The following is a 332217-nucleotide window of genomic DNA, read 5'->3' on the forward strand; positions in this document are numbered from 1 at the left end:
CGAGAAGGTGGGCAGCAACGAGACCATCACCATCGGTGCCGACCGCACGGAAAAAGTCGGCGCCAACGAAAAAATCAGCATTGCCAGCAACCGGACCGAGGACGTGGGTGGCAACGAGACCATCGGCATCAGCGGCAACCGTAACGAAACGGTCCAGGGCAACGAAGGCATCGAGATCAACGGCAACCAGAGTACCCAGATCGGCCAGAACGAGTCCCGCGACGTTGCCCAGAACCGCAACACCAGCATCAATCAGAACGACAGCCTGGACGTCGGCAAGCACTTTGCCCTCACCGCTGGCGATTCCATCAGCCTGACGACGGGCGACGCCAGCATCACCATGAAGAAGGACGGCACCATCATGATCAGCGGCAAGAACATCACCATCGACGGCTCCGGCGCGATCAAGATCAAGGCCAACAAGAACGTGGTCGTCAAAGGCCAGAAGATTCTGCAGAACTAGCCATGGAGCGTGCGTGATGACTGTCGAATACTACCTGCCCTCTTCCACTGCCACGCCGGCGCGCGTGGATGGCGTCGTGATTGGCCTGCTGCTGGATGTGCCCAAGGCGGACGCCCCGGTCGTGGCATTTCCCGGCTGCCCTGCTGACGGCGGCCTTCCCGCGCGTACCACCACCCCCCTCAGTCGCGAGGATATCGGGGCCCAGGTCGCGCTGATGTTCGAGGCCGGCGACCTGACCCGGCCCCTGGTGATCGGCCGCATCCAGCGCCTGCCGCAAACCTCGACGCCGGCCGTCGCCCACCTGGACGGCGAACGCTTGGAGTTCACCGCGGAGCGGGAAATCGTCCTGCGCTGCGGCAAGGCCAGCATTACCCTCACCCGCGAAGGCAAGGTGCTGATCCGTGGGACCTACCTCTCAAGCCGATCATCCGGCGTGAACCGCATCAAGGGCGGTTCGGTGCAGATCAACTAGACAGGTAGTCGACTCATGGAGCTGCTCAACGCCAGCAAACTGCTTGCTGCCTACACCCAGGGCATGGAGCCCGATGGCCGCGAATCCCTGATGATCGTGGCCAAAGGCACGTTCAATTTGCCCCTGGACGGTCGGGCGGCAACCCTCGCCGACACCCAGCAACCGTTGTTGATGGCCGATGCATTCGTCGGCGAACCTGGCCTCAGTGCCCCACTGCAGGAAATGGACTTCGCCCCGATCAAGCCATTCTGCGATGTGCTGGTACGCGGCAAGGCCTATGCCCCAGGCGGGCGACCCGTGACGCAATTGGCCGCAGGCATTCGCGTCGGTCAGATGAGCAAGGCCTTTTCCGTCCTCGGGCCCCGCCGATGGCAACCGGGGCTATTGGGTGTTTCTCCCGGTTTGCCGCAGCCCTTTACCGAGCAGGACATCTCTTATGCCCAGGCCTACGGAGGCTCCCATCCCATGGCCAACAAGCCGGACATGCTGCATGGGTATCCGGACAATCCGAGTGGTTGCGGTTGGTTTCCAGGCAGCATCGACAGTGCGCAAATCGCGGGCAAGCCAATGCCCAATACCGAGGAGCTGGGCAAGCCGATCGACAGCCCCTCCGGCGACTTTCGCCCCATGGCGCTCGGTCCCATTGGCCGTAGTTGGCCGCAACGCGTCCGGTTTGCCGGTACTTACGACGAAGCCTGGTTGGCCGACTGCTTTCCGTTTCTGCCGCAGGATTTCGACCGTCGCTACTTCCAGGCGGCCCCCGACGACCAGCAGATTCCTTACCCGCGTGGCGGCGAGGACGTGCTGCTGCTCAACCTCACCCCCCGGGAGCACGCGAGCTTTCGCATCCCCGAAATGGACGTGCCGGTGACTTTCTTCCTGAAAAAAGGCGGCCATGAGACTGTGCAGGCGGTGATCGATACCCTGCTGATCGACACGGACGCACGCCAGGTGCAACTGACCTGGCGAGTGTCCCGTCCCCTGCAGCGCAACCTGTTCGAGATCGCCCAGGTGCTGGTCGGCACGATGTCCACGGGCTGGTGGCGCGCCCGTGAACTGGGCAAGGATTACTACCCGTCGCTGTCCTCCCTGGTAAAAGCCAAGCAGGCGCCCGAGGAGACGGACTGGTGACCGCGCTCTGTATCATCGGCTCCGGCATGGTCAGCGCTGTCGGCCTCACTGCACCCGCAAGCTGCGCGGCGATTCGCTGCGCCATCGACAATTTCCAGGAAACCCGCTTCATCGACCAAGGTGGCGAGTGGTTGATTGCCGCCAGCGTACCTCTGGAGCAGCCCTGGCGCGGCCGCATCAAGTTGCTCAAGATGGCCGCCCGCGCCATCGCCGAGGCGTTACAGAGCACCCCCGGGGTTGACCCGGAAAAGACCCCGCTGCTGCTGGGCGTGGCCGAAGCCGAGCGCCCCGGCCGTCTGGATGGCCTCGATAGAAGACTGTTGCAGGACATCGAAGCGGAACTGGGCCTGCGCTTTCACCCGGACTCCACCATCATCGCCCGCGGCCGGGTCAGCGCCGCCGTGGCCCTGCTGAATGCACGCACGCTGATCTATCAAGGCGGCCATCGCCACGTGTTGGTCGCCGGCGTCGACTCCTTCCTTTGCGGACCGACCCTGGCCGCCTTCGAAGAGCGCGAGCGCCTGCTTACCAGCGAGAACTCCAACGGTTTTATTCCTGGCGAAGGGGCTGCGGCTGTGGTACTGGCTGCTCCGGTGGCCAGCGCAACGCCGCAACTGGCTTGCATCGGCCTGGGGTTCGGTATGGAGAAAGCCACCGTGGAGGCCGAAGACATTCCCTTGCGCGCCGAAGGCCTGACACAAGCTGTACGGGCAGCCCTTGGCGAAGCCGGCTGTGGGTTGGAGCAAATGGATTATCGGCTCACCGACATCTCCGGCGAGCAGTACTACTTCAAGGAAGCCTCCCTGGCCCTCAGCCGGACCCTGCGCGTGCGCAAGGAGTTCTTCCATCTCTGGCATCCGGCCGACTGCATCGGCGAAGTCGGCGCCGCCATCGGCCCGGCCATGCTCGCGGTGGCGTTGGCCGCCAGTCGCAAGGGCTACGGCGAAGGTCCGAATATCTTCTGCCATCTTGGCAACGACGCCGGCGAGCGTGCCGTCGCGCTGCTCAGTTATCAGACTGTGAGGGCTGCCTGATGGCGAATGAAGTCTACGCCAACAATATGGAAGTCTCCTGCAAGTCGGCAGCGGGCAAGTCGATCGCCTGCTTCCCGGATGTCTGCTTCACCCCGCCCCAGGCTCCGCCCACCCCACTGGGGGTGCCGATCCCCTACCCCAATACCGGCATGGCGAAGGATACGACCAGGGGGACGCGAACGGTCAAAATCACCGGCAAAGAGGTGATGCTCAAAGACAAGAGTTGTTTCAAGACCAGTACGGGAGATGAAGCCGGGAATACGCCGAAGAAAGGCGTGGTGACCAGCAAGATCAAGGGAAAGGTGTACTTCATTGCCTGGTCGATGGACGTGAAGTTCGAAGGGGAAAATGTCGTCAGGCATTTGGACTTGATGACTCATAACCATGCGTCCAAACCCGGAAATACGCCTCCATGGGCTTATACCGACGCCTCCGCGACGGCGCCCGTGGAGCGTTGCAAGAAAGAAGTCGCCAGAAAAAACAAGGCATGTGGGGAGTTGAAGACCAAAGCCGAACGGTGTGGCGACAAGGCCTGTACGGCCGCAAAAAAGTGTTTGCTGGTCTCCAAGAAACAGGCGGACTCCAAGGCGCAGAACAGTGAAGTAGCCTGTTGTCCTGGCGAAACCGGCCACCACCTCGTTGAAGCTCACAGTTTTACAGTGCCAGGCACGAATCGCCAGACGCCGCTTCCTCAATTCCCCAACTACGACGAAAAAGACGCACCGTGCATTTGCGTGCAATGCCCTCAGGACGGAAGCGGACGTTATGAAGGGGATCATGGCTTCATGCATGCAGCTCAAGGCAAGCTGGAACAGGCCGCGATAGAGCGCGCGCCGCCCGCTCAAAAGGATTACGCCTGGAACTATGGCCAATCCCGTGGAGCGGGCGTGCGGGCTCTCCAGCAAACCTTTCCGAAATCGAAATGCTCAAAGAAATGCCTGGAAGCGCAGCTAGACGCTTACCACAAGAATACGGTGGGAGTCAGGGACAAAACCCCAGTGAGGACTCACCCCCCCAACCTTCAAGACAATCAGAAAGAGCTGGCCCACGAAATGATCCCAGAGGTCACTATCAGTGCTTGGTAGCTCAATTGGAGCAGGGACGACATGACTCAAACATTGGATTGGACGCTGAGCCGAGTAGCGGTCTTTGATAAAAACCGCGTTTATGTACTCGCCTACTCCAAACGCGAGCCCGGCACTCGCGTTTTTCGATGGACCGGAGGATGGGACAACTATTATGTTCAAGGGATCTGCGCCGGTATCTGCGCCGTTCGCGGCGCCCCTCCCGAAATCCTGACGCTGTGTGCCGATGGTCGCGTTCATCGCGCTGCGCCTGACGGGCAAGCCTACGAGGATATCGTCGCGGAAAAACCCAGCAAGCACGGTTTGCTGCGCGACATCCGCCCTATCGGTGCAAATGTCTACGCCACCGGCTTCGGCCGCCAAGTCTATGTTCGAAAGGACAGAGTCTGGCAGCGCTGCGACAAAGGGGTGGTTGAAGACCCGACCGCCGACAGCCTCAGTGGCTTCGAGTCCATCGACGGTTTTAATGAAGATGAAATCTATGCCACCGGTAACCAGGGCGAAATCTGGTACCGCTGGCAGGGTACCTGGCAGCGCAGCGAAAGCCCGACCAACATCATTCTGGAAAACGTTCTCTGCGCGCCCGATGGCGTGGTTTACATCTCCGGCCAGTTGGGCATCGTCATGCGAGGTCGTCTCGACCGCTGGGAGCTCGTTGAGCACGAGCTCACTGAAGATACCTTCTGGGACATGGCCTGGTTCAATGATCAACTCTGGCTGTCAACCACCAAAGCCCTCTATACGCTACAAGGCGACAAGCTGGAGAAGGTCGAGACAGGACTTCCCGGCGATCAGACCTTCAGATACCTCGACGCGAATGAGCAGTGCCTATGGTCATCCGGTGAACGACACCTTGCCGCTTTTGACGGAGCGAATTGGACACGCATACCCAGTCCTTGAGACGAATGCAGAGAAATACATGGAAAGTTTGTCACCGATTCTCGACCAACATACCGAAGAGGCCAGTTTCCTCGCGGTCCTAAGGGACTATGCCGTACGTGCGCCACACTACGATCTGGACCACCTCGGCACGCTCGACAACCGCATCGACGCTCATCTCGATGGCCTGCGTATCGCCGGCCCAGCGGGGCTGGAAACCCTGCTGGGCCAACTCGGCCCACACGCCATCGGCGAGATGTTCGCCAGCGTGGTGCTGGCTTTCGAGGCGGCCAACGCTAAAGCGCTGTCGCGGCTCAGCGAGCAGTTGCGCAGTGCCTTGGAAACGGAGCGCGGTTACCTGATGGCCCTGGGCTGGCTCGACTGGGAACGGGTGGCTCCGTGGATAGAACGTATGCTCGCCTCCCCCGAGCCGCTGTTTCGCCGTCTCGGCCTGGCGGCCTGCGGCATGCATCGCCGCGACCCCGGCCCCGCCCTGCTGGCCGGACTTTCCGATGCCGACCCAAGCGTGCTGGCACGTGCCGCCCGCACGGTTGGCGAACTGCGCCGGCGTGACCTGTTCCCGACGATGCGTGCCCACCGCCAGCATGAAGACGCCGCCACGCGCTTCTGGGCCAATTGGGCCACTGTCCAAATGGGCGACCAGCAGGCGTTGGAGCCTCTGCGCTCATTCGCCGAGCAACCGGGCGAGTTCCAGTACCGCGCGCTCTGCGTACTGCTGGCTTGGCAAGAACGCGAACCCAGCATCGCCTGGATACGGCAATTGGTACAGGATCCCCGGGATCGGCGCATCGGCCTCCAGGCCCTTGGATTGCTGGGCGATCCGGTCAGCGTGCCCTGGTTGATCCAGCAGATGAGCGACCCGCCCTATGCCCGCGTCGCCGGTGAAGCCTTCAGCCTGATCAGCGGCGCTGACCTGGCGTTGCTTGATCTGGAATTGCAGGACCTGCCGGATTTCGATGCAGGCCCGAACGACAACCCTGAAGATCCCAATGTCGCCATGGACCCCGATGAAAACCTGCCCTGGCCCGACCCGCAGGCAATCGAACGATGGTGGCAAGCCAACGGCGGACACTTTCAGGTGGGGACTCGTTACATGCTGGGATTGGCCCATAGCGAACACAGCTTTCAGCAAGCCCTTGCCCGCGGCCAGCAACGCCAGCGCATCGCCGCGGCCTGCGGTCTCGCCCGCTTCCGGCCAGACGAGGTGCTTTTCCCTACCAGCGCACCGGCTTGGCGGCAAAAGCGCTTGTTGGGAATGACGGCGCTGTTCGGGCGTTGACCAGGATGTTTATATAGCGCTCCGACACCTGGCAATCACTTATCCCCTCTGGAGGCACCATGCCTAACGCAACTGGACAGAACCCTGTGGCACTCATCAGTGGGGTTGGCAGTGAGATCGGCATCGGCATGGCGATCGCGCGCAGGCTGGGCGCCGCCGGCGCCCGATTGATCATCACCGCGAGCAGTGCACGCATCCTTGAGCGCGTCGCGGAATTGCGTGCCGAAGGGTTCGAAGTCGAAGGGCGGGCCCTCGATCTTACCGATGAAAGCCAGGTTCGTGAGTTTATGGCGTGGGCGGAGTCCCTCTGGGGCCAGATCGATATCCTGGTCAACAACGCGGGCATGGCCATGCAAGGCAGCCCGGAGTTTTTTTCCGACTTGGCAAGCATGGATCTGCACACCTGGAACCTGACGCTGGGGCGAAACCTGACCACGGCCTTTCTGCTGACACGGGCTGTTCTGCCCGGCATGCGGGCGCGCCGATACGGGCGCATCGTCAACATCAGCTCCACGACCGGCACCCGCTGCAGTAACCCCGGTGAAGCGGCTTACAGCGCCGCGAAGGCCGCGATGGTCGGAATGAGCATGAGCCTGGCGCTGGAAGTCGCCAAGCAAGGAGTGACTGTAAACAGCGTCGCTCCCGGCTGGATCAGCACAGGGTCGACCACTGCCGAGGAAGCCACCGCGGCAGGCTACACGCCGATGGGCCGGGCGGGACGGCCCGAAGAGGTGGCGGCACTGGTGGCTTTTCTGGCGTCTTCAGAGGCGAGCTACATCACGGGCGAAGTCATCGTGGTGGATGGCGGAAACTGCCTGGTGGAGAACAAGGCCCCTTGATCTGAACGTGGGCCCCAGCGGCCGCTCGTGCTTATAGCCTGGCAAAACAATGGTGACAGAAACTGACCCTGTCGATGGTTAGAGTGAAATGGTTGGCCGCAGGAAACGATGCGCTGGAAACAACGCCCCCTGCCCCATCCCTGTTTCTACCTCACCAATCATCCAGAGTAAGCGTCGGCTATGAAGCGTATCCAGTATCACAATTACGGCGGGCCGCAGGTGATGAAGCTCGAAGCCTTTACGTTGGCTTCACCGGGTCAAGGCGAAGTCGCTGTGAAAGTCAGATTCGCCGCCATCAACCCTATCGACTGGAAGTTGCGCAGCGGGCAGATGAAGATCGTTACGGGCAGGTCCTTCCCCCGGGCCATGGGCATGGATTTCTCCGGCGTCGTCATGGCGGTGGGCAGCAACGTGACGCGGTTTAAAGTGGGTGATGCTGTTTTTGGTCTCGCTCGCTTCAAGGAAAGTGGTGCGCTGGCAGAAGCCGTGGTCACCAGGGAGTCGCTGCTGGCCAGCAAACCCGAGAATGTCTCCTTTGAACAAGCCGCCTGCCTCGGGACACCGGGAACGACGGCCTGGAACGGATTGCGGGACAAGGCCGGACTGACCGCGGGCCAGCGCGTCTTCATCAATGGTTGCAGTGGCGCGGTCGGTGAAGCCTGCGTGCAAATAGCGCGCATGGTGGGGGCCACTATCACCGGTTCGTGCAGTGAAGAGACGCTAGGGCGGGCGCGGCAACTGGGGGTCGATACGGTTCACGACTATCGCAAAACCGATCTGTCCAGGCTGCCTGAACGTTTTGATGTGGTGTACGACACGGCAGCCACCATGGCTCTGCCGGTCGGCCTCAACCTGCTGCGTAAAGGTGGCGTGCTGCTGGATCTGAATCCAAGCCCCGGCAAGTTCATTCGCTCCTTTTTTGATAAGCGCCTGAAACCTATCATCTGCACACCGCGCCCCGAGGTCCTCGACACGCTCGCCCAAGCCGCCCAGAATGGCAGCTTCCGGCTTCCTGTGGCGCAAGTGGTGCCTCTTGACGATGCGATCCAGCTTGTCGCGGCCATCGAGGGAGGCAGGAAACTCCGTGGCAAGGCCCTCGTGGCCATGGACTGAAACGTGTCAAGAAGCCATAGATTATTCGACCTCATGCAAGTGCTTCGGCGTCATCGCGGGACGGTTTCCGGTGTCACGCTGTCCCGTGAACTGAATGTCTCATTGCGTACCATCCGACGGGACGTCATCACGCTGCAGTCGATGGGGGCGGACATCGTTGGCGAACCCGGCGTTGGCTACATCTTGCGCCCGGGTTTTCTGTTGCCGCCATTGAGTTTCACCGAGGAAGAAATCCAGGCACTGATGGCCGGCGCGCAATGGGTCAGCCGCCAAACCGATGAAGGCCTGGCCCACGCCGTTCAAAACGCATTGGCCAAGATCGACAGCGTCCTGCCGCCACACATGCGGCGGACCTTGGACAACGACACGATTTACGTCAGTCGCAATCAAGGCGCCCCGGCGGCGCTGGATCTGGCGCAGGTCCGGCTGGCGCTTCGCGAACAACGCAAAATGCAGATCGTCTACAAGGACGAAAATGGGGAGCAGACGCAACGAACCCTCTGGCCGATCATGCTGGGGTTCGTCGAGGCGCAGCGGTATATCGCAGGCTGGTGCGAACTGCGCGGCGACTATCGTTTGTTCCGAACGGACCGGATCGTCGAGGTGGGTTTCCTGGAGGAGCGCTACGCCCGTCCCCGGCAACAGCTGGTCAAGGAATGGCGCTCCCGGGACGCGCACCCGTGCAAACAGAAAGACTGCAGTTAGCAGCCCACTTGCTCTATGGCCAGCACATTTCCCCTGTGGGGCTGGAGGTGGACATGAGTGTTGTGCCTGCTGAAGATTGAGGGTGGGCGCGAGCCTGCTCGCGATGGCGATGGTTCAGTCACTTGAATAACTCACTGCTCATGAAGTCAATGAACACCCGCAGTTTCGGCGCCAGGTGTTTGCTTGAGGGCCAGAGCATGCGGAAGGTGTTCTGATGCTTGTTGAAGTCGTCCAGGACGGTGACCAGCTCACCGGCCGCGATGGCCTCACGCACAGTGAAGTCCGGCACGCAGGCAATCCCCAGCGCATCATGCACCACGTGCAGCAACGCCTCGGTGGTGTTGCAGACCAGGTTCGCCGGCAGGTTGAGTTCCGGCTCCCCGTCCCCGTTTACCGGCCAGACTTGCATCCTGCCAGTACTGGGAAACTTGTATAACAGGCAGGCATGACGCAGAAGATCCGTCGGTACGTGCGGTGTGCCGTGTTCGGCGAAGTACCGGGGCGAACCGACCACAACGAGCTTGAACGGGCCCAACGGACGGGACATCAGCCGGGAGTCGTTCGGCTCTCCGGTCCGAATGACCGCATCGAAACCCTCCTCGATGATGTCCACCAGCCTGTCGGAAAAATCCAGGTCCAGTTCAATACTGGGGTAGCGCCGCATGAAGGCGATCAGCGTCGGCATGACCAGGTCCGCAACGAGGGGCAGGCTCACGCGCAGTTTGCCCCGTGGCGCTTTGCGGGTTTGCGACAGTTCCTGTTCGGCCGCTTCGACTTCGCAGAGAATGCGCCGGCAGCGTTCGAGAAACAGCGTCCCTTCCGCCGTCAGCGTGATACTTCGTGTGCTGCGGTGAAACAGCCGCACACCCAGCCGTTCCTCGAGCCGGGCGACGCTTTTGCCCACCGCCGAAGACGAAATGCCCAGCGCCCTGCCCGCCTCTGAAAAACTGCGGGTTTCGGCCGCGCGCACAAAAAAATCAATCCCGCTCAGTGATTCCACGCCAGCCTCCCATTGCGGACATTTTTTCCGATGTGTTGTGCACTCTAGCATTCTTGTCTCGACAAAGAGGGGCACCTACCGTAGTCGACACTTATCAATCTGCGATTGACCGCGTCGTCCCGGCGGGTCAGGAGCGCTCCAGCAGGTGACACATGACGATTGCCAACCCCCCTATCGATGCCGATGCCGAGGTCATTCAAGACACTGCGCCGCTCCCCATCGGATCACTGTTTGCCCTCGCACTGGCGGCGTTCGTGACCATCCTCACCGAAGCCTTGCCCGCCGGTCTTCTTTCACAGATCAGCGAAGGGCTGGCGATCTCCGAAGCCCTCGCCGGCCAACTGGTAACGGTCTACGCGATAGGCTCCTTGCTGGCGGCCATTCCATTGACCGCCGCGACCCAAGGCATGCGACGCAGATCGCTCTTGCTGACGGCAATCGCCGGTTTCGCCGTTGCCAATACCGTCACGACGTTTTCTACCCATTATGGTTTGACGATTGTCGCGCGCTTGCTGGGTGGCGTATCGGCCGGGCTGCTGTGGGCCTTGTTGGCCGGTTATGCCGCCCGCATGGTGCCCGAAAGCCAGAAAGGTCGAGCGATTGCAATCGCCATGGTGGGCGCGCCCTTGGCGTTGTCCCTGGGCGTACCGGCTGGCACGCTGCTCGGCAACCTGGTCGGCTGGCGAATGAGCTTCGCCATCATGAGCCTGTTCGCCGTGGCCTTGATGGTCTGGGTACGACTCAAGGTGCCTGACTTTCCCGGACAGGCCTCCAACAAACGTCTTGCCTTGGGCCAGGTCTTCACCCTGCCGGGCGTTCGCTCGGTGTTGTTCGTGGTACTGGCTTTTGTCCTGGCGCACAACATTCTCTTTACCTACATCGCTCCTTTTTTGACGGCGGCAGGCCTGGGCGAGCGGACGGATCTGGTCCTGTTGGTCTTTGGCGTCGCGTCGTTACTGGGGATCTGGGTCGTCGGCGTGCTGATCGATCGCCATCTGCGGGCGCTGACGCTCGCAGGTACGGTGCTGTTCGCCCTCTCGGCAATGATGCTAGGGGCAATGAGCGACAGGCCTGCGGCGGTGTATATCGCCGTGGCCGCTTGGGGAATCGCTTTCGGAGGGGCTGGGACGCTGTTCCAGACGGCCATCGCCAAGACAGCCGGAGATGCGGCGGATCTGGCCCAGTCAATGCTGGTCACGGCCTGGAACCTGGCCATTGCCGGCGGCGGGATCGTCGGCGGCATCCTGCTCGACCACCTGGGGGTCGTGGCGTTTGCGCCGGTCCTGGTCGTTCTCCTGCTGCTGACGTTGGCAGTGGTGTGGTCTGCCAGGCAGTACGGGTTTACAGCAGGCATGGGCTGAACATGCAATCCGCTCAATGAATAGCCATCCACGATAGCCCCCCGTCACTGACATCAACAGCGTGCACCTCCACGGGGCACGCTGATTCGCATGATCAGGCAATAATCAGCCCGAATCGTGCAACCCACCCCGACTATTCCTTCCTATAGTTAACCAGAGCCAAACCATCTGGAGCTGGTCCCCCTATGAGCGCCCTGAACATCAACGGCCGTGAATACACGGTCGACGTCGACCCTGGCACCCCTATCCTCTGGACCCTGCGCGACACGCTGGGCATGACCGGCACCAAGTTCGGCTGCGGCGCGGCGCTGTGTGGCGCCTGCACCGTGCACCTGGATGGCCAGGCCATTCGTTCCTGCGTGACGCCCATCGCCGCCGCCGTCGGCAAGAAGATCACCACCATCGAAGCGGCAACCAACGGCAGTGATCCGGTGGGCAGCGCCGTGCACGAGGCGTGGGTCAAACACGACGTGGCGCAATGCGGCTACTGCCAGAGTGGCCAGATCATGAGCGCAACGGCTTTTCTCAAGGCCCAGCCCAAGGGCAAGCAGCCCACGGCGGCCGAGATCGACTCGGCCATGGCCGGCAATATCTGCCGCTGTGGCACTTACGCCCGAATCCGCGCCGCGGTGGCTGATGCCGCCAAAGCCATTGCCTGATCGGAGCTGACCATGCTGAACGAGATCTTCCCGAACGAGCTCCCCCGCGCCTTGCAACATATGCTTGAACGTGACGAGGCTGACGGCCCCGCTGCCCTGCCCCGGCGCAGCTTCCTCAAGATCGTCGGCATCGGCGGACTGGCCTTGGGTGCGTTTCCACACCTGGCCCTGGCGCAGGAAGCCAATGGCGCTGTCGCGGCGCCGCTCAAACCGACCCAGCAACCCTCCGCATTCGTGCAGATCGCGCCCAATGGCGAGGTCACGGTCACCATCAATCGGTTGGAATTCGGCCAGGGCGTGCAGACCGGCCTGCCCATGATTCTCGCCGAAGAACTGGATGCCGACTGGAGCCTGGTGCGCAGTCGCAACGGCAGCAATGACGTGGCCTACATGGACCCGGCGTTCGGCATCCACCTCACGGGTGGTTCCAACACGATCAAGAACAGCTACACCCAGTACCGCGAACTTGGCGCCCGTGCTCGCGCCATGCTGCTGAGTGCGGCCGCCGCACGCTGGAACGTGGACGTGGCGAGCCTGAGTACCCAGGCCGGCATGGTGCTCGGCCCGGCGGGCCGTAAAGCGAGCTACGGCGAACTGGCGCAAGCGGCGATGGCGATGCCTGTACCTGAGCAGATCACCCTCAAGGACCCCAAGGATTTCCGCATCATCGGCCAGGCCACCACACGCATCGATGCCAAGGCCAAGAGCAGCGGCCAGCAGGATTTCGGCATCGACATGCACCTGCCGGGGCAACTGACGGCGGTCGTCGCCCGGCCACCGGTGTTCGGCGCCAGAATCGCTGCTCTGGACGACAGCGCGGCGCGGGCCACCAAAGGCGTGAAGGCCGTGTTGCGCATACCGCTGGATGGCGGCGCCGAAGGTGTCGCGGTGGTTGCCGACAGTTACTGGCAGGCGAAGCTGGCACGCGATGCGCTGAAGGTGGAATGGAATGCGTCCGCCGTGGAAAAGGTGGACAGCGAAAAACAATTGGCTCAATACCGCGAGCTGGCCAGCCAGCCCGGCCCGTTGCACTTCGATGCCGACATGACGCCGCTCGCCACGGCGCCGCATCGACTGGAGGCCGAGTTCCTGTTCCCCTACCTCGCCCATGCCCCCATGGAACCGCTCAATTGCACCGTGCAGCTTGCCGGCGATGGCGCTCAGTTGTGGGTCGGCACACAATTCCCTGGCGGCGATGCGGCGGCCGCCGCCAAGGTGCTGAACCTCAAGCCCGAGCAGATCCAGGTGAACGTGCAAACCGCTGGCGGAGGTTTTGGCCGGCGCGGCGTACCCACCAACGATTTCGTGGTACTGGCTTGCGAAGTGGCCAAGGCCGCCCGCACCGCCGGGGTCGATGCGCCTATCCGCACACTCTGGAGCCGGGAAGACGACATCAAGGGCGGCTACTACCGCCCCATGCACCTGCACCGTGCGCGCATCGGTTTTGATGACAGTGGCAAGGTTCTCGCCTGGGACCACGCCTTGGTTGGCCAATCGATCATCACCGGTACCGTGTTTGGCGGGCGGGTGAAAAATGGCATCGACCCGACCGCCACCGAGGGCCTGCGCGACCCGTATCCGCTGCCTATGCGGCTGACGGTGCATCACCCGAAACTCAACGTCCCCGTACTGTGGTGGCGCAGCGTCGGTTCCACCCATACGGCTTTTGTGATGGAAACACTGATCGACGAGATCGCCCGCACCACCAAACAGGATCCGGTGGCCTACCGGATGAAGCTGTTTGGCGACCAGAGCCCACGCCATCGCGCGGCGCTGCAATTGGCCGTGGACAAGAGCGAGTACGGCAAGCGCCAGCTACCGGCGGGCCGTGCCTGGGGCGTGGCGGTCCACGAGTCGTTCAGTTCGGTGGTGGCTTATGTGGTCGAGGCCTCGGTGCAGGATGGCCGTCCGGTGCTGCACAACGTGACCGCTGGCGTGCACTGCAACCTGGCCGTCAACCCACGCAGTGTCGAGGCCCAGGTCCAAGGCGCGGCGCTGATGGGCTTGTCGATGTGCCTGCCCGGTGGCGCCATCACCCTGAAAGACGGCGTCGTGCAGCAGAGCAATTTTGCTGACTTCAGCGTGCCGCGCATTACCGACATGCCGGAATTCGCCGTCCACATCGTGCCCAGCGCCGAGCCGCCCACGGGAATGGGCGAACCCGGCCTGCCAGCGTTGGCCCCGGCGTTTGCCAATGCCGTGGCGAGCCTGACGGGCAAACCGTTGCGTGAGTTGCCGTTCAAGTTGGCGTGAGCGGCGCTTGAGGCTGCCTGGCCGCAATGCCAGGCAAGCCTCACGATCACAAGCGAATCCGCTTGATATCCCGCTGCGGGGGCTCTCCAAACAGGCGACTGTATTCGCGACTGAACTGCGAGGCACTTTCGTAGCCCACCAGCCCCCCTGCACTGCTCGCGTCGACCTTCTGGCTCAACATCAATTGCCGAGCAGCCTGCAGCCGCAGTTGCTTCTGGTATTGCAACGGGCTCATTCCGGTCACGGTCCGAAAATGCTGGCGGAAAGTGGAAGGACTCATGTGCGCTTGCGCCGCCAGGTCGTCCATGCGCAACGCCTGGCGAAAATTCAGTTTCAGCCAGGCGACCGTCTTGGCAATGTGTTGGCTGGGTGAACCGGCGGCGATGACATGCAGCAGCTGCGGCGCATGGGCACCGTTCAACAGGCGAGCGACAACCTCTTCCTTGATCAGCGGGGCCACGGTCTCGAGCAACTGCGGCTCGTCCAGCAGGTCTATCAAACGCCTCAGGGCATCCAGCACCCCGGCATCCAGCGCCTGTACGGTAATCGGTCGAAACGCGTCGTCTTTCATGCGTTGTGACAGCTGCATGCGCTCGGCCACTTGCATCACCATCGTGCTGTCGAATCTCAGCATCATGCCCAGGAACGGCTTGGCGACGCTGGCCTCGGAGATGTGGGAAATGACCGGCAGATCCACGCAAGTCACCATGGACTGGCCGGGGGCATAAGTCAGTATCTCGTCCCCGATCATGGCTTGCTTGCGGCCTTGCAAGGTCACGCCAATGCCCAGGCCGTAGATGCAGTGCATGGGCGCGGTGATTGCTTTGCGCCGATGCAGGCTCAAACCGGCGATGGCGGTCATCTGGTCACCATCGCTGGGCACAAGCTGGCTGACCGAGCCGGCCAGGCGACTGAGGTCGCAGGCGCCCGTGTCGCTTTTGAAATCGGTGTGCACACTTCACTCCTTGAAACATCGGGCCCACGACTTGCGGTGACGCCGAACACTGCTCGGCATCACCGCAAATCGTTGATGAACATGGACGCAGTATGCTGGGTCGGCGGTTCGGACCGCTTGCCTGATTGTCGCAATTTCTTGCACGATTCAACGAGCCGTCACCGACGCAAGCCACCCAAACCTATGTATTACAAGATGTTTCGAGAACTGAAAATGCACAAAGCGATGGCCTGGTTCGAAAACTAAAGCCCCTGGAAGATATAGCCGGTTGAGCGTTGGTCATCCAACGCGACACCTGCTTGCAGCAGTCGTTGGGCCAGGGCCGGCGTTTCGACCCGCACTTTCCAGTTCAGGCCTGTCGGTGCCTCGGGGGCGCGGTCGTAGCGAATGATCGCTTCAACCAACTGCGCCCGATCAGGCAAGTACACCGCCAACGCGTTGCCCTTCCAGGCGGCGACGTGCATGCCCAGCGCTTCACACAGCGCAATCTTGGCCTGGGCATCGTCCCGGTCCGCCTGGCGGGAACGTTCGATCTGATCGGCCAGGATCGGATCGACGACGCGGTCGGTAAACAAGACCTCCCCCGTCTCCCAGACTTCGGGAGGACAGATCTTGTCGGCTGGACGCAAGGCAATGTGCGGATTGATTTCCATCGGGTAGATTCGACAGACCAACGGCCGCTCTTCATAGATGCCGCAACGACCGTCGTCGCCGAGATTGCCGCACTGGGTCAGGGCATTGCCGGCCAACACCGCAACGACTCGGATCCGGGCATCGCCACTGGTGACTTCCACGGCTCTTTGGGCGCTATGGGCGAATTGTCGGGGCTCCGAAGGCCAGGTCGACTCATCGAACGCCTCCAGCACGACCGCCACCTCATGTCCGCGTTGCAACCATTGCCTCGCCTCGTCCAACGTCAGTGGAATCAGCCGACCTTTGCAGCAAATCCCGCAGCCGTTGCAGGCAAAACGGACAGTATTGTTTTCCATATCAAGCACTCGCACACATGTTTTCGACCGCCTTCAGCAGGCCCCGCCACTGCGATACAGCTGTGGCAGGGCCTCCGGGCCGCGAGAGTATGTGGAGCGAAACGCCAATCCGCTTGCCGGATCCGCCGACATAGTTGCCTGATCCAAGGTGTTTTCAGAGGTCAGCCCTTGGCAGGAAAAACCGTTGCTTCAGGCAACCCTTCACTGCAGATGCCGGGAACGCGGCATCATTGAAGATGATCGGCGTCGATCACTGCCTGGGCGAACGCCTGCGGCGCTTCTTGCGGCAGGTTGTGACCTATGCCGCCGTCGATCAGGCGATGCTCATATTTGCCGGTGAAGCGCTTGGCATAGGCTTCAGCGGGCGGATGGGGAGCGCCGTTGGCGTCGCCTTCCAGGGTGATGGTCGGTACGCCGATCGACGGGAACTTGGCCAGCTTCTTTTCCAGCCCGTCGTACCTGGCCTCACCCTTGACCAGACCCAGACGCCAGCGATAGTTGAAGATTGAAACCGCGACATGATCGGGGTTCTGCAGGGCGGTGGCGCTTCGGTCGTACGTCGCGTCATCGAAGTTCCACTGCGGCGACGCCAGCTTCCAGATCAGCTTGGCGAAGTCGTGGGTGTTTTTCTCGTAGCCGAGGCGGCCACGCTCTGTCGTAAAGTAGAACTGATACCACCACTGCAACTCCGCGGCCGGCGGCAACGGCGCCTTGCCGGCCTCCTGGCTGCCGATCAGGTAGCCACTCACCGCCACCAGCGCCTTCACCCGCTCCGGCCAAAGGGCCGCGACAATATCAGCGGTGCGTGCGCCCCAGTCATAACCGCCCAGCACGGCCTGCTTGATGTTCAGCGCGTCCATGAAATCGATGAGATCGCTTGCCAGCGCGGAAGGCTGGCCGTTGCGCAGGGTCTTGGCAGACAGGAAGCGCGTATCGCCATAACCGCGGGCATAGGGAATCAACACGCGATAGCCCTTATCCGCCAGCGCCGGCGCCACATCTGCATAGCTATGGATGTCGTAGGGCCAACCGTGCAACAGGATCACCACTGGCCCATCGGCGGGGCCGACCTCGGCATAGGCAACGTCCAGCAACCCAGCCTTGACATGCTTGAGCGGGCCGAACGACGTGTGGCTGCCGGGGGTAATCGCGCCGACAGTGCTCGCCGGCACATCGGCCGCGCTTGCCTGGGACGAGGTCAATCCCAAGGCGCCAAGTTGCATCATTGCCAACGCCAGAAGGGTTGGCGCGAGCAAGCGGCGATGCCGGGGAGCGGAGGTCGAGTTTATGTCCATGTGAAGCTCCTTGCGAACGACGTGGGGTGAGCCGGTGAGACGGCTTGGGCTGTCTCGATGGGTCCCATTTGACGTTGGCCAGGTATCGCGGATGTGTCAGCGACGGGCTTGAATGCAACGGTTCGTATCGGCCATGTCCGTGGATACACAGAGATACATTCGTATGACGCGCTTGCTGTCGGGGGTCAATCGAGGGGCAGCCAGTCGCTTAAAGCGGCTTCCCATGAAACGCCTGCCCCAACACCGCCAACCGCTCCGCCAACGGTGGCAAGCATTGGCTGCTGCGGGTCAGTATGCCGATGTTGTCGGCGTTGCGCTCAGCCACGGCCTGCACGCTTTGCAGGCGCTGGTTGATGCCCATCGACGCCTTGGATTGTTCCTGGGTGGTGCTGGCGATCAGGTCGTTGAAATGATTGATCACGGCGATGTCTTCGACGACGGCGTGCAACAGTTGCGAAGCCAGTTGGCTGGCGGACACGCAGCGCTCCACCCCATCGCGGCTGTCTTGCATCGCGACGGCGGCCTGGCGGCTGCCTTGCTGCAGCTTGGCGATGATCTGCTGGATCTCGGTGGTGGACGTCGAGGTCTTTTGTGACAGGGTGCGGACCTCGTCGGCCACCACCGCGAACCCGCGGCCCTGCTCGCCAGCCCGGGCCGCCTCGATGGCGGCGTTGAGGGCCAGCAGGTTGGTCTGCTCGGCAATGCCGTTGATCACATCCAGCACCTGGCCGATCTGCTGTGCCTGGTCGGCCAGGACCTGCACGGTTTCGTTGGTCAGGTTGATGCGCCCTGCCAGCTCGACAATCTCTTCCCGGGTCTGGTCAACCGTGCTGCGCCCGCGGTTGACCTGCTCGTTGGCCTGGCCGGCGCGCTGCAGGGTCTGGTCGACATGGCCGGCGATGTTCTCCATGGCCTCGACCAGATGGCTGATCGCACCACTCATCTGTGCCACTTCGTCGAGTTGGTGACGGGCACCGGTTTCCAGGGTCTGGCCAACCTGGGACAGGTCCTGGCCCAGGTCCGAGAGGTTGCGGGTGTCGCGCACCACGCCGTCCACCAGTTGGGTGACCTGCTGGAGGAAATGATCGAAACGCTCGCTCGAAGAGACCTTGACGCCGTCGCTGCGCTGCCTGTCGGCGCCGTGGCTCAACTGCGCGGCCGCCGCCAGCACCTTGTCGAGCACCTCCTGGTTTTCCGTGGCATCGGCCAGGCTCTGGTTCGCCAGGTAAATCAGGATCACGCTTTCCACCACCACATAGAACGCGTGGAGGAAGATCATCGACCAGCCACCGTGGGTGTCCATGACGAATACCGGATAACCCTGGTGTTGAAGCCAGTGAAAACCAAGGTGATGAACCGCGATGGTGGCGGCGGCAACGACAATCGGCAGCCAGTCACGGTAGAACGTCAACACGGCCAGCAGCACGAAGATCCCGAAGTGGAATTCGATCACGCCTTGGGTCTGGTTGATGTGCAAGGCCGCCATGACCATCAGCGCCACCGCGATGATGCAGCGCATGGCCCGGGTGCCGGCCAGGACGCGATAAAGCGCGGTGCTCGCCACGCAGGTGGTCGCCCCCACCAGCAGCGCCTGGGTGAACGTCGAGTGCAGGAATGCCAGGCTCAGGGAATACAGCAACGTGAGCCAGAGTAGCCCCAGCATGATGCGGTCGGCTTTACGGTGGTGATCGTTAAAGCGCACGGGCGATGTCATGGGGGTCGTCCTTTTCAAAGACTTGGAGGTCCGTTACCGAATACCGCTAACGGCTTAGCGGCGTTTCGAGAGGGAACTTTAACTGATTATCATCAATTGGTGGCACTGAGCCATCAAGCTTTTCTCGGCGGTCTTTGCTTTATGATGTGCGCCATCTCATGACTGACTGATGGAACCCCCATGACTTTCGATTTCGACACCGTATTGGAGCGCCACGGCACCGGCAGTACCAAATGGAGCCGCTACCCGGCCGATGTGCTGCCAATGTGGGTGGCCGACATGGACTTCCCCGCCCCACCGGTGGTCATCGACGCGCTGCACAAGCGCCTCGAACATCCGATGCTGGGCTACAGCGTCGCCCAGGACAATCTGCGCGCGGCCATCGTCGCTGACCTGTGGAGCAAGTACGCCTGGCGCGTCGAGCCTCAGCAAATCGTGTTCCTGCCTGGCGTCGAACCGGGTTTCAACATGGCGCTGCATGCCCTGGTGGCCCCCCGACAGAATGTCGTGGTGCAGGTGCCCAACTACCCTCCGCTGCGTCACGCCCCCGGTCACTGGCAGCTGAACAAAGTGGAATTGCCGTTCACCCCGGTCAAGGGTGAATTCCATACGCCCTTGACCGCGTTGCGCGAAGCATTGCAGGGCGGCGGCGCCCTGTTGCTGAGCAACCCTCACAACCCGCTGGGCAAGGTGTTTGGCCGCGAAGAACTCAAGGCCGTGGCGGACATTTGCCTGGCGCAGGACGCCTGGATCATCTCCGACGAAATCCATGCCGAATTGTGCTTCGACGGCCGCGTGCACATTCCGACCGCCTCCCTCAGCCCGGAGATTGCCGAGCGCACCATCACCTTGATGTCCGCCAGTAAGGCCTACAACATCGCCGGGCTGAAAACATCGTTCGCCATTATCCAGAACGCCAAGCTGCGCGAGCGGGTCAACAACGCGCGGGCCGGCATGGTCGACAGCGTCAATGCCCTGGGCCTGGAAGCGACCCGTGCGGCCTACAGCGAAGCCGGCCCATGGCTGGAGGCCTTGAAAGCCTATCTGCAAGCCAACCGCGATTACCTGGTCGAAGCGGTGAGCACCCGTCTGCCGGGCATCACCATGACCGTGCCCCAGGGTACTTACCTGGCCTGGCTGGATTGCTCCGGGCTGGGGCTGGATAACCCACAAGGGTTCTTCTTGAAAGAAGCCAAGGTCGGGCTGAGTGCCGGGCTGGATTTTGCTGACGATGCCGGACAGTTCGTGCGCCTGAACTTCGGCTGCCCGCGGGCGTTGCTGGAGGAAGGCATCGCGCGGATGGAGCGCAGCCTGAAAGCCAGGGGCTGAACACTCCCCTGCCTGGGCTGCGCCATGTAGGAGCTGTCGAGTGCAACGAGGCTGCGATCTTGATCTTTCGCTTGGTACTCAAGTGTCAGGGGAAAGATCGCAGCCTCGCTTCGCTCGACAGCTCCTACACGGCGCGAGCGCTCTAGTCGTGCATATCCGGCGCATGGACAAAGCACAGCTTGTTCCCCTCCGGGTCGCGGCAATACGCGCCGAAATAGCCTTCGCAATACTGTGGCCTAGGGCCGGGTGGACCTTCGTCGGTACCGCCCATGGCTATCGCCTGCTCCCAGGCGGCGCGGACGGTTTGCGGGGAATCGGCGGCGAAGCTCACTTGCATGCCATTACCCCAGGTCGCGGGCAGGCCATTGAAAGGCAACTGGACAAAAACCTGCGGCCAATACTTGCCGGGCTGACGCCAGCCTTCTCCCGGCGGGCCCGAATCGTTTTCGCCCTCGATGCGTTCCAGCCCCAGGCAACCGAGGACGGCATCATAAAAAGCGACCATTGTCGGCAGGTCGCGCGCGCCGATCTGTATATGGCTGAACATTGCCCTGCTCCTTCTCGACACCGGTACTGACATTGGAGAATACAGGCTCGTCCAATGTTTGCCACAGCCCACCCTTCACCGACGAAACGACCACTGTCACGCTCATCGACTGGCCGGACAATCCGACCGAACTCTGCCCGAAAACCCAAAGTCCACCCTCCATCGCAACCCACCTGGAGAACGACGATGGTCGACTACCCTTTCCCGCCTTTCCCGAAACAAAGCCAGCCGGTGCCCGGCACCCAGCGCAAAATGGACCCTTACCCGGACTGCGGCGAACAGAGCTACACCGGCTCCGGACGACTGGCGAACAAGATCGCCCTGATCACCGGCGCCGACAGCGGCATCGGTCGCGCCGTCGCCATTGCCTTCGCCCGTGAAGGTGCGGATGTGGCGATTGCCTACTTGGACGAGCATGAAGACGCCCGGGAAACCGCACGCTGGGTCGAGCAGGCCGGGCGTCAATGCCTGTTGTTGCCCGGTGACCTGGCGGACAAAGGCCTGTGCCGCAAGATCGTCGATGAAACCGTTGCCCGCTTCGGCCATATCGACGTCCTGGTCAACAACGCCGCGTTTCAGATGACCCACGAAAACCTCGAGGACATCCCCGACGAAGAATGGGTGCGTACCTTCGATATCAACATCACGGCGATGTTCAGGATCTGCCAGGCCGCCGTGCCGCACATGAAGCCTGGTGGTTCGATCATCAATACCAGCTCGGTCAATTCCGACATGCCCAAGCCGACACTGCTGGCCTATGCCACCACCAAAGGCGCCATCGCCAACTTCACCGGTGGCCTGGCGCAGATGCTCGGGCCCAAGGGCATCCGCGTGAACAGCGTGGCGCCGGGACCGATCTGGACGCCGCTGATCGTGGCGACCATGCCCGAGGAAGAAGTGCAGAATTTCGGTTCCCAGACGCCCCTTGGCCGCCCCGGCCAGCCGGTTGAAGTGGCGCCGATCTATGTGCTGTTGGCCTCGGACGAAGGCAGCTACATCTCCGGGGCCCGTTATGGGATTACCGGGGGCAAGCCGATGCTTTGAGCATGGCGCAGTGTTTTACCTGTGGCGAGGGAGCACTCAGCCAATGGGCCTTGCCCCTAATACCTGTGGGAGCGAGCTTGCTCGCGATAGAGGCAGATCAGGCAACATCAATGACGGCTGGTTTACCGCTATTGCGAGCAAGCTCGCTCCCACAGTGGGCTGTGCCGGCCAGTCGCCCATGACGCATCCGAGCGACTCGCTCGAAACGCCAGACCTTGTGCGGGAAGCGCATGTCTTCGCGTACCGGAAACGGGCGGTTACCAGGAACAGGAAATAAATGAAACCCCGGTCTTTTTCTGTGCCTCAAACCCAGTAAGGGCCTCATGCAGAGGCCATCCTGATCAGGAGGTCGTCATGTCCGCACCTTTCGTCAAACTGTTCACACAGCCCGAATTCGCCTGGGCCGACATACGCGAGCAGGAACAGGCACATCCACGCCATTACCTGGCTCATTTGCTGCTGCTCGCGCTGATTCCCGCGGTGTGCCTGTTCATCGGCACCACCTGGACCGGATGGAGCCTGGCCGAAAACGAAACGGTACGGCTCAGCAGCACCAGCGCGCTTCAATTGTGCGTGCTGCTGTACCTGACCATCGTCGTCGGCGTCACGTTGATGGGGCTGTTCATCCGCTGGATGTCCCGCACTTTCGAAGCGCGCCCGACGGTCAACCAATGCATCGGTTTCGCCGCCTATACCGCAACGCCGTATTTCCTGGCCGGAGTTTTCGGGCTTTATCCGAGCCGCTGGCTGGCCGTGGCGGTGCTGTTGCTGGCATCGGCCTACTCGACATTCCTGCTGTTCGTCGGGCTGCCCAAATTCATGGGCCTCAAGAAGGAACAGGGCCTGCTGTATTCGGCAAGTGTCTGGGGCGTGGGCCTGTTGGTATTGGTGACGATCCTGGTGGAAATGATCCTGCTCTGGTTCAACTACCTGCAGCCGGAATATTTGCGTATCCCGGTGGGCTGAATGCGTTTTCGGGGCGCACATCACCGATGACAGCGGCTTGAGATGATCTGTGGGAGCGAGCTTGCTCGCGATGGCGGTGGTTCAGTTATATGGATATTGGGCTTGCTGGCCTCTTCGCGAGCAAGCTCGCTCCCACAAAGGAACTGCGGCGTATAGCCGCGACACCTTAAACTTTCTTCATACCGATACGCCTGCGCATCTCAGCCGTAATACTCTGCCGCGTTTTCTTAAGCCCAGCCCAGGGCTCATGACCCACCTGCGCCAGACGCTCATGAACATTGTGCACATTCCACAGGTTCGCCCCCTTGAGCTCAGCAACCTCCTCACGAAATATCGGCACGGACACCGGCAACCCCTCCCGGGTCCTGGCGGCGTAGGCGCAGATGGTCGTGGAGCCCAGCCCATTGCGCAGGTAATCGATGAAGATCCGCCCTACCCGGTTCTTTGGCCCGGACACCGCCGAAAAGCGGTCCGGCAGCAGCTTGGCCATGTGACTGACAATCGCATGACTGAAGCCCTTGACCTCGTCCCAGCCCAGTTTGCGCGTCAACGGCACCACCACATGAATACCCTTGCCGCCGCTGGTCTTGAGAAACGCCTTGAGCCCTAGTTCATCGAGTACCGACAAGGTGAGCTGCGTCGCCTCGACCATGCTTTTCCAGGGCAGCGCCGGGTCCGGGTCCAGGTCGAGGACGAAGCGGTCGGGTTTGTCCAGGTCGACAGACGTGGCATTCCAGGTGTGCAGTTCCACCGTGCTCATCTGCACCGCACCGATCAGCGCCTCGGCGTTGTTGATGATCATCACTGGTTGCCCGGTCAGTTCCTTGTCCAGGCTGGTGATACCGGGAATCGCCAGGCGCTCGGGGTTCTTCTGGAAAAACAGTTCACCGGCGATGCCGTCCGGCGCCCGGACCAAGGCGACCGGGCGATCTTCCAGTTCCGGCAGGATGAATTCGGCAACGCTGGCGTAGTACTCGGCCAACTGCAGCTTGGTGGTGCCACTGCTGGCGTCAATGACCCGCTCCGGGTGAGTGATGCGGACCTTGCCGTCCATGGCTGGAGCCTTGGCTTTTGTCCTGGTCTTTGCCTTGTGCGGTTTCGCGTCGGGTTCATCCTGGGTGCTGGTTTTTTTCGCCGCAGTGGTTTTTTTCACGGGTTTGGCAAGCTCCTGGGTAATGTCCTTGGCCGGCTTGTCGTTGCGCAAGCCATGGAAGACCGCATGGCGCACCGAGCCTTCCTTGGTCATTTCGGCAAAGGCCACTTCGGCCAGCAGCTTCGGTTCCAGCCAATGCACGCCCTTGGCTTCGTAGCCGGTGGGCGGATTCGCCACGGCGGCCTTTTTCGTCTCCAGGGGCAGCAATTGCTGGTAGATACTCTTAAGGGTGGTTTCGTTGAAACCGGTGCCGACCCTACCGGCGTAGCGCAATTGGCCGCTGTCGGCATCATGCAGCCCCAGCAGCAAGGCGCCGAAGGCACTGCGGGCGCCTTTGGGATCGCTGAAGCCCACCACCACGAACTCCTGGCGATTCTTGCATTTGAGCTTGATCCAGTCGTTGCTGCGCCTGGACACATAGGTGCTGCCGACGCGCTTGCCGATCAGCCCTTCCATCTGCATCTGGCAGGCGCTGTTTAGCAGCGCTTCAGGGGTTTCTTCGAAGGCATCGGAAAAGCGCAGCAAGGGGCTTTCGTTGGGCTCCAGCACGGCGGCCAATGCGGCCCGGCGCTCTTGCACCGGCACGTTGCGTAAATCCATGCCATTGAGATAAGGCACATCGAACAGGTAATAGGCAATCTGGCCGCTGCTGCCGGCCTCGAAGGCGTTTTGCAAGGCCTGGAAGTCCGGCACCCCCTGCTCGTTGGCGACGACCATCTCGCCGTCGAGCCAGGCCGATTCCAACCCCAGCGCGGCCAAGGCCTCGGCCTGTCTTGGCAATTTGTGGGTCCAGTCATGGCCGTTGCGGGTGAGCAGCCTGACATCGCCGTTTTCGATCCGCGCCATGACCCGGTAACCGTCGAACTTGATCTCATAGAGCCATTCGCCGTCGGGCGCGCTTTCCACCAGGGTCGCCAGTTCCGGCTTGAGGGTTTCTGGCAGCGGCCCGGCGACCGCACCGCTGAGGGAAGTTTTCGAGGCGCGTTTCGGCGATTTCGGCTGCGCGGCTTTCTCCGGTTGTTTCACCGCTTTGGCGACAGCCTTGCCTCGACGCTTGGGCACGAGGGTGCGATCGCTGAGCACGCTGTCCGGCTCGGCCTGGACCACGTCGTATTCGCTTTCGGGACGGGCGGCCTGGTCCTGATGCTTGATCAGGAACCACTGCTCCTGCTTGCCGGGCATATGGGTGCGTACCAGGTTCCACAGGCCGCTGAGCTTTTCGCCTTGCAACTCGAACTTGAGCCGACCTTTTTCGTAGGCTTCGTGGGCGTCTCCCTGGGGAATCCAGACGCCCCGGTCCCAGACGATCACGTCACCGGCGCCGTAGTGGCCTTCAGGGATGTTGCCCTCGAACGTGGCGTAATCCAGTGGATGATCTTCGACATGCACGGCCAGGCGTTTGGCCTTGGGGTCCAGGGAGGGCCCCTTGGGCACCGCCCAGCTCTTGAGCGCGCCGTCGAGCTCCAGCCGAAAGTCGTAGTGCAGCCGCGAGGCATCGTGCTTTTGAATGCAGAACTGCAAGGCGTGGGCGGTTTTTGCCGACTTGCGCGAACGTTTCGCCGCCGGTTCCGGGGTGGCGGCGAAATCTCGCATGCGGTTGTAGTCAGCCAGGGTCTTGCTGCTCATGGACCACCTGACACCTGTTGCAAGGCTGGGTCGGCAACCGGCCTCCCGGCGGTTTCCGCGAGCAACTGATCAACCACCCGGCTCAAGGCCTGTTCGACCGAATCGCCCAGTAGCAGGCCTTGTTCGTAGAGCACGATTTGCCGATCGGCGCTGGTGCCTTCCTGGACAATCGCGCGGGCCTGCTTGAACACGTCCTGGACGCCCAGCTCGGCTGCGGTTTCACCAAAAGTCTGCTCTGCCAGGGTCAGCCATTCCCCGATCAGCATCGGCTGTTCCTGCCCCTCGACGATAAACTCCGCGAGAATCCCGTGGCGCTTGGCCCGCCAGCGGTTTTCCTTGAGGATCCACTGGGACATCTGGCTGTAGTGGGCACCGGGCCGGCGCTGCGTCACGGCATGGGCCACCATCAGGCGAAACAGCGAGACCAGACAAAGGACGTCGTCCGCCCGCGGGCAGGCATCGCAAATGCGCAGCTCCAGCGTGGGATAACGTGAGGAAGGTCGTATCACCCACCAGCAATCGCTGGCCTGGCGAATGGACCCGGTGCGCATGAGCATGTCGACGTAGCCGCCGAACGCCGACTCATCTTCGAAATACTCCGGCACCCCCATGCGCGGCCATTCATCGCAGGCCACTTGTCGATAGCTGCTGAAGCCACTGTAGCCACCGTTCCAGAATGGCGATGACGCGCTCAGGGCCAGGAACATCGGCAACCACGGCAGGACCTCATTCATGATCCGCACCCGATCCTGCGTGGCCGGGACCTCCACGTGGACATGCAGGCCCGACAGCACGCTGCGTCGCGCCACCCGCTGATAATCATCGAACAGTTGCTGGAAATGCAGCTCGTCGGTGGGTTGCAGCACCTGGGTGGCCATCGGGTGTGAACCGGCACTGAGCAGGCCCAGGCCATAGGGCGCCAGGCGCTGGTTCAGGCCCGTACGCACTTGGTTCAGGTAGTCGGCAGCCTCGGGCAGGCTGCGAAAGATGGGCGAGGCCATTTCCACCTGGCATTGGAACATTTCATGGGCGAAATGCTTGCCCAGCTCGGCCTGGCACGCGGCGACAGCCTCCGCAGGGGGGGCACCCGGCATGCAACGGGTGTTCAGGTCAGTGATGAAATACTCCTCTTCAACGCCGAATTTCATGCGTCTGTTCATCGATAGTCCCTCCGATAGCCCCGCCCAGACCTGCGCCAATGCGGGTTACAACCAACGCCACCACGGCGATCCTTTCCACGTCCTGATAACCCGGCGTGAGCAGTTCCTCACCGAACACGTCCGGGTCCAATTCCTTGTAGGTCCAGCCGAAATCCGCCGAGTCACGCCATTGCCCCAGCGCTTCGAGGAACGGATCGCGCCCATCCACCATGGCCACGCCGGTGTAGAGCACCAGCGAGCCGCCAGGTGTGAGCCGGGGCAAGGCCTGCTCGACGATGCGCAGCGACAGCCCGGCGCCCAGTGTGCCGCCGCCATGGCGGTAGGCGCGCTCGGAGGGGTCGGCCATGTACGGCGGGTTGGCGACGATCAGGTCGAACTGGCCTGGCACGTCCTGCAACACGTCGCTGCGGACGACCTCGACGTTGGCCACCTCCGCCAGCGCGGCGTTCACGGCGCTCAGGCGCAGGGCTTGGGGGTTGATGTCCACGGCCAGCACTTGCGCTTCACGACGGGCGCGGGCAATCACGATGGCCCCGACACCCGCGCCGCAACCAATGTCCACGGCGCGCTGCACGGCCGTGAAGTTCTGTTGCAGATGAGTATGGATCAGTTGGGCGAAACGATAGCTGTCAGGGCCGAAGAACACCGCATCGCTGGCTTGCGTGGGAAACTGCGAATGGGCAAACAGCAAGCCATCCAGGCTCGACCAGCGCACCCGGCTACGCAATAAGCCGTCGTGTGCTTCCAGCACCTGGGCGTCTTGCAGTTGCCGCTGTTCGTCGGTGCTGATCAGCCCGGGCGCAAACGGCCGCGACCAGCCGAACACGTCCCGCAAGGTCTTGGCGCGTTCATTACCGGGACGCCGGTTGACCCGTTCATGGGTCAACGGGGTCGGGGTGATGAAACGGTAGCCGTCGGCTTGCAGGCGTCGGCCCAGTTGCAGCAGTGCAAGGTCCGGCTCGGACAGGCGTTCTTCTTCATTCATGCAGGGCTCCCTAGCGAAGTGCGGATTTGAGTTCGATGAACCGGCGAGTCGCCAGCAACCCGGCCGGATGGCTGTGGCAGCGGGCACAGAGCCAGGGCATCAGGACTTGCATCTGCTCGTCCGGCGTGCGGCCTTGCAGCGCCTGTTGCAGGTTTTGCACATCGGGATCGTCCATCGGCGTCGCGGGGGCGCCGGCCGCAACCGGAGCACGCCGGGCGCCGGACTTCACGCCCTCGTCCAGCCAGTCACCGGCGATCCAGTCATGCAGCAGCTGTTTTTCGTAGGGGCTGAAGACCCCGAACATGGCCGCGCCTGCGCCGTCGATCAGCGTCCAGAAGCGACTGTGTTGCGGGTCTTCATGGCGCTTGATCCAGCCTTTGTTCTGCATGGCCGTCAGGAACCCCTCCAACTGGCCCGGCGCCGAGAGCCACTGGTTGACGGTCTTGCCTTCGAATTTGCAGTAATCGGAATGCATGTGCTGACCGAATGGGCGTTTGCGTTCGAGCATGTCCAGCACTTCGCGCTCCAGGTCGAACGAGCCGATGATGGCCCGGCTACCCTGCCCCAGGTCGTTGAGGCGATAGCCAAGCGTGACTCGCTGCCAGAAGGCCTCGCGGTCCGCTTCCATCGGCATCAGTTGCAGCAGCGCTTGCACGGCCTTGTGGGCATGGCCGGTGCTGGCGTTGTCGATGGTGACGTGGAGGGTGAAATAGTACGGATCGATGTCCAGTTCGCTCAGCTCATAGGCGCTGATCAACAGATGCAGGGGCAATTGCTCGTAGCCCAGGTTGTAGCCGATGACCTCCGGCAGGTACTCGTCGCCGGCATAGCCTAGGGCCAGTTGCACGGCGCCTTGCAGATACAGATCGTCGTCGATGTCCGGGGCGTCCGACAGGTCGTGTTCGGCGAGCAACTTGCGATAGAGCACCACATGATTTTGTCCGGGATGACCGTCCCCCAGTTCTTCCAGGTAGGTGCACAGCAACCCTTCGAAACGGTGGTCGTGCCAGTGCTTGACCACGCCATACAGCCAGGCACCGTCCACCCGTTTGGTCGGGGCCACGGCCTGGATGAAGTACAGGGCATGGGCCTTGCCGCTGAAAAACTCCCGCGGGCCGCCGTTCTTGCGCCGCTCCAGGTAGTCAGCGTATTGCCGGGCCACGCCGGCGCTGTGTTGTTCGACCCAGGCCTGCAGCGCCGTGGGATCAGAGGGCATCTCCTGGGGGAGCGCCTCGGCTTTGGCGATGCATTGCTGGAGGAACGCTTGGGCGACGGCTTGCTTGTCGGCATCGTCGGGGCCCTGGAACAGCCGTTCATAGCATTGGCGCACCTGTCCGTTATGGATGACGGGGTGCACGGTGGCCGGCTGGGATTGGAGGGGTGTCAGCGCAGTCATAAGGGCCTCTCGGGTTCTTGGCGGACGCTGAATCAGAACGTCTCTTCTGTTGCAGAGCGCGGGGAACGGCGAAAAATTCCGTTGGATTAAATGGCAGGCGGATAAACGGAGGCCTGCTGCTTTGGTGGGAACCCTCGCTTCGCTCCGGGCCTCGAATACTGAGAGCCACCAGTCGCTATCCAAGGAGCAACGATGACGTTCACAGTATGGGTAGCGGTGCTCGGCGCGGTGTTGCTGACCCTGGCCCTGACCTCCTCTTATCTGCGCTGGATGCCGGTCACCACCTCGGCGATGTGCCTGGTGCTGGGTGTCGCCATCGGGCCGCTGGGGCTGGACGTGCTGAAGCTGGACGTCGGCGACTCGTCGGTCTGGATGGAACACCTCACGGAAATCGCGGTGGTGTTTTCGCTGTTCGTCAGCGGCCTCAAGTTGCGCCTGCCCCTCAAGGACCGTACCTGGCGCGTGGCCTATGGGCTGGCCGGGCCGGTGATGATCCTGTGCATCGCCGGCCTGTGCCTGGCGTTGCACTATCTGTTGGGCCTGGGTTGGGGCGTGTCGATGCTGATCGGCGCGATGCTGGCGCCCACCGACCCGGTACTGGCGGCACTGGTGCAGGTCAACGATGCCCGGGATGACGACCGGGTGCGATTCGGCCTGTCGGGCGAAGCGGGACTGAACGACGGCACGGCGTTTCCCTTTGTGATCCTCGGCTTGTTGATGCTGCGGGAGGACGGCAGCGGTTTTCTCGGTGAATGGCTGCTGCACAACGTCCTGTGGGCGGTGCCGGCCGGGTTGCTGGTCGGCTACTGGATGGGCCGCGGCATCGGCAAGCTGACCCTGTCGATGCGCATCAGGAATGCCGACAGCACCTTGTCGCCCAATGATTACCTGGCCCTGGCACTGATCGCCCTGGCCTACGTCGTGGCTGAGTGGATCCAGGGCTATGGCTTTCTCTCGGTGTTCGCCGCCGGCTTGGGGCTGCGTCAGGCCGAGGTCCAATCCACCGATGAAGGGGCGCCACCGGCAGAACACCTGGTGCAACCGGTGGTGGGCCACGAAGCCGTCGATCCCCGACAGGCCGTCGTGGGCGATACCGAGACGCTGGACGATGGTCAATTGGCCGCTGGGGTGATGATGAGCGACATGCTGGCGTTCGGCAGCTTGGTGGAGCGCTCGATGGAAGTGTTCCTGGTGACCCTGCTGGGGGTCGTGCTGGCCAGCCATTGGGACTGGCGAGCTGTGGCGATCGGTGCCCTGCTGTTTTTCGTGATTCGCCCGCTGAGTGTGCTGGTGGTGCCCTGGCGGCGATTGCTCGACGGACCGCAACGGCTGCTGATCGGCTGGTTTGGCATTCGCGGGATCGGCAGCCTGTTTTATCTGTTCTTCGCCCTGAACCATGACCTGCCGCCAGCGGTGGCGCAACTGTGCATCGACCTCACCCTGTCGGTGGTGGCCTTGAGCATTCTGGTGCATGGCATCACGACCCAGCCGACGTTGGCATGGTATGAGCGCCGTAAGCAGTCGAGTTGAGGCGAGTGTGCCTCAACCGCCTGGGTTGCTCAGCTGGATATAGACCGAGTACGCCCCCAGCAATACCCAGAAGGTGGCGAAGATCCAAGGGGTCCGCAACGAAAACAGCAACGACTTGCGGTAGCCCTTGTGGGTCGATTCCCGCTCGCTGAACAGCGGCGATTCGTCGTAGGCCAGGCCCATCAAGGGTTCGGCGCGCAATAGCTCGCTCTGCTTGAAATGCCAGTGATCGATGATCTCGTAGGCCGCCTTGATCCCCGGCCAGGCATTGAGCGAACTGAGGAATCCCAACAAGGCCAGGAATGGCGGCACGATCAGCGTGAACAACTTGCCCCACTCCGGGTTCAGATTGGCCATGCATGAGGCAAAGGCGATCACCAGGAAGGATTGGGCCGCCAGGTAAGCATCGGTTCGATTGGCCAGGATGCTGGTTTCGTATTGGATCTCCCGGCGATAGAAGTCCAGTCGCTCCTTGGGCGAGCCGAACAGTTTGGCGTTGTGTTCCGTCAGTTCTTCTTCCGGGGTAGGCCCGGTGAGTATTCTGGGCATTGCGCAGGCGGTGCCTCGATGATGATTCGGACTCGTTAGAAGAACCCGGCGCGTGGCAAGTTCAAGCCAATGGACTACCGGTGCAGCAACGTCCGAGGAAACGCTGCCCGAGCGCCAAGGTCTTTAACGTGTAAAGGACAAAGAGGACCGCTGCGTGGATTATCTGGGATGGGTGCAATGGCCGGCGATGCTCGTCACGGTGCTGGCCGCCTGGTTGATCGGCTCACGCCAACCCCGCCGCAGGGTGGCGGGATTCAGTTGTTTTATCGCGAGCAATATTCTGTGGGTGGTCTGGGGGCTGCATACCCATGCGTATGCCTTGATCGTGTTGCAGTTTTGCTTGTGTGCGATGAATTTGCGTGGGTTCAAGAAGAACACTGAATAAACGCCATAAGCGCCTGCTCTTGTGGCGAGGGAGCTTGCTCCCGCTCGAGTGCGAAGCGCTCGCGACATAGGGGCCGCTGCGCGACCCAGCGGGAGCAAGTTCCCTCGCCACAGGAGGCTGACTATTTCATCGTCTGCCCAATGACCTGCATCAGGTCAATCTGCTTGAACGGCTTGATCAACCGAGGCAGTTGCGTGGCGAAACCTTCCAGGCGTTCGGCATAGCCGGTGGCCAGGATGATGGGCAAGGTCGGTTGGCGGTCGCGCAACAATTTCGCCAACTGCGCGCCGTCCATCTGCGGCATGGCCATGTCGGTGATCACCAGATCGATGTCCGGGTTGCGCTCGTACAGCTCCAGCGCCTGAGCCCCCGATGGGGCGCAAAGAACCCGATGCCCCAGGTCTTCGATCAACAAGCGAGTGCTGGTCAACACCAGGCTGTCATCGTCCACCACCAGCACTTTCAACTCGTGGACCGGCGGCGGCACCTCTTCGATCGCCGCTTTGCCAGGGGCCGCATCGCCGGCCACCGGCAACCACAATTCGGCGGTGGTCCCCAGGCCCTTCTGGCTTTTGAGTATCAGGCGGCCACCGAGCTGTTCCGCCAGGCCATGCACCATGGACAGCCCCAGGCCCGTGCCCTTGCCGACGCCCTTGGTGGTGAAGAATGGGTCCACGGCCGAGGCCAGCGTGGCGTCGTCCATGCCCTCGCCTTCATCGGTCATCGCCAGGCAGATGTAGCGTCCGGGGGCCATCGGCTGGTCCGGCCCGGCATCAGCCCCCTGCCGCTCCTCGGCGGCAATGACGATCTGGCCGCCATGGGGCATGGCGTCCCGGGCGTTGGTCGCCAGGTTTAGAATCGCCAGTTCCAGTTGATTGACATCGGCCAGCACCGGCGACAGCGCCTCGGCGAAACGGGTCTGGATGTGTATCGACGGGCCCAGGGAGCTTTGCAGCAGGCCGCTGATGCCCTGTACCAGGGCCGACAGCTCGACCGATTCGTAGGTCAGTTTCTGCCGCCGGGCAAACGCCAGCATGCGTTGGGTCAGCGAAACCCCGCGCAGCGCGCCTTGGGTCGCGTTGTCCAGCAACTGAGTGAGTTTCGGCTCGCTGGGCATGCGCTTGCGCACGATTTCCAGGTTGCCAAGGATGACCGTCAACAGGTTATTGAAATCATGGGCAATACCGCCGGTAAGCTGACCGATGGCTTGCAGTTTCTGGGATTGAAACAACGCCTCGCGGGCCTGTTCAAGGGCCAGCTGGGCCTGGGTGGCATCGGTGATGTCGCGGGTGATCTTGGCAAACCCCAGCAGCGTGCCGGTATCGCTGCGAATCGCATCGATGACCACGTGGGCCATGAACCGCGTGCCATCCTTGCGCATGCGCCAGCCCTTTTTCTCGAAACGCCCTTCGCTGGCGGCGATGCTCAACGCGCGCTGCGGCTCGCCGGCATCGCGATCTTCGGGGGTGTAGAACATCGAGAAATGCCGGCCGATGGCTTCCACCGGAAGATACCCCTTGATCCGCTGCGCCCCCAGGTTCCAGTTGGTGACCTGACCTTGCGGGTCGAGCATGTAGATGGCGTAGTCGGTGACGCTTTGCACCAGCAGGCGAAACTGCTGCTCGCTTTGCTTGAGGGTTTCCTCGGCCATCTTGCGGTCGGTCAGGTCGCGGGTGATTTTGGCGAAGCCGAGCAAGGTACCACTCTGGCTGTCGATGATCGGGTCGATCACCACATGGGACCAGAACAGCGTGCCGTCCTTGCGCACCCGCCAGCCCTCGCCTTCGAAACGCCCCTCATGCAGGGCCGTATCCAGCGCCCGTTGCGGCAGGCCGGCGGCGCGGTCCTGGTCGGTATAGAAACGGGAGAAATGCTGGCCGAGGATCTCGGACTCCTCGTAACCCTTGAAACGCCTGGCGCCAGAGTTCCAACTGGTGATGATGCCCGAAGGGTCGGTCATGTAGATGGCGTAGTCGACCACCGCGTCGATGAGCAGGCGAAAGCGCTGTTCTTCGTTCATGAGCGGGGTCTTGGGGGCGTTCTCGAGCATCTGGCCGGGGCATCCGTGTGGATTTTTTACGGATTATGGAACAAGTCGGGTGCCAGGAAAAATCTTCAAGCCTTCCACCCTGTGGGAGCGAGCTTGCTCGCGATAGCGGTGGGTCAGTTTGCATCAAGGCTGGCTGACAGTCTGCCATCGCGAGCAAGCTCGCTCCCCCAAGGGGATTTGTGGGCCTCTTGGGTAACTGACCACCAGCGCGGCAATAGCTGCTGCACCCTGGCCTCGCCGAACCGATCATCGATCAGCATCACCACCCCGCTATCCTGTTGGGTACGGATCACGCGGCCTGCCGCCTGTACGACCTTCTGCAAGCCGGGATACAGGTAAGTGTAGTCATAGCCATCGCCGAAGATCGCCGCCATGCGTTGCTTCATCTGCTCATTGACCGGGTTGAACTGCGCCAGCCCCAAGGTAGCGATGAACGCACCGATCAGGCGTGAACCCGGCAAGTCGATGCCCTCGCCGAACGCGCCGCCCAGCACCGCAAAGCCAATGCCTTGGCTGTGGTCCATGAATCGTTCGAGAAACGCCTGCCGGGGGGCTTCGCCCATGCCCCGCGATTGCGTCCAGAGGGCGATCTGCGGGTGCCGCTCGGCAAACAGCCCGGCCACTTGCTGCAAGTAATCGAAACTGCTGAAAAAGGCCAGGTAGTTGCCCGGGCGCTCGCTGAACTGGCGGGCCATCAACGTGACAATCGGTTCCAGGGACGCCTGGCGATGGGCAAAGCGCGTGGAGATACGGCTGACCACCTGTACGTCCAGTTGCTCGGCCTTGAACGGCGATTCGACATCGATCCACACCGTATCGCCCGGCGTTCCCAGCAAGTCTGCGTAGTAATGTCGAGGGCTCAGGGTCGCCGAAAACAGCACGGTGCTGCGGGCCGCCGTCAGCCTGGGCCGCAGGAACGCGGCCGGCACCACGTTGCGCAGGCACAGCGTCGACAGGCTGCGCTGGCGGCCGAGTTCGCGCTTGTGGATGTCGAACAGAAAGTGCTCGTCGAAGGCTTCCGCCACCCGGCCGAACTGCAAGGCGTCGAAGTAGAACGCCTGTAAGCCACTGTCCAGGCCCTGGGGGTGATCGTTGAGGTAATCGCCGATGGCGGTGGTACAGGTGGCCAAGGCCTGGAGCAACTTTTCCGGCAGTTTTTCATAGGCCTGATAGGCCGCCATCTGGGACGTATGCAAGGCGTTCCACTGGCGATTGACCCGCTCCAGGGATTTCTTCAGCGGTTCGGGGGCGGTTTTGCGCACGCTGCTCAACGTGGCCTGGTCAAGGGTCGCGCTGTACATCTGCCGCCCGCGTTCCACCAGGTTATGGGCCTCGTCCACCAGGGTCGCGACTGTCCAGCCATTGGCCTGGGCCAGGCCAAAGAGCAAGGCGCTGAAGTCGAAGTAATAGTTGTAGTCGGCCACCACCACGTCGGCCCAACGGGCCATTTCCTGGCTGAGGTAATACGGGCACACCTCATGGGCCAATGCAATGTCGCGCAATGCCGCCTGATCCAGCCAGCAGACTTGGCTTGCCGCCGCCCGGGCGCCCGGCAGGCGGTCATAGAAACCTCGGGCCAGCGGACAGGACTCGCCATGGCAGGCGTTGTCCGGGTGTTCGCAGGCCTTGTCCCGGGCGATCATTTCCAGCACCCGCAGCGGCATCGACGGCGCGCTGTGGGTAATCACGCGTGCCGCATCCAGGGCCAGCTTGCGCCCCGGGGTTTTCGCCGTGAGAAAGTACACCTTGTCCAGTTGTTGCGGCGCCAACGCCTTGAGCATCGGGAACAAGGTGCCGACGGTCTTGCCGATGCCGGTGGGCGCCTGGGCCATCAGGCAGCGGCCGGTACTGATTGCCTTGAACACCGATTCGGCCAAGTGCCGTTGCCCGGGCCTGAAGCCCGCATGGGGAAAGACCAGGGCCTGCGCGCCGAGGTTACGCGCCTGCCGATGGGTCATTTCCTGCTCGGCCCAGGCCAGGAACAGCGCGCATTGTGCTTCGAAGAAGGTTTGCAACTGGGCCGCCTCGAAGCGTTGGGTGAGGCAGGTTTCCTTTTCGCTGACGATGTCGAAGTACACCAACGCCACGTCGATGTGCGGCAACTGCAGCTTTTGGCACATCAGCCAGCCATAGATTTTCGCCTGGGCCCAATGCAACTGGCGATGGTTGGCCGGCTGCTTGCTCAGGTCGCCCCGATAGGTCTTCACCTCTTCAAGGCACTGGCGGACCGGGTCGTAGCCGTCGGCCCGGCCTTTGACCGTCAATGTTTGCCAGTGACCTTCGAGGGCCACTTCAGCCTGATAACCCTCGGTGCGCCGCGAGGCGACGGTGCGATGGCCGGCGATGCCTTCCAGGGCTGTCGGCGAGGGGGTGAAGCGCAGGTCAAGGTCGCCCACCTTGGCGGTGAATTCACACAGCGCCCGCACGGCGATGCTGTAGCCGGGTGTCGGGCTCATGTGCGCCCATCGCGAGCAAGCTCGCTCCCATAGATGATCTGGGGTGGCTCGTCTTCTGCGGGAGCGAGCTCGCTCGCGATGGCAGACTCTGCCCATTGCACATAGCAAACGGCGACGGGCATCTGGTGCTCGTGACAGAACTCCAGCCAACGCAATTGGTTGTCTTGCAGGCGGTCACCGGGGCCTTTGACTTCGATCATGCGGTAAGTCTTGTGCTGCGGCCAGAACTGGATCAGGTCCGGCATGCCGGCGCGGTTGGCCTTGATGTCCAGCAGCAGGCGCTGGAACCAGTGCTTGAGGTGCTCGGCCGGCAAGCAATCGAGGGCCTGTTCCAGCAAGGGCTCGGACAACGCGCCCCAGAACACGAAAGGCGATTGCACGCCCCACTTTTCAACGTAACGACGACCGATGGTCTGCCGATAGCGGCCATCGTCCAACTCTGCCAGACAGGCCGCGAACAACTCGGCGCGACGGGCATGGAAATCTTCATTGAGCAGGTCGACCGGCCCGCGCTGGAACGGGTGGAAAAACGCGCCCGGCAACGGCGCGAAGATCGCTGGCCAGCACAGCAGGCCGAACAGTGAATTGATCAGGCTGTTCTCGACGTAATGCACCGGCGCGGTTTCATCGTGCAGGTGGGCCTGGACGTGGTATTCCACCGACAGGCCCGGATCGACGCGCGGCAGATGCAGTTCCAGGCGCTCCACTTCCCGGGCCATGACCCGTGGCACTGGCGGGCCGCCCAGCTTGCGCCGCAGGCGAGGCACGATCCGAAGCAAGGCCTGGGTTTCGGCAGCGCTCTGTGGTGTCTGCGCCGCCGCCTCGCCCAGTTCAAGGGCCAGGGCATACTCGCCGATTCGCTCCAATACCCGGACCATCCGCAGCCGCGCGCCCAGGTAGGTGCAATCGCGATAGATGCACAAAGCCAAGGCAAAATCGCCGATACGCTCGCCATACTGGCCGATCTGGAACAACAACTTGCCCCGGCGTCGCTCCAGCCACGGATTCTCCAAGGACAGTTCGTTGACCTGGGCGACGATATCTTCCAGAGGCTCGCCGGCTTCGAAGCGCTGCTGGCAGTCGTGCAGGAACAGACAGGCATCGACGTCGTCGCGACTGCGCAAGCCCCGTGACTCGGCGCTGAACTCAACGGTTTCGTAGGTAAAGATGCCCAGGTCCGCCAAGACGAATTCCGACCAATCCTGGTAGAGGTTGCCAAAGAACATCAAGCGCAGCCTGTCGCACAGAGGCATGATCGTCAGGCTGTACAGGCGCTCGTCAAGCTGCGGACACCAGGTACGAAAAGGCTGGAGCGGGCTGGGGTGATTATCCAGGGCCTGGAGCCATTCGGTCTTTTTCGCCTTGGGGTGTTCGATCAGGTGACCCAGGCACAGAAGGATTTCCGCCTTGAGCAGCACGTCGAACAGTTCAACGAGCCCGATGGGGGCCTGTTCCTCGACCCATCCCAGGGCCAATAGCGGCGCGACGGCGGCGCCAATGTCGCCGATTTCCGGGTAACTCAGCTTGCTATGACGAAACCGCAGCCCCTTGCGCATCACCATCCGCACCAACAAGCCTTGGGAAGCACGGGGCAGCGCGGCGAAATCGTCGATGAAGCGCTGCTCTTCGTGGCTGAGCACGTCCGCATAACGCTGGCTCAACCACGCGAGCACTTGCTGGAAGTTGTTCAGGTAGTAATACGGATCGTCGAGAGAACGGGTTGCCACGGGAAGAAACGCCAAGGGTGTCGGAGATACTGGTTATGCATACAGATAACAGCTGTAAACCGCTCAGGCAACCGCAAAAGATGAACGGTCTCCTATATTTAACGTGAAATCCTTCACCTAGCGATGAACTTTCCTACGGCAAGCGAGACCAATGGCGGTTAGCTAATGTGATGGCGCGGTCGAATCAGTTGCTCCGTGTCCTTTTGATTGAGAGGTTATGGTTATGAACATCAGGTTTCTGGGCGTACCCCTGGTCGCCGTGGCATTTATGGCTCTGGCTGGCTGCGCGTCGCCCACGGTAGTGACCTTGCAAAACGGTACCCAGTATTTGACCAAGGACACCCCTAACACCCGTACCGCCGACGGTTTCTACGAATTCGAGGATATTTCCGGCAGGAAAGTCCGGGTCCGCGCCGATGATGTGGCGACCATTCGCAAGGAAGACTGATTTCCAGTGACTCGCCTGGTAGGCGGCCATCGCGAGCAAGCTCGCTCCCACAAAGTCCGGTGGTGAACACAAATCCTGCGTACACCTGTGAACCACTGTGGGAGCGAGCTTGCTCGCGATAGCGACCTCAGGCGAACACGATCCCTTCGCCGCCAACCTGACCGATAGCAACCCCCACCAGGGTCACGGAACTGTCACCGACCTTGAGCAGCGTGTCATTGCCCACTTGTGACAGGTGCTCCCTGTAGTCATGACCTGCCCCGGCGCCGGGTACGCCGAGGAACACCAGCTTGTCCCCCGCCTCATAACCGCTGATCCGGTCCTGGCCGAACGCACCATTGAACAGAAAGGTGTCGTTGCCACCACCCGATTGCATCAGGTCGTTGCCCGCACCGCCGACGAAGGTGTCGTTACCCGCGCCGCCCACCAGCACATCGTTGCCGTCCTGGCCGAACAGCCAGTCACCCTTCGAGCTTGCCACCAGGGTGTCGTTGGCCGCACTGCCCTTGACCGAAGACGCATACGCCGTCAGGTTGCCGCCCGCCACCAGGCCATTGACGGTGACGCCGTGGCTCACCTCATCCTTGAGCAGCCCCCAGAACAACCCGGACTCCTTGCTGACCAGCGTGCCGATGTCGCGGGTGATGCTGATCCCGCCATGGGCATCGCGCAGGTACAGCGTCCCAGCCCCGTCATGGGCGAAACTGAAATCCTTCACCGACTGCTGCAGTTGCAGGCTGTTGCTGCCCTGCCCGCCCAGTATCACGTTGTAACCACCGCCATCGCGAAAGGTGTCGTTGCCGGCGCGGCCTTCCAGGTAGTCGTTGCCCTGGCCGCCCTGGATCAGATCGTTGCTGTCGCTGCCGATGATGAACGTGCTGCCGGTATGGGTTTGAGCGTTGCGGTTGAGGTCCTGCACCCAGGTATTGGCCCGCGCGGGGTCTGACAGGTTGGCGACGATAATGGTGGAGTCTTTTTCGGTGAGGTCGTAGAACGCCGAGCCCATGATCCGGCCCATGCCATCGCTGTAGCCGCTGGGCAGGTGGGAAATCCAGGTGGGGATGTTGAGGATGGAAAACGGCAAGACATTCCATGCCGCCGAAGCGTAGTGGTCGTTGAAGCTGACGATGTTGTTGGTGGCCGACTCCTGCTGCCCATCGTGCACGCCCACCGACGCGAGGTTGAACGTCGAGCCGTCCAGGGCGCGGAACACCGGATCGTTCTCGTAACCGATGTTCAAGACCTTGTCGGTACCGCTCTGGGTCGGCGAAGCGTAGGCGATGTAGTTGGCATCGGCGTAGAACCCCGACCAGCGGCTGGCGCTCAAGTCCGCCAGGCTGTTGACCGCCAGACCGCCCAGGCTGTGGCCGCTGACCAGCACGTCCGCGCCCGTCAGGCCATGGGCCTGGGCAAACTTGGCGACGTCCCCCAGCAGGTTGCCAAAGGCTTCGCCGGCGTAGTTTTTCGCATAGTCCTTTGGGCCTAGGGCGGCCATCAGGTCGTTGATCACATCGCCAATGGAATCGCCAATCAGGTTTTCCCGAGGGCCGCTGGTGCCGCGAAACGACACACCGATTTCCTGCAGGTGGCCCGCAGTGTCGTACTTGCCGAGGATCTCGACCTGGGCGGTGGTGTAGCCGGTTTTCTCACCAAAAAACGTCCCGCGGCCATCCACCTTGCCGGCGTAGCCCAGTTGCGTGGCGCTGATGGGCGTCCAACCTGCCTTCTGCACCGCCTCCAGGGCCAGTTTTTCCGAATCCGGGTTCCACGGCACGCCGGGAATCACCCCTTGGGAATCGGTGCCCCCCAGCAGCGCGGTGACCAGGGTCGCCGGCAGGCCGGCACCGAAACCGTTGTGCTGGTACCCGGCGGCAAAGCCGTGGTCGAGGTTGTGGTAGGCGTACAGCATGATCGCCATTGCGTCGCTGACCAGTGCCTTGGATTCGGTGGTGCCGAGGTTCTTGTAGTCGTAGATACCCATGCTTGTTGCTCTCTTTTTGTTGTTGGAATGCTAGAACCGGGAGGTACAGTTTGTGGCGAGGGCGCTTGCTCCCGCTCGGGTGCGTAGCAGCCGTCCTGGGGAGCGCTTCGCACTCCAGCGCGAGCAAGCTCCCTCGCCACAGGGGTATGTCCAGCCCTTCTTCCTGGTCAGAACTGCCAATCCAGGGTCAGGCCCACGCCGTGGGTTTTATCCCGGGAGCCGATCAGGCCGTTGTAGTCGAGGTTGACCCGCACATCCTTGGCGACCGCGAGCCCGGCACGGGCGCCGACCACGGCGGCGTTACGGTCCATGGACACGCTCTGCACCGCGAAGGTGTTGCTGCTGCCGGCGAAGGCCAGATCCTGTTCGGACGTGGTATGGCTCAGGTTGTGCTGCCAGCCGAGGGAGCCGGACAGCTGCAGTTGCTGTTGATCCGACAGCGCCAGGGTGTGGCTGGCACGCACGCCCAGGGTCGAGAGCACGGCATCGCGACGGTCGTCGCCACCGTGCAGGGCCGCGTTGTCGCCTTTCTCATGGAAGCTGTCGCTGTCCAGGTGCACATAGGCCAGGTTGGCGAACGGTTCCAGGGCCACCGCTTGCCCGTCCAGGCGATACGCCGCTTCGGTGAAGAGCTGGGTGGTCCGGGCATCGCGCTTGGTTTTCTCCCGGCCACTGACGTCGCCCCATTGCAGGTCACGCTTGACGTCGATGCGATGCCAGCTGTGGGCGCCGCCGGCGGTCAGGCGCAGCGCGTCGATCTCATGCCCCACATAGACACCCAGGTGATAGCTGTCGGCCTTGGCCGAGGAATGGGTGCCATCGCCCATGCTCAACGAACTGTCGCTGTAGCCGGTGACGACGCCCAGGCGTGTCTGGTCGCCGATCAGGCCATCGACACCGGCCAGCAACCCACCGATGGAGCTGGTGGTACTGGCTTGATCGTGTCCACCCTCGTTCTTGCCCCAAGCGCCCAGCACTTTGAACCAGGCATTGCTGCTGGCGTCGGTCGGCGTACCGGCGTCGTAAAGCGCGCCTTGGCGCAGGCGATCACCCACGGCGTCGCGCAATTGACGGCTGTCATTGATCAGCAGCGTGCCGATGGCCGGATGGATTTCACCAGACAACTGCTGGAACGCCTGCTGTGCCACGGCGGCGCTGGGTGCCAGCAGCAAGGCCTCGTACAACCCGTTGCCAGCGCCCAATTGCTCGGCGGCAGTGGCCACGGAGCGCTGGTTGGGCGTCAAGCCGAGGCTGGCAAATGACGCGTCGTTACGCTCGACCGCCAGTTGAATGCCGCTGGCGCTGTACGCCAGGTCGCCCCCCAGAAACGCGTAGTTGGGCAAGACTTCAGCGAAGCGCCCATCAATGCCACCGGCGGCCTGCAAGATATTGAACTGCCTGCCCAGCAGGCTTTTCACTTCGCCAGCCGTCAGCAGTGTCGGGCTGTTTTCCAAGGACAGCGACACCGTCGCCCCGTCAATGGACGCCTTGCCGCCCGCCACGATCAGGTCGCTTGAGGTGGGTGAGACTTCCACTGCGTAGTTCGAACCGGGTTGAAAGGTCACGTCGCCGGCCACCTGCAAGGTGCCGATGGAGTTGCCCGGCGCCACGCTGCCGCCGCGGCTGGCGGTCAGGCTGGCGATGCGCCCGTTGCCGCCGAGGATACCGCCGTCGTTGACGGTAACCGCCGACGCCAGCGAGCCATTGATCGCCAGTCGCCCTTGATTGACCAGGGTCGGCCCGCTGTAGGTGTTTTCGCCGGTGAGCACCAGGGTGCCGATGCCTTCCTTGGTCAGCCCGCCGTGACCGGCAATGTCGTTGCGCCAAACGTCCAGGCCACATTGGATGCCGCTGCACACCCGTTCCGTGGGTTTGCCGGCATCGATGATCGCGCCGATGCCCGGCAAGTCCGCCACGAACTGACCGGAACCATAGGCGCCATCGATGCGAAACTCCGCGGGAATGTCCTGTTCGGTCACCAGCATCGACGGACCGCCGATGGCCTTGCCGAGGTTGATCATGCCCCAGCCGTACAACGAATCGACGCCCGGCGCGCCCATGTCGGTGGCGGTGGTACGCAGCACGCTCGCGACCTGGGCGCCGGTCATGTAAGGGAAACGCTCCATCAACACTGCCACGCTGCCGGCGACATGGGGCGCGGCCATGGACGTGCCGCTCTTGTTGGCGTAGCCCACGGTCAGGTCGTCGGCACGGGTACCGCCGATCACCGCGCTGTAGACCCGGGTGCCCGGTGCCGACACGCAGAAACTGGCGGTGTAGCCGCAGCGCGACGAGAAGGTACTGATGGTGTACGGATCGGCGCTGGCGGTGTCCGGGTTGACCTGCAGCGCCGCCACGGTGAGCCAGTTCGGCGCGATGTCCGGGACGAAATACGCCAGGCCCGCGATGGCATCGGGATTATTGAGGTTGTAGTCGTTGCCCGCGGCGAAGATCGTCACGATCCCGCTGCGGGCCGCGGCGATGGCCCCCTCGTAGGCGCCGCCGGGCTTGGTGCCCAACAGGGGTTTGATCTGATCGAATTGCAGTTGCGCATCCTGCACAGTGAAGTGCGGGAACGCCGGATCGCGGCCACCCTGGTCGAAACGGTCGGTGATACCAATGCCCCAGCTGTTGTTGATGATCCTTGCGCCGCTGGCGATCAGCGCGTCCCAACCGGCCTTGTACACCGCGCCATCGTTGCCCCGGATGATGCCGTCTTCGGGCCCCGGGTCGCCGTTGTCAGCGCTGATGATTTGCGCATCGAACGCCACGCCGTGCATCGGGCTGCCGTCGCGACTGCCGGCGGCGATCCCGCCGACATGGGTGCCATGGGACCCCAGCTTACCGTCCGAGCCGACGGTGGGTGAACCGTCATAGCGGAACGGATCACCGGCCCTCACCGGGATGTAGGGGTCGGTGTATTCACGAATGCCGCTGGTGACCAAGGTCACGACTTTGCCGGTGCCGGAGAACTCCGGGTGGGCCGCGTAGACCGGCTGGTCGAAGATCCCCAGCTTGACGCCCTTGCCGGTGTATCCGGCGGCGTAGGCCTGCTGCGCGTTGATCGCCCCCAACCCCCATTCGGCGTTGAATTCGCTGCTGCGCCAGCTGTCCGGGTCACCCGCCCTGCCACTCTCGACATAAGGCGCCGCCTGGGCCGTGCCCAAGGTCGCCAGTGCGCAGAGCATGGCGCGGTTGAGGGCCTTGGGCAGAAACAGGCGACCTGCCGACCTGGGGTGTTTTTTGTTATCGATTTTCATCACGAACCATCCTTAGTTGTTGCAAAAATCCTGTGTTTGCTTGGCTTCTGTGGCGAGGGAGCTTGCTCCCGCTGGGCTGCGCAGCGGCCCCAAAAAAGCCTGCGAGCGCTCCGCACTCGAGCGGGAGCAAGCTCCCTCGCCACAGCTCATTGAGTGGGCGCCCGGGACACAAACGCCTCATCCACCTTCGCCAGGTCCTGCGGGCCGAGGGTGCCGGCGTAGTAATGCAACTTGGTCCAGGCCATGAGGTAGTCGTAGCGGGCCTGGGCCAGGTCGCGGCGAGTGGTGTAGAGCTGTTGCTCGGCATTGAGCGCGTCGAGATTGACCCGCTCGCCGCCGAGAATGCTTTGCCGGGTCGATACCACCAGCGCTTCGGCGGAGCTGAGGGCTTTCTGGTAGGCGCGCAGTTTGTTCATCCCCGACACGCAGGCGCTGAACTGACGACGCAGTTCGATCAGCGTCTCGCGGGTCTTGGCCTCCAGCTCGTATTCGGCCTGTTCCATGTTGCGGCTGGCCTGGCGGGTCGACGCCGAGACACCGCCGCCGGCATACAGCGGCACGCTGACTTCCAGGCCGATGGTGTTGGTGTCGTAGCGCTGGTTGTAGGTGTTGCCACTTTCCGATTCATTCTGGCGCATTGTTGCGTAGGCGCTGACCTTGGGCAGGTGTCCGGCGCGGTTGCGTTCGACCTCGAAGCGCGCCACATCCACCGCCTGGCGCTGGGACGCCAGGCTGGGGTTATTGCTCACCGCCAGTTCGTGCCAGGTGTCGAAACTGGCCGGCTGTAAGGCAAAGGTCTGGAAGGTGTCGTGCAACGGCGCCAGGTCGCCGATATCCAAGGCCGGGACGCCTATCAGCGAGCCGAGCTCACGCAAGGCGGCGTCCTGCTCGTCCCGCGCCTCGATTTCTTCGGCGATTGCCAGCTCATAGCGCGCCTGCGCCTCGAGGATGTCGGTGCGCGTGCCTTCGCCCTGGCGAAACAGTTGCTCGTTCTGCTGGAATTGCTGCTCGAACGCCTTTTTCTTGGCCTGGGCAATGTCGATCTGGTCCTGGGCGAACAACGCCTGGGTGTACTGACTCAGCACCCGCACCAACAGCGCCTGGCTCTTGTCCCGAAAACTTTCGTCGGCGAACAATGCCTGGGCCACGCCCTTTCGGTAGGCCGCGTACGCTTCGTAGTCCAGCAAGGGTTGCTGCAGCGTCAGGCTGGAGCCGTAGCTGCTGTAGTTGCGATCGTCATGCTGGCTGGCGCCACGGTCATTGAGGTACGTGACCTTGGATTGGTTGCGGCCCTTGTTGTAGCTGTAGCCCAAGTGCGGCAACAGCCCGGCACGGCCAATGGCGCGGTTTTCCTGGCCCGCATCGCGCTCCTTGATCGCACCCAGGTAGACCGGGTCATTGCGCAGGGCCTGCTCGTAGAACTCGAAGGGCCCCATGGCCCAGGCGTTGCCGCACACGGAAACGGCCAGCACGGCCATCCAATAGAAACGCTTCATACCGCCAGACATCCTTATTCTTCGGTCAACGCAGAGCCGGCTCGGTCGAGCAGCGGTTTGAACAGGTAGTTGAGCAACGAGCGCTCGCCGGTACGTACGAACATTTCGGCCGGCATGCCGGGCTTGATCACCAGACCGTTGAGCTTGTCCATCGCCACGTCGCTGACGCTGCTGCGCAGTACGTAATACGGCGCGCCGGTCTTCTCATCGAGCATCTGGTCGGCGGAAATCAGGCTGACTTCCCCCGGCACCCGCGGCGTGCGGTTCTGATTGAAAGCGGTAAACAGGATGTCCACCGGCAAATGCGGGCCGACCTTGTCGATCAGGTGCACCGGCAGGTGCCCTTCCACCTCCAGTCGCGTGCCCTGGGGGACGATTTCCAGCAAGGTGTCGCCCTGGCGCACCACTGCGCCTTCGGTGTGCACGCCCAGGTTCACGGCGATGCCGTCGGCGGTGGCGAGGATTTCGCTGTGTTGCAACTCGAACCCTGCGGATTTCAGTTGCTGTTGCAGGGTTTCGCTCTTGAGCTGGGCGTCGGCCAACTGACTGCGCACTTCTTTCTGGTATTCCTCGTTGTGCTGCTGCAACTTCAGGCGCGACTCGACGATCCCCTGCTCCACCCGCCCGCTTTCGCCGCTGTTCTGCGCCAGTTCCTGCTGCACCTGCGACAACTGGCGCTGATAGTCCAGCAGGCGGTTGCGCGGGATGTAGCCGTTGTCCGCCAAGGGCTGCAGGTTGCCCAGTTGCAGACGCAGGGATTCGGCCTGGGCGGTCAAGTCGCCGCGGGCCCGACGCATGCCGGCCAATTGCGCCGTGGCGCCCTCGATGCTGGCGCGCAACGCCGCCTGCTCCCGGGCGAAGGCTTCGCGGCGACTGCTGAACAGTTGCCGCTGGCCTTCGAGCACCAGGGCCAGGCGTGGATCGGGATCGCGACTCAGCTCCGCCGGGAAACTCACCTGCAACAGGTTGTCCCGCTCGCTTTGCCAGCGTGCCAGGCTGGCCCAGGTCATCCGGTACTGGGCCTGCAGCGATTGCACATCGGCGGCCGCCTGGGTCTGGTCCAGGCGGAACAGCGGCTGGCCCTGCTTCACCGCCTCGCCTTCGCGCACCAGGATCCGGCTGACCACACCGCTGCTCATCGATTGCACCGCCTTGCGCTTGCCTGAAACCACCACGGTGCCTTGCACGGGGATACCTTGGTCCAACGGCGCCAGGCTGGCCCAGGTGAAAAAACTGCCGGCACCCACCAACGCCAGCACCCAGCCCATACGGGTGAAGAAACGGGCGTCGCGCTCCGGACGTTCAACGTCTTGAGCCTGTTCGAGGTTCATCTGGCATTCCTTGCTCATGCGCCACCCGGTTTGCTGGCAGCTTGGTATTGGCGACTCATGCTCAGCCCGTTGGGGGTTGCCTGGGGACGGTCCCGTTGTGGTGTCTCCGATTGGCCGGACAGCGCCCGTAGTACTTCCTGACTAGGCCCGAAAGCCTGGAGCCGGCCTTCGTTGAGCACCAGCAGTTTGTCGGCCTGGGCCAGCGCCGAGGAGCGATGGGTGACCAGCACGACGCTGGTGCCCTGGGCCTTCATCTGCGCAATGGCACCGGCGAGCGCGGCCTCGCCAACCGTGTCGAGATTGGAGTTGGGCTCGTCGAGCACCACCAGGCTCGGTCGGTCGTACATCGCCCGGGCCAGCGCAACCCGTTGCTTTTGCCCGCCGGACAAACCAACGCCGTCCTCCCCCAGCACCGTGTCATAGCCCTGGGGCAGGCGCAGAATCAGCTCATGAACCCCGGCCTGTTGCGCGGCGGCGACGACTTTCTGCGGATCGGCATCGCGAAACCGGGCGATGTTCTCGGCGATGCTGCCGCTGAACAGTTCGATGTCTTGGGGCAGATAGCCGATGTGAGGGCCGAGCTGGTCGCGATTCCAGCGATGAATGTCAGCCCCGTCGAGGCGCACCGTCCCGGCGAGGGTCGGCCACACGCCCACCAAGACCCGGGCCAGGGTGGACTTGCCGGAACCGGACGCCCCCAGCACGCCCAGTACATCCCCGGCGGCCAGGCTGAAGCTGACCTGCTGCAATGTAGCGTTGCGTTGCCCCGGTGGGCCGGCGCTCACGTGTTCAAAGCTCACTTGGCCCTTGGGCGCTGGCAGTGTCATGCCGTCGTCCTGGGGCGCAAACGCTTGCAACAGCGCATCAAGACGGCGGTAAGCCAGCTTGGCGCCGCTCCACTGCTTCCACACGGCAATCAACTGATCGATGGGGCTCAACACCCGTCCCATCAGGATCGACCCGGCAATCATCATCCCGGCGGTCATGTCGCCCTTGATTACCAGCAACGCGCCCAGGCCCAGCACCAGCGATTGCAGGCACAGGCGCAGGGTCTTGCTCAGGGAACTGATCACCGCGCCGGTATCGCTGGCCTGGTTTTGCAGGCCGAGAAAGCGTGAGTGCACGGCAAACCAGCGGCTGCGCAGTGCTGCGAGCATGCCCATGGCCTGGATCGTTTCGGCGTTGTGCAAATGGCTGGTGGCCAATTGGCTGGACTGTTGCGAGTAGACGCTGGCCTGCCCCAAGGCTTTTTTGGTCATGGCCTCGTTCAGGCATGCCAAGCCAATCAACAACAGCGTGCCGACGGACGCGAACACGCCGAGCCACACGTTGAACAGGTAGATCACCAGCAGATAGACGGGAAACCATGGCGCGTCGAAGAACGCGAACAGCGCCGGGCCGGTGAGGAATTGGCGAATATGCGTGAGGTCGCCCAGGGATTGCCCGGCGTTGCCTTCACCCTGGCGCAGATTGCGCTCGAACGCGGCCCGGTACACCTGAAGGTTGAAGCGTCTTTCCAACTGGCTGCCAATGCGGATGACCACGAAGCTACGCACCATTTCCAGCAGCCCGATGAACACAAAGAAACCCACCACCATCAGCGACAACATCACCAGGGTGGTTTCGTTCTGTGATGACAGCCCGCGGTCATACACTTGCAGCATATAAATCGAAGGCGCGAGCATCAGGACGTTAATCAGCGCGGTAAAACAACCGACACTGATCAGAATACTTTTATAATCGCCCAGCGCTTTAAACAGCGGCGCCGAGGCAGCGCTCCTTGCCTTGTTCATGAACCTTCCTTGTTGTTGGCTTCGCCAGCGAACTGGCCGTTAGTTCAACTGACCAATCTTTGATTGTTTATTCGGTCCACACCGACACGCACGCCCGTTTGAACAAGCGTGTTTCAATCATTGCGCAACTGTACCAACTCGTTAATGAGCGCTCTGGGACTTATTCCGTTCAAGCCTAAGTATCAAACCGGACTTCAAGGTGATTTGGTAATGATGTTCCTGACGCAACCCCAGGTGCGTCCTGGAGTCTTGCTTGCCGATCAGGGAAAGACCGTCGGGCTCGGTAAACCAACGAACCGGCTCATCCCCCAACCAGTGCCCCAGGCACTCGGTTTGCCCACCGAGGGTCTGGTCCGCCTTGAGCTCGACAAGGCAAGTGTTGGACGGTTTGTCCTGCATCGCCTGGCTTTGCGCGGTGTCCTGCGGGCTCGACAAAACGGCCAGCCATTGACCGGCCAACTGCGAGGGTTCTGCTAACAACAGGCTGCGCGCCATGGCGACTTCTCCACAAAACATCATCAGCGTAGCGAGCAACCCGACGGTTGCCTGAACGCTACAGGGCATCGATTTTCTACGCATTCGCTTGATCCTGGCCGGGGTCCTGCAGGCGCGTCGCGCGACGCGAGGCTGCGATCTTTCCCCTACCACTTGAAAGATCGCAGCCTGCGGCAGCGCCTACAGGGGTTTAGCCTTACGCCACGATATCCGAGGCCGCCGCCTGGCCAACGGTGCTGACCAGGAAGTCAGCCACGCCATGCCCGGAGAAGTCCACCGACAGCAGGCTGTTGCCACCCGATGTCGACAGCACCGCATCGCCCGCCGCACCGGTGAAGGCGCTGACGAAATGCAGGCCCGCGCCCTTGGTGATGCCGGTCAGGTCGATCTTGTCCAGGCCGCTGACGAAATCGAGGATCTGGTCGGTTGCCCCCGGCCGCGAATCGGAACTGGCGGCGAACACGAAGGTGTCCGAACCCGAACCGCCCCAGAGCTTGTCCGCCCCACCGGCGCCCCACAGGATATCGTTGCCGGCACCGCCCTTGAGCTCGTTGGCCACCGAGTTGCCGATCAACAGGTCGCTGCCCGAGCCGCCGATAGCGTTTTCGATGACGGCGCCCTTGGCGATGGACACGTTACCCACCATGCCACCCACGTCAGAGAACGAGGCGTCATTGAGGTTGATCTTCTGGTTCTGGGTGAACCCGGAGAAATCCAGGGTATCGCGGCCGCCCGCGTCCCATACCGAAAACACCACTTTGTCCGACGACGAAGAGGCACTGAGAAAATCGCGACCGGTGTTGGAGTTGAAACCGTAGGTCGAGTCGCCGGTACGGGTCGTGGTGTTGGCGCCGTAGAGCTTCTGGATCGCCGCGATGTCATCCATCAGCGGACCCGAGGCGTAGGCTTCGACGCCGCCCTTGCTGAAGTTCTGGTTGGTATTGCTTTCGCTCCAGTAGCTCATGACGCTGTAGCCACGGGTGTCCTGGCCATAGGTGGCGTCATCGTAGGTCGGGCTGCCTTCGCCGGCGTTGTAGTCACCCGGGTGGGCCAGGCCGAGGGTGTGACCGATTTCGTGGGTCAGGGTCTGGCGGCCGTAGTTGTTCAGGTCCGGGTTCTTGTTCTGGGTGTAGCTGCTGTTGATCAAATACCAGGACGTCCCGTCATAGCCAGCGCCGGTCCCCGGCAGATAAGCGAACGCCGCCGCGCCGTCCTGGCCGCCGCTGTAGTTGCCGAAGGTCATGTGACCGTCGCCACCGCTGGCTTTCTCGGTGAAGGTGACATTGGCCACGTCCGCCCAGGATTGCATGGCCAGGGCGGCCTGGCCTTTCTGCTGGGCGCTGAACTGGCTGAAGCCGCTGATCCCATGTTTGTTCATGGTGCTGGAAGAGGCAGACGTCAGGAAGGTATAGGTCAGCTCGATCTTGCCGCTGCCGTCCCGGTCCTGGTAAGCCGCGCCGTCGCGCAGCAACTGCGTGGCCGCCTCGTCGACGGAGTACGACGGTTTGCCGTTGACGGTCAGGTTACCGCCGCGGTCGTATTGGTGGCTGAAACTATTGATCTGGTTGAACGCATTACTGGGAGCCGCCAGTTGCGGAGCCCAGAGCAGTTGTTCGGCAGAATCGATAGCGCTGTTTTTGACTTTCGACATAAACACACTTCCTTGTTTGCAAATGGAACAATTTAGTCAGACAGACGATCTCTGGCGAGATCGTCCTATCACTCGCCCAATGAGGACGTAAGAAACCTGACACAATTGGAAATCAAACGTCTAGCAATTTTTTTCGTTCAATTTCACGCCCTGCCCCTTAACGCCCATAAACAATAGGTTTCTGCCTCGCTAGTGCGCGCACTCAACTGCCCGAGTTACAGATTGTCGGACAAAACCCTATTTAAATATTAAATAGCGATAACTAGTCATTAGCCGGCGGCGTCGCACTTTCGTCAACTAAGTGCCAGCGAAGTGCTATTAATGAATATCTACTAAACCTCTACGGCTTACTTGCGCACACTTCTCGCAAACAGCCTCGAAGCCAGCGATGTACGGGGTCGGCGTCCATTCGCGGATGCCAGAGCATGGCGATCGTGAACCCAGGCACCGAGACCGGCAGCGCGAAACTGTGCAGACCGATCCGCAGGCTGGTGGTGTAGCGCTCGGGCACGCTGGCGATCAGGTCGCTGGAGCGGGCCAGCCCCAGCGCCGAGGAAAAACCTGGCACGGTGGTCACGATGTCCCGGGACAGGTTCAGCGCCGCCAGGGCCTGGTCGATAAGGCCATGGTCCAACCCACGCATCGAGACCCCGACATGCCCACCCGCCGCATAGCCGGCGGCGCTCACCGCCGCGTGGCTCAGCGGGTGACCCGTGCGCACCACGCCAATCAAGCGGTCGCTGAACAACGCCTGGGTTCGCAACTCCGGGCTGGTGTCCTTGTCCACGACGGCGGTCTCCAGATCCACCGTGCCTTCGCGAAGCGCGGTGCTGTCCCGGTCGGTCTTTTCCACGAAACGCAACCGCACGCCCGGCGCTTGCTCGTGAATCCGGGCGATCAGGTCGATGGCAAAGTTTTCCACGAACCCCTCGCGGGTGCGCAACGTGAAGGTACGGCTCAAGCGCCCAAGATCCGGCGTCGTCACCGGGCGCAGTACCGCCTGAGCCTGCTGCACCAACTGACTGACCTGTTCACGCAACTCCAGCGCGCGGGGTGTCGGCACCAGCCCGCGCCCGGCCCGAACCAACAGCGGGTCACCGGTGGTTTCCCGCAATCGCGCCAGTGCCCGGCTCATGGCCGATGGACTGAGCCGCAGCCGCCGGGCGGCGCGGGCCACGCTGCCTTCCGAGAGCAGCACATCGAGGGTGACGAGTAGATTGAGATCAGGCGAAGACATGGCGAAGGCTCGATTGAATAGATGGCGTCTGGCGCAGCTATAACCTGCAAACGCTGCGTCTTCCGCCATGTTATGCCTGGTTGTAACGTTCCGACAGCGCCATTTCGAGCGCCACGGATACAGGTGAAACGATGAAACCCATCCACACGCAACCAAGCCGGCCGGCAACCGCGAGCCGGTTCTCTTCACCTCGTTGGGCCCTGGCCAGCCTTGCACTCTCGACGCTGTTGGCCTCCCTGGGCGCCAGTGTGGCCGCCGTGGCGCTGCCGACGCTGGCCCAGGCCCTCGATACCTCCTTCCAGCAGGTCCAATGGGTGGTGTTGGCTTATCTGCTCGCCATGACCACGCTGATTGTCAGCGTCGGCCGCTTGGGTGACCTGATGGGCCGTCGCAAGCTCCTGTTGGCCGGCATCGCCTTGTTCACCTTGGCCTCGCTGCTTTGCGGCCTGGCGCCTTCGCTTTGGCCGCTGATTGCAGGTCGGGCGCTGCAAGGCCTGGGGGCCGCCATCATGATGACGTTGACCCTGGCCCTGGTCGGCGAAACGGTCGCCCAGGAAAAAACCGCCAGCGCCATGGGGCTGCTGGCAACGCTGTCGGCGGTGGGCACGGCCCTTGGGCCGTCCTTTGGCGGCCTGCTCATCAGTGGGTTCGGCTGGCAGGCCTTGTTCCTGGTCAACATCCCCCTCGGCCTGCTGACGTTATGGCTGGCGTGGTACTCGCTACCGGTGCGGCAAGTGCCGTCGAAAGCGGAAACGATTCGTTTCGATATCACCGGCACGGTGCTGTTGGCGTTGACGCTCGCCGCTTATGCCTTGGCCATGACCGCCGGGCGCGGGAGCTTTGGCGGGTTGAACATTGCGCTGCTACTGGCCGCGCTGGTGGGCGGCGCGCTGTTCGTTCGGGTCCAGTCCCGGGCCGTGTCGCCGCTGATTCCCTTGGCCGTGTTTCGCGACAAGCCATTGGTCTCGGGCCTGGCGACGAGCGCCCTGGTCGCAACGATCATGATGGCGACGCTGCTGGTCGGGCCTTTTTACTTGTCCATCACCCTCGGACTGCCAGCGACCTTCGTCGGGTTGACGCTGGCGGCAGGGCCGACCGTCGCGGCGCTGGCCGGGGTGCCTGCCGGACGCCTGGCGGGTCGGTTCGGCGCGCAACCCATGCGGTTCGCCGGCCTGGCGACGATGGCCCTCGGCTGCCTGATGCTGTCACTGGTTCCCCCTGCTCTTGGCATCGCCGGCTACATCAGCGCCATCGTGGTAACAACCCTGGGCTACGCGTTTTTCCAGACCGCCAACAACACGGCCGTCATGGCCGATGTGGCCGCCCAAAGGCGAGGTGTCATCGCCGGGCTGCTCAACCTGTCACGCAACCTGGGTTTCTTCACTGGAGCCTGCGTGCTCGGCGCGGTGTTTGCGAGCGCAGCGGCGACGAATGAGATCACCCGCGCCAGCCCCGAGGCCGTGACGAACGGCCTGCACACCACCTTCGCCGCCGCCCTGGCGATGGCGGTCCTGGCCGTGGTCATCGCCTTGAGATGCCGCGTGCCAGAGCGGTTGAACGAAGTCGAGGACACGCCCGACCAAGTGTGATGGCATTCTGGGCATCGCCGCTTAAGTCGTGATCCAAATCAAAAAAAGTGAACCAATCGCAAAACGGACTGAAAAAATCCACATGAGGTTCATTTTCAGGTGCTATTTTTAGTTCTCACTGGTAGAGCCATGATGGCTCTTCCTTCCTGACATGAGCAAAAGGAAGCGCTCGATTGAAGAAGGTGGGCAACACATGAATAAAGGATCTTTCAGCAAGGTTACGTTCCCCAACGCTTGCCAGTTGATGCGCTGGCACTTCCATCCCATGGGATTCGAAGCGAGCATGGATGCGCCTGGCAGTATGGTTGCCCGGCTATTTGACCGTGCCAGCGGCGAGACGATGATTGCCATTGCGGGGATCCCCTGCGCGACAGTGATGAATGCGCCGGATGTGGAACGAATAATCGAGGCCGTGGAGGCCGAGCTGGAAGCGTTTGTGCCACCGGTAGGGTTGCGGCGGTTCGCTTCCTGACAGGGAACAGTGCTTATCATTTGAAAGCGGCGCCTTCCTCTCCAGGGAAGGCGCCGCTTTTCTATGGCCTCTTAATACGCTTTTGCCACAGCTTCATCCTTTGCGGGCACGACGGTGGTCAGCGAAAAAGGGCTTGTCCGCTGCAATACGATCTGAAGCCTTAGGCGCATTGGCCGCCTGACCATCCTGGCCATCGACATACCAATAACAATGCTGCACGGCGCGGGTGATGCCCACATACGCCAAGCGCAGGATTTCGTCTTTTTGCGCCGTGTCGTAGGGTTCGGCGTCTCCATCCTGACCTAACCCGGCCATGCGATAGACCTGATTCTTGTAGGGCGAACTGCTCAGGTGCTGGCAGTCGCCCAATAAGAACACCGCATCCGCCTGGAGCCCCTTGGCGCTGTGGTAGGTCATTTGCCTGAGCCGCCGGGCGTCATACGGCAAGCTAGAATCGACATTAACTGTTGGTTGAATATGTTTTTCTATCAGTAGCTTATCGCTACTTTTTCGATACAGCATCAAGATGGAGTCACCCTTGCGATAGTGCTCCTCCAGTCGCAGGGCCAACCCTTCGTCGTCTCGATCCAGCACATTGACCGGGCTCAGTGATCGGGGCACGCCACTGGCCTTGGCTTTTTTGCCTGGGATAGCCGCAGCGGCACGCACGATGTGCTCGGCCGCGTCGATGATGTGTTGGTGGCTGCGGTAGTTGTCGGTAAGCATCACCCGAGTTGTCGCCGGTGACGGGAATTGCTTGTTGAATGCCATGAAGTAGCTCGGCGAACTGCCGCGCCAGCCATAGATCGATTGCCAATCGTCCCCGACACACAACAAGGACGAACGCTGGGCACCGCGCCCCACGTGCAGCGCAGGACCACGGCTGCGGACCTCCCGAAGACTGGCGCGAAGCCAGGAGACGATCTGCGGCGATACGTCCTGGAACTCGTCGATCATCAGGTGCGATAGCGGCCTGAGCAAGGCATCACCCAGCAACTTGAAATTTTCCGGCGAGTGTTCGCTGAACAGCGCGAACATACGGTTATAGGTCATGATCGGCGGCGATTGATCGAGCAAATGGTCTTCGAATGCCCGCCAGTAACGGCTCAGCGCCTCGAAGAAATACCGATCGGGGTCATCCTGGGCAAAGGCCATCCGGCCCACGGCGTCCGGGACGTCCAGGCCAAGGTTCTCGATAAAGCCCGCCGCCGCGACAAAACAGTCCAACAATGGCGCCGAACCCAGTTCACCCTTGACCTTGTAGTCGAACCCGGGGCCGGCACTGGCATCGCCGGCCATGGATGCCACCACACGTTTTGATGCTTCGTAACTTTCAAGCCATATCAGTGGCTTACGGCAGAAAGCTTGAAACAAGGTGCGCTTTACCGCCCACTCCGCGCGGATACTCAACTTGGCACCCGGACGACTGAGCCGGGCGTCTTCCCGCGGATCGAAACCCAGCATCACCCAGGCATCCAGTGAGGGCGCGTAGCCATGGCAGTGGAATGTCGAACCATTGATTTCGAACGTTTGTCGTTTTGGCTCGATCCCCTTGATTGGCCAGGCACCGGCGTGAAACCACAGGTCTTCGACGGCATCGCACAATTCTTCGTCGCGCTGGGCCGCCAGTTCGGTCACGGCCACGCGTTTTTGCACATCCGGGTGATCGCGCTCCAGCTCCTTGAGTTGCAGGGCATGGCGGGACAACGGTTGGATCAGCTCACGGAAACGCGCATCTCGCTGGTAAAGGTTGTAATAACAGGCGTTGAGTTGCTGACGCTGGACATCGTTGATGCGTAACTCAAAGGGATTGCCTTGGGCGTCGTCGTCCGCTTCGGCGCGATGACTCAGGGTCTCGAAGGCCTGGAGCCGCTCGAACCCGGGCAGGCTGCGGACCATGGGCAAGATACGCGAATGGAAGGTGCGCACCAGATCACGTGCTTCCTTGAGGCTGACGGTTCGCCCCCACAGGGCAAACACCTCGATCAATTTCTGGATGAAGTCCTTGCGCGATTCCCGGGTAAACGTCACCACGGTCATTGAGTCCAGTTCGAAGCCCAGGTAGTGGGACAGCAACACAATCCTTAGCACCAGGGTCGTCGACTTACCCGCACCCGCCCCGGCGACCACCGAGGTAGACGGCGTATCGCTGAAAATCATCTTCCATTGCGTGGCACTCGGTTGCGCATGCGCCGGCAGCAATCGGGCCACGTCGGCCTTGATACGTTTCTTCAACTCGGTGGTCAGCGGCAGGCGCCAGTCATCGAACAGCAAATCATCCACCTGCGGTGCCGGATGCTCTGTGCTGCGCGAATCACGGATCAACAAGACCTGGCGGCCTTCCTCGAGCCCTTCGGCCCTGCCTTCCTTATAGCCATAGTCGAAACCGGCGGTATGGCCACTGCGGAAGCCGTCGGCCTGGCCGTGCAACCAAGACGCTCGGTGCTGGGCGCGCAGACGCGTCAGGCCATGGCCGAAGAGCCGGGCGGCCAGGCGCTTGAGCAACGGCATCTGGGCCAGGGGCAGGAGCTCGGGGGGAAGATCGGGAGTGTGTTGCGACACGCTGGGGACTCCGGTGTTCATGAACCATGACGGCTATGGTGTCTGGATTTGCCGCCAGGTTCCACCCAAAAGCTTTTAAGTCATGGGTTTAGGCGATGAAGTGAAAGTTGGCTCACGAATTCATATCTAGTTAGGCGATAGGTTTGACGCGTTTTTTACGCTTTTTATCGATTAGTTCCTTCGCGAGAATAGCGCCATCAACCATCGCTTCGCTCAGCGAAAAGGACACGAACATGCTCGAACTCAGACCCTTCGCCACGTTGGGCGCCGCCAACCACGGCTGGCTGGATGCCCACCACCATTTTTCGTTCGCCGAGTATTACGACCCGCAACGCATGCACTGGGGCAACCTGCGCGTCTGGAACGACGATGTCATCGCCCCCGGCAGCGGTTTTCCCCAGCACCCGCACCGGGATATGGAAATCATCACCTATGTGCGCGAAGGCGCGATCAGCCACCAGGACAACCTGGGCAACAAGGGCCGTACGGAGGCTGGCGACGTACAAGTCATGAGCGCGGGCACCGGGATCGCCCACAGCGAGTACAACCTGGAGTCGACGGCCACGCGCATTTTCCAGATATGGATCATTCCCAACGAAGAAGGTCTGGCACCGTCGTGGGGCGCCAAACCGTTTCCCAAGGACTCGCGCGAAGGCTTCGTGACCTTGGCCAGTGGCAAGGCCGGCGACGACCAGAGCCTGCGGATTCGCGCCGACGCGCGACTGGTAGCGGCCAATCTCAAGGCAGGTGAAAGTGCGGAATACCGGCTGGACGTCGGACGACGAGCGTATCTTGTGCCGGCCACAGGGTTGATAGAAATCAATGGGTTGCGCGCACAAGCTCGAGACGGTGTTGCGATTGAAGATGAACGGATATTGCGGGTCACCGCGATTGAAGACAGCGAAATCGTGCTCGTGGACCTCGCCTAAACCCTGCACTGCTGCTCTTGTGGCGAGGGAGCTTGCTCCCGCTCGGTTGCGCAGCGACCGCCAAAAAAGCGGGACTGCTGCGCAGCTCAGCGGGAGCAAGCTCCCTCGTCACAAGCTCACATCACATGTATCACTTGCTGCTGATCGCCCCATCCACCAACGTTTGCGCCTCGGCCACCAGTTGCTTGAGGTGCGCATCGCCAATGAAACTTTCGGCGTAGATCTTGTAGATATCCTCGGTACCCGACGGACGCGCCGCGAACCAGCCGTTTTCGGTCATGACCTTCAGGCCGCCGATGGCCTGGTCATTGCCCGGTGCATGGCTGAGGATGCTCTGGATCTTCTCCCCCGCCAGTTCGGTAGACGTCACCTGATCCGGCGACAGCTTGCTCAACAGGGCCTTCTGTTGCGGGTTGGCCTTGGCATCGACGCGTACCGAGAACGGTTCGCCCAACTCGTCGGTCAAGGCGCGGTAGGCCTGGCTCGGGTCGCGACCGGTGCGCGCCGTCATTTCAGCCGCCAACAACGCCGGAATCAGGCCGTCCTTGTCGGTGCTCCAGACGCCGCCGTCCTTGCGCAAGAACGAAGCGCCGGCGCTTTCCTCACCGCCAAAACCCAGGGAGCCATCGAACAGGCCGTCGGCAAACCACTTGAAGCCCACCGGCACTTCATAGAGCCGGCGCCCCAGGCGCTTGGCGACGCGATCGATCAGGCCACTGCTGACCACCGTCTTGCCTACGCCGGCATCGGCGCGCCATTGCGGGCGATTCTGGAACAGGTAGTCGATGGACACCGCCAGGTAATTGTTCGGCGCCAACAGGCCGCCGGACGGCGTCACGATGCCATGGCGGTCATGGTCCGGATCGCAGGCGAAGGCCACGTCGAAGCGCTCCTTCAGGCCAATCAACCCTTGCATGGCATGGCTGGAAGATGGGTCCATGCGGATCTGTCCATCCCAGTCGACGGTCATGAAACGGAAGGTGGAATCCACGTGGGTGTTCACCACGTCCAGGTCCAGGCGGTAATGCTCGGCAATGGCCGGCCAGTAGCGCACGCCCGCGCCGCCCAACGGATCGACGCCCAGGTGTAACCCGGCGCTGCGGATGGCATCGAAATCGATGACATTGACCAGGTCCGCCACGTAAGTGTTGACATAGTCGTGACGGTGGGTGGTATCGGCTTTCAGGGCCTGCTCGTAGCTGACTCGCTTGACGCCGGCGAGCTGGTTGGCCAGCAGTTCGTTGGCCTTGGCTTCGATCCACTTGGTGATATGGGTATCGGCCGGACCGCCGTTGGTGGGGTTGTACTTGTAGCCGCCACTTTGCGGTGGGTTGTGGGACGGCGTGATGACGATACCGTCCGCCAGGCCCGAGGTGCGGCCACGGTTGTAGCAGAGAATGGCGTGGGAAACCGCCGGCGTCGGGGTGTATTCATCCCCCTCGGCGATCATGACGGTCACACCGTTGGCCGCGAAGACTTCCAGTGCGCTGGCACCCGCCGGGGTCGACAGCGCGTGGGTATCGATACCGACGAACAACGGCCCGTTGATGCCCTGGGCTTCACGGTACAGGCAGATCGCCTGGCTGATTGCCAACACGTGCCACTCGTTAAAGCCCAGGTCGAAGGAGCTGCCACGGTGGCCGGAGGTGCCAAAAGCCACGCGCTGGGTCGCAACCAAGGCATCGGGTCGGCCGGTGTAGTAGGCCGTCACCAGTCGCGGGATATCGATCAACAACTCTGCCGGTGCCGGCTTGCCCGCAAATGGACTGACTGTCATGCAAAACCTCTGAGTGGAGTGGCTCGGGAAATGGGGTGCAGTTTACTGACAGTTCGACCATGGCGCGACGGGTTCGATCCATCGCCGCCGATTACGATTGTTCGAGCCTCAGGGCGTCAGCCAGCGCGCAGAGTGCGGCATCCAGGTCCTGGGGCCCATTGAGCGCATGGGTAAGGCGCATATGTTGCCCGTACAGGCCATGAAGGCTGAACAACTCCCCCGGTGCGATGACGATTCGCTGGGCCAGCAGCCGATGGAAAACCCGCCGCAAATCAACCCGTCGCGTCGAGCGCATCCAGATCGTCGCGCCACCTTGGGGTTCCGCCCATTGCAGGCTATCGCCCAGCCGCTCGCGCAGCAATTGTGCGGTCGAAACCGCGCTTTCGCGCAGCAGGCGCCGCAACACCAGCAAATGCTGGTCAATCCGCCCGTTGCTGTACAGCCGGGCGATGGCTTTCTGGCGAATCGGCGACAGACGAAACGCGCGCAACAGGAAATGTCGTTGCAGGTGCAGGGTCATCTGGCGCGACAACACGTAGCCATATGGCGCCTCTGGGCCGATGGTCTTCTCGAACGTGGAGTAGACGATCAACCGGTCCGGGTCGAGCAAATCCCGGAAAGGCGTCGCCCCGGCCTCGAACGCCAGGTCTGTATGGCTGTCGTTCTCCAGCACCCAGGTGCCATGCCGTTCCAGCAATTGGGCGATGGCACGACGGTTCTCTTCAGGAACCAGCGAACCCGTTGGCATGTTCAGGACTGACGACAGCACCACCAGGCGTACCGTTTCGCTCTCCAGCAGTTGCTCCAACTGCTCGGTGTCGATCCCCTCGTCGACCAGCAGTGGCAGCTCGATGATGTTGATGTCGGCTGCCTGCAGCAGGCGCAACACCGCCCAGTCGCAGGGCGACTCGATCAGTACTGTGGCGCCCCTGAGTGCAAGCACGGCGATCAGGATCTCCAGCACACCCCGCAGATCGGCGCCGATGTAGACGTCATCGGCATTCCAGCAACGGGCCGGCGAAGAGGTGTAGCGGGCCGCCAGCGCGGTGCGCAGTTCCAGCTCGCCCCAGGGTTGCGAGGGCGTCTGCGAGGAACGTGGATACTGGCGCAGCAGCTCGCGCTCGAGCAACAGCATCGGGCTGTCCAACGGCTGCATCGACGCCGGCTCGTCCGCGCTGAGTACCAGCATGCCGGGGCGCCGGGCATTGACGTACAAAGTCTCGAGCAAATCGTCCCCGCCATCCAGGGTCGTCATGCTGGGCGCCGGCAGCGCGTAATAACCGGACTTGGCGATCGAGTAGACCCGCCCTTCCTTCTCCAGCAGCGAATAAGCGTACTGGATGGTCGATATCGACACGTTCAGACGCTCGGCCAATTGCCGCAACGAAGGCAGGCGCACCCGCGCATCAACCTCCAGTTCGTTGATCAGTGTGGTCAGGTAGCGATAAACCGCCTGGTAGGCGAAGTCTGTCTCCCGGCAACCTTTCATGGGATCACGCCAGGAGAACGGATTGCAGTCGGCCAGGTCGCAACGCCGGGCCTCACGACCAGGGACGAGGTAGACGAGCCCATCAAACCTCGTTCCTCAGTGCCTTGCCGAGCGTTCGTGCGGCTCATCGACGGCCTGCCCGGCTTCTGCGGTATCAACGTCGTCAAGGGCCTGCTGCAGATCAGCTCCCGGCATCGCTTCCGGTTGTTCCGGCACGGTAACGCTCGCCCGGTACAGCTTGCCAAGGATATCGATGGGCAGGCCACTGACGTCGACCATCCATTGCGCGATCTGATCGGCGACCGCCGCGCCCTGCATGGCCTTGTGCAGGTCCGGCATCGCCACCAGCATGCCGGGGTGGCAACAGCGCAGGAATTGTTCCAGGCCCTCGCCCTGCCCCACGAATGGCGCGAACAGCATGCACACCAGTTGCGTTTCGCTGAGCCCCAGGACCTTTTGCGCTTCGAGGGCGGCGTAGGCGCGGCGCTCGGGAACCGACGAAGGTGAGCCGAACATCGCCCGAGCCTGCTCGCAGGCGTGTTCCGGCAGTTGCTTGCGATGCATGATCATGATCGCCCGCTGCACGTAGTCGCTGTATCCCGTTTCGTAGCTGCGCCCTTGTACGTAGCAGGCCTGCAGGCCGTGCAAATGGGCCGACAGCAGCGGGCTGAGGTATTCGTTTTCAATCGCCGAGGGCATGAGGCCATCGGTCTGCACCCGCAGGAATTCGTTGAAAAGCGGCCAGTTGGTGCCCTCCAGGCGGTCGACGATCAGGTCGTCGATGCCGATGTGGCTCATCCGCCGGCAGGCCTCGAAATGCCCCTCGGGCTTCCAGGCGCCAAGGCGCTCGGGACCGTAGAAATGCTCGTAGAGGTCACTGCTCAAGGTATCGAGGTGCGCGAAGAGGCTGTCGAAGCAACCGATATTGTCGGTCGGCAGACCGATTTTGCGGGCCGCGCGACGCAGGCCTGAAATGAACTGTTTTTGCTGGCGCGGGGTATCGCTGCTGACCATCGAATCCACGCCAGACTCCCAGCGGGCCATGTGTCGATAGAATTCGGCCATCGCCAGGTAACCGTCGCTCCCGATTTCCAGGGGGCTGTCGACCGAACGAAGGTGCCCCAAGGCCAGCAGGTCCATGCGATTGGCCTCGTGCCCCGCCACCGACAAGGGCTGGCGGTGATTGAACGGCAACACCTCGCGGTTATCCGCCATCAGCAATTCGACCCGGGGATCGTCATAGACAAACAGTGCGCTGTAGCAGCGGTGGATGTTCTCCAACGTCGCCTGGGTGGTCTCGCTCAGGCGCGGCGTGGCGACGCGCAAGGCGAAGGTCACCGGATGCCGGCCGGCGATGCTCAACTGGGCGGCCCGCAAAGCGGTCAGTACATAAAAGCTCTCCCGGCTCCCGTTCTGGACCGTCAACACACGATAATCGCCAATCCGATCGATGCCTCCGGCGGCGACAATCAAGCGCTGGATCAAAAGCTGCAACGCGGTCCGTTCGGCCCGGGAATAAAAACCCAACAATCGTTGCAGTATCTGTTGATATACGTGAGTCATTGCCTGCTCATGAATTGCACTCATAGCCATTTACCTGAAATTCAACTATCGGCGCCGCACCCGCACCAACGTGACCGCGCGACGTGTTGGTCTGAATGAATCGTTCTAGTACTCAAAGAGTATTAGCAATACGCCCAAGCATTGCTTGTCGTAATTATTTGATACATACGCAGAAAGTCACCCCATGCTCCTGGGCACCGCTGCTGTAGGCCCTGAAAACACGGGGCCTTACCGGGCTATCGGTACGTCCTAGGAGAATTCCGACAACGTCCCACAGACAATGAGTACGAGAAATAAGGAACTTGCCGAACTTTAATTGACCTTCTACCCCACCCTGTTTTCTCCAGGATCGATAGATAGCCCCGTACCAATTAACGTTCGCTGTACCTTGAATGCGCCTTGAAGGATGAAAGCCTTCGAAAAAGTTACACCGCACCACGACTTCTTCCTTGATATGGAAATCAGCGTTCAATTATCAGGACTTAAATAATGATTAGAAGATACAGATTGAGGGCAAAAACCAGTTCAGATGTTCACCGGCAAACCATTTCTGCTTCGAGCGAACCGGGACAGGTTGCTTGAGAGGGGCCTTGCGAGGCACGAACGCACCGCCGTCAAGCGCCAGTGCGTGGAAGGATGGATGGAGATCGAATCGGAGGCAGCGCAAGAGCCCGGCGATGACTCTTGCGCAAGACAGGTATCAGGCGGGGTCGACGACCTGAAGGGCAACGCGCTCACGGCAAGGGCATTCACCCATGTACCGGTGCGCTTCGACAAACTCGGAGAACGGGAAGACCCGAGTCTTGAGTGGCAACAGCACGCGATCGGCGGTCAGTTGATTGATATCGCGCAACGCTCGTTGCAACGCCACCTGGTCCTGGACGATGCCCAGTTCCGGCTTGCCGGTAAAATTGCCGATGCAGTGCACGAAGAACTGAATGTTCTTCTGGAACGCCGCGCAGGCCGGGAACGGCGTCTGGTTGCCGCCCTGCAAGCCATACAACACCAGGCTGCCACGGGGCGCCAGCACATCGCCCAATAGCGACATCTGCGGCCCGCCAAGGCCGTCGAATACCACGTCGACGCCACGGTTATCGGTGAGCTTGTTGATTTGCATCAGCAAATCCTGCTCTTCTGTCACGATGACTTTTTCGGCGCCCAACGACAGCAGGTATTCACGCTCGTCGGCCGTCTTGGTGGCCGCAATCACCCGCACTCCCAAGGCCTTGCCCAACTGGACAAAGGACGGGCCGGCGCAATGACTGGCATCGGTGACCAGGGCGAATTGCCCCGGTTTGACCCGCGCCAGGTCCATGTAGGCGAAATAGGCGATCAGCAGCGGCGTGTAATGCACGGCGGCTTCGATCGGGCTGAGCACGTCGGGATAACGGGTCAGCGCGGTGCGGGGCAGCACGATGACTTCACCGTACACCGGATAGTCGTTCGGGCTTTCGGCCGGAAAGCTGGCAACCTTGTCGCCCACGGCCAAGTCATCGATGCCGTCGCCGACGGCCGTGACCACGCCCGCCATTTCATGGCCCAGGCCCGAAGGCAGGCGTGCCTGGGAGGACGCCAGGTTCTGGCGCCACAAGGTGTCGTACCAACTGATGCCGATCGCTTCGACGCGGACCTGCACTTCTCCTGGCGCAGGAAGAGCCGCCGCATGCTCTTCGCATTTGAGCACCTCGGCACCACCAAACTTGTGAAAACGGATCGTGCGGGACATCGCAAACCTCGTCAAAGTAACCTCTAATGCCACGAACTCTATCCGGGCTTTGTGGCCAAGACCATCAGTGGCTATTAATAGTCGACATGCCTGTCATTGATTCCGCAGCAAGAAAAACCAACCACTCCTGTAGGACTCAACCTAAGAAAACTCAATTAGCCGGTGCAGAGTACCAGCCTTTCCCCGTAAGATTCATGCCGGCCATTGTTCCCATATGGCCGTTCACGTCAAGCTTACCGAATCTGCCAGGACCCCAGATGAATCGTAATGACCTGCGGCGTGTCGATCTGAACCTGTTGATCGTGTTCGAAACATTGATGCATGAACGCAGCGTGACTCGCGCGGCCGAGAAGCTGTTTCTTGGCCAGCCGGCCATCAGCGCCGCACTGTCGCGCCTGCGCAGCCTGTTCGATGACCCACTGTTCGTGCGCACCGGCCGCAGCATGGAACCATCGGCCCGGGCGGTCGAGATATTCGCCCTGCTCTCTCCGGCCCTGGATTCGATTTCCACGGCAGTCAGCCGCGCCGCGGAATTCGACCCGGCCACCAGCACCTCGGTGTTTCGCATCGGCCTGTCGGACGACGCCGAATTCGCCCTGCTGCCCATGCTCCTCAAACGCCTGCGGGCCGAAGCGCCGGGCATTGTGCTGGTGGTGCGCCGGGTCAACTACATCCTGATGCCGGGCCTGCTGGCGTCCGGTGAAATCTCCATCGGCGTCAGCTACACCGACGACCTCCCGGCCAACGCCAAGCGCAAGGTCCTGCGGCGCAGCATGCCCAAAGTGTTGCGCGCCGACACCGCGCCGGGACGACTGACCCTGGACGAATTCTGCGCCCGCCCCCACGCCCTGGTCTCCTTTGCGGGGGACTTGAGCGGTTTCATCGATGAAGAGCTGGCAAAACTCGACCGTAAACGTCATGTGGTGCTGGCCGTGCCGCAGTTCAACGGCTTGAGCACCCTGTTGTCGGGCACCGACATCATCGCCACCGTGCCCGACTACACCGCCGACGCGCTGACCGCCGCCGGTGGCGTACGCGCCGAAGACCCACCCATACCGGTGCGCAGCTTCGAACTGCATATGGCCTGGCGGGGTTCTCAGGACAATGATCCTGGGGAGCGCTGGTTGCGTTCGCGGATTCAGATGTTTTTCGGCGACCCTGAGAGTCTCTAGGTGTCGTTGGGCAGGCGGTTTAGCTGCACTCGACGGCATGATTGAGATGATGCTTGGTAAGCACCGCTACTTCACCGAAACTGCTTTTGTACAGGCAACAAAACGCAGAAACCACGGCAGTATCCCGGGCAGCGCGCTGAGGCGAAGCGCCAGCGGGCCCTTCTGATCCAGCAGCCAGCCCGGGATCTTTTTAAGAATACCTGGCGGTTCCGGAAGGATGACTACTCCTGTACCAGCGGAGATTGGAGGCGACACTGGGGGGGCAAGACCAAATATTTTTTGCCTGAACCGCCTAGATGTGAATCAGCATTGCAGCGGGGGCTTTCCTTTTAGAGTCGTAAAAGGTGCGTAAGCGGACAACATGGTCATCAAAGCTACAAGACCTTGACATCCTGAATCGATCGTTCCAGCATGTGTCTTAATGAAAGCGCCGGTACAGCAAAAGGCATATTGCACATGAAAAAAACAGTATTTGTTAAACCGTTGGTATTAATTTTCACCCTTCTGCTCGGAGTGGGAACAGCTTCCGCCAACCAATCAGCCAAAGTCCTCAATCTAAATTTTCATGTATTCACCTCGGAGGACGATGGATTTTTTGATAACTCGGTGGTTGTTGAGGGCGATAACGAACTCCTACTAATTGACGCACAGCTTACCCGAGCGAACGCGCTTGAGGTCCTCAATTTGATACGGTCACTCAAAAAGGATCTCAAGCAAATTTATATTACTCACGAGCATGCTGACCACTTCCTCGGTTTGGAGGTTTTTAAGGACGCTTTCCCACGCGTGGAGATCTTAGCCAACTCTAAGGTCGCGAGCCGTATAGATGAGGTATACAAGGCCAAGCTTGAAAAATGGCATGGGCTACTGTCGTCAAAGGCAGCCACTCGTGAAGTCCCCATCACTAGGTTTGATGGGGATCAACTCAGTATTGAAGGTACAAAAATCGAGATCCGTAAGCATCTCCAGGGGGACACTGATGAGAACTCCTACCTTTGGTTTCCAAAAGAGCGTGTCGCGGTTGTGGGTGACATGGCCTATGACCAAATGCACGTCTATACCGTAGAAACGACTCCTGAGAGTCGAAAGCGCTGGGTTCAAAATCTCGATGCGCTTGCGCAGCTAACGCCTAACATCGTCATCCCAGGGCATAATTTTCCGAATAAAAAACTTGATGCCTACAGCGCAATTAATTTCACAAAACAGTATCTTTTAGCATTTGAAGAAGAACTTTCAAAATCAAAAAACCGCGCAGAGCTTCAAAACCGCATGAAAACAAAATACCCGGATGCAGAGCTTTTTTTTAGCGTTGAAAGAGCATCCGTCAAATTTTTTGATCAATAATATTTATTGTGCGATGCACTCCCTTGGCTGACGGATGAATCGCACGCCTCTTCATCAAGCGTCAGCAAGCGATAAAGGTTAAGTCACGCTGCTTATACGCGGCTATTTTTATATATGATTTTTAGGCCACGCCAACATTGCCAGGTCAATGAGGCGGGCCAGTGTCTGGCTAGTAGCACCGACTGAAGGCAGATTTACAATGGACTGTAATACTCCAAAGTAATACCACGCCAGCAGATCCAAATCGACCTGCTGCTCGATCTCACCCTCCAACTGCCCATGAGTCAAAATCTCCAAAAAAATCTGCCGCTGCTGGCAAGCCGCAGCGTTCGCGGTTTTCTTTCCAGCAGCAGTGAGGTCTTCCTGCTCAGCGTTACTGCGAGATATCAGGCAACCAGAAGGGCGCTTTATATCAGACTCCCTCGGAAGAAACTCACGTAGCAGCGCTTCTACGCTCGCTTTGGAGGTCTGTACTCGGGTCGATCTCATTCGCGTCAATACACGGTCGGTATATAGCTGAAGAGACTCGTTGAAGAGCCCATCCTTATCATGGAACCGCTGGTAAAGGCTTGATCGAGACAAACCAGTTGCCGCGGTCAGATCGCTAACAGATGCATTTGCATAACCATGACGCCAGAAAACACCCGTCGCCGCTTTTAGGACTGCACTTTCGTCATATTGCGGTTTACCGCTCATGATTCCTCCGTTGACAACCTGGAACGATCAGACCAATATAGATGGACTGATCGTTCCATCATATAGGAAGATTTTACTATGCTCAATCAATCGACTAATCGAGCGCAACCACTCAGCATCGCCGTTGCTGGCGCGACTGGCCGCGTAGGAAGGCGATTGATCAGTCAGTTAGCACAAGACCCCGTCACCCTACTTGCACTCACACGCCAGAAATCCCCCAGCGCCTTCCCAGAAGGGGTAGCCTCTGCAGAGTTGGATTTTGATCAGCCGTTAACCCTCAGAAGAGCGCTTGTAGGTGTTGAGAAGCTGTTCATTGCACACGGCACTTCCCCGCAACAAGTCGCTAACGAGATTACCCTCATTGACGCTGCCGTAGAGGCGGGCGTGCAGCACATCGTAAAGCTTTCGGTTATGGGACCATCGACTCCGATAATCCCCTTTGCTTGGCATTCATTGATAGAAGCACATTTGGGTCAACAATCCATAGCATCTACTGTATTGAGACCCACCACGTTCATGGACGTATTAAAGCGTGCTGGCCACACTATTGCTATGGGCACCTGGGCCGGCGCCGCTAACGATGGACGCGTAAATCTGATAGACACACGGGATGTTGCAGACTCTGCGCGCGCAGCATTACTTGAGGAGGTGGCGGAGAAATCCCAGCGTGCGTATCACCTCACAGGACCTCGAAATTGGACAATGACACAAATTGCCGAGGAACTATCCAGTCTATTAGGCCACACAGTCACCTATACTCATCGCTCCCCCGCCGAACATCGCTCTGCACTGCTAGCAGAGGGACTATCCCCATTTGTAGTTGAGCTTCTTGTGGGCCTTGATCGCGTTTTCCATGACTCCGTCCTGACAGAACGAACCTTTACTGTTGAAGACCTCACCGGTGCCCCGCCGCGTTCGCTGTCCGCCTGGCTTCGCGAGAACCTTGGTGTATTCAAAAAATAGCGGCAGCCAATAATTAGCAGCCTAATTTCTCTCATTCTCTGAAGCTACACATTACTTAATAGAGTCGTCATAGCCAAAGTATTGACATAGCCAGCTAAATACATAAGCGCGTGACCGGGCGCCTGAACTTAGACATCCCGATCATGTTAACTCTATTCGTAAAGATGAGTTTGAATACGCTTTCCTGAGCGGCTTAACTCCCTACTCAGCCATTTCGCGTCGCCACGCAGTAAGCTTTGGTTAAGCCGCCCTGACGGAACAACTCCTCGATCGTGCGGCACCCAAAAAGAAAAAACCCGGCCGAAGCGGCCGCGATCTGTTCCAAATGCACCGATCACAGTAATCAAGCCCCTCGCCCTGCTCTCTGCGGTCTTTTCCTCCCTCCCTGCCATCGCCACCCGCGATGGCAGGCTCGCGAATGACTGATATACGAACGGCTTTTGCCTCTCCTAACATCGGTCGCACATGACCACCGGTATGCCGATGACCTTTCGGCACACGGGCTCCAAGAATAAAAACGCAAATCCGCGAGGTTGAACCATGAAAACCCTAGTCGCCAGCTCCACGGCGCAAGCTCCTGTCGTCAACGGAGTCGGCCAACTGACCGCCCCCCAGCGTTACGTCACACTGGGGGGCTCCTGGGCCGCCTGGCTGTTTGATGCGCTGGATGCCACTGTCTTTGGTTTTGTACTTTTGGCGGTCGCCAAGACCTTCGCCGTCGGCCTGGGCGACGTGGTCTCTACGGTTGCCTGGTTTTTGCTCGCCACCGGGATTGGTGGTTTCTTCCTCGGCAACATTTCCGACAAGATCGGCCGCAAGAAAACCATGATGCTGTCAGTGTTCGTCTATGGTACCGGCACCTTGCTCTGCGCGTTTGCCGACAGCCTGTGGCAGCTCAATGTGTTCCGCTTTTTTGTGGGCATCGCCGTGGGGGGATTGTGGTCCGCCGCAGCGGCGCTGGTTTCGGAGATCTGGCCTGTGGCTGGTCGCGCCAAGGCCTTTGCGTTGATGCAGACCGGCTGGTCGGGTGGAGGTCTGCTGGCGGCGATTTTCGCTTGGACGTTCCTCGATGGCGGCAATCCTGAATCCTGGAGAAACCTGTTCATCTATGCCTCGATCCCGGCCTATTTCACCCTGGTGTTCATCTGGCTGTTCGTCAAGGAATCGCCGGTCTGGCTGGCCAACCGTGAATTCATGCGTAATAACCGGGACAAAGGCCGGCTGATGGAAATCTTCCGTCCGCAATACCTTAAAGTGACCCTGCTGGGCCTGAGCATTTCGGTACTGGGCATGTACGGCTACTGGATCATCACCACCTTTATGCCGGTTTATCTGCAAAGCATTCTGAATGTGCGTATCGATCAGGCCCCAGTGTTTGTCATCTGGATCGGCATCGGCGCCACTATTGGTTACCTGGCCTACGGCAATCTGGCTGAAAGCATCGGCCGTCGCCTGTCGTTCGCGGTGTTTTTTGGCGGCATGGCGATCATGGTGCCCGTGTTTGCCTATTCGGCGACCTTGATGCCATTGACGGACGGCAAGTTGCTGTTCACCACCCAGAACGTCATCACCCTCGGGTTGCTGGCGGCACTGCTGGGCTTTTTTACCGGCTATTTCAGCGGGTTCGGTGCCTGGTACTCGGAGTTGTTCCCGACCAGCATTCGTTCGACTGCGTCGGGATTCTGCTTCAACTTCGGCCGAGTCGGCGCCATCGCCGGCATCAAGCTGGTCCCGGTGCTGATCCCACTCATCGGCTTCACCGCCACTATTTCCCTTGCCTCCGTTTCCTACGTCATCGCCGCTGTCATGGTGTTCACGTTGCAGGAAACCAAAGGCGTTCAACTCACCAGCGGCAACTGAGCCGACCGCTCAAAGGAAAACCCATGAAAAACTTTCGCATCGGTCAAATCGTCCCCAGCTCCAACACGACGATGGAAACCGAAATCCCGGCCATGCTGACTTCGCGCTACGAACTGTTTCCCGAAGAGCATTTTACCTTTCACTCTTCACGCATGCGCATGATGCACGTCAGCCCTGAAGAGCTGAAGAAGATGGACATCGACAGCGACCGTTGCGCACTGGAATTGAGCGATGCGCGAGTGGATGTCATGGCCTATGCCTGCTTGGTGGCGATCATGTGCCAAGGCGCGGGCTATCACAAAGTCTCGCAGGAGCGCCTGAGTAAAACCGTGGCATCCAATCAATCGACCGCTCCGGTACTGAGTTCCGCGGGAGCACTGATCGATAGCTTGAACATGCTCGACTACAAGAAAGTCTCGATCATCACACCGTACATGAAGCCGTTGACCCGGCAGGTCATCGACTACATTGAAGCGGCCGGAATCGAAGTAGTCGATTCCATCAGCCTAGAGGTTTCCGACAACCTCGAAGTCGGGCGCCTGGACCCGATGAATCTGCTGGCTCACGCCGACAGACTGAACATCGGCCAGGCTGATGGCGTGGTGCTGTCCTGCTGCGTGCAAATGCCGTCGCTACCCGCGATCCAGCTTGTCCAGGATCGCCTCGACAAGCCGGTGCTGTCGGCATCGATCGCGACCGTTTACCAAATGTTGAAGACCCTGGGCCTCAAGGCACAAGTGCCCAACGCCGGCCATCTGTTGTCCGGGGCGTTCTGAGCCAATGCCTAAGGAGGTACTATGCTGGCCATTCAGACCAAATCGGTACCTCTCATGAAACTCGATCCGGTCTCGTTGCGACTCTTTGTCAGCGTCATTGAAGAAGGCACCATTGCTGCCGCCGCCAAACGCGAGCACATCGCAGCGGCGGCGGTCAGCAAGCGCCTCAGCGAGCTGGAAGAACTGCTCGACTCGAAACTGCTAAACCGCACCAACAAAGGCATTACCCCGACCGACGCGGGCCTGTCGCTACTGTTCATGGCTCGCAGTGCATTGAACAACCTCAATGAAATCGTCGTGCAGATGCGTGACTACTCCCACGGCCGCCGTGGATCGGTGCATGTCCTGGCCAATATTTCCGCCATCACCCAATTTCTCCCGAACCTGATCAAGTCGTTCATGGAATTGTATCCACTGATCAACATCAGCCTTGAAGAAAGGCCAAGCCTGGCCATCACCAAGGCGGTATCCGAAAATCGCACCGACATTGGCATCTTCACCCGTCTTCCGCACGGTGCCGATATCGAGGTTTTCCCGTTCCGTACCGATCGCCTGGTGTTACTTGTTCCCCTTGGGCATCCGCTGGCGACACGCAACTCTGTCAAATTCAGCGAAACCCTGGACCACGAATACATTGCATTGCGCAGTGGCACTCATCTCAACTTTCAGTTGATCAAGGCGGCCAACGACCTGGGACGCTCGCTAAGGATCCGAATGGAAGTCTCCAGCTACGACGCGCTATGCCTGACGGTTCAGGCCGGCCTGGGCATTGGCATCATGCCCGAGGGGAGCGCGGCGATTTATAAAATGGACGGAGCGAAGGCGATCAGGCTGGATGAGCCGTGGGCCTCCCGCGAACTCAGCGTGTGCGTGAGGTCGCGAACGGCGTTGTCGGTCGCGGCAGGTTTGTTCCTGGAGCACTTGCTCGAAATGGAGTAAGCGATGTCGGCCTCAAAGGCTCGAAGGTAAAATCACCCGTTGATGAACAGCGTGCGCTCGATGGCGCCCCATCTCGCGCAAGGCTGAAGCCATTCGATAATGGGAAGCCTTGCACCATATGGCGTATGTCATGACGCCGAAGATGGGTACTAAGTAGCGATCACCTGCTGGTCGTCGCCCCGGAGCTGGTCCAATACTGAGCGCTCCGGACGCGGTGCACCGAGATGCAAGTAACGTAGCTCATCCATAAAGGCACTCCAAAGTGAAGGTCCGCCCTTTTCCAGCACCTCCGCGCGCAAAGACGCTTCCTTGCTCGGATGCGTATGCCGAACCCCCCAGGCAGCCACATGCGCGAGCAAAGGGACAAGCTGTATTGCCGCTTCCGTGAGGCTGTAAATCCCTTTCTGCTGATGATTCGGATCCGGGGATCGTGTCAGGAGGCCAGACGCGGTCAAGTGCTTCAGCCGACTTGCGAGGATGTTCGTGGCGATGCCTTCCTGGTTTTTCTCCAGCAGGACGCCATAACTGCGTCTGTTCTCGAACATGACATCGCGGATAACGATCAGGCTCCAGCGGTCGCCGATCTGCTCAAGCGTCAGGTTGATCGGGCAGCCCGATCGTCTTGTTTGTTGCACAGCTACTCTCCTTAAATTTCCACTTGCATTGTGCAAGGTGCTGGAATATTATTCAACCACTTGCACAATGCAAGCGCCCTGGCAGCTCAGGCGGATCGGTAAAAAATCGAACATCCGGGCTTTCATCACGGGTAACACCGGCAATTCGATGCTGCGTATGGCCGGAAAGGCGGTAACAGCGACATGGCACGATGAACTGGCGTTTTGCTAAAGACCATTACAGCTGTACGTACCTACATACCCACCACACACAATGGTTAAGAACACGATGAAATTCTCCACCATCACTTCGCGTACCCTGCTCGCGGTATCGTTAGCATTCGCGGGTGCCTTCGCTGCTGTAGCTCCGGTCAAAGCTGCAGCGCCGATGCAGCACAAGCAGGTTCCGGGCTTCTATCGCGCGATGATTGGCGACTATGAAGTCACTGCGCTCTATGACGGCGGCGGCAGTATCGACTCCAGCCTCCTACACGGTGATCCCGCGCTCATTCAGTCCCTCTTGGCGCGTTCCTTCCAAAACGATCCCAAGCATGTTTCGGCAACCGTCCAAGGCTTCCTCGTCAACACCGGCTCCAAACTCGTTCTCATCGATACCGGTTCAGGCGGTCACTGGGGCCCTCCCACACTGGGCAAGCTCGCGCAGAACTTGAAGGCCTCCGGCTACAAGCCGGAGCAGATTGACCTGGTTCTACTGACTCACCTTCACGCTGACCATGCTGGCGGTATCTACCAAAACGGGAAACGCGTCTTTCCGAACGCGACCGTGATGATGACGAAGGCCGACGCCGACTTCTGGTTGTCGAAGGAAATCATGGCCAAGGCCCCGGAAGAAGCAAAAATCTTCTTCAAGGTCGCACAGGATGGCGCCGCGCCTTACATCGCCGCAGGCAAATGGAAGCCTTACGAAAGCATGGCCGAAATCGTTCCCGGCATCGCACCGTATGTCATTCCCGGCCACACCCCCGGTCACACCGGCTACATGATTTCCTCAAAGGGTCAGTCGCTGCTCATCTGGGGCGACGTAGCTCATGTTGGCGCGGTCCAAATGCCGCACCCGGAAATCAGCATCGTCTTCGACTCAGACAGCGCGTCGGCCGTCAAAACGCGTGAAGACCTTCTGGTAAAACTCGCTGCGGACAAGACGATGATTGCCGCAGCGCACATGCCGTTCCCTGGCCTGGGCCGTCTTCGCAAAGCTGACAACGGCGAAGGCTACGACTGGGTACCGGCGACTTTCCTCAACCTGGAGTGAGCTGACCATGACTTACGATTCATCTTCCGTCCGTGAGCTTCGGGATGCGATGTTCGCCTTCGACTTTGCGCATCCCGTACGCACCATCGAGACGCTCCGCGTCGGCATGGAGGCCATTTCACAAGCGAACCCGCCGGCGGCCGACCTAACAGTCGAGACGACCCAACTCGGTGGCGTAGCCGCAGTGGCGATTACGGCTCCTGGCGCTTCCAAGGACCGAGTCATCTACCATTTCCATGGCGGTGGCTGGGTGGCTGGTTCTCCTTCCTCGCATTTAGGCATGCTCGGGGAACTGTCTCGAGCGGCAAAGTCCCAGGTCATCGTTCTGGACCACTCCAAGGCACCCGAGCACCCATTTCCGGCGTCCTACGACGAGTCCATCCGCGGCTACGAAGCACTGCGTGCGCTTGGCAAGCCGTTCACCGTGACAGGTGACTCCAGTGGCGGTGGCATGGCTCTCAACGTTCTGGCCTATGCAGCCTCGAAAGGCCACAAGGATGCGCGAGCAGCGCTACTCATTAGCCCATGGGCAGACTTAACGCTGACGCTGCCCTCGTTAACGCAACTGGCTCACCGCGACCCAATGGTCAACGCTAGCGCGATGCGGGAGATGGTAGAGGCTTATGCTGGCAACCACGATTTGAAGGATCCGCGCATCTCACCCATGTTCGCCGACATGCACGGTTTTCCTCCGCTGCTCATACATGTCGGAAGCGACGAAGTACTTCTCGACGACGCGCTTGAAATTGACCGAAAGGTGCGCGCGGCCGGCGGCGAGTCGCACCTTGAGGTCTGGCCGGAGATGCTCCACGTCTGGCACATTCAGACAGCCTCTTTGCCCCAGGCCCACGACGCGCTCCAGAGAGCCGGCGAGTTTCTCATCGGGCACCTCGCTGACTAGCACGCACACACACTGCAAAACTGCAGACACTTGATAGGAGATTGTAATGACTACTGACACCAACCCACCGGGAACAGCATGGATGCAAATCGTCAAGAAGAAAGGAACGAGCGACTTCGCGAAGTCGTTCACTGCTGACGCCAGCCTTCAGACCTCAGCCCTAAGCAAGACCGTGGTCGGCCCGACATCCATCGGTGCATTCTTTGCCGCGACGAGCACGATGTACGAAAACTTCGTGTTCACTGCAGAGACGGTTGACGGTGCGAAGACTTACCTTGAGTGGGATGCCATCCACGGTGGTAAGCCGATCGCCGGCACCACTATCATCACTCGGAATGAGTCTGGCCTCGTCCACAATATCAAGCTCTTTCAAAGCCCGTTCCACGTCGTCCGTGAGTTCTCGGCTGGTCTGAAAGAGCGACTCGAAGAAACACTCGGTCAGGACTTCTTTAGCTAAGCCGGGCCAATTCGTCGCCGCGTATTAGCTGAACAACACAACTGAGGAAACGCTCATGCCAATTTTTCACGCCCACATTCCAGCTCAGAAATTCTCTAGCGAAGAGAAACGCGCGCTGGCGGATGCGTTGAATCTCGCTCTTCATGAAGCCATGGATACGCCCAAGGATGACCGCTTCGTCATCATCAGTGAGCACAAGGACGATGAGCTTTTCATCCATCCGACTTTTCCTGACATGAAGAGATCTGACAAGCGCATGGTCGTAACGGTGACGATAGGCATGAGCAGGACAGTGGAGCAGAAACGCAAGCTCGCGGAGTTGGTCACCCGTTACGCGGTAGAAAAGGTGGGCGTCAGCCAGGACGATATCAGCCTGATCATGTATGCCGTTCCCTTGGAGAACATGAGCTTCGGCGGTGGCAAGCTGGTCTCTGACATTGACCTCTCCATGCCTTGGGTAAACAAGTAAGAAATACGAAAGCCGCCCCGTTCTTTAGAAGCGGCGCAGCAGAATTGACTCGAGCAGGTGGCAGTCCTTGCGCGCGCCCCCAAAGAGGTAAGCTATGACCGATTGGCATTTCTACGAACCGGCGCAGGGACATTCCCTGCGGCACGATCCGCTCAACGCCATCGTCGCTCCGCGCCCGATCGGCTGGATCAGTACTGTCTCCAACGACGGCGTACGTAACCTTGCTCCCTACAGCTTTTTTAACCTATTCAGCTACAAGCCGCCGATTATCGGCTTTTGCTCACTTGGTGCGAAGGACTCACTCGCCAATGCGCGTGCGACCGGCGAGTTCGTATGGAATCTGGCGACGCGAGAACTCGCAGAGGCGATGAGCGCCTCAGCGACGATGGCGCCAGCGGACGTCGATGAATTCGAGTTGGCCAAGTTGGAGACGCTGCCCTCCGCAAAAGTACGGCCATCGCGCGTTGCGGCTAGCCCGGTGCAGTTCGAGTGCGTGGTCACCCAGATCGTGCAGCTTGAGGCGCAAGGCGGTGCGGTGCTCCCGGCGTGGCTGGTGTTGGGCGAAGTAGTAGCGATCCACATTGACCAGCAACTGATCAAGGACGGCGTGTATCAGACTGCGCAGGCGCGCCCGATCCTGCGCGGAGGTGGGCTGGCCGACTATTTCGAAATCGGCGCAGAACAACTCTTCACGCTTGGGCGACCAGGCAATTGACCTGGCATCGAGTGACCGAGGCAAACGAGTGGAAGGCATGAACTGCCGCTGCGCATAGGGTTTACGGCGCCGCCCGACCTCTTTATACAAGGAGAACTTCCATGTTTCGACGTACCGATATCGCGTTCGAAGCCGAGGGCGGCGTCACGCTGCGCGGCTGGCTCTATGTTCCCACCGGCGGCACCGCCCCCTATCCCGCCATCACAATGACGCATGGCTATGCCGGCGTGAAGGAGCACGGCCTGGAGCCATTCGCAGAGAAATTTGCCTCCAACGGCTTTGTCGTCCTCCTGCACGATCACCGCAACTTCGGCGCCAGCGAAGGCATGCCGCGCCAGGATATCGACCCATGGCGTCAGATCGCCGATTGGCGGCGCGCGATCAGCTTCCTCGAAGACCAGGACGCCGTCGATGCGAAGCGCATCGGCTTATGGGGCACGAGCTATTCCGGCGGGCACGCACTCGTGCTTGGCGCAACCGAACGTCGCTTGCGTGCGGTCATCGCGCAGGTGCCGACGATCAGCGGCTTCGAGCAAGGACTGCGCCGCATTCCGCCCGATGCTGTCGCCGCCGTCGAGGATGCCTTCGCGGTAGACGAGCGCGCGCAAGCACGCGGCGAGTCGCCGCGTAGACAGGCAATTGTCAGTGCCGATCCGGCCATCCCTGCTGCTTACCGCACCCAGGAAGCCATCGAGTTTTATCTGCAGCCCGTACCCGACGGCGCCTGGGAGAACAGCGTCACGGTACGCTCGACGCGCGCTGCGCGCATGTACGAACCGGGCACGTGGATTACGCGCGTGTCCCCCACGCCGCTGCTGATGATCGTCGCGCTGCAGGACACGATCACGCTGACCGATCTTGAGCTGGCCGCCTACGAACGTGCCGTTGAGCCTAAGCGCCTCGTGACGATTCCCGGCGGCCACTTCGATCCGTACATCACCAGATTCGATCAATCAAGTACCGCCGCGCTGGACTGGTTCAAGGAACACCTCTCCTAACCTCAACTTGCGACCACGCAGGAGCCCGACATGTCTCATCTCACCCATACCATCGAGAACGGCATAGCAACGATCGTTCTTGATCGCTCGCCGCAAAACCGCATCGACGACCAGATGGTTGACGAACTGGCTACGGCAGTCAGCGCGATCGAACGCAGCGACGCACGCGTCGTGCTGGTGCGCGCCGAAGGAGAGAGCTTCAGCTTTGGCGGCGACATCATGCCCTGGCCCGATGACACACCCCGCCAGTTGCGTGCACGCTTCGAGGGTTACATGGACGTCTTCAATCGCTTCGAACGTCTACCCTTGCCTGTCATCGCCGTGGTGCAAGGCTTGTGCGCAGGCGGTGGTTTCGAACTGGCGTTGCGTGCCGATGTAATCTTTGCCGCCGAAAGCGCAACATTCTGCCATCCGGAACAGTCGCTTGCCTTAGTGACCCTGTTGGGCGGCATCTACCGCGTCGCCGAACGTGCAGGACGCGTACGTGCCATGGAATGGGCGCTGACTTCCGAACGTGTCCCCGCCGCGACGATGGAGCGCTTCGGCGTAATCAACCGCGTCGTCGCCGATGCCGAACTGCTTGCAGCGGCGCATGCCTTCGCCGCGAAGTTCGTGCACGGCCCCACACGCGCCCACGCCGCTCACAAAGCCTTGCTGCGCGCCTGGGCCAACGGCGGTATCCAAGCGGCCGACGATGTGATGTTCAACATTGCCATGCCCTTGTTCGAGACAGAAGACGTGAAGAACGGGCTTGCTTCGGCCATCAAGGCCCTGAAGGCCGGTACGCCGCGCCTGGAGCTCGAATTCAAGGGTCATTGATTTCCGCTGTACAGAACCTAGTTCACTATGACGCGTACTCTTGCCAAGTTAGCGACCCGCGCAAAGTCCGTCTTTGCGTCACCCTCACGCTGGGATGTCACACGGAGCACGGGGTAGTAGGTGCCGGGTTTCGAATAGACGAATGTTTTATGTGTGGCGAGCGCTTCTGACGGCTGATGAGGAAGTGGAGCGTCTAGAAAGTCATCGCTCCCCGTCTGGCTCCATTCTGTTTTCACAATTTTGCCGGCAGAGGGCGGGACGGTAATGTCACCAAGCAGCGTGACGGGCTCCCCGACTTTGGCAACGATTCTCTCACCGCTCCTGGACGTGAGTTTCACAACAGGCTGGATACCCTGCCTTGCTGATGCGTCTGGGGGTAATGAGACCTGGCCATTATTGAGCGCATACTGAGTGGAGCGAGGCGGCGCTATACCATTTTCCACCCAGGCACTTACGTCCCTGACGGCTTGTTCGAGGATGCCGTTGTAATCGATGAGTCTTACAAACTGATTGTCAGCCGCGCCCGAGGCAACAACGCTGCCATCCAAATGGTCTGCATTATCGTTTAACCAGGTCCGCACCTTCGCGTCGTACTGATCCCCCTCTCCTGTCTTCAATCGCTGGCCATACCAGTCGGCATCCCAAGGGTAGGCATCGACATCAAGTGCGTTGGCTATAATTATCATCTTGCCGTTTATCTTGCCGGTGAAGCTACCGCCTCCGCTGACACCTGTGCTGATTATTGAGCCTACCTCTTGGGGGCGTTGCGGGTAGCGTGGAGAACCGTCTGCATTGCGAAATTGATCCCACACAGCAAATCCACCAGAAACCGGTACCTGATGCCGATGGTAGGACGTCAACGCAATTGCCCAGCGATTATCGACACGAACCTGGGTTCCATTTCTCAGAGCGTTGAGCATATCGGCGTGATTTTGCGCGAACAGCGTAATGACTCCGTGCTCGGCACCCTTTCCATTGGGCTTTCGGCGGGAAGAAAAAGCTGAACTTTACATCGGTGCCTTCGAAGTGCCCAGAAACGCGATGCGTCAGAACAGGGCTTTTCAAATCTTCTTGGCTATCTATTACCGGGCGGTCGAACTGCGGATCGATGCAATCTCGAGTAATGAACATTATCCCGCCTGGTGGTGTTTCACATGACGGGGATTGAGACGCGGCGGAAGCTATAGTCGACAACCCACCAAGCGACACCGCAAGTACCAAGCATCTGGAAGCAACGAACTTCGTATTAAAGCCATTACCGCGATGGAAATCCGTGTCAGGAGGCGGAGCCACTTGAGTCAGGTATTTAGCGCTGTTCATAATGGCTGTGAAATTCCTTGAGGAGCTTCAATGGCGGCTGCCGGATAAGTTTTTGAGTCGCGCGAAGGATAACATCGCTCCGGTTGGGTCTCTCATTTTCCAGCTTGAGAAGCGTGACTTGCTCTACCAGTATTCAGATAAGCCCTTTTTACCCCAGACGAACGAATAGCTGCTTCTACAGAAACACTGGGCTGAGAGGCATGCCCATCAGAACACAGAAAAAGCGACTAATAGCATCTTCTTTACAATCTGCGGATCCTCGCCACGAGATATCTGTGACGCAGCATTACTTAATTGCGCATCAATATAGATAGATGCAAACTCTGATGACATGTCTGCAGAAAATTCACATTTGGCTTTTGCACGCTCCACCCATTTCCTGTAAGCCGTTAATGCTTGCTCTTGAATGAAATCGATTTGTGCTCGTGTTGCCTCACCCAAGTGCATGCGTGATTCGCGCATCTTTATCAAAAGACATCCCTTTGGTATCCCTTGACTGTCACTCACCGAGGTGGCGAATGACACCAGGCTGTCAAGCATCTCTCGAAACGGCTTTTCTGCCTTCAACATCTCCAGCACAGAATCCAGCTCCTGTTCCTGATATTTAAGAATAACGGCTTTCATCAAGCCATCTTCATTCCAAAATTCACGATAAAGACCTGGCTTCGATATATCACACCTTCTGCAAATTTCATTAAGGGATAAGCTGCGTACGCCCTCTTTCCAATAGGCTTCCATTGCCACATCCAAAACGTGATCACGGTCCAGGGTCTTAGGTCGTCCCCTTGAAGGCTTTGTCGGATTTAAGCTCATTTTGTACCACCTGGTATTTTAACTTGACACACGGCACCCTCCCCCATATTTTGTACCGGATGGTACTTAATTGACAACCCAGCGGGAAAGAAAAATGAGCGAAGCCAAAAAAAACGTCATCATCACCGGTAGCAGCAATGGATTTGGCCTAAAAGCAGTGAAAGACTTTGCAGACAAGGGCTACCAAGTGTTCGCCACCATGCGCGGCACAGAAGGCAAGAACGCCGCAGTCAAGACCGCGCTGGAGGCGTATAGCAACCTCATCCATGTCGTAGATATGGATGTCACCAGCGACGAATCCGTCAAGACAGCCATCGCTGGTGTGCTGGCTAAAGCGGGCAAGATTGATATTTTGATTAACAATGCAGGCGTAATGTACCTGGGTATTACGGAGGCATTTAGCATTGCCCAAGCCAGGGAACAGATGGAAACCAACTACTATGGCGCCATGCGCATTATACAGGCTGTCTTGCCCGCTATGCGGGAAGCCAAATCCGGTCTGATCATTAACACCTCATCAATGGTCGGCCAGATTTCGGCGCCGTATTTCTCTACATACGCCGCCACCAAGCACGCTCTGGAAGGCTACGTCCAAGGCTTGCGTTACGAAGTGGCGCCCTTCGGTATTGATGTTGCCATCGTGCAACCAGGCCCGTTCCCTACAGGTCTGAGTGCTGGAGGGCAAGCGCCTTCCCGTCTTGACGTACTGGAGAGCTATGGTGACTTGGCAAAGATACCTGCTGCCATGTTCGCAGAATTCGCGAAATTCATGCAGTCTGACCAGGCACCAGATCCACAGTTGGTCGTCGATACTTATTTAGCGTTAGCAGATATGCCTGCCGGCAAACGTCCTACACGCACAGCGGTAGGCATGGTTTGGGGTGTTGATGAAATTAACGCTGCCAAGCAACCCATTCAAGACCGTGTTCTAAAAGAAATGCAACTCGAGAATATTTTAGGCGGCGCTGACGCGTAATTCCCTGTAACAGGGCAGGCTATTCCTTGCCCTGTTTCAGCTATATATCACAATCGCATTCCTTCCTTGGGAGACGTCCAATAGCAATTCTTTAGCTCCGATTTCCGACATAGGCCTCCATCCTTGGTTTTGCCGAGGGACACGGCTGGGTAGAACGCAACGTGGCCTTACGCACCACAGTTGTATCGAGTGTGAATCAAGATCTGTGTTGAAGGTGGCGTTGTCGCTGCTCCCTCAACCGCTCCTCGTATCCAGCGTACCGCTGCGGCAGTCTCGCCAACGAAATCATGAGAGATAACATAATCCATGACGCCGGACTCAAGCATCGCCCGCGTATGAACTGTAAGCTCATGGCCGACGAAAATAGGCCGATCCTCAGCCGCAATGGTATCTATCGCTTGAGCAACGCCCCGATTGGCACCGGCCACGTTGTAGATGGCTGCCGGGTAGTCGTGCTTGGAAAAATAACGCGTCAATTGTTCAGTCGTAGTCTGAGGGCGATCGTCGGACATCACTCGTTCGTCGATTTTCAGATACGGAAACTCGGAGCGGAGCACCCTGCGAAACCCCATCTCCCGCTCTTGCTGACAGCGAAACGGCACACTGGTCACTAACAGAATTTTTGCCGGTTCCCTGGGTAACGCATTGCCTATCAGTAACCCGGCGACACTGCCCGCCGCATATTGATCGTTGCCTACATAAGCGCTTCGCCCGGAATTAGGCAGGTCGGTGGTCAGGCAAACGACTGGTATACCTAGGCTGCACAGTTTGCGAATCGCACGATTGATCGCCGGATGCTCGCGCGATACCACGATCACACCATCCGCCGAGGCGCCCTGTGCCTGAACCTGATCAGCAAAAGTGGCGGGATCGACCTGGTTAGTCGGTTCATAGTAGCCATGCACGACGACGCCTGGTGTCGAAGCGTTCACCAATGCCTCGGCGTCGGCCAACGTTGCATTGAAGGTTTCGCCCGAATCGCAAAAGAGCTTGATCTGCAACGTTGCCATGCCGTCAGCCAAGTCTTTCCTTAGCTTATCCAGCGCAGCCAGGACTTTCAGACGGGTGTTTTCCCGAACGCCGGGACGGTTGTTCAGCACACGATCGACGGTCGCAGGCCCGACCCTCGCCACCTTGGCGACCTGTTGAACGGTGGGGCCCTTCCATAAGCGCGCTGATGTTTGCGTGTTCATATGGTACGCCCTCTTTTGATGTTATTTACACCATATAAACATTCCCGATGGTCGGTTTCAAGAGCAATGAAAAATGGTACTGCACTCTTGAATTTGAGGTTTTTCACATCATAAACCGCCTATGGTGCTCCTTGATGCTTGCTTTTTCGGCGCTAATAATCGAGGCATAACAAACACAACAAACCGCCAGGATAGCCCCATGAATAACTCGCCTCATCGGTTGGTTTCGACCGCCACCGCCAAGCCGCTCGTGGCCCACCTTGCACCTCCCTTCTCAATCAACGTGCTCGCGAGTTCGACGCTGCGTAGATGACTTTCGCCCATTGATAGGTAGTTGAATATGAGCATACGAATCGCCGTTATCGGCGCGGGAATTATGGGGGAGGATCACGCCCGCATCATTGCCCAGGACCTTCCGGGAGCCACTTTGCATGTGGTGTGTGATGCGTCGCCAGAGCGAGCGAAGCTGATAGCTGACCGTTATGGAGCCGCTGACGTTTCCACTGACCCACTGTTCACGCTTTCAAGGTCCGATGTCGATGCAATCATCATCGCCAGCCCGGACGAAACCCATGCCGTCCTGACCATGGCAGCCATTGATGCAGGGAAACCCGCACTGTGTGAAAAGCCGTTGTCTCAAAGCCCGGACCAGTGCCTGGCGGTCATCGACAAAGAGGCCTCCCGGGGTCGCCAATTCGTGCAACTGGGCTTCATGCGCCGGTTTGACCCTTCGTACAGGGAAATGAAAAGCGCCTTGAGCGACGGCCTGATAGGTCGGGCTGTGATGATGCACAATTTCCACCGCAATGTAGAAGCCCCCGCCAACTTCAGCGGGCAAATGGCGATCAGTAACTCCGCGCCGCATGAGTTCGATGTGGCACGTCACGTGCTCGATACTGAATACGTTGCCATTTCGGTGTTCCAACCCACCCACACGTCTAAGGACGGCGTCGGCGCCCCGGTATTCATGGTGCTGGAAACCCGGGAAGGCCATCTGGTGAACATCGAAATCAACAACAACGCCCATTACGGGTACGACGTCCGTGGCGAGCTGGTGGGCGAGTTGGGTTCCGTGCAACTGGCCACCCCCGTACATGCTCGCTTCAACACCCGTCTTCAGGGTTTTGAAAGGTACGCTGCCGATTGGCGGCCGCGTTTCGCCGACGCCTACCGCCTGCAGAACAAAGCATTCGTGGAGTTCATCACCACAGGTAGTTTCCCTGTCCATGCCGCGAGTGCCTGGGACGGCTACTGCGCAGCCATTGTCGCTCAAGCCGGCATCGAGGCACTCCATCAGCGTCGCCGGGTAGTTTTGCCAACGCTGGAAGCACCGCCCCTCTACCGACCGCGAGAAGGAGCTACGTCATGAAGCTGGGATTCGTCACTGATAGCCTCGGCAACCTGCCCCTGCGGGAGATGCTCAAGCAGGCTGAACGGCTGGGAGTGTCGGGTCTGGAGATCAACACCGGCGGATGGTCGACCGCGCCGCACTTTGACTTGGCGCAGATGCTCACCAGCGCCGATGACCGCAAGGCCCTCAAACGCAGCTTCCAGGAACACAGTCTGGAAATCATTTCCTTGAACGCCAACGGCAACCCTTTGCATCCCACGCAGCCTGCACAAGGCCAGTGTCTCAAGGACACGATACGCGTAGCCGGTGAGTTGGGAGTCAAGACCGTCTGCACCATGTCTGGCTTACCTGAAGGTCAGGCCGGCGACAAGATGCCGAACTGGGTGGTTGCCTCATGGCCTCCCGAAACCCAGGCAATGCTGCGCTATCAATGGGAAGAACGCCTGCTGCCCTTCTGGAGCGAAATAGCTGATCTGGCCAAGGAGAACGGCGTGGAGCGCATCGCTTTGGAGTTGCACGGTAACCAGTGCGTCTACAACGTCCGCTCGCTGCTGAAGCTACGCAACGCAATCGGACCGGTGATTGGCGCCAACCTTGATCCCTCGCATCTGTTCTGGATGGGCGCTGACCCGCTGGTCGCCGCCGAGGCACTGGGCGACGCCATTTACCATGTGCACGCCAAAGATACTTTGCTTAACGCGCCAGTCCAGGCCGTGGATTCACTCCTGGAAAATGGCTCGTTGATGGATATCTCATCCCGAAGCTGGTCCTACATCACGCTTGGATTCGGCCACGGTGAGCAATGGTGGCGGCAGCTCTGCTACCGCTTGAAGATGGCTGGCTACGATGGCTGGCTATCGATCGAGCATGAGGACGTTTTACTCAACAGCCTCGAGGGTTTGGAAAAGTCCGTAAGACTGCTACAGAGCGTCATGCCGGTAGCCACCAGCGATTTCAAACCCCAAGCCATCTGAATCGCACCACGAGAAAAACCAATGTAATTGCATGTTGAAACGCTCACCGCGACGGCGAGTGAGCATCACCCATGAGTTTCAGTCAGGAATATCACAATGACAATTAATTCCTACGGAAATACGGCAGACACTTCAGCCACTTTTGTAAGTCCTGAAAAACACCAGGCACAGCGCTACCTGCAAAAAATCACTTGGATTGCCACGTTTGGCGGCCTGCTATTCGGCTTCGATACCGGCGTCATCAATGGCGCCTTGCTCTACATGAAAGATGACCTGGGCCTGACACCCTTCACGGAAGGTTTGGTCGCCAGCGCCCTATTGATCGGCGCAATGATGGGGGCGCTGTTCAGCGGTCGCTTATCGGACCTCAAGGGGCGCCGCCGTATCATTCTTTTCCTCGCCGTAGTGTTTTTTCTGGGCGCGTTGGCTTGTGCGCTGGCGCCCACCCTCAACGTCATGGTAGCCGCCCGCTTCACGCTGGGGTTAGCGGTGGGCGGCGCATCGGTCGTCGTGCCGGCGTATCTGGCGGAGATGGCCCCATCCAGCATCCGCGGTCGCATCATCACTCGCAACGAGCTGATGATCGTCACCGGGCAATTCCTGGCCTTCACCACCAACGCCACACTGGGCAATTTGTTTAGCGATCTCGACGGTGTTTGGAGATGGATGCTTGCCTTGGCAACCCTGCCAGCAGTGGCACTCTGGTTGGGAATGCTCTACATGCCGGAAAGCCCGCGCTGGCTAGCCACCAAAGGGCGCTTCAGAGAGGGCCTGGAGGTACTGAAACTGGTACGGGAGGAGTACTACGCCAAGGCTGAGATGGAGGCCATCACCCAGCAGATCAGCAACGAGCGATTCATCAAGAAAGGCGGCTGGCGCGACCTGTCTCAAAAGGGCGCGCGACGAATTTTTTTGATTGGCATCGGTATCGCTGTTACGTCGCAGCTGACCGGAGTCAATTCAATCATGTACTTCGGCACCCAGATCCTCACAGAAGCAGGCCTGGAGCAACGTAGTGCACTGATCGCCAATGTCGTAAATGGCGTTATCTCGATTGGCGCAACGTTCGTGGGCATTGCGCTGCTGGACCGCGTGGGCCGTCGCCCAATGATGCTGCTCGGTTTCACGGGTACCACATTGTCTTTACTGTTGATTGGCCTGGTTTCAGTTTTTGTCGATCCCTCCGTTACCCGCGCCATGCTCATTCTCGGCGCCATGGCGATGTTCCTTGCCTCCATGCAAGGGCTGATCGGGCCTGCTTTTTGGGTACTTTTGGCGGAAATCTTCCCAATGCGCATCCGCGGCGGATGCATGGGTATGGCGATCGCAGCGTTCTGGTTGACCAACGTGATGATCGGCATGTTCTTTCCATCTTTGGTTGCGACGATCGGGATCGGCCAAACCTTCTTTGTGTTCGTGGGAGCAGGACTTCTATCTCTGACCTTCGTCGCGGTATGGGTACCGGAGACACGAGGCAGCACCCTCGAAGAGATTGAACAGCGGTTGTATGGTTAGGCGAGGATGAAGTTTCCCCTTAACTGCCGTTCCTCCGCTTCCCTATTTCGTTCCATGTTTTTTGGGAAGCGGCTCTCCTCTGCTGATGGCTGTGCCCGAGTTCAGGCTGCTTTTAGCGAGAAGTGGTTTTCATTCGGAGTTCACCTACGTTGTCATGGTGACAGATGCGTTATTCGAATTTGCGAGAACGTTATAGGGATTGCTGGCCTGGTTCAGGCCGAGTTCTGCACATACGCCCCCGCTTGTTCGATTGTAAATGTGCAGGGTGCAACCAATTTTACAAGTAATCATCTGTACGATAGCCAATCCCAAGCCCGCGCCATTGGCATTGCCTCGGCTGTAAAATCGCTCGAACAATCTGCCAAGCTCCCCTTCTGCTATTCCCGGCCCGGTGTCTTCCACCCTCAAGCTGGCCATGCCCGCCTCGTCCTTGCGCACCACGACAGTCACCTCGCTGCCTGGGGAAGAAAAGTTGAGGGCATTGGTCACCAGGTTCTGCATGGCAATGGCTAACGCTGTCGGCTCGGTTTCTACCCAACACTCTTCATCACACTCCAGCACCAACTCCACGCCCTTTTCCATGGCCAGTGGCGTGAGTTCGGCCAGTTCTTCGCGGACCAGCTCGGTGAGTTGCACGCGTTGATACAGGGGGTTGTTCAATTGCGGTTCGATGCGGGCCATGGTGAGCAGTTGGCTGCCTATACGGGTGGCGCGGTCGACGCCATTGACCAGGAAATCCAATGCCTCACGCCGCTGTTCTTCGGTGACGGCGCTTTGCGCGTTCTGGGCGTGGATGCGCAGGATTGCCAAGGGTGTACGCAGTTCGTGGGCGGCGTCGGCGATGAAGCGGCGCTCGCGCTCCAATAGATCATCCACCTGATCCAACAGGCGGTTGAGCGCGGTTTGCATGGGTTCCAGGTCGCTCGGCAGCGGCTTGAGGTGCAACGGCTGCAAAGAATCGGTGGTGCGCCCGCGGATAGAACGGGCCATGGCACGCAGGGGGGCGAGGCCCCAGCCGATGACCAGCCAGATCAATAATGCCAGCAGCGGCACACCGATCAGTGTGGGCCACAGCGTGTGGCGAACGATGCGCTGGATAAGGTCCTGGCGAATGTCGTCGCGCTCGCCCACCCATATCAACAGGCCCTGTTGCGGGTCAGCCAGGAGGAAGGCGCACCAGTCGTTACCGTTGTCCACCAGGTCGTGGGAGCCAAGGGTGACGGGCGGCGCCTCGAGGATCGGTGCTTCGGCGGAGCGCACCAGCAGTTGGCCGTCGGTGCGCCAGACTTGAAAGGTCAGGCGGGTTTCGTAGGGATGGGCTACACCGTCTGCGCCGACACGGCTCATGGCCTGGTCGAAAGCTTGGTAGAGACGGTCCCAGTCGGCCTCGCCGGGGGCGCGTTGGTGCAGCACGCCTTGCAGCAGGCGGGCACTTTGAGCGAGTTGCGCGTCGTAGACCTCTTCGATTTCGTGGTGGCTGTCGCGCAGGACCAGCCAGCTGATCAGGGCGTCGCCCAGCAGGATCAGCACCAGCACCGGGACGAGGATGCGCGCGCGGACGGAAATCATGGTTTGAGCGCCAGTACGTAGCCGACACCACGCACGGTACGGATCAGTTCGGTGGAAATTTTTTTGCGCAGGTTATGGATCAGCACTTCGAGGGTATTGCTCTCGACGCGGTCCTGCCAGCCGTACAACGCCCGCGATAGCCGCTCGCGTGTCACCACTTTGCCGGGGCGCACCATCAACTGGTGCAGCAGTTGATATTCCATCAGTGTGACGATGATCTCCTCGTCCTGATAGCGAACCTGCTGGGTGGCTGGGTCGAGGCTGACGCCAGCATGCTCCAACAGCGGTTGTGCGCGGCCCTGGCTGCGGCGCAGTAACGCACGCACGCGGGCCTTGAGCTCCTCCACGTCGAACGGTTTGATCAGGTAATCGTCAGCGCCCGCATCCAATCCGGCGATACGCTCGGCGGTGCCATCGCGTGCGGTGAGGATAAGCACTGGCAGGTCGTGCTGCTCGGCACGCAATTGCTGCAACAGATCAAGGCCATCCAGGCGCGGCAGGCCGAGGTCGAGCAGCAGCAGGTCGAAGCTTTCGCTGCGCAAGACATGCAATGCGCCCAGGCCATCCTGCAGCCAGTCAAGGGTGTAGCCTTCGGCGCCCAATGCCACGCGAATCCCCTGGCCGAGGGCACGATCATCTTCGACGAGGAGTAGGCGCATCGCAAAATCTCTCTAGGAATCGGCGGCATCATGCCGGGTTCTGTCGGGGGCTATTCCGGCAAAGATGTTACAGCTCATTACCAACTAAGGTTTCGCTAAGGTTGATTTTGCACTGTGCAAGCTCCCACAAACGCTGAGAGCTTTTCCATGCGCAAAATTCTCCTGCTGTCCCTGATTATCGCCAGCCCTCTGGCCGTCGCCGGCCCGCAATGCACCACCGCCGAACGCTCGCAATGGCAAGACGAAAAAGCCTTCCAGGACAAGCTCAAGGCCGAAGGCTACCAAATCAGCAAGTTCAAGGTCACCGACGGCAATTGCTATGAGATCTACGGTTTCGACAAGGACAAGCGCAAAGTCGAGATCTACCACGACCCGGTTACCGGTAAGGCCGTGAAGACTGAGATAAAAGGCTGATGCAAGGCGAATCCCTGCGCCTTTGGGACCCGCTGGTGAGGCTGTTTCACCTGTCTATCGCCGGGGTCTTTGTTGCCAATTACTTCTTCAATGAAGCGGGCGACGACTGGCATGTCTGGCTGGGCTACTACGCCATGGTCTGGCTGCTGGTACGAGCGGTGTGGGGGTTCGTCGGGCCGCGCAGTGCGCGCTGGTCAGACTTTTGGCCGACACCGAAGCGGCTTGCGGCCCACCTGCGCTCGCTGCTCAGGGGGCGCCCGCAACATCGCCTGGGTCATTCGCCGCTCGGCGCCCTGGTGATGGTGGCGATGCTGTCGGCGCTGTTGACCCTCGGTATCAGCGGCTTTCTGATGCAGGAAGTCGATGCTTTATGGGGCGCCGATTGGCCGCTGCAAATCCACGAAACCGCGGCCAATGTGTTGCTGGGACTGGTGTGCATCCATGTGCTGGCAGCGGCGTTCGAGAGTTTCCAGCTGCGGGACAACCTGCCGTTATCCATGCTCACCGGTCGCAGGAAGCGCCTGCCGGATGAGCGTGCACCGTAATCTTTTTCCGAATTGGTTTCCCTATGCGCTCCGCCTTCCTGATCTGCAGCCTGCTAGGGGTATTCTGCGCCGCCTGGTTCAGCCATCCCCCCCATGTATTGGCGCCGTTTGCCCCTATCAGCTCGAACACCGCGAAGGCAACTGCGGCGCCGCAGTACACCAGTCGTTTTGTGTCTTCGCAGCTCAATGACTTTGTGCACGCCTCATCGGTCACCGCCCTGCCCGGTGGCGACTTGATGGCCGTGTGGTTTGCCGGCTCGCGCGAAGGTGCTGCCGATGTACAGGTGCGCACCGCACGCTTTGATGCCCGTAGCGGCGAATGGGGCACCGAGCACGTGCTTGCCACGCGGGAAAGCACCCGTGACGGCACCCAGCGTTATATCCGCAAACTGGGCAATCCAGTCATAGCCCTGGCGCCGGACAAACGTTTGTGGATGTTTTATGTCTCGGTATCGGTGGGTGGCTGGGCCACCAGCGCCATCAATGTGATGGTGTCCGATGACCTCGGCGCGAACTGGTCGCCACCTCGGCAACTGGTGACCTCACCATTCTTCAATATCAGCACGCTGGTACGCGCCGCACCGGTGTTCCATGCCGATGGTTCTATCGGCCTGCCGGTCTACCACGAATTCATGGGCAAGTTTGCCGAGTACCTGTACTTGAGCGCCGACGGCGCGGTGATCGATAAATTCCGCATCAGCCGCGGCAAAAACTCCCTGCAACCTACCATTGTGCCCCTGGACGGCAACCGCGCCGTGGCGATGTTGCGCTATGCCGGCGACACCCATCACCGCGTCCTGGCGAGCCGTACCGAAGACGCCGGGCAAACCTGGAGCGAACCGTATCCGCTGGAGCCAGCCAACCCCAATTCGTCGCTGGCGGCAGTGGGCACGGTGGACGACGGTTTGCTGGTGGCCCTCAATGACCTGCAGGACGGCCGCTTCAGGCTCAGTCTCTACGGCACCGACGCCCAGCTCAGCCAATGGCGTACGGTGGTGGAACTGGACCAGTCACCCGATCCGCTCGGCCAACCCTTCTCGCCCGACGTCTACAAGGAAATCATCGGCGAAGGCTTCCGTGCCTCCAGCGGCGCCCGGCGCCTGCCGCTGGAACAACGCTTCCTCAGTAACCTCGACTACCGCGTGTGCAAACCCCAGGGCTGCGATTTCGAATACGAGTACCCGTACTTCAGCCGCGGCTCGGACGGCATGTACCACGTGGTGTACTCATGGAATAACACTTTTATCAAACATGTCAGCTTCAACGAAGCCTGGCTGGCGGAGCGGCTGTGATGGTTTCTTTATGGCAGGCCCACTTGAGTTTTGTGCTGTTGGGGTTTGTGCTGTTGAGCACGTTTCGATTCAGCGCGCCCTGGCGCCCGTGGTGGTTGCCGATATTGGCTGCGGTGAGTTTTATCCCGGTCAATGAGCTGCCACTGGCGGCGTATGTGCGCAGTTTTACCGATGACCTGGCGCTCAGCACCGTGGTGCTGTTGGGGTGGGTCGCACTCAGCAGGTTGGGCGTAGTGCAGCCGCTTGTGCGTCAGCACCAAGTGCAATTGCTGGCGCTGTTCGGCGTATTGAGCCTGTTGCTGTACCCCGCCACCTTGGGCCTGACCTATTACGACCCGTACCGTTGGGGGTTCAACCCGCGGCCCATGATTGTGCTGGTAGGTGCTTTGGCGCTGCTGATGCTGTGGCTGCGCAATTCCCTGGCCGTGTGGATGCTGGCGATCGGCACCCTGGCCTTCGCGCTGCGGCTCAAGGCTTCGGAAAACTATTGGGACTATCTGGTCGACCCGCTGCTGACCGGCTACTGCCTGGTGGCCGGGTTCGGCCTGCTGATCGGCGCCGCCTGGCGTCCCCTTTTGAAATGGCACAGAGGTCAATGATGGGTGTGTTGCAATCGCGCCGCCTGTGTTACGGCGCAGGCTCGATCGCCTTGGTATTTGCGTTGCTGGCGGCGTTGCGGCTGGTATTTGTCCTGGGTTTTTCCGGCCTGGCTTTAAACACCCCGGCGCTCCTGGAAACACTGGGCATCGGCCTGCGTTTCGACCTGCGCCTGACGGTGCTGATTTTGCTGCCGTTGGCCGTGCTGGCGTGGCTGCCGCGCTGGAACCTGACCACCCTGCCTATCTTGCGTTGGCTGGCACGGGGTTATCTGCTCATCGCGCTAGCGGTGGTCGGCCTGGTGTACATCATCGATTTCGGCCACTACGCCTACCTTGGCGTGCGCATCAATGCGACGGTGCTGCGCTACCTGCAAGACGCACAGATTTCACAACAGATGGTGTGGGAAACCTACCCGGTGGTGTGGATCGCCTCGTGCTGGCTGACGGCAGTGGCGCTTTGGGTTTGGGCGCTGATACGCCTTGAACGATTGACCCTGGATCAGGAGCGCAAAATTATCAGCAAGTGGGCACTGGTGCCGGTTTCCGTGATGGGCGTCGTAGCCGTGCTGTTGGCCCTGCTTGGCCGCGTCGCCAACCTCAACCTGGAAAACCCGGTGCCGCTGCGCTGGAGCGATGCGTTCTTCTCCGGCAACAACCAAGTGGCGGCGGTGGGCCTGAACCCGGTGCTGTTTCTGTATGACACGCTCAAGGTCGGTCAAGCGCAATTTGATGAAGCCCAGGTGCGCGAGCACTACCCGCAGATCGCACAGTACCTGGGCGTCGATCAACCCGACGCCCAGCGACTTGATTTCGTCCGCGAACAAGGCGTGCAGCCTTATCGACTGGCCGGTGAGCGCCCGCCGAATGTGATTTTCGTCATGCTCGAATCCCTCGGCACCAGCGCCGTCGGTGCCTATGGCAATCCGCTCGACCCTACGCCGAACCTGGACAGACTGGCCACGCAAAGCTGGTTCTTCAAGCACTTCTATGTGCCCGTTACCGGTACCGCCAAGACCGTATGGGCCAGTATCACCGGCGTGCCGGATGTGACCCGCCAGGAGACCGCCACCCGCAACCCGCTGATCACGCGCCAACGCACGTTGATCAACGCGTTCGAGGGGTACCAGAAGTTCTACATGATCGGCGGCAACGCCGGCTGGGCGAATATCAATGCGCTGATCCGCCAGAGCATCGACGGCGTGCAACTGTTCGAGGAAAGCCACTGGCGCTCGCCCCGCGTGGACGTGTGGGGCATTTCCGATCTGGACCTGTTCAAGGAAAGCGACCGACTGCTGCGTGCCGTGCCCAAGGACCAGCCATTCTTCGCTTACCTGCAAACCTCCGGCAACCATCGGCCGTTCACCATCCCCGAGCAAAACGACGGCTTCCAGGTCAAGGACGTGACACTGGAGCAAGTCCAGGCCGCCGGTTCCCGTAGCGTCGAGCAATATAACGCCGTGCGCCTGCTGGACTACAACATCGGCCGCCTGATGGAAATCGCCAAGGCCGGCGGCTACTACGACAACAGTATTTTTGTGTTCTTCGGCGACCACAACACGCGTATCAGCCAGATCCCGCACATGGCCCCGGCTTTCGAGCAACTGGGCCTGGAAAGCAACAACGTGCCACTGCTGATCCATGCCCCCGGCCTGCAACCCCGGGTGATCGAAGAGGCCGTCGGTCTCGTGGACCTGTTGCCGACGGTGGCGGGCATGGCGGGCATACCGTTCAGAAATGGTGCGCTGGGCCGGGATATCCAGCAGCCGGCTCCCGAGGGCGAGCGCGTGGTGCCGCTGGTGCTGCGCGAGGGTACATTCCCGATCATTGGCGGTGTTACCAAGGACTTCCTGCTGCAGATGCAGCACGACGGCAGTTCGCCGACCCTGCACGACCTGGCATCACCCACGCCGCGTGACGATGTGGCCGCGCAGCATCCCGAGGAGTTTCGGCGCTTGAATGGGCTGACACGAGGGCTGCACGAAACGGCTCGGATGATGCTTTATCGCAATATTCCATGACGCTGCGGTCCTCACGCTCAATGACTGATTTGTATCTGTAGGCGCAGTGGTCGCCGTTCGGGCGGCCACCACTTCAGAACACGAAACTATGCCCTAACTCCCCCTCCATCCACCCCAAAAACCGCCTGACTCTGGGAAAGCTGGAGTGAGCCCTTGGGAACACCAGGTGGTGGGCGGCGACCGGAGAGCTCAACGCTTCGGGGGCGACCTCGACCAGTGAGCCACTGGCGAGGTATTTTTGTGCCAGCAGCGTGCTTTCGAGGGCGAATCCCAAACCGTGGCTCGCCGCTTCCAGGCTCATGTAGGAGCGGTCAAAACTCAAGGCGTAGGGTTTTTCGGGGCGGGCCAGGCCATGTTGGGCGAACCACTCAGGCCATCTGAGCAAGGTCGCTTCGGAAAGGATCAGGTCTTCAGCCAGAAGATCAGCGGCGCTTTTTACCGTGCAACGCGCGATCAGCTTGGGCGAGGCCAGCACAGCGAAGTTCTCGTTACGCACAGTACGCACTTCATAGCTGGGCCAATTGGGCCGGCCGTGGCGAATATCGACATCGATCTTGTCCTGGCTGAAATGCAGCGATTCATAGGAGCAAGACAAATTGATTTGGATGTCCGGGTTGGTCAAGCGAAATGACTCCAACCTGGGCATCAGCCATAGCAAGCCAAAGCTGGGGGAGGAATGCAGCCGCAGGCAATCCAGGCTCACGTCACTCGCGGCCCGCTGGGTGGCGACTTCAAGGCTCTGCAACAAACCGGAAATGTCCTTCAAGTACTGCTCACCTACCGGTGTCAGCGTCACCCCACGCGCAGCCCGCACAAACAGCTGTCGACCAATCATGACCTCCAGCTTGGCCAGTTGATGGCTGATCGCTGACGGCGTGAGGTCGAGCACTTCGGCGGCTCTTGCCAGGTTGCCAAAACGAGCGGTTTGCTCGAAGGCTTGAATGGCTCTCAGCGGTGGCAGATGGGATGAAGGGATATCGTCCTGGCGCATCAGTATTCAGCCTGTTTTTGTGGCACGAGCAGGGAGTGCCATTCAAGCATTTGCGATCTGCATTGACGAGTGCTGAATTTTATTCATGTAGCAGTGACGTTTGCGTTATTGCTCGACCTGTTGACGGGGACCACTCTGGGTCATCGATCGCTGAATCGAACCATAAAAACAATCAGAGGTATCCCTCATGCTTCTTCAAGGCAAAGTCGCGATTATTACTGGCGCTGCATCCGAACGTGGTATCGGCCGGGCAACGGCTGTTACCTTCGCCAGACACGGCGCCCGCGTCGTGATCCTGGATCTCGACGAATCCGCCGCCCGTGACGCCGCGGCCACCCTCGGCGAAGGCCATCTGGGCCTGGCTGCCAATGTCGCCGACGAAACGCAAGTCAAAGCCGCGGTCGCCAAGGTTGTCGAGCGCTACGGCCGTATCGACATACTCATCAACAATGCCGGCATCACGCAGCCGATCAAGACCCTGGACATACGCCCGGGCGATTACGACAAAGTCCTGGATGTGAGCCTGCGCGGCACGCTGTTGATGTCGCAGGCAGTCATCCCGGTCATGCGTACCCAGGCCTCGGGCAGCATCGTTTGCATGTCATCCGTGTCGGCCCAGCGCGGCGGCGGCATCTTCGGCGGCCCCCACTACAGCGCAGCGAAAGCCGGTGTACTCGGGCTTGGCAAAGCCATGGCGCGGGAGTTTGGCGCGGACAACATTCGCGTCAACTCCATCACGCCAGGTTTGATCCATACCGACATCACTGGCGGCCTGATGCAGGACGATCGTCGTCACGCCATCATCGAAAGCATCCCGCTGGGCCGGCTCGGTGCCGCGCAGGATGTCGCCAATGCGGCACTGTTCCTCGCCAGCGACTTGTCCTCCTACCTCACCGGTATCACGCTCGATGTAAACGGCGGCATGTTGATCCACTGACGATCAACTGAAGCCACCCACTGCCCTTTCAGTTCTGGATCGAAGATACGTCGGGCCTGAGCCCGGCGTTCTATAAAAACAAGAGATCAGACCATCATGATGACCACCATGACGCTCGACACTGTGTCCACAGTGCGCTCAAGCGCGTATCGCAAGACTGCCTGGCGATTGATGCCTTTCCTTATGTTGTGCTACCTGTGCGCTTACCTGGACCGGGTGAATGTCGGGTTCGCAAAGCTTCAGATGATGAATGACCTGGCCCTGAGCGAGACCGTATACGGGCTTGGCGCCGGCATGTTCTTTCTTGGTTATTTCCTTTGCGAAGTGCCCAGCAACCTCATCCTCCACAAGGTCGGTGCCCGGCGCTGGATCGCACGCATCATGATCTCGTGGGGCATCATCTCCGCCCTCTTCGCCTTCGTAGAAACGGCCTGGCAGTTCTATACGCTGCGCTTTCTGCTCGGGATCGCCGAAGCGGGTCTCGCGCCGGGCTTGCTGCTCTACCTCACTTACTGGTTCCCCTCCTACCGTCGCGCCAAAATGACAGTGCTGTGGTTCATCGCCATCCCGCTCTCGGGGATGATCGGCGGACCGCTCTCAGGCTGGATCATGACGCAGTTCGCAGGCGTTCATGGCTGGGCGGGCTGGCAGTGGATGTTCGTGATTGAAGCCGCTCCGACCGTCATCGTCGGCCTGATGGTACTGGCTTACCTCAAGGACGGCGTGCACCAGGCGACCTGGCTCACCGATGAAGAAAAAGCGCTGGTCGCCAAAGAACTGGCCGAGGACAACAGCCGCAAAGTCACCCACGCATCGGTCGGGGCATTCCTGCGGGACCGCCGCCTGTGGATTCTCGCCGGTATCTACTTTTGCGTGGTCATGGGCCAGTACGCGATCACCTTTTGGCTGCCAACGCTTATCCGTAATGCAGGTGTTGCCGATCCGATGCACATCGGATTGCTCACCAGTCTCCCCTATCTGTGCGCCATCATTGCGATGGTGCTCATGGGGCGCAGCGGCGACAAATACCAGGAGCGGCGCTGGCATCTGGTCGGGCCAATGCTTGCCGGCGCGCTGGGCCTCACGTTGGCGGCAGTGTTCGGTGCCAACCTGACGTTGTCGGTGTTGTGCCTGTGCCTTGCAGCAGCAGGCGTGCTGTCGGCGTCTTCACTGTTCTGGATGCTGCCTACCACCTTGCTCGGTGGTGTCTCCGCCGCTGCGGGGATCGCCGGAATCAATAGCTTTGCCAATCTGGCGGGTTTCTGCTCGCCGTACCTGATTGGTTGGATCACCACCACGACCGGTTCGAGCGCCATCGGCATGTACCTGATTACCGGTGTGCTGTGCATCGGTGCCTGTTTGGTACTGCGCATTCCTGCCGCTTCGGTCAATCGTTGAGTTAACGGAGAATTTCCATGACTGCCACTTTATCTCGCGCGGCGTCCACCACATTGGTGCAGCGTGCCCATAACATTCGCCGCCATGCCTTGCGCATGGGGCAAGTCCAGGGCCAGGGCTATGTCGGTCAGGCATTGGGCGCGGCAGACTTGCTGGCCGTGTCGTACTTTCATGCCTTGAACTACAAGCCCGAAGACCCCGAGTGGGAACAGCGTGATCGCTTTTACCTTTCCATCGGTCACTACGCGATCGCGCTGTATGCCGCGCTGATCGAGGCTGAAATCATTCCACTGGATGAGCTTGAAACCTACGGTTCGGATGACAGCCGCCTGCCCATGTCCGGTATGGCCACCTACACCCCCGGCATGGAAATCACCGGCGGCTCGCTGGGCCAGGGACTGGGCATCGCGGTAGGCGCCTGCCTGGGTCTGAAGCGCAAACAGTCCGGCTCTTTCGTTTACAACCTGCTATCGGATGGCGAGTTGAATGAGGGCTCTACCTGGGAAGCGGTGATGTCAGCTTCGCACTGGAAACTCGACAACCTGATCGCCATCGTCGACGTCAACAACCAGCAAGCCGACGGACACTCCAGCGAGGTGCTGGCATTTGAACCCATCGTTGACCGATGGCAAGCCTTTGGCTGGTTTACCCAGCGGGTAGACGGTAACGACCTGGACGCCTTGGTCAAAGCGTTCGACGCAGCCCGCAGCCATCCCGCCGCACAGCCGCGCGTCATCATCTGCGATACCAAGATGGGCAAAGGCGTGCCGTTCCTGGAAACCCGCGAAAAGACTCACTTCATCCGCGTAGATGAGCATGAATGGGATGTGGCCCTGAACAACCTGGAAGAAGGCAAAACAGCATGAACAACGCACAAAAGACCAACGTTCAGGTGCCCGCAGCGGCGAAGAAAAAGCTGACGACCTCGGCAATGATTGCTTCGATTGCCGCTGAAGGCCAGGCCACAAAACCAGCGCCATTCGGTCACGCACTGGCCGCACTCGCGGACCAGCGCCAGGACATCGTGGGTTTATCGGCTGACTTGTCCAAGTACACCGACCTGCACATTTTTGCGAAGGCGCACCCAGAGCGCTTCTACCAGATGGGCATGGCTGAACAACTGTTGATGAGCGCGGCGGCCGGCATGGCTCGGGAGGGGTTCGTGCCCTTCGCCACCACTTACGCGGTGTTTGCTTCGCGACGGGCCTATGACTTCATCTGCATGGCGATTGCCGAGGAAAACCTCAACGTTAAAATTGTCTGCGGTCTGCCGGGCCTGACCACCGGGTACGGCCCCAGTCACCAGGCAACGGATGATCTGGCGATCTTCCGCGCCATGCCGAACCTGATGATCGTCGACCCCTGCGACGCCCTGGAAATCGAACAAGCCGTGCCCGCCATTGCCGCGCACCAAGGGCCCGTCTACATGCGGTTACTGCGCGGCAACGTACCGCTGGTGCTCGATGAATATGGCTATGAATTCGAGATCGGCAAAGCCAAGACCCTGCGTACAGGCAATGAGGTTTTAATCATTTCCACCGGTTTGATGACAATGCGCGCCCTGGAAGCAGCCAAGGAACTTCAGGCTGACGGTGTGGATGTCGCGGTGCTTCACGTTCCCACGATCAAGCCTTTGGATGAGCAGACTATCCTGGCTGAGGCCAGAAAGCCGGGACGACTGGTCGTGACGGCCGAAAACCACTCCATCATCGGCGGATTGGGCGAAGCGGTGGCCGCCGTGCTGTTGCGCAATGGGGTCACGCCGACGTTCAGGCAAATAGCGCTGCCGGACGCGTTTCTCGATGCGGGTGCACTTCCGACGTTGCACGATCGCTACGGTATTTCCACCCAGGCTGTGTGCGCACAGATCAAGGGTTGGTTATAGGTTTTAAAACTGCAGGGGGGGAATCCCCCCTGAACGCCGTGGGGAAAGCCCCCCTTTTTACTCTCGTCGCAGGAGCGTATGGGGAGCAACGCCAAAGGCCTTGCGAAAAGCGTGGCTGAAATGAGAGAAGTCGGAGAAACCGAAATCCAGCGCCGCCTGAGAAATACTGCGGACTTGACCGCGCTCAATAGCCTCGCGGCTGGCGAGCAAGCGTGCCTTCCAGATTTCTGCGACCGGCGATTTCTGATGACGGGCGAAAGCGCGCGTCACCGTGCGTGTGGAGACATGGTGGGCTTGCGCGATGCGTTCGAGCGACAGGTCCGCCTCGGTCAAATACTGGTGGATGTACTTCATGATCCGGCCATGCAGATCCAACTCGTCATGAGTCTGCTTTAAATCCTGGAGTTCCAGGCTGACCACCAGAAGGTCGAGCAACGTGCTGGAGTAACGACTGGAGACTGCTGTGTTATGGAAGACTGAAGGCATACTCGCGGCTTGACGTAACATCTCGCGTAACGGAATCACCCCCGGGCGACGATCATCCAGAACCACAGCGGTGCAGTCCGCTATGGAGGGCAAGCGCTGACTGAGCAGTTGTCGCGGAATGCGGACAAGGTGGTTATCAGTACCACCGAAGCTGAATCTGAACGGCTGGGATGCGTCATAAAGAAACAGATCGTCCGCCGCCAGTTTCGTCCGTCGGTCAGCCTGCTCCAGTTCGCCATAACCACTCCTGGTGAAGCCCAACCACAAATCGTCATTAGGATCACTGCGCAGGTGCTGGGCGGAACGCTCCCAATAGTGCAAGGGTGCGGACAACGTGCAAATGTCCAATGAGCCCATGGCATGCACCTCCAGCGCCCCGTCAAAATCGCTCTGCGCCAGTCGTTTGCTGTCTGCGTCCAGGCAGTGGTGACAAACCACCTCTTTCCAGTAATCGAACCGGAGGGGGGCCGTAACGGCAAGCGTTGAATACTGACATGTCTGGTTCATTGCATTCACCTCGCGGCGGCGTTTCAACAAAAGAAGCGGGGTAACGTTTTTGCGAGCCAAGCAATTAGCAGGCCATCTCCATCGCATCATTCCCGCTGCCAGACACCTTGGAAGATAGCCGCCTGCACGTTACAGAGGCCGATCCCTCCAACACTCCCCATGCCACTTCTCGGGGCACATCGCCCCCTTGTTTCACACTCCCCGCACCATTGCCGCGCGCTGACATGCCGGCCTTTTTTACCTGTCCTTTTTAACCAAACGGTTGTCCATTCGAGCCAAGCACGTTGCATCCCCCCTGGATAATTTTCACTCCACGCCGTGTCCCTACAAGCACGAATGAGGAGGTGTCTCATGCATCCACGAGAACAGCAGCGACTGTCCGATTCATCCTGGTTTTTACAGCGATGGGACATGGCACCCGAAGAGTTCGCCACTTACCTGGTGCAGCTCGGGACCTTGGTGCTGCAACGCCGATGGAGTGGTACCCACCGCAAAACAACAACATCCACTGGGATGTAGAACAGCGAACCGTCCGTTTGAGACGGAAATAAAGGAGCCCCCCATGGAATCTGCAATCGATAAACATCTCAAATGTCCCCGGACTTTGTCCCGTCGTGTCCACGACGATTACCAGCCACCCTTCCCGATGTTTGTGGGGCGGGCTGACGAAAACGTGAAGCAAGTTGTAATGGCTTACCTCGGGGTGCAATTTCGCGACGAGCAACGCGCCGCCGCCCTGCAAGCCATGCGCTACATTGACGCAAGCTTTGCCCTCGCCGATGGCCCAGGGAATCACGACCTGACCTACCACCTCGACAATCAGGGTTATGGAAACTTCATCGCCGTGGGCTACTGGCGTGATCCCGCCGCCTATCACCGATGGCTACTTTCAGCGCCTGTGGCCGATTGGTGGGGCGACGATGCGCGCCTGAACGAGGGGTTGGGGTATTTCCGCGAAGTCATCGCACCACGTGCCGAGCAGTTCGAGACGCTGTATGCATTCCAGGACGATTTGCCAGGTGTCGGTGCGATCATGGACGGCATCAGCGGCGAGATCGAGGAGCACGGCTACTGGGGCTCGGCGCGGGACCGCTTTGCTATCTCGCAGACCGACTGGATGCAGCCGACCAGCGAACTGCAAGTCATTTCAGGCGACCCCGCCAAGGGCGGCAGGGTCGTGGTACGCGGCCACGACAACCTGACGCTGATCCGCTCCGGACAAGACTGGGTCGAAGCCGGCGACGAAGAGCGCGCGCTCTATTTCAACGAGATGCTACCGCCACTGCAAGACGGCATGAACTTCCTGCGTGACGAGGGGCAGGCGCTGGGCTGCTACAGCAACCGCTTCGTACGCAATGTCGACCTGGATGGCAATCTCCTCGACATCGCCTATGACATCGGTCACTGGCGATCCCTCGACAAACTGGAGCGCTGGGCAGAATCCCACCCCACTCACTTGCGTATTTTCACCACGTTCTTCCGAGTGATCGGGGGCCTTTCGAAGCTGCGGCTGTATCACGAGGTCTCGGTAGCGGACGGTAGCCAACAACTGTTCGAGTACATCAACTGCCATCCGCAGACCGGGATGATGCGCGACGCGCAAGTGTCGCCCACCTGACTCCATCGCTGACTCCACTTTTAGCCCTGCGCGTCGCCTGATGGGCGCTAGCGGGGCTCTTTTTGCCCGAAAAAAGGATCGTCGATCATGAAACAGTTCCGCTACCTGTCGCTTGCCGCCCTCCTCCCCAGCCTTTCCTCTCACGCGCTCGAGGTGGATCCTGGCGATTACGAGCCGCTCCCCGTGGGTGCGACCATCGGCGTGGTCTACTACCAGCACGCCACCACGGACAGTGCCTATGCCCAGGGGCACAAGACCAGCTCCGATTTCAACCTGACTTCCGATATCGGCATTCTGCGTCTGCTGCACGTCTATCAGTTGAGCGAGCGGCTGACCATCGAGCCTCAATTCCTGTTGCCCTTCGGTCATGTCTCGGGCGGTGGTGACGCTTCTGGTCTAGGCGACGCCAGCGGCATCGGCGACCTCATTCTCACCGCGCCGCTCAAGTACCGTCTCAACGACGCCAACGACACCCTCGGTGCGACCGCCTACTTGTACGTGCCGACTGGCGACTATGACAAAGACGACGCGCTCAACATTGGCGAGAACCGTTGGAAGGTTGATCTCCAGGCCGCTTACGTCAAGCACTTCACGGAGAAGTGGGCCATCGACCTCGTCGGTGACGCTATCTGGTACGGAGACAACAACGACTTCGGCGCCAGCTCCGCCCGCCGGGAACAGGACGTTTCCTACGGCGCTCAGTTAATGGGGCGCTACATGCCCGACGAGACCACTGCGCTGGCTATCGGCTTCGGCCACAGTTGGGGTGGGGAAAACCAGATCGATGGTGTCAACCAGGACGACAGGATGGAAACCACCAACTTCCGCGTCACGGCCAGAAAGTTTTTCACCGCCAAGGACCAACTCCAAGTGCAACTTGGACGCGACCTTGCGGTGGAGAACGGCCCCAAAGAGGACTTTCGCATGAACCTGCGCTACGTCAGGGTCTTTTAGGCCCGCCCGTCTCTACCACCCGTTGTCCTTATCAACCAAGCGTGTGCCCAACAACGCGACAGTTGGCTAATGAGATGCCTCTCACCCGAAACGGAGTAACCAGACAATGACCGACCAGCAACCCACCACGGAACAACAACCCTCCCTCTATACCCGTCTTGGCGGCTATGACGTGATCTATCAGTTCGCGGGCGCAGTGTTGAGAAAGACAATGGGACACCCGGCCATCGGGCACATCTGGGCCCATATGTCGGAATCGACGTTCCAAAAGGAACACATCAATTTTGTCGATTTCCTTTCCGAGCACTGGGGTGGAAGCGCCAAATACAGGGGTCGAGACATGGTCACCGCGCATCGCGGGATGGGGCTGACCGAGGTGCACTGGCAAGCCGTGCTCGATTGTCTCGAGGCGTGCTACGACGACTACGGTCTGGCCCCGGATCTGCGCAAAGAGGTCAATGACTTCCTCATCAAGTTCAAACCGGCGGTGATCGGGAGCCCCTCCTATCGGGACGTCGTACTCGCGCACCCGGAAATGGACCCCGCCAAAGGCATGAGAAGCGTTGGGGTTGTCTGGCCAAAACCAGGGAAGTCATCTCGGAAACAGACCACGCCTGAATCCGAAGACTGATACCCCGGCATAAGCCTGAGCCACAGCAATGGAGGGCGACCGTGGAGGAGCAAGCGAGTCCCGCTCAACCAAGCGACTGTCCTCCTCAGCCAAGCGCTGCTCAATCTGTGGAGATAGCTTGATACCAGCCCCGGCCACGGCTCGCCAATCGTGCGCACCGTGCCCGGGCATTCCCGAGATGACGTTTGAACAGACATTGCCAGCCCCTGCGGGTTGGCACAGGACACAGGACACCCCATGGCCATCATCCGCCCGACTCTCGAACAAGTGCAGGATCTCGCCAGCCGCCTGCACATACAGCTGACACCCGAGCAAGCCAGCGAATACCTGGCGCTCATGCAATCCAGTTTCGATGCCTACGACCTCGTCGATGAGTTGCCTGATTTCATCCCTTCAGTGCGCTACGAGCGCAGTTCCGGTTATCGCCCTTCAAGCACGGAGAACCCGCTGAACGCTTGGTACTACAGAACTGAGGTGATGGGCGCCAGTTCGGGCAAGCTCGCTGGCAAGACGGTCGCGCTCAAAGACAATATCTCCCTGGCCGGTGTCCCGATGATGAACGGCGCCGCACCACTGGAGGGTTTCGTACCGTCGTTTGATGCCACCGTGGTGACGCGTCTGCTCGACGCTGGAGCAACCATCCTCGGCAAAGCCACCTGCGAACACTACTGCCTCTCCGGTGGTAGCCATACCTCGGACCCCGCGCCTGTGCACAACCCTTTTCGCCATGGTTTCACAACAGGCGGTTCGTCTTCTGGCAGCGCGGCGCTTGTGGCGACGGGCGCGGTCGACCTGGCTATCGGTGGCGACCAAGGCGGTTCCATCCGCATTCCTGCCGCATGGTGCGGCATTTATGGAATGAAACCTACCTGGGGTCTAGTGCCTTACACCGGGGTCATGGCGATCGAGTCCACCTTCGACCATGTCGGCCCCATGACGAACAACGTACGCGATAACGCGCTCATGCTCGAAGTGATGGCCGGCGCCGACGGGCTCGACCCTCGCCAGGCCGCCCCCAAGGTCGATGCCTATTGCGATTATCTGGAACGAGGCGTGGCCGGACTCCGGATCGGGATCCTTCAGGAAGGCTTCCAACTCGCCAACCAGGATCCACGTATCGCAGAAAAGGTCCGCAGCGCTATCGCCCGGCTCGAATCCTTGGGCGCGCGGGTCGAGGAGGTATCGGTTCCCGAACACAACCTGGCGGGATCGTTATGGAGCCCTATCGGCTGTGAAGGCCTGACCATGCAAATGATGCACGGCAATGGCGCGGGTTTTAACTGGAAGGGGCTGTACGACGTGGGCCTGTTGGACAAACAGGCCGGTTGGCGCGACCAGGCAAACGCATTGTCACCGTCCCTCAAGCTTTGCATGTTCGTGGGCCAGTTCGGTCTGGAGCGCTACAACGGTCGCTACTACGCCAAGGCCCAGAACATAGCGCGCTTTGCCCGAGACGCCTATGACCGGGCGCTGAACACCTATGACCTGCTCGTCATGCCGACTGTGCCAATCACCGCCCAGCCGCTCCCGGAACCGGGCTCTTCAATCACCGAGACCGTCACGCGTGCGTTGGAGATGCTTGGCAATACGGCCGCTCAGGACATTACAGGGCACCCCGCCATGTCGATCCCTTGCGGCCTGGTGGACGGACTGCCCGTGGGGCTGATGTTAGTCGCAAAACATTATGCCGAAGGCACCCTCTATCAGGCTGCAGCCGCATTCGAGGCCTCTGTCGATTGGCGGACGTTGTAGACCTGCGCATCGCATTGGCGAACGAACACCGGCAAGTAGCACTGAAAGTGAGTATCAACTTCAGAGGAGCCAAGACATGAGCCATACCCACGAACATCATCACGATCACGATCATGACCACACCGAGCCCCCCGAGGCCATCGCCTTGCGTGTCAAGGCACTCGAATCCCTGTTGATCGAAAAGGGCTTGGTCGACCCAGCCGCCATGGATGCTCTGGTGGACACTTACCAGCACAAGGTCGGCCCGCGCAACGGCGCCCAGGTGGTCGCCAAGGCCTGGTTCGATCCCGATTACAAGCATCGGTTGCTGGAAGATGCCACCGCGGCCATTGCCGAACTGGGTTTTTCCGGCGTGCAGGGCGAAGACATGGTCGTGGTGGAGAACACCGCGACCGTGCACAACGTGACGGTCTGCACGCTGTGCTCCTGCTACCCCTGGCCGACCTTGGGCCTGCCACCCGTCTGGTACAAATCCGCGCCCTATCGGTCACGGATCGTCATCGATCCGCGCAGCGTGCTGGCCGAATTCGGCTTGATCATTCCCGATGACAAGGAAGTCCGCGTCTGGGACAGCAGTGCTGAGTTGCGCTACCTGGTACTGCCGGAACGTCCGGCCGGTACTGACGGCTGGAGCGAGGAACGACTGATCGAGCTGGTGACGCGTGACGCCATGATCGGCACTGGCCTGCCGAAGACGCCGGGCGACGAAGCCTGAACCCGAGAAGGAGAAAACCATGAACGGTGTACACGACTTAGGCGGTATGCACGGTTTCGGCCCGGTGCTCACCGAAGAAAATGAACCCATCTTCCATCACGACTGGGAGCGCAGGGTCTTTCCGCTGTTCGCCTCGCTCTTCGTCGGCGGACACTTCAATGTCGACGAATTCCGACATTCCATTGAACGCATGGAACCGGCTGAATACTTGCAGTCCAGTTACTACGAGCATTGGCTGCATGCCTTCGAGAACCTGCTGCTGGAAAAAGGCGTGATCAGCACTGGCGAACTGCAGGGTACGGCCAAACCAACCCCATCGACACAGCCCATCACGGTTTTAACACCGGACATCGTCGAGGCCGTAGTGCTCGGCGGCGCCTCTTCCCGGGCAAAGGAACCCGTCTCTGGCCGCTTCCGGGTCGGTGACCGGGTGCGGACGAAGAACCTCAACCCAACCACCCACACCCGACTGCCCCGCTACGCGCGCGGCAAGGTCGGGACCATCGAGATTGCACACGGCGCGTTTGCCACCCCGGACACGATGGCCCACGGTCTCGGCGAACAACCCCAACAGGTCTATGCCGTTCGTTTCAGTGCGACAGAACTGTGGGGAGTGGCGCGACCGGACAGTGTTTGCATTGATCTGTGGGACAACTATCTGGAGGCCGTATGAGCGCCAGCATGCGTCACATCCCCCCAATAGCCGGCCTGTCTCTCGACGATGAAGGCCCGGTCTTCGACAAACCTTGGCAGGCCGAGGCTTTTTCCCTGCTGGTCCACCTGCACCAGATCGGTCTGTTCCCCTGGGAGGACTGGGTGCAGGTATTCAGCGACGAGATCAAGGCTGCCCCGGCGCAACCCGGAGAAAGCGTCAACGACACTTACTACCGGCAGTGGCTCACAGCGTTGGAAAGAATGGTCACCACACTCGGTTTAACGGGTATGGAAGACATCAGCCGGCGCACCGAGGAATGGCAGCAGGCTTACTTGAATACCCCCCACGGACAGCCGGTGACGCTGCTCAATGCGAGTTGCCCACCGGCCCATGGAAACGGCCACGAACACCTGCCGCGGCACGAGCCGGTGGCGATCAGCCGGGCCATAAGCTGAGGCCGGAGTCGTCCTGTTTTTTTACTTTCGAGGTCGCGTAGCGGCCAAGGGGCAATCGTCATGCATATCGAACCTAACCTGGTGGAAGCTGGAAAACTCTGGCTGAGCTACGTCACTGCCGCAGGTGCCGGCGCCTACACCCTCAAACTCGCAGCCCAAGCCATGGGCGAGCGTGGTGCCTTCTCGCTGCTGGCTCGCACTGTCACTGCCACGGCCCTGGTATTCAGCTTCTTCGAGCTACTACCGCATCATCCCGTCGGCGTCTCCGAGGTCCATCTCATCCTGGGGTCAACCCTGTTTCTGCTGCTCGGTGCCGCACCTGCGGCAGTGGGTCTGGCCCTGGGACTGTTGATCCAGGGTCTGTTCTTCGCGCCATTCGACCTGCCGCAATACGGCATGAACGTCACCACCCTTCTGGTACCGCTGTTCGCAGTTACCGCCCTGGCGAAACGCATCATCGCGCCAAACACACCGTATGTGGAGCTGAGCTACAGACAAGCGCTGGGGCTGTCGACCGCCTTCCAGGGGGGCATTGTCGCCTGGGTTGCCTTCTGGGCCTTCTACGGACGAGGCTTCACAGCAGAAAACGCCCTGTCAATTCTGACCTTCGGCAGTGCCTACATGAGCGTCGTCATCCTCGAACCGCTGTTGGACCTGGCCGTGCTGGCCGGTGCCAAGGCCACACATCGCCTGCGTGGTAGCACGCTGCTCGAGCGCCGTCTGTACCAGGCCGCCTGAGTCGACAGACTCCAGTCCAGGCCAGACTGTCCCCGGGCGTTCGAAAACCGTAATGCTCGGGGGCATCAAGAGCGAGAACCGTCCCGAAACCTCGTGAGCGAACCAGAGGTGTTTGATGTTTTTCAGAAATAGCACCCGCAAGGAATTGAAGCTGCTCGGCGACCGGCTGGAACAGCCCGACGGCGAGGGAGTATCGATAGCGGCGAAGGATTCGTCCCTGCGACGGGTACTGGCGGGCATCGAACGCCTGCTCGCCGATCGCACGGCGCTCCGGGCCAGCGTGGTCGACCTTAATACTGAACTGCAACGCCTCAGGCTTCAGTTGGGTGAATACGAAACGCGGTTGCATGATCAAGAACAACTTTGGCAATTGGCGGCAAGCGGGTCGGAAGATCTGCTCTGGAAATTGCAGCTCGATGGCAGCCTGCAGCCCGCACGTGATGCAGTACTGCAATGGTTCGGCAACCTGCCCACCCAAACGGATCTCCCGGTCTATCTAGGCTCCTGGAACGATTGCCTTCACCCTGACGACCGCCAGGCCAACCTGGATGCCCTGGCTCATCACCTTGCCGATCGCAGCGGACATGCGCCCTACCAGGTGGAGGTGCGCCTCGCGAGCCACTCGGGAGAATACCGCTGGGTCCAGATCTGCGGTGAAACGCTCCGTGACGAACGGGGGCTGCCACAGATCAGCGTCGGTATGCTGCGCGACATCCACAAACAGCGCTTGCGAGACGAAGAATTCGCGATGCTCTCGGCCCGCTTCGATATTTCCCGCGAATGCATCCAGGACGCACTCTGGGATATCAATATCATCGCAGGCGACCCAGCCAATCCCCATAACGTCATCTGGTTCTCGTCACAGATGCGTCGCATGCTCGGCTACGAAACCATCGAAGAGTTTCCCAATGTGTTCGAAAGCTGGTTGTCCCGCCTGCATCCCGAAGACAGCCAGCGTGCCGTGCAAGCGTTTGTCGACCATGTCGCCGACCGCTCCGGCCAAACACCCTTCGATGTGACCTACCGCCTCAAGCACCGCAACGACGAGTACCGTTGGTTCAGAGGCAGAGGTCAGACCCAGCGAAGCAACGACGGCACGCCCTTACGTACAGTGGGGGCGATCACCGACGTGCACTCCCATCGCGAGGAAAGCCAGTTGCGCCAGACTCAGGAACGTCAGCATCAAGCCATGCAGGAAAACCTCGCCAAGCTGACGCAGATAGTCGCCGCCATCCAAAGCATCGCCAAACAGACCAATCTACTGGCCCTGAATGCGGCCATAGAGGCGGCCAGAGCCGGTGAGGCCGGAAGGGGTTTCGCAGTGGTCGCCGACGAGGTCCGCAAGCTGGCTACCCGGACCAGCCAGGCCACCCAACAGGCGGCCGACATGATCGAGAGGTACTGAGTTCAAGCGAGGCATCCATGCTACTCGCCCCGACTTCTCGTGCAAAACCCAGGCAGTGGCGCTCCTGGGTTTTCGCGAGTGAACTCGAACCTACAGTGGGGTGCTGTAGGATTTGCCTGTCACACTTTGTCCAATCTTCACCAGTGCAGATGATTACGATTCTCTTTTAAGTTGAATTGTAAAGGACACCTCATGCACTCCCCTCTCCGTTTTCCAGCATTGTCCCCGTGGACGCGTTTCGCCCTGGCCGCCAGTGCAGCCGGCGCGCTGTGCACGTCCGCCCAGGCTGCTGAACCGCAGGCCTTGACCCTTGATGATGTGGTCGTGACCGCCTCCGGCTACGAGCAACGCATTGAGGATGCGCCGGCCTCTGTCACGGTGATTGATGGGGAGACGCTACGCCGCAAGTCGTATCGCGATCTGGGCGACGCGGTGCGGGATGTTGAGGGGGTGACGGTCAACGGCGGGGCCAATGAGACGGACATCTCCATTCGCGGCATGCCGGCCGATTACACGCTGATTCTGGTCGATGGCAAGCGCCAGAGTGCCCGGGAATCGCGGGTCAACGGTAACAGCGGTTACGAGCAGAGTTTCGTGCCGCCGGCGGCGGCCATCGAGCGTATCGAAGTGGTGCGTGGGCCGATGTCGTCGCTGTACGGCTCGGACGCCATTGGCGGGGTGATCAACGTGATTACCCGCAAGGTTTCGCCGCAGTGGGGCGGCTCGGTGTCCTACGATTATTCCGCGCGCCAGCACAGCGATCAAGGCAACGCCCGTCAGACGCAGTTCTACCTCAATGGTCCGTTGCACGAAGATTTTCTCGGCTTGCAGGTCTGGGGCCGTTACCTGGATCGTCAGGCCGATGACGACATCGAGCAAACCAACGGTTTCAGCCAGGCCGATCACCGCGACCTGACCGCACGCCTGGCCTTCACCCCGACCGTCGACCACGACATTCTGCTGGAGGCTGGCGCCACGCGCTTGAAGAACGGCGACGGCATCAGTGCCAATTGGGCCACCCGCGAGCAGGAGAACAATCGCGATCACTGGTCGCTGTCGCATCAGGGCCGTTGGGGTTGGGCCACGTCGGATATCGCCTTGTCCCAGGAAACCTCCAGCCGCGAAGGCAAGGCCACGCCGGCGCAAACCGATATTTACGGGCGCAAACCGGAGGTCAAGAACACCGTGTTCGACGCCAAACTGGTGGTGCCCACCACGCACAATGTCAGTACCGTGGGCATGCAATGGAATGAAAGCGAATTGACCGACTGGAACCAGGGTCTGGGCGATCGCGTCGATTACGAGTTTTCGGTGCTGCAAAAAGCCGTGTTCGCCGAAAACGAATGGTCGGTGACCGACAGCTTCGCACTGACCACCGGCCTGCGCCTGGACGACCACGAACAATATGGCACCCACGCCAGTCCGCGGATCTACGGGGTGTGGCGCGCCACCGATAACTGGACGCTCAAGGGCGGCATCGCCCGCGGTTTCAAGGCACCCGAATTGCGCGCGGTGGTCAAGGATTACGCCTACCTGCGACGCAACCGTTTCGTGATGCTCGGCAACCCCGACCTGAAACCGGAAACCAGCACCAACTACGAGTTCTCGGCGTTGTGGTCCAACCGCGATGATCTGTCGGCGGGCGCGACGGTGTTCTACAACGACTTCCAGGACAAGTTGTCGACGGTCACCACCGACGAGCGCTGGAACGGTTACATCGTCATGGATCGGGTCAACATCGATAAGGCCGTGATCCAGGGTGTGGAGCTGACCGGGCAATGGGATATCAACGCCAGTGTGTTGCTCAAGGCCAATTACACCTACACCGACTCGGAACAGAAAAGCGGCGCCAATGCCGGCGCACCACTGGCGCTGACGCCCAAGCAAAAAGCCAACCTGCGCGGCGAGTGGGCGATCAATAATCGCGCGCAAGCGTGGGCGTCGGTCAGCTACTACGGAGAAGAAACCGGCAACACCATTACCGATGAAAGTGCACCAGGCTACACCACCGCCGATCTGGGCGGCTCTTATGAGCTCACCGATTCGATCACGTTGAACAGTTCGCTGAACAACATCACCGACAAGCGCCTGGACGATGAAACCTACGGCACGGTGAACTACGGTCGCACGTTGTGGATGGGCGCTACGTTGAACTTCTGAGCAGCGCGGCCGGCAGCCTGACCACGGCGCACAATCCGGCGGACGGGCGGTTTTCCAGCAGCAGTTCGCCACCGTGTGCCTGCACGCAGGCGCGGGCGATGGCCAGGCCCAGGCCGACACCGCCCTTGTGCCCATCGGCCGTTCCACCGGCGAACTGCACGAACGGCTCGAACACCCTGCTCAACCAGGCATCGGGAAGTCCTGCACCGTGGTCGAGGATGTCCAGGCGGACGGTGCCGGCGTCTTCGCGAGACAGGCTCAGCGTGGCGTCCCCGGCATGACGCAGGGCGTTGTCGATCAGGTTGGTCAGGGCCCGTTTCAGCGCCAGGGGCCGGCACGTCAGCATGATCGGCGGCGCTCCGTGCCAGGTTACAGGCTGGTTCAGCAGTTGGTAACGTTTGGCCAGATCATCCAGCAACCCGTTCAACGAAATGGTCAGCGTCGGCTCCTGCACAGCGTCTTCGCGGACGAAGTTGAGGGTTTCGCGCACCATCAGACTCAACTCTTCGAGACTTTCCAGCATGTCCTCGCGAGCATCGCCCTCCTCCAGCAGTTCCACTTGCAGGCGCAGTTCGGTGATTGGCGTATTGAGGTCATGGCTGATCGCGGCGAGCATGCGTGTGCGGCCCTCGACATGGCGGGCGATGCTGGCCTGCATGTGGTTGAACGCCGCCGTCAGGTCCCGTGCCTCCTGCGGCCCCGTCAGCGGCAACGGGGCAATCCACTCGCCGCGACTGACGCGCTCGGACGCCTGCACGAGGGTTTTCACAGGCTGCACCACGCGACTGATACAGAACATGACGATCAACAGTACCGGAATGATCGTCACCGGCAGGCTATACGTCAGGACTTTGCGCCACTCGTAAGCCCCGACCGGGTGCTGCAACGCGTTGAGGTAGCGGCCATCGGGCAGCTCGATGCTGCTGCGCAAACGCAACGGAGCCCAGCCAGCTGGGCTGAAGACCTGGTCCCGGGCATGACCGCCGGTGACCCGCTCCAGTTGCATGACCACGGCAAGGTCTGGCGCCAGTTGCAGGCGCTCGCGCAGCACATTGGCCAGGCGTTGTTCTTCGGCGCGCATGTCGAAGGGCTCGACGTCGGCGCGCCGATCAATCCAGAAATGTGCATCCGGGGTGATCATCGACGCCAGCAGCCGGGCGCCAACCTGGTTGGGTGCCTCGAGAGCCGCATGGTGCGCGGTGACCAGACGTTCCAGGCTCATGGTCCGCGACAGCGGATGGATCAACGCCCCGGTGCGCTGCAGAACCAGCATGGCAATTGCATTGGAAGCGAGCAACGCAAGTAACAGCAGCACACTGAGTTGATGAACCATCTTGCGCGGCCACAAGGCACGCAGGCGATTCATGGCGCCTGCAGCACGACATCGGACGCCAGCAGATAGCCGCCACCCCAGATGGTGCGCAGCAATTCCGGTTCCCCCGGTTTATGGGCCAACTTGCGACGCAGACGACTGACCTGACGGTCGATGGCGCGGTCTGTCACGTCTCTGTCGGTTGCGGTGGTCAAATCAATCAAGCGCTCGCGGGGCAGCAGCGTGTTGGGATGGTTGAGAAACACTTGCAGCAGCTTGCTTTCGACGGTGCTGAGCAGAATCGGCGGCTCTTGATCACGCGCCAGCGTGGCGTGACGGGCATCGTAACGCCAGTCGGCAAACAGGTAGCAGGGACTCATGTTCACGGCGACAGGGTCGGACGCCGGTATTGCCTGTTTCGCGCCGGTCGGGCGGCGTCGACGCAGCACGCTGTTGATCCGCGCCACCAGTTCCCGGGGCTCGAACGGTTTGGTGACGTAGTCGTCCGCGCCCAGATCAAGACCGCGAACCCGATCGGCGCAGGTGTCGCGCGCCGTCAGCAGAATCACCGGCGTATCGCTTCGCCGATAAAGACGACTGCACAACTCGAAACCATCGCCATCGGGCAGCGACACGTCGAGGATGATCACCTCAAAGCTGTGCTGCTTGAGCAACTGCCACATGCCCGCCGCATCCGCCGCCGTGCGCACCTCGAACGTGTGGCGACGCAGAAACGTCGCCAGCGGATCGCGGATCTTGCGGCTGTCATCGACGATGAGCACGCTGGGGGCTTTGCTGGAAGGAACTGGGGGCATCGCGGCGCAGGACTACCAAAGGGAAACAGGTAGCGATGATACTACGAACGCTTCTCAGTTGTATTGTTTGGGCCAGGGGCTGATCCCTTGCCTGCGAAGGCGTCAGTGACATCATTATCCAATCCAATCCAATCCAACCCAACCCAACCCAACCCAACCCAACCCAACCAAACCCAACCAAACCGACGCCGATGGTTGTGGCTCCAGTGACTTTCTTCGCTCAGCCCGCGGAGTTTAAGCTGGCGGAGTGATTCGGTCAGCCGCGCAAACTACAGTTTATAGTTCAATGTCATCAGTGCATTACGCGGCGCTCCATAACTGACAGTATCGAAATCGCCTTTCTGGGTTGCATATTTTTTATCAAACACATTGTTGACATTGATTGATAGGTCCATGTTCCTTGATAACTCATAACGCGCCATCAGTGACGTCAGCGCATAGGGGTCTTGTTCCGCTACCCTCGTGCTCGTACTGCTGCTCAAGAAGCGGCTTTGCCATCTGACGCCTCCACCCAAAGTCAACTTTTCCAACATGCCGGGCAACTTGTACGTAGTAAACATCTGAGCGGTTGTGCGCGGTACCTGTGCGTTCAGCCTGGCGTCATTGCCATCCTTGGCTGTGAAAGCGGCGATGCCAGCGTAGATGTTCCAATTGGGAGCCACTTCACCCTGCAGGTCAAACTCGACCCCGCGGGATTTAGTACCATCAACACCTTTGTAAGCTTGCGCACCGCCTGGCGTAAGAAGACTGCCATCCGGTTGTGCAGCGTTGTCCAGTTCAGTGTCAAACAATGCGACAGACGCATTCAATCGCCCCTCCAGGTATTCAGCCTTGAGGCCAATCTCTTTCGTCTTGCCTTCAGTCGGCGTGAGGACATTGCCACTGCTGTCTCGGAACGATGTTTGCGGATTAAATACACCGGTATAACTGATATAAACGGAGTACGTACTATCAATGTCGTATATCAGACCTGCATAGGGCGTGAACTCATTACTCTTTTTATAATTGAACGGCGTCCCACCTGCAGTCTCGTCGATCTCGTAGCGACTGAACCGCCCTCCGACAATCAATTTCAACGGGTCGGCCAATGAGAATCTCGCTGTACTATAGAAGCCGCGCTGTTTAACCTCGGTATCGGTCGGCATAGACGCCATTGCATCAAAGTCTGGCTTGGGGAAATGATTATTCCAATTGTAGATATTGCCGGGTGTGAACCCTACAAAAAAGGGGCTGATATCGTCTTTATTCGAGGTATACCGAGAACTCATAGCGCCCACTACCAGGTCGTGTTGGCGCCCCATTAAATCGAAGGGACCGCTCGCCATCACATCAAAGGTGTTTTGACGGCTTTTCCCTTTGCCGGCCAACGCAACCGGATAAGCACCATTAGGAAAAACGCCTAAGCCCGTCTCCTGGTCGGGTGTACCAAACCCGCCCAATAACTGGGAGTCATACTTAGTGCGGTACTGGTTCACCACACCGCGGACTTTCCAACCGTTATCGAACCGGTGTTCAAGTTCGGCAAAAGCAGTCTGTCGAGTGCTGTCCCAGCGATTCCAGTCCGCGGCCAGGGATTTGGAGCGCGACCATTCTGCCTCTGAGCCGTTGCTGAACCATAGAGGAACACCGCCCCATGTCGGTCGCTCAGGGGAACTGTTCTGATAGTCATACCCAATATCCAAAGTGGTGTCTTCGGTGAGATCTGCCTCAATGACCCCATAGAACGCTTGCTTTTGTGTTTGGTAACCATCGATGTAGGAGTGACCATCGTTATTGACCCCTACCATACGTGCTCGGATACGACCGTCGGTTGTCAACGGTACGGAAACATCCCCCATCTCTCGAAAACTGTCCCAGGACCCCGCACTGATAGAGGTGGAAGCCGAGAACTCTGGCGTTGGTCTTTTGCGCACCAGGTTGACCGCAGCCGACGGATTGCCCGTACCGGTAAGCAGCCCGTTAGCCCCGCGCACAATTTCGACACGGTCGTAAAATGCCGTTTCCAGGTCGCTGATGCCGCTGCCGTTTATGACATCACCGATGACGGCGGGTATGCCGTCATACTGAATGTTGTCGATCAGAAAGCCTCGGGAATAGAAACTCGTGCGTTGGCTATCTGATTGGTAAGACGAGATGCCAGTCGTGCTCTCCAGTACCCCCTGAACTGAATCCAGCTTTTGATCGTCCATGCGCTGACGCGTTACCACGGAAATTGATTGCGGCGTCTCCCGCAACGTCAGCGGCAAGCGAGTCGCGGCCGTGGTCTGGCCGGTGGTGTAAAGCCCCGTCCCTTCCGTCGTGGTGGTATCGAGTGTCCTCGTCCCGCTTATCGTCACCGATGGGAGAATCATCACGCCTTGAGACTGAGTGCTCTCATCGGCTTCGACAGGGTCCTGCGCCATTACACAACTCGAACTACCTAAAAACACCAACAGCGCTGCAGTCGCCGGGTTTGTCAGCAAACGCTCAGGCACGCAAGGGCGCCGCTCACCGCAGTAAGTCAACGAACTCCACATCAGCCATTCCTTATCAAGAAAAAACAGACAGCGGCCGACCGTCGAGAGACGGGTTTGAGAAAGGGCCGATAACTCAACCGGCACCAGGCCGGAGAACAGAAGTGACAAATCAATCCCAAGTGAAACTGATTTGCATTCGTTGTCGCGCAATCTAGCAACAAGCCGCCGTTGCCAGATATCGAAGGATGGCCAGATTATTTTCCAGTTCAGCCAATGTCAGCGATTGGTCGTTTTCCATCCGCCATGAGGATTGGTCAGTTTCGGATAGATCGCCTACGAGCCATTACACGTCGTCAGGAAACAGGATCGACGGCACGGGCAATGACTCACGTGCGATAAGAGCGCTGGCTGAGCGGGCGGAGAGATATTGCACAGGCGGTTTGCCTACGGTTTTGCGGAACATCGTGATGAAGCCACTGGGGCCCTCATAACCAAGCTCCAATGCAACCGATTGGACGCTTTCGCCCTTGGTCATGCGTTGCAGTGACACAATTACATGCAATTGCCGACGCCAACGTCCAAAACTCATCCCTATTTCCTGCAGCAAAAGCCGACTCATGCTGCGCTCACTCATGCCAATGCGAGTAGCCCACTCGCGCACCGAAACCTTAAGCGCGGGGTCGGCCAAGAGCATTTCAGCGAGCCTGCGCAGACGCGTATCGCGAGGCATCGGCAAATGCAGGTCCTCCACGGGGGCTGCCGACAATTCGTCCAATAACGTTGCGATCAGGCGGTCTTCGCGCGGGACATTGACAGTGTCTCCCGAGAACCCCGCCGCCTTCAGTAGCAACTCACGCAACAGCGGTGATACGCCAATCGTGCAGCAGCTTTGCGGAAGATCCGGGGCGGCATCTGGTTCAACAAACAGGCAATAACATTCTGTTTCTCCTGAACCACGTGTCGCATGTGACAAACCACCGGGTATCCATACGGCACATTGTGGTGGAACGATCCAGACGCCATCTTCTATTTCACAATTGAGGATGCCGCGCACGGAATAAAGCAGTTGCGCCTTACGATGTTGATGGCTGGCTTGCTCCCAATCCTTGCTCACCATCGAAGCGCTGAGGGCAACGACGGGCCGCGAAATGCTATCGACGTCCCATACGGCAACCCTGTCTTTTTTAGCAGTGTTCGCCATAGCAGATGTGCGCCCCACGCTAAGCCCTCAAAAAATAAAAATGGCTGCTTTGAACAATATTGTGGCCAGCCTGTGCAATTAAGCCGGATCGCTTGCAGAGTATCCTGAAACCGCAGGACATCACAGAGGTTTGGCAACGTGTCGAAGGACTATAGAAATGCGTATAGACGCCACACAATTTCCGTTCGTTTGGCTGCAAAAAACCACACCGGGCCATAGCCAGGATGAGTCACTTGCCGAGTTCGAAGCCGTGCTTGCTCGCAATGAGCCCTTCGTATTGATCAGCAATGAAGGTCTGGACAAGGAGCAACCGGAACACTCGCCAGTGGAACTGAAACAAATAACCCTATGGATGAAGCGCCACAAAAGCGAACTCAAGCGTTATGTCAAAGCCTCGATTCATATCGAATCAAGTCTCGCCAAACGGCTGGCAGGCAAAGCGTTCGCAATCATGTATGAAAAGTTTTGGGGTTATCCCATGCTCATCGCAACCACTGAAGATGAAGCCTTGGCGCTGGCGCGGAAGTTATTGCAAGCAAAGGAAAAGTAGCGGCGCCCCTGAACGCCGCTACTCATCAAGGGGGAGAACCCGTGATGTTTTATAGCAGCGAGATGGGGTAATTGATGAAAATCCGGTTTTCATCAAACTCATTAGTGCTGAAGTCCCGACGCATTGACGCATTGCGCCATTTCACGTTGAGGTTTTTCAGCGCGCCGCTCTGCACGGTATAGGCCAGCTCGGTTTCGCGGCCCCACTCCTTGCCGTCGTCGACCGTGGCGGTGTGCACGTTGTCACCGCTGATGTAGCGGTTCATCAGGGTCAGGCCCGGCACGCCGACCGCGGCGAAGTTGAAGTCGTGGCGCAGTTGCCAGGATTTTTCCTTGGCGTTGTCATAGCTGGAGTTGTAGCTGTCGTTGGCCAGGGTGCCGCCACTGGTGCCGTTGACGCGCATCCAGGCATCGTCGCCGCCGACTTTCTGCAGGCCGACGTAGAAGGTGTTGCCGCCGTACTTGGCCGAGAGCATGGCGAACGCGGTTTTGTTGTCCAGGTCGCCGGCCAGGGCGCTGCCGTCTTCCTTGCCGATGAAGTAGCCGAGGTTGGCGCCCAGGGTCCAGTCGCCGATGGGCTGGCTGTGGGTCAGGTTGAAATATTGCTGCTGGTAGATGTCGGACAGTTCCGCGTACCACACGCCGACCTGGGTGCGTTTTTCGTTGAAGGTGTATTCGCCACCGCCGAAGTTGAAACGATCGGAGGTGAACGCACCGCGGCCGTTCATGGACATGTCTTCCATGCTCGCGTCGTTGCGCGGGCTGTTGCCACGGAACTGGCCGCCGTAGAGGCTCAGGCCGTTGATTTCGGTGGAGGTCACCTGGCCGCCACGGAAGGTTTGCGGCAGGGAGCGGCCGTCGTCGGAGCGCAGGATCGGCAGCACCGGCATCCACTCGCCGACCTTCAACTCGGTTTTCGACACCTTGGCCTTCAGGGCTACGCCCAGGCGCCCAAAGTCATCGGCCGGGCGACCGTCGTCATGCACCGGCAGCAATTGCGTACCCGCCGTGCCACGGCCGCCGTCGAGCTTGACCGAGTACAGGCCCAGCACGTCCACGCCGAAACCGACCGTGCCCTGGGTGAAGCCGGACTTCGCGTCGAGGATGAAGTTCTGGGTCCATTCCTCGGCCTTGCCCTGGGCGTTGTTCGGGTTGGTGAAGTTACGATTGATGTAAGCGTTGCGCAAATTGAGGGTGGCCGTAGCGCCATCGACAAAACCGCTATTTTGATCGGCTTGAACAACAGCTGACGAACCTGCGCAAAACGCAAGAGTCAGGCTGATAAGCGATTGATGTGCAGGCACGCTGCGGACAGTAACCGGGTAGCGCATGATGTTTCCTCACAATGAATTATTATTGTTTTTGTTGCGATTTTTAGCTCGTGACAACGCATGCACAGACAGCCCGAAGAGCTAACTTCCGAGCGACCGAAGGAACTCCTTATCCAGCCCGTTATTGAGCAACTTGATAATTGTTTAATATCGCCTTAAGCAAAACCCGAGCGTGCACAGACGCGAGCTAAACTCAATGCCTGTATGGGCACGCTCGTGGGGAATTGCGTGAGAACAACAAGTGAAAGTTAAAGCGTACTCGAACGCTCGGCGATCAACCCGCACTCCCCGGCGTTTTGCAACGTGTGTATTCCAATTGATAGAGCGTGGTTTCCGGTCCCGTCGATTGCCGCTCCAGCAGCCGTTGCAGCTCGGCCACAAAAGACTCGCCGGCGACGCGAACGTAGTCGGGGGCGCAACCTTCGATCATGACGATCCAGGCCGGTATCTGGGTGCCTTCGGCACGGGCCTTTTTCTCTGCGGTTTCAACTTTGCTAACGGCCTCATCCGCCACACACAAATGCACGCCCGTAATACCCTGTTTATCCGCCAGGGGAGGCAGCACGCGTTGACGTAATGCGTCTGACACCGATTTATGCAGCCCTTCGACAACATCGAAACGGACCGTTAACAGATACGCGCCCTGCCCCACACCGCTGGTGTAAGTGACTTCGCAAATGGATCGCGCTACATTGCGATAAGACTTCACAGACTGCTGGGTCCATGCCGTCGGACTGTTGAGGCGCGATAAGTAATCCTGCCCTCCCAACACCTGCACAGAATCAGCCTCATAAAGGTTGAAATAAGTCGGCCCGGCATCCAAGGCGATGTACCGGCGTCCCCGCAAAAAGCCCGGAATTCCAGCCCGCTCAGGCATGTGCTCACGGTTATGCCACTCATAGAACTCGTCCCGCGCTTCGGGCAAAAGATCATGCCAGATCGCGACTACACCTGTTCCTGCAAAGCTCATAGCGTTTTTCCTTTAGCGATAGTCAGTCAACATTGGGATGGCGCCCGGCGACCCATGCAGCCCCCATTTCAGCAACGTAAGGAACCACGGTCTGAAATTGTTCACCCAGCCCTTGGCCACCGACACGCATGGTGTCACCCGCCTTGAGGAATACCGGTGGCTTCTGCCCGAGCCCCACACCTGGTGGCGTACCGGTAATGATGACGTCACCCGGCAGTAGCGGCATGAAGCGACTGAGGTACGCGACAATATGGGCAACGCTGAAGATCATCGTACGGGTATTGCCGGTCTGGAGACGTTTGCCATTCACGTCGAGCCAGAGGTCAAGTGCCTGCGGATCGGCAATTTCGTCACGGGTGACCAGCCAAGGTCCCAGAGGAGCGAAAGAAAAGCCGCTTTTGCCCTTGGTCCACTGGCCTTCGTACTCAAGCTGATAAGCCCGCTCGGAAACATCATTGGCCAGGCAATAACCGGCAACGTGATCCAATGCCCGCGCCTCATCGATCTGCCAGGCAGGCGTACCAATGACGATGGCCAGTTCGACTTCCCAATCCAGCTTCTGAGCGCCCGTCGGCAAGATGACCGGGTCATTGGGGCCGCTGATGGACGCGGTGTGTTTGTTGAAGACCACCGGTTGGCTCGGGATTGGTGTATTCGTTTCAGCCGCGTGATCGGAGTAGTTCAGACCGATGCAAATCAGGTTCGGTACGCTGCCTACGCATGGACCAAGACGTGTGCCTGGCGCCACCACGGGCAGCTTTTCAACGTCAACCGCGCGCAACTTTTCAAGCACCGACGGGCTCAGGGCCGCCGCATCGATGTCATCGACAATGCCCGAGAGGTCCCGAACGATCCCTTGCGAATCCAAGATTCCCGGTTGTTCCTGCCCCGGTAAACCAAAACGAACTAAGCGCATTTGTTACTCCTCCAGCGTTGAGAAATGGACAGACAATGAGCCTGCTTCGCCGAACTGAACATGCAGTGGCTGGTTAACGGGCACATCGAGAACACCTGCATAGGAGCCGGTGATAATCACCTGCCCTGCTTGCAGCCCTATCCCTTGTGTAGACAGAAAATTGGCCAGCCAGACGATCGGCAACAACGGATCCCCGTCCGGATGGCGGCCCTTGATTTTCAGGGGCTCCGACGTTGCATCGCTCAGGGTGATAGCCAGTTCAGAGGGCATGCTGGCAGGGTTCGACAGCTTGATTGGCGCCCCAAGTACCAGACCATGATTGAATAGACCATCCGCGAGCAATTGCTCGAACGGCAGTGTGTGGGGATCGGTATAACGGCAGTCGATCACTTCCAATGCCAAGCGCACGTCGCTGATCGCAGCAGCGATCTGTTCAGCGGTATAAGGCTCGACACGTACCGGCAAATCATGGGCCAGGACGCAGGCCAGTTCGGGCTCGATGCGCGCCTTATCGGCGTCAGCGGCCAGCCGGTAACGTTCGCCTTCTACAATGCTGTCGCTGTAGATCGGGGCTACGATCCACTTGCCAGCCGGCGGTAACGCACACTTCCAGCCCCCGACGGTTTTTCCAGCCAATGGGCCCACGCGTTGCTGAATGGCAAAACCTTCTGCGAGGCTGCCTGGCAGGTTCTGGTCAGGCAAGGATGCCAGCCGGCCCCCCTCCAGCCGTGCACGGACCAGAGCGGCAGCGGCGACTTCCAGCCCCGATCCTGCCTTGGCCCATGCAGGTGCGAGTTGGCTCATACGTTCTCCGAATGAACATTGTTCTGGCGCGGCCAAACCGTACCCAGCTTGTTGGCGGCCTCTTCCAGCAGGGCATGCAATTCGTCATAACGCTCGGGCTGCATACGCAACACCGGACCGGCGATACTCATCGTGCCGACCACAGTGCCGGATGGAACCAGCTTGACCGGTACGGCAATCGCCCAGACACCCGCCTCGGCTTCTTCAATGACCAAGCCATACCCGCGCTTTCGGGTCACTGCCAACTCGCCCAACAAGCCTTCGATGCTGTTGATCGCCTTCGGCCCGTGCCCCATCCCCGCGTCAGCTTTCCCCAGCCCGCTACGCAACGCATGCTCAATGGCCAGCTCATCGGACATTGTTGCCAGCCAGGCTTTGCCATTGGCGGTTGCATAGAGATTGATCGGTTTATCCATGGCCGGCGAATACATAAGCCCTGGCGCGGCGCCTTGGGCCGAAGACAACCAGGACAAGGTGCCCTCGTTGACCACCGTCAGCCGCACCAACTCATGACATTGAACAGCCACTTGCTCGATGATCGGCTGGACCAATTCAGGCAAGCCAATGCCATGTAAATAACGCTGCCCCAACAGTGCCAGCTTCAGTGTCAAGCGGTACTGCGACGTGGCTTCATCCTGCTCCGCCCAACCTTGCTCGACTAATTGAGCAAGCACTCGATGGGCGGGCCCCTTCTCCAAGCCCAGCTCGGCTGCAATATCGGACATCCGCATCCAGCGAGCCTCGCGAGCCAGCAGTTCAATCGCCTCCAGGCAACGGTCAACAGCACCTTTAACGACTCTCATATTTTTCTCGACTTATCTTTGACAATGAGGTGGATTCGAGCAACATTGTTCGTACTGGAACCGTGTTCCAATAATATGCAGGCGTCCCCGGATAAGTCAAACCCGCTTGCACCGGGTTGACCTGATCGAGACAGAGCGGGCCACGCAGCCGGGTCTCCGGGACGTGGGACGCCTGACAGAGATAAAAACCGAACGCTTCGGCGTCCGGCTCTTATCCATAGACAAGCGCCTGTGCATGTTCAATCTTTGCGGAAGAACGCCCAATGCCTCTCACCACCCTGCCTTATCTACAGAAGTCCGCGGGCAGCAAGATTGTGCATCATTGCCCGCAAGCCGAAAGTCCAGGGCGCAGCCTCATGGCTGTAGGTGACGGTGTTGCGCAGTGTGCCCAGCAACGGACTCCCGATGCTGACCTCATCACCCTGCTTATGAGTAAAGCCGCTTCCAGGCTCCTCGCGATCCTGGGTAGGCGCAAACAATGTCCCGAGAAAAAGCATGAAGCCATCCGGGTACTGGTGATCACCGCCGACCGTCTGGGCCACGAGATCCAACGGGTCACGGCTGATCAGGGCCATGGAACTGCTGCCTTCCAGCGTAAAGCCGTCGTCGCCCCGGACTTGCAAATCCACGACACAGTTGCGCACGTCATCGAGCGTAAACGCTTCATCGAACAGACGAATGAACGGGCCGATCGCACAGGACGCATTGTTGTCCTTGGCCTTGCTCAACAGCAGTGCGCTGCGGCCTTCGAAATCACGCAAATTGACGTCATTGCCCAAGGTGACGCCATGCACTTGGCCTCGACTGTTCACCGCCAGCACAATTTCCGGTTCCGGGTTGTTCCATTCAGACTTGCGATGAATGCCGATTTCGCTGCCACTGCCCACCGCGGCCAGAACCGGTGCCTTCGTGAAAATCTCCGCATCCGGGCCGATACCGACCTCCAGGTATTGCGACCACATACCCTGCTTGATCAGCACAGCTTTAAGACGCATCGCTTCTGGCGAACCCGGCTTGATTGCCCGCAGGTTATCGCCGATGGCTTCTTGCACCAGACGGCGGACACTTTCGGCTTTGGCGGCATCGCCTCGGGCCTGCTCCTCGATGACCCGCTCGATCATGCTGGATGCGAACGTCACCCCCGCCGCCTTGATGACTTGCAGATCTGCTGGAGGCAGCAGCGATGCCTTGCCGGGATCGGCATGGCTGCCGGTGTTCCCAAGCAATTGCTCGACGGTCCCGATGTACCTGCCTGGCGCCTGACGAACAAGCAACAACGGCGAGGTGTGTTCCAGCAGTTCGCTGATTGTCGAAAAGGTTTCAGAAAGATCGAACACACCTTCATCGCGCAGCACCACCGGCGAGGGGCCGGCAATCGCCCCCGGGATCCAGGCACGGCCGATCAGCGTTCCGGCCAGGCCATCCACTGGCAGGGTGTTTTCGCGCGTCAGTTTCAAATTCGCCATGGAGCTTCCAGATCAGTTGGCCATCAGAGCCGTAAAACTAATGGACTGCCCCCGTAAATCCCAATGAAAGAATCTCACTCATCAATGCTGTTTCGTTATCGACAGACAAGGCCTTATCCGATGGAAAATGATCAAATTACTTTTGCCAGTGTCTCCCGATGGCTGAAGATCAAACATTTGGTACTGGTCAATAGCTTGGCCAAGACCCGCAACATGCACACAACCGCCGAACACATGAATGTCACGCAGCCGGCCATCAGTAAATTGCTGCGCGATCTGGAAGTTCTCCTCGGTTTTCCGCTGTTTGAGCGTCAAACGCGCAGCCTGGTTCTTACCGAACTAGGGGAATTCGTAGCCCGTTTTGCGCGTATTACCTTGGAAGACACGGAGTCGTTCGTCGACCAAGTCAACAAACTGCGAAAAGGCGGGCATGGTCATTTAAAAGTCGGCACCATTTTCGCCGCGACGTCAGTGGTGCTGCCTGAAGCCATTGCCAGCATAAAACGGGAGCGCCCCCTCCTTTCTATCGAGGTGATCGAACAAACCAGCAACCATCTGCTGGAAATGCTCGAACAAAAGAAACTCGATTTGATCATCGCGCGCTTCACGGATGAAGATTGTCAGCCGTTCGAATTTACGTCGCTGGGCCCCGAACCCTTTTGTCTTGTCGTGAACAGCACACACCCTCTGTGCGATCTTGAGGAGGTCCCCACTGAAGCACTCAGTGAATGGCCATGGGTCATGTATCCCTTCAATACGCCGATCCGACAACGCATGGAGCGCGCTTTCAGGACGTTCCAGATCGCCCCGCCGACTAACACGGTGGAGACCATTTCGATGCAAACCTTCCTGCAGCTGCTTCAGTCCGGGCCAATGCTCGCCATGCTCCCCGAGTCCATGGTCCAGTCACAACTGCAAAATGGGCAACTTCAAATCCTCAACACGCCCTTCAAAGTTGAATCCCAGGATTATGGGGTTATCACTCGCAAGGATGAGCCCCTGTCAGAGCCGACACGGACGTTTATTGCGACCTTGCTGGCGTTCGCCAAACAGCGGCAAACGGCTACAGAGAAGAGAGACCGCAGCCAGTTCAGAAAAAGTCGATGAGGCAAAGTTATCGAGCAATCGAAAGCTCTCATTAGGCAGCCATTTCCATGAATCCTATAGTGCCGGCACAAAAGTGCGGCGCTATTAGCGACCGCCCACCACCCAGCAGCCCGTGAGGATGCGATGGAACTGATCATGAAAACCGGCGCAGCAGCTGTGCTGCGTTTGAATCCGCTGGACGATGTGCTGATCGCACGCCGACCGCTACTCGCTGGCGAAATCCTTGAGCAGGAAGGCGTGACCATCCGGCAAGCGATCGTGCCAGGCCATAAAGTGGCTTCCCGACGTATCGAAGCCGGTCTACCGGTAAGGCGCTATGGGCAAATCATTGGTTTTGCTGTTGTCGACATAGAAGCAGGCGAGCATGTCCATGTGCACAATCTGGCCATGGGGGAATTCGCTCGAGATTATGCTTTCAGCGTCGATGCGAAGCCCAACGTCACGCCCAGTGAAGTCCCGTCGTTCATGGGTATCGTACGCCCGGATGGACGCGTCGCGACGCGCAACTACATCGGCATTCTTACATCAGTGAATTGCTCTGCCACAGTCGCCCGGGCCATCGCCGACCATTTTCGTCGGGACATCAATCCCGCTGCACTGCAAGCGTATCCAAACGTCGACGGTGTTGTCGCCCTGACACATTCCGCCGGCTGCGCCGTTGATCCAGCGGGCGACGGTTTGAGCATGTTGCGCCGGACATTGGCCGGCTATGCGACCCACGCCAACTTTGCGGCCGTGCTGGTGATCGGGTTGGGCTGCGAGACAAACCAAATCGACTCATTACTCACAACCCAAGGACTCACCCGCAGCAATACCCTGCGCACATTCAACATCCAGGACAGTGGCGGTACATCCAAGGCCATCGCCAGTGGCATTGGCCACGTGAAGCAATTGCTTGGCGAGGCCAACCAAATTCAGCGTGAACCGGTCAGCGCTCGCCATCTGGTCGTCGGGCTTCAGTGCGGTGGCTCGGATGGCTACTCCGGCATTACTGCCAACCCAGCGCTGGGCAACGCGGTGGATCGCCTGGTCGCCTGCGGCGGCACCGCGATTCTTTCCGAAACCCCAGAAATATACGGTGCCGAACACTTGCTGACACGGCGGGCTGTCAGCCGTGAAGTCGGCGAAAAACTCATCGCTCGCATTCATTGGTGGGAACAGTACTGCGAGCGTATGGGGGCCGAACTAAACAATAACCCCTCTGCCGGCAACAAGGCCGGTGGCTTGACCACCATCCTGGAAAAATCACTGGGCGCGGTGGCAAAGGCTGGCTCGAGCAACCTGATGGATGTCTACGAATACGCCCAGGCCGTCACGGCCAACGGGCTGGTCTTCATGGACACCCCTGGCTATGACCCGGTCTCGGCAACCGGTCAGGTCGCCGGTGGCGCGAACCTGATTGCGTTTACCACCGGGCGCGGATCGGCCTATGGCTGTGCCCCTGCCCCGTCAATCAAGCTGGCGACCAATAGCGCCTTATGGGCGCGTCAACGTGAAGACATGGACATCAACTGCGGCGAAATAGCCGAAGACACGTTGACCATCGAGGCGTGCGGTGCAGCGATCTTTGAAACCATGCTGCGCATTGCCTCGGGCGAACGCAGCATGAGCGAACAACACGGATACGGACAAAACGAGTTCGTGCCTTGGCAGATCGGCGCCGTCACCTGACTTTCAGTCCTCGGGACGCCTTGCCCCTCTATCACATGCACTTTCAACCTGGAGACAACCATGTCCCTCATCACCGGCCAGAACTTTATCGGCGGTCAGCGCAGCGCCGTCGGCACCATCATCGTCAAGAGCGTGGATGCCAGCACGGGGGAAACCTTACCCTATGCCTTCCACCAGGCGACTGCGCAAGAAGTCGAGGACGCGGCTCATGCAGCCTACAACGCTTTTTCCAGCTACCGCACCCTGAGCGCGAACAAACGGGCTGAATTTCTCGATGCCATTGCGCAAGAGCTAGACGCTTTGGACGATGAGTTCATTGCGCTGGTTTGCCGGGAAACAGCACTGCCTGTCGCTCGCATCCAGGGCGAACGCGCACGTACCAGCGGTCAAATGCGCCTGTTTGCAAACGTGCTGCGGCGTGGTGACTTCTATGGGGCTCGCATCGACCAGGCACTACCCCTTCGCAAGCCGTTACCACGTCCTGACCTGCGCCAGTACCGCACCGCAATCGGTCCGGTCGCTGTGTTTGGTGCCAGTAATTTCCCGTTGGCTTTCTCCACGGCGGGCGGCGACACCGCCTCCGCGCTTGCGGCGGGTTGTCCAGTGGTATTCAAAGCCCACAGCGGCCATATGGCCACCGCAGAACAGGTCGCCAACGCGATCATCCGGGCGGCCGAGCGCAGCGGCATGCCCGCCGGCGTTTTCAACATGATTTATGGCAGTGGCGTAGGCGAAGCCTTGGTAAAACACCCGCTCATCAAGGGCGTGGGTTTTACCGGCTCGCTCAAAGGCGGTCGAGCGTTGTGCGATATGGCCGCCGCTCGCCCCGAGCCCATTCCAGTCTTCGCCGAGATGTCGAGCATCAACCCGGTCGTGATCCTGCCTGAGGCACTCTCGCGTCGAGCCGACAGTATCGCTCACGATCTTGCCGCGTCGGTGGTTCAAGGTTGCGGGCAGTTTTGCACCAATCCCGGACTGGTGGTTGGCATTCGCTCGGATGCTTTCACTGCTTTTCAGGACAGAGTGGCAGCGTTGATGAACGACCAACCGGCACAGACAATGCTCAATGCGGGCACCCTGCGCAGCTACGCGGCTGGCTTGCAGAACCTGCACGCGCACCCTGGCATCGCGCACCTGGCTGGCAGCAACCAACAGGGTCACCAGGCCCAGCCACAGTTATTCAAGGCCGACGTCGCGTTGCTGCTTAACGGCGACAAGGTTCTTCAAGAAGAAATCTTCGGCCCCACGTCCATCTTCATCGAGGTCGCTGACCAGGCCCAACTCAACGCTGCCATCAATGCCCTTCACGGACAATTGACCGCCACCTTGATTGGCGAGCCAGAAGACCTTACGCAATTCGCAGAGCTGACTGCTTTGTTGGAGACGAAGGTTGGTCGCATCCTCATCAATGGCTATCCAACGGGTGTCGAGGTCTGCGATTCAATGGTGCACGGCGGCCCTTATCCCGCCACGTCCGATAGCCGCGGCACCTCGGTCGGCACCTTGGCCATCGACCGCTTCCTGAGGCCAGTCTGCTTCCAGAACTACCCCGACGCATTGCTTCCCGATGCGCTCAAGAACGCGAATCCGTTGAACATTTCGAGGCTCGTCGACGGTTGTCTCTCGAGAGATCGCTTGTAGTTGGCAAATGTGAAAGGCGGCGTACGACGACGGTAAAACCTGTCGTTGGCGTCATCGCTCTCCCTAGGAAGCCATAGTGCCGAGAGCTTGACGCTTCGCAGCCTGTTCATCCTCTTAACAACCATTCGCTCTATTGCATGAGCGGGTTCCAGCGTGCTCGCTCGGCGGGCCGACGCACCCCGCAGATAACCAGCGCCATGCCTTGATCGGCCAAAGGAACTCCCTTGACAAGGTGGCGAATCTGGTAACAGAATTACTGATGGAACGACGTTACAATAACAACAATCGAGAATCCGGAGACATGTCATGAGCCAAAGCATTCAAGGCGATCCACACTCCAAGCGTCAGTCTAAAAAGGCCGCAGCGAGCGGCTGGATAGGCTCGGCGCTGGAGTACTACGACTTTTTTATCTATGCCACCGCGGCAGCGCTACTTTTCCCACAGCTGTTCTTTCCGTCAGACAACCCAACGGTTGGGATTATCATTTCGCTGGCCAGCTTCGGCGTTGGTTATATTGCCCGACCGATAGGCGCTGTGGTCTTAGGGCACATGGGCGACCGACACGGACGCAAGACGGTGCTCGTCTACTGCATGTTCCTGATGGGCGCGTCGACGATGTGCATCGGTCTGCTTCCTACCTATGCACAGATTGGTATCTGGGCTCCCTCCCTATTGATACTGTTGCGCCTGATTCAAGGTTTTGCGGTCGCGGGTGAAGTGTCTTGCGCCAGTTCCATGACCCTGGAACATGCGCCTGATGGGCGTCGCGGTTACTTCGCAAGTTTTACCCTTCAAGGCGTCCAAGCCGGGCAACTGCTGGCCGCTGCGGTTTTCCTGCCTCTTGCCCAGTTCATGCCAGCCGATCAGTTTGCTTCGTGGGGCTGGCGGATTCCATTCCTGCTCAGCGCAGTGGTGCTCGTCATGGGGTGGATCATCCGGCGTCAGGTTCATGAGGCTCCGATCTTCACTGAGGCGCAGACACAGACCGAGCCCCGTAAACTACCTGTGATCGAAGTGCTCACGCAGAGTTGGGGCGATCTGCTACGCGTCATCTGCATGGCGCTCTCTGCGGTACTTGCAATCGTCGCCTCTGTATTCGGTGCGACCTATGCAGTGCAGCCCGCCTACGGCATTGGATTTCCTTCTGGCTTATTCATGTGGATACCGGTGCTAGGCAATATATGCGCAGTTATCCTCATCCCCTTCGTTGGTAAGCTCTCCGATAGAATTGGCCGCAAGCCTCCGGTGATTGTTGGCGTTCTGTGCGGCGGCATATTGTCATTTGGCTACCTCTATGCGATCAGCATTCACAATATGTGGCTTTCGCTGGTTCTATCGCTGCTCATGTGGGGTGTGGCTTACCAGGGCTTCAATGGTGTGTTCCCGAGTTTGTTTCCGGAACTGTTCCGTACACGGGTACGTGTTACCGGCATGGCCATTGGACAGAACATAGGCGTGGCATGCACAGCGTTTCTGCCGGCCCTTTTCGTATCTGTTGCGCCTCCCGGTAGCGATAATATCCCTCTAAAAATTGGGGCACTGACTTTTGGCATCTGTTTAATCTCCGCTATCGCCGCTATTACTACCCGGGAAACCTTCCGGATTCGTCTGAAAGACCTCGGTGACCCCAATGCTGTCCCGATGTCAGAGGAGGAGTACGAACAGGTGCGGGAAAAATCCAATCCCAAGTCAAACGCCAATGCCTCCAATCAAGCATTCAAAAAATCAGCGCCGGTGATGCGCTCCTGACGACCGCCCCCCTTCACCACCGCCGCGCTGCTCAGTTTTTCTGCACAGCGCTTCGAGCAGCACGGCAGTGGATATGCACGCTCTGTCAGGGGGGATTCCGATATCTGCATACCGGCAACTGGCGTGCAATAGCCAATGACAAGTAGGTTGACATGCATCCACGCATCACAGGCACCACGCGTATATATGGATTGATCGGTGATCCACTCAGGAGCGCCAAGTCTCCAATGCTGTTGAATAAGTTGTTTGCCGAAGCACAAGCTGACGCCGTCTGCATTCCATTGGAGATAGGTACGGGGGACCTGGTTGAGTTTGTCAAAGGCGTGCGAGCCGTGCGCAACCTCGCTGGACTTCTGGTCACCATGCCGCACAAGCAGAGCATGCTGGACATCGTGGATGAGCTCCACCCTACTGCGCGCCAGATCGGCGCAATCAACGTCGTTCGTTGTGACAATGACGGGCGCTGGGTGGGCGCCGTGTTCGACGGACTGGGCTGCGTAGCTGGCATGCAGCGCCACGGAGTTTCCCTGGTGGGGAAATCTGTTCTGCTTATAGGCGCTGGCGGCTCGGGACGGGCAATCGCGTTTGCCGTTGCCGCTGCTGGCGCACGATCACTGGTCATTTCAGACCTGGATCCGCACCGCGCCTCGGACCTTGTACACCGAGTTGCCAAAGAGGGTCCGTGTGCTGTGTATACAGGCCCAGCTGACCCAGCAGGTCATGACATCGTGATCAATGCCACCCCACTCGGCATGAATCCTGATGATCCAATGCCTATAGACGCAACGCGGCTGGACCCAGCGACGGTGGTAGTCGATATCATCACCAGGTCCGAGCCGACTGCCTTGCTGCTTGAGGCGCAATCGCGCGGCTGCCAAACCCTTGATGGCCAGCCTATGCACGTAGGCCAAGCCCTGCTGGCATTGAGTTTTCTAGGTTTCGAAGATATCGAGCGTCGCTACTCGACTGAATTGTAAGGGGCCGGTACAACCTACCCTGCCTCCCCTCTTCATAACCCGAACCAAAACGGTTAACGATGTGCACTGCCCCGGCATGTGCACATTTTCGTGCGCCTGTTGAAATTGCACCTCACTCAGACGCCACACGTCGCCATTCAGTAAAACGAAACCAACTTCCGTTCGTAATCACGTCGTGCTAGCCTACTACGCACCCTCGGAAACGTGGCTCGTGCGCTGTTATATTCGGGCTTGATCCGCACCCCGAGGGCACCGGCAAGTTCGTCAAACATATTTGTTTATAAGGAATGAATGTTTGAAAGTCGTTCTTCTGGAAGTAAGCCACTGGCACACCCCGCTCTACCTTGATGCCCTTGAGCGTCTGCCCGATGTGACCGTCACGGCGGTATCCGACGCCACGGGGTCGCGGGGTCCCGCCCTCGCCCAGCGCTTCGGAGCGCGACGCTACGATCACTGGAAAACCCTGCTCGATAACGAAGAGGCTGATTTTGCCTTCGCCTTTGGCCCGCACGACGAGTTGTATGCCATGGGCAAGGCATTGGTCGAGCGTAACATTCCGTTTGCGATGGAGAAGCCCTGTGGGCTTACCCAGCATGAAGTACTGGACCTGCACCAACGCGCCGAAGCCGCTGGCCTGTTCGCGGCGGTGCCGTTGGTTTGGAGGCACAGTGAATTACTGAACCGCGTCAAGCATGCGGCGTTGCAGAGTGGTGCCAAATGGAGAACCCAGTCGTTTCGATTCAACGCCGGCCCGCCCGGACGCTACTTGACGAACAGTTGCGCCTGGATGCTTGACCCGAAACGCTCGGGTGGCGGATGCACGATCAACCTTGCCCCTCATTTCGTCGATCTGGCGCAGCAAATGTCCGGAGAGCGCATATGCAGCGTGTCCGCCGTCATGCACCGCGACCCGCAACTGGCCGCCGTAGAGATCGCCTCAATGATGACCCTGGTGACCGAAAGCGGCTGCATCTGCACCATCGAAACTGGCTACAATTACCCGGCTAACACGCCCGAGCAACGGGAGTACTCGTTTTCATTGTCAACCGATCAGTTCTACGTACGTTCGACCCCGGATGGCTTGCGGCTGATCGACGCGGTTGGAGAGGCAAGTGACCTGACCATGAGCCTGAACTCTGACGTGTATTACGACAATTTCGTAACCGATGTCCTCACCCCTGGCCGTGAGACAGCGTATACCGGTGCCGGACTTGCAACCATGCACCACGTCATGCGCATCATCGAGGCGGCCTATGAGTCAGACCGCCTCGGCGGCATTCCCATCACACTCCAGTACCCCTGACACGACGTTGGCTGGCCATTGCTGGCAAAAAAGAGGATTTAAAAATTGTCACACATTGGCCGCTACTTCAACACCTTGGAACTGCTGCTGTCGCACCCGGACGGTCTCGCCCTGTCTGAAATCGGCGAGCGAACCCAAGTTGCCATGGCCACGGCCCACCGCATATTGAGCGCGCTGCGAGAAAGAGGCTACGTTTACCAGGACGAACAGGATCATTACCGCCTGACGCTGAAAATCCCCAGCATGGGCGTGAACTTCATCTCTGAAACGGGCTTCGCCAGGATCATGCAACCCTTGCTCAACGAGCTGGCCAGCGAAACCGGCGAGCACGTCCGCTTGGCGGCAGTTGCAGAGGATCATCTGACCTGGGTGCTGCAAGCCACGCAAAACACCAGAGGGCTGCAGTACCGCCGAGCCCTGGATGAAAAAATCATTCCCCACACAACCGCGGCGGGCAAAGTATGGCTTTCCACTATGCGCGATGAGCGCGCCATGCGAATTCTCGCCGCCTGGGACATCGAGAACAGCCGAGACTACGCGGGGCCCAATGCGCGCGTTTCGATTCGCGACATCTTTGATGACATCGCTCAGATCCGCAAAGAGGGACACGCAGTCGTCCGAGAAGAAGGTGAAGTGGGTGTATGTGTCGTGGCGGTTGCTGTATTCGATACCTCGCGGCCAGACAACTCGGGCCCGGTGGCCACCCTGAGTGTCGCCGGTCCCATCGCACGCATGCGGGAGGAAACCCTGAGCGCTCATATCGAACACTTGAAGCGCTCGGCAATCAGGGTAGGCGAATGCTGGTCGCTCTGGGCTTCGGTCAGTGGTGATGATTCGCTACCTCTGCGGTAGTACCGCGCACACCGTCGCGATCATGACCGGCTCCAGCAGGCCGAAGCCTGCGTCCCCCCCATGATCGCGCGCGTATTGCTGGTGTAAACGCTGTCACCTGGACCCGTTGCGGGCCTCAAGGGCTACTTGAACTATCCGGTCGCAGGCGGTAGCGACAAGCGACCGGTGGGCGATTACGGAATTTTCCAGCCCTTGGCACGCAGATCCTGCACACCCTTGTTCAGCTCATACAAAGCATTTTCTTCGCGGATGATTTCCAGTACGCAGTTTTCAATACCGCAGGTCGCGTGAACGGCCTCGCCCAACCCGATAAAGTCCACTACACCGGTGCCGACTGGATCATGCCCCCACACGTCCGTACCCGTGTCGGACACATGCACAAAGTCGATGCTGGCGTGATAAGCCAGCAGACTCGCCACCGGATCTTCACCGATGTAAGCCGCATTGGCGATGTCGTAGACGACCCTGACCACATCGTCGTTGAGGGTACCTACAACCTTCGCCAGTTCCGGCATGGTGGGGGTAAAGCAATACGGAGTGTTTTCCAGCAGTAAGCGTACGCCAGCCTGTTTCGCCAGCGGAATCAGGACTGCCAGGCTTTCGTACATCCAATCGTAGGTCTTCTCGAGCGGCGGGGAAATCATTGGGCGCCTGGTGCCGGGGGATATCACCACCTCCTGAGTATCCCAAGCGGCAGCCAAGTCAATGACCGACTTGATGTGCTCGATGCTCTTCTGACGCATATTCGCGGCGGGACTGGCCAGATTGAGGTCATAGCCGCCGGCGTTGAGGGACCTGATCTTCGCACCGTATTCATGAAGACGCGCGCTTGCGGCAGAACGGTCTGCGGTCGAGAGCTCTACCGGCCAGCAATGTGGCGAGCTGACGGGGACTTCGAACACGCGATGCCCGTGCTCGGCCAACTGCGCAATCGCATCAATTGCCGTGGATGACCACAGATAGGAAAACGTGCTGATGATCATATCGAAACATCCTTTCAGTTGAGTATTCGCTGGAGTGAAGCGGGCCATTCGTATTATGGATTTTGTACCTGACCACTATCGCTAGCTGAAAAACGCGACGATGGATGAATCTGGAGAGCGATGGCCACCGTAGTGGCAAGGGTATTTGACTACGAAAAAACGATATCGGAATCAAATTCCATTGTCAATTTGATTGCAAAGCGAAATCTATTTTCGTACTTTACAAGCCTCTTTTACCTCAATGTCTAACTATAAGAAGGAGTGCCCAATGAGAGCTTTGGTCAGTGGCGGTAGTAGCGGTATCGGTGCGTCTGCATGCCTGAGGATCGCAGAGGCGGCCCTTGCCCGAGGCTCGCAGCCGAAAATTGCGGTATGCGGGCACACACCCACTACTGCTCAGGAAGAAGTCATTCGATCCATCGAGGCCATGGGCGGCATCGCCATCGCATTGTTAGGGGATCTCGGCGACCCTGAGGTCCCAAGCCAACTTGTGGCAGCTGCAGTAGCGGAGTTCGGCGGGCTCGACGCGTTGGTTGCGAATGCCGGCATCGCCAGCCCTGGCACAATCTGTGATTTGTCCATTGCGGACTGGGACGACATGTTCTCCGTCAATCTTCGCGGCGCATGGCTGCTTGCCAAAGCCAGCTACCCGCATTTGCGCGAGAGTCGAGGCTCGGCGTGCTTTACCTCATCGATGTCTGGCCAGACTCCCCATGCCGGCTCAGGCGCGTACAGCCCCACCAAGGCAGCCTTGACAATGCTGGCCCAGACGCTCGCGCTGGAGTGGGCTCCTGACGGGATCCGTGTCAACGTGGTGTCCCCAGGAATGACCCGTACGCCGATGTCGGAAAAAATGTATACCGACCCCCAGATCAAGAAAGCACGGGAAGCAATCATTCCGCTGGCCAGAATCGGTGACCCCGTGGATATCGCGAACGTGATCGAATTTCTCATCAGCCCCTTATCGGCATATGTCACGGGCCAGGATATATGTGTGGATGGTGGCTTCTCCAAATCGATACTGAGCCATATCCCTGGGCGACCGAGTTCCAAGTCATAAGCACAATTGCTTTGGAGTGAGTTCAGCGCTCAGGTCGGATGGTGTGTCGACCAAACGACGCGAGCTGAGTGTGAGCGAAGCCGTACGGGCTTAAGGGTTACGTGCGGCTTCGACCGGCAGGCACCTGCGCAGTATCGATGGCGCTTGGCCCATCGTCGATAGTTGCAGAGACGCGTTGATCAATTGTGGTGTGGGGGAAGGGGGCTTACCTTGGATTTAACAAGGTTCAACCAGAGCGTGCCTATAGCTTATGACTCCCCAACCCCAAATACCGCTGCGGTGCCACCTTGCGCAGTCGCGCCGCCAGAAACACACCCGCCAGCAAGGCTGCGGGAATGATCGCGCAGAGGCCATATGACAAGGCCTTGCTCGCGCCGGTCAGCACATCGAAATGCACCACCGCGATGACCAGGACAGCCAGTAACGCCACGCAAGAAAAACCAGGGAAAATCCGCCCACGCCAGATCCCCAGTTTGAGTTCGGGGTGGCGCTGGGCAAAGACCCAGACCGCTGCGGAAGTCAGCGCCATCAGCAAGATCACGCACAGCGTCGCCAGGTTGGACAGCCAGGCGAACAGTTGCAGGATCGGATCGGCATCCATGGCGGCGAAAATCAGTACCACCACGGCGGAGATCAAGCTCTGCAACGCCGAGCCCATGTGCGGACTCTGGTGGACGCGATGGGTGGTGCCCAGCCGGCTGGGCAGCAAACCGTCGCGCCCGATGGCATAGAAGTAACGGGCCGCGGCATTGTGGAACGCCAGCAGCCCGGCATAGATGCTGACCATGAACAGCACGCGGATGACCTGGGTCAGGTGCGGGCCGACAAAGTGGTCGGACATGCCATAGATAAACGTCGTCGGGTCCTGCAAGGCCTGAAGCGTGGAGACGATTTTGTCCGCCCCCACGCCAATCACCATCGACCAGACCGACAGCGCGTAGAACCCGCCGATCAGCAAGACCGAACAGTAGGTGGCAATCGGGATCGTGCGTTGCGGGTTCCTGGCCTCTTCTCCATAGATGGTGGTGGCCTCGAAGCCGATGAACGCCGCGAAGCAGAACAGCAAGCCGATGGATGGCGTGCCGCTGAACACATGGCTGCGATCGAACGAATCGAGATTGATGCCACTGTCACCGCCGGTCTTGAGGATGGCGAAATCCAGCGTCAGGATCGCCAGGTACTCGGCAATGACCACCACCGACAGCACCCGGGCCGACAGGTCGATCTTGCGATAACCGAGAATCGCGATGCTCGCCATTGCCAGAAGCGAATACGTCCACCACGGCAAATCCAGGCCAAAGACACTGGCCATCGTGCCGCTGACCACGCCGCCGAACATGCCGTACAGCCCGACCTGGAGAATGTTGTAGGCAAACATCGCCAGCACCCCCGCCGCACCACCGGCCAGGCCACCCAGGCCGCGAGAAGTGAAGGCATAGAAACCGCCGGCGTTGGTCACCTGCCGGGACATGGTGGTGTAGCCCACCGAAAACGCCAGCAATACCAGCAAGGCCAGGATCAGCAACGCCGGTGTGCCGGCGCCGTTGCCCAGCATGATGCCAATGGGGAAACCGCCGGCGATGACGCTCAAGGGGCTCGCCGCCGAAACCACGAAGAAGATGATGAAGCCGACACCCAGGGCCCCACGCTTGAGCTCCGTGGAGCTATTGACCGGGAGAGGTACACTCATGTTTTCTTGACCTTATTGTATGAGGCAGTCGCTGTAGGATCGGTGCAGTCAATCGCTCGCCGTCACCAGATAGCGTTATTGATCATGTCGCACGCTGGACTCGATCCTATGCCTCTCCCCGAACGCCCCATTAGCCCAAATCGGTAATCGGCACATTCCCCTCGAAAAAGCCAGCCGTCCAGCTGCTCTTGCCTTCCTTATTGCGAGGCAATACGCGTCGTCAGTTCCGACGCCGCGCCGGTGACCAGGTCGCACAAGTAGCCCTGCTGGAACGCATGGAACCGCTCGCTACGCCCCACCAGGGTCATGCTCCCGAGCACTCGGCGCTTTTCGTCGAAGATCGGTGCCGCAACGCCACTGCGCCCCGGGTACAGCTCGCTTTCGCTGATGCAGTAGCCTTGCTTGCGGATGGCGAGCAGCCCCTTGGTGAACGGTTTCCACTCCAGCCCCTGATGCAGCACTTCGGCGGGCTTCGCATGGACGTCATAGATGCGGCGGATCTGGCGCGGCAGCAGATAGGCCAATACGACCCGAGCGGTCGCGCTGTGAAAAAGATCGATCGGCCGCCCCCGGTCGCCACCCACGGGGCCGGCGTCGGAACCCCGCTGGATCAACACATTGACCACTGAGTCGCCATGCCATTCGCTGACCAGTGCATCCAGGCCCGTGTCGGCCACCAGTTTGTCCACCAGGCCCCGGCTGCAGGCCAGCAATGGATCGTAGTGAGCCATCTGATGCTCCAGCGTGACGATCCGTGGGCCGAGTGCGTAGCCGCGTGGCAATCGCTTCAAGAACCCCGCGTCGCCGAGTTCGCGCAAATAACGATAGGCGGTGGCGGGCGTGTAGCCGAGTTCCCGACAAATCACGTCCACATCGATGACCGGCTGTTCAGGGCGAAACAAGTCGAAGACCCTGAGCAGGCGGCGAAGGCTATTCATCTTTTCGACATCCTTGTGCAGGCAAGCCTGTCCGCTGCCGGGTGCAGCGGGCAAAGGCTCAAGCAAGGGCACAACCGCCGATGGCAGCACGCGTGGTTTGGGACGGCAATTCTGCGAACAGCGCCTGGTACTCCGCCGCAAAATGGCTGAGGTGATAGAAGCCCCACTGGGCTGCGGCATCGCCTATCGAAAGATGCGTCGCGGGGGTGGACATCAGGGTTCGGCGCACACCGTTCAGCCTCACGGAGCGCAGGTAATTGACCGGCGTCGTCTCGGTTACCGAGCGGAAGCTGTTCTGCACCGTACGCCGACTGACCTGGAGTCGCTGGCACAACTCGTCCACGCTGGGCACGTTGTTCAATTGCGCGGTCGCCAGGCGGTGGCATTTTTCGACAATGTAGCTGCGCGTGGAACTTGGCGTACGCTGCTGCTTGTCGCAGGCGGGGTCGGTCATCAATTGCAGCAGCTCGCCGAGCATGGTCTGTTCCAGCGCCAGTTCCCGGTCTTGCGCATGGTCGAGTTCTTCACTCAAGAGCGCCTGGGAGAACGCCGCCAGCATTCGACGGCGAGCCTCGGCATAGCGTTGAGTGGAAACCCTGATCACCGGTTGACGCAGCAACTGACTGATTTCCTTGGCCGACGCGGTTTGCGCCAACGCCTGTTCGAACAACTCACGCTCGAAAGTGATCGCCAGCAGTTCCATGCCCAGCGGCATATGGAACATGAATTCCTCGCCACCATGAAGAAAGAACAGGCTGCTGTCGTCCACTTCCCGCCCTTGCATCCGGATCGAACCCGGGACGGTGATCGGCACGGCGAAACACATCTTGCCCCGTGGGGCCACGCCGTGCTGCACGACACGCTGGTTGATCTGCTCGCGAAATACGTGGCAGCGCGCCGTCGTCAACTGGATAAGTGAGCTCTCAGCCGTACCAGCGGTCAACTGGTTGTAATCCTGGCTCCACTCCTGGACGGTGGCGGCGTGGACATGAATGTCATGGAAGTGGCTGATGTTCTGGTTTTTCATGATGACGAAAGCCTCGGCCAATATTCTTGTTTTTTGATCGCCTTCCCGAGCTATATTCTCACATAAAGAGAATTCTGCAAATTTTCTTTGAGCGATGTCTGTGCTCCGATGCTGACGCGCGAGGCAGCCCCTCCAATGTGCCGATTCGGGCTACCGGCCAGGAACAGGGCACGGGGATGATCGGCACACTGAAACCGACATCCTGAGAGACCGTCATGAGCGAAGCCAAACTTGAAGCCCTCCATTTCGCGGATGCCCCGCGGATTAACTCCACCATTCCCGGCCCCCGGACCACCGAGGCGCTGGCGTTGTCGGCGCGCACCGAATCCATGGCTCGCGGCGGCGGACGCATGCCCGTGGCCATGGACCGGGCGTTCGGCGCGACCTTCAAGGACGCCGATGACAACACCTACATCGACTTGTCCGCAGGTGTGGGCGTCAGCAGCGTGGGTCGCTGCCACCCGAAAGTGGTGCAGGCCATTCGCGAACAGTCCGAAGTGCTGATGCACGCCCTGGAGGTCAATAGCACCCGGCGCACCGAACTGGCCGCCAAGCTCTCCGAGATCGCGCCCGACGGCCTGCGCGGCGACTGCATTACATTCTTCACGCAAAGCGGCAGCGATGCGTTGGAAGCGGCCATCAAGTTCGCCAAGCGCGTCACCGGACGGCACCAGATCATCGCCTTCCACGGTGGCTACCACGGCGTGTGGAACGCTTCCGGTGCGCTGACGACAGGCACGGCCTACCGCAAGGGCTATGGTGCCCAGATGGGTGGCGTCATTCACGCCCCCTACCCTTATGCCTACCGTTTCCCCTTCGATACCACGCACAAAAGCGCCGAGCAGATCGCCGGCGAGTACGTGGATTACCTGCTGAACACCCCCTACACCGCCGCCGATGACGTGGCGGCCGTGATCGTGGAGCCGGTGCAGGGCGAAGGCGGTTATGTGCCGCCCTCGCCAGAGTTCTTGCAACTGTTGCGCAAGGCCTGCGATCGCAGCGGTGCGCTGCTGATCGTCGATGAAGTGCAGTCCGGCGCCGGGCGTACCGGCAAGATGTGGGCGGTCGAGCACTCCGGCGTGAAGCCCGACATGCTCACCTTTGGCAAGGGCATCGGCAGCGACCTGCCAATGGCCGGCCTGATCATGCGCTCGGACCTGGCGGCGGCGATTCCTGACGGATCGATGCCCAACACCTTCGCCGCCAACTCGTTGTCCGCCGCCGTAGCGCTGACCAACATCAGTATCCTCCAGGACCCGGAGCTCGATCTGCTCAACCGTGCCCACACACTGGGTCTGGAAGCACAGGAGCGGATTCGCGGCTTCGGCAGCCCGCTGGTCGGTGAGGTCCGTGGTCGCGGCCTGATGATCGGGATCGAGCTGGTCTCGGACCCGACCACCAAGGCGCCACTGGCACCGGAAAAGATTGGCCAACTCATGGGTTACCTGCTGAGCCACGGCGTGCTGATGATTCCCTGTGGCCGCTACAGCAACGTGATGCGTGTCATGCCCTCGCTGACGATCTCACGAGCGCTGTTCTTCAAGGCACTGGACATTTTCGGCGACGCCCTGGACGCCCTCGATGCGTGACCTGTCCCGATTCCTGCACATCACTCATGGACTTCAAAATGACTGAGCACTTGAAACACTTCATCGCAGGCACGTCTTTCGAAGCCTCTGACGGCCGCTGCATTAACCTCGTCAACCCCGTGACGGAACAGGTCTACGGCAGTTGCGCCCGCGGCACCGTCGAGGACGTGGACCGTGCCGTGGGCGCCGCACGCCACCAGCTCGAACGTGGCGCCTGGAGCCAGCTTGACGGCGCCCAGCGCGCTCGACTGCTGTCGAAACTGGCCGACCTGGTGGAACGCGACACCGACGTGCTGGCCGATATGGACGCCGACGCCATCGGCCGCTCGCCGATCGAACCGCGCCGGCTGGACGTACCCAACGCAGTCGCCAACCTGCGCGCCTCCGCCGGCTGGGCCAACCAGCTCGAGGGGCGGACCATTCCCTCCGGTGGCTACTTTGGCACCAAGTCCCTCTCGTACACGGTACGCGAGCCAGTGGGCGTGGTCGGTGCCATCGTTCCCTGGAATTCACCGCTGATGATCACGGTCTGGAAGCTCGCCGCCCTGTTGGCGGCAGGCTGCACCGTGGTCATCAAGCCGTCGGAAGAGACGCCACAGTCGGCGCTGCACCTGGCAACGCTGGCCCAGGAAGCGGGCTTCCCTGATGGCGTGATCAACGTCGTCACCGGCTACGGCAACGAGGTGGGTCGCGCTCTGTGCGAACACCCCCATGTCGACAAGATCAGCTTCACCGGCAGCCCCGAAGCCGGACGTGAGATCCAACGCACTGCCGGCGTGCTGTTCAAGCGCGTGGCCCTGGAGCTGGGCGGCAAGAGCCCGCAGATTGTCTTCGACGATGCCACCTTCGACGACGCGCTGTTCGGCTGCTCCCTCGGCCTGTTCGCCAACCAGGGCCAGGTCTGCGCGGCCGGCTCGCGCATCCTGGTCCAACGCGGCCTCGCCGATCGCTTCGCCGCAGCGCTGGCCGATGCCGCGCGCGCCGTCAAGGTGGGCGACCCGCGCCAACCCGGCGTGCAGATGGGGCCGGTGGCCAAGAAAGCCCAATTGGATCGCGTCAACCGCTACATCCAGCTGGGCATCGACCAAGGTGCGTCCCTGCTGGCCGGTGGGGTATCGAACCCTGAACAGGGTTGGTTCGTCCGGCCGACCATCTTCGCCAACGCCCGCAATGACATGGCGATCGCCCAGGACGAGATCTTCGGGCCCGTCGGCACGGTGATCACGTTCGACAGCGAAGAAGAGGCCGTCGCACTGGCCAACGATTCAAACTACGGCCTTGCAGCCACGGTCTGGACCAGCGACCTGGCACGAGCGCATCGCGTCGCTGCGGCGGTGAAGGCCGGGGCCGTGGGCATCAACTGCTGGAGCCCGCTGGACGCCAACCTGCCATGGGGCGGCGTCAAGGCCAGCGGCATTGGCCGGGAAGGAGGATTCAGCGGTGCGCTGGCCTACACCGAGGAGAAGGTCATTACCGTGCTGCTGCCCGGCTGAAAACAATCCCTGCACTGACCGGACCACCCTCCCAGCCCCCGGGCCTCAAAGGGTGGCCGTTCCAACGTGCTTTTTCGATGCCTTGATGATCGATGGAGAGACTGCGATGAATCCGGTAAATCAAACAATAATTGATCGGTATCCGACCTCCCTGCGGATTTTGCACTGGGTCCGCGCCGTGCTCGTCGCTGGCCTCCTCTGGGCGGGCTGGCACATGACTGGGCTCGATGACGAAGTGGCAAGCAAATATGAGCTCTATTACCCGTGGCACAAATCCTTTGGGGTGCTGGTATTCCTGGTAGTCCTGGTCCAGATCGCCCTGCGGGTGAGAGCGGCCAGGCTGCCACAACCGCCAGAGACGCTGGCACGGTATGAGCGGGTTTCGTCAAGACTTGCCCACCGAACCTTGTACGCGCTGCTGGTGATCGTGCCGTTGATGGGCTATTCGATGTCGAGCACCTACACGATGAGCGACGGCGTATTCTTCTTTGGGGTGAACCTTCCGGAGCTCCTGGGCAAGAATGACGACTGGTTCGTCGTCTTCCAATGGCTGCACAAAGTGCTCGCCTACACCCTGCTCGGCCTGATCCTGGTGCATGTCGCCGGCGCCCTGAAGCATCGGTTTTATGACCGCGACCCTCGAAACGACGTCCTGCGCCGCATGCTGTGACTCGATCAGGCGTTGGCGAAAAGTGCCAACGCCTTGCATGACCTGCTTCTGCGTCCACACATTGGTAGTGACTGACAGCACGGGAACCGCCACCTTTGAAGTGCGTGATGGCCGGTGCCAGGCGCACTACCCGCACTCATGCCTCCCAACGACGAAACAACACGCTGGCATTGACTCCACCGAACCCGAACCCATTGGAGAGCGCATGGGTAATCGGCATCTTCCTGGCCTTCAGGCCAACCAGATCAAGCCCCGCAGCCGCCTCGTCAGGATGAACCAGGTTCAGGGTCGGCGGCACGATCTGGTCACGCAGCGCCAATACCGTGAAGATGGCTTCAATGCCTCCCGCCGCGCCCAGCAGGTGGCCGGTAGCCGATTTAGTCGAGGTGATCGCCACCCCCGAGTCCGTGCCAAACACCGAACGAATCGCCGCCAGTTCCCCGTTGTCGCCGACCTGGGTAGACGTCGCATGGGCATTGATATGCTGCACGTCGGCTGGGCTGACAGCGGCCTGGCGCAGCGCCTGTTCCATTGCGCGGCGGGCGCCGTTGCCGTCCTCCGGGCCGGCCGTCAGATGGTAGGCATCGGCGCTGGTGCCATAGCCGACCAGTTCCGCCAGGGGTTTGGCCCCACGCGCCAAGGCATGTTCCAGCGACTCGATCACCAACAACCCCGCGCCTTCGGCCATGACAAAGCCGTCGCGATCACGGTCGAAGGGGCGCGAAGCTTCCTGCGGGCGGTCGGCAAAACCGGTGGAGAGCGCCCTGGCCGCCGCGAAACAACCCAAGGTCACGCGATCGATCGCCGCCTCGGTACCGCCGCAAACGGCAATGTCCGCCTCCCCGCTCCGGATCAGCCGGGCCGCATCGCCGATGGCCTGGACGCCGGCCGCACAGGCGGTTACCGGTGCACCGAGCGGGCCTTTGAGGCCATGCCGGATGGACACGTGGCCGGCCGCCATGTTGGCGAGAAACGCCGGTGCAGAGAACGGTGACAGCCGACGCGGCCCCCGCGAGTCAGTGGTGCGTACGGCATCGGCAATGGCGCCAAACCCACCCACGCCCGATGAAATGATCGTCGCGGTCCGTTCCTGGTCGAGGGCTTCAGTCGGATGCCAGCCCGCCTGCTCCAGGGCCTCATGGGCGGCCACCAGCGCAAACTCGATGAAGCGATCCATTTTCTTGCGATCCTTGGGCGCGATAAAGCGTTCCGGGTCGTAACCGGCAACGGCATCCTCTTCCAGAGAGGGCACCTGGCCGCCAACCCCGATGCCGGTACCTTCGGTGAACGCCTCGGGCAGGCTACGGATGCCGGAACGCCCAGCCAACAGCCGCTGCCAGACTTGCTCCACGCCACAACCCAGTGGACCGACGATGCCGACGCCCGTGACTACAATGCGTGTTTGACCTGCTGCAATACTCATGGAAACCTCTTCAGTTCTGTAGACGCTCACTGGAGCGGTATACGATTAATCGCTTATGCCAGGGTTGCTGTTTCAGTTTGAACGGTATTGACCGGACGGATCTTGAACCAGATGGCATACATCGCCGGCAGGAACACCAGCGTTATGATGGTGCCGACGAAAGTGCCGCCAATCAGGGTATAGGCCAGCGTTCCCCAGAAAACGGAATGGGTCAGCGGGATGAATGCCAGGATCGCCGCCAGCGCCGTCAGCAGCACCGGACGAGCCCGCTGCACCGTGGCTTCGATGACCGCGTGGAACGGGTCCAGCCCCTCCTTTGCGTTCTGATGGATCTGCCCGATCAGGATCAGCGTGTTGCGCATCAGGATGCCCGACAACGCAATCAGCCCCACCAGGGCGTTGATACCAAACGGCTGGTGGAAAATCAGCAACGTCGGCACCACGCCGATCAACCCCAGCGGCGCAGTGAAGAACACCATGATCATGGCCGAGATCGAGCGCACCTGGAGGATGATGATCAGCAGCGTCAGGGCGATCATGATCGGCACCAGCGGCACGATGGCCTGGCCGGCTTTGCCGGACTCCTCGATGGCCCCTGCCTGCTCGATCCGGTAGCCGCCGGGCAGCGTGTCGATGATCGGTTGCAGTTGCTTGATAATCACACTCGACACATCCGGCGGTTGCAGGCCTTCGGCAATGTCGCCGCGCACGGTAATGGTCGGGGTCCGGTCACGGCGGCGCAGGATCGGATCCTCCATGCGCACGTCCACTTCGCCAACCTGGGACAACGGAATACGCTGCCCCGCCGCACCCACCAGGGTAAAGCCCTCGATCCGGGCCGGGTCGAGGCGGATATCCCCGGCGGCGCGTCCCACCACCTGCACCGAACGAATGTCCTCGCGAACCGCCGTGATCGGCACCCCGGCCAGCAGGAATTGCAGTTGCTCGGCGACGGCACTGGACGTCAGTCCAACCGCCTGCAAGCGATCCTGGTCCAGATTGAAATGCAGCGTCGGCGTCAGTGGGCCCCAATCGGTGTTGACGGTCCTCATCATCGGGTTGGCTTGCATGACATCTTGGACGCGGCTTGCGATCTCCCGCAGTTTCAACGGGTCAGGTCCCATCACCCGGTAGGCCACAGGAAAGGGTGAGTACGGACCAAAGACAATCTGCGTCGCCCTGACCCGGGCCTCCGGGGCCAGCCCTTCAGCGACCGCTTCGCGCAGGCGGAACTTGAGGGCTTCCCGTGCTTCCTGATTGTCTGTCAGCACCACGATCTTGGCGAACGATGGATCCGGCAGTTCCGGCGCGATCGCCAGGAAAAAGCGCGGTGCGCCCTGCCCGATGTAAGCCGTAACGATTTTGGCTTGCTCCTGTTTCTGCAGCCACGCCTCAACCTTGGCGGTGGCGGCGCTGGTCTGCTCGATGGAGGTGCCATAGGGCATTTGTACTTCGATCATGACCTCGGGACGGTCCGAGGTCGGGAAGAACTGCTTCTTGACCTGGCCCATGCCCAGGATGGCGACCACAAACAGTGTGATGACGGTGCCGGCCACCAGCCATTTGCGGGCGATCACCCGCGTCAGGATTCGCCGGAAGCGGTTGTAGCGTGGGGTGTCGTAGATGGCCGCCTGGCCGCCTTCGACCTTCTTGATGTCCGGCAACATCTTCACCCCCAAGTAGGGAGTGAACGCTACCGCGACCACCCAGGAGGCGATCAGGGCAATGCCGACGATCCAGAACATGTTGCTGGTGTATTCGCCAGCGGTGGACTGGGCGAAGCCGTTGGGCATGAAGCCGATCGCCGTCACCAGCGTACCGGACAGCATCGGTGCGGCCGTGTGGCTCCAGGCGTACGCGGAGGCCTTGATCCGGTCGTAGCCCTCCTCCATTTTCACCACCATCATTTCGATCGCGATGATGGCGTCATCCACCAGCAGCCCGAGGGCCAGAATCAGCGAGCCCAGAGTGATCCGGTCGAAGTTCTTGCCGGTGGCCGCCATCACCACAAACACGATGGCCAGGGTCAAGGGTACTGCCGCCGCGACCACGATCCCGACGTGCCAGCCCATACTGATGAAGCAGACGACCATCACCACCAGCAAGGCAACGAAGAACTTGACCATGAATTCGTCGACCGCCGAGTTGATGTTCACCGCCTGATCGGTCACCTTGGTCAGCGTCATGCCCAGCGGCATGTCTTCATTGATCTTGCTCGTCTCGGCATCGAGCGCCTTGCCCAGATCGAGGCCGTTCCAACCCTCGCGCATGATCACCCCCAGCAACAACGCCTCTTCGCCGTTGTTGCGCACCAGGAAGGTGGCCGGGTCTTCATAGCCACGCTCAACCGTCGCCACGTCCGAGAGCTTCAACGTACGCCCCTGGATGGCCAGCGGCGTGTCGCGGATTTTCTCCAAGGTATCGAAGGCACCCTCCACCCGCAGGAAAACCTGCGGCCCCTTGGTTTCGATGGAGCCGGCGGGCGTCAGTACGTTCTGGCTGTTCAGTGCGGCGAAGATGTCCTGGGGAGAAACACCCAAGGTCGCCAGCCGGTCATGGGAGAAGGAAATGAAAATGCGCTCGGCCTGTTCGCCGATGATGTTGACCTTCTTCACCCCCGCCACATGCAACAGGCGCTGGCGCAGAACCTCGGCATCACGCACCAGCAGGCGCTGCGGCTCGCCCTTGGCCTTGAGGGCGAAAAGCGCGAACGTCACATCCGAGTACTCGTCGTTGACCAGGGGTCCGATCACACCCGCCGGCAACTTGGTGGCTTCGTCGTCGAGCTTCTTGCGCGCCTGGTAGAACTCTTCCTGCACCTGTGAAGGCGGCGTGCGGTCCAGCAGCGAAACCATGGTGAAAGCCAGACCGGGACGAGTGTAGGTTTCCGAGCGGTCGTACCATTTCAATTCTTGCAGGCGTTTTTCCAGGGGCTCGGCGACCTGGTCCTGCATCTCCTGCGCCGTCGCGCCCGGCCATGCCGTGATGACGGTCAGTTGCTTGACCGTGAACGGAGGATCCTCCGCGCGGCCAAGCTTGAAGAACGCCAGGGTCCCCGCGACGGCGATCAGGAAAATCAGAAATACCGTGATGGCGCGCTCGCGCACGGCGAGCGCCGAAAGATTGAAGCTCATTGGCGGGTCCCCGCGACGTTCACATCGCCCTGTGCAAGCAGCCGGACGGGCTCGCCTTCACGCAGCAGATGTGCACCCAGGCCGACAATGCGCTCACCGACGTTGAGACGGCCTGCAACGCGCGCCGCGTCGTCGCTCAGGCCCAAGACCTGGACGGGACGCCAAGTCACTTTTGCCGGCTCGCCGTCGATGACCCACACGCCAGTGCCATTGCCGGGGTCGTACAGCGCCGCAATCGGCACTTGCAGCACCTGCCCCTGGGCCACGCCCTCGGCGATACGCAGTGTGACGGTCGAGCCCAGCGGGGCATTAGCCAGGGCGCCCTCCAGGACATAGCGCGCTTCAAAGGTTCGGGTCACCCGGTCAGCCGAATCGGAAAGCAGCCTGAGCCTGGCGGCGACCGCCCCACTGGTGTTGCCATACAGCGTCGCCTGGGCGCTGGACCCGACGGCCGGACGCAAGGTCTCGGGCAGTTGCACGACGGCTTCGCGCTGCCCGGCTCGCGCCAGTCGGACCACCGATTGACCCGGACTGACGACCTGCCCCGGCTCGGCGAGCGTTTCCATCACCACACCATCGGCGTCGGCGAGAAGCACCGCATAGCCGGACGCATTGCGGGCCACGTCGGCTTGCGCCTCGGCGGCGCTGAGCTGCGCCTTCGCGGTATCGGCGGCGGCTTTGATCTGGTCATAACCCGACGCCGAAATCGCCCCGGCGGCCACCAGCTCGCGATATCGAGCTTCATCGTCAGCGGTCTGCTTGGCTCGGGCACGTGCGGCCGTGACAGCCTCTTGCTGGGCTCGCGCCTGCAAGCCCAGATCGATGGGGTCCAGACGCATCAGCGACTGGCCCTTCTTGACGGCCTGACCGGCATCCACCAACCGTTCCAGGACCTTGCCTGATACACGAAAGCCCAGGTCGCTCTGGACGCGCGCCGCCACGACGCCGGTGAAAGAACGAGCCCCGGCGGAGGAACCCTGCACTTGCGCAACCCTCACCAGAGGAGCAAGCGTGCGCGGATCGGTAGCAGTGGATGAGTCGCCACACGCCGTGAGGACGAGAGGCAACAAGCAAGCGGCAAGGGTGACAGGTCGGAGCCGGAGCATAGGTTCCCTTTACTGAACAGAGGACTGGGATCTCATTCTTGCGCTCGTGACCAATACTGTCAATGGTCACATATCATCAGGCAGTTTCTGAATACCCATTTTTTATAGACAACCAGCAAATACTGCACTTTCAATCCGAAAGCCCACTTCCATCACCAATTGACAGGGTGTGACCATCATATAATATGGTCACAAATGTCGATCCCAAGGAAACGTCAATGCCACCCCTGCGCCCCCTTGCTTTTTTAGTAAGCGCCAGCTTGATGACCGGCTGCGCGGTCGGTCCGGACTATCAGCGTCCCGATGCCACGCTTTCGGATCGTTTCCTGGGCCAGTCTTCTGTCGAACAAAGGACCGGCACAGCGCGGACCAATCTCACAGTCTGGTGGGAGGGTTTTGGCGACCCGGTGCTGACCGATTTCATCACCAGGGCGCTGGAGCAGAACCTCGACCTTGCCCAGGCGTCAGCGCGCGTCGCCCAAGCGCGGGCAGGTCTGGGCGCCGCCAACGCCGCCTTGCTGCCGTCGGGAAATATCAGCGGCCAGGCCGCACGGGCCTATCAATCCGTCGAGACGCCGCTGGGCCAGGTGCTCGATTCAAACCCCGGTTATGATCGATATGGAAATACCTACTCGATGGACCTGGGCGCGAGCTGGGAACTGGATGTCTTTGGTGGCCTGCGACGCGGACGCGAAGCTGCATTGGCCGAGTACCAGGCCTCCGAGGCCGGGGCCGCGGCCACGAGGCTGGCCGTCGCCGCGCAGACCGCTGACATCTACATCACCCTGCGCGGCTTGCAAGCGCGACTGGACATTGCGAACCGCCAGGTCAAGACCCAGCAGGACCTGCTGGAAAAAGTCCAGCTGCTCTACAGCAAAGGGCTCGCCGCCAGCTATCAGGTCCGCCAGACCGAGGGCGCACTTGCCCAGGTCCAGGCAACGGTACCGGTCCTGCAAACCGGGCTGGATGCCGCCATGAATGCGCTGGATGTCATGCTCGGCACGCCGCCAGGCACCCACCGCCCGCAACTGACCGAGACGGCTAGCATTCCCCTGCCCCCACAAATCAGCGAGATGGGTACACCGGCTGATCTGCTGCGCCGCCGGCCGGACCTCATTGTCGCCGAGCGCCGTCTCGCCGCCTCCAATGCTCGTATCGGTGAAGCCGTCGCCGAGTACTATCCAAAATTTTCCCTCAGCGCGTTGCTCGGCAGCGCCACTACGGTCTCTGCCGGGCACCTTTTCTCCGGCGGCGCCAGCCAGGCGTCGGGGGCGCTGGGACTGCGCTGGAGACTGTTCGATTTTGGCCGGATCAACGCCCAGATCGACCAGGCCAAGGGACAGGAAGCCGAGGCGCTGGCCGCTTACCGCCAGTCCGCATTGCGCGCCACCGAGGATGTCGAGAATGCCTTCTCCGCCCTGGTCAACCGAGAAGCCCAGGCCACCACGCTCAGCGCGGGCGAAGCGTCATTGAGCGAGGCGCGCCGATCATCCTTTATCGCCTATCAGAAAGGCACGGCCAGCCTGATCGATGTCCTCAACGCCGACGAAACGCTGCTCCAGGCATCCGATGCCCGGGCACAAGCACGGACGGAATCGGCACGAGCGGCGGTCGCGGCATTCAGGGCGCTCGGTGGCGGCTGGCAAGCGCCGCAGCCACCACAGCCCATAGCGAGCCGATGATTCGACATGAACACCAGGCCGTCATCGCGAGCAAGCTCGCTCCCACAGGGTTAGCGCTCATTCCCTGTGGGAGCGAGCTTGCTCGCGACCGGGCAATCACAACTATTTTCAATCTCTACAACCGGAGTCCAGCCACATGAAAACCAACGAGAATTCCTGGGTGCTCATCACGGGCGCTTCAAGCGGCTTTGGCGAGGAGTTCGCCCGGCAATACGCAGCGCAGGGAAAATCCCTCGTTCTGGTAGCCCGCAGGCTGGACAAACTGGAAGCGCTGTCAAAAGAACTGCGTGAGCGTTTCGGCACCGAGGTGATCAACGAACAAGTCGACCTGTCTTCGATTCCGGCAGTCATCGAATTGCACAAGCGGCTGGTTCAACAGGGTATTGCGGTCGATGTGCTCATCAACAACGCCGGCCATGGATTGCAGGGCCCGTTCCTGGACCACGCCATTGACCAATCCCTGGCAATGATCGATCTGGATATCGCCAGCCTGACCACCATGACTCGCCTCTTTGCGCAGGACATGCGCATCCGTCGCCGCGGGCACATTTTGCAGATCGCCAGCTTGCTTTCCTATCAAGGCGTGAAAAATTTCGCGGTCTATTCAGCAGCCAAGGCCTACGTGCTTCGCTTCTCCGAAGCACTGCATCAGGAACTCAAGGGCGACGGTGTCATCGTGACCGCGCTGTGCCCAGGCATGTCGGATACCGGGTTTGCGCAGAGTGCCAACCAGACCCTCACGCCAGCGCTGAAAATGGTGATGATGCAACCCGAGCCAGTGGTTCGCGCAGGCATCCGCGCGCTGCAAGCCGGGCGCATGAGTGTGGTACCCGGCTTCGGCAACAAGGCGCTCACGGCGCTGACCTGGGCCACGCCCCGCCGATTTCACCAGCGTCTCATGGCGAATGTCATGGGGGCATGAAGCGATGCGGCGAAGGACCGGGAGCCGCAAGGGCTCCCGGCACACGCCCTATTGCGTTAGAAGCGATAGCTGACTGAAGTACCAAAACCGCTGGCACTGTTCCGGTATTTGGAACTGTATGCGCCACGGGTCGACGAGGTTTCGTTGATGCGCACGCTCTCTTCCTGCAAGTAGGAGTAAGCCACGTCGATCGTCACCTCTTTCACTGGCGTCCAGCCGGCACCGAAGCTGAGCACCGTGCGGTCGCCGGTTGGTATCCGAGGCCCACGATTGGTGTTGTTGGCGGGCGACTGGTCGACCGACAAGCCCGCGCGCAGGACCCATTGATCGTTGAGCTTATACGCGGCACCGATGGCATGGGCCCAGGTGTCATGCCAGTTCTGTTCTTCGCTGACGGTGCTCAACGCGCCGCTCAGCAGCGCAGGCAGGCCGGAGTTCTCGATGGTCAACTCCTTGAAGCGGCTCCAGCGCGTCCAGGTACTTCCCAGGTACATCGTCCAGTCATCATTGAGCTGATGAGTGAGCGAGATGTCCACGGACTCCGGAGTATCCACGTCCAACGACGCATCATAGCTGCGGCCACTTACCCCCAACACGCTGAAAATGCCGCCGGTGAGCTTGGACTTGGCGTCCAGGTGGTAACTGACCTTGGAGTGGTAAGTCAGCCCCAGGCGAGTCTGGTCCGTCGCCTGCACCAGGATGCCGGCGTTGAAGCCGAGCGCCGTATCGTCGCCATTGCTCTTGAGCTTGCCGTCGTTACTGCCGGGGCTGAGGGGATTGGGCACCATCCCGGAGATTTCACCGCTGATGCGGTTGATGGTCGGACCAAACCCGATCGATACCTTGTCGTTGAAGGCATAGCTGACGGTAGGCTGGAAGGTCAGCGTCGTCACTTCGCTTTTGTTGCCGTAATAACGCCCGGCAAAGTCACTGCCATAATCGGTGATCAAACCAAATGGCACATAAAAACCAACGCCGACAGCCCAATGCTCATCCACCGGCTTGACGTAGTAACCCATCGGCACCGTGGTGGTCGGCACCATGTCACCATCCTCTCGGCCACCGAAAGTACTGCGGGTCTGGCTGATATCGCTCTGGGTGAACAGTGTCGCAGCGCCCAGGCTGACCTGCTCTTTCTTCAAGCGAGACATGCCCGCCGGGTTGCCGAAGACAGTACTGGCATCTTCAGCGGAAGAGGACCGCCCGGCAAAACCCGAGCCCATCCCACTGATGCTTTGTTCGTTCAGCGCAAAGCCGCTGGCAAACACTTGGGACGTTGCAAACGCAACGGCGAGACTCATGGGGGTCTTGAGCAAGATTCTTTTCATTATTAGGACTCTAGGAACAATTGCTGGGGGGGAACGGTTTGTTTTTCTACTAGGTAAAAATCGCCACGGTCTGACGCGCCCAAAGCACCCGCCGACCGCTTTCGTCCCAGATCTCCATATCCTGTAGCGAGTAGCCTTCCAAGGCTTGCTGACTGAAAGAACTGATGAGGAACCATTCGCCGGTCACGGCGGGCTGCGGCAGATCGATAGTCCAGGAAGCCGAGCTGATGGCTGCCGGCTCTGTGAAGCAGGTCATCGCGGCGGGCGGCAGGCTGTCAGCGAGGGCGATCAAAGCCACCGCCGGATCCACCCCCTGGGCATCCAGGTGACGAACCCACATCAGTAACTCGGGATTTTTAGCCCCGGACACCGGCAGTGAACCACCCGCGGGGCGCATTTCGAAGTTGAAGGCGCAGGCAGGCGCAATGGTGTTGTCCAGCGCCAGCGTGGTGTACCGCGACGCCTCCTTCACCAACGGGCATCCCCACGCTTCATGGGTAATCCTGCTGGCTCGTGGTTGAGCGAACAGCAAGGTCGTGCGCAACGCCAGCTCATCGCCCGACTTGCAGTCGACAGACACCGAAGTCACGGATCGCCCTTCGCGCAACACGCTTGTGTCGAATGTCTGGGCCTGCGTGACCGGACCTATGAATGACACCTGCGCAGACTTGAACGGAGGAAAGCCCTGTGGGCGTTCGCGCAGAACCGCCTCCAACGACAACGCAGCCGAAAGCCCCCCGAAGATCGTGCGACCCTGCTGCCAATTGGCGGGAGCAACGAACGGCACGCTCGGATCAAACTGGGCCAGCACCTGAGCAAAACTGGTCATTTAGACGTCCTCCGACTGGCCTGAACGTGAACCCGCAGAAGCATCGCAAGAGGGACCACTTGAAAGTCGATGCCATACTTATTCATGTGACCATTTGTGTCAATAGTCACTTATCAGGCAAAAAGAGACCGCTCAGTCAGGTACAACCCGAATGCAAGGGAAGTCGTTTTCGAATCGGGACGGCTGCTCGTCGCAGCCGTCCTTCAGGGCATCAGGCTACGCAGGATGAGGTTGGCGGTGAGCGTCGGCGCCACTTCGACATGATCGAGGCTGTACTGCAGCAATAGCGGGTTGACGAAAGGCCGAAGGGTCAGGTGTATCGCTTCAACGGTTTCATCCAAGGGCGTCTTGCGTTCGAACTCACCGCTTTCGCGCCCTTCCCGTACGACCTGCACCACGAATTGCTTGATCCGTGCGTCATACACCTGGGAGCTGGGCCAGCGCTCCGACGCGGAGAATGCGGCAATGTCGTAGAGCTTGCGATCATTGAAGAACAGGTCGATTCCCGTGGTAATCAGGGTCTTGACCAGGCGGCGAAAGCGCTCGGTCGAAGAGAGCCCCTCCTCGCTGATGGCCTCCTCCACGGCCGCAACGATCTTCGCAAGACAGCTGGAGCAAATGGCTTCGCCAATCGCCTGCTTGGAATCGAAAAACTTGTAGATGTAGGCCTTGGAAAAGCCGATGGCCTTGGCCAGGTCAGACACGGTGGTCTTGGCGTAGCCATATTGACTGAAATGCTCGTTGGCCGCCGCGACAATCTGGTCGCGAATGTCATGATCGGCTGGGCCGCGAGTGCTGGGCGAAGGTGCTGTTGGCTGATTCATGGAAGCAGCTTACGCATCCCTGCGAGGGATGACAACTTGTGACCACCAATGAATATAGTCACAAAACAACCGTCCGTCAGTTACCCGCGCCTTGCTCCCTCGCCACAAGGGCTCCCGATTTATCCGTATCATTTGGCAAAAAGCTGGCTCATATCCTTGAATGCCTTGAATTCAAGGGCATTGCCACACGGATCGAACAGGAACATCGTGGCTTGCTCGCCAACCTGCCCTTTGAAGCGGACGTAGGGTTCAATCACAAACTCCGTACCGAAAGATCTCAATCGTTCAGCCAGTGCCTCCCACGCCTCCCAAGCCAGAACAACACCAAAGTGCGGGACCGGCACATCGTGCCCGTCCACCGGATTGCTCTGGGCGCTTTCCTGGGAAGCGGTCTTGGGTTGCTCATGAATCACCAGTTGGTGACCGTAGAAATTGAAATCGACCCACTGGCTGCTGGAACGGCCTTCTTCCAGGCCAAACACTTCACCATAGAAGGTACGGGCGGCGGCAAGATCGTAGACCGGAATCGCCAGATGAAACGGAGAAAGGCTCATCGAAAATCCTCTTACGTGTGAGGTCGGACCATCGTAGCGCCGCGCTTGCGGCAAGAAAACCCTACAGTCCGTGTCCAACCGATGCCGGGAACGGACGGGACTTTCGCGGCAGGACCTTGCACCGGAGGTCCGCCGTGCAGGTACACATCCAAATTAGCCGCTTGCGCCGAGTAAATGATCTATACCTTCAGAAGCACAGTCGGGCCAAGGCAGCGGCACTGACGTGATGGGATGGAACGGTTCTGGCGAATCCTGCTGGATCGCTGCATCATGCGCCGCACCCTATAAAGAAGCTGGCCTGTAGACGTTGTTCCCGGCGCCCGTACGCCGGGATTGGCGCACCACTTTCAATGCCTGAAGTATCCGTCCATGAGCCCGACTACACGCGTTTTGAACGCCTCAACCAAAGCGCTTTACCGGCTTTGTCTGTTACTGCCGCTGCTGGCTTCCCATGAGGCGGGCGCTGAGCCTCCGGTCATTGAACTGCACATTCTCGACGCACCTCCGCTGACCTTCGTCAACGACCCCAGGGGCCACGGCATCGTGGGCGATGTCGCCGTGGCGGCCATGACCAGGGCCGGGTACACCGTAAAGGTCCATGTGCTTCCCTGGGCCCGGGCACAAAAGCATGTCAGCGAAGAACATGACCACTTGATCACCCCCCTGTCGCGCATCCCCACTCGTGAGGATCGCTTCACCTGGATCGCCTCGATCATGCCCATGGAGCGCGCCTTTTTCAGCCTCGAGCGGCGGGTGAGCAGCTTCGCCCAAGCGAAAGAAACCTACCGCAAGATCGGCGTCGGCCTGGGCAGTGCACAGGAAGATATCCTGCGCAGCGAAGGGTTCAGCGACGAGCAGATCTATCCGTTGGCCATCGGCGACAATCCCGCCCAGATGCTGTTGATGGGGCGTATCGATGCCTGGTTCAACGGCGTGCCGGAGAGTCGTTACATCTGGCCGAAGGTGTCCAAGCGCAAACTGCTCATGAGTTCGGTTGGCAGCAACGCCGACCTTTACCTGGCCTGCTCCAAGCAATGCTCGCCGGAAATGGTCGAGCATCTGCGCGACGCGGTTGAAGCGCTTCGCGCGGATGGGACCGTCAAGCGTGTCCATGACCTTTATTTGCCGCAGTAGACTGTGGCGAGGGAAGCCGGACTAGAGCCCTCATCGATGGCTTATATCATTCTGAATGATAGTTACCTTTGCTTCATTCGATTCGTTCCTGTGCCTTGCGCCACGCATCATCCGCCCATTCTCAATACATTGGCGGATGCTATCCATGGAACATTCACTTTCAAAACTGCGTTTTCCCCTCGCGCTGCTGGCGGTGCTGGTGATGAGCGCCTGCGGCAAGACTCCCGACACGGCAGCGTCCATGCCGCCGGCCAAAGTCAGTGTGGCCAAGGTGTTGGAGCAGCCCGTCAACGAATGGGATGAGTTCACCGGCCGCCTCGAGGCGCCAGAAACCGTCGAGATCCGCCCGCGGGTTTCCGGGCAGATCGACGAAGTGGCCTTCACCGAAGGCGCGCTGGTCAAGAAAGGCGACCTGTTGTTCCAGATCGACCCACGCCCCTTCCAGGCTGAAGTCCGTCGCCTCGAAGCCCAACTGGCTCAAGCCCGCGCCACCGCCACCCGCAGCGAGAACGAAGCCCAGCGCGGCGAACGCCTGCGCTTGAGCAACGCCATTTCCGCCGAGTTGGCGGATTCGCGCACCAGCGCCGCCCAGGAAGCCCGTGCCGCCGCCGCGGCTATCCAGGCGCAGTTGGACCTGGCGAAACTGAACCTGAGCTTTACCCGGGTCACCTCGCCCATCAGCGGTCGCGTCAGCCGGGCGGACATCACCGCCGGCAACCTGGTGACCGCCGACGTCACGCCGCTGACCAGCGTCGTGTCCACCGACAAGGTCTACGCCTACTTCGACGCCGACGAGCGTGTCTTCCTCAAGTACACCCAACTCGCCCGCCAGGGCCAGCGCGGCCAGGCCACACCGGTCTACATGGGCCTGTCCAACGAAGACGGCAACCCGCACCAGGGGCAGATGAACTTCGTCGACAACCAGGTCAACCCGCAGACCGGCACCATCCGCGGTCGCGCCGTGTTCGACAACAAGGACGGCGCCTATACCCCAGGCCTGTATGCCCGCCTGAAGCTGGTGGGCAGTGGCACCTACTCTGCCGTGCTGATCAACGACGAAGCCGTGGGCACCGACCTGGGCAAGAAATTCGTACTGGTGATGGACGCCGACAACAAGCCGGCCTACCGCGCCGTCGAGCTGGGGCCGAAGATCGAAGGCCTGCGCATCGTGCGCAACGGCTTGAGCAAGGACGACACCATCATCGTCAAGGGGCTGCAGCGGGCTCGTCCGGGTGCACCGGTCACGCCTGAAACCGTGCCGATGGCCAGCGACGAAACCATTGCCGCCCTGGCACAACAACGTAAAGCGCTCGAAGCCAGCAACCTGCCCCAAGTCGCGCCATCCAAGGCAGCGTCAGGCTCGGCAGGCAAACTGGCCGCTGCGACCCCACGCGGTTAAGGGACTGAATCCAAGATGAAATTTTCCCAGTTCTTCATTTCGCGGCCGATCTTCGCAGCGGTGATTTCACTGCTGATCCTGATCGCCGGCGCCATCTCGCTGTTCCAGCTACCGATCAGCGAATACCCGGAAGTCGTGCCGCCGACCGTGGTCGTGCGCGCCAACTTCCCTGGCGCCAACCCCAAGGTCATCGGCGAAACCGTGGCCGCGCCCTTGGAACAAGCCATCACCGGCGTCGAGAACATGCTGTACATGTCCTCGCAGTCCACCGCTGACGGCAAGATCACCTTGACCATCACCTTCGCCCTGGGCACCGACCTGGACAACGCCCAGGTGCAGGTGCAGAACCGCGTCACCCGGACCGAGCCCAAGCTGCCGGAAGAAGTGACCCGGATCGGCATCACGGTGGACAAGGCATCGCCCGACCTGACCATGGTCGTGCACTTGACCTCGCCGGACAAACGCTACGACATGCTCTACCTGTCCAACTACGCCCTGCTCAACATCAAGGATGAGCTGGCGCGCCTGGGCGGCGTAGGTGATGTACAGCTGTTCGGCATGGGTGACTACTCCCTGCGGGTCTGGCTGGATCCGAACAAGACCGCCTCGCGCAACCTGACCGCCACCGACGTGGTCACCGCGATCCGTGAACAGAACCGCCAGGTCGCGGCCGGTGCCCTGGGTGCGCCGCCATCGCCGAATGCCCAATCCTTCCAGCTGTCGATCAACACCCAGGGTCGCCTGGTGAATGAGGAAGAGTTCGAGAACATCATCATTCGTTCCGGCGCCAACGGCGAGATCACGCGCCTGAAGGATATCGCCCGGGTCGAGCTGGGTTCCAGCCAATACGCCCTGCGCTCGTTGCTGGACAATCAGCCGGCGGTGGCGATCCCGATCTTCCAGCGTCCGGGCTCCAACGCCATCCAGATCTCCAACGACGTTCGCGCCAAGATGGACGAACTGAAGAAAGGCTTCCCGGCCGGGATGGACTACAGCATCGTCTATGACCCGACGATCTTCGTCCGGGGCTCCATCGAAGCGGTGGTCCACACCCTGTTCGAAGCCCTGATTCTCGTGGTGCTGGTGGTGATCCTGTTCCTGCAGACCTGGCGCGCCTCGATCATCCCGCTGGTGGCAGTGCCGGTTTCGCTGATCGGTACGTTCGCGGTGATGCACCTGTTCGGCTTCTCGTTGAACGCCCTGTCGCTGTTCGGCCTGGTCCTGGCGATCGGTATCGTGGTGGACGACGCCATCGTGGTGGTGGAGAACGTCGAGCGAAACATCGAGCTGGGACTCTCCCCCGTGGAGGCGACCAAGCGCGCCATGGGCGAAGTGACCGGCCCGATCATCGCCACCGCCCTGGTGCTGTGCGCGGTCTTCGTTCCGGCGGCGTTCATCAGCGGCCTGACCGGTCAGTTCTATAAACAGTTCGCCCTGACCATTGCCATCTCCACGGTAATCTCGGCGGTCAACTCCCTGACCCTGTCGCCGGCCCTGGCCGCGGTGCTGCTCAAGGGCCATGACGCGCCCAAGGACCGTTTCTCCAAGTTCCTGGACAAGATATTCGGTGGCTGGCTGTTCCGTCCGTTCAACCGCTTCTTCGAACGTGCCAGCCATGGCTACGTGGGCACCGTCGCTCGGGTGATCCGCAGCAGCGGCATCGCCCTGGTGCTCTACGCCGGCCTGATGGTGCTGACGTTCTTCGGCTTCTCCACCACCCCGACCGGCTTCGTGCCCGGCCAGGACAAGCAATACCTGGTGGCCTTCGCCCAACTGCCGGACGCCTCGAGCCTGGACCGCACCGAAGACGTGATCAAGCGCATGTCCGACCTGGCCCTCAAGCAGCCAGGCGTTGAAAGCGCCGTGGCCTTCCCCGGCCTGTCGATCAACGGTTTCACCAACAGCCCGAACGCCGGCATCGTGTTCGTGACCCTCAAGCCCTTCGACGAGCGCAAGGACCCGAGCATGTCGGCCGGCGCCATCGCCGGTGCCTTGAACGGCAAGTACTCGGAGATCCAGGAAGCCTACATGGCGATCTTCCCGCCGCCGCCGGTACAGGGCCTGGGCACGATCGGTGGTTTCCGCCTGCAAATCGAGGACCGGGGCAACCTGGGCTACGACGAGCTGTACAAAGAAACCATGAACATCATCACCAAGAGCCGCAGCGTGCCGGAACTGGCCGGGTTGTTCACCAGCTACACCGTGAACGTGCCCCAGGTCGATGCCGCCATCGACCGTGAAAAAGCCAAGACCCACGGCGTGGCCGTCAGCGACATCTTCGACACCCTGCAGATCTACCTGGGTTCGCTGTATGCCAACGACTTCAACCGCTTCGGTCGCACCTACCAGGTCAACGTCCAGGCCGAGCAGCAGTTCCGTCTCGAGTCGGACCAGATCGGCCAGCTCAAGGTGCGCAACAACCGTGGCGAGATGATCCCGCTGGCGACCTTCATCAAGGTCAGCGACACCTCGGGGCCAGACCGTGTGATGCACTACAACGGCTTCATCACCGCTGAAATCAACGGTGCCGCTGCCCCGGGCTACAGTTCCGGCCAGGCGGAAAAGGCCATCGAGAAACTGCTCAAGGAGGAACTGCCCAACGGCATGACGTACGAGTGGACCGACCTGACGTACCAGCAGATTCTCTCGGGCAACACCGCGCTGTTCGTGTTCCCGCTCTGCGTACTGCTGGCGTTCCTGGTGCTCGCGGCGCAGTACGAAAGCTGGAGCCTGCCATTGGCGGTGATCCTGATCGTACCGATGACCCTGCTGTCGGCGATTACCGGGGTGATTCTCTCCGGTGGCGACAACAACATCTTTACCCAGATCGGCTTGATCGTACTGGTGGGGCTTGCCTGCAAGAACGCGATTCTGATCGTCGAGTTCGCCAAGGATAAACAGCTCGAAGGCATGAACCCGCTGGCGGCGGTCCTCGAAGCGTGCCGCCTGCGTCTGCGGCCGATCCTGATGACCTCCTTCGCCTTCATCATGGGTGTGGTGCCCCTGGTGTTCTCCAGCGGCGCAGGTGCGGAAATGCGTCATGCCATGGGTGTGGCGGTGTTCTCCGGAATGCTCGGCGTGACCTTCTTCGGCCTGCTGCTCACCCCTGTGTTCTATGTACTGATCCGCAACTTCGTCGAGCGCAGCGAGGCCCGCAAGGCGGCCCGGGCTTTGAAACTGGAGGCGCAACAATGAGTTTGAAAGCGTTCGTTCCGAGCTTGCTGGTTCTGGCACTGAGTGCCTGCGCCGTAGGCCCGGACTACAAGGCTCCACAAACGGAGGCGGCGACCATCACCACCGCCACCGACGGTGCCGCCGGCCAGAAGAATTTCGACCGGGCCCGCTTCGAGGGCGTCTGGTGGCAGCAGTTCGACGACCCGACCCTCAACGCGTTGGTGACTCGCTCCCTGGAAGGCAACCGCGAGTTGCGCGTGGCCTTCGCCCGCTTGCGGGCCGCCCGGGCGATTCGCGATGACGCCAGCAATGACGTCATGCCAACCATCACCAGCCGGGCCAGCAGCGACCTGGGCAAAGGCCAGATTCCCGGGCAGACCACTGACCGGATCAGCACCGAGCGTTACGACCTGGGCCTGGACATGGCCTGGGAGCTGGACCTGTTCGGACGCATCCGGCGTAACCTGGAAGCCACCGATGCCGATCAGCAGGCGGTCGAAGCCGACCTCTATCAGTTGCAGGTGACGATGATCGCCGAACTGGTGGACGCCTACGGTCAGTTGCGCGGCGCGCAACTGCGGGAAAAGATCGCCTTGGCCAACCTGAAGAACCAGCAGGATTCGCGCAAGATCACCGAAAGCCTGCGCGATGCCGGTGTCGGCGATCAGCTCGACGTGGTGCGTGCCGATGCCCGCCTGGCGTCTGTAGAAGCCAGCGTGCCGCAACTGCAGGCCGAACAGGTGCGCCAACGCAACCGCATCGCCACGTTGCTGGGCGAGCGCCCTGACAAACTCAGCGTGGACCTGAGTCCGAAACAGTTGCCGGCCATCGCCAAGGCCCTGCCCATCGGCGATCCGGGTGAACTGCTGCAACGACGCCCGGACATTCTCAGTGCCGAACGCCAACTGGCCGCCGCCACGGCACGCATCGGCGTGGCCAAGGCCGATCTGTTCCCACGGGTCAGCCTGAGCGGCTTCCTCGGCTTCACGGCTGGACGCGGTTCGCAGATCGGCTCCTCGGCCGCCAACGCCTGGGCGCTGGGCCCGAGCATTACTTGGGCCGCTTTCGACCTGGGCAGCGTGCGGGCGCGCTTGCGCGGTGCCGACGCCGAGGCGGACGGCGCCCTGGCGACTTACGAACAGCAAGTGCTGTTGGCCCTGGAAGAATCGGAAAACGCCTTCAGTGACTACGGCAAGCGCCAGCAACGGCTGATTTCGCTGATCCGCCAGAGTGAATCGAGCCGCGCCGCCGCCGACCTGGCCGAAATTCGCTACCGCGAAGGCACCGTGGACTTCCTCGTGCTGCTCGATGCCCAACGTGAACGCCTGGCCGCCGAAGATACCCAGGCCCAGGCCGAAGTGGACCTGTACCGCGGCATCGTCGCGATCTACAAGGCCCTGGGTGGCGGCTGGAAACCGGAAACCGTTGCCAGCAACTGAGCCGCCCTGCTCAACCGAGCTCCTTTGGTTGGCCGCAACCAACCAATTCTTTGCCCCGCGTTCATTTGGACGCGGGGCTTTTTTTGTTTGACGATGACTCCAGCAGAGTCGGCAGAGGGGTGCAGCCGTTCAAGGCTGGAATCTTTGAAAACACATCAGCCATAAAATCCATGAACACGATAGCCCGCGTGGGGAGCAATCTATTGGCGACATAAACCATCTGCACAGGGACAGGGGGAGCCGCATGGTCGGTGAGAATGAACTGTAATCTCCCGCTGTTCAGCCCGCCCTCAAACAGCCACGCAGGTCCATGCGCCACACCCAGGCCTGCCACGACCGCCGCACTGACAGCGTCTGGCGAGTTGACCCTGAGCCTGCCGGCAATCGGAATGTCCGCGTCACGGAATCGCCAGGTCGCCCCGGACGACAGTAAGGTGTAGATGATGCAGTCGTGGTCGCGTAGATCATCCGGGGTCTGTGGAACTCCGCGTTTAGCCAAGTAGTCCTTGCTGGCGACGAAGACCCGGTCGTACCATCCAAGAGGCCGGGCGCGCAAGGAGCTGTCCTCCAACTGTCCTATGCGAATGGCGAGTTCGGTACCTTCATTGACCAGGTCTACGTATCGATCGTTGAGTTGCAGATCCAAGATCAATTGAGGGTAGCGCTCCAAAAAGGCCGGCACATGCGGCATTACAAACGCGTGTGCGAGAGCTGTCGGACAGGCTACGCGCAAGAGCCCTGATGGCTCGACGCTGTTCCTGAAGGACGATTCGGATTCATCCACCGCATCCAGGATGCGCCGGATGTCCGCATAGTAGCGTTCGCCCTCCGGCGTCAAGGATAGCTTGCGCGTAGACCGGTGGAGCAAGCGCGTCTGCAAATGATCCTCCAGAGCCGCTACATAGCGGCTTACATTGGGTTGCCCCAACCCTAGATCGCGCCCTGCCGCCGAAAAGCTCCCAGTTTCTACAGCACGCGCGAAGCATGTCATCAAAAGAAATCGGTCCACTTCCCCACCTTAATTCATGCCTGATTTGCATGAATTATATGCGAATACGCAGTCTTATCCGATACGTGGCATGAGCGCATATTTCTCCATGTCGACCGCAGTGGTCATTCACCGGAGAATTCAAATGTCGCGCTTACAAGGTAAACGTACTCTCATCACTGGCGGCACCAGTGGCATCGGGCTGGAAACGGCAAAGCAGTTCCTGGCGGAGGGTGCTCGCGTGATCGTTACGGGTGTCAACCCCGATTCGATTGCAAAGGCCCAGGCGGAGTTGGGCCCGGAAGTGCCGGTGCTGCGCGCCGACTCGGCCAGCGTTGCAGCACAAAAGGAGCTGGCACAAGTCATCAAGGAACACTACGGCCAACTCGACGTTGCCTTCCTCAATGCCGGCGTATCCGTCTGGCGGCCCATTGAGGAATGGACGGAAGACATGTTCGACAGCATTTTCGACATCAACGTCAAGGGGCCATACTTCCTGATGCAGGCGCTGCTGCCGGTCTTCGCAAATCCTGCTTCCGTAGTGTTGACCACTTCCGTAAGCGCGCACGCAGGCGCAGATCGCTCGTCCGTGTATGCCGCAACGAAGGCCGCATTGCTGAACATGTCGAAGACGCTCTCGACCGAATTGCTGGGCCGTGGCATCCGTGTCAACGCAGTGAGCCCTGGCCCCGTCGAGACCCCGCTTTACGACAAGGCAGGTATTCCGGAAGCTTACCGCGAGCAGATTAACAAAGCGATCACGGCAACCATTCCGCTTGGCCGCTTCGGTACCTCCGACGAGGTGGCCAAAGCAGTGCTGTATCTGGCATCCGACGAGTCGCGCTGGACGGTCGGCTCTGAAATCGTCCTTGACGGCGGCCGCCTGCTGAATGGCTAAGCGCGCAGCTCAAGAATTGCGCGAATGCAACATCGCCTGGGCTGAGTTAATCAGGTACTGAACACCCGTCTCAGCACTCAGCGACGAGCGAGTCCAATCCAGACTGCGCAAACAGCGGTACGCGGGAAACCTCTGCCGCCGTTTCCGCTTGATAAACCATCCAGAGCCACTAAAAGCAATGAACGCTCTTACGCTAATAAGCCACCCACTCTGCCCATTCGTACAGCGCGCCGCGATTGTGCTTCTTGAAAAGGGCATCCAATTCGATCGGATAAATGTCGATTTATCAGCCAAGCCAGACTGGTTCCTGGCAGTTTCGCCAACCGGCAAGGTCCCCGTGCTCAAGGTGCGCCAGGACAATGCGGAAGATGCGATCCTGTTCGAAAGCATGGTCATCTGCGAGTACCTCGACGAAACCCAAGGTGGCGCGCCGATGTACCCCGTTGATGCGTTAGCTCGCGCCCGGAATCGCGCGTGGATCGAGTTCGCGTCGCAGACTCAAGCTGAAGCCTGGCAGTTTCTCCACGCTCGTGACTCTGCGACCGCAGATGCCAAGCGCACCGCATTTCGCGAACGGCTCGGCAAACTGGAGTCAGAAATAGGCGTGGGGCCGTTCTTCGATGGCTCGGCCTTTGGAATGGTTGATGCGGTTTATGCGCCGCTTTTCCGTTACTTCGAGAGTATCGACGCAACTGTCGCACACCAGATTTTCGACGGTCTTCCGCGCATTTCGGCTTGGCGTAAGGCGCTTGAGGCGCGCTCCAGCGTAAGGGATGCCGTTGTCGAAGACTATGCCGATCGTTTCCAAACGCATCTCCGCCAACAAGGAGCGCTGATCGCTGCCGCTTAGCCGAAGCGATCAATCAACCCAAGCCTTTCGATCAGGACAGACGCGGGGCGTAGGCAACATCTTCCTCCAGAAACAGATCCAGTGAACCCACGGCCATGAACGTCGGTGGCAGGCCGGCCACGTCATCTACCAACGCAGGGCCATGGTGTCCCAGCCGTTCAGGCATGACCATTGTGGGAGCGCGCTTGCTCGCGATAGCGGTGGGTCAGTTGGCGCTGATGTCGGATGCGCAACCGCCATCGCGATCAAGCTCGGCTCCCAAAGGGGTCTCGGGTGGGTACAGGGTTTGTGTCCCCCTCCCACAGTCCGCTACCGCTGTGACAAGGTTTGACTCAAGCCGCCACCTGACCGAAGCTTGCGACATTTCACGCTTCTGGTAATGGATTCCCTGCATGCCCTCGCCTCGCCGCCGCTATCTGCTCCTCAGCCTCTGTGTCCTGTTGTTGATCGGTCTTGTCGCGCTATGGCTACGCAGCACCACGCCGCAAATCCCCGAAGCGATCAAGCGTGGTTACAGTGAAGCCTTGGAAAGCGCCCGCAACGGACAACCGGGGGCGGCGCGCATGCTTTACCAGCAGCTGGGGCGTCCAGACCTCTCACCCAAGCGCCGTGTGTGGCTGCACGCCGAACTGCCCAACTACCCCAGCCCGCAAGCCTTGAAACTGGCGGACGCGGACCTGCACAGCGAATCACCGGACGTGCGTCGGGCCGCCATCGGCAGCGTCGTCGGGCTGGTGCCGACGGGCCAGCGCAGCCTGTTGCTCGGCCCACTTCTGGATGATGACGACCCGAATGTCCGGTTCGCTGCCGTGAATGCCCTGCTGGGCCTTTCGCCGGATGACCTCGGTTTGTATTTCGGCGCGATGCAGATCGCCATCGATACCTGGGAGCAGGTGCTCGAGGATGGTCCGAAAACCGCGGACGCCCACTACCAGCTCGCCCGGCTGCACCTGCACAACGCCGAATTGAAGAAAGCCCAATTGGCCCTTGAGCAGGCCTTGCGCCTGCAACCGGACAATCTCCCGGCGCTGGTCATGCAGATCGAAGTGCTGGACAAACAAGGCCAGGGCGAAGCCGCACGACAATTGCTTGCTCGACAGTTGCAAACCCAGCCACCGTCGGCTTATCTGCAACATGCGCTGGGCATGTGGCTGCTGCAACACGGCCAGAGCGAATATGCGGTGCTCGGTCTGGCAAAAGCCGTGGAACTGGAACCCGAGAACCGGCATTACCGCTATGACCTGGCGACCACCCTGCATGCCGAACAGGAAGTGGAAGCCGCGCAGAAACAGTTGCAGGAAATCGTCCAGCGCTACCCCGCCGACCGCAAGGCACGGGTGTTGCTGATCAACTATTGGAAGGAAACCGGTCAGTTGCAGAATGTGCAGATTCTGTTGGCGCAACTGGAACAGTTGAACCCTGATGACCCGGCGCTGCAACAGGGCCTGTAGGAACTGCCGAAGGCTGCGATCACTCAATTGCCTTCAACCTCGCTTCGCTCGACAGCGCCTACAAAGTTTGTGCAGTACACCGCGTTTTGTCGATGTAAGCGGAACCGCCATCACTGCCAAAGGTCAAGTGTTCAGGCAGTCGATTTCAGGCGTTACCCCGCCTGCTGCCCACTTCCCTAGTCATGAGAGGGCTATTTTTGTCTACATCTAACGAGTTGATCAGTGCAAAAGCCGCCACAGGCATCGAAGGACTGGATGATGTCCTTTCCGGTGGTTTGTCCCGTGGCCATGTGTTCCTGCTCGAGGGCGAACCCGGGACTGGTAAGACCACGGTCGCGTTGCATTTTCTGTTAGCCGGCGCCAAGGCTGGCGAGCGCTCGTTGTACATCACGCTATCGGAAACCGAGCGTGAACTGCGTCAGGGCGCGACCTCCCACGGGTGGACGCTGGATGACAATATTCATATTTTCGAGCTGACCCCGCCCGAAAGCCTGCTCAATGCCGAGCACCAGCAGAGCCTGCTGTACTCCTCGGACCTGGAACTGGGCGAAGCGACGCGGCAGATTTTCGAAGTGGTCGAACGGGTCAAGCCGACCCGGGTCGTGCTCGACAGCCTGTCGGAAATCCGTCTGCTGGCGCAAAGCTCCCTGCGCTATCGTCGCCAGATCCTGGCGATCAAGCATTATTTCGTGCGCTACGACGCCACGGTCCTGTTGCTCGACGACCTGACCACCGAATCCCTGGACAAGACCGTGCACAGCGTCGCCCACGGGGTGATACGCCTGGAAGAACTGACCCCCAGCTACGGTGCCGAACGGCGGCGGATCCGGGTGGTCAAGTATCGCGGGCAGAAATACCGCGGAGGTTACCATGACTTCACCATCATGAGCGACGGCGTGCACGTCTTCCCGCGCCTGGTGGCCGCCGAACACCGTGGGCAGTACCTGCGCCAGCAACTCTCCAGCGGCATCGGCGAAATGGATGCGCTGCTGGGCGGCGGTATCGAGACGGGTTCCAGTACCTTGATCCTGGGCCCGGCGGGTACCGGCAAGTCGCTGATCGCGTTGATTTTCGCCGCAGCCGCCGTGCGTCGCGGCGAGAAGGCCGCGCTGTTCATCTTCGACGAAGAACTGGGCTTGCTGTTCGAGCGCATGAAAAACATCGGCATCGATCTGCAGGCCCTGCTAGAGACCGGCAACCTGCTGATCGAACAGGTCGACGCCGCCGAGTTGTCCCCCGGCGAGTTCTCCCACCGCGTGCGCCGTTGCGTCGATGAGGGCAACATCAAGACCGTAGTCATCGACAGTATCAACGGCTATCAGGCGGCGATGCCGGAAGAGAATGCCCTGGTGCTGCACATGCATGAATTGCTGCTCTATCTCAACCGCAAGGGCGCGGCGACCTTCATGACCGTCGCCCAGCACGGCCTGGTCGGCGACATGCAGGCGCCCGTGGACATTACTTACTTGGCCGACACGGTGATTCTGTTGCGTTATTTCGAAGCACTGGGCAAGGTTCGCCGGGCTATCTCCATCATCAAGAAACGCACCGGCAGCCACGAGTCGACCATCCGCGAATACCGCATCAGCCGCCAGGGCATGACCATCGGCGAGCCACTGGAGGCGTTCCAAGGTGTCCTGCGCGGGGTCCCCACCTACATGGGCGAGAGCAACCCGCTGCTCAAGGATGAACACCGGTGACGCCGGCCGAGCCCCTGTCCGAACGGGCGCTGATCCTCGCGCCGCTGGGACGGGACAGCCAGATCGCCTTGATGATCCTCAATGAAGCCGGTTTTGCCGGCCTCATCTGCCGCCACCTGGGCCATTTGTGCGAAGAGTTGGAAAGCGGTGCCGGCCTGCTGGTGATTTCTTCGGAGGCCTTGATAGGGCCCGACCTGGAAACGCTGTTCCAGCAAATCGAACAGCAGCCAGCCTGGTCCGACCTGCCCATTGTCTTGCTGACCCATCACGGCGGGCCGGAACAGAACCCGGCGGCCCGTATCGGTACGCAATTGGGCAACGTGACCTTCCTCGAGCGCCCTTTCCATCCTGTGACCCTGATCAGCCTGGTGACCACCGCCCTGCGGGGTCGCCGAAGGCAGTACGAAGCCCGCGACCGCCTGATCGACCTCAGCAACAGCGAACTGCGCCTACAGACCACCCTTGAAACCCTCGAGCAGCAGGTAGAAGAACGTACCGCCCAGTTGCGCCACAACGAAGAGGCCCTGCGCCAGTCGCAAAAAATGGAAGCGGTCGGCCAGTTGACCGGCGGTATCGCCCACGACTTCAACAACATGCTCACCGGGATCATCGGCAGCCTCGAGCTGCTGCGTCGACGCCTGGCCCGCGGCCGTACCGAGGATCTGGACAGCCTGATCGACCTGGGCGTGACCTCGGCCAACCGCGCCGCCGGCCTGACCCATCGCCTGCTGGCGTTTTCCCGACGGCAATCGCTGGACTCCAAGGCCGTCCAGATGAATACGCTGGTGCTGTCCATGGGCGAGCTGCTGCAACGCAGCCTCAACGAAAGCATTCGCCTGGACATGCGATTGGACGAACAGCTCTGGGTCGCCGAGGCCGATCCCAACCAACTGGAAAGCGCCCTGCTCAACCTGGTGCTCAATGCCCGGGATGCCATGCCCAACGGCGGAAACCTGGTGGTGCAGACCTGCAACCGACACCTGGACGCCGACTTCACCGATGCCTACACCAACCTGGAGCCCGGCGACTATGTGGTGCTGAGCGTGCAGGACACCGGTTGTGGCATGCCCGAAGCGGTGATCGGCCGCGCTTTCGATCCGTTTTTCACCACCAAGCCGATCGGCCAGGGCACCGGGCTGGGCCTGTCGATGATCTATGGCTTCAGCAAGCAGTCGCGTGGCCACGTGACCATCGACAGCGAAGTCGACAAAGGCACCACCGTGAACCTGTACCTGCCGCGCTTTCGCGGTGAAGAAGTCCACGAACCCCAGGTCACCACCCAGCACGCGCCGCATGCGCAGGACGGCGAAACCGTGCTGATCGTCGAGGACGATCCGGCGGTGCGAGTGCTGGTGAGCGCGGTGTTGAGCGAACTGGGTTATGCCTTCGTGGAAGCGGCCGACGCCAATGGCGCGGTCCCGATCCTCGAGTCAGGCCAACGCATCGACCTGCTGATCAGCGACGTAGGCCTGCCCGGCATGAATGGTCGGCAGCTGGCGGAAATCGGCCGGCAGGTGCGCCCGGACCTGCGGGTGCTGTTCATCACCGGCTACGCCGAGCATGCGGCGGTACGCGGCGGCTTCCTTGACCCGGGGATGCAGATGATCACCAAGCCGTTCACATTTGATTTGTTGACGGCCAAGGTACGGGAGATGATCAAGGTCTGAGGCGATGGGCAGGCATTGGGGCGCCTGATCTGACGGGATATGCCCCCCTCACCTACCTACGACAACATCGACTGCATGATGCGCTGTAGCTCATCCAGGTCGAACGGCTTATCCAGGATCGGGGCCTTGCGGGTAATGGGGCTATCGGTGTCCCGCACTTCCTGCGCGTAGCCACTGATGAAGATGACCTTCAGTTCGGGTCGCAACTTGACCGCAGGCTCGGCGATCTGCACCCCGGAGATACCGCCCGGCAGGCGGAAGTCGGTGATCATCATGTCCAGATGCGGCTTGCTCGCCAGGATCTCGAACGCCTGGTCACCGTTTTCGGCCTGCAACACCCGGTATCCCTCGCCCGACAGGTAGGCCGACAGCACCATCAGGATCGACGGGTCATCCTCGACGATCAATACAACATCTTGCGCATCTTCACTCATGAGAAGCCTTTGTTCGATCAATAGCTGCTGATACGACCTTAGGGTCTCTCAGAGGTTGCGTCTGTTCGGCGGTTTTGTCCAAGACAGTTTTCTGCAAGGGCAGGCAAACACGAAACAACGCCCCTTCATGGAGACGACTGTCGACCGTGATCGTCCCGCCATGGGCCGTGACGATCTGCTCGGAAATGAACAGCCCAAGCCCCAGGCCTGAAGCGGCCGCCTTGGACGATACGCGCTCGAACTGCTGGAAGATACGTTTCTGGTTTTCCTCGCTGATGCCGATGCCGTGGTCCCGGACCTCGATGCAGGCATGCTCGGGCGTCTTGTAGACGCGCACTTCGATCGGGCTCTTGCCACCGTAGCGCAGCGCATTGGTCAACAGGTTCGACACCACTTGCTCGATGCGAAACTCATCCCACTGCCCCTCCACCGCCGGTTCGGCCAGGCAAGTCAATGAGCACTCGGCGATAGCAAACTGCGGCTGGAAGTTGCGCAGCAGGTTTTCCACCAGTGCCGTCAAATTGAAGCGGGTCGGACGGATCGACAGCTTGCCGGTACGAATCCGCGACACATCCAGCATGTCCTCGATCAGCCGGATCAGGCTCTTGATCTGGCGCTCGTCGCGCTCGACCATCGCCCGCACCTTGTCCAGGCTGAAGGCCGCGGCATTGTCCCGGGCCAGGTGCATCTTGCGCAGTTGGGTTTCGAGAATCAGGCCATTGAGGGGGGTGCGCACCTCGTGGGCGACAATGGACATGAAGTCGTCACGCATACGCACCGCTTGCTCCAGCTCGCCGCGGGTGGCCTCCAGTTGCTGCAACAGGATCTCCTGTTCCCGCTGGCTCTGCTCGAGGGCCACGACTTGCTCCTTCATGGCCTTGCGCTGGCGATACAGCTCGACGAACACATTGACCTTGCTCTTGACGGCCTGGGTGTCCAGCGGCTTGTGCAGGAAGTCCACCGCGCCGTTTTCATAACCGGTGAAGGCGTAGTTGCGCTCACGACCGGCGGCGCTGACGAAAATGATCGGGATGCTGCGGGTCTTCTCCGTGCCGCGCATCAGCTCCGCCAGACCGAAACCGTTCATATCGGGCATCTGCACATCGATGATGGCCAGGGCAAAGTCGTGTTGCAGCAGCAGGGACAGTGCTTCGTCCGCCGACAGGGCCTTGAAGATCTCGCGGTCGGGCCCCCTGATCAGCGCTTCCAGGGCCAACAGATTCTCAGGCAGATCGTCGACGATCAGCAGTTTGGCTTGAACATCTCTTGACATGTGGTTCATTCCAGCCCGGCCAGCAATTGGCCGATGCCTTGCAAAGTAAGGATATGGTCGGGCTCATGCAAGGCCAGCGCCGCTTCGGGCATGGTCGCGACCTGGGCTTCAGCCGGGTCCTGGACCACGGTGATCCCGCCCAGCGCCCTGACCTTCGCCAAGCCCCGGGCGCCATCGCCATTGGCACCGGTCATTACCACGGCCAGCAACTTCTCGCCGTAGACATCGGCGGCCGACTCGAACAGCACGTCGATGGACGGTCGCGAATGGTGTACGGGTTCCTCCAGGCTCAACGACAGGCAATGGTCGGCCTCGACCGACAAGTGATAGCCGGGCGTGGCGACGTACAAGGTACCCGGTGCGATGTCCTGCTTGTCCCGGGCTTCCTCCACCGGCACCGCCAGGCGATGGCCGAGCACGGAGGCCAGTTGGCTGTCGCGCTCATTCGGCAAATGCAGTACCACCAGGATGGGCAGGCCGAAACCTTTGCGCAGGTGTCCGAATACCCTGAGCAACGCTTCGACGCCGCCGGCCGATGCACCGACGACAATGGCCTCGATGGGCGGGTTGGATCTGTCCTTCGTCTGGTTCATAACTTGCGATAGATCCGTTCCTGTTTGACCAACGGCTCGAATCGATGACCGTAAGCCGAAAAATCCAAGGTCTCCTTACTGCCCAATACCAGGAAACCACGGTGACAGAGGGACTCATGGAACAGCCCAAACGCACGATCTTGCAGTTTTTTATTGAAATATATCAATACGTTGCGGCATGAAATTAACTGAGTTTCTGAAAAAACACTGTCGGTCGCCAGGCTGTGATCGGCAAAGGTCACGTTCTCGCACAGGCTTTTATCGAACATCGCATAATCGTAGGCGGCGGTGTAATAATCGGCAAACGATCGCCGTCCTCCAGCGCTCTGGTAGTTCTGCGTATAGGTGCGCACGTTTTCCAGGGAGAAAATGCCCTGCTTGGCTTTTTCCAGCGAGCGCGGATTGATGTCGGTGGCGTAGATCAATGTGCGGTCCAGCAGGCCTTCTTCTCGCAGCAGGATCGCCATGGAGTAGACCTCCTCTCCCGTGCTGCAACCGGCGATCCAGATCTTGATCGAAGGGTACGTCCTGAGCAGCGGCACGACTTCCTCGCGGATCGCCAGGAAATGCGAGGGGTCGCGAAACATCTCGCTGACGGGGATCGTCAGCAGTTGCAGCAACTGCATGAATGCACCCGGGTCGTGCAGCACGCGCTCCTGCAAGGCCGAAATGGTCTTGCACTCGAACTGGCTCAACGCATGGTGGACCCGGCGCTTGATGGAGGCGCCGGAATAATCGCGAAAATCGTAGCTGTACTTGAGGTAAATCGCTTCGATCAACAAACGAAGTTCAATATCAGTGTCACGTTCCACTAAATTCTTTCCATATTCGGCAACCACACGCGAATCAGCGAGAACAGACGATCCAGATCGATCGGCTTGGCCAGGTAGTCATTGGAACCCGCCGCCAGGCAGCGTTCCTGATCGTCCTTCATGGCCTTGGCCGTCACGGCGATGATAGGCAGCTTGCGCCAGCGCGGATCCTTGCGGATCAGCGTGGTGGCTTCGAAACCATCCATCTCCGGCATCATCACATCCATCAGCACCAGGTCGATGTCGTCGAATTCATTCAGGCGATCGATCGCCTCCAAGCCATTACGGCCAATGACCACGATCGCCCCCTTCGCCTCCAGGGCGCTGGTCAGGGCAAAGATGTTACGCACATCGTCGTCCACCAATAGCACCTTGCGGCCTTCGAACACCTTGTCGCGGCTGCGGGCGGTCTTGAGCATCCGCTGTCGTTCATGGGACAACCGGGATTCGACTTTGTGCAGAAAGAGTGTCACCTCGTCCAGCAAGCGCTCTGGCGAACGGGCGCCCTTGATGATGATCGAGCGTGAATACTTGCGCAGTTCGGCTTCTTCGTCCCGTGTCAGGTTGCGCCCGGTGTAGACGATCACCGGCGGGAAGGAACAGATGTCTTCGCTGGACATGCGCTTGAGCAGGTCATTGCCGAGCATGTCCGGCAACTTGAGGTCGATGATCATGCAGTCGTAGACATTGGTCCGCAGCAGGTCCAGGGCCTGCTGGGCCAAGCCAACGGCGGTGATCTCGATGTCATCGTCGCCGATCAGGCGGGTAATACTGTCGCGCTGCAGATCATCGTCCTCCACCAGCAGCACCCGCTTGACCTTCTGGGTCAGCTTGGCCTCCAGGCGGGCGAACACGTCCTTGAGTTCTTCACGGGTGGTCGGCTTGACGGCATAGCCGATGGCGCCCATGTGCATGGCGGCTTCGACACGGTCTTCGACGGAAATCACGTGCACCGGGATGTGCCGGGTTTCGGCCTGCTCCTTGAGCCGCTGCAACACCGTCAGCCCGGAATGGTCCGGCAGGCGCATGTCCAGCAGGATCGCGTCGGGAGCCAGTTGCAAAGCCAGGTCGAAACCTTCGTCGGCACCGTGGGCCACCAGGCACTGGTAACCCAGCTCGTGGGCCAGGTCGAACAGAATCCGGGCGAACTTGGGCTCGTCTTCGATCACCAGGATGCACCGGGTATCGAACGGTGCCTTGTCGCGGTCGTCGGCGAACCGGGCAATCGGCGTGTCCACTTCGGCGACCAGCGGCGCCGCTGCGGCTTTGGGCGCGACAGGCGCCGGCGCGGTGGCCGTCGGGGTGAAGGTCATCGGCGCTATCGGTGTGTCACCGGGCTCGACATACCGCTCAGGCAATACCAGCGTAAACACACTGCCCTGCCCCGGCTCGCTGGAGACCGAAATCGAACCGCCCAGCAACATGGCCAGGTCCCGGGAAATCGACAACCCCAGACCGGTGCCGCCGTAGCGACGGTTGGTGGTGCCATCGGCCTGGCGGAACGCTTCGAAAATACTTTGCTGTTGATCGACGGCGATGCCGATCCCCGAGTCCCGCACCATGAACGCGATGCCCGAGCCTGGCTGACCGGCCACGGACAGGCTGACGGAACCTTGCTCGGTGAATTTCACGGCGTTGGACAGCAGGTTCTTGATCACCTGCTCCAGGCGCTGGCGGTCGGTGTAGAGCATCGCCGGCGCATCGGGCAGCACCTGGACCTGGAAATTCAGGCCCTTGTCCGCCGCCAACGGCTTGAACATATCCTGCAGCCCTTCCACCAGCCGCTGCACGCTGGTGGTTTCCGGACGCACTTCCAGCTTTCCGGCCTCGACCTTGGAGATGTCGAGAATGTCGTTGATCAGGTTCAGCAGGTCGTTGCCGGCGGAGTAGATCGACTCGGCAAACTTGACCTGCTCCTCGCTGAGGTTGTGCTGCGGGTTTTCCGCCAACAGCTTGGACAGGATCAGCGAGCTGTTGAGCGGCGTGCGCAACTCATGGGACATATTGGCCAGGAACTCGGACTTGTACTTGCTCGAGCGCTGCAGCTCTTCGGCGCGCTCCTGCAATTGGATCTGGGCCAGGTTCAATTCGCTGTTCTTCTGGTCCATGGCGTCGCGCTGCTCGGCCAATTGCTCGTTGGTCTGCTCCAGTTCCTGTTGCTGGGCTTCCAGGTGGGCCTGGGACTCCTTGAGGATGCGCGACTGTTCTTCCAACTCTTCGTTGGCGGTCTTGAGCTCTTCCTGCTGGACTTGCAGCTCTTCGTTCAACTGCTGGGTTTCGGCCAGGACTTCCTGCAGGCGCTGGCGATAACGGGCGGCTTCAATGGAGGTGCCGATATTGCCGGCGATCAGCTCCAGCAGCTCGACGTCACGCTCGGTCAATGGCCGCAGGAAACCCAGTTCGATGACACCGTTGATCCGGTCATCGTCACTGGTGGGCACCACCAGCACGCTGTTGGGCAGGCCTTGCCCCAGCCCGGAGCTGACTTTCAGATAATCGTTCGGTACGTCGTCCAGACGGATAAGACGCCCCTGCTGCACGGCCTGGCCAGCGATGCCTTCGCCGGCGACGATCACCTGCTGTTGTTCTTCATCCTCCCGGGACAGCCCGTAGGTGGCGACGCGCCTGAGGACACCATTTTCTTCCCGCGCATAAAGCGCAGCGACAGCGACGCCCAGGTATTTCGCACAGAACTGCAGGATGTTGCGGCCCAACAGGTTCAGCGACAGTTGCCCCAGGACCTGCTCGGCCAGTTGCGTCTGGCCGTTACGCAGCCAGGCCTGCTTCTCCAGGTGCAAAGCGCTGCGTTGCTGGACTTTCAGGCTGGCGCTGTAGCTTTCGGACAGGCTCAACAGATCCCGGCGACCGACGTAGGCCAGCAGCCCGCTGACCGCTGCGACAAACAACAGGTAAAGGGCAATGCTCCAGACAGTCGTGGTGCGCACATCCTGGTTGCGGGCCGCGCGCAATTGTTGCTCGGTCTCGACGACTTCTTCGAAGGACTGGCGAATTTCGTCAGTCAGGCGCTTGCCGCGCCCGGCCTTCACCGCGCCCCGGTAATCGCCGCTGCTACGTTGCAGGTCGATCATGCTTTGGGCGTAATTGGCCCACTCCGTCTGGAGTGCTTGGATCTTGTGCAGGCGGTCGGTCTGGACGGGGTTATCGGCTGTCAATTCCAGCAATGTGTCCAACGCCACGGCAATCCGTGGCTTGGCCACTTCATAGGGGTCGAGGAAGTGCTCGTCACCACTCAACAAGTAGCCGCGCATGCCGGTTTCCAGGTCCACGCTCAGCTTGAACGCTTCGTTGGCGTTATTGATCACCCTGTCGGTATGGCCGACCCACTGGATTACCGACAGCAGGTACGTGATAAGGATGATGAAAAACACCGCGCTGAGGGCGCCCATGCCCAACGGCAGGCTGATATTGCGGCTCAGGAGTTTGCGAAAGCTTTGCTCGTCGACCGAAGACGAAGGAATCATGGAGAGGGCCTTGGTGGACAGTTGAAATCGGTGGAGTTTGCCCGAAAAACCGCGCTTGGATCCACATTTTCTGACAAGTCAAGGAGGCGAATCCCACGACAATCCGTCTTATAGCAGGGAAGCGACTATCCTTGTCAGCTCTTGTACTATAGATCCTTTCTTGTACAACCCAGGGAACTTGTGCCGCCTTGGCACTTACTCATGAATGAGGCCATTTTTTTCCGTGCCCCTCCCGCTCCCATCTTTCGAGAATGTCGACTATGCCCACCACCCCTGCCGCCACCCAGCCCACCATCCTGGTAGTCGAAGACGATGACATTGTGCGGATGTTGATCGTCGACGTGCTGGAAGAACTGGAATACCAGGTGCTGGAGGCGGACGGTTGTGAGCAGGCGCTGAGGTTTTTGCGCGACCACCAACAGGACATCGCCCTGATGATGACCGACGTCGGCCTGCCGGTAATGGACGGACGCGAATTGGCCAAGCAGGCTCGACTCGAGCGGCCACAGCTGCCGGTGCTGTTTGCCAGCGGATATGCCGAAAGTATCGATGTGCCTGAAGGCATGTCGGTGATCGGCAAACCCTTCTCCATCGATCAATTGCGGGACAAGGTCAAACGCATTCTTGCTTGAGCCGGATCGCATTCTTGGTCACTATCGGCGCCCCGCGCGCCGATGGCGCCTGATTCGCTCCGAGGAACCCCCTGCTCATGCATCACCCCACTGCCACCAAAGTCCTGGTTATCGGCTATGTCTGGCCCGAGCCGCGCTCATCGGCTGCCAGTGGGCACGTCATGCAGATCCTCGACACCTTCCTCGGCCAAGGCTGGGACATCACCTTCAGCAGCCCGGCCGGCCCGGGCGAACAGCGCGCCGACCTGGTCGCGTTGGGTATCCGCGAAGTGCCCATCGAACTCAATAGCAGCAGCTTCGACGCGTTCATCCAGACACTTGCGCCGGACATCGTGCTGTTCGACCAGTTCATGATGGAAGAACAGTTCGGCTGGCGCGTCGAAAAGCACTGCCCCGGTGCCCTGCGGGTGCTGGAGACCTCCGATCTGCAAAGCCTGCGTCACGCCCGGCATCAACGCCTGAAAGAGCGCCTGAAGCGCGATGAGGCGAGCGAGGACTTCAGCGACCTCTTCGCCCCGGCCCTGGGCGAGGAATTCCAAAGGATGGCCGACACCGACCTGGCCAAGCGGGAAATCGCCGCCCTGTACCGCTGCGACCTCAACCTGATGGTGTCCGAGGTTGAAATCGAACTGTTGGTGGAACACTTCAAGCTGCCTCGCAACCTGCTGCACTGGTGCCCGTTGATGCTGGACCTGCCCAGTGAACCGTCGGTACCGTTCGAGGACCGGGCGCATTTCCTGAGTATCGGCAACTTTCGCCATGCGCCGAACTGGGACGCCGTGCTCTGGATGAAAAACGCCATCTGGCCGCTGATCCGCCAGCAATTGCCCGGCGCACAATTGCACCTGTACGGCGCCTATACCCCGCCCAAGGCCGCTGCATTGCACAATCCGGCCCAGGGCTTTCACATCATGAACTGGGCCGAGGACGCCTTGCAGGTCATGTCGGCAGCACGCATCTGCCTGGCGCCGTTGCGTTTCGGCGCCGGGATCAAGGGCAAGCTGATCGACGCCATGCTCTGCGGTACCCCCAACGTCACCACGCCCGTGGGAGCCGAAGCCATGCACGGCGACATGCCCTGGCCCGGGTCGATTGCCCGGAGTGCCGAAGGCATCGCCAGCGCGGCGGTGCAGTTGTATAGCGACCAGGCGCGCTGGACCCAGGCCCAGCACGCCGGCCTGGCGCTGCTGGCGAGCCGCTACCGGCAACAGGTGCATGGACCGGCGCTGATCGACAGCATCAACGCTTGCCGGGCAGACCTGGCACAACGACGCCGGGACAATTTTACCGGCAGTATGCTGCGTCACCACCAGCACAAAAGCACCCAATACATGTCCCAGTGGATCGAAGAAAAAAACCGCAACGGTTAGACGCCAAGGTGGCACCTGCCTGGCGAAGGGGGCATTATCCAGTGGCGATAACAATAAAAGTGCCAGGCCCATGACCCGAACAGCCAGAGTCACCGACCCCTCCTATGAGCTGATGGACGACCATAACGGGCTGTCCATCATCTACCGCCAGCACGGTTTTCCCTGCCCGCTGGTGCGCTGGCATTTCCACAAGGAATACGAGCTGCACTTGATCGTTGCCAGTTCCGGCAAGGTGTTCATTGGCGACTACATTGGCAACTTCTACCCCCAGTCGCTGTTTCTCACCGGGCCCAACCTGCCCCACAACTGGATCAGCCAGGTGGCCGAGGACGAAGTGGTGCCCAAGCGCGACATGTTGGTGAACTTCACCGACGAGTTGTTCGAAAGCGGCCACCAGGTATTCGCCGAACTCAAGACGGTCGCACCGCTGCTCGAACGCGCCCAATACGGCATCGAGTTCCGTTGCAAGCGCACCATCCGCCAGGCCATGAGCCTGATGCAGCGCATCGCCGATTCCCAGGGCATGAGCCGCCTGGGGCACTTTTTCATCCTGATGGAGCTGCTGGCCGCCACGGATGACTACCAACTGCTGTCCGGCGCGACCGCCCCGCAAACGGCGGACGAACACAGCATCGACCGCACCAACCGCGCGGTGGACTACATCTTTGCCCATTACGCCCAGGAGCTGCCCCTGGAAGAAGTCGCCGAACACCTGGGCATGAAACCCACCTACTTCAGCCGGGTGTTCAAACAGGCCACTGGCCGCTGCTTCATCGAATTCGTCAATCGCCTGCGCATCAGCAAATCCTGCGAATTGCTGGCCGACGGCGACAAACCGGTGACGGACGTGTGTTTTGAATCCGGCTTCAACAACATCTCCAATTTCAACCGGCGTTTCCAGCAGCTCAAGGGCATGACGCCTTCCCACTACCGGCGGCTGGCGGTGCAGCGGTTGACCGAGCAGAACCAGGGCTGAGACTTTTCGCCCCGACAGAGATCCCCTGTGGCGAGGGAGCTTGCTCCCGCTGGGCTGCGAAGCAGCCCCCTGGATCAGCCTTTCGCACCGAGTTGTCAGGGGAATTGTTGAGGGCCGCTGCGCGCCCCAGCGGGAGCAAGCTCCCTCGCCACGGGTCCTTTGTTCGGCCTGAAGTGGCAGGCATTAATCCCTCCAGTGCAAAAAAGTATCAGTACAAGTGCGACGGATGATTTGTCACACCGTCCATTGAAGGCTGTAATCAGCGCACATTCTTCCCTTCATCCGGAAGACACAAAAACAATAACTGTCCTTCCGCAGCTTTCGGGCGCGGAAAAGGAGTGCGCGATGAAACCTTCGGTAAAAGCTCTGCTTGTCTCCACCTGCATGACCCTCAGTAGCGTCAGCTTCGGCGCACAGACCCTGACCATTGCCACCGTCAACAACAGCGACATGATCCGCATGCAAAAGCTCTCGAAAACCTTCGAGGCCGAGCACCCGGACATCAAGCTGAACTGGGTGGTGCTCGAAGAAAACGTCCTGCGCCAGCGCCTGACCACCGACATCGCCACCCAAGGCGGGCAGTTCGACGTGCTGACCATTGGCATGTACGAAGCAGCACTCTGGGGCGCCAAGGGCTGGCTGGAGCCGATGAAGGATTTGCCGGCCTCCTACGACCTGGACGACGTCTTCCCTTCCGTGCGCGATGGTTTGTCGGTCAAAGGCTCGCTGTACGCCCTGCCGTTCTACGCCGAAAGCTCGATCACCTATTACCGCACGGACCTGTTCAAGAACGCCGGGCTGACCATGCCCGAACACCCGACCTGGACCCAGATCGGTGAGTTCGCGGAAAAACTCACCGACAAATCCAAGGAGCAATATGGCCTGTGCCTGCGGGGCAAGGCCGGTTGGGGCGAGAACATGGCGCTCATCACCACCCTGGCCAACGGTTATGGCGCGCGCTGGTTCGATGAGAAGTGGCAGCCGCAATTCAATGGCCCCGAGTGGAAAGACGCACTCAACTTCTATGTCGACAACATGAAGAAATCCGGCCCGCCGGGCGCCTCCAGCAACGGTTTCAACGAAAACCTGGCGCTGTTCAACAGCGGCAAATGCGCAATCTGGGTGGATGCCAGCGTCGCCGGCTCGTTCGTCACCGACAAGACCCAGAGCAAGGTGTCCGATCACGTTGGATTCACCTTCGCCCCCCACGAAAAAACCGACAAAGGCACCTCGTGGATGTACTCCTGGTCACTGGCCATCCCGACCAGTTCCAAAGCCAAGGAAGCCGCCACGGTCTTTACCACTTGGGCGACGTCCAAGGAGTACAGCCAATTGGTCGCCAAGACCGACGGCATTGCCAACGTACCGCCAGGCACCCGCACCTCGACCTACAGCGACGAGTACATGAAGGCCGCGCCGTTTGCCAAGGTGACCCTGGAATCGTTGAAAGTCGCCGATCCGAAAGCGCCAACCCTCAAGCCTGTGCCCTACATCGGCATCCAGTTGGTGACCATTCCCGAATTCCAGGCCATCGGCACCCAGGTGGGCAAGTTCTTTTCGGGGGCGCTGACCGGCCAGCAGACCGTGGACCAGGCGTTGACCGCCGCGCAGTCCACCACCGAACGCGAGATGAAACGCGCTGGGTATCCCAAGTAGTCAGCTCATTGAGGCCCGCTCCCACAGTGGATCTTCATAGGCCCGCAAAAATCGGTTCAATGCCATGAATAGCTCAACTACAACCGCCAAAGCCCCCATCGAGATTGCCCCGCCGCCGGCGCGCAAAATCCGCCTGGCCAACCCCGGCTGGTTCCTGGTCAGCCCTTCGGTGGCCTTGTTGCTGCTGTGGATGATCGTGCCGCTGGGCATGACCGTCTACTTCTCGATGATCCGCTACAACCTGCTCTACCCCGGCGAAAACGAATTCGTCGGGCTGGAGAACTTCACCTATTTCCTGACCGACTCGGGTTTCATGCCCGGCGCCACCAATACTTTGTTGCTGGTGGGCAGCGTGCTGTTGATCAGTATCGTCCTCGGGGTATTGATCAGCGCGCTGCTGGAGGCCAGTGAGTTTTTCGGTCGCGGCATCGTCCGCGTGCTGCTGATCTCGCCGTTCTTCATCATGCCCACCGTCGGTGCGCTGATCTGGAAGAACCTGATCTTCCACCCGGTCTCGGGCATCCTCGCCTCGGTGTGGAAACTGTTCGGCGCCCAGCCGGTGGACTGGCTGGCCCATTACCCGTTGCTGTCGATCATCATCATCGTGAGCTGGCAATGGCTGCCCTTTGCGATTCTGATCCTGATGACCGCCATGCAGTCACTGGACCAGGAACAGAAAGAAGCCGCCCGCCTGGACGGTGCCGGCCCGATCGCGATCTTCTGGCACCTGACCCTGCCGCACCTGGCCCGCCCGATTGCCGTGGTGCTGATGATCGAAACCATCTTCCTGCTGTCGGTGTTCGCCGAGATCTTCACCACCACCAACGGTGGCCCCGGCTATGCCTCCACCAACCTTGCCTACCTGATCTACAACCAGGCGCTGGTGCAGTTCGACGTCGGCATGGCTTCGGCCGGTGGCCTGATTGCCGTGGTCATTGCCAACATCGCCGCCATCATCCTCGTCCGGATGATCGGTAAAAACCTCACCGACAAGCATTGAGGCCGTCGCCATGACTCTTCAACAATCCCGTCGCCTGCAAAGCCTGCTGCTGGGCACGCTGGCCTGGGCCATCGCGATCCTGATCTTCTTTCCGATCTTCTGGATGGTGCTGACCAGCTTCAAGACCGAAATCGATGCGTTCGCCACGCCGCCGCAGTTCATCTTCACGCCGACCCTGGAAAACTACCTGCACATCAACGAGCGCAGCAATTACTTCAGCTTCGCCTGGAACTCCGTGGTGATTTCCTTCAGCGCCACCGCCCTTTGCCTGCTGATCGCGGTACCGGCAGCCTATTCCATGGCGTTCTATGAAACCCAGCGCACCAAAGGCACGTTGTTGTGGATGCTCTCCACCAAAATGCTGCCACCGGTGGGCGTGCTGATGCCGATCTACCTGCTGGCCAAGCAATTTGGCCTGCTGGACACGCGTATCGCGCTGATCATCATCTACACGCTGATCAACCTGCCCATCGTGGTCTGGATGATTTACACCTACTTCAAGGACATTCCTCGCGACATCCTCGAGGCCGCGCGCCTAGATGGCGCCACGCTCTGGCAGGAAATGGTCCGTGTGCTGCTGCCGATTGCCAAGGGCGGCCTGGCGTCCACCGTGCTGCTGTCGCTGATCCTGTGCTGGAACGAGGCGTTCTGGTCGCTGAACCTCACCTCCTCCAAGGCCGCGCCCCTGACGGCGCTGATCGCTTCCTACTCCAGCCCGGAAGGTTTGTTCTGGGCCAAATTGTCGGCCGTCTCGACCCTGGCCTGCGCGCCGATCCTGATCTTTGGCTGGATCAGCCAGAAACAGCTGGTGCGCGGTTTGTCCTTCGGCGCGGTGAAGTAACGCGCCCTACACCATTATCAGAAGTGGAGGCCCATCATCATGGCCAACCTGAAAATCAAGAATTTGCAAAAGGGTTTCGAAGGCTTCTCCATCATCAAGGGCATCGACCTTGAGGTGAACGACCGCGAGTTCGTGGTCTTCGTCGGCCCGTCGGGCTGTGGCAAATCCACACTGTTGCGGCTGATCGCTGGTCTGGAAGAGGTCAGCGACGGCACCATCGAACTGGATGGCCGGGACATTACTGAAGTCAGCCCGGCCAAGCGCGACCTGGCCATGGTGTTCCAGACCTACGCCTTGTATCCGCACATGAGCGTGCGCAAGAACATGTCCTTCGCCCTCGACCTGGCCGGTGTACCCAAGGCCGAAGTCGAGAAGAAGGTCAACGAAGCGGCGCGCATCCTTGAGCTGGGCCCGATGCTCGAGCGCAAGCCCAAGCAACTGTCCGGCGGCCAGCGCCAGCGCGTGGCGATCGGTCGGGCCATCGTGCGCAACCCGAAAATCTTCCTGTTCGACGAACCGCTGTCCAACCTCGACGCCGCCCTGCGAGTGCAGATGCGCCTGGAACTGGCACGCCTGCACAAGGAACTGCAGGCGACCATGATCTACGTGACTCACGACCAGGTCGAAGCCATGACCCTGGCCGACAAGGTGGTGGTGCTCAATGGCGGGCGCATCGAACAGGTCGGCTCGCCGCTGGAGCTGTATCACCAGCCGGCCAACCTGTTTGTCGCCGGGTTCCTCGGCACACCGAAAATGGGCTTCCTCAAAGGCAAGGTCACCGCCCTGGACAGCCAGGGCTGCGAGGTGCTGCTGGACGCCGGCACGCGCATCAACCTGCCGCGCAGCGGTGCCAACCTGAGCGTCGGCGGCGCGGTGACCCTGGGGATTCGTCCGGAACACCTGAACCTGGCGCAACCGGGCGATTGCACATTGCAAGTCACCGCCGACGTCAGCGAGCGGCTGGGCAGCGACACCTTCTGCCATGTCGTCACGACGTCCGGTGAAGCTTTGACCATGCGAGTTCGCGGCGACCTGGCGAGCCGTTTCGGCGAGCAACTGAACCTGCACCTGGACGCCGAACACTGCCACTTATTCGATGCCGAGGGCGTAGCGGTAAGCCGCGCGCTGCGCGCCGCCGCCTGATTACCGAGACTTGCGATGAAACTCAACCGACAAAACCTGCACAACCTCAACCCTGACGTAGCCCTGCCCGCCTACCCGTTGGGCGACATCCGCCAGGGCATCGCCCATATCGGCGTCGGCGGTTTCCATAGGGCTCACCAGGCCTACTACACCGATGCGCTGATGAACACCGGTGTCGACCTGGACTGGGCCATCTGCGGCGTGGGCCTGCGGGCCGAGGATCGCCGTGCCCGGGATGACTTGGCCAGCCAGGATTACCTGTTCACCCTGTACGAACTGGGCGACACCGATGACACCGAAGTCCGGGTGATTGGCGCGATCAATGACATGTTGCTGGCCGAAGACGGCGCCCAGGCGCTGATCGACAAGCTGGCCGATCCGCAGATCCGCATCGTTTCGCTGACCATTACCGAAGGTGGCTATTGCATCGACGACAGCAATGGCGAATTCATGGCCCACCTGCCGCAGATCCAGCACGACCTGAGCCATCCCGAGGCACCGAAAACCGTCTTCGGCTTCCTCTGCGCCGCCCTGGCCAAGCGTCGCGCCGCTGGTATCCCGGCGTTCACGTTGATGTCTTGCGATAACCTGCCCCACAACGGCGCCGTGACCCGCAAGGCGTTGCTGACCTTCGCCGCGTTGCGCGACGCGGAGCTGGGGCAGTGGATCGACCGCAACGTCAGCTTCCCCAACGCCATGGTCGATCGCATCACGCCCATGACCAGCGTGACCCATCGCCTGCAACTGCATGACGAACATGGCATCGACGACGCTTGGCCGGTGGTCTGCGAACCGTTCGTGCAATGGGTGCTGGAAGACAAATTCGTCAACGGTCGCCCGGCCTGGGAAAAGGTCGGCGTACAGTTCACCGATGACGTTTCTCCTTATGAGGAGATGAAAATCAAGTTGCTCAACGGCAGCCACCTGGCGTTGACCTACCTGGGCTTTCTCAAGGGTTATCGCTTCGTCCACGAAACCATGAACGACCCGTTGTTCGTGCGTTACATACGCGCCTACATGGACCTGGACGTGACACCGCAACTGGCACCTGTACCGGGCATCGACCTGACCGACTACAAGAACACCCTGGTGGAACGCTTTTCCAACCAGGCGATTGCCGACCAGTTGGAGCGGGTCTGTTCGGACGGCTCGTCGAAGTTTCCAAAATTCACCGTCCCGACCATCAACCGTTTGATTGCCGACGGCGGCGAAACCCGCCGTGCGGCACTGGTCGTGGCGGCCTGGGCCGTGTACCTGAAGGGCGTGGACGAGAACGGCGCCACGTATTCGATCCCGGACCCGCGGGCGGCGTTCTGCCAGGCATTGGTGGCTGACGATGCGCTGGTAACCCAGCGGATGTTGGAAGTCGAAGAAATCTTTGGCACCGCGATCCCCCGCTCGCCGGAGTTCGTGGCAGCATTCGAATGGTGCTGTAACAGCTTGCGCGAGCACGGGGTAACACGAACACTTGAGCGGGTATTGGCTGACGCAGACTAACGGTCCGCTTTTGTGGCGAGGGAGCTTGCTCCCTCGCCACGGGTGTTTGCTGACCGAGCGGTTATTCCCTGCGGATATTGATCTGACGACCAAGGATTTCTATGGCAAACCAACAACTGTTCCTGGGCATCGACTGCGGCACCCAAGGCACCAAGGCGCTGATCCTGGATACGATCAGCGGCCAGGTACTCGGCCAAGGCGCCGCCGCCCACAGCATGATCAGCGGGGCCAACGGTCGTCGTGAACAAGACACCCAGCAATGGCTCGACGCATTCACCCAGGCGACGCATCAGGCCTTGGCCGCCGCCGGGGTCGATGGCCAGGCGATCCTCGGCATCGGCGTGTCCGGCCAGCAGCACGGTTTGGTGCTGCTTGACGACCAGGGCCAGGTCTTGCGCCCGGCCAAGCTGTGGTGCGACACCGAGACGACGCCGGAAAACGATCGGCTCCTGGCGTACCTGGGCGGTGAAGACGGCAGCCTCGAACGCCTCGGCGTGGTGATTGCGCCCGGCTACACGGTCTCCAAACTGCTCTGGACGCGGGAACAGCATCCCCAGGTATTCGAACGCATCGCCAGCGTCCTGCTGCCCCACGACTTCCTCAACTACTGGCTCACCGGCCGCCATTGCAGCGAATATGGCGATGCCTCGGGGACCGGCTATTTCAACGTGCGCGCCCGCCAATGGGACGTGCAATTGTTGCAACACATCGACCCCAGCGCACGCTTGCAAGCGGCGCTGCCGGAGTTGATCGAGGCCCATCAGCCCGTCGGACGCATCCTGCCGGCCATTGCCGCGCACCTGGGCATCAACCCCGACGCGGTGGTGGCCAGCGGTGGCGGCGACAACATGATGGGCGCCATCGGCACCGGCAACATCCAGCCCGGCGTGATCACCATGAGTCTCGGTTCCTCCGGCACGGTCTATGCCTATGCCGCCGAACCTGCGGTCAGTCCGCAACCGTCAATGGCGACGTTCTGCTCCTCCAGCGGTGGCTGGCTGCCATTGATCTGCACCATGAACCTGACCAACGCCACCGGGGCGATTCGCGAGCTGCTGGACCTGGACATCGACGCCTTCAACGCCCTGGTCGTCCAGGCCCCGATTGGCGCCGAGGGGGTCTGCATGCTGCCGTTCCTCAATGGCGAGCGGGTGCCTGCCCTGCCCCATGCCACCGGAACCCTGCTGGGCCTGACCACCACCAACCTGACCCGGGCCAACCTGTGCCGCGCCGTGGTCGAAGGCACGACCTTCGGTTTGCGCTATGGCTTGGACCTGTTGCGGGCCAACGGGCTCAAGGCCCAGAGCATTCGCCTGATCGGCGGCGGCTCGAAGAGCCCGGTGTGGCGACAGATCGTCGCCGACATCATGGACACCACAGTCATTTGCACTGAACAAAGCGAAGCAGCAGCGTTGGGTGCGGCGATCCAGGCGGCGTGGTGCCATTCAGGCGCGCAAGACAGCCTCGCCGAACTGTGCGAGCGCTGCGTCAAGCTCGACCCGGCCAGCGAAACCCGGCCAGTCGCCGCCCATGTCACGGCGTCCCAGCAGGCCTATGAACGTTATCGACAACACGTCGCAACCCTTTGAGAGCGGGCAACTATGTATCTGGTGTGTGGTGAAGCGCTGTTTGATTTTTTCAGTGAAACCGAGGCGGATGGCCCGGCCTCGCAGGTGAACTACAAGGCGATTGCCGGTGGCTCGCCATTCAACGTGGCGGTGGGGTTGCGCCGCCTGGGTATTGAATCGGCGCTGTTTAGCGGATTGTCCACCGACTACCTGGGCCGTCGCTTGCAGCAGGTGCTGCTCAACGAAGGTGTCAGCACCCGATACCTGCTGGACTTCGACGCGCCGACCACCCTGGCGATGGTCGCCGTAGGCGCCAATGGTTCGCCCCACTACAGCTTTCGCGGCGAGGGATGTGCCGACCGGCAACCGAGCCTGGATCATCTACCGGAGCTGGGCCCTGAAGTGCGTGGCTTGCATGTCGGCTCGTTCTCGCTGGTGGTCCAGCCCGTTGCCGACACGCTCCTGGCCCTGGTGCAACGGGAAAGCGGCCGGCGCCTGATCAGCCTCGACCCGAACGTACGGCTCAACCCGCAGCCGGATATAGAACTGTGGCGTTCGCGGATCGCGACACTGGTGCAATATGCCGACCTGATCAAGGTCAGTGACGAGGACCTGGGCCTGCTCTACCCAGGGATCGAGCCCCAGGCGGTCATCGAAGGTTGGCTGAAGCACCGTTGCCAAGTGGTCTTCCTGACCCGTGGCGGCCAGGGGGCGACGGTCTTCAGTCGCCAGCACGGCACATGGTCGCTGCCAGCATGCCCGGTGAAGATCGCCGACACCGTGGGTGCAGGCGACACCTTCCAGGCCGCGCTGATTGCCTGGCTGACTGAACAACAATTGGATTCGATCGAGGGCCTGCAGACACTGACCCGCGAGCAGGTCAGCGCCATGCTTGAGTTCGCCATTCGCGCCGCAGCACTGACGTGCGGCAAAACCGGGCCGGACCTGCCCTATCGGCAGCAACTGGCCTGAATTTGCGCGTTACAACTGAAAAGCTGGACGCCGGGTTCGGACATCACCGGACCCGAGCGTCAGAGGAAAAATGACAAGGCCGTATCAGCGCCCGGTCATTCGATGGTGTTGCTGATGAAAGTGATTGCCTGCGGCGGGGTTGTGGTCAAGCTCCGTACGCAACTCGGCAATCAGGTCGTTGATGGCTCGGCACCCGGTGAGTTTCCTGGCATCGATGTTCGTTTTGAGCAAGGCCACATGGTCGGTCCTGTGGTCATCGAAGATCTTGATCGTCATCGTCAGCTCAGGTGACAACGTGCATTGCGAGCGCTTGGGCAGCAAGCTGCTTTCAATGATGTTTCGCATTTCGAGGGCAGATAAAAACATGGCGACTCTCTCCTGTTGAGGCGGCCAATTTATGTTCACGACGGCGGTACTTTCGTCCGTTTTCTTCCCTGCGGACTGGGACTCTGGATACCGTGCCGTTCGTTCTTTCTTGGCGTTTTCAGTTAACGAGTTCGCTCAAGCGAACTCCTGAACCATCCCGCAAAAAATATGCCTGTATTGACGACCTTCCGGATTGATATGAATCAAGCGCTTAGCTTCTTCCCGCGCCAGAGGGCTCGTGCAAAGTGCAAGGAAAGGTGGTTTTTTCCATGCAAACTGCAATCACTTTTATCCTGTTCGCAACCTAGATTAGCCCCTATTTCGAAGGAGAAAATGGGCATCCGTCGCCTGGTATAAAAAAAGTGTGACGTAGCGTAAAAAACTCAAAGAGCTCCCACCGCCGCCCGCTCCGCCACATGCCCCAAACTGTCGAAATTGATGTTGGCACCCGAATCGATCGCTACCAAGGTCTCGCCTCGCGCGCCCGTGCGCGCCACGTATTGCTTGATGCCCGCCACCGCCAAGGCCCCTGACGGTTCGGTGATGGAACGGGTGTCGTCATAGATGTCCTTGATCGCGGCACACAGTTGATCGTTGGTCACGGTCACCACCTCATCGACACAGAAACGGCAGATCTCCAGGCCATGGGCGCCGATCTGCGCCACGGCCACGCCGTCGGCGAAGGTTCCCACCTCGGGCAAGGTCACCCGCTCCCCGGCGATCAGCGCAGCCTGGAGACAGGCAGAGTGCTGCGACTCGACGCCAATGATGCGAACTTCCGGGCGCAGGTACTTGACGTAGGCCGCGATCCCGGCGATCAGCCCCCCGCCTCCGACCGGAACGAAAATCGCGTCCAGCCGGCCGGGATGCTGGCGCAGGATTTCCATGGCGACGGTGCCTTGCCCGGCAATCACGTCCGGGTCGTCGAATGGCGAGACGAACTCCCGCCCGGTCTGCTCGGCCAATTCCAGCGCATGGGCCAAGGCAAACGGAAAACTGTCGCCATACAGCAGCGCCTCGGCGCCGCGGTTGCGCACGCCCAGCACTTTCAGTTGCGGGGTGGTCACGGGCATGACGATGCGGGCCGAAATACCCAGCTCCTGTGCCGCCAGCGCGACGCCCTGGGCGTGATTGCCAGCTGACGCGGTGATGACGCCCCGGGCCCGCTGTTCCGGGGTCAGGTGCACGAGCTTGTTGTAGGCACCACGGATCTTGAAGGAAAAAGTCGGTTGCAAGTCTTCGCGCTTGAGCAGGATCCGGTTACCCAAGGCCTCGGACAGCGCGGGCGCCGCTTGCAGTGGCGTGCGCACGGCCAATTCGTAGACCGGCGCGGCGAGGATTTTCTTTACATAGTGTTCAAGCAGGGTTTGCTCGGTGTGGGCAGCGGTCATGGTCATGGCGATCTCCTGGTTCGCTCGGAGCCCAGGAGACAGAAAGAAAAAACCCGCCTCGAGGGCGGGTTCGGTGCAGCCGTCAGCTAGCCCGCCAAATAAGGAATGGCGGTAATAATGCTTGGCTGGCTGCGCAATACGGTTGAGTTCATGCCTGGAAATTAGCGGTGCGTTGGCGGCAAGTCAATGGGCAATATCAAATGCCAGCCGATATTCGCCGCAATGACATTAAGTGAACAACATCATTACCTGTGGGAGCGAGCTTGCTCGCGATTGCTATGGGTCAGCCAACATTAGCGTTGACTGCCGCACCGCTATCGCGAGCAAGCTCGCTCCCACAGTTTTCTTCAATTATTTGAGGCCGACTTTGTACAGCGCTCCGTCGTCCTCATCCGTCAACACATAGAGATACCCATCCGGGCCCTGGCGGACATCCCGGATTCGCGCCTTGAGCTCACCCAACAGGCGCTCTTCATGGACGACCTTGTCGCCTTGCAATTGCAAGCGGATCAGTTCCCCCGGCACCAAGGCGCCGATGAACACATTGTGTTGCCAGGCCTTGAAGCGGCCCTGGTCGTAGAACGCCATGCCGCTGAGCCCCGGTGAGACCTGCCAGACGTGGTGAGGGTCAAGGGCACCTTCGACGGTCTTGCCCTGGGCCTCGGGAATCGGGGCGCCGGAGTAGTTGATGCCGTGGGTCGCCAGTGGCCAGCCGTAGTTCTTGCCGCGCTCGATGATGTTCAATTCATCGCCGCCCCGGGGCCCGTGTTCGTTCTCCCACAGGGTGCCACTCCAAGGATTGAGGGCAGCGCCCTGGGGGTTACGCATGCCGTAGGACCAGATCTCGGGACGCACGCCTTTCTGGCCGACGAAAGGGTTATCGTCGGGCACCTTGCCGTCGGGGTAGATGCGCACGACCTTGCCTTGCAGTTTATCCAGGTCCTGGGCGGTGGGCCGGTCGTTGTTTTCCCCCAGGGTAATGAACAGATAGCCGTCGCGGTCGAAGACCAGTCGCGAGCCGAAGTGGTTGCCCGTGGACAGTTTGGGTTGCTGGCGGAAGACCACGTCGAAGTTCTTCAGGCTCTTGAGGTCTTCAGCCAGTTGCCCGCGTCCCACGGCGGTGCCAGCCTTGCCGTCTGCGCCCGCCTCGGCATAGGACAGGTAGACGGTGCGATCCTGCTTGAAGTCCGGCGACAGCACCACGTCCAGCAGGCCGCCCTGACCCTTGGCCCACACTTCGGGCACGCCGTTCAAGGGGGCGGACAATTGGCCGTCGGGGCTGACCACGCGCAGGTTGCCCCCTCGCTCCGTCACCAGCATGCCCTGTTGGCCCGGCAGGAACGCAACGGACCAAGGGTGCTCCAGCCCCTTGACCACGGTGGTCACTTCCAGCGTGCCCTCCTCGCTCTTGAATGACTGGGTTGGCGCGGCACTGGCCGGGGTGGCGAGGGTCAGGACAGCGCTGGCGCAGAATGCGGCCAGGAGTGTTTTACGCAACATGCACATTTCCTTCTGCGGTGTTGAAAGAGAACAATGGGCGCCAGCGCCTAGCGGTTGCCATTCTGGCTGTTGCGCGGCGGCGCAGGAGACTCGATGGTCGGTCGCGGCGAACCCGACGGCTGGCCGGAACGGGGGTAGCCATTGCCGATGCCGCCATTTTCCAGGGTCGGTGGCCGTGGCACCGGCACTGTCGGATTGTTATGAATCGTCGGCACATTGGGCCGGGTGCCCTGCATGCTGTTGGGATTGGCCCGGCGCGTCGGGCTGTTATAGGGATTGTTGTTGCCCGGCAGGTTCTGGGCCAGGACCGTTGGGCCTGCGCTGGGCGCGGCGGCCTGGGCAGCGGCAGTCAGTAATAGCGTCATGATGACGAGCATCAGCCTGTTCATTGGGACACCTCTTGGGTTCAGGCATATCGAAAGCACGCTACGCCGCAGGTTCGCCCTTGTTAAGCGAAATATCCCGGTGAAGATGTAACGAAGCGTCTCAGAACGCAGGTGGGAGCAGGCTCGCCCCCACAGCGGAAACTTTCCCCGAGGCGCGAAGGTCACCAGAGAGACATCCACCGGCAAGGAAAACACCACCATGGCTCGGGCAATCTGGAAAGGCGCAATCAGTTTCGGGCTGGTCCACATCCCCGTCGCGCTGGTGTCGGCCACCTCTTCACAGGGGGTGGATTTTGACTGGCTGGACAAACGCAGCATGGACCCGGTGGGCTACAAGCGGGTCAACAAGGCGACGGGCAAGGAAGTGACCAAGGAAAACATTGTCAAGGGCGTGCAGTACCAGAAAGGCCAGTACGTGCTGCTCAGCGAAGAGGAAATCCGCTCCGCCCACCCCAAGTCCACCCAGACCATCGATATCTTTTCTTTTGTCGGCAGCGAGAAGATCCCCCTGCAAAACATCGACACGCCCTACTTTCTCGCCCCCGACAAACGGGGCGGCAAAGTCTACGCCCTGTTGCGCGAAACCCTGGTCAAGACCAACAAGGTGGCCCTGGCCTACGTCGTGCTGCATACCCGCCAGCACCTGGCCGCCCTCATGCCCCTTGAGTCGGCCCTGGTGCTGGTGATGCTGCGCTGGCCCGCGGAGGTGCGCGAGCTGGATGTCCTGGAACTGGGCGACGAGGTCACGAACCCGACCCTGGCCAAGGGCGAGCTGGAAATGGCCAAGCGCCTTGTGGAGGACATGAGCGCTGACTGGGAGCCGCAAGAATACCGGGACAGTTTTGCAGACAAGATCATGGAACTGGTGGAGAAAAAGGCCAACGAAGGCCGCCTCGAAGCCGTGGAGACCGATCCGGGCGAAGAACAACGCAAGACCGCCGATGTCATCGACTTGACCGAGTTGCTCAAGCGCAGCCTGGGCGGCAAGGGCAAGGCCAGCGACAAATCCGCCGGGAAGCCCCCGGCAAAATCTGCGAAAACCGGTAAATCCGCTCCTGCCAAAAAAGCCACCAAGGCCTCCCGGGGCTAAAACCCTGGCGCGTGCAATACAAGGGAATCTGTCATGGCCAACGCCGAGAGTGAATCTGCTCGTTTGTCCAATGCCGAGTCGGACGCAACGACGCCCCGCAACCCTGGCCGAGGGGGCAAGACAGCCCCGGGCACCGGCCTGCCCGAGCGCCTGTCGCCGCAATTGGCCACGCCCGTGGAGGAGCCGCCCACCGGTGAATGGCGCTACGAAGTCCAGTTCCACGGTTATCGCCTGCTGACCCGCATCGAACACGGTGAAGTGCGGCTGTACAACCGCAATCACCAGGACTGGACCGATCGGCTGAAGCTGCATGCCGACGCCCTGGCCGGGTTGGACCTGGGGGACAGTTGGCTGGACGGCGAACTGGTCCTGCTCGATGAAACGGGCCACAGCGATTTCGCCGCCCTGCGCGAGGCCTTCGAAATCAGCCGCACCGTTGACATGGTGTATTTCCTGTTCGACGCGCCCTTTCTCAATGGCGTCGACCTGCGCCAGGCCCCAGTGGAAGAACGCCGTGCGGCGCTGAAAAAAGCCCTCGGCAACAACGCCAGCAAGCGCCTGCGCTTTTCCGAGTGGTTTTCCGCCAGCCAGCACGACATGTTCGAAAGCGCCATCGCCCTCTCACTGGACAGCGTGGTCGGCAAGCGCCTGGGCAGCCCTTATATGTCCCGCCGAAGCGCCGACTGGGTAAAGCTCAAGTGCCGGTTGCGCCAAGCCTTCGTCATCGTCGGATTCACCCGCCCCCAAGGCAAGCGCAGCGGTTTCGGCGCGCTGCTGCTGGCCGTCAACGGAGCAACGGGGCTGGTGTATGCCGGCCGGGTCGGCACAGGGTTCAGCCAGGTACAAATCAAGCAATTGCATGAGCAACTGTGTACCCAGCAGCGCGAGACCTCGCCCCTGGCTGAGCCGCTCAACGGTACGCAGGGACGCGGCGTGCAATGGGTCGAGCCGACCCTGACTTGTGAAATCGAATTCACCGAGTGGACCCGCGACAACCAGGTGCGGCAGGCCATTTTCCTCGGTTTGCCGCTCCATACGCCCGCCAACAAAGTGGTTCGGGAGCAGCCGCTGCCGATAAAACCCTCCCCGCCCCCCCCTCAGCGTCGTAAAAAAGCCAGCACCGCCAAAGTCGACGGGGTGACGATCACCCACCCCGAGCGGGTCATCGACAGTGTCAGCGGCGTGCAAAAGGCCGAGCTGGCGCAGTATTACCTGGATATCGCCCCTTGGATCCTGCCGCACCTCAAGTTGCGCCCGGTCGCGCTGCTGCGGGCACCGGACGGTATCGGCGAAGAACTGTTCTTTCAAAAACACGCCGATCGCCTGGAGATTCCCCACATCAAGCAGCTGGATCCGCAACTGGACCCGGGCCATGCAGCCCTGATGGAGATCGATGATATCCACGCGCTGGTCGGCGCGGCGCAGATGGGCACGGTGGAACTGCACACTTGGGCCGCGACCCACGACCGAATCGAGACGCCTGACCTGTTTGTCCTGGACTTGGACCCGGACCCATCACTGCCCTGGAGCGCCATGATCGAGGCGACCCGCGTGACCTTGGCGGTACTCGACGAGCTGGGCTTGCAGGCCTTCCTCAAGACCAGCGGTGGCAAAGGCATGCATGTGATCGTGCCATTGGCGAGAAACGAAGGCTGGGACACCACCAAGGCGTTCGCCAAAGCCATCTCTCAGTTCCTGACCCGGCAAATGCCCGAGCGCATCACCGCCACCATGGGACCGAAGAACCGCGTCGGGAAAATCTTCGTCGATTACCTGCGCAACGCCCGTGGAGCCAGCACCGTAGCCGCCTATTCGGTACGTGCCAGGCCAGGCCTGCCGGTCTCGGTGCCGATTGCCCGGGCCGAGCTGTCGACCCTGCGCAACGCCCAGCAGTGGGACATGCATACCGCGCTGGAACGGGCCAGAAGCTTGGGCGCCGATCCTTGGGAGGGCTACAACCACCGCCAGCGGATTACCGCCAGGATGTGGGAGCAACTGGATGCGCAAAAACCCGAGGCATGAGGACAATCCAGGGTTCAAATCCAGACGAAGATCGCCAGCAAACCACCGAAAAAAGCCCACTTCTGCAGGTAATACAGCGTGCGATTGCGCTTCTTCAGGGCCTTGCCTTGCAACCGGATCTTGTAGAGCCTGGAGAACGCCCGGTTCAGGCCGCCCGTCCTGTCGCCCGCGTCGTTGGGCGCACCGGCCGCCGCCATCACGGTACGGCTGAACCAGCGGTTGAAGGCGGTGGCCCAGCGAAACCTCATCGGCCGTTCCACGTCGCAGAACAGGATGATGCGGTTATGGGCGGTGGTGTTCTCGGCGTAATGGATGAACGTTTCGTCGAAAATCACCGCTTCGCCATCACGCCAATGATAAGGCTCGCCATCGACATTGATGTAGCAGCCGGCATCGTTGGGCGTTTCCAGGCCCAGGTGATACCGATAGGACCCGGCGTAAGGGTCGCGGTGGCGGACCAGCTTCGACCCCGGCGGCAACTCGGCAAACATCGCCGCCTTGATCGAACCGATGCTTTGCACCAGTTCCGTGGTGCGAGGGCACAACTTCATGGCCGAGGGATGGCTGTCGCCGTACCATTTCAGGTAGAAACGCTTCCAGCCGGTCTTGAAGAATGAATTGAAGCCCACGTCGTCATACTGATTGGAACGCTTGATCTCCCCGGCGCGCAGCAGGCTCTGGCCTTCGGCCCGGATCTCTTCCCAATGGGCCTGCAACGGGCTCAGGTCGGGGAATTGCGCCGGGCTCAGGAAAGGCTTGTTCGGCAGTTTCGAGCACAGGTAAAGCAGGCAATTGATCGGCGCAAGAAAAGACGAATGATCGCTCAACTGGCGCCCGATCTTATGCCGCACGCGTCCGCGCAGGTGAACGTAGCCAATGGAGAGGAGGTAGATCGCGACAATGATGAGTTTCACGAAAGTCCGTCACATGCAGGAGTGAACAGGTTGCGTCTCCAGGCCAGCCAAGCGGCAAAGGAGATGGCATCGGGTGAGATGGCATTTTAGCCACAGGTTGTAAGCAAAAGTTATCCCAAAGTTGTGAAAAACTGTCTTGCCCGGGCAATCCCCTATCGTTTATGCGGCCAGATCAGTACAATCGCCGCCAATTATCACGCGCCCCCTTTGGCCGATACCGCAAACCGCGGCTTCGGCGTACGTCTACCCGGGCCAGGCGCTCCGTATGCTGCTGTCCTCTTATGCCGGATGGACCCTTGCGCTTGCGACCACGACGCCTTTGCGCGGTCGGAACGTGCGCAAACAGGTACTGAACAGGTACTGCCGCACCCTTAGCTACTCTGAATGTTCCGCAGGATAAACCTTTGATCTCTACAGCTAACATCACGATGCAGTTCGGCGCCAAGCCACTGTTCGAAAACGTCTCTGTCAAGTTCGGCGCGGGTAACCGCTACGGCCTGATCGGTGCCAACGGTTGCGGCAAGTCGACCTTCATGAAAATCCTCGGCGGCGACCTCGAGCCGTCCGGCGGCCAGGTCATGCTCGAACCGAACGTGCGCCTGGGTAAACTTCGCCAGGATCAGTTCGCCTACGAAGAATTCACCGTGATCGACACCGTGATCATGGGTCACGAAGAGCTGTGGAAGGTCAAGGCCGAGCGCGACCGCATCTATTCGCTGCCGGAAATGACCGAAGAAGACGGCATGGCCGTGGCCGAGCTGGAAACCGAGTTTGCCGAGATGGACGGCTACACCGCCGAATCCCGCGCCGGTGAACTGCTGTTGGGCCTGGGGATTGGCATCGAGCAGCATTTCGGCCCGATGAGCGAAGTGTCGCCAGGCTGGAAACTGCGTGTGCTGCTGGCCCAGGCGCTGTTCTCCGACCCGGAAGTGCTGCTGCTCGACGAGCCGACCAACCACCTGGATATCAACACCATCCGCTGGCTGGAAAACGTGCTGACCCAGCGTTCGAGCCTGATGATCATCATCTCTCACGACCGTCACTTCCTGAACAGTGTCTGCACCCACATGGCGGACCTGGACTACGGCGAGCTGCGCCTGTTCCCGGGCAACTATGACGAGTACATGACCGTGGCGACCCAGTCCCGCGAGCAACTGCTGTCGGACAACGCCAAGAAGAAAGCGCAGATTTCCGAACTGCAGTCGTTCGTCAGCCGTTTCTCGGCCAACGCCTCGAAAGCCAAGCAGGCCACCTCCCGTGCCAAGCAGATCGATAAGATCCAGCTGGCCGAGGTCAAGCCATCGAGCCGCGTCAGCCCGTTCATCCGTTTCGAGCAGACCAAGAAACTGCACCGCCAGGCGGTCATTGTCGAACGCATGGCCAAGGGCTTCGACGGCAAACCGCTGTTCAAGGACTTCAGCTTCACCGTCGAAGCCGGTGAGCGCGTGGCGATCATTGGCCCGAACGGTATCGGCAAGACCACCTTGCTGCGCACCCTGGTCAATGAACTGGAACCGGATGCCGGTACCGTGAAGTGGACCGACGCCGCGGAACTGGGCTACTACGCCCAGGACCATGCCCATGACTTCGAAGACGACGTCAACCTGTTCGACTGGATGGGCCAATGGACCCAGGGCGGCGAACAACTGGTGCGTGGCACCTTGGGCCGCATGCTGTTCTCCAACGACGAGATCCTCAAGTCGGTCAAGGTCATTTCCGGTGGTGAACAGGGCCGCATGCTGTTCGGCAAGTTGATCCTGCAGAAGCCAAACGTGCTGGTGATGGACGAACCGACCAACCACTTGGACATGGAATCCATCGAAGCGCTGAACCTGGCGCTGGAAAACTACCCGGGCACCTTGATCTTCGTCAGCCATGACCGGGAGTTCGTATCGTCCCTGGCCACCCGCATCATCGAACTGAGCGCCGACGGCGTGGTCGACTTCAGCGGCACCTATGACGACTACCTGCGCAGCCAGGGTGTGGTGTTCTAAGGCCCGCTCCGAGTTGTAAGCTTCAAGCGGCAAGTAAAAAGCCCTGTCCACTGTGACAGGGCTTTTTTGTATTTCAGCGGGGTAAAAACCTGTGGGAGCGAGCTTGCTCGCGATGAGGCCCTGACAGTCGCACCGTATTACCTGACCCGCCGCCATCGCGAGCAAGCTCGCTCCCACATTGGGTCTGTGGCGCTCCTCCATTTTTGTTAGGGCCCAACCTCCTTGTGGGAGCGAGCTTGCTCGCGATGGCGGCTGCACATGCGCCACCAATCCAGCCTGAACACCCAGTCTCCCAACACATTTAGTTAGCCTGCTTCCTTTTACGCCCTCCTCGCGCCATGATGAGGCTCTCTTACCGCCGCCCGCGAACGAGCCCCATGCCCACGCCCTCCTCTGCCCCCAGTTCTCTGTCGATCACCCTGCAGATCGTCTCCATCGTGTTCTACACCTTCATCGCCTTCCTCTGCATCGGCCTGCCGATTGCCGTGCTGCCCGGGTATGTCCATGAACAATTGGGCTTCAGCGCGGTGGTGGCCGGGCTGACCATCGGTTCACAGTATCTGGCGACCCTGCTCAGCCGCCCCATGGCCGGGCGGTTGTCGGACAGCGTCGGCACCAAGCGGGCGATTGTCTATGGGTTGTCGGGGATTGTGCTCAGTGGCGTGCTGACGCTGATCTCGACCTTGCTGCAAAGCTTTGCGCTACCCAGCCTGTTGATTCTGATCGCCGGCCGCTTGCTGCTCGGCGTGGCCCAGGGGCTGATTGGCGTGGGCACCATCAGTTGGTGCATGGGCCAGGTGGGGGTGGAGCACACCGCCCGCTCGATTTCCTGGAACGGTATCGCTTCGTACGGGGCCATCGCTATTGGCGCGCCGTTGGGGGTGGTGATGGTCGATGAACTGGGTTTCGCCAGCCTGGGTATTGCGTTGTCGTTGCTGGCGGGCGCTGCGCTGTTGATGATTCGCAACAAGCCGTCGGTGCCGGTCATTCGCGGCGAGCGCTTGCCTTTCTGGGCGGTGTTTGCGCGCATCGCGCCGTACGGGGCGGGCCTGAGCCTGGCATCGATCGGCTACGGCACGCTCACCACGTTCATCACACTGTTTTACATCAGCCGCGGCTGGACCGGCGCGGCGTGGTGCCTGACGGTATTCGGCATCTGCTTCATCCTGGCGCGGTTACTGTTCATTTCCAGCATCGCCCGCTTCGGTGGCTTCAACTCGGCCATTGCCTGCATGAGCATCGAAACCCTCGGGCTGGCATTGCTGTGGCTGGCGCCGTCCACCCCGTTCGCCTTGGTCGGTGCCGGATTGGCCGGCTTCGGGTTGTCGCTGGTGTATCCGGCGCTCGGGGTGGAGGCCATCAAGCAAGTGCCCAACACCAGTCGAGGCGCAGGCTTGAGCGCCTACGCGGTGTTCTTTGACCTGGCACTGGCGATTGCCGGCCCGTTGATGGGCGCGGTGGCATTGAACCTGGGCTATTCGTCGATCTTCTTCTGTGCCGCCTTGCTGTCGGTCATCGGCCTGGGCCTGACCCTGCTACTGCGTCGTCGAGCGACAAACGCCCTTTATTGATCGGCCGTCTTCAGCCCTGCCCGGGTCGGCTTGCCCAAGGCCTCGCCGAAGAAGCGGCCGGCCTCGGAAATCATGGTGCGGTGGATGTCCTTGCGATCGACACCGTCGGCATCCGTGCAGAGCGCTGGCATCGCGGCGATCTGCTCCTCGGTGCACGGCGCCAGGAAGACAAAATGGCCTGCGCCGGCCAAGGTCTTGAAATCCGGTGCGGTGGGCAGCTTACGGGCCAAGGCGGCGGCATTCTTGTCGAAAGCCACGAGTTTGTCGCCATCGCCGCTGTACAGCAGCACCGGCACATGGACATCGGCCAACGTATGACGACCGAATTTCAGGCTCAACGGCGCCATCAGCAGCAGCGCCCGGACCCTGGGGTCGGCCACGGGTTGCAGGTCATCGCGGTCGGCGATCAGTTCGCCCTGGGTGTTACAGGCGTCATGATCGTCCGGCCGCTCCGCGCAGTAGCGGCGCAGACGATTGAGGTCCGGCGTCGCACCGGACAGGATCAGCGCGGTTTCGCCACCGGCCGAATAGCCGATCACCCCGACCTGACCGGCGTTGACGAACGGCGACAGCATCGGGTCATTGAGCGTTGCGGTGATGGCTTCGGAAATCTGGATCGGCCGCCCGTACAGGTTGCTCAGGGTGCCAAGGCGGCTGTGATCCTGGGCATTGTCGCCGGGATGAATCACCGCCACCACGACAAACCCCTTGCGCGCCAGCGAGGTGGCCAGGTCATGCAGGGCCAACGGCGTGCCGGTGTTGCCATGGGACAACATCAATAGCGGGAAGCGGCCGATGGCGATCTGGGCGTCCGGCGCGGCATCGATCTGGTAGCCGCCCAACAGGCTGGATTGTTCCCGGTCGGTGGACGGATAGAAGGCGATGGCGTGCATCGGCTGCCGGTCCAGCGGATCGAGAAAGCTCAGTTCATGGAAACCCGCGCTCCAATGCGGATGCGGCCCAGGTGCGGCCTGCACGGAACCGAGACTGGCTAACCAGCAAAGCAGCAGCGCTGCACCAAAACGTGTCATCGAATCTTCCACCTTCACCAGCGCCCGGGAAGGCCCCGTCGCTCGCACACTTGGCCGTGCATATCCTGCGCCAGAATCCTCGGCGCCGAATGCAGCAAAACCCTGCATCCCGACCATCCAATGACGACGAGAATACAGGGTTTTGCGAAGGTTGCCCGAAGCGCTTGCTGCCTTTACGCAGGTTTTACGCAGCGGCGAACTGTTCGCCGATCTGCGCCTGGGCTTCGTTCATGCCCTTATTGCGCATGTCATCGCCCTTGGCCAGCCCTTCCGCACGGACGAATTCGATGTCGGTGATGCCCAGGAAACCGAACATCACTTTCAGGTAATCCTCATGGCCTGCACCACTCGGCTGCCCGGCGTGCACACCACCGGCGGTGGAAACGATCACCAGCTTCTTGCCACCGCACAGGCCTTCGAAGCCCGCTTCGGTGTAGCGGAACGTCTGGCCGGCGACGGCAATGCGGTCAATCCAGGCCTTGAGTTGGGTCGGAATACTGAAGTTGTACATCGGAGCGGCGATGACCACCGCATCAGCGGCCAAGAACTCGGCCATCGCCGACGCGCTGAGATCCGCTTCGTGCTTCAGGGCCGCGTCACGCAGTTCGGCACTGGTACCGGCGGCGATCAGGGTCTGGGCGGAAAAATGGCTGATGGCATCGGCGGCCAGGTCACGGTAGGTGACGGTGATGCCTGGCTCGGCAGCTTTCCAGGCTTCAACCACTTTACGGCTCAATTGGCGGGAAGCGGAGTTGTCGCCGAGGATGCTCGAATCGATGTGCAGCAGTTTCATATCAATGCTCTCCAAATGAGGACCGCAACCAGGCGATCAATTGGCGACTATCCTATCGATGAAGCCAATGATCGATAAGTCAGCATAAATGCGATAGTTTGTCCCACTCACAGGACAATCGAGTTCACCATGCAAGACCTCAATGACTTGTACTATTTCGCCAAAGTCGTCGAAGCCGGTGGTTTCGCGGCGGCCGGGCGCTTGCTGGGCATTCCCAAATCGCGGTTGTCACGGCGTATCGCCGAGCTGGAAGAACGCCTCGGCGCCCGGTTGCTCCAGCGCACCACCCGCCAGTTGAAATTGACGGCGGTTGGCGAACGTTATCTGCGCCATTGCCAGGCCATGTTGCTGGAGGCCGAGATGGCCGACGAAGCGGTGGCGAGCATGTCCAGCGAGCCCCGCGGCCGATTGCGGGTGTCCAGCCCCGTGGGCCTGGCCCACCAGTTCCTGCCAGTGGTGATCGAAACCTTCCTGGTGAAATACCCCTTGGTGCAACTGGACATGACCCTGCTCAACCGCCGGGTGGACCTGATCGGCGAAGGCATCGACGTGGCGTTGCGCGTGCGTGACCTGGGGGACGAAGACCCGCTGTTGATGACCCGGCGTTTGCGCCGGGCACGACTGATGCTGGTGGCCAGCCCGGCCTTCGTCGAAGGACGGCGAATCGAGACCCCGAACGATCTGGAAGCGCTGCCGGTGCTGGGGGCGTTGGAAGCCGATCGCCTGGTGCATCTGCGTCTGGTCAAGGCCGATGGACAGCGTGTGGAACTGAGCCTGGAGGCCCGCCTGGGCATCGATGACTTCATTGTGCGTCGGGCCTGCACCCTCGCCGGCCTGGGCTTCACTTTATTGCCGAGCATGTATTGCGAGCAGGAATTGCGGGACGGCACACTGGTGGAACTGCTGCCGGGATGGTCGTTGCCCGACGGCTGGCTGCAGGCGGTCTACCCGCATCGGCGCGGCATGTTGCCAGCGGTGCGCGCCTGGATCGATCATTTGGTGGAAGCCTTCGAGGGCTGTGGAGATAGAACGCTATGAGTTTGAGCGAAGAGGATGTCGCGCAGTTCTGCCTGGGCTTGCCCGGTGCCAGGGAAGACTACAAATGGGGCGGCGTGCGGGTGTTTTCCATTGCCGGGAACAAGATGTTCGCCCTCCAGGGCCTGCGGGGCGACTCGTTGGCGTTCAAGGTCGACAAGGATCTGTTCCTGGGTCACTGCGACCGGCCAGGCATTCACCCCGCGCCTTACCTGGCACGGGCCCAGTGGGTCATCATGCAGGTGCCCTACCCGCTGGGGGCCGAAGAACTGCGTGGCCTGCTGCAACGCTCGCATCAATTGGTGGTCGGCAAGTTACCGAAGCGTACCCAAGTTGGGTTGTTGCTGTAGTGGCGGCGCGACTGAACCAACGCCATCGCGAGCTCGCTCCCACAGGTTTGAAGTCGAGCTGGCTGTCTAGGACAACGCCAACAGAAAACCGCCCAGGAATAACTGGTCGATCCAGAACACCTGGTGCAACAGTACGATGAACCAGAACACCACTTGAAACGAGACTTTGCGGGTCTTGTGGCGAAACAGCTGCTGGGCCAGCAAGGCTCCAGGCCATCCGCCGGCCAGTTCCAGTGCATGCAGCACGTTCTCCGGGGTGCGCCAGGCCTCGGCGCGCGCCTTGCGCTTGTCGCTCCAGTACAGCAGGAACGCCACCACACTGACGACGCCGTAGGCTGCCATCGGCACCCACGACACCGCCCGCAGCCCGAACAGCAGCGAGCCGAACAGCGGCAAGGCGCAGAGCAGCGCAAAGACCATCAGTTTGAGCCGCAGGTGCTGCACACCGCCGCCGGCATTGCCCCCTGCGCGTTTACGGGCGCCCGAATCGTTCATGGCTTGGCGGCGGTCCAGTCCACCCAGCCGAACTGCCAGGTGGCCAGGATCAACAGGCCAAAGGCGATGCGATACCAGGCGAACACGGCGTAGCTGTGACTGGCGATGAACCGCAGCAGGCCCTTGACCGCGATCATGGCGAAAATGAACGCCGTGACGAAACCAATCGCGAACACCGGGAAATCCGCCGGAACGAACAGTTCGCGGTACTTGTAGCCTGAGTAGACGGCCGCGCCGACCATGGTGGGCATCGCCAGGAAGAACGAGAACTCGGTAGCGGTTTTGCGCGACAGGCCAAACAGCAAGCCACCAATGATGGTCGCACCGGAACGGGAGGTGCCCGGGATCATCGCAATGCACTGGGCCAGGCCGACCTTCAACGCGTCCTTCCAGGAGATCTCGTCCACCGTTTCGGCGTGCACCTGGTGCTGGCGCTTCTCGGCCCAGAGCATCACCACACCGCCCACCACCAGCGCGGCGGCTACGGTGATCGGGTTGAACAGATAGTGGTGGATCCAGTCGGCAAGCAGCACGCCCAAGACCACCGCAGGCAGGAAAGCGATCAGCAGGTTGGCGGTAAACCGGCGGGCGCCGGGTTGCGTCGGCAGGCCCAGCACCACGTCGAAGATCTTGCGCCGAAACTCCCAGACCACCGCGAGGATCGCGCCAAGCTGGATGATGATGTTGAATGCCATCGCTCGTTCGCCACCGAACTCGAGCAAGTCGGCGACAATGATCTGGTGTCCCGTGCTGGAAATCGGCAGAAACTCCGTCAAACCTTCCACTACGCCAAGAATCAGTGCCGAAAAGGCAGTCCACAAATCCATTCATCCCCCAAAAAAGACGCTGTTCATGCAGGTCTTATCAATATTCAAGTGTCATGCAGGTACACGCAGCGGCTGCACGATAACCGCGACCTTTCAAAAAAAACCAATGAAAAATCAGAACAGGCTCAGGTTTTGCGCTGCGGGGCCGAAATCCTATCAGACAAGCCCTGATAACGCTGCCGCGTTATGACCCAGATCAATCATGGATAGCCGCCGGGCGCTAAAGTGCCGGCCGTCGTTAATGACAAGAATAAGAACCCGGAGTGACAGCGTATGAATAGCTTGCGCAGTGTGTCGATCAGCCGACGCTTGTGGCTCATCCTGATCGTGGCCATCGTGATGTTGTTCACGCTCGGCGCGTTGATGCTTAAACAGATCCACACCGACCTCTATCAGGCAAAAGTGCAAAAAACCCAGCACGTGGTGCAGACCGCCAGCGGTGTGCTGACCTACTACCATGGTTTGGAAACCGCTGGCACCCTGACCCGCGACGCCGCGCAAAAACAGGCCCTCAGCGCCGTGCGTGGCCTGCGCTATAACCAGAGCGACTATTTCTGGATCAACGACCTGACACCGGTCATGGTCATGCACCCGACCAATCCGAAGCTTGAAGGCCAGAACCTCTCGGCCATCCGTGACCCGAACGGTTATGCGCTGTTCAACGAGATGGTTGCCATCGCCAAGTCCAAGGGCGCCGGCATGATCAACTATCTCTGGCCGAAACCGGGCGCCGAGGCCCCGGTGGGCAAGACCTCCTACGTCCAATTGTTCGAGCCCTGGGGCTGGGTCATCGGGTCGGGCGTGTACATCGATGACGTCCAGGCCGAGTTCCAATCCCAACTGATCAAGGCCTCGGTGGTCGGCCTGGTCATCACCCTGCTCATGGGCCTGCTGTTGACCCTGATCGTACGCAGCATCGTCGGTCCGTTGCAGGAAACGGTGAACGCCATGGCCAACATCGCCAGTGGCGAGAGCGACCTGACCCGCACCCTCGACACCCACGGCCAGGACGAAGTCACCCAACTGGCCCGGCACTTCAACGCCTTTACCGCCAAATTGCGCCAGGTGGTGAGCCAGTTGCAGGAGTCGGCCAGTGCACTGGGGCAATCTTCCAGCGAATTGGGCAACGACGCGGCTCAAGCCCAGGAACGCAGCCAACAGCAGTCGCAGCAAATGGAACTGGTGGCCACCGCGATCAACGAAGTGACCTATGGCGTGCAGGATGTGGCCAAGAATGCCGAGCACGCGGCCAGTGAGATGCGCGACGCCGAATCCCAGGCCCAGCAAGGCCAGGTCAACATCGATGGCAGCTTGCAGCAGATCGACCGCCTGTCCCAGACCATCGATCAAGCCGTGGAAGTGATTCGCACCCTGGCGAGTGAAAGCACCCAGATCGGCAGTGTGCTGGAGGTGATTCGCTCCATCGCCGAACAAACCAACCTGTTGGCCCTCAACGCCGCGATCGAGGCCGCCCGTGCCGGCGAGCAAGGCCGAGGCTTTGCGGTGGTCGCCGATGAAGTGCGGTTGCTGGCCCAGCGTACACAGAAATCCACCGCCGAGATCCAGGCGATGATCGAGCGCCTGCAAACCCATTCCGAAGCCGCCGTGAAAGTCATCGGCGACAGCAGCCGTGCCTCGCAACTGACCATCGAACAGGCCGGCCTCGCCGGTGCCAGCCTCAACGCCATCGGCCAGGCCCTGCGCAACCTCAACAGCCTGAACGCCTCCATCGCCAGCGCCACCCTGCAACAGGCCCATGTGGTGGAAGACATCAACCAAAACGTCACCCAGGCCGCCGGACTGTCCCACAGCACCGCCATGGCCGCCGAACAATCCAGCCAGGCAAGCAGCCGCCTCAAGGCACTGAGTGAACAGTTGAACGGGTTGCTCAAGCAATTCCGAGTCTAAAGATCGGTAGATGATCCCTGTGTGGGAGCGGGCTTGCTCGCGATGGCGGTCGCACATTCAGCATTGATGCAAGCTGACCCACCGCTATCGCGAGCAAGCTCGCTCCCACATTGGTTTGGTTCCAAGCTTGGTATTCACAGCTCCCACATTGGTTTTGCATGGGTCTCAGGTTGGGTGTCAACCCCGAATCCCTTGTGGGAGCGAGCTTGCTCGCGATGGCGGCAGCCCATTCGACATTGGTATTGGAGCTCTCCACGCCATAGCGTTTACAATCGCCGCCCTCTCCTCTTTCCCAAGGAACCGCCATGTCCGGGCTTGAACTGTTTGCCGCAGCCCTCGGCGTGATCGCCGTCTGGTTGACCGTCAAGCAGAACCCCTGGTGCTGGCCGATCGGCCTGGTCATGGTGCTGCTGTACAGCTGGATTTTTTTCGAGGTGAAGTTGTACTCGGACATGCTGCTGCAGGTTGTCTACGCGGTGCTGCAACTCTACGGCTGGTGGCAATGGACCCGTGCCGGGCGCAATCATGATGGGCGCCAGGTCAGCCGCCTCGGTGGACCATCGGTGTTGCTCGGCCTGGCCATGGGCGCGGCGGGCAGCTTGCTGTTGGGTGCCGCCATGGCCCACTGGACCGACGCCGCCCAGCCCTGGCTCGACGCCGCGCTCACGGGGTTCAGCCTCGTGGCCCAGTGGTGGATGGCGCAAAAACGCGTGCAATGCTGGCCGCTGTGGATCGCCCTGGACGTGATCTTCGTTGGCTTGTTCATCTACAAGGGCTTGCACCTGACCGCCGCACTCTATGCCCTGTTCACGCTGCTGGCCGTGCAAGGCTGGCGCGAATGGCGCGCCGACCCGGCCCTGCGCGCATGAAGGTGGTGGTCCTGACCGGCCCGGAATCCAGCGGCAAGAGCTGGCTGGCGGCGCAATTGCAGGAACACTTCGGTGGAATGCGGGTGGATGAGTACGTGCGCCATTTCATGGAGCAGACCCAACGCGATACCTGCCTGGCCGACATCACCGACATCGCCTCCGGCCAACTGGCCTGGGAAGACCAGGCCCGTGCCCATCGGCCGGCGCTGCTGATCCTCGACACTCACCTGTTGAGTAACATCCTCTGGAGCCAGACCCTGTTCGGCGATTGCCCGGAGTGGCTCGAACCGGCGCTGCTGGCCCGTCATTACGACCTGCACCTGTTGTTGAGCCCTGAGCAGGTCGAATGGACGGGCGACGGTTTGCGTTGCCAGCCCGAGTTGACGGAACGGCTGACGTTTTTCCAGGCGATCGAGACTTGGCTGAGGCGACATCGGCAACCTTTCCAGATCATTCAGGGCAACTGGGTGCAACGCCGCCAGCAGGTGTTTACAGCCGTTACCCAACTGCTTGAAGCCTGAGCGCCGCTTGATTTGTTTCACTTCTGAAACAGCGCACTCGTACCAAACCCTGATTCAACCCCGTTTCATGCCCTTGTCATCAAGACTGTCAAGCTGCTGAAACACTCGCCTGAAAGCCTGGATCCAGAGCCCTGGAACGGCTGATGGCCATTTGGCCGTCATGCGCCTGTCTCAACGCTGAAACAGTATCCCTTCCCGGCGCTCCCTGCCTTAATCCAACCCATTGAATTGGCAGGCATTTCAAAACACGGCACAACACCTGCTCTTCCTCATTTCGCAACGCTGGACCAGGGCCAGCCCACCGAAGAAGGAATCGATGCCGTGGGGACTTTCAAAAGAAGTTTGACCTGTCTGCTAGTGATCGGCTGCGCCGCCAGCGCAACGCTCAGCCTGCCAGTACAGGCCGAGGGCAACGGCGTCATCGTGCTCAGCCGTGACGTACAACCCATCGCAATCGGTCGCAACGGCGGCAAAGACCCCTACCCGACCACCGTCAATGCCAACCCCTCCGCACGAATCAACCAAGCGACCGCCAGCACCGAACTGAGCGATGGCGAGTTCGCCAGCGTGGCCAGCGGCTCGTCGATCCGCAACATTGTCACCCCCAATACCGGTGTGCAGGGTTTGAACGTGGTCACCAACCCCAACGGCATGCCGGGCATGAATGCCGGTCACGGTGGCGGTAGTGGTGGCGCGATCTCCGGCACCATCAACCGCTCGTTGAGTTCCGGCCTGGCCCCGCTGGGTCGGCTGGCGGGAGGACAGTGACATGAAGCCCGTGCTGTTCCTACTCGCCCTGATCGTGCTTTCCCTGCTCAGCTCTTTCACCGTATTTGCCGATTCGGGTGTTGCGGTGGTCAGCAGCGCCAACCTGCAGGATTCCGGCAGCCATTACACCGGCAACTTCAACGTCAACCAGGCGGCCGGCGACCAGATCCAACAAACCAACACCCGGGCCATCGCCATTGGCAGCCACGCCCAGGCAAGCACCCACGTGCAGCAACGTGTCGACACCCAGGCCAACCCTTCCATGAACGCCACCGCCCGCATCGGTGGCCACTCCTTCAGCAACGGCAACGGCGTGCTGGGCCTCAACCAGTCCGCCGGGGCCAACAACCAGATGGCCAATGTCATGCGGGTGGGCATCAGTGCTCATCCGCAGAGCATGGACGACAGCGCCCTGTCTCAACAGAACGTGGCGTTGTTACCGAACTCAGGAGCAACTGGCGCCCCAACCGGCAGTCGCCAGGTCGTTACCAGCGACCAGGCCTTCACCGGCAGCCGAGGGGTAATCCAGGTGAACCAGAGCGCCGGGGTGGGGAACCGAATGGCTAACACCCTGAGCATCCGGGTCGCTGATTGACCCGGGGGCTACATAAGAAAGTACCGACACTTAACCAACGACACGCAAGGAGAAACACCATGAAACCTACAATGGCACTCAAACCATTGGTTTTCGCTCTCGCCGCTGTCATGGCAATGGCTGCACAGGCTGGAGGAAACGGTAACCATAATGGCCATGGCAATGGTCACGGGCATCAGCAAGGGCCGACGCTGGACCAGTTGCTCTCCATCAGTGCCGGGGCTGGGGCCGCGGTGCTGGATGAGCAGAACAGCGACGGCAACGTGGTGACCAACCAGGCCACCAAAAACACCGCCGAAGCCAAAGACTCGCTCAATGGCAGCAACGGCAACATGGGCGCCAACATTGCCGGCGGCGACGGCAACCAGCAGGACAACGCCGCCGCCCTGGCCACCGCCGACGAAAGCTTCATCTTCGGCTCGGCTGTCGCCGCCTCCAGCGCCACGCAGGTCAATAACAACAACTACGTCAAGAACAACTCCACGCAAAACAACGCCTCGCTCACCAATGCGGGCAACAACGGCTCCGGCAACATCGGTATCAACGTGACCGCCGGGAACTTCAACCAGCAGAAAAACAACCTGGCCATCGCCGTATCCGGGGGCCGTGTCGCACAGGCCTCGGCCTCGGCTGACCAGTCCTCCACCGGCCTTGTGGTCGACAACAAAGGCGTGCGGACCTACAAGACCGACACCCTCACCAGCACCTACAGCGCCTCAGGCACATTCAAGGCCAAAGGTACCGGTACCGCCGAAGACAACGATCATGGCGGCTGGGACAACAGAGGCGGCTACGGCGGCGGCCATGATGACGACAAGTTCAAGTTCTCCGCCGTGGGGACTTTCGAACTGGCCGGCAGCAACACCCAGCAGGTGCTGACCCGCGACGGTTGGAAAAACCCTGTGATCAACAACGCCACCATGACCAACTCCATGAACGGCTTCTCCGGTAACGGCGGTGCCAACGTGTCGGCAGGCGTGGGCAACCAGCAAAGCAACTCGCTGTCCATCGCGGCCGGCTGCAAGGCTTGCATGTAAAAAAGTACCACTGTGGGGGTAGTAGCTCTGTGGGAGCACAGCTTGCTCGCGATCGAGGTCGTCACGTACGGCCCCTCTGCTGGCTTTAAAACCGCTATCGCAAGCAAGCTTTGGTCCCACAGGCTCGCCCCCACAGGGGGCTTTTTCCTGGACGTCCACTAGGCGTATTGATCATGCGTGTCACTGCCGTTTCCCTGCTGCTCTGCCTGACGTGTATGGCTGAAGCGGCGCAGATGCCGGTCGCCGCCCTGCCTGGCGGCATGCTGGTCTACAAACCGGTGCAAAGCGTACGCGAGCGTAAATTCAGCGACATCGTCGAGCAGAAAACCGATTTCAGTTGCGGCGCCGCCGCGCTGGCCACGGTGCTGCGCCAGGCCTATTGGCTTGACGTCGATGAAGAGCACGTCATCAAAGGCATGCTGGTCAATGCCGACCAGAACCTGGTTCGCACCCAGGGGTTTTCCATGCTGGACATGAAGCGCTACGTGGAGACCATCGGCATGCGTGCCCGAGGCTATCGCATACCGCCAGAGAAACTCGAAGCGGTGACGATTCCGGTGGTAGTCCTGATGGAAATACGCGGCTACAAGCACTTCGTGGTGTTGCAGCGGGCCGACAAGCAATGGGTCTACATCGGCGACCCGGTGCTGGGGCACAAGCGCTACACCCACGATGAGTTCGTCAAAGGCTGGAACGGCATCGTCTTTGCGATCGTCGGCCCGGGCTACGACAAGACCAATGCACTACGCAGCCCTCCTCAACCCCTGACAGCCCGTAACAAGCTGGACGGTTTCAACCCGGTCAGGGATGCGGAACTGATGGACTTCGGCTTCATACAGAGCGACTTTTTCTAATCGCCGACCACTGCCAACAATAAGTACAAAAAAGGAGCAGGACGCTCCGGGAGCAGCACATGAAAACGTCACACTGGCTGTCGCTGGCCTGCCTGCTCGCGACCGCCTCGGGCTATGCCCATGCCGGCTTCAAACCCATCGAAGTCAAGGACCAGGAGCTTGCCGAGCTGCGCGGTCGTTATGTCATGCCCGGCCGAGTCATCAGCTTCGGCATCGTCATGAGCAGTACCTGGCGCAACGCCAGCGGTGACTTGATCGGCGCTACCAGCACCATGCAGATCCAGGCCGCCACCGTCAAACCCGAGTTCTATGTCTCCACCATCAAGCAGACCGGCAATGGCAGCGCCCCGGAACAGGGCAGCGGCAACATTACCGGTGGCGCCGGCCTTGGCACGAGCCAGGGCGTGACCCAGAGCGTGCGTGCCGCCGGCGACGGCAACACGGCCTACAACAACGTCAACATCAATGTGAAAGAGAGCAACCAGGCGCCGGCGCTCGTGCCTTCCCAGGGCCAACTGCTGACCAAGGGCCAGACCATCAGCGGCAGCAACGCCGCCGGTAGCGTCGCGGTCACCGCCACCGGCAACGGCGTGCAGATGGCGATCCAGGCCAGCCACAACCAGGGCGGTACCCTGCAACAAGTGGCCCAGGGCGGCTTGCTGCAGAACACTCGCCTGCTGGGCAATAGCAACCTGGTCAACAACATGACGCAGCTCAACGTGGTGCTGAACAACAACGGCCCCAGTGCCGGGGCATTGGACTGCAACCTGACCCAACTGCGCGGCCTCCGTAACCTCGGTTATTGAACTACGCTGATCTCCGACCATTGGGCAAATAGGGACGGCATATTTCATGTATCGATCCGTATCGTTGCGCGCTGTGATGTGTTTAAGCACGTTGTTCCCGGCGGCCGTGCTGCAGGCGGCCCCGGACGCCGACATCGAGGCCCTGAAACAGGAACTTCTTGAGCTCAAGCAGCGATACGAGGTCCAGCAGAAAGCCCTGGCGGTGCTCGAACAGCGGGTCCGCCAGGTAGAGGACCAACCCACCGCGCCGCAGCCCAAGCGCCTGGCCAAATCCCCGGCCGACATGAAAGGCAACCAGACCGTGGCCGGCGGTGGCGCGACAACGGCCGGCGGCAGCGGCTATGGGCAATCCCTGGCCGATGACTCCCAGCCGGCCCAGAGTGTCTCCAATCTCTATGACGAGGCCAGCGGCTTCTTCGGCGGCGGCAAGTTCAGTTTCGAGACCGGCGTGACCTATTCGCGCTACGACACGCGGCAACTGATCCTCAACGGCTTCCTGGCCCTGGATTCGATTTTCCTGGGCAACATCAACCTCGACCGGATCAAGGCCGACACCTGGACGCTGGACCTTACCGGCCGCTATAACTTCGATAATCGCTGGCAGTTCGACCTCAACGTGCCGGTGATCTACCGCGAATCCACGTATCAGTCAGGCGGCGCGAACAACGGCGCGGCCGGAGTCACCAGCGAAGAAACCGTGACCCGCGACCCGACCATCGGCGACGTCAACTTCGGCATCGCCTACAAGTTCATGGATGAGTCGATCAACTCTCCGGACGCGGTGGTCACCCTGCGGGTCAAGGCGCCCACCGGCAAGGACCCGTTTGGCATCAAGCTGCGCCAATCCCAGGCCAACACCAACCTGTTCGTACCTGACGACCTGCCCACCGGCAACGGCGTGTGGTCGATCACGCCTGGGCTCTCGCTGGTCAAGACCTTCGACCCGGCGGTCCTGTTCGGTACCCTGTCCTACACCCATAACTTCGAAGAATCGTTCGACGACATCAGTTCCACAGTCAACCAGAAGGTACCGGGCAAAGTGCGGATCGGCGACAGCTTCCAGCTCGGTGCGGGCATTGCCTTCGCCTTGAACGAGAAGATGAGTATGTCGTTCTCGGTCTCTGACCTGATCCAAAAGAAAAGCAAGCTCAAACAAGACGGTGGCGACTGGGAATCGGTGACCTCCAGCGATGCCAACGCCGGTTACTTCAACATTGGCATGACCGTCGCCGCATCCGACAACCTGACCATCGTGCCCAACCTGTCCATCGGGCTGACCGACGATGCGCCGGATTTCACCTTTAGCCTGAAATTCCCGTATTACTTCTGATGCCCTCAGGGATATGTGATGGACACCTATCCCAAGGGCACTGCACAACCCTTGTGGGAGCGAGCTTGCTCGCGATAAGGTTTTTTCAGTCAGCATTGTGATACTGAATGAAAGACCGCTATCGCGAGCAAGCTCGCTCCCACAATGGGTTGTGTGTAGGCTGTTCTAGCGAATCTGGTGCTTGTGCAGCAAACGATAGAACGTCGGCCGGGATACGCCCAGCACCCGGGCAGCCACGCTCAGGTTGTCGCTGTGCCGGTTGAGCACATCGCTCAAGGCCTGGCGCTCTGCGCGGGTCTTGTAATCCTCCAGCGTGCCCATCGGCGCCGCGACGCCCTGGTGGCTGGCCAGGCCGAGGTCCCGGGCTTCGATTTGCCGCCCTTCGGCCAGCACCAGCCCGCGACGGACGCGGTTGGCCAGCTCCCGCACATTCCCGGGCCAGTCGTGCATGCCCATCGCCACCAATGCATCCTCGCTGAAGCTGCGGGGGCGGCGGCCGGTTTCCTGGCTGTAGAAATGGGAAAAGTGACTGGCGAGCATCGCCAGGTCGCCATGGCGTTCGCGCAAGGGCGCCATCGCCACTTGCAGCACGTTCAGGCGGTAGTAGAGATCTTCGCGAAAACGCTTTTGCTCAATGGCCGCCTCAAGGTCCACATGGGTCGCCGCCAAGACTCGCACATCGACCGCAATCGGCTGGCTGCCACCGACCCTTTCAATGTGTTTTTCCTGCAGGAAACGCAGCAGGTTGGCCTGCAGCTCCAACGGCAGGTCACCAATTTCATCGAGAAACAGCGTGCCCCCGTGGGCTGCCTCGATCCGTCCGATCTTGCGTTGGTGAGCGCCGGTAAACGCGCCCTTTTCATGCCCGAACAGCTCGGATTGGATCAGGTGTTCCGGAATGGCGCCGCAGTTGATGGCGATGAACGGCTTGTTGCGCCGATGAGACTGACAATGCAGGGTGCGCGCCACCAATTCCTTGCCAGTGCCGCTTTCGCCGCGAATCAACACCGGCGACTCGGCAGGCGCCAACTTGCTCAATAACTTGCGCAGTTCGCGGATCGGCTTGCTGTCACCCAGCAGTTCATGTTCGGGCCGATCGATGTGAATCGAGCCCTGCCCCCGCAAGCGCGCCATGCCAAACGCCCGGCCCAGTGTTACTTGGACCCTGGACACGTCGAACGGCAAGGTATGGAAGTCAAAAAACCATTCGCAGACAAAATCACCGACGTTTTGCAGGCGCAATACTTCCTGGCTGAGCACGGCGATCCATTCGGTGCCGCTCCGGCTGATCAACTCCTTGACCGCTTCCGGACGCTCCAGGTGAAAAGGCTGCAAACGCAACAGGCCGACGTCACAGGTTCGATCGCCGGCGTGTTCGAGGGCACAACTGTCCACGTCCCAACCAATGGCACGCAGACCTGGCAATAAGCGATGACAATCGTCGCAGGGATCAACCACGAGCAGACGACGTGACGTACTGGCTTCGATCATGACTGATCCTTGGCGCCAAAATAAAGAAATATGATTAGAAACAGTCGTTTGGCAAACCTGCATGTAACAGTAGCAAGAAGTTGACGCGCCCTTGTATCAATTGATTATCGAGAACACGTCAAAGTGGTTATAAGCGAGCGTTTCGTTAGTTGTTGCGGGCGGTTTTCTTTCAGGAAGCTTTCAAACAAAAGAGCAAAAGCCTGGTCTGAAAGAAAATCGAAATTTATTTAAATAATGTGTGACCCGCCTACGGGTTCGGGACATCAGTACAAGTAACCAGCCGCACGGTACGCCCAACCGACGGCACATCATTTGTTTGGGCACACTTAAGAGAAAATGCCATGAACGCCCCGCTCCGTATCAACGAAGCTCTTTTGATTGCCGACCGCGCATTCCGTCCTTTCCAATGCGTGGCCTGGGCTCCACAAGACGGTAACGGCGAACTTAGCCTGACCGTCATCGACCGCACCAATACCCATATTGGCCGCACTCAGATTCCAAGCAGCGCCTATACCGACCCGGTCCAACTGGCCGATCTGTTGAAACAGGCCCGTGCCGAATTGAGCCAGGAAGGCTACACCTTGCAATCCTGGTCGATGCCTGAATAAAACGCCGCCAGAGCCTGTTATCGATTGCAGGCTTGGCATTGGGTTGCAAAGCCATTGTTATGGCACGCATCGCCCCTGTAACTGCAGTACCTGACAGTTGTGCATTGTCACATTCAGGGATTGAATGTTGCCCTCATGCAGTCATCGCCCGTTCGGGCCGGTCGACACGCAAGGAGAGGCAGGCATGCTCGATCAGTTCGCGTTTGAACTCCCCCCGGCCGTGACCCACGCCGGGAAACTTGACCCAGGCTTTGCCGCCAACGGCAAAGCCTGGGTTCATTTCGAAGGCAGCACCTCGAGCCTGATCACCGGATTGACCCTCGACCGTGCCGACCGAATCCTGGTCGCGGCCAGGATCGAGACCGCCCATGGCAGCCGGTTCGGGCTGGCACGACTCAACCATGATGGTTCGACCGATCCGGGTTTCGGCAGCCATGGCTGCGTGATCGGCGCGTTCGAACAGGGCTTCGAAGCGACGGCGGGCAAAGTGATCGAGCTACCCGACGGGCATATCCTGCTGTCCGGCCTGCACTATGAAAACAACGAGCACACCCTTCCCGCACTGGCGCTGTTCGATCAACAGGGCCATGCCGTCCAGAACTTCGGCAACGCTGGCCGACACATCATCCGGCTCTGCGGCCACCTCTCCCAAGGCCTGCGCGATCCCTGGCTGCCGCCCGGTGTGCCGGGGCTCGAGGCCTGCGACATGCAAGTGCAGGCCGATGGCCGGATCCTCTTGCTCGCCAACCATCACTACCAATTGTCCGACCATGTCGGCGTACTGATCCGGCTCCTGCCGGACGGGGCCCTGGATACCTCGTTCAACGGTCGCGGTTTCGTGATGGTCCGACGCGCGTTGAAAAATACCTGGCTCGGCTGCCTGATGCTCCAGGCTGACGGCCATATTGTCGTCGGCGGCGCCATCGACTTGCCCCAGCATGGCTTGATCGCCCGTTATGACAGCAGCGGCAAGCTCGATGACAGCTTCGGCGAAGAGGGCTTCCTGTCCATCCTGGCGCAGGGTCATAGCGTGATGGTCAGCCAGATCGTTCAGGATGCGAACGGCGATCTACAAGCCTTTGGCAGCAGCCGCGATCCGATGCATAGCCTGTCCCTGAAAGTGCGCCTGGACGGCACGCCGGACCGTCATTGCAACCAGGGCCAGTGCCAGCTCATGGCGATCGGGCGCAACGCCAGCCAGTGGACGGCGGCCCAGCTTCAACCGGACGGCAAGCTGGTGACCGCTGGCGCCACCATCGGCGGTATCGAAGCCGACTTCGTGCTCGCCCGGCATTTGCCGGATGCCAGCCTCGATCCGGACTTCGGTGAAGGCAAAGGCTGGGTTCGCACGCGACTCGGCTACAGCCTGGACACCGCCACCGCCCTGGCGATGCAGTCTGACGGCAGAATCCTGGTGGGCGGCTACTCGCTCCAGGGGCACTATCGAGCAGTGGTTGCGCGGTATTGGGCCTGAGTCAGATCGTCGTGGGCGAACGGTATTCATGCCTACGCTTGATATTCCCCATTTGTTACGGCAAGTTGCGCGCTTCTAATTAAAAGGAGCAGCCAATGTCCGGTTCGATGGCTCAAGCTTTCGCGCACAACTTTCTTGGGCAGTCACCGCGCTGGTACAAGGCGTGCATCATCACCTTTCTGGTTCTCAATGCCGTGGTGCTGTGGACCCTCGGCCCGGTGGTCGCCGGCTGGATGCTGGTCGTGGAGTTCATATTCACCCTCGCCATGGCCCTCAAATGCTACCCGCTGATGCCCGGTGGGCTGCTACTGGTCGAAGCCCTGCTGTTGGGCATGACCACACCCAAGGCGCTGTACGATGAATTGCTGCACAACTTCCCGGTCATCCTGCTGCTGATGTTCATGGTGGCCGGAATCTACTTCATGAAGGACCTGCTGCTGTTCCTGTTCTCGCGCCTGCTCCTGGGTGTGCGCTCCAAGGCGCTGTTGGCCTTGATGTTCTGCTTTCTTTCGGCATTTCTGTCGGCGTTCCTCGATGCCTTGACCGTCACGGCGGTGATCATCAGCGCCGCGGTGGGGTTTTATTCGGTGTACCACCGCGTGGCATCGGGCAACGATCCACGCCAGGACAGCAGCATCGATGAAGACCACGACATGCCGTCGCTGCACCATGGCGACCTGGACCAGTTCCGGGCATTCCTGCGCAGCCTGCTGATGCATGGTGCCGTCGGCACAGCGCTGGGCGGCGTCTGCACCCTGGTGGGCGAACCGCAGAACCTGCTGATCGGCCATGAGATGGGCTGGCATTTCGCTGATTTCTTCGTGAAAGTCGCTCCTGTGTCGCTGCCAGTGCTGGTTGCCGGGCTGCTGACCTGCGTGGCGCTGGAAAAGCTGCGCTGGTTCGGTTATGGCACGCTGCTGCCGGACAATGTCCGTGCCGTGCTGGCCGATTACGCTGAGCAGGACAATCGCGAACGCACCGCACGCCAGCGCGCAGCCCTGATCGTCCAGGGTCTTGCCGCGCTTATCCTGATCGTCTGCCTGGCCTTGCACATTGCCGAAGTCGGCCTGATCGGCTTGATGGTCATTGTGTTGATTACCGCCTTCACCGGCATCACCGACGAGCATCGACTGGGCAATGCGTTCAAGGACGCCATGCCGTTCACGTCGCTGCTGGTGGTGTTCTTTGCAGTGGTGGCGGTCATTCACGACCAGCAGTTGTTCACGCCGCTGATCCAGTGGGTCCTGGCCTTGCCCGCCGACCAGCAGCCCGGCATGTTGTTCATTGCCAACGGCCTGCTCTCGGCCATCAGCGACAACGTGTTCGTGGCGACCATCTACATCACCGAGGTCAAGCAGGCCTTCATCTCCGGCCACATCAGCCGCGAACAGTTCGAGACCCTGGCGGTGGCCATCAACACCGGCACCAACCTGCCGAGCGTCGCGACACCGAACGGCCAGGCTGCCTTCCTGTTTCTGCTGACCTCGGCGATTGCACCGCTGATTCGCCTGTCTTATGGCCGGATGGTCTGGATGGCCCTGCCCTACACCGTGGTGATGGGCGGTTTGGGCTGGTATGCGGTGACGTACTGGCTGTAACCCTTGTGGGAGCGAGCTTGCTCGCGATGAGGTTTCAGCCAGCATTCATGTTGAATGACAGACCGCTATCGCGAGCAAGCTCGCTCCCACAGAGATTTGGGCGGTCTATCGCGGCAGGATGTACCGCTCGATCGCCAGGGCTGCGCCGTCTTCGGTCACGGCGGCGGTCACTACATCCGCCTGGCGCCTGATCGCCTCCTCCGCCTGGCCCATGGCAATCGATAATCCCGCCCGGTGAAACATCGCCGGGTCGTTGCCGCCGTCGCCCATGGCCGCGGTCTGCTCCAGCGGCACGTCGAGGAAGGCGGCCAGGGTCGACAGCGCTTCCCCTTTGTTCGCCTTCATCGCCGTCACATCCAGGTAGATCGGTTGCGAACGCGACACCTGGGCCTGGCCCTTGAGCAGCGGATGCAGCCGAGCCTCCAGCTCCACCAGCAGGTCGGTGTTGGCGCTGGTGGCGACGATCTTGTCGATCCGCTCCAGGTAGGGTTCGAAACTCTCGACTTCGACCGGCGGGTAGCCCAGGCCCCGCGTCTCCACCGGCACCATCGGCCCGTGGGCGTCGCGCACCAGCCAGTCGCCATCGGCGAATACCCAGACTTCGATGCCCGGTTGATCGGCGTACAGCGCCAGTGTGGCCAGTGCAGCCTCCGGCGGCAGGTAATGGACAGCGAGGAAGCTGCCGTCGGGATGAACCAGCGTGCCGCCATTGAACGCCGCCGTGGGCAGGTCGACGCCCAGGGCCTCGATCTGCTGCAGCATGGCCCGCGGCGGCCGCCCGGTGGCGAGGCTGAACAGCACACCGGCTTCACGCAATGCGCGAACCGCAGCGATGGTGCGCTGGTTGAGACTGTGATCAGGCAGCAGCAGTGTGCCGTCCATGTCGCTGAGTAAAAACCGGATGGGGTGCTTCACCAGATCGCTCATCCGAGGCCATGCCAGACGCGATTGTCGCGAGTCAGCAAGTCGTCGGCGGCCGCCGGGCCATCTTCACCGGCCTTATAGGGCTGGACCGTTGCGTCCTGCTGCCAGGCATCGAGGAACGGCTGCACGGCACGCCAGCCGTTTTCGATGTTGTCGGCGCGCTGGAACAGGGTCTGGTCACCGGTCAGGCAATCGTAGATCAGGGTTTCGTAACCCGTGGACGGCTGCATTTCGAAGAAGTCCTTATAGGCAAAGCCCAATTCGATATTGGCCATGTCGAGCGCCGGCCCTGGCCGCTTGGCCAGCAGGTCGAACCACATGCCTTCATTGGGCTGAATCTGGATTCTCAGGTACGTGGGTTGCAGTTCGTCGACTTCAGTGTCGCGAAACTGCGCGTAAGGCGCCGGCTTGAAGCAGATGACGATCTCCGTGTCCCGCACGCTCATGCGCTTGCCGGTACGCAGGTAGAACGGCACGCCCACCCAACGCCAGTTATCGATCATGACCTTGAGGGCCACGTACGTCTCGGTGTGGCTGTCGGCGGCGACGTTGGCTTCCTGGCGATAACCGGTCACCGCCTTGCCCGCGACTTCACCGGCGGTGTACTGGCCGCGGATCGAGTTGGCGCGGGCCTGTTCCACCGACCAGGGCCGGATCGCCCCGACGACCTTGGCCTTTTCCCCACGTACGGCGTCGGCCCCAAACGCCGCTGGCGGCTCCATGGCCACCATCGCCAGCAGTTGGAACAGATGGTTGGGCACCATGTCCCGCAGGGCGCCGGTATGTTCATAAAAACTGCCACGGGTTTCCACGCCGACGGTTTCGGCGGCGGTGATTTGTACGTGGTCGATGTAGTGGTTGTTCCAGAACGCCTCGAACAGGCTGTTGGAAAAACGGCTGACCAGAATGTTCTGCACCGTCTCCTTGCCCAGGTAATGGTCGATGCGATAGATCTGTTTCTCGCTCATGACCTTGAGCAGGCAGGCGTTCAGCGCTTCGGCGGTTTGCAGGTCGGAACCGAACGGTTTTTCGATCACCACCCGCCGGAAAGCCCCCTCTTGCTCCTGAAGCAGCCCGGCCGCACCGAGGCGGGCGACCACTTCACTGAAAAAGCGCGGCGCGGTCGCCAGGTAGAAGACCGCGTTGCCGGTGCCGCTGGCGGCGATTTTCGCCGCCAGCGCCTGGTAGGTGTCGTCATCGAGGAAGTCACCCTGGACGTAGCTGATGCCCTGGGCCAGCTTGGCCCACAGCGCCGGGTCGAGCGCGCGGTCGGCATCACCGCCCTTGCTCGCCGCTTCGTTACGGATGAAATCTTCGAGTTTCTTGGCAAAATCCACATCGCTGATGGCGTTGTGGTCAACCCCGACGATGCGCAGCCCATCGTCCAGCAGACCGTCACGACTGAGGTGGTAAAGCGCCGGCATGAGCAGGCGCTTGACCAGATCGCCATGGGCGCCGAACAGGAACAACGTGGTCGGCGGCGCGGGTTCTGCCTTGGATTTGCTGGCGATCGAGGTCATTTCTTCGGCGTCTCCACGTGGCCGCCAAAGCCGAAGCGCATGGCCGAGAGCATTTTGTCGCCGTAGGTACTTTGCTGGCGCGAGCGGAAACGGGCGAACAGCGAGCTGGACAGGACCGGAACCGGCACTGCTTGCTCGATGGCGGCCTCGATGGTCCAGCGCCCTTCCCCACTGTCGGCGACTTCACCGGAAAAGCCGTCCAGTTTCGGATCGCTGGCCAACGCGTCGGCGGTCAAGTCCAGCAACCAGGACGACACCACGCTGCCGCGACGCCAGACTTCGGCGATATCGGCCACGTTCAGGTCGAAACGCTGCTCCGGTGGCAGGCTTTCGCTGGATTTGGTCTTGAGGATGTCGAAGCCCTCGGCGAAGGCCTGCATCATGCCGTATTCAATGCCGTTGTGGATCATCTTCACGAAATGCCCCGAACCCGCCGGGCCCGCGTGGATGTAGCCACGCTCGGCACGGTCATCGTCAGATTTGCGGTCACGGGTGCGCGGGATATCGCCCATGCCCGGCGCCAGGCTGTCGAACAGCGGGTCCAGGCGCTTCACCACCTCGGCCTCGCCGCCAATCATCATGCAGTAACCGCGCTCCAGGCCCCAAACACCGCCGGAGGTGCCGACATCGATGTAGCTCAGGCCTTTTTCCGACAGGGCCTGGGCGCGACGGATGTCGTCCTTGTAATACGTGTTACCGCCATCAATGATCACGTCGCCCGGCTCGAGCAGTTCGCTGAGGACGTTGATGGTGTCTTCGGTGGGTGCTCCGGCCGGCAGCATGACCCAGACCGCCCGAGGCTTTTCCAGGCCGGCGACCAGCGCCGGCAGGTCTGCGACGCCCGTGGCGCCTTCCTGGCGCAGGTTTTCGACAAAAGCGGCATTGCGGTCATAGACGACGGTGGCGTGCCCATTGAGCATCAGGCGCCGCGCAATATTGCCGCCCATGCGGCCCAGTCCAATGATCCCGAGTTGCATGTGCTGATGCTCCCTACTACAAATAAAGGTGTGTCAAAGATTTAACACTATCGACTAATGGAGGTTAGTCCAGAGCATTGCTGCATAGTTTCCGGGTAATTCGAGCGACCACAAGGGATAACGTTCAAGATCCGGCCGAAGACACAACGACCATGAAAAATAAAAAAGTTCCAATCACAAGCAAAAGAAATCAGAATCGGCGCCGATAGTAGAGGTGTCGACCAAATCATGGCGACATCTCTATAGTTGATGTACGCCATTTGCGAGGTGAGCAATGGGCCCTGTCGTTACCACACGTCCTCCCCAAACCCTTTATGTGACCATTCGTCGCGATGAATTGCGCCTACTCAAGGAAGAACGCGATCTACTGCTCGATGAAGTGACGCAGTTGCGCATGCAGCTGCAGCACGCACAGCTGTCCCACCAGAGCCAGTCCTTGGCTCGGTAACCGCTCCAGAGGCACGGTCGAAGAAGTGACGCTGGTCAAACAGTGTCACTTCCATGCAAGTCCTGCCGTGCCCACTTGAGGCGAGAATTCTATCTGTGGGAGCAAGGCTTGCCCCTAGAGACAAATCCCCTTGCCACAGGTGCATTCGCACGTCACGTGCATTTTGTATCCGAAAAACTCACAAAGTTTTCACAACCGGCTCGTAATACTTCCCGCCTTTAGGGTTGCTCGGCGCAGGCCTGCGGTCACCAATCCGGTGCCGGCAGCTTCGTCGATATAAGGCTGGAGCGCTTGATGAGCTTGTTCAAACGCAGCAAAACGACTGCGAAAGGTTTCGACTGGGCCGGACTCGGCTGGCTGTTTCTGTTCTTCTGGTATTTCTCGGGTATCACCCAACTGCTCATCCTGCTGAGCGACACCTCCGGTTTCACCGGCTTTCGCCAAGCGTTCGTGATGAGTGCGGTGTGGCTGGCGCCCCTGCTGCTCTTCCCCGCCCGTACACGCGTGCTCGCGGCATTGATCGGCGTGGTGCTGTGGGCTTGCTCCATGGCCAGCCTGGGCTACTTCTTCATTTACCAGCAGGAATTTTCCCAGAGCGTCATTTTCATCATGTTCGAATCGAACGTGTCTGAAGCCGGCGAGTACCTGACCCAGTATTTTGCCTGGTGGATGGTGGCGGCGTTCCTGGCCCACACCGCGGTTGGCTATTGGCTCTGGACCCGTCTGCGTCCGGTGTACCTGCCTCGGGGCCAGGCCATGGTCGCCGCAGCCGTCATCGTGCTCGCCGTGGCCGGTTATCCGCTGGTCAAGCAAACCCTGCGCACCGGCAGTTTCGCCGGTGGCCTGGAGAAGTTCGAAGATCGCATCGAGCCGGCCGTGCCGTGGCAGATGCTGGTGGCCTATCGTCGCTACGGTGAACAGCTGGAAAACATGCAAGGCATGCTCCACAGCGCCAGCAAGATTGCACCCCTGAGCAATCTCAAGGATGCCATGGCAGAACAGCCGGCCACCCTGGTGCTGGTGATCGGCGAATCCACCAACCGCCAGCGCATGAGCCTGTATGGTTACCCGCGGGAAACCACGCCGGAGCTGGACAAGCTCAAGGACCAGCTTTCGGTGTTCGACAATGTCATCACCCCGCGCCCCTACACCATCGAAGCGCTGCAGCAGGTGCTGACGTTCGCCGACGAGGAGAGTCCAGACCTGTACCTGAGTACGCCATCGTTGGTCAGCATGATGAAGCAGGCCGGCTACAAGACCTTCTGGATCACCAACCAGCAGACCATGACCAAGCGCAACACCATGCTCACGACCTTTTCCCAACAGGCCGACGAACAGGTGTACCTGAACAACAACCGCAACCAGAATGCCGCACAGTACGATGGCGACGTGATCGAGCCATTCAACAAGGCCTTGGCCGACAGCGCCCCGCGCAAGCTGATCGTGGTGCACCTGCTCGGCACCCACATGAGCTATCAGTACCGGTATCCGCCGACGTTCAACAAATTCACTGACCGCCAGGGCGTACCGGCGGGCCTGCGTGATGACCAGGTCCCGACCTACAACAGCTACGATAACGCGGTGCTGTACAACGACTTCGTGGTGTCCAGCCTGATCAAGGATTACGCCAAGACTGATCCCAACGGCTTCCTGCTGTACCTCTCGGACCACGGCGAAGACGTGTTCGACTCGCCGGGTCACGGTACGTTGGGCCGTAACGAAGGCAAACCGACCGCACCGATGTACACCATTCCTTTCATGGCCTGGGCTTCGCCCAAGTGGCGCGAAAACCATGACTGGAACTTTGCCGGCGACCTGTCACGCCCCTACAGCAGTTCACACCTGATCCACACCTGGGCGGACCTGGCCGGCTTGAGTTTTGACGAACTGGATCGTAGCAAGAGCCTGGTCAGCGATGACTTCAAGGCCCGTCCACTACTGATCGGCAACCCGTATCAAACCCCACGCAAGGCCCTGATCGACTTCAGCCTGATGCAGCCCAAGGCGCCATTGGCCGAAGTCGTGCAGAAATAACTAAAACCGAGCGGATGCCCGCTTTTACAGGGGTTTGATCCAGAACTGCATAGGGCCGTGGGCGGGGTCGAACATGCCGGGGGCAAAGCCGAACTTGGCGTAGCTGCCCTGTGCCACGGCATTTTCCTGGAGCACTTCCAGGGTAATCTTGCAGCAACCGCGTTGGCGGGAAATATCCTCGACCTTCTGCAGCATCTTCTGGCTCAACCCGAGGCCGCGAAACTCCGGCATGACCGCCACGTCGTGGATGTTCACCAACGGCCGGCAGGCAAAGGTTGAAAAACCTTCGAAACAATTGACCAGCCCCGCCGGCTCGCCGTTGACAAAAGCCAGCACGCTGAAGGCATGAGGCCGCTTGGCCAGTTCCTCGGGCAGGTGCAACAGCACCTCGGCCGGCAACGGATGCCCTCCACCCATCGGGTCCTGCGCATAGCCGTTGAGCACATGACAGATCGCTTCGGCGTGGATCGGGTTGGTGTAGCTGGCTTGCAGAACAAGGATGTCCTTGGCTTCTTCCATGACCTTCCATCTCACTTCGGTAGTACCGGCGGCTCGACGCCGTCGGCGGGATACAGGTCAGGCTGGCTGACCAAAACGTTGCATTTGCATTTCCTGGAGGCGACTGAGCGTACGGCGAAACGGGAATTGCAGATAGCCCTCGGTGTACAACTCATCCATCGGCACCGCAGCCGAAAGGCACAACGGTACCTTGCGGTCATAGCATTCATCGACCAGCGCGATGAACCGTCGCACGCCGTCGTCGTGGACCGACAACTGCGGCAACTCACGGTCACCGGCCACCACCCGCTCAACGCCGTCCTCGGTGCCACGGGCAATGCGCCCCTCACGCTGTTCGGCGCTCAGGCAGGGCACATCACTGAGCAGGATGACGCTGAAACGGTCGCACAACGCCATGAAATCCAGCGCCGAGAACGGTTGCTCGCACAGGTCGGCGTAACGGCTCCAGAGCACCGTATCGCTGGCCTGGACCGGTTCAAGCTGGCGATGACCCACGTCAATCGGCGCGCGGCTCGACACCTGCCCAGCGGTCAACAGGTTGAAGACATCGCCCAGCGGATCGGGCTGCCCGGGATCGCGCAGCCAATAACGCTGCTGCAATTGGCCTGGGTGCTGGCGATGGTCTTGCCAGCCGTTCACCGGCACGATCTGCATGTGCTGCTTGATCGCGGTGATGGTCGGCAGGAAACGCTCACGGTTATGGCCGTTGGCATAGAGTTCTTCCGGTGGCAGGTTGGAGGTGCTCACCATCACCATGCCCAGCTCGAACATCACCTGGAACAAGCGCCCGAGGATGATCGCGTCACCAATGTCGTTGACGAACAGCTCGTCGAAACACAGCACCCGTACTTCTGCGCTCAATTCCCGGGCCAGGGCTTGCAAAGGATCCGGCGTGCCGGTGAGCTGGAACGAACGCTGGTGTACCCACGCCATGAAATGATGGAAGTGCTGACGGCGGGCCGGCACCTTGAGGCTTTCATAAAAGCGGTCCATCAGCCAGGTCTTGCCACGCCCCACCGGCCCCCAGAGATAAACGCCCTTGATCGACTTGCGCCCTTCGTGCAATGCCTGGTGGCATTGCTCCAGCGCCATGATGGCCAATTCCTGGGCCTCGTCCTGGACGAAGCCGTGGTGTTCGATGGCATGCTGCCAGGCAGTCAGGGGGGAGTCGAAAGTCATACGGCCCGGGTCCGGAAAACGAAGGTGGGGAGTATGCCATGGCGGGCGATTGCAGGAACCCTGCACAGAGCCGTGACGAAGGGGTTTATCTGTGGGAGCAAGCCTTGCTCCCACAGACCTGGGTACGGAACTTTAAATCGAGATATCCAACCGACTGATCTTGCCCTGCGCGTCGAGCCGAAAGGTATAACGCAACTCCAGCGGGCTGCCGGGGAATGTTCCGGAGATCAGGTTCTGCACCAGCACCTTGCCAGTGCGTTGCTGCACATTGAGGACTTCCACCCGCGGCTGGAATCGCTTGGCGGTGTCTTCCATCCATTGGGCGATGGCCTGGGTGCCAGCGCGGTGCTGGCCTTCATCGAACACGTTGGCATCCTCGGCGAAGAAACGCGTCACCGCCGAACTGTCACGGGCATTGGCAGCCGCGATGTAGCCGGCGATGGCCGGGGCCAGGGAAGAGACGGGATTGGACATGGTACGGCTCCTTGTTTTATCGATCTGGCACCATGCTAGAACAGCGTTGTGTCAGTTTTTGTCAGGAGTGAAACGCCCGGTTTCGTCCAACTTCATCAACGCAAGCCAATCCCGTAACAAATCGCTGCGCCGGCCCGGATACCGCTCGCCCTGCTCGGTGGCCGAGGCAATCCGGTCGGTGCGAAAGGTCCGATAGGCGCCGCGCAATTCGCACCAGGCCACCACCACCCGCGCCTCGTTGAAAAAGCCCAGGGCCAGCGGCCAGATCAGGCGTTGGCTCGGGGTCTTGTTCACGTCGGCGTAGTCGATGTGCAGCTTGGCCTGGGCACGGATGGCCTGGCGGTAGACATTCAGCTCCACGGTGTTCTGCGGATAGCCATAACCCGGCGGGCCAGGCAGTACCGTCGGGTTGCGCAACGCATCCCGCACATCCGGGGCCAGCACTGCGGCGACCTTCGCCAGGGCGTCGGCGGCCGCCTTGCCCAGCACCTCGTCGGCGCGCTGATCCACGTAGCGCAAGCCCAGCACAATGGCTTCGATTTCATCGGCGGTGAACATCAGTGGCGGCAGGAACAGGCCGCTGCGCAATACATAACCAATGCCCGCCTCACCCTGGATCGGCGCGCCGAGGGCCGTGAGTTCGGCAATGTCGCGGTACAAGGTGCGCTCGGATACATTCAGTTCACCGGCCAACGTCGCAGCGGTGACCGGGCAACGCTTGCCCCGCAAGACTTGCAGCAAAGTGAGCAGCCGAGTGGTACGCGACACGATGGACTGCCCGCAAAGAAAAAGATGACGCAGATTAGCAGAGGCTGGTGTCAGAAACTGTCAGGAGCCCCCTTACTATCCAATCGCTGTGGCATGGGCTTTTGTGGCGAGGGAGCTTGCTCCCGCTGGGCTGCGTAGCGGCCCCAAGCTTCTGCGGTTGCTGTGCAACCGAGCGGGAGCAAGCTCCCTCGCCACAAAATCGCCCTATCCAAGGGTTCGTTGGTTGCCGTGGGGCACCTGTGGGGTATCGTGCTCAATCGCTTCCGGTTTTTTCATTCTTTGAGAGTCAATCCATGCGCAGAATCCTCGGCCTTTCCGTATTCCTGATCCTGCTCAGCCTCAGCGCCTGCGCTCTCTTCCCGCACCGTGACCCGCTGAACATCAACGTGGTCGGTATCGAACCGTTGCCCAACCAGGGCCTGGAGGTACGCTTCGCCGTGAAACTGCGTGTGCAGAACCCCAACGAAACCGCCATCGACTACAACGGCCTGGCGCTGGACCTGGAGGTCAATGGCCGTACGCTGGCGACAGGGGTCAGTGACCAGACCGGCTCGATCCCGCGCTTTTCCGAAGCGATCCTGAGCGTCCCGGTGAGCATTTCGGCGTTTTCCGTGCTGCGCCAGACCCTGGGCCTGAGCCAGACCCAAAGCCTGGACAACCTGCCCTATGTGCTCAAGGGCAAACTCGCCGGCGGCGTGTTCGGAACCATGCGCTTCGTCGACCGCGGGACCCTCGAATTGCCGGGCTCCGCGGCGACGTGGTGAATCACGCCGTGAAGCGCACGCCAGGCTTGGCGCGCTCGTCCACCACCAGTTCGAACACATCCGGCCTGGCATAGTGACCGACCACGTCATAGTCGTAGCGCGCCCGCACCAGATCATCGGTGTCGATTTCGGCGGTCAGTAGCCCGGCAGTGTCTTTCAGTGGCCCGGCGAGCACATCGCCCATGGGCCCGACAATCACGCTGCCACCGGCAATCAGCGGCCGCTCGGCCGGCCAGTGCGCGACGTCGATACCCAGCGCCTGCGGCGAGGCCTGGACCTGACAGGCACTGACCACAAAACAACGCCCTTCGTGGGCGATATGCCGCATGGTCACCTGCCACATCTCCCGCTCATCCACCGTGGGCGCACACCAGACCTCCACCCCCTTGGCGTACATCGCAGTGCGCAACAGCGGCATCATGTTTTCCCAGCACACCGCCGCGCCGACCCGGCCAACCTGGCTGTCGATCACCGGCAAGGTCGAACCATCGCCTTTGCCCCAGATCAGCCGCTCGGTGCCGGTGGGCATCAACTTGCGGTGCCGGGCCACCAGGCCCGCATCGGGCTCGAAATACAGCGCAGTGCAGTAGAGGGTGCTGCCGACACGCTCGATGACGCCCAGCACCAGGCTCGCCCCCGTACGCGCCGACAGCCCGGCCAGCGCTTCGGTTTCCACGCCGGGCACATCAATGGCATTGGCAAAATAGCGGGCGAACGCTTCACGCCCCTCTGGCAGCCGGTAACCCAGTTGCGTCCCGAACCCCTCACCCTTGGGATAGCCACCGAGCAACGCTTCAGGCATCACCACCAGGCGTGCGCCGGCCTGGCGAATGGCGTCTTCGTAGGAAAGGATCTGCGCCAGGGTCTCGCCCTTGCCACCAGGCAACGAACCGATCTGCAGGGCAGCCACAATGGATTTGGGCATGGTTTTCAACTCCTTGGTCATCAGGTGTTGCTGATTCTCAAGGAGCGGCCGATCATGAATAAAGCCCTGAATGCTGCTAAATGATATGAGCCTCATGAATATCGCCGACATCGACCTCAATCTGCTCAAGACTTTCGAAGCCCTGCATGACGAATCCAGCGCCAGCCGTGCCGCCGTGCGCCTGGGCGTGACCCAGTCGGCCATCAGCGCCGCATTGCGCAGGCTCCGCGGGTTGTATGACGATCAATTATTCGTGCGTACGGGTCGGGGTCTGGCGCCAACGCTGCGGGCCAACCAGCTGAAACCGGTGATCAGCGAAGCCCTGGACAAATGTCGCCAGAGCCTGGCGATGGTCGACCCAGATGCCAGCCATTATGACGGCCGTTCGGTCATCGTCGGTCTGTCGGACGATTTCGAGATTGCCCATGGGCGGCGCCTGATCGACGAAGTGGCCCGACGTGCGCCGGGCCTGCGCTTGATTTTCCGTCAGACCCACAGCCAGATCGTCGGCCGGGCCTTGATGGAGCGCGATCTCGACCTGGCGATCACGGCGGGTGGTTTCGCGCAGCGGTTGCTCAGCCGCCAGGTATTGGGTGAAGGCGATTACGCCTGCCTGTTGGACGCGGCGAGCCTCACACACGGCCAACAATCCCTCAGCCTGGAGGCGTTCGTGGCCCGCGAGCATCTGCTGGTGTCTTCGGGGGGCTTCATCGGCATCACCGACGAAGGATTGGCCGGGCTTGGCCTGAGTCGGCGAGTCTGTGCCTCGACCACCCACTTTGCCGCGCTGCCATTCCTGCTCAAGGGCAGCCAGGCCGTAGCGACGATTCCCGCCCACGCTGCCCGGGCCATTGCCGACCTCAGCGGCCTGGCCTTGCTGCCCTGCCCCCTGGCCTTGCCCCGCTACCCCATCGAACTGGGCTGGCGGACCCACACGCAAATGGATCCGGCAATGCTCAAGGTGCGCGAGGCCATTAGCGCGACGTTTGCCTGAGGTTTACTTGTTGGCGGCCATCAGTCGATTGACTTCACTGCGCACCATGTTGGCGTATTCCGGCGGCGACATGCCGTCCAGTTCGGCACGCACCCACTCGGCCCACTTGCCCTTGCGTTTGGAGCGCTCGCCGAACAGGCGGGCGGCATCGCCCTTGGCCTTGCCCAGGTTGTTTTGCCACAGTTCAAAAAGTCGGGATTTTTCGTCTTCCAGCGCGGCGCGCTCGGCCAGGGGCTTGTCAGCCAGATTGAAGCTCATGGGAATTACCTGTTGCGTAAATAGGCGCCATCTTACACCTTGCAGGGAAACGTCTTAACCACGATTTGCGATGGACTGCCCTGCCAAGGCCTAGGCGCTGCAACTTTTTAACCGGCGCAGCACTCCATTGTTCAATGCCATCATCCACACAAGGAGTACTTCCATGGCCCGTAAAGGCACCGTGCAAGCGAACGGAGAGCAAATCAAGGATCAAGCCTTCAGCGAATTGACGGCGCTGATTGAAGAATCGGAAAAGCTGCTCAAAAGCAGTGCCTCGCTGGTGGGAGAAGAGGCCGAAGACCTGCGAGGCCAGATAGCCCAGAAACTGCAACAGGCGCTCGACTCGGTCACCAGCGCCCGGGAACGTACCCGTCCCATGGTCGATGCCACTGAGGTCTATATCGGCGGCCACCCCTGGCAGACCGTGGCGATTTCCGCGGGGTTCGGGCTGGTGGTGGGTTTGCTGCTGGGACGGCGTTAAACAATAGCAACCAGCCCCCGGACCTGATGTGGGAGCGAGCCTGCTCGCGATGACGGTGTATCAGGCAACATCTCTGCTGCTGAACCACCGCCATCGCGAGCAAGCTCGCTCCCACAGGGGATTGATAGTGTCTGCGATGCTGTGAACGCCTCAAAAAATGTGGGGGCGAGCCTGCTCGCGATGACGGTGTATCAGGCAACATCTCTGCTGCTGAACCACCGCCATCGCGAGCAAGCTCGCTCCCACAGGGGATTGATAGTGTCTGCGATGCTGTGAACGCCTCAAAAAATGTGGGGGCGAGCCTGCTCGCGATGACGGTGTATCAGGCAACATCTCTGCTGCTGAACCACCGCCATCGCGAGCAAGCTCGCTCCCACAGGGGATTGATAGTGTCTGCGATGCTGTGAACGCCTCAAAAAATGTGGGGGCGAGCCTGCTCGCGATGACGGTGTATCAGGCAACATCTCTGCTGCTGAACCACCGCCATCGCGAGCAAGCTCGCTCCCACAGGGGATTGATAGTGTCTGCGATGCTGTGAACGCCTCAAAAAAATGTGGGAGCGAGCTTGCTCGCGATGACGGTGTATCAGGCAACATCTCTGCTGCTGAACCATCGCCATCGCGAGCAAGCTCGCTCCCACAGGGGATTGATAGTGTCTGCGATGCTGTAAACGCCTCAAAAAATGTGGGAGCGAGCTTGCTCGCGATGACGGTGTATCAAGCAACATCTCTGCTGCTGAACCACCGCCATCGCGAGCAGGCTCGCTCCCACAGGGACTTGTTATTGCCTTAAGCGACGGATCCCGCCCGCAGGATCGACGCATCCTCCCCGCGGTACAACGCCTCCACCTTCCCCGCCCGCCACTGCAACACCGCCCGTTGGTTGATCGAACCCTTGTCGGTGATTTCACCGCGGTCGATGGACGCCGGTTCATCGAGCAAGGCTATCCACTCCACGCGACTGGCGTTGCCGCTGGCTTCGCGGTTCAGGCGTTGCAGCCAGTCGGCGAACCATTGGCGTACCGGCGGGCTGGCGAGGACCTGGGCGTCGCTGGCACTCGCGGCCAGGCCTGACAGGCGCCGGCACTCAGCAAGTCGTGGAAACACCAGCGCACCCAGGCACTCGCGATCCGGGGCGGTGATCACCAGGTCCTGGACGTAGGGTGTGCCTTCCAACACCGCCCGGTTACGCAACGGCCCGACGCTGACGAAGACACCGGAAGACAATTTGAAGTCCTCGGCGATCCGTCCGTCGAACATCAGCCCCAGTTGCGGATTGCTGGCATCGGCCAGTTTGATCGCATCCCCCGAGCAATAGAAACCGTCCTCGTCGAACACTTCGGCAGTCTGCTGCGGCGAACGCCAGTAGCCAGGCATGATGTGCGGCCCGCGAAAACGCCCTTCGAACTTGCCATCCACCGGCACCAGCCGGACCTCGCAGCCCGGCGCCGGAAGACCGATGTAGCCGGCCATGGACAAGGGCCCGGTGGTGAAGGTGCAGGACGGCGACGCTTCGGTCATGCCCAGGCCCGCCATCATGCGGATACGTTCTCCGCAATGCTGCTCGGCGACCTTGTCGAGCCGGTCCCAGGTACTTTGGGACAAGCCCGCCGCGGCAAAGAAGAACAGGCTGATGCGCTTGAAGAAACGCTCGCGCAACTCACCGTCCTGCTCCAAGGCGCTGACCAATTCTTCCCAACCCTTGGGCACGGTCAGGTAGGCGGTGGGGGAAATTTCCTTGAGATTGCGCAGGGTCTCGGCGAAGCCCTGGGCGGTGGGTTTGCCGTCGTCCAGGTAGAACGTGCCGCCGTTGTACAGCACGATGCCGACGTTGTGGCTGCCGCCGAACGTGTGGTTCCACGGCAGCCAGTCCACCAGCACCGGCGGCGCCTCGCCGAACACCGGAAAGGTTTGCAGCAGCATCTGCTGATTGGCGCACAACATACGCTGGGTGGTGATCACGGCCTTGGGCAGCTTGGTGGAGCCCGAGGTGAACAGGAACTTGGCGATGCTGTCCGGGCCGGTGGAGGCGAACGCCTGCTCGGCCTCCGCGCCGCCGGGTTGGGCCAACAGGCTGGCGAAGCTTGTCCTGGACCGGCCCGCCATCTCGCCGCGCACCGTGATCAAGGGAACGTTCGCCGGCAATACGGCATTGATCGCTCGTTCGAACGGGGCGGCTTCGCTGACAAACACCAACCCTGGCTGCAACAGATCGCAGACATGGCGCAGCTTGGCGAAATCCTGGGACAACAATGAATAAGCCGGCGACACCGGGCAATAGGGAATGCCGGCGTACATCGCGCCGAGGGCCATTTGCAGGTGTTCGATGTCGTTGCCGGAGAGCAGCGCCAAGGGTTTTTCCGCTGACAAACCATAGCTGAGCAGGCTTTGGGCGATGGCCCGGACACTGTCGAGCATCTGCGCATAGCTGACCCGACGCCAGTCGCCGCTCGCTTCACGGGCCGCGATAAACGTCTGCTGCGGGCGCACCTCGGCCCAGTGCACCAGGAGCTCGAGCAAACGCGCCGGCAGCGGGGCCAGGGGTTCCAGGGAGCGCATGTGCAAAATGCCGCGCTCTTCCCGGACTTCGACGGCAGGATGACCAATCGACACCTGGCGATAACGCCCGGCCTCGGGTCGGGAGGACGATCTGGACTCGGAACTCACGTACATTTCCTCCACCAAGGCACGCTCGGGTCGCGATGCGAGCGGAGCGTGGCAGCGCGGGGCTGCGGCCTTGTCATTGTTATTCTGGCCTGCATCCGGGCGGCGGCTTTCGAGGCTCGACCGCCCGTGACGCGATGGGTTTCAGATCGGGTAATGCCGGGGACCGTTCTGCATGGTCACCCAACGCAACTGGGTGAAATGCTCGATGGACGCCTTGCCGCCGAAGCTGCCATAACCACTGGACTTGACCCCGCCGAAGGGCATCTGCGCCTCGTCGTGCACGGTCGGCCCGTTGATGTGGCAAATGCCCGACTCGACCCGCTGGGCCAGGGCCAACGCGCGGGTGGTATCGCGGCTGAAGATGGCAGCCGACAGGCCGAACTCGGAATCGTTGGCCAGGCGCAACAGCGCTTCATCGCCCTCACCGCGCAACAGCACCGCCACTGGCCCGAAGGACTCTTCACGGTACAGGCGCATCTGCGCAGTGACACCGTCGAGCAAGGTCGGCTGCAGGATGCTGCCGTCCAACTGGCCACCGCTGACCAGCGTTGCGCCTTTGGCCAAGGCATCGTCGATCAGTCCCTTGATGCGCTGGCCGGCACTGGCATCGACCAACGAGCCCAGCACCGAATCGCCAGCCGCCGGATCACCGGCACGCAAGGTGGCGATCTTGGCGGTCAGTTTGGCGATGAACTCATCCGCCACGCTGGCATCGACGATCAATCGCTCGGTGGACATGCAGATCTGGCCCTGGTTGAAGTAGGCCCCGAAGGCTGCCGCTTGCACGGCGGCGTCCAGGTCGGCGTCATCCAGCACCAGCAGCGGCGCCTTGCCGCCCAGTTCCAGCAACGCTGGTTTGAGATGGCGCGCCGAGAGTTCGCCGACGATGCGTCCGACGTGGGTCGAACCGGTGAAATTGACCCGGCGCACCGCCGGGTTGGCGATCAACCGTTCGACAATGGCCGGCGCATCCGCCGGTGCGTTACAGATCACGTTGACCACACCGTCACCCAGCCCGGCGTCCTGCAACACCTGGCCGATCAGCCGGTGCACCGCCGGGCTTATCTCGGAAGCCTTGAGCACCACGGTGTTACCGCAGGCCAGGGGCATGGCGATGGCGCGTGTGGCGAGAATCACCGGGGCGTTCCAGGGCGCGATGCCCAACACCACGCCACAGGGCTGACGCAGGGCCATGGCGAAACTGCCTGGCACGTCGGAAGGAATGATTTCGCCATTGATCTGGGTGGTCATGGACGCCGCTTCGCGCAGCATGTTCGCCGCCAGGTGCACGTTGAAACCGTACCAGTTGGCCATGGCGCCAGTCTCGCCGGCCGCGGCGATAAACTCGCCACTGCGGGCCTGCAACTGCTCGGCAGCCCGCAGCAGACGCGTGCGGCGTTCGTTGGGTGCAAGCGCGGCCCAGGCAGGAAACGCCGCTTGGGCGGCGGCCACGGCGGCATCGGCATCTTCCAGGGTGGCGGCGGCCACGCGAGACACCACTTCACCGGTCACCGGGTTGCAGCGTTCGAAGGTCCGGCCGTCGCGGGCCGGGCACGACTGGCCGCCAATCAACAGGGGCACGTCCAGCATGGTGATTCCTCTTTATTGTCTTTATCGGGAACACGTTCACAGTAGCGCCGAGGGCTTTGGACGAACAGCCCGCGGGCGCACGATGGCGCCCGCCGCGCGGTTATCTCAGCGCTTGTAGGTCTGCAGGCCCGGCTTGATGCTCTTGTCGTCCAGGAATTGCTTCATCCCCTGCTCGCGGCCACCCTCGGTATCGAGCAGGCGCGACTGGTCGAGCTTGGCGTACAGGTAATCTTCGTTCTGCTCCCAGGTCAGTTCGCGGCAACGCTTGAAGCCATGCTTGGCCGCGCGCAGTACCACCGGGTTCTTTTCCAACAGGTTGCGGGCCAGTTCCACGGTGACTTCACGCAACTGCGCCAAGGGCACGCTCTCATTGACCAGGCCCATTTCGGCGGCTTTCTGCCCACCGAAGGTCTTGCCGGTCATGATGTAGTACAGCGATTGGCGATGGCCCACGGTGTCGGCCATGGCCTTGCTGACGAGGTTGCCCGGCGGGATGCCCCAGTTGATTTCCGAGAGACCGAAAGTCGCTTCGTCGGCGCAGATCGCCAGGTCGCACGCCACCAGCGGGCTGAAACCGCCACCGAAACACCAGCCATTGACCATGGCGATGGTCGGCTTGGCGTACATGCGCAGTAATTTCCACTGCCATTGCGATGCTTCGCGACGGATTTTTTCCTGGAGGATTTCCGGCCCGGCATCCACTTCACGGAAGTATTCCTTGAGGTCCATGCCCGCGGTCCAGGCATCACCGGCCCCGGTCAGCACCAATACCCCTGCGGCCGGATCCTGCTCCAGGGTCTCGAGCACGTCGATCATCTCGCGGTTGAGGGTCGGGCTCATGGCGTTGCGTTTTTCCGGGCGATTGAGGGTGACCCAGGCGATGCCCTCCTCGATATCGACCTTGACCGTTTTCCAGCGACCTTCGTAATTGCTCATGATGCGTGCTCTCTTGTTCTTGGCTGAAGATGATCAAAAACTAAACCGGAAATTTAGTTATGTCAATTAACTATTAATCGGTTTATCTGTATTTTCAGAGGCTGGATGGAAGGTTAAAAAATTCGAATATGCAAAAGCCCGTAGCCAGGGCGCCGCAACCCCGGCAAACTGGATAGCCTTGTTAACCACTTACCTTGAGGACACTCACTTCGATGGCCAAGTCTTCCAAGCTTGCCGAACCCGCCGAGCCCCTGGTCGCCGGTACCGACGCACAGGTGCCGCTGGACTCCGCGTTGGACGACCTGATCGGTTACGCCCTGCGCCGCGCCCAACTGAAATTGTTCCAGAACCTGATTGGCCGGCTCGCCGTCCACGATCTGCGGCCCGCCCAGTTCTCGGCCCTGGCAATCATCGACCAGAATCCCGGCCTGATGCAGGCCGACCTGGCCAAGGCCCTGGCGATCGAACCGCCGCAAGTGGTGCCGCTGCTCAATAAGCTGGAAAGCCGGGCCCTGGCGGTGCGCGTGCGCTGCAAGCCGGACAAGCGCTCCTATGGGATCTTCCTGAGCAAGACCGGCGAAACCCTGCTCAAGGAACTCAAGCAAATCGCCGCCCAGAGCGACCTTGACTCCACCGCTGCCCTCTCAGGGGCTGAGCGCGAGGAGTTGCTGCGGTTGTTGAAGAAGGTCTACCAGTAGCAAACCTGGCGCGGGTCCCTGCGGCACCGCTATGTGGGAGCAAGGCTTGCTCCCACAAGCGCTGGCCAACCGACTCGAAACTCACCAGATCGGCACGCTGTACGTCACCAGGAACCGGGTCTGGTTCTCGTCGCGAAACGCCGCCGTACCCGGGAAGTTGTTGCGATAGATCGATTTGCGCGCCAGCAACCCGACGTTCTTCAGTGGGCCGTCCTGGATCACGTACCCCAACTCCATCTGGAACTCGCGCTCCTTGCGATCCTCGGCATTGAGGGCCGCCAGCTCGATGTGATCGCCACGCACATAACGCAGTCGAGTCCTCAGGCCCGGCACGCCCACGGCGGCGAAATCGTAGTCATGGATCGCCTGCCAGGTGCGTTCCTTGGCATTGAGGAAGTCCGAGCTCATGGTCATTTCACTCAAGCCCATCAACTCGGTGCCGGACACATAAGGCGTGGCCGTATCGCCACTGGCGTGCATGTAGCCCAGGCTCACGCGATGCCCGCCCAGGCGATAGCCGACCAACGCCGAGACATTGCGGTTATCCACCTTTCCGGCTTTGGCCGCACCGTCGTCGTCACTGAAAAAACTGCGCAGGTCGGTGGTCAGGACGCCATCGCCCAAGGGCAGGTTATGCAACAACGCCAGGGTGTTCTGCTGGTACAGATCCGCCACTTCGGCGTGGTAGACCCGCAGACTGAGGTCTTTGTTGACCTGGTAGTCACCGCCCACATACGCCATATGGGAAGAGGTCGCCGCGCCGTTGAATCGGCGGTTGGGCGAGGCGATGCTCATTGGCTGGTAATCGGTGGAATCGCGGCGGGCGATGCGATCGATATAACCGGTGTTCAACGTCAGGCCGTCGAAATCCTTGGAGCTGAGCGTCGTCCCGCGAAAGGTCTGCGGCAACAGCCGCGACGGGCTGGCAAAGGCAAACGGCAGGAAGATCGATACATCGCCGGTCTTCACCGTGGTTTGAGCGAAACGCAGCTTGCCGGTCACGCCCAGGCGCGAATACTCATCCGCCGCGCGCTTGTCGCTGCTGGACACCGGCAACAGTTCAGTGCCGCTGCGATCCGGCGACGAATCAAGCTTGATGCCCAGCAACCCCCTGACATCCAGGCCGAACCCGACCGTGCCCGGGGTGAACCCCGACTCCATGTTCATGAACACACCCTGAGCCCATTCCCGCGCTGCGGTCTTGGCGCCGTCGTCCTTGTAGTCGCGGTCCATGTAGTAGTTGCGCAGGGTCAGCGTACCGTGGCTGTCGTCGATGAAGCCTTCCGCCCACGATACGGGAGAACCGAGGCTCAGCCCGAGACAGGCCAGCAGAGGGACGAGGGATGAAACAGGGCGCGCCGTCAGCGTGTCCCGAGCAAGGTTTGGCATGTTCGGTGTCCATTTATTGTTGTTGTTTTGATCGGCCCGAGCTTGGCGACGGGGGCCGTGCGGACAAAGAATGGAAACGGCACGGGCGCTTCGTCAATCGCCAACGTCCGATAATCGAACATTAATATAACTAACTAATTTACCAATTCATCCGTGAATGCTTTCCAAACCACTGATTTTCATACTGAACTGACCGCTTATTGACGCCCTTCCGGCACCCTTCATTTTTTAGTTAGCTTTGTTAATCTTAAACGCATCCGCTGGTTTTCCTTCGAGCGGTGTCCCCTCACAAAAACAATAAGAGGATTTGCCATGGACCGTCCGGCGCGTCGTGCGACGCTGACCATTGCCTTGTGTTTCATCGTTGCGTTGATCGAGGGTTTCGACCTGCAGTCAGCCGGTACCGCCGCCGCAGGGCTACGGCAGACGTTTGCCCTTGACCCGAAAATGATGGGCTGGGTGTTCAGCGCCGGGATCATAGGGTTGCTACCGGGAGCCTTCTTCGGTGGTTGGATTGCTGATCGCATCGGTCGCAAGAAAATCCTCATCGCCGCGGTCTTGCTCTTCGGCGTGTTTTCCCTCAGCACCGCTTATGTCGAACACTTCTCCAGCCTGTTGCTGGTGCGCTTCATGACCGGCCTGGGCCTGGGCGCCGCCCTGCCCAACCTCATTGCCCTGTGTGCCGAAGCCGTGGGTGAGCAGCGCCGGGGCACGGCCATCAGCGTGATGTATGCGGGGGTGCCGTTGGGCGGCGCATTGGCCGCCGTGGTCGCCATGCTGTTTGGCGAACACTGGCAGATGACGTTTTTCATCGGTGGGTTGGCGCCGTTGCTGGTGGTGCCGCTGATGCTCCTGTGGCTTCCCGAATCCAGCGCCTTTCGCCAGGTGCAGGATGGCGGCTCATCGCGCGGCTCCACCGCCCAGGCGCTGTTCGGTGAAGGTCGCGGCCGTACCACCTTGGCCCTGTGGTTGAGCTATTTCTTCACCCTGACGGTCATGTACATGTTGCTCAACTGGCTGCCATCGTTGCTGCTGGAACAGGGCTTCAGCAAACCCCAGGCTGGCCTGGTGCAGATGCTGTTCAACATCGGTGGCGCCCTCGGCTCGTTGCTGGGCGGCCTGTTGCTGGACCGTTGCAATGGCATCAAGGTGGTGCTGTTCGTCTATGCCGGGCTGCTGAGCGCCCTGGCCGGGGTCGGGTTGTCCGTTGGTATCGTGCCCATGGCCATTGCCGGGTTCGCCGCCGGGTTGTTTGTCATGGCCGCGCAACTGGTTCTCTATGCCTTGGCACCGCCCTCCTACCCTACGGCCGTGCGTGCGACGGGGGTTGGTGCTGCGGTGGCCATCGGGCGCCTGGGCTCGGTGGCCGGACCTCTGGCCGCCGGGCAGATCCTGGCGGCCGGGGGTGGGACCACTGCGGTATTGCTGGCGACTTCTCCTGGCTTGGTGGTTGCGACGCTGGCTGTTCTCAGTGTGATTCGCCATTCGGCGGGGCCACGATTGAGGGCTACGAATCCGGTTGTGGAGCATTCCTGAGTCACTGCGCATATCCGTTATCAGGTAACGGATATGCGTCCCCATCCCAGAGCGCCCTCAGCCCCTCACCCACCCCGCCTGCCGACTCGACTCAGGCTTTTTTACGAAGACCTTCTGCGGCAGCAGCCACCAGGCCAGGGCGGGCAACAAGATCAAGGCCCCAAGCATGTTCACCAGGAACATGAAGGCCAGCAGAATCCCCATGTCAGCCTGGAACTTGATCGGCGAAAAGGCCCAGGTCGAGACCGCCACCGCCAGCGTCATGCCGGTCAGCAAGACCACCTTGCCGGTGAACAACAGCGATTGATAATAGGCCTGGGCCAAGGTATCGCCGGCGCGCATGCGCGCCAGGATCACGCTCAAGACATACAGGGCGTAGTCGATGCCGATGCCCACCCCGAGGGCAATCACCGGCAGGGTCGCGACTTTTACCCCCATGCCCAGTGCGACCATCAGCGCCTCGCAAAGAATCGAGGTGAGCATCAGCGGCAGCACCGCACAGAGGGTGGCGCGCCAGCTGCGGAAGGTCACCAGGCACAACAAGCTGACCGCGCCATACACCCAGAACAGCATTTCACGCATGGATTTCTTCACCACGATGTTCGTCGCGGCCTCGATTCCGGCGCTGCCGGCGGCCAGCATGAACTTGACTCCCGGAACCTGGTGTTCGGCGATGAACTGCTCACTGGCCTCCACCACCCGGTTCAGGGTATCGGCCTTGTGGTCGGCCAGATAGACGTACAGCGACAACATCGAGCAACCCTGATTGAACAGCTCCCGCGGCGCGCGGGTTTGTACCGCGCCCAACGCGCCGTCATTGGGGATCAGCTCGAACCATTTGAAGCTGCCCTCGTTGTAACCGACCGTGGCCATCTTGCTCAGCGCCGCCATGGAGGTGGTCGACTCCACGCCCGGCAGTTGCTCCAGGCGCCAGGCCAGCGCGTCCACCGCCGACAGGCTGGCGTAGCGGGTGCATTGGTCTTCCGGGGTCTTGATCATCACCACGAAGATGTCCGAACTGGCCGCATAGTTGCGCGTCATGAACAATGCATCGCGGTTGTAGCGCGAATCAGACCGCAACTCCGGAGCGCCGGGATCCAGATCGCCGATCTTCAGATGCAGGCTCACGGCAAAACCGAACGCGGCCAGCAACAGCCCACCGACCATGGCACCGATAGCCCAGCGCCGTTGGGTGAACAGATCGAGAAAACGCCACAAGGGATGCTTGGTGCGGGCCTGCAACTCGGCGGTTTCCGCACGCAGGCTGCGTTGTGCCGCCGCCGGGCTGACACCGATGTAGCTGAGCAGGATCGGCAGCAGGATCAGGTTGGTGAAAATCAGCACCGCCACGCCGAGGCTGGCGGTGACCGCCAAGTCCTGGATGACGCGGATATTGATCAGCAGCAGCACGGCGAACCCCACCGCATCGCAAAGCAATGCGGTCATGCCCGCGGCGAACAAGCGGCGGAAGGTGTACCGCGCGGCCACCACCCGGTGGGTGCCACGACCGACGTCCTGCATGATGCCGTTCATCTTTTGCGCGCCATGGCTCATGCCGATGGCGAACACCAGAAACGGCACCAGCGCCGAATAAGGGTCCAGTTCGTAACCGAGGATGGCGAGCAGCCCCAACTGCCACAGCACCGCCACCAGCGAACAGGTGACCACCACCAGGGTACTGCGCACGCAGCGGGTGTAACCGTAGAGCACCACCACGGTCACCAATACCGCCACCACGAAGAACAGCAGTACCTGGGTCAGCCCCTCGATGAGGTCGCCGACGATCTTGGTGAAACCGGTGATGTGAATCCGCAGCTCATCGGTCTGGTACTTGTCGCGCAAGGCTTCGAGTTGCCGGGAAAAATCACCGTAGTCCAAGGCCTTGCCGGTCTGCGGATTGATTTCCAGCAAGGGCACGAAAATCACGCTGGACATGAAGTTGCCCGCCACCAACTGGCCGACTTCACCGGAGCGGGCAACGTTGGTGCGCACCTGCTCGAGGCTGGCCGCGGAACCGTCGTAGTCGTCGGGGATCACCGTGCCGCCGTCGAGCCCTTCTTCGGTCACGGCGGTCCAGCGCGTGGTCGGGGTCCATAACGATTTCATGTAGGGTCGGTCAACCCCCGGCAGTAGGTAGAGCTCGTCGTTGAGCTTGGCCAGGGTGTCGAGGTAATCCTTGGTGAAAATGCTCCCCTGCTTGACCTCCACGGCGATGCGCAACGAGTTGCCCAGGCCGCTCAACTCACTGCGATTCTCGAGGAAATTGGCGACGTAGGGATGCCCGGTGGGAATGGTCTTCTCATAACTGGCGTTGATGCCGATGCGCGTGGCTTGCCAACCAAGCACCAAGGTCACCAGCAGACACAGCAGGATCACCAGCGGTCGATGGTTGAAGATCGCCCGCTCGGCGACATTGCCTGAAGCCTGGTCGAAGTCTGCCAGGCGGCCGATCACGGTTTGAGTTTTATCGTCTTTCAAGTCTGACTCCTGCTGCACAGGCCGTGGCCCGATAGTGCTACACCGTGAAATTTCAAGGTTTGCCGGATATCCGTGGATCCTGATCAGCGGCCACGCCGCTCAAGCCGACGCTGGCCAGGCTGCCCTCAACGGTCTGTTGCACGGCGGCAATCGTCCCGCCAGCGCGGCTCTGGCGTTTGTCGAAGCTGCGGCCCTGGTCATGGCTGAACAGAAGCTCACCGTTCTGGCTGGCCATCAGCAGGCTGCCGTCGCGCAGTTCGACGGCGCTCGCCAGTGTCGATTCGATGCCGGTGTCGAGACGCCGCCAACTGTCGCCACGGTCATCGGACCACCAGGCGTTGCCGCGCAAACCATAGGTCACCCAGGCGCCGCCGCGGGTGCCGAGCAGACCGAAGAAACTGCCTTCATAAGGTGATTTCAAGGCCTGGAAGGATTGCCCCGCATCGCGGGAGCGCAGCAACAGGCCCCGTTCCCCCACGATCAGCAAGTCCTGGCCCAAGGCGCGGATGCCATACAGATTCAGGCCCTGTGGGTTGTCCACGTGCTGCATCCACGGTTGCCAGCTCTTGCCACCGTCCTCGGTGCGATAGATCTGGTTGTAGGCGCCGACAATGTAGCCGTGCAGCCGATCACTGAAGTACAGGTCGAGAAATGGCTTGTCCGGTCCATCGCTCAGTAAAAGCTGCGCCTTGCGCAGGTGGTCGGCGCCGTCGGGTTGCCCGGCGTCCCGCTGCGCGGCGCGGACCGCCAGCGCGGCGGCCATTTGCCCGTCGAGTTGTTTGTGCCAGGTTTCCCCGCCGTCCTCGCTGTGCAACACCACCCCCAGGTGGCCCACCGCCCAACCCTGCTCGGCATCGACGAATTGCACCGCCGTCAGGCTGACACTGACCGGCACGCGGGCCTGGCGCCAGGTCGTTCCGGAATCGTCCGAGAGCAACACAATGCCGCGCTCACCGACCGCCACCAGACGCTCCCCGGCCCGGGTCAAGCCGAGCAACACCGCACGCGGTGCCTTGGCCGTCGGTAACGCCGATTGCTGGAGCGCGGCGAACGTCGTGGCCGGTGCCGCGATGGCACTATTGGCCAACAGGCACGACGCCAGGACACAGGCTCCCCAGCGCCGGGCAAAACTCGCAAAGCATTGTTCAACGTTCATGTCTTATCCCACTTCGAAAATCGCCAGCATCCGCGACGAGCCTCTCACTCGCCGCGGTGCTCCAGGGTTCAACGCATGTTTTCGTTCGCCATGGCATCCGGGGTGTAGAAGGACGCCGAAGGCGTGGCGATCTTCTGGTACTGGACCGCCAGGTCGTTGCTCGACGAGTTGAGGAAATAGGCGCCGGTATCGAGGTTGTAGCTGCCCCACATGACCTGTGAGGTGAGGACCGGCATGTCCGGTGCCAACAGCGTCAGCGAATACATCTGCCGTCCCAGTTTGCCCTGGGCGTCATAGCCGTCGACCAACAGGATCTGCCAGGAATCCTCGTCAATGTAATAGGTCCGACGCGGCACCACATGACGCTTGCCGGATTTGAGCGTGGCCTCGACCACCCAGACCCGATGCTTCTCCCAGCGCACCAGGTCAGGGTTGAGGAAGTTCGGCTTGACCAACTCGTCGCTCTTGACCAGGCCGGCGCGATTATTGTTGTAGGGAACGATCAGTTCTTTCTTGCCCGCCAGCTTCAGGTCGTAGCGGTCGGTGGGGCCGAACAGCATGAACGCTTCGTCGAACAGACCGACGCCAGAGGTGACGAAGTCCGGCGTGTCATAGGCGATGTTCGGCGCCCGACGCACTCGGCGCTGGCCGACCAGGTACTGCCAGGCCGCACGGTTGCCCGGGTCCAGGTCCCAATGAGTCATCAGGCCTTCACCGGCCTTGGAGGATGGCAGCTCGGTCAGCAACTTGCCGACCTGGTACTTGCCAGCGAAGTGTTCCGGGCTGCCGTTCTCGGAATAGTAGGGAAACTGATAAGTGAACAGGGCACGGGTGGCCTGGACTTTCTTGCCACCGGCGGTCATCAGCCACGTATCGAACGGGGCACTGATGGTCTCGGCCCCCTGCCAGGACAAGCGATAGTTCCACAACACTTGCGCGCCGTTGTCCGGGATCGGGAACGGAATACCGCCGAAGGCACCGCTGACTTTCTCGGTCTCGACATCCAGCGTGGCGCGGCCGGCATTCTTGGCGGTGTTGTCATACACCCATTGCGGCGCCGCCGCCGAGCGATGAGTGGGGTACACATCCAGCCGGTAGTCCGGGTATTTCTTCAACAGAAGCTTGGTGCCTTCCGCCAGTTGGCCGGCGTACTGCTCCATGTTGGAAGCCTTGATCGAGTACAGCGGCTTGTCGCCGGCAAACGGATCGGAACGTTTATCGCCTGGTTTGTAGCCGGCAACGACCTTGGTGTAGCCACCGTCCCAGACCGGGATACTGCCATCGGCGTTACCGGCGCGCTCGGCGCCGAGGGGCGTGAGCTCAGACTTCAAGCGTGCCACCTGTTCAGGCGACACCGCCGCCTGGGCCAGGCTCACGCCGGCCAGGGCCAGTGTCAGGAGGCAGGTGTTGAGCAATGTGTTGTTCTGCATGGCGAATCCACCTTATTAGAATGAGGTTTTCACGTAGAGCGAGACGAAGTCGCGGTCGGCCAGCGACTGTCCGTAACTGAAATTGCCGTCCTCGCGTAGCCCGGCTTTCGGCGCGCCGAAGAAGTTCACGTAGTTCAGGCCGACGTCCCAACGCTGCAAGTAGGTCGCCTTGAGCCCGACGCTCCAGTCACCGGAGTGGGTGTTGCCGAAGCCTGCCTTGCTGACGGCCGATGAACGCCCATCGAGTACCACGCCCATGCCAATCGGCACGGTCAGGTCGATGCCGTCGATCACCTGGAAGTACGCCGGTTCCAGCAGTACCCGCAACGCCGTGGCATCGCGGGTGGTGTTGGAGTCCAGGGCCGCCGCGTTCTTGGTCACGCTCAAGGTACGGTTCCAGGCCAGTTCGGCCAGCGCGGAACCACCGTCCCAGAACGAGGTGGGCGACAACAGGTAAATCGCCGACAGGTTGGCGTGGGCGGTCTTGCCTCGGGCAAACAGCTCATCGTTACCGCCATCGACGTCCAGGCCTGGCGCGACCACTTGCAGATTGCTGACCAGCGGTGCGTTCCAGCGCACGGAGGTTTCACCGGCGAAGTTGAACGGCCCGTGGGCAGTGGAGAAACTGACGCCGGCGGTCTTGATGTCTTCGGCGTAGACCTGGCGATAGGAGCCCAGGATCGGCAAGCCAGTGGCCGCCGAGGCGGCGCCGTCGAGGTAGGCGTACAGGCCACTCGGGGCTTTGTCGTGGTACTGCGCGGCGTAGAAACCCAGCTCCAGTTCGGTCCCATCAGGCTTGTAGCGGATCTGCATACCGCCCTGCCCCGAATTGCGCGGCTTCAAGTCACCGGCATTGACGGTGTCGTTGCCAAACACTTCGCGCAACGGACCACTACCGTAGCCAATGGCATCGACATCACTCAGGTAGCTGCCGGCACCGGGGACGTTGGAGCGCTCCCACTCGAACTGATAGTAAGCCCCCACCGACAACTGCGGATTGATCTGCAACTGCCCGGAAATCTGATTGACCGGACGCAGGATCTCCTTGAACTGGGTCCCCGGCACGCTGAGCAACTTGACCACATCGCTCGGTCCCTGCGCATTGGCGATGCCGTTGCCGCCGTAGAACAGACTTTCACCGTAGATGAGGCTGTGCCGGCCTACGCGCACCACGCCCTGGGAGTCTTCGCCAAGGTCGCCGCGCAGAAACACAAAGGCGTCGAGAATTTCCGCGTCACGGCCGTGGAGCTTGCGGGTTTCGCTGAGGAAGTGGGGCTGCTCGCTGCTGTCGGTGTCCTTGTTGTAGATGTCGTCGTACCAGGCCGCGCCGCTCACCCGCAGCCCATAATTCTTCCGGCTGAGGTCCATTTCGGAGAACAGGTCCAGGCGATTGGAGACCAGGCCGCGACTGAAATTCTTATCGCCCTGGCTCTGGATCGAAGGGTACAGGCCGTTGGCGGTCGAGGCGTTGGTCAGGCGGCTGTCCTGCCCCTGCAGGCGCCAGGCCTGGCTGTACTTGATGGTGTTGTCCCAGCGCAGTTTCCAATCGGAATCACCCAGGTCCATTTGCATGGCCTCGACCCGATCGACCATCACGCCGGTGCTGCACAACGCCAGGAACAAGGCGCAGTGTTTGAAACGAAAGCTATCTTTGAAGTTATCCATGGACGCTTCTCATTATTGTTATTTTTGGGCATGGCTTTGGCAGCCAACACGCTCAGGTCGCGGCTGGCGCCGCTCTACGCGGGTGCGCATTTCAGATGTAGGTGGAGGCCAATCCACCATCGACCGGCAGGTTGACGCCGTTGATCCAGCGCGACTCGTCGGCACACAGGAAAGCGATCACCGCCGCCACCTCATCGGCATAAGCGGGACGTTTCATGCGATGGGCATCGGCCTGGGTCCGGGCCTCACCGAGCATGCTCACGAAGTCGTCGAGGATGGGCGTGAAAACCGGGCCTGGCGCGACACTGTTCATGCGCACCGAATGCTCGAGGAACCAGGGTTGGGCCTGCAGGTAGTTCCAGACGATCAAGGCTTCCTTGAAGTACTGGTAGCAGGTCTGGTCCGGCACCGGGTGGTCGGCCAGCCAGGCTTGTGCGGCGGCAAAGTCTTCGATGCGCGCCAGCGCCTTGTGCTGTTCCAGGCGTAACGGCCACTCGGCACCGAGGATCGAGGCGATATTGACGATGCTGCCGCCAGCGTTGATGCGCGGCAGCAGCGCACGGCTCAAGTGGCGCAGCCCAAGGTAGTTGACCCGCGCCAGCAGTCGCGGGTTGGCAGTGCCCGGCACACCGGCGATGTTGCACAGGCTGTCGAGCCGTGCGGGCAGTTGTGGCAGCAAGCGTTCGATGTTCTCGGCGCTGCTCAAGTCGCCCTGTACAAAACCGTCCAGGGTCATGTGCGGCGCCTTGAGGTCCACGCCAATCACCTGGGCGCCGTGAGCACGCAGCAGGCTCGCTGTGGCAGCACCGATACCCGACGAGACACCGGTTACCAGCACAATCTTGTTGTCGAGTTTCATGTTGAGTCCTCTTATTATTTTTGTGTACCCGCAGGGCCCTCAGCTCATCGGGCCCGTAAAGACCGGCCTCTCAGAACGGGTAGATCGGCGCCGTATCCTTGACCGTCACCCACTGCCATTGGGTGTATTCATCCCAATCCGCCGGGCCACCGACGCTGCCGCCATTGCCCGAGGCGCCGCGCCCGCCGAACGGGTTGACGCATTCATCGGCGACGGTCTGATCATTGATGTGCAACATGCCGCACTGCAACCGCTCACCGATGGCCATGGCCCGGCCCACGGACGGAGAAATGATCGCCGCCGCCAAACCGTATTCGGTGCGATTGGCCAATTCGATGGCTTCGTCATCGGTGGCGAAGCTGACCACCGTTGCCACCGGCCCGAAGACCTCCTCGTCGAAAGCGCGCATGCCCGGCTTCACACCGCTGAGCACCGTGGCCTGGTAGAACAGCCGATCGTGATCGCCGCCGGCCTCCAGTCGGGCCCCGGCGAGCACGGTGTCGCTGACGATGTCGTGCACCCGTTGCAACTGCCGCTGATTGATCAGTGGCCCCATGGCGGCTTCTTCCCGAGCGGCGTTGCCGAGGGTCATGGCCTGGGCCTTTTCCACCAGTTTGCGGGTCAGCTCGGCGGCGATGGACTCATGGGCGAGAATCAATCCGGTGGCCATGCAAATCTGCCCTTGGTGCAGCCAGGCGCCCCAGGCCGCGTTCCGGGCCGCGAGGTCGAGGTCGGCGTCTTCGAGAATGATCAGTGGGTTCTTGCCGCCCAACTCCAGGGCAACCTTCTTCAGGTTGCGCCCGGCCACTTCAGCGACCTTGCGACCGGCGCCGGTGGAACCGGTGAAGGCGATCATGCGCACATTAGGATCGCGGCACAGCGCTTCCCCGGCATCCGCCGCGCCGGGCAGCACTTGCAGCAAGCCCTTGGGCAGGCCTGCCACTTCGAACAACCGGGCGATGAGGAAACCGCCACTCACCGGGGTCTGTGGATCCGGCTTGAGCACCACCGCGTTGCCCGCCGCCAAAGCCGGCGCGACGGAGCGCATGGACAGCACCAGGGGAAAGTTGAAGGGCGAAATCACCCCGACCACGCCATGGGGCTGGCGCCGCGCATAGGACAGGCGCCCTGCCTCGCTGGGCAGGACCACCCCATGGGCCTGGGACAGCAGACCGGCGGCCTGATGCAACAGCACGATGGCTTCACGCATTTCGTGCTGGCCCTTGAACAGTGCGGCACCGGTCTCCCGGGCCACGTACAGCGCCAGCTCGTCGAAGGACTGCTCGGCCACGTCGGCGGCCTTGCGGAAGATCGCCGCCCGTTGCCGCGGGCCCAGCGCCGCCCACGCCGGCTGCGCCAGGGCAGCCTCGCGACTGGCCTTGGCAATGTCGGCGGTGTCGGCCATGGCACAGCGCATCAGCCGTTCACCGGTGGCCGGCTCGATGATCGATTGCAGCGGGCCCGAGGCAGGCACCCAGTCACCGTTGAAGACGCATTCCGATTCGATCACCTGGGACAGCAGGTGGCTTTTGGGTGCAGACATTTAACACTCCCGGCTCTTTGTTGTTGTCATCGTTTGCCGCACCTGGAAGGTATCGACGCAAACGCCGTGCAAGTGCTTGAGCAAGCGCTGTGCCGGTTTTGCCCGCGGCTCTTGATAAACCTGGCGCAAGGCTCTGGCTCAAGGTTCTTCGCCAGGCATGACGCACAGGGCACCTCTGTCGATCTGGCCGTTGGCCATCTGCCACTTGTTCATTTGATAAAGTTATGCTTAATAACTATCTCGCCAGGTGATCATTTCGATCACCCCGTCATCAGGGGCATAACAATGAATAATCCCCACTGCCAGTTGCCGGATCATCGGATCGCCACCGAGCATTTCCATCCACGGGGTGATAGCAACGAGTTGAGCGACAGCAGTTCGCCCACGCCGGCAGAACTCACCGCCTGCCTGTTTTTCTCCCCCGACGATGGCCGTATCTGGCTCAACGACCAGCGCATGTTGCTGCTGCACAGTTCCTCCTTCGGTGCGTTGCGCCGGGAAATCATCGAACGCCAGGGGCTGGAGCAGGCCCGAGGCATGCTCACCCGCACCGGTTATTCCTCCGGCGCCCGCGACGCCCGGCTGATTCGCGAACGCTGGCCCCACGCCGATGCCGCGGCGGTGTTTCGCGCCGGCACGCATCTGCACACCCTCGAAGGCATGACCAAGGTCGAGCCGCTGCATTTCAAGTTCGACGCCGACTCGGGGTTCTATGAGGGGGAATTTCTCTGGCATCACTCCTGCGAGGCCGACGAGCATGTCGCCGCCTATGGCACCGGGCAGGATCCGGTGTGCTGGACCGAACTGGGCTACGCCATCGGTTTCGTCAGCGGGCTGTTCGGGCAACTGGTGGTGTTTCGCGAAGTGGAATGCCGGGGCATGGGCCACGAACGCTGCCGAGTCGTCGGCAAGACCGCTGAACAATGGGGTGACATCGAGCAGGACCTGAATTACCTCAACGCCTCGCCGCCGACCGTCGGTGCCCGCGCCGACACTCAGTCCGACAGCGTGGCCGGAACCGTCCCGTTGCCGGACAGCGAGCAGCCACTGATCGGTGCCAGCGCCGCCTTCAACGCCGCGACCCAGGCTTTGCAACGGGTGGCCTTGACCCCTGCCACCGTGTTGGTCAGCGGCGAATCCGGCGTGGGCAAGGAGATGTTCGCCCGTCAGTTGCACCAACTGAGTCGCCGCCGTGATGGCCCGTTCATTGCCCTCAACTGCGCGGCCATCCCCGACAATCTGATCGAGGCTGAACTGTTCGGCGTCGAGCGCGGAGCCTACACCGGCGCCACTCATTCACGTCCCGGCCGTTTCGAGCGCGCCCACGCTGGCACGTTGTTCCTGGATGAGATCACCTGCCTGAGCCTGGCCGGGCAAAGCAAGTTGCTGCGTGCCTTGCAGGAGCGGGAAATCGAACGGGTCGGCGGCGGCCACGGCATCAAGGTCGACGTGCGAGTCGTGGCGGCCACCAACGTCGATCTGCGCAAGGCCGTAGCGGACGGCGCGTTCCGTGAAGACCTGTTCTATCGGCTCAACGTCTACCCCATCGCCCTGCCGCCCTTGCGCGAGCGCCGCGATGACATACCGTTGCTGATCAACGCCTTTCTCACGCGCTTTTGCCAGGAATACGGCCGCACGTCGATGGGCCTGACCATGCGCGCCTTGAAGGTACTGTTGCGCTATGACTTTCCGGGCAACGTGCGGGAATTGCAGAACCTCATCGAACGGGGCCTGATCGCCAGCGAAGAAGGCCAGGCCATTGACCTGGTCCACCTGTTTCGCAATGAGCAATTGCCGGTGGACGCCTACTCGGTGGACCACCTCGGCGGCCTCTCGCCGATGGGCCTGGCCGCCAACGATGCCGCGGAAAAACCGGCGCTGCTCCAGTCCCTCAGCCAACTGGACGCGGACTTCTCCATTGACGGCCTGGAATCACGCCTGATCAACGAAGCCCTGCAACTGAGCAGCGGCAACCTCGCGGCGGCCGCACGTTCGCTGGGGCTGAGCCGGGCGCAGTTCGCGTATCGCTTGAAGAAGCATCAAAAAGGTGTCCCAGGCTAAACACCGAACCTGGGAGATGCTGCCAAGGCAGGTCATGGGGTCGCTTCGCGACCCAGCGGGAGCAAGCTCCCTCGCCACGGGTGTGTCGCTGGCCTTAAATAAACAACATTACCTGTGGGAGCGAGCTTGCTCGCGATGGCGGTGAGTCAGTTGACATTGATATTGGCTGTGTTGACGTCATCGCGAGCAAGCTCGCCCCCACAATGGATCGGTGGTGTTTCTTGCACCCGCGTCCACCGCCAATCCCTGTGGGAGCTGAGCTTGCTCGCGATGGCGGTGGGTCGGCTGCATTGAAGTTGAATGTGCCGTCGTCATCGCGAGCAAGCTCGCTCCCACAATGGATCCGTGGTGTTTCTTGCACCCGCGTCCACCGCCAATCCCTGTGGGAGCTGAGCTTGCTCGCGATGGCGGTGCGTCGGCTGCATTGAAGTTGAATGTGCCGTCGTCATCGCGAGCAAGCTCGCTCCCACAATGGATCCGTGGTGTTTCTTGCACCCGCGTCCACTGCCAATCCCTGTGGGAGTTGAGCTTGCTCGCGATGGCGGTGGGTCGGCTGCATTGAAGTTGAATGTGCCGTCGTCATCGCGAGCAAGCTCGCTCCCACAATGGATCGGTGGTGTTTCTTGCACCCGCGTCCACCGCCAATCCCTGTGGGAGCTGAGCTTGCTCGCGATGGCGGTGGCTCAGTTGGCATTGATATTGGCTGTGTTGACGTCATCGCGAGCAAGCTCGGCTCCCACAGGGGTTACCGGATGGCGGCTCCGTCAAGCAGGGCAAAAGCGCCCCGTCGATACTCGCTGGGGGTCTGGTTCATCTCGATGCGGAAATGCCGGTTGAAGTTGGACAGGTTGTTATAGCCCACTTCAAAACAGATGTCGGTCACCGGCATCTCACTCTGCAACAGCAAACGGCAGGCGCGCTGGACCCGCAGCTTGCGCATCAAGTCAATGAAACCGTGCCCGGTGATGCGCTTGAAGAACCGCGAGAAGCCCGGCTCGCTCATGCCCAATTGGCGGGCGATCACCGACAGGCGCAGGTCGCCGGTGAGTTCGGCTTGCAGGTACTCGAAGGCTTTATGGATGCGCTCGGAACTGCGCGCATCCAAAGTCGGCGCATAGCAAGGGCTCGCCAGGCTCAGGGCCTCGTCGCCGGGAGCTTGGTTGAGGGTGTGGAGCAGCTCCAGGAACAGCGTCAATCGCGCCAGTCCCTGGGCCGGGCCGATGGCTTCCAGTAGGTGCGCGGCCTGCTGTGCCGTATTGCCACCGAAGGCCAGGCCACGGCGAGCGCGTTCGAACAGCCCTTGCAGGTCCCCCAGTTCAGGCAAGGTGCGACGCAAGGCCAGCAGCGTGGCGCCGTCGAATTGCAACACCACGTCGCGCCCGGCCAAGTGCTCCTCCGGCGCCAGGTCGCCCATCCAATCGTGGGGCAAGTCCGGACCGATCATCGCCACATGGCCTGGGCCAAACGGGCCAATGTAATCGCCCACCAACAGTTTGCCGCAGCCCTGGCGGATCAAGTGGATTTCAAATTCAGGATGATGGTTCCAGCGCGCCAGCGGGTACGGGTAGTCATGCTCGTACCAGCGAAAACTGTGTTCGGGCTCGGGCAGGATGACTTCCAGTTCGGCCGGTCGCTGCTCGAACAGGGGCGTTCTGTGATCAGGCATGTCGCGCCTCTTTTATCGTTATAGCGGGCACCTTACGCCGAGTGCGCAACGCTTCGCCAGCCTCGGCCCGCCCGCCCACCGATACTTTTTTAACCCAGTCTGGAGACACCGGCACAAGTTAAAAAAGTACCACCTCACCATCCTGCGCGGGTTTGTCGGTTTTCAACGGCACTGCTGTAATCGGCGTGCCATCGCCATTTGGTGAGTGCGACGCTGATTACCCTCTGATGCCATTGCAGCAAGGACCAAGCCCCATGAAACGACTGGAAGGAAAAAGTGCCCTGGTGACCGGCGCCGCCCGGGGTATCGGCAGGGCGTTTGCCCAGGCCTACATCGAAGAAGGCGCCACGGTAGCGATTGCTGATATCGACCTTGAGCGCGCCCAGGCCACCGCCGCCGAACTGGGCGACAGCGCCTACGCGGTCAAAATGGACGTAACCGACCAAGCTTCCATCGACCAGGCCACCGCGACCGTGGTGGCCCGGGCGGGCAAGCTGGATATCCTGATCAACAACGCCGCGCTGTTCGACCTGGCGCCCATCGTGGACATCACCCGCCAGAGCTACGAGCGGCTGTTTTCCATCAACGTCGCCGGCACACTGTTCACACTGCAGGCGGCGGCGCGGCAGATGATCCGCCAGGGCCATGGCGGGCGGATCATCAACATGGCCAGCCAGGCCGGCCGGCGTGGCGAGGCGCTGGTGGCGGTCTATTGCGCCACCAAGGCGGCGGTGATCAGCCTGACCCAGTCCGCCGGGCTGGATCTGATCAAGCATCGGATCAACGTCAACGCCATCGCCCCCGGCGTGGTGGATGGCGAGCATTGGGATAGCGTGGACGCGCTGTTCGCCCGCCACGAAAACCTGCCGCTGGGGGAAAAGAAGCGCCAGGTCGGGCAGCAGGTGCCCTATGGCCGGATGGGCACTGCGCAGGACCTCACCGGAATGGCGATTTTCCTGGCCTCGGCGGAGAGCGAATACGTGGTGGCGCAGACGTATAACGTCGATGGCGGTAACTGGATGAGCTAATAATCCGGGTTTTTATGGCCTTGAAACGACGGAAATGGACTTATTCGCTTGAAAATTGATCCCACTACTTGAGGATTGTCCCGAACGGTACCCAACGGTGCCGTTCCAAGGGATTTCAAGAGAGCGTGAATACCGTTGCCCCAGCGGGGCAAAAATTGCGCATCATAGGCGCCGTCCGCTCAAGGGAGATTTACATGCGTGCCATTTCATCCGTCATGGGTCTTGTCGTGCTGTCGCTGGGCCTGGTGTTCGCTACCAGCGCCACGGCCACCGAAGAGACGCAACTGGTCGAGTCCATCAACCTTTACCGCAGCCAATCCCAAAGCTGTGCCGGCCAGGCCTCGCTGGAGTTGCCGCCGCTGGCCATGGACTCCCGGCTGATCCTGTCGGCCAATGGCATCGGCGACCTGCAACAGGCGCTGGCGCGGGCGGCCTATCCCATGGTCAACGTGCAAGCCATCAGCCTGTCCGGGCCGCGCGATGCGCAATCGGCCATGAAAGCGGTGCAGGAAAGCTTCTGCCAGGTGGTGCTCGACCCGCAGTTCGTCGACATCGGCGTCAGCCGCCTGGATCGCGAATGGCGCATCGTGCTGGCGCGCCCGTTGTTGTCGGCGCGCCTGGGTGATTGGCAAGCCGAAGGCCAGAAACTGCTGAAACTGATCAACAGCGCCCGCGCCCAACCACGTCGCTGCGGCACCGAAGCCTTCGCCGCCACTACGCCGCTGGCCTGGAACGCTACCTTGGCCCTGGCCGCCGTCACTCACACCCGGGCCATGGCCAACAACAATTTCTTCGACCACAAGGACCGCGACAACCGCACGCCGGGCGACCGCGCCGAACTGGCCGGCTATCTGGGCCAATTGATCGGCGAGAACATCGCCGCCGGACAAGACACCGCGCTCAAGGTCGTGGACGGCTGGCTGGCCAGCCCGGGACACTGCGCCAACCTGATGAACCCGCAGTTCCGCGAATTGGGCGCCGGGTATGCGACCGATCCGAAAAGCGATGCAGGGATCTATTGGACGGCGATGTTTGGCACCCAGTAGTACCGGCACCATCGCGAGCAAGCTCGCTCCCACAAGAGATGCGGCGAATACAACATTTTCGATCAATGATGGCCTATGTGGGAGCGAGCTTGCTCGCGATTAGCGGTGGCACATTCAACATTTCCTGTTCAGGTACATCGCCATCGCGAGCAAGCTCGCTCCCACAGGGTTAACCGAGCCAAAAAAAAACGCCGCTCAATGAGCGGCGTTTTTGTACCTCACCAGACAGTGTCCGGCTTACAGCGCCATGTCAGCCGCTGGGTTGGCTTCGCGGGCTTCCGCCGGCTTGGCCGGTGCCGCAGGGGCGCTTGGCTTGCCGATGGCCGGTGGCGGGTCCAGTTGCAGGACCTCGCTGGTGTATGCCCATTCCTGGGCTACGCGCTCAGGGCTATCGTTGAGCTTGGTGCCGTAGCTCGGCACGATCTGGTGCAGTTTTTCCTGCCAGGCCGGGCTGGCGACCTTGTCCTTGAAGACCTTCTCAAGCACGGTCAGCATGATCGGTGCAGCGGTCGAGGCACCAGGCGAAGCACCCAGCAGGCCGGCGATGCTGCCGTCCTGGGAGGCAACCACTTCGGTGCCGAGTTTCAGGACGCCGCCCTTCTCTTCGTCACGCTTGATGATCTGCACGCGCTGGCCGGCCTGCCACAGGCGCCAATCTTCTTGCTTGGCCTCCGGGAAGTACTCTTTCAGGGCGTTGAAGCGATCTTCATCCGACAGCATCAGCTGGCCGGCCAGGTATTCGACCAGTGGGTACTGTTCGATACCGACCTTGGTCATCGGCCACATGTTGTGGGTGGTGGTGCTGGTCAGCAGGTCGAAGTACGAACCGTTCTTCAGGAACTTGGTGGAGAACGTTGCGAACGGGCCAAACAGGATCACGCGCTTGCCATCGAGCACACGGGTGTCCAGGTGTGGAACCGACATCGGCGGTGCGCCCACCGAGGCCTTGCCATACGCCTTCGCCAGGTGCAGTTGGGCGACGGTCGGGTTTTCGGTGACCAGGAACGAACCACCCACCGGGAAACCTGCGTATTCACGCGCTTCCGGGATGTCGGACTTCTGCAGCAGGTGCAACGCACCGCCACCGGCGCCGATGAACACGAACTTGGCGTCGGTCTCGGTTTCGGTACCGTCTTTCAGGTTCTTGTACGAAACGCGCCAGGTGCCGTCTTCGTTGCGGGTGATGTCTTCCACTTCGCTGGACAGCTTGAGGGAGAAGTTCGGCTTGGTTTGCAGGTAAGCCGCGAATTGACGAGTGATTTCGCCGAAGTTCACGTCAGTACCCAGGGGACTCCAGGTGGCCGCGACTTTCTGGCTCGGGTCACGCCCTTGCATCATCAGCGGAACCCACTTGCTGATCTGCTCGCGATCTTCGGAATACTGCATGCCGGCGAACAACGGGCTGGCCTGGAGGGCTTCGTAGCGCTTCTTCAGGAACGCGATGTTCTCGTCGCCCCACAAAAAGCTCATGTGCGGCGTGGAGTTGATGAACGAGCGCGGATTCTTCAGCACACCGTTCTTGACCTGCCAGGACCAGAACTGACGGGAGATCTGGAAGGCTTCGTTGATTTCGATGGCCTTGGAGATATCGACCTTGCCGTTCTTGTCTTCCGGCGTGTAGTTCAGTTCAGCCAGCGCAGAGTGACCGGTACCGGCATTGTTCCAGCCGTTGGAGCTCTCTTCGGCAACACCGTCCAGGCGCTCGACCATTTCCATGGTCCAGCCCGGCTCCAGCTCATTGAGCCAGACGCCGAGTGTCGAGCTCATGATGCCCCCACCGATGAGCAAGACATCCACTTTTTTTGGCTCGGCGGCGTGCGTGGTCGCAAGACCCATCGCCATCGCCAGGCCCAGTAGCGCCGTGTGAGTTTTCTTCAACATGTGTGTATCCCTAGGATGAACGCCATTCCGTCCACCGGTCCTGATCAAGGATAGACCACATCCACAGCCAGCAAAGCCAGGGGGATGGGATCGAGACGGACTGGAGGATGGACCTACAGGGCCGAGCAGATTCGTCGGCCTCTCGTTTATGTCTCTCCGGCGCTGACTTCTTGTAGGTCTTGGCTTCAGCTGGGTGAGGGACGCTGTAAACGGTGCTCATCGGGCCTGGCGTGGCCGTGCCCGATTGTCGCAGCGGGGGGAGTTTACATAAGGAAATAAACAGACCGAAGCGCATTTTTACATTCTTGGCAAAAACGCCGACCAAATGACGGCATTTTACTGGCCCTGATCGGCGCCTTCCGTGGGGTCAGGGCCCTTCCGGTCAGAAGTACTTGAGGATCGCGATATCACGACGACGCTGTTTGAACCCGGCAAACCAACGTGTCGGGAAAAACAGCGCCACACCCAGCAGCACACTCCATAACCACACCATAGGCAAATCATCGAACCCGAAATAGGTCCCCTGGTTGGTACCCCAGACGGCAACTGCAATCAGGTACAGCGCCTTGAGCACGTAAAGGTGCAGCAGGTAAAAGAACATCGGTGCGCCGCCGTAGATCGCCAACAGCGCAATGGCTCCCCGCTCCTGGGCTTTTTCAAAGAGTGCCAGCAACATCAGCCCTATTCCCAGGGTCGGCATCAGGAACATCAGCGACGGCGGGTACTTCGTCGCGCTCATGAAGCTCATGAAGGTGCGCAGCGCGTCGCCGGTCTGGACCCAGGGCTTGTCGCCGTACACATTCAGGTACCGGATGAACACGAAGACCAGCAGCAAGCCCAAGCCCATCGTGAACAGCCGGCGCAAACGCACGGCGGGCTCGACGTCCTTGCCGAACCACGGCCCGATGGCCCATCCCAGCAGGATCACGCCGATCCACGGCAGCACCGGATACGTGGTGCGAGCGCGGGTGAACTCGGTGATATCGATGAACGCCCGCTGGTGAAGAATCGACCACGGCACGAAAAACGGAGAATCGGGCCCCAGCACCACACCGTCCAGCAGGTTGTGCCCGGCGACGATGGCCACCCCAAGGACGATCAACCAACGGCGCTTGAAGTGCAGCAACGCGGCCAGGACGATCATGCAGATGCCGATGCACCAGATCACTTGCAACCACAAGGTCTTGGGCGGGAATTCGGCGTTCCAGGCGAAACACACGAAGGTGAGCTCCAGAAACACCAGGAACAGGCCGCGCTTGAGCAGGAACAACGAGGTCTGGCCGGCGCTGTGTTTCTGGCTGTAGAGCCAGGCCGACAAACCAGTGAGGAAGATAAAGACCGGGGCACAGAGCGTACTGAGCAGGCGGGTGAAATACAGATCCGGGGTCACGCTCAGCGCATCGATGGGATCGGTGACCTGACGGTGCAACAGAAACGTCTCGCGAACATGATCCACCAGCATCAGCAGCATGACGAACCCCCGCAGGGCATCGATGGCGAGCATGCGCACATGGTTTTTGGCGGTACTGGCTGCAAGTGCAGGCGCGATGACGCCGGACGGGCTCGTCATGCTTGGAGATTGGCTCATGGCATTACTCGGATGGAAGGTTGTTGGTCCCTGTAAGGCAGAAATGAGAATTCCTGCCAAACGAAATCGGATAACATAACATAACATAAAATCGCTTTCCCGGGCAGGCTCGCTCCCACGAGAGCTGGCAGCGAATGCGATTTTCATGACCTCCCACCCCTCATGTGGGAGCGAGCTTGCTCGCGATAGCGATGGGTCAGTTTGCGACGATGTTGGCTGTACCGGCGTCATCGCGAGCAAGCTCGCTCCCACAGGGTTGATGCGATTTCGGGGAATACCCGAGTTTTGCGCTACCCGAGCATCTGGCTCAACACCGCCCGCAACTTGCCAGGCTTGACCGGTTTGTTGAGCAGCGGTGCATCCAGTTTGCGCAAGGCGCGACGGCACTGGTCGCTGCGGTCGGCGGTGATGATCACCGCCGGGATCGCCTGGTGGAAATGCTCGCGCAGGTGCTTGACCACCTCACAGCCCACGACCCCATGATCCAGGTGGAAATCCGCCAGGATCAGCTCCGGCGCACGCCCCTGCAGCACGTCAAGGGCACCCGCCTCGTCGGTGGCGGTCAACACCTCGCAGCCCCATTGCCCCAACAGCGCGGCCATGCTTTGCAGGATGCTCACCTCATTGTCGATCACCAACAAGCGCCGCCCCGGCAGTGGGTTGCCGGCGACCGCCTGTACCGGGGCCAGCGACACGGGCAGTGGTTTTTCACTGGACAGCGGCACCTCGATACTGAATACCGAGCCGCGTCCCGGCCGCGAACGCACCTGCACCCGGTAGCCGAGGATATGGGCGATGCGTTCGACAATCGCCAACCCCAGGCCCACGCCTTTGCGATCCGCCGCCCGGCCGACGTCCAACTGGTTGAATTCGAGGAAAATCGACTCCAGGCAATCGGCGGCGATCCCCCGCCCCGTGTCCCAGACTTCCAGGCTCAGGCGCCCTCCCCGGCGTCGGGCCGCCAGAAGAATGCCGCCTTGGTCGGTGTAGCGGCAGGCGTTGCTCAGCAGGTTGCGCAGGATACGGCTGATCAATCGCAGGTCGGTCAGCACCGCTTCGTCGCCAAACCGCACTCGCAGCTCCAACCCGGCGGCACCGGCCACCGATTGAAACTCCGAGACCAGCGGCCCCAGCAACTCATCCAGCCGATACGGCGCCAGGTCAGGCTTGACGGCGGCCTGATCCAGCCGGGAAATGTCCAGCAGGTCGGTGAGCAGGTCTTCGGCGCCTTCAAGCGCCTGATGGGTGCGTTCGACCAGTACATGCTCGGCGGCAGGCAGTTCGCGTTCACGCAGCGTGGCGATCAACAGGCGGGCCGCGTTCAGTGGCTGCAACAGATCATGGCTGGCGGCGGCCAGGTATTTGTCCTTGCTGCGGTTGGCGGCCTGGGCGACGTCCCGGGCATCGCGCAATTGCTGTTCTACCCGTTCGCGCTGGGCAATCTGCTGCTGCAGGTTGTGGTTGGCTTCCAACAGCGCATCGGTGCGCTCGGCCACCCGCTGCTCCAGTTGGTCGTTGAGTTGTTGCAGATGTTGCCGGGCCTGTTCCAGCTCATCGAGGCGCGCCGTCAGTTCCGGATAATGACTCTTGCGCGTCGAGTGATTGCCCAGCCCCAGCAGCCCCTCCAAGGCTTTTTGCTGCTCGTCAGAGGGCTTCGCCATAAACGACCTCGACATCCCGCTGGCTCGACTCCCGAGGATTGGTGAGGATGCACGGGTCGTGCATCGCATGTTGCGACAGGAACGGGATGTCCGAGGTGCTCACGCCGTGCAGGCCCAGGGTTTCGTGGAAACCGATGGTGTGCTTGAGGGCAATCAGGTGCTCCACCAGCCGGGTGCGGATCTCCCGGTGATTGAGCCCCCGGCAATCGATGCCCAGGGTCTCGGCAATCACCTTGAAACGCTCCGGTGCCGAGTTGTAGTTGAACGCCACCACGTGCTCCACCAATACCGCGTTGCACAGGCCATGGGGCAAATCGAGGAACCCGCCCAGGCTGTGGGACATCGCGTGCACGGCCCCGAGGATCGCGTTGGAGAACGCCAGCCCGGCCTGCATGCTGCCCAGCATGATTTTTTCCCGCAGGGCGATGTCCGCCGGGTTGGCGATCATCTGCACCAGGTTGCCATTGATCAGGCGCATGGCTTCCAGGGCATGGGGGTCGGTCAACGGGCCGTGACCGGTGGACACGAACGCCTCGATGGCATGCACCAGCGCATCGATGCCGGTACACGCGGACAGGAACGGGTCCATGCTCAGGGTGGTTTCCGGGTCGATCAGCGACACGTCCGGCACCGCCGCCTTGCTGACGATGGAGAACTTCATGCGTTCTTGCTGGTTGGAGATGATCACGAATTGCGACACGTCAGCCGACGTCCCCGCCGTGGTGGGTATCAGGATCAGCGGCGGGCTGGGCACGTTCAGGGTATCGACGCCTTCGAACTCGAGGATACTGCGGCCGTGGGCAACGACAATGCCGATGCCTTTGCCGCAATCCATCGGGCTACCACCGCCCACCGCGACGATGACATCGCAATGGTTTTCCCGGTACAGGTCGGCCCCGAGCATCACTTCCTCGACCCGTGGATTGGGCGAGACCGCGCTGTAGATGCAGTAATCGATACCTTGGGCCTGGAGACTGGCTTCGACGTCCGCCACCCAACCGGCGGCGATGACCCCGGGATCGGTGACGATCAGCACTTTGCGTGCCCCGAAGGTCTTGGCGTAGTTGCCGACATTGTGCCGACAACCGGCACCGAACATGATTTCAGGAGAAACGAACTTGCGCAGCGGGCTGAGGCTCATCTTTTCAGTTACGTGGCTCATTGGTAAGCCTGTTGTTATTGTCAGGGGATACCTTGAGCCTAAAGCATCCCGCTGTGAATGCAATCAGACCAATGGGTAGCCCGGCCTGAATGTTCCAGGCCGGGCCAGCACTCATCGGTTGGCGAAGTACATCGTCACTTCAAAACCGATACGCAGGTCGGTGTACGCGGGTTTAGTCCACATGGGTCTTTCCTCTTCTTGTACCGGGCCATTCCGGCAAGGTCATTAATGCACGCCACGCCCGGGGCTCGAATGCTACTTTCGAAGCGGTGGGTGGGGTGCGTTGGTATGGGGTGGTTGACATGCCATTACATAACCCCTGTGGGAGCGAGCTTGCTCGCGATGAGGTCGGGACATCCAACACTGATGTTGACTGAGCGACCGCTATCGCGAGCAAGCTCGCTCCCACAGGGTGTGGTGCTGTGTTATTGGGTTAGAAGAACCCCAACGGATTGATGTCGTAGCTCACCAGCAGGTTCTTGGTCTGCTGGTAGTGGTCGAGCATCATCTTGTGGGTTTCACGCCCCACACCGGACTTCTTGTAGCCACCGAACGCGGCATGGGCCGGGTACAGGTGGTAGCAGTTGGTCCACACGCGACCGGCCTTGATCGCCCGGCCCATGCGGTAGGCGCGGTTGATGTCGCGGGTCCACAGGCCGGCGCCGAGGCCGAACTCGGTGTCGTTGGCGATCGCCAGGGCTTCGGCTTCGTCCTTGAAGGTGGTCACACCCACCACCGGGCCGAAGATCTCTTCCTGGAACACACGCATTTTGTTGTGGCCCTTGAGCAGGGTCGGCTGGATGTAATAGCCGCTCGACAAGTCACCTTCCAGGTGCTCGGCCGCACCACCGGTCAGCAACTCGGCCCCCTCTTCCCGGGCGATTTCCAGGTAGGAAAGGATCTTGTCGTATTGCTGCTGCGAAGCCTGGGCACCGACCATGGTCTCGGTATCCAGTGGGTTGCCACGCTTGATCTTGGCGATTTTTTTCATCACCTCGGCCATGAACGGCGCATAGATCGACTCCTGCACGAGCGCCCGGGACGGGCAGGTGCAGACCTCGCCCTGGTTGAAGAACGCCAGTACCAGGCCTTCGGCGGCCTTTTCGATGAAAGCTGGCTCGGCCTGCATGATGTCTTCGAAGAAGATGTTCGGCGACTTGCCGCCCAACTCCACGGTGGACGGGATGATGTTCTCGGCCGCGCACTTCATGATGTGCGAGCCCACCGGGGTGGAACCGGTGAAGGCGATCTTGGCGATGCGCTTGCTGGTGGCCAGGGCTTCGCCGGCTTCGCGGCCAAAACCATGGACAATATTCAGCACGCCAGGTGGCAGCAGGTCGGCGATCAGTTCGATGAACACAGTGATCGACAGCGGCGTCTGCTCCGCCGGCTTGAGCACGATGCAGTTACCGGCGGCCAGGGCCGGGGCGAGTTTCCAGGCGGCCATCAGCAGCGGGAAGTTCCACGGGATGATCTGCCCGACCACGCCCAGCGGCTCGTGGAAATGATAGGCCGTGGTCAGTTCGTTGATCTCCGCAGCCCCACCCTCTTGGGCGCGAATGCAGCCAGCGAAATAACGGAAATGGTCGGCCGACAGCGGCACGTCGGCATTGAGGGTTTCGCGTACAGCCTTGCCGTTGTCCCAGGTTTCCGCAACGGCGAGGACTTCCAGGTACTGCTCGATGCGGTCGGCGATTTTCAACAGCACCAGGGAGCGGTCCTGTACCGAGGTCTTGCCCCAGGCGTCGGCGGCGGCATGGGCGGCATCCAGGGCCTTATCGATGTCGGCGGCGCTGGAGCGAGGGAATTCGGCAATGACTTCGCCATTGACCGGGGACGTGTTGGTGAAGTACTCGCCGTTGACCGGTGCGACGAATTCGCCGCCGATGAAATTGCCATAGCGCGGCTTGAAGGAAACGACGGCGCCTGGGGTTCCGGGTTGTGCATAGATCATGATGGGGCCTCTGCCTGGTCGATGCCTGTCACGGGACAAGCGATAGGCCGATGGTAGAGAGCCCCGCCGGCCGGACGAATGCGTCGTTGGCAGGGGGGACTCTCGTTATTTGGTCGTAGGTTTTGCTGCGATCCGAGGATGAGCCGGAGCTTTTTTGTGGGAGCGAGCTTGCTCGCGATGACGCCGGTACAGCCAACATCGTCGCAAACTGACCCACCGCAATCGCGAGCAAGCTCGCTCCCACAGGTTCTACATTGCCAAGGTTGGCTCAGCGCTTGGCGACAAGCGCTTTCGGCAACTTGAAGGTCCAGAGCATGCCGCCCTGGTTGAAGTCCTTCACGCGCTTGGCCACCTCGCCACCCCACAGCGGCACCGCGCCGCCCCAACCGGACACCACGGAGACATATTGCTCGCCGTCCATTTCCCAGGTGATGGGCGAGCCAAGCACGCCGGAGCCGGTCTGGAATTCCCAGACCTTTTCCCCTGTCTTGGCATTGAACGCCTGCAGGAACCCTTCAGGCGTGCCGGTGAACACCAGATTGCCCTTGGTGGTCAGGACCCCGCCCCACAGTGGCGCATAGTTCTTGTGCCGCCAGACTTCCTTGCCGGTCTTCGGATCGATGGCCCGCAGCACACCAATGTAATCCTCGTTCAGCGGCTTGATGGTGAAGCCCGCCCCGAGGAACGCCGCGCCTTTCTTGTAGGCGATGCCTTCGTTCCAGATGTCCATGCCCCATTCGTTGGACGGCACATAGAACAGGCCAGTGTCCTGGTTGTAGGCCATGGGCATCCAGTTTTTCGCACCGAGGAAGGCCGGCGCCACGAACACCGAACTGCCCTTGGCTTCGCTGCCCGGCGCACCCGGACGGCTGGCCTCGTTGTAGATCGGCCGGCCGTCCTTGTCCAGGCCGGTGGCCCAGGTGATCTTGTCGACAAACGGGAAGCCGCGGATGAATTTACCGTTGGTGCGGTCGAGCACGTAGAAGAAGCCGTTACGGTCGGCGGTGGCCGCGGCCTTGATGTCCTTGCCGCCTTCCTTGTAGTTGAACGAAATCAGTTCGTTGACGCCGTCATAGTCCCAGCCGTCGTGCGGCGTGCTCTGGAAGTGCCATTTGATGGTGCCGTCGTCCGGGTTCAAGGCCAGACGCGAGGAGGAATAGAGGTTGTCGCCAGGACGCAGGTGGGAGTTCCAGGGCGCCGGGTTGCCGGTGCCGAACAGCAGAAGGTTGGTTTCCGGGTCGTAATAGCCGCCCAGCCAAGGCGCCGCACCGCCGGTTTTCCACAGATCGCCCGGCCAGGTCTTGCCTGCCTCGCCGCCGGAAATACCATTCTCGACCGCCTTGCCGTCCTTGTAGACGTAGCCCATGTGGCCTTCCACGGTCGGGCGGGTCCACAGCAGTTCGCCATTCTTCGGATCATAGGCACTGATCTGGCCCACCACGCCGAACTCGCCACCGGCCACGCCAGTGATCAGCTTGCCGTTGACGATCAGCGGAGCGGCACTGATGGAATAGCCTTCCTTGTGGTCGGCGACCTTCTTGCTCCACACCACTTTGCCGGTGTCCTTGTTCAATGCCACCAGCTTGGCGTCGAGGGTGCCGAAGAACACCAGGTCCCCATACAAGGCCACGCCGCGGTTGATCACGTCGCAGCAAGGGCGGATGTCATCGGGCAGGCGCGCATCGTATTGCCACAGCTTCTTGCCGGTGCGCGCATCCACGGCAAACACCCGCGAATAGGAACCGGTGAGGTACATCACCCCGTCCTTGATCATCGGCTGGGCCTGCTGGCCGCGCTGCTTTTCACCGCCGAAGGAGAACGCCCAGACCGGACGCAGATCCTTGACGTTGCTGTCGTTGAGCGTGTCGAGCGGGCTGTAGCGCTGGCCCTGGACGCCCAGGCCATTGGTCACAATCTGCTCGGGGTTCTTCGGATCCTGGAGAATTTCCTGATCGGTCACGGCTGCAAGGGCCGAACCGGACAGCAGCATGGCACTGAGCAGCAGGCTCACGGCGAAGGGTTGGCGACGTGCGGGATGACTCATGACGGCTACCTCTGCGGTTTTTGTTATACCCGGGAAATTTTCCCGGTCTGCCACAGATTCTTGGCCTCGGGGCCGCTGCCAACAATTGCCCGCTGTGTTGAGTTTTCTAGTTCCTTGGTACATGTGGGTCTTGCGCACACCCGTGGCGAGGGAGCTTGCTCCCGCTGGGCTGCGAAGCGGCCCCCTTCGCGCGCCACCCTGATTATCGGCGTTGTTGCAGACTTTTTAGGGCCGCTGCGCGCCCCAGCGGGAGCAAGCTCCCTCGCCACGGGCCCTCATACCACCAAGGCTATTGCGACTGGGCATCCACCCGTTTCATCACCGCCCGCTCATAGCGCGGATAGAGATGACTGACGCTGCGAATCAACTCATACCGACTCAGGCTGATCCCGGCGAAGCGCTCGGGGATGGGGCTGCGGATCATCTCGGCCATGTCGTCGCCCCGGGCCGCGCCGTCGCGCATCAGTTGGTCGAGCCAGCCCAGGTAATCGCGCATCTGCGCAAAGGGTCGGGCGTCAGTCGCCACTGGGCCATGGCCGGGCACGATCTGCTTCCAGGGCAAGGCCTGCAGGGTGTCCAGGTCTTTGAGCCAGACCTCCAGCCCTGGGCTGTTGGGGGTGGTCAGGGCCCGTTCGTAGAACACCAGGTCGCCGGCGAACAATACGCCGGTGGTTTCGTCGAGGATTGCCAGGTCGGCCCCGGTATGCCCGGCCAGTTGCAGCAATCGCAACCCGTGATTGCCCACCTTGAGCACACCGGGCGTCAACACTTGGCTGGGCAGCACCACCTCGGTGCCGCGCATCCAGTCGCCCACCAGGCGGTACATGTTTTCCGCCATGGCATCGCCCTGCTGCCGCAGCAAGTCCGTGGTCCCGGCCAAGGCACCGATGGGCACGTCGCTGAACGCCTGGTTGCCCAATACGTGGTCGGGGTGATGATGGGTCAGCAAGACCTGGATGACCGGCTTATCGGTGGTCGCCGCAATGGCCTGGCGCAGCGCCTCGCCGTAACGCTTCGACGGCCCGGTGTCGATCACCACCACGCCGGCATCGGTGACGATGAAGCCGGTATTGACGATGTTGCCGCCGTTGGCCTTGGCAAAGTTCTCGGTGCTGCCTTCCAGCAGCCAGGTGCCTTCGGCGATCTGCCGGGGCTTGAGTGAATAATCGGTGGCGGACCATGCCGGCAGGCACAGGCCAAGACAGATCAGTAACAGCCAGCGCATGGCACGTTCCTTCTGGTCAGGGAATGGCCGCCTCGAACGCGTTGCCGCTGTTGTCGCGCAGCACCAGGCGGGTCTGTCCCGGGCCTTGGATATCGAAGCCCAGGTTGGGGTTTTCGCTGACCGCCGGGAACAGCTCCAGGCGCGCCAGCAGCTTGCCGTCGGCGTCCAACAGTTGCGCCTGGTTGATGAAGAACTCCGGGATGCCGCTCACCAGGCCGTTGTCCATGGGGTGGGCAATTTGCAGGCGCAAGCGACTCGACTCCCCTCGCGGATAACGACCACCCAGCACCTCGCCCAGATGCTCCTCCCAACCCGGCTGGGTGCGCACCACGCTGGGCGCGGTACAACCACCACCCGCCGCGTCGATCAGGGTCGAACCGACGTGCCAGAGGCCATCGCGGGTCTGCACGGCGACCCGCAACGGCGTGGCTTGTTCGATGCGAATACGGATCGACAACCAGGGCAGCACCCGCTCCCCCGGTTGGAAATCGACGATTTTCGGCAACGGGTTCAGCTCGGCCCAGGCCAGCACCCGCACGACGTCGCCGGCGAAGGCCCGGGCATCGATTTCCAGTGGTACCTGGCGCGCGTCTTCGGCAAAGGGTGGCGCCAGCAACCGTACCCGCTCGTCGAACACGAACGGCGCGTCCCCCAACAATTGCTTGTGATAAAAGGCCCACATCACCGACGGCACCGGGTCCTTTCCTGGCTCGACCGCCATCGCCAGCCACGGCAGGCACCACAACAGCAGGCCATACGCTCGCCAGTTCATCCCTGCGCTCCTATTGGTACATCTCGGGCACTTCGTAACGCAGGCCGTAATGGGCGTAGACAGCCTTGACGCTGCCATCGCGGATCAAACCTTCCAGCGCCTCTTCCACCGCATAGGCCAACTGACGGTTGCTTTCATGCACCGCCATGCCGATTTCCCAGCGTTGCTTGCCCATGTTCGGATAGGCATTCTCCGCCAGTGCCAGTTGCGAATCGGCCGCTTCATGCACTTGCCAGTCGATTTCCCCGCGCATGGCCATGACGGCGTCGACCTCCCCGGCCTGCATGGCCCCGAAGGCTTTGGCGACGCTGGGGTAATGACGGGTCTTGGCGCTGAGCATGCCGTTGAACACCGAGGTCAGGTAGAACGACGGCACGCTGTCGACTTCCACCCCGATAGGGTGTTGCTGAAACACCGCGACGCTGCCCACCGAATCCAGCCGGCGCCGGTCATACGCCACCTGCCAGCACTCCTGCTGATAAGGCCCGAACATCACTACCTGGGCGTTTTCCAGTTCACCGATGTCGTTGCGCTTTTGCACGTAGTCGTGATCGTACGGCACACGCATCATCAAGTCGGCCAGTTGCCGGTCATGCAGCGGGCTACTGCGCCAGATGTAATCACGCAGATCGTCATCGAGCTTCTCGCCGGGCGGCGCCCAGATCAGTTGCAGGCGCACACCCAGTGCCTTGGCCAAGGCCTGGGCCAGTTCGACGTCGACGCCCCTGGGCTGGCCCTGGTCTTCGAAGCTGTAGGGGGCGAAGTCCTTGTAGACCGCCACCTTCAGTTCCCCCGCGGCGATCATCTGATCGTAGCTGCGCACCTGGGCCTGAACCGCCTGGGCACCCAGCAACACGCAGCAGATTACCCAGGCGAACCAGCGCATGGCGATCACTCCTCGACATGCACGCTGTCAAGATAAGTGCGCACCGCCCACAAGGCTTCCTGGCTCAGGTAGTCCGCCATCTTCGGCATGTAGACCCGACCGTCGCGCACCGCGCCATGGCGCACGCGCTCGACGAACCATTCGTCTCCGGCTTCGGCGGCGTCCAACATGCGCAGGTCCGGGGCGATCCCGCCGGACTTGGCCTCCAAGCCATGGCAGGCCGCGCAGTTCTGGTTGTAGGCCGAGGCGCCGATTTCTATGGCTTTGTCACGTTCGGGGGAACTGCGATAGGGGTTCTGGGCGGCCCAACCATCGGCGTCCAACGGCAAGTTGCTGTCCTTGATCGGGGTCAGCCCCTTGGTTTCCACTGCCTGGGGCACTACGTTGCCATGGGCCCACGCGGAGCCTGCGCCGGTCAGCCCCATCAGTAATGCGGTAGCGATGATGGCGTTGCGTTTTGTTGTCATTGTTATGCCCTCTGGATTGCACGCAAGACCTCTGTGAAGAAGCCGTGCCGTCATCTTAGGAACGCTGGGGCGCCAGCCGAATGCTGCTTTGGTGGTCGGGGTCTAGTCCCTTGGTAGCAGGCCATCCGACGCAAGTCGCAAAGACAGGCGGTTCGGGAAGTCTTCCCGGCAAGGGCGGGATTTTTTCCGTATCGGCCAGGCACCGGCGCGACCCAACCTAGTCAGGCCAAAACCTTCACTGGGAACTGCCACCATGAGAATAAAAACGCTACCCGCCCTCTCCGCCCTGACTGTTGCCTTGCTGCTGGCCGGCAGTCTGTCGCTGAGCCCCTTGGCCAGCGCCGCAGCGCCAGGGGTCAGTTGGGAAGACATTGCCAACGACCACCTGACCACCCAGGACGTGCTGCAGTACGGCATGGGCACCAACGCCCAACGCTGGAGCCCGCTGGCCCAGGTCAACGACAAGAACGTCTTCAAGCTCACCCCGGCCTGGTCCTACTCGTTCGGTGACGAGAAGCAGCGCGGCCAGGAATCCCAGGCCATCGTCAGCGACGGCGTGGTCTACGTCACCGGATCCTACTCGCGGGTATTCGCCCTCGACGCCAGGACCGGCAAGCGCCTGTGGACCTACAACCACCGACTGCCGGACAACATTCGCCCGTGCTGCGACGTGGTCAACCGCGGCGCGGCGATCTATGGCGACAAGATCTACTTCGGCACCCTGGACGCGCGCGTGGTCGCCCTGGATAAAAACACCGGCAAGGTGGTGTGGAACAAGAAGTTCGGCGACCACGCCGGCGGCTACACCATGACCGGCGCACCGGTGTTGATCAAGGACAAGACCAGCGGCAAGGTGTTGCTGATCCACGGCAGCTCCGGCGACGAGTTCGGTGTGGTCGGGCAGTTGTTCGCCCGCGACCCGGAAACCGGCGAAGAAGTCTGGATGCGCCCGTTCGTCGAAGGCCACATGGGCCGCCTCAACGGCAAGGACAGCACCCCGACCGGCGACGTCAAGGCGCCCTCCTGGCCCGACGACAAGACCACTGAAACCGGCAAGGTCGAAGCCTGGAGTCATGGCGGCGGCGCACCTTGGCAGAGCGCCAGTTTCGACGCCGAGACCAACACCATCATCGTCGGCGCGGGCAACCCCGGCCCTTGGAATACCTGGGCGCGCACGGCCAAGGACGGCAACCCCCACGACTACGACAGCCTCTACACCTCGGGCCAGGTCGGTGTCGACCCCAGCACGGGCGAGGTGAAGTGGTTCTACCAACACACGCCCAACGACGCCTGGGACTTCTCCGGCAACAACGAGCTGGTGCTGTTCGACTACAAGGACAAGGACGGCAAGGTGGTCAAGGCCACCGCCCACGCCGACCGCAACGGCTTCTTCTACGTGGTGGACCGCAACAACGGCAAGCTGCAGAACGCCTTCCCCTTCGTCGACAACATCACCTGGGCCAGCCATATCGACCTGAAGACCGGCCGCCCGGTGGAAAACCCCGGCCAGCGTCCGGCCAAGCCACTGCCCGGCGAAACCAAGGGCAAGCCGGTGGAAGTCTCGCCTCCGTTCCTCGGCGGCAAGAACTGGAACCCCATGGCCTACAGCCAGGACACCGGGCTGTTCTACGTTCCCGGCAACCAGTGGAAAGAGGAGTACTGGACCGAGGAAGTGAACTACAAGAAAGGCTCGGCCTACCTCGGCATGGGCTTCCGTATCAAGCGCATGTATGACGATCACGTCGGCAGCCTGCGGGCGATGAACCCCACCACCGGCAAGGTGGTGTGGGAGCACAAGGAAGCGCTGCCGCTGTGGGCCGGCGTACTGGCGACCAAGGGCAACCTGGTGTTCACCGGCACTGGCGACGGATTCTTCAAGGCCTTTGATGCGAAAACCGGTAAGGAGCTGTGGAAGTTCCAGACCGGCAGCGGCATCGTCTCCCCGCCCATCACCTGGGAACAGGACGGCGAGCAGTACATCGGCGTGACCGTCGGCTACGGCGGCGCCGTACCGTTGTGGGGTGGCGACATGGCCGAACTGACCAAGCCCGTGGCCCAGGGTGGGTCGTTCTGGGTGTTCAAGATTCCGAGTTGGGACAAGGCGACGGCGCAGAAGTAGCCCGATCCCACCTGGGTCCTGACACACACCACAACCCCTGTGGGAGCGAGCTCGCTCGCGATGGCGGTGGTTCAGCTGACATTCATGTTGACTGATATTGCGCTATCGCGAGCCAGCTCGCTCCCACAATTACCCGAGTTCATGTCATGAGATGCTGGTCATTGCTGCTTCTGTTCGTTGGCGCCTTTGCCAACGCCGACGACCTCGACACCCCGCTCACCCTCAACGGCTGCGTCATCGCCGAAGCCAGCCAATGCCCCGGCGCCAACCTGCGTGGCGCAAAACTGGCGAACCAGGACCTGCGCAAAATGAACCTCAGCGGTGCCGACCTGCGCGACGCCGACCTGCGGCACGCGCGGCTGGACCTGGCCAACCTCGAAAAAGCCCAGTTGCAGGGCGCCAACCTGACCCGCGCCAGCCTGCAACAAAGCAACCTGCGCCTGGCGGACTTCAGCGGCGCCACGCTCAAGGCGATCCAGGGCTGGGGGCTGTTCGCCCAGGGCGCGCAGTTCCAACGTGCCGACCTGACCGCCGCCTACCTTCAGTTCGCCCGCTTGTCCGGCGCGCGGCTGCAGGGTGCCAACCTGCAGGCCGCTGACCTGGAGATGGCCTGGCTGAGCAAGGCCGACCTCAAGGGCGCCGACCTGCGCGATGCCAACCTGCAGGAAGCCAAGCTCGGCGAAAGCAACCTGGAACAGGCCAACCTGAGCGGTTCTCGCCAGCACTATGGAAATTTCCAGGATGCGAATATGGAAGGCTGCACCGGCTGCCCGACTTCTTGGGATCAGTAAGGATTGCCACAAACCCCTGTGGCGAGGGAGCTTGCTCCCGCTGGGCTGCGCAGCAGCCCCCTCCCCCCAGCCCACTCAATCAATCCGTCCTGCCGAGGTGCCTGGTTTCAGGGCCGCTTCGCGCCCCAGCGGGAGCAAGCTCCCTCGCCACAATGAACCAGGGATTCACCCCGCCACCCGCACCACCCCCATATCAATCCCCAAGTGCACCAACTCGGCATGGGAGCTGACCTGCAACTTGCTCTTGAGCAACGTCAGGTGGTTGGACACGGTCTTGGCACTGATGCACAACTGTTCGGCGATGGTGCGGGCGGGAGTGCCCTTGGCGAGCATGACGAAGATCTCCAACTCCCGCTGGGTCATGCATTGCAGGCGCGGGTCGACATCCTGCCGGGAGCTGGCGCAGGCCAGTTGCGTGGCCAGGGACTGTTCGATGTAGGCATGACCGGCCAGCACTCGGCGTACCGCTTCCACCAGCACCTGGGGCGCCGAGTTCTTGGTCAGGTAGCCCGCGGCGCCGGCGTCCAATGCCTGGCGCACCAGCGGCAATTCGTCGTGCATGCTGAAGAACAGCACCCGCAGTTGCGGCAGGCGCTGGCGCAATCGGCGGGTGGTTTCCAGACCACTGATACCGGGCAGGCCAAAGTCCATGATCACCAGGTGCGGCACCTGTTCCTGCACCAGGCTCAGCGCCTCTTCACCGGTGGCCGCTTCGCGGACCTGCAGGTCCGGCATCAGCACCCGCAACAGGCTGGCGTAGCCCTGCCGAACCACCGCATGGTCATCCACCAACAAAATGTTCATCACGCCTCCAGGGCAATATTCAAGGCCAGCGCCCAACCGGCGCCAGGCTGGCTGATGATGCGCAACTCCCCACCCAGGCTGCGCGCCCGTTCGGACATCGAGTGCAAGCCCACACCGGCGCGCGGCGGTTGCGTCGCACCGCGGCCGTTGTCGCGCACCAGCAAGCGCAGGCGCCCGGCGCGATGTTGCAGGCGAATCCTTACCTGCGTGGCACCGGCATGCCGGGCAACGTTGGTGAGTGCTTCCTGCAACAAGCGATACAGGTGGGTCTTGTTCGATCCGGACATGGGCGGCAAGGCTTCGTCGATCCGCAGCTGACAGGCGATGCCCTGGCTGGCCTGCCATTGCCCGGCCAATAGCCCGATGGCCTCGCATAACGGCAGGTGCTGCAACACCACCGGGTACAAGTCATGCACCAGCGCCCGGAAACCCTGTTGCAAATGCTCGCAATGGTCTTCGAGCTGGCTGACGGTCTGCTCCAGCGCCGGTGGCTGATCCATCACCAGGCGCAACAGGCAGGCGCGGGCACGAATGCCGGCCACGTATTGGCCCAGGTCGTCGTGCAGGGTCTGGGCCAGCCGGGTGCGCTCCTGCTCCTGCACGGCCAGCAAGGCCTGGGTGAGCCGGGCGTTATCGGCCTGGGCCTCTGCCAGAGCGGCGGTCATGCGATTGAAATGCCCCGCCAGTTGCTGCGCTTCCGGCACACCTTCAGTGCCCAGGCACACCTGCAGGTTCCCGGCAGACACCTGACGCAGTGCCTGCAGCAATTCATCGAGCAAACGCATGCCCCGGCGTACCGCCCAGCGAATCACCAACAGGCTGAGCGACAGCGCCAAGGCGCAGACGTACAACAGTTGCACCAACGAATCGAGAATCTCGTCGATCTCGTCCCGCGGATCGACGGCAATCCAGGCCCGCCGACCGTCAGGCAACTCCACCACCTGGGCCGCGGGGCCATCGTCCAGTAGCTGGCGGCCGAGCCAGGCTTTCATCCCGTCTTCATTCGCGGGGAACCGTTCCCCAGGGGCCAGCCAACGGACCCGCACATGACGCAGGCTGCCGGTCAACCGCGGCTGGAGACTGGCCGGGTCGCGCTCGGCGGTTTCCCGCAGGTAATGCACCACCGACTCGGCCGATTGCAATTCTCGCTTCACATCGGCCATGGCCTGGTGCAACAGCAGGACGGCACAGGCCAGGGTGACCAGGGCGAAGAAGGCTGACACCCAGAGGTTGATGCGCCAGAGGGCCGACATGGCTAGTGTTCCAACCCTGAATCGATACCCCCACCCTGTGGGAGCGAGCTTGCTCGCGATGACGGCGGCACAGCCAGTACCGAGGCCGACTGAACCACCGCTATCGCGAGCAAGCTCGCTCCCACAGGAGGGGTTGGAGAGTTCCAGGCTTTGGGACGATCCACCCCGATCAAGCTCAGGATCAGCAGCAACGTCAGCAGCAGGGTCTTGAGAATCCGCATGGTCTGTCCCTTCCTGGGCAATGACGATGCCTTGCATCCTAAAACCCCGGCTTCCAAGGCGAGTTACTACCTTGGTACTGCCCCGGCGGTACTTTCTGCATATTTCCCCAGGGCCATAGCCTTCCTATGCTGGCGCTACCCGCAATGGAGAACGTCATGCGCCGGCTCGTCAGTTACGTCCTGGTTTTTCTGCTGGCAGCGACGACCGCTCACGCGGGCGATGCCACGCCGCTGCAAGTGCGCATCGGCTACCTGGGTTATCGCCCCGACCCGAGCCCGCTGCTGTCCAACGTCATTGCCGAACCGGCCGATGCCGGGTTGCGCGGCGCTGAGCTGGCCATCGTCGACAGCAACAGCACCGGGCGTTTTCTCCAGCACGACTATCGCCTGGAAAGCGCCAGCGTCGACAGTCCCGAAGCCCTGCTCCAGGCCGCCCGCGCTCAACACGACCAGGGCCTGCGGCTGTTCGTGGTCAATGCACCGGCCGCCAGCCTGCGCGATCTCAGCGCCGCCCTGCCCGACAGCCTGCTGTTCAACGCCGGCAGCCCCGACGACAGCCTGCGCACCACCGATTGCCTGGGCAACGTGCTGCACAGCCTGCCCGACCGCGCCACGCTCGCCGATGCCCTGGTGCAGTTCAGCGTGGTGCGCAAATGGCAGCGGGCCCTGCTGATCGTCGGCCAGACGCCCGAGGACCAGGCCTATGCCGCCGCATTGCGCCGGGCCATGAAACGCTTCGGCATGAAGATCGTCGCCGAGAAGGCCTGGCAGTTCGACAACGACCAGCGCCGCAGCGCCCAGGCCGACATGCCGCTGTTCACCCAGACCGCCGAGTACGACGTGGTGCTGGTGGCCGACGAGCGCGGCGACTTCGGCGAATACCTGCCCTACCAGACCTGGTACCCACGGCCGGTGGCCGGCACCCAAGGGCTGACACCCACCGGCTGGCACAAGACCGTGGAAACCTACGGCGCGGCGCAGTTGCAAAAACGCTTCGAAGCCCTGGCCGGACGCTGGATGAACGACCGCGACTTCGCCGCCTGGATCGCCGTGCGCAGCATCGCCAGCGCGGTGAGCAAACTGCGTCAGACCGACCCGTTCGCCATCCGCCAACTGGCCCTCAGCGACCAACTGCCCCTGGACGGTTTCAAGGGCCGCAAGCTCAGCTACCGGCCGTGGAATGGCCAACTACGCCAACCGATTCCCCTGGTCCAGCCCCGTGCACTGGTCAGCACCTCGCCCCAGGACGGTTTTCTGCACCCCTCCAATGAAATGGACAGCCTGGGCTATGACCGGCCCGAAGTGAGCTGCCGTTACCCCTGATCGATAACAACAATAAGGAAAATCGCCATGCGCCGCCCGCTGTTCAAACCGGCCCTGCTCTGCCAAGTCCTTGCCCTGGGTGCTGTTCTGCTGGCTGCCGGTCCCGCCGCTGCCAGCATCGCCTGGGTCTCCAACGAAAAAGACAACAGCCTGAGCCTGATCGACATGCAGAGCCTGGAAGTCATCGAGACCTTGCCCGTGGGCCAGCGCCCCCGGGGGCTGCTGCTGTCCCATGACAATCGCCTGCTCTATATCTGCGCCAGCGACTCGGACCGGGTCCAGGTGATGGACGTCGCCACCCGCAAGATCATCAAGGAACTACCCTCCGGCAAGGACCCGGAGCAGTTCGCCCTGCACCCCAACGACCGCTGGCTGTATGTCTCCAACGAAGACGATGCCCTGGTCACGGTGATCGACACCCAGACCTCCGAAGTGCTGGGCCAGATCGGTGTGGGTGTCGAGCCCGAAGGCATGGCTGTCAGCCCCGACGGCAAGTGGGCGGTCAACACCAGTGAAACCACGAACATGCTGCACTGGATCGACACCAGCACCCAGACCCTGGCCGACAACACCCTGGTGGACCAACGACCACGTTTCGTCGAGTTCAATCGCGACGGAACGCAGCTCTGGGCCTCGGCGGAGATCGGCGGCACCCTGACCGTGCTCGATGTCGCCACGCGCCAGGTGCTCAAGACCCTGACGTTCCAGATCAAGGGCGTGCACCCGGACAAGGTGCAGCCGGTGGGCATCAAGCTCAGCGCCGACGGCAAGCTGGCGTTCGTCGCCCTGGGCCCGGCCAACCATGTGGCGGTGATCGACGCCAAGACCTTCGAAGTGCTGGATTACCTGCTCGTGGGCCGGCGCGTCTGGCAACTGGCGTTCACCCCGGACCAGAAGCAACTGCTGGCGACTAACGGCGTCAGCGGCGATGTCTCGGTGATCGATGTAGCGAGCCGCAAAGTCCTGAAGTCGGTGAAGGTCGGGCGCTACCCTTGGGGCGTGGTGGTCACGCCATGAACGCCCTGGAAGTGAGCGACCTGAGCTTTGCCTATGGCCCGCGCGAAGCCCTCAAGCAGATGAATTTCAGCCTGTCCGCCGGCCGTTTCGCCGCGCTGCTGGGGCCCAACGGCGCCGGCAAGTCGACGCTGATCGCCCTGCTCACGCGCCTGTACGACCTGCAACGGGGCGATATCCGCGTCGGCGGCCACTCCTTGCACAAGTCGCCACGGCCGGCCTTGCGCCAGTTGGGCGTGGTGTTCCAACAAAGCACCCTGGACCTGGACCTGAGCATCGAACAGAACCTGCGCTATCACCTGGCGCTGCATGGTTTTTCGCGGCGCCAAGGCAGTGTCCGCATCGATGCCGAACTGACCCGCCAGCACCTGACCGAGCGCCGCCACGAGCGGGTGCGCGACCTCAATGGCGGCCATCGACGCCGGGTGGAAATCGCCCGCGCCCTGCTCCATGAGCCGCGCCTGTTATTGCTGGACGAGCCCAGCGTCGGTCTCGATCCGGCCAGCCGCCTTGCCCTCGGCCTGCACGTTCGGCAACTGTGCAGCGAACAGGGCATCAGCGTGCTCTGGACCACTCACCTGCTGGACGAAGTGCAACCCAGCGACGACCTGTTGATCGTGCACCAGGGCCGCCTGGTCGCCAGCGGCCAGGCCGACGCGGTGAGCCTGGAACACGGTGGCACCCTCGGCTCGGCCTTCAGCCATTTGACTACCTCGGGGGTCCGGCCATGAACGCCTACTGGCACTGTTTCAGCGGCATCGTGGTGCGCGAATGGCTGCGCTTCGTGCTGCAACGCACCCGGCTGCTCAGCGCCTTGGTCCGGCCGCTGCTGTGGCTGCTGGTGTTCGCCGCCGGCTTTCGTGCGGCACTGGGCATCGCCATCATCGCGCCCTATGACACCTACATTCCCTACGAGGTGTACATCGTGCCGGGGCTGGCCTGCATGATCCTGTTGTTCAACGGCATGCAGGGCTCGCTGTCGATGGTCTACGACCGGGAAATGGGCAGCATGCGTGTCCTGCTCACCAGCCCCCTGCCCCGGGCTTTCCTGCTGGCGAGCAAGTTGCTGGCGACCTCGCTGATCTCGCTGTTACAGGTCTATGCCTTTCTCGCCATCGCCTGGCTGTACGGCATCCAGCCACCGACCATGGGCCTGCTGCTGGCCTTGCCAGCCTTGCTACTGGTGGCCCTGATGCTCAGCGCCCTGGGCTTGTTGCTGTCCAACGCCATCCGGCAACTGGAGAACTTTGCCGGGGTGATGAATTTTGTGATCTTCCCGATGTTCTTCCTGTCCTCGGCGCTGTACCCACTGTGGAAAATGCAGGAAGCCAGCCCCTGGCTGTACTGGCTCTGCGCAGTGAGCCCGTTCACCCATGGCGTGGAACTGGTGCGCTTTGCGCTCTATGAGCAGTTCAACCTCCTGGCGATGACGGTGTGCCTGGGCTTGACCCTGGTGTTCACGTTCTTGGCGGTGTGGACCTTCAATCCGCAGCATGCGGCGTTGCGCAAGGCCAATTGATCCTGCCTCAGCCCAATATCCCTGTGGATGGAACCCTGTGGGAGCGAGCTTGCTCGCGATAGCGGCGGATCATTCAGCAATGATGTTGACTGACACACCGCTATCGCGAGCAAGCTCGCTCCCACAAGGGCTCTGCGCAGGGCCTCATGGCTAAAATTACTACTTTAGTACCGGTTTTCCTGTCTATGGTCGCATTCACAAGACCTCGACCCTGGCATGTAATGGGCGCATAACAAAAAGGATAAATCCTATGCCCCGTTTGCTGGCGATCCTCTTGCTGGGCCTGATGCTGAATGTCGCCCAGGCCGAGACCGCGCTGTTTTCAGCGCAGGGCTACCGCATCGCCCAATACCGCAGCCCGACGCCCGCCACCGTCGACGGCGCCCAGACCCTCGACACCCAGGCCCTGCAACGCCTGCTCGGCCAAGCCTCGCCCCCGCTGCTGATCGACGTTTATCGTCGTCCGTGGGTCCAAGGGCGTTTCATCGACAACGAGCCCCACGCCAACCTCCCCGGCAGCTTGTGGCTGGCCAATACCGGTGATGGCGATCTCGACCCGACCTGGCAGGACTACTTCAGCCATCACCTGCGCACGGCCACCGGCGGGCGGCTGGATCTACCGCTGGTCTTTTATTGTCGCGCCGATTGCTGGTTGAGCTGGAACGCGGTAAAACGCGCCGCTGCCATGGGCTATAAGCAAGTGTACTGGTATCGCGATGGCCTCGATGCCTGGGAGGCGGCCAACCTGCCCCTGCAAGCGGCTCGCCCCGAACCCTTTCCCTGATTTTGCAAAGAAATGCGTGCAACTGCCCTGCCCCACACGACAATAACGAGGTGAATGGCCATGTATAAAATCCTGATAGCCGACGATCACCCACTGTTTCGCGAAGCCATCCACAACGTCATCAGCGACGGTTTTCCTGGCAGCGAGATCATGGAAACCGCCGACCTGGACAGTGCCCTGGCATTGACCGCCGAGCACGACGACCTGGACCTGATCCTGTTGGACCTGAACATGCCCGGCATGCACGGGCTCAATGGCCTGATCAACCTGCGCAACGAGGCACCGACCATCCCCGTGGTGATCGTTTCCGCCGAGCAGGACAAGCAAGTGGTGTTGCAGGCCATTACCTATGGCGCGGTGGGCTTCATCACCAAATCCTCGCCACGCTCGCAGATGACCGATGCCATCGAGCAGATCCTCAACGGCAACGTGTACCTGCCGCCGGACATCATCCGCACGCAAAAGAGCCCGGTGGGCCGACGCCTGAACGAAAACCCGGCCTTCCCGCCGGAACTGCTCCAGGCCTTGACCCGCAAGCAACTGCTGGTGCTCGAACGCATGACCAAGGGCGAGTCGAACAAGCAGATCGCCTACACCCTGGACATCGCCGAAACCACGGTCAAGGCCCACGTCTCGGCGATCCTGCGCAAGCTCAATGTGCACAACCGGGTGCAGGCGATCCTCAGTGCCGGGGATATTGATTTCGGGGCTTATCTGCGGCGGTGAACAGGCAACACAACTACCTGCTGGGCCCGAGGCCATGGGGCCCCTGTGGCGAGGGAGCTTGCTCCCGCTGGGCTACGAAGTAGCCCCAAAACCATTCACCCTGGTGTGTCAGGTTGAATGCATTCAGCCTCTTTGGGGTTGCTGCGCAACCCAGCGGGAGCAAGCTCCCTCGCCACAACAGTGTTTGGCTCAAGATCGGGGGGGATTCAGCAGATGACTCATCGCAATCTTGAGCTTCATCGGCCGCACCGGTTTGTGCATCAGGGTGTGCCCGCGCTCGCGGATCTGCTGCTTGAGTTCGTTGCTGTAGTTGGCGGTGATCATCATCGCCGGGAGCGGTGAAGCCCGACGGGCGTTGATCCGGGCCACGGCATCGACGCCGTTCTGATCGTGGTCCAGGTGATAGTCGGCGATCAGCAGGTCCGCCTCGGCGTGGTAGTTGTCCACCTGGCGGGCCAGGTCCTGTTCCGACAGCGCGGTCACCACCCGACACCCCCAGCCTTCCAGCAAGGTGCGCATGCCGGCGCAGATCGCCGCATCGTTATCCAGCACCCAGACCCGTGCCCCGCGCAGTCGTTCGAGCATTGGTTCGCTCATGTCCAGGCACGGCGCCGGTTTGGGCGCGGTGGCGCTCAGCGGTACGTCGATGGCGAACATCGAGCCCTTGCCCGGCCAGGAGCGCACCTGGATCCGGTGCCCGAGGATCCCGGCGATTTTCTCGACAATCGCCAGGCCCAGGCCCAACCCACGGTCCTGGTTCGGGCGCTGCACATCGCCGCGCTTGAACTCCTGGAATATTTCCTCCAGGCGGTTCTCGGCGATGCCGATGCCGCTGTCCCAGACCTGGATCGACACGCGCTGGCGATGTCGGCGACAGCCCAGCACCACCCGCCCGCTGGGGGTGTAGCGAATGGCATTGCTCAGCAGGTTACGCAGGATCCGCGCGAGCAATTGCATGTCGCTGCGCACCAGCACCGAACAGCCGACAAAGTGCAGTTCCAACCCTTCGCTGCGGGCGATCTGGGCGTATTCGGCGGCCAGGTTGTCCAGCAATTCACTGAGGCCGAACGGCGCGACATCGGCCTTGATCACCCCGGCGTCCAGCTTGGAGATGTCCACCAGGGTGCCCAACAGGTTCTCCACGTCCTCCAGCGAATTGCTGACGTTGCGCACCAGTTGCGCGTTGGCGACAGGCTCGCGGCGCTCAAGCAAGGCACTGGTGAACAACCGGGCAGCGTTGAGCGGTTGCAGCAGGTCATGGCTGACCGCCGCGAGGAATTTGGTCTTGGACAGGTTGGCCTGCTCGGCCTCGCGCTTGGCCTCCCGCAGGCGCAACTCCACCCGGCTGCGCTCGTCGATCTCGCGCAGCAACTGGTCATTGAGCGTGGTCAGTTCGGCGGTGCGTTCCTGGACCCGCTGTTCCAGGTTCTGGTAAGCCTGGTGCAAGGCTTCGGCGGTGCGACGGCGTTCAGTGATGTCGCGGATCAGCACGAAAATCCCGACCACTTCGCCATTGGCCAAACGGTTCGGCACGTAGGAGCGCAGCATGTAGCGCTCCTGGTTGTTGATGTTGGTCTCGGCGAATTCGAACGTCACGCTCTCACCCGACAACGCCCGGGCCACGTAGGCTTCCAGGCGTTGGTAATGTTGCTCGCTATGGGCTTCGCGCAGGCTCTGGCCGAGCATCACGCCACGGGGCCAGCAATACCATTGCTCGTAGACCTTATTGGTGAACTCGTAGACCAGGTCGGCGTTGAGGTAGGCGATCAGCGCCGGCACATGGTCGGTGATCAGCCGGATCCAGCGCTCGCTTTCGCTCAGTGCCTCGGCATGCTGGTAGCGCTCGGTGATGTCGGTGAAGGTGTTGACGTAGCCACCGGTGGGCAACGGATGCGTGCGAATCTCCAGCACCCGGCCATCGGACAGGCGCTGCTCGCATTCGTGGATCAGCCGGCCGTTGCTGTCGCGGCTGGCCGGGGTCAGCAGTTGCAACTCACTGTCGGCAATCACTTCGTTGAACGGCCGGTGGGCCGCCACCGGCGCCAGGCCACTAAGCTCGAGGAAGCGCCGGTTCCACAGCTCCAGCACGCCTTGGGCATTGACCATCGCCACGCCCTGGGACAGGTTGTCCACCGCCCGCTGCAACAAATGGGATTTCTGCGCGATGGCCTGCTCGCGGCGCACGGTTTCGCTGAGCTTGACGTCGGTGATGTCGGTAAACAGGATCACCCGCCCGCCTTCCTGGGTCGGCCGCTCGCTGACTTGCAGCCAACGCCCGTTCTGCAAGCGATACAACACGTGCTCGTCGGCCTGGCCCCGGGGTTCTTCACTGAACAGGCCGTTGGCGGTCATCAGGCGCTTGACCTCGGACAAACGCATGCCGGCGATGATCCGTACCCGGCTGTTGGCCCAGAAGGCCTTGAAGCGGCTGTTGAACAGGACGATGCGTTGCTGCTCGTCGAACAGCACAAACGCGTCGGAGATGCTTTCGATGGCATCGATCAGGTGTCGATGGGCGGTTTCCGCCCGCAGCCGCGCCTCGCCCAGCAAGTGATTGCCGGCCTTGAGTTCGGCCATGGCCTGATTCAGGGCATCGGTGCGCTCACGCACCTGCTCGGCCAGCACCACCGAGTGTTGGAACGCCGCATAGGGGTCGTTGCCCCGGGTGACGCCGGACTCCACCCGCTCGATCAGCGCCTCGTTGATGCGCCGCAATTTGCGGTTTTCGTGCTGCAGGCTGGCGAGCTGAGCCTGTAGGTCAGCGATGGCCGGGGACGCGATGTCGGGCAATGGCAACTCCGGTGAACGTCTGGTTGATGTGCATGCCATTGAACTGTTCTCCATAGGTGTTGAACCCCATCACCCGTTGTTCCCGCAGGAACTGGCCGATCTGCTCCAGGCCGCCCCGATCCTCCAACTCCAGGCGCCGGAGGAAGCAATCGCAGCCGATGGTCAGCAGCAAGTCGCCGAGGCGCGCCTGCAAACCGTCGAACAGCGTTTGCAGGTTTTGCAGCAAGGGACCTGGAGTCATCGCGGTGAGGACAATGCCGTTCTCCACCGCACAGTAGAAACTCAGGCTCAAGTCCGGGTGCACCTGCTGGATCGCCCGCACGTAGTACTGGTCATTGATGCGCACGGCCAAGGGATGGGCGGCGAAGACCCGGTAGTCGAGCGCGCTCACCGGCACGCCGATGTGCCGGGCATATTCCTCGGCGGCGGGTTCGGCGTTGAGCTCATAGACCCGTCGCGAGGCGCTGTCCGCACCGGTCACCACCAACTTCTCTTGTCGAGGCAGGATGTGATGGGTGGTGAAGACTTCGAACTCCAGCCAGGTGTTGATCAGCACCACCACAGCCGCGCCACTGTGGAATTGGCCTTCGAAGTAGACGTGGGTGTGGGTCAGGTAGTTGTCATCGCCGGCCGAACCGCCGAAATGCGGGATGTCCCCCAGGGCGGCGCTCAAGGCCGCCAGCACCATCTCCTCGCGGCTGGACAGGCCATCGAGCAGGGTCAAGGCGAAACTATGGCCCTTGATCGGCGCCAAGGCGTTGCTGCGACAACCGCTGGCCAGACGCTCGACCATTTGCTGGGCGTCGATCAGGCTGAAGTGTTCCATTTCCCCGATCAGCTCGGCGGCAATGGAAAAGTGCCGATGATCGAAACCCACCGCCGTCACACAGTTGCGGCCGTAGCCCTGGGGGGTGATTTCCCCGGCGCTGGTGCAGCCCACCAGGCGAATCCCGCCGAAACTCTGGGACAGCGCCTGGCCCAGGGCCGGCAAGTCGTATTCGGCGGAACAGAAAAACAGCACGAACCCCAGGTGCGGGTGCAACAACTGCCGCGCCAGCGCCTGGGCCACCTGCTGGACATCGCTTGCCTGGGACATGGCGCTCACCACACCTTCGCTCTGGGCCTGCTGCATCGTCGCCTCCGGCGGGTGCGTGATAGGAGCCCTGAGTGTACGAAGCCGCGCCGAGTCGACGAATGCTACTTGGGTAGTGGGTGGACGCTTCCATGGGATGAGATTGCTCCCAGCAGTTCCCTAGCCACAAAAAGAGCGGTTCAGTGCCCAGGCCATATCAGTGACTCATCGACGACATCGCGCTCGCCTGCCCCAGCAGTTTCTGGTCGATGTCTTCCAGGCGCAGCACCCGACCGCCGCTATCGCTGGCAAGTTTTTGTGCCGCCTGGGGATCGGAGAACGAGGCCAGTACCACGCCCATGGCGCCTTTGAGTCCACTGCCGATGACGAAGTAAGCGGTGCGGGCGTCGATCAGGTGAGCGTCATCCGGCGCATCCCAATGGCTGCGGCCCATGTCATGGACATACAGCTTGACGTCGGCCCGATGGTTTTCCGGCTGCAGCCACCAGCCCAGCATCTCCGCCGGCGAGCAGAACTTCTTCACGCCCCCAGCCCCGACTGCCGCGCCCTTGGGCCCGGGAAAGTCAGTGATGACCATGCCGCACACATGGCACTCGTCACTGGGATGAAACGCCAGCACCGCCTCGCTGGCCGCAGGTGGCTCGGCCTTGTCGCAAGCTGCCAGCGCCAGGCATACCAGTAACCCGGCCAAGAGACGGCCCGCCTTGAAGGACACCCTGTTCATCGTTGCATGCTCCCTTGTTCAAGTTTAGAAATCATGGGCACCGGCGATTGAACAACCGGTAGGCCAGCCACAGCGGGACCGCCATCCACAGGCCCAGGCACAACCAGAGCCATGGCCCCGACACCGGCAGGTCGCTGCCCAGGGTCAGCACCGCGGCACCGCTGGACGCCGCATCGAATCCGGACAGGTTGATCAGCCGATAGACGTCGGTAGGGTTGAACAACAGCAACCATGGCAGCAGCTCCGGGCTGAACCGCCCCTCGCTCAACACCAACAGCGCCAGTAACGCCAGGTCGAACACCAGCACGAAGAAAAACCACACCCCCAGCGCCAATCCGGCGGCGGTGGATTTCTCTGCCGACAGGCTGCTCAGCACATAGGCCAGCCCGAGGAAAACCCAGCCCAGCAATGTGCTGGACAACATGAACCGACCGAAGGCCCAGAGCAGCAGGCTCAACTGGACGTCGTCCACCAACAGGGCGATGGCCAGCATGGCGCAGCCAAAACCGATGAAGGTGGCCAGGGCCAGGATCAGGCCATGGCCGACAAACTTGCCCAGCAGCAATTGACCGCGCCCCAACGGGTAGGTCAGCAACAGCAGCAAGGTGCCGTTCTCGTCCTCGCCGACAATCGAGTCGTAGGCCAGCAGCAAGGCAATCAGCGGCATCAGGAACGTCGCCAGGCTGGACAGGCTCGCCACCGTGGCGGGCACCGAGGTAAACCCCAGTTGACCGGACGCCGCCGCGCCGAGCCAGGCGATACCGATCGCCAGCACTGCGAACAACAGGCTGATCGCCAACAACCAGCGATTGCGCAGGCCATCGCTGAATTCCTTGCGGGCCATGTTCCAGACCGGGTTCATAGGCTGGCCTCCTCGGCTGCGGCACGGAGCATGTAATGCCGGTACAAATCCTCCAGCGACGGCGGCTTGATCTCGACATCCGTCGGGTCATCCTGGGCCAGTAACTGACGTAGCAGTTTAAGTTTGCTGCCGGCCGGCGCGGACACCTGTACCCCTTCCGCCCCCCAGCCCTGGGCGGCGTGCCCTTCACTGCGCCAATGCTGGCGAAGCCAGTCGGCCCGCGACAGGCCCGAGGCACGGATCAGCGTCGGCAGCCCGGCCTCCTCCCGCAGCCGGGCCAAGCTGCCCAAGGCCAACAGACGCCCCTGGGTGAGAATCGCCGCGCGGTTGATGTGAGCTTCCACGCCAGGCAAGACGTGGGAGCAGAGGATGATGCTGGTGCCCTGCCAACGCAGGCGGTCGAGCAGTTGATAGAGGTCCTGGGTGGCGATGGGGTCCAGGCCCACGGTCGGTTCGTCCAGCAGCAACAGGCGCGGCTGGCCGAGCAGGGCCTGGGCCAGGCCGAGACGCTGGCGCATGCCCTTGGAATAGGTCCTCACACGCCGTGTCGCGGCACCCGCCAGCCCGACCTCTTCCAGCAAACGCTCCACTTGCTCCGGGGCAGCACCTTTGAGCCGGGCAAAATGGCGCAAGGTTTCCACCCCACTCAATTGCGGGTAGAACATGACGTTCTCGGGCAGGTAACCGAGCATCTGCCGCACGCTCGGGTCGCTGGGCGCGCGACCGAAGACACGAACCTCGCCCTCGCTGGCCCGCAGCAAACCTAGGATCAACTTCATGGTGGTGGTCTTGCCCGCGCCGTTGTGCCCGAACAGCCCGAGCACCTCGCCCTGGGCCAGGTTCAAGTCCAGCCCGCGCAGCACGGCGACATCACCATAGCGCTGGCTGACCCCTTCGATCTCGACGACGTTCAAGACGCGTCCTCCTCGGCACTGTTGCGTGGCGGGGGCTGGACAGGGGTTTCCATCAGCGGATGACTGTCCATCACCCCGGGGGATTTCATCACCGGGAAAGCCCGCTGTACCCAGCGCAGCAGTTCGATTCCCGGACTGTTCATCAACAGCCGCACCTGGGGATACAGCCACAGCAGGCGATCCACGTTGTCGTTGGGTTCATAGGCCACATCGCCCAGGCCGTCGCCGTTGCGATCCCAACCCAGGTAGTCGCTCCAGTAATTGCCGCGCCCGTCCGCCGACCACTCCTGCAACCGCGTGGCCACGTATTTGACCTGGCGCTGGTTGTGGACGAAGGCATTGCCGGCGATGCGGTTGTCCTCCGAGCCGGCCGTCAGATGGATGCCCACGGCGCTGCGCTCGAAATGATTGCCTTCGATGCGGTTGAACAACGAGTTGTAAATGAACAGGGCCTTGCCCTCGGCGCCGGTGATCATGGTGTCGCCGGTGGACCCGTCGCGCACGTCGCTGACGAAGTTGTCACGCAGGGTGGAATAGGTGATGTAGTTCATCAGGATCCCGTAGTTCTGGTCCTGTTCGGAGCGATTGCCGATCACCGTCAGCTGGCGGCTTTGCATCAAGGCATAACCGGTGCGGGTACGCCGGGTGACGTTGTCCAGCAGGCGGTTATCGTTGGCAAACATGTAATGCACGCCGTAGCGCAAATCTTCCAGGACATTGCCCTGGAGCAGGTTGCCGCTGGAGGTATCGATGTAGATGCCATCGCGGGTTTCGCGCACCTGATTGCCGATGACCCGGGCACCGTGCACGGCATAGAGATGGATGCCGTTGCCCCGGTCCTGGGAGCGCAGGCTGGGGTCGCCCTGGATGCGGTTGTCGATCAGGTTGACGTCCCGCGTGCCATCGACCCAGATACCGAAGCCTTGGCCCTGCATCCGGCTCCCGCGCACCACGGCGCCTTTTGCCACAGGCTGGATGAACACGGCGGCATTCATGGCCGTGAGGTCGTGGCCCCAGTCCAGGAAGGTACAGCCCTGGACCTGGACGTTCGGGGCGCGAATGATCAACCCATTGCCCTCGCCCTGCCCCTGGAATACCGCATCCGGCGCACAGGTAAGGGTCATGGGCTGGTCGATGCTGAACGAGCCCCGGTACTGGCCCGCAGGCAGGCGCCATTGCTGGTCGCCTTCGGCCTGCAGAGGCAAATCGGTGATCGGTTGCGGCGCGCCGAACGCGCCGCCCGGTAACAGGCAAAGCAGCAGCGCAATGACCGGTTGGCGGGCGTGTTGCGGCTTTTTCCCGGTCATTGCACCTGCCTCCTTGTTGAGCCGAATCAGGCCTTTTCAACCAGCATGCGCCCGACCATTTCCATGTGCAGGGCGTGGCAGAACCAACTGCAGTAGTACCAGTGCAAGCCGGCCTTATCGGCGGTGAAGGTGATGGATGAGGTCTGTTGCGGGCTGATTTCCATGCTGGCGCCATGGTTGGTCATGACAAAGCCATGGCTGACGTCCTCGATCTGGTCGATGTTGGTGATCGTCACGGTCACCTCGTTACCCTGCTTGACGGTGAATTCCGTCAGGCCATAGGCCGGCGCCATCGAGGTCATGTACACCCGGACCTTGTTGCCGTCGCGGATGACCTTGTTGTCGGTTTCCAGGTTGATGCCGTCTTTCTTCGCCAACTCCACGGTGCCGGCAAAGAACGGATCGTTGCGGTTCCAGATTTTCTGGGTCTTGATCTGGTCGCGCCGCGCAAGAATGCAGTCATGGGGTTCGGCGAAGGCCGGGCCGTCGTGCACCAGCTTCATTTCTTCACCGGAAATGTCGATCAACTGATCGTTCTCCGGGTGCAATGGCCCGGTGGGCAGGAAGCGATCCTTGGAGAACTTGCACAACACCACCAGCCACTTGCCGTCCGCCTCGCTGGTTTCGGTGAGGGACGCGTGGTTGTGGCCGGGCTGGTACTGAACGTCGAGTTTCTGCTTGATGTAATTGACCTTCTCGCCCTTGTAGGCGCGAATGGCCTCGTCCATGTTCCACTTCACCACCTGGCTGTCGATGAACAAGGTCGTGTAGGCGTTGCCGCGCCCGTCGAAGGTGGTGTGCAACGGCCCCAGTCCCAGTTCCGGTTCGGCGACGATCACTTCGCGCGGGTCCTTGAAACGGTCGGCGAACAAATCGTCCAGGCGGTCGATGGCGATCATCGAGACCGTGGGCGACAGCTTGCCATTGGCGATGAAGTACTTGCCGTCCGACGAGGTATTGAGCCCGTGGGGGTTCTTCGGTACCGGGATGTAGCGGGTAAATTCTGAATCTTTACCATCGGTTTTACGACCATCGACGACCGGCACCTTGGAGCCGTCCAAGGTGATGAATTTGCCGGCCTTGATCGCCGCCTCGATCCGCGGGATGTTGAACACCACCACCCAGTCGCGCTCGTTGCGCATCATGCCGCCCAGGTCATAGGCCTTCTCCGAGTTGTAGCAGGTACTGGCGGCGTACTTGCCGGTGTAGTCGGCGTCGGAGTTATCCAGGTTGCCGTCGACGATCACCTGGAAGGCCATTTCCATCTTCTCGGCATCGATGGCGTTGAACATCGTGAAGCTGTTTTTGTCTTGCAGGTCGAAGGTATGGCCGTCATTGGGGTGCGGGATCACGAACTCCGCGTTGGCGAACACGTACTTGGTGTAGGGCACCTTCTGCAGGCGCAGACCGTGGATGGCTTGTACGTTGGGCACGGTGAGGATCTTGTCGCACTTCATGATGTCCAGGCGAATGCGCGCGACCCGGGAGTTGGCCTTGTCGTTGATGAACAGGTATTTGCCGTCGTATTTGCCGTCGGTCATGGAGATGTGCGGGTGGTGGCAGTCGCCATTCTGGTACTTGGCGCTGTCACCGAGGATGCGCTTGCTCTCGTTGGTCAGGCCCCAACCGGTGGCCGAATCGACGTTGAACACCGGGATACGCATCAGCTCGCGCATCGATGGCACGCCCAGCACCCGCACCTCGCCCTGATGACCGCCACTCCAGAAACCGTAATATTCATCGAGTTCACCGGGGCCGACGTGGATCTTGGACTTGGCCTCCTTGGCCGCCGCAGCCCAGGACTCACGGGTGAACGTTCCGGCCCCCAGCGCCGTCGCGCCGGCCAGCATCGCCCCCGTTACCGCTCCGGTGCCGAGAAAACTGCGCCGGCTGACACCCCGGGGTTCTTCTACCGCGTCAGGGGTTTGGTCTTTTTTGTCGCTCATGCTGTGTGCTCCATGAAGAATGAAACGGTCAAGGGACAGGCCATTGGGGTGCCTCAAGGCGCCGGGTTTACCTGCACCACGGGAATCAGTTGCGCATCGGTCACGGTCGCCTTGCCGCGCTTCTTGCGCTTGTTGATCAGCGGCGGGCATTTGTTTTCGTTGTGCCAGGTCATCTGGCAGTCGAGGCAGTAATGGCATTCGTTGGCATTGATCCGGCCATCGGGATGAATCGCCTGGATCTCGCATTCCTTGGCGCACAGTTGGCAAGGGTTGCCACACTCCTTGCGGCGCTTGAGCCAGTCGAACAGCCGCAACCGAGTCGGCATCGCCAGGGCCGCGCCCAGCGGGCAGACGTAGCGGCAATAGACTTTGCGGGTAAACAGGTTGATCAGCAGCAGGCCCACTGCGTAGGCCACGAACCACCACTGGCGGTCGAACCTGAGGGTGATGGCGGTCTTGAACGGCTCCACTTCGGCCAGTCGTTCAGCGGTGGCCATCGACTCCAGCGAGACACCGAACAGCGCCAGCAAAATGATGTATTTGATCGCCCACAGTCGCTCGTGAACGGCGAACGGCAGCTCGTATTGGGGCACCTTGAGCTTGCGCGCCAGTTCGTTGATCAACTCCTGCAACGCGCCGAACGGACACAGCCAGCCGCAGAACACCCCGCGTCCCCACAACAGGATGCTGCCGGCGGTGAACACCCAGAGAATGAAAATCAGCGGATCGGTGAGGAACAGCTCCCAGCGAAAGCCTTCGAACAGTGCGTGGACGAAGGTCAGTACATTGACCACCGACAGCTGCGCCAGCCCATAGCCCCCGAGAAACACCACGGTGAACAGCAGGTAACCGCGGCGAACCCAGTGCAGCAGCTTGGGCCGCCGGGCCAGTGAGTCCTGGAAAAACAGGATGGCCGTCAGCACCAGTAGGGCTGTGCCAAGCACGCTGATTTCGACACTTTTCTGGTACCAGAGCGTCAGCCACATCGGCCGGCTGGCCTCCTCGGCGGCCGCCAGTTGCTCGGCGGTGGGCAATGGTCGTTCCAGGTAGGGCTCGGGCAGTTGATAGGCCAACTCGAAGCTGCTGAAGGTACCGCTGACCGGGCCGGTCTGGCGGCGCACCAGCAGCTCCAGGTTCCAGGGCAAGCCGGGGTCGAAACGGTGGGAGGCGCGGATGATGAAAATCGCCATTTCATCGAAGTCCGGCATGTCGTCGAGGGCCACATCATCAAGGCGCTGGAAATCCAGGTCGCGAAAGCTGATGGTGTCGCCCGATTGGCGCAGCTGCACCCGGTCGAAAATACCGCCACGCACATATCCCGAGCCCTTGAAGGAATAACGCCCGCTGCCCATCACCGCGATGGCCTGTTCGCCCGACTTGAGCTCGGCCATCAGCGTGCGGTATTGCGCCTCGCCCAGCAGGTTGCGGCCAATGGTGGGCGGGTTGAGGTGGGTGGTATAGAGGTCGATGAAGGTGTCGTTGACTTGGTCGCCGCTGGCGGTTTCGACCTGCTCGGCTTCGGTGCCCTTGAAGGACGCATCGACCTGGCCGCGGGTCAGGTGCAGGCGACGGACAGCGCCGTTGCCGGTCAGGGTCTTCCAGTCGGCGGGCTCGTAGATATCCGCGCGCACGCGCGCCGGCGCCACGGCCAAGCCTGCGTCACTCTTGACCAGGCCCAGGGACACCGCGACATCGTGGGCAGCGCGCATGATCACTTCGTTGACCACCATCGCCGTCACGGTCGCGCCGGCGATCGCATCGACAGTCACCGCATTCTGGTCGCTGGAATGGCCAACCACCACCCGCTGGTTGACCTTGATGCCGCTGTAGCGCGCGCTGAAAGCGTGGAGTTTTTCTTCGGCGATGCCGATCAGCAGAATCGGTTCGTGGTGTTCCAGCACATAGGCGTCGAGGATCACGCCAGCGGGATCGAGAATGACCTGGACATTGATCGGCTTGCCGGAATAAGCGGGAATGTCCACCACATCCAGGCTCTGGAACACATAGCCCACGACCTTGCCGGCAGCGGACAATTTGCGAACCTTGAAGGAGCCTTCGGGCTCGGAGATCGAGTCGGTCTGGTTCAGGACGTGATGGATGCGCTGTTGCGGGATGTCACCGTAGTCCTTGGCCTGGGCGATTCCGGCGAACATCAGCAGGAGAACGAACAGCCCGGGGAGCCAGGAGCGGGATGAGTACAACATCACAGAGGGACGGGTCATGAGCGCCAGGGCTTGAAGACAGGATCTTGGCGGTCATTGTGGGGGCTGTCCCTGGTTTGGCCCCTTGATTGAAATCAACTTGGAAGACTTAACCCTGAATCCGTGAGCAGCCAGATGAAGACATCTTGTGTGGCGAGGGGACAAGCTCCCTCGCCACACAAGCAGTTCAGCAGTGTGTCCCGGGCTATCTGTGCTCAGCGCAACCCATGGGAATAGATGCGACCGTCATGATTGTCGTACCAATTGCCATTGGCCCAGAACACCCGGTCCTGCGCCGGTTGAAAACCAAGGACGCCCAGGTAACCGCCGATGGCGAGGCGCTGCCAGGAGCGGCCCCAATCCTTGGAATAAAACACCGCATCAGCGGAGATGTTCGCGTCCGACCACCAATAGAGCCAGCGCGGTGGATGGTGATTGCTGGTGGTGTTGATCAGCAGGGTGTTTTGCCCCATCCAGAAATTGCTGCCACGCACCTGGCTATCCGACGCCAATGGCGCGAACACACTGGGCAGGTCGCTCAACGGCGTCCAGGTCAGCGCGGCGGTATCCAGTTCGGCGACCACATCTTGCCCGCGCTCCCCCTGGTCAATCAGTCCAATCACCCGCCCGGCATCGTTTCGTAGCAGCTTGCTCACGAACAGGTTGTCGTCACGCTGCCTATCCACTACCTGCCACTGCCCTGCCTTGGCCTGCAACCGGGCCCGTGTCGTGACATTGACCGCGATATTGTGGCTGACGCCATCGGGATGGCCACCCCAGAAGCGTTGGGACACCCAGATAAAGGCCGTCTGTGCATCCAGTTGCAGGACATGGGTCTGGGTTTCCCCCTGTTCGCCTGCGTTCGTGCCCCAATCAGTGATGTCAGGACGTTTGCCGCGGGCATATTCGGCGGACACCAGCAGCGACTCGGGCGCCATTATCGGCGAGCTGTTCGCACCGCGATCGGCCGAGTAAAAGACGCCGGTGGAAACGGCTGTCGGTTTTTCCTCATCGCTGTCTTCATCCGCCACGTCCGGTGTGCCCACGGCCCAGACTTCATTCGAGCCGTGGAAATAGGGAACCAGGTTCCAGGCCAACGAATCGGCCTCGGGAAACCAACCCTTGGTCAACCAAGTCCAGCGTTGGCCTTGATCATCACTGCGAAGAATCACGGTTTGATCGGGCTCATGGGTATTCGCCGTTTCAGGCCGACGCAGGCCCGTGAGCAGGAATACACTGGTCCCGTCGGGGCTGGTCACAAGACAAGCGGCGCCGCTGACATGGGCCACGAGCTGAAATTGCCCTTGAGCATCCAGGCGGGAAATGAAGGAAGTTTCCTTTTCGGCACGAGAGAACAATCGGGCAAAGGTCCCGGGCTCCTGCGGCTCTTCAGCCTCAGCGGGATTGCCATAGACCACCGCATCCAGGTCCACGACATCAGCGGACGGTTCAAGCGTCTGGGCCTCTTCCTCCAGGCGCCCCACCAGCCAAGTCCCCTGCGGTGTCACCGTCACGCCCGTGCAATACTGGGTCATCGCCCGCAAGCGGGTATCCTTCACGGCGCCCAATTGCTGCTGATCGGGGCTATCGCCACCCCACTCCAGCTTGGCACTGGTGATCATCCACATGTACCACAGCGCCGCGCCGGCCAGCAGAGCGAAAAATAATCTAGAGAGCAGTTTTGAACGAGGCATGGGGAGGTCCGTATCCGGGGGAAAACTGCGAAGCTTTTCTCATCTCTTTTGTCCGGAGTAAATTTTTATCGCACGAGAATGGACGAACCCGGTCGCATAATTGTCAACGCTGTGACCCAGCTTCCATTCTCTGCGTGACGCCGCTTCACCTGAAAGCCCCATGCGTTAAGCAGACGCCCACAAGGAACGCTCCATGCCCGCAAGCTCCGGCCCCGCCACCGCCTCTTCATTGCCGCACGTCACCGGTTTCGTCCGGGTGCGTGGCGCCCGCGAACACAACCTCAAGAATGTCGACGTGGACATCCCTCGCGATGCCCTGGTGGTATTCACTGGCGTGTCGGGTTCCGGCAAGTCGTCGCTGGCCTTCTCCACGCTCTATGCCGAAGCCCAGCGTCGTTACTTCGAATCCGTCGCGCCTTATGCGCGGCGCCTGATCGACCAGGTGGGCGTACCGGACGTGGACAGCATCGAGGGCCTGCCGCCGGCAGTCGCCTTGCAGCAACAACGCGGCACCCCCAGCGCACGTTCATCCGTGGGCAGCGTCACTACCCTGTCGAGCCTGATTCGCATGCTTTACTCCCGCGCTGGCAGCTACCCGGCCGACCAACCCATGCTCTACGCCGAGGACTTCTCGCCCAACACGCCCCAGGGCGCCTGCCAGGAATGCCACGGCCTGGGCCGGGTCTATGAAGTGACCGAAGCCTCCATGGTGCCAGACCCATCGCTGACCATCCGCGAACGCGCCGTGGCTGCCTGGCCCATGGCTTGGCAAGGCCAGAACCTGCGGGACATCCTGGTGACCCTGGGGTATGACGTCGACATCCCGTGGCGCGACCTGCCGAAAAAACAAAGGGACTGGATTCTCTTCACCGAAGAAACTCCCACCGTTCCCGTCTACGCCGGACTGACGCCGGCCCAGACCCGCGCCGCCCTCAAGCGCAAGCTCGAACCCAGTTACCAAGGCACGTTCAGCGGCGCCCGGCGCTACCTGCTGCACACCTTCATGCATTCCCAAAGTGCCCAGATGCGCAAACGCGTGGCGCAATACATGCGCGCCAGCCCGTGCCCGGTGTGCGAGGGCAAACGCCTCAAGCGCCAGGCGCTGACCGTGACCTTTGCCGGCCTGGACATCGCCGAGCTGTCGCACCTGCCGCTGCTTGAACTGGCCGAGGTGCTCAAGCAGGTCCTGGCGCCCGACTACCTTGCACAGGCCGAAGAAACGGGAGAAGTCCTCAGTCACCGGCAAACCCGCGAGGCCCGTGAGCAACGCGCCGCCAGGGGCGACAATCCCCATGCGGGCGGGCCCGACGCCCGCCACACACCCAACCTCTCCCTGGAGAAACGCCTGGCCGCCCAACGCATCGCCGCCGAGTTGCTGGAGCGGATCGTCACGCTGATCGACCTGGGCCTCGGCTACCTCGCCCTGGAACGCAGCACGCCGACGCTTTCGTCCGGCGAACTGCAACGCCTGCGCCTGGCGACCCAACTCAATTCCCAGTTGTTCGGCGTGATCTATGTGCTGGACGAACCCTCCGCCGGCCTGCATCCGGCCGACAGCGAAGCGCTGTTTGGCGCCCTGCAACGCCTCAAGGCAGCGGGCAATTCCGTGTTTGTAGTCGAACATGACCTCGATACCATGCGCCGCGCCGACTGGCTCATCGACGTGGGCCCGGACGCTGGCGAACAAGGCGGCAAAGTCCTCTACAGCGGTCCGCCGGCAGGCCTTGGCCAGGTGCCTGAATCACGCACCCGCGCCTACCTTTTTGGCGAAGAACACTCTGCGATACGCAGCCCACGAGCACCCAAGGATTGGCTGCGCCTGGAAGGCATCACCCGCAACAACCTCGACAACCTGAACGCGGCCTTCCCGTTGGGCTGCTTCACCGCCGTCACCGGCATCTCTGGCTCAGGCAAATCCAGCCTCGTCAGCCAGGCCCTGCTGGATCTGGTCGGCGCGCACCTGGGCCAGGCCAGCCCCAACACCGAACCCGACGAGCAAAGCCTGGAAGACGAACCCGTGCAAACCAGTGCCGGGCGCGTTGTCGCCGGGCTCGATGCGGTCAAGCGGCTGGTCCAGGTAGACCAGAAACCCATCGGCCGCACCCCGCGCTCCAACCTCGCCACTTACACCGGGTTGTTCGACCACGTGCGCAAACTGTTTGCCGCCACAGAACAGGCGCAGGCACTGGGATTCGATGCCGGGCGGTTTTCCTTCAACGTCGCCAAGGGGCGTTGCGAAACCTGCGAAGGTGAAGGCTTCGTCAGCGTGGAGTTGTTGTTCATGCCCAGCGTGTACGCCCCCTGCCCCACCTGCCACGGCGCCCGCTACAACCCACAGACCCTGGAAGTTCGCTGGCAGGGCCTGGACATTTCCCAGGTGTTGCAGCTGACCGTGAACCAGGCACTCGAGGTGTTTGCCGAACAAGCGGCGGCCAGGCGTTCGTTGCAAGTGCTGCAAGATATCGGACTGGGCTACCTGCGCCTGGGGCAACCGGCCACGGAGCTGTCCGGCGGCGAAGCCCAGCGGATCAAGCTGGCGACAGAACTGCAGCGCAAGGCCCGGGGCGCAACCTTGTATGTGCTGGATGAGCCGACCAATGGGCTGCATCCCCAGGACGTGGATCGCTTGCTGGTGCAGTTGAATCGCCTGGTGGAGGAAGGTCATACGGTGGTTGTGGTGGAACATGACATGCGGGTGGTGGCGCAGAGTGACTGGGTCATCGATATCGGCCCGGGGGCTGGAACCCAGGGCGGAAACGTGGTGGTTTGCGGGGCTCCGGAGACGGTGACGAAATGCCGGGAGAGTCGAACGGCAGCGTTCTTGAAAAGGGCTTTGCGAGGTGAAAAATAAAGGTTTTTTAATGTTTCTCGCTGTTGCGAAAAAGCTGTCTATACTGTCCTCCAGTTAATCGTTTCAGTAGTCGTAATTAACTACAACCTCAGGGGCAAAGGGCTGAGGTTACACAGGCAAGGACGCAAAATGACATTATCTCAATTGAGAGAGCAGGCATTACACGGCGGCATGAGGGGGTATTATCGCGCGCTGAAGCGAACCCCGATGAACTTGAAAACCCCACCCGATACTCCAGCCCCTTTCGCGGCCCCGATAGCGGTCACAAAGCAGCGTGAGGGTGTTGCTGCCAACGCTGTAAAACTTCCCTCCTCCGCTTGGCGAATATCAACGTGAAGCCTTTGCCACATACAGGTATTCACATTAATATTTTTCGAGCGCGCCCACTATGCTCAAGCCCATTTCAAGCCAACTGCTCAATTTAATTCAAGAGGTGGAGAATAATATTCCAGGAAAAAGCCACGAAGAGTACACCGAGATACTCGGCTGGATATTCTCGAAACTAGGGCTTGAAAAGTTTGCTTATGTTCACTTGGAGCCCATGTCCTTCGACAATTCAAAAGTCTCCATCCACAGCAACTATCCTGCCGAATGGGTGGACACCTACCGCAAGAACTCACTGCACAAATCAGACCCTGTGATGGCCAACACAGCCATTACCGCCATGCCTTTCTTCTGGGATGAAATCCCACAAGAAATCGACAATAATCCGGAAATATTTGATCAATCCGCGTCCTATGGCATCAAGCAAGGGTTCACTGTTCCGATTCATGAGCCCGGCAGATCGTTCGGCTCCGTTCACCTGTCTTCGGAAGAAAATGATCCCGATTTCCCAACCATAGTCAGGGAAAACATATTCATTATTCAAACGCTCAGCTTCATCGCCAACCAGCACCGCCCGGCTGAGACCGTTGTCGAGAGCACACTCAAGCTATCGCCCAGGGAAATTGAATTCCTGCGTTGGCTTGCGCTTGGCAAAAACTATAAGGAGATCGGTTTGATCATGAATATCACCGAACGAACAGTGAAATTTCATGCCAAGCAAATGACTGAAAAAATGGAGTGCACCAATGTCAAGCAAGCCATGTTCAAAGCGGCGCAGTTGAACCTCATCTAAATAACGCTTTGCGTTAAAGCTTACTTACCGCATAGCCCTGGCACCGCCCGCATTCGACGCCATCAGAACACAATCAGACGAAATTCACCTGGGATGCGATATTGAAAAGCATGCCACAGGCGAATAACCCAATCACCAGAGAAATGGCTCGATTTAAAAATCGTCCAGATACAATCGCGTGAAATTTTCGACCACAAAAAGCGCCAGCTGCGATCCACACAAGCCCTACCGGAAAAATAATGGCTGTAAATAGCAGAATGAATGACAGCCAATTCTCCAGCGACAGGAATGTGCCCGCCGGCGCAACGAAGGAAACAAAAAACAACCCCTTGGGATTTGTCAGCGTTGCCACAAACAAATCCGGAACGGTAATACCCGTCGTTGCACCAGGCGCATGCTCTTTGACCGAGAACCAAAGTTTCAAGGAAATATAAAACAGAAAACACACGGCAAAAATCTTGGTAGCGATCACCACCCACGAGTGATCGGTCATCAGCAAGTCAATGAATACCCCCCACATCGTCATCTGAATAACGTATGCCAACCACTCGGCTGCGACGAAGCGCATCGAACGCGTGTTGAACCCTCTACTGATGCCAGCTTGCAACAACAATGAATTCGTCGGTCCCGGAACCAACAATACGGTCAACAACGAAAGCGCAATATAATTCATAGCATCCATCCATATCAGAAGCCTGTACGGCTCATTTTCAGGGTCAGATCAATCCATCATCTTTCCACATGACTTCAAGCACAGTGACATGAAGCCAGCCATTTCAGTCATACGAGGTCATACAACCAACTTAAATAGAGCAATCACACTAGACCAACATCAATCTGCCACATACCAAAACCCACTCGCCTATCGATATTTCTTGGATTCACATCCGATTAATCAACCCGCGAAAGAAAGTCACCATACCCATGGCCAGATGACCGTTTGCTTACAGAGATTGGACTCTATCTGAATACGTCAATTTTTTGAACATATCAATATCAATCAGTTACGCTTGATATTTTTATCATCGTCAAAAAAACAACAAATCGAGCCTATTTCGACTCATGTAATTCCACCCAACCAACACCCGGTCGCCAGCATGCCGAACCTATACTTTTTTGGATTCGCAGCGATACAAATCCACAACTAACAAGCTCACCAACAACTATAAGCCGCTCACAAAACTGCACCCACTAATTAGGCTGCACACTCTATAAATCAAAGACTGTACTTTAGGACAGTTGAAATACCGTAGTGCAAAGTTAACAGTAGCTTCACCTGCAGCCAAGAAGTCGCATCCATGAACTACTCCCCATGCACCTATGGATTTTCCGGCGTATCCACCAGCATCGTAAGCTACTCAAAAATCCCCCTTAACACCCTCGAACAAATACTGTCCATTCGCAAACTCGCTTTCATCGATCGAAAGAAGTGGGACATTGAAAGTTATCAAGGCAGCGATTATGAGTGGGATGAATACGACGACCCCGACGCGCTCTATATCTACGCCCATGAAAACGACCGCGTCACCGGTTGTGTTCGACTACGCCCCTCCAGCAAACCCACACTGATGAGCGGCCCCCTGAATTTTATCCTTCCAACCGAAAAAACCAGACCGCACTTGGATCACTGTTGGGAAGCCACAAGATTTGCACTTTCAACCAATAATTTCTCCACGGGAAAACTCACCCGAGCTAATGTAGACATTCGCACAGCGGCACTTTTCCTGTCAATGATTAAGTTCGCCCAACAACAAAAAATTCACGCCTATGAAATCGTCGTAGACACCCTGATGGAAAAAATCCTGAAGCGTTCTGGCTGGCCAATTGAAAGACTCAATACGGCATTAGGCTCGAAGGGAGAACACATAATTTACGGCACTTTGCCATGCACGCTTAAAACTTATGACGAGGTCCTCAGCAAGAACGCCATCAACAGAGCAACGGTACTTACCAACCCCCTCATGACACACCGCTCGTCAGATACACTCCATAAATCCTTGGATACTGCCCAGATACTCCCTGCTCGAAATATTCCGGCAAAGATACCCATGCACACTGAGCTGCAGCTTTAATCAAATAATTGGATGATTTTGGAGAAAGGATGAACCTACAACGATTATTCCCGCACGTTGGCAAAGTCATTGCCAGTACAGGCAGTCGCAATTTTCCGCGCATGTTGCACGACCTGATACTCACGGAAATACCCGTGGATGCAACACATATTACCGAACAACGGATCGGCACAAGTAATATGTCTGAACCCAGCACCTCCAGCATAGGCTGCGTCGGCCTCGACAACGCCTGCGTCGGTGCGCTCATGGACAGCCACACCGCCAAGCCCTTTTTCCTGGCCGACGACATACTCTTTGAAGATGCAGCATCGCAGAAAATACCCAACTTTTCCCGCTGCCTGCTTAAATGCGAGCGCCCGGAAAAATCCCCCGGCCACAGCACGACGACGCAATTACACCTGGCCACCCGAAAGAATGGTCGTCGTTATGTGCTGTCCATCTATCGATCGCCTCTTTCAAAGGGATTTACCGCACAAGAACATGCTTTATTGAAAGATTTCTCCTGTCTTTTATTGCCCATGGTCGAGGAGCACGTGGCAGCCCTTGTTCCACCTGAATCTACTCGGCAGGACCCTTTCCTGGCATTGGACGCTTCGGAAAACGGCGGCATGGAAGCACTGCGCCAAAGGTTCGCCGATCGATTGTTACTGTCAGGATTGAGTCTGTCCTCTCGCGAAACGGAAGTGTGCGTAGGTTTGCTGGCCGGACGCACTGCCCCCGAACTTGCCGAGCAACTGAACCTGAAGGTCAATACAGTCGAAAGCTATTTGAAGCGCGCCGCGATAAAGATGGGAATTGGTGGACGTCGTTCGCTGATCCGCTGGATGCATTCGATGGATGCAACACCGGCTCACCTGGAATGGAATGGCAATAGCCCGATCCAACAAGCCGTTTAAACCCACCCCCAACGATTGCTCGTTCAATGACCGAATCGAGTACTTGTTGGGGGAATATTGTTTCCCTCAAACTTCCTCTACCGCCCCCTCTTCCATCGGCGATCGAGTGCGACGCTTCAGCCATTCAAGCGCATCGTCCACGTAAGTGAAAATCACCGGTACCACCAGCAGGCTCAACAACGTCGACGTCAGCAACCCCCCCATGACCACCACCGCCATCGGTTGCCTGAAACTCGGGTCTTCGCCCATTCCCATCGCCGTCGGCAACATCCCGGCCCCCATCGCAATGGTGGTCATCAGGATTGGGCGGGCGCGCTTGTGGCAAGCATCCACCAACGCATCGTATCGACCCAGGCCATAATCGCGGCGAGCCATGATGGCGTACTCCACCAACAGAATGGAGTTCTTGGTCACGATACCCATCAACATCAATAAGCCGATGACCGATGACAGGGAAAAACTGAAGTTGCACACCAGCAAGGCCAACAACGCGCCACCCAGCGAGAGCGGCAAGGCCGAAAGAATCGTGGCCGGTTGCAAGAAGTCGTGAAATAACAACACCAGGACTGAGTAGATACAAAACACGCCGATGGCCATGGCCAGGCCGAAGCTGGCGAACAACTCCGCCATCAACTGCAGTTCGCCCTGCTCCACCAGTTTCACTTCGGCTGGCAAGTTGCGCATCACCGGCAGTTGGCGGGCCTCGGCCATGACCTCGCCCAGGTTGCGACCGTTGAGTTCGATAGACAGGGTGACATTGCGCAGGCGATCCAGTCGGCTGATTTGCGCCGGCCCACTGCCCATGCTGATGTCCCCCAACGAGGCCAGGGCGACCTGGCCGTCTCGACCGGTTACCCGCAATTGGCTGATCGCCTGCAAGTCGTCGCGCAATAGCGAATCCATGCGCACCCGCACGTCCACCTGACGCTGGGATAAATTGATCTTGCCCAGTTGCGAGGAGTATTCGCCGTAAGTCGCCATGCGCAAGGTATCGGCGATGTCCTGGCTGGTGATGCCCAATTCCGCTGCCCGGGCAAAATCCGGCCGCATCTGGATTTCCGGTCGTTGCAAGGCGCTGCTGGACGAGACATTGCCGATCCCGCGCAACTCACGCAACTGGGGCTCAAGCGCGCTGGCCGTGCGCTCCAGCAAATCGCCGTCATCGCTGGCAAGCACGATATTGAGCTTCTTTCCGCTGCCATCGCCACCGACATTGACGCGCACTCCCGCAAGTGTGCGCAACACCTGGCGCATCTGGGCTTCGACCTCCATCTGCTTGCGGTCGCGGGCATTGCGAGGCACCAGTTCCACCGTCAGGATCGCATCGCCGGCGCCAGTGATATCACCAGGCCCGACGGCCGAACTGCTGGCGGTCCCCACCGAGCTGAACACATGCTTGACGTCGGGGAGTTCGCGCAGCCGTTCGCTGGCCTGCAAGGCCATCGCGGTGGTGTACTCCAGTGTCGTTCCCGGCGGCAGCTCCAATGTTATCTTGCTGCGGCCAGTGTCCTGCGCTGGCAGGAAGCTGGTGGGCAGTAACGGAACCAACGCCAGAGCCCCGACGAAGCACAGGGCGGCCAGGCCCATCGTCGTCTTGCGCCGAGTCAGGCTGGCGTGGATCCAGCCCAGGTAGCGGGTCATCAACGGGCTGTCATGGTCGGCTTCATGCCTTGCCTTGAGGAAATAAGCCGCCATCATCGGCGTCAGCAGCCGCGCCACCAGCAGTGAAAACAGCAGCGCCGCCGACGCCGTCACACCGAACTGGCGGAACAGCTTCCCGGCGATCCCCCCCATGAACGCCGTGGGCAGGAACACTGCGACCAGGGTCACGGTCGTGGCGAGCACCGCCAGACCGATTTCATCCGCAGCCTCGGTGGCGGCCTGAAGCGGAGTTTTGCCCATGCGCAAGTGCCGCGCGATGTTCTCGATCTCGACGATGGCATCGTCCACCAGCACACCGATCACCAACGCCAGGGCCAGCAGGGAAACGGCGTTGAGGGTGAATCCGGCCAGGTACATCACGCCAAAGGTGGGGATGATCGACAGCGGCAGTGCCGTGGCGACGATGAGCGTGGCGCGCCAGTCCCGCAGGAACCACCAGACCACCAGCACCGCCAACAGCATGCCTTCGTACAGCAAATTCATCGAATCGTGATAGTTGGCGAGCACGGCCTTGACCGTGTCACTGGCTTCAACGATCTGCACGTTGGGATGCTGCTGTTCAAACGCGGTCATGGCCTTGCGAACGTCATTGGCGACGCCGACATCGGAGAATCCCAGGGAACGGGTGACCTGGAAACCGATCACGGGCCTGCCATCGCGAAACGCCCGGGTGCTGCGTTCGGCGTGGGTGTCGCGAATGTCGGCCAACTGCCCCAGGGCGAGCAGGCGACCGTCGCCGCTGGGAATGTCGATGGCAGCGAGGGCCGCCGGATCGTCAATGGCACCCAGGGTCCGCATGGCTTGCTGGCCGCTGCCCAGATTGCCCTGGCCGCCGGAGTTGTCCTTTTGCATCGCCCGTAACTGGTTGGCGATGTCCGTGACGCGAATGCCCAGGCCCGCCATCAGGGCCGGGTCGAGATTGACCTGGACTTCCCGGTCGACGCCGCCCATGCGTGCGATCATTGCCACACCGGGCACCGCCAGCAGCTGTTTGCTCAACTCATTGTCGACGAACCACGACAACGCCTCTTCATCCAGGTTATCGGAGTCGATGACATAGGTGAGCAATGCCGAGGCGCTGGTGGTCAGCCGGGAAACCGAGGGTGTGTCCAAGCTCGCCGGCAACTGCGCCATGGCGCTGTCGACCGCGTTACGCACTTCGTTGAGCGCCTCGTTGCCATCCTTGTCGATGTCAAAGCTGACGCTGATATTGACGGCACCGTCGGTGATGCTCGTCGTCACGTGCTTGAGCAGGCGCAGGGACGTCAGCTTGTCCTCGATCTTGCGCGCCACTTCCGTTTCCAGTTGCTCCGGGGCCGCGCCTTCCAGCGAGGCGCTGATCACCACCACTGGCAGGTCCATGTCCGGGAAATCCTGGATGGCGAGCTTCTCGAAACCCGACAGGCCAAAGAGCGTCAGCAGAATGAACAGCATGACGGCCGGGACCGGATGGCGGATCGACAGGGCTGAAATGTTCATGGCTGGGCGACCTGGGATTGAACGAGGGTCACACGCGCACCATCGTTGAGGAACGCACCGCCAGCTCGCACGATTCGGGCAGGCTCATCGAGGCCGCTGAGAATCTCCACGGCCTGATGCAAGCGCCGGCCGACCACTACCGGTCGCTGGACCACGTGCATGTCGTCATTGAGCGTGAACACATAGGAACGTCCGTCCCGCAGGATGACGGCAGTGTCTGGTACCGTGACGGCCTCGCGGGGCGCCAATTCGATCTGGCCGCTGGCATACATACCAGCCTGGGCGGCGCTGTCGGTGGGCAGGGAGACGTAGACCAATCCCCGGCTGGTCTTGGTATTCAACGTGGGCGATACCAGCCGCACGCGCCCTTCCAGGCTCTGGCCGTCGGGCAACGTCATACGGGCGACCTGGCCTGGCTGAACCTGGGCCAGTTGACGGGCATCCAGCTCGGCCTGCCATTCGATGCGGCCATCGCGCACCATGCGAAACAGCTCGTCGCCGGCGGAGAGCACCTTGCCAAGCAGCGCCGTGCGCGCCGAAATGATGCCATCGTCCACGGCGAGGATGCGGGTTTGTCCGAGCCTGATCCGCGTGCTCTGCAATTCGGCACGGGCGCCGGCTAGGTCAGCCTCGGCGAGTGCGACCTTGATCCGGTAGTCTTCACGCTGTTGCTCCGACAAGGCCCCGCCCTGCCCGACGACCCGGGCCCGACGATCATTGGAACGGGCCTGCTCCAGGTTGGCGCCGGCCTGGGCGACGAGCGCCTTCTGCTTGTGCTCTTCGGCAACCACCGTTTCGCTGGCCAGCGTGGCCAACAGTTGACCCTTCTTCACCCGGCTGCCCACATCGGCCTCGATGCTGGCGATGCGCAGGTTGCTGGTCTCGGCATTGATGACCGCTTCCTGCCAGGGGGCGAGCGCGCCATTGGCAAACAGTAACTGTGGCCAGACCTGGCGTTGCGCCTGGACGACTTCCACGCTCAAGCTGCTGACCGGGGGGGCGGCCTCGACCGGTTCGGCGCCCCGGCGAAAATAGATCAACGCCACCACGATCGCGCACACCGCGATCGCCAACGCGAACTTGCCTGGTCGCGACCTCACGCGCCGTCTCCGTCTGATGCCCGACTCCGCACCAGGGGCTGATCGGCTTGCCAGCCGCCCCCCAGTGCCTTGTACAGGGCGATCCAGTAGCGCACTTGATTCTGCTGCAAGGTGATCAATTCAATCTCGGCTGTCAGCGCCTGGCGGCGTGCGGTTTCCCGGTCCAGCAGGCTGACATTGCCGGCCTGCCAACTGCGATCGATGGCCTCGAAAGACTCCCGGAAACCTGCGGTGGAGCGCTCCACATCCGACTCCCGGCGACGGGCCGCATCGAGACGAACCAGGGCCTGCTCCACTTCCATCACACCGGTGCGCAGCGTTTGGCGATAGACCGCCAGGGCCGCGTCATACGAGGCTTTGGCACCCTGCGCCGCGGCGCGCCGCTTGCCACCGTCGAACAGCGGAACCGACAGCACCGGGCCCAGCGACCAGGAGCGGTTGCGCTGGCCCACCATGGTTCCCACGGAAATCGTCCCGGAAAGACTCAGGCTCGGCAGGCGATCAGCCTGGGCCACGCCGATCTCGGCATTCGCCGCTGCCAGCTCGCGCTCGTCGGAGGCGATGTCCGGGCGCTGGCGCAGCAAGTCGGCCGGAACCTGTTGCACATTGAGTTCCGCCGGCTGCGGCAGTTGCGCCGGCGTGTGGCCCAACATCTCCAGCAGTCGCCCTTCATCACTGCCTGTCAGTGCCACCAGGCTCTTGAGCAGCACCTGGCATTCACTCTGCTGCTGGACCAGGGCCGCGGCGCTGCTGGCGGCACTGGCATCGGCCAGCGCGGCATCGGCAGAGGACGTGAAGCCCGCCCCGAACGACTGGCGCGTCATGCGCGCGGTGTCTTGTTGTGACTGGGCCTGGTCACGGTAGGCCAATACCAACTTCTGGCAGCCCCGGTATTGCACGTAGTAATCACCCACCTGGGCCGCCAGGGAAACCCTCGCGTCATGCCAGTCATCCACCCGTGCTTCGACGCGGGAGTTGGCGGCTTCATTGTTGCGGCGCAACTTGCCGAACAGATCGAGTTCCCAGGCGGCATCCATCGCTGCGGAAGAGCCTGAGCCCCCCTGGCGCTGCGAACCGGTCTGCTGCCCACCTCGGCCACCGGAGAGCCTGGCGTCGAACTTGGGCAAGGCATCGGCGGCGTCACTGTCGGCGGTCGCACGGGCCAGCGAGATATTCGCCCAAGCCTGGTCCATGGACGGGCTATCGGCTTCGGCCAGGCGCAACAGCTCGGCCAATGCCGGGTCATCGAATTGCCGCCACCAGTCGGCCAACGCGGCCACGGACGCGCCATGGGGCACCGGCGCCTGCCACTTGGCGGCGATCGGGACGTCTGGCACCCGATAGTCAGGGCCCAATACGCAGCCACTCAAGGCCACCGCACACAGTGTCACCAGCAATATGCTCTCTGGAGGCTTGAAGACATGCATAGGGTTCTCTAGGGGTGTCAAAGGTGAAAACAGCAAGGCACCCGGCACCGGCACAACTCAGGGAGATGGCGGATTATTAACGATGGCTTGATGAGGCTCGTATGGCAGTTATTTAACCTTGCGCCCGTTCCAATGTCTGGCGTGGAAATTGGGGACAGGTGCCGGCAGGAAAACTCGCGATAACGACGGGGGCCTGTTGAAATGTGCCCGACCTGCCCAGTAATGGCTGCACTTGCTGTCGAGCATGAATGGCCCCCGCTCGGTTCACGTTCCATAGCCAATGGATGATCGAATATGGAAGCACTCACTTACCTCGAAAACGTCGAGTCGAACGCACGTACCTATGCACAGACTTTCCAGCGCCTGTTCGTCAGCGGCAAGGGCATGCGTATCAAGGATGCCAGCGGCCAGGAGTTCCTCGATTGCCTGTCGAACGCCGGGACACTGGCCCTGGGGCATAACCCGCCCGAAGTCCGGGATGCGGTGATGCGCTTCCTCGACAGCGATCAGCTGCAGCAGGCACTGGACCTGGCCACGCCGGCCAAGCATGCGTTCGTGCAGGAGCTGTTCTCGATGCTGCCTGCGCAAATGCGCGACACCAGCAAGATTCTCTTCTGCGGGCCCAGCGGTTCGGACGCCGTCGAGGCCGCCATCAAATTGGCCCGCCACTACACCAAGCGCTCGCCATTGATGGCGTTCCACGGCGGCTACCACGGTATGACGGCCGGCGCACTGTCGGCGATGGGCAAGCTGTCCCCCAAGACCGGCGATGGCCTGATTGCCCAAGGCACGCACTTTCTTCCCTTCCCCTATCGGTTTCGATGCCCGTTCGGCACCAATGGCGAGCATACCGATCAACTGTCCATCGACTACATCCGTACCGTCCTCTCGGACCCGGAAGGCGGCATCGCCAAACCGGCGGCGGTCATCGTCGAGGTGGTGCAAGGCGAAGGCGGCTGCATCCCGGCCTCGGCCAACTGGCTGCGGGCGCTACGGGAAATCACCCTCGAGCAGGACATCTTGCTGATCGTCGATGAAGTCCAGACCGGCCTGGGTCGCACCGGCAGCACATTCGCCATCGAGCACGCCGGCATCGTCCCCGACATCCTGGTGCTGTCCAAAGCCATCGGCGGTGGCTACCCACTGGCGGTGATCGTCTACGCCGAACATCTGGATACCTGGGGCCCCGGCATGCATGCGGGGACCTTCCGCGGCAATCAGGTGGCGATGATTGCCGGCGCCGCCACCATGCAGCAAATCCGCAGGGACCATCTCGTCGCCCATGCCGCCCGGATGGGCGAACGACTGGAAAGCGGCCTGCGGGACATCGCGCAGCGTTTTCCATTCATCAGCGACATCCGCGGTCGCGGGCTGATGATCGGCGTGGAAATCACCAAGCCGGCCGATAACCAGCACGTCGGCCAGGCTGACGGCGCCCGGGCACACGCCATCAAGCTCAACTGTTTCGACAATGGCTTGATGATGGAAACCGGTGGGCGCCATGGCGCAGTGCTCAGGTTCCTGCCGCCCCTGACCATCACCGAGACCGAGGTCGGCATGGTGCTGGACCGCTTCGAACAGGCGGTGAGGAAGGTCGGCGAGACTCGCCCGCATGCGGCACGCGTAGCGGTATAAGGCGCCAGGCACACCTTATGTGGCGAGGGAGCTTGCTCCCTCGCCACAGGGTTCCATACCTGGCTTCAAGCCTGGGTAGCCCGGATCAATCCCGTGCCAGTGCATTGATCGGATCGAGTCGCGCGGCATTGCGCGCGGGCACGAAGCCGAACACGATTCCGATCAGGGTCGAACAGACGACAGCGGTGACGATCGATCCCACCGAGAACACCATCTGCCACTCCTTGACGAAGATCGAAAAGACGTAGCCGATACCAAACGACAAGGCGATGCCAATCGTGCCCCCCATCAGGCACACCATCACCGCCTCCACCAGGAACTGCTGGCGGATGTCGGACTGGCGTGCACCGACAGCCATGCGGATACCAATCTCCCGGGTACGCTCGGTCACCGAGACCAGCATGATATTCATTACACCGATGCCACCGACCACCAGCGAGATGATCGCAATCATCGAGAGCAGCAGCGCCAGCGATTGACTGGTCTTCTGCACCGTTTGCATCACACTGTCGAGGTTGTAGGTGAAAAAGTCCTTGATACCATGCCGCTGCTCCAGGAGCTTGACGACGTTATCCTCCACTAATTTGCTCGGTTGCCCGTCCTTTATCCGCACCGTGATGCTGTCCAGGAAACGCTGGCCCAGCAACCGACCAGCGGCGGTTTCATAGGGCATCCAGATGTTCAGGTTCTTGCTGGTGTTGAAGACGCTTTTGCGGTCTTCGGTCACGCCGATGACCGTGCAAGGCAGGTTGTCGACGAGAATCACCTTACCCAGCGGGTCTGTGTGCGAGCCGAACAGTCTGTGGCTTGTGTTGTGGTCGATGACTACCACTTGCGATTGCCGCCGGGCATCGTCCTTGCTGAACGCCACACCCGAGCCGATCTTGATTCCGCGAACCTGGAAGTAACTCGCGCTCACACCGTTGACGGTCGCATTGACATCGATGTTTTCATAACGCAATAGCAGGTTGCGACCCAGGTTGGGCGTCGCACTGTCGATGTAATACTGGTCGCCCAGGGCGGTCACATCGGACAACACCAACGTTTCGATAGCCGTCGAGCGACTGTCCCCCCAGTCGGACCCAGGCATGATTTCGATCGTGTTGCTGCCGATCGCCTGGATGTCCTTGAGGACATATTGCTTGACCCCTTCGCCAATCGCCACGATCGATACCACCGAGGTGATACCGATAATGATGCCCAACATGGTCAGCAGGGTTCGCATTCGATGCGAGACCAGCGCCACCCAGGCCATGTTGAATGCTTCGCTGAACAGGCCGAAGCTGGCGAGCAGGCCGTTCGTGGGCTTGACCTTGGTCGGGCGTGTGTCTTGTGCCGGCAGATCTTGCAGCGGCCTCTGCGGATTGGGACGATCACTGACGATTTCACCGTCGCGGATCTCGATGATGCGCTGGGCGTGAGCCGCCACTTTCTCATCGTGGGTCACGATGATGACCGTATGCCCCGCCGCATTGAGCTCCAGCAGGATCTTCATGACTTCCTTGCCACTGGTGGTGTCCAGCGCACCGGTGGGTTCGTCCGCCAGAATGATCTCGCCACCATTCATCAGTGCCCGAGCGATACTCACCCGCTGCTGCTGGCCACCCGAGAGTTGACTCGGCCGATTGCTCAGGTGCCCCACCAACCCCAAGCGCTTCAACAGGTCCCCGGCACGGTTGTGGCGCTGCGACTCTGCGGCACCGGCGTAAATAGCCGGCATCTCGACGTTGTGCAAGGCGCTCAGGTGCGGCAGCAAATGGTAGCGCTGGAAAATGAAACCGAAGTGGTCGCGCCGCAACCTGGCCAGTTCACGGTCATCCATCGAACCGGTTTCGCGCCCGTCCACCTTATAACTTCCGGCGTCCGGATGATCGAGGCAGCCGAGTACATTCATCAAGGTCGACTTGCCGGAACCGGAAGCACCGGTGATCGCGACCACCTCGCCCGCATTGATCGTCAAGTTGATGTTCTTGAGCGCTATGAACGCCTTTTCGCCCGCAAGGAAACTGCGGGTGATGCCCTCGAGTTCCAACAGTGGTCGCGTCATGGTCAGGCTCCTGCCACGGCGGGGGTCGGCTCGCCGATGACAACCTTGTCACCTTCAGCCAGGCCATCCTTGATCTCGGCCCTGACGTTGTTGTTGATGCCCGTCTGCACGTTGCGCGGCTGAGCCTTGCCTTCGGCATCGAGCACGCGGACCACGAAGCTGCCATCCTGGTTTTTCGCCCCCAGCGCGGCGACGGGAACCGTCAACACATCCTTGGCTTTGTCCAAGACGATACGAACCTGGGCAGTCATGGAGATACGCAGGCGATGATCGGGGTTCGGCACATCGAAGAGGCTGTTATAGAACACCGCGGTGTTCTGTTTGGGCGCCCCGGCTGCCTGGGTTTCGAGGAAGTTCTGCGGCGCAGGCTCGGTGCCTCGCAGTGTGGCGTAGTAGCGCTTTTCCGACTCCCCCAGGATGGTGAAATACACCTCTTGGCCGGGAACGATATGAATCACATCGGCCTCCGATACCTGCGCCTTGACCGTCATGGTGTCCAGGTCGGCGAGCTTGAGCAGGACCGGCGCCAGTTGCTCGGCGATCACCGTCTGGCCTTCCTGCGTCACGATCCCCACGACATAACCGTCTATCGGCGCGACGATGTGGGTGTAGGCCAGGTTGACCCGTGCGGTTTCCACCTGGATACGGGCGTCCTTTATCTGCGCATCGAGAGAGAGCAGGTTCGCCGCTTCCACCTTGTAGTTCGACTCGGCAGTCTCGTACTCCTGCTTGGAGATCGCGTCGTCCGGCTGCAGTTTTTTGTAGCGGTCATAGGTGGCCTTGGCGTCCTTGAGTTGCGCCGCCGTGGCCTGCCGCTTGGCCATCAGGTTCTCTTCGTTGACCTGGGTCTGGCGCAATGAGTTCTGTGCCAGCATGGGGTCGATTTCCGCCAGCCACTGGCCCTTCTTGACCTTGTCGCCCAACTTGACCTTGAGCGATTTAAGCTGGCCCGATACCTGGGCACCGACGTCGACCTGCTTGACCCCCTGGAGCGTCCCGCTCGCCAACACCGAGTTCTCGATGTCAGCCCGCTCGACCGTGGCAGTCAGGTACTCCGGCGGTTTGCCCGGCGATTGCGCGCTGTAGAAAATCAGACCGGCCACCACGACCAGTACGAGCACGATAGCGATTTTGCGAAACTTCGACTTTTCCATAAATAACCATGAGTGCGTTGATTTCAGACCCGGCCAACGTGGCGCCGGGCTCCATGGATGCGCGTCAAGGAGAGACAGTCATACGTAGTCACTGGCGGCCTCCTCGTCGAGCATGGGAAGGCCGTCCTGCCACCAGGCTGCCAGGTTGTGTACGTGAGGGGCCTTGAGGATCGTGAAGTGGTTGCCCGGACCGTACCAGATACTGAGGTCGGGGATATGCTTGCGCCATCCTTCGATCATTTGTTCCTGTTCGCGTTTGTTACCGGCCGTGTCCAGGGTTGGATCATCGGCCAGCACCAACCGCACCGGCCCGGTGTAGCGATGTTGCGGTTGATACACCGTGCGCAGGGCCGTACCGAAGGCCCGCGCCGGACCGCGCATCGAATCCACCGCCGAACGCTGCGGCAGCATGCCGGCCCGTACCATGCCCGCATGCAGCAAGCGCATCTGCGCGGTATCGTCCTGGGTACCGAAGACCGTGGCATCGATCCCCAACGACTTGCCGGAAGCCAACTGCATCGCCTCGATCAGCCGATTCAGCACCCCCGTCGCGGTATAGGGCTTGCCCACCACGCCATTGCCGCCAGGCGACTCACTGTCGATCAGCGTCAACGAAGCCACCTTGCGACCCCGGGCATGCAGGCGGGCCGCCATTTCGAACACGATCCAGCCGCCGAAGGAATGGCCGAGCAGGTGCACCGGCCCCTCCGGTTGGACCTTATCGATCGCGTCGAGGTACACCTGGGCGGCCGTCTCCACGAGGCTGAAAGGCTCCGTGCTGCCGTCCAGCCCGCGGTGCTGCAGCCCATGAATAGGCCAGTCAGGACCGAAGGCATCGGTCAACCCGATAAAACCGGTCACGCTGTCGCCAGCTCCCGGCACGCAGAAGATCGGCGCTCGATCGGTACGCCCGCCCTGGATCGTCAGCAGCGGCTGGAAATTCTTCCTGGGCGCAGGCGCCGGGCGTAATGCGATGGTGCGAAGCACATCGTCAATGGCCTTGCCCAATGCGTTGACCTGCGGGGCCTGCATCATCGTCTGGTGGTTGCCCGGCACCGTGACGCAGTGCATCTGCGCCTTGGGCAGGACGGCGTCCCAACCCAGGTAGCCGGAATGCTCAGGCGCATCGTCCTTGCGCTCCTCGGCGACCAGCAGGTGCACCGGCACGGAAATCGGATACACCGAGTAATGGGCCAACGCATGACCGTGGGCGACCTCTCGGTCCAGGTACTGCCAGAGCTGGGCCGCGCTGTACTCAGCCAGCTCAGGCGGCAGCAAGCCTTCGTCGCCACACTGTTGCACCAGGCTTTCGAACCCGAAGTCGCTCAGTCGGGTCTGCAAGCGGGCCAGTTTTTCGAGCACCGACGCCAGGTCAGTCTCACCCACGGCACCGGCCCTCCAGAACACCTCGCAGCGGTCCAGCAAATGCCGTGTGTGGGCCTCACCCGGTGACCAGCGCTCCCGGCCCTGGTCCACCAACCGCGGCAGATAGCTGTCGATCAGACCGACGAACTCGACCTCTTCGTCCAGGCCAATGAGCTGGATGGCGATCTCGTAAGCCAACACACCACCGAACGACCAGCCGGCCAGGCGATAAGGCCCTTTGGGTTGTACCGAACGAATGATCCCCACCAGGCGCGAGGCCATGCACTCCATCGTTTGCAACTGCGGCTCACCCCATTCGACGGCAGGCAAGCCATACACCGGGATATCCGGATCGATGTGCTTGCCCAGCATCGGGAAGTAAAGATCCAGGCCGCTGAACTCGTGCACCAGGAACAGTGGGTTCTGCTGGCCGGTGGTGCGCACCGGTACAAAAGCTTCCTGCGCCTGGACTTCGGTGCTGCGGGTCTGCAGCAACAACGCCATGGACGCGACGCTTTCGTGCTGGAACAACTCGGCCAGCGACATCGTCAAGTTGGCTTGGGCCATCAGCCCCAGCAAACGAATCGCCAGCAGCGAGTGCCCACCCAATTCGAAGAAATTGTCGTGGCGACCGATCTGTTGCAGGCCCAGCACGTCTTGCCAGATCTGCGTCAACACGGTTTCGACTTCGCCTTGAGGGGCCTCGTAGACACTGCTGACGACGGCATCCTGGTCCGGTGCCGGCAGTGCACGGCGGTCGAGCTTGCCGTTGGCGGTCAGCGGCAGTGCATCGAGTCGCACGTACGCCGCCGGTACCATGTAGTCGGGCAGTTGAGCGTGCAAATACTGGCGCAGGTCTTCGATTGGCAGCGCCTCATCCACCGCGCGCTGGGTGAAGTACGCCACCAGGCGCTTCTCACCCGGGGCGTCTTCACGCATCAGCACCACCGCGTCCTTGACCTCGTCATGCTGGCCTAACCGAGCTTCGATCTCCCCCAGTTCGATGCGGAAACCACGGATCTTCACCTGGTCGTCGTTGCGCCCCAGGTAATCCACCGTGCCGTCCGCTCGCCAGCGCGCCAGGTCGCCGGTGCCGTAGAGCAAGGCACCGGGATCGGCATTGAACGGGTCGACAACAAACTTCTCGGCGGTCAGCTCGGGACGATTCAGATACCCTTTCGCCACGCCATCGCCACCGATGTACAACTCGCCGGCCACGCCGATGGGCACTGGCTGACGATTGGCGTCCAGCACATAGACACGGGTGTTGCCGATCGGGCGACCAATGGGAATACCGCCCTCGCCCACGCTCTTGATCTCATGGGTGGTGGTGAACGTGGTGGCTTCGGTCGGGCCGTAGCCGTTGAGCAGGTGCTGCGGTGCGCCTTCTTTCAGGACGCGGCCGATCACCGCCGGGTCGAGCACATCGCCACCGACGATCAGGTAGCGCAATTGGGCGAACGCCGTCATCAGCCCCGCGGCGTATTGATGGAACAGGCCGGCGGTCATCCACAGCACGCTGACCGATTGCTCTTGCAGCAGCGCCGCAAAACGTTCCTGTGTCAGCAGCACGTCCTGGTCGACCACCACCACACAACCGCCGTTGAGCAACGGTGCCCAGACGTCGAGGGTGCTGGCGTCGAAGGCCGGGTTGGAGGCAAAGGCCACCCGGTCCTCGGCATTGAAGTCGGCGTAGCCGTTGTTGATCACCAGGCGGTTGATCGCCCGGTGCGGCACCTGCACGCCTTTCGGGGTGCCGGTGGAACCGGAGGTGTACATGATGTAGGCCACCGATTCGCCGCTTTGCGTCAGGTTGAGGTTATCGGCGGCTTCATTGAAGACCAGCGTATCCAGATCCAACCGTTGCGAGGCTTCGGGCGCTACCGCCGTGCCCGACGTCAGTACCACCTGTGCCCCGCTGTCCTGCACCATGAACTGCTGACGCTCCAGCGGCGCGCTGACATCCAGTGCGACATAGACGGCGGCGCATTTGAGAATCGCCAGTTGACTGACCAGCAGCTCGAGCGAACGCTCCAGCGCAATCGCCACCCGATCGCCCGGTTGCACACCGAGGCCAACCAGATGACGGGCCAGGCGATTGGCCCGGTGGTTCAATTCGGCGTAGGTCAGGCTGTGGGCGTCATGCACTGCGGCAATGGCTTGCGGACGCTCGTTGGCCCGTGCCTCGAACAGGCCATGGACGGTCCTGTCCTGGGGATAGCGACGGGTGGTCGCGTTGAAATCCACCAACAATTGCCGACACTCGGCCGACGGCAGGATCGACACGCTGTTCAAAGGTGTGTGCGGCGCTTGCTCCAACGCCTCCACCAGCCGCTCCAGGGCAATGTTCATGTAGACGCACATCCGTTGCGCACCGATCTGCGGCACCGCCAGCGCCGATACGCTGAAACCTTCGCCCAAGTCATCCACCGACAAGGTCAACGGGTAATTGGTGCGCTCCTCACTGCCCAGGGCCTCGATGCCTTCCCAGGCGGCGAACGCTTCGCTCGAAGCGGTGCCCATCGCGCTGTGCCGATAATTGAGCAAGGCGCTGAACAGCGGCATTGGCGCGGCGACGGCACTGCAACGCTGGGCCAACGCCAGCGAGGCGTGCTCGTGCCCCAGCAGATCGGTCAAGCGAGCGTGGGTGGCTTTCACCCCATCACGCACGCCTTGGGTACCGACATCCACCCGCAACGGCAAGGTATTGATGAACATGCCCAGTGCCCGGTCGGCGCCATCGCCGCCCTGCATCCGCCCCATCAACACAGTGCCAAAGACCACATCCTGCCTGCCGGACACTTTGCTCAGGACCTGCGCCCACGCCAAGTGATGCAGGCTCGCGGCGCTCACGCCCAACTGACGGGCCTGGGCCCGCAGACGGCGGCTCAGGTCGGCGGCGAGGTTGAGTCCGGCGGCTTCGATATCGCTGCCGTCGCTGCGCACATCCAGCAAGCCGAACGGCAGCGTGGGTTCGTCGACATCACCGAGCATGTCGCGGAAGAAGGTTTCGTGTTCCTCACGGCTCACGCCCAAGCGGGCCTGGGCCACGTAGTTGCGGAACGGCACCGCTGCGCCCAACTGGTCAGCGTGACCCAACAAGTGCGCCTGCATTTCGTGTTGCACCACTTCCAGCGCCGTGTGGTCGAGGGCCATGTGGTGGAACAGCAGCATGGCGATCCAACGCTGGTTGGCGGCGTCATGAGTGAACGCCAAGCGCATCAACGGTGCCTGGCGTACATCGAGGCGCACATGCTGCCGGTCGAAACGTTCGAGCAGTTGCGCGGTGACGTCATGGCCCGGTTCGAAAACACACTCATCCAGAATCAGTTGTGCCTGACGAACAACCACTTGCACGGGCTCGCGCAGGCCTTCCCAAAGCACGGCGGTGCGCAAGATGTCGTGCCGGTCGATGACGCCTTGCAATGCATCGACGAAGGCATCCAGCCGGGTACTGTCCTTGAAGTTGAAGGTGGCCTGCTGCACATAGAGATCGCCCTGCTGCGAAGCCAGGTGGTGATACAAGATGCCTTCCTGCAGCGGCGCCAGGGCATAGATGTCCTGGACATTGGCCACACCGCCCGGCACCGCCGCGACAATCTGTTCGATCTCCCCTTGCGACAGAACGGCCAACGGCAGCATGTCCGGTGTGATGCGTGTGCAACCGGCCGGGATAGCGTTTACCGGCACCACAATCTCCGTTGTGCCGCCCACAGCCGCCGCCAGGGCCGCCAACGTCGGCTGGCCGAACAGCACGCGCACATCGGCGCTCAGGCCCACCTGGCGCATGCGCTCGATCAACGTGACCGCCAGCAGGGAATGCCCACCCAGTTCGAAGAAGTGGTCATGACGCCCCACCCGCTCGACCTGGAGCAAATCGGCCCACAGCTGCGCCAGCGTGGTTTCCACGGTGCCCTGCGGGGCCTCGTATTCGCGGGTGATCACCGCGTCCAGGTCCGGTGCCGGCAGCGCCTTGCGGTCAAGCTTGCCGTTGGGGGTCAGCGGCAGCGTATCGAGCCGCACGTAGGCGCTCGGCACCATGTATTCCGGCAGTTGCCCTGACAGATGAGCACGCAGGTCTTCGAGGTCGGCGAAAGCTTCTGGCGCATGCGGGGTGAAATAAGCCACCAGGCGTTTCTCGCCCGGTGCATCTTCACGGGCCAGCACCACGGCTTCCTTCACCGCGTCATGTTGCGCCAACCGGGCTTCGATCTCGCCCAACTCGATACGGAAACCACGTATCTTCACCTGGTCATCGTTGCGCCCCAGGTACTCGATGTTGCCGTCCGGCAGGTAGCGACCCAGGTCGCCGGTGCGGTACATCCGCGCATTCGCCGCACGGCTGAACGGATCCCGCAGGAAGCGCTCGACGGTCAGTTCCGGACGGTTCAGGTAACCCCGCGCCACCTGCACACCGCCGATGTAAATCTCCCCGGCCACGCCCATGGGCACCGGTTGTTGATGACCATCGAGCAGGTAGATCCGGGTGTTGGCAATCGGCTTGCCGATCGGCGTGCTGTCCGGCGTCTCTGCACCCGCACAATCCCACGCGGTCACGTCCACCGCCGCTTCGGTCGGACCGTACAGGTTGTACAGCCCAGTGTGCGGCAATTGCGCCTTGAAGCGCCGCACCAGATGGCCAGGCAACGCCTCGCCGCTGCACATCACCCGCACCAAACTTTCGCACTGACTTGCCTCGCCATGGGCCAGGAATACATCGAGCATCGACGGCACGAAGTGCAGCGTGGTGATGCCCTGGGCCTGGATCACTTCGCGCAGGTACGCCGGGTCGCGATGCCCACCAGGACGGGCCATTACCAACCGCGCACCGCTGAACAGCGGCCAGAAGAATTCCCACACCGACACGTCGAAGCTGAACGGGGTCTTTTGCAGCACCGCGTCGGCGGCGGTCAAGCCGTATTCGTCCTGCATCCATAGCAGGCGATTGACCACCGCGCCATGCTCGTTCATCACGCCCTTGGGCAGGCCGGTGGAGCCCGAGGTGTAGATGACATAGGCCAGGTGATGGGCATGCAGGCCTTCGACCTGGGGATTGTCGGTTGGCTGCGTCGAGAACCCTTGCGCCTCATCCAGCAGCAGGGTTCGCGCCTGCGTCGCCGGCAGGCTCGCCTGCAACGCACGTTGGGTCAGCACCACCATGGGCGCGCTGTTCTCCAGCATGTAGGCCAGGCGTTCGTGGGGATAATCCGGGTCCAGCGGCACATACGCCGCGCCGGCCTTGAGAATGCCCAGCAAGCCCGCGACCATGTCCAGGCTGCGATCGGCGCAGATCGCCACGCGGTCATCCGGGCGAATGCCCAGTTCCAGCAGGCGATGGGCAATCTGGTTGGCCCGCTCATTGAGTTGCGCGTAACTCAGTTGCGCCTCGCCGGAGACCACGGCAACCGCGTCCGGACTGGCCGCGACCCGCGCCTCGAACAGGCCGTGCAGGGTCAGGCCCTGCGGGTAGTCGACCGCAGTGGCATTGAGCGTTTCCAACAGGTTCTGACGCTCGTTGTCACCCAGCAGCGGAATCTGCGCCACGAGGGTCTGTTCATCAGCAACCATGGCCCGCAGGACACTCTCCAGGTAGCCGAGGTAACGCTCCATCGTGGCGGGGTCGAACAACGCCGTGGCGTATTCCAGCGCGCCGAACAGGCGCCCGTCGATCAGGGCCATGTCCAGCAACACGTCGAATTTCGCGGTGCGGCTGGTCACACCCAGCCCTTGCAGCGATATATCGCCCAGTTCCAATCCCGTGGCTTCGTTGTTCTGCCATGACAGCATGGCCTGGAACACCGGGCTATGGGACAGGCTGCGCAATGGCCGGACCACCTCCACCACCTGTTCGAAAGGCAGGTCCTGGTGCGCCTGGGCATCCAGGGTCCGAACCTTCACTTGTTGCAACAAGGCTTGCACCGTCAGTTCATCCGCCACATCGACGCGCAGCGCCAGCGTGTTGACGAACAGGCCGATCAAGCCCTCGACTTCCGCCTGCATGCGGTTCGCCACCGGCGTGCCGATGACAACGTCGTGCTGGCCGGAGAGGCGACTGAGCACCGTGGCCCAGGCGGCCATGACCGTCATGAACAAAGTGGCACCATGGCGCTGGCTCAACGCCTTGAGGCCTTGGGTCAGGGTTTCGTCGAGGACAATCCCCACCGCAGCGCCGGCGTGATCCTGCTGCGCAGGCCGTGGCCGATCGGCGGGCAACGTCAACAGGGCCGGTGCGTCGGCCAGGGTTTGCCGCCAGAAGCGTTCCTGGTTGTCCAAGACCTCCCCGGTGAGCCAGCGCCGCTGCCAGAGGGCATAGTCCGCGTACTGAATCGGCAACGCCGGCAATGGATCGTCCTGCCCCTGACGGAACGCCTCATACAGCACGCCCAACTCATGGGTCAGCAGATCGGCGGACCAACCATCCGAGACGATATGGTGCAGGGTCACCAACAGCACGTGATCATCGTCCGCCATCCGCACCAGTCGGCCACGTACCAACGGGCCGTGGGCCAGGTCGAAAGCCTGGCTGGCCTCTTCCTCGGCCAGGGCCAGCAGCTCGGTTTCGGCGTCCGCTCGCCCTGCCAGAGCCTGCAACCGCAACGCGAAACCGACATCCACCGGGGCAATACGTTGCTCTACTTCCTGCCCCTGCGCCTGCACAAAAGTGGTACGCAAGGCCTCGTGGCGGGCCACGATACGGTCCAGTGCACGCGTGAGCGCCGAAGTATCCAGCGCGCCTCGCAGGCGCAGGCCCGTGGGGATGTGATACGCCGCACTGGTCCCATCCAATTGCGCCAGGAACCAGAGGCGCTGCTGGGCGAAAGACAACGGCAACGCCTGTTCGCGGGACACCGGCACGATACCGGGCCGGGTGCTGTGCGCCGCCTGGGAGAGCACCTGGGCCAGCGCACTCAATTGCGGTTGGGCAAAGACATCCCTCAGGTTCAGCTCCACGCCCAATTGTTCGCGCACCTGGGCGATCAAGCGCATCACCAGCAAGGAATGCCCACCCAGTTCGAAGAAGTGATCGTGGCGGCCCACCGACTCGACCTTGAGCAGGGTTTGCCAGATCTGCGCCAGAACGACTTCCGTGTGGCCCTGGGGCGCTTCATGGGTGCGGCTGGCGTACGCCTCGGCATCGGGTGCCGACAAGGCCTGGCGGTCGAGCTTGCGGTTCGGCGTCAGCGGCAGCGCGGCCAGGCTGACGAACGCACCTGGCAGCATGTACTCGGCCAGTTGCACCGACAACTGCGCGCGCAGGCTCGCCGCGGTCAGGCTCACTCCAGCCTGCGGCACCACATAGGCCACCAGGCGTTTGTCGCCCGGCGTGTCTTCGCGCACGATCACCGCCGCTTCCTTGACCCCGGCACAGTCACCCAGCCGGGCCTCGATCTCACCCAGTTCGATACGGAAGCCACGGACCTTGACCTGGAAGTCGTTGCGCCCCAGGTATTCGAGGCGTCCGTCCGGACGATAACGGGCCAGGTCGCCGGTCTTGTACAGGCGCGCATCGGGCTGATCGCTGAACGGATCGGCCAGGAAGCGTTCGGCATTGATGGCGTCAAGGTTCAGGTAACCGCGCGCCACACCGTCGCCACCGATGAAGATTTCCCCCGCGACCCCGAACGGCACCGGCTGGCGGTGCGCATCGAGCAGGTAGATACGGGTGTTGGCCATCGGCCTGCCGATGCTGGCATTGCCGAGGATGCCATCGACCGCGTCATGCTCCATGTAGGCGGCGGTGCAGGACACCGTGGCCTCGGTCGGGCCATAGGTGTTGACCAATCGGGTATGCGCCGGACGAACCGCGTCCCACATCTGCAGTTTCTGCGTCGACAAGGCGTCACCGGTGACGTTGATCAACCGCACGTCGCGCAAATAGTCCCGAGCCTGGGCCGGCGAGTTGTGCCATTCGGCCGCGAGGGTATGCCAATGGGCCGCTGTCAGGTGCAGGAAGGTCGGGCGAATATCGCCGTTTTTTTGCAACTCGGCACTGCCAAACAGCTGTCGGGTCGGCGCCAGGGTGGCACCGGCCAGCAGCGCCGGGAAGATCTCTTCCACCGACAGGTCGAAGTTCAAGGTGTTCTGCTGCAACACCGTGTCGTCCGGTGTCAGGCCAAACAAGCGGACCGCATCGACGCAGTAGTTGACCAGGCCCCGGTGTTCGATCATCACCCCTTTGGGGTTGCCGGTGGAGCCCGAGGTGTAGATGACGTAGGCCAGGTGACGCACGCCCAGGGACGCAACGAGCGGATTGTCGTCGCGACCGGCGGCAATGCCGCAGCGCACGCGCTCGGCGCGGTCGAGCAGCACCACCGGCACCGTCAACACGGGCAGACGATCTAGCAACTCACCTTGGCTCAGCAGCGCCACCGGGGCACTGTCGGCGAGCATGTAGGCCAAGCGTTCGGCTGGAAACGCCGGGTCAAGCGGTACGTAACCGGCACCGGCCTTGAGAATGGCCAACAGGCCGATGAGCATGTCGGCACCGCGTTCAACGCAGATCGCCACCCGATCATCCGGGCCGATGCCCAGGCCGATCAGGTGATGAGCCATCTGGTTAGCCTGGCGGTTCAGTTCGGCGTAACTCAGTCGCTCATCACCGAACGCGACAGCGATGGCGTCCGGTCGAGCCTCAACCTGGGCTTCGAACAACTGGTGGATCGTCTGTTCACGTGGGTACGCGGCCTGGGTCGCGTTGAGGCCTGCCAGCAAATGCTCACGTTCGGCGTGGTCCAGCAGCGCGATCCGTTCGATCCCGGTCTGGTCACTGGCGACCATGGCCCGCAGCAGGCGTTGGAAGTAGCCGAGGTAACGCTGCACCGTGCCCTCGTCGAACAACGCCGTGGCGTATTCAAGGGCACCAAACATCTGCCCTTGGATCTCGCTCAGTTCCAGGGACACGTCGAATTTGGCAACGTTGCTTGCCGCACCCAGGCCTTCGAGTTTCAAGTCCCCCAGCACCAGTTCGGTGTTGTCATGGGTCTGCCACGACAGCATGGCCTGGAACAGCGGACTGTGGGCCAGGCTGCGCACCGGTTTGAGCACCTCCACCACTTGTTCGAACGGCAGGTCCTGATGCGCCTGGGCGCCAAGGGCCTGGGCCTTGACCCGGGCCAGCAAGGTTTCTACCGTCGGCGCCCCCGAGAGATCGATGCGCACGGCCAAGGTGTTGACGAAGAAGCCAATCAATCCTTCGACTTCCGACCGCGTGCGGTTGGCCACCGGCGAGCCGATCACCACTTCATCCTGGCCCGAAAGCCGGCTCAACAACGCTCCCCAGGCCGCCATCATGGTCATGTACAAGGTGACGCCGTGGCGCTGGCTCAGGGCCTTGAGGCTCGCGGTCAAATCGGCGTCGAAGACCACCGGCAATGTCGCCCCGGCATAGTCCTGTTGCGCAGGACGCGCACGGTCGGTGGGCAGCATCAACAAGGCTGGCGCATCGGCCAGGGCCTGTCGCCAGTAATCGCTTTGGGTTTGCAGCACCTCGCCGCTCAACCAGCGACGTTGCCAGACAGCGTAGTCGCTGTACTGCACCGCCAGCGCCGGCAGTGGATCGTCCAGGTCATGACGAAACGCTTCATAAAGCGCCGTCAATTCCTTGATCAACACGCCAATGGACCAGCCGTCCGAGACGATGTGGTGCATGGTCAGCAGCAACACATGGTCTTCGCTGCCGAGGCGGACCAGCCGGCCCCGGATCAATGGCCCCTGCTCCAGGCTAAAGGTATCCGTGGCTTCCTGCGCCGCCAGTGCGTGCAGTTGGCCCTCGGCATCGGCCAGGCCGCAGAAGTCATGGTGCAGTAGCGCGAACCCGACATCGGCGGGCGCGATACACTGCCGGGCCTCCTGTCCCCGCACCGGCACGAAGGTGGTACGCAGGGCCTCATGGCGGGCGACAATACGGTCCAGAGCCCGCTGCAAGGCGAGGCGGTCCAGCACACCGCGCAAGCGCAGCCCCGCAGGTATGTGGTAGGCCGCGCTCGCCCCTTCCATCTGTGCCAGGAACCATAGGCGCTGTTGGGCGAACGACAAGGGCAAGTCGTCCTTTCGAGAAACCCGGACGATCTCCGGCAACGTGCTACGCCCGGCAAGGGCCACTGCCTGCGCCAACCCCATGAGCTGGGGCTGGGCGAACAGTTCGGTCAGGCCCAACTCCACACCCAGGCGCAGACGCACCTGGGAAATCAATTGAATCGCCAGCAACGAGTGGCCCCCCAGTTCGAAGAACTGGTCATGACGACCGACCTGTTGCAGGCCCAGCAAATCTTGCCAGATCTGCGCCAGGGTGGTTTCGACCTCGCCTTGCGGGGCTTCGTAGCCACGGGAAATGACGGCATCCAGATCCGGCGCCGGCAGCGCCTTGCGGTCGAGCTTGCCGTTCGGCGTCAGTGGCAACGCGTCCAGGCGCACGTAGACGGCGGGCACCATATAGGCCGGCAGTTGCGTTTGCAGGTGCGTGCGCAGGGTTTCGATTTCTACTGCTTCGTCAGGCGAATGTTGGGTGAAATAGGCGACCAGGCGCTTGTCGCCCGGTACGTCCTCACGGGCCAGGACTACGGTTTCGTTCAAGGCATCGTGTTGCGCGAGCTTGGCTTCGATCTCGCCCAACTCGATGCGGAAACCACGGATCTTCACCTGGTCATCGTTACGGCCCAGGTATTCGATGTTGCCATCCGGCAGATACCGGCCCAGGTCGCCCGTACGGTACATGCGGGCGTTTGGAGCCGTGCTGAATGGATCTTTCAGGAAACGCTCGGCCGTCAGGTCGTCGCGGTTCAAATAACCACGAGCGACCCCGGCACCACCGATGTAGATTTCGCCCGGTACGCCCAATGGCACGGGCTGCTGGTGCTCGTCCAGCAGGTAGAACTGGGTGTTGGCCACGGGTTTGCCGATGTGCGCGGCAAACCCGTCTTCGCGGGCCATCGACACCCAACTTGAGTAAGTCGTGGTTTCCGAAGGGCCATAGAGGTTGCACAGGCGCTTGACCTGGGTCTGCTCGAACAACGTCTCCACCAGGCTGCGCTTGAGGGCTTCACCGGCGACATTGACCGTGTCGACACCCTCGCCCAACCCGCCGGACTCCAGCAACGCCTTGAGCGCCGAGGGCACGGTGTTGATCAGGGTGATGTCGTGCTCGCCCTGTTGCAGTTCCAGCACATTAGTGACCACTTCGATGCTGCCGCCCGAGGTCAGCGGCGCGAAACATTCATAGACGGCCAAGTCGAAGTTCAGCGACGTCGAGAACAGGGTTTTCGACAGGGTTTGAGCGTCAAATGAGCGATGGGCCCAGGTCAGGAAGTTCACCGTGTTGCGGTGCTCGATCATCACGCCCTTGGGCAGGCCGGTCGAACCCGAGGTATAGATGACATAGGCCAAGTGCGACGAGGTCAGGCCCGGCACCTGTGGATTGGGCGCCGCCTCGTCCTGCCAGACGCCTTTGTCGAGGTCGATCACCGGTACCGCCGTCTCGCCCAGCAAGCTGCGCGTAGTCCCTTGAACCAGGATCGCCGCCGGGGCGCTGTCTTCCAGCATGTAGGCGATGCGGTCCAGCGGGTACGCCGGATCCAGCGGTACATAACCACCACCGGCCTTGAGGATCGCCAACAGCCCCACGACCATGTCGATACCACGCTCGACGCAGATCGCCACCCGCGAATCGGGCTCCACGCCCTGCTTGCGCAGGTAATGGGCCAAGCGGTTGGAGAGCCCATTGAGCTCACGATAATTGAGCTGATGCCGGCCATGGCGCACCGCCACGGCATCCGGCGTGCGCAGTACCTGGGCCTCGAACAGGCCATGGATGGTCTGCTCTTGCGGATAGTCCGCGTGGGTGGCGTTGAAGTCCACCAGCAACTGTTCGCGCTCGGCTGCCGGCACAATCGGCAGTTCACGCAACGCCCGTTCAGGCGTCTGCTCCAATGCTGCCACCAGGCTTTCCAGCGCTGTATGCATGTAACCGCAGACACGTTGGGCACCCACTTCGACCACTGCTTGAGCGGTGAACCGGAAGCCTTCGCCCAGGTCGTCCACGTTCAAGCACAAAGGATAGTTGGTGCGTTCTTCCATGTGCAGGGTTTGCATCCCCTGCCAGGCCGAGATGGCCTGGTCGGACACCGCTTCAGCCGCGCTGTGTCGATAATTGAGCAAGGTGCTGAACAATGGCAGCGAGGTCGGTACGCCACTGCAACGCTGCGCCAGGGACAACGAGGCGTGCTCGTGCCCCAGCAAGGCCGACAACCGGCCATGGGTCGCCTTGACTCCGGCGCGGGCGCCTTGAGCGCCGACACTGACGCGCAATGGCAACGTATTGATGAACATGCCCAGGGCCCGATCGGCCCCGTCGCCGCCCTGCATCCGCCCCATCAGCACGGTGCCGAATACCACCTCTTCACGGCCCGAAACCCGCCCGACCACATGCCCCCAGGCCAAGTGAACCAGGCTTGCCGCGCTCACACCGAGTTGACGGGCCTGGACACGCAGGCGCTGCGCCAGCGCGGCGTCGACGTCCTGATGTGCTTCTTCGATACCGCTGCCATCACCCTGCACATCCTGCAAGCCGAACGGCAACGTTGGTTCATCGATATCGCCGAGCATCTCACGGAAAAACGCTTCGTGCTGCTCACGACTGACCCCCAGTCGCGCCTGGGCCACATGATTGCGATACGGCACCGCGGGCGAAAGCAAGTGCGCCTGGCCCAAGAGACTGGCCTGCATCTCGTGCACCACGACCTCAAGCGCCGTGTGGTCCAACGCCATGTGATGGAACAACAGCATGCCGACCCAGCGCTGATTCGCCACGTCCTGGGCAAAGACAAAGCGCATCAGCGGTGCCTGGGCAATGTCGAGACGGTAATGACGCGGATCGAAACGCTCGTGCAGTTGCTGCACCACCTCGCCCCCCGCCGGATCCACCTCGATCTCTTCAAGGCCCAGGGTCGCATGGCGCCATACCACTTGCACCGGTGCTTCCAGACCTTGCCAGACCATGCTGGTGCGCAAGATGTCATTACGCGACACCACGCTCTGCAAGGCCTGGGCAAAGGCTTGCAACCGTTCGCGGTTGTCAAAGCCGAACAGCACCTGCAACACGTAGGGATCGCCCTGCTCCGCGGCAAGGTGGTGGTAGAGAATCCCCTCCTGCAATGGCGCCAGGGCGTAGATATCCTGCACGTTCGTCACGCCACCCGGCACCGTGGCCACGATTCGGTCGATGGCGTCCTGGTCCAGATCAGCCAGGGGCAACATGTCCGGGGTGATCCGCGTGCAACCGTCCGCAATCGCATTGCCCGGTACCACGACCTCCCTGACACCGCCCACCGCGGCGGCCAACGCGGCCAGCGTCGGCTGGCCGAACAGCACCCGCACATCGGCGGCCAGGTCGACCTGGCGCATACGTTCGATCAGTTTCACGGCCAGCAACGAATGGCCGCCCAGCTCGAAGAAATTGTCGTGACGACCGACCCGTCCAAGCTTGAGCAAGTCCTGCCAGATCCGCGCGATGGTCGTCTCGACCTCGCCTTGCGGGGCTTCGTATTCACGGCTGATCACTGCCGATTGATCCGGCGCTGGCAAGGCCTTGCGATCGAGCTTGCCGTTGGTGGTCAACGGGAACGCGTCAAGGATCACGAAGGCGCTGGGGACCATGTGCTCCGCCAGCGACCGCAACAACTGTGTACGCAAGTCGACCGCCGACGGTTGCGCACCCTCTGTGGCAATCACATAAGCCACCAGGCGCTTGTCGCCCGGCTCGTCCTCGCGAGCGATGACCACTGCCTCGCTGACCCCCTCGCAGGCGGCCAAGGTCGCTTCGATCTCGCCCAGCTCGATCCGGAAACCGCGGATCTTCACCTGGTCGTCATTGCGGCCCAGGTACTCGATGCTGCCGTCCGCCAGCCAGCGACCCAGGTCGCCGGTCCGGTACATCCGCGCATTCGGCTCGGGGCTGAACGGGTTGTCGAGGAAGCGCTCGGCGGTCAGTTCGTCGCGGTTCAAATAACCGCGGCTGACACCCGCGCCACCCACGTACATCTCACCCACCACCCCCACCGGCGCCGGCTCGCGCTGGGCATCGAGCACGTACAGTTGCAGGTCGGGAATGCGCTTGCCGATGGGGCTGACACCCGTCGACTGTGCGTCAGCCGCTTCAAGCGCTCGATACGTCACGTGCACCGTCGTTTCGGTGATGCCATACATGTTCACCAGTTGTGTCCCGGCATTGGCTACACGGGCATACCACGGCTTGAGCATGCCGGTTTCCAGCGCTTCACCGCCAAAGATCACCTGGCGCAGGCTGTGGCGCAACTCGCTCTCGCCCTGGGCCGCGATCAACTGCCGGAAAGCACTTGGGGTCTGGTTCAGCACCGTGACCCCGGCCTCGCACAACAGCGCATAGCAGTCTTGCGGAGAACGACTGACCAGTTGCGGCACCACCAGAAGACGGCCGCCATGGGTCAACGCGCCCCAGATTTCCCAGACCGAGAAATCGAAGGCGAAAGAATGAAATAGCGCCCACACGTCCTGCGGGCCAAAGTCGAACCAGGGTTGGGTCGCCGAGAACAGCCGCGCGACGTTGCGGTGCTCGACCATCACCCCCTTGGGCAAACCGGTGGAGCCGGAGGTGTAGATGACATAGGCCAAGTGGCTGGAGTCCAGGCCCGGCACTTGCGGGTTGGCGACGGATTCGTCCTGCCAGCTACCGTCATCGAGTTGCAGCACCGGCATCGAGACGCCCGCCAACAGACGATGCGTGGCGGCGTGGGCCAACAGCGCAACCGGCATGCTGTCACGCAGCATGTAGGCAATGCGTTCCGTCGGGTAGGCCGGGTCCACCGGCACATAACCGGCGCCGGCCTTCAGGATCCCCAACAAGCCGACGATCATGTCCAAGCCACGCTCGACACAGATCGCGACCCGGTCATCCGGGCGAATGCCCTGCGCCAGCAGGCGATGTGCGACCTGGTTGGCCCGGGCGTTGAGCTCGCCGTAGGTCAGCGTCCGCTCTTCGAACATCACCGCCATGGCCTCTGGCTGTGCCGCGGCCCGGACTTCAAACTGAGCATGGATGAGCGCGTCCTGGGCAAATGCAACACCCGTACCGTTCCAGCTCTCGAGCAATTGCCGACGCTCGGCCGGCGGCAGGATCTTCAACCCGCTCAAGGGAGCCAGCGGCGATTGCTCCAGCGCCTGAACCAGATTCTCCACAACGCATTGCACATAATTGCAAACACGCTCGGCGCCAATGGGTGCCTGAGCCATGACGGTCAGGTTGAAACCTTCACCCAAGTCATCCACCGACAACGTCAACGGATAGTTGGTGCGCTCCTCACCGTCCAGTGTCTGGATACCCTCCCAGGCCGCAATGACTTCGCTGGAAGGCGCCTGCGCACCGAGATGGCGATAGTTGAGCAGCGCGCTGAACAACGGCGTCGGTGCCGCCACGCCACTGCAGCGTTGCGCCAGGACCAACGAGGCATGCTCGTGCCCCAGCAGCGCCGTCAAGCGTGCATGGGTCGACTTGACGGCGGCACGTACACCTTGCGCGCCCAGGCTCACCCGCAGCGGCAAGGTGTTGATGAACATGCCCAACGCACGATCGGCCCCTTCACCGCCCTGCATGCGCCCCAGCAGCACGGTACCGAAGACCACGTCTTCCTTGCCCGAGACTTTGCCCAGCACCAGCGCCCAGGCCAGGTGATACAAGCTTGCCGCGCTCACGCCAAGCTGACGCGCCTGCACGCGCAGACGCTGGCCAAGCTCGGCATCGACTCTCTGGCGGACCTCCTCGATATCGTGCCCGTCACCCTGTACATCCTGCAAACCGAAGGGCAGCGTCGGTTCAGCCACATCACCCAGCATCTCGTGGAAAAATGCTTCATGTTCCTCGCGGCTGACGCCGAGCCGCGCCTGTGCCACGAAGTTGCGATACGGCACCGACGCCGCCAGTGCCTGTTCGCCGCCGGACATGTGCGCGCCAATTTCCGCCGCGAGCATGGCCAGCGAGGTCGCATCATCGACCATATGGTGGAACAACAGCATGCCCACCCAGCGGTCGTTCGCCACGTCTTGTGCGTAACCAATGCGCATCATCGGCGCCTGACGAATATCCAGGCGATAGTGGCGCGGATCCAGACGTTCGCGCAGTTGCCGGGCGATATCCCCCGCCGCCGGGTCCAACATGATCTCATCGAACCCCAGCCGCGCCTCGCGCCAGACCACTTGAACCGGTTCGTCAATGCCTTCCCAGACCACGCCGGTGCGCAGGATGTCGTGCCTGGATACCGTGCTTTGCAGTGCCTTGGCGAAAAGATCCAGGCGGGCACGGCTGTCAAAAGCGAACAGTATGTATTGCAGATAAGGATCACCTTTGGCCGCCGCGACGTGGTGATACAGAATGCCCTCCTGCAGCGGCGTCAAGGCATAGATGTCCTGCACATTACCCACGCCACCGGGCACCGTCGCCACGACGCGGTCGATCTCGTCCTGGCTCAACGTGGCCAGCGGCAACAGGTCCGGTGTGATCCGCGAACAGTCGTCCGGGATGAGGTTGGCCGGCACCTGGACTTCCTGGCAACCGCCCACCGCAGCCGCCAACGCCGCCAACGTCGGCTGGCCGAACAGCACGCGGACATCGGCCGCCAGGTCGATCTGGCGCATGCGCTCGACCAACTTCACCGCCAGCAACGAGTGGCCGCCCATTTCAAAGAAGTGGTCGTGGCGGCCGACCCGCTCGACATGCAGCAGGTCTTGCCAGATCCTGGCAATGGCGATCTCGACCTCGCCTTGAGGGGCCTCGTATTCACGGGTCACCACCGACGACTGGTCCGGCACCGGCAATGCCTTGTGGTCCAGCTTGCCGTTGGTGGTCAACGGGAACACCGTCAACATCACGAATGCGCTGGGCACCATGTATTCGGCCAGCGAACCCAGCAGCTCATCGCGCAGCTCGGCAGCCGATGGCGGCTCGCCTTCCTCGGCAATCACATAGGCCACCAGGCGCTGATCGCCCGGCGTATCCTGGCGCGCCACCACCACGGCCTCCCGTACACCATTGCACGCGGCCAGCTTGGCTTCGATCTCGCCCAATTCGATACGGAAACCGCGGATCTTCACTTGGTCGTCATTGCGGCCCAGGTACTCGATGCTGCCGTCCGCCAGCCAGCGACCCAGGTCGCCGGTCCGGTACATCCGCGCATTCGGCTCGGGGCTGAACGGGTTGTCGAGGAAACGCTCGGCAGTCAGCTCGTCACGGTTCAAATAACCACGACTGACCCCACCGCCGCCTACGTACATCTCACCTGTCACCCCCACCGGCACCGGCTCGCGCTGGGCGTCGAGCACGTACAGTTGCAGGTCGGGAATACGCTTGCCAATCGGGCTGACGCCGGCCAACTGCGCGTCGGCTGCGTCAAGGGGACGATAGGTCACGTGCACCGTCGTTTCGGTGATGCCGTACATGTTGACCAACTGCGTTCGGGCATTGGCCTGGCGGGCGTACCACGGTTTGAGAATCCCGGTTTCCAGGGCCTCGCCACCAAAAATCACTTGCCGCAGGTGGTGACTCAGGTCGCTTTCACCCTGGGCCGCAATTAGCTGGCGGAAGGCACTCGGCGTCTGGTTGAGAATGGTCACACCCGCTTCGCACAACAAGGCATAGCAGTATTGCGGTGAACGGCTGACCAGTTGCGGCACCACCAGCAAGCGGCCACCGTGGGTCAAGGCGCCCCAGATTTCCCAGACCGAGAAGTCGAAGGCAAAGGAATGGAACAGCGCCCACACGTCTTGTGGGCCAAACTCGAACCACGGCTGGGTCGCCGAAAACAGCCGGGCGACGTTGCGGTGCTCGACCATCACGCCCTTGGGCAGGCCGGTGGAGCCGGAGGTGTAGATCACGTAGGCCAGGTGGCTGGCGTCCAGGCCTGCCATGTCGGGATTGTGCCGCGGTTGCTGGCTCATTTCATCGGTGTCGGCCGGGTCGAGCACCAGGGTGGGCACCGGTAATACCGGCAGGCTGTCGCGCCATTGCGACTGGGTCACCACCGCCACGGGGCTGCTGTCATGCAGCATGTAGGCGATGCGCTCGGGTGGATAAGTCGGGTCCAGCGGCACATACCCCGCGCCGGCTTTGAGGATGCCCAGCAGGCCAATGATCATGTCCAGGCCGCGCTCGACACAGATGGCGACCCGATCGTCCGGACGAACACCCAGGGCCACGAGGCTGTGGGCCAGTTGGTTGGCGCGGGCATTGAGCTCGCCGTAGGTCAGTACCTGCTCTTCATGCACAACGGCCACGGTGTCGGGTTGAGATGCGGCCCAGCCCTCGAATTGCCGATGGATCAGGGCATCGTCGGCATAGGTGACGTCGGTCGTGTTCCAGGTTTCGAGCAATTGCCGGCGCTCGGCCGATGGCAGGATCGCCAAGGCGTGGAGCGGGGTTTGCGGTGCCTGCTCCAGGGCCATGACCAGGCTTTCCAGGGCCACCTGCATATAACCGCAAATACGCTGCGCACCAATGGCCGTATCGACCATCGCCGTGAGGAAGAACCCCTCACCCAGGTCATCCACGTTGAGGGTCAATGGATAATTGGTCCGCTCATCACCGCCCAGTGCGTTGATCCCGCTCCAGGCCGACAGGGCGTCCTGGGTCACCTGGACCGCGCTGTGGCGGTAGTTGAGCAAGGCGCTGAACAGCGGCGTCGGCGCCACCACGCCACTGCAACGTTGCGCCAGTGCCAACGAGGCATGTTCGTGGCCCAGCAAGGCGGTCAAGCGCCCGTGAGTGGCCTTGACGCCGCTGCGCACGTCCTGGGTGCCCACATCCACCCGCAACGGCAAGGTGTTGATGAACATCCCCAGGGCACGGTCGGCCCCGTCACCGCCCTGCATCCGGCCCAACAAGACCGTACCGAACACCACCTCCTGCTTGCCCGATACCTTGCCCAGCACCTGTGCCCAGGCCAGGTGAACCAGGCTGGCGGCACTCACCCCCAGGTGGCGTGCCTGCACCCGCAGGCGCCTGGACAGCGCAAGATCGACAGGCTGGCGCTCCTCATCGATGCCATGCCCCTCACCCTGCACATCCTGCAAGCCAAAAGGCAACGTCGGCTCGTCGATATCGCCGAGCATCTCGCGGAAAAACGCTTCGTGTTCTTGTTCGCTCGTCCCCAGGCGGGCCTGGGCCACGTAGTTGCGATACGGCATCGCGGCGCCCAACTGCTCGCCCTGTCCCAGCAAATGCATTTGCATTTCATGTTGCATCACATCCAAGGCGGTGTGGTCCAGCGCCATGTGATGGAACAACAGGATCGCGACCCAGCGGTCCTGGGCCTCGTCCCTTGCGTAAGCCAGGTGCAACAACGGTGCCCGGCCCAGGTCCAGGCGATAGTGCCGCGCATCGAAGCGGTTGGCCAGTTGCGTGGCAATGTCGCCAGCCGTGGCATCCGGCACAATGCACTGTGATTCAAGCAGCACCTGGCGCCAAACCACTTGCACCGGCTCATCCAAGCCTTCCCAGACCACACTGGTGCGCAAGATGTCGTGGCGATCGATCACCACCTGCAGCGCCCCGATGAAGGCATCCAGGCGTTCACGGTTGTCGAAGGCAAACTGTGACTGGAGCACATACGGGTCGCCCTGCTCGGCGGCCAGGTGATGGTAAAGAATGCCTTCCTGCAGCGGCGCCAGCGGGTAGATGTCCTGCACGTTGCGGGCCCCACCCGGCACCGTGGCAACGAGGCGGTCGATGGCGTCCTGGGACAGGTTGACCAGCGGTAACAGATCAGGGCTCATGTGTTCGCAATTCAGAGGAATCAGGTTCGCCGGAACGCTGACTTCCCTGCCGCTGCCAATCGCCGCGGCCAGCGCGGCCAAGGTGGGCTGGCCGAACAGTACGCGCACGTCGGCGCTCAAGCCGGCCTGGCGCATGCGCTCGATCAGCGTGACCGCCAGCAGGGAATGGCCGCCGAGTTCGAAGAAGTGATCGTGGCGCCCCACCTGCTCGACCTTCAGCACGTCCGCCCAGATTTGCGCCAGGGTCTGTTCCACCTTGCCCAGCGGCGCTTCATATTCACGAGAGGCATAGGCCTCGGCATCCGGCACCGGGAGTTCACGGCGATCCAGTTTGCCGTTGGCGGTCAGCGGGAAGGCTGGCAGTACCACGAACGCGCTGGGCAGCATGTAGTCGGCCAGCACGCTCGACAATTGCTCGCGCAAGGCATGTACCGACAAGGTCACTCCCGGCTCAGGGATCACATAACCCACCAGGCGCTTGGGACCGGCATCGTCTTGCCGCGCCAGCACGACCGCGTCTTTCACGCCTGGGCATTCGCCCAAGCGGGCTTCGATCTCGCCCAGCTCGATGCGGAAACCACGGATCTTCACCTGGTCGTCGTTGCGCCCCAGGTAATCCACCGTGCCGTCCGCGCGCCAGCGCGCCAGGTCGCCGGTGCGGTAGAGCAAGGCACCAGGGTCGGCATTGAACGGGTCGGCGACGAACTTCTCGGCGCTCAGCTCTGGGCGATTCAAATACCCTTTCGCCACGCCGTCGCCACCGATGTACAACTCGCCAGCCACGCCGACGGGCACTGGCTGACGATTGGTATCCAGCACATAGACACGGGTGTTGCCGATCGGACGACCAATCGGGATACCGCCCTCGCCCACGGTCTTGATCTCGTGGGTGGTGGTAAACGTGGTGGCTTCGGTCGGGCCGTAGCCGTTGAGCAGATGAGCCGGTGCGCCTTCTTTCAGGACGCGGCCTATCACTGCTGGGTCGAGCACATCGCCACCGACGATCAGGTAGCGCAATTGGGCGAACACCGACATCAGCCCCGCGGCGTATTGATGGAACAGGCCGGCGGTCATCCACAGCACGCTGACCGATTGCTCTTGCAGCAGCGCCGCAAAACGTTCCTGTGTCAGCAGCACGTCCTGGTCGACCACCACCACGCAACCGCCGTTGAGCAACGGAGCCCAGACATCGAGGGTGCTGGCGTCGAAGGCCGGGTTGGAGGCAAAGGCCACCCGATCCTGGGCGTTGAAGTCGGCGTAGCCGTTGTTGATCACCAGTCGGTTGATCGCCCGGTGCGGCACCAGCACACCTTTCGGGGTGCCGGTGGAGCCGGAGGTGTACATGATGTAGGCCACCGATTCGGTGCTTTGGATCAGCCGCAGATCATGGTCCGCCTCGGTCTCCAGGACCACGCTATCCAGATCCACACGGGCAACCCCCTCAGGCACCGCCATCGCGCTCAGGGTCAGAAGCCTCCGGGCACCGCTGTCACGCACCATGAAATCCTGACGTTCGAGCGGTGCGCTGACGTCCAGCGGCACGTAGACCGCGGCGCACTTGAGAATCGCCAGCTGGCTGACCAGCAGCTCGATCGAGCGTTCCAGCAGAATCGCCACGCGATCACCCGGTTGCACCCCCAGGCCAATCAAATGACGGGTCAGGCAATTGGCCCGGCGGTTCAACTCGACGTACGTCAGGCTGTGGCCGTTGTGCACAACCGCGGTTGCCTCCGGAAGCTCCTTGGCCCGTGCCTCGAACAGGCCATGGACGGTCCTGTCCTGGGGATAGCTGCGGGTGGTGGCGTTGAAGTCCACCAGCAATTGCCGACGTTCGGCCGACGGCAGGATCGACAGGCTGTGCAACGGCATCTGCGGAGCCTGTTCCAGCGCTTCGACCAGGTGTTCCAGGGCAATGTTCATGTAGACACATATCCGCTGCGCGCCGACCTGCGGCACCGCCAGCGCCGACAAGCGGAAATCTTCGCCCAGGTCATCCACCGACAAGGTCAGCGGGTAGTTGGTGCGCTCTTCGTTGCTCAGCAGTTGAATACCGTCCCAGGCCGCCAAGGCTTCGCTTGAGGCAACGCCTGCGGCACTGTGCCGATAATTGAGCAAGGCATTGAACAACGGCAGCGGCGCGACCACGCCGCTGCAACGCTGGGCCAACGCCAGCGAGGCGTGCTCGTGCCCCAGCAGGCCGGTCAGGCGAGCGTGGGTGGCTTTTACACCGTCACGCACGCCTTGGGCTCCGACAGCCACCCGCAATGGCAAGGTATTGATGAACATGCCCAGTGCATGGTCAGCACCGTCGCCGCCCTGCATCCGGCCCATCAGTACGGTGCCAAACACTACGTCCTGCTTGCCGGACACCTGCCCCAGCACGTGCGCCCACGCCAGGTGATGCAGGCTCGCGGCGCTCACGCCCAGCTGACGGGCCTGGGCCCGCAAACGGCGGCTCAGGTCGGCAGGCAGGCTCAGGCCGGCCTCTTCGATATCGCTGCCATCGCCGCGCACGTCCAGCAAGCCGAACGGCAATGTCGGTTCGTCGACATCACTCAACATGTCGCGGAAGAACCCTTCGTGCTCCTCACGGCTCACGCCCAAGCGGGCCTGGGCCACGTAATTGCGGAATGGCACCGCTTCACCCAACTGGTCGGCCTGGCCCAGCAGGTGCGCCTGCATCTCGTATTGCACCACTTCCAGCGCCGTGTGATCGAGGACCATGTGATGGAACAGCAGCATTGCCACCCAGCGCTGATTGGCCGGGTCGTGGGCGAATGCGATGCGCATCAACGGCGCCTGTTGCATGTTCAGACGGTAATGCAGCGTGTCGAACCGCTCGCGCAACTGCCCGGCGATATCGCCCGCCTCCGCACTCAGCACAAACTCTTCCACCGCCAATTGCGCTTTGCGCCAGACCACCTGCACCGGCTCGTCCAGGCCTTCCCAGACCACCGAGGTGCGCAGGATGTCGTGTCGATCGATGACGCCCTGCAGGGCCTGGGCAAACGCCTCCAGCCGCTCGCGATCCGCGACGGTGAACGTGGCCTGCAACACATAGGGATCCCCCGTGTGCGCAGCGATGTGGTGATAGAGAATGCCTTCCTGCAACGGCGCCAACGGGTAGATATCCTGCACGTTGCGCGCACCACCGGGCACCGTCTCCACAAGACGATCGATGTCCTGCTGGTCCAACGCCACCAAGGGCAGCATCGCCGGCGTAATCCGGGTACACCCCAGCAGGATACCGTTGTCCGGCACCGCGACCTCGCCGCCACTGCCGACTGCGGCGGCCAGCGCCGCGAGCGTTGGCTGGCTGAACAGCACCCGCACGTCCGCCGACAAGCCGAGTTGGCGCATCCGACCAATCAAGCTGACGGCCAGCAGCGAATGCCCGCCCAGTTCGAAGAAATGGTCGTGACGACCCACGCGCTCGACCTTGAGCAAGTCTTGCCAGAGCTGCGCCAGGCTTATCTCGACCTCGCCTTGCGGCGCTTCGTAACCACGGGAGATGACGGCATCGAGATCCGGTGCAGGCAGGGCCTTGCGGTCGAGCTTGCCGTTGGGGGTCAGTGGCAAGACATCCAGGCGTACGTAGGCGGCCGGCACCATGTAGGCTGGCAACTGCGCTTGCAGGTGCGTGCGCAAGGTCTCGATGTCCACCAC

Annotated in this window: 253 protein-coding genes and 3 pseudogenes (1 of these 256 cut by a window edge); 133 read left to right on the forward strand and 123 right to left on the reverse strand. The window is 61.1% G+C overall.

Annotated elements, in window-relative coordinates; translation table 11 throughout:
* The 10 genes from J4E63_RS13315 to J4E63_RS13360 all read left to right on the forward strand — a co-directional run.
* Positions 1-463, forward strand: the 3' portion of a protein-coding gene (locus J4E63_RS13315; RefSeq protein WP_060742375.1) for a type VI secretion system Vgr family protein. Its footprint begins 1763 nt before the window's first position; the window shows 463 of its 2226 coding nt (coding positions 1764-2226); the start codon falls outside the window, past its left edge; it ends in the stop codon at positions 461-463.
* A 16-nt stretch (positions 464-479) separates the two neighbouring features.
* Positions 480-935: a DUF6484 domain-containing protein gene (locus J4E63_RS13320; protein WP_060742376.1), complete on the forward strand. Its 456-nt coding sequence runs from the start codon at positions 480-482 to the stop codon at positions 933-935.
* 15 nt (positions 936-950) lie between these two features.
* Complete coding sequence (locus tag J4E63_RS13325) at positions 951-2066, forward strand: DUF2169 domain-containing protein (RefSeq protein ID WP_207282253.1); 1116 nt, start codon at positions 951-953, stop codon at positions 2064-2066.
* Positions 2060-3100: a beta-ketoacyl synthase N-terminal-like domain-containing protein gene (locus J4E63_RS13330; RefSeq protein ID WP_103309686.1), complete on the forward strand. Its 1041-nt coding sequence runs from the start codon at positions 2060-2062 to the stop codon at positions 3098-3100. The genes J4E63_RS13325 and J4E63_RS13330 overlap by 7 nt, the downstream gene beginning before the upstream one ends.
* Complete coding sequence (locus J4E63_RS13335; RefSeq protein WP_207282254.1) at positions 3100-4185, forward strand: PAAR-like domain-containing protein; 1086 nt, start codon at positions 3100-3102, stop codon at positions 4183-4185. Before J4E63_RS13330 ends, J4E63_RS13335 begins: the two co-directional genes overlap by 1 nt.
* A 21-nt stretch (positions 4186-4206) precedes the next feature.
* On the forward strand, positions 4207-5085 hold the full coding sequence (locus J4E63_RS13340; protein WP_060742380.1) for a hypothetical protein: 879 nt from the start codon (positions 4207-4209) through the stop codon (positions 5083-5085).
* Between the two features lie 19 nt (positions 5086-5104).
* On the forward strand, positions 5105-6364 hold the full coding sequence (locus J4E63_RS13345) for a TIGR02270 family protein (protein WP_207282255.1): 1260 nt from the start codon (positions 5105-5107) through the stop codon (positions 6362-6364).
* 59 nt (positions 6365-6423) lie between these two features.
* Positions 6424-7203, forward strand: coding sequence for an SDR family NAD(P)-dependent oxidoreductase (locus J4E63_RS13350; protein WP_207282256.1), 780 nt, complete (start codon positions 6424-6426; stop codon positions 7201-7203).
* 180 nt (positions 7204-7383) lie between these two features.
* Positions 7384-8316 carry an NAD(P)-dependent alcohol dehydrogenase gene (locus J4E63_RS13355; protein ID WP_207282257.1) on the forward strand — a complete coding sequence of 311 codons (933 nt, stop codon included), beginning with the start codon at positions 7384-7386 and terminating at the stop codon, positions 8314-8316.
* A gap of 3 nt (positions 8317-8319) precedes the next feature.
* Positions 8320-9021, forward strand: a complete 702-nt coding sequence (locus tag J4E63_RS13360) for a YafY family protein (RefSeq protein WP_203225767.1) — start codon at positions 8320-8322, stop codon at positions 9019-9021.
* 118 nt (positions 9022-9139) lie between these two features.
* Here J4E63_RS13360 and J4E63_RS13365 read toward each other — a convergent pair whose 3' ends face one another.
* Complete coding sequence (locus J4E63_RS13365) at positions 9140-10021, reverse strand: LysR family transcriptional regulator (RefSeq protein WP_207282258.1); 882 nt, start codon at positions 10019-10021, stop codon at positions 9140-9142.
* A gap of 152 nt (positions 10022-10173) precedes the next feature.
* On the opposite strand from J4E63_RS13365, the gene J4E63_RS13370 reads away from it, so the two are divergent.
* The 3 genes from J4E63_RS13370 (at position 10174) to J4E63_RS13380 (ending at position 14294) form a co-directional block, all read left to right on the forward strand.
* On the forward strand, positions 10174-11382 hold the full coding sequence (locus J4E63_RS13370; RefSeq protein WP_192260302.1) for an MFS transporter: 1209 nt from the start codon (positions 10174-10176) through the stop codon (positions 11380-11382).
* 185 nt (positions 11383-11567) lie between these two features.
* Positions 11568-12041 carry a (2Fe-2S)-binding protein gene (locus tag J4E63_RS13375; protein WP_192260309.1) on the forward strand — a complete coding sequence of 158 codons (474 nt, stop codon included), beginning with the start codon at positions 11568-11570 and terminating at the stop codon, positions 12039-12041.
* Between the two features lie 12 nt (positions 12042-12053).
* The gene (locus J4E63_RS13380) at positions 12054-14294 is read left to right on the forward strand and encodes a xanthine dehydrogenase family protein molybdopterin-binding subunit (protein WP_207282259.1); all 2241 of its coding nucleotides are present in this window, start codon (positions 12054-12056) and stop codon (positions 14292-14294) included.
* Positions 14295-14340: 46 nt separating this feature from the next.
* Here the strand turns inward: J4E63_RS13380 and J4E63_RS13385 are convergent, their stop codons facing one another.
* The 4 genes from J4E63_RS13385 to J4E63_RS13400 all read right to left on the reverse strand — a co-directional run bounded on the left by J4E63_RS13385 (position 14341) and on the right by J4E63_RS13400 (position 19247).
* Positions 14341-15249, reverse strand: coding sequence for an AraC family transcriptional regulator N-terminal domain-containing protein (locus tag J4E63_RS13385; RefSeq protein ID WP_207282260.1), 909 nt, complete (start codon positions 15247-15249; stop codon positions 14341-14343).
* A 242-nt stretch (positions 15250-15491) separates the two neighbouring features.
* Positions 15492-16238 (reverse strand): YkgJ family cysteine cluster protein, encoded by a 747-nt coding sequence (locus J4E63_RS13390; RefSeq protein WP_207282261.1) that lies wholly within the window; start codon positions 16236-16238, stop codon positions 15492-15494.
* Between the two features lie 227 nt (positions 16239-16465).
* Complete coding sequence (locus J4E63_RS13395; protein ID WP_207282262.1) at positions 16466-17533, reverse strand: alpha/beta fold hydrolase; 1068 nt, start codon at positions 17531-17533, stop codon at positions 16466-16468.
* A gap of 208 nt (positions 17534-17741) precedes the next feature.
* Entirely contained in the window at positions 17742-19247 is a 1506-nt protein-coding gene (locus J4E63_RS13400; protein ID WP_207282263.1) for a methyl-accepting chemotaxis protein, read from the reverse strand.
* Positions 19248-19427: 180 nt separating this feature from the next.
* Here J4E63_RS13400 and J4E63_RS13405 point away from each other — a divergent pair, with 180 nt between their 5' ends.
* Positions 19428-20576, forward strand: a complete 1149-nt coding sequence (locus J4E63_RS13405) for a MalY/PatB family protein (RefSeq protein WP_207282264.1) — start codon at positions 19428-19430, stop codon at positions 20574-20576.
* 142 nt (positions 20577-20718) lie between these two features.
* On the opposite strand, the gene J4E63_RS13410 is transcribed toward J4E63_RS13405, so the two are convergent.
* A complete protein-coding gene (locus tag J4E63_RS13410) occupies positions 20719-21123 on the reverse strand; it encodes a VOC family protein (protein ID WP_207282265.1) in 405 nt (134 codons plus the stop codon).
* A 186-nt stretch (positions 21124-21309) separates the two neighbouring features.
* Between J4E63_RS13410 and J4E63_RS13415 the strand changes: the two genes are divergently transcribed.
* Entirely contained in the window at positions 21310-22167 is an 858-nt protein-coding gene (locus J4E63_RS13415; RefSeq protein ID WP_207282266.1) for an SDR family oxidoreductase, read from the forward strand.
* 354 nt (positions 22168-22521) lie between these two features.
* Positions 22522-23133, forward strand: coding sequence for a Yip1 family protein (locus J4E63_RS13420; RefSeq protein ID WP_207282267.1), 612 nt, complete (start codon positions 22522-22524; stop codon positions 23131-23133).
* Positions 23134-23299: 166 nt separating this feature from the next.
* Here the strand turns inward: J4E63_RS13420 and ligD (J4E63_RS13425) are convergent, their stop codons facing one another.
* The 4 genes from ligD (J4E63_RS13425) to J4E63_RS13440 are packed head-to-tail and all read right to left on the reverse strand — an operon-like array spanning position 23300 to position 29453.
* A complete protein-coding gene (gene ligD / locus J4E63_RS13425) occupies positions 23300-25912 on the reverse strand; it encodes a DNA ligase D (RefSeq protein ID WP_207282268.1) in 2613 nt (870 codons plus the stop codon).
* The gene (locus J4E63_RS13430) at positions 25909-27072 is read right to left on the reverse strand and encodes a carboxylate-amine ligase (protein ID WP_207282269.1); all 1164 of its coding nucleotides are present in this window, start codon (positions 27070-27072) and stop codon (positions 25909-25911) included. The genes ligD (J4E63_RS13425) and J4E63_RS13430 overlap by 4 nt, the downstream gene beginning before the upstream one ends.
* The gene (locus J4E63_RS13435; RefSeq protein ID WP_207282270.1) at positions 27044-28057 is read right to left on the reverse strand and encodes a class I SAM-dependent methyltransferase; all 1014 of its coding nucleotides are present in this window, start codon (positions 28055-28057) and stop codon (positions 27044-27046) included. Before J4E63_RS13435 ends, J4E63_RS13430 begins: the two co-directional genes overlap by 29 nt.
* A gap of 10 nt (positions 28058-28067) precedes the next feature.
* Entirely contained in the window at positions 28068-29453 is a 1386-nt protein-coding gene (locus J4E63_RS13440) for an iron-containing redox enzyme family protein (protein ID WP_207282271.1), read from the reverse strand.
* A gap of 192 nt (positions 29454-29645) precedes the next feature.
* Between J4E63_RS13440 and J4E63_RS13445 the strand changes: the two genes are divergently transcribed.
* The gene (locus J4E63_RS13445) at positions 29646-30983 is read left to right on the forward strand and encodes a sodium:proton antiporter (RefSeq protein WP_207282272.1); all 1338 of its coding nucleotides are present in this window, start codon (positions 29646-29648) and stop codon (positions 30981-30983) included.
* Positions 30984-30995: 12 nt separating this feature from the next.
* Here J4E63_RS13445 and J4E63_RS13450 read toward each other — a convergent pair whose 3' ends face one another.
* Positions 30996-31532: a hypothetical protein gene (locus tag J4E63_RS13450; RefSeq protein WP_092199857.1), complete on the reverse strand. Its 537-nt coding sequence runs from the start codon at positions 31530-31532 to the stop codon at positions 30996-30998.
* A gap of 154 nt (positions 31533-31686) precedes the next feature.
* Between J4E63_RS13450 and J4E63_RS13455 the strand changes: the two genes are divergently transcribed.
* Entirely contained in the window at positions 31687-31917 is a 231-nt protein-coding gene (locus tag J4E63_RS13455) for a hypothetical protein (RefSeq protein ID WP_060742403.1), read from the forward strand.
* 121 nt (positions 31918-32038) lie between these two features.
* Here the strand turns inward: J4E63_RS13455 and J4E63_RS13460 are convergent, their stop codons facing one another.
* The 3 genes from J4E63_RS13460 to J4E63_RS13470 all read right to left on the reverse strand — a co-directional run bounded on the left by J4E63_RS13460 (position 32039) and on the right by J4E63_RS13470 (position 38150).
* Positions 32039-33967 (reverse strand): PAS domain-containing sensor histidine kinase, encoded by a 1929-nt coding sequence (locus tag J4E63_RS13460; RefSeq protein ID WP_207282273.1) that lies wholly within the window; start codon positions 33965-33967, stop codon positions 32039-32041.
* A gap of 113 nt (positions 33968-34080) precedes the next feature.
* The gene (locus J4E63_RS13465; protein WP_207282274.1) at positions 34081-36423 is read right to left on the reverse strand and encodes an ATP-dependent DNA helicase; all 2343 of its coding nucleotides are present in this window, start codon (positions 36421-36423) and stop codon (positions 34081-34083) included.
* Positions 36420-38150 carry a VRR-NUC domain-containing protein gene (locus tag J4E63_RS13470; protein WP_207282275.1) on the reverse strand — a complete coding sequence of 577 codons (1731 nt, stop codon included), beginning with the start codon at positions 38148-38150 and terminating at the stop codon, positions 36420-36422. The genes J4E63_RS13465 and J4E63_RS13470 overlap by 4 nt, the downstream gene beginning before the upstream one ends.
* Positions 38151-38373: 223 nt before the next feature.
* Here J4E63_RS13470 and J4E63_RS13475 point away from each other — a divergent pair, with 223 nt between their 5' ends.
* The gene (locus J4E63_RS13475; RefSeq protein ID WP_060743223.1) at positions 38374-38598 is read left to right on the forward strand and encodes a YgdI/YgdR family lipoprotein; all 225 of its coding nucleotides are present in this window, start codon (positions 38374-38376) and stop codon (positions 38596-38598) included.
* Between the two features lie 127 nt (positions 38599-38725).
* On the opposite strand, the gene J4E63_RS13480 is transcribed toward J4E63_RS13475, so the two are convergent.
* From J4E63_RS13480 to J4E63_RS13515, 8 genes are all read right to left on the reverse strand, one after another.
* The gene (locus J4E63_RS13480; protein WP_207282276.1) at positions 38726-40579 is read right to left on the reverse strand and encodes a polyurethanase; all 1854 of its coding nucleotides are present in this window, start codon (positions 40577-40579) and stop codon (positions 38726-38728) included.
* Positions 40580-40746: 167 nt separating this feature from the next.
* Positions 40747-43767 carry an autotransporter serine protease gene (locus J4E63_RS13485; RefSeq protein ID WP_259333851.1) on the reverse strand — a complete coding sequence of 1007 codons (3021 nt, stop codon included), beginning with the start codon at positions 43765-43767 and terminating at the stop codon, positions 40747-40749.
* Between the two features lie 218 nt (positions 43768-43985).
* Positions 43986-45335 (reverse strand): TolC family outer membrane protein, encoded by a 1350-nt coding sequence (locus J4E63_RS13490; RefSeq protein WP_207282278.1) that lies wholly within the window; start codon positions 45333-45335, stop codon positions 43986-43988.
* Between the two features lie 14 nt (positions 45336-45349).
* Positions 45350-46684, reverse strand: coding sequence for an HlyD family type I secretion periplasmic adaptor subunit (locus J4E63_RS13495; RefSeq protein WP_060742410.1), 1335 nt, complete (start codon positions 46682-46684; stop codon positions 45350-45352).
* Positions 46681-48459, reverse strand: a complete 1779-nt coding sequence (locus J4E63_RS13500) for a type I secretion system permease/ATPase (RefSeq protein WP_207282279.1) — start codon at positions 48457-48459, stop codon at positions 46681-46683. Before J4E63_RS13500 ends, J4E63_RS13495 begins: the two co-directional genes overlap by 4 nt.
* Before the next feature lie 141 nt (positions 48460-48600).
* Positions 48601-49023, reverse strand: a complete 423-nt coding sequence (locus tag J4E63_RS13505) for an AprI/Inh family metalloprotease inhibitor (protein WP_103308114.1) — start codon at positions 49021-49023, stop codon at positions 48601-48603.
* A 127-nt stretch (positions 49024-49150) separates the two neighbouring features.
* Positions 49151-50605 (reverse strand): serralysin family metalloprotease, encoded by a 1455-nt coding sequence (locus J4E63_RS13510; protein ID WP_207282280.1) that lies wholly within the window; start codon positions 50603-50605, stop codon positions 49151-49153.
* 340 nt (positions 50606-50945) lie between these two features.
* The gene (locus J4E63_RS13515; protein ID WP_207282281.1) at positions 50946-51842 is read right to left on the reverse strand and encodes a LysR family transcriptional regulator; all 897 of its coding nucleotides are present in this window, start codon (positions 51840-51842) and stop codon (positions 50946-50948) included.
* A gap of 131 nt (positions 51843-51973) precedes the next feature.
* Between J4E63_RS13515 and J4E63_RS13520 the strand changes: the two genes are divergently transcribed.
* Together J4E63_RS13520 and J4E63_RS13525 are read left to right on the forward strand one after the other, a co-directional pair.
* Entirely contained in the window at positions 51974-53431 is a 1458-nt protein-coding gene (locus J4E63_RS13520) for an MFS transporter (RefSeq protein WP_207282282.1), read from the forward strand.
* Between the two features lie 193 nt (positions 53432-53624).
* A complete protein-coding gene (locus tag J4E63_RS13525) occupies positions 53625-53903 on the forward strand; it encodes a DUF1652 domain-containing protein (protein WP_003201764.1) in 279 nt (92 codons plus the stop codon).
* Between the two features lie 93 nt (positions 53904-53996).
* Here J4E63_RS13525 and J4E63_RS13530 read toward each other — a convergent pair whose 3' ends face one another.
* Positions 53997-56465 (reverse strand): UvrD-helicase domain-containing protein, encoded by a 2469-nt coding sequence (locus tag J4E63_RS13530; protein WP_207282283.1) that lies wholly within the window; start codon positions 56463-56465, stop codon positions 53997-53999.
* A gap of 233 nt (positions 56466-56698) precedes the next feature.
* Between J4E63_RS13530 and J4E63_RS13535 the strand changes: the two genes are divergently transcribed.
* A complete protein-coding gene (locus J4E63_RS13535; RefSeq protein WP_103308101.1) occupies positions 56699-57394 on the forward strand; it encodes a pirin family protein in 696 nt (231 codons plus the stop codon).
* Between the two features lie 130 nt (positions 57395-57524).
* On the opposite strand, the gene pgm is transcribed toward J4E63_RS13535, so the two are convergent.
* From pgm to J4E63_RS13555, 4 genes are all read right to left on the reverse strand, one after another.
* A complete protein-coding gene (gene pgm, locus J4E63_RS13540; protein ID WP_207282284.1) occupies positions 57525-59171 on the reverse strand; it encodes a phosphoglucomutase (alpha-D-glucose-1,6-bisphosphate-dependent) in 1647 nt (548 codons plus the stop codon).
* Between the two features lie 91 nt (positions 59172-59262).
* A complete protein-coding gene (locus J4E63_RS13545) occupies positions 59263-60660 on the reverse strand; it encodes a PLP-dependent aminotransferase family protein (RefSeq protein WP_207282285.1) in 1398 nt (465 codons plus the stop codon).
* A gap of 96 nt (positions 60661-60756) precedes the next feature.
* On the reverse strand, positions 60757-62247 hold the full coding sequence (locus J4E63_RS13550) for a hypothetical protein (protein WP_207282286.1): 1491 nt from the start codon (positions 62245-62247) through the stop codon (positions 60757-60759).
* 676 nt (positions 62248-62923) lie between these two features.
* The gene (locus J4E63_RS13555; RefSeq protein ID WP_060742421.1) at positions 62924-63949 is read right to left on the reverse strand and encodes a zinc-dependent alcohol dehydrogenase family protein; all 1026 of its coding nucleotides are present in this window, start codon (positions 63947-63949) and stop codon (positions 62924-62926) included.
* 257 nt (positions 63950-64206) lie between these two features.
* Between J4E63_RS13555 and J4E63_RS13560 the strand changes: the two genes are divergently transcribed.
* Entirely contained in the window at positions 64207-65121 is a 915-nt protein-coding gene (locus tag J4E63_RS13560; RefSeq protein ID WP_014338228.1) for a LysR family transcriptional regulator, read from the forward strand.
* 456 nt (positions 65122-65577) lie between these two features.
* A complete protein-coding gene (locus tag J4E63_RS13565; protein ID WP_207282287.1) occupies positions 65578-66465 on the forward strand; it encodes an MBL fold metallo-hydrolase in 888 nt (295 codons plus the stop codon).
* Positions 66466-66573: 108 nt separating this feature from the next.
* Here the strand turns inward: J4E63_RS13565 and J4E63_RS13570 are convergent, their stop codons facing one another.
* Entirely contained in the window at positions 66574-67161 is a 588-nt protein-coding gene (locus J4E63_RS13570; protein WP_207282288.1) for a TetR/AcrR family transcriptional regulator, read from the reverse strand.
* A gap of 78 nt (positions 67162-67239) precedes the next feature.
* On the opposite strand from J4E63_RS13570, the gene J4E63_RS13575 reads away from it, so the two are divergent.
* The 4 genes from J4E63_RS13575 (at position 67240) to J4E63_RS13590 (ending at position 71699) form a co-directional block, all read left to right on the forward strand.
* Entirely contained in the window at positions 67240-68124 is an 885-nt protein-coding gene (locus J4E63_RS13575; RefSeq protein ID WP_207282289.1) for an SDR family oxidoreductase, read from the forward strand.
* 540 nt (positions 68125-68664) lie between these two features.
* Positions 68665-69984, forward strand: a complete 1320-nt coding sequence (locus tag J4E63_RS13580; protein WP_207282290.1) for an MFS transporter — start codon at positions 68665-68667, stop codon at positions 69982-69984.
* A 23-nt stretch (positions 69985-70007) separates the two neighbouring features.
* Complete coding sequence (locus J4E63_RS13585; RefSeq protein WP_310650708.1) at positions 70008-70760, forward strand: Asp/Glu racemase; 753 nt, start codon at positions 70008-70010, stop codon at positions 70758-70760.
* A 21-nt stretch (positions 70761-70781) separates the two neighbouring features.
* Positions 70782-71699: a LysR family transcriptional regulator gene (locus tag J4E63_RS13590; protein ID WP_207282291.1), complete on the forward strand. Its 918-nt coding sequence runs from the start codon at positions 70782-70784 to the stop codon at positions 71697-71699.
* A gap of 149 nt (positions 71700-71848) precedes the next feature.
* Here the strand turns inward: J4E63_RS13590 and J4E63_RS13595 are convergent, their stop codons facing one another.
* Positions 71849-72334 (reverse strand): helix-turn-helix domain-containing protein, encoded by a 486-nt coding sequence (locus J4E63_RS13595; RefSeq protein ID WP_207282292.1) that lies wholly within the window; start codon positions 72332-72334, stop codon positions 71849-71851.
* A 268-nt stretch (positions 72335-72602) separates the two neighbouring features.
* Here J4E63_RS13595 and J4E63_RS13600 point away from each other — a divergent pair, with 268 nt between their 5' ends.
* From J4E63_RS13600 to J4E63_RS13630, 7 genes are all read left to right on the forward strand, one after another.
* Entirely contained in the window at positions 72603-73586 is a 984-nt protein-coding gene (locus J4E63_RS13600) for an MBL fold metallo-hydrolase (RefSeq protein ID WP_207282293.1), read from the forward strand.
* A gap of 7 nt (positions 73587-73593) precedes the next feature.
* Positions 73594-74487 (forward strand): alpha/beta hydrolase, encoded by an 894-nt coding sequence (locus tag J4E63_RS13605; RefSeq protein WP_207282294.1) that lies wholly within the window; start codon positions 73594-73596, stop codon positions 74485-74487.
* A gap of 46 nt (positions 74488-74533) precedes the next feature.
* Entirely contained in the window at positions 74534-74944 is a 411-nt protein-coding gene (locus J4E63_RS13610) for a hypothetical protein (RefSeq protein WP_207282295.1), read from the forward strand.
* A gap of 55 nt (positions 74945-74999) precedes the next feature.
* The gene (locus J4E63_RS13615; protein ID WP_207282296.1) at positions 75000-75413 is read left to right on the forward strand and encodes a tautomerase family protein; all 414 of its coding nucleotides are present in this window, start codon (positions 75000-75002) and stop codon (positions 75411-75413) included.
* A 94-nt stretch (positions 75414-75507) separates the two neighbouring features.
* Positions 75508-76128 (forward strand): flavin reductase family protein, encoded by a 621-nt coding sequence (locus J4E63_RS13620; RefSeq protein ID WP_207282297.1) that lies wholly within the window; start codon positions 75508-75510, stop codon positions 76126-76128.
* A gap of 101 nt (positions 76129-76229) precedes the next feature.
* The gene (locus tag J4E63_RS13625; protein WP_207282298.1) at positions 76230-77126 is read left to right on the forward strand and encodes an alpha/beta hydrolase; all 897 of its coding nucleotides are present in this window, start codon (positions 76230-76232) and stop codon (positions 77124-77126) included.
* 30 nt (positions 77127-77156) lie between these two features.
* The gene (locus J4E63_RS13630) at positions 77157-77945 is read left to right on the forward strand and encodes an enoyl-CoA hydratase/isomerase family protein (protein WP_207282299.1); all 789 of its coding nucleotides are present in this window, start codon (positions 77157-77159) and stop codon (positions 77943-77945) included.
* Between the two features lie 17 nt (positions 77946-77962).
* On the opposite strand, the gene J4E63_RS13635 is transcribed toward J4E63_RS13630, so the two are convergent.
* Both J4E63_RS13635 and J4E63_RS13640 read right to left on the reverse strand, forming a co-directional pair.
* A complete protein-coding gene (locus tag J4E63_RS13635) occupies positions 77963-78865 on the reverse strand; it encodes a hypothetical protein (protein WP_207282300.1) in 903 nt (300 codons plus the stop codon).
* Positions 78866-79472: 607 nt separating this feature from the next.
* Positions 79473-80078: a TetR/AcrR family transcriptional regulator gene (locus J4E63_RS13640; RefSeq protein WP_086936564.1), complete on the reverse strand. Its 606-nt coding sequence runs from the start codon at positions 80076-80078 to the stop codon at positions 79473-79475.
* Positions 80079-80172: 94 nt separating this feature from the next.
* Between J4E63_RS13640 and J4E63_RS13645 the strand changes: the two genes are divergently transcribed.
* Positions 80173-81054 carry an SDR family oxidoreductase gene (locus tag J4E63_RS13645; protein ID WP_207282301.1) on the forward strand — a complete coding sequence of 294 codons (882 nt, stop codon included), beginning with the start codon at positions 80173-80175 and terminating at the stop codon, positions 81052-81054.
* 167 nt (positions 81055-81221) lie between these two features.
* Here the strand turns inward: J4E63_RS13645 and J4E63_RS13650 are convergent, their stop codons facing one another.
* Complete coding sequence (locus J4E63_RS13650; protein ID WP_207282302.1) at positions 81222-82247, reverse strand: LacI family DNA-binding transcriptional regulator; 1026 nt, start codon at positions 82245-82247, stop codon at positions 81222-81224.
* Positions 82248-82587: 340 nt separating this feature from the next.
* On the opposite strand from J4E63_RS13650, the gene J4E63_RS13655 reads away from it, so the two are divergent.
* The 3 genes from J4E63_RS13655 to J4E63_RS13665 all read left to right on the forward strand — a co-directional run bounded on the left by J4E63_RS13655 (position 82588) and on the right by J4E63_RS13665 (position 86087).
* Positions 82588-83616 carry a Gfo/Idh/MocA family oxidoreductase gene (locus tag J4E63_RS13655; RefSeq protein ID WP_207282303.1) on the forward strand — a complete coding sequence of 343 codons (1029 nt, stop codon included), beginning with the start codon at positions 82588-82590 and terminating at the stop codon, positions 83614-83616.
* A complete protein-coding gene (locus J4E63_RS13660) occupies positions 83613-84572 on the forward strand; it encodes a sugar phosphate isomerase/epimerase (protein ID WP_207282304.1) in 960 nt (319 codons plus the stop codon). Before J4E63_RS13655 ends, J4E63_RS13660 begins: the two co-directional genes overlap by 4 nt.
* Positions 84573-84668: 96 nt before the next feature.
* Positions 84669-86087, forward strand: a complete 1419-nt coding sequence (locus J4E63_RS13665; protein ID WP_060742453.1) for a sugar porter family MFS transporter — start codon at positions 84669-84671, stop codon at positions 86085-86087.
* A 144-nt stretch (positions 86088-86231) separates the two neighbouring features.
* On the opposite strand, the gene J4E63_RS13670 is transcribed toward J4E63_RS13665, so the two are convergent.
* Both J4E63_RS13670 and J4E63_RS13675 read right to left on the reverse strand, forming a co-directional pair.
* On the reverse strand, positions 86232-87656 hold the full coding sequence (locus tag J4E63_RS13670; protein WP_207282305.1) for a sensor histidine kinase: 1425 nt from the start codon (positions 87654-87656) through the stop codon (positions 86232-86234).
* Entirely contained in the window at positions 87653-88315 is a 663-nt protein-coding gene (locus tag J4E63_RS13675) for a response regulator (RefSeq protein ID WP_207282306.1), read from the reverse strand. The genes J4E63_RS13670 and J4E63_RS13675 overlap by 4 nt, the downstream gene beginning before the upstream one ends.
* Positions 88316-88462: 147 nt before the next feature.
* On the opposite strand from J4E63_RS13675, the gene J4E63_RS13680 reads away from it, so the two are divergent.
* Genes J4E63_RS13680 through J4E63_RS13700 form a run of 5 tightly spaced genes read left to right on the forward strand, consistent with a single transcriptional unit; the run spans position 88463 to position 93183 of the window.
* Positions 88463-88729 (forward strand): PepSY domain-containing protein, encoded by a 267-nt coding sequence (locus J4E63_RS13680; RefSeq protein WP_060742456.1) that lies wholly within the window; start codon positions 88463-88465, stop codon positions 88727-88729.
* Positions 88729-89274, forward strand: a complete 546-nt coding sequence (locus J4E63_RS13685) for a cytochrome b/b6 domain-containing protein (protein ID WP_207282307.1) — start codon at positions 88729-88731, stop codon at positions 89272-89274. The genes J4E63_RS13680 and J4E63_RS13685 overlap by 1 nt, the downstream gene beginning before the upstream one ends.
* Positions 89275-89297: 23 nt before the next feature.
* Positions 89298-90566, forward strand: a complete 1269-nt coding sequence (locus tag J4E63_RS13690; RefSeq protein ID WP_207282308.1) for an exo-alpha-sialidase — start codon at positions 89298-89300, stop codon at positions 90564-90566.
* The gene (locus tag J4E63_RS13695) at positions 90566-91165 is read left to right on the forward strand and encodes a hypothetical protein (RefSeq protein WP_207282309.1); all 600 of its coding nucleotides are present in this window, start codon (positions 90566-90568) and stop codon (positions 91163-91165) included. Before J4E63_RS13690 ends, J4E63_RS13695 begins: the two co-directional genes overlap by 1 nt.
* Positions 91165-93183: an LTA synthase family protein gene (locus tag J4E63_RS13700; protein WP_207282310.1), complete on the forward strand. Its 2019-nt coding sequence runs from the start codon at positions 91165-91167 to the stop codon at positions 93181-93183. Before J4E63_RS13695 ends, J4E63_RS13700 begins: the two co-directional genes overlap by 1 nt.
* Positions 93184-93256: 73 nt before the next feature.
* Here the strand turns inward: J4E63_RS13700 and J4E63_RS13705 are convergent, their stop codons facing one another.
* A complete protein-coding gene (locus J4E63_RS13705) occupies positions 93257-94174 on the reverse strand; it encodes a LysR substrate-binding domain-containing protein (protein ID WP_060742461.1) in 918 nt (305 codons plus the stop codon).
* Positions 94175-94361: 187 nt separating this feature from the next.
* Here J4E63_RS13705 and J4E63_RS13710 point away from each other — a divergent pair, with 187 nt between their 5' ends.
* The 4 genes from J4E63_RS13710 to J4E63_RS13725 all read left to right on the forward strand — a co-directional run bounded on the left by J4E63_RS13710 (position 94362) and on the right by J4E63_RS13725 (position 98394).
* Complete coding sequence (locus J4E63_RS13710) at positions 94362-95111, forward strand: SDR family NAD(P)-dependent oxidoreductase (protein WP_207282311.1); 750 nt, start codon at positions 94362-94364, stop codon at positions 95109-95111.
* Between the two features lie 96 nt (positions 95112-95207).
* On the forward strand, positions 95208-96509 hold the full coding sequence (locus J4E63_RS13715; protein WP_207282312.1) for an MFS transporter: 1302 nt from the start codon (positions 95208-95210) through the stop codon (positions 96507-96509).
* Positions 96510-96526: 17 nt separating this feature from the next.
* Positions 96527-97375, forward strand: coding sequence for a transketolase (locus J4E63_RS13720; protein WP_207282313.1), 849 nt, complete (start codon positions 96527-96529; stop codon positions 97373-97375).
* Positions 97372-98394 (forward strand): transketolase family protein, encoded by a 1023-nt coding sequence (locus J4E63_RS13725; protein WP_103308258.1) that lies wholly within the window; start codon positions 97372-97374, stop codon positions 98392-98394. Before J4E63_RS13720 ends, J4E63_RS13725 begins: the two co-directional genes overlap by 4 nt.
* Before the next feature lie 57 nt (positions 98395-98451).
* Here the strand turns inward: J4E63_RS13725 and J4E63_RS13730 are convergent, their stop codons facing one another.
* The gene (locus J4E63_RS13730) at positions 98452-99387 is read right to left on the reverse strand and encodes a helix-turn-helix domain-containing protein (protein ID WP_207282314.1); all 936 of its coding nucleotides are present in this window, start codon (positions 99385-99387) and stop codon (positions 98452-98454) included.
* Positions 99388-99949: 562 nt separating this feature from the next.
* Between J4E63_RS13730 and J4E63_RS13735 the strand changes: the two genes are divergently transcribed.
* From J4E63_RS13735 to J4E63_RS13780, 11 genes and pseudogenes are all read left to right on the forward strand, one after another.
* On the forward strand, positions 99950-101005 hold the full coding sequence (locus J4E63_RS13735) for a phenylacetaldoxime dehydratase family protein (RefSeq protein WP_060742467.1): 1056 nt from the start codon (positions 99950-99952) through the stop codon (positions 101003-101005).
* A gap of 87 nt (positions 101006-101092) precedes the next feature.
* Positions 101093-101959 (forward strand): transporter, encoded by an 867-nt coding sequence (locus J4E63_RS13740; protein WP_060742468.1) that lies wholly within the window; start codon positions 101093-101095, stop codon positions 101957-101959.
* A 106-nt stretch (positions 101960-102065) separates the two neighbouring features.
* A complete protein-coding gene (locus J4E63_RS13745) occupies positions 102066-102590 on the forward strand; it encodes a group 1 truncated hemoglobin (RefSeq protein WP_207282315.1) in 525 nt (174 codons plus the stop codon).
* Between the two features lie 237 nt (positions 102591-102827).
* Positions 102828-104342 (forward strand): amidase, encoded by a 1515-nt coding sequence (locus J4E63_RS13750; RefSeq protein ID WP_207282316.1) that lies wholly within the window; start codon positions 102828-102830, stop codon positions 104340-104342.
* 76 nt (positions 104343-104418) lie between these two features.
* A complete protein-coding gene (gene nthA / locus J4E63_RS13755; protein ID WP_207282317.1) occupies positions 104419-105057 on the forward strand; it encodes a nitrile hydratase subunit alpha in 639 nt (212 codons plus the stop codon).
* Between the two features lie 19 nt (positions 105058-105076).
* On the forward strand, positions 105077-105730 hold the full coding sequence (gene nthB, locus J4E63_RS13760; protein WP_207282318.1) for a nitrile hydratase subunit beta: 654 nt from the start codon (positions 105077-105079) through the stop codon (positions 105728-105730).
* Between the two features lie 8 nt (positions 105731-105738).
* The gene (locus J4E63_RS13765) at positions 105739-106167 is read left to right on the forward strand and encodes a nitrile hydratase accessory protein (RefSeq protein ID WP_237140777.1); all 429 of its coding nucleotides are present in this window, start codon (positions 105739-105741) and stop codon (positions 106165-106167) included.
* 60 nt (positions 106168-106227) lie between these two features.
* The gene (locus tag J4E63_RS13770) at positions 106228-106905 is read left to right on the forward strand and encodes an energy-coupling factor ABC transporter permease (protein WP_207282319.1); all 678 of its coding nucleotides are present in this window, start codon (positions 106228-106230) and stop codon (positions 106903-106905) included.
* A 115-nt stretch (positions 106906-107020) separates the two neighbouring features.
* A pseudogene (locus J4E63_RS13775) lies at positions 107021-108013 on the forward strand (PAS domain-containing protein); the annotation flags it as partial.
* A gap of 81 nt (positions 108014-108094) precedes the next feature.
* Positions 108095-108304, forward strand: a pseudogene (locus J4E63_RS31270) (methyl-accepting chemotaxis protein); the annotation flags it as partial.
* A 198-nt stretch (positions 108305-108502) separates the two neighbouring features.
* On the forward strand, positions 108503-110470 hold the full coding sequence (locus J4E63_RS13780; RefSeq protein WP_207282321.1) for a TonB-dependent receptor domain-containing protein: 1968 nt from the start codon (positions 108503-108505) through the stop codon (positions 110468-110470).
* Here the strand turns inward: J4E63_RS13780 and J4E63_RS13785 are convergent.
* From J4E63_RS13785 to J4E63_RS13800, 4 genes are all read right to left on the reverse strand, one after another.
* A complete protein-coding gene (locus J4E63_RS13785) occupies positions 110454-111803 on the reverse strand; it encodes an ATP-binding protein (protein ID WP_207282504.1) in 1350 nt (449 codons plus the stop codon). The genes J4E63_RS13780 and J4E63_RS13785 overlap by 17 nt on opposite strands.
* Positions 111804-111832: 29 nt before the next feature.
* Positions 111833-112597: a response regulator transcription factor gene (locus tag J4E63_RS13790; RefSeq protein ID WP_207282322.1), complete on the reverse strand. Its 765-nt coding sequence runs from the start codon at positions 112595-112597 to the stop codon at positions 111833-111835.
* A gap of 269 nt (positions 112598-112866) precedes the next feature.
* Positions 112867-115263 carry a TonB-dependent siderophore receptor gene (locus tag J4E63_RS13795; RefSeq protein ID WP_259333764.1) on the reverse strand — a complete coding sequence of 799 codons (2397 nt, stop codon included), beginning with the start codon at positions 115261-115263 and terminating at the stop codon, positions 112867-112869.
* A 133-nt stretch (positions 115264-115396) separates the two neighbouring features.
* Positions 115397-116254 (reverse strand): helix-turn-helix domain-containing protein, encoded by an 858-nt coding sequence (locus J4E63_RS13800; RefSeq protein ID WP_207282323.1) that lies wholly within the window; start codon positions 116252-116254, stop codon positions 115397-115399.
* 157 nt (positions 116255-116411) lie between these two features.
* Here J4E63_RS13800 and J4E63_RS13805 point away from each other — a divergent pair, with 157 nt between their 5' ends.
* Positions 116412-116804: a hypothetical protein gene (locus J4E63_RS13805; RefSeq protein ID WP_207282324.1), complete on the forward strand. Its 393-nt coding sequence runs from the start codon at positions 116412-116414 to the stop codon at positions 116802-116804.
* Between the two features lie 49 nt (positions 116805-116853).
* Here J4E63_RS13805 and J4E63_RS13810 read toward each other — a convergent pair whose 3' ends face one another.
* The 6 genes from J4E63_RS13810 to J4E63_RS13835 all read right to left on the reverse strand — a co-directional run bounded on the left by J4E63_RS13810 (position 116854) and on the right by J4E63_RS13835 (position 123093).
* Positions 116854-118134 (reverse strand): OprD family porin, encoded by a 1281-nt coding sequence (locus J4E63_RS13810; protein ID WP_207282325.1) that lies wholly within the window; start codon positions 118132-118134, stop codon positions 116854-116856.
* 274 nt (positions 118135-118408) lie between these two features.
* Positions 118409-119104, reverse strand: a complete 696-nt coding sequence (locus J4E63_RS13815) for a DUF4286 family protein (protein ID WP_207282326.1) — start codon at positions 119102-119104, stop codon at positions 118409-118411.
* 22 nt (positions 119105-119126) lie between these two features.
* A complete protein-coding gene (locus J4E63_RS13820) occupies positions 119127-120020 on the reverse strand; it encodes a fumarylacetoacetate hydrolase family protein (RefSeq protein ID WP_207282327.1) in 894 nt (297 codons plus the stop codon).
* A gap of 3 nt (positions 120021-120023) precedes the next feature.
* Positions 120024-120824: a fumarylacetoacetate hydrolase family protein gene (locus J4E63_RS13825; RefSeq protein ID WP_207282328.1), complete on the reverse strand. Its 801-nt coding sequence runs from the start codon at positions 120822-120824 to the stop codon at positions 120024-120026.
* Positions 120821-121627 carry an IclR family transcriptional regulator gene (locus J4E63_RS13830; protein ID WP_207282329.1) on the reverse strand — a complete coding sequence of 269 codons (807 nt, stop codon included), beginning with the start codon at positions 121625-121627 and terminating at the stop codon, positions 120821-120823. The genes J4E63_RS13825 and J4E63_RS13830 overlap by 4 nt, the downstream gene beginning before the upstream one ends.
* Before the next feature lie 287 nt (positions 121628-121914).
* Positions 121915-123093, reverse strand: a complete 1179-nt coding sequence (locus J4E63_RS13835; RefSeq protein WP_207282330.1) for a fumarylacetoacetate hydrolase family protein — start codon at positions 123091-123093, stop codon at positions 121915-121917.
* Between the two features lie 120 nt (positions 123094-123213).
* Here J4E63_RS13835 and J4E63_RS13840 point away from each other — a divergent pair, with 120 nt between their 5' ends.
* The 7 genes from J4E63_RS13840 (at position 123214) to J4E63_RS13870 (ending at position 132393) form a co-directional block, all read left to right on the forward strand.
* Positions 123214-124200, forward strand: coding sequence for a LysR family transcriptional regulator (locus tag J4E63_RS13840; protein ID WP_207282331.1), 987 nt, complete (start codon positions 123214-123216; stop codon positions 124198-124200).
* Positions 124201-124323: 123 nt separating this feature from the next.
* Positions 124324-125871 (forward strand): UxaA family hydrolase, encoded by a 1548-nt coding sequence (locus tag J4E63_RS13845; RefSeq protein ID WP_207282332.1) that lies wholly within the window; start codon positions 124324-124326, stop codon positions 125869-125871.
* 60 nt (positions 125872-125931) lie between these two features.
* Positions 125932-127512 carry an aldehyde dehydrogenase (NADP(+)) gene (locus J4E63_RS13850; RefSeq protein ID WP_207282333.1) on the forward strand — a complete coding sequence of 527 codons (1581 nt, stop codon included), beginning with the start codon at positions 125932-125934 and terminating at the stop codon, positions 127510-127512.
* A 306-nt stretch (positions 127513-127818) separates the two neighbouring features.
* Positions 127819-129261 carry an MFS transporter gene (locus J4E63_RS13855; RefSeq protein WP_207282334.1) on the forward strand — a complete coding sequence of 481 codons (1443 nt, stop codon included), beginning with the start codon at positions 127819-127821 and terminating at the stop codon, positions 129259-129261.
* Positions 129262-129413: 152 nt separating this feature from the next.
* Positions 129414-130238, forward strand: coding sequence for a shikimate dehydrogenase (locus tag J4E63_RS13860; RefSeq protein ID WP_103310020.1), 825 nt, complete (start codon positions 129414-129416; stop codon positions 130236-130238).
* A gap of 295 nt (positions 130239-130533) precedes the next feature.
* On the forward strand, positions 130534-131541 hold the full coding sequence (locus J4E63_RS13865; protein ID WP_207282335.1) for a Gfo/Idh/MocA family protein: 1008 nt from the start codon (positions 130534-130536) through the stop codon (positions 131539-131541).
* A 45-nt stretch (positions 131542-131586) separates the two neighbouring features.
* Positions 131587-132393 (forward strand): IclR family transcriptional regulator, encoded by an 807-nt coding sequence (locus tag J4E63_RS13870; protein WP_207282336.1) that lies wholly within the window; start codon positions 131587-131589, stop codon positions 132391-132393.
* A gap of 173 nt (positions 132394-132566) precedes the next feature.
* Here the strand turns inward: J4E63_RS13870 and J4E63_RS13875 are convergent, their stop codons facing one another.
* On the reverse strand, positions 132567-133376 hold the full coding sequence (locus tag J4E63_RS13875) for a sugar phosphate isomerase/epimerase (protein ID WP_207282337.1): 810 nt from the start codon (positions 133374-133376) through the stop codon (positions 132567-132569).
* 268 nt (positions 133377-133644) lie between these two features.
* On the opposite strand from J4E63_RS13875, the gene J4E63_RS13880 reads away from it, so the two are divergent.
* Positions 133645-134436, forward strand: coding sequence for an SDR family NAD(P)-dependent oxidoreductase (locus J4E63_RS13880; RefSeq protein WP_207282338.1), 792 nt, complete (start codon positions 133645-133647; stop codon positions 134434-134436).
* Between the two features lie 241 nt (positions 134437-134677).
* Here J4E63_RS13880 and J4E63_RS13885 read toward each other — a convergent pair whose 3' ends face one another.
* From J4E63_RS13885 to J4E63_RS13895, 3 genes are all read right to left on the reverse strand, one after another.
* Positions 134678-136126: an APC family permease gene (locus J4E63_RS13885; RefSeq protein WP_207282339.1), complete on the reverse strand. Its 1449-nt coding sequence runs from the start codon at positions 136124-136126 to the stop codon at positions 134678-134680.
* 197 nt (positions 136127-136323) lie between these two features.
* Positions 136324-137064 (reverse strand): IclR family transcriptional regulator, encoded by a 741-nt coding sequence (locus tag J4E63_RS13890; RefSeq protein WP_207282340.1) that lies wholly within the window; start codon positions 137062-137064, stop codon positions 136324-136326.
* 58 nt (positions 137065-137122) lie between these two features.
* Complete coding sequence (locus J4E63_RS13895) at positions 137123-138091, reverse strand: helix-turn-helix domain-containing protein (protein ID WP_207282341.1); 969 nt, start codon at positions 138089-138091, stop codon at positions 137123-137125.
* Positions 138092-138306: 215 nt separating this feature from the next.
* Between J4E63_RS13895 and J4E63_RS13900 the strand changes: the two genes are divergently transcribed.
* The 3 genes from J4E63_RS13900 to J4E63_RS13910 all read left to right on the forward strand — a co-directional run bounded on the left by J4E63_RS13900 (position 138307) and on the right by J4E63_RS13910 (position 141843).
* Complete coding sequence (locus tag J4E63_RS13900) at positions 138307-139680, forward strand: aspartate aminotransferase family protein (protein ID WP_103310029.1); 1374 nt, start codon at positions 138307-138309, stop codon at positions 139678-139680.
* Positions 139681-139718: 38 nt separating this feature from the next.
* A complete protein-coding gene (locus J4E63_RS13905) occupies positions 139719-141173 on the forward strand; it encodes an aldehyde dehydrogenase (RefSeq protein WP_207282342.1) in 1455 nt (484 codons plus the stop codon).
* A gap of 106 nt (positions 141174-141279) precedes the next feature.
* Positions 141280-141843 carry a cytochrome b gene (locus tag J4E63_RS13910; RefSeq protein WP_207282343.1) on the forward strand — a complete coding sequence of 188 codons (564 nt, stop codon included), beginning with the start codon at positions 141280-141282 and terminating at the stop codon, positions 141841-141843.
* Positions 141844-141979: 136 nt separating this feature from the next.
* Here J4E63_RS13910 and fabF read toward each other — a convergent pair whose 3' ends face one another.
* Genes fabF through J4E63_RS13925 form a run of 3 tightly spaced genes read right to left on the reverse strand, consistent with a single transcriptional unit; the run spans position 141980 to position 147506 of the window.
* Positions 141980-143266: a beta-ketoacyl-ACP synthase II gene (gene fabF / locus J4E63_RS13915; protein WP_207282344.1), complete on the reverse strand. Its 1287-nt coding sequence runs from the start codon at positions 143264-143266 to the stop codon at positions 141980-141982.
* 53 nt (positions 143267-143319) lie between these two features.
* Positions 143320-146400: an efflux RND transporter permease subunit gene (locus J4E63_RS13920; protein WP_207282345.1), complete on the reverse strand. Its 3081-nt coding sequence runs from the start codon at positions 146398-146400 to the stop codon at positions 143320-143322.
* Complete coding sequence (locus tag J4E63_RS13925) at positions 146397-147506, reverse strand: efflux RND transporter periplasmic adaptor subunit (RefSeq protein WP_207282346.1); 1110 nt, start codon at positions 147504-147506, stop codon at positions 146397-146399. Before J4E63_RS13925 ends, J4E63_RS13920 begins: the two co-directional genes overlap by 4 nt.
* A gap of 218 nt (positions 147507-147724) precedes the next feature.
* Between J4E63_RS13925 and J4E63_RS13930 the strand changes: the two genes are divergently transcribed.
* Together J4E63_RS13930 and J4E63_RS13935 are read left to right on the forward strand one after the other, a co-directional pair.
* Entirely contained in the window at positions 147725-149188 is a 1464-nt protein-coding gene (locus J4E63_RS13930; protein ID WP_207282347.1) for an efflux transporter outer membrane subunit, read from the forward strand.
* A gap of 136 nt (positions 149189-149324) precedes the next feature.
* Positions 149325-150110: an SDR family oxidoreductase gene (locus J4E63_RS13935; protein ID WP_207282348.1), complete on the forward strand. Its 786-nt coding sequence runs from the start codon at positions 149325-149327 to the stop codon at positions 150108-150110.
* Positions 150111-150166: 56 nt separating this feature from the next.
* Here J4E63_RS13935 and J4E63_RS13940 read toward each other — a convergent pair whose 3' ends face one another.
* The 4 genes from J4E63_RS13940 to J4E63_RS13955 form a co-directional block, all read right to left on the reverse strand.
* On the reverse strand, positions 150167-151438 hold the full coding sequence (locus tag J4E63_RS13940; RefSeq protein ID WP_192260409.1) for an OmpP1/FadL family transporter: 1272 nt from the start codon (positions 151436-151438) through the stop codon (positions 150167-150169).
* A 49-nt stretch (positions 151439-151487) separates the two neighbouring features.
* Entirely contained in the window at positions 151488-152267 is a 780-nt protein-coding gene (locus J4E63_RS13945; RefSeq protein WP_207282349.1) for a thioesterase family protein, read from the reverse strand.
* A 203-nt stretch (positions 152268-152470) separates the two neighbouring features.
* A complete protein-coding gene (locus tag J4E63_RS13950) occupies positions 152471-153091 on the reverse strand; it encodes a TetR/AcrR family transcriptional regulator (protein ID WP_060742513.1) in 621 nt (206 codons plus the stop codon).
* A 128-nt stretch (positions 153092-153219) separates the two neighbouring features.
* Positions 153220-153645 (reverse strand): VOC family protein, encoded by a 426-nt coding sequence (locus J4E63_RS13955; protein WP_060742514.1) that lies wholly within the window; start codon positions 153643-153645, stop codon positions 153220-153222.
* 369 nt (positions 153646-154014) lie between these two features.
* On the opposite strand from J4E63_RS13955, the gene J4E63_RS13960 reads away from it, so the two are divergent.
* From J4E63_RS13960 to J4E63_RS13975, 4 genes are all read left to right on the forward strand, one after another.
* Positions 154015-154779: an ABC transporter substrate-binding protein gene (locus tag J4E63_RS13960; protein ID WP_192260411.1), complete on the forward strand. Its 765-nt coding sequence runs from the start codon at positions 154015-154017 to the stop codon at positions 154777-154779.
* A 145-nt stretch (positions 154780-154924) separates the two neighbouring features.
* Positions 154925-156178 carry a multidrug efflux RND transporter periplasmic adaptor subunit MexE gene (mexE, locus tag J4E63_RS13965; RefSeq protein ID WP_192260412.1) on the forward strand — a complete coding sequence of 418 codons (1254 nt, stop codon included), beginning with the start codon at positions 154925-154927 and terminating at the stop codon, positions 156176-156178.
* 15 nt (positions 156179-156193) lie between these two features.
* Positions 156194-159373, forward strand: coding sequence for an efflux RND transporter permease subunit (locus J4E63_RS13970; protein WP_192260413.1), 3180 nt, complete (start codon positions 156194-156196; stop codon positions 159371-159373).
* Positions 159370-160791, forward strand: a complete 1422-nt coding sequence (locus J4E63_RS13975; RefSeq protein WP_207282350.1) for an efflux transporter outer membrane subunit — start codon at positions 159370-159372, stop codon at positions 160789-160791. The genes J4E63_RS13970 and J4E63_RS13975 overlap by 4 nt, the downstream gene beginning before the upstream one ends.
* A 61-nt stretch (positions 160792-160852) precedes the next feature.
* On the opposite strand, the gene J4E63_RS13980 is transcribed toward J4E63_RS13975, so the two are convergent.
* Entirely contained in the window at positions 160853-161800 is a 948-nt protein-coding gene (locus tag J4E63_RS13980) for a LysR family transcriptional regulator (protein ID WP_207282351.1), read from the reverse strand.
* 124 nt (positions 161801-161924) lie between these two features.
* On the opposite strand from J4E63_RS13980, the gene J4E63_RS13985 reads away from it, so the two are divergent.
* A complete protein-coding gene (locus J4E63_RS13985; protein WP_207282352.1) occupies positions 161925-162677 on the forward strand; it encodes an SDR family oxidoreductase in 753 nt (250 codons plus the stop codon).
* 178 nt (positions 162678-162855) lie between these two features.
* Positions 162856-163527, forward strand: coding sequence for a glutathione S-transferase family protein (locus J4E63_RS13990; protein ID WP_207282353.1), 672 nt, complete (start codon positions 162856-162858; stop codon positions 163525-163527).
* 31 nt (positions 163528-163558) lie between these two features.
* Here J4E63_RS13990 and J4E63_RS13995 read toward each other — a convergent pair whose 3' ends face one another.
* Positions 163559-163699 carry an alpha/beta hydrolase gene (locus J4E63_RS13995; RefSeq protein WP_259333769.1) on the reverse strand — a complete coding sequence of 47 codons (141 nt, stop codon included), beginning with the start codon at positions 163697-163699 and terminating at the stop codon, positions 163559-163561.
* A 220-nt stretch (positions 163700-163919) separates the two neighbouring features.
* On the opposite strand from J4E63_RS13995, the gene J4E63_RS14000 reads away from it, so the two are divergent.
* The 3 genes from J4E63_RS14000 (at position 163920) to J4E63_RS14010 (ending at position 168345) form a co-directional block, all read left to right on the forward strand.
* The gene (locus J4E63_RS14000; protein ID WP_207282354.1) at positions 163920-164978 is read left to right on the forward strand and encodes a lipopolysaccharide assembly protein LapB; all 1059 of its coding nucleotides are present in this window, start codon (positions 163920-163922) and stop codon (positions 164976-164978) included.
* A 197-nt stretch (positions 164979-165175) separates the two neighbouring features.
* Positions 165176-166678, forward strand: coding sequence for an ATPase domain-containing protein (locus J4E63_RS14005; RefSeq protein ID WP_207282355.1), 1503 nt, complete (start codon positions 165176-165178; stop codon positions 166676-166678).
* Positions 166675-168345, forward strand: a complete 1671-nt coding sequence (locus J4E63_RS14010; protein ID WP_207282356.1) for a response regulator — start codon at positions 166675-166677, stop codon at positions 168343-168345. The genes J4E63_RS14005 and J4E63_RS14010 overlap by 4 nt, the downstream gene beginning before the upstream one ends.
* A gap of 56 nt (positions 168346-168401) precedes the next feature.
* Here J4E63_RS14010 and J4E63_RS14015 read toward each other — a convergent pair whose 3' ends face one another.
* From J4E63_RS14015 to J4E63_RS14035, 5 genes are read right to left on the reverse strand one after another with little or no spacing between them, the layout of a single operon-like run.
* Positions 168402-168779 carry a response regulator gene (locus J4E63_RS14015; protein ID WP_060742522.1) on the reverse strand — a complete coding sequence of 126 codons (378 nt, stop codon included), beginning with the start codon at positions 168777-168779 and terminating at the stop codon, positions 168402-168404.
* Positions 168772-170052 (reverse strand): hybrid sensor histidine kinase/response regulator, encoded by a 1281-nt coding sequence (locus tag J4E63_RS14020; RefSeq protein ID WP_207282357.1) that lies wholly within the window; start codon positions 170050-170052, stop codon positions 168772-168774. Before J4E63_RS14020 ends, J4E63_RS14015 begins: the two co-directional genes overlap by 8 nt.
* Before the next feature lie 5 nt (positions 170053-170057).
* Positions 170058-170645: a chemotaxis protein CheB gene (locus tag J4E63_RS14025; protein WP_207282358.1), complete on the reverse strand. Its 588-nt coding sequence runs from the start codon at positions 170643-170645 to the stop codon at positions 170058-170060.
* Positions 170642-171457 (reverse strand): protein-glutamate O-methyltransferase CheR, encoded by an 816-nt coding sequence (locus J4E63_RS14030; RefSeq protein WP_092200821.1) that lies wholly within the window; start codon positions 171455-171457, stop codon positions 170642-170644. Before J4E63_RS14030 ends, J4E63_RS14025 begins: the two co-directional genes overlap by 4 nt.
* Positions 171457-174939: a response regulator gene (locus J4E63_RS14035; RefSeq protein ID WP_207282359.1), complete on the reverse strand. Its 3483-nt coding sequence runs from the start codon at positions 174937-174939 to the stop codon at positions 171457-171459. Before J4E63_RS14035 ends, J4E63_RS14030 begins: the two co-directional genes overlap by 1 nt.
* Positions 174940-175190: 251 nt before the next feature.
* Between J4E63_RS14035 and J4E63_RS14040 the strand changes: the two genes are divergently transcribed.
* The 10 genes from J4E63_RS14040 to J4E63_RS14085 all read left to right on the forward strand — a co-directional run bounded on the left by J4E63_RS14040 (position 175191) and on the right by J4E63_RS14085 (position 186594).
* On the forward strand, positions 175191-175571 hold the full coding sequence (locus J4E63_RS14040) for a response regulator (protein ID WP_207282360.1): 381 nt from the start codon (positions 175191-175193) through the stop codon (positions 175569-175571).
* 77 nt (positions 175572-175648) lie between these two features.
* A complete protein-coding gene (locus J4E63_RS14045) occupies positions 175649-176941 on the forward strand; it encodes a glycosyltransferase (protein WP_207282361.1) in 1293 nt (430 codons plus the stop codon).
* Between the two features lie 70 nt (positions 176942-177011).
* Positions 177012-177917, forward strand: a complete 906-nt coding sequence (locus tag J4E63_RS14050) for an AraC family transcriptional regulator (RefSeq protein ID WP_207282362.1) — start codon at positions 177012-177014, stop codon at positions 177915-177917.
* A gap of 345 nt (positions 177918-178262) precedes the next feature.
* On the forward strand, positions 178263-179573 hold the full coding sequence (locus J4E63_RS14055) for a sugar ABC transporter substrate-binding protein (protein WP_060742530.1): 1311 nt from the start codon (positions 178263-178265) through the stop codon (positions 179571-179573).
* A gap of 64 nt (positions 179574-179637) precedes the next feature.
* The gene (locus tag J4E63_RS14060) at positions 179638-180573 is read left to right on the forward strand and encodes a carbohydrate ABC transporter permease (protein ID WP_053184628.1); all 936 of its coding nucleotides are present in this window, start codon (positions 179638-179640) and stop codon (positions 180571-180573) included.
* Positions 180574-180583: 10 nt separating this feature from the next.
* Positions 180584-181414: a carbohydrate ABC transporter permease gene (locus J4E63_RS14065; RefSeq protein WP_060742531.1), complete on the forward strand. Its 831-nt coding sequence runs from the start codon at positions 180584-180586 to the stop codon at positions 181412-181414.
* A gap of 39 nt (positions 181415-181453) precedes the next feature.
* Positions 181454-182557, forward strand: a complete 1104-nt coding sequence (locus tag J4E63_RS14070) for an ABC transporter ATP-binding protein (protein ID WP_060742532.1) — start codon at positions 181454-181456, stop codon at positions 182555-182557.
* A 15-nt stretch (positions 182558-182572) separates the two neighbouring features.
* The gene (locus tag J4E63_RS14075) at positions 182573-184054 is read left to right on the forward strand and encodes a mannitol dehydrogenase family protein (protein ID WP_207282363.1); all 1482 of its coding nucleotides are present in this window, start codon (positions 182573-182575) and stop codon (positions 184052-184054) included.
* A 101-nt stretch (positions 184055-184155) separates the two neighbouring features.
* Positions 184156-185643, forward strand: coding sequence for a xylulokinase (gene xylB / locus J4E63_RS14080; protein ID WP_207282364.1), 1488 nt, complete (start codon positions 184156-184158; stop codon positions 185641-185643).
* A gap of 12 nt (positions 185644-185655) precedes the next feature.
* Positions 185656-186594 (forward strand): carbohydrate kinase, encoded by a 939-nt coding sequence (locus tag J4E63_RS14085; protein ID WP_207282365.1) that lies wholly within the window; start codon positions 185656-185658, stop codon positions 186592-186594.
* 84 nt (positions 186595-186678) lie between these two features.
* On the opposite strand, the gene J4E63_RS14090 is transcribed toward J4E63_RS14085, so the two are convergent.
* From J4E63_RS14090 to J4E63_RS14105, 4 genes and pseudogenes are all read right to left on the reverse strand, one after another.
* Positions 186679-186960: a DUF1652 domain-containing protein gene (locus J4E63_RS14090; RefSeq protein ID WP_060742536.1), complete on the reverse strand. Its 282-nt coding sequence runs from the start codon at positions 186958-186960 to the stop codon at positions 186679-186681.
* Between the two features lie 392 nt (positions 186961-187352).
* Positions 187353-188357: pseudogene (gene ilvA, locus J4E63_RS14095) on the reverse strand (threonine ammonia-lyase, biosynthetic); the annotation flags it as partial.
* Between the two features lie 345 nt (positions 188358-188702).
* Positions 188703-189851 (reverse strand): PQQ-dependent sugar dehydrogenase, encoded by a 1149-nt coding sequence (locus J4E63_RS14100; protein WP_207282366.1) that lies wholly within the window; start codon positions 189849-189851, stop codon positions 188703-188705.
* 47 nt (positions 189852-189898) lie between these two features.
* Entirely contained in the window at positions 189899-190240 is a 342-nt protein-coding gene (locus J4E63_RS14105) for a hypothetical protein (RefSeq protein WP_207282367.1), read from the reverse strand.
* A gap of 196 nt (positions 190241-190436) precedes the next feature.
* Between J4E63_RS14105 and J4E63_RS14110 the strand changes: the two genes are divergently transcribed.
* Together J4E63_RS14110 and ligD (J4E63_RS14115) are read left to right on the forward strand one after the other, a co-directional pair.
* Entirely contained in the window at positions 190437-191327 is an 891-nt protein-coding gene (locus J4E63_RS14110; protein WP_060742539.1) for a Ku protein, read from the forward strand.
* A gap of 33 nt (positions 191328-191360) precedes the next feature.
* On the forward strand, positions 191361-193349 hold the full coding sequence (ligD, locus tag J4E63_RS14115; protein WP_207282368.1) for a DNA ligase D: 1989 nt from the start codon (positions 191361-191363) through the stop codon (positions 193347-193349).
* A 14-nt stretch (positions 193350-193363) separates the two neighbouring features.
* Here ligD (J4E63_RS14115) and lpxO read toward each other — a convergent pair whose 3' ends face one another.
* The gene (lpxO, locus tag J4E63_RS14120; RefSeq protein WP_103308285.1) at positions 193364-194263 is read right to left on the reverse strand and encodes a lipid A hydroxylase LpxO; all 900 of its coding nucleotides are present in this window, start codon (positions 194261-194263) and stop codon (positions 193364-193366) included.
* 404 nt (positions 194264-194667) lie between these two features.
* Between lpxO and J4E63_RS14125 the strand changes: the two genes are divergently transcribed.
* Together J4E63_RS14125 and J4E63_RS14130 are read left to right on the forward strand one after the other, a co-directional pair.
* Complete coding sequence (locus tag J4E63_RS14125; protein WP_003181279.1) at positions 194668-196257, forward strand: ABC-F family ATPase; 1590 nt, start codon at positions 194668-194670, stop codon at positions 196255-196257.
* Positions 196258-196634: 377 nt separating this feature from the next.
* A complete protein-coding gene (locus J4E63_RS14130) occupies positions 196635-197828 on the forward strand; it encodes an MFS transporter (protein ID WP_207282369.1) in 1194 nt (397 codons plus the stop codon).
* On the opposite strand, the gene J4E63_RS14135 is transcribed toward J4E63_RS14130, so the two are convergent.
* Together J4E63_RS14135 and J4E63_RS14140 are read right to left on the reverse strand one after the other, a co-directional pair.
* On the reverse strand, positions 197822-198859 hold the full coding sequence (locus tag J4E63_RS14135; RefSeq protein ID WP_207282370.1) for a dienelactone hydrolase: 1038 nt from the start codon (positions 198857-198859) through the stop codon (positions 197822-197824). The two genes, J4E63_RS14130 and J4E63_RS14135, sit on opposite strands and share 7 nt — an antisense overlap.
* 184 nt (positions 198860-199043) lie before the next feature.
* Positions 199044-199652, reverse strand: a complete 609-nt coding sequence (locus J4E63_RS14140) for an FMN-dependent NADH-azoreductase (protein ID WP_207282371.1) — start codon at positions 199650-199652, stop codon at positions 199044-199046.
* A 129-nt stretch (positions 199653-199781) separates the two neighbouring features.
* Between J4E63_RS14140 and J4E63_RS14145 the strand changes: the two genes are divergently transcribed.
* The gene (locus J4E63_RS14145; RefSeq protein ID WP_207282372.1) at positions 199782-200690 is read left to right on the forward strand and encodes a LysR substrate-binding domain-containing protein; all 909 of its coding nucleotides are present in this window, start codon (positions 199782-199784) and stop codon (positions 200688-200690) included.
* Entirely contained in the window at positions 200687-201037 is a 351-nt protein-coding gene (locus J4E63_RS14150; RefSeq protein ID WP_060742546.1) for an MmcQ/YjbR family DNA-binding protein, read from the forward strand. The genes J4E63_RS14145 and J4E63_RS14150 overlap by 4 nt, the downstream gene beginning before the upstream one ends.
* 66 nt (positions 201038-201103) lie before the next feature.
* Here J4E63_RS14150 and J4E63_RS14155 read toward each other — a convergent pair whose 3' ends face one another.
* A complete protein-coding gene (locus tag J4E63_RS14155) occupies positions 201104-201532 on the reverse strand; it encodes a DUF1294 domain-containing protein (protein ID WP_207282373.1) in 429 nt (142 codons plus the stop codon).
* Positions 201529-202359, reverse strand: a complete 831-nt coding sequence (locus J4E63_RS14160; RefSeq protein WP_207282374.1) for an undecaprenyl-diphosphate phosphatase — start codon at positions 202357-202359, stop codon at positions 201529-201531. Before J4E63_RS14160 ends, J4E63_RS14155 begins: the two co-directional genes overlap by 4 nt.
* 273 nt (positions 202360-202632) lie before the next feature.
* Here J4E63_RS14160 and J4E63_RS14165 point away from each other — a divergent pair, with 273 nt between their 5' ends.
* The 9 genes from J4E63_RS14165 (at position 202633) to J4E63_RS14205 (ending at position 211047) form a co-directional block, all read left to right on the forward strand.
* A complete protein-coding gene (locus J4E63_RS14165) occupies positions 202633-204267 on the forward strand; it encodes a methyl-accepting chemotaxis protein (protein ID WP_192260439.1) in 1635 nt (544 codons plus the stop codon).
* Between the two features lie 305 nt (positions 204268-204572).
* Entirely contained in the window at positions 204573-205136 is a 564-nt protein-coding gene (gene pnuC, locus J4E63_RS14170) for a nicotinamide riboside transporter PnuC (RefSeq protein WP_207282375.1), read from the forward strand.
* Positions 205133-205657, forward strand: coding sequence for an AAA family ATPase (locus J4E63_RS14175; protein WP_207282507.1), 525 nt, complete (start codon positions 205133-205135; stop codon positions 205655-205657). Before pnuC ends, J4E63_RS14175 begins: the two co-directional genes overlap by 4 nt.
* Positions 205658-205978: 321 nt before the next feature.
* Positions 205979-206425 (forward strand): hypothetical protein, encoded by a 447-nt coding sequence (locus J4E63_RS14180; protein WP_207282376.1) that lies wholly within the window; start codon positions 205979-205981, stop codon positions 206423-206425.
* A 1-nt stretch (position 206426) separates the two neighbouring features.
* Complete coding sequence (locus tag J4E63_RS14185; protein ID WP_207282377.1) at positions 206427-207020, forward strand: adhesin; 594 nt, start codon at positions 206427-206429, stop codon at positions 207018-207020.
* Positions 207021-207079: 59 nt separating this feature from the next.
* On the forward strand, positions 207080-208057 hold the full coding sequence (locus tag J4E63_RS14190) for a heme utilization protein (protein WP_207282378.1): 978 nt from the start codon (positions 207080-207082) through the stop codon (positions 208055-208057).
* 173 nt (positions 208058-208230) lie between these two features.
* The gene (locus tag J4E63_RS14195; RefSeq protein WP_060742554.1) at positions 208231-208911 is read left to right on the forward strand and encodes a C39 family peptidase; all 681 of its coding nucleotides are present in this window, start codon (positions 208231-208233) and stop codon (positions 208909-208911) included.
* A gap of 59 nt (positions 208912-208970) precedes the next feature.
* Positions 208971-209717 (forward strand): hypothetical protein, encoded by a 747-nt coding sequence (locus J4E63_RS14200; protein WP_207282379.1) that lies wholly within the window; start codon positions 208971-208973, stop codon positions 209715-209717.
* 46 nt (positions 209718-209763) lie between these two features.
* Entirely contained in the window at positions 209764-211047 is a 1284-nt protein-coding gene (locus J4E63_RS14205) for a hypothetical protein (RefSeq protein WP_207282380.1), read from the forward strand.
* 165 nt (positions 211048-211212) lie between these two features.
* Here J4E63_RS14205 and J4E63_RS14210 read toward each other — a convergent pair whose 3' ends face one another.
* Positions 211213-212538: a sigma-54 dependent transcriptional regulator gene (locus J4E63_RS14210; RefSeq protein ID WP_192260445.1), complete on the reverse strand. Its 1326-nt coding sequence runs from the start codon at positions 212536-212538 to the stop codon at positions 211213-211215.
* 341 nt (positions 212539-212879) lie between these two features.
* Between J4E63_RS14210 and J4E63_RS14215 the strand changes: the two genes are divergently transcribed.
* The 3 genes from J4E63_RS14215 to nhaB all read left to right on the forward strand — a co-directional run bounded on the left by J4E63_RS14215 (position 212880) and on the right by nhaB (position 216218).
* The gene (locus J4E63_RS14215; RefSeq protein WP_013693488.1) at positions 212880-213146 is read left to right on the forward strand and encodes a hypothetical protein; all 267 of its coding nucleotides are present in this window, start codon (positions 212880-212882) and stop codon (positions 213144-213146) included.
* 184 nt (positions 213147-213330) lie between these two features.
* On the forward strand, positions 213331-214620 hold the full coding sequence (locus J4E63_RS14220; RefSeq protein WP_207282381.1) for a hypothetical protein: 1290 nt from the start codon (positions 213331-213333) through the stop codon (positions 214618-214620).
* A gap of 95 nt (positions 214621-214715) precedes the next feature.
* Positions 214716-216218: a sodium/proton antiporter NhaB gene (gene nhaB / locus J4E63_RS14225; RefSeq protein WP_207282382.1), complete on the forward strand. Its 1503-nt coding sequence runs from the start codon at positions 214716-214718 to the stop codon at positions 216216-216218.
* Between the two features lie 105 nt (positions 216219-216323).
* On the opposite strand, the gene J4E63_RS14230 is transcribed toward nhaB, so the two are convergent.
* The 3 genes from J4E63_RS14230 to gnd are packed head-to-tail and all read right to left on the reverse strand — an operon-like array spanning position 216324 to position 219663.
* Positions 216324-217145, reverse strand: coding sequence for a Cof-type HAD-IIB family hydrolase (locus J4E63_RS14230; RefSeq protein ID WP_060742560.1), 822 nt, complete (start codon positions 217143-217145; stop codon positions 216324-216326).
* Positions 217142-218662 carry a glucose-6-phosphate dehydrogenase gene (gene zwf, locus J4E63_RS14235; protein ID WP_207282383.1) on the reverse strand — a complete coding sequence of 507 codons (1521 nt, stop codon included), beginning with the start codon at positions 218660-218662 and terminating at the stop codon, positions 217142-217144. Before zwf ends, J4E63_RS14230 begins: the two co-directional genes overlap by 4 nt.
* Positions 218659-219663 (reverse strand): phosphogluconate dehydrogenase (NAD(+)-dependent, decarboxylating), encoded by a 1005-nt coding sequence (gene gnd, locus J4E63_RS14240; protein WP_310650711.1) that lies wholly within the window; start codon positions 219661-219663, stop codon positions 218659-218661. Before gnd ends, zwf begins: the two co-directional genes overlap by 4 nt.
* Before the next feature lie 250 nt (positions 219664-219913).
* Between gnd and J4E63_RS14245 the strand changes: the two genes are divergently transcribed.
* Together J4E63_RS14245 and J4E63_RS14250 are read left to right on the forward strand one after the other, a co-directional pair.
* Entirely contained in the window at positions 219914-220087 is a 174-nt protein-coding gene (locus J4E63_RS14245; RefSeq protein ID WP_192260451.1) for a DUF6026 family protein, read from the forward strand.
* Between the two features lie 294 nt (positions 220088-220381).
* Positions 220382-222121 (forward strand): phosphoethanolamine transferase CptA, encoded by a 1740-nt coding sequence (locus J4E63_RS14250; RefSeq protein ID WP_207282384.1) that lies wholly within the window; start codon positions 220382-220384, stop codon positions 222119-222121.
* A 24-nt stretch (positions 222122-222145) separates the two neighbouring features.
* Here J4E63_RS14250 and J4E63_RS14255 read toward each other — a convergent pair whose 3' ends face one another.
* The 4 genes from J4E63_RS14255 to J4E63_RS14270 all read right to left on the reverse strand — a co-directional run bounded on the left by J4E63_RS14255 (position 222146) and on the right by J4E63_RS14270 (position 225061).
* Positions 222146-222640 (reverse strand): GNAT family N-acetyltransferase, encoded by a 495-nt coding sequence (locus J4E63_RS14255; protein WP_192260453.1) that lies wholly within the window; start codon positions 222638-222640, stop codon positions 222146-222148.
* Between the two features lie 57 nt (positions 222641-222697).
* On the reverse strand, positions 222698-223819 hold the full coding sequence (gene zapE / locus J4E63_RS14260; protein WP_207282385.1) for a cell division protein ZapE: 1122 nt from the start codon (positions 223817-223819) through the stop codon (positions 222698-222700).
* Between the two features lie 132 nt (positions 223820-223951).
* On the reverse strand, positions 223952-224293 hold the full coding sequence (locus tag J4E63_RS14265) for a nuclear transport factor 2 family protein (RefSeq protein ID WP_207282386.1): 342 nt from the start codon (positions 224291-224293) through the stop codon (positions 223952-223954).
* Positions 224294-224344: 51 nt separating this feature from the next.
* Entirely contained in the window at positions 224345-225061 is a 717-nt protein-coding gene (locus tag J4E63_RS14270) for a YafY family protein (RefSeq protein ID WP_207282387.1), read from the reverse strand.
* A 293-nt stretch (positions 225062-225354) separates the two neighbouring features.
* Here J4E63_RS14270 and J4E63_RS14275 point away from each other — a divergent pair, with 293 nt between their 5' ends.
* Positions 225355-225825 carry an LEA type 2 family protein gene (locus J4E63_RS14275; protein WP_207282388.1) on the forward strand — a complete coding sequence of 157 codons (471 nt, stop codon included), beginning with the start codon at positions 225355-225357 and terminating at the stop codon, positions 225823-225825.
* A gap of 1 nt (position 225826) precedes the next feature.
* Here J4E63_RS14275 and J4E63_RS14280 read toward each other — a convergent pair whose 3' ends face one another.
* A complete protein-coding gene (locus tag J4E63_RS14280; RefSeq protein ID WP_192260456.1) occupies positions 225827-226750 on the reverse strand; it encodes a carbon-nitrogen hydrolase family protein in 924 nt (307 codons plus the stop codon).
* A gap of 85 nt (positions 226751-226835) precedes the next feature.
* Here J4E63_RS14280 and J4E63_RS14285 point away from each other — a divergent pair, with 85 nt between their 5' ends.
* Positions 226836-227744 (forward strand): LysR family transcriptional regulator, encoded by a 909-nt coding sequence (locus J4E63_RS14285; protein WP_207282508.1) that lies wholly within the window; start codon positions 226836-226838, stop codon positions 227742-227744.
* A gap of 3 nt (positions 227745-227747) precedes the next feature.
* On the opposite strand, the gene J4E63_RS14290 is transcribed toward J4E63_RS14285, so the two are convergent.
* Positions 227748-228002, reverse strand: coding sequence for a hypothetical protein (locus J4E63_RS14290; RefSeq protein WP_003181187.1), 255 nt, complete (start codon positions 228000-228002; stop codon positions 227748-227750).
* Positions 228003-228165: 163 nt separating this feature from the next.
* Here J4E63_RS14290 and J4E63_RS14295 point away from each other — a divergent pair, with 163 nt between their 5' ends.
* Positions 228166-228483 (forward strand): YqjD family protein, encoded by a 318-nt coding sequence (locus tag J4E63_RS14295; protein ID WP_192260457.1) that lies wholly within the window; start codon positions 228166-228168, stop codon positions 228481-228483.
* Positions 228484-229271: 788 nt separating this feature from the next.
* On the opposite strand, the gene J4E63_RS14300 is transcribed toward J4E63_RS14295, so the two are convergent.
* From J4E63_RS14300 to J4E63_RS14310, 3 genes are all read right to left on the reverse strand, one after another.
* Positions 229272-231149: a feruloyl-CoA synthase gene (locus J4E63_RS14300; protein ID WP_207282389.1), complete on the reverse strand. Its 1878-nt coding sequence runs from the start codon at positions 231147-231149 to the stop codon at positions 229272-229274.
* Positions 231150-231290: 141 nt separating this feature from the next.
* Positions 231291-232739, reverse strand: a complete 1449-nt coding sequence (locus J4E63_RS14305; RefSeq protein WP_207282390.1) for an aldehyde dehydrogenase — start codon at positions 232737-232739, stop codon at positions 231291-231293.
* Positions 232740-232844: 105 nt separating this feature from the next.
* Positions 232845-233675, reverse strand: coding sequence for a p-hydroxycinnamoyl CoA hydratase/lyase (locus tag J4E63_RS14310; protein ID WP_003202420.1), 831 nt, complete (start codon positions 233673-233675; stop codon positions 232845-232847).
* A gap of 212 nt (positions 233676-233887) precedes the next feature.
* Here J4E63_RS14310 and J4E63_RS14315 point away from each other — a divergent pair, with 212 nt between their 5' ends.
* Positions 233888-234373 (forward strand): MarR family winged helix-turn-helix transcriptional regulator, encoded by a 486-nt coding sequence (locus J4E63_RS14315; protein WP_060742571.1) that lies wholly within the window; start codon positions 233888-233890, stop codon positions 234371-234373.
* 81 nt (positions 234374-234454) lie between these two features.
* Here the strand turns inward: J4E63_RS14315 and J4E63_RS14320 are convergent, their stop codons facing one another.
* Positions 234455-235762 (reverse strand): OprD family porin, encoded by a 1308-nt coding sequence (locus J4E63_RS14320; protein ID WP_207282391.1) that lies wholly within the window; start codon positions 235760-235762, stop codon positions 234455-234457.
* 312 nt (positions 235763-236074) lie between these two features.
* On the opposite strand from J4E63_RS14320, the gene mhpT reads away from it, so the two are divergent.
* On the forward strand, positions 236075-237298 hold the full coding sequence (gene mhpT / locus J4E63_RS14325) for a 3-(3-hydroxy-phenyl)propionate transporter MhpT (RefSeq protein WP_207282392.1): 1224 nt from the start codon (positions 236075-236077) through the stop codon (positions 237296-237298).
* Positions 237299-237355: 57 nt separating this feature from the next.
* On the opposite strand, the gene J4E63_RS14330 is transcribed toward mhpT, so the two are convergent.
* The 6 genes from J4E63_RS14330 to J4E63_RS14355 all read right to left on the reverse strand — a co-directional run bounded on the left by J4E63_RS14330 (position 237356) and on the right by J4E63_RS14355 (position 246429).
* Positions 237356-239776: an RND family transporter gene (locus tag J4E63_RS14330; RefSeq protein WP_207282393.1), complete on the reverse strand. Its 2421-nt coding sequence runs from the start codon at positions 239774-239776 to the stop codon at positions 237356-237358.
* A 52-nt stretch (positions 239777-239828) separates the two neighbouring features.
* A complete protein-coding gene (locus tag J4E63_RS14335; protein ID WP_192260463.1) occupies positions 239829-240932 on the reverse strand; it encodes a YCF48-related protein in 1104 nt (367 codons plus the stop codon).
* Between the two features lie 68 nt (positions 240933-241000).
* A complete protein-coding gene (locus J4E63_RS14340) occupies positions 241001-242362 on the reverse strand; it encodes a DUF1329 domain-containing protein (RefSeq protein ID WP_207282394.1) in 1362 nt (453 codons plus the stop codon).
* A 15-nt stretch (positions 242363-242377) separates the two neighbouring features.
* Positions 242378-244027: a DUF1302 domain-containing protein gene (locus J4E63_RS14345; protein WP_207282395.1), complete on the reverse strand. Its 1650-nt coding sequence runs from the start codon at positions 244025-244027 to the stop codon at positions 242378-242380.
* Between the two features lie 91 nt (positions 244028-244118).
* On the reverse strand, positions 244119-244886 hold the full coding sequence (locus J4E63_RS14350) for a coniferyl-alcohol dehydrogenase (RefSeq protein WP_207282396.1): 768 nt from the start codon (positions 244884-244886) through the stop codon (positions 244119-244121).
* A 70-nt stretch (positions 244887-244956) separates the two neighbouring features.
* Positions 244957-246429: a benzaldehyde dehydrogenase gene (locus J4E63_RS14355; protein ID WP_092164840.1), complete on the reverse strand. Its 1473-nt coding sequence runs from the start codon at positions 246427-246429 to the stop codon at positions 244957-244959.
* A gap of 285 nt (positions 246430-246714) precedes the next feature.
* On the opposite strand from J4E63_RS14355, the gene J4E63_RS14360 reads away from it, so the two are divergent.
* A complete protein-coding gene (locus J4E63_RS14360) occupies positions 246715-248490 on the forward strand; it encodes a sigma-54-dependent Fis family transcriptional regulator (RefSeq protein WP_207282397.1) in 1776 nt (591 codons plus the stop codon).
* 745 nt (positions 248491-249235) lie between these two features.
* On the opposite strand, the gene J4E63_RS14365 is transcribed toward J4E63_RS14360, so the two are convergent.
* Positions 249236-250156 carry an AraC family transcriptional regulator gene (locus tag J4E63_RS14365; RefSeq protein WP_207282398.1) on the reverse strand — a complete coding sequence of 307 codons (921 nt, stop codon included), beginning with the start codon at positions 250154-250156 and terminating at the stop codon, positions 249236-249238.
* Between the two features lie 254 nt (positions 250157-250410).
* On the opposite strand from J4E63_RS14365, the gene J4E63_RS14370 reads away from it, so the two are divergent.
* Together J4E63_RS14370 and J4E63_RS14375 are read left to right on the forward strand one after the other, a co-directional pair.
* Complete coding sequence (locus J4E63_RS14370; protein WP_207282399.1) at positions 250411-251184, forward strand: L-iditol 2-dehydrogenase; 774 nt, start codon at positions 250411-250413, stop codon at positions 251182-251184.
* Positions 251185-251378: 194 nt separating this feature from the next.
* Positions 251379-252230: a CAP domain-containing protein gene (locus J4E63_RS14375; protein ID WP_060742584.1), complete on the forward strand. Its 852-nt coding sequence runs from the start codon at positions 251379-251381 to the stop codon at positions 252228-252230.
* A gap of 237 nt (positions 252231-252467) precedes the next feature.
* Here the strand turns inward: J4E63_RS14375 and mqo are convergent, their stop codons facing one another.
* From mqo to pedF, 11 genes are all read right to left on the reverse strand, one after another.
* The gene (mqo, locus tag J4E63_RS14380; protein ID WP_192260472.1) at positions 252468-254111 is read right to left on the reverse strand and encodes a malate dehydrogenase (quinone); all 1644 of its coding nucleotides are present in this window, start codon (positions 254109-254111) and stop codon (positions 252468-252470) included.
* Positions 254112-254493: 382 nt separating this feature from the next.
* The gene (locus J4E63_RS14385) at positions 254494-255699 is read right to left on the reverse strand and encodes a DUF1624 domain-containing protein (RefSeq protein WP_259333782.1); all 1206 of its coding nucleotides are present in this window, start codon (positions 255697-255699) and stop codon (positions 254494-254496) included.
* Between the two features lie 290 nt (positions 255700-255989).
* Positions 255990-257360 carry a hybrid sensor histidine kinase/response regulator gene (locus tag J4E63_RS14390; RefSeq protein ID WP_207282400.1) on the reverse strand — a complete coding sequence of 457 codons (1371 nt, stop codon included), beginning with the start codon at positions 257358-257360 and terminating at the stop codon, positions 255990-255992.
* Positions 257344-258501 carry an alcohol dehydrogenase-like regulatory protein ErcA gene (gene ercA / locus J4E63_RS14395; RefSeq protein WP_103311405.1) on the reverse strand — a complete coding sequence of 386 codons (1158 nt, stop codon included), beginning with the start codon at positions 258499-258501 and terminating at the stop codon, positions 257344-257346. The genes J4E63_RS14390 and ercA overlap by 17 nt, the downstream gene beginning before the upstream one ends.
* A gap of 132 nt (positions 258502-258633) precedes the next feature.
* Positions 258634-258705: a pyrroloquinoline quinone precursor peptide PqqA gene (pqqA, locus tag J4E63_RS14400; protein ID WP_003243383.1), complete on the reverse strand. Its 72-nt coding sequence runs from the start codon at positions 258703-258705 to the stop codon at positions 258634-258636.
* Positions 258706-258955: 250 nt separating this feature from the next.
* Positions 258956-260476, reverse strand: coding sequence for an aldehyde dehydrogenase family protein (locus J4E63_RS14405; protein WP_092475329.1), 1521 nt, complete (start codon positions 260474-260476; stop codon positions 258956-258958).
* A 268-nt stretch (positions 260477-260744) separates the two neighbouring features.
* Positions 260745-262520 (reverse strand): PQQ-dependent methanol/ethanol family dehydrogenase, encoded by a 1776-nt coding sequence (locus J4E63_RS14410; RefSeq protein WP_092164853.1) that lies wholly within the window; start codon positions 262518-262520, stop codon positions 260745-260747.
* 289 nt (positions 262521-262809) lie between these two features.
* Positions 262810-263745, reverse strand: a complete 936-nt coding sequence (locus tag J4E63_RS14415; RefSeq protein ID WP_207282401.1) for a quinoprotein relay system zinc metallohydrolase 1 — start codon at positions 263743-263745, stop codon at positions 262810-262812.
* Between the two features lie 16 nt (positions 263746-263761).
* On the reverse strand, positions 263762-264517 hold the full coding sequence (locus tag J4E63_RS14420; RefSeq protein WP_207282402.1) for a quinoprotein dehydrogenase-associated SoxYZ-like carrier: 756 nt from the start codon (positions 264515-264517) through the stop codon (positions 263762-263764).
* 10 nt (positions 264518-264527) lie between these two features.
* Positions 264528-265403, reverse strand: a complete 876-nt coding sequence (locus J4E63_RS14425; protein ID WP_103310775.1) for an ABC transporter substrate-binding protein — start codon at positions 265401-265403, stop codon at positions 264528-264530.
* Between the two features lie 5 nt (positions 265404-265408).
* The gene (pedF, locus tag J4E63_RS14430) at positions 265409-265870 is read right to left on the reverse strand and encodes a cytochrome c-550 PedF (RefSeq protein WP_192260478.1); all 462 of its coding nucleotides are present in this window, start codon (positions 265868-265870) and stop codon (positions 265409-265411) included.
* A 253-nt stretch (positions 265871-266123) separates the two neighbouring features.
* Here pedF and exaA point away from each other — a divergent pair, with 253 nt between their 5' ends.
* The gene (gene exaA / locus J4E63_RS14435) at positions 266124-267989 is read left to right on the forward strand and encodes a quinoprotein ethanol dehydrogenase (RefSeq protein ID WP_192260479.1); all 1866 of its coding nucleotides are present in this window, start codon (positions 266124-266126) and stop codon (positions 267987-267989) included.
* 146 nt (positions 267990-268135) lie between these two features.
* Complete coding sequence (locus tag J4E63_RS14440; protein ID WP_207282403.1) at positions 268136-268780, forward strand: pentapeptide repeat-containing protein; 645 nt, start codon at positions 268136-268138, stop codon at positions 268778-268780.
* 165 nt (positions 268781-268945) lie between these two features.
* On the opposite strand, the gene J4E63_RS14445 is transcribed toward J4E63_RS14440, so the two are convergent.
* Positions 268946-269584 carry a response regulator transcription factor gene (locus J4E63_RS14445; protein ID WP_207282404.1) on the reverse strand — a complete coding sequence of 213 codons (639 nt, stop codon included), beginning with the start codon at positions 269582-269584 and terminating at the stop codon, positions 268946-268948.
* Positions 269584-270837, reverse strand: a complete 1254-nt coding sequence (locus tag J4E63_RS14450) for a histidine kinase (protein WP_207282405.1) — start codon at positions 270835-270837, stop codon at positions 269584-269586. Before J4E63_RS14450 ends, J4E63_RS14445 begins: the two co-directional genes overlap by 1 nt.
* A gap of 377 nt (positions 270838-271214) precedes the next feature.
* Here J4E63_RS14450 and J4E63_RS14455 point away from each other — a divergent pair, with 377 nt between their 5' ends.
* The 6 genes from J4E63_RS14455 to J4E63_RS14480 all read left to right on the forward strand — a co-directional run bounded on the left by J4E63_RS14455 (position 271215) and on the right by J4E63_RS14480 (position 276424).
* On the forward strand, positions 271215-272381 hold the full coding sequence (locus J4E63_RS14455; RefSeq protein WP_207282406.1) for an ABC transporter substrate-binding protein: 1167 nt from the start codon (positions 271215-271217) through the stop codon (positions 272379-272381).
* A gap of 27 nt (positions 272382-272408) precedes the next feature.
* Complete coding sequence (locus J4E63_RS14460) at positions 272409-273398, forward strand: YVTN family beta-propeller repeat protein (RefSeq protein ID WP_207282407.1); 990 nt, start codon at positions 272409-272411, stop codon at positions 273396-273398.
* A complete protein-coding gene (locus J4E63_RS14465; protein ID WP_207282408.1) occupies positions 273395-274126 on the forward strand; it encodes an ABC transporter ATP-binding protein in 732 nt (243 codons plus the stop codon). Before J4E63_RS14460 ends, J4E63_RS14465 begins: the two co-directional genes overlap by 4 nt.
* Positions 274123-274914, forward strand: a complete 792-nt coding sequence (locus tag J4E63_RS14470; RefSeq protein ID WP_207282409.1) for an ABC transporter permease — start codon at positions 274123-274125, stop codon at positions 274912-274914. Before J4E63_RS14465 ends, J4E63_RS14470 begins: the two co-directional genes overlap by 4 nt.
* Positions 274915-275164: 250 nt before the next feature.
* On the forward strand, positions 275165-275698 hold the full coding sequence (locus tag J4E63_RS14475) for a PQQ-dependent catabolism-associated CXXCW motif protein (RefSeq protein WP_207282410.1): 534 nt from the start codon (positions 275165-275167) through the stop codon (positions 275696-275698).
* A gap of 60 nt (positions 275699-275758) precedes the next feature.
* Positions 275759-276424 (forward strand): response regulator transcription factor, encoded by a 666-nt coding sequence (locus tag J4E63_RS14480; protein ID WP_207282411.1) that lies wholly within the window; start codon positions 275759-275761, stop codon positions 276422-276424.
* A 189-nt stretch (positions 276425-276613) separates the two neighbouring features.
* Here the strand turns inward: J4E63_RS14480 and nahK are convergent, their stop codons facing one another.
* The 9 genes from nahK to J4E63_RS14525 all read right to left on the reverse strand — a co-directional run bounded on the left by nahK (position 276614) and on the right by J4E63_RS14525 (position 289955).
* On the reverse strand, positions 276614-279253 hold the full coding sequence (gene nahK / locus J4E63_RS14485; protein WP_259333786.1) for a hybrid sensor histidine kinase/response regulator NahK/ErcS': 2640 nt from the start codon (positions 279251-279253) through the stop codon (positions 276614-276616).
* Entirely contained in the window at positions 279183-280346 is a 1164-nt protein-coding gene (gene nosP, locus J4E63_RS14490; protein ID WP_207282413.1) for a nitric oxide-sensing protein NosP, read from the reverse strand. Before nosP ends, nahK begins: the two co-directional genes overlap by 71 nt.
* Positions 280347-280503: 157 nt before the next feature.
* Positions 280504-281031, reverse strand: coding sequence for a nitrous oxide reductase accessory protein NosL (locus J4E63_RS14495; RefSeq protein ID WP_207282414.1), 528 nt, complete (start codon positions 281029-281031; stop codon positions 280504-280506).
* 31 nt (positions 281032-281062) lie between these two features.
* Entirely contained in the window at positions 281063-281893 is an 831-nt protein-coding gene (locus J4E63_RS14500) for an ABC transporter permease (RefSeq protein ID WP_207282415.1), read from the reverse strand.
* Positions 281890-282807, reverse strand: coding sequence for an ABC transporter ATP-binding protein (locus tag J4E63_RS14505; RefSeq protein WP_207282416.1), 918 nt, complete (start codon positions 282805-282807; stop codon positions 281890-281892). Before J4E63_RS14505 ends, J4E63_RS14500 begins: the two co-directional genes overlap by 4 nt.
* Positions 282804-284114, reverse strand: a complete 1311-nt coding sequence (locus J4E63_RS14510) for a nitrous oxide reductase family maturation protein NosD (protein ID WP_207282417.1) — start codon at positions 284112-284114, stop codon at positions 282804-282806. The genes J4E63_RS14505 and J4E63_RS14510 overlap by 4 nt, the downstream gene beginning before the upstream one ends.
* 26 nt (positions 284115-284140) lie before the next feature.
* The gene (gene nosZ, locus J4E63_RS14515; RefSeq protein ID WP_207282418.1) at positions 284141-286060 is read right to left on the reverse strand and encodes a TAT-dependent nitrous-oxide reductase; all 1920 of its coding nucleotides are present in this window, start codon (positions 286058-286060) and stop codon (positions 284141-284143) included.
* Between the two features lie 53 nt (positions 286061-286113).
* The gene (nosR, locus tag J4E63_RS14520; protein ID WP_207282510.1) at positions 286114-288264 is read right to left on the reverse strand and encodes a transcriptional regulator NosR; all 2151 of its coding nucleotides are present in this window, start codon (positions 288262-288264) and stop codon (positions 286114-286116) included.
* A gap of 212 nt (positions 288265-288476) precedes the next feature.
* On the reverse strand, positions 288477-289955 hold the full coding sequence (locus J4E63_RS14525; protein ID WP_207282419.1) for a hypothetical protein: 1479 nt from the start codon (positions 289953-289955) through the stop codon (positions 288477-288479).
* Positions 289956-290148: 193 nt separating this feature from the next.
* Between J4E63_RS14525 and J4E63_RS14530 the strand changes: the two genes are divergently transcribed.
* Entirely contained in the window at positions 290149-292806 is a 2658-nt protein-coding gene (locus J4E63_RS14530; protein ID WP_207282420.1) for an excinuclease ABC subunit UvrA, read from the forward strand.
* Positions 292807-293194: 388 nt separating this feature from the next.
* On the forward strand, positions 293195-293923 hold the full coding sequence (locus J4E63_RS14535; RefSeq protein ID WP_207282421.1) for a LuxR family transcriptional regulator: 729 nt from the start codon (positions 293195-293197) through the stop codon (positions 293921-293923).
* Between the two features lie 73 nt (positions 293924-293996).
* Here the strand turns inward: J4E63_RS14535 and J4E63_RS14540 are convergent, their stop codons facing one another.
* Positions 293997-294596: a LysE family translocator gene (locus tag J4E63_RS14540; protein WP_192260496.1), complete on the reverse strand. Its 600-nt coding sequence runs from the start codon at positions 294594-294596 to the stop codon at positions 293997-293999.
* A gap of 625 nt (positions 294597-295221) precedes the next feature.
* Between J4E63_RS14540 and J4E63_RS14545 the strand changes: the two genes are divergently transcribed.
* Positions 295222-295995 (forward strand): acyl-homoserine-lactone synthase, encoded by a 774-nt coding sequence (locus J4E63_RS14545; RefSeq protein ID WP_207282422.1) that lies wholly within the window; start codon positions 295222-295224, stop codon positions 295993-295995.
* Between the two features lie 29 nt (positions 295996-296024).
* Positions 296025-296891: a helix-turn-helix transcriptional regulator gene (locus J4E63_RS14550; protein WP_207282423.1), complete on the forward strand. Its 867-nt coding sequence runs from the start codon at positions 296025-296027 to the stop codon at positions 296889-296891.
* 66 nt (positions 296892-296957) lie between these two features.
* Here J4E63_RS14550 and J4E63_RS14555 read toward each other — a convergent pair whose 3' ends face one another.
* The 3 genes from J4E63_RS14555 to J4E63_RS14565 are packed head-to-tail and all read right to left on the reverse strand — an operon-like array spanning position 296958 to position 302559.
* The gene (locus J4E63_RS14555; RefSeq protein ID WP_207282424.1) at positions 296958-300032 is read right to left on the reverse strand and encodes an efflux RND transporter permease subunit; all 3075 of its coding nucleotides are present in this window, start codon (positions 300030-300032) and stop codon (positions 296958-296960) included.
* Complete coding sequence (locus tag J4E63_RS14560) at positions 300029-301132, reverse strand: efflux RND transporter periplasmic adaptor subunit (protein ID WP_404943327.1); 1104 nt, start codon at positions 301130-301132, stop codon at positions 300029-300031. Before J4E63_RS14560 ends, J4E63_RS14555 begins: the two co-directional genes overlap by 4 nt.
* On the reverse strand, positions 301129-302559 hold the full coding sequence (locus J4E63_RS14565; RefSeq protein WP_207282425.1) for an efflux transporter outer membrane subunit: 1431 nt from the start codon (positions 302557-302559) through the stop codon (positions 301129-301131). The genes J4E63_RS14560 and J4E63_RS14565 overlap by 4 nt, the downstream gene beginning before the upstream one ends.
* A 294-nt stretch (positions 302560-302853) precedes the next feature.
* Here J4E63_RS14565 and J4E63_RS14570 point away from each other — a divergent pair, with 294 nt between their 5' ends.
* On the forward strand, positions 302854-304194 hold the full coding sequence (locus J4E63_RS14570) for a diaminobutyrate--2-oxoglutarate transaminase family protein (RefSeq protein ID WP_207282426.1): 1341 nt from the start codon (positions 302854-302856) through the stop codon (positions 304192-304194).
* Between the two features lie 85 nt (positions 304195-304279).
* Here the strand turns inward: J4E63_RS14570 and J4E63_RS14575 are convergent, their stop codons facing one another.
* The 3 genes from J4E63_RS14575 to J4E63_RS14585 form a co-directional block, all read right to left on the reverse strand.
* Positions 304280-306241: a MacB family efflux pump subunit gene (locus tag J4E63_RS14575; RefSeq protein WP_207282427.1), complete on the reverse strand. Its 1962-nt coding sequence runs from the start codon at positions 306239-306241 to the stop codon at positions 304280-304282.
* Between the two features lie 2 nt (positions 306242-306243).
* On the reverse strand, positions 306244-307395 hold the full coding sequence (gene macA, locus J4E63_RS14580) for a macrolide transporter subunit MacA (RefSeq protein ID WP_192260503.1): 1152 nt from the start codon (positions 307393-307395) through the stop codon (positions 306244-306246).
* A 78-nt stretch (positions 307396-307473) separates the two neighbouring features.
* On the reverse strand, positions 307474-332217 hold a 24744-nt coding region (locus J4E63_RS14585), incomplete at its 5' end, for a non-ribosomal peptide synthetase (RefSeq protein ID WP_207282428.1).

Source organism: Pseudomonas sp. FW300-N2F2 (genome assembly GCF_017351655.1).
Taxonomy (GTDB): domain Bacteria; phylum Pseudomonadota; class Gammaproteobacteria; order Pseudomonadales; family Pseudomonadaceae; genus Aquipseudomonas; species Aquipseudomonas fluorescens_AA.

Excerpts from the sequence above, each read along its gene's own strand:
- J4E63_RS13320 (WP_060742376.1), top strand. The coding sequence starts at position 480 with ATGACTGTCGAATACTACCTGCCCTCTTCCACTGCCACGCCGGCGCGC.
- J4E63_RS13325 (WP_207282253.1), top strand. The coding sequence starts at position 951 with ATGGAGCTGCTCAACGCCAGCAAACTGCTTGCTGCCTACACCCAGGGC.
- J4E63_RS13335 (WP_207282254.1), top strand. The coding sequence starts at position 3,100 with ATGGCGAATGAAGTCTACGCCAACAATATGGAAGTCTCCTGCAAGTCG.
- J4E63_RS13340 (WP_060742380.1), top strand. The coding sequence starts at position 4,207 with ATGACTCAAACATTGGATTGGACGCTGAGCCGAGTAGCGGTCTTTGAT.
- J4E63_RS13345 (WP_207282255.1), top strand. The coding sequence starts at position 5,105 with ATGGAAAGTTTGTCACCGATTCTCGACCAACATACCGAAGAGGCCAGT.
- J4E63_RS13350 (WP_207282256.1), top strand. The coding sequence starts at position 6,424 with ATGCCTAACGCAACTGGACAGAACCCTGTGGCACTCATCAGTGGGGTT.
- J4E63_RS13355 (WP_207282257.1), top strand. The coding sequence starts at position 7,384 with ATGAAGCGTATCCAGTATCACAATTACGGCGGGCCGCAGGTGATGAAG.
- J4E63_RS13370 (WP_192260302.1), top strand. The coding sequence starts at position 10,174 with ATGACGATTGCCAACCCCCCTATCGATGCCGATGCCGAGGTCATTCAA.
- J4E63_RS13375 (WP_192260309.1), top strand. The coding sequence starts at position 11,568 with ATGAGCGCCCTGAACATCAACGGCCGTGAATACACGGTCGACGTCGAC.
- J4E63_RS13380 (WP_207282259.1), top strand. The coding sequence starts at position 12,054 with ATGCTGAACGAGATCTTCCCGAACGAGCTCCCCCGCGCCTTGCAACAT.
- J4E63_RS13390 (WP_207282261.1), bottom strand. The coding sequence starts at position 16,238 with ATGGAAAACAATACTGTCCGTTTTGCCTGCAACGGCTGCGGGATTTGC.
- J4E63_RS13395 (WP_207282262.1), bottom strand. The coding sequence starts at position 17,533 with ATGGACATAAACTCGACCTCCGCTCCCCGGCATCGCCGCTTGCTCGCG.
- J4E63_RS13400 (WP_207282263.1), bottom strand. The coding sequence starts at position 19,247 with ATGACATCGCCCGTGCGCTTTAACGATCACCACCGTAAAGCCGACCGC.
- J4E63_RS13405 (WP_207282264.1), top strand. The coding sequence starts at position 19,428 with ATGACTTTCGATTTCGACACCGTATTGGAGCGCCACGGCACCGGCAGT.
- J4E63_RS13410 (WP_207282265.1), bottom strand. The coding sequence starts at position 21,123 with ATGTTCAGCCATATACAGATCGGCGCGCGCGACCTGCCGACAATGGTC.
- J4E63_RS13415 (WP_207282266.1), top strand. The coding sequence starts at position 21,310 with ATGGTCGACTACCCTTTCCCGCCTTTCCCGAAACAAAGCCAGCCGGTG.
- J4E63_RS13420 (WP_207282267.1), top strand. The coding sequence starts at position 22,522 with ATGTCCGCACCTTTCGTCAAACTGTTCACACAGCCCGAATTCGCCTGG.
- ligD (WP_207282268.1), bottom strand. The coding sequence starts at position 25,912 with ATGAGCAGCAAGACCCTGGCTGACTACAACCGCATGCGAGATTTCGCC.
- J4E63_RS13430 (WP_207282269.1), bottom strand. The coding sequence starts at position 27,072 with ATGAACAGACGCATGAAATTCGGCGTTGAAGAGGAGTATTTCATCACT.
- J4E63_RS13435 (WP_207282270.1), bottom strand. The coding sequence starts at position 28,057 with ATGAATGAAGAAGAACGCCTGTCCGAGCCGGACCTTGCACTGCTGCAA.
- J4E63_RS13440 (WP_207282271.1), bottom strand. The coding sequence starts at position 29,453 with ATGACTGCGCTGACACCCCTCCAATCCCAGCCGGCCACCGTGCACCCC.
- J4E63_RS13445 (WP_207282272.1), top strand. The coding sequence starts at position 29,646 with ATGACGTTCACAGTATGGGTAGCGGTGCTCGGCGCGGTGTTGCTGACC.
- J4E63_RS13450 (WP_092199857.1), bottom strand. The coding sequence starts at position 31,532 with ATGCCCAGAATACTCACCGGGCCTACCCCGGAAGAAGAACTGACGGAA.
- J4E63_RS13460 (WP_207282273.1), bottom strand. The coding sequence starts at position 33,967 with ATGCTCGAGAACGCCCCCAAGACCCCGCTCATGAACGAAGAACAGCGC.
- J4E63_RS13465 (WP_207282274.1), bottom strand. The coding sequence starts at position 36,423 with ATGAGCCCGACACCCGGCTACAGCATCGCCGTGCGGGCGCTGTGTGAA.
- J4E63_RS13475 (WP_060743223.1), top strand. The coding sequence starts at position 38,374 with ATGAACATCAGGTTTCTGGGCGTACCCCTGGTCGCCGTGGCATTTATG.
- J4E63_RS13480 (WP_207282276.1), bottom strand. The coding sequence starts at position 40,579 with ATGGGTATCTACGACTACAAGAACCTCGGCACCACCGAATCCAAGGCA.
- J4E63_RS13485 (WP_259333851.1), bottom strand. The coding sequence starts at position 43,767 with ATGCTCTGCGCACTGGCGACCTTGGGCACGGCCCAGGCGGCGCCTTAT.
- J4E63_RS13490 (WP_207282278.1), bottom strand. The coding sequence starts at position 45,335 with ATGAAGCGTTTCTATTGGATGGCCGTGCTGGCCGTTTCCGTGTGCGGC.
- J4E63_RS13495 (WP_060742410.1), bottom strand. The coding sequence starts at position 46,684 with ATGAGCAAGGAATGCCAGATGAACCTCGAACAGGCTCAAGACGTTGAA.
- J4E63_RS13500 (WP_207282279.1), bottom strand. The coding sequence starts at position 48,459 with ATGAACAAGGCAAGGAGCGCTGCCTCGGCGCCGCTGTTTAAAGCGCTG.
- J4E63_RS13505 (WP_103308114.1), bottom strand. The coding sequence starts at position 49,023 with ATGCCCTGTAGCGTTCAGGCAACCGTCGGGTTGCTCGCTACGCTGATG.
- J4E63_RS13510 (WP_207282280.1), bottom strand. The coding sequence starts at position 50,605 with ATGTCGAAAGTCAAAAACAGCGCTATCGATTCTGCCGAACAACTGCTC.
- J4E63_RS13515 (WP_207282281.1), bottom strand. The coding sequence starts at position 51,842 with ATGTCTTCGCCTGATCTCAATCTACTCGTCACCCTCGATGTGCTGCTC.
- J4E63_RS13520 (WP_207282282.1), top strand. The coding sequence starts at position 51,974 with ATGAAACCCATCCACACGCAACCAAGCCGGCCGGCAACCGCGAGCCGG.
- J4E63_RS13525 (WP_003201764.1), top strand. The coding sequence starts at position 53,625 with ATGAATAAAGGATCTTTCAGCAAGGTTACGTTCCCCAACGCTTGCCAG.
- J4E63_RS13535 (WP_103308101.1), top strand. The coding sequence starts at position 56,699 with ATGCTCGAACTCAGACCCTTCGCCACGTTGGGCGCCGCCAACCACGGC.
- pgm (WP_207282284.1), bottom strand. The coding sequence starts at position 59,171 with ATGACAGTCAGTCCATTTGCGGGCAAGCCGGCACCGGCAGAGTTGTTG.
- J4E63_RS13545 (WP_207282285.1), bottom strand. The coding sequence starts at position 60,660 with ATGAAAGGTTGCCGGGAGACAGACTTCGCCTACCAGGCGGTTTATCGC.
- J4E63_RS13550 (WP_207282286.1), bottom strand. The coding sequence starts at position 62,247 with ATGAGTGCAATTCATGAGCAGGCAATGACTCACGTATATCAACAGATA.
- J4E63_RS13555 (WP_060742421.1), bottom strand. The coding sequence starts at position 63,949 with ATGTCCCGCACGATCCGTTTTCACAAGTTTGGTGGTGCCGAGGTGCTC.
- J4E63_RS13560 (WP_014338228.1), top strand. The coding sequence starts at position 64,207 with ATGAATCGTAATGACCTGCGGCGTGTCGATCTGAACCTGTTGATCGTG.
- J4E63_RS13565 (WP_207282287.1), top strand. The coding sequence starts at position 65,578 with ATGAAAAAAACAGTATTTGTTAAACCGTTGGTATTAATTTTCACCCTT.
- J4E63_RS13570 (WP_207282288.1), bottom strand. The coding sequence starts at position 67,161 with ATGAGCGGTAAACCGCAATATGACGAAAGTGCAGTCCTAAAAGCGGCG.
- J4E63_RS13575 (WP_207282289.1), top strand. The coding sequence starts at position 67,240 with ATGCTCAATCAATCGACTAATCGAGCGCAACCACTCAGCATCGCCGTT.
- J4E63_RS13580 (WP_207282290.1), top strand. The coding sequence starts at position 68,665 with ATGAAAACCCTAGTCGCCAGCTCCACGGCGCAAGCTCCTGTCGTCAAC.
- J4E63_RS13585 (WP_310650708.1), top strand. The coding sequence starts at position 70,008 with ATGAAAAACTTTCGCATCGGTCAAATCGTCCCCAGCTCCAACACGACG.
- J4E63_RS13590 (WP_207282291.1), top strand. The coding sequence starts at position 70,782 with ATGCTGGCCATTCAGACCAAATCGGTACCTCTCATGAAACTCGATCCG.
- J4E63_RS13600 (WP_207282293.1), top strand. The coding sequence starts at position 72,603 with ATGAAATTCTCCACCATCACTTCGCGTACCCTGCTCGCGGTATCGTTA.
- J4E63_RS13605 (WP_207282294.1), top strand. The coding sequence starts at position 73,594 with ATGACTTACGATTCATCTTCCGTCCGTGAGCTTCGGGATGCGATGTTC.
- J4E63_RS13610 (WP_207282295.1), top strand. The coding sequence starts at position 74,534 with ATGACTACTGACACCAACCCACCGGGAACAGCATGGATGCAAATCGTC.
- J4E63_RS13615 (WP_207282296.1), top strand. The coding sequence starts at position 75,000 with ATGCCAATTTTTCACGCCCACATTCCAGCTCAGAAATTCTCTAGCGAA.
- J4E63_RS13620 (WP_207282297.1), top strand. The coding sequence starts at position 75,508 with ATGACCGATTGGCATTTCTACGAACCGGCGCAGGGACATTCCCTGCGG.
- J4E63_RS13625 (WP_207282298.1), top strand. The coding sequence starts at position 76,230 with ATGTTTCGACGTACCGATATCGCGTTCGAAGCCGAGGGCGGCGTCACG.
- J4E63_RS13630 (WP_207282299.1), top strand. The coding sequence starts at position 77,157 with ATGTCTCATCTCACCCATACCATCGAGAACGGCATAGCAACGATCGTT.
- J4E63_RS13635 (WP_207282300.1), bottom strand. The coding sequence starts at position 78,865 with ATGCTCAACGCTCTGAGAAATGGAACCCAGGTTCGTGTCGATAATCGC.
- J4E63_RS13640 (WP_086936564.1), bottom strand. The coding sequence starts at position 80,078 with ATGAGCTTAAATCCGACAAAGCCTTCAAGGGGACGACCTAAGACCCTG.
- J4E63_RS13645 (WP_207282301.1), top strand. The coding sequence starts at position 80,173 with ATGAGCGAAGCCAAAAAAAACGTCATCATCACCGGTAGCAGCAATGGA.
- J4E63_RS13650 (WP_207282302.1), bottom strand. The coding sequence starts at position 82,247 with ATGAACACGCAAACATCAGCGCGCTTATGGAAGGGCCCCACCGTTCAA.
- J4E63_RS13655 (WP_207282303.1), top strand. The coding sequence starts at position 82,588 with ATGAGCATACGAATCGCCGTTATCGGCGCGGGAATTATGGGGGAGGAT.
- J4E63_RS13660 (WP_207282304.1), top strand. The coding sequence starts at position 83,613 with ATGAAGCTGGGATTCGTCACTGATAGCCTCGGCAACCTGCCCCTGCGG.
- J4E63_RS13665 (WP_060742453.1), top strand. The coding sequence starts at position 84,669 with ATGACAATTAATTCCTACGGAAATACGGCAGACACTTCAGCCACTTTT.
- J4E63_RS13670 (WP_207282305.1), bottom strand. The coding sequence starts at position 87,656 with ATGATTTCCGTCCGCGCGCGCATCCTCGTCCCGGTGCTGGTGCTGATC.
- J4E63_RS13675 (WP_207282306.1), bottom strand. The coding sequence starts at position 88,315 with ATGCGCCTACTCCTCGTCGAAGATGATCGTGCCCTCGGCCAGGGGATT.
- J4E63_RS13680 (WP_060742456.1), top strand. The coding sequence starts at position 88,463 with ATGCGCAAAATTCTCCTGCTGTCCCTGATTATCGCCAGCCCTCTGGCC.
- J4E63_RS13685 (WP_207282307.1), top strand. The coding sequence starts at position 88,729 with ATGCAAGGCGAATCCCTGCGCCTTTGGGACCCGCTGGTGAGGCTGTTT.
- J4E63_RS13690 (WP_207282308.1), top strand. The coding sequence starts at position 89,298 with ATGCGCTCCGCCTTCCTGATCTGCAGCCTGCTAGGGGTATTCTGCGCC.
- J4E63_RS13695 (WP_207282309.1), top strand. The coding sequence starts at position 90,566 with ATGGTTTCTTTATGGCAGGCCCACTTGAGTTTTGTGCTGTTGGGGTTT.
- J4E63_RS13700 (WP_207282310.1), top strand. The coding sequence starts at position 91,165 with ATGGGTGTGTTGCAATCGCGCCGCCTGTGTTACGGCGCAGGCTCGATC.
- J4E63_RS13705 (WP_060742461.1), bottom strand. The coding sequence starts at position 94,174 with ATGCGCCAGGACGATATCCCTTCATCCCATCTGCCACCGCTGAGAGCC.
- J4E63_RS13710 (WP_207282311.1), top strand. The coding sequence starts at position 94,362 with ATGCTTCTTCAAGGCAAAGTCGCGATTATTACTGGCGCTGCATCCGAA.
- J4E63_RS13715 (WP_207282312.1), top strand. The coding sequence starts at position 95,208 with ATGATGACCACCATGACGCTCGACACTGTGTCCACAGTGCGCTCAAGC.
- J4E63_RS13720 (WP_207282313.1), top strand. The coding sequence starts at position 96,527 with ATGACTGCCACTTTATCTCGCGCGGCGTCCACCACATTGGTGCAGCGT.
- J4E63_RS13725 (WP_103308258.1), top strand. The coding sequence starts at position 97,372 with ATGAACAACGCACAAAAGACCAACGTTCAGGTGCCCGCAGCGGCGAAG.
- J4E63_RS13730 (WP_207282314.1), bottom strand. The coding sequence starts at position 99,387 with ATGAACCAGACATGTCAGTATTCAACGCTTGCCGTTACGGCCCCCCTC.
- J4E63_RS13735 (WP_060742467.1), top strand. The coding sequence starts at position 99,950 with ATGGAATCTGCAATCGATAAACATCTCAAATGTCCCCGGACTTTGTCC.
- J4E63_RS13740 (WP_060742468.1), top strand. The coding sequence starts at position 101,093 with ATGAAACAGTTCCGCTACCTGTCGCTTGCCGCCCTCCTCCCCAGCCTT.
- J4E63_RS13745 (WP_207282315.1), top strand. The coding sequence starts at position 102,066 with ATGACCGACCAGCAACCCACCACGGAACAACAACCCTCCCTCTATACC.
- J4E63_RS13750 (WP_207282316.1), top strand. The coding sequence starts at position 102,828 with ATGGCCATCATCCGCCCGACTCTCGAACAAGTGCAGGATCTCGCCAGC.
- nthA (WP_207282317.1), top strand. The coding sequence starts at position 104,419 with ATGAGCCATACCCACGAACATCATCACGATCACGATCATGACCACACC.
- nthB (WP_207282318.1), top strand. The coding sequence starts at position 105,077 with ATGAACGGTGTACACGACTTAGGCGGTATGCACGGTTTCGGCCCGGTG.
- J4E63_RS13765 (WP_237140777.1), top strand. The coding sequence starts at position 105,739 with ATGCGTCACATCCCCCCAATAGCCGGCCTGTCTCTCGACGATGAAGGC.
- J4E63_RS13770 (WP_207282319.1), top strand. The coding sequence starts at position 106,228 with ATGCATATCGAACCTAACCTGGTGGAAGCTGGAAAACTCTGGCTGAGC.
- J4E63_RS13780 (WP_207282321.1), top strand. The coding sequence starts at position 108,503 with ATGCACTCCCCTCTCCGTTTTCCAGCATTGTCCCCGTGGACGCGTTTC.
- J4E63_RS13785 (WP_207282504.1), bottom strand. The coding sequence starts at position 111,803 with ATGGTTCATCAACTCAGTGTGCTGCTGTTACTTGCGTTGCTCGCTTCC.
- J4E63_RS13790 (WP_207282322.1), bottom strand. The coding sequence starts at position 112,597 with ATGCCCCCAGTTCCTTCCAGCAAAGCCCCCAGCGTGCTCATCGTCGAT.
- J4E63_RS13800 (WP_207282323.1), bottom strand. The coding sequence starts at position 116,254 with ATGGCGAACACTGCTAAAAAAGACAGGGTTGCCGTATGGGACGTCGAT.
- J4E63_RS13805 (WP_207282324.1), top strand. The coding sequence starts at position 116,412 with ATGCGTATAGACGCCACACAATTTCCGTTCGTTTGGCTGCAAAAAACC.
- J4E63_RS13810 (WP_207282325.1), bottom strand. The coding sequence starts at position 118,134 with ATGCGCTACCCGGTTACTGTCCGCAGCGTGCCTGCACATCAATCGCTT.
- J4E63_RS13815 (WP_207282326.1), bottom strand. The coding sequence starts at position 119,104 with ATGAGCTTTGCAGGAACAGGTGTAGTCGCGATCTGGCATGATCTTTTG.
- J4E63_RS13820 (WP_207282327.1), bottom strand. The coding sequence starts at position 120,020 with ATGCGCTTAGTTCGTTTTGGTTTACCGGGGCAGGAACAACCGGGAATC.
- J4E63_RS13825 (WP_207282328.1), bottom strand. The coding sequence starts at position 120,824 with ATGAGCCAACTCGCACCTGCATGGGCCAAGGCAGGATCGGGGCTGGAA.
- J4E63_RS13830 (WP_207282329.1), bottom strand. The coding sequence starts at position 121,627 with ATGAGAGTCGTTAAAGGTGCTGTTGACCGTTGCCTGGAGGCGATTGAA.
- J4E63_RS13835 (WP_207282330.1), bottom strand. The coding sequence starts at position 123,093 with ATGGCGAATTTGAAACTGACGCGCGAAAACACCCTGCCAGTGGATGGC.
- J4E63_RS13840 (WP_207282331.1), top strand. The coding sequence starts at position 123,214 with ATGGAAAATGATCAAATTACTTTTGCCAGTGTCTCCCGATGGCTGAAG.
- J4E63_RS13845 (WP_207282332.1), top strand. The coding sequence starts at position 124,324 with ATGGAACTGATCATGAAAACCGGCGCAGCAGCTGTGCTGCGTTTGAAT.
- J4E63_RS13850 (WP_207282333.1), top strand. The coding sequence starts at position 125,932 with ATGTCCCTCATCACCGGCCAGAACTTTATCGGCGGTCAGCGCAGCGCC.
- J4E63_RS13855 (WP_207282334.1), top strand. The coding sequence starts at position 127,819 with ATGAGCCAAAGCATTCAAGGCGATCCACACTCCAAGCGTCAGTCTAAA.
- J4E63_RS13860 (WP_103310020.1), top strand. The coding sequence starts at position 129,414 with ATGCATCCACGCATCACAGGCACCACGCGTATATATGGATTGATCGGT.
- J4E63_RS13875 (WP_207282337.1), bottom strand. The coding sequence starts at position 133,376 with ATGATCATCAGCACGTTTTCCTATCTGTGGTCATCCACGGCAATTGAT.
- J4E63_RS13880 (WP_207282338.1), top strand. The coding sequence starts at position 133,645 with ATGAGAGCTTTGGTCAGTGGCGGTAGTAGCGGTATCGGTGCGTCTGCA.
- J4E63_RS13885 (WP_207282339.1), bottom strand. The coding sequence starts at position 136,126 with ATGAGTGTACCTCTCCCGGTCAATAGCTCCACGGAGCTCAAGCGTGGG.
- J4E63_RS13890 (WP_207282340.1), bottom strand. The coding sequence starts at position 137,064 with ATGAATAGCCTTCGCCGCCTGCTCAGGGTCTTCGACTTGTTTCGCCCT.
- J4E63_RS13895 (WP_207282341.1), bottom strand. The coding sequence starts at position 138,091 with ATGAAAAACCAGAACATCAGCCACTTCCATGACATTCATGTCCACGCC.
- J4E63_RS13900 (WP_103310029.1), top strand. The coding sequence starts at position 138,307 with ATGAGCGAAGCCAAACTTGAAGCCCTCCATTTCGCGGATGCCCCGCGG.
- J4E63_RS13905 (WP_207282342.1), top strand. The coding sequence starts at position 139,719 with ATGACTGAGCACTTGAAACACTTCATCGCAGGCACGTCTTTCGAAGCC.
- J4E63_RS13910 (WP_207282343.1), top strand. The coding sequence starts at position 141,280 with ATGAATCCGGTAAATCAAACAATAATTGATCGGTATCCGACCTCCCTG.
- fabF (WP_207282344.1), bottom strand. The coding sequence starts at position 143,266 with ATGAGTATTGCAGCAGGTCAAACACGCATTGTAGTCACGGGCGTCGGC.
- J4E63_RS13920 (WP_207282345.1), bottom strand. The coding sequence starts at position 146,400 with ATGAGCTTCAATCTTTCGGCGCTCGCCGTGCGCGAGCGCGCCATCACG.
- J4E63_RS13925 (WP_207282346.1), bottom strand. The coding sequence starts at position 147,506 with ATGCTCCGGCTCCGACCTGTCACCCTTGCCGCTTGCTTGTTGCCTCTC.
- J4E63_RS13930 (WP_207282347.1), top strand. The coding sequence starts at position 147,725 with ATGCCACCCCTGCGCCCCCTTGCTTTTTTAGTAAGCGCCAGCTTGATG.
- J4E63_RS13935 (WP_207282348.1), top strand. The coding sequence starts at position 149,325 with ATGAAAACCAACGAGAATTCCTGGGTGCTCATCACGGGCGCTTCAAGC.
- J4E63_RS13940 (WP_192260409.1), bottom strand. The coding sequence starts at position 151,438 with ATGAAAAGAATCTTGCTCAAGACCCCCATGAGTCTCGCCGTTGCGTTT.
- J4E63_RS13945 (WP_207282349.1), bottom strand. The coding sequence starts at position 152,267 with ATGACCAGTTTTGCTCAGGTGCTGGCCCAGTTTGATCCGAGCGTGCCG.
- J4E63_RS13950 (WP_060742513.1), bottom strand. The coding sequence starts at position 153,091 with ATGAATCAGCCAACAGCACCTTCGCCCAGCACTCGCGGCCCAGCCGAT.
- J4E63_RS13955 (WP_060742514.1), bottom strand. The coding sequence starts at position 153,645 with ATGAGCCTTTCTCCGTTTCATCTGGCGATTCCGGTCTACGATCTTGCC.
- J4E63_RS13960 (WP_192260411.1), top strand. The coding sequence starts at position 154,015 with ATGAGCCCGACTACACGCGTTTTGAACGCCTCAACCAAAGCGCTTTAC.
- mexE (WP_192260412.1), top strand. The coding sequence starts at position 154,925 with ATGGAACATTCACTTTCAAAACTGCGTTTTCCCCTCGCGCTGCTGGCG.
- J4E63_RS13970 (WP_192260413.1), top strand. The coding sequence starts at position 156,194 with ATGAAATTTTCCCAGTTCTTCATTTCGCGGCCGATCTTCGCAGCGGTG.
- J4E63_RS13975 (WP_207282350.1), top strand. The coding sequence starts at position 159,370 with ATGAGTTTGAAAGCGTTCGTTCCGAGCTTGCTGGTTCTGGCACTGAGT.
- J4E63_RS13985 (WP_207282352.1), top strand. The coding sequence starts at position 161,925 with ATGTCGCGCTTACAAGGTAAACGTACTCTCATCACTGGCGGCACCAGT.
- J4E63_RS13990 (WP_207282353.1), top strand. The coding sequence starts at position 162,856 with ATGAACGCTCTTACGCTAATAAGCCACCCACTCTGCCCATTCGTACAG.
- J4E63_RS13995 (WP_259333769.1), bottom strand. The coding sequence starts at position 163,699 with ATGGTCATGCCTGAACGGCTGGGACACCATGGCCCTGCGTTGGTAGAT.
- J4E63_RS14000 (WP_207282354.1), top strand. The coding sequence starts at position 163,920 with ATGCCCTCGCCTCGCCGCCGCTATCTGCTCCTCAGCCTCTGTGTCCTG.
- J4E63_RS14015 (WP_060742522.1), bottom strand. The coding sequence starts at position 168,779 with ATGAGTGAAGATGCGCAAGATGTTGTATTGATCGTCGAGGATGACCCG.
- J4E63_RS14020 (WP_207282357.1), bottom strand. The coding sequence starts at position 170,052 with ATGTCAAGAGATGTTCAAGCCAAACTGCTGATCGTCGACGATCTGCCT.
- J4E63_RS14025 (WP_207282358.1), bottom strand. The coding sequence starts at position 170,645 with ATGAACCAGACGAAGGACAGATCCAACCCGCCCATCGAGGCCATTGTC.
- J4E63_RS14035 (WP_207282359.1), bottom strand. The coding sequence starts at position 174,939 with ATGATTCCTTCGTCTTCGGTCGACGAGCAAAGCTTTCGCAAACTCCTG.
- J4E63_RS14040 (WP_207282360.1), top strand. The coding sequence starts at position 175,191 with ATGTCGACTATGCCCACCACCCCTGCCGCCACCCAGCCCACCATCCTG.
- J4E63_RS14045 (WP_207282361.1), top strand. The coding sequence starts at position 175,649 with ATGCATCACCCCACTGCCACCAAAGTCCTGGTTATCGGCTATGTCTGG.
- J4E63_RS14050 (WP_207282362.1), top strand. The coding sequence starts at position 177,012 with ATGACCCGAACAGCCAGAGTCACCGACCCCTCCTATGAGCTGATGGAC.
- J4E63_RS14055 (WP_060742530.1), top strand. The coding sequence starts at position 178,263 with ATGAAACCTTCGGTAAAAGCTCTGCTTGTCTCCACCTGCATGACCCTC.
- J4E63_RS14060 (WP_053184628.1), top strand. The coding sequence starts at position 179,638 with ATGAATAGCTCAACTACAACCGCCAAAGCCCCCATCGAGATTGCCCCG.
- J4E63_RS14065 (WP_060742531.1), top strand. The coding sequence starts at position 180,584 with ATGACTCTTCAACAATCCCGTCGCCTGCAAAGCCTGCTGCTGGGCACG.
- J4E63_RS14070 (WP_060742532.1), top strand. The coding sequence starts at position 181,454 with ATGGCCAACCTGAAAATCAAGAATTTGCAAAAGGGTTTCGAAGGCTTC.
- J4E63_RS14075 (WP_207282363.1), top strand. The coding sequence starts at position 182,573 with ATGAAACTCAACCGACAAAACCTGCACAACCTCAACCCTGACGTAGCC.
- xylB (WP_207282364.1), top strand. The coding sequence starts at position 184,156 with ATGGCAAACCAACAACTGTTCCTGGGCATCGACTGCGGCACCCAAGGC.
- J4E63_RS14085 (WP_207282365.1), top strand. The coding sequence starts at position 185,656 with ATGTATCTGGTGTGTGGTGAAGCGCTGTTTGATTTTTTCAGTGAAACC.
- J4E63_RS14090 (WP_060742536.1), bottom strand. The coding sequence starts at position 186,960 with ATGTTTTTATCTGCCCTCGAAATGCGAAACATCATTGAAAGCAGCTTG.
- J4E63_RS14100 (WP_207282366.1), bottom strand. The coding sequence starts at position 189,851 with ATGTTGCGTAAAACACTCCTGGCCGCATTCTGCGCCAGCGCTGTCCTG.
- J4E63_RS14105 (WP_207282367.1), bottom strand. The coding sequence starts at position 190,240 with ATGAACAGGCTGATGCTCGTCATCATGACGCTATTACTGACTGCCGCT.
- J4E63_RS14110 (WP_060742539.1), top strand. The coding sequence starts at position 190,437 with ATGGCTCGGGCAATCTGGAAAGGCGCAATCAGTTTCGGGCTGGTCCAC.
- ligD (WP_207282368.1), top strand. The coding sequence starts at position 191,361 with ATGGCCAACGCCGAGAGTGAATCTGCTCGTTTGTCCAATGCCGAGTCG.
- J4E63_RS14130 (WP_207282369.1), top strand. The coding sequence starts at position 196,635 with ATGCCCACGCCCTCCTCTGCCCCCAGTTCTCTGTCGATCACCCTGCAG.
- J4E63_RS14135 (WP_207282370.1), bottom strand. The coding sequence starts at position 198,859 with ATGACACGTTTTGGTGCAGCGCTGCTGCTTTGCTGGTTAGCCAGTCTC.
- J4E63_RS14140 (WP_207282371.1), bottom strand. The coding sequence starts at position 199,652 with ATGAAACTGCTGCACATCGATTCGAGCATCCTCGGCGACAACTCCGCT.
- J4E63_RS14145 (WP_207282372.1), top strand. The coding sequence starts at position 199,782 with ATGCAAGACCTCAATGACTTGTACTATTTCGCCAAAGTCGTCGAAGCC.
- J4E63_RS14150 (WP_060742546.1), top strand. The coding sequence starts at position 200,687 with ATGAGTTTGAGCGAAGAGGATGTCGCGCAGTTCTGCCTGGGCTTGCCC.
- J4E63_RS14155 (WP_207282373.1), bottom strand. The coding sequence starts at position 201,532 with ATGAACGATTCGGGCGCCCGTAAACGCGCAGGGGGCAATGCCGGCGGC.
- J4E63_RS14160 (WP_207282374.1), bottom strand. The coding sequence starts at position 202,359 with ATGGATTTGTGGACTGCCTTTTCGGCACTGATTCTTGGCGTAGTGGAA.
- J4E63_RS14165 (WP_192260439.1), top strand. The coding sequence starts at position 202,633 with ATGAATAGCTTGCGCAGTGTGTCGATCAGCCGACGCTTGTGGCTCATC.
- pnuC (WP_207282375.1), top strand. The coding sequence starts at position 204,573 with ATGTCCGGGCTTGAACTGTTTGCCGCAGCCCTCGGCGTGATCGCCGTC.
- J4E63_RS14175 (WP_207282507.1), top strand. The coding sequence starts at position 205,133 with ATGAAGGTGGTGGTCCTGACCGGCCCGGAATCCAGCGGCAAGAGCTGG.
- J4E63_RS14185 (WP_207282377.1), top strand. The coding sequence starts at position 206,427 with ATGAAGCCCGTGCTGTTCCTACTCGCCCTGATCGTGCTTTCCCTGCTC.
- J4E63_RS14190 (WP_207282378.1), top strand. The coding sequence starts at position 207,080 with ATGAAACCTACAATGGCACTCAAACCATTGGTTTTCGCTCTCGCCGCT.
- J4E63_RS14195 (WP_060742554.1), top strand. The coding sequence starts at position 208,231 with ATGCGTGTCACTGCCGTTTCCCTGCTGCTCTGCCTGACGTGTATGGCT.
- J4E63_RS14200 (WP_207282379.1), top strand. The coding sequence starts at position 208,971 with ATGAAAACGTCACACTGGCTGTCGCTGGCCTGCCTGCTCGCGACCGCC.
- J4E63_RS14205 (WP_207282380.1), top strand. The coding sequence starts at position 209,764 with ATGTATCGATCCGTATCGTTGCGCGCTGTGATGTGTTTAAGCACGTTG.
- J4E63_RS14210 (WP_192260445.1), bottom strand. The coding sequence starts at position 212,538 with ATGATCGAAGCCAGTACGTCACGTCGTCTGCTCGTGGTTGATCCCTGC.
- J4E63_RS14215 (WP_013693488.1), top strand. The coding sequence starts at position 212,880 with ATGAACGCCCCGCTCCGTATCAACGAAGCTCTTTTGATTGCCGACCGC.
- J4E63_RS14220 (WP_207282381.1), top strand. The coding sequence starts at position 213,331 with ATGCTCGATCAGTTCGCGTTTGAACTCCCCCCGGCCGTGACCCACGCC.
- nhaB (WP_207282382.1), top strand. The coding sequence starts at position 214,716 with ATGTCCGGTTCGATGGCTCAAGCTTTCGCGCACAACTTTCTTGGGCAG.
- J4E63_RS14230 (WP_060742560.1), bottom strand. The coding sequence starts at position 217,145 with ATGAGCGATCTGGTGAAGCACCCCATCCGGTTTTTACTCAGCGACATG.
- zwf (WP_207282383.1), bottom strand. The coding sequence starts at position 218,662 with ATGACCTCGATCGCCAGCAAATCCAAGGCAGAACCCGCGCCGCCGACC.
- J4E63_RS14245 (WP_192260451.1), top strand. The coding sequence starts at position 219,914 with ATGGGCCCTGTCGTTACCACACGTCCTCCCCAAACCCTTTATGTGACC.
- J4E63_RS14250 (WP_207282384.1), top strand. The coding sequence starts at position 220,382 with ATGAGCTTGTTCAAACGCAGCAAAACGACTGCGAAAGGTTTCGACTGG.
- J4E63_RS14255 (WP_192260453.1), bottom strand. The coding sequence starts at position 222,640 with ATGGAAGAAGCCAAGGACATCCTTGTTCTGCAAGCCAGCTACACCAAC.
- zapE (WP_207282385.1), bottom strand. The coding sequence starts at position 223,819 with ATGACTTTCGACTCCCCCCTGACTGCCTGGCAGCATGCCATCGAACAC.
- J4E63_RS14265 (WP_207282386.1), bottom strand. The coding sequence starts at position 224,293 with ATGTCCAATCCCGTCTCTTCCCTGGCCCCGGCCATCGCCGGCTACATC.
- J4E63_RS14275 (WP_207282388.1), top strand. The coding sequence starts at position 225,355 with ATGCGCAGAATCCTCGGCCTTTCCGTATTCCTGATCCTGCTCAGCCTC.
- J4E63_RS14280 (WP_192260456.1), bottom strand. The coding sequence starts at position 226,750 with ATGCCCAAATCCATTGTGGCTGCCCTGCAGATCGGTTCGTTGCCTGGT.
- J4E63_RS14285 (WP_207282508.1), top strand. The coding sequence starts at position 226,836 with ATGAGCCTCATGAATATCGCCGACATCGACCTCAATCTGCTCAAGACT.
- J4E63_RS14290 (WP_003181187.1), bottom strand. The coding sequence starts at position 228,002 with ATGAGCTTCAATCTGGCTGACAAGCCCCTGGCCGAGCGCGCCGCGCTG.
- J4E63_RS14295 (WP_192260457.1), top strand. The coding sequence starts at position 228,166 with ATGGCCCGTAAAGGCACCGTGCAAGCGAACGGAGAGCAAATCAAGGAT.
- J4E63_RS14305 (WP_207282390.1), bottom strand. The coding sequence starts at position 232,739 with ATGCTGGACGTGCCCCTGTTGATTGGCGGCCAGTCGTGCCCGGCCCGC.
- J4E63_RS14310 (WP_003202420.1), bottom strand. The coding sequence starts at position 233,675 with ATGAGCAATTACGAAGGTCGCTGGAAAACGGTCAAGGTCGATATCGAG.
- J4E63_RS14315 (WP_060742571.1), top strand. The coding sequence starts at position 233,888 with ATGGCCAAGTCTTCCAAGCTTGCCGAACCCGCCGAGCCCCTGGTCGCC.
- J4E63_RS14320 (WP_207282391.1), bottom strand. The coding sequence starts at position 235,762 with ATGCCAAACCTTGCTCGGGACACGCTGACGGCGCGCCCTGTTTCATCC.
- mhpT (WP_207282392.1), top strand. The coding sequence starts at position 236,075 with ATGGACCGTCCGGCGCGTCGTGCGACGCTGACCATTGCCTTGTGTTTC.
- J4E63_RS14335 (WP_192260463.1), bottom strand. The coding sequence starts at position 240,932 with ATGAACGTTGAACAATGCTTTGCGAGTTTTGCCCGGCGCTGGGGAGCC.
- J4E63_RS14340 (WP_207282394.1), bottom strand. The coding sequence starts at position 242,362 with ATGCAGAACAACACATTGCTCAACACCTGCCTCCTGACACTGGCCCTG.
- J4E63_RS14345 (WP_207282395.1), bottom strand. The coding sequence starts at position 244,027 with ATGGATAACTTCAAAGATAGCTTTCGTTTCAAACACTGCGCCTTGTTC.
- J4E63_RS14350 (WP_207282396.1), bottom strand. The coding sequence starts at position 244,886 with ATGAAACTCGACAACAAGATTGTGCTGGTAACCGGTGTCTCGTCGGGT.
- J4E63_RS14355 (WP_092164840.1), bottom strand. The coding sequence starts at position 246,429 with ATGTCTGCACCCAAAAGCCACCTGCTGTCCCAGGTGATCGAATCGGAA.
- J4E63_RS14360 (WP_207282397.1), top strand. The coding sequence starts at position 246,715 with ATGAATAATCCCCACTGCCAGTTGCCGGATCATCGGATCGCCACCGAG.
- J4E63_RS14365 (WP_207282398.1), bottom strand. The coding sequence starts at position 250,156 with ATGCCTGATCACAGAACGCCCCTGTTCGAGCAGCGACCGGCCGAACTG.
- J4E63_RS14370 (WP_207282399.1), top strand. The coding sequence starts at position 250,411 with ATGAAACGACTGGAAGGAAAAAGTGCCCTGGTGACCGGCGCCGCCCGG.
- J4E63_RS14375 (WP_060742584.1), top strand. The coding sequence starts at position 251,379 with ATGCGTGCCATTTCATCCGTCATGGGTCTTGTCGTGCTGTCGCTGGGC.
- mqo (WP_192260472.1), bottom strand. The coding sequence starts at position 254,111 with ATGTTGAAGAAAACTCACACGGCGCTACTGGGCCTGGCGATGGCGATG.
- J4E63_RS14385 (WP_259333782.1), bottom strand. The coding sequence starts at position 255,699 with ATGAGCCAATCTCCAAGCATGACGAGCCCGTCCGGCGTCATCGCGCCT.
- J4E63_RS14390 (WP_207282400.1), bottom strand. The coding sequence starts at position 257,360 with ATGGCGAAGCCCTCTGACGAGCAGCAAAAAGCCTTGGAGGGGCTGCTG.
- ercA (WP_103311405.1), bottom strand. The coding sequence starts at position 258,501 with ATGAGCCTCAGCCCGCTGCGCAAGTTCGTTTCTCCTGAAATCATGTTC.
- J4E63_RS14405 (WP_092475329.1), bottom strand. The coding sequence starts at position 260,476 with ATGATCTATGCACAACCCGGAACCCCAGGCGCCGTCGTTTCCTTCAAG.
- J4E63_RS14410 (WP_092164853.1), bottom strand. The coding sequence starts at position 262,520 with ATGAGTCATCCCGCACGTCGCCAACCCTTCGCCGTGAGCCTGCTGCTC.
- J4E63_RS14415 (WP_207282401.1), bottom strand. The coding sequence starts at position 263,745 with ATGCGCTGGCTGTTACTGATCTGTCTTGGCCTGTGCCTGCCGGCATGG.
- J4E63_RS14420 (WP_207282402.1), bottom strand. The coding sequence starts at position 264,517 with ATGAACTGGCGAGCGTATGGCCTGCTGTTGTGGTGCCTGCCGTGGCTG.
- J4E63_RS14425 (WP_103310775.1), bottom strand. The coding sequence starts at position 265,403 with ATGCGCTGGTTCGCCTGGGTAATCTGCTGCGTGTTGCTGGGTGCCCAG.
- pedF (WP_192260478.1), bottom strand. The coding sequence starts at position 265,870 with ATGACAACAAAACGCAACGCCATCATCGCTACCGCATTACTGATGGGG.
- exaA (WP_192260479.1), top strand. The coding sequence starts at position 266,124 with ATGAGAATAAAAACGCTACCCGCCCTCTCCGCCCTGACTGTTGCCTTG.
- J4E63_RS14440 (WP_207282403.1), top strand. The coding sequence starts at position 268,136 with ATGAGATGCTGGTCATTGCTGCTTCTGTTCGTTGGCGCCTTTGCCAAC.
- J4E63_RS14445 (WP_207282404.1), bottom strand. The coding sequence starts at position 269,584 with ATGAACATTTTGTTGGTGGATGACCATGCGGTGGTTCGGCAGGGCTAC.
- J4E63_RS14450 (WP_207282405.1), bottom strand. The coding sequence starts at position 270,837 with ATGTCGGCCCTCTGGCGCATCAACCTCTGGGTGTCAGCCTTCTTCGCC.
- J4E63_RS14455 (WP_207282406.1), top strand. The coding sequence starts at position 271,215 with ATGCGCCGGCTCGTCAGTTACGTCCTGGTTTTTCTGCTGGCAGCGACG.
- J4E63_RS14460 (WP_207282407.1), top strand. The coding sequence starts at position 272,409 with ATGCGCCGCCCGCTGTTCAAACCGGCCCTGCTCTGCCAAGTCCTTGCC.
- J4E63_RS14465 (WP_207282408.1), top strand. The coding sequence starts at position 273,395 with ATGAACGCCCTGGAAGTGAGCGACCTGAGCTTTGCCTATGGCCCGCGC.
- J4E63_RS14470 (WP_207282409.1), top strand. The coding sequence starts at position 274,123 with ATGAACGCCTACTGGCACTGTTTCAGCGGCATCGTGGTGCGCGAATGG.
- J4E63_RS14475 (WP_207282410.1), top strand. The coding sequence starts at position 275,165 with ATGCCCCGTTTGCTGGCGATCCTCTTGCTGGGCCTGATGCTGAATGTC.
- J4E63_RS14480 (WP_207282411.1), top strand. The coding sequence starts at position 275,759 with ATGTATAAAATCCTGATAGCCGACGATCACCCACTGTTTCGCGAAGCC.
- nahK (WP_259333786.1), bottom strand. The coding sequence starts at position 279,253 with ATGGCATGCACATCAACCAGACGTTCACCGGAGTTGCCATTGCCCGAC.
- nosP (WP_207282413.1), bottom strand. The coding sequence starts at position 280,346 with ATGCAGCAGGCCCAGAGCGAAGGTGTGGTGAGCGCCATGTCCCAGGCA.
- J4E63_RS14495 (WP_207282414.1), bottom strand. The coding sequence starts at position 281,031 with ATGAACAGGGTGTCCTTCAAGGCGGGCCGTCTCTTGGCCGGGTTACTG.
- J4E63_RS14500 (WP_207282415.1), bottom strand. The coding sequence starts at position 281,893 with ATGAACCCGGTCTGGAACATGGCCCGCAAGGAATTCAGCGATGGCCTG.
- J4E63_RS14510 (WP_207282417.1), bottom strand. The coding sequence starts at position 284,114 with ATGACCGGGAAAAAGCCGCAACACGCCCGCCAACCGGTCATTGCGCTG.
- nosZ (WP_207282418.1), bottom strand. The coding sequence starts at position 286,060 with ATGAGCGACAAAAAAGACCAAACCCCTGACGCGGTAGAAGAACCCCGG.
- nosR (WP_207282510.1), bottom strand. The coding sequence starts at position 288,264 with ATGTTGTACTCATCCCGCTCCTGGCTCCCCGGGCTGTTCGTTCTCCTG.
- J4E63_RS14525 (WP_207282419.1), bottom strand. The coding sequence starts at position 289,955 with ATGCCTCGTTCAAAACTGCTCTCTAGATTATTTTTCGCTCTGCTGGCC.
- J4E63_RS14530 (WP_207282420.1), top strand. The coding sequence starts at position 290,149 with ATGCCCGCAAGCTCCGGCCCCGCCACCGCCTCTTCATTGCCGCACGTC.
- J4E63_RS14535 (WP_207282421.1), top strand. The coding sequence starts at position 293,195 with ATGCTCAAGCCCATTTCAAGCCAACTGCTCAATTTAATTCAAGAGGTG.
- J4E63_RS14540 (WP_192260496.1), bottom strand. The coding sequence starts at position 294,596 with ATGAATTATATTGCGCTTTCGTTGTTGACCGTATTGTTGGTTCCGGGA.
- J4E63_RS14545 (WP_207282422.1), top strand. The coding sequence starts at position 295,222 with ATGAACTACTCCCCATGCACCTATGGATTTTCCGGCGTATCCACCAGC.
- J4E63_RS14550 (WP_207282423.1), top strand. The coding sequence starts at position 296,025 with ATGAACCTACAACGATTATTCCCGCACGTTGGCAAAGTCATTGCCAGT.
- J4E63_RS14555 (WP_207282424.1), bottom strand. The coding sequence starts at position 300,032 with ATGAACATTTCAGCCCTGTCGATCCGCCATCCGGTCCCGGCCGTCATG.
- J4E63_RS14565 (WP_207282425.1), bottom strand. The coding sequence starts at position 302,559 with ATGCATGTCTTCAAGCCTCCAGAGAGCATATTGCTGGTGACACTGTGT.
- J4E63_RS14570 (WP_207282426.1), top strand. The coding sequence starts at position 302,854 with ATGGAAGCACTCACTTACCTCGAAAACGTCGAGTCGAACGCACGTACC.
- J4E63_RS14575 (WP_207282427.1), bottom strand. The coding sequence starts at position 306,241 with ATGACGCGACCACTGTTGGAACTCGAGGGCATCACCCGCAGTTTCCTT.
- macA (WP_192260503.1), bottom strand. The coding sequence starts at position 307,395 with ATGGAAAAGTCGAAGTTTCGCAAAATCGCTATCGTGCTCGTACTGGTC.